This is a genomic window from Gammaproteobacteria bacterium, assembly GCA_016716465.1.
In the GTDB taxonomy this organism is placed as follows: Bacteria; Pseudomonadota; Gammaproteobacteria; order SZUA-140; family SZUA-140; genus JADJWH01.
In genome coordinates this window covers 340,058-801,430 of record JADJWH010000001.1, presented here as the reverse complement: position 1 = coordinate 801,430, position 461,373 = coordinate 340,058, and the positions used below count along the sequence as shown (strand labels likewise).

Sequence of the window (461,373 nt, the reverse complement as noted above, 5' to 3'; positions counted from 1 at the left end):
CACTTGGAGCGGATCCGACTGAAGCCGGACGACGGACTGGAGCTCCTTCAACATCTCCTGTCGCCGCGCCAGATGGCCCTGGGCGGCAAGATCGGCTGCGGCCAGCGGGGCACCCTGCGCCAGCGCCAGCAGGGTGGCGGCTTCACCCTGCCCTATCCCGGGTCTGCACGCCAGCCAGTCCAGTGCCGGTTCGGGATCCTCCAGGGCCAGGTTCAACCTCTGGCAACGGCTGCGCACGGTCGCCGGCAGGGCCGCGGGACGGCCGCTGACCAGGATCATATGTACGCCGGACGGCGGTTCCTCCAGCATCTTCAACAGGCCGTTCGCGGCGCTCAGGTTCATCTGCTCCGCCGGATGGATGATGACGACCTTGCGTCCGGCATAGTGCGCCTTGAGTTCCAGGAACTGGCCGATGGCCCGAATCTGGTCGATGTTGATGACGGACTTGTCTTCTTCCGGCTCGCATCGATGGAGGTCGGGGTGGGACCCGGCCTGCGTCAGCCGGCAGGAGCGGCATGCGCCGCAGGGCAGGGTCGAGGCCGCGGGCGATTCGCACAGCAGCGCATGCGCGAGCAGGCGCGCGAAATGGTGTTTGCCCATCCCGGGCAGGCCGCACAGCAGCAGCGCGTGCGGCAGGCGGTCGGCCTTACGCAGGGCGCGCACCCGTTCCCAGTGCGGCGCTTGCCAGGGCAGCGGCGCGTTCAGCGAATCCGGGTCGCCAGCCATTCCGTCATCACCTCTCGCAGCCTTGCCTGCACATGTTCGAGCGGCGCGTCCGCCGCGATGACTCGGTAACGCCGCGGCTCCTGCCGCGCGAGCCGCAGATAGGCATCGCGCACGCGCTCGAAGAAATCGAGTTTCTCCCTTTCGAAGCGGTCTGCGCTGTTGCGTCGGCCGGCGCGCCCGAGCCCGGTCTCCACCGGCAGGTCGAGCAACAGCGTGAGATCGGGCTGCAGGTCGCGATGGACCCAGTCGGCCAGCAGCGCCACCCGCTCAAAGCCGAGCCCGCGTCCGCCGCCCTGATAGGCGAAGGTGGCATCGGTGAAGCGGTCGCAGACCACCCAGCGGCCGGCGGCCAGGGCCGGCCGTATCACCCGCGCGATGTGCTCCGCCCGTGCCGCGAACATCAGGAGCAGCTCGGTATCGGCGGCCATGCCGTCATGGCGATGATCCAGCAGCAGAGCGCGGATCTCCTCCCCGAGCGGGGTTCCGCCCGGCTCCCGCGTCACGACCACCTCCACGCCCCGCGCCTCGAGCAGGGCGCGGACAAACTCGATATTGGTCGTTTTGCCAACGCCCTCGATGCCTTCGAGCGTGATGAAGCGTCCCGCTGTCGCCGTCATTTCCGGCCCCGTCCCCCGTTCAGTTGATAGTCCCTGACCGCGCCGGCGTGCTCGTCGAAGCTCGCCGAAAAATGGTGCGTGCCATCTCCGCGTGAAACGAAGTACAGCTCATTTCCCGGTGCGGGATGCAGCGCGGCGTGCAGGGCGTCTCCACCGGGCAGGGCGATCGGCGTCGGCGGCAGGCCCGCGCGCGTGTAGGTATTGTACGGGGTGTCCGCCTCCAAATCACGGCGCCGCAGATTGCCGTCGAATTTCGCGCCCAGACCGTAGATCACGGTCGGATCGGTCTGCAGCCGCATGTTCTTCTGCAGGCGCCGGATGAAAACGCCCGCGATCCGGGGACGTTCATCCGCGCTGCCGGTCTCCTTCTCGACGATCGAGGCGAGGATCAGGGCCTGATAGGGCGTCTCCAGCGGAAGGTCGGGTGCCCTGTCGCGCCATTCCTGTTCCAGGCGCCGTTCCATTGCCGCATAGGCGTATTGCAGCAGGGCCAGGTCGGTGGTGCCGGAGGGGAACAGATAGGTGTCCGGGAAGAAGCGGCCCTCGGGGTGTTCACCCGGATGGCCGAGCCGTTCCATGATGACAGCACCGTCCTCGGTATCCAGGGTGTGGCGGATCTTCTCGTGCGCGCGCACCGCCACCAGCATCTGGCGGAACGACCATCCTTCCGGAATGGTCAGCGAATAACGCATCACATCGCCCTGCTCCATCTTGTCGAGCAGCAGGGCGGGCGTCATCAGGCCCTCGATCAGGTATTCCCCTGCCTTGATGCGGTCGGCGCTGCCGCGCCAGCGCGCATACCACACCAGATAATAAGGATGCTCGACCAGCCCCAGCTTGCCGAGGTCACGCGCGACGCTGATCAGGCCGCTGCCGGGGCGGACTTCATAGACCACGGACTGCCCGTTCTGCACCAGCGGGCGGTTCAGGAAGGCCTGCAGGTCGATCAGGATCCAGCCCGCGGTGAAGCTCACGACGATGAGCGTGACACCAAGAATTTTTGAAAGCCAGGTGCGCATGCTCAGTTCATTCCACCCGCGTCGTGAGTGATATCGGGCCGCGGTATTTCCGGCATCAGGCTGAAGGCCCCGATCGCGGCCGTGACGCGCGCCGTGACCGGACCGGGAGTCCATGTGCGTCCGACAGCGCGGTGTACCGGCCAAACACCGATCAGGCTGTTACACAGAAATACTTCGTCGGCGCGCCGCAGGTCTTCTTCATCCAGATGGCATTCCGTCACGCGCAGGCCGACGGTCTGCGCCCACGCGATGATCGTGGCACGCATGGCGCCAGCCACGCCGCACTCATCGAGCCTGGGGGTCAGCAGCGCGCCGTCCCGCAGCAGGAAGAGATTGCTCATGGTCCCTTCGACGATATGGCCGTGTCCGTCCCGCATCCAGCCCTCGGCGATCCCGGCATCGTCCCATTCCGCGCGGGCGAGCACCTGTTCGAGTCGATTGAGATGCTTGACACCGGCCAGCGCCGGATTGGCGCCGAGCCGCGTTGTACACAGACGTACTGTGACCCCGTCACGATAATACTGCGCGGGATACTCCGGGGCCGGTGCCAGCGTCACGATTCGCGTCCCCGGCGCAGTGGCATCGAAGCGGTACCCGCGCGTGCCGGGCCCCCGTGTCAGCACGATCTTCAGAACCCCGCGCACCGTCCCCGCGCAGAGCACGGCAGACTCCGCGCGCAGCCGGGAGGCGTCGACCGGGGCAAACCGTAACCGGCGGCAGCCTTCCTGCAGTTGTTCGATGTGCCGTTCCCAGAGTTGTGGTTCACCTTTCTTTACCGCCAGCGTGGAAAACAGCCCGTCCCCATACAGGAGTCCGCGGTCGTGCAGGTCGATCGTGTGTCCGGGTTGTCCGTTGATCAGGCTCGATGACACGTCCTAATCCTCCGTGTTGAGAGCGCGCAGCAGGCCGCGGGCCTTGGCGCGGGTCTCGGCCAGCTCGCGTGCGGGATCGGAATCGGCGACGATGCCGGCGCCAGCGCGCAGGATCAGGCGACCGGCCTGGCGCTGAAGCGTGCGGATCAGGATATTGAAATCCATATTGCCGTTGCCGTCCAGGTAGCCGAGTGATCCGGTGTAGGCGCCGCGCGCGCGTTGCTCGAGCTCGCCGATGATCTCCATGCAGCGGATCTTCGGGCAGCCCGTGATGGTACCGCCGGGAAAGACGGCGCGGATGATCGCGCCGGGCGTCGTGCATTCGTCCAGGCGGCCGGCGACGTTCGAGACGATGTGATGCACATGCGCATAGGATTCCAGCGTCATCAGCTCGTTGACCTCTACGCTGCCCGGACGGCAGACACGACCCAGGTCGTTGCGCTCGAGGTCGATCAGCATGATGTGTTCCGCGCGCTCCTTGGGGTGTTGCAGCAGGCGGCGCGAAAGCTCGCCGTCGCTGTCAGGATCCGTTCCGCGCGGATGGGTGCCGGCGATCGGCCGTGTTTCAATACGGTCCCCGCGTACGCTGAACAGTCGCTCGGGAGACGAGCTGATGATCGTCGTGTTTCCGATTCGGGCGATGGCGGAGAACGGTGCGGGATTGCTGCGGCGCAGGCGGCGGTAGAGGTCCGCGTCGCTTAGCGCCGGGTCGATCGCGCCGATCCAGGCGCGGGACAGATTGACCTGGAACACGTCGCCCTCGACGATATAACGCTTGATTCGTTCGACACCGGAGAGAAAATGCTCGGGGTCATCCTCCCGCATTCTGGTCTCGACCAGCGGCCCCGGCACGTCCGTATCCTGGCCGGAGCAGGTCGCGAGATTCCGCAGGATACGGGCGGACAGCACGTCGTGCCCGGGCTCCTCCACCAGATAGATGCAGTCCGCGGTATGGTCGCGGATCAGCGCGGCCGGGCAGCGCACCGCCGCGGCAAGCGGTAGATCGTCCTCCGGCGGCGGGAGATCCGCCAGGCGCGGTTCGATGCGGGTCGCGAGCTCGTACGCCAGGAACACGAACCATCCGCCGGTAAACGGCAGTGCCGGGGACTCATCCGGCGGGCGGCGGTGCTGCTGCCACCAGCAGTCCAGCTGCGCAAGGAAGTCCGTGGCGGCGTCCCCGGCGACGGATCCGCGCAGGCCGTTCCGGTCCAGTATCAGCTGTTCATCCGTGGCCGCGAACAGGATGTCGTAGCGCGCCGAAGGTGTTCCGTGGCTGACGCTCTCCAGCAGGCAGGGATAACGCAGTGGATCGGCTTCATGCAAAGGAAGGAGGTCGCCTGCGTAATCAAGACGGCGCACCTTAGGCCGTGCGTCCGCCACGGCGTGCCGCGGCGGGTGCGGGTCCTGGCTTGTCTGGCTCACCATGAAATGGGCGGTGGACCGAGGGTGATGCGGCAACCGACGCGGCGATCTAGCCCGGCTTCCTGAAGACCAGGGTTCCGTTGGTGCCACCGAAACCGAAGGAGTTCGAGATCGCGACGTCGATCTTCATCGGGCGCGCCTGGTGCGGGACGTAGTCAAGGTCGCAGTCGGGATCCGGGTTGTCGAGATTGATGGTCGGCGGGGCCACCTGGTCGCGGATCGCGAGCACTGAAAAGATCGCCTCGATGCCGCCCGCGGCGCCGAGCAGGTGGCCGGTCATGGACTTGGTGGAACTCATCGCCACGCGTCGCGCGTGATCGCCGAAGGCCGCCTTCACCGCCAGCGTCTCGGCCTTGTCGCCCGCCGGCGTCGAGGTGCCGTGGGCATTGATGTAGTCGACGGCGTCCGGGTTGAGGCCCGCATTGCGCAGCGCGTTCTGCATGCAGCGCATCGCGCCCTCCCCATTCTCCGGTGGCGCCGTCATGTGATAGGCGTCACCGCTCATGCCGTAGCCGATCAGCTCGGCATAGATGCGCGCGCCGCGCGCCCTGGCATGTTCATATTCCTCCAGTACCACCACGCCGGCGCCATCGCTCAACACGAAGCCGTCGCGGTCGCGATCCCACGGACGGCTGGCCGCGGTCGGGGCGTCGTTGCGCGCGGACAGCGCGCGCGCGGCGCAGAATCCGCCCAGGCAGGTCGGCGAGGTGGCCATCTCCGCGCCGCCCGCCACCATCACGTCGGCGTCGCCGTATTCGATGATGCGGCCCGCTTCGCCGATGCTGTGCGTGCCGGTGGAACAGGCCGTGACAATGGCAAGGTTAGGCCCCTTCATGCCGTGCATGATGGACAGATTGCCGGAGATCATGTTGATGATGTTGCTCGGCACGAAGAACGGCGAGATCTTGCGCGGCCCGCCGTTGAGGTAGGCGTCATAACCCTTCTCGATGCCCGGCAGGCCGCCGATGCCCGAGCCGATCGCGACGCCGATGCGGGGAGCATTCTGTTCCGTCACTTCCAGGCCGGAGTCACGAATCGCCTGCACCCCGGCGGCGATGCCGTAATGGATGAAGGGATCCATTTTCTTGACGTCTTTCGCCGGAATGTAGTCCGCCGGATCGAAGCCCTTTACCGCCCCGCCGATGCGGGTCGGAAAGGCGGACACCTCAAAGCGTTCGATCGGTCCGATGCCGCTCCTGCCCGCGAGAATGTTCTCCCAGCATTCGGTCACTCCGAGCCCGACGGGCGCGACAATGCCGAGCCCGGTGATTACGACGCGTCGTTTGCTGTTCAAGGGTTCAGCTTCCTGTCAATTGATCAAGGATGTTCGCGGCGGCCATGGGCGGCCGCCGCGACCTCGGATGCCATGACCGGCGCGTCGGCGGGGCCGGCGGCCGGGTTTCAGGCATGAGTATCAGTGGTGAACGGCCCGGTGACAAGCCAGATGAACATGAATACGGGTTACAGATTACGGACGCGCTCTTGACGGCGCGCTCCGGTCCTGCGGCGGGCGGTCATCCCTTCTGATGGGTGGTGATGTAGTCGATGGCCTGCTGTACCGTGGTGATCTTCTCCGCCTCGTCGTCGGGGATCTCGCACTCGAATTCCTCTTCCAGCGCCATGACCAGCTCTACGGTATCCAGAGAATCCGCGCCCAGATCGTCGACGAAGGATGCCTCCCGGGTTACCTCTTCTTCCTTGACTCCCAGCTGTTCTATGACGATCTTCCTGACGCGCTCTTCGATGTTACTCATGGTGTTGATTTCCTCCCTACATACACAATATATGGTAGCCCGTAGCCGCGAGCGGGTATTTTATTGGAAAGATCCGAGATATGCCAGTGAAAAAACGTCTCTCCGGAGTCCTCCGACGGCGTCCTGATTCCCGCAAAAAAACCTTTTATGACATATACATGCCACCATTGATGTGAAGTGTCTCGCCGGTAATATACGACGCGGCCGGCGAGGCCAGAAACGCCACGGCGGCGCCGATATCCTCCGGCCTGCCGAGCCGGCCGAGCGGGATCTGGGCCAGCAATGTCTCGTGCTGGGCGGCCGACAGCGCCTGCGTCATATCGGTATCGATGAAACCGGGCGCGACCACATTGACCGTGATGCCGCGTGAGGCGACCTCGCGCGCGAGCGATTTGCTGAAGCCGATGATACCCGACTTGGAGGCGGCATAGTTGCTCTGACCCGGATTGCCGGTCAGGGCGACCACCGAGGAAATGTTAATGATGCGGCCCTTGCGGGCCTTCATCATCGTGCGCAGGCAGGCCTTGGACAAGCGGAACACCGAGCTCAGGTTGGTTTCCAGGATATCCGACCATTCCTCGTCCTTCATGCGCAACAGCAGATTGTCGCGAGTGATGCCGGCGTTGTTGACCAGGATACTGGGATCGCCATGGCGCTCGGCCGCGACCTTCAGGGCGGACTCGATCGAGTCCTGATCGCGGACATCCAGCACCAGGCCGGAACCCTTGATGGAGTTCGCACTGAAATGCGCGGTAATCTTTTCCGCGCCCTCGGCCGAGGTGGCCGTCCCGATCACGGTCGCGCCCAGGCGACCTAGTTCATCCGCGATGGCGCGTCCGATCCCGCGCGTCGCGCCGGTGACCAGCGCGATTTCGTTATCCAGCCTATGCAAGTCCGATCCTCCAGATAAAAAAGGCGTGATGGGTTAGGGATAAAGGGTGATGAGAACCCGCGGCGAGTTTCACCCGTCACCGATCACGCAGTTCCATCACACTACCGACAGCGCCTCTTCGAGCGAATCCGGATCGTACACGGAAAGTGTGACCAGTTCGCGTCCGATGCGTTTGTTGAGACCGGCGAGCACCTTGCCCGGCCCGCATTCGATGATGCTGTTCACGCCACGTGCCTCCATCGCGCGCACCGTTTCCACCCATCGCACAGGGCTGTATAACTGCCTGACCAGGGCATCACGGATACCGTCAGCATCGGCGTGGGGCGCGACATCGGCGTTGTGCAGCACCGGTATCACGGGTTTCCGCAACGCGGTTTTCGCAAGCACCGACTTCATGCTTTCCGCCGCCGGCTTCATCAGGGCGCAATGCGACGGCACGCTCACCGGCAGCGTGATGGCGCGCTTGGCGCCGGCTTCGCGAGCCAGCGCGACCGCGCGCTCCACCGCGGCGGCGGATCCGGCGATCACCACCTGTCCCGGCGCATTGAAATTCACGGCCGTCACCACATCACCCTGCTCGGCCTGTTTGCACACGGTGATGACCTGAGCATCCTCGAGGCCCAGGATGGCGGCCATGGCGCCCTGACCCTGCGGCACCGCTTCCTGCATGAAGCGGCCGCGATCGGCCACGAGCCGTATCGCATCGGTGAAATCCAGCGCCTCGGCGCACACCAGGGCAGTGTATTCACCGAGGCTGTGCCCCGCGAGAATTTCAGGGGCGACGCCGCCGTTACTGTTCCAGACGCGCCAGACCGCGACGCCCGCGGCCAACATCGCCGGCTGAGTGCGGTCGGTACGATTGAGTTCCGATTCCGGTCCCTGCTGCACCAGTTGCCACAGGTCGTAACCGAGCACATCGGACGCCTGCTGGAAGGTCTGCGTCACGCCCGGATAGGTCTGGGCCAACTCCGCCAGCATCCCGATCGATTGCGAGCCCTGGCCGGGGAAGACGAAGGCCAGGCGTTTGATTTCCGTTGTTTCTGTTTCGTTTTCCATGTTCATCGATATCTTGCCAAATCGGTACAGGTGAGGCGTGAGGGGTTAGGAGTCAGGCGTAAGATCAAAAACAAGCTGCTTGACAGGAAAAATGACTCGAGAAAACTCTTGACGCCTCACGCCTCACGCCTCACGCCTCACGCCTCACGCCTCACGCCTCACTAATATTTAACCAGCGCGGAGCCCCAGGTGAAGCCTCCGCCGACCGCTTCGAACAGCAGGATCTCGCCGCGCCTGATCCGGCCGTCGCGTACGGCCACGTCGAGCGCGAGCGGGATGGAGGCGGCCGAGGTGTTTCCATGACTGCCCACGGTCACGACGACGCGCTCCATCGAGAGCTTCAGTTTACGTGCCGTGGCGGTGATGATGCGGATGTTCGCCTGGTGCGGCACCAGCCAGTCGATGTCGCTCTTCTGCATGCGATTGGCCGCGAGTGTTTCGTCGACGATCTGTTCCAGGGAATTGACCGCGAACTTGAATACCTCTCCACCCTGCATCTTGATGTAGGCCTTGCCGTCCTGTACGCGTTCATAACCCTGCGAGATACCCTCGGGCACCATCAGCATCTCCTGATAGGCGCCGTCGGCATGCAAATGGGTCGACAGGATGCCGGGCTCCTCGCTGGCTTCCAGGACGACCGCACCGGCGCCGTCTCCGAACAGCACGCAGGTCGTGCGATCCTTCCAGTCAACGATGCGCGAGAGCGTATCCGCGCCGACGACCAGGGCGCGCCGCGCGGCGCCGGTGCGGATGAATTTGTCGGCCACGCTGATGGCGTAGACGAATCCGGTGCACACGGCCTGGATGTCGAAGGCCGCCGGCCCATGGATGCCGAGCCGCTGCTGAAGCAGACAGGCTGTGCTGGGAAACACCTTGTCCGGCGTGGTGGTCGCGATGATGATGAGGTCGATGTCCGCCGGCTCCAGGCCGGCCGCCGCGATCGCGCGCCGCGCCGCGGCCTCGGCCATGTCGCAGGTGGTCTCATCTTTGGCGGCGACGTGCCGCTGGTGGATTCCGGTGCGCTCGACGATCCACTCGTCGGAGGTTTCGACGATCTTTTCGAGATCGGCGTTGGTCAGCACCCTGGCAGGAAGATAGCCGCCGGTGCCGGCGATGCGCGCGTACATCAGCCCGCCTTCCTGTCCAGCAGAAGTGATTCGAGCTGGCTGCCGATGCGCTGCGGGATGTTCTTCCTGACTTCCAGCACCGCCTCCTTGATCGCATTCGCGAAGGCGATCTCGTCGGCGCCGCCGTGGCTTTTGACGACGATGCCCTGCAGGCCGATCAGGCTGGCGCCGTTGTAGCGGCGCGGGTCGATCCGGTCCCGGAAGCCGCGCAATGCGGGTTTCGCCGCCACGGCGATCAGTTTCGTCAGCGGAGAGCGGGTGAATTCCTCGCGCAGGAAATGCGTAATCATGCGGGCGACGCCCTCGCTGGTTTTCAAGGCCACGTTGCCGACAAAACCGTCGCATACGATCACGTCCACGGTGCCCTTGTAGATGTCGTCGCCCTCGACGAAGCCGGCGTAATTGATGATACCGCTTTCGGCGATCAAACGCGCGGCTTCCTTGACCCGTTCATTGCCCTTGATCTCTTCCTCGCCGATGTTGAGCAGGCCCACCGTGGGGCGCTCGACATTGTCGACGGCACTGGTCAGCACGGAGCCCATGACGGCGAACTGGAACAGATGTTCGGGGCTGGAGTCCACATTGGCCCCGAGGTCGAGCATGTGGGTATGGCCGCGCATCGTCGGCAACGCGCAGATGATCGCCGGACGTTCCACCCCGGGCAGGGTCTTCAGCACGTAACGCGCGGTGGCCATCAACGCGCCGGTATTGCCCGCGCTGACACAGGCGGCCGCGGCGCCCTCCTTGACGAGGTTGATCGCAACCCGCATGGAGGAGTCCTTTTTGGTGCGCAGCGCCTGCGACGGCAATTCCTCCATGCTCACCTGCTGCGAGGCGTGCCGGATTATCAGCCGTTCATTCGTGGCGGCGCCCCGCTGCTGCAGTTCACGCAGCAGCGTGTCCTGATCACCGACCAGAATCAGGCGCAGATCGGGGTTATCCTTGAGGGCGCAAAGCGACGCGGGGACGGTGACCGCCGGACCGCGGTCACCGCCCATCGCGTCCAGGGCTATGGTTAAATTCAAGCCTTAGACTTCCCCTTCCTTGGTGTCGATCACCTTGCGGCCGCGGTAATAGCCGTCCGGCGTCACATGATGACGCCGGTGCGTTTCACCCGAGGTGGGATCGATCGACAAGGTCGGTGCCGTGAGGCTGTCGTGGGACCGGCGCATGCCGCGCCGCGACGTGGATTTCTTCGATTTTTGTACTGCCATGTTCCTTGCTCCTGAAAGTTAAAACCATTCTTACGCCGGGTCGCGCGCGACGGCGCGCATGGCACATCAACCCGGTTTGCCCTTCATCAGGGCGTCCAGTCCCGCGAACGGCTGGCGCGTTCCGGAGTCCCGCGCGGTCGCCGGGGACTCCTCCACGCTGTATGCCGCGTCGATATGGCAACGGCCGGCATCGTGCATCGGAATGAGCGGCAAGGCCAGCATCATTTCGTCCTCCACGATGGTTCGCAATTCCGCCGCGCGACGGTCAAGGACGTAGGGGTCATAGACCTCCGGCAGTCCTTCCATCCCGTCTTCCGAAAGCAGCAAACCCAGGCAGATGTCGATGTCGAGGGGGTAAGACAGCGGTTCCAGACAGCGCTGACAGACCAGGGTCAGGGTCGTGCGCAGATTTCCGCGCAGGTATCTGACCTTCTGGCCGTCTATACCAGACTCCAGTTCGACGTCCACATCGCCTTGGTCGTCCAGCAGACAGCCCGCCAAGCGCGTCATCCCCCGCAACGGCATCGAGCCGCGCAGGGTTTCGCCGCCCTCGGTCAGACGGTCCCACTGAACAGTCTCCGGAAGTCGACCAGACATAGCGGCACATGATAGGCTTAGACGTCCTAACTGTCAAAATCTATTAATAAAATTCGGTCCGCTCCGCCAATGCCGGGATGCCCCAGACAAATTGGCGGAAGATCAAGGAATTCGGAAATTCACCATGACCCTGTCCCCGGAGGCGACGCCCAGGCGCCTGATTCTGGCCTCCAGTTCTCCCTTTCGCCAGGACCTGCTGCGGCGGCTGGGCGTGGAGTTCACGGCGTTATCGCCCGAGGTGGACGAGCGCGCCCGGGAGGGGGAAACGCCCGAAGACCTGGCGCGCCGCCTCGCCGAGGCCAAGGCCCGCCGGATCGCGCAGGACCATCCCGATGCCCTGATCATCGGCTCCGACCAGGTGGCCGTCCTGAACGGACGCATGGTAGGAAAGCCGGGTGGCCATGCGGCCGCGGTCGCCCAGCTGAGCGCCGCCTCGGGTCAGACCCTGCGGTTTTTCACCGCGCTCTGTCTGCTGAATACGGTCGAGAACCGGCTGCAGGTCGATGTCGTGACCTGCGATGTGACGTTCCGGCGGCTGACCGGCGCGGAGATCGAATCCTATCTGCAGCGCGAACAGCCGTACGGGTGCGCCGGGTCGTTCAAATCCGAAGCGCTCGGCATCGCGCTGATGGAACGCCTCGAAGGTCCCGACCCGACGGCCCTGATCGGGTTGCCGCTGATCCGGTTGACGCGGATGCTGGAGGCGGAGGGTATCAAGGTACTTTAAGGTACTTTAGTGAGGCGTGAGGTGTGAGGCGTTAGGTGTAAGATCAAAATAACAATAAGGTGCTTGACAGGAAAAATGATTCGAGCAAACTCTTGACGCCTCACGCCTCAAGCCTCACGCCTCACGCCTCACGCCTCACGCCTTACGCCTCACGCCTCACGCCTCACGCCTCACCTTACTTAAGTTCCACCTTGAATATTCCCTCCAGCCCTTCCGCCGCCGCGGCGCCGATGCGTTCGGCGAAGCGCTGGAAGTAGGGTGGCTGGTAGGTGTAGTCGACGATTTCCTCGGCGCCGATGACTTCGCGCGCGACATAACTGGTGCTGCCGAGGCCGTCGATCAGGCCGAGTTTCAGACTGTCCTCGCCGGTCCATACCAGACCGCTGAACAGGCTGGGATCGTCCTTCAGGCGGTTGCCGCGACCCTTTTTCACGGTATCGATGAACTGCTGGTGGATCTCTGCCAGCATCGCGCGTATATGCTGCTCGTCGTCGGGCTTCAAGGGCGAGAACGGATCCAGGAAACCTTTGTGGTCACCCGCGGTGATCAGGCGCCGTTCGACGCCCAGCTTGTCGAGCGTATTCACGAAGCCGAAGCCGTCCATGAGCACGCCGATGGAGCCGACGATGCTCGCCTTGTCGGCGTAGATCTCGTCCGCGCCCGCCGCGATGTAATAGCCGCCGGAGGCGCAGATGTCGGTAATGACGGCATAGACCTTCTTGTCGGGATGCTGCACGCGCAGGCGCGCGATCTCATCGTTGATGTAACCGGCCTGGACCGGGCTGCCGCCCGGGCTGTTGATGCGCAGCACGATGGCGGCGGCATTCTTGTTTTCGAAGGCCTCGCGCAGGCTGTCGATGATGTAATCCGCGCTGGCGTCGCGGTCATCGGCGATCACGCCATCAATGTCGATCAGGGCGGTATGCCGGCCCGCCAGATTCTCATCGACGAACTGTCCGGGCCAGTAGGTATACAGGATCAGCAGCAGATAACCCAGGAACGCCAGTTTGAAAAAGATGCCCCAGCGACGGGCACTGCGCTGCTCCTTGAGCGTCGACTGGACCAGTTTTTCCAGCACGCCACGCGCCCAGGTCTCATCACCCGCGCCCTTCCCTGCTCCGGCCCGCGGCGCTTGCGCCTCGCCCAGCCATGGGTCCTGCGGTTTGTTCTCATCAGACATTTTCTGTGGTCCTTCTGGTAACCGATCCTGATTGTAAAGGATGGACATGGTTTCTGTGTATTTCGGAAAGCGCGAGGCATGAGAGGTTAGGCGTCAGGAGTTAGAAATAAAAACGGAAGCGTCAGCCCAGAAAGCGCTTGACAGAATAAATGAGGCCGGCAAGCATTTTGCTCACGCCTCACGCCTCACGCCTCACGCCTCACGCCTCACGCCTCACCCTCACGCCTCACGCCTCACGCCTCACGCCTCACGCCTCACGCCTCACGCCTCACGCCTCACGCCTCACGCCTCACGCCTCACGCCTCACGCCTCACGCCTCACGCCTTCCAGCCATGGAAGAATATCCGTGATCGTCTCCAGGCACCCCAGCGGCGCGCAGGCCAGCAGGCGCTCGCGGGTATGCACCCCGTAACTCACCGCCAGCGCGTGCGCGCCGGCGTTGCGCGCCATCTGCAGATCGTATTCGGTATCGCCGATCATCAGCGTCTCCCGCGGCTCGACACCGAGGACATCCATGATCTCGAGCAGCATGCGGGGATGGGGCTTGGACGCGGTCTCATCCGCGCAGCGGGACTGCGCGAACAGCGTGCCGCAGCCGGTATCCTCCAGCGAACGATCCAGTCCCCGCCGACCCTTGCCGGTGGCGACCGCGAGCAGATACCCCTGTCGGTCCAGTTCGATGAGCACATCCTTCGCGCCGGGAAAGAGTACCGCCTGCGCGTGGTGATCGGACAGGAAGTGATAACGATAACGGTCGATGAAGCGGCGGATCAGGTCCGTATCCGCCTGCGGCAGCAGTGTCGCCACGGCCTCCGGCAGGCCAAGCCCGATGACGTTGAGCAGGGTATCGCGCGCGAGCGCGGGCAGCCCGAGATCGGACAGGGTCATCGAGAGACAACTGACGATGCGGGCCTCCGAATCCATCAGAGTCCCGTCCCAGTCGAAAACGAGGAGCTTGTAAGGCAGCGACATGGCAATAATCCAAAAGTCCTAAATGGGGACAGATTTATTTATCGAAAGGCGGGCGGATTAATACAAAATTATTTCGGGTACTTTTCCAGGCTGTTCTGGGATAAAGCTTTTTCAGAAAACTGATCTGTCTCTCAGAATATCCCGCCTCAAAAAATAAATCTGTCCCCAATTTCCGTATCTATCGTGGGAGGTGGTCCAGTACCTGGCTGAGGGTATCCGGCAGCGGCGTGGACAGGCTCATCAGGCGACCCGTGCGCGGGTGATAAAAACTCAGTGCCTGGGCGTGCAGAAACAGGCGTTTGAGGCCGAACTCCCGCATCCTGCGATTGAATTCGGGATCGCCGTATTTATCGTCGCCGGCCACGGGGTGCCCCACGCCGGCGGCGTGCACGCGGATCTGGTGCATGCGTCCCGTCTTCAGCACGACCTGCATCAGGCTGGCCTCCGCAAAGACGTCCACGGGCATGAAGCGGCTCTCGGCGTCCTTGCCCTCCTCCTCGTCGACCTGGACCATGCGTTCCCCGGACTGCAGGCGGCCCTTGTGCAGGGACAGATCCACTGTACGCGCCCCGCCCTGCCATCGGCCTCGTACCAGGGTCAGGTACTGCTTTTCCACGCGTTCCGTGCGGAATTGCTCCTGCAGCGCCGGTAACATGGCGCGGTTCTTCGCCACCAGCAGACAGCCTGAGGTGAACCGGTCGAGCCGGTGCACCAGGGAGATCTCCGGGCTGCCCGACCGCATTTCCTTCAGCGCCTCGATCAGGCCGAAACGCAGCCCGCTGCCGCCATGAACCGCCAGCCCCGCCGGCTTGTCCAGGACCATGATGTCCTCGTCCTCATGGATGATGGATCCCTCGATCAGTGCCCGCCGGCTGTCGTCGATCTTCACCGGCATCGATTCTGAGTAGCTGACCGGCGGGATCCTCACCTGATCCCCGACATTGAGCCGGTAGGTCGGCTTGATGCGCCCCTTGTTGACGCGCACCTGACCGGTGCGCAGCAAACGATAGATATGGCTGCGCGGCACCCCTTTGAACAGGGTCAGCAGGAAATTATCGATGCGCTGGCCCCCGCGGCTGTGCTCGATTTCCACCACGCGCGCGCCCGGACCCTCTCCCTTCCCGTCCTTCATCTCTCGCTTGAGTTTCTCCGGCCATATACGATAACTGTTTGAAGCGACTTTAAAACATTGATATATTAGCAAGGCGTTTATCACGGGTGGGAGAAATTGTATGCCCGATCGTCCCAGGACATCGGCGCAACATATTACCAGTCGCGGCAGACGTGCATTGGAAAGACTTCGTGACAGGAGTGGCCGGAACGGCCCGCTTGTCCGCGCTCACCTTCGCAAATATTAAGGAGGTAAGGCAGCACAGTCATCGGAAGCGTTGAACTCAACTTCAACTTTCCTAATCAATGTAATGATTATGCAGGGATTCACGGGCACGTCCCACTTGACGGTGCCGGGCATCCGCTGAGGTATTGAATACACAGCCGTTCGAAACCCAAAGGTTTGAACGGGAAAGTTAACACAACCATCCACGTCATCGCACGCGGGTGCGGCTGAATACGAACTGTGGACCGATATGAGACGATACGATGACCTTGCCCTTGGCACACAACCTGGCGCAAACGTAATGTCATAAGATCATTGCAAACAGTTACGATTCAGCAATTCCGCGCTGAGCAGCGTGCATGGTTACACTTAAGGATTGCTGAAACATGAAGAGAATGCTGATTAATGCGACTCAGCCGGAAGAGTTGCGGGTCGCACTGGTTGATGGGCAATATCTTTACGATCTCGATATAGAAACCCCGTCGCGGGAACAGAAAAAGTCGAATATCTACAAGGGCCGCATCACCCGCATCGAGCCCAGCCTGGAAGCGGCCTTCGTCGATTACGGCGCGGATCGCCACGGCTTTCTGCCCCTCAAGGAAGTCTCCCCCACCGTTTTCGATACCGCATCCGACGACAACCGGCGGGTGGAGATCCGTGATGCCCTGAAAGAGGGCCAGGAGATCGTCGTTCAGGTGGTCAAGGAGGAGCGCGGCAACAAGGGCGCCGCCCTGACCACCTTCATCAGCCTGGCGGGCCGTTATCTGGTTCTGATGCCCAACAATCCCCGCGCCGGCGGTATCTCGCGCCGGATCGAGGGCGATGACCGCAACGAGATGCGCGAGGCCATCAATGCCCTGCAGATCCCGGATGGCATGGGCATCATCGTGCGCACCGCCGGCATCGGGAAGAGCGCCGAAGAGATCCAGTGGGACCTCGACTACCTGGTGCGCGTGTGGGAGGCCATCGAGGCCGCCTCCAGCTCCGAGACCCGCGCCCCCTACCTGATCTACCAGGAAAGCGACATCATCATCCGCGCCATCCGCGACTATCTGCGGCCGAACATCGGCGAGATCCTGATCGACGACCCGGCGGTCTACCAGCGCGCGCGCGATTTCATGCAGCAGGTGATGCCGCAGAACCTCAACAAGCTCAAGCTTTATCAGGAAGAAATCCCCCTCTTCACCCGGTTTCAGATCGAAAGCCAGATCGAGGCGGCCCACCATCATGAGATCCGCCTGCCGTCGGGCGGCGCCGTCGTCATCGACCACGCCGAGGCGCTGGTCGCCATCGATATCAACTCTGCCCGCGCGACCAAGGGCGGCGACATCGAGGAAACCGCCCTGATGACCAATCTGGAGGCGGCGGACGAGATCGCCCGCCAGCTCCGGTTGCGCGACCTGGGCGGTCTGATCGTCATCGATTTCATCGACATGACCCCCGCGCGCAACCAGCGCGAGGTCGAAAACCGCCTCAAGGAGGCGCTGAAGAAGGACCGCGCCCGCGTCCAGATGGGGCGGATTTCGCGCTTCGGCCTGCTCGAGATGTCGCGCCAGCGCCTGCGGCCCTCGCTGGGCGAATCCGCCTACAGCATCTGCCCGCGCTGCAACGGCCTCGGCACGATCCGCAACGTCGAATCCCTGGCGCTGTCGATCCTGCGCGTGATCGAGGAAGAGGCCATGAAGGAGAACACCGGCCGCCTGATCATCCAGGTCCCGGTCAATGTCGCGACCTTCCTCCTCAATGAGAAGCGCGAGGCGATCTCGCGGGTCGAGAAGCGCCAGGGCATCAAGATCCTGTTGATCGCGAATTCCGCCCTGGAGACGCCAAAATTCGAGGTCAAGCGCCTCCGCAAGGAAGATCTGCCGGCGGAGACCGAGGAAAAGGCCAGCTACGAGCTCGCGAGCGAGATCGAGGCCAAGGCTGAAGTCGTTCCGCTGGCCCAGCCCAAGCCGATCCCCGAGGCGCCGCTCGTCAAAGGCATCAAGCCCCTGACCCCGGCGCCGGCCAGCCGGCCGGAGGATGCTCCGGAAGTCGAGGGAGAACCGCGCTCGCATGGTGAACCCGCCGCTCGCGGCGGGTTCATCAAGCAGCTCTGGTCCACACTCTTCGGCGGACAGAAGGAAGAGCCCCCCAAGGCCGCCGCCAGCCGCGCGCAACCCTCCGAACGCAAGGAGAGACGCCATGACGGTGCGGGTGACCGGCAGGGAGTCCGTGGCGGGCGCGGCGGCCCAAGAAACCAGCCGCAACAACGACGTGGCGGACAGGGTTCGACTGGCCGTCACGGCGGTGAGCCGCGCGTAAAGCCACCGGCCGAGCCGAGACAGGAGACGGCGGAGAATCCGCGCCCGACCGAATCTGCGGATCAGCCGCAACCGCAATCCGGCCAGCAGACCCGGCCTGCTCAGGGCGACCGCGGTGGTGAAGGGAGTCAGGGTGCGGGCAGTCGTTCGGGCCGGCAGCGTTCCCGCCGCGGCGGACGCCGCCGCTCTCAGAATCGCGACGCGGCCGGTGGCGACAGCGCGGGAAGATCCGGTGAAGGCGGCGGCAACCGCGGGTCGGGTCAGCCGCAGCGCCCTGAACCGGCGCATGCTGCCAATTCAGGCAGTGGCGATGCCGCTCCGGTGAGCAATGATACGGGACGCAGGGACAACATCCCGCCGACGCCCGTCGCTACGGCTGTCGCAAGTGCGCCACCTGCCCCAGCGATACCCCACAGCCCGGCGCCGGTCACGACCTTCGCGGCTCCGGTGAGTTCCATCGTGGAGCCTGCCAAGCCGGATTTCCGGCCCAGCTCGCTCCATTCGGCGATCACCTCGCAACGGGATCATGAGCGTCCCGCGGCCGCGTCGACGCCGGTCCCGCCAGCCGTATCCACGGAGTCCCGTGCCACGGCAGATGCCCCGCGGCGGGAACACGAATCGGACTAAACCAAGACAAAGGGGACGGATTTAAATCCGTCCCCTTACCTCTGACTTCAACCGGCCAGGCGGGCCAGCCTGAGCTTCCTGAGGAATTCGGCGAACAGTGCGGCGAACACGCCGAACATGATCCCGCAAATGGCGCCCAGGGCCAGAATCACGCTGGACGAAGTACCCGAGTTTCCGATTGAACGCACGGGCTCGGAGACGATGCGGGTATCGGTGAAGTTTTCCAGCCGGTTCTCCAGCTCCTTGACGGCGTATTCCTGCTCCTGCACGGAATACTCGTGCTCGGCGATGAGCAGGGCCATCTGGGCCTTCAGTTCGGGCAACCGGTTTTCCTCTTCCTGGATGGAAATCTCGTGTTCCCGTAGGAACTGCTCCAGTTGCGCTTCCGACTCAAGGATTTCGTCGCGCTGGAGGAGCTGCGCGCGCTTGTTTTCCTCGATCGCGTTATTGATCTCCAGCGCCTCGTTGGCGGCTCCGACCAGGAGTCGTTCCTGCAGCACGGCGAGCCGGTCGGAGCTCTCACGGATTTCGTTGTCGATCAGGAGCTGGGTCATGGCGCGGCTCTCGTCCGACACTTCGCTGACGGCACGGATCCGGGCCGCACCCGCGCTACGGAGTTGGCCGTCGAGCTGAGTGGCCTGCGCCTCGAGCAGGTGCTTCTGGGTATCCAGCTGGCCCAGCTGCATGCGCAGGAGCTGTTCCCGCCCCCTGAGTGAATCAGACTTGAGTTTTGCCGCCTGGACCTGGTTTTCCAGCGCCTTGCGCCGGGCCTCGAAGATGCCTGGATCGCTCACGCGCTGCATCTCCGCCTCCGCCTGACGATATTTGGTTTCGAGCGCGAGCCGCTTCACTTCCAGTGCCTTCTTGTCGCGCAGCGCATCCAGCGTCATTCGCGCCCGCGCCGTATCGATCTCCAAGCGGTGACGCTGTACCGCAAGCTTGCGCACGTGGTCATTGATGAGCTGACGGGAGATCTCGCGATGAAACTCGACATAGCGGCCGTCGAAGTCCTGTTCCGGCGCCCGGCTCTCGAGTACGACCAGGTTGCTGTCCTTGGGCAACATGACATTCACGAAGAGCAAGCTGTCCTTGCCATTGCCGTACTTTTCTTGAAACTGGCGCTGTGTCAGCGGGATGTAGGAATTTTCGAGTTTGACCTTGATCGAAGACGGCGATTCCAGCGGCGTGGCGATGCCGTTGGCCGGTAGGGCGCCGATCTCGATCGTGGTATTCAGCTGCGATTTGTCGGGGATCAACAGCGCCACGAGTGCTGCGCCGCCGATTCCAAGCACCAAGCCGCCGGCCAGCAACCATTTCCAGCGCATCAGGGTCAACCAGAGGTCGAGCAGGCTGATCTCGTCCCGGTCACCATGAAAATCGTCACGGGTCGGATGGAGGTGCACAGCCGGATGGTCTTTAACCTGTAACGGCTCCACCGCCGGAACCGGTTCCTCCGAGACATTGTGCAAGTTCCGCATTCGGCCCCCTCCAGTGCCTGCTGCGGATGTTATTTCAGATGATCACGACCCCCGGGGTCTCCTCACTCCAGCAGGCAGAACTTTTGCAGGTACTCACGGAAAGGCTGTTGCAGATCGGGGTGCTTGAGCGCGTATTCGACTGTGGCCTGCAGATAGCCGAGCTTGCTGCCGCAGTCATAGCGGATGCCATCGAACTCGTAGCCCAGCACTGTCTCGCTGCCCATCAACTGCGCGATAGCGTCGGTGAGCTGGATCTCGCCGCCGGCACCCTTGCCGAGGTTTTCCAGGTAATCGAAGATGCCGGGGGTCAGGATGTAGCGGCCGACCACCGCCAGCGCGGAAGGCGCCTCCTCCGGCCGTGGCTTTTCCACGATGGCTTCCGCCTGGTAGAGGCGGTCACCGATCCGCTTCGGGGTGATGATGCCGTATTTATCGGTCTCGGCGGGATCGACCTGCTCCACGCCGAGCAGGCTGCAGCCCCGCTCCCCGAACAGATCCACCATCTGTCTGAGGCAGCTGTGATCACCGTTGTCGATCAGGTCGTCGGCGAGGATCACCGCGAAGGGTTCGTTGCCGACCACCGACCGGGCGCACAACACGGCATGCCCGAGCCCCAGGGCCTCCGGCTGACGGATATAGGCGCACGATACGCCCTTCGGCAGGATGCCCTGCACCTTGCGCAGGAGGTCGCGCTTGTTGCGCGCGACCAGTTCGGATTCGAGTTCGTAGTTCTTATCGAAGTGATCTTCAATGGCGCGCTTGGCGCTGCTGGTGACGAAGATCAGTTCCTTGATACCGGCCGCGATCGCTTCTTCCGCGGCGTACTGGATCAGGGGTTTGTCGACGATGGGCAGCATTTCCTTCGGATTCGCCTTGGTGGCCGGAAGGAAACGGGTGCCCATTCCCGCGACCGGGAACACGGCTTTGGTAACCTTGTATGTCATACGCTCGCACGTTCGAAGGGGACGACATTGGAAAGCGATTGTTGAGCGGCGAGCTCAGGCACAATCCGTTTGAGCAGGCGGTGAACCTCCCCCTCATCGTATCTCTCCACCGCTTCCTCAATTGCGCGCACATCCGACGTCAGCATCGACCAGTCGACGACGACAGAATGCGCGAGGAGGATTTTATCATGCCCGGTGGATTTATACTCCTCCTGGTCGTAAAACAGCTCCTCGTAGAACTTCTCGCCTGGACGCAGGCCGGTATAGATAATTTCTATGTCCTCTCCAGGGGTCTTCCCGGACAGGCGGATCATCTGCTCGGCCAGATAACCGATGCGCACCGGCTCACCCATATCGAGCACGAAGATCTCCCCGCCCTCGCCCATCACCCCCGCCTGCATGATGAGCTGGGCCGCCTCGGGGATGGTCATGAAATAGCGCGTGATGTCCGGGTGAGTGACCGTCACCGGGCCGCCGGCCTTGATCTGCTTCTGAAAGATCGGAATGACACTCCCGGCTGATCCCAGCACATTGCCGAAACGCACCGTGATGAAACGCGTGCGCGAGCGCTTGGCGAAGGACTGGCAGTAGATTTCGGCCACCCGCTTGCTGGCGCCCATCACATTGGCCGGATTCACCGCCTTGTCGGTGGAGATCATGACGAAGGCCTCGCAGCCGAAGCGGTCGGCGGTCTGGGCCATCAGGCGGGTACCGAGCACGTTGTTGCGCACCGCCTCGCGGGCCTGGGATTCCAGCATGGGGACATGTTTGTAGGCGGCGGCATGGAACACCACCTGGGGCTTGAATCGCTCGAAGGCCCGGACCACCGAGGCGCGGTCGCGCACGTCGCCCAGATAGGCATGCAGGACCAGGTCGGGGTGCTTCCCGCGCAGTTCGCGCTCGATCTCGAACAGGTTGTACTCGTTGTTTTCGAACAGGACCAGGGCAGCGGGTCGCAGGCGCGCGATCTGGCGGCACAGCTCGGAGCCGATCGAGCCCCCGCCTCCGCTCACCAGGACCGTCTGTCCGGCAAGACCCTTGCTGATGCGGTTCCAGTCCAGCGTGATCGGGGTCCGCCCGAGCAGGTCCTCGATATTGACCTCGCGCAGTTCGGATACGGTGGGTTGCCCAGCCCCGAGATCCCGCAGGTTGGGCAGTGTGCGGAACTCGATTTCTGCCTGCTCGCAGATCTCCACGACCCGCCGCATCTGGGCGTTGGTCGCAGACGGGAGCGCGATGATCACCAGGTCCAACGCATGGTCCCGCGCGATCTCGGGCAGCCGGTCGATTGTGCCCAGCACCGGCAGATTATGGACCTTGAAGCCTTTCAGGGCCGGCTGATCATCGAGGAATCCCACCGGGATATAGCCGCCATCCCGTCGCATGTCGCGGGCCAGCATCTCCCCTGCCCGGCCGGCGCCCAGGATCAGTACCCGTTTTCGGTTGGCGCCGTTCAGCATTCCGAGCCGGTAATCCCTCCAGATGCGGTAGCCCAGGCGGGGCGTTCCCAGCAACAGCACCAGATAGATCGGGTACAGCAGGAAGATCGCGCGCGGAATGCCCGCCAGCCGATTGATCAGGAATTCGGCCAGGGCAATGATGAAAACACCGATAGCCGCGGCACGTATAATGTTCCAGAGGTCCGGGACGCTGGCAAAGCGCCAGACACCACGGTAGAGGCCGAAACGCCACAGGACCAGCCCCTGGACTGCTATCACCACTGGGAGGGTTTGCCACAGGACCGGCCAGACACCGGCGGACAGTTGGAAGTTATAGCGGGTCAGGTAAGCCAGGAACCAGGCGCCCGCGACCATGCAGAGGTCATGAGCAACGATCGCGATCCGGCGCTTTGAGGCCAAGGCCCACTCCTCTTGCCAAGTTACCCACCATATCAGTATTAATCGCTGATTTGGTAAGAATTTTTTGTTATTGAAGCAATGCGGCGTATTGTACTGCAATATCTATGCGATGTTAATGCGATTTTACCGCCCGAGGATAGCGGATATTCGGGTTAATACTATCGTATAAATACACGTTGAATCGTAGGGAAAGGTTGCTTCCAGGAATCAGGTTGCTACAAGGAGATTTTCGGCATCCGGCTGGCCAAGTGGCGTCGTTCGATATGACGCACTCCGACCACGCCAGCCAGGCATGTGCTGAGGATCATTCCGATGATCATCCACTGCCCCGCCGTCGAGGCACGAAAGGCGTAGAAGGCGCCCGCGCTGCACAGCAGCATCAACCCGTACTCCCACAGTACGGTACGTCGATGACTCCATCCCGCCTGAACCAGACGCTGGTAATAGTGACTGCGATGCGCTTCCCAGATGCGTTCTCCCTGAAGAGTACGACGCGCCAAGGTCAGTGTCGCATCAAAGACGAACGGAGCAAAGATCAGCATGGCGGTCCATAGCGGGAACAGTCCATCCCGATCCGCCCACAAAGACAGCGCCGCGGCCAGCAACCCGAGGACAGAGGAGCCGGTATCACCCATGAAGATGCGTGCCGGCGGGAAATTCCACACTAGGAATCCGGCAGAGGATGCCGCAATCATCCAGCACATTGCGGCGTAAAAGTCATCCCCTGCAAGGTGACCGAGCATACCCAGGGTGCCGAAGCCGAATACGGCCATACCACCGGCGAGGCCGTCCATACCGTCCATGAAATTGTAGAGGTTGGTCATCCAGATGATGAACAACACGCTTAATACATGCGTTATTCCAGGGGGAAGATTAATATGTAATCCGGGTAATTCAATGGATTGCCATTGTAATCCGCCAATCACGAGGGTTATTGCTGCCAACAGATGGATTGAAAGCCTGATCCTAACGGGTACATGTAAACGATCATCAATGAATGAGATGATAGCTATGATCAATGCACCAGTTGCTAACCAAATAACCTCCAGCACCTCTCCGAACAGCAGCGAGACAGCACCAAGTCCGGCGAGACTCCCGACCCAGATTCCCAGTCCGCCTGTGCGAGGCGTCGGTATCTGGTGAAGAGATCGCTCGTTGGGATGGTCAATAATCCGGAGCAGCGAACCGGTGCGGCTTAGCAGATATACCATGACACAGCTCAGAGCGAAAACCGGAACGAGCAGAGGAATGAGTACTGACATGGATCGGTTCTTTGGGTAGATTTAGCTAAACTGGGCTTGTCTGTTTCGACATGACATTCTCCCTGTACCACCGCCCCATTGCAATCAGACCGTCACGGGATGTTGTGGCGGGTGTCCAGTCGAGCAGGCGGCGCGCTCGCGTGATATCGATCTGTAGCGAACCGCACAGCTGCTGGTACAGGGCAGGCCGGCCAAGCAGGCGGGCGCCCGTCTTGAGCGCTATCGGGGAAATGGGCAGCTGCGTAATTCTCGTGCGCATGCCCTCTGCTACGCAGGCGATGATCTCTGGCGTAGAGACGTCCTCGGCGTCCCCTGCGAGGAATATCTTGCCCCCGGCGGCGGGATGCTGGATGCAACGGACGATCAGATCGACGATATTGTCGAGCGCAACCAGAGTTCGTTTGTTCCTTACGAGGCCGAATGGCAACGGCCAGCCACGGGAGACCAGCGCGAGCAGTCGTGCCAGATTGCCGGGCGGGTCGGGACCGTAGATTAGTGGCGGCCGAATGATGACGATCTCCATCCCGGTAACTTGCCCCAGCGCGCGCAGGCCGATCTCAGCCTCGTGTTTGGACAGCGCATAGGGGGAATGTGGCAGGATGGGCGAGTCCTCCGTAAGACGCTCGTCATGGGTCTCGGTACCATGTACCCCGATCGTGCTGATGAAGACCAGGCGCTTCACGCCAGCATCGGCGGCCTGCCTGGCGAGATTCAGCGTAGCCTCGGTATTAGCCCGGTGAAACTCGGCAACGGGATCCGCGACCCGGTCATTGATCCTGTGCGCGCGCGCTGCCGCATGGACGACCACCTCTGAACCAGCCAACGCCTCCTTATAGTTGTTAGTGGGCCCAATGTCATCAACATGCGTCACCTCTATATGACCGGGCAGGCCCGGGATCGGGCGCCGCGTTATCAGTTTCGGGTCATATATCGCGTCGCGACAGAGACGGTGTAGCAATGTCCTCCCCACGAATCCGGTAGCGCCAGTGAGCAACAGCCGCTTCATTGCTGTCGCCTGAGATACTGCATCAGCTTGAGCGGTATCTTCGCTATCAGCAGAACGATATTGGTATATAAACCATTCTCGCGGCAGGCGCGCACGATCTCGAAGTTCTGATGGATTCTCCCGAGCATTCCATTGTTGCTGATTCCACCGGAACGCATGGTGACAAGATCACGATCGACATATCCCAGCTTCGCCGAGGCTCTGATGATCGTGCGGATCATCATTTCTGAGTCGGCCGACACGCGATAATCCGTCTTGTACGGACCGACCTTCTCATAGAGGCTCCGCTTACAGTAGAAGGTCGGGTGGGCGGGGATAATGCCATAGCGGAGATGACCGGGCTTGAATCCGTTCAGCCGGTAATACCGTTGTACATGAGTCGTGTCCTTTCTGGAGACGATCTTGAGATCTCCGTGCACGGCATCAAAGCTGCCGGAACGTAGCGTGGATACGATTGCCGCGACGGATTCATTGGACGAAAAGTAGTCGTCGGAATTCAGCAGTCCGATGTATTCGCCACGAGCCGTCCGGATGCCTTTGTTGATGGCGTCGTATATACCGGTATCGGGTTCGCTCATCCAGTAATCTATGCTGTGATCATTGCTGCGTAGCAGCTCCAGCGTGTCGTCTGTCGAGCCACCATCGATCACGATATATTCGATGTTCGAATATGTCTGCGCAAGGACGCTGTGAATCGTATCCACCAGGGTGGCGGCGCGGTTATATGTCACAGTGATCACGGAAACGAGCGGCATGTCGGGACGCGTTTGCTTGAATCGTCCCACTGTCCGGAGACCGCCCTCTGCTTTCGTGGCTTTGCTGCTCATCGACCGATCATCCAGCACGAATCTCGTCATGTCCGCTGCCGGGACGCATGTCGGGCGATTCCCTCTTCATAGGCCGACAGGATCTGCTCGGAAATCGTATCCCAGCCATATCGTTGTTCCACCAACCTTCTCCCAAGCATTCCGTGTTGACGAAGGTGGTGGATGTCGGCCAGGCATGCGCGGAGTGCTTTCGCCATGGCTGGAACATCCGCATTGACCACCCATCCGGCGCCAGCAGCTTCGATCTCATCGAAGTGGCAGCCCGGCGATATCATCACCGGAATCGCGTAAGACAGTGCCTCGAGTATAGCCATGGAAAATCCTTCCGCATCGGAAGGAAGGCAAAACAGGTTCGCGCGCAGCAACAGTGCCCGCTTTAGGTCACCCTCTACCATCCCCGGAAAGGAGACGCGACTGGCGAGATCCAATTCGCGGGTTTTGTACAGAAAGTCCTGGTGTATTCCGAACTCGTCCGGACCCGCCATGATCAGATGGGCATCAGGAACTTCGGCTGCGATACGGGAGAATGCGTCCAGAAGGCGGTCGGCACCCTTGATAGGATGCAAGCGTCCCATGAACAGCACGACCTTGTGTGAGGGTTCGATTCCCACCGATCTCAGCAATTCCACCTGACTATCGGTCAGCACGGATAGTTCCGGCAGATCAATGCCGTTCGGGATGACTGCACACGGGGTTTCAACATCAAGCCGTCGATAGCTCTCGCGCTCCGCCTCCGTCAGCGCAATCAGTGTCGTGGCGCGCCTGAGTATCGGTCTTTCAACCAGGGAGATATAGGCATTCTTCTTCAGCGATCGAAACCTCAATCGAGCAGGATCGAATACGCCGCGCTGGTGATAGAAAAGCGGCTTGTCGAACTTGAAGGCGGCCCGTGCCGCCGCCATAGTGGGATAAACGAAGGGCAGATGCACATGGACGATATCTACCTTGGGCACGAATTCCCGTAGTGCTTGCCCCATAGTGGGTGAATACAGGGTCCCAATCGATTTCGACAGATAGCCGATCCTGGAAAAATACCGTTTCAGGTATTCCTCACAGGCGAAATAGTATACCTCCACGCCCTTGATGTTGATCGGAGTATTCAGCGGGACATCCAGTTCCTGGTCGAGGTTCATGTTCGTGGTACACACGATGACCTGATGGCCCTTGCTGACAAGCCGCTCGGCAAGGGCGGATACCGACAGGATGGGGCCGCCCACCCGCCAGGCCGGCTTGTAACCGTGCACCGAAAACAATATTTTCATCGGCCGCCGTCGTTGCTGCGCAGCCAGTCACAGGTCAGGGATACCGCCTCCGGCATGGTGTACGGGAGCGGACCACACACCGAGTGGACAGGCGCTGTGTCGTGAATCATTTCCGTCAGGAGATTATTCAGGCGAAAGCTTGACATTGGCACTGTATTCCAGCCAAGAGATTTGAAAAAATCGCCGATTTTGGCCGCAATCTGGAAGGCCCAGAGTGGCACTTCTCTGACGGGCTTCGCCCGCAGACAGCGCTGTACCTCATTTGCCCATGATTTGAGTTCGATCGGCTCGTAGTCAGCGATGTAAACAGCTTTACCGACCAGATCCCCGCCGCTTCTCTCGATCAGGCGGTCGATCTGGTGAACCGTGTTCAGGACAAAGCCGTAGGACCTTCTGATTCTCCTGCCGGCAGGATGAACATACCAGCCTCTCTGTACGGCAGTGAAGAAATCGCGATAAGGCGATGCAAACCACGGGCCCCAGATTGATGTCGGCCTGACGATGAGCCAGGGAAATGCGTCGCCCGCCTCCCTCCGTACCCGCCACTCGCCCTCGACCTTGCTCTCCCCGTAGGCCGTACTCGCGCAATAATCAAATTCATCAGTGGGCCGGTAGCCAATCCGGCACACCAGCATGGAGGAAGCGAAAATGGCCAGGCGGACGGAGCCTGACGATTTTACTGCGCTAATGATATTGGAGACGCCCGCGGTGTTTGCTTCATAGTCGTTGATGTCCTTTCCGAAAAGGTCGGTGCGCGCGGCCATGTGCAACAGGATATCCGGGCGGAACTTCTGAACCTGGCGGCTGATCGCTACAGCGTCCCGGATATCGGTCTTTATCCAGTAGTTTCCGTGCTCCGGATTCTTTGGCGCGGCAATATCGACATTGACTACAGCATGACCCCGATTCACGTAGTACTCGACAAGATTTGTACCGATGAACCCCGACCCGCCTGTGATTAAGACACGCACGATTACCTCTCTATGCCCTTGGTTCATGTCCTGTGCGCTGCATATCGCCATACCAGCACTGGAACATCAAGATCGTCCATAACTGTGACGTCCAGGCGCGTTTCCCTGTCAAGTGCTGCTCGAGCATGGCGCTCACGAGCGGCTGATTGATCAGCCCCTGACTGCGCAGGAGGCGTGGATCCAGGACATCACGCGCCCATTCCGACAGATTGCTTCTGAGCCAGGTTTCCAAGGGTATTTTAAACCCCTTCTTCGGGCGCTCGATCAGATCTCTCGGCAGGTATTTATCCAGTACCCGGCGCAGCAGCCATTTTCCCGTACCATCGCGCAGCTTCAGATCGGCCGGCATGCGCCAGGCGAACTCGACCACCCGGTGATCGAGTAAGGGTATCCGTCCTTCCAGGCTGACCGCCATGGAAGACCGGTCCATCTTGACCAGGATGTCGTCCGGCAGATAGGTCACAAGATCCCAGGCCATCATGCGTTCGAGCCATGGACGGACCCCTTCGATTACGGCGGGCGCTGCGAGCAATTCCAGCTTGTCGGCATGTCCTGGCATCAGTCGCCCGGTGGAACTCCATAATGAGTGCAGCCTGGAATACAGTCGATCAAAATCACGGGTGCCGAGGATCTCGGAGAACTTGTGGACGCGGTCGCCGAAGCGGCCGGCGGCCAGCGTATCCGGCATGAGGAAACCCAGCCGGTCCCACAGAGTGAACGGTATCCCGCGCAGGAGCGATCCCGCCAGGCTGCGCAGGTGGTATGGAAGCCTGTCGAGGTGCCGCCATAGCTTCAGCGCCAGCTGGTAGCGTTGATAGCCTGCAAACAGCTCGTCGCCGCCATCGCCGGACAGGGCCACGGTGACGTGCTCGCGTGCCATCCGGGAAACCAGATAGGTCGGGATCTGGGAGACGTCAGCGAACGGTTCATCGAAGATCGCGGGGAGCCTCGGGATGACATCGAGCGCGTCCTTGGGAGTAACGTACAGCTCAGTATGCTCGGTCCCCAGACGGTCGGCGATTGCCCTGGCATAGGGCGCCTCGTTAAAGCGGGCATCGTCGAAACCGATGGTGAACGTCCGCACACGCTCCCGGCTCTGATGCTGCATCAGGGCGGTGATCAGGGAGGAATCAATCCCACCGGAGAGAAACGCCCCCAGCGGGACATCGGCCTCCATCCGGATCCTGACGGCATCACTCAGGAGCCGATCGAGGTCGTTTGCGGCTTGCTCTGAGTCATGAACGGGGTCGGGAACTGCCGTTACCATATCCCCGACTGACCAATAGGCGGCATCACTGACGAGCCGGCACGACGTCCTGGTCACACGGAACGCCAGGACATGCCCAGGCTCGACCTTGGCAATGCCGGCGAAGACCGACCTCGGCGCGGGCACGTAACCGAACCGGAAATACAGATCCAGGGCGTCCCGATCAAGGCCAAGATTACGGGGAAAGGCTGCATGAATGGCACGCAACTCGGAAGCGAACACCAGCGTGGTGTTAATAAAGCCAAAATACAGGGGTTTTTCCCCGATGCGGTCACGTACCAGATATAGAATATTTTCGAGCTTGTCATAGACGGCGAAGGCAAACATGCCATTCAGGCGGGGCAAGGTTGACATGACGCCCCAGCAGTCGATGGCCTCCAGCAAGGCCTCAGTATCGGAGTGGCCGCGGAATATCACATCAGGCCGCTTTTTGACAAGCTCGTCCCGCAAGTCGTGATGATTGTAGATTTCGCCATTGAAGGCGATGACAAACCTTCCGGATGCCGACGCCATGGGCTGGTGACCGGCCGCGGACAGATCGAGAATGGAGAGGCGGCGGTGTCCCAGCCCGAGGCCGGTTTCCGGCTCGTACCAGATGCCACTGTCATCGGGACCGCGATGACGGATCGTATCGGTCATGACGCGAAGCCGGCGCTCGGCGTCTTCCGAAGAAATCCGCAGATCGACAAAGCCCACAAGGCCGCACATCAGCTGCAGGGCCTCATGCCGACGAGGTTGGCGGTCACGAGATAATTATTCACGTCAGATCGCCAATCGATCAGCCGGCTAACATGGCCTGGATCAGGGCGCCGGACACCCGTAGGTCCTGTTCAGTGATGTGCCGAAACCGTGGGGCCAGCTGGTCTCTTGTAAGTGCGCCGGAACTTTCCGCGATCTGCTCATTCTTGATGATGAAGCCGGCATCGCGCAGGCAGGCAAGATGTTCGGAGTAGACCCTGCGGTTCAACAGATAGGGCAGTCTGCCGCGCATGATCTTCCAGGCCAGATCCGAATAGCCGAGGTGACCATTCCAGGCCTCGGCCATGCCGTGGCACTTGAAATCGATCTGATGGGAGACGTAGCCGGTCGGCCTCAGCCATCTGGCCATCGCCCGATAGGCATTGGGCAGGTCGTCGACATGTTCCAGCACGGCTTGGGAAACGATGAGATCGATGCTTCCCGCCTCGATCAGCCTCTCGGAGTTCCACGGCGCGATGTAGCGGATGGCGCCGGTGCCGGCGACCAGGTCGGCACGGAGGTGTCCGATGCGGTCCTGCGCCAGTGCAGTGTCCAGCCTGGAAGACGGTAGCAACCAGTCGGGAAAGGAATAGTCGTTCAAGGTGGGTCGGACGCGGGGAAATTCCTCGGGACCGGGAATCGGCTCGCGTCTGCGGAAGAATTCGACGAGTTCGTCGAAAACGACGATATTGCGCGCCGAGACGGCGTGCGGGATCGCATCGAGGGCCGAATAGGTGTCAGCTCCCGTGATCAGCGCAGCGAGGCCGATGCCAATGGAATCACCGGGGCCAAGTTCGGCTACATGCATGGGTAATGAGGGCAATCCCGCCTTTGCGGCAGTGACCAGGTGCCGCAGCCAGACCGAGTAACAATAGCGGGAGGACGTCGTCCCGCCGGTTCCCCGCCGCAGCATATCGTGGGCCTTGGGTATGCAGGTGATGCATCCGAGGGCCATATATTTATATTTTTTTAGCATGCGTGTGTTAGTTAATCCAATGCCGGTGCGGGGTTATCTGCCGTCATCATAGCAGAGTCTATCTTAGCGCCCGCTCGTACAGCAGCTCATAATTTCGGGCAACGGTTTCCATATTCATCCGTGCAACGGATTGCCGCGCCAGTTCCGCGCGCCGGCACGCCTCGTCCCGATGTGCGATCAGCGAAATCATCGCGCCTGCCAAGGCAGCGGCATCGCCGACCGGCACCAGGACGGCGGTGGATTCGTCGAGGATCTCACGATGCATGGGGATATCGCTCACGATGATCGGACATCCGGCCGCCATGGCCTCGAGAACAACGTTGGGCTGCCCTTCATACTGACTCATGCTGATCAGGGCGGTCGCGGTTTTCAAGTAACCCCACCACTCCGTCTGATACGGCATCACCGAAACCGAATCGCCAAGACTTGATTCTCGTATCAAGTTGTCTAATTCATCACGTAGCGGACCATCGCCAATGATCAATGCGCGTGCCGGATAGGTATGACGGACGATGCGGAGCGCCCTGACCAGCGTTTGCGGAGACTTGTGTGGAAGCAATCTCCCGACCAACAGGAAGCTGCCGCCATCTGGATCAGCTCCAGGAATGCCAAGCGGTCGCGCCGTACGAATGCCCGCCAGGTCCAGACCGTTAGATATCGTCGCCAGGCGATCCGGTTTACCGATGTGTTCCAACCAGTAGTCGCAACCCGCCTGTGAATTGGCAACGATCAGAGAAGCAAGCCTGGCGACCTGGCGGCGCAGCCACCAGACCGACCTGGGAGGCCGCGTAAATGCCTTTTTTGAGTTTCGCTCACTCAGCACCCAAGGTTTCCCTGCCACCGTGGCGACGAGGCCGCCGACGATATCCATCTGAGGAAGCCACGTCTGGACAATATCCGGATTGATCGTCTTGATCAACGACCAGAGGCGTCTGAACAACAGCGGGTGGGCATACCGAAAATCTCCTAGAAGATGTATAACAACCCCATGGCTACGCATTAATCCTTCGTGGTGCCCACCCCTGCGGGTCGCCACATGGACATTCATACCATTTTTTGCCTGCTCCAATGCAAGCATAGCAAGTTGACGTTCAGCACCTCCCCCGCCTAGCGTTGGGGTGACATGAAGAATATTTCGATGTCGTCGCAATGGATTAATGCAGCTTTTACTGAATATTTGTATGGGATCAAGTTTTCAAATGACGGATCTTAGGATTACGTCGCTTTTATAGTTTTTGTTAGCATCTGTGGCAAATATTTCAGCGCTATGTAGATTGGAATAAATTCATATAGATACCATACCGTTGCATAGAATGTCGTCGCGCGAAAGGTGTAATAAATAGTAAGGCACAGCCATAAGTACAAAAGCACCGTCATAAAACTCTCTTGATTTTTGACGAAATATCGGTGCAATAAACCACAAACAGTACCTAGCAATATTCCTCTTACAAGAATTTCAATCCAATCAAGTCCAATGATAGATTGCGATACAACCCCCCACATTTTTCCTGAGATCCCGCTACGATCAGTTGCCTCCAAATACCATTGTGACGCAGATTGCTTATCAAATGGGAAAATCTGCTGTGGCGGAAACAAACTGATAAAGTCATATAGATGTACATACCATGGCGCAATCAATGTTCCGTTTTCAGTCCGCTTCCAGACGTCAAAAGCAGTGCCGAGTAGGGCTTGAAATTCGTTTGTGGCAGATAAAATACTAACTCCAGCCACATTTGAATCACTCAGGCTTAGCCCTCTGATATACCCAAATAATAGAAAGCATACAAGAAGAATGCAGGCAGCTATTGTTGCTGTTCGTAATTGAATTCGGCGAACCTGATAATCAAAGAGAAGCACTGCGGCAACCAATAACAATATAACTTGAGTTCTTGATCCCATCACATAAATCGCATAGCCAATTTCCACTATCATCCAGGTGTAAAATGTAGCGCGCCACATTGGCTTTCGATACCTGGCAAGAATTGCATACAATAGCGCCAGCTTCAGAATAAAAAACATGCCCCATAAATAATTCGATACTTGTCGCAGAATTAGTGGACCCGTCTCTGCCGCGCCACTTTTTCTTTGATCCATTAATTCTTCATATGATGGATTGAATGTGATTCCAAGTGCGTAATCTATAAAAATGAAGTACATAGACATTGCGAAAAGCATCGTAGTAATCACAATTAGTTGTGCATTGCTGACATAGCTGCGGTGCGGAGCTTGAGAGATAGATTGGCGACCTCGCATCAATGAGTACGTAATGACAAATGCCCATATATATAAAACATGCCTCCAGTGAAACATGCTTAGCTCGTAAGGGCTGGGTTGGTAGCTCTGAAGACGACTGTCACTTAATGCAGTAAATGCAAACTCACCCGCGATATAATTTAATAGTGGTACTGCTGTATATAACAATGTTGCAATCGCGCATAATAAGCCAACATCAAAAATTCGGATTCCTGCGTCTCTCGAATTTATAAATAACATGAGCCATACGAGAGCGAGGCTAGCGGCAGTCAATACATAATAGATCATGCGGTGCTCTGGAGAAGAAAGCATAATCATGCTGAGCCAGGCGGTCCCGAGACCAAATAACCAGGCCAAGTATTTCAAGGAAAATTTTCTTCCCAAAATATCCTGAAGCATTCCGTTCCGTTGCATCATTAGAGAAGCCTGATATGATTACTCAGAAATTATTGTCGAACTAAGAATCTAAAAATTATTAATACCTTTCGATATTAGCTTCCCAAGGTCTCTCATTCTTGTCTTTAGTCGATGATCTCTCATCACTCGCCTATAACTATTAATTGCAATGTTAAGACGCTCGTCTTCATGAGAGAGATAATAGCTAATCTTGTTAATTAATTCTCTTGAGCTATCATAAGAAACAATTTCACTTCCAACGTCATAAAAGCTTTGTAGATATTCACCACCATCAGAGATCTGCATTACCCCGTTAGCAGCAAGATCAAACAACCGATAATTACCTACTGTATATTTTCCTCGGTTATGAACATTGATTCCGATCTTTGTTCTTTGGTATAAGGATACGTATTTTGTAAATGGCACTGATCTAATCCAGCCTGGTAATCTAAATTTAATGTTGAAATAAATATTCCTTTTCAGAGTGGTGACGCCATATAGATAGAATCTTCTGCCAAATGCACGTTTAACATCCGCTAATAGCGGCATCTTGTTAAGATGCTGGGCGCCGATAAATATCAAATCGATATCCCTTTTCTGTGAGAAAAGAGAGGTTTCTGATCTGCCCTTGTCATATAAAGCGTCAAATACAGCGAGCGGCCAGAAGTCGACTCTACGAGCGCCGCAATACCGGAGCTTTTCCTCCATGCCCATGTCCGGGCTGTACGCGGGACTGTGATAAAGAACATGGTCATAAGCATGAAGGAAGGCAAGGTCGCGATCGTATGCAGCTACTGGCCCATCAGTAGTTCTGAGAACCTTGTATGCCTTTATTTTTCGCAGATAGTCTGGGTGATATGGAAATCTATTATCTACAACTACTGCATCAATCTTGTATTTGTTAAGAGCTGATTCAAATTCGTTATAGAGATGCATGAGTTGCTTATCTCTATTAAAATACAGATCATCGAGAATTTGGGCGCGCACATATAGCTTTGGGTCGAGAAGCTCTCCATGATTAAAAGGTATAAATTTGTACTCATGATCAGAGGCCAATGATATTTCGTGTGTCCAGTACTCTGCCTCACGACCTTTCTTGTTGAATGAATATAATATATTCATTTGAAGCTCTTCGATTTCAATACAAAGTTGTAACTAGGAGGCCAATCCTTGTTTCGATATTTATGAAGAATTTCGAAATGATTGCGAATCCTTTGTGTGATTTCTTTTTTTCTGAAACCCTTTACCCCAATCTCCCAGTAATGTTGGCCGCTGCAGTACTTAGCAGATTTTCCATCATGTCTTCTGAAATAGTTAAATAGATCGATTGTGAACGTTAGGTCGATATTTTTGAATCCTGCAATCCATCGAAATTGCATATGCCTCCCTGCAACTGGAAGATATATCAGTGCGCTTCGTCCAATTCTGGAAATCTCTGACAGAGACTGATCAAGATACGGCTCTGCAAGATGCTCCAGGACATGCGATGCGATCACTGAGTCAAACTGACTGTTACTGAACATCGTCATGTCATGAACGCTTCCTGTTATGTCTGGCCTAAAGGTATTATCAATGTCAAATGTTGTTACTGAAAATCCACGGCTACGCAATATACCAGCTTCGAGACCTTGTCCTGGCCCAATAAGAAGTACGGATTTAATTCCGCCAACTGATACAAGATCTCGGTAGTGATAATAGGCGTTAATAAAGTTGCAGAGAGAGAGCTTTTCCTTCCATTTCTCCCTATCTATCGGCATTACATGCGGCTCTGGGATCGTGCTATTCATGACTTTTCTACGCCATTTCACTTGCAATATCGAGCTATTAGATTAATAGATGTTGTCATTTCCGGATCATACTCAGGGAGAAGGCGTCGGATTGAATCGACATCTTTATACTCATTGATCATTTTAATTTCAGAAAACATGTATCCGTGATTTCTGAGTAGCAAAAATGGATTTTGATCATCACTTTCGAAATGTCGAGAGACAGCCTCCATTAGAAACACGGGTCGATAATTTGAAATTGTCGTTTCTCCGCCAGTCAATACTGAATATTCATTGCCATCAACGTCGATTTTTACAAGATCTACGCGCGAGATCTCCTGCTCTGATATCCAATTATCTAGACGTCTAAAGTCAGTCTTTGATGAAACATCGTTTCGCTTTCCATCAGTTCTCCAGCTTGATCGGAATGTAATTTCTTTAGAGAATTGATTGGTTGAGGCTAATGCAAGCTTGAATGCCGATATATTCATATTTGGATTCAGGTGTATATTCTTTATTAGTTTGTTGTACCCGAAATCAGTTGGCTCGAATGCGTACACGGCACCGCTGCGGCCAACCAGATCGCCAAATAGAATAGTATGCGCGCCAATATTAGCTCCAATATCTAGAACCGTCATGCCCGGCATCGTATATCTCTTGATGGCGGATACTACTTCCGGCTCAAATCGATCGAGATAGAGCGCAATATCTATTGTTTCGCCAAGGTCTAGCTCATATCGAAGATTATTGATAGATATTGTAGTTTTTCTTCCCCGCATCAGCGCGCAGAACATCCTGAAATAAGCGCGACGTAGCGCTCTTGATGGCGTATTAAGATAGATAAATCTTGCTGTATCAACTAATGCTGATCTAGTCCGCTTCAGGATCATTACTATCTCCAGTTGCTGTGGTTATATTCAGGCAATGTTTTGAAGGATCGTATCCTTGCAAGCATACGAGCCCGATCTGAAGCGCCAAACATTAGAAAGAAGCAAGAAGGTATCCCAAAGGTGACTGTAAGAAGGCATGCAGACAAAAATGAGATCCAGGTTGAGGCATCCATCTGATTTGATATGACGTATAACAAGATAATCCATATTAGAGCGCCAATAAATCTCCGGGCTACGTCATATATTGAATTATCGATTCTAAATCTCTTGTGAACAATCTTTGTAAATAGAAATGTCATTGGTAGGCGGCCAATAATCATGGCAATACATAAACCGACGAGACCATACTCAGGGACAAGAGCAAACGCCAAAGTGACAGATAAAACCGCTGATATTGCTCCTATAAAAACTTTTCTCTTAATATCCAAGGTTAGATCTATGATGAACGCATCGCTTCTTATCATCGCAATTTGGATTGAGAAAACTAGGATAAGCGCATCTACAAGTCTCCCTGCATATATCTCGTGGCCTACCCATAAAGTAATAAATGCATTGTTCCATGCGATGATAAGAGAGCCGCCAATTGCGCACGCAAACCATACATAATCCAGCAATTCACGGCGCGTCTCGATGACACGTCTATCATCACCATTGCTGACCATATTACCCATGCCGGGCACCGAAGCGCCGACGATGAGGGCGATAATGGTAACTAGTGTTTGAGCCGCAAAAGAGGTAATTGAATATTCAGTTACTGCGCTGAGTGTCAGAATCATACCCAAAATCACAATATCACTATTGAGAATCACCTTATTGATGAGCGTCCAGCATGCAAACCATATATTCAAGCGCAAAAATCTGGCAGCACCTCTAAATAATGGCACAATTCCCGGAAACCAGGCTACATTGATGCGTACGATCCACATAAACAATAGTGCACCAGCCAGGCTTCCAGCAGCATTTGCTGACGCTATACCAATTAGCCCATATTCATACCTCAAGCTTAAGGCCATGAGCAGACCGGTGAGGATAACCACCGTTAATGTCGCCCATACACGCTTGTAACCAAGATTGACTCCAACGAGTACCGAGATGGCAATAGAGCCTAGTCCAATACATAGAAACCCCATCACCAGAACAATGGTGGCAATCCTGATCTGCATGTAGTGATCTGATGTTGCATCAATCCATGCGGGCACAAACCAGGCTAGCATTCCGCCAAGAAATAGAACGATAGGAATAAATCCCATCCAGACTGCAATTGCATGCCTTACAGCAATCCTATTCTCATCTGAATGACCACTGCCTTGACGGCTGGCAATCATCCATTGAAGTCCCTGAGTTGGTCGGCCGTCCGCCACGTAAAGATAAGTGATCAGTCTCTCGAGGATTTTCCATATTCCATATACTGAGTTACCCAGGCCATGAACAAGAAACGGTGTCAATATAAGCAGCATGATGTTGCGAGAAATGAACTCAGCTATTGCTGCTAGGCTATTTAATATGGCCGTATTACCTAAGCGCATGGTCTATTGCCATCCCATTTATGGCTGTTTGGATTTCATATCAGCACGATAGCTGGACAGGAACGATGCAGCTGCGTCTGTAACATCATCAATATTCATCTGGGTGGTATCCAGGTCAAACACAGGGATCTGCTTCTGATGACGCAGTAAATTGATAATATGTTTGTACGCTATCACGTAATCCGCATGATGCAATGCGATGTTTCTATCTGTTATAAATACTTTCTGATATTTATTCCAGTCAGCTCTAGATTTTCGTCTAGGCATTAATTTTTCATCCGACCCATATAAATAGATCACTCCATCGATACGATTGCCTATCTTCTTGCACAGAAAGTTAGTTAAGTCCTTAAGCTCAGGGCGCGCCTCGCTTGTACGCATAACTTCAAGAAATGCCAGATTGTATATTGGTCCTTGATCAATCAATCTGGGGGAGCGTAGTCCTGATTTGATTTGACAATCTTCTGAGCTGAAAGCCAGTATGCGCGCCAGCGATCGCATCTCCTCAATTCGATATATGATCCGTTTCCTAAGCAAATAGCATTGTTCTGGAATATCAATCCAATTCGCTCTAGCGAAAAATAGTGATCTATAGTTCCATGCAGCCAGGGCGGCATATCGAAGTATGGCTGTGTTACTAGATAATAGATGTCTTAGCGATATCTTGATTGCAAGGTTATTTTTGCAAACCAGATTTCTGATAAGAGTAGTCTTGCCGACTCCTGACACTCCAGCTATTTCTATAACCGGGGATTCAATGCTGGAATTCATTTGATAGGCTTCTATACTTATAAATGCTGCCAGATAACTTGCTTTATCTGACGAATAACATCATGCGTTCCAAGATTCCCATCTATATAAATAGCCTGCTGTTTTAGCCAACTGCTCTCGGTTATCTCTTCGTTTCTGCGGCGTACATAATCGCTCAGCTCATCAACTTTCCTTGTCACCGCTGTCTCGATATTGACAGCTATGTGAATCATTAGGCCAGGCATCGCTATGCGATCGAGGTAGCCCCGCTCCCAGGCTGTCAGTAGCGTGGTTATTGAATTATTCCGGTGTTTCATAGCCATGTGACAGGTCGGACCATCCATGGTGGAGAATGTCGGAAAATAGTAGCGGTCAAAGATAACAATTCTGCCTTGGGAAGCCTTTTGTTGCGCATATTTGAAGCAGCGATAGCGGTCGCGGGCGTATAAGACGGAGCGCACCATCCAGAGGTAACCTGGAAAAGATTGTATGTCACTCAAAGCGGCGTATCTGCGTCTGATTCCGGTGAGCTTCAGAAACCCGTCCACAAGATAGCTGAAGAGTGCTCGCTCAGGCTTCCCCATGTGAAGCACAGCAATATCAAAATCTGGTTGGAGCCACTTCGTGATACCAGAGATCGCGGTCGATTTCCCCGCGCCGTCCCCACCGACAATGGCGATAGTCAAGCCTCCAGATACAAGCCTTCGTCCAGGTAGATATGCGGGTAAGTGACGTCCCAGCAATAGCTGTAGCCGCACTTTTTGGCGGCGGATGCTCTCACGTAACCAACCTGACCGCTGATAGCCGGATAGGGCATGTCGGATTTGTTTGTTGACTATGTGGCGCAGAAAGATGCCTGCTCCAGGCTGTAGACTTTTGATGCATCGTTGCATTAAGTCTTCTCTGAGTATGGGGAGATGCTGGGAAAGTACGCTGCCTGTAAGCGTACAGTTTGCCCGAGTCATGAGATCATTGAACTCCTCTAGTGCATTTCCTGTCAGTACGCCGCGACCTCGGATGATGCCTAGTAATGAGAATTTCAGTGCCATGCGTATACAAAAAATCGCCAATTCCATCTCTACGGATGGTGTCGGTAGACTAACGTTTTTTTGGCGAGTCGCCGTTGACAGATAGGCCGCCTCGACCGGAAGCCAGATATTTTTCGTAGTGTCATGTCCGAGCACCAGGAGATAATGCGCCTGAACGTGAAATATCCGGCCGCTCTCGGCATCGTATCCGAAATAATCCTCGAGACCTGGAATGTTCCGGAAGCCGGTTCCACGCGTCAGCTTGAGACCGCGAGAAAACGCGATGGCACGAAAGCTCCCAGCATCCCGGCGAGCGATCAGCAGATCGAGATCATTCTCGCCCGTCATGGATCTCTGCAGAGCATTGTTGCTTTTCCAGTGGCAGAAGCTGATGCCGCTAGTGAGCAGCGCGTTGCACAGCCGGACAATTTCAGTCAAAGGTTGTCTAGGAGTCATATGGTCTCTGGGATCTCGCGCGCCACCCACTCAGGTCGAGCCTGTGTCAAGCTAAGAACATATATAGTCATGTCTGCATGAAATTAAGATGGGCTGTCTTGCATGGCTTCACGTTTGAGCTCTTCGATGATTTTCCGTATAGCCTCATATTCATCCATTTTATGCTTTAGAAACCGCGCCGCGACTATCGCCTTGGCTTCCAGCCCCTTCGGGGTAAGTACGTACGAATATGCGCGCTTGTTATTGCTTTTTTGAAAATTCCTGGCTTTAACCCAGCCGCGAGTGATCAATGCATTAAGGCAATAATTAGCCTTTCCAAGGCTTATTCCCAACTGCCGAGCAAGGCCACGCTGAGTAAGATATGGGTTGGTATCTAGAGCTTTGAGGATACGATAGCGGACTTCATCGGTATTCGTCATATTCCCCACACCATAGCTATATGCTCAATAATATGTTCATTAATTGAACGCAGACTATAGTACTGACGTATTCTGGTCAAGGTTTTGCTGCGTAACAGAACCACTAATTTATCTTCGTGAGAGATAACTACGTGGGAAGTTAGTCGTAAATACTAGGTAAGATTGTTTCAGAAAGAACTTTCAGAGCTGAAAAGCTTATCAGGATTAACCATGCGCTTTCTCTTAATAGAAAGCTCAGAACGTCCATACCTTTGGAACGATAAGCATCACCAGGATCCCCACCATGATGGTCAATGGGATACCCAGCTTCATATAATCAGTGAAGCGATAGCCCCCCGGTCCCAGTACCATCAGGTTGGTCTGATAGCCGATCGGTGTGGCGAAGCTCATCGAGGCGGCGACAGTGATGGTTATCATGAAGGGCATGTAACTCACATCGAGCGATTTGCTCAAGGCCATGGCGATGGGAAACATCAGTGCCGCAGCGGTATTGTTGGTGACGATCTCAGTGAATACTACCGTCATGATATATACGATGAACAGCGCCATCAGCGGCCCTGCTCCGGTGGATGATAGAAAGGTATCCGCGATCGCCTGGGCGGCGCCCGTGGTTTCCAGTGCCTTGCCGATGCCGAGCGAGGCGGCGATGACGATCAGGATCTGCCAGTCTACCGCGGCGCGCGCGTTGCTGCCGCGCGTGCAGCGGGTGATCAGCATGGCGCCGGCGGCCAGCAATGCGGCCTGCAGCATGCTCAGCCAGCCGAGGGCGGCGGCGAGCACCATGCAGAGCATGATGACGAGGGCGATCGGTGCCTTGTCGTGACTAAGCGGATTGGAACCTTCCAGGCGGCTGACCAGGTAGAAATCGCGGGAATTGCGCTGTTGTTCGACGAAGGACGGATGCCCCTCCAGCAGCAGGGTGTCACCGGGGCGCAGCACGATGTCGCCGATCTTTCCCTTGAGCTGTTCACCGCTGCGCGACACGGCGATCACCGCCGCGTTATAGAGGGTGCGGAAGCGGCCCTCACGGATGCTTTTGCCGACCAGGGGGCAGCCACTGGAGATCACCGCCTCGATCAGGCAGCGTTCCGGGCGTGGCATGCCCAGCTTGAAGATCTGATTGGTGGCCGGGTTGAGACCCTTGATCTTCTGCAGATCGATGACCGATTCCACCGCCCCGGCGAAGATCAGGCGGTCGTCGGCCTGCAGGCGTTCGAGGCGTGAGACGGCGGGCAGCACCTGCTCGCCTCGGTCGATCTCGATCAGGTACAGTCCCGGCAGGTGGCGCAGGCCGGCCTGCTCGACCGTTTTGCCGACCAGGGGGCCAGCGGGATCGACCATCATCTCCACGGTGTAGCCGCGCGATTCCTCGAACTGGCTGATGGCCGGGCGCCGGTCGGGCAGCAGCCAGCGGCTCAGCAGGATGATGCCCAGAAATACCACAATGACCAGCGGGATGCCGACCCAGGCCAGCTCGAACATCTTCAGGCCCTGCCCGGTCTCCTTGATCAGCATGCCGTTGACCACCAGATTCGTGCTGGTGCCGATCAGCGTGCAGGTACCGCCGGCGATGGTGGCGTAGCTGAGCGGGATCATCAGCTTCGACACGGAGATTTGATGCCGTCGCGCCCAGTCCTGTACCGCCGGAATCATCATCGCCACTACCGGGGTATTGTTGAGAAACGCGCTCATGGCGGCGACCGGCGTCATCAGGCGGAGCTGGGCATGGAGCGTCGATCGCGGGATGCCGAGCAGGTGTTGCACGATCCAGGCGATCGCCCCGGTATCGCGCAGTCCGGTCACGATGACGAACATGATCCCGACTGTGACCATGCCCTCGTTGGACAGGCCAGAGAGGGCTTCGGCCGGGGTCAGGATCCCGGCTGCCAGCAACAGGGTGAGCCCCGCCATCATGACGATATCGGGGGCCGTGCGTCCGTGGATCAGCAGTCCCAGGCATAGACCGATGACGGCTATGGTGAACCAGGCTTCCAGAGTCATGGGCTTCGGGATATTGCTTAATTGGTGCTGCCTGATATGGGGACAGATTTGAAATCTGTCCCCACTGCCTAGTTTTTCAGGATGCCGCGCGCGCGCAGCAGGTCGAGGACCTGGTCGGCGCATTTTTCGAGCGGATCCTTGCCTGTTTCGACTATGATCTCGGGGTTTTCGGGCGCCTCGTAAGGTGAAGTGATGCCGGTGAAGGCCTTGATCTCGCCCGCACGCGCCTTTTTGTACAGACCCTTTACATCGCGTTGCTCGCATACCTCGAGGGAAGCTTTGCAGTAGATCTCGATGAAATCGCCATGCATGACCAGGCCACGAACGCGTTCGCGGTCGGCCCGGAACGGTGAGATGAAGGCGGTCATCGCGATGACGCCGGCCTCGACGAAGAGCTTCGACACCTCGCCGATGCGGCGGATGTTCTCCACGCGATCCTCGTCGGAGAATCCCAGGTCATTGCACAGGCCATGGCGGATGTTGTCGCCATCGAGCACGAAGGTGCGGCATTTCATCTTGTGGAGCTTGTCTTCCACGGCATGCGCCAGGGTCGATTTCCCGGAGCCGGACAACCCCGTGAACCACAGGATGACGCTCTTGTGCCCATTCATCGCCTCCCGCATCTGACGGTCGATGGTGGCCTGATGCCAGACGACGTTGGTGCTTTTCTTGTCACTCATGATAAATCTCCGGGTTTTCTGTTTATCAAGGTTATCTTCAAATTCTGGCTCTGCGACATGAATCAGAGGTAACGAGTGATGGGTAATGGGTGATTATGTACAGATACTTTCTATACTCATCACCCATTACCCATAACGCATATCCAATCTATTTCCCGCACCCCCGTTCGATCAGATCGCACAGTACATGTCCAATCAGCCCATGCATTTCCTGAATCCGCGCGGTGTTCTGTGCCGGTACAACAATCGACAGGCGGCACAGTTTCTTTAATTGGCCGCCGTCCCTGCCGAGCAGGCCGATGGTGGTGGCCCCCTGCCCGTTTGCCTGTTCGATGGCGCGCACTATATTCGGGCTGTTGCCCGAGGTAGAGAGTCCCACCAGCACATCTCCGGGGCGCAGCAGTGCCTCGACCTGGCGCTGAAAGATGCTGTCGAAGCCGTAATCGTTGCCCACGCTGGTCAGGATCGAGGTATCGGTGGTCAGCGCGATGGAGGCCATGGCCTTTCTGTCACGCTCGAAGCGGCCAACCAGTTCCGCGGCGATATGCTGGGCATCCGCGGCACTTCCCCCATTGCCGCACCAGAAGATCGTGCGACCGCCCTCGATGCATTCGACCAGGCATTGCGCGACCCGATGGATTTCCGGGACGAGCTGGTCCCGGACGGCGGCAAGCACCTTTTGGTGATCTTCGATCGCTTTCAGTATGGGGTCGGTCATGATCGGTGATGAGTGTGATCGGTTATGGGTAATGAAATTTATCCCAAGATCGAGCTCTGATCAAAGAATGGGTTGTCGTGGAAATAACAATGTGAGTGTTCACAGGATGACCCATTCAATGTTCCAGTCATCCATAACTCATAACCCATTATCGATAACACTCCTAGCGTTACTCCATCACCAGTTCGAGCACGGTGGTCAGGTCGCTGACGACATAATCCGCACGCGTCTGGACATCTGGGTCTTCATCCGGTCGATACAGGACCTTATGGCCTACCCCGGCGGTCTGGGCGGCCTTCATGTCGGACTCCCGATCCCCGACGAGTATACAGTTTGAGAGGTCCAGATCGTAGTCCTGTGCCGCCTTGAGGATCATACCGGGGTTGGGTTTGCGGTCATTGGAATCCTGTTTGTATTTCCCGATCCCGTGAACGGGATGGTAGGGGCAGAAATAGACCTGGGTGATGGTCACCCCCTCCTCCTGGAACCTGGCTTTCATCCAGCCAGTGAGGGCCTGGAAATCTGCCTCAGTGTAGTAGCCGCGCCCGATCCCGGACTGGTTGGTGATGACGAGGATCAGATAGCCTTGAGCGGCCGCGTCCCGACAGAGGTCGAATATTCCGTCGATGAACTCGAAATCCTCGATTCGGTAGACATAGTCCTTGTCCAGATTGACCACGCCATCACGGTCGAGGATCAGCGCTTTTCCTTTCCCTTTCATGGGACCATGCGGGTCATCGCGCCTGCGTGGCGGTTTGCTCGAGATACCAGCGGTAGACCTGGGCGATGCCATCGGCCAAACCGATGCGTGACGCCCAGCCCAGCGTGCTCAGCCGTGAAACATCCAGCAGCTTTCGTGGGGTGCCATCCGGCTTGCCAGAATCGAATACCAGAGTGCCTTCGAAGCCCACAACGCGCTGAACGGTTTCCGCCAGATCACGTATGGTTATGTCCTGGCCGCAACCGATGTTGATCAACGGTGGTGAGGCGTGAGGCATGAGGAGTGATGAGAAGTTCCCATCGTCAAGGCTCAACAGGAAGAGGCAGGCGTCGGCCATGTCATCGCTATGCAGGAACTCGCGGCGCGGGGCTCCGGTGCCCCATACCGTGACCGTGGAAGCTCCGGTGAGCTTGGCTTCGTGCACCTTGCGGATTAGCGCCGGGAGGACATGGGAGTTTTGCAGATCGAAATTGTCTCCCGGACCGTACAGGTTGGTCGGCATCACGGCAAGATAGCGGGTGCCGTATTGCTGGTTGTAGGCGCGGCACATCTCGACGCCGGCGATCTTGGCTAGGGCATAGGCGCGGTTGGTCTTTTCCAGCGGCCCGGTGAGAAGATACTCCTCCCTGATCGGCTGCGGGCAGTCGCGGGGATAGATGCAGGAGGATCCGAGAAACAGCAACCGCTTCACACCGGAACGCCAAGCCTCGTGAATGACGTGGGTCTGTATGGCCAGGTTCTCGTGGATGAACTCCGCCGGATAGGTGTCATTGGCAAGAATGCCACCGACCTTCGCCGCCGCAAGCAGTACATAATGCGGCTTGTGCTGCTGAAAAAAATTCCGAACCGCCTCCTGATCTGCCAGATCCAATTCCCGGTGCGTACGCAGGATCAGGTTCCTGTATCCGGCGGCCTGAAGCCGCCGCACTAACGCAGAGCCAACCAGGCCTCTATGTCCAGCGACATATATGGACGCAGTTTGTGGAACCGAATACTGCTGAGAAACAATTGGTGCGACCATGGGGCTAAGGACTAAGGACTAAGGACTAAGGACTTAGTAAAAGACTTGCGCTGATGTTGTACTGCTTTGCGCAAGCCAGAGATAATTCTCGAAACTTCCCGAGTTAACAAGATCATCTGCTCAAAATGCTTGGCTTTGATATAGCCTGCGTTTCAAGTTCAAAAGACAGCTGGGAGCGCAGTTCGGCGCAAGATGCCTTGGCTACCACCAGAAATTGGTGAAACTCAGCACGCCCACCCCTGTCAAAACCTTCGGCTATGTTCGACATGACCGACACGGATGCCCTTCTCATCTGATCTTTCAAACCAAAGTCTCTATTAAACTCTTTTGCAGTTGTCATTCATAAATACTCCTTTGGAAATTTCTGGCTTCCTGCCAGGCAATCAAATTTTGATGTCTTTCTTGCCAGCCATAAACGCCTCCTCCCCGCAGGATTATCAGCACTGTGTATTTGATCTTACTCAGTCCTTAGTCCTAAGTCCTTAGTCCTACGTTTCATTCGTGGTGATCAAATGTCCTGAATCCCTCGCGCCGGCAAAGCTCGTCGCGCTCGGAGGCCTTAAGATCCTCCCGCACCATTTCAGCGACGAGGTCCTTGAAACTGGTGCGAGGATTCCAGCCGAGTCGGGTCTTGGCCTTGGTGGGATCGCCCAGCAGGGTTTCCACTTCGGTCGGACGGAAGTAGCGTGGATCGACAGCGACGACGCAGCGGCCAGCCTCGTCATAGCCCTTCTCATCGATACCCGTCCCTTTCCAGATAATGCGCAGGCCGAGCTCAGCGGCGGCGGCGTCGACGAAATCGCGCACGCTGTACTGGATGCCGGTGGCGATGACGAAATCTTCCGCGGCTTTCTGCTGCAGCATCAGCCACTGTGCCTCGACGTAGTCACGCGCATGGCCCCAGTCGCGGCGGGCATCGAGATTGCCGAGGTACAGGCACTCGAGCAGTCCAAGCTTGATGCGGGCCATCGCGCGAGTGATCTTGCGGGTGACGAAGGTTTCGCCGCGGACGGGGCTTTCATGATTGAACAGGATGCCGTTGCAGGCGTAGATGCCGTAGGCTTCACGGTAATTGACTGTAATCCAGTAGGCGTAGAGCTTTGCCACTGCATAGGGCGAGCGCGGGTAGAACGGCGTCGTCTCCTTCTGGGGGACCTCCTGCACCAGGCCGTACAGTTCGGAGGTCGAGGCCTGATAGAACCGGGTCTTCTTTTCCAACCCGAGAATACGGATGGCCTCGAGCAAACGCAGCGCGCCCAGGGCGTCGGAGTCGGCGGTGTATTCCGGCTCCTCAAACGATACCGCGACATGGCTCTGCGCGGCGAGGTTGTAGATCTCGTCCGGCTGCACCTGCTGTACGATCCGAATCAGACTGCTCGAGTCCGTCATATCGCCGTAATGCAGGATGAAGCGGCGGTTGTCGACGTGCGGATCCTGATATAGATGATCGATGCGATCGGTGTTGAACAGCGAGGTGCGCCGCTTGATCCCGTGAACGGTATAACCCTTCTTCAGCAGAAACTCGGCCAGATAGGCCCCGTCCTGGCCGGTGATGCCGGTGATCAGTGCTGTTTTGGACATTGGTTATATCCTCGTTTTTTACGAGAGGTGATGGGTAATACGTGATGGGTGATGAAAACCAGAATATTTATTCACCCATTACCCATCGCCCATTACTTCCTCCCGTAATGATCCTCGAACCTGACGATATCGTCCTCCCCCAGATACGAGCCCGACTGGACTTCGATCAGTTCGAGCGGGAGCGTGCCGGGGTTCTCCAGACGATGGGTGACGCCGATAGGAATGTAGGTGGACTGGTTTTCACTGAGCAGGAATTCCTTGTCGCCGCAGACAACACGGGCGGTGCCGCTGACGACGACCCAGTGCTCGGCACGGTGGTGGTGCATCTGCAATGACAACGACGCGCCGGGCTTTACGGTGATGCGTTTGACCTGGAAGCGCTCTCCCTTGTCGATGCCCTCATAGCTGCCCCAGGGTCGGTGCACGCGGCGATGGATCTGGTGCTCGCTACGACCCTGCTTCTTCAGACGCCCGACGATCTCCTTGACGTCCTGGGCCCGGTCCCGATGAACGACCAGCACCGCGTCGGCCGTCTCGATCGCGATGATGTTCTCCAGACCGACGCCCGCGAGCAGCCGGTGTTCGGAATACAACATCGAATTGCGCGTGTCTTCCGCGAGGACATCGCCGCGCAGGATATTCCCATCCGCGTCCTGAGGGGATACTTCCCACAGGCTGGACCAGGCGCCGACATCCGACCAGCCGGCGTCGAGCGGGATTACCGCCGCTTTCGCTGGCGAGGCGTCAGGCATGACGGGTGAGACGGTGAGTTTTTCCATCACGGCGTAGTCGATGGAATCGCTTGGGCAGGAGGTAAACGAAGGCTTGTCCACCCGGTAGAAATCACCATCCTGTTTGCCGCCCCGATAGGACTGCTCTGCCGCCGCCCGAATGTCAGGGCGGAATCGCCCGATGGCCTCCAGCCACACGCCAGCGTGTACCATGAAGATCCCGCTGTTCCAGAGATAGTTTCCGGAATCGATGTAGGACTGTGCAGTAACGGCGTCGGGTTTCTCGACGAACTTGTCTATCTGGAAAGGACTGAGGACTGAGGACTGGGGACCGATAGAGGCGATCATGTCGCCCTTGCGGATGTAGCCGTAGCCCGTCTCGGCGCGCGTGGGCACGATACCGAACGTGACGACATAGCCTTGTGCGGCAAGTTGCGCGCCTTCGAGGGCGGCCTGACGGAAGCTTGCTTCATCCTGGATCAGATGGTCCGCCGGCATGATCAGCAGCACGACATCCTCGTCGCGCGCGCCGGCGTGCAGCGCCGCCAGCGTCGCCGCCGGCGCGGTGTTGCGCCCGACCGGCTCGAGCAGGATTTGCCCGGGTGGCTTGCCCAGTTGTCGCATCTGTTCCGCCACCAGGAACCGGTGTTCCTCGTTACAGATGACCAGTGGCGCAGCGATGCGTGGACCGGAACCACCGTCGAATCCGTCCAGGCGGCACACGGTGGATTGCAGTAGGGTCCGGTCGCTGACGGGAGCCAGCAGTTGCTTGGGATAATATTCCCGCGAGAGCGGCCACAGGCGCGTACCCGAGCCGCCCGAGAGGATAACCGGTTGTATCATCATGGCGTTATTCTACCAAAGGGGAAAATGTCAGAGATGAATATCCTGTGAACGCATTATCACTACCCAAGGCGGCTCTCGAGGCGTCGCGAACGGCTTATCGGTTACTGGGCCTGCTCGTCCAGCCTCTCCCTGATCCTGATTTGGAACTCGGCGATGAACGCTGAAAAAATGCCCAGCATCAGTCCAAGAATCCCGGACAGGATCACGATGACTTCTCTGCTGACACCCAGCGGATTCTGTGAGCGCAGGGAGGGCGTGATGGGTCGTGTGTAGCGGATATTCACGATCTTCGCCTCCGCCTCCCGCAGCCGTTCCTGCAGTTCCGCCTGACTGCGGAGATTATCGGCCAGGCCGTTTTTCAGCGTATCCCGCTCCTGCGGCAACCCGACCAGGAGACGTTCCTCGATCTCCGCTTCCCGATCCATGTACTTCCGGGTCTCGGTGTCGATCAGCATCAGGGTCATCGCCTTCGCCTCACCCTCAACTTCCCGCAGGGCCTTGTTCCGGTTCGATTCAGAACTATCGATCAATTTCTTGAGATCCTTGAGCTGATTCTTCAGCAGAACCTCCTGCTCGTTCAGGCGTTGGTCCTGGGACTGCAGGGATTCGGCCTGATCCTTGAGCTTGTCACGCTGATTGCGGAGCCGGTTGAGGTCATTCTCCATGCTGAGCTTGACGACGTCGATCGCCGGGTCCTGGTCCTGGGCCAGGCGGTCCAGGATCTGGCCATGCACCTTGAGGTGGAGGTCGGCGTCGGCTTCGGGGCCTTCGCTGCGGATCAGGATCAGGTTGCTGTTTTTCGGGATTTCGGCGCCGGCATGGATCGCCATGGCGCCCGGTTCCTGCTGGAGCCGCTGCTGCAGGACATATGGGATATAGCTTTCATTCAGTTTGGCGAGCAGTGTATCCGGTTGTTCCAGAAGCTGGTCCCCGACGCGCGCGATTTGAATGGTCGTCGTATAGGCGTAACGGTCGGTCTTGAGCGCGGCCGCGGCCAGGCCCAGCAGGAACGCAACCACCACGATCGCGGCGATCAGCCGCCTGTGCCGCAACAGGATCAACCACAGATCCACCAGGCTGATCTCGTCCTCGGGTGCAACATAGCGCAGAAGATCCGGGGGAGCGGTCGTCTTCAGAGGGTGCCTGGGTTCCATGTTCATCACGATCAGACCGGGAAAGAATAATTAGAATCAATCGGTTAATCCGATATCGCGAAGTATTGTATTGGACCGGTGCGGCAAACGCCACCCCTGGAGAAAAAAACGGCCCCCGTGACAGGGGGCCGTCAGAAAGCCGGGTTCGGTAGCGTTGTTCAGTCCGCGGAGGCCTCCCGGGAAGGCTTTGCCACATCCCCCACGGTCAGTTGATCCCGGTTCTTGTCGATGAAGGCCGGCCCGATGCCCTTGACCTTGGCGAGGTCATCGACGGTTCTGAAGGGACCATTCGCCTTGCGATAGGCGATGATGGCCTCCGCCCGGGCCGCGCCGATCCCGCTCAGTTCGGCCAGGGCGGCGGCATCGGCCTCGTTGATGTTGAGTTTTGCCGCGGCGGCCGTGAGGCTGGCGGCCGCGAGAACGATTCCCAGGAGAATGCTGTGCAAGGTTTTCATTGGTTAACTCCTTTTAACCTGATGGATGGACACGCGGCGTCCTGCCGCGTCGCTTTGGGAAAGCGCGATCCAGCCTAGCACAAACTTTCGCGGGGTCAATTACAGATTCCGGCGATCTCCGCCTGGATGGCGCGCAGCGCGGCGACCGGATCGACGGCGCCGGTGATCGGGCGGCCGATGACCAGATAATCGGAACCGTCGCGTATCGCCTCCGCCGGGGTCATGATGCGCCGCTGGTCGTCCTGTGCGCCGCCAGCCGGGCGGATACCCGGGGTAACCAGGGTGAAACCGGGGCCATGTCTCGTGCGCAGTGCCGCCGCCTCGCGTGCCGAACATACGACACCGTCGAGCCCGCTATCGGCGGCCAGCGCCGCCAGCCGTTCCACCAGCCGCTCCGCACTGTCCTGAAACCCGATCTCGCGCAATCCGGCGTCGTCCAGACTGGTCAGCACCGTTACCGCGATCAGGCGCGGACGGGACGGGAAGCGTTCCACGCTTTCCCGTGCCGCCTCCAGCATGCGCCGGCCGCCCTGGGCATGGACGTTCACCATCCACACGCCGAGATCGGCCGCGGCGGCACAGGCGGCCGCGACCGTATGGGGAATGTCATGAAACTTGAGATCCAGGAATACCTCAAAGCCGTGGCCGGTCAATTGCTCGACCAGGCCCGGCCCGGCGCGTGTAAACAGTTCCTTGCCGACCTTGACCCGGCAGAGGGTACTATCCAGCCGATCCACCATCGCAAGCGCCTGTTTCGGATCCGGGTAATCCAGCGCCACGATGATGCGTTTCTGATCCGTCGTCCGGCCGCTCATGCCGCTTGTCCCTGGTAGGGTTTGACGGTGTTCCACTGCCGGCATCCCGGGCATTGCCAGTGGAGAGTATTTCCTTTAAAACCACAGTTAGAACAATGATACATAGGTATATTTTCAAGCAATTTATTAATAACGCGCAGCCCAGTGCCGAGGTCATTCCCCCGCCTGGCATCCGCCCCCTGCCCCAGGGATTCTAGCAGATAGGCCAGGCCCGGCAGCGAAGGATGGGCATGGAGGTACGCCTCAAGGTAGAGTCGGGCCTCGCCTTCGTCGCGTTGCCGCCGCAGATACTCGACGAACAGCATCACCGGGTGAAAGGCGCCCTGCCGGCGCAGCGCCGGGGCAAGGAAATCGATCGCCTGTTCCGGTTTCCCGATCTGCTCATAACATTCCAGCAACGGCGCCACGACCTCCGACAGGTATTGAGGGTCCTGCCGGCTTACCCGTTGCAGGGATTTTATCGCCGCCTTGTAGCGACCTTCGGAACTCGCGAGACTGGCTGCCAGCAGGCTGGCGCGCACGCACTGGCGATCCTTGAAATAGGCGCGCCTCAGCATCTTCTTCGCGCGGACGTGGTCGCCGGCCGCAAGCGCCTGGGCGGCGAGCTCGCAGTAATAATTCGCAAGCACCGGTCGGTTGCCATCCAGCATGGAGGTAATGGCAATCGCCTTTTCCCATTCGTTTTCCTGCTCGTATATGGTTCCCAGCAGACGCAGCGCATGGGTGTTTTTCGAGTCGCGCTCGACGATCTCCCGGAACAGGTTCTCAGCCCGGTCCAGCAGCCCGGCCTGATAGTAGTCACGGCCGAGTTCGAACAGGGCGCGACTGGATTGCGCACGGGTCAACTGCGGACGCGCGACGAGGTTCTGGTGAATGCGGATTGCGCGATCGACCTCCCCCTGGCGGCGAAACAGGTTACCGAGGGCGAAATGCGGCTCGACCGTCTCGCTGTCGATCTCGACGAGTTGTACCAGCACCTCGATCGCCTTGTCCGGGCGCTCGTTGATGAGGTAATTGATGCCCTTGAAGTACTCGGGTTCGATGCGGATCCCCGGAGTGCGCCCCCGGGTCAGGTATCGATATGCGGCGAACCAGCCCGAGGCGGCGGCCACGGGCAACAGCAGCCACAACAGTTCCTGCGGCATCAGTGTTCGTCTTGATAGGGAAGCGCGCGGAGATTGCTCAGTTCTTTGCCGGCGATCCTGATCTCCTTGCGCAACCGCCCGATTTCGCGGTTCTTCCTGAAGATCACACCCAGCGCGGCCAGCACCCCGCACACGGCGCCCGCGAGCAGCGTGATGACCAGAACCAGTGCGAGAGGGAGTTCACGCGCGCCGAAATAATAGTCGATCCTGACTGGATCGGCGTTCAACAACCCGAAGAACAGGCCGCAGATCAGAACGACCAGGAAGAATACCAGACTGATAATGCGCTTCATCCGTCCTCAATGACGCAGGGTTGCGAGCGGCGCGCGGGCCGGCGGCGGACTAGGCCTTACTGCATCTCTCTCGACATCATCTGCGGATCGCCTGGTCTGGATTTCTCCTGCGCCGGTCCGCTGTTGACGCGTTCGCGCAGTTCCTTGCCGGGTTTGAAATGGGGCACGTGTTTGCCCTCCAGAGGAACGGCCTCACCGGTCTTGGGGTTGCGTCCCATCCTGGGGGGGCGGTAATGCAGGGAAAAGCTGCCGAAGCCGCGAATCTCGATGCGTTCGCCGCTGGCCAGCGACTGCGCCATCTGTTCGATCATTGTTTTTACCGCGAACTCGATGTCCTTATAGGAAAGATGCTTCTGTCGTTGCGCGATTATTTCTATTAGTTCCGATTTCGTCATTACAGTGGCCCCCAATACCGGAATTATCCCTAACTACCCGTTATCCAACGAAACCCGTTACATTCGCGTGCCGATGCCCACATCCCTGTGGGATCGTCGCACTGTTTTTTTATTTGTCGAGCTGTTCCTTGATCAGATCCCCCAGCGTCGCGCCGCCGGATTCGGATGCGGAACGGCTGTATTCCCTGACCGCTTCAGCTTCTTCATGCTCGTCCTTCGCCTTGATCGAGAGCATGATGGTGTGGTTCTTGCGGTTCACGCCGGTGAACTTCGCCTCCACCTCATGGCCGACGCTGACCACGGTATGGGGATCGTCGATACGCTCACGCGACAGGTCGGCCGAGCGGATGTAGCCCTCCACGCTGTCCGCCAGCTGCACGGTCACACCCTTGGCGTCGATCGTGGTGACCTTGCCGGTCACGATGCTGCCCTTGGGGTGTTCAGCGACATAGAGCTCGAAGGGGTCGCGCTCGAGCTGCTTGATGCCGAGCGAGATGCGTTCGCGCTCGGGATCGATCGCCAGAATCACGGTCTCGATCTCGTCGCCCTTCTTGTAATTGTGCACCGCCTCTTCGCCCGCGGCGTTCCAGGACAGGTCCGACAGATGCAGCAGGCCGTCGATACCGCCTTCCAGGCCGACAAAGATGCCGAAATCCGTGATCGACTTGATCACGCCCGAGATCTTGTCGCCCTTGTTGTGGCGGCTGGCAAAATCCTCCCACGGGTTCGACTGGCACTGCTTGATGCCGAGCGAAATGCGGCGGCGATCGACGTCGATGTCGAGCACCATGACTTCGATCTCGTCGCCCAGGTGAACAACCTTGGAGGGATGGATGTTCTTGTTGGTCCAGTCCATCTCGGAAACGTGCACCAGGCCTTCCACGCCCTCTTCGATCTCGACGAAGCAGCCGTAGTCGGCGATGTTGGTGACCTTGCCGAAGACCTTGGCGCCCACCGGGTAACGCCGGGTGAGATTCTCCCACGGATCCTCGCCCAGCTGCTTGAGGCCCAGCGAGACGCGGTTGCGCTCGCGGTCGAACTTGAGCACCTTGACATCGATCTCGTCGCCGATATTGACGATGTCGGACGGTTGCTTGATGCGCTTCCACGCCATATCGGTAATGTGCAGCAGGCCGTCGATGCCGCCGAGGTCGATGAACGCGCCGTAATCGGTGAGGTTCTTGACCACGCCCTTGACCACCTGGCCTTCCTCCAGGTTGGAGAGCAGGGCCTCGCGCTCGGCGCTGCCTTCGCTCTCGACCACGGCGCGGCGGGACACGACAACGTTGTTGCGCTTGCGGTCGATCTTGACGATCTTGAATTCGAGATCCTTGCCTTCCAGATGAGTGAGATCGCGCACCGGCCGAATGTCGACCAGCGAGCCGGGCAGGAACGCGCGGATGTCGCCGATGTCGACGGTGAAGCCGCCCTTGACCTTGCCGCTGATCCGTCCGACGACCTTGTCGCCCTTCTCCATGACCTGGTCGAGCAGGTCCCACTGCTTGATGCGGCGGGCCTTCTCGCGGGAGAGGCGGGTTTCCCCGGAGCCGTCCTCGACGGCATCGAGCGCGACTTCGATCACGTCACCGACGCGCACGTCAGCGACGCGGCCGTCGGTCATGAACTGCTCGATGGGGATGATGCCCTCGGACTTGAGGCCGGCGTTCACGACGACGACGTCGGAGCCGACCATGACGACGGTCCCGATGACGATGGAGCCGGGACGCATCTGCTTGTCTATCTGTGTCTGTTCAAAAAGTTCTGCGAAGCTTTCACTCATTGGGGTTACGTTTCCTTGCCGCGGCCTGCGCCGGGCAATTCCCTTGGTTGTGTCTGCGTGTGCAGACGATTTAATGTCAGCCGCGCCACGAGACCTGTGTCCCGACGGCGGGCACCTTTTACCTGACTGCCTTTACCACCTTAAACTGCGGGAACGGCTGAAGAATAGGCCGACGGTGAATCAATTCGGGCGCCCATTCCAGGCGCGCAGGATGTTTTCCACCACGCCCGCGATACCCATATGCGTGGTGTCGATAATCACCGCGCCTTCCGCCGGCCTCATCGGTGCGACCTGACGGGTGCTGTCCCGCGCGTCGCGTTCCTCAATCTCCCTCAGAAGGGCATCAAGACTAACACTGATTCCCTTGTCCTTCAACTGTTTATAACGCCTTGATGCCCGTTCTTCCCGACTGGCCTGCAGAAAGACCTTGAGTTGGGCGCCCGGAAACACCACCGTCCCCATGTCACGGCCATCGGCCACCAGGCCCGGCGGGCGGCAAAACCGACGCTGACGTTCCAGCAGGGCCTCGCGCACGGCGGGCAGAGCAGCTACCCGGGACGCTGCCGAACCGACGCTTTCCGTACGAATTTTGTCGCTCACGTCGACATTATCGAGTGTGATGACGGTATTATCGCCGCTGTTACCGGTGAATTGCGCGTCCAGGTGGGTGCTAAGCGCGGCCACGGCCGCCTCGTCATCCAGCGCGACGCCCCGTTTCAGGGCGCTCAGCCCGACCAGACGATACAGGGCCCCGCTGTCCAGCAGGTGCCAGCCCAGCCGCGCCGCAACGATGCGGCTGACCGTCCCCTTCCCCACTCCCCCGGGGCCGTCGACGGTGATGACTGGAACTGAATCAACCATAACTGCAAACAAGACGTTAGGGATTTGAGATAAGGATTAAGTTTATGAAGAACTCGCGATGGGAATCACGGCCTGAAGGTGACCCGCCTTTCTTCGATCCTTTGAATTTTTGTATTTTCACTCAGTCCCGAGTCCTAAGTCCTGTGTTTTGATTTTTAATCCGGATTTCCGCGCCAGTCCCACGAACCCCGGGAACGAGGTATCCACATTCTTGCAGTCGCGGATGCGAATCGGGCCTGCGGCACGAAAGCCGGCCACCGCGAAGGCCATCGCGATGCGGTGATCGCCGTGGCTCTCGACCTCACCACCGGAAAATACCGCCTGATGTTCGGGGACAGAAGTTGCGCCATTGGGGACAGATTTTAAATCTGTCCCCTTGGCACCGGCTACGCCCTTCCCTTCGATGACAATCCCGTCCGGCGTCGGCTCGGCCATGACGCCCAGCCGCCGCAGGCCGTCGGCCATGACCTGGATGCGGTCGCTTTCCTTGACGCGCAGTTCCTCCGCGCCGGTCAGCACCGTCCGGCCTTCGGCGCAGGCCGCGGCGATGAAGAGTGCGGGAAATTCATCGATCGCCAGCGGGACCTGCTCGATCGGGATGTCGATGCCCTTGAGCATGCCCGCGCGCACGCGCAGGTCGGCCACCGGTTCGCCGCCGAACATGCGCTTGTTGAGGATATCGATGCGCGCGCCCATCTGCTGCAGGATGTTGATCACGCCGATGCGCGTCGGATTGATGCCGACATCGGTCAGCGTCGCGTCGGACCCCGGCGCAATCGCGGCTCCGACCAGGAAGAACGCCGCCGAGGAAATATCCGCCGGGATCGCAATGCGGGTCGGATTGAGCCGCCCTCCGCCCTTCACGCAGACGGTGTTGTGGTGGCGCGTGACCAGATAACCGAAGGCGGTCAGCATGCGTTCGGTGTGATCGCGCGTGGGCGCGGGCTCGGTCACGCAGGTCTCGCCGTCGGCATAGAGCCCGGCCAGCAGCAGCGCGGATTTGACCTGGGCGCTTGCGACCGGCATGTCGTAGCGTATGCCGCGCAGCGGCGATCCGCCGCGAATGCGCAGCGGCGGCGTGCCCGCGGCCTCCGTCTCGATACGCGCGCCCATCGATGCCAGCGGTTGTGTCACCCGGCGCATCGGCCGGCGCGACAGCGAGGCGTCGCCGGTCAGTTCAGTATCGAAGGACTGCGCGGACAACAGCCCGGCCATCAGGCGCATCGAGGTCCCGGAATTGCCCAGATCGAGCGGGCCGTCGGGCGCACTCAGCCCGCGCATGCCTGCGCCGCGAATGGTGACCCGCCCCTGTGCCGGCCCGTCGATGGCGACACCCATGCGGCGGAACGCCGCCAGTGTCGCCAGGCTGTCCTCACCCTCCAGGAACCCCTCCACCTCGGTGACTCCCTCGGCCAGCGAGCCGAACATGATGGAGCGGTGCGAAATCGACTTGTCGCCGGGAACGCGGATTTCACCGCTCAGGCGGCCGCCGGGGGTGATGTCGAAGATATGTTCTTTAGTCGTCATTGCAACTTTGAAGATGGTTATGGGTGATGGGTGATGGGTCAATGAACTGGTTATGATCACCCATCACCCTTCACTCATCACCTAACGTTTCATTCCTCGCTCTTCACTTTGCCCTTTTCCGCGAACCGATCCCTCACCTCCTTCGCGCGCGCGAACACCTTCATCAGCGTATCGCCATCGTTGCGCTGCAGCGCCTCTGTGACGGCGGCAAGGTTATCCGTGAAGCGTTGGACCGTATCGAGCATCGCGTCGCGGTTGGCGATGCTGATATCGCGCCACAGGGCCGGATCGGAGGATGCGATGCGGGTGAAATCCCGGAAGCCACCCGCGGCGTAGTCGAAGATCTCCTCGCTGTCGTCCATGCGAGCCAGGGTGTCCACCAGTGTATAGGCGAGCAGGTGCGGCAGGTGACTGGTGGCGGCCAGGACTTCATCATGGTGCCGCACGTCCATGTCGCTTACGCGCGCGCCCGCGAGTGACCACAGCGCGCGCACGCGTTCGAGCGCCGTTCGGCGCGTCTCCGCAAGCGGTGTCAGGATTACCCGGCAGCCTTGAAACAGTTCCGCGAACGAGGCCTCGACGCCGCTGCGTTCCGTGCCCGCGATGGGGTGTCCAGGGACGAAATCCGCCAGCCGCACGCCCAGGCTGCGGCGCGCGGCATCCACGATGTTCCCCTTGGTGCTGCCGACGTCGGTGACGACGGCGCCGTCGGCGAGATGGCCGGCGATCGCCGCGAATATCGGTCCGATGGCGCCGACCGGCACGGCCACCACAACCAGGTCTGAACCTTCAACGGCGCGTCCCGGGTCGGTCTCGTAACGATCGATGACGCCCAGTTCCCGCGCGCGCTCCAGATTGGGCAAATGCCGGCCGCAACCGATGACCTCGATACCCGGATGCTCGCGTCGAAGCGCCCGCGCGAGGGAACCCCCGATGAGGCCGACGCCGATGATGGTCAGTCGTTGTGCGGGAGCGGCAAGGGACATGTCGGGGCGGCGCGGGTCGACGCGCTAGAGATCGCGCCCCAGCACCCGGGCGATGCCGCGCAGCTCGACCATCAAATCCGCCAACTCGCGCGGACTGAGGGCCTGGTCGGCGTCCGACCAGGCCGCCGGCGGGTTGGGATGCATCTCCACCAGGAGGCCGTCGGCGCCGGCGGCGATCGCCGCGCGCGACAACGCCGGCACCATCCAGGCCTTGCCGCCCGCATGGCTGGGGTCGATCAGTACCGGCAGATGGGTCTCGCGCTTGAGCACCGGCACCGCGGTGACGTCGAGCATGTTGCGGTAGGCATCCTCGAAAGACCGGACGCCGCGTTCACAGAAGATGATGTTATGGTTGCCGCCGGCGGCGATGTACTCCGCGGCCATCAGCCATTCCGATATCGTGGCGCACAGGCCGCGCTTGAGGATCACCGGCGTATGGGTGCTGCGCCCGACCTCCTTGAGCAGGTCGAAGTTCTGCATGTTGCGGGTGCCGATCTGGATGACATCGACCTTCTGCTCGAGAAAGGTATCCAGCATGCGCACGTCCATCAGCTCGGTGACGATGGGCAGCTGGTGACGGGCCGCGGCCGTGCGGAACATGGCCAGTCCGTCGACCCCCTTGCCCTGGAAGGAATACGGGCTGGTGCGCGGCTTGAATGCTCCGCCCCGCATCAGGCGGCAACCGGCGGCGGCGACTCCGGCGGCGGCGGCCTCCATCTGTTCCGGCGTCTCCACCGAGCAGGGCCCGCCGATGATCTGTATCGTCTTGCCGCCGATCGGGATCCCCTTGACGTCGATGACGGTGTCCTGTTCGTGCGATTCGCGCGACACGAACTTATAGGGCTTCATCACCCGCACGACGCGTTCCACCCCGTCCTGTACACCGATCCGGTCCAGGTCGATCTCACGTTCGTCGCCGATCGCACCGATGACGGTGCGCTGCATGCCGCGGGAAGTGTGTGGTTGCAGTCCAAGCGAACGCAGATGATTCTCCACCGCCTCGATCTGCGGCTCGGTCGAACTGGCTTTCATGATGATGATCATTTGTTGCGCCTGTTTCATTCAGGTGTAATTTAGGTGTCGGGGACGGATCTCAAATCCGTCCCCGACTCAGTTTATGAGCGTTCATGGGGACGGACTTCAGTCCGTCCCCTACAACACGGCGCAGGGGTACGAACCCAGCACCTTGAGCACAGCCGCCTCATTTTCCAGGATCCGGATGACCGCCGCCACCTTCTCGTCCTGGGCATGGCCCTCGATGTCGATGAAAAAGACATATTCCCACATCTCGCGCCGGGAAGGCCGCGATTCGATACGGCTCATGGAAATCCCGTGTTCAGCCAGGGGTTTCAGCAGGCGATAAAGCGCGCCGGGCTTGTTGGACGTGGAGACCAGCAGGGAAGTCTTGTCGCGTCCGCTCGGCGCGGGGATTTTGCGACCGATCACCAGGAAGCGGGTCGTGTTGTCCGGCTTGTCCTCGATATTGGACGAGAGAATCTCCAGGCCGTAGATGGCGGCCGCGTTGGTGCCGGCGATCGCGGCCGCGCCCGCTTCCTCCTGCGCCCGACGCGCGGCCTCGGCGTTGCTGCTGACCGGGATGCATTCGACGCCGGAGAGGTGCGCGTTGAGCCATTCGCGGCACTGCGCCAGGGCCATCTGGTGCGCATAGACACGATTGATCCCGCCCGTCGCGTCCGCCTTGCCCATCAGATTGTGATGAATACGCAACTCGATCTCGCTGCAGATCTTCAGCGGAGAACTCATGAACATGTCGAGCGTGTGATCGACCGCCCCCTCGGAGGAGTTTTCGATCGGAACCACACCGTAATCCACGGCGCCTGCTTCGACGTCGCGGAAGACCTCGTCGATGGCGGCCAGCGGGCGCGCGCTCACCGCCTGGCCAAAATGCTTGAATACCGCGGCCTCGGTGAAGGTGCCTTCCGGTCCGAGATAGGCCACGGCGATCGGGCGCTGCAGCGCCAGGCAGGCAGACATGATCTCGCGGAACAGGCGCACCACCACTTCGTCGTCGAGCGGCCCCTGGTTGCGACCGAGCACCGTCTGCAGCACCTGCGCCTCGCGCTCCGGCCGATAGTAATCCATATCGCCGGAGGCATGCTTGAGCCGCGCCACCTCGAGCGCGCATCGCGCCCGCTCGGTGATCAGCTCCTGCAGCTTCCCGTCGATCTGATCGATGCGGGCGCGGATGGTTTTCAGCAGGTCTTCGTCGGACATGATCAAAATACAGGACTAAGGACTCAGGACTAAGGACTGAGTGAAAACACGCAGGCTAAATTTAGCGCCTGAAACAAATCGCTCGGCTGCTTTGGATTTATTTTTTATTATTGGCATTTAACTTAGTCCTTAGTCCTGAGTCCTAAGTCCTGATTTTTTAATCAATGACCCGCACATTCAGCACCCCGTCGATCTTGCGGATGCCTTCGATGACTTCGATGGGGATCTTGCGGTCGACGTCGGCCAGGGTGTAGGCGATTTCGCCGCGTGATTTGTTGAGCAGGTCGATGATGTTCAGGCCCGCCTGCGCCATCACGGTCGAAATCTGGCCGACCATATTGGGTACATTGGCGTTGGCGATGCCGATCCGGTAACCCTCGGTGCGCGGCATCTGCACCTCCGGGAAATTGACCGCGTTGAAGATGTTGCCGTTCTCGAGGTAGTCGCGCACCTGATCCGCCACCATGACGGCGCAGTTCTCTTCCGCCTCATCGGTGGAGGCGCCAAGGTGCGGCAAGGCGATCACTCGCTTGTGGCCCTTCAGTTCATGGCTGGGGAAATCACACACATAGGAATAGATCTTGCCGGCGTCGATGGCCGCGCGTACCGCGGCGGTGTCGACGATGCCTTCGCGGGCAAAGTTCAGGATCACCGCGCCATTCTTCATGCGCTTGAGGCGGTCCGTATTGATCATGCCGCGGGTCTCGTCGTTCAGCGGCACGTGGAAGGTGACGAAATCGACCTTCGTGAGCATGTCGTCGAGGCTTGCGGCCTGCTGTACCTCGGAAGACAGCCGCCAGGCGCTCTGCACCGTGATCTTGGGGTCATAACCGATCACGCGCATGCCGAGATCGATGGCGACATTGGCGACCTTGATGCCGATCGCGCCGAGTCCGATCACCCCGAGGGTGCGGCCCGGCAACTCGAAACCGACGTAGTCCTTCTTGCCCGCCTCGGCCTGCTTTCCGATGGATTCATCGTCGCCTTCCAGGTTGCGGGCGAAATCCCAGGCCTGGCAGATGTTGCGGCAGGCGAGCAGCATGCCGGCGACGACCAGTTCCTTCACCGCATTGGCGTTCGCCCCCGGGGCGTTGAACACGGGTATGCCGCGCTTGCTCAGCTCAGGAACGGGAATATTGTTCACACCCGCTCCCGCCCGTCCGACCGCCTTCAGCGTTTCGGGAAGCGCCATGCCGTGCATCTTGAACGAACGCAGCAGGATCGCGTCCGGATGCTGGATCTCGGATGCGATCTCGTACGATTCGCGCGGAAACCGCTCGAGCCCGACGACGGATATGTTATTCAGGGTCAGAATCTTGTACATGACACCTCAGCAATCACAACAGGTGATGGGTGAATGGTGTTGCCTACTCAGTCCTAAGTCCTCGGTCCTGAGGTATTTACCCGTTCCGCTTGGCAAAACCCTTCATGAATTCCACCAGCGCGTCCACCCCGGCCTCGGGCACGGAGTTGTAGATGCTGGCGCGCATCCCGCCGACGGAGCGGTGGCCCTGCAGTGTGGTGAGCCCCTGCGCATCGGCCTCCTTCAGGAAGACCGCGTCGAGCGCCTCGTTCGGCAGCGTGAAGGGTACGTTCATCCACGAGCGGCTGGGTTTGTCGACCGGATTGCGATAAAAACCGGAGGCATCGATGTAGTCGTACAGCTTGGCCGCCTTGCGCTGGTTGATCTTCGCCATCGCGGCCAGGCCGCCGAGGCGCTTCAGCCAGTCGAACACCAGGCCGGCGATGTACCAGCTGTAGGTCGGCGGGGTGTTGTACATCGATTCGTTCTCGGCATGGGTCTTGTAGTCGAGCATGACCGGCATGCCGGGCAGCGCCGCGCCGATGAGGTCCTCACGCACGATGACGATGACCAGGCCGGCGGGGCCGATATTCTTCTGGGCGCCGGCATAGATCACGCCGAACCGGGTTACGTCGATCGGCCGCGACAGCAGCGTGGACGACATGTCGGCGACCAGCGGTACGGCGCCGGTGTCCGGGATGAACGGGAATTCCACGCCGCCGATCGTCTCGTTGGGCGTGTAATGCACATAGGCGGCGTCCGGATTCAGCTTCCACTCGGCGCGCGGCGGTACGGTGGTGAACTTGCTGGCGGACGAACTCGCCGCGACGTTCACCTCGCAGAAGCGCTGCGCCTCCTCGATCGCCTTCTTCGACCAGGCGCCGGTATTGATATAGTCCGCCGTGCGCTTGCCGCGCAGCAGGTTGATCGGCACCATGGAAAACTGCAGGCTGGCGCCGCCCTGCAGGAACAGGACCTTGTAATTGGACGGGATGGCCAGCAGCTCGCGCAGGTCGGCTTCGGCCTGTCGCGCGATCGACAGGTAGGCCTTGCCGCGATGGCTCATCTCCATCACCGACATGCCGCTGCCGTGCCAGTCGAGCATCTCCTCGCTGGCGCGCTTGAGCACTTCCTCCGGCAGCATGGCCGGGCCGGCGCTGAAATTGTAGACGCGTGTCATGTCTGTGCTTACTCCGACTCTTCTTCTTCCAGACTCTCGAACCGGTCGATGCCGACCAGACGTTCACCCTCATCGAGACGCATCAGGCGCACGCCCTGGGTATTGCGTCCCTGTACCGATATCTCGTCCACATGGGTCCGCACCAGCGTGCCGCCCGCCGTGATCAGCATGATCTCATCGCCATCGAACACCAGCTCCGCGCCCACCACCTGGCCATTGCGCTCGGAGGTCTGGATGGAAATGACGCCCTGCCCGCCACGCCCGTGCACCGGGTACTCACCGATGGAGGTGCGCTTGCCGTAACCGTGCTCGGTCGCGGTCAGCACATAGCCCTTGTCGTCCACGATCAGCAGCGAGATCACGCGCTGATCCTCCGCCAGCTTGATGCCGCGCACGCCGCGCGAGACCCGGCCCATCGGCCGCACGTCGCTCTCCGTGAAACGCGCCGCCTTGCCGCTGCTGGATACCAGCAGGATATCCTTGCTGCCGTCCGTGATGTCCACCCCGATGAGGTGATTTCCCTCCTCCAGCTCGATGGCGATGATGCCGTTCGAGCGGGGACGCGAAAAATCCGTCAGCGGCGTCTTCTTCACGGTCCCGTTGCTGGTGGCCATGAAGATGAACTTGTCATCCGCGTACTCGCGCACCGGAAGCACGGCGTTGATGCGTTCGTGCTCTTCCAGCGGCAGTATGTTCACGAACGGCTTGCCGCGGGCGTTCCGGCTCGCCTGCGGCAGTTCGTAGACCTTCAGCCAGTAGACCTTGCCATGGCTGGAAAAGCACAGGATGGCGTCGTGCGTGTTGGCCACGAAGAGTTTATCAATAAAGTCGGCTTCCTTCATCGAAGTGGCCGATTTGCCGCGACCGCCGCGCCGCTGAGCCTGGTACATCTCGACCGGCTGCGATTTGACGTAGCCGCCGTGGGAAATCGTGACGACGACGTCCTCCGGCGGGATCAGGTCTTCCATCGAGAGATCGGTCTGGTCGTGCTGTATCTCGGTCCGACGCGCGTCGCCGAACTGCTCACGCACCGCGAGGAGTTCGTCACGGATGACCTGCATCAGGCGTCCCGGATTCGACAGTATTTCAATTAGCTCTTTAATTGCCTCGATTATCTCTCTAAATTCTGAGCGGATTTTTTCTTGCTCCAGACCGGTCAGGCGGTGCAGGCGCAGATCCAGGATCGCCTGCGCCTGAACGTCCGACAGGCGGTATCCGTCCGCGAGCAGACCGAACTCCGACGCCAGTCCCTCGGGCCGCGCCAGGCCCGCATCGCCCTGGGCCAGCATCTCGGTCAGCACGCCGGGTGGCCAGCTCCGCGCCATCAATCCGGCCTTGGCCTCGGCCGGGCCGGGGGCCGCCTTGATCAGGGCGATGATCTCGTCGATGTTCGCCAGCGCGACGGTCAGTCCCTCCAATACATGGGCCCGTTCGCGCGCCTTGCGCAGGTCGAAGATGGTCCGCCGCGTGACGACTTCGCGCCGGTGCTGCAGGAAGGCTTCCAGCGACTGCTTGAGGTTGAGCAGGCGCGGCTGTCCTTCGGACAGCGCGACCATGTTGATACCGAACACGTTCTGCATCTGGGTGTGCAGATACAGATTGTTCAGCACCACCTCGCCCATCTCGCCGCGCTTCAGCTCGATGACCATGCGCATGCCGTCCTTGTCGGACTCATCACGCAGCTCGGAAATGCCCTCGAGCCGCTTCTCCCTCACCAGCTGCGCGATCTTCTCCAGCAGCAGCGCCTTGTTCACCTGGTACGGCAGTTCGGTGACGATGATGCGCTCGCGACCCGCCTCGTCGGTCTCGAAGTGGGCGCGCGCGCGCAGGTAGATGCGCCCGCGCCCGGTGCGGTAGGCCTCGTGGATGCCGCGGACGCCGTTGATAATCGCGCCGGTGGGGAAATCCGGGCCCGGAACATGTTCCATCAGGCCCTGGATGTCGATCGCCGGGTTGTCGATCAGCGCAATGCAGGCATTGACGATCTCGTTCAGATTGTGCGGCGGCACATTGGTGGCGAGACCCACCGCGATGCCCGCGGAACCGTTGATGAGCAGGTTCGGGATGCGCGCGGGCAGCACCGAAGGTTCCTGCTCGGATTCGTCGTAGTTGGGGACGAAATCGACGGTTTCCTTTTCCAGGTCGGCCAGCATCTCATGGGCGATGCGCGACATGCGCACCTCGGTGTAGCGCATCGCCGCCGGGGCGTCGCCGTCGACCGAGCCGAAGTTGCCCTGGCCGTCGACCAGCATGTAACGCAGGGAAAACGGCTGGGCCATGCGCACGATCGAATCGTACACCGCGGTGTCGCCGTGCGGATGGTATTTACCGATCACGTCACCGACCACGCGGGCGGATTTCTTGTAGGGCTTGTTCCAGTCGTTGTTGAGGCCGTGCATCGCGTACAGGACGCGGCGATGCACGGGTTTGAGGCCGTCGCGCACATCGGGCAGCGCGCGCCCGACGATCACGCTCATGGCGTAGTCCATATAGGACTGTTTCATCTCCTCTTCGATGTTGGTGAGGAGAATCTCTTTAGCGGAATCTGTCATGGAATGGTTCGAGGTGTCGGCTCGCCGCCTGGCGCGGCAACCGACTCATGTCTTCCTGATCCCTTGAATTTATTTTTCCCGTTTACGGGGGCGTTTTAAAAGGCGGATTCTAGCACAAGGCATACGGTCGCCGCACCTTCTCCTAACGGGTGAGGCGCCGCCCTGGGCCGGGCGGGCTCAGGGCTTCATCAGCGCGGCCATCTTGGCCGCGTCGGGCGCCAGCACCACGCCCTTTTCGGTGACGATTGCATCGACCAGTCCGGCCGGAGTCACGTCGAACACCGGGTTCCAGGCGCGCGCCCCGGCGGCAGCGATCCCCTGCCCGGCGAGCGCGAGCAGTTCCTCCTCGCGCCGCGTCTCGATCGGGATCGCCCCGCCGCCCGGCGTGTTCATGTCGATGGTCGAGGTCGGCGCGACCACCATGACCTTGACCCCATGATGGCGCGCGGCAATCGCCGCCCCATAGGTCCCGATCTTGTTCGCCACATCGCCATTGGCGGCGATGCGGTCCGAGCCCACGATCAGCCAGCCGACCTCGCCCTGCTTCATCAGGTGGGCGCCCGCGCCCTCCGCGATCAGGGTCACCGGGATGCGGTCCTCGAGCAGTTCCCAGGCCGTCAGCCGCGCGCCCTGGAGCCAGGGGCGGGTCTCGTCGGCATAGACGCGCCGGATACGGTCGGTGACGTAGCCGGCGCGAATCACGCCGAGCGCGGTACCGAATCCGCCGGTCGCCAGCGAACCCGCGTTGCAGTGGGTCAGCACCGCGCAGGGCGTCTCGATCAGCGCGGCGCCGATCTGACCCATCCTGCGGTTGTCGGCGATATCCGCCTCGTGGATCGCGCGCGCCTCTTCCAGCAGGCGCACGCCCGGGCCGCCGTCGCAGTCGGCGATCGCCGCGCGCATGCGGTCGATCGCCCAGAACAGGTTCACCGCGGTGGGCCGCGTGCCGGCGAGGAGCTGCAGGTCCTCTTCGATCGCCTCACGCCATGACCCGGGCGCGGTATCGAAGCGGTCGCGCGCCGCCAGCACCACGCCGTAGGCGGCCGTGATGCCGATCGCCGGCGCGCCGCGCACGGTCATGTTACGGATCGCTTCCGCTACCGCCGCAACATCCCGGCAGATGACCTGCTCCTTGCGCTGGGGCAGCAACCGCTGATCAATCAACCACAGGCTTCCGTCGCGCCAGAGTATGGGCCGAACACTGTCATGGGTATCGAGGTTCATCGCGGGTAATTCCGTGTCAGTTGGTCATGGATGCCGTCTGGAGGCGGCACCGCCGCCCGGGGGGCAGGCAGGGCCATATTCTACCACTCCGGACCCGTGCGGCGCAGTTAAGAGACGCTCGTCGCGGCCGATAATTCCCAGGATGAGATCCCGTTCGCATTCGCTTCCGTACGCCATGGCCGCCGCCCTGCTGGTCACAGGCGTCAGCTCCGCCGCCGACGAGGGCGCGACGCCGGTATTGGCAGCGGATACCACAGGATCCGCGACCGGTGTCGGCGTCCGGTTCGAATTCATTCCCCTGCGCCATGTCTTCTTTGCGCATGACCAGGACCTGCTGGACGAGCAGGCGCGCAACGTCCTGGACGACGCGGCGCTATATCTCCGGCACGCGACGGGCGTGGATCGCGTCATCATCCAGGGGCATGCCGACTATACCGCCGGTGAGAATTACAACGACCTCCTGTCCGACCGCCGTTCGAACGCCGTGCGCGATTATCTGCTCGGCCAGGGGATCGCAGCCGAGCTGGTCCGCCTCGGCGGACTGGGCGAGCATACCCCCATCGACGAGAACTGGACGCGCGAAGGACGCGCACGCAACCGCCGCGTCGAGATCTACATCGTCCGCCACACCGAGTAGGCCTGCTCCCGCGCGGGTGATTTCCGGCGCGGCTTCCCGCTATACTAGCGGGACCCCGATTCCGGCAGGCCTTTCCATGACGACGGTCGACACCCTCATTCACGCGCGCTGGATCATCCCGGTCGAGCCGGAAGGCGCGGTATACGAACACCACGCCCTCGCGATCCAGGGCGGGCGTATCACCGAGATCCTGCCTTCATCCGAGGCGGTGCGCCGCTACGGCGCCGCGCAGGAACTGCGCCTGGACGAACATGCGCTGATCCCTGGACTGGTCAACGCGCATACCCATGCCGCGATGTGCCTGTTCCGCGGTCTGTCCGATGATCTGCCGCTGATGCAATGGCTGCGCGATCACATCTGGCCCGCTGAGGCGGCCTGGGTCGGCCCCGAGTTCGTCTTCCAGGGCTCGCAGCACGCCATCGCGGAGATGCTGCGCGGCGGCACCACCTGTTTCAACGACATGTATTTCTTCCCGGACGAAACGGCGCGCGCGGCCAGCCATGCCGGCATACGCGCGGCGATCGGCCTGATCATGATCGACTTCCCCACCGCCTGGGCGGCGGACGCGGCGGAATATCTGTCCAAGGGTCTCGAACTGCACGACCGCTATCGCGGCGATCCCCTCATCCGCACCGTGTTCGCCCCCCACGCGCCGTACACCGTCTCGGACGAGCCGTTGCACAAGATCCGCACCCTGGCCGACGAGCTGGATATCCCCGTCCACATGCACGTGCACGAGACGGCGGATGAGATCAACGGCAGCCTCGAACACCACGGACAGCGGCCCATCGCGCGCCTGGAACAGCTCGGCCTGCTGTCCCCGCGCCTGCTTGCCGTACACATGACACAGCTCGACGACGCCGAGATCGCGCGTCTCGCGCACACCGGCGCGCAGGTGATCCACTGTCCCGAATCCAACCTCAAGCTCGCCAGCGGCTTCTGTCCGGTGCACAAGCTGCTGCGGGCCGGCGTCAACGTCGCGCTCGGCACCGACGGCGCCGCCAGCAACAACGATCTCGACATGTTCGGCGAGATGCGCACCGCCGCCCTGCTCGCCAAGGCCGTGGCCGGCGATGCCAGCGCGCTGCCCGCCGCTACGGCCCTGCGCATGGCCACGCTCAACGGCGCGCGCGCCCTCGGCCTCGATGATGAGATCGGTTCCCTGCGGCGCGGAAAATCCGCCGACGTCGTCGCGGTTCGCCTGGGTGACATCGAATCCCGTCCCGTCTATCACCCCATCTCGCAACTGGTCTACGCCTGCGGGCGCCAGCAGGTCAGCGACGTCTGGGTCGCCGGCCGCCATCTGCTCAGGATCGTCGCCTGACGACCCTGGACGAGGATGCCATCCTGGTGAATGCCGAGATGTGGCGGGAGAAGATCGGGAAGAGCGATGAGTTGAGACGTGAGGCATGACACATTGATCGATATGAGCGAAACCAGGACCAATGTCGACCCCGCCGAAGTCGCCAAGTTCGACGCCCTGGCGGCGCGCTGGTGGGATCCCCAGGGACAGTTCAAGACGCTGCACGACATCAATCCGTTGCGCCTGGGTTTCATCGACGCGCGCGCGCGGATCGCGGGGAAGGCGGTCATCGATGTCGGTTGTGGCGGCGGACTTCTCGCCGAAGGTATGGCCGGGCTCGGCGCCAGCGTCACCGGCATCGATCTGGCGGCGTCCGCGCTCTCGGTTGCGCGCCTGCACCTGCTCGAAACCGGGCGACAGGTCGACTATCGCTGCATCGGCGCCGAGGAACTGGCGGCGCAGTCGCCCGCCACGGCGGACGTCGTCACCTGCATGGAACTGCTCGAGCATGTGCCCGATCCGGCCGCACTGGTCCAGTCCTGCGCGGACCTTGCGCGTCCGGGCGCGCACCTGTTCTTCTCGACGTTGAACCGCACCCCCAAGGCCTATCTGCTCGCCATTGTCGGCGCGGAATACGTGCTGCGCATGCTGCCCCAGGGCACGCATGATTATGCCCGCTTCATCCGCCCCTCGGAACTCGGCCGCTGGCTGCGCGCCGCCGGACTTGAAGTGCGTGAACTTGCCGGCCTCAGCTACAATCCGCTCACGCGGCGCTACGCGCTGGGACATGACGTGGATGTGAATTATCTGGTGCATGCCGTCAAGACACGGGACTGAGGTCTCAGGACTAAGGGCCAAGTGAAAACATTTTTTTTCGTAGATGGTTATCCAGGCTCGATGCCAAAAACAGAACCGTATTGTTTTTCTCAGTCCCCGGTCCTGAGTCCTGAGTCCTGAGTCCTGAGTTCTTTATTCATGACCTCCAATACCAACCAGATTCCCCATTGCTTCCTGTTCGATCTTGACGGCACGCTGGTGGACACCGCGCCCGATCTCGCCGCGACACTGAATGTCCTGCGCGCGGAGCGGGGGCTGGAGCCGTTGCCGTTTGACGTCATCCGTCCGCATGTCTCGCACGGCGCCCGCGCCATGGTCCAGGTCGGATTCGGGATCGATGAGCAGGACGCGAGTTTCGCGGCCTTGCGCCAGCGTTTCCTGGACCTGTACCGCGAGCGGCTGATGCAGGATTCGCGTCTGTTCGACGGCATGGATGAGGTCCTCGCCACGCTGGAGAACCGCGGCGTGAAGTGGGGTGTCGTGACCAACAAGCCCGCCTGGCTGACGGAACCTCTGCTGAAGGACCTTGGCCTGGCGCCGCGCGCGGCCTGCGTCATCAGCGGCGACAGCACGCGCAACCGCAAGCCCCACCCCGAACCGCTGCTGCACGCCAGCGCACTGGTCGGCGTGGCGCCGGAACAATGTCTCTACATCGGTGACGCCCGGCGCGACATCGAGGCCGGACGCGCCGCCGGCATGAAGACCCTGGTGGCGCTGTTCGGGTACCTGGGACAGGATGACCGCCCGCATGAATGGGACGCGGACGGGATGATCGACACCCCGCTCGACATTCTCGACTGGCTGAACGCCCATGCCTGAGCGCGCGCGCGCATGACAGCGGAAGGACTGATCCTCGCGGGCGTCGCGGTCCTTGCCGCCTTCCTCGCCGGCTTCATCCTGGCGCGCCTGCACGCCCAGCGCCGCCAGCTCGCGCTCGAGCTGCGCCTCGCCGAGCTGAACACCACGCTCGAACTCGAACGCCGGTCGGCGCAGGAGAAGCTGCAGGCGCTGGAACAGGCGCGTTCACAACTCGGTGATACCTTCGCGGCGCTTTCGCTGGAAGCGCTGAAGAACAACAATGCCGAATTCCTGCGCCTGGCGCAGGAAAAGCTCAGGCAATTCCACATCCAGGCCGAGGGTGATCTGGCCAAGAAGGAACAGGCGATCGAGCACCTCGTGGCGCCGATCAAGGAACTGCTGGAAAAGACCCGCAGCCAGATCCGCGAGATCGAGCACGAGCGCAAGGAGGCCTACGGTTCGATCAGCAAGCACCTGGAGTCACTGGCCCAGACCCAGCAGCTGCTGCACGGCGAGACGCGCAATCTGGTGCAGGCCCTGCGCCGTCCCGAGGTGCGCGGACAGTGGGGCGAACTGACGCTGCGCCGGCTGGTCGAGCTTGCCGGCATGGTGCAGCATTGCGACTTCTACGAACAGGAGCACACCGGCACCACGGAGGGTGCGATCCGACCCGACATGATCGTGCGCATGCCGGGCGGGCGCGAGATCGTGGTTGACGTGAAGACACCGCTCGACGCCTACCTCAGCGCGGTCGAGGCGGCCGATGACGCGACGCGACGCCAGCACCTGGAACGCCACAGCCGCAAGGTGCGCGAGCGCGTGCAGGAACTGGCCGGCAAGGCCTACTGGAGCCAGTTCAAGCACAGCCCGGACTTCGTCGTGCTGTTCATCCCCGGCGAACACTTCCTGAGCGCCGCGCTCGATCACGATCCGGCCCTGCTCGAGGATGCGCTCGCCCGCAAGGTCATCCTCGCCACGCCGACCAGCCTGGTCGCCCTGCTGCGCGCGATCGCCTTCGGCTGGAACCAGGAGGCCATCACCGAAAACGCCGAACGCATACGCGATCTCGGCGAAGACCTCTACAAGCGCCTCGCCACCTTCGGCGAGCACCTCGACAAGATCGGGCGCCAGCTCAAGGGGAGTGTAGAGACCTACAACAAGGCTGTCGGCTCCTACGAGCGCCAGGTGATGAGCGGCGCGCGCAAGTTCACCGAGCTTGGCATCAGCGGCGCGAAGCCGCTCGACGCACCGGAACAGATCGAGCAGGATGTGCGGCGCATGACTGACGACACACCGGAGGGCTGATGTCCGCCCCGTCCGCCGCGCAGGTGCGCGACGCCTATCACTACTGCCTCGGCCTGGCACGCCGCCATTACGAAAATTTTCCGGTCGCTTCGCTCGCCGTCCCCGCGCGCCTGCGCGGCCCGGTCGCGGCCATCTATGCCTATGCCCGCACGGCGGACGATTTCGCCGACGAGGAGGCGCGCGCGCCCGAGACCCGGATCGCCCTGTTGCGCGACTTTGCGCGTCGCCTGGACGAAATGGCCGCGGGCGACCCGGGCAACGACCCGGTCTTCATCGCGCTGGACGACTGCCGGCGGCGCTTCCGGCTCCCGCTGCCGCTGTTTCACGACCTGCTCGACGCCTTCAGCCAGGACGTGACGCGGAAGCGCTATGAGGATTTCGCCGAGGTGCTGGATTACTGCCGCCGTTCGGCCAATCCCGTCGGCCGGCTGCTGCTGCACCTGTACGGCGAGGCCGAACCCGGCAAGCTCTCCCTCTCCGATGCGATCTGCAGCGCCCTGCAGTTGATCAATTTCCTGCAGGATATCCGTCAGGATTATCACGAACACGGCCGCATCTATCTTCCGCAACAGGATATGCGCGAATGCGGTGTCAGTGAGGATGCGATTGCCGCGGGCCGCACCGATCCCGCGATGCTCCGCCTGGTCGATCTTCAGCTCGACCGCATCCGCGCGCTCCTGGTCACCGGCGCCCCGCTCGGCTGGCAGTTGCGCGGCCGCCTCGGACTCGAACTGCGCATGATTCTGTTCGGTGCCCGCCGCGTGCTCGACCGCCTCGCAAAACAGCGGGAGGATGTCTTCCGCCGGCCGCGGCTGACGCGAATGGACCGGATGGGATTGCTGTGGATGTCCATTACAAAAACAGGACTATCGACTCAGGGCCAGGGACCAGGTCAATAAAAAAACATGTCGCAATCGTAGCCCGGATGCAGCGCAGCGAAATCCGGGATCAGGTCCACGGCCCCCGGATTCCGGCGCTCCGCGCCTGTATTCGGGCGGCATTTTGTTCATCCCTCGGTCCTGTGTTTTCAGCGGGTTTTCCTGTATCTTTTCCGGCATGACCCCGGATCAGTATTGTCAGCAGAAGGCCGCGCGCAGCGGCTCGAGTTTTTACTACGGCTTCCTGTTCCTGCCACCGGATCAGCGGCGCGCGATCATCGCCCTGTACGCCTTCTGCCGCGAGGTGGACGATGTGGTCGACGCGAACCTCGACCCGGCGGTGGCGCGCGCCAAGCTGGCCTGGTGGCGCGAGGAGATCGGGCGCCTGTTCGCGGGCTCGCCGCAACACCCGGTCACGCGCGCCCTCGCCATCCCGATCCAGCGCTTCAACCTGCCGGCCGAGCATTTCCTGGAGGTCATCGACGGCATGGAGATGGACCTCGACCACGATACCTACGAGAGCTTCAAGGATCTCTCGCTGTATTGCCACCGTGTCGCCAGCATGGTCGGCCTGATGTCGGCGGAGATCTTCGGTTATACCGACCGTGCGACCCTGAAATACGCCCACAATCTCGGCACCGCGTTTCAGCTCACCAACATCCTGCGCGATGTGCGCGAGGACAGCCTGCGCGGCCGGGTCTATATCCCGCTCGAGGAGCTGCGCCGCTTCGGGGTGGGTCTCAATGAAATCATGGGAAACCAGACCACCGATCGGATCCGCGCCCTGCTGCGCTTCCAGGCCGACCGCGCCCGCTCCTATTACCGCAAGGCCTTCGAGCTGCTCCCCGCCGCGGATCGCCATGCCCAGCGCGGCGGCCTGGCCATGGCCGCGATCTATCTCGAGACGCTGAAGGAGATCGCCGCCGACGATTACAAGGTCCTCGAGCACCGCATCAGCCTCACCCCCGTGCGCAAGCTGTGGCTGGCCTGGAAGACCGTGCAACAGGAAAAGCGGCAACAGAAAAAACGGTTGGCGGAAACCGCCGACTGACATGACCCGCGTGCTCATCGTCGGGGGCGGGTGGTCCGGCCTTGCCGCCGCCGTGGAACTGTGCCGGCACCAGACCGAGGTCACGCTGATCGAGGCCGCGGGACGCCTCGGCGGCCGCGCCGCCCGCATCCGGCACCGCGGACGCGAGTATGACAGCGGGCAGCACCTGGTGATCGGGGCCTATCACGGCATCCTCGGCCTGCTCGCCGCGATGGGCGTCCCGGAGGATGCCGTGTTCGATCGCCGCCCGTTCGAACTGCGCTCGCTGTCCACCTCGCCTTCCCGCTCATTGCGCCTCAGGCTCGCCGCCCTGCCGGCGCCATTCCATCTGCTCGGCGGGCTGTACGGCGCCGAGGGATTGAGCCGGGCGGACAAATGGGGCGCGCTGAGATTCTGTCTCGCCGCCGCGCGTTCGAGGGATCTGCGCGAAGACTATTCCGTGCAGGAACTGATGTACCGTCACGGACAGTCGCCGCAAGCGGTCGCGCGACTGTGGGAGCCGATCTGCCTCGCGGCGCTCAATACGCCGCTGCACGAGGCCTCGGCAGAAGTGTTCCTGCGTGTGTTGCGCGACGCCTTCGCCTATGACCGCCGCGACAGTGACCTGCTGCTGCCGCGCCGCGGCCTGGCCGACACCTTTCCGGAACCGGCGCGGAAATTCATCGCCGGGCGCGGCGGCCGCGTCCTGCTCAACCGTCGCGCCACCGGGCTCGAGGTCTCGCGCGGCAGGATCACCGGCGTCGTGCTGGCCGACGGCACGCGCCTGGAGGCCGATCACGTCATCCTGGCCCTGCCGCCGTCGGCCTGCCTGCACCTCATCAATGACTGCGCCCCCATGCAGGTGCTGGCGCGACGCCTCGCGGCATTCGAATATTCGCCGATCTGTACCGTGTACCTGCATTATCCCGCCGCGGTCCGGCTCGACTGTCCTATGGTCGGCCTGCACGGCATGCTTGCCCAATGGGCATTCGACCTGGGGGCGAGCGGGGAACCCGGACTGATCGCGGCGGTCATCAGCGGTCCGGGAGAACACATGGACCTGGAACGCGGCGTCCTGCAGCAGCGCGTCGCCGCCGAGTTCGCGGCCTGTTTCCCGCACTGGCCCGCACCGGATGAAATCTTCACCTTGTGCGAGAAACGCGCGACGTTCCTCAGCCGCCAGGGCATCAATGCCCTGCGCCCCGGGGTGGATACGCCGCTGGAAGCCTGCTGGCTGGCCGGCGATGCGGTCGCGACGGGTTATCCCTCGACGCTGGAGGGCGCGGTGCGCAGCGGGTTGGAATGCGCACGCCGGATCATGGCACAATCGGCGCAACCCGCGTAAGGAGCGCTCGCAGGAGCAGATCCATGCGAACAGCAATCATCAGACGATGAACCACAGGAGCCGGCCATGAAACGATCTACTCTATGCATCCTGCTGTCTGGCATCTTCGCCACCGCCGCCGCGGCGCAGCCTGCCGGGTCTTCAGAGATCGGCGCAGATATTTACAGCAAGGCCTGCAAGATGTGTCATGGTCCGGGAATGATGAACGCCCCCCGCCTTGGCGATCGGGACGCGTGGGCACCCCGCATCGCCAGGGGCAAGGACGCATTGCTGGATAGCACCCTGAGCGGTCTCAACCGTATGCCGGCGCGCGGCGGCTGCGCCGCTTGCAGCGACGACGAATTGCGTTCCGCGCTTGAGTACATGCTGGAGCACTCCGAGTAGACGATCCTAGTCTTAGACAAGGATTCTCCGCGGCGAAGCAGATGCGTTTTCCGCGATCAGCCTGCCCATGCGGGTCGCGGCGCTGCCGTCGGGATAGAACCTCGGGATCTCGCGAATCACCTGGTAACCGTAACGCAGGTAACGTTCGTACAGTTCCCGTTTCCCGCGGATCTCCAGAATCATGCAGGGACACTCGTTGGCGACCGCCAGCGCCTCGACGCCCTGAAACAGGCGCGTGCCGACCCCGAGGCCGCGGTATTCGCGCTCGACGGCGTGCGAATAGAACCATGTCAGGCGTTTTGCGCGCAGATAAAATACCGCGGCGTAGCCGATCACACGTCCGGCCGTTTCGGCCACGATCACCTGCGCGCGCGCGCGACCGATCATGTGGTGAAACTCGCTCTCACTGAGCAGGATGTGGCCGTAAATCGCCGGGTCGAAGCAACGTTGCTCGATCTGCGCGAGCGCCCGCGCATCCTGCCGCGTCGCCGACCTGATCCTGATGTCGGATTCTTGCGATGTGCCCATCATCAATCGTATCAATCGTCGCGTTCCGTGTTATGCGGGCTCCGGCCGCACCCCGAAAACCGGTATTAGGATCAAACCGGACGCAGGGGGGAGTCAAGGAGGCGGAAAAAATATTTTTCACACGGACGAATGCCCCTGAATCCAGCCGGAGTCGGTTACGGCAGAGCGCGGAGGTCATCCCCGTGCCGATGGGATTCAGTGATGCTGGACGGGCTTCGCTAGTTCAGGCGGCAGCCGCTGCCGGTGACGGTGTTTCCCAGGCTATCGCTGCCGTTCAGGGTGCCCGCGGTCAGGTCCACAGCGGCGTCAACCCTGACAAGCTGACCCGGGGTGACGGCAATGAGTGTCTGAAATTGACTGTCGTAGACCCCCGACAGGGTCGTCGACTCATCGGAATCGACGCCGTAGGCAACGCCGGTCACGCCGCTGGCCGCATCGATATCGAAGGTATACAGTCCGGCCAGGTCGTTAGTGCCGTTCTTGTAGGTGGCGGTGAAACGATAACGGGCATTGCCCTGGCCTCCGATTCGCTCGCCCTGGAAGGTCCCGTTGAGCGGCTGCGCGAGCGGAATCGTCCAGGAGCCGGTGGCGGTATCCGGATCAGTCAGCCGCCCCATGAAAGTCGTACCGGCGGGCGTGGCCGTGCTGATGAAAAAGGCCTGTTGATCCAGGCTGACGGCGGAACTTCCCTCCAGTTCGAGCATGGCCGGGCTGCCGTTACGGGCGACGAAACCGCGCAACTCGTTCGTTTGCGCGTCGACCATCAGCCCGAGATTGCCTGTATCGCCGCCCGCCAGCGTCCCGCGGAAGGCCCCCGACCGCAGGCATAACAGGGTATTTGTCAGATGATCCCGTGCATCGAGTGCCGTCGGCAGCGAGCGTGAAGAGCAGGTCCAGTTCCGATTGAAATCTTCGCTGACATTGAAAGCGATCGGCTTCCAGATCGACGGCGTGGCCTCCGCGTGCTCACGCAACGCCTGGCTGATCTCGATGCCATTCGAAGGAATCGCGTCCGTGTCCAGCCACAGCAGAAAGCGGACGATGTTCTGCACCGCGGTCGTATTGACTCCGCTGGCCGGAACGAAATCCAGCGGCGTGATCACGGGTTGCCCGGGGGCGGTGCCCACCACCAGATCGCCGATGGAAAACGTGACATCGTTTCCCACTTCGTAGGTGAAACTCCCGTCCGCGCCGGTCTCACCTTCCTCCTGTCCCGACCGATAGCTCAGGCCGGCGACATTGGCGTCCTTGAGGACACCGGTCGCCGTGGTCGCGCTGCCGCCTCCGCCGCTGCCGGTCCCGCAGCCGGCCAGGGTAAATCCGAAGACCAGCGGAACGATCCAGTTATGATGGGACAGGCGCGGCATGAAGAAACTCCTGGTCAAGGCACAGTCCGGGTGCAATGACCCCATTATAAGCGCTAAGGCCTCGTTCCTCCTCCATGCCTCAGGCGCCGGCGACCGCCAGCGCCTCTTCCAGCGAGGTCCTGCCCTCCCGGGCCAGCTGCAGCGCCTGGTCCAGCAGCGAGGTCATGCCCTGTTCCCGGGCAAGTTTGGCCAGCGCAGCGGCCGGAGCGCCGGCGCTGATCAGGGATGCGACCTCAGGCGTGACCGGCAGCACCTCGCAGATCAGCCCGCGGCCGCGGTAGCCGGTGAGATTGCAGCCGGCACAACCGGCGCCGCGGCGGAATCCGGTCCCTCCTTCTCCCGCGCCGGTCTTCGCATATCGCGTCGCGACACTGGCCGTATCCTGCCGGCTGCACTGCGGACAATTCAGGCGGATCAGCCGCTGGGACATCACCCCGAGCAGGATCGAGGCCAGGATGTACGGCTCGACGCCCATGTCGATCAGTCGCGCGACGGTATCGGGAGCACTGTTGGTGTGCAGCGTGCTCATGACCAGGTGGCCGGTGAGCGCGGCCTGGCAGGCGATGGCGGCGGTCTCGCCGTCGCGGATCTCCCCGACCATGATCACATCCGGATCGTGGCGCAGGAAACGGCGCAGCACCTGGGCGAATCCGAGGCCGATCTTTTCCGCGATCTGCACCTGCTCGACATCCTCCATGCCGTATTCCACCGGATCCTCCACGCTCAGGATATGGGCGCCGGTGGCGCGGATCTCGTTCAGCAGCGCGTAGAGCGTGGTCGATTTTCCCGAGCCGGTCGGTCCGGTGACCAGCAGGAGTCCGTGCGGACGCTGCAGGATGCGCAACATCTCACCCGCCTCGTGCTGTGGCAGGCCGAGTCCGGTGAACGGCTTGAGGCCGACCTCCTTGTCGAGGATGCGGATCACGACGCTCTCCCCGTTTACGGTCGGAATCACCGAGATGCGCAGATCGATATCGCGTCCGCCGCGCTGCAACCGGGTATTGCCCTCCTGCGGCAGGCGGCGTTCCGCGATATTCATGTGGCCGATGATCTTGAGCCGGCTCACCAGCGCGGGCAGCAGCGATTTGTGCAGCGAGCGGGAGAACTGCAGGGCGCCGTCGACCCGGTAATAGACACCGACGCGCTCGCGATCCGGCCGAATATTGATGTCGGAGGCGCGCCGCATAATGCCCTGCGCAAGAATTGCGTTCAGCAGACGGACGATGGGTTTGCGCGTCGCCTCGCGCGCGACCGGATCCTCGGGCGTCTCCGTGACCTCGCCGTTGCGCGGCGTTTCCGGGCGCACCACCTCCAGCGCCTCGTCTTCATCAGCCTGCGCATAGCAGCGATTGTGGGCGAGCGCGATATCCTGCGCCGAGGCCAGCACCGGGACCACGCTGGCGCCGGTGTTGAAGCGGATCAGCTCCAGTATGGCGGCGTCGAGCGGGTTCTCCAGCGCGACAATCAGCCGTTCACCGCACTCGGCGAGGGGCAGCACCGTGTGCTGGGCGGCGAATTCGGCCGGCAGTCGCGCCAGCACGGCGGCATCCAGTGGCAGGTGTTCCAGTGTGACGCAGGGGATGCCGAACTTGGCGGCGAGCGCTTCATGGATCTGTCCCGCGCTCAGCAGGCCGCTTTCGATCAGGATGCGCCCGAGGTGTTTGCTGCGCTCCCGGCGCTGCCGGGCCAGGGCCAGTTCCAATTGCGCCGGCTCGATCAGACGGGATTCGAGCAGGATGCGCCCGAGCGGCCGGTCGGGCGGCGGACTGCGCTCCTCCACCAGCCGCAACAATTCCTCCGTTGAATGAAGCAGAGTCTTTTCCATGCGCACCTTCCCTGGCGCCGATGGCGACGTTGACATTCCGTGGACCGTCCCATCATGCGCACGGATGCGTCTATCGGCAAGCCCGGCAAAGCCCGCCTCACGGTAGCGCTCATGCATACGGGAAAAACTCGATTTTCAAATCAACAAATTATTGGCATCTTTGTAGACGTCTGATGAGGAAGACCCGCGCCCGCGCGCCGTATTGTTGGCGGCCACTCACCGCGGGCCTATTTTCTTCGCCGGAAGAGTATGTTAAGAATGACAAAGCTCCTGCTCTAACATTTTAAAATTCAAGAAAGAATTCATCCGGGCTGCCTGTGGCACGGAAGTTGCTGTTTTCTGGGGCAGGATTCATGGCGGGCACTGGGGAAGCGCTCAAGCTATGCCGCAAACGAAAAAACAGAAAGGCAGCGAGCCGGCCTACGAGTTAGGCAACCTGGCCCTGATGTCCAGCGCCATCGAGACTGACACCGGCCTGCCCGAAGGAACCGCGAAGGCCCTGCAGATCGCCGGCATGCTGCAGACCACGCTCGAGTTCGACCAACTGATCCAAGTCTTTTCCCAGCAGATCCACGGCCTGGTCCCCCACGACAGCGTGAGCTATGAGTACCAGCCGCTGCAGATCGCGGTTGCGAACGGCAAACCGGAAAAGCACTCCTGCTCCTACCAGCTGGTGGTGGCGGCACAGACGCTCGGCCAGCTCGTCTTCACGCGCCGAAAGAAGTTCAGCGCCAACGAGACCCATCTGCTCGAACACCTGCTGTGCTGCCTGGTCTATCCGCTGCGCAACGCCATCATGTACCGGCACGCGCTGACCGCGGCGCTGACCGACCCGCTGACCGGTATCAACAACCGCAGCGCCATGAACAGCGCCCTGATCCGCGAAACGGAGCTTGCCCGGCGGCACGGCAATGCACTGTCGCTCATCGCGGCGGACCTCGATCACTTCAAGCAGATCAATGACAGCCACGGCCACCTCGCAGGAGATTACGTCCTCAAGGCCGTGGCGGAAATCTTCACCGATTGCACGCGTCGCACCGATATCCTGTTTCGCTGCGGCGGCGAGGAATTCCTGATTCTGCTCAGCAATACCAACAAGCAGGGCGCGATGCGCCTCGCCGAGCGCATCCGCACCGCGGTCGAAACCAATGAGCTCATCTATGGCGATCACAGGATTCCCGTCACGGTCAGCCTCGGCGTGTCCTGCTACAGCAAGGGCGACAACAGCGAGAGTCTGTTTGAGAAGGCCGACAGCGCGCTCTACGCCGCCAAGGCGGCTGGTCGCAACTGCGTCAAGCATTCAGATTCGCTTGAGTCCACGCGAAATCTGTGACGGGGTTCAGGTCCCCGTACCGAACCCTTAAAGACTTTTCTCCCGCCGCCGCTTCCCTGTGAGCCCGTTACACACTGGAAGCGACCAGCCATGAAACTTCCCGCCCGTCACATGTCCATCGCGCTCGCCACGGCATTGCTGCTGACGGCGACCGCGGCCCGGGCGGCGCCCGCCACGGATCCCGTCGCCGCGCCAGCGCCCGCCCGCGCCACCACCATGGGCACGGTCGAACAGGCCTTCGGCAAACCCGACAAGATCCTGCCCGCGGTCGGCAATCCCCCGATCACGCGCTGGATCTACCCGGACTTTACCGTGTATTTCGAACGTCAGTACGTCATCCACAGCGTCACCGGCGTGTCCAGCCCCGCAACCCCCTGAGCCGGCCCATACCACGGCCGGGAATTTGATGGCATCATATGCGGCTTCCTCCAATGCCGCAGATGAGGCCATACGATGTCCCCTTCGATTCCCGCATGCCCGCGCCGCCTGCCGGCAGAATGGGAGCCCCAGGATGCGGTCATGCTCACCTGGCCGCGCGCGGACAGCGACTGGCGGGACGAGCTGCCGGGCGTAGAACCGGTGTTCGCCGCCATCGCTTCCGCGATCAGTCGCCATCAGCAGCTCATCATCACCTGCCAGGACGAGGGGCACCGGGACCACATCGCCGGAATGCTCGAGCGCGCCCGCGCGCACATGGATGCCACGCAGTTCTTCACCGCCCCGTCGAACGATGTCTGGGTGCGCGACCACGGACCGATCACCCTCATCGAGGACGGCCGGCCGATACTGTGCGACTTCACCTTCAACGGCTGGGGCGGCAAGTTCGAGGCCGGCAACGACAACGAAATCACGCGCCGCCTGCACGCCCAGGGCGCCTTCGGCGACACGCCGCTGCGCCGTTCCGACTTCGTGCTGGAGGGCGGCAGCTTCGACTGCGACGGCCGGGGTACCTTGCTCACCACCACCCAGTGCCTGCTCGCGCCCACGCGCAATCCCGGGTGGTCACGCGCGCGAATCGAGGAATTTCTCCATGCCGAACTCGGCATCGCCCGCGTGCTGTGGCTGGAGCACGGCTGGCTGGCCGGCGACGACACCGACAGCCATGTCGATCAACTGGCGCGCTTCTGTGACGAGCGTACTATCGCCTATGCCTCCTGCGAGGATGCGGCTGACGAACATCATCCCGCGCTGCGGGCGATGGCGGCGGAACTTGCGGCCCTGCGTGATGCCGACGGCCGGCCCTACACACTGGTGCCGCTGCCGTTGCCGCAGCCCAAGCGGGATCGCGACGGGCGTCGCCTGGCGGCGAGCTACGCCAATTTCCTCGTCATCAACGGCGCGGTGCTGGTCCCGGTGTACAGCGATCCCGCCGACCGGATCGCCCTCGACCGCATCGCCGCCTGCTTTCCGGGCCGCGCCATCATCGATATCCCATGCCTGCCGCTGATCTCGCAGAACGGCAGCCTGCACTGTGCTACCATGCAGATTCCCGCCGGGGTGCTGCCAGGCATGCCGGCATCGATCCCGTAACGAACCCGGCCCAATGAGCACGACCGCGATCAAACTCGGACTGGTACAGCAGGCCTGCGGCGCCGACCGCGACGATAACCTCGCGCGCAGCGTGGCCGGCATCCGCGCGGCGGCGGCGCGCGGCGCCGGGCTGGTCCTGCTGCAGGAACTGCATGCCGGACCGTATTTCTGCCAGACCGAGGATCCCGCCGTCTTCGACCTGGCCGAGCCGATCCCGTCGGGTCCGACCTCCCGCGCGCTCGCCGCGCTCGCCGCCGAGCTGCGCATCGTGATCGTCGGCTCGGTGTTCGAGCGCCGCGCCAGCGGGCTCTACCACAACACCGCCGTCGTCTTCGAGCGCGACGGGTCGCTGGCCGGCACCTATCGCAAGATGCACATCCCGGACGATCCCGGCTATTACGAGAAATTCTACTTCACGCCGGGCGACCTCGGCTTCACGCCGATCGACACCTCAGCCGGACGCCTCGGCGTGCTGGTGTGCTGGGACCAGTGGTATCCCGAGGCCGCGCGCCTGATGGCGCTGGCCGGCGCCGAGATCCTGCTCTACCCCACCGCCATCGGCTGGGACCCGCGCGACGAGCAGCCCGAACGCGAACGCCAGCGCGATGCCTGGCGCACCATCCAGCGCGCCCATGCCATCGCCAACGGCATCCCGGTCGCCGCCTGCAACCGCGTCGGCCGCGAGCCCGACCCCTCCGGCCAGTCGAAGGGCATCGAATTCTGGGGCGACAGTTTCATCTGCGGACCGCAGGGCGAGATCCTCGCCGAAGCCGCGGCCGAACCCGAGGTGCTGGTCGTCGAGATCGACCGCGCGCACGGCGAGGCCGTGCGGCGGATGTGGCCCTATCTGCGCGATCGGCGCATCGATGCGTACGGAGATCTGACGCGGAGGTTCAGAGACTAGGCGTGAGGCGTGAGGCGTGAGGCGTGAGGCAACAAGAGCATGATCGCTGCATTTTTCCTGGCAAGTACTTTTTTAAATAGTTTTGTTGGCTTTTCCTCCTCACACCTAACACCTAACGCCTCACGCCTCACTGAACGCACAGTAAGCCTATACAGAAGAAACTACCCAATCATATAACAGGTAACCACCACCATGATCCTGATCCTCTCCCCCAACACCGACCGCAACGGCGCCGAATTCCGCCAGCTGATGACTCATCTGGAACATCTGCGGAACATTCAGGCGCGCATCCATCAGGAGGTCGGCACCAAGCAGACCCTGACCGAGATCTATCTGATCGGCGACACCCTCGCGCTCAACGAGGCGGAGATGGCGGAACTGCCCTGCGTGGAGCGCGTGGTGCGCGTGTCGGAGGAGTACCGCGTGCTCGGACGGCACAAGGGCGACAACCGTCCTACGTCCTTTGAATACAACGGACTGCGCTTCGGCCAGGATACCCTGCACGTGTTCGCCGGCCTGTGCGCCGTCGACAATCCCGAGCACGTCGAGCGCATGATGAAGGCGCTGCAGGAGAACGGCCAGGTGTGCACGCGCATGGGCGCCTACAAGCCGCGCACCAACCCGTATTCCTTCCAGGGCCACGGCAAGAACTGCCTGCCCTATGTGTTCGAGCTGGCGGGCAAGTACGGCATCAAGTGCATCGCCATGGAGGTGACGCACGAGGCGCACATCATGGAGATCAAGGCGGCATTGGAGCAGACCGGAAATCCGACCGGCATCCTGCTGCAGATCGGCACGCGCAACACGCAGAACTTCGAGCTGCTCAAGTTCACCGGGCGCCAGCACGAGTTCCCGGTGCTGCTCAAGCGCGGTTTCGGCATCACGCTGGAGGAATCGCTCAATGCGGCGGAATATCTCGCCAGCGAGGGCAATCGCAAGGTGATCTTCGGCCTGCGCGGCATGAAGACCAACATGGGCGACCCGCACCGCAACTTCGTCGACTTCGCCCACGTGCCGGTCATCAAGCGCCTGACGCGCATGCCGGTGTGCATCGACCCGTCGCACTCGGTCGGCTCGCGCGCCCGCTGCCCGGACGGCATCCTCGACATGCTGCATGTCACCGCCCAGGGCGTCATCGCCGGTGCCAACATGATCCTGGTCGACTTCCACCCCGAGCCGAGCAAGGCCCTGGTCGATGGCCCGCAGGCCCTGCTGTTGAAGGAACTGCCCTATTTCCTCGAAGACGTGCGCATCGCGCGGGAGGCGTACGAGAACCGGGTGAAGCTGGCGCAGACCAACGTTCGGCGCGGCCGGTGAAGCCCATGCCTTCGGTGGTGGTCGCCTTGACGTTGACGCCGTCGATGGGAATGCCGAGGTCGGCGGCGAGGATGGCGGTCATCGACTCGATGTAGGGCGCGAACTTGGGCTTCTGCGCGATCAGGGTGGCGTCGACGTTGACGATGCCGTAGCCGCGCTTGCGGATCTCTTCAAGCACGCGCCGCAGCAGGATCCGGCTGTCGATGCCGGCGTACTCGGCGGCGCTGTCCGGAAAGTGGCGGCCGATGTCGCCGAGCCCCGCGGCGCCGAGCAGGGCGTCGCACAGGGCGTGGATCAGCACGTCGCCATCGGAGTGCGCGAGCATGCCGAGGTCATACGGGATCTCGACCCCGCCGATGATCAGCGGACGGTCCGGCGCGAAACGGTGGGCGTCATAGCCGCAGCCGATACGGATCATTCGGTCTCCTCCCGTTGCCGGCGCAGGAACACCTCGGCCAGCGCGAGGTCCCCCGGCGCGGTGATCTTTATGTTGTCGGCATGACCTTCCACCATGCGCACGGCATGGCCGGCATGCTCCATCGCGCCTGCCTCGTCCGTCACCCGGCGTCCACCGACGACCGCCGCCTCGAGGGCGGTCCGCAACGCATCGAGGCGGAACATCTGCGGCGTCAGCGCGCGCCACACGCCGTCGCGCGTCAGCGTCTCGACCACGTTGCCCTTCGCGTCGACGCGCTTCAGGGTATCGGGGACCGGCACGCCGAGCAGCCCGCCGACCGGATGCTCCTGCAGCATGGCGATCAGGCGGTCAAGATCGGAGCGACGCAGGCAGGGCCGGGCGGCATCGTGCACCAGCACCCAGTCGTGCGGCCGTCCCAGCTCGCTGAGGCGGCGCAGGGCGTTCAATACGGAGTGGTGTCGGTCCGCCCCGCCCGTTACCGTGTGCAGCGGGCAGGTGGCGCTCGGCGCCAGGCGCGCCCAGGCGTCATCGCCGGGCGCCAGCGCCACGACGATGCCGGAAACCAGCGGATGAGTGGAAAACAGCGCCAGGGTATGTTCGATGACGGTGCGGCCGGCGATCTCGAGATATTGCTTGGGAGTGGCGGCGCCCATGCGGTTGCCGGCGCCCGCGGCGGGGATCACCACCCAGTAGGCCGGGCCCTGATCGGCGGCGGCGCCCGTCATGCCGCGCCCTCAGGGTTCCACGGTCTGGAAGAAGGTCTCGCCCTTGCGGATCATGCCGAGTTCGGCGCGCGCGCGCTCCTCCACGGCCGCCGCCCCCTGCTTGAGATCGGCGACCTCGGCCTCGAGGCCTTCGTTACGCTCGCGCAATCCTTCATTTTCCTGTTTCTGGTGCGCGATCTCATAATTGAGGCGCCAGATGTTGGCGATGCCGCCGTCGTGAGACCACAGGCGGATCTGCAGGGCGACCAGCAGGAACAGCAGTACCGCGAGGGTGGCGCGCGAAACCAGACGGCTGTGATTTCCCGCGAACAGGCGCAGATAGAATGGCGTACGCTGGCCCTTGCGCGCCGACCGCGGCGCCGCGCCGCCTCGTCTTCTGGTCAGGGCCCCGGTCGCCAAGTACGTTTCTCACCCCTTGCGGAAGGACCGCAGCGCGCCGCGGCCGGCGTATTTGCCATTGGCGGCCAGCGCCTCCTCGATGCGCACCAGGCGGTTATACTTGGCCACGCGGTCCGAGCGCGACAGCGATCCGGTCTTGATCTGGCCGGCGCTGGTCGCGACCGCCAGGTCGGCGATGAAGGTATCCTCGGTCTCGCCCGAACGGTGCGAGATCACCACGCTGTAGCCGGCGTCCTTGGCCATGCGGATGGCGGCCAGCGACTCGGTCAGGGTGCCGATCTGGTTGACCTTGATCAGGATCGAGTTCGCGATGCCGCGTTCGATGCCTTCCTTGAGGATGTTCGTGTTGGTGACGAAGAGATCGTCGCCGACCAGCTGGACACGGTCGCCAATCTTGCGCGTCAGCAGGTCCCAGCCGTCCCAGTCGTTCTCCGCCATGCCGTCCTCGATGGAGACGATCGGATAACGCGTGGCCCAGTCCTGCAGGTAGGCGGCGAACTCCGGCGAGCTCAGCCGGCGCTCTTCGGATTCGAGGTGGTAGGCGCCGTCCTTGTAGAATTCCGAGCTGGCCGGATCGAGCGCAATGAACACCTCCTCGCCCGCCTTGTAGCCAGCACGCCTGACGGCCTCGAGGATGACCTCGATCGCCTGCTCGTTGGAGGCCAGGCTGGGCGCGAAGCCGCCCTCGTCGCCCACCGCGGTATTGAGCCCGCGCTCGTGCAGCACCTTCTTCAGGGTATGGAACACCTCGGCGCCGATGCGCAACGCCTCGCGGAAATTCGGGGCGCCGACCGGCATGATCATGAATTCCTGCATGTCGAGGCTGTTGTCGGCATGCACGCCGCCGTTGACCACGTTCATCATCGGTACCGGGAGCGTGAAACCGCCCTCGCCTCCCAGGTAACGGTAGAGCGGCTTGCCCGCGGCCTCGGCCGCGGCGCGTGCGTTCGCGAGCGACACCGCGAGGATGGCGTTGGCGCCGAGGCGCGACTTGTTCGGGGTGCCATCGAGTCCGATCATGATGCGGTCGATCGCCGCCTGGTCCATCGCGTCCTTGCCGAGCAGTGCGCCGCGGATCTCCTGGCGGATGTTCTCGACCGCCCGGGTGACGCCCTTGCCGCCGTAGCGGCGCGCGTCGCCGTCGCGCAGTTCGATCGCCTCGCGCGAGCCGGTGGACGCGCCGGACGGGACCGCCGCCGTGCCGCGCGCCCCGGACTCCAGGATCACATCCGCTTCGACGGTGGGATTGCCGCGGGAATCCAGGATCTCGCGCCCGATCACATCAACTATCTTGGCCATCGTGTTCCTTGCTCAAAGCAGGTTGGGTAATAACAGTGGATAAAAATGGGGGCGGGTAAGAAAATGGGGACAGATTTTATCTTTGTGAGATGACCTCCGTTCAGTGAACAGTCTCCGGTCAAAAATTAAATCTGTCCCCATTTCCTGCCATTTTTTTGAGAGCATTCCGTTAAAAATAAATCTGTCCCCATTTTTTAATGGTGCCGGTTTCACGGCGCACAGTTTACGCTTTTCCGGGGGAATTTCAAAAATCGGCTTCGATGAAGCCGGCGCGTTTGACCACCGCGTCCAGGTCGCGCAGGGTGCGCAGGAGTTCCTCCATGCGGCCCAGCGGCCAGGCGTTGGGGCCGTCGCTCAGGGCGCGGTCGGGATCGGGATGGGTCTCCATGAACAGGCCGCTGACCCCCGCCGCCACCGCCGCCCGGGCCAGCACCGGCACGAACTCGCGCTGGCCGCCCGAGGAGGCGCCCCGCCCGCCCGGCTGCTGCACCGAATGGGTGGCGTCGAACACGACCGGGCAGCCGGTCTCGCGCATGACGGCCAGGCCGCGCATGTCGGAGATCAGGGTGTTGTAGCCGAAGGAGACGCCGCGTTCGCACACCAGGATCTGTTCATTGCCGGTCTCGCGCGCCTTCTCCACCACGTTCTTCATGTCCCAGGGGGCGAGGAACTGACCCTTCTTGATGTTGACCGGCTTGCCCTGGCGGGCGACGTTCCGGATGAAGGTGGTCTGGCGGCACAGGAAGGCCGGGGTCTGCAGCACGTCGACCACGGCGGCGACCTCGTCCAGCGGCGTGTCCTCGTGCACGTCGGTCAGCACGGGCACCCCGATGCGGCTCTTCACCTCTTCCAGGATGCGCAGCCCCTCCTCCAGGCCGGGACCGCGGTAGCTCTTGCTGGAGGTGCGGTTGGCCTTGTCGAAAGAGGATTTGTAGATGAACGGGATGCCGACGCGCTGGGTCAGCTCCTTCAGCGCCTGGGCGGTCTCGAGCGCCAGCGCCCGGCTCTCGATCACGCACGGGCCGGCGATGAGAAAGATCGGCCGGTCGATCCCGGCCTCGAAACCGCACAGCTTCATGGCGGTCAGGCCTCCGCCAGCGCGCGCTTCGCGCCCTGCTCGGACAGGACGCGCGCCTGGCGCACGAATCCGCTGAACAGGGGGTGCCCGTCACGCGGGTTGGAGGTGAACTCGGGATGGAACTGGCTGGCCACGAACCAGGGGTGGTCGCGCAGCTCGATCATCTCCACCAGCTGGCCGTCGAGCGAGCGGCCGGCAATGACCAGGCCGGACTGCTGCAAAGCATCGAGGAAGCCGTTGTTGACCTCGTAGCGGTGGCGGTGGCGTTCCGAGATTACGTCCTTGCCGTACAGTTCGCGCGCCCGGGTGCCCGGCACCAGGCGGCACTGCTGGGCGCCGAGGCGCATCGTGCCGCCGAGATCGGAATCCTGCGTGCGGCGCTCGACCTGTCCCTCCGCCGTCGTCCATTCCGTCACCAGGGCGATGACCGGGTACGGCGTGGTGGGATTGAACTCGGTGCTGTGCGCCCCCGCCAGCCCGGCCTTGCTGCGCGCGAATTCGATGACGGCGACCTGCATGCCGAGGCAGATGCCCAGGTACGGGATCTTCTGTTCGCGGGCATAGCCGGCGGCGCGGATCTTGCCCTCGATGCCGCGCTCGCCGAAGCCGCCGGCGACCAGGATCGCGTCCATACCGCGCAGGACGCCGGTTCCGCTGCGCTCGATCTCCTCGGCATCGATGTAGCGTATGCGCACGCGCGTGCGGGTATGGATGCCGGCGTGGATCAGCGCCTCGGACAGCGACTTGTAGGCGTCGGTCAGGTCGGTGTACTTGCCGACCAGCGCGATGGTCACCTCGCCGGTCGGATGTTCCAGCGCCTCGACGATGCGTTCCCAGGAGGACAGATCGGCCTTCGGCACCTCGAGGCGGAACTTCTCCGCTACCAGGTCGTCCAGGCCCTGCTCGTGCAACAGCAGCGGGATCTTGTAGATGCAGTCGACGTCGATCGCGGAGATGACGGCGCGCTCCTGAACGTTGGTGAACAGCGCGATCTTGCGCCGCTCGTCGCGCGGCAGCGGCCGGTCGGCGCGGCACATCAGGATATCGGGCTGGATGCCGATCGACAGCAGTTCCTTCACCGAGTGCTGGGTCGGCTTGGTCTTGATCTCCCCGGCCGCCGGGATGTAGGGCACCAGCGTCAGGTGCATGTACAGGGCGTTCTCGTGGCCGAGCTCGACACCGAGCTGTCGGATCGCCTCCAGGAACGGCAGCGACTCGATGTCGCCGACCGTGCCGCCGATCTCGACCAGGGCGATGTCGGCGTCGCCGGCGCCGGCGCGGATGCAGCGCTTGATCTCATCGGTGATGTGCGGGATCACCTGCACCGTGGCGCCCAGATAATCGCCGCGGCGTTCCTTGGCGATCACGCTGGCGTAGATGCGCCCGGTGGTGTAGTTGTTGCTCTTCGACATGCGCGCATGGACGAAGCGCTCATAGTGGCCGAGATCGAGGTCGGTCTCGGCGCCATCGTCGGTGACGAATACCTCGCCGTGCTGAAACGGGCTCATGGTGCCCGGATCGACGTTGATGTAGGGGTCGAGCTTGATCAGGGTGACCTTCAGACCGCGCGCTTCGAGGATGGTGCCGAGGGAGGCCGACGCGATTCCCTTGCCCAGGGATGACACCACGCCGCCGGTAACAAAGATGAATTTGGTCATGCAGGCCTGTTCGATCGCGCTCCGTTCAAGAATGCTGACACGTTACCAGAATGCCCCTGATACCTCAATCAATCTAAGGCCGGGGACAGATTTCAAATCTGTCCCCGCTCAAGGCCACGGGTCAGGCGGGAAATCCCCGCTCAAGACCGCGGGATGGGCTGGGCAGTCGGTGAAACAACGCGCAGTCCGACCGCCGCAGATCCCCCGCGGCGCGGCAATTCAGGGGCTTTCTCGATTCCTCCCGCACCCCCATGTCTCCACTGGGATAATTAATGAGAACTTCGCATCTGGGCGCGCGCGGCGAACCAGCCGGCGAGCAGGATCAGGGCGCCGCCCGCCCACTCCTGGGGCTTGACGATCTCATCCGTCAGCCATTGCGCCGAGGCCGCGCCGACCACCAGTTCGAACAGCAGCACCACCGCCGCGCGATGCGCCGGCATATGCGTCATGCCGTACACCACGGCGAGTGTCATGGCCGCCATGCCGAAGGCGCCGAGCGCGATCGCGCCGCCGATGATCCCGCTACTCACCGGGGGGAACGCAACGCCGTCCAGAGCGATCCAGCCGGCCGCGAGCAGGACCACCCCCGCCCAGGCAATCGTGGTCTTGCTCCATAGCGGGACATCCTGCAGCCGGCGCACGACCACGTTGTTGAGCGCGAAGGCCATGCCGGAGGTGATGGCCAGCCAGTCGGCGCCGCTGCGCGGCCAGGGCGCCCCGGTCGATGCGTCCCACAGCATCACCACGGCGCCGATCATCGCCACCGCCAGGGTCAGCCGCGCCGCCGGCGACGGCGTCTCCTTCAGTATCAGCCACCCCAGCAGCACGGTCCACAGCGGTGACAGGTAGAACAACAGCAACACGCGCACCACGTTGCCCTCGAGCACGGCGAGGATGAAGGCCACGTTGCACCATCCGCTGGAGAGCAGCAGCCACAGTATCCACAGGCTCCACCGCGGCCGCTCACGCCGCAGCGCCAGAACGACCAGCCCGATGGCGAGCGCCGTGCCGTAGATGATCAGGGTGGACCACAGCCCGACCAGGCCGCGCGCCTCGAGTTCCCGCAGCGGAAACCACGACACCCCCCAGAAGGCGGCGCCGAACAACAGGGCGGCAAGCGGCAGCATGGCGGCCACGACGGGTTTGGATGGCATGGATGCTTGTCTTATACTGTGCGACTTCGATTCAGCCAGGCCCTTCCGGGCCGAAAGGCCGCCATCTTACCGCAACGGGCAGGCTCGTGCTTTGAGTGTCCAGTGCTCGGCCTATTAATATGACGGGATGCAAAGAAGGCGGCCAAAAAATGGGGACAGATTTTATTTTTGAAGATGTGCCCCGTGTAAAATGCGGAATCCCGAGCAAAAATTAAATCTGTCCCCATTTTTAACTCGGCCATAATAAATCGACTGAATTTTAATTTCTTTATATGGTTACAGCTATAACTTCATAAATTAAATTACATGAATCCTGATCTCGCCCGATTGCAACCCTACCCGTTCGAGCGGCTGGCTCGCCTCAAGCATGGGGTACAGCCGGCAGCGGATAAATCCGTGCTCAGCCTGGCCATGGGCGAACCCAAACACCCGCCGCCCGGCTTCATCGCCGAGGAACTCATTACCCACCTGCACGGCCTCGAACAGTATCCGCTGACGCGCGGGACGGCGGAGCTGCGCGCGGCGATCGCGCGCTGGCTGCAGCGGCGCTACGGCCTGCCCGCCGCGAGCCTCGACCCGGAGCGCCATATCCTGCCGGTGAACGGCACGCGCGAGGCGTTGTTCGCCATCGCGCAGACGGTGGTCGATCGCGCGCGCTCGCCGCGGGTCATGATGCCCAATCCGTTCTATCAGATCTACGAGGGCGCCGCCCTGCTCGCCGGCGCGGAGCCCTGGTATATCAACACCACTGCCGAAACGCACTGGCTGCCCGATTTCGCCTCGGTCCCGGCCGAGGCCTGGCAACGCTGCCAGTTGCTCTATCTCTGTTCGCCCGGCAATCCCTCCGGCGCGGTGATCGGCCTGAACGGGATGCGCGCGGTGCTGGAGCTCGCGGAGCGCTTCGATTTCATCATCGCCGCTGACGAATGCTACTCGGAGCTGTACGACGATGAACTCGATCCGCCGCCCGGCCTGCTCGCGGCCGCCGCCGCGCTGGGCAACACCGAATACAAGCGCTGCATCATCTTCCAGAGCCTGTCGAAGCGTTCGAACGTGCCGGGCCTGCGCTCGGGCTTCGTCGCCGGCGACGCCGCGATCATCGAGGCCTTCCATCGTTACCGCACCTACCACGGCAGCGCGATGCCGCCGCACACGCAGGCCGCGAGTCTGAAGGCCTGGGGCGACGAGGAACACGTGATCCGGAACCGCGCGCTGTACCGCGCGAAATTCGACGCCGTGCTGGAGATCCTCACGCCGGTGCTCGAGGTTCAGCGCCCGCCCGCCAGCTTCTATCTGTGGCCGCAGACACCGGGTGATGACGCGGAATTTGCGCGTGGCCTGTTCGCGGCGGAAAATGTCACCGTGCTGCCGGGCAGCTACCTGTCGCGCCCCGCCCATGGCATCGACCCGGGCCGCGGCCGCGTGCGCATGGCCCTGGTGCCGCCGCTGGAGGACTGCATGGAGGCGGCATGGCGGATCCGAAACTACATTGAACGAACGTAACCCCCGGGTAACCCCCGGGGACAGATTTTGAAATCTGTCCCCTTCAGCAGATACGGAGAATGCACCATGAACGACCTGCAACGCATCATCGATGAAGCCTTCGAGCGCCGCGCCGACATCACCCCGCGCAGCGTGGAGACCCACGTCAAGGAGGCGGTCAACACGGTGATCGACCTGCTCGACCAGGGCAAGCTGCGCGTCGCCGAGAAGCAGGGCGGCGAATGGGTCGTCAACCAGTGGCTGAAGAAGGCCGTGCTGCTGTCGTTCCGCATCGAGGACAACAGCTTCATGAAGGGCGGCTTCACCAACTACTACGACAAGGTGCAGCCCAAGTATGCCGCCTACAACCCGCGCGAATTCCGTGACGCCGGCGTGCGCGTGGTGCCGCCGGCGAGCGCGCGCAAGGGCGCCTACATCGCCTCCGGCGTCGTGCTGATGCCCTCTTACGTCAACATCGGCGCCTACGTCGACAGCGGCACCATGGTCGACACCTGGGCCACCGTCGGCTCCTGCGCCCAGATCGGCAAGAACGTGCACCTGTCCGGCGGCGTCGGCATCGGCGGCGTGCTGGAACCGGTGCAGGCCAGCCCGACCATCATCGAGGACAACTGCTTCATCGGCGCGCGCTCCGAAGTCGTCGAGGGCGTCATCGTCGGCGAGGGCGCGGTGATCTCGATGGGCGTCTACATCGGCCAGAGCACCAAGATCTACAACCGCCTGACCGGCGAGGTCGTCTACGGCAAGGTGCCGCCCGGCGCCGTCGTCGTCCCCGGCAGCCTGCCCGCCAAGGACGGCAGCCACAGCCTGTACTGCGCCGTTATCATCAAGCAGGTGGACGAGAAGACGCGGTCTAAGGTGGGGATCAACGAACTGTTGCGAGATAAATAGCTGGTTCGATGTTTGTTGTGTTAGCGGATTTCGCCGATGCGCTTCTCACAGTCGCTACCATGCCACACAACGAATTATTGATGGAGCTGCGATACTATACGTCGTGTAGCCCGGTTTATATATCATTTTTGATCATGAATTCTTGTTATGCCCAGTGTCACAAAAGATGACTGAGGCCCAAACACTTTTCTCTGTGTTTTACGCAGTTTTGTATGGTGCGTTGCTATCGGGCATGAGTTCATTTCGAGCATTTCCATGGGGCCTGTGGCAAGAACCTGAGCGAAAAGAACAGCAGCGTCTATTAGCACGTTTGTTTATCTCGATCATTGTAATAAATATTATTCCTTTCATACTATTTGCAATTGGGTACCAGATCTTCTCGGCCATCGATGGAGCGTTGGGTTTTGGTCTAGCGCTATTAGTGGCAATGTCTGCGTTGTCAGTATATTCTGCGTACCGAATTTACCACTTAATATTGACCGTGTTTCACGAGTCTCTCTACTCCGAAGAGGAATGGAAAGAGATAATAACCACGCGTAGATTTAGGGGTTCCGTATCAGGTTATTTCATCGCATCGGTACTGTATGGTTTACCTTTACTTATCGCATGGCTGGTAGTGCGTGGCTAGTATCCATAGGTTGGATTGAATGGAATGAAACCCAACATGACTAGGATTGAAAATTGTTGGGCTTCGCGTTGCTCTGCCCAACCTACGGACTATACCTTCAAATACTGATCGATCAATCCCTCACTGAGCTGCCCAATATCCCCTGTCGCCACCACCCTCCCCCGATCCATCAGGCAGAACTCCTTCGCCACGCGGCGCGCGAACGGGAGTTTCTGTTCGACCAGCAGGATGCTGAGGTTCTGTTCCTCGTTCAGGCGGCGGATGATGTCGCCGATCTCCTGCACGATATTGGGCTGGATACCTTCCGTGGGTTCGTCCAGGATCAGCAGCGTGGGTTCCAGGACGAGCGCGCGGCCGATCGCAAGCTGTTGCTGCTGGCCGCCGGAGAGATCACCGCCCCGCCGCCTCAGCATCTGCTTCAGCACCGGGAACAGGTCGAAGATGCGCTCCGGGATATCGCGCCGGTTGCCGTCGCGCCGCGCCGGCAGGCCGATGCGCAGGTTCTCCTCCACTGTCAGCAGCGGGAAGATCTCGCGTCCCTGCGGGACGTAGCCGATGCCGAGCGGCGCGCGCCCCTCGGCGGCGCGTGCATGCAGGTCCTGGCCGTCGAAACGGAGGGTCCCGGAGGCGATGGCCTGCAGGCCCATGATGGAGCGCAGCAGGGTCGTCTTGCCGACGCCGTTGCGCCCCATCAGGCACAGGCAGCCGCCTTGCGGCAGGCTGAGATCGACGTCCCACAGGGTATGGCTCTCACCGTAGAACTGGTTGAGCGCGCGTATCTCCAGCATGTCAGGCCCCCAGATAGACTTCGATGACGCGGGGATCGTTCTGCACCTGGTCCATGCCGCCCTCGGCGAGCACGCGGCCTTCGTGCAGCACGGTGACCTTGCGCGCGATGGAGCGCACGAAGTCCATGTCGTGCTCGACCACGACCACCGAGTGGCGCCCGGCCAGTCCGGTCAGCAGTTCAGCGGTGCGGTCCATCTCCTGGTGCGTCATGCCCGCCACCGGCTCGTCCACCAGCAGCAGGCGCGGGTTCTGCATCAGCAGCATGCCGATCTCCAGCCACTGCTTCTGGCCGTGCGACAGCGACTGGGCGCGCAGGCCGCGCTGGTCCTTGAGCCCGATCAGCGCCAGCACCTCCTCGATGCGGTCACGCTGCTCGGCGGAGAGGCGCGCCCACAGCGAGGCCCAGACGCGCTTGTCGGCCTGCATGGCGAGTTCCAGGTTCTCGAACACGGTATGGGCGGGGAAGATGGTCGGCTTCTGGAACTTGCGCCCGATGCCGGCGCTCGCGATATCAGGCTCTGACATCCGGGTCAGATCGAGCGTCTGGCCAAAGAACACCGTACCCGAATCCGGCCGCGTCTTGCCGGTGATGACGTCCATCATCGTCGTCTTGCCGGCGCCGTTGGGGCCGATGATACAGCGCAGCTCGCCGTCGTCGACGTACAGCGTCAGCTCGTTCAGCGCCTTGAACCCGTCGAAGCTGACGGAGACGTTCTCCAGGTACAGAATCGGGCCGTGGCTGGTATCCACCGCATCCTCGGGGGTGGCGTGCGCCATGCCATCGCCGTCCATCGCGTCGGGTCCGACGCTCATGTCGCCTCCTTCGCCTTGCGCACCGCGCCTTTTCCGCCGCGCAGCTTCGCGAACAGGCCGACGATCCCGCGCGGCATCAGGATGGTCACCAACACGAACAGGCCGCCGAGCGCGAACAGCCACACCTCCGGGAACTCGGTGGTGAACCAGGTCTTAGCGTAATTCACCAGCACGGCGCCGAGCACCGCCCCATAGAGCGTGCCGCGCCCGCCAACGGCGACCCACACCACCAGTTCGATCGAGTTCAGCGGCGAGAATTCGCTCGGGTTGATGATGCCGACCTGCGGCACGTAGAGCGCGCCCGCGATGCCCGCCAGTATCGCCGAGAACACGAATACCCACAGCTTGTAGTGCTCGACCCGGTAACCGATGAAGCGCGCGCGGCTTTCGGCGTCGCGCACCGCCACCACCACGCGCCCAAGCTTGGAGTTCACGATATAGCGGCAGGCCAGATAACCGGCCGCGAGCGCCAGCGCCGAGGCCAGGAACAGGACCACGCGGGTCGCGTCCGACTGGAGATTGAAGCCGAGGATGTCCTTGAAGTCGGTCAGGCCGTTGTTGCCGCCGAAGCCCATGTCGTTGCGGAAGAAGGCGAGCATCAGCGCGAAGGTCAGCGCCTGGGTGATGATCGACAGATAGACGCCGGTGACCCGCGACCGGAAGGCGAACCAGCCGAACACGAAGGCCAGCAGGCCCGGCACCAGCACGATCATGGCCAGCGCGAACCAGAACTGGTCGAAGCCGAACCAGTACCACGGCAGTTCCTGCCAGTTGAGGAACACCATGAAATCCGGCAGCACCGGATCGCCGTACACGCCGCGGTCGCCGATCTGGCGCATCAGGTACATGCCCATGGCGTAGCCGCCCAGGGCGAAGAAGGCGCCGTGCCCCAGGCTCAGGATGCCGCAATAGCCCCAGATCAGGTCGAGCGCCAGCGCCAGCAGCGCATAGCACAGGTATTTCCCGAACAGCGTGACCGTGTAGGCGGAGAGATGCAGCGGCGAGCCCTCCGGGATCAGCAGGTTGGCCACCGGGATCGCCACCGCGACGGCGGCCAGGATGAGCAGGAATATCTGTCCGCCGCGATCGCTTTCGAGCAGGCTGCGTACGAGTCCGCGTGACAGCATGGCTCAGTCCTCCGCCGCCCGGCCCTTCTGCGGGAAGAGTCCGCGCGGGCGCTTCTGGATGAACAGGATGATCGCCACCAGCACGAAGATCTTGGCCAGCACCGCGCCCGACCAGGGCTCGAGGAACTTGTTCACGACGCCGAGCGAGAGCGCGCCGACCAGGGTTCCCCACAGATTGCCCACCCCGCCGAACACCACCACCATGAAGGAGTCGATGATGTACGCCTGGCCGAGATTGGGACCGACATTGGTGAGCTGGCTGAGCGCGACCCCGGCGACGCCGGCGATGCCGGAGCCCAGCCCGAAGGTGAGCGCATCGACCCAGTCCGAGCGCACGCCCATCGCGCGCGCCATGGCGCGGTTCTGGGCCACCGCGCGCACCTGCAGGCCAAGCCGGCTCTTCTTCAGGATCAACAGCAATGCGGCGAACACCAGCAGGCTGAACAGGACGATGTACAGCCGGTTGTAGGTCAGCGAGAGCACGCTGTTGATCTCCAGCGACCCGCTCATCCAGGATGGCGTGGCGACCGAGCGGTTGAGCGGCGAGAAGATCGAACGCACCAGTTGCTGCAATACCAGGCTGATACCGAAGGTGGCGAGCAGGGTCTCCAGCGGACGCCCGTAGAGAAAGCGGATCACCCCGCGTTCGATCAGGATCCCGAACAGGCCTGCCACGATGAAGGCCAGCGGCACGGCGACGAACAGCGACAGGTCGATGTGTTGCGGCATCAGCAGCTGAACGACATAGGTCGTGTAGGCGCCGATCATCATCAATTCGCCATGCGCCATGTTGATCACGCCCATGACGCCGAAGGTGATGGCCAGCCCGATCGCCGCCAGCAGCAGCACCGAGCCCAGGCTGATGCCGAAGAATACCGTCTCCAGCAGGTGATAGAACTGCACGCGGCTGTCGATGCGCGCGAGCGCGGCTCGCGCGGCCTGGCGCAACTCGGCGTCGGCCCCGGCGATATTGCCGCCGGCGTCCGGTTCGGCCAGCACCGCCAGGCGATTGCGTACCTCAGGCTCCAGGCTGGCGCCCAGGCGCTCGATGGCGGCCAGACGCAGCGCCCTATCCTGGCCCTGCAGATCGGCGAGTGCGAGCGCGTCACGGATCTGCTCCAGTACGCGGGAATCCTGTTCACGACTCTCCGCCGCGCGCAGCTGATCGATCGCGTCGGGTGACAGATCCTTCATGATCTCGCGCACCGCGGCCAGGCGGTCGACCGGCTCAGGGCTCGAGAGGCTCAACTGCCCGATGACGTTGCGCAGCAGGCCGCGCAGCGGATTGTTGACCGTGACCTTCTTGAGGTCGGATTTGGCGGCGGCACCCAGCGCCTCTCCGGTGACGGGATCGAACAACGCGAGTTCCCCATCGCCGGTCTGCGCGATAACCACACGCTCATCGTCCTTGCGATAATACAGATCGCCATTCAGCATCGCCGTCAGAATGACGACCGTACGGCGGTGCGGCATCTGCGCCAGCCGTTCCACGACGGACTGTTTGGCGGCGAAATCGGTGGCCGTGAAACCGGCGACCGCTTCGCTCAGGGCCTCGTCACTCGCCGGGGCCTGCGCCAGCGCCGGAGGCGGCGTCAGCGTGGCCAGCAACAACAGCACGCCCAGGCACAATACACGCGGATCGACGGAGAATCGCTTCATGCCGTGCCCCTAATTCGATAATTTGCGGTGAGAAACCGCCCCGTCCGCTGCGTCATCCCCGTCTGAGGGGGTGTGCGCCCGGCCAGGGCCGCCCGGTGTCCGCCCCCCGTCTACGCGGGGATGGCCCATGCAACCGATCTGGAAAACTGTTCGAAAATCGAGGCGCCGGCACCGGTATTCCCGGTGCCGGCGTCCCCACCGGTCAGTAATTCTGTCCGGAGCACTTCTTGGTCTTGGTGTTGTAGTTACCGCACTTCAGCGTCACCCAGTCGGCCTCGATATCCTTGCTGCCGGGCAGGAAGTCGGACCAGGCGTCTCCAGGCACCAGGCCGTCGGTCTTCCAGACCACCTCGAACTGGCCGTCATCCTGGATCTCACCGATGAAGACCGGCTTGGTGATGTGGTGATTGGGCAGCATCTTCGCCATGCCTCCGGTCATGTTCGGCGTCTCGATACCGATGATCGCCTTCTCAACCGCGTCGGTATCCGTCGTGCCGGCCTTCTCGACCGCCTTCACCCACATGTTGAAACCGATCACGTGCGCCTCCATCGGGTCGTTGGTGACGCGCTTCGGGTTCTTGATGAAGTCATGCCATTTCTTGATGAAGGCCGCGTTTTCCGGCGTATCGATGCTCATGAAGTAGTTCCAGGCGGCCAGGTGCCCGACCAGCGGGGCGGTATCCAGACCGGACAGCTCTTCCTCGCCGACCGAGAATGCCACGACCGGGATGTCCTCGGCCGAGATACCCTGGTTGCCGAGTTCCTTGTAGAACGGCACGTTGGCGTCGCCGTTGATGGTCGAGACCACCGCCGTCTTCTTGCCCTCGGACCCGAACTTCTTGATGTCGGACACGATGCTCTGCCAGTCCGAATGGCCGAACGGCGTGTAGTTGATCATGATGTCCTCGGACTTGACGCCCTTCGCCTTCAGATAGGCCTCGAGGATCTTGTTGGTGGTGCGCGGGTACACATAGTCGGTGCCGGCCAGCACCCAGCGTTTCACGCCGATGTCCTTCATCAGGTAGTCCACCGCCGGGATCGCCTGCTGGTTGGGCGCCGCGCCGGTGTAGAACACGTTCTTGGAGGACTCCTCGCCTTCATACTGCACCGGATAGAACAGCAGTCCGTTCAGTTCCTCGAATACCGGCAGCACGGACTTGCGCGACACCGAGGTCCAGCAGCCGAACACCACCGCGACCTTGTCCTTCTGGATCAGCTCGCGCGCCTTCTCGGCGAACAGCGGCCAGTTCGACGCCGGGTCGACCACCACCGCCTCGAGCTTCTTGCCGAGCAGGCCGCCCTTCTTGTTCTGCTCATCGACCAGCATCAGGACCGTGTCCTTCAGCGTCGTCTCGCTGATCGCCATGGTGCCGGACAGCGAATGCAGTACACCGACCTTGATCGTGTCGGCGGCCTGCGCGGTCAGGGTCCCCGCGGTCAGGGCAACGGCAGCCAGCGAGCCAAACAGATTCCTCCAACTCAGCAATTTGTGATTTTTCATGATCCCCTTCCTCTTCTTTTGTATATGGCGGGTGAATGACGAAATGAATCGGGGGACGGCGCCCGCGGGCCCCGCCCCCCGAAGTCTAGACAGCGTGGATCGACATCATGACTTACAGATCAAAACCCCAGGTATAGGAAACCTGGACCAGGGGATCCTCTTCCACTTCCGTATCGCCCGAGGAAGCCATGCTCAGCTTGAAGGTGAGCGACTCGATCGGGTTGTAGCTCAGCGTGATATGGCTGTAGTCCAGGGCATCATCATCGCCGGTCCAGAAACCGAACGTACCGCCGAATTTGCCCGAGGAAACACCAAGGGTGTAATAGACCGCATCGGGAAGATCACTGTCCGTGTTGACGTAGGCGGCGGCCGAGAACATGTCGTAGGCGACGCTCAGCACCAAGTCGGAGGCATCCGTGTCGCCGAGACCGACATCGTCACCCGGTACAAAGCCGGCCTCTGGATACAGGTACTCCCAAAACGAGATGTCGTACTTGAAATCGCCCGCGCTGCCGCCATAACCACCATACAGGTCGAGCTCATATCCTGCGCCGGCCCAGGTGCTGGAGGCCCAGCCGCCGACGTAGAAACCGCTGTCGGCGTTGTACTGCAGGGTGCCGCTCACCTGTGCATCGGAGGCACTCACATCCATGCCGCGCCACAGATACATATTGGCAACGCCGATATTGGCGGTCGCGCCGGCCTGCGCGCTCATCGGCATGAACACCATGGCGGGGGCCGCCAGGCTGGCCGCGAGCATCAAACGACTGATTTTTTTCGTATGCATTTCCTATGTCTCCCTCTACCTATTTCACGTTGATAAAACTGCCTTGATCCAACCCTGTGCTTTGTTCGAACAAAGTACGAACTGGGAATAGCATCCTTTGTGCCACAAAAATATTTTCTTTATTGATTAGCGAGATAGAATTTTTCCGTGTTTTTATGCAACGCCTGAGTGAAGAAAATCGCACCATCACGCATCACGTTCGCGCGCAAATGCCATCGAATGGCGCAGTTTTTTAACGTGGAGATGTTTGCGGCCTGTAAAAAAATCACTTCCCATTCGGCTATGTCTGCTCATTTCATAATCCAGGGGCGGGTTAAATAAGATCACTCTGCGCGCTATCCATGTAGCCCGGATGAAGGCGCAACGCGCCGGAATCCGGGGAACAATCAATTGATCCCCGGATTCCGCTGCGCTCCATCTGCGCATGAACGGGGACAGATTTGATTAAATCTGTCCCCGAAGCACGCCCACGGCGCGGCTGATCAAGTTTCAATGCCATGCCTCCGCTCACCTGCCACGAATGATGTGCCGGTGCGCGCCCATCTTGCCGTGGGCGACCAGGGTGCCGAGCACGTCGACGATGCCCCGCATCGCCATCAGCGAGGTGATGTCAGAGACGTCGTAGGGTGGCGAGACCTCCACGACCTCCATGCCGCAGATGCCCTCGCGCGCGACCATGCCCAATAGATAGAGGATCTCGCGCGGCAGGAAACCGCCCGGCTCCGGCCAGCCGGTGCCCGGCACGAAGCCGGCGTCCACGCTGTCGATGTCGAAGCTCAGATAGACCGCGTCCGCATCGTGCCAGGCGGTTTCCAGCGCGATCTCCGCCACCTTGTCGAGGCCGAGCTTCTCCACGTCGTTCATCGTGATGATCGTGGTGTCGCGCTTGCGCGCCTCCTTCACCGCCTGGCGTGGCACCTGCCAGCCGCCGATGCCGATCTGCACCAGATTGGACGCCGGCACGTTGGGCAGATTGGTGGCATGGAACCACGGCGTCGTGTGCATGCGCTCGTCGAGATCCTTTTCCTGGATGTCGGCGTGGCGGTCGAAGTGGATGATGCCGATCTTTTTGTCGGTCTGCTGCGCGATGCCGCGTACCGTGGCGAATCCGATCGAGTGGTCGCCGCCCAGGATGATCGGCAGCGCCCCGCTCGCGAACACGTAACCGACCGCGCGACTGATCTGGTCGAAGGTCTTCTCGATATTGGCCGGGATCGTGAACACGTCCCCGGTATCGCACAGGGTCATCTGCTCGCGCAGGTCGACGCCGAGTTCGTAGTTATAGGGCGTATACAGCGCCGAGATGCGCCGGATGCCCTGTGGCCCGAAGCGCGTGCCGGGCCGGTAGGTGGTGCCGCCATCGAACGGCACGCCGATGATCGCCGCATCGTACTTGCCGACATCCTTGATGTCCTCGCAGTACGGGGCCTTCATGAAGGTGTTGATGCCCGCATAGTGCGGCAGCTCGCCGCGGGCGAAGGTGGGGATCGATTTGTCCTGGATGCTGTCCGCACCCGGCAGTCCGAGCTCCAGACAGCGCCTTTCCTCCGCGTCCCAGCCGCTATGTGACAGTTCGGCCTCTTTGTGCGCGGCCTTCCAGCCATGCAGCTGGGTCTTGTCGAACGAGGGGTGGTGCCGGTGCGCCGGATTGCGCAGCGAAGGTTTCAGCGTACGGGAACGGTATCGGGAAAAATCGGCCATGTGTCCTCCTGGTCTGAACGGTTACCGTTGAACAAAAGTCGAGAGAGGCCTGCTCTCCCGGGCTTTTATCCCGCCGTGTAACCTCCGCGCCGGAGGCCGATGACTCTCGGACCAGTCGCCCCGCATCGCCATCGGGGACGGATTTACATCTGTCCCCGCGTACCACGCGGAACCGGAACCCTAGTCATCCTGATAGGCTGATTATCGCGGCCATGGCCGCTTGCCCTGTGAGATTGCAAGCGGCGTACCATCCTGCACCAGGCATGAACCGGGACAATGCGTGCCATCGGCTAAGTGATGGAATAGCCAACAGTTCGATGATGGAATGCCGGCACGGATTCCCGCGGAACACGCGCCGTGCGCCCGGCCCTGACTCGCTTATCAGGCACCATTTCCGCGCATTTCGAAGTGTCGCCTCACCATGATGGGGCAATTATTCGCGACGGACTGTCGCGCGGGCTCAGTCATGCGCGAGCCACGGTGAAGATCGCACAGGCGAATGCAAGAACAGTCAATCTGTTAGCTCGCGCCACAGGCCTTGCCCATGGGCGCGGCATGCTAATTGCTAAACCCTGTTCAGAGCATCTAGGGTTCCGGTCTCTTGTACCGGGGACAGATTTTAAATCTGTCCCCGTTCCCAGGGATGGCTGGTCCAAGGGATGCAGTCCGGGCGGCACGACACGCGGACAGATCGGATAAATAAATCTGTCCCCGGTTCGGAGAGCTCGGATACACGGCGGGATAAAAGCCCGGGAGGCACAGGCCGCGGATGTGTGATGTCCTGACGGTGCCTGCCGGCTTCTCCGGTCCGTCTCGGCGCATACCTCCCCGGCACTCGGTCTGACGCAACAGAACTGACAGCTCAAGGGGAAAATATGAAAACGTCCAGAGTTTCCGCCGTATCCGCATTGCTGCTCGCCTTCGCCCTCCTGATGTTCGGCGCCGCCCCCGGCGCGCTCGCCGCCGAGAAGACCAAGTTCCGCGTCGCATGGAGCATCTACGTCGGGTGGATGCCGTGGGAATACGCCGCCAGCCAGGGCATCGTGAAGAAATGGGCCGACAAGTACGGCATCGATATCGAGGTGGTGCAGATCAACGACTACATTGAATCCATCAATCAGTACACCGCCGGCGCCTTCGACGGCTGCGTGATGACCAACATGGACGCCCTGACCATCCCGGCCGCCGGCGGCGTCGATTCCACCGCCCTGATCGTCGGCGACTTCTCCAACGGCAACGACGGCATCATCCTGAAGAACGCCGCCGCACTGAAGGACATCAAGGGCAGGAAGGTCAATCTGGTCGAGCTCTCGGTCTCGCATTATCTGCTCGCGCGCGCGCTCGATACGGTCAGTCTGAAGGAGAAGGACATCACCGTAGTCAATACCTCCGACGCCGATATCGTTGCCGCCTTTTCCTCGCCGGATGTCACCGCCCTGGTCACCTGGAACCCGCAGCTGAGCGAAGTCACGGCCATGCCGGGCGCCAAACCCGTCTTCGATTCCAGCCAGATCCCCGGCGAGATCATCGATATGATGGTGGTGAACAGCGCGACGCTCAGCGCCAATCCGGCCCTCGGCAAGGCGCTCACCGGCGCCTGGTACGAGACGATGGCGTTGATGTCCGCCAAGGATGCGGCGGGCGCCGCGGCGCGGACCCACATGGGCCAGGCCTCCGGCACCGATCTCGCCGGCTATGACAGCCAGCTCAAGACCACCAAGATGTTCTATGCCGCCGCCGACGCGGTGAAGTTCACCGACAGTGCGGATCTGATCCAGACCATGGACCATGTGCGCACATTTTCCTTCGACCACGGGATCCTCGGCGAGGGTGCGCGCAGCGTCGATGCGGTCGGGATCAGCTTCCCCGGTGACAAGTTGCTCGGCGACAAGGGCAACGTCAAGCTGCGCTTCACCTCGGCCTACATGAAGATGGCGGCGGACGGCAATCTCTAGTCCATGCCCCGCCTGCTCAATCAGCATCCCGGAAGGTCCGGCGCGCTCGCCCTGGGCGCGCTGCCCTTCCTGCTGATCGTGGCGGCCTACATCGTCGGCTCGGACCTGCGTCTCGCGTCGAATCCGAATGACAAGCTGCTGCCCTCCTTCGCCGCCTTCGGCGCGGCCATCCAGCAGGTCGCCTTCGAGCCGGACGCGCGCAGCGGCGATATCCTGCTGTGGAAGGACACCGCGAGCAGTCTGCTGCGTCTGGGCTCGGGCATCCTGATCAGCGCCCTGCTGGGGCTGGCGGCGGGCGTGCTGATCGGCGTCATCCCGCGCCTGCGCGCGGCCTTCGCTCCGCTGGTGGCGGTGCTCTCGCTGATTCCGCCGCTCGCGATCCTGCCCATCCTGTTCATCGTGTTCGGGCTGGGCGAGGTTTCGAAGATCGTGCTGATCGTCATCGGCATCACGCCCTTCCTGATCCGTGACCTCGCGCTGCGCACGGGTGAGATCCCGCCGGAACAGCTGATCAAGGCCCAGACCCTGGGCGCCTCGACCTGGCTGGTCATCCTGCGCGTGGTGCTGCCGCAGATCCTGCCGCGCCTGCTCGACGCGGTCCGGCTCTCGCTGGGCGCGGCGTGGCTGTTCCTGATCGCGGCCGAGGCGATCGCGGCGACCGACGGACTCGGCTATCGCATCTTTCTGGTGCGGCGCTATCTGGCCATGGACCTCATCCTGCCCTACGTCGCCTGGATCACCCTGCTGGCCTATGCCTTCGACCTGCTCCTGCGCCGGCTGTCGCGGCGACTGTTCCCCTGGTATCACGCGGAGATGCCGCGCGCATGAGCCGGCTCGTCATCCGCAATGTCTGGAAGCAGTACGAGGCGCAGGTCGTCCTCGAGCGCATCAATCTGACCGTGCAGGAACACGAATTCTGCACCATCGTCGGCGCCTCGGGGTGCGGCAAGACCACCTTCCTGCGCATGCTGCTCGGCCAGGAATCCCCGAGCCGCGGCGCAATCGAGCTCGACGGCGCGCCGCTGCGCGCCGAGCCGGGACCGGAACGCGGCATCGTGTTCCAGCGCTATTCGGTCTTTCCGCACCTGACGGTGCGCGACAACGTCCTGCTCGGCCTCGAGCTCGGCGCCTCTCCCCTGAGCGGCCGGCTGTTCGGCGCGGCGCGGCGCGAGGCGCTCACCCGTGTCGACGAGACCCTGCAGTCGGTGGGGCTGGAGGGGGCGGCCGCCAAGTATCCAAGCGCGCTGTCCGGAGGCATGCAGCAACGTCTCGCCATCGCGCAGGCCCTGATCAAGCGTCCGAAGATCCTGCTGCTGGACGAACCGTTCGGCGCCCTCGACCCGGGGATCCGGGCCGATATGCACCGCCTGCTGCTCGGCCTGTGGCGCGCGACCGACATGACGGTATTCATGATCACCCATGACCTGAAGGAAGCCTTCGCCCTCGGCACGCGCCTGCTGGTATTCGACAAGGTACGGCGCGATGCGCAGGCGCCGGAACGCTTCGGCGCCACGATCACCTTTGATATCCCGCTCACGCGCCGCGACGTCGAGAGGGACGACGCGCTGCGCCTGCTGCGGGCGCGGGAGGATTATTACACCGGCGTCTCTCCGAAGCCCACGGCGGAACCGGCATGACGGCCTGTACCACACTCGCGAATGGTGTCCGCGTCCTGAGCCGCCCGCTGCCCGGCCGGCGCAGCGCGTCACTCGGGCTCTGGTTGCGCAACGGTTCACGCCACGAAACCCCCGGCCAGGATGGCTACGCGCACCTGCTCGAGCATCTGCTGTTCCACGGCGGCGGTCGTTACACCGACCAATTCGCGGTGCTGGGCGGTCATGTCAATGCCCGCACCATGCGTGAACTTACCGCCTTTCACGGCCTGGTGACCGGTGATCGCGTGGGCGCGCTGGCAGGCCTGTTCGCCGCCCTGCTGCTCGAACCGCGCCTCGGGGCGAAGGAACTTGCCGCCGAACTGCCCGCGGTATGGCATGAGCGCCGGATGGCCTCGCAGTCCCTGTGGGACGAGCAGGAGGCCTTCGCGCTCCGGCGCGTCTGGGATGGACACCCGCTCGCCCGGCCGATCCTGGGGAGCGGGAACAGACCCCGGGCCAATGCCGCGGCAGTGCAGGAATATTGCGCGTCCCGTCTGCGCGGTCCCGCGATCTGGGTCGTGGCGGCGGGCGATGTCCGTCATGACGAACTGGTGGAGGCCTGTCGTGCGCTGGAGCAACTGCCCGCCGGGGATCAGCGCGATGCGCCGCCAGCGGAATTCACGCCCTGCTCCCTGCACGGACCCGCGGGCGGCGACGGTTCCGACCTGCTCTGGCTGATGCCGGTACCGACCTTGGGCGAACCGGCCTATCCGGCATTGCTGCTCGCGGAACAGATCGCCGCCGGGGCGCCGCTCTCCGCACGTCTGCAATACGAGTTGCGCGAACGGCTCGGGCTCGCATATGCAGTCGAGTCCCGTCTGGAGCTCTATAGCGATTGCGGTCTCTGGTGGATCCGCGTGCGCTGCGAACCCGGCATGGAAGGACGCTGCGCCACGGCGGTCGAATCCGTCATGGAAGCGCTGATCCAGCATGGACCGGGGCGCGAGGAGCTGGTTCGCCATCTCGCTCAACTGCAGGCGCGCTGGACGCTGGAGGAAGACGACCCCGAGTGCGTAATGGAACGCATCGCGCACGAGATCGCCTACCTGGACCGTGTCACAGCCCTCAACGAACGCCTGGCCCGGCTCGCCGCCCTGGGACCGGACGATATCCGCCACGCGCTCGCCGATGCGTGGCGGCGGCACGCGTCTTTCATCTGGGGCTCGCAAGCCGCGCGGCGCGCGGTGTAGGGAGATGTAGTGTACGGGGACAGATTTCAAATCTGTCCCCCAATGGTCATGCGCCTAGCGCGCATCGAGGATCAGTTTCGCCCTCGTGCCCTCGCCGTCGCGGGCAATCTCGCCCCGGCGCACGAAGACGCGCTCCGCCTCCACGCCGCCGTCCTGTACGAGCAGGCCCATCACCTGTTCGCCGCGGGCATAGGCGAGCGCCGCCAGTTCCTCGTCGGTCACCGGCTGGGCGGCGAGCAGACGATTGCTCAACTCGGCCCGGAACGCTGCCTCGGGATCGGCGGGCATCTCTCCGGCAGGCTCCGCCGCCGGATCGGACCGGGCTCCGGCCGCAAGTTCGGTGCGCAACGCGGCCACGGCGCCGGCGCCGAAAAAACCGTCGTACGCGGTGACCAGCGCGGCGTCCGTGGGCGGGCCTGCGGCGGCCAGCAAGGCATCGAACTTGCCCTGCCGCAGGGCGACGGCATCGGCGCCGGGATCCGCCCAGCCCTGGACCTCGACCACGAGGCGCGGCCGTTCGGCAAGCGCGCGCGACAGGGGCAGGATCTTTTCGCGCTCCGCGCCGGGCAGCGCGCCGTCGCCCGGCGCGAATACGGCGTATTCCATCTCCGGCCCGCCAACGAACATGCCGGCGATGAAATCGAAAGGCGCGGTGACGATACGCGTGACCAGATTGACCAGCGCCTTGACGACCAGCGGACCCAGCCTGAAACCGGGCGCGTCGACATCGCCTTCCACCGGCAGATCGATGTCGATGCGGCCTTCGCGGTCGCGCAGCAGCGACAGCGCGAACTTGATGGGCAGCTTGAGGGCATCCGCGCTGTCGACCCTGTCGCCGAGTTCGAACTGATCGAACACGGCGTGATTCTCGCCCCGGATGCGGCTGCCGGCCAGGGTGTAGTCCAGATCGAGGAACAGCTTGCCCTTGTCGATGGTGTAACCGGCGAACTTGCCCGCGTAGGGCGAGAACGAGGTCAGCTCGACGTTATCAAACGTGACCCTGGCCTTCAGGTCCTGCCTGGGCGCCGCGAGTCGCGCCGCGCCGTCGATCTTCGCCTTCCCATATTCGCCGACGCGGCCGGTGAGCGCGATGGTCGTTTGCGCTTCGGGAGCGGAGGCGATGCCGCGTATCTCGCCGGCAAGATCCTCGATGCGTATCCGCACGTTCGGCTGGATCTGTGTGTCGCTGAACATCAGGTGCGAACCGGCGACGACGACGCGGTCGATTGCGTATGGAAAGCCGGACGTCGTCGAATCCGTACCCGCCGCTGCCGGTTCCTCCGGCGCCATCGCCGCGGATTCCGGCGACTCCCCGCGCGCCTGGCGCGCCATCTCGCTGACGTTCGTGCGGCCGTCGGCGTAGATCTTGAACGAGGTATCGAGCCCGCGGATGGCGATCTCGCCGATGGCGAGACGATCGGGGCTCAGATCCAGCGTCATGCCGTTCGCCGCCACCTCTTCCCAGGCCAGCGCCACATCGTCGCGCTCCTTGAGCTTGACCGCGAGCCCGCGAATGGCGGCCTTGCCGCTCAGCTTCAGTCGCGAGGTCTGTCCCGGCTCCCCCTGCGCGAGCGAGAGATCGAAGTCGAGCGACCCGTCACTGATACGTGCCGGCAGGCGATCCTCAAGATAGGGCTGGAAGATGGCCAGCGGGATGCCGCGTGCAGCGAGTTGAATATCGAAACGGGTCGGGATGGCCGACAGATCGCCCGAGACCGTTAGCCGCCCGCTCTCACCGATACTGATGTTCAGGCCGACGAGATCGGAGCGATCCTCCGGCCGCGTCGAGAAGCGCTGTACGTGCAGGTCGAGCGGCGTGAAGTGCTGATCGAAATCACGGCCCTGAGAATTGTCCGTGAAGTGCAGGTCTCCACCGTTCAGCGCGATGTCCCCGATGATCAGTGCCGGGGGCGCCGAAGCGGGTCCGTCATCGGCAGTCTCGCCCGGCGGTGACGCGAAGGCCCGCGCCAGGTTCACCGTCCCGTCCTCACGCAGATGAATGTGCACATAGGGCCGGCTCAAGGTGACCGACTTGAAGACCAGGGCCCGATCGATCAGCGAGCGCAGCTCGAAATCCGCGCCAAAGGCCGCGAACGCCAGCAGCCGCTCGCCGCCCGGATCGCTCAGGCTCACGCCTTCGAGACGCGCGGAAAAGGTGAACGGGTTGAAGCGAAGCTTGCCGATCTCCAGATCGAGACGGTAACGCTCCTTGAGGATATCCACGGCCTGCGAGCGCGCGATTGCGGGCAGGAGGATAAATCCCGCGAGCGCATATATGATCAGCAACCCCGCCAGGATCAGCGCGGGGCGTTTGAGTTGGCGGAGGACGGGATATTGCGTCGGTACGGGTGCCGCGGGCATCCGCATAGATTACACCGCCGGGCGTGGACGCGGAAAGCGGATAGACAGGACCCGGACTAATTAAAATATTAAACTGTAGCCCGGATGGAGCGCAGCGGAATCCGGGGACTTAACACTCTCTATCTCCACGCAGTATCTAGGCCAACCCTCCCTCCGTAATCAGCGGGATCTACTGTTGCTTAGTCCCTGGTCCTGGCATTCACGCGACATCCAGCAGCCCCGCCTCGCGGATGAAGTTCTCGACAATATCGAGGCCGTGCCCCGTCTTCATGTTGGTGAAGACGAACGGCCGGGCGCCGCGCATCTTGCGCGCGTCGCGCTCCATCACCTCGAGCGAGGCGCCGACGTACGGGGCGAGATCGATCTTGTTGATCACCAGCAGGTCGGATTTCATGATGCCGGGTCCGCCCTTGCGCGGGATCTTGTCGCCGGCGGCGACATCGATCACGTAAATGGTCAGATCGGACAGCTCGGGGCTGAAGGTCGCGCTCAGATTGTCGCCGCCGCTCTCGACCAGCACCAGGTCGAGATCCGGAAAACGCTGGCACAGCTTGTCCACCGCCACCAGATTGATGGAGGCGTCCTCGCGGATCGCCGTATGGGGACAGCCGCCGGTCTCCACGCCGATGATGCGCTCCGGCGCCAGCGCCGCGCTGCGCACGAGGAATTGCGCATCCTCCTGGGTGTAGATGTCGTTGGTCACCACGGCGATGTTGTAGCGCTCCCGCATGCGTTTGCACAGGGCGTCCACCAGGGCGGTCTTGCCCGAACCGACCGGACCGCCGACGCCGACACGTAGGGTTTGTTTGGACATAATTACCTCGTTAAAGAGAGGACTAAGGACTCAGTAAATGGGGACAGATTTATAAATCTGTCCCCGCATCCGGTTCTAAGACAGAAACAGCCGTGTGTACTGCCCCTCGTGCCGGGCGCTTGCGAGCGCCAGACCGGGGGCGGTGAAACCGATATCCTCGTCTTCCAGCGCGAAGGCCTGATCGGCCACGGCCGGGATCGACTCGATCAGGGTCTGCAGGATGCGCTGACCCGCGGTCTGGCCCAGCGGCACCAGCTTGATCGCGGCGGTAACCTGGTTCTGGCACCAGGACCACAGGTATCCGCAGACCGCATCCCGCGGCGGAATTTTCCATTCGACACAGGCCAGGGCGAACATCGCGAGATATCCCAAGGGCGGCATCCCGTCTGTCGTCTTCGGGACTTGTTCCGACGGCGTCATGCCCGCCCTGGCCACGCCGAGATCGGCGAGCAGGCGCGCCAGGGCCGTGCCGACATTGAGTTCCTCGGCGCGAAGTTCGCGCGATTCGCGCGCGGCCAGCAGGCGCGCATTCCACCTCTGTACCTCTGCGGCATCATCCGACTCCCAGGCCCGGCACAGGCGCAGCAACAGCGGCATGTCCTGGAGGGCCTGGCTGTGCCGCAACAGGCCCGCGATCCAGGCGCGCGCACTCGCCTCGTCGCTGATCCAGCCGTGTTCCACGGCGTATTCCATGCCCTGTGAATAGGCAAAGGAACCCACCGGCAGGGACGAACTCGTCAGGCGCAGCAGCGCCAGCAACGCCGGACCGAATGCGTGGGCGGATTCGTGCAGCGCCGCGTGTTCCTCCGGTCTGACGCGCCCTTCGGGGGCAAGCGAGGGTTCCGTGCCGCCACCCGTCTCAGGGGCATGATGGCCATAGGCCCCGGCCTCCGGCTCGAAGGGCGCGGACTCCGCCACCGGCCGCAGGCCGAGGCCGTGCACAAGGTCGTCCAGCACGTGGTCCTGCTGATACCGCACCCAGCCGGTACCGATCTGCAGCGGGATGTGGCGGTTGCCGAGGTGGTAGCAGGCACGCGCCAGCAGGTACGGGTCCGGACACGGGACCGTGGACACGGGCTCCGGTGCGGCAATGACCCGGACGATGACCCCGTCGTCCGAACGCAGACAGCACCCCCCGCGCAGTACGGCGCCGCGCTCGAGCAGCAACGCGGCCTCGCGCCCGTCGTCCAGCGTCACGCGCAGACGGCTGCGCTGGCGCTGGTCGAAGCTCAGCGTCAGCATGGCGGCAGGGGCCTCAGTGGATTGAACGATTGCGGTCAGTTTCAACATCGTTCGGCGAGATGTGCGGAGTGAGGAGCAAAGGAAACATACGTCCTAATAATCGGCGAGACCCATTGACGGATTCGAAAGGCAAGCGTTTATTCTTGAACACCTCACTCCTCACATCTTCAAAACAGAAAATACCGCTGCGCCAGTGGCAGCACGCTCATCGGATCGCATACCAGCAACTCACCGTCGGCACGCACCTGGTAGGTCTGCGCATCGACTTCCATCCGCGGCCGGTAATCGTTGTGGATCATATCGGCCTTGCCGATATTGCGGGTCCCGGACACCGGCACCGTGCGCTTCCTGAGGCCCAGGCGACTGCCGACCGCCGACTGCTGCGCGGCCTGCGACACGAAAGTCACGCTGGTCGCGGCGCAGGCCCCGCCGAGGGCGGCGAACATGGGTCGATAGTGCACCGGTTGCGGCGTCGGGATTGAGGCATTGGGGTCGCCCATAGGCGCGGCGGCGATCAGGCCGCCCTTGAGGATCAGCGACGGTTTGGCGCCGAAGAAGGCCGGGCGCCACAGCACGATGTCGGCGAGCTTTCCGGTCTCGATCGAGCCGACATCGGCGGCGACGCCGTGGGCGATCGCCGGATTGATGGTGTATTTGGCGACGTAGCGTTTGATGCGTCCATTATCGTGGCGCGCGGGATCGCCCGCGAGCGCGCCGCGCTGGACCTTCATCTTGTGCGCCGTCTGCCAGGTGCGCGTGATCACCTCGCCGACGCGGCCCATGGCCTGCGAATCCGAACTGATCATCGAGAAGGCGCCGAGGTCGTGCAGGATGTCTTCCGCGGCGATGGTCTCGCGCCGGATGCGCGACTCGGCGAAGGCGACATCCTCCGGAATGCCCGGATCGAGGTGATGGCATACCATCAGCATGTCGAGGTGCTCGTCGACCGTGTTCACCGTATAGGGGCGCGTCGGATTGGTGGACGACGGCAGCACATTGGCCTCACCGCAGGCCTTGATGATGTCCGGCGCGTGGCCACCGCCGGCGCCTTCGGTGTGATAGGTATGAATGGTGCGCCCCTTGAAGGCGGCGAGCGTATCCTCGACGAAACCCGACTCGTTCAAAGTATCGGTGTGGATGGCGACCTGCACGTCGTACTTTTCCGCCACCTCCAGGCAGTTGTCGATCGCGGCGGGCGTCGTGCCCCAGTCCTCATGCAGTTTCAGACCCATCGCCCCGGCGGCGACCTGCTCTTCCAGGGCTTGCGGCAGGCTTGCGTTGCCCTTGCCGAGAAAACCGAGGTTCATCGGCAGCACATCCGCGGCCTGCAGCATCCGGGCGATATTCCACGGCCCCGGCGTGCAGGTGGTGGCGTTGGTGCCGGCCGCCGGTCCGGTGCCGCCACCGATCATGGTGGTGACGCCGGACATCAGCGCGTCCTCCACCTGTTGCGGGCAGATGAAGTGGATGTGGGCATCGATGCCGCCGGCGGTCGCGATCAGGCCCTCGCCGGCGATGACCTCGGTGCCGGGACCGATGACGATATCGATCCCGGGCTGGACATCGGGGTTGCCCGCCTTGCCAATGCCCGCGATGCGCCCGTCCTTGAGGCCGATATCCGCCTTGACGATGCCCCAGTGGTCCACGATCAGCGCGTTGGTGATGACGCAATCGACCACCTGTTTCGCGCTGGCCTGGCTCTGGCCCATGCCGTCGCGAATGACCTTGCCGCCGCCGAACTTGACCTCCTCGCCGTAGACCGTGCGGTCCTGCTCGACCTCGAGCCAGAGCTCGGTATCCCCCAGCCGGACACGGTCGCCGACCGTGGGCCCGTACATCTCCGCGTACGCGCGCCGCAGTATCGTAGTCACGTCAGAGCTTCCCCATGATCTTTGCGTTGAATCCGTAGACGCGCCCGGCGCCCGCGTAGCGCACCAGTTCGACCGTGCGCGACTGGCCCGGCTCGAAGCGCACCGCGGTGCCGGCCGGGATATTGAGGCGGAAGCCGCGCGCCTGCTCGCGGTCGAAGGCCAGCGCCGCGTTGGTCTCGTAGAAATGGTAATGCGAGCCGACCTGGATCGGCCGGTCACCGGAGTTCGCGATGCTGAGTGTCACGGTATCGCGCCCGGCGTTGAGTTCGATTTCGCCGTCCGCGGTGCTGATTTCGCCGGGAATCATTCTGGTCTCCTCGTTAGCCGGTATGACAAGGGGTGATAGGGAATGAGTGATGGGTGATGGAAATCCCGGAACCTTGCCTCACATCACCATCCTCGGGTTCTTCAGACGATCGGGTTATGCACGGTGACGAGCTTCGTGCCATCGGGGAAGGTCGCCTCGACCTGAACCTCCGGGATCATCTCGGCGATCCCGTCCATCACATCCGCGCGCGTCAGCAGCGTGGCGCCGTAGCTCATCAGTTCCGCCACACTGCAACCATCACGCGCGCCCTCGAGGATAGCCGCCGAGATATAGGCGATCGCCTCGGGATAGTTCAGCTTGAGGCCGCGGGCCTTGCGCCGCTCGGCCAGCAGCCCGGCGGTGAAGATCAGCAGCTTGTCTTTCTCGCGTGGGGTCAGCTCCACTTCGCATTCTCCTGGCTGTTTGACGAACGTCTGGCGATGGGTGATGGAGACTTTCCACTCCAGACACCCTGCCCTGTTACCGTTTACCCATTACCCTTCGCGAAACCTCATGTATTCCAGATCCTCGGACGCAATGCCGGCCTGCCGAATGTCCTGGGCCGCAACGCCTCCCATACCCGCAGGAAACGCTCGCGCGCACGTTCGGCCTGCGTACCGAGAAAACGCACCAGCAGCACATCCTCCAGCAGCGTGGCCCCGGTCATCTCGTCGCATCCGTCCTCGCCCAAGGACTCGCGCACCACGGCAAGATCGGCCTCGTCTCTCCCAGTGCAGACCAGCGTGCCGCTGACCGGGCAACCGTTCAATCCCCACGGCGCATCGAGGATGGCGCCGCCACCGTCGAAGCGGCTGCACTCATGCAATAAGGGCCGTCCCTGGCGATACACCTCCATGCCCTGTATGAACACTCCATTCGTGAACCGCTCGCCTCCCGCCGGCCGCCCGAGACAGACGATCTCCCAGCCGAGGAAGCTCGCCCCGTGAGCGAGTTCAACCCGTGTCGTGCCGCGTGCGCGCGCGCCATCGAACACGATGGTCTCCTGCGGCAGCCACTCGAGCGCGGCGCCTTCCGCAACCGTGAAGTGCTGAAGCTGCGCCGCCATGCGTCCTCCGCTGCGGTAGAACTTGCCTGCGGCCGGCGTGGTCAGCAGCACCTGCGCTCCGTTGTCGAGTTCAGCGCGGATCTCCAGCCGGTCGCCGCCGACCACGCCTCCCGGCGGGTGCAGCAGATAGACGTGGCAGACGCCATCCCCGGGATAGAACGGACGCTGAACCTGCAGCGGCCCGCAGGAAGACCGGCGCGCGAGCACCGTGCGCGCGCCATCGCGTCGGAAGACCAACCTCAGGGCCGCGTCCCAGCCATCAGCGGCCACATCCAGCGCCACGCTGTTTACCGCGCCGCCTTCCGGGCGCAGAACATCTTCCCCATCCACGATTTCGCCATGCTTGCACGTCATTGCAGGTTTATTGCCAACTCTTCCCCGGCAGAATTTCCACCGCCACACACTACATCCCCGAACCAGAAAAAAATTATCAAATAAAAATTAAAATAATGACTTAATTGATAAACATGAGATATAACAGGAGATATTATCCCGATTGTGATGCCCGCATGCGACGAATAGAACCGAGAGACGAACCCGAAGAAGCGCACCAGCAGACGACATTACCATCCCGCGGCGCTTTAAAATAGTGCGGCCCATCGGGTTGTCCTCCCGGGGAACTTCGAGCGACCATGGCGAAACCATATTCATCGCATGATTCATCCGAGCGGCACTGGACTCGCCGCATAACATCAGGACAGCCGCCCCACAGGGTGTCCGGGGTGCACGGGCATGACCTATAATAGCCGCGGCAGGCGTATGTGCGCCGCGTGACCTACCGCTGAAATCGAGTCATAACCCAAGCAGAAGCCCAGCCCCATGTCCGAGACCCTAGAACTGGCCAAGCGCCTGATTGCCTGTCCTTCCGTCACCCCGCAGGATGCGGGCTGCCAGGAAATCATGATCGAGCGCCTCGAGGCCCTGGACTTCCACGTCGAGCGACTGCCCTTCGGCGATGTGGAGAATTTCTGGGCCCGCCACGGCGAGGCGGCACCGCTGTTCGTCTTCGCGGGCCATACCGACGTCGTGCCGACCGGGCCGCTCGATCAGTGGCATTCGGACCCGTTCGTCCCCACGGTACGTGACGGCCGCCTCTACGGGCGTGGCGCGGCCGACATGAAGGGCAGCCTGGCCGCCATGATCACCGCCTGCGAGCGCTTCATCGACGCCCATCCCGTCCATCGGGGTTCGATTGGCTTTCTGATCACGAGCGACGAGGAAGGCCCGTCAATCGACGGTACGCGCAAGGTGATGGAGTATCTTACCCAGCACGGAACCCAGATCGACTGCTGCCTGGTGGGAGAACCGACCTGCGAAAAGCGGCTCGGCGACGTGATCAAGAATGGACGTCGCGGCTCACTCGGAGGGAAGCTCATCGTCCGGGGCGTACAGGGCCATATCGCCTACCCCCACCTGGCCGACAACCCGATCCACCGCCTGGCACCGGCGCTCGCCGAGCTGTGCGCGCTGCAATGGGACCAGGGCAATGAGTTCTTTCCGCCCACGACCTTTCAATTCTCGAATCTCAACGCCGGCACCGGGGCCGACAATGTCATCCCGGGACGCATCGAGGCGCTGTTCAATTTCCGTTACTCCACCGAGAGCGCGGCGGAAGATCTGAAGGCCAGGGTCGAGTCCGTACTGAAGAGGCACCCGCTCGATTACACGCTGGAATGGCGCCTGTCGGGCGAACCGTTTCTGACACGGCCCGGGGAACTCGTGGACGCCATGCGCGCCGCGGTGCGCGCGGTCACCGGACACGACACGAGCCTGTCCACCTCCGGTGGGACATCCGACGGGCGTTTCATCGCGCCCACCGGGGCTCAGGTGGTGGAACTCGGCCCGCTCAATGCGAGCATCCACAAGATCGACGAGCATGTGAGCGTCGACGACCTTGAAGCCCTGTCGCGGATCTATGAACGGGTGCTGGATGGATTGCTGAGCTGAGCGGACGTGCAACGGCACTTCCTGTGCCTGTCCGCATGGGGCAATATCGGGATAATACCCGGAATGCGCGCGAACGCCGCGGGAGCCTAGGGACTGGCTTCGAGATCGGGCGGCGAGACCAGCGTGGCCCACTCGACAATGTCGCTGGTAACGGCCGCGCCGTCGTTCACCGTCAGGGCGACGCCGTCACTCTGGACGGTGGCGAGTATGCTGCCGCAGTTCGTGCAATTGGTCTCGCTGAACCGGACCGCACCTGAAGTCGGAGTGTCGGACAAATCGTCCGGTCGCCCGCTATCCCATAGCACCGGCGAGGTGGTCACGACACGAAGCGGGATTTCGCTGCTGGGATTCGAGACGTATCGGTTCAGGATGCTGGCGCCGTCCGTGGGGTGCGACTGCACGGATACGGTGTAATCCCCGCTGTTTCCGTTCTGGCTGACGACGAGATAAAACGGTCGCAGCTGATAGTTGATCGCCCGCACGCCCGAAATGAAGGGATGGGACAACAATTGTGCGTTGAGCCCACCGGTCTGGCCGCTGCCGACATCCGCACCGACCGCGAGCGTTATGCTCAGGACACCATTGCTGCGGGTCGCCGTCATTGTCATGCTGTCGGTGATCGAGGTCAGCGTTGCGTTGTCATTGATGAACTGCATGGGGCCGAGTGACAGCAGCGCCTCGATGCTCCAGTTGCCGGAAGCGGCCGAAGGGTCTCCGCTGATCTCGAGTCCGGCGATATCCAGGAAAGAATTGTCGACCAGATTCCCCTCGACTGTGCACTGCGAGAATGGAACGTGCAGCGAGTCGCCGGCCGGCAGGCGAAAACCCTCGCCGTATACCATGTAGGTGATGCGGTTGGTTTCCGGTCCGTACCCCGCCGGACTCGATGCACATTCCGGGATATTGACCAGATCGCCCTGGGCCCGGTCGGGATCGTTCAACACGACCATGCCATCCTTGACCATCGCGATCGCGATATGCCCGATCACGACCAGGCGGGTAACCAGATCCAGCGAGGATCGCGACAGCGCGAGCGCATTCTCCGAGGTGATCTCATCGACCGCGAGCGGATCGGTCGGCGTGGAGGAACCGCCGCCCGGCATCCCGGTTTCCGAGCTGCTGCACCCCCCCGCCAGCAGAGAAATGCACATCAGGACAAGGGCTTGATATCTGGCGCGGGTTTTCATGCCGCCGCTCGGTCTTGGCAGGGAATGTGACAAGAAATATACGCCTATTATGTTTAATAATCAATATGATAAAAAGATTTATAAAGATGATTTCTAGGTTTACTCCATATATATGTCATGTGTTCACACACGAATTTCAATCGGGCTGATGCTGGAATCGGCACAATGGCGCCGAAACGTTAGCCTCGTGGCCAGGGTCAGCGGGGGATGCAGTACTGGAAAAGCGCCCGATCACGCCCCGGGATCGCGGGCGCCGGAATATGGGACGTCGGGGTGGATCGGCGACGGCGGGTGTCGGCCGGAGACGGGAGGATTATTTCCTGAAGTACCGCAGGCGGGTGCCGTGCTGAAGTGAAAGCAGTATCTCTTCCGCGCTGAGTTCCTTCGGAAAGTAGGTGCCCGAGATCTTGGCGGCATGGATGCTGGCGCCCTCCAGGATCGTATTGGTGAAGTCGATGCCGCGCAGGTCTCCCTGGCGAAAATAGCAGCCGCTCAGGTCGATGCCGTCAGCGTCGATGCCGCGCAGGTCGATGCCGCGAAAATCACTGGACGTCAGGTCGCCGCGTTCGCCACGCGCCCTGCTCTCATTGAATTCCTTGATGTGGCCTTCGCGCAACAGCCGATACTGAAGATTGTCGTTCTTTATCTCGGGTTTACGGGCCATGCTCGCCCACCTCTCCTGGTTGACGCGGAAAGCCGCCCGCCGCTCGAGCATCCGCCGGGGCAGGCAACGTAATGAATTTCCCTCAATCTCAACAGAAAAGCAAGCGGCATCGGCTACGATGCGCCCTTGGAATAGTATCCCGCCGGTCTATGCTGAAGATGGCACAGACCGGCGGATGATCCTTTCTTGGAAATGCGTCGGCTCAGCGCTGAAGCACTAGCACCGCGTCAGACCAGCCCCCGGGTTTTGCGAAGGCATGATTTCCCGTGTTCATCACCTGGGTTGGATCGACTAGCGATACATTTGTAATTGGATTGAACCAGCGAACACTCATGGGACCACTGAAATCTGACATATCCAATATGATGCCATCGTTATCCGGAAGATACGCCACGCCCAAACCACCATCCCGGGTTCTGGCCACCACCATTCTGGCGAGCCAGTCAGATGATTGATTCTGAATCAGACCGTGGGCAGGTTCCAGATCCCACCAATTCAGCCCGGAAAACAGCTCGTACATATATTGCATCTGTGTCGCGCTGGGTCTTGCCAGGGATTCCGCCAGTGACCAACCGGCGGTGGCATTCCCCACATTCTGGCCCCAGTTCCATACACCGCCGGCGCCATAGGTTATGCCCGCAGAACCCGAAAGCATGGCGAGATATGCCGTACTTCTGGGCAACCTGGCGGGATAGGGCTGCAGGTAATTCACAGTATCACTGGCCTGAAGATTCCGGCTGTCGTACACCACTTCCTGATTTATGACGGGTTTTATCGGCACCTGGTTATACAAGGTCTGGGTCCACTCGATCGCGGCCTGACTCGCCAGTGTGGCATCGAAGGGCCGACGCGGCTCGGGGATATATGGATCGTACGTCCAGCCATTTCCCGATTGCAAACCGGCGAAGTCGATGTACGCGCGATCGTGGAATGTCTGCGCTGGTGTCAGGAAAAAGCGCGGATGCGCCGTAATCAGATGCATCGACGAGCTCGAAGCAAGCGCATTACCAGATACGTCGGCCATGCTTGTCCATACATCATCGGCAATGGGAGAATAGACGACGAAATTTCCCATCATGCGTGCAGCCAGATTCTGCGCAAATCGCGCCACCTCAACTGAATCGGTCTCCGGAAAATCCAGCGCAGGCTGGCGTACAGCAGTGAAATATACAATCAGACCCTGCTCGTTGGCATACTGAACTTTCCGTTCCACCCCGCGCCAATAGTCGGGATTCCAGGCCAATGTTGCCCCGGATCCCGTGAAGGGTGGATTGCCATCAGTGTCCGTGGTCAGCTTTACCCATCCGTCCCGGCTGTGCACCTGGATGACATTGAATTTCTGCGCCTTGCGCAGTTGTACATAGGCTTCCCACTCAGCCTGTGTCGCCGCGATTGGAGCTGACCAGGCGGTATCTCCAAGCCACAGGAATGGAGTGCCATCGTTGTAGGTCAGATAACGATCAGTTGCACCTACCTTTATGTAACCCCGCTCATACAGGATGTTTGATCCGGTATAGGGCGCAACGGTCACCGTTCCTGAACGATTATGTAACCCAGTATTCCCGGTATCTGAACAAGATGTAGTCCAGACCCAGGTACCAGGCGTTGGGAACATGAAACGCAGACGGAATATGTTTCCACCATCCCAGTAGGCATTCCCGGTAAATACTTCACCGTTAGGGCCTGTATAGGCCACGGAGACTGTGACATCCGAATACGGGTTGCGATATGAAACACTGCTTGCCAGTGCAGTTTCCCAGCGGGCCCATGCCTGCCATGAGACAGTTTGATAAAGCTCCACAACCTCCTGCTCGTTCAGCGCACGGTTGTAGATCCGGACATCATCTAGCAGGCTGCGGAGAAAATTACTGGCTCCGGTCTTCTTTGAACCCAAACGCAGGAAACCATCGGCCGGCTCTACGAGGACGTCGCCGTTTATCGTCTTCAACGAACCGTCGACATAGATCCTGAGCGTCATCCCGGCCTTGGTCAGTACTGCATGATGCCATTGACCGGAAACTGGCGGAATTAGCGAACTTGTAATCTTGTTGCCGAGATTGCTATAGAGTCCAAGCCGGGCATCCTTCGCGAGCCATACCCTCCCCGTCCCCGTGCCGTCAGTTTGCGAGATAAAGTGCTCATCATCCAGATCCTCGATCTGGAACCACAATGCTACGGAAAAATCCGTGGCACTGGGATCGAACGGCGCTCTCGCCGTATCGACGCGGTCGTCGATACCGTCCAGCGATAAGGCCCCGCCCAGCTGGCCCGCCACCCGGATCGGGTCGCCCACCAGCGTCCCGGTGTTGCCATGCCCAGAACGTCCTCCGCCTCCGTCCCCGATGGCTCGTCGAAGGTCAGTGGGCAATCAGCGAGGTGGATGCTCCGCTATCGTAGAGTGCGCGTATCGTCGCGGCATCCAGAACCTCGTCATGGACGCGGACATCATCCAACGCACCGTTGAAATGCCCCAGCGTCGCGGTCTTGTTCGATCCCAGAAACAACGTGCCGTCGGCCGGTTCCACTTTTACATCGGGATTGGTCGCCTTAAGTTGACCATCCACGTAAATCTGGACTGTTGTCCCCGATTTCGTCAGAGCGGCATGATGCCATTGACCCAACTCAGGGATGAACTGCGTATCTGTCCTGACCCGACCCAGGAAACTGTATATGCCGCGACTGACGTCGTTGCCCAGCCATGCCCGGCCGATTCCCGAACCGTCACCCTGGGAAATCAGGTGCTCGTCGCTGCCTTGGGCGTCGACTCGAAACCACATCGAGAGGGAAAAATCCGTGGCACTGGGATCGAACGGTGCTCTCACCGTATCGACGCGGTCGTCGATACCGTCCAGCGATAAGGCCCCGCCCAGCTGGCCCGCCACCCGGATCGGGTCGCCCACCAGCGTCCCGGTGTTGCCATTGCCCGAAACGTCCTCCGCCTCCGTCCCCGATGGCTCGTCGAAGGTCCAGTGGGCAATCAGCGAGGTGGATGCTCCGCTATCGTAGAGTGCGCGTATCGTCGCGGCATCCAGAACCTCGTCATAGACGCGGACATCATCCAACGCACCGTTGAAATGCCCCAGCGTCGCGGTCTTGTTCGATCCCAGAAACAACGTGCCGTCGGCCGGTTCCACTTTTACATCGGGATTGGTCGCCTTAAGTTGACCATCCACGTAAATCTGGACTGTTGTCCCCGATTTCGTCAGAGCGGCATGATGCCATTGACCCAACTCAGGGATGAACTGCGTATCTGTCCTGACCCGACCCAGGAAACTGTATATGCCGCGACTCACGTCGTTGCCCAGCCATCCTCGGCCGGTGCCCGAGCCGTCACCCTGGGAAATCAGGTGCTCGTCGCTGCCACGTGCGTCGACGCGAAACCACAGCGCCACCGTGAAGTCTCTAATACTCGGATCGAAGGGAATCAGCGTCGTCGCGACATAGTCGTCGACGCCATCGAACGAGAGGGCGCCGCCCAGCCGGCCCGCCTCCCGCGCCGGATCGCCGATCAGAGTGCCAGTATTGCCGTTGCCGGAAGTGTCCTCCGCTACCACACCTGACTGTTCGTCAAAGGTCCAGTGGGCGATAGGATCAAACTGGGCCCTAGCCGTAGGCGAAAGAACAACAAGAAGAAGAACAAGACATGAAATCAGAAACGCCGAGGTCTGTCGCAAGAACATTATATACAGTCTCCATTGCCAGCCCTCCCCCTCTCAAGAATCTGATTTTATAAGTATATAGGTGGAATGCAAATACAAAACCCGGAATCTAACCGTGAATCGATGAATACCCAGGATCAAAATTGCCAAAAACTGAGCCCGACAAAAAATTGACGGGAAAATCTCCTGCAAGCCTGTGGGTGTTCATAACTGCGCAACCGCTTCATCCAGCCGTTGCACAGCGATGACCTCGATGTTGGACACCGAGCCTCTGGCGGGCTTATTCGCCTTCGGGACGATGGCGCGCCGGAAGCCATGCTGGGCGGCCTCCTTAAGGCGCTCCTGGCCGTTCGGTACCGGGCGGATCTCGCCGGCGAGGCCGATCTCGCCGAAGACGACCGTATCGCTCGGCACCGGCCGATTGCGCAGACTGGACAGCGCGGCGAGCACGACGGCGAGATCGATCGCCGTCTCCGTGATACGGACCCCGCCCACCACGTTGACGAATACATCCTGGTCGTACATCGCCACACCGCTGTGGCGCTGCAGCACGGCGAGCAGCATGGCGAGGCGGTTGGGATCGAGTCCCACGGCGAGGCGGCGCGGGTTCGGCGCGTGGCTTTCGGCGACCAGGACCTGCACCTCGACCAGCAGGGGTCGACTGCCCTCGCGCGTCACCATCACCACGCTGCCGGAGACCGGGGCCTCATGGCGCGAGACGAAAATCGCGGAGGGATTGCTCACGCCGCGCAGGCCTTGTTCGGTCATGGCGAACACGCCGACTTCGTTCACTGCGCCGAAACGGTTCTTCACCGCGCGGATCACGCGGTAACGGCTGCCGGAGTCGCCCTCGAAATAGAGCACGGTATCCACCATGTGTTCGAGCACGCGCGGCCCGGCGAGCACGCCCTCCTTGGTGACATGGCCAACGAGAAACAGCGCGCTACCGGTCTGTTTGGCGTACTGCACAAGCTGCGCGGCGCATTCACGCACCTGACTCACCGCGCCGGGCGCGGCCTGAAGCTCGCCCGTATGCATGGTCTGGATGGAATCGATGACCATGACGGCGGGCTTGTCCTTCGCCGCCTGGGCCAGCACCTGCTCCACACCGGTCTCGGCCTGAACCCGCAGCCTGCTTGCATCGAGCCCCAGACGCTGGGCGCGCAGGCTGACCTGGTGCAGGGATTCCTCGCCGGTAACATACAGGGTGGAATGGGATTGCGACAATGCGGCCAGCGTCTGCAGCAACAGGGTCGACTTGCCGATGCCGGGATCGCCGCCGATCAGCACCACCGAGCCGCGCACCAGGCCGCCGCCGAGCACGCGATCGAGTTCATCCAGTCCGGTCGCGACACGCATCTCGTGCGCCGGTTCGATCTCGGCCAGCAGCCGGCTCCCGGTCTCGGCCGGCGCGCCGGCGAAACCGCCGCGTCGACGCGGGGCAACCGGTCTCTGCACCTCTTCCACCAGACTGTTCCAGGCCCCGCACTCGCCGCATTGCCCCGCCCATTTGGGGGCCTGGGCGCCGCACTGGGTACAGGTATAGATCGTCCGTACGCCGCCGCGTGTCTTGACCGTACTCATCGCGCGAGGTTCCTCATGCTGCCACCAGAGGGGACCGATTCAAAATCTATCCCCAGTATATTCCGCGTGGGCGCGAACCCTGTGCCCGCCTGCCGTAGCCAGAGGGGACAGATTTCACAATCTGTCCCCGTGTTCCTGCGTGGGCACTAATCACGTGCCCACCCTAACGCTGCCGGAGGGGACAGATATTAAAATCTGTTCCCGGGTTTCACGGCCACGGTCTACTTCACCCCTGCTCGATGATCGGCACGCGCTGGGTGATGCCGCACAGCAGTTCATAGGGAATGGTCCCGGCGAGACGGGCGACCTCCTCGATCGGAAGATTCCGTCCCCAGAGCTCCACCTCGTCGCCGATCTGAGCTTGCGGAAGATCGCGCAGGTCGATGCACAGCATATCCATGGAGACGCGCCCGACCACCGCCGCGCGCTGTCCACGCACCAGCACCGGGGCGCCCGCCGGCATACTGCGCGGATAACCGTCGCCGTAGCCGATCGCGACGACGCCGATGGGCATGTCCTCGGGACAGATCCAGCTCCCGCCATAACCGATGGCGTCGCCGCGCCTGAACCGGTTGATCGCGATCAGACGCGAGCTCAGCGTCATCACCGGGCTGAGCCCCTCCTGCTGCGCGACGCCGTCCAGAAAGGGAGAAACTCCGAACAGCATGATACCTGGGCGCACCCATTCCATATGCGTCTGCGGCCAGGCCAGCACCCCGGCCGAATTGGCGACGCTGCGCTCGCCGTCGAGGCCGTCGATCGCACCCAGGAATTCGGTGAGCTGCCGTGCGGTATATTCATCATTGCGGTCGTCCGCATTGGCCAGATGCGTCATCAGGCGGATGCGCGCCGCGATCTTGTTGCTGTCGCGCAGGCGCTGGTAGATCGCGGCGGCCTGCCCGGGCGGAAATCCGATGCGGTGCATACCGGTATCGATCTTGATCCAGACCGAGATCGGCCGCGCGATCTCGGTCTTCTCGAGAATCTGCAGCTGTTGCTCATGGTGGATCACGACGGAGAGCCTGTGGCGGGAGATCTCGGCGAGTTCCCCCGCCTCGAAGAAGCCTTCCAGCATGACGATTGGATGCGCGATGCCGGCCTCGCGCAGCACCAGCGCCTCCTCCACGCTGGCAACGCCGAAGGCATCGGCGTCATGCAGTGCCTCTGCCACGCGCGCCAGCCCGTGACCGTAGCCATTGGCCTTGATGACCGCCAGCACGCGCGCGAGCGGCGCGGCGGCACGCACGCGCTGCAGATTCGCGCGCAGGGACTTGAGGTCGATCGCCGCCCGCACCGGACGGGTCATGCATAGGCCTCGCTGTAGGAATCCTGGATATAGTTCTCGAACCGCGTGTACGGCCCGAGAAAGGTCAGGCGCACGGTGCCGATGGGACCATTGCGCTGCTTGCCGATGATGATCTCGGCGATGCCCTTGTCCGGGCTGTCTTCGTGGTAGACCTCGTCGCGGTAGATGAAGGTGATGAGATCGGCATCCTGCTCAATGGCGCCGGATTCGCGCAGGTCGGACATGACCGGGCGCTTGTTGGGGCGCTGCTCAAGACCACGGTTGAGCTGGGAGAGCGCGACCACCGGCACCTGCAGCTCCTTCGCCAGGGCCTTAAGCGAGCGCGAGATCTCCGAGATCTCATTGGTGCGGTTCTCCTTGGTGCCGGGTACCTGCATCAGTTGCAGGTAATCGATGACGATCAGGCCGAGACCGTGATCGCGCTTGATGCGGCGCGCGCGCGCGCGCAGCTCGGTCGGGTTGAGCGCCGGGGTATCGTCGATGAACAGCGGCGCCTCGCTCAGGATACTCATCGCCGAGGTCAGGCGCGGCCAATCCTCGTCATTCAGGCGCCCGGTGCGCACCCGGTGCTGGTCGATACGTCCGAGCGAGGAAAGCATGCGCATGACGAGCTGCTCACCGGGCATTTCCATGGAAAATACCGCTACCGGCACCCGACTCTTGATGGCGGCATGCTCGGCGATGTTCATCGCGAAACTGGTCTTGCCCATGGAAGGACGGCCGGCGATGATGACGAGGTCCGAGGACTGCAAGCCCGAGGTGCGCTCGTCGAAATCGGTGAAACCGGTCGGCACGCCGGTATACGGGGTGTCCTGGTGGTACAGCTTGTCGATACGATCGGTGACGTCGACGAGCAGATCACGGATCGAGCGGAAGTTATTCTGATTGGGCCGGCCCTGTTCCGCGATGCGGAAGACCATCTGTTCGGCATGGTCGAGCAGCTGGGCGCAGTCGCGGCCTTCCGTGTTGAAGGCCGCGTTGCCGATCTCGGTGCCGACATGGATCAGCTGGCGCAGCACGGAGCGCTCGCGCACGATGGTGGCGTAGGCCTTGATGTTGGCCGCGCTCGGGGTGCTGTTGGCGATCTCCGCGAGATAGGCGAGCCCGCCCGCCTTGTCCAGTTCCTTGTGCTGCTCCAGCCACTCGGAGACCGTCACCACGTCAACCGGCTCGCTGCGCGCGCAGAGGGTACTCACGGCACGGAAGATGAGCCGGTGGTCGTGGCGATAGAAGTCGCCTTCCGTGACCAGATCCGCGACCGTATCCCAGGCCGAATTGTCCAGCATGAGGCCGCCGAGCACGGACTGCTCCGCCTCGAGCGAGTGCGGAGGGACCCGCAGCGAATCCGTCATGCGCGTCGCGCCGGCCGGGTTGCTTGCGAGTTCCTGCATAACCTGCACCTCTGTTTACGCTCCCATGGCCGTTGACGGCAGGGGGATTATTCTTCGCCCGCCACCTCGACCTTGACGTCGACGTTGACCTCGGGGTGAAGATGCAAACTGAGCTCGTAGGTGCCGGTCTGCCGGATCGCGCCGTTCGACAGGCGCACCTCGGACTTCTTGACCAGGATATCGAGCGCGGTGAAGGCATCGGCAATATCGCTGGTTCCGACCGAGCCGAACAGCTTGCCTTCGTCGCCGACCTTGCGCGTCACGACCACGGTCATGCCGGCCAGCCGGTCACGGCGCGCCTGGGCTTCAGCCAGCGCATCCGCCGCCGCGCGCTCGTATTCGGCGCGTCTGGCCTCGAAGGCCTTGCGGTTATCCTCCGTCGCCGGCGCGGCCTTGCCGGTCGGAATGAGAAAATTGCGTCCATACCCGGGTTTGACGTTGACCACGTCGCCCAGATTGCCCAGGTTTTCCACCTTGTTCAGCAGAATCACTTGCATTGTCGTCTACCTCGTTGCTCGCTTAACTATAATCCGACTTGAACGGTAATGCGCAATGGGTAATGAGTCACGTGAGATTACAACCAGTTAGCTCATCACCGCCGCTTGTCATCACCCTCTACCCGAATACCCATCTCCTACCAGTATCAATTACGTCGTACTGTCCGGCCCGGGCGGCGGTGGCTCGTCCCGATTCGCCGCCGGCGCGTGCTTCCTGCTCAGGCGAGCACGAAAATCCGTCAGGCTGTCCGCGAAACCGGCCGCGGAAAGTACCAGCACCACCTGCGGCAGTGCGAATAACATCAGCAGATACAAGCCCACCAGCCATGCGACGTGGGCCTGGGTCACGGCCACCACGCCGTGCACCAGCGACAACCCCTGCAGGGAGTAGACCGCGCCGACCAGAAACAACAGGTCGAGCGACACGTCGGCCAGTCCGCCGCCGGCGAAATTGCCCAGCACCAGCAGCACGATCGCCACTCCGGCCATCCAGCGTCCGAGGTGAATGGCATGGAATTCGGAGCGAAATCCGCCCGGGTTGTACACGAGGGCCTGGAGCCAGCGTCCGATGAACAGATTCGTCATCGCGGTATAGAACACCGTCGCTCCCAGAATCCCGGTCATCACCTTGGCCAGCGTATCGACCAGCTTGTCCAGATCCGTCGCCGGCAGTCCGGTATGCGCTTGCTGCAGCATCGGCACGAGCATCTCCTGCATCACGCCACGCCACCAGGTCTGCGTTTCGCCCACCACCATATGGAACCCGATCACAACCAGCGCGGACACCGCCGCCGCCGCCGCGAGCGCGGCCCCCATGGAACGGCTGTTGCGCAAGACCTGCGCGACCACCAGCAGCGGCAGCCAGACCAGCAGCGCAAGAATGAACAGGAAGGTCTCGATCCGGGCGGCCTCGAATGAGGCCACGAGCGCTACCACGGCGACGACCAGCGCCGCCGCCAGCGCCAGCACAAGGCCTTCGCGCGGGCCGTTGCGCAGGGCCGTCAACGCCAGCGCCCCGCCGCTCACATGGTTGAAGATCGGCAACAGCGCGGTAAGCATGGCGCCGGCGACGATCACCAGCAACGCCGGAGCACGCCCGCGCAAGATGAATTCCGCGATTGCTCGCATGTGGCCGCCCTGCTTCTCCCTTTCCTGTGGTCGCCGCACGCCGTTGCATACGGCGGCGTCGAGCGTCGCTTACGCGTGCGAGTCGCTGTATGGCAGCAGGGCCAGATAGCGTGCGCGCTTGATCGCGGTGGACAGCTGACGCTGATACTTGGCGCTGGTGCCGGTGATGCGGCTGGGAACAATCTTCCCGGTATCCAGCACATAATTCTTCAGCAGCTGCACATCCTTGTAATCGATCTCTTTAATGCCTTCCGCGGTGAAACGGCAGTACTTCTTGCGGCGAAACTGACCGCCACCACGGCCGCCACGGCCGCCCTCGCCACGCTCGCCACGATCACGTTCTCTCGGATTCGAATCGCTCATGTTCCTTCCTCTGTCAAAAGTCAAAAATAGGTATATCTGAAAAGACCGCCGGACTGCTACAGACGCCTGATCTCATCGGCCTGCAGGGCGAGGTCCCGTTCCTCCGCCTGGTAACTGCCGCGGGTCAGGAAGCCCTCGACCCGCACGCGATCCCCCGGCTGCAACACCGCGGCATCGCGGCTCACCGCGGCGCCCGCAGCCACAACGACCAGCCGCAACCGCGCCTCACGTTCGATGCCCGCAGCAGCCTGCCGCGACCGGTGTTCAAGGGTAAAACGGGTAAGCGGAATCCGGGCCGGACTCAGGCGCGTCTGCGGCGCCCGGCACACCTCGCCCTCCAGTACCACCCGGTTCACCGCCTGCGCGGCGGGCGCGTAACCCTCAGGCAGCCGGTCGGGCACTGCGCGCGTGGGACTCCGAGCCCTCTTCCCTGCCGGCAACCTTGGCCAGAGGTGACGGTTCGGTAGCCGCCTCGTCACGCTGGATCACCAGATTGCGGATGACGGCGTCGTTGAAACGGAACGCGCTGGTCAGTTCATCCAGTGTCGGCTTGCCGACCTCGACGTTCATCAGCACGTAGTGCGCCTTGTGGACCTTGTTGATCGGGTAGGCGAGCTGGCGTCGGCCCCAGTCTTCCAGGCGGTGAATCTTGCCACCGCCGGATTCGATGGTCGAGCGGTAGCGCTCGATCATGGCAGGGACCTGTTCGCTCTGGTCAGGGTGGACCAGAAACACGATTTCGTAGTGTCTCATAGCGCTCCTTACGGATTGGCAGCCTTCCGCCCGCGGCGGTAAGGCAAGGAGTTGATCGAATTGTCATGTAACCGGGATTACATGGGCGGCTATTCTAGTGGAATCCAGCACCGGATGCAATTACCTGTAAATCATTTACTTACTTCGGCAAGGAGGCGCTGGCGGCGGGCCTCGAACAGGCAGATTCCCGCCGCCACCGAGACGTTGAGGCTCTCGACCGCGCCCGCCATGGGGATGGAAACCAGCCAGTCGCAGGCCTCGCGCGTCAGCCGGCGCAGGCCCTTCTCTTCGGCACCCAGGATCAGGGCCAGCGGGCGATCGAAATCGGCCCGGTGCACGGGGGTATCCCCCTCCATGTCCGTGCCCGCCAGCCAAACTCCCGCCTCGCGCAGGCGCCGCAGGGTGCGCGCGAGATTGGTGACCTGCACGAAGGGGACATGTCCGACCGCACCGCTCGCGACCTTGCATACCACCGGCGTAATCCCGACCGCGCGGTCGCGCGGGACGATGACCGCATCCGCCCCCGCCGCGTCGGCGGTGCGCAGACAGGCCCCTAGGTTGTGCGGATCCTGCACGCCATCGAGCACCAGCAACAGGGGTTTGGGTCCCGCCTGTTCGAGTAGGGTATCCAGCTCATGCTCGGAATAGGCAATGCCGGCAGGGTCGAACAGGGCGAGGACATCCTGATGACGTTCTCCTCCGGCGCGTCGGTCGAGCTCATCGGAGTTGACGCTCTTGAGCGGGATGCGATGTCTCTGGGCGAGTGTGCGGATCTCGTCCAGGCGCGGATTGCGCGCCTCCTGCGCCAGCCACAGGCTCCGGATTACCTCCGGGCGACGCCTCAACACGCCCAGCACGGCGTGTATGCCATACAGCGCGCCTTCCACTCCCTTGCCGCTCACAGCGTCGCTCAGCGTGTCCGGCCGCGACTCTTCTTGGCGCCGCGGGCGCTCGCCCCGCCGCCCGTGCGCGCACGGCCCTTGCCGCCGGAACGCGCCGCGCCCTTCCGCGCCGAATCCGGCTCGGCCAGCACGAAATCGATGGACCGCTCGTCGAGATCGACGCGGACCACCTTGACGCGGATCTTGTCGGCCAGACGGAAGGTCACCCCGCTGCGCTCACCATAAAGCATGTGCTTGACCGGGTCGAACTGATAATAATCGTCGCCGAGGGTGGTGACATGCACCAGCCCCTGCACGTAGATGTCGTCCAGTTCGACGAACAGGCCGAAACTGGTCACCCCGGTGATGATGCCGTCGAACTCCTTGCCGATTTCGCTCATGACGAACTCGCACTTGAGCCAGTCCACGGCATCGCGCGTCGCCTCGTCGGCACGCCGTTCGGTCATCGAACAGTGATCGCCCAGCGTCTGCATGTCCGAAGCGCTGTAGCTGAAATCCTCCGCCGGCTGTCCGCTCAGGCCGTGGCGGATCGCCCGGTGTACCAGCAGGTCCGGATAGCGGCGGATCGGCGAAGTGAAGTGGGTATAGGCCTCGAGCGCAAGCCCGAAGTGCCCGATGTTCTCCGCGGTATACATCGCCTGCGGCAGACTGCGCAGCAGCACGGTTTCGATCAGGCGACGGTCGGGGCGTTCCGCCACTTCGGTCATCAGGCGCGCGTAATCGCGCGCGCGGGGCTGCTCTCCGCCCGCGAGCCTCAGGCCGAGGCCGCCGAGGAATCCACGCACATCCTCGAGTTTCTGCTGATCCGGCTGGGGATGCGTGCGGTATACGATCGAAATCCCCTGTTCGAGGAGATACGCCGCCGCCGCCACGTTCGCCGCGATCATGCACTCCTCGATTAACCGGTGTGCGTCGTTGCGAACCAAGGGAACGATCTTGCTGATCTTGCGCCGGTCCCCGAAGATGATGCGCGTCTCCTTGCTGTCGAAATCGATCGCCCCACGCTTCTCACGCTCCTTCAGCAGGGCCTTGTAGACCTGATGGAGATCCTCCAGATGAGGCAGCAAATCCCGGTGCGTTTCGACGAGTTGCGGATTGCCTTCCACCAGCATGGCCGCCACCTCGTTATAGGTCAGGCGGGCATGCGAACACATCACCGCATCGAAGAAGCGGTAACCGACAATCTTCCCGGCGCGGCTCACGGTGAGCTCGCAGGCCAGACACAAGCGGTCGACCCTGGGACGCAGGGAACAGAGGTTGTTCGACAGCGCCTCCGGCAGCATCGGCAATACACGCTGCGGAAAGTACACTGAATTGCCGCGGTTGAGCGCTTCCTTGTCGAGCGCGGAGCCGGGCTGCACATAGTGCGCGACGTCGGCGATCGCGACGATCAGGCGCCAGCCGCGCCCGCTGCGCTCGCAATAGACGGCGTCGTCGAAATCGCGCGAGTCCTCCCCGTCGATGGTGACCAGGGGATACAGACGCAGGTCCTCGCGCCCGTATACGGCGCTCGCCGGCACCGACTCGGGAAAGACCGCCGCCTCACGTTCCACCGCCTCCGGCCATCGGTCAGGCAATTCGTGGGTGCGGATGGCAACCTCGATCTCCATGCCGGGCGCCATGCGATCTCCCAGCACCTCGACCACACGCCCCACCGGCTGGGAATGCTGGCTCGGCTGTTCGGTGATGGCCGCCACCACGATCTGGCTGTCATTCGCGCCACCGCGCTGGTCAGGCGGGATGACGATGTCCTGACTGATGCGCTTGTTGCTGGCGACCACGAAGCCGAGTCCACCCTCGCTGAAATAGCGACCGACCACCTGATGGGTATTACGCTCGAGAACCTCGACCAGGGCGCCCTCGCGTCGGCCGCGGCGGTCGACGCCGATCACCTTGGCGATCACCCGGTCACCGTGCATGACCGAGCGCAACTGTTTGGCTGACAGGAACAGATCCTCGCTGCCGTCATCAGGCACCAGGAAACCGTAGCCGTCCGGATGACCGATGACGCGCCCGCGCACCACGTTCATCTTGCTGGCCACGCCGTAGCGGCCGCGCCGGTTGCGCACCAGCTGGCCATCGCGCTCCATGGCATTCAGACGCTTGCGCAGCGCCTCGATGCCCGTCTCGTCGTTGATGTCGAGTTCGCGCGCGATCTGCTCCAGGCTGAGGAGAGTCTCGCGCGCCTGCAGGTGCTCCAGGATGAACTCCCGGCTCTTGATCGGGAGTTCATACTTGCGTGCCTCACGGGCGGCGTGGGGGTCGATTTTGGGCTGTTTTGTCATGGCTGTGCTTATTATAATGCGGACTTATATCGCTGGCTGCGCCTCGCGGTTTGACATTATGACACTGTCTGGGTAAAGTTGCGCAGTTTCGCGGTCGCCGCGTGAAGTTTCGCGGCGGCGGGAATAGGCCGAGGTGGCGAAATTGGTAGACGCACTAGCTTCAGGTGCTAGCGGGGGCAACCCCGTGGAGGTTCAAGTCCTCTCCTCGGCACCAATTTGATATAAATCACCACCACCAAGAGATACGTCTCAACTGTTACTCGCAGCAAAGCCGGTCACTGTTGTTGCAAACCGGCTGCCGTCATTACCTTCCAAACTTCTCCGCCGCCCTTGCTGCAACGCCTGGCTGGATGGCGTCTTCGCCCGGATTCAATTCCCGAACCCTCCAAGCATGACCATGGCGTTCATTTCAGTCGATTGGAAACCGTCCAGCACTTCGATGATCCTCGATAGCCTGAAGTGCGGTCCCGCCTAATGCCTTGATCTGCCCCCTGTCCGAGATGCTGTAAAGCCTTGCTCCCTGATTCTGATGCCGGGAAACACCATGGTGAGCTTTCACCATGCAACTCAATAAAAAGGGCCCGAAAATCGGGCCCCAAAACGAAGTCACATTTAGAAGGATTGTAGGACCTGATTACGAAAAGATCTTGCTAAATGCGTCGCGAAAGGCCTGGAAAAAATTCATGTGTTTATTGCGCTTGTTGCGGCGGCTTACATGATGATTTGTACCGCCATCTTTATCGTCACGCGGCTTCTTTGGGGAACCCGTGCTGGCGAGGGTTGGAGCTGCTTTCAATGTCAGGACTACAGGCACGACATACGCGGACTTTTTGAGAAAGTCGCGTCTTGATTCATTTACATTGTTACCCACAAATTTCCCACCTCCGTTCTCCACCACAGCGTGATAAAGAACAGTTGTTACTGACCCAACGAAACAATGTAGTGAGACTAAATAATATCTATATCTCAAGCTTGTTGCGTTGACCCGTGTTTGATGATCAGGTGAAAACGACCACCCAAATCAAACGTTGCAATAATACCGTGCTTTTTGTACCACACATGGCAACCACACATGAGACATATTTAACTATATGAAATTATTAATATAATATATTTTATTGGTGTCTATCATTTGAGACGGCATGCCCGGGCGGGACATCTTTCTTCCTGCATCCGCACAAAGCCCTCCAGAAAAATTCGATGCATGAATATTCCCCGATATCGCGGCAACTGATCCTTCAGAGGAAACAGCAGGAGATGGGTGGCGTTACTGCCCGTCCCGGACTCATTGCCATGACATGACGATGCGCGGCCTGCCGCCGACCCAACTCCGCATGGATCATGAACACCAGGGCATCACGCGATATCCTGCACTGGGCGAGAGAAACAGTGCTTCCAAAGTTGCCCAATGAGATTCACGCAGCCAAGTTAATTCCCGGCTGGTTCCGTCACGAAGCCCAGCTTTTGGATTCCGGCGCGCTGGGCCGTGGCCATCACCCGGATGACATGCTCATACTCGGTCTTGCGATCACCCCGGATGGCGATCTCCGGCTGTGGCTGCTGTGCGGCGGCCGTGTTCAGCAGCGGCTCGAGTTCGCCCTCGACCAGCAGCGTATCGTTCCAGTGCACCCTCCCCTCAGCCGTGACCGACAGCGTCACGCGCTCGGGCTTCACATCGTCCGGACTCGCCGCCGCGCGGGGCAGATCCAGCTTGATGGCGTTCGTCAATACCGGTATGGCGATGATGAAGATGATCAACAGCACCAGCATGACGTCCACCAGCGGCGTCATGTTGATCTCGCTCATCACCTCGTCGCCGTTATCGAAATCGCTGCCGAAGGCCATGTCAGCGCGCCCCTGCAACCGCACTTACCGCCGTCTTCGCCGCACTACTCGCCGCCCCATTGCGGGAGATCGGCGTACCGGTGATGAAATAGGCGTGCAGTTGGTGGGCGAAGCTGTTCAGCCGGCTCAGCGTTCCCTTGTTGCCGCGCACCAGCGCGTTATAGGCCAGCACCGCGGGGATCGCCACCGCGAGCCCGAGCGCGGTCATGATCAGTGCCTCCCCGACCGGTCCGGCCACCTTTTCGATCCCGACCTGACCCGAGTTACCGATGCTGATCAGCGCATGATAGATCCCCCAGACGGTGCCGAACAGGCCCACGAAGGGAGCAGTAGAACCCACCGAGGCGAGGATAGACAGGCCATGTTGCAGGCGGTCGACGGACTCGTCGATGCTCCCGCGCAGGCTGGAAGTCAGCCATTCCGCCAGACTCATCTGTCCATGCAGATCCGAACGGTTCATGGCGTGATGATCCACCGCGGCCTTGCCCTCGTGGGCCAGGCGGTAAAAGGGATTTTCCTTGCTGTGGGCATCCAGGATGTGGAGACCCTCCCCGAAGCTCTGCGCGTGCCAGAAATCCGCGGCGGCGCGCGCGGCCCGGCGCAGCCTCATCAGTCGCCAGGTACGCGTCACGATGACATACCAGCTCGCCACGGACATCAGCAACAGCAGGAGCATGATGCCCTTGATGACGAAATCACCCTGCATCCACAGGGCGGCCATATCGTAGGAGTTACTCGTCATGAATCGCCTTCCTCGCTAACATTTGCATTGATCGTAATTCGCTGCCCATCCCGCGTGCCCGGCTGTTCAACGCAGCGTAAAGTTGACGGGTTGTACATACCAGTAGGGGATCGCCACCCCGCCGCGCATGGCCGGGACATAGCGCCAGCCCTTCACCGCTTCCAGCGCGGAACGGTCCAGGCGCGGGAAATCCACTCGATTCCCGCAACCGGATCTCGCCGACACTGCCGTCCGGCAGAATATAGACATCCAGCAGGACCCTTCCCTGTTCCCGCATCTGCCGCGAACGCGTCGGATACACGGGCGCCGGATTGTCGAGCTGGCTGGCGTCGATGCGCGGCGGGATCACCAGCGGCCGCTCGGGCTCGGGCTCACCCTCCTCGGCCGGTGCCGGCGGGGCCGGCGTGGGGATCTCCTGCGTGATGGCGCTGTCGCTCATCTCCACTTCAGGCGGACTGAGCGGCATCTCGGGCAACGGTTCCGGCAACGGCACAGGTTCAGGCGTCGGGTCGGGTGGCTTGGGGCGCTGGACCGGCAAGGGTTTGGGTGGCTCGATCATCGGCTCCGGCGCGGGCGGCGCCAGCAGGACGCCCGTCACCGTGGGTGCCGAGGACGTCTGCAGGATTGTCTCATGCAGCAGCACCCGGTTGACCCAGAACAACAGGACAAAATGGACGGTGATAACGGCGAACAGCGACAGCAGGCTGTCCCGCGAGAACAGGTCCTGGCCGTCCCTTCGCGTCTGCGCGTCAACAGGATCCACGGATAGCAGGGCAGTAATGCTGGCCTCAGGATTTCTCATGGTCGTCATTCCGGGAATGCGGGAGACGCCCGCCCCCGATTGGCAGGAACGTCGAAGAGCGACTGGCGCCCGATCTCATCCAGGGTCGCGCAACCGCTCAAGGCCATGGCGGCCTCCAGTTCATCGCGCAGGATGCGGATGACGTGTGCAACCCCGAGCGGTCCGGCCGCCGCCAGGGCATACAGATAGGGCCGCCCGATCAATACCGCCCGCGCGCCCAGGGCCAGGGCCTTGAACACATCGGTACCGCGCCGGATTCCTCCATCCAGCAGCAAGGTCAACCGCCCCGCTGCCGCCTCGGCAATCGCGGGCAAGGCGTCGATGGTGGCGGGCAGGGTATCCAGTGTGCGGCCGCCGTGATTGGACACGATCACGCCGTCCGCGCCGATCTCCGCCGCCTTTACGGCGTCTTCCGGCGCCAGAATCCCCTTGATGAGGATAGGCAGCGCGGTAACGCCACGCAGCCATTCGAGATCCGCCCAGGTGGGTGCGACTGCCATCATCCGGTCGAAGACCTGACTTTGCCCTGGCTCCAGTCTTTGCGCCGGCGATAACGGCATTCCCTGCAGGTTCACCGGCGCCACATCCGGCGGGAGGCGGAAACCCGCCCGCTGCTCGCGATTACGGATACCGTTCAGAGGCGCATCCACGGTCACCACCAGTGTCCGGCAACCGCAGGCCTCAGCGCGCTCCACCAGCGCACGGGTAAACCCGCGATCGGCCTGCATGTACAACTGGTACCACAGTGAGGCGGGCGTGGTGGCGGCGATCTGTTCCAGCCGGATGCTGGACAGCGTGCTGACCACCATTGCGGTGTCGGTCGCTGCCGCCGCCTGGGCGGCCGCCAGCTCGCCCTCGGGATGAGCCAGGCGCTGATAGGCCACCGGCGCCAGCAGGATGGGATGGGCGTACTCAGCACCGAACAGCCTGGTGCGCGTGTGTCCGCCCGCCACCAGCGCAAGCACCCGCGGTTTAAGGCGCAGGCGGTCGAAGGACTCGCGATTCCAGCGCAGCGTCAGCTCATCCGCCGCCCCGCCGTCGATATACGCCCAGGCGTTGTCATCCAGGCGCGCGCGCGCGCGCGGGACATAATCGGCGACGGCGGCGATCTCGCGCGGGATGCGTTCCGGCGGAGTTCGACGCCCGCCCGTTTCGACAGGGCAAATCTCCACGGCGGACGCGCCGTCGGGCACCAGTTCCGACTCCCGCGGGTCACGTGTCATATCAGCTCTCGGCCCAATGTCTGAGCAGATTATGGTAGACACCGGTCAGGCGTATCACCGGCCCGGCCTCACCCTGCGACTGACGCAGTTGCAACAGGGCCATATCCATGTCGAACAATATGCGGCGCCGCCCCGCGTCGCGCACCATGCTCTGGATGAACATGAAGCAGGCGAGCCGCCGGCCGCGCGTAACCGGCGTGACCTGATGTACCGAACTGGAGGGATAGATCACCATGCTGCCCGCGCGAAGCTTGATCTCGCGGTTGCCGAATGTATCCTCGATCGACAGCAACCCGCCCTCATATTCCTCGGGCTCCGACAAGAACAGAGTGGCGGATACGTCGGCGCGCAGGTAACCACCCTCCGGCAGAGACCGCATGGCGCCATCGACGTGATTGCCATAATAGTTCTGATCGCCCTCGTAGCGGTTGAAAAACGGCGGTAGTATCCGGGCCGGCAGAGCCGCGGTGAAAAACAGGGGATTGCGCTGCAAAGCTCCCAGCACGACGCGGCGCAGCACCGGGAGATGTTCGGCATCCTCCGCCAGCTGCCGGTTGTGTTTGGACAGTGCCGCCTGGGGACCGGCGGTGAGCTCACCGCCGGTCCAGACGGACCGTTCCAGCCTGCTTCTCAGGTCGTTCAATTCCGCCGGGCTCAGCACATCATCGATGGTGATCAGCATCGACGCCTTCCCCCGCAGTGATCGCCCTGTACTCCATCCATGATCAGAACTTGTATTGCCCGGTCAGGATGAATCTGCGTCCGGTCCCCGGGATTGTGAACGCGCCATTGTCGTAGAGCGCGTCGTACCAGACATCGTCGAGCAGGTTCTGTATGTTCAGCGTCACGTCCCACGTCGGCTGCTCATAGGACACCAGGGCATCCCAACGCACATAGGATGGCGCGGTATTGGGATGGAACTCCGTGTCACCCGGCAGAGTCGGTATTGCACCCGCACCACTCGGGTTATAACCGTAACGTTCACCCTTCGCCTCGGCGCCACCGCCGACTTTCCATTGGTCCGAAAGCTTGTACGTGGTCCACACGTTCGCCGTATAGGGAGGTGTATTCCGCGCGCGCTTGCCCTGGTACTCGGGGTTGGCGCTGGTGACCACGCCGGTATTGGCGTTGACGTTCTCGGCCACCTCGAGGATTTTCGCGTTCATCAGGGCCAGACCGGCAAAAACCTGCCACTTGTCGGTAATGCGGCCGGCCGCCTCGAGTTCCAGGCCATCGGTGCGACGCTTCTTGGTCAGGACAGCCGCCGTGGTCTCAAGGTCGTTATTGCGCTCCCATTCCTTCTCGGCACGATAGATCGCGGCGCGCAGCGCCAGATCGCCGCCCTGCAGCAGCCATTTCCCGCCCAGCTCCAGCACTTCGCTGCGTTCGGGCGGCAGGGGCGTTACCGTGAGCTGGTAGAGATCCGCCGTCGGGCTGAAGGAATCGCTGCGACTCAGATAGTAGTGCGTTTCATCCGTCGGGTGGAACGAAAGCGCCGCGCGCGTGCTCCATTCGCCGTACTTGAGCTGCGGCGAGGTATCGCTGGAATAGTCCGCATCCATGTAGTCGCGGCGCGCCCCCAGGGTGGCCTTCCAGCGCGGGATGAACTCGACGGTGTCCTGCCCGAAGATGGCGTACGAATCGGCATCGAACTCGACCGGGTTGCCCGTCGTAGTCCCGACATAGGGCTCGAACAGCGGCGGGTCAACAGGGGTGGTTCCACCGAGATTCTCCAGCGCGGAGCGGAAACTGTCCTCATTGAGGTATTCCACACCGACCACATACTGGTGGCGCATCCCCCAGGCCTCGAAGGCGCTGTTCAGGTCCGACTGAAAGGCCAGGGTCTCGTAATCCATCATGCGCGTCGGTCCGGCGTTCACACCGTCACCCCCGCCGGTCACGATACCCTCCGCATTCGGTGCCTGCGTCGCGCTGGGCGTTCTTGCCCAATAGGACCGCTCGTAATCACCCTTGCGCAACTGCGTTCGCAAGGTGGTTTCGGAGGAAAACCGATAGGTGTGTGTTGCGGTGGTGATATCCGTCTTGCTCTCATCGAAGTTGAGATCCGTGCCCCAGTACGTGTCGGGGTCGAAGGCATCCGTCGGTTCGCGCGTGTTGGCATCGAACGGAAAACCGTAGTCCGGGATGTCATCGGTCTTCGTGCGCACATGACTGAGAATGAACTCACTGTCGGTGCCGAGACCGTAACCGAAACTGCCGGCGACACCGTCGCGGTGGATCTCCGGCTCGTCCCCGTTGGCCGGATTGGAGCGCCAGCTGCCCTCATCACGTTTCATCAGATTAACCCGCAGAGCGGTGGTTTCGCCGAGCTGTTTGTTGAAATCTCCGGTCAACTGCCGGTAGTCGTCACTGCCCACGCTGGCACCGACCTTGCTGCGGTCCACCAGATACGGCGTCTTGCTCACCTGGTTGATCACGCCGCCAGCCTGACCGCGTCCGAACAGCATGGCGCCGGCGCCGCGCAGGACGTCGATCTGCTCGAGATTGAAGATCTCGCGGTTGTATTGGGCGGTATCGCGCATGCCATCAAGATAAATATCGCCATAGGTATAAAATCCGCGCAGCATCATATTGTCGCCCGCGCGACCGCCCTCCGCCGCATTGAAGGTGAGACCGGAGACGTTACGCAGCGCCTCGCGCAGGGAACCCGCCTTTTGTTCGTCCATCAGTGTGCGCGTTACCGTGGTCACGGCCTGGGGGACTTCATGCGGGTTTTGCGGTGTCCTGCCGACACGCGTCGTCGTCGCCTGGTATCCCTCCTGAGGGACCAGCTCGTCGGCGCTGACATTGATCTCGGGCAGCTGCACGCCACTCTCCAGGGCATCAGTGGCATCCTCTGCCACCGCATTCAATGAAAGTCCGGCCATCATCATCGCCGCCAGCGGAAGCAGGCGCGCGGGCGAGGCTTTCTGATCAGCATCCGGTTTTGTCTGTGCATTTGCCGGCAGCAAGGAAGCCCGGATGGCCCGCACCAGCGGTCGCAGCGAATTTCGGGAATGACGTAAGGCGTACATCGATACAGTCTCCTGATGTTTATGTAGATGAATCTCATCATGGCTGACTGCCTTGGTCGCATACCCTAGGTGGCTGGCTGGTGATGAATGGTTTGAATACCTTGTAATGAACTCGCGGTTATTTGGTCAGGATCAGTTTGTTCTCCCGGGTTCGGCGCAGGGTGTATATCTGCCCACCATGCCGGATAAATACCTGATTCGCTCCACCCAGCAACTCGCCGCTTTCGATCGACCGCGGAGGGGAAGATTTCGAATCCTTCTCATCCGAGCGTGACGGGTGACCTTTGGACTCTCCCACTGGCCTACCTCTCAACCGGCGCGTACATGGCGCCGGCGCCTGACTGCTTGCGCGGTCGACGCATTCTGAAGGCCTGCATTGGAAATCCCCCCCCCCGCAAATTGTGATTATAAATGAGAAGGATTCGCATTATGAACAAAAAGCGGGACGAATGCAATCCTCACCGATGGATGTCGGTGCACGCTATCCGGGATGAACAGGTGCTGACGGGGGATGCCCGCGGGACGCAGGCCGGTTCCCGGCTTCACTCCGGGAGAACCCGGAGCGATTCAGGCAAACGGGTGCTTGAGGACTATGGTCTCGTTGCGATCAGGACCGGTGGAAATGATATCGACGGGCGTCTCGAGCAGGTCCTCGATACGCCGGAGATAATCGCGCGCCTCCGCGGGGAGGTCGGCATGGCTACGCACACCGGTGGTGGATTTTTTCCAGCCCGGCATGTCGATATAGACCGGTTCGCACTCGTCCAGAGTGGATGCGCTGCCGGGGGACATCATGGCGGCCTTGCGCTTCTCCGCGCCGGCGCCCTTGTAACGGTATTCATTGCAGATCCGGATGGTGTCCAGTCCATCGAGCACATCGAGTTTGGTGATGCACAGACTGCTTATGCTGTTGAGCTGCACGGCGCGGCGCAGCGCGACGGCGTCGAACCAGCCGCAACGGCGTGGACGTCCCGTGGTGGAACCGAATTCATGCCCCCGGCTTGCGAGATGCATGCCGACGGAATCGGAAAGTTCGGTCGGGAACGGACCCGAGCCGACCCGGGTGGTATAGGATTTGGTGATCCCGAGGACGCTGTCGAAGGCGAGCGGCCCCATGCCGCTACCCGTGGAGGCGCCTCCCGCCACGGTATTGGAGGACGTAACGTAGGGGTAGGTGCCGTGGTCGATATCCAGCATGGTCCCCTGCGCGCCTTCGAACAGAACACTCGCATCGCGCCGCTGGTACTGGTACATCAATTCCGTCACGTCGGCGACCAGCGGTTCCAGGCGCTCCTGCAGGGCCAGGGTCTGGTCGAGCACCCGTTGGAAATCGATCGGCTCGGCCTTGTAATAGTTCTGCAAGGTAAAGTTGTGGTAGTCGAGCATCTCGCCGAGTTTGGCGGCGAACAATTCACGATGAAACAGGTCGCTCAGGCGCAGGCTGCGCCGCGCGACCTTGTCTTCGTAGGCGGGCCCGATTCCGCGGCCGGTGGTGCCGATGGCCTTGGTACCGCGCGCGGCCTCGCGCGCGCGGTCAAGCGCGATATGGCACGGCAGTATGAGCGGACAGGCGCCGCTGATCTTCAGACGTCCGGCGTACTGCACGCCCTGCTGCTCGAGCATGTCGAGCTCCTCGATCAGCGCCTCCGGCGAAAGCACCACTCCATTGCCGATGATGCATTGGACGTTGTCGTGGAGGATTCCGGAGGGGATCAGGTGCAGCACGGTCTTCCTGCCGTTGATCACCAGGGTATGGCCGGCGTTGTGTCCGCCCTGGAAACGAACGACCGCATCGACCTGTTCGGTAAGCAGGTCGACGATCTTTCCCTTACCCTCGTCGCCCCACTGACTGCCTATGATGACAACCTTTTTCCCCATCTGCCCCGCCTGTATGCGTAGAATATACCCCTGTCGCCGGTGCGTACCTTATACCGCCGGCGCGCCGGCCGCAACCACCGTCCAGCGACCGTCGCGGCGCTCGATGACGCGGTCGCACCCCATTTCAACCAGGTCCACGGCCTGCCCCGGCAGGGTGTAAATAACCCGTTCGCCCTCGGCGCGGAGCCTGCGTATCAGCTTGTGCAGTTCGTCATCATCACTCCAGGGCGGCGACAGAATACCCTTCTTCGGTTCCGCCGTGGCAGGGGCAAGCGCGAGCAGGGTCTTGAGGTCGGTGCTGAAACCCGTAGCGGGACGCGTGCGACCGAACAGCCGGCCGATCTCATCGTAGCGGCCGCCGCGCGCGATCTCCTGGCCGAAGCCGGGCGCAAAGGCGGCGAACACCACCCCGGACTGGTAACGGTAGCCGCGCAGCTCAGCGAGGTCATAGTGGAGATTGATGCTCGCGAACTGGCATTGTGCCGCAGAGGCCATCTGCTGCAGGCTGTCGAGCGCCTCATGCACCTCCCTGCCCGCGGACTTGAATATCCTGCGCGCCTCGTCGAGGACATCGCCGTGGCCGTTCAGATCGACGAGCGCGGTCAGCATGCGGCGGTGGCGGTCAGTGATGGTCCCGTCGGCCAAAAAGGCCTCGATCTCAGGCTTGGCCTTGCGCTGCAAAGCATCGAACAGAGCGGCCTCGCGCCCCTCCACCAGTCCGGCCTCGCGGGCCAGCGCGCGGAAGATGCCGACATGGCCGATATCGACATGGAATGACTGCAATCCGGCGACGCGCAGACAACGCACCATCAGGCGCAGCATCTCGTTGTCGCTTTCGATGCCGGCATGCCCGTATAACTCAGCACCGAGCTGAAGCGGATTGCGCGAACTGGCGAATCCGTTGCGGCGGGTGTGCAGCACCGAATCCAGATAGCAGAGACGGACAGGGGTCGAGCGCATCAGCTGATGGGCGTCGATGCGGGCGGCCTGGGGCGTCATATCCGCCCGCACGCCCAGCAATCTCCCCGTGGCCTGATCGATGAGCTTGAAGGTCTCGATCTCGAGGTCGTGGCCCGCCCCGACGAGCAGAGACTCCAGATACTCGATCAGCGGCGGGATGACGAGTTCATAACCCCAACTGCGGAACATATCGAGCAATTCGCGCCGCAGCCGCTCAAGCGCTTCGGCCTCGGGCGGCAGATATTCGTCCACGCCGTCGGGGAGAACCCAACGATTGACGGCGGTTTCCGGGCTGGATTTTTTCATGCGCGATATGTATGAACGAGTCAGTCAGCGATGGGGGTGATATGAAAGCATCCCTGGCCCGGCTCAGCGGAGGACATAGAGGATCACCACGCCCGCCAGCATGCTGGTCAAACCCGCGAATCGCAACGCATGGTCATCCATCCTGGCCAGGGTCAGCAGGGCCCGTCGCATCGCTGTCGGATTGATAAAAGGCAGCATGCCCTCTATCACCAGAATCAGGGCAACCGCGCCGAGCAAATCCTGCCACATCGATCCCGCCGTTTCCCGTCGCTCGGAAGCCTTTCGACCAGCCCGGGCTCCTGTCAGGCACCGCCGTTACTTTCCCTTGGCATCCTTGAAATATTTAAAGAAATCGCTGTCCGGCGAGATCAGCAGCACGTCACCCTTGTCCTTGAACGAATCACGGTAGGCGTTGATGCTGCGATAGAAGGCGAAAAATTCCGGGTCACGCTTGAACGCGGCGGCGTAGAGGTCCGCAGCCTTGGCATCCCCCTCGCCCCGGAGCTGCTCTGCCTCGCGATAGGCCTCGGCCACGATCACGGTGCGCTGCCGGTCGGCATCCGCGCGGATACGCTCGGCCGCTTCGGCACCGCGTGACCTCAGATCCTTCGCCACCCGCGCGCGCTCCGCCTCCATCCGGCGATACACCGAGGTACTGATGTCCTCGGGCAGATCGATGCGCTTGATACGGACATCGATGACGCGGATGCCGAAGTTCCGGGCCTGCGTTTCGGTGTTCAAGGCCAGCACCTCCATCACTTCCTTGCGCTCGCCGGAGACGACTTCCTGAATGGTGCGCTTGCCGAACTCCGCGCGCAGGCCATCCTTGATGATCTGCGAAAGACGCAGGTTGGCGCGATCGGCATCACCGCCCATGGCGGTGTAATACTGCTTGATATCGTCGATGCGCCACTTGACGAAGGCATCGACGATGAGGTTTTTCTTTTCAGCAGTGAGGTAGCGTTCGGGCTCGGCGTCCAGCGTCATGATGCGGCCGTCGAACTTCCGCACGTTGTTGATGACCGGGATCTTGAAATGCAGCCCCGGCTGGTAATCCGTCCGCACGACTTCGCCGAACTGGAACAGGATCGCCCGTTCCCATTCCTTGACGGTAAATACGGAAGAAAGCACGCCGAGCACGGCGAGGACCAGAACGATCAGTATGGCCATCTTGTTCCGTGCCATCAGCGCACCTCCCTGCTGCGCAAGTTGGCGCGCGACCGGTCGACCGAGGAATCATCGCTCGTCATCCCGGCACTGCCCCGCGCCGCATCAGCGGGAACCGAGGAGGTATCCCGCTTGCCATCCGCGGAAATCAGGCGGTCCAGGGGGAGGTACAGCAGGTTATTGCCCCCTTTGACATCGACCATCACCTTGCTGGTATTGCTCAGAATGGATCTCACCGCATCGAGATAAATGCGCTCCCGGGTCACCTCGGGGGCCTGCTTGTACTCGCTGAGGATCTGCGTGAAGCGGCTCGCCTCACCTTCCGCTTCCGCGATCACCTGAGCCTTGTAGGCATTGGCCTCCTCCAGCATGCGCGCCGCCTCACCGCGCGCCTTGGGAATCACGTCATTCGAATATGCCTCGGCCTCGTTTCGCAGGCGATCCTCGTCTTCGCGCGCCTTGACGGCGTCGTTGAAGGCGTCCTGCACTTCTTCGGGCGGCTGCGCGTCCTGCATGTTGACGCTGGTGACCAGCAGTCCCGCCTGATAACGATCGAGAATTTCCTGGGTAACCGTCGCGGTGCGCGCAACGATTTCGCTGCGCCCCTCGGTCAGCACAAAGTCCATCTTGCTCTTGCCGATGGTCTCGCGCAGCGCGCTCTCGGCCGATTGATGCAGCGTCAAGTCCGGATTGGAGACGTTGAACAGATAGTCCTTCGCGTCCTTGACCTTGTACTGGACCGCGAGTTTGATGTCGATGATGTTCTCGTCCTGGGTCAGCATCAGCGCCTCACGCGCCATCGTGCGCGAACCCTGGCCCCCAAGGCCCGAACGGTAGCCGATCTCGGCGGTACGGATCTCCTCGACGTTCACCACCTCGATGGCCTCGATCGGGTATGGCAGGTGCCAGTGCAGGCCGGCCTCGGTGGTTTCGTGGTAATGCCCGAAACGCAATACCACACCACGGCTGCCTTCGTGAATTGTATAGACGCCGGACAGTCCCCACAGAATCAGCGCGATGAGCAGTATGGTGCCGATCCCGAACGAGGACATACGGCCCGGACCCGAACCGCCGCCCTTGCCGGTGCGCTTGCCGCCGAACAAGGCGCCGAATTTCTCCTGCAACTTGCGGACGAGTTCATCGAGATCGGGCGGTCCCTGCTTGTCTCCCTGGGTGCCCCACGGGTCTTTGCCCCGGGATCCTCCCGGCTCGTTCCACGCCATCGGTAACTTCATAGCTCCGTTCACGATTCGTCCGTTTGTGTTGTTTTTTACACGGTGGCTGATTGTATGGTGCCGCCAGATTCCCCGCAAGTTCCCTGGCGTCCGCAGGCCTCGCCGTCGATAACGACGTGGCAACCGGCCTGCTGCTGCAGGTATCCTAACATATCTGGCCTCAAGATCGCCTCGATGATGCATTCACCGCCGTCGGCGACACGCTCTTCGCGGACCACATGCCATTCATGCAGCCGGGCGCGAATGCGGCCTGCGGCCGCGGGGTCAAGGCGAACCTGCGCGCGGAGCGATCTCGTCCGCATCGCGTGCCCCTCATCCTGCGCGGCCGTGTGGCCGACAGGAGATAGCAGCCGTTCCTGGATCGCCTGTTGCAGCAGATCAATACCCATGCCGTCCCGCGCCGACAGCCAGACCCGCGTCGGCCTTCCCTCCGCGTCACGATCGATCCGCGCCGCGGCATCCGCGCCAAGATCGATCTTGTTGTAGACCTCGATCTGCGGGATATCGCCCGCACCGATGTCACGCAGCACCTGGTTGACCTCGGCGATCTGCGCGGCATGCTCTTCATCGCGGGAATCGATGACATGCAGCAGCAGATCCGCCTCCTGGGTCTCCTCCAGCGTGGCGCGGAAGGCCGCGATGAGATCCGGCGGCAGATCGTTGATGAAACCGACGGTGTCGGCGAGCACCACGTGCCCGAATCCGGCGAGATCGAGCCGGCGCAGCGTCGGATCGAGGGTAGCGAAGAGCTGATCCGCCGCATAGACCTCAGATCCGGTAAGGCGGTTGAACAGGGTGGATTTTCCGGTGTTGGTATAGCCGACCAGGGACACCGCGGGTACGGTTGCCTTGCGGCGCGCGCTACGACTGAGCTGGCGGTGTCTGCGGACCTTTTCCAGGCGCTTGTGCAGCTGCTTGATGCGCCGACCGATCAGACGGCGATCGAGCTCGAGCTGGGTCTCACCCGGACCGCGCAGCCCGATACCGCCTTTCTGGCGCTCGAGATGCGACCAGCCGCGCACCAGTCGGGTCGCGAGATGCTGAAGCTGGGCCAGCTCGACTTGCAGCTTGCCTTCAAAAGTGCGGGCGCGCTGCGCGAAGATATCGAGGATCAAACCGGTGCGGTCCACGACGCGACAGCTCAGGTGCCGCTCGAGGTTGCGCTCCTGCACCGGGGTGAGTTCATGGTTGAACAGAACAAGCTCGGCCTGACGGCCCTTGATGGTGGCGAGTATCTCGTCAGCCTTACCGGTCCCAACGAACAGCTTCGGGTCCGGCCGGTCGCGAACGCCGCGTATCTCGCCGACCGGGGTGACGCCGGCGGAAGTGGCCAGTTGTTCGAAGGCTTCGGCGTTCTCCCACGTGATACGGGAACGCAAATCCAGAGTTACGAGTACTGCCCGCGTTCCGCTTTGAGGTCTGTCAAACAAGCGCGCAGGCACCCCTGCCGCGGCAATCAGTCATCGCCACCGCCGTTTTGGGAGTCGTCCGCATAAGGCGTCTTGATGTTGCGCGAAGGCACGATGGTCGAAATCGCGTGCTTGTATACCATCTGGCTCACGGAGTTCTTCAGCAGCACCACGAACTGATCGAACGACTCCACCTGTCCCTGCAATTTGATGCCATTCACCAGATAGATGGAGACCGGAACATGTTCTTTGCGCAATGCATTCAGGAAAGGGTCTTGCAGACTCTGTCCTTTCGCCATTTTACTTCTCCTTATTGTTTGTATTCTTTTCAGCACCTGCTTTTCCAAATAAAGACAGGACGCTACAAGTGATGTCCCTATCGTGGTATCCCCCGCGGGCCATTGTATCACCTGATCCGTGATTTTTAATATGCGGCCGCCCCAATGTAATTCAATACCTTTTCCCGAATTTTCGGATCAGAACTGTCAAAACCGGCATCGGAATTCTCCGATCTCAGCCAGGTCATTTGGCGTTTGGCCAGCTGGCGCGTCGCTGTAATCGCCTGATCGATGGAGGTTTCCCGGTCTTGCTCCCCCGCCAGGTATCGCCACAACTGACGATAGCCCACCGCCCGGATGGCGGGCAGCCCGGGATGCAGGTCCCCGCGCCGATAGAGGATTTCAACCTCGCCCTCCAGACCTCTTGCCAGCATGTCGTGGAACCTGTGCCGGATCCGTTCGTGCAACTGCGCGCGATCGCTGACCTCAACATGCAATTTGACCGCGCGATAGACAAACGGTTCGGCATCGCGTTCGGCCATCAGTTCGCTCATCGACCGACCGGTCAAGGCATGCACCTCGAGTGCGCGCTGTATCCGCTGGGGATCATTGGGATGAATGCGCCGGGCCGCCGCCGGATCCAGCCTGGACAGGCGTGCATGCAGGGTTTCCCAGCCCAACTCCAGGGCTTCCTGTTCCAGCCGTCTGCGCGTTGCGGCATCCGCGCCGGGTAATCTGGAGAGCCCGCGTTCCAGCGCCTCGAAGTACAGCATGGTACCGCCAACCAACAGGGGAATCCGGCCGCGGCCATGGATCTCGCGAATCTCCCTCAAGGCGTCGACGCGAAACCGGGCGGCGGAATAACTCTCGAGCGGATCGCAGATATCGATCAAACGGTGCGGGACGCTGCGCAATAGCGCCTGGTCGGGTTTCGCCGTCCCGATGTCCATGCCACGAAAGACCATGGCCGAGTCGACGCTGACGATGTCGCAGGGAAAACGGCGCGCGATCTCGACGGCGAGATCGGTCTTGCCGGTGGTGGTGGGACCGGCCAGAAAGAACACCAGGGGCCTGTCTTCGTGCGGCATCAGATCATTACGCGAGCTGACTGGTATGGTGCAGGAAAATTAAGTTGCGCATCCCGCGAAGCGTTGATGGAATCCGGGGGTTCGAATCCACCCGAATTTACCCTCTCCAAAGAAGCCGAAACCGACCGGCCCCTTTGGAGGGAGTTGGCGGAGAGGGAGGGATTCGAACCCCCGGAAGGTCGCCCTTCAACGGTTTTCAAGTCCGGGAAAACCAATAGTGGTCAACAATCAACAGCAATAATAACAGCTACTTACAACCACCACAACACACCCCAAAAGGGGCCATTTTTGACGTGAGTGTCCCAAATTTGTCCCATGGACAGGAAAAACCGTAGAATCCAGAGCAACGGTTTTTCGGACCGATGACCCACCAGGGCACAACAGGGAGGGAAATTGCATGGCCACCAAAAAGCCTGCCCATCACCGCGACCCGTGGACCGACTCACAGGAAGCACAGCTGAAGCAGCTCGCACGCGGGAATACACCCACACGCGTTATGGGTATAAAGCTCCAGCGAACCGAGGACGCCATCCGTAGCAAGGCCCATGACCTGGGAGTTTCACTAAAACCGACGAACCAGCGCCCATACAATCGTCGCACGAATAAATGACCTCATCCTCCGGTGAAGAAGGACAGACTGTCGATCTGAAGGAATATCGACAGTGGCTGGTTGCCGCAGAGCAGAAGTCACAAGAGGATTTCGATAAAACTGTTCTCTCGCTTTCAGGTGGTGCCCTTGGGATCTCGTTTGTCTTCCTAAAAGACATTGTAGGCCCTGACTCGATCGTATATCCCTGGTATTTGCTAGTCGCTTGGCTTTCCTGGGGCTTAAGCACTTTTGCTGTACTTGCGTCCTATTACTTAAGCCACCAGGCATTACGTCATGCCATCTCTCAAGTCGATGGAAAAACCATTTACGACCAACCTGCCGGAGGCAGATATTCGAAATGGACAGCCTTCCTTAACGCGGCTGGCGCAACGTTATTCCTGATCGGAGTCATCTGTATAACGGTTTTTGCTGGTGCAAACATATCGTTGTAACTAACAGGAGGAAATAATCATGGCAACAAAGCCGCCGACTCAACCACCTGCGCCAACACCGAGACCACCGACGCCACCAAGAGAACCGGGTGAAAGTGGCTATATTCCGCCGCCGCCACCACCTCGCCCGCGCCCACCAGAACAGAAATAATTAGGAGCGCGTGATTCAAGGCAGTGATTTCGGGCTATCGCTAGAAGAATCAGCACGGCGAAAGTCGCAACATACTCTTTGGCATCAGAATACACATATTAAATTTATTAAGTGCGTGACGCATCAGAACCAGTGGTCGGTGCGGTTCACAGTTCCCTTAAGAGAGATGGAAACTATAATATGCCCTACACCGTCGAGGCATCGTTCAGCGAATTCTTCGATAATATCAATCTCAGTGGCGACCACAGAGAGATTGCCAACAGACGTCGCGATGACATCGTCAACACACTAGAAAAAAATTTTAAGATACTGGAAGCGTTCAGCACTGGCTCGATCCCGAAGTTCACAGCCCTAAAGAACCATGCTGACCTAGACGTAATTGTCGTTCTACATTATGGCCAGCACATAAAGGGCAAGACCCCTACGCAAGTACTAAACGACGTGCGTACAGCATTAGCTGGGTGGCGCACCGGCGCTCGAAAGAACGGGCAAGCAGTAACCTTACACTATCAGACGTGGCCAAATGTCGATATCGTACCTACCAGTCGAGTCGCAGATGACCAGGGCAATATTATCCACTACGAAGTACCCGACTCGAACACTGACAAGTGGATTTCTTCTAAACCAAAAGTTCACGCGAGCGACATTGAAGCAAAGTCATCTAGTTGTGGAGCTAACTTCAGAAGAATCATAAAAATGATTAAGCACTGGAACCGTATACATAGTGATTATCTCCAGAGCTACCACATCGAAGTATTGGCACTCAATGTTTTCAATTACAATCTCGATGACACCCCATGGGGTGTATTTCAATTCTTCGATAGTGCCAAACCACTACTAACGAATAATCTTTGGCACGGCCTCGGCTGGGCTGATGAATACCTGACCGCTAAGGACCGGCAAGAGGTACTAAAACGCTTCGACACCGCGATTGAACTGAGCCGTTTTGCTTGGCATAAGACCTATGGCGAAAATCAAGACCACAAAGGTGCAATTGAACTCTGGAAACAGATTTTTGGCGATAAGTTTCCTGCCTACGGGTGATCGAATGTCTCGTAGCGACCCCATCCGCACAAATTATTACACAGCCGTTCAGACTTTCGAGGTCATGTCTGACGTGAGTTTTTATTTGGGCGCATTGTTATCATATTTGGTTCTTGTAATTAATAGAGGTACGCATCCAGATGCATATAGCCTAATATTGCTGCTCTTCGGCATTACAGTCATTGCGCTGTTCTCTTTTGGAATAATGCTGAGACTGTATTTGGTTCCTCGAGCCGAAGATAATCGTCGATTAGATTTTTTTAGTAGCGCTTGCAATGTCAGCCTAATTCACCAACAAACTGAAGGATACTACAACAACAATTTTACGGATCCGATAAAGAGGATGGCTGCGCAAACATTCGAAAATAGCCTATTCAGCAAGGAAATTGTTCTACGGATGGTGCGTCGAGAAAGATACAAAATAGCCCTATATGCTTTAATTTGGGTAGTCCTCCTGTTTAATCGTCGTACAGAACTTGGCTGGATAGTGGCAGTAACCCAAACCATCTTTAGTGAGCAAATTTTTTCAAAATGGCTTCGCCTTGAATGGCTAAGAACTCGGCATGAGAAAACATTTACCGATTTCTACAAGTTATTTCAGACTCGTCCGCCTGTTACAACATTCAATGCCCTAGCGTTGGAAGGTATTACCTTTTACGAAACTTCTAAGGCAAATGCCGCTATAATCCTATCGTCGAAAATATTTGATGAATTGAACGAACGCCTATCGGCTGAATGGAATTCGATTCAGACTAAGCTAAATATGTAGCTGATGATATTGGTATCAAGAAGATCGATTTAAAAATCTAACTGCGGTACCTGGCTCACGTTAGTCAGAGATATTTGCTATTAATCAATCAAGTGGTTCAGCCCTAGCTCATTTTCGAAGGGATAGTTATTACTAATTAATGACAACCTGAATTGACAACCCAAACTTTCCGCCAGACACTAACGAAGCCTTGCGCTGCTCCGCCACCCCTTCACCTACCCCTACCAGGAAGGACCCACAGCCCCCTCGCGACCACCCGCGAGAGAGCCGGGCTCCTGCCGGGATTCGCCACGCGGGACGTGAGGGAAACCGCGCCGCACCCTCCCGGCCGGGGCTTTACTCAGTCGATTCGTCGCCCGGGTTCCTTACCGCACCGCGGTGCCCGACGATGCCGGCGCCGAAGTCCAGCCGCACCTTGCTCTTGAGCCCATCCGTGTCGAAGTCCCGCTCGGTCTCCAGGAACGGCCCGACGAAGCCCTCCAGGTAGGCGTACTCGATCACCGGCTCGAGCGCCGGATCGGCGAACAGATACCAGGCGATCGGGGAATCGCCATCAAGGCGCGGATCCGCGACCACCTCGAGGCGCGAACTGAACGGATTGGCATCCTCGGCACGGGTTGCCTGGATCTGCGTTACCAGCTTCTCCCCATCGGTCTCGAGCGCGGCCGGGACCACCAGGTAACGCGGGGGCAACCCCATCGGCTCCTCGCTCCCCAGGTCCTGCTGCAGCCGCAGGAGCGTGCGCCCGGCCCCGATAGCATCGACCGACAGCGCCGCGGCCACGGCCAGGTTGTGGTGGTTTGCGTCGTCGAACAGGTTGTGGCCATCATCGAGGGCCGGGTTCGAGGTCAGCAAATCGACCAGAGTCCGGTTCTCGAACTGCACCGCGGCCAGCGCCATGCGCTGCAGCACCGTGGAGAAGGCGTCGAGGTCATCATTGACGATCGCCTGACGGGTGAAAATGACCAGCCGGCCGAAGGTCTCGACCCGATAGGCCTCCTTGGACTCCGCCATCGGCCCGGCCGTGTACTCCGCTCCCGGCAGGACCTTACGCAATTCCGGCGCGGTGGAGAGCCGGACGTTCGTGCGGGGCCGGAAGTCGCGGTTCTCGACCCGCCGCGCGACCAGGCGCAGGCCTGGCGGGATGGCGCCGTAAAAGGCCGCCAGCGAGCGGTTGCCGGCGTCGAGCAACAAGGTCGGGAAGTCCGAGCTCGACATCGCACGCTCGATCAGCCGCGGCCCGCCGTCGAAGGTTGTCCGGATCCCGCGCGCCTCGAGACAATCGCGCGCCAGGTCCGTCAGGCGGCGCGAGTAGAAGGGGCGCGCCTCCTCGCTCGGTGCCTGGTGCAGGATCCGGGCAGAGACCGCCGCCGACATCGCCCGCAGCGACCAGTTCGGGCTGGTGTAGTCCTCCCCTGCCTCGATGTGCCCGTTGATACTCGACGGGCCAGCCGCCACCCAGGCCTCGACGATCCGGCTGCGCGCGGCCTCGAGCGTGAGGTCCGAGCCGATCAGAGTCTCGGCGAAGGCGTCGTCGAGCTTGGCCGTACGGCACGACAGGCGGATCTCGGTGGCGCGCTGCTCGCGCGAAGCATTGTCGGAGGCCTGGGTTGGGCTTGGTTGGTGGTGCGGCATGGTGACGTCTCCTTGGGCTCGGGTGACCGCGCCGGCGTCGGCGGCGATCGGGGTGATTGAGATCTCGGCCGGCTCCCACAGCGTCACCCGGTAGACTGGGACGCCGTCGACCACCTCCTCGACCTTCTCCATCTTCAAGCGCTGGTAGCCGGCGCGGACCTTCTGCCAGACTTTTTCGCTTTCCTCGTCCTCGGCAAACCGGAGCAGCGCCCGGGCCTCATTGCCGGCAATCCAGGCCCGCTCGACCACGCCGATCACGGCATCGAGGTCGAACTGGTTATGGATGGCCAAGACCGGCGCGCCGGCGTTGAGGCGATCGAGGTTGAGCGCGCGGGCGCTGACCTCGAGTTCCTCCCAGTAGCGGCCCAGGTCCCAGGCATCGCGCAGCACGCGCGCGCCGGTGGAAAACACGACCTCGATCGTGCGTGCGGACTCGTTGATCGAGGTCGGGGAAACGGCGGCGCGAACGGTGAGCGGGAGCAGCTGGTCAGTGCGTGGAGCGGGTGCGGCGTTTCTTGGCTGAGGCATGGCGGCCCTCCGTGGATTTCCGGGGGAGCTTACCGCCGGCGGCGAAGTGTCCGACATAATCCGGATTTGACCGGACACCAGCCGCCACCTCTTGCAACCGGGAGGGCGACGTCGGGAGAACCGGGTGGTGCTGCACCAGGTCGAGCAGGATCCGCACCTCCTCCCGCGCCAGGCCCTCGGTCCAGTCCTCGGTACCGTCCCGCAGGCCTGCGGCCGCGGCGGCGATCTTGCGGGCTTTGGCGCGCCAGCCGCCCGAGAGCTGGCGGAGTGCCACGACCAGCTGCAGGTTGCGCTCGGCCAACCGTAGCGCCGCGGCCGGGCGCAAGTGAGCGCCACCCGGTGGCACGTCGAGCCCCAGCGCGCGATCGAAGGGCACCCCCTCATCGGCGTAAGCCTGGACGGCAAGGCGCAGCCAAGCGCGTACCCCGCCCGGGCACAGCGCGCTATCGTCGGGCTGCTCGAGCCAGGTACGCAGCGCGCGCAGCAGCAGGCCGGTGCCGACGGGATCTCGCATCTCAGTTTGCTGGCGGTGGCCCGCCGGGAAAGAAGCGGTCATATTCCGCGGCCTTCTGCAGCAGGGTGGTGGCCAGCGCCCGGGCGCCCGCCGGCGTCATGGTGACCTCGGTTGCCTGTCCTGCGATCCGGATCTGCAACACGAGATCGCCGCCATGGCTCGGGAGGCCAACCAGGATTTGGACGTCCTCGCTGTATGGGGTTTCAGTAGTCATGGGCCCTCTTTGTCGGGAATATGATCGAGCAGGAAATCTCCCGCGCGCTGTATGATACGCGCGATGACCTGGCGCTGGAGTCGGGTCAATCGGAACTTCATGGCGATGGCTGCAGCCGCCCGGGCGTCGGCGGCAAAAGCGATGGCGATCTCTTCCATTGCGAGAACAGCATGAGGGCGCTGGTTGGGGCTCCGCACCATCAACATCCCTCCCTGGTTTGCACGCGCCTACAAATTCGCCCACCAGCCGCACCTTCGATGAGCAGCATCGCCGTGCGCTGATCCAGCCCCATGCCCTCAAGCGCGGCACGCCAGGCCTGCTCATCGGTGAGCTGATCTCGCAAGCTGGCCAGGTGCCTGCCGGCCGTGCGCCTCGAGTCCCGGGCAATTTCATCCGCCTCGGCGCCGAGCTCGAGGGACATGCGGATGCGCGCATGGTCAACATCAGCGATAGTCCGGATATTTCGCTCGACGATCGCCTGCATCTTCAACCGCGCAGTCACGCGGGCATGGTCCGGAATAGGCAACTACTTGATGACGCTTTCACGGAGCTCGAGCATGGTCCACAACCCATGCGAGAATGCCTGGTGATGATGCCGCAATGCATCACGCGCAAGCGGCTCGGACAGATACCATCCATCCATCGCGCCGGTGTTCAGCTCGACAATAAGCCAGCCTTGAGTTCGGTTCATGATTATTTTTCTCCCCGTTTTAGTGGGCGTAAGAGTGGCGTGCACATAGCGCCGGGTAAAGCCATCGTTAGCGAGCCAGCGGCGTGGGCATGTGTTGATTCTGACTCCTCGCGGAAGCGACGCATGTTCTCCTCGTGGCGGTGCCTGACCTCCAGAGGGAAGCTCTCCGGGCAATCGAGGGGCGCCCATGCCACGGCATAGGTTGCTTTCTCCTCGCCGGGCTGACCCCGCGTACAGGTCAACAACCCGCGCTCACACAGATCCACGGCTGCTGCTCGTAGTTCCTCGGGTGACAGGTCTGCCAGAACGATATTTGGCGGGGTCATGGCACACCCACTGGCGACGCGCCAAATCGCAGAGCTGGTTGGTAGATATCTAGAAGGGGATCAAAATTTGAGCCCATGGAATGGGCAAAAAGTGCTCCATGGTCCCAAAAATTGCGCCCATGGAACGGATGAGCGCTCCATAAGCGCAATATTTGACAGCCTTGGGCGCAAAATTTGAGCATCAGAAAAAATCGCGCAATGAGGATCAGGCAGGTGGCAACCATGAGCGATACGCATGGCTCGGCACGGGCGATGCGCGAGAATATGGGGTGTCGTCGACGGCAAGCCAGGTGATCGCCCACATCGTGGGCCGCGCGGGCACGCGGGACGCAGGGTGCGTCATGATAATGAGCTGGCGATTGCCCAGTTCGGCCAGCGCGCGGTACAGCGTATTCCGTGACCCGATGCCAGCCTTCGCTGCCTGCTCGGGGGTGATGCCCAGAGCACCATTGTTGCGACCCCGATACATGGCCGCGAGCAAGACCAATACTCGAAAGCCCGCATGGCTGAGTGTCGTGACCGCCTGGTGCTCGAGCACCCCAACTGGGATCCGCGCGAACCATGCGCCCCCATGGCGTCGATTGGATTTCCTGCTCAAGCTCGCATTTCCGAGATTTCGATGCGCTCGAACTCCCCAGCGACCATATCGCGCACGGGCCGATCAATTTCATCGACCATCGGTCAAACTGCGAGTTGTTTTTGCTGTTCATCGATCCAGCGGAGAAATAGCTCCTCGTCGATGAGCACGCGCCGCCCGATACGGACGATGGCGCCCGAGCGTGCCAGACCATTCCGCTCGGCATTGTGGATAGCCCATCTCAATGAGCCCTCCGAGAACGCGTCCGGATATCGCTTCGCCAAAACGCGGACGGTTCGTAGGGGCCGTGCCTGCCCCTCAGTATCCGTGGTTCGGCGCGCCCCTGGGATCTGCTCGCCGATCCGGTGCTCGAACCGATGTTGATTGGTGGACATAGAACCCCCATGGATGATTTAAGCAACACAGGGCAACAGTGCCATGCGTGGCCGCGGGAGTAACGCCGGTTTTCCGGGCAAAAAACCGGCGCTGAGGGGGGGATTACCTGGGGGGAGTCTTGCGGGCCGCTGCGATCTCGTCACGCTGTGCGGCGTAGAGTTCCTTCACTTTCGTGCTCTTGAATTGATCAGGTGCCCAGACAGTGAACTCAGCAGCGACCGTCGCGAAAAGGTCATCATCGATTTTTTTACCTTGTCGATGAAGCTCCTGGACGCGCAGATAGATCATCCCCGCGTACTGCTCCTTCCGCACCACTTTGAGGTGCGGGCGTTTGATGCCCAAGGCTGTATCGAGCGTTTCAGCTTCACCGCAACTCCATGCGTTATAGGCCTTCGCAAACCCTTTTTTCACCCAGTCAGGTACTGGATGGTCGAGTGCAAGGCAGGCATTCAGCGCGGGATAGAGCGCCTCACTATGGCCGGCGTCAAAAGCCTCCTCAAGGCGCGCCAAGTAGGACTCCATGTCCACCGCATGCGCCGGCGCGCCCAGAGATCCCTGGGCCGCCGGTACCGGCTGGGTTTTGTCATTACCGGAAGACTTCGGCATTCAGGCGCTCCAGCACCGCGCGGCGATGCTGATCGGACATGTGCGAATACCGCGCCGTCATCTGGACATTCGAATGCCCCAGGATTCCGGCGACCTCGAGCGGGCTTGCACCGGTCATCATCAAGTAGGACGCTGCGCTATGGCGGTTATCGTGGAACCGATAATCCTCGATGCCGGCGGCCTGCAGGGCCTTCTCCCACGGAACACGAATGTCGAGTGGCTGGGAACCGCGGCTCGATGGGAACACCAGGTCGGTATCGATGCGAGGAACCTTCTCGGCCTCCTCGATCCAGAGCTTGAGCGCATCGAGAGCCGCGCCGACCAAGGGTATCGACCGGCCCTTCGAGGTTTTCGTGCGCTCCGGCGGCAGCATGATGACGGCGCGATCGAGATCGACCTCGGAGCGCCGCAGCCCCATGATCTCGTTTTTACGCATACCCGTGGACAGCGCCAGGATCACCACCGGGTAGAGAGCCGGGTTCGCGCTCGCCTTGGCAGCCTTGAGCAGGGCCACGATCTCCTCCGGTGACAGGAAGCGGATTCGGCCGCCGGGCTCCGGGAGCTTCGAGACGTTACGGACCGGGTTCTGCGTGATCCATTCCAGCACCCGGACGCCAACGCTGAAGCAGTGAGAGAGGGAAACCACATAGCGGTTAGCCGTGGCCGAGCCACGCGCCCGCGGCGCCTTGCCGCGGCCCTGGGTGGATTTCTCGCCGGCGACAACCTGGACCTCGGCCTTGGCCCGCTTCGCCTCATCAAGCGTCTGCAGAAGCGCCTTGCGATGCCTGAGCACGAGCTCGCCCGTGACATCGATGAGCGGCACCCGACCAATGCGGGACTTCCACCAGGCCAGATGGCGTCGGTAATTCGCCGCATCGCGGTTACGCGTTTTAGTGGGGAGGTAGTCGTCGAGGTAGTAATCGACCAGGTCGCCGACCGTGCGTCGCTGCGCCTGCGTGGAAAACCGCTTGCCGGCCCGCAGGCCGGCCTCGGTATCTGCGGCCCAGGCCTTCGCCTCGACGAGCTTTGGGAAAGTGTTGGTCACGTGCTGCCCGCGGATCCGGATACGGACGCGGTAACCGACTGAGCCGTCTTTACCGATGCGTTTCTCTATGGTCGCCATGGAAAGTGTCCCAAAAGTGTCCCATGAGCCTGAAAACTCCCTCGGCGCCTGACTGCTGACCTCCTTGTAACTGTTTGTTTTATTTGGCGGAGAGGGAGGGATTCGAACCCCCGGAAGGTCGCCCTTCAACGGTTTTCAAGACCGCCGCTTTCGACCGCTCAGCCACCTCTCCGGATTCGGCTGGATTGAGCCAAGGCTTTGATGCGAGCGGCTATTCTACAGCAAATCGTCATGGATGCCAGTTCGAGCGCAAGGTGATTGTTTCCAGAGAGGCCGACGGCGGAACCGCGGCGGGAGAAAACGGATCCTCGCTTGAATCGACCGGCGCGAGCCACTATATTGGAACAGGTCATGGATACAGGAGGTTCTGAAAGCGTATGAATCCTTTGCAAAATACAGTACTGCACACCCGGACGACCGCGCTGGGCACGAACAAACTCATTCGCAATACCTATCTGCTGCTGTCGATGACGCTGCTGTTCAGCGCCGCCACGGCCGGCGTTTCGATGGCGCTCAATCTGCCGCACCCCGGGCTGATCCTGACGCTGGTGGGGTATTTTGGCCTGCTGTTTCTGACCCACAAGCTGCGCAACAGCGTCTGGGGGCTGGCTGCGGTCTTCGCGCTGACCGGTTTCATGGGCCTGACCCTGGGACCGGTCGTTCAGGCGTATCTCGGCCTGCCCAACGGCGGCGAGACCGTCATGACGGCCCTCGGCGGCACGGGCGCGATCTTCCTGGGTCTGTCGGCCTACGCCCTGACGACTCGCAAGGACTTCAGTTTCCTCGGCGGCTTCCTGATGGTCGGGATACTGGTGGCCTTCCTGGGCTCGCTCGCTGCCGCGCTGTTCTCGCTACCCATGGTTGGCCTCGCCATGTCGGCGATGTTCATCCTGCTGATGTCCGGGTTCATCCTCTACCAGACCAGTCAGCTGGTTCACGGTGGCGAAGACAATTACATCCTCGCGACCGTCAGCCTGTATGTGAGCATCTATAACCTCTTCCTCAGCCTGTTGCAGATACTCGGTGTGTTCAACAACAGTGACTGATCCCGGACCACTGTTCCCCGAGGGTCCACTCCCAAAAGCCCCGCTCATGCGGGGCTTTGTATTTATTCCCCAGTATTTTGTTTTTTAATGAAATCTACATCTGCACTACAAGCGTCATTTCTTCGTTTCCAGATACTTGGCTCACCTTCATAAAAATATTTGTCTTTTGCCTATCGATGCACTACTATTCCTACCTAATATTTATTTTTATTACTTCTGTCCATTCTGCAATCAGGGCGAGGTTGCCGTAATGAAACGATTCCTCAAACGATTTTTCCGGATCAAAGACGCCCCGGGTCCAAACAACACGGATCACTGCCGATTGAAAACGGACGACTCCCAGTTACATGAAGGTTTCAAGACCAAACCCGGACAGGGACCGTTTCTGAGTTCCTTCGACGGCAGGGTGATACCCCTGCGCAAGGCCCGCTTCCTGCGAAAGGACTGAATCGCCCAGACAGCGATACATGGATACAAATCAGACTTGGATGGTACGAGCAACACTCAACTAAGGAGAAACGCGATGAAAGGTGACCACAAGCACAGCCACGAACATGATCATACCCACAAGCACGAGCACGAACATGATCATACCCACAAGGACGGCACCAAGCATGCCCACAAGCATGGACACGAACATGCCCACGGCCATGAGCACGAGCACACCCATTCCCATGACCATGGCGCCGACAGCAGTCATGGCCACAAGCACGGCGAGAAGGAACTCGGAGGCCACGAGCACAAACACCCGGGGCACGAGAAGGAACCGCACGACCACTCGCACTGAGCGGCGAACGCGACCGCTCACAGTTGTGATCTGAAGCAAGTCTCCCTGGTACAAGGACGTGCCTTACAGATGTCAACCACAACTCCAGGACGGAAATCTAGCGCCCCTTGGTTACAAGGGGCGTTTTTTTCGGCGCATCGCCGGTCACCAAGCGGGGAGGAAAGTGGATCAGGAAACGACGCCGTGCCGGGCCCCGCGGCGGCGGGACAGAGCCAGCAGGGACATTACCAGTATGAGCATGAAAGCCTGTACGCCCAGACTTTCCCAGTTGGCGTAGACCCCGATGGCGTTCCACTCGGGGAGGGGTGCACGGTCCACCGGCACATAACCGGCTTCCTGCAGCGCGGCGATCCCCTTCCCGGCAATGACGAAGGACAGCAGCATCAGGATCAGCGCATTGACGCCAAAGAACAGCTTCAAGGGCAAGCGCACGCTGAAATGAAGGATCAGCAGTGCGACCATGACCAAGATGGCCAACCCGACCGCACCTCCCGCAATGAGATAGATTCCGGCACCCGGTCCCGCCTCCAGGGCCAGGGCCTGATAGAAAAGCACCGTTTCAAAGACCTCGCGATACGCGGCGGTGAAGGAGATCAGGGCAAGCAGCCAGACTTGACCGGTACTGAGTGCGCCCCCGACTTTGTCGTGCAGGAATCCTTTCCAGCGCTTCGCATGCATATTGTCGTGCAGCCAGTAGCCGACATAGATCAGCATGGCCGCGGCCAGCAAGGCCACCACACCCTCCGTCGCCTCGCGACCCGCGCCGCTGATCTCGATGACCGTGGATGCCAGCCACCACGTCGCCAGCCCCAGCAGCAAGGCCCCGATCCAGCCCATGTGCACATAGGCGATGTTCTGCTCGCGGCCGGTCTTGCGCAGGAAGGCGATCAATGCGGCGATGACCAGCACCGCCTCGACACCTTCGCGCAGCAGAATGGCGCCGGAACTCACGGCCGCGAGACCAGGGTCGATGCCCGCCTGCTGGCCCAGCTTCCCGCGCGCCTGGCCGAGCAATGCCCGCGTCGCGGCGTACTGCATATCCACCGTTTCAGCTTCAGCCCCGTTGCGAATGTCCTGCCTCAGGACGGCCATCGCCGATTCGATCGACTTCATCAGCGCGTGATCCACCAGGTCGAGCCGCGTTTCCACCAGTTCGAAGCCATCGAGATACGCGCTCACCGCGAACGAATACGCCTCCGCAGACCGGCCGGCATGATAGGCGTCGATCGCCTGGGCGAGCCGATCATCAATCAGCGTCCACGCCTGCCCCTCGTCAACCGCCGCGGGCGCGATCGACTCCGCATGACCGACGGCCGAGAAGGCAAGGCTGCAAGCCAGGGCCAGCATGAGGCGCCTGATTGTTCGTGTCAGACTCGTCATGGCCGGATCACAATGCCGTATGGAAACGGAATCATCGGCCCTTCCCGCCTTCCGCGTCCAGGGCGCCCCGCGCCTGGGCAAGCAGGTTCTGGACAAACCCGTTCTGGTTCTCGACCACGCCCAGCGGCGCGCCCTGTCGCATCAAATCGCGCAACTGCTCCATGCCCTGCTCGATCGTCTTCATGAGATCGTAGTCCACCTCCTTGAGGCGGTCTTCGAGCAGTTCGAAACCGTCGAGGTAGGCGGTCGCGGAGAGCAGATAGGCCTGCTCCTGATTCCCCGTCCGGTATGCATCCAGGCTCTTCTTCATGTTGACCTCGATGACCTCCCAGGGTGTACCCGGCTCCGCGGATATGGCGACTACCGGCGGCATCGAGCCAAACACCAGCGCCCCGGCGAATATGCCCGCCAGAAACAGTTTGCGATGAAACATCATCCGGATCTCCTCTGCGCCCTCGACCGCGGCCTGCACGAGGACCGGAGCCGTCGAATTAAGAATAATTATCGTTAATAATAGTGATCGGGCGCAAAAAATCAACTGTCGCCACTGCGATCAGGGGCGCCCTGTTCGGAGGGAGGCGGGGGAAGAATGGCGTGCGGCGAGGAACCGCGGGACCGGGTAATCCCGGCTGGGAAGCTCGATCGGATCCGGTTACGGGGTCATGAGCATGCGGCCGCAGTCACACCCGCAGAGTTTCTCTCGCGCCATGGTGATATAACACCCGCTTCAGCCCGGGCACGATCTGGCCGCGCCCGTGGAGATACATCAGCGGAAGTTCCTCACTGGAGACATTAAGTACCTGCCCCGTCGCAACCGCCTTTGACATATTCGGGTCTGGGAACCATCATCGCGTGGCCAGCCAGTAATTGATCAGGTGCTGACAGAACAGCAGGCAACTCGGATCCACCTTTACGTCGATGATCAGCCGCCGACCGTTGTCATCCTTCAATACGACTCCGGCGCTGCCGGCGGTTTCCCCGGTAAACTTCCAGCCATCGAGATTCGTACTGGTGGTGAAATAACGGCGAATCTCCTCGGGCTCTGAATGGCTACCGAAGGAAAGGTAACGCGCCTCCCCTTGTTCGGGCAGCTTCGACAACAATGAAGAATCCGGGAAAACCGGAATTGTCAGGGCCGGCGCGATGCCACGGCTGCTGGCATCGATATGCGGGCCATGGCGGCTCGCCAGCGCGGCGAGACAGGCCATCGCGACCAGGCCGATCAGGACCATCCCTGCTTTGCGTCCGTTTATCATGCGGGTTTGAACGGGTCCTGAGGCGTGCGAGACAACTATCAGTCGGTGGCGTGAAACCGGGTGGATATCGGGTCCGTATTATGCCTGCAGTGATGAGCGTCGGGGAGGTAACAAAAACCGAATCAGTCTAACCACTAAGTATTAAGCCTCTGTCAGCCGGGTGAAAACCACGCCAGGGTCTGATGCAAACGCACGACCTCCCCGACGATGAGCAGCGTGGGGGCGTGCACATCGTTCTTCGCCACGAGCTGCGGCAGGCTCTCCAGCGTCGCCGCGATTACACGCTGATTGCGCGTCGTCCCCTGCTCGATCAGCGCGGCGGGCATGGCGGGACTCATGCCATGAGCCACCAGCTCGCGGCAAATGTCATCGAGCCTTGCCAGGCCCATGTAGATCGCCAGTGTCTGCTGCGGCAGGACCAGGCCGCTCCAATCGAGAACGACGCCATCATCGCGCGAATGGCCGGTGACGAAGACCACCGACTGGGCGTAATCACGATGGGTCAGCGGGATGCCGGCATAGGCGGCGCAACCGTTGGCGGCGGTGATCCCGGGCACGACCTGAAAGGGAATCCCCTCCCCGGCAAGACTTGCGATCTCCTCACCGCCGCGCCCGAAGATGAAGGGATCTCCGCCCTTGAGACGGACCACCTTCCTTCCCTGCCGCGCGTGTTCGACCAGGATGCGGTTGATTTCCTCCTGTCTGAGCGCATGGTAATCACGCCGCTTCCCAACGTACACACGCTCGGCCTCACGTCGCACCAGATCCAGAATCTCCGGGCTGACCAGGCGGTCATACAGCACTACGTCCGCCTGTTGCATGAGACGCAGCGCCCTGAAGGTCAGCAGGTCGGGATCACCGGGTCCCGCCCCGATCAGATAGACCTCGCCGCGGGTCAGGCCGGCATCCGTACCTGCGGCGAGTTCCCGCTCGATCAGTTCTTCCGCCTCGCGCTCACGCCCGGAGAGCACCAGCTCGCTTGCCGGGCCGTGCAGAATGCGCTCCCAGAAGCGCCGGCGCTCCATCGAGCTGCCGAGGCTGCGGCCGACGCGCACGCGGAACCGTCCCAGCAGCTCGGCGAGCCGCCCGTACCCGGCGGGGATCATCGTCTCCAGTCTGGCCCGCAGCTGGCGCGCCAGCACCGGCGAGGTCCCGCCGCTTGAGACCGCGACCAGCACCGGTGACCGATCCACGATCGACGGAAAGATGAAACTGCAGAGCCCCGGCGCATCGACCACGTTGACGGGAATATTGCGTGCGTGCGCGGCAGCGGATACTGCCGTGTTCACGGCGGTGTCGCCGGTCGCGGCCACGACGATGGCGAACGCATCGACGTCCGCAGGCCGGAATTCGCCCGCCCGGTGCACGATCTCGCCACGTGACATCAGTTCAGCCAGTTCGGTACAGAGCTCGGGAGCGATTACGGTGACGCGGCCGCCGGCGCGTCGAATCAGGCCGATCTTTCGCGCCGCAACCTCGCCACCGCCGACCACCAGGCAATCGCGGTCACGGAGCTGAAGAAAGATCGGGAGGAAGTCCACAAGACTCGCTTCAGCCGATCACGCTGATACCGCCCATGTAGGGATGAAGCACCGTCGGAACCTGGATCCTGCCCTCGCGATCCTGGCAGTTCTCCATGATCGCGACCAGGGTGCGGCCCACGGCAAGACCGGAACCGTTGAGGGTGTGGACCAGCTCCGGTTTCTTGCCTTGGGGACGGCGCCAGCGTGCCTGCAGTCGACGCGCCTGGAAGTCTTCGAAGTTGCTGCAAGAGGAAATCTCGCGAAAGCGCTGCTGGCCGGGCAGCCAAACCTCGATGTCGTAGGTCTTGGCCGCGGAGAAACCCATGTCTCCGGCGCACAGGGCGACGGTACGGAATGGCAGCCCGAGACGTTTGAGCACGGTCTCGGCATGCGAGGTCAATTGCTCCAGCGCATCGTAGGAATCCTCCGGGCGCACCACCTGCACCAGCTCGACCTTCTCGAACTGATGCTGGCGAATCATGCCGCGCGTATCCTTGCCGTAGGAGCCCGCCTCGCTGCGGAAGCACGGCGTGTGACAGACGTATTTGCGCGGTAGCTGATCGGCATCGAGGATCTCGCCGCGAACCAGGTTGGTAACCGGCACCTCGGCGGTGGGGATCAGATACAGGCTGCGCTCGACCGTCCCGCCCGACTCCGGACGCTGAATCTTGAACAGGTCCTGTTCAAACTTGGGCAGTTGGCCGGTGCCGGTCAGGCTGTCCGCATTGACGAGATACGGGACGTAGACCTCGCGATACCCGTGTTCTGCGGTATGAAGGTCGAGCATGAACTGGATCAGGGCCCGGTGCAGCCTGGCGAGCGGTCCGGCCAGCGTCGCGAAACGGGCCGCCGAGATCCTGGCCGCGGACTCGAAGTCGAGCAGGCCGAGCTGCGCGCCGAGGTCGACATGATCGCGCGGCGTAAAATCAAAGGTGGCGGGTTCGCCCCAGCGCCGCACCTCGAGATTCTCCGTCTCGTCCCGCCCGTCCGGCACGCTGTCATGCGGAAGATTCGGAATCCCGAGCATGACGTCGTTGAGTTCGGCCTGGATCTCGTCCAGGCGGCGTTCCGCCACCTGCACCTGCTCGCCCAGTTCACCCACTTCCGCCATGAGCAACGCAGTATCCTCGCCCTTTGCCTTGGCCTGACCGATGGCCTTGGAGCGGCTGTTGCGCGACTGCTGTAACTCCTGGGCCAGCACCTGCGCCGCCTTGCGGGATGCTTCGAGTTCGCTCAGTCTCGCGGTCGGCAATTCGACGCCGCGACGGGCGAGCTTGCGTGCGACCGCATCGATGTCGGTGCGTATAGAATGGGGATCGAGCATAGTCCGTGAGTTCCGCGCTGTTTCTGACTGTCGGGATCGAGGTTCCGGATCGGGCGGGATTCACGCAGAATTCCGGTGCCCCACACCCCGGGGAAAAGCCTGCAAAACAATACAAGAACTCGTCCCGGAAGTCACGCCGCACGCGGCGCCCTTCATCCTGCATCGCAGCGGATGCCGGTGCCGCCGAGCCCGCAGTATCCGCCGGGATTCTTGGCCAGATACTGCTGATGATAATCTTCCGCGTAATAAAACTCCGGCGCGGCGAGGATCTCGGTCGTCACTGTCCCGAAACCCGCCGACTGCAGCGCCTCGCGATAGCGTACGCAGGACGCCTCCGCGGCCTGTCGCTGCGCATCGTCATGGAGGTAGATACCGGAGCGGTACTGGGTGCCGACATCGTTCCCCTGACGCATGCCCTGGGTCGGGTCGTGACTCTCCCAGAATATCCGCAGCAGATCGGGATACGTAACGATCTGCGGGTCATACATCAGAAAGACGACCTCGTTATGACCGGTCTGACCGGAACACACCTCACGATAGGTCGGGTTTGGCGTATAGCCACCGGCATAACCAACCGCGGTGGTAAACACCCCGGCGCGATCCCAGAAGCGTTTTTCTGCGCCCCAGAAACAGCCCATGCCGAACATCGCCGGCAGCAGGCCCGGGGGAAACGGAGGCTTGAGCGGCCGACCATGGACGAAGTGGGCATTCTCCACCGGCATCGGCTCGGCGCGACCGGGCAATGCCTGCTCGGGTCGCGGCAGTTTCAGTTTGCTCGCACCAAGGCCTGTCATCATGGTCACCTCCCAAGCTCAGCCCAGATCAAGCGTCAGGGTCATCTGGCGATTATAAATCACGGCGTCACCGACCCTAAGCGCGCGCGGATGCAAGCGGTGTTCCCGCATCTCACCATCGTCGATCAGATGCACGATCCGGCAGTCATGCGCGAACAGATAATCCGCCACCAGAGTGCGATGACAATGTTCGGGCAGTCGTTCGGAACACATCAGCGCAACCCGCTCCGTCGCAGCCATCCGGACAAGCTCCCCGGCAAGACGGCTGAAACCCGGACTTTCCATGTGGTCGGCAAAGCCGCGCAGATCCTCCGCCAGCGCACTGTGGGGAGAATCCGGTCTGGCCATCCGCCTTCCGCCCAGCATCTCTCCCTCCCACTGGTAGCGGATTCCCGCGACCTCGAGCCAGGGCTGGAAGATTTCGCGGGTAAAGCCGGGGTGGCGGCGTGAAACCGGATAGCGGCGTATATCGATCAGCCGGCTGATGCCCTGCCAGCGCAGCATTTCCAGGAGCCGCGCCGGCTCTCTGTTGCTGTGTCCGCAGGTATAAAGCGTTGGCACTGATATCACCCAGACTTACCCCGGTCCATCAACGATACCGAAGTATGCAGGCAGCATTGAGGCGCCGGGAAACTAGCATGAAGACATTTACGAGATAACTGAAATGTATTAAAATGCCGTCTATCATATCAATCAGTTATATAACTGGGATTCTACCGGGCATAATCAAGCATTATATAAGTCACGAGGAGCCGAGATGAGCCTGAATCCAGCAGTATCCAAGACCCGCGCCGACGTCGCTATCGCCCCATCAGACTCTCCCGGCCGCCAGCATACGGAACGTCAATTCGATCCGGAACTTATCAAGGCTCTCAACGAAAAATACCGCCCCCTAGGCATCGAGGAGCGCATCGGCCAGCTCTACCACGATTTCGATGCCGGCAAGGTCATGCTGACCTCATCCTTCGCGGCCACGTCTGCCTTCCTGCTGCACCTGTTCTCCCGCTTCGCCCCGGAGCAACCGGTCTTTTTCATCGACACCGGTTATCACTTCCCGCAGACCCTGGAGTACAAACGTAAGCTGACCGAGTTGTACAAGCTCAGGGTCGTGGACGTCCGCGCCGAGGACTGGAAACACGATTTCACCGTCCAGGACGAGACATGGAGAAAAGATCCCGACTTTTGCTGCTCGATCAATAAGGTCGAGCCCTGTATGCGATCAAGGGGAACTACGACGTCTGGGCCTCGGGCCTGATGGGATGGCAGACCAACCACCGTTCGACACTCGATGTATTCGAGGTTCGCGGCGGTATCATCAAATTCTACCCCCTGATCGACGTCACGCGGGAACAGCGCGACGCCTATATCAAGGCGCACCAGCTGCCGTTCCATCCCCTCGTCGCCGAAGGCTTTTCCTCTATCGGTTGCACGCACTGCACGGTGGCGGGCATAGACCGCAGCGGTCGCTGGAATAACAGCCCGAAGACGGAATGCGGGCTGCATCTCTAACCCGCTTGCGCGCGTTCGGCGGAACGCGCGCTTTGCTGTCTATCCTCTGGACCTGAATCTGATCTTCGCCCGCAGCGGAAAATCCACCACGCCGCGCGCGCGACGCAGCTCACGCGCATAGCACTTGCCCGCGCGAAATCCCTCGCGGAATGACAGCCTCAGATGTTCGACCGCGGCAATCTGTCCGCCCTCTAGGGCATGCCGGAAGCCGTGCCGGTAACGCGCCTCGATGAAACGTCTGGGTATTCTGATCCCGATATCCTCGGGCGTCGGATAACCGTAGGCCATGAGCCACCTCCTTGCACGAGACGTTCTCCTGTCTATATTCGGCCTGGATCGGCAAAATCCAAGCACGGCGGTTCATGGGCGCGCAGGGAGGAAACACCGGCTGGCCCCGGGCGGATGACCGCCTTAGAATAAAAAGCCCACGAAATCAGCTCTTATCGATCCGACATGGATGCAGACAACGTCACCGCCCCGCTCGCCTTTGTTGCCGGGATGCTCTCGTTCCTGTCTCCGTGCGTGCTGCCGCTGGTGCCGGTCTACATAAGCTATCTGTCCGGCAATGCCGCGGGCGAGACCGTCCTGAATCGCAGCCATGTCTTCATGCACGCCGTCTGTTTCGTGGCAGGCTTCACGGCGATTTTCATGCTGCTGTTCGGTCTGCCGGCGACCTATCTGGGCGAAGCGCTCAATCAGTACAGCGATACCATCGCCCGGATCGGCGGCCTCCTGGTGATCGTGTTCGGTCTGCATACCATTGGACTGATCACCATCCCCGCGTTGAACATGACCAAGCGGCTGGAGCTCGCGCATGGCGCCAGTCCGGGCTATGTTCGCTCCGCCCTGATCGGAATCGCCTTCGCCGCCGGATGGACGCCCTGCATCGGCCCGCTGCTGGGAGCGGTGATCAGCATGACGTTCACCCAGCCCGCTGCCGGCGTGTTTTTCACCTTCGTCTATGCCATGGGGCTGGCGCTGCCATTTCTGCTGACCGCCCTGCTCATCACGCACGCCACCGGTCTCATCCGGCGGCTGAACAGGCATGCGCGCATCGTGCAACGCGTGAGCGGGATCTTCCTCGTGGTGGTCGGACTCCTGCTCGCCACCGGACAGTTCACCACGATGAATTCAGTCTTCATCCGGCTGACGCCGGAATGGCTGACGGAGCGGCTGTAAGCGATCGCACACGGTGTCCATATCAGAGCCGGGACTGGTCCGCCGACCCGATCAGATTGCGTGGACTGCCGGAGAGACAGGCGTGAATATTCCGACCGACCTCATCCAGCATGCGCTGCCTGGCCTCACGACTGGCCCAGGCGATATGGGGCGTCACGAGCAGCCGCGGGATGGGGCGCGCGAGCAGCGGGTTCTCTGCCACCGGCGGCTCGACACCGAGTACGTCGATACCGGCGCCGGCGATAATCCCGCGCGACAAGGCATCGGCGAGCGCGCCCTCGTCCACGATACCGCCACGCGCCGTATTGATCAGGATCGCGCCGGCCTTCATCAGGCCCAGCTCGCGCGCGCCGATCAGATTGCGGGTCTGCGGCGTCAGCGGGCAATGCAGACTGACGACATCGGCGCTGCGCAGGAGGTCATCCAGCGGCATGCGCCCCGCCGCCACCGGCGTCCCCGGCCGCGCTGCGATCATGACCGTCATGCCGAAGGCCTCCGCCAGGCGCGCGACCGAGCGTCCCAGCTCACCATAACCGACAATTCCCATGACCTTTCCGTCCAGCTCCGCGATGGGATAGTCGAGCAGACAGAACTGCGCGCTCTTCTGCCAGCGCCCGGCCCTGACGGCGTCATGGTATTCGGGGAGGCGCGTAACCAGCGCGAGCAACAGCGCAAACACATGCTGCGATACGGACGCGGTGGCATAACCGCGTACATTGCACACCGGGATCCCCAGTTGCGCGGCAGCTTTCAGATCGACGTTGTTCGTCCCCGTCGCGGCCACGCAGATGAGCCGAAGCCTGCGTGCCTGCGTCATTGCGCCGCTGTCCAGCACCACCTTGTTGGTGACGACGACGTCCGCGTCGCGGATCCTGTCCGCGACCTGCGCCGCCGGCGTAGTGTCGTAGAAATTCCATTCGGGCAGCGCGTCCGTCAGAGGTGACAGATCGACATCGTCGCCGCCGATCGAACCACGATCGAGAAACACACCCATGACGCAGCCATGACTCATACCCATTGCCCCCTGCGTGATCCGGCACTCGCCGCCGCGGCGGCGGGCTCAATATTCCCGGCTGAAAGTCAGCGCGAACCCGTCACCACCGCTGCCGCGATAGACCGCCAGGTCGATGAACCCCCCGGGGTCGACCTCCAGGGCCACGCCAGCGAAGGCCTGCGCCCGGCCTTGTTCCTCGAAGGATGCCGTCGAATCGACGGTGCCGCTCATCCGTTGATCCAGATCGAGGGCCCTCAGGCGCGACCCGGCAAAAATCGATGCCCTGCCCGCGGCGCGCCACCTGAGACTCACCGCGACTTCCGATTCCAGCCAGTCCTGCTCCACCTTCTGCCCCGCGGTTCCATCCTCTGCACTCTGATAGCTCAGACCCAGCCAATAGTTGATCCCGATCCGCGTGCCCGCGAATGCGGTCCCGCCCGGACTGACGCCCAGGAAGTTACCCGACAGCTGTATCCCGTCCGTAACCGCCTGCCCGGTGACGTCTACCGCGACGATGCCACCCTCAAGGCCCAGCTTCAGATACGGGTTTACTCGCTCGGAAAGTCGGATTCCGATGCGATCCACCTGCATATCGAGATCGCTGTCAGCGTTCGTGATGCCCATATCGTCGCGGCTGACATACAGGCCGGCGCCGTAACCGCGGAGGTCCATTTCCGCTGCCGCGGGGACCGCGGCGACACCCAGACAGCCACCCAGGATCAACACAGGCGGTCGCGCTCGCAACAGATTTCTCCTGATCATCGCCCTGGCGACCATTAAGCATGACCTCGCACCGGGTCAGTCGCGCACATCTCAAACCTTTCGCACCGAATGCCTACATCATAGCCTGAACGAGTCGGCACCATACCCGTTTCACACACTTATAGCATTGATTTACCGGATCTAAACCCGGATTCAGGCCCGCGCGAATTCCTCAAGTATTAAGGCCCAGAAAACGATAACTACTGCACCGGGGCAGGGTTTCGGGGGGAATCGCCTTTCCGGGTGACGCAGGGAGGATAAGTGACTGTAAGATTTGGGTTATTTCTTGTGATGCTGCTGGCCGTGCCCGCTCATGCCGATACCGTGGTCTCGGCGTCTCCCCCGGTCTATGTGGGATACGAGGGGTGCGCCATGTGTCATCGCGACCAATACGCGGACTGGCAGAAGAGCAAACATGCCAAGGCCTTCGAACTGCTGAAACCCGGGCAGCGCGTCGCCGCCAAGAAAAAGGCGGAACTCGATCCGGACAAGGACTACACGACGTCGATCAAATGCCTGAAGTGCCACACCACCGGCTACCGGGAAACGGGGGGATACGTCAACCTTGATGAAACCCCCACCCGCGCCGGCATCGGTTGCGAGATGTGCCACGGGCCGGGGAGCGAATACCGCAAGATTCACAAACAAAAGCACACGGGCTTTACCCATGAGGAGGTAGGCGCCGCCGGCCAACTGTACGGCTCGCTGGACGCCAAGGTATGCGGCCGCTGCCATGAACACGAGGACACGCCGATGCAGCCGTCCGTGGACGAGAAATACAAATTCGATCGGGATGAACGCCTGAAGATCACGCGTGCCTTCCACAAACACTACAAGTAAGGCGCGCCGACCTAACCTCAGGGCAACCCGCGCCGCGTTGCCGGACAGCGAAGACCGCAAGGAAAAACGCATCAAATGCCCACAGCACGATGATCAAAACAAATAAAATCAGCACGAAGATCATCCTCGCGATCAGCGTGATCTGGCTGCCTTTCGTCATTGTCGGCGTCTGGTATGACATGGAGCAGGCGAAGAAGCTCGCCTTGAACGAGGTGCTGCGCTGGGGGACCTCGTCCGGCGAAACCGTCCGCATCGCCCTGAATACGCTCATGCGCGAAGGGAAGATGGACGCCCGCTTCAATCTCTTCAACGATCTGTCCAACGAGATCTCCGAGCTCGATTCGATCCGGGTCATCCGCAGCCCCAGGGTCAATGAGATATTCCGACGCGTGCGGCAGGAAAACGACATCCCGCGTGAACGGGAGAATCTCCGGGTTTACCGCGAGCAGATCACGGAGCTTCTGGATCGGCTCGACAGTGCCAGCGATCCCGATGAGCGGGAAGACATCATCAATGACATCACCGATATCAGCTACGAGATCAATCACTCGGAAGAGCAGATCCTGAAGTTCGACAAGGTAATCCCGATCGACCCGCGCGAGGCCGCCCAGGATGAGATCGACCACCAGGTGCTGCAAACCGGCAAGACGGCATACGTGGTCGAAAATGACCGCATGCGCATCGTCGCCCCGTACAAGGTCAGAAAGAACGGTTGTTCAGAGGCCTCCGGGTGTCACTTCTACGCCAAGGAGGGCGACGTGCTCGGCGCCGTGAACATGGTGTTCTCTATCGAACGCATCAATCAGGAGGTGCTGCGCAACACAATAGCCTCGATACTCCTCAAGGTTCTCGCGAGCGTGGTGATATTCGGCCTGGTCTATGCGGCCATCAACCTGATCGTCATCAGGAACCTCGACAGGCTGACCCAGGTCATGCGCAAAATCACCTCGGGCGACCTCAGCGCGCACATGACGCTGAAACGCAGAAAATCCGATCACGGCCAGAACGGTGAATCCGCCGCCACGGCCCCGGACGAGCTGGATTACCTGATCGACGGTTTCACCACCATGGCGGAGAAGCTCAAGAACGACCAGGATGAACTGGAAAAACTCGCCGCCTATGACAGCCTGACCGGGCTGTTCAACCGCAGGAAGTTCACCTCATCGCTGCAGGAGGAGATCGCGCGCTACCGCCACGAGACGCATGCGCTGTCCCTCCTTATCATTGACCTGGACCACTTCAAGAACATCAATGATACCTACGGCCATCAGGTTGGAGACGAGGCCCTGCGTTCGATCAGCCGGGTGGTCAACTCGCACATCAGACGCGGCGACATCTCGGCCCGATACGGCGGCGAGGAAATCGCGGTCATCCTGCCGCGCACCAGCAGGGAGGAAGCTATGGCCATGGCAGAACGGATCCGCAGGGCCATCGAGGAACACGGTATCGAGTACGAATCCGGGAAGACCCTCTACATCACGGCGAGCATCGGGCTCGCCACGCTCGATTCGCAAACCGCCACGGACAACGAACTGATCTGGGCCGCGGATGCCGCGCTCTACGCCGCCAAGCGGGACGGGAGAAACCGTGTTTGCGGATCAGACATCGATGGCGGATATCCGAACGGGAGGCTTGCCGGTCACCAGCTATAAATCATGCTCGCCCTGAGCAGATACGCCCGATAGTCCTCCTGTGGCCCGCTCAAGAGCAGGACATCGTTCAGGGCACTGCCCCCGGCCTCCACATTGTCGAGCGCCCAGTCCAGCGAACGGTACCATTCGTACATCACTCCGGCCCCGAGCGCGACCGAATCACTGAGCCTGTAGACGGCGCTGACATCAACGGTATGACGCTCGCTCCCGTCCGACGGCATGTCTTCGTAGACCAAGGCGCTCCCGGCCGTGAAACGGATGCGGCTCTCGCTCTTGCTGTAGGCATAGCCAAGTGTGATATCCAGCGTCTCATACAAGAGTGTGAATCCGCCCCGAATCCCCAGAGTGGTTATCGTATCGTCGAAGTCCGCGATCCAGTTCAGGGAAGAATCAATCGCGCTGGATATCGTTGCATTGAATTCACGCCCGGTCTGGGAAGAACTGATCAACTCCCTGGTCAAATACGTCGAGAGAGACCATCCCTCTTCTGATGAGTAGCCGGCATCGAGCGTCATCGCAAGGCTGTCATCCTCCGTGATGCCAAGGTAGGTGTCGTCAAAAAGTACGTTGTCACGATATCTTTCCCGACTGTCGACCACATCCAGCCCGAGATCGAAATTCTCGAATGGGTTGTAGGAAATAGATGCGAACGCGCGGTTTCTTTCACGGCTTGCGATATCGAACTGGCGAATATCCGGGTGATTGTCAAAGCAGGTATCCACCGCAGTGCTTCCGCCCGTATCGGGATCCGGATCCACCAATACGACGGAGGGACAACCGGACACATCATCGAGCCGGGTACTATACGAGAGAAAGGCATCGTAATTCTCGGCATCCTTCTGTGAATGCAGGTAGCCGACCCGGCCGGATAACGCATCTCCCAGGCCCTTGCTGAGATTGACCTTCAGCGTATCCTCCTTCGTGTCATGAACGGCTCGATATCCGTCATAATCGACTGCCTCATTGCGGTAATCAGTCTTCAGATTGACCCCCGAGACGAAGCGGTAACTGGCCCCCAGTTCCAGCGAGGAGCGCGAGAAATCGTACGGTCGGCTGTATATATCCTCGGTCGACGACTGCGCCACGGTGTCGTTCATCACCCGGTCGAACAGGGTATATGGCGTCTTGTTATCGGTCTCGTACAGGCGATAGCGGGCATTGACACCCAAGCTGGTGACTGGCCTCCAGGCCATATCGAGAACGAGATGCACTATGTCTATTCGCGCTTCGGCGCTGGAACGCGGCAGGCTTTCGCCGTCCTCAAGGAGAGAAGCAGTTCCATTGATATCATCTGTCGAATAGGGCAGCAGCGTCTCGTCCTGTCTCATTTGCCCTATTTCTGCCGTCACCGACAGCCTGGCTCCCCCGGGGAGATCCATCCCGCCGCTGAGATTCACTCGCTGGTAGGTATTGTCGGGCGGGAGACCCATGCGCGCCACGGATGGATAGTCCAGCGCGGCCGGCGCCGACTTCAGGAACGGAACATCCCAGGTCAGGGAGGAATTTTCATTGTGGAATATCGATAGAAAATATCCCAATTCGATCTGCTTGCCGTCATGGGCATATTCCAGGCCTGCCGAAAACTCATCGGTACGGTAATCAACCGGCTGCGGCAGGATGGACGCATCGACCTGGCCCGGATTCTGGGCCGTGATCCCCGCCAGGGACTGGACCCCGTTCTTGTCTTCCCGCTTGACTGACAGCTTCGCGCGCCAGCCGCCGCTGAAATCCCGACTCGCCCGGAACAGATTCAGCGTTCGATCCGTTCGCAGGTCGAGAGTTTTCAGGCTCTCTTCGAGCCCCCCCATGGCGGCGGTCGTCGCGGCGGGAACAAATGCGTCGGGCAACGTGAGCCGCGCACTACCCGCGCCATCAAAGGGCGTACGGTCATCGCGCGATATCAGATGCGGGATCTCGTCATGGCGATACTGCAGGGAGTAGACTCCATACTGCCCCGCCGACAGATCCAGCCGCCTGGAATCGAGGCCGAGATCAATTGCATGGAAACGGAAATATTCGCTACCACGCTCGACGCTGCCTTCCGCATTCGCGACCGGATATGCATCGTCATCTTCCAGGCCGGTATATTCACCGAATCTGCTGTTGGCATGATCGACATTGACAGTCGCCGCGCCGAATTCGGCATTGCCATGGATATCGACCGGATCGTCCGCCGTGGCGCCCGGGGCATACAGCATTGAGGGACCGCAGCAACACAGAACCAAAACGGGAGCCGTGTCCCGGAAATGCCGCGCACGTGCGCGCGTACACCAGGGCTGAACGGGCGTGCTCAACGCTGGAACCTCGCCCCGGCCGGGTGATTTGAACCGTGAATCCTGGAATGGCAATTGGTGCAGGCCTTGCCACGTAACTGACGCACATTGGGATTATCGAGATCCTCACCGTTATACAAGGTGCCCACATGCTGCCGCACTGAATGGCATTCCTGACACAGATAGGGTAGCCGCTTTTTCAGCAGACGCGGGTTGTTGGAACCGTGCGGATCATGGCAATTGGCGCAATTCTCCCGCACGGGCGGATGCTCGAAAATATTCGGGCCGCGTTTTTCAGCATGACACTGATAGCAGGTTTCATTGACCGAACCCGTCCTGAGCAGCGCAGGCCCGGGACCGCCGTGGGGGTTGTGGCAATTCATGCAGGTGACCTTGCCCTCGCGTAGCGGCATATGCGCCGTGCGCTGCAGTTTCGCGCGTTGTGATTTATGACAGTCGAGACAGATCTCCATCGTAGGCACCGGCGACTCACCGTGGATTTTGTGGCAGGAGGTGCAGGTCACCCCCGACATCTCATGCGTACTTCCCCTCCAGTGCAGGCGCTCGGCTTGCTCGTGACAACCGAGACAGGCCTGGCTTGATTCAATCGCGACGGCGGAATCCTTGAACGAGCGGATATGGAGCGGCCCCTGGGAATCGAGTTCTCCGACCACCTGGATGTGCCTGGAACCCGGGCCATGACAGGCCTCGCAGCCGTGGGACTCGCGCGCATCCCGGGGATTGAGGGTGAAGATCTTGCCGTGCCGCCCCGCAAGATAGCTGCGTTCCTGACCCTTGTGGCAGGCCCGACATTCATCCCCGCCGATAAAGATCGCATCCCCCGCCACCTCGGCGTGGGCCCAGCCGCAGACAAAGGTGGCCAATAGCAGCAACCAAGGGCTGACCCGGCTGCGGCGCCGGAATCGCCATACGCCCCGGAAAGTCCCAGTCCGACCCGGCGGACACCTGTTTGCTCGATCCATGGCCCCTGGAGTTGCGGTAAAAGTCCCGGCCTTTTACAGCAAAAAACCGGCCAAAACACACGACGCTTTCGGCACGGACACTTATGTCGGGGAAAATCTGAAATAAATGTCTATATGAAACAATTAGCTATGAAATCATTCCGAGCATTCAGAACACTCAGGCACAGGAGAGACGGGAGCGGGAATATTGCCGGGCAGAAAGCGTGGCCGCGCCGCCATACCGGCACAGCGGATGATCAGGCGGGTTCCTGCGGGAAAAAGACCACCTGGTTGCGACCACGGCGCTTGGCGGCATAGAGGGCATGATCGGCGGCCTTGAGCACCTCCTCCACACTGGAGAACTGCTGTTCCTCGCCATGTGTCGCGGCGCCGATCGACGCCGTCACCGAAATATCCCGCCCGTCGATCAGATGATGTTTTTCGCGGAAGGCCGCCAGCAGACGCTCGGAGGTCATCTCGGCTCCCTCTCGTCCCGTGCCCGGGAGGATGACGACGAATTCCTCGCCACCGTAGCGCGCAATGATATCGCTGCCCCGGGTGTTATCGGCGAGTATCCTGGCGGTGCTTTTCAGGATCTCGTCGCCGACGAGATGACCGTAGTTATCGTTGACCTGCTTGAAATCGTCGAGATCGATGAACATCACGGTGAACGGCCAGTCATGCTGGCCGGCCATGCCGATCTCCTCGTGGAGGGCATGGTTCAGATAGGCCCGGTTGTAAAGACCGGTCAGCACGTCGCGCCGGTTCTCCTCCTCCAGTTTCCGGGTACGATCCTCGAGGAGTTCCGCGGTCCTGGCCAGGGTCGTCGAACGTTGCATCACGTTGATATGACGCAACAGAATCAGTTCGCGCGCCTCGTTGAGCAAGGACTCCAGACAGGCCTGGTCATCGATCCTGATGTCGAACAGGTGTGCGATGTCCTTCATCACCTCGGCGGAGGCCGCCAGGGCATCGACGAACACCTCCTGCGCCATCCCCAGCCCTTCCTCTGCGCGTCGAATCACCGCGCTGATCGCCTCCTTGCCACCGTTTCCGCATAACAGATCGGCCATGTCGCTGGCGAGCGCCGCCACGTCAATCTGCTGCCTGAGCGGCGCATACCGCACGTATGCCGCCTCCGGTTCATGGCTGGACGCGACGATGATCTGAAGCCTTTCCGGAAAATTCCAGCGCTTCAACAACCAGGCGCCGACCTCGGCATGATCCATGCCCAGGGCCGAATGTTCATGCCCGATCACGCCGGCGTGTACGGAACGTATGTCGCACTGCTGATACAACTCCGGCATCGATTTGTCGAGCGCGAGCATTCCGATGTCCTGCAGCAACCCGCACAGGAACAGGTCTTCCTTGTTCCGCACCTCGATGCGCTCACCGAGCACCTGGGCGCAGGTGGCCGCCGCGAGGGAACGGCGCCAGAAATGGTCGTAATCGAAACGGTGGCCGACTTTCCCCTTCAAGCCGTTCACCACCGAGAAACTGAGCGCGAGGGTGATGGTCCCTTCCACGCCGAACAGGGTGATGGCCTGGCGGAGGTTTTCCGTCTTGCGATGGCGGGCGTAGAGCGGTGAGTTCGCCATCCGGAGCAGCTTTGCCGTCAGCGCCGGATCGAGGCTGATCACCTTGGCGACGTCGCCGAGCGTCACGTCCGGGTCCTGACCCAGTTCCAGGATACGCACCGCGATGCCAACCGGACTGGGCAGATCGGTGCATCGCCCCAGTCGCGTCAGCAGGACCTCCCGGCTTGCGGGGAGGTGCGCGTTGCTTGATGAAATCGGCACTTTCGTTCCCTACACTGAATCGTGCTCACCACGCCGGAAATGCCACAGGATACGATTCGCCCGGCACAAAGCTACTGTATCGGCGCCGCATAACAACATAATAAATATATGAAATATATAACTATTCAAAAGCGGACGGGGTCACAAACCCCACCCCGTAATGATTTGCCCGCAGGTCACCGAGCCCTCTCCAGACAGTGATGGCACCCATAATGATCGGTCAGCGGCGGGAAACCCTGAGCACGCAGCACTACCGAAAACCCCGCCAGTATCCCGAAACTGACCACCACGGAACCCTCTTCGGAGCATGCCAAACCTGTCGGAAGAACGCCTTTCTGTATCGATTTTTCCGCTCACATGGTTTAAATTCAGTCTAAACCGATTGCGACACCCGGAGTTCGTGCGAAAACTGCCTCCTATCCGACATCCTCACTGATCAGGACCCGTCACCCGGCGATGACCATGCAAGGCGCCCAAGCTCTACACCCGGAAGATTCCGCCTTCAGGATGTTTCTCGAGCGCCACCCCTCATACCGGGGCACCTGCGCGCTGGACGAACTCAGGGCGCGCGACTTCAACCGGTTCGACGCCCAGGCCCAGACGTACCTCGATTACACCGGCGCCTGCCCCTATCCCGCCAGTCTTATCGATCAGCATCGGGAAATACTGCTGCGCGGTACCTTCGGCAACCCTCATTCGGCGCATGCCGCCGCAAGCGCGTCAACCATAATGCACCAACGTGCGCGCGACGACGTGCTGCGGTTTTTCAATGCCGACCCGGACGAGTACCGGGTCATCTTCACCGCGAACGCAAGCGGCGCCCTGAGACTGATCGGTGAGGGCTATCCGTTCGACGAGGATGCGGAATTCCTCCTCACCGCGGACAATCACAATTCCGTGAACGGGATCCGCGAACACGCCATACGTCGCGGCGCGACGGTAAGGTATATCCCCAGCGCGCCCGGCAGCCTGCGAGTGGAGGACATCTCCGCCCATCTCGCCGCTTCCGGCGCAAGCGGAAACAGGTTGCTGGCCTATCCGGCGCAATCGAACTTCTCGGGCGCGCAGCACCCCCTGGAATGGATTGCCATCGCGCAGGATGCCGGATACGAGGTACTGCTGGATGCCGCCGCCTTCGTACCGACCAACCGGCTGGATCTGACACGTGTCCGGCCCGATTTCGTCGTCTTGTCTTTCTACAAGATGTTTGGCTACCCCACCGGCATCGGAGCGCTGATCGCGCGCGGCGCCGCGCTGCGCAGGCTCATGCGTCCATGCTTCAGCGGAGGCACGGTAAAAATCGTGTCGACGCTGCTCCAGTCCCACGCACTGCGTGACGACGAGGCCGCCTTCGAGGACGGCACGGTGAACTACCTGGGCTTCCCCGCCGTCAGCGCCGGGCTCGATTTCCTCTCCACGCTCGGGATCGAAACCATACACCGCCGGGTCGCCATCCTGACCAGCCACCTGCTGGAACAGCTGCGGGGCCTGCGTCATTCCTCCGGCCGAGCGGCAATCGAACTCTACGGCGACCCGGATACCGCGTCGCGGGGCGGCATCGTCGCGTTCAATGTGCGCGATCCGGAAGGCGTTTACCTCGATTACGAAGCGGTAGAGAACCTCGCCGCCGGCGTCGGCATCGCACTCCGTTCCGGCTGCTTCTGTAATCCCGGCGCCGGAGAGGCCGCGCTGTCACACTCCCCGACCCTCATCGCGGAATGCCTGCGGCTGTCCGGGCAGACACTGGATCTTGCCCGTTACCGCACCTGCGTGAGCAGCTCGGGAAAATCGATGGGAGCGGTGCGCGCCTCCCTGGGGATGGCGAGCAACTTCTCCGATGTCCACCGCCTCCTCGAATTTCTCGATACCCTGCTCGACCGCTCGGCCGCGGAACTCGACGCGAAGTCCGCATAAAATTCATTCAGGGAAATACCCGCTACATCCCGGACTGCTGTACCAGGCCCGGTTGATGTTATATATTAGCGCGGTAGTCAGGAATTATCGGAGAGGGAGCCCGTCGCTTCCGGGAACGGTACTACCGGATTACATGAAATAAATTAGATTTGAGTTTTAACTAATTGTTTATTATTAAAACATCTAGGGGAGTATCATGAACGCACCGTTCTTAATGTTCGCCGCGACCGGAGGCATCCTGATTCTGTCTTTCATCATCACCGGCGCCCTGTAAGGAATCCCGCCCGTAATCAATCAACGGTCCCGTCACGCACGGCGGGCCACGCAGGATCCGAGACTCTCGGATCCTGATCAGTACTGCAGTCTCCAGCCACGGGCGGCCATTGGCCGCCCGTCTTCAATCCTTTTCCGTTCCAGCCACCCGCAAAGCCTGAAAACCCGGGTGCCCCGCGCTCCCGGGTGCGAGAGATGCCGGTGAATCGGTCTGGGCGAGAGGGTGAACCGTGACCGTTCGCCCTCGCGGGCGAACGCAGCGCGGTGAACGCCCGCAGGGCCGGGAATCCGAACGCCCCGCTCGCGGCCGTTGCTGATGAACTGCGTGAATTGGTCGGGGCGAGAGGATTTGAACCTCCGACCACTACCACCCCAAGGTAGTGCGCTACCAGGCTGCGCTACGCCCCGAATGAAAAATGATTTGCTCTGAAATTTACAGGTGACTGCAGGGCCCGCGCGACGGACTCAGGTCTTCATCACCTTCAGGAGGTCCTCGAGTTCCTGTCGTATCTGACGGACTACCTGCCGGCTCCGACTGGTGTCCGTCCGGGTCTCCTTGCCGGACAACTGCTGCCGCGCACCGCCGATCGTGAAGCCCTGCTGATACAGCAGCTCGCGTATCTGGCGCACGATCATTACATCCTGGCGCTGGTAATAACGGCGGTTACCCGCGCGCTTGACCGGCGCCAGCTGGGGAAACTCCTGCTCCCAGTACCGCAACACGTGCGGCTTCACGCCGCACAGGTCGCTGACCTCTCCGATGGTGAAATACCGCTTGCCGGGAATCGGCGGGAGTTCGTTATTGCCGCTGGGTTCCAGCATGGGCTTCGACTCTTGCTTTTAATTTTTGCCCGGGATGAAACGACACGACGCGGCGCGCGGTAATCGGTATCTCTTCCCCGGTCTTTGGGTTGCGCCCCGGGCGCTGGTTCTTTTTTCTCAGATTGAAATTGCCAAACCCGGAGAGCTTGACCTGTTGCCCCGCTTCGAGCGCCGCACGCACTTCCTCGAAGAACATCTCCACCAGGTCCTTGGCTTCCCGCTTGTTGAGTCCGAATTCCTCGAACAGCCGCTCCGCCATATCAGCCTTTGTCAGCGCCATAATTATTCTCTCAATGTTGCCTGAAGTTTGATATGCAGTTGCTTGAGCACGCCTTCAATCAAGGCGTCGACTTCGACATCGGTAAGAGTGCGCGAAAAATCCTGCAAGGTCAAGCCCAGCGCAATACTTTTCTTCCCTGAATCAACACCTTTGCCGCGATAGATATCAAACAGGTGCAAAGCCTGCAACAGGCCGCCCGCCGCATCGCGTACACACGCCTCGACTTCGGCCGCGGTGACACCCTCCGCGACGATGATGGCGAGATCACGCCGCACCGAGGGGAATCTCGAAAGCTCGATGAAGGCCGGAAGCTTCGGTGGTTCGATGGCCTCCAGATTCAACTCAAAAACCAACACCGCCTGGCCGAAACCCAGGGTGTCCGCCGTCTGCGGGTGCAGGGCGCCCACCCAGCCGATTTCCCGGGAACCGCCATCGACAATTCGTGCCGACTGCCCAGGATGCAGCGCCGGGTGTGTCGCCACCTCGAAAACAAAGCCATGCCCTCTGCCAAGGTCTCCGAGCATCGCCTCCACATCCGCCTTGACGTCGTAAAAATCCACCCCGCGTCCCGGCAGGCCCCACTGCTCGGGATCGGCGGGGCCGATGGCGATTCCCGCGAAGATGCCCTCTTCCCTGATACCTTCGAGAGACGTCCCCGTCCCGCCGTCGCGGCGCAGGGCACCGGTGTATCTGCGGCCATACTCGAACAGCCGGACCCGTGTCTGCTGGCGCTTCAGATTGTGGAGCGCGGCCTGGATCAGGCCGGGCCACAGGCTGGTGCGCATGACGGCAATATCGGCGGCCAGCGGGTTAGCCAGCGCGAGGGCCTCATGCGCGGGATCGAGCAGGCGCTGGACACCGGCATCGACGAAGCTGTAGGTAATGACCTCCTGGTAACCGCGGTCGGCGAGCAGGTGACGCCCGCGCCGCACGCGTTCCAGGTGCACATCGTGCGGGCGGATCTCCAGGCGAGAGTTGGGGCGATGCGAAGGCAGACGTTCATAGCCGTGAACGCGCGCGAGTTCTTCGATGAGATCGGCCTCGATCGCAATATCGAAGCGGAACGACGGCGGTGTCACCCGCCAGGTGTCCTCGCTGTCGGCCTCCACCTGCATGCCGAGCCGGGTCAGGATTTCCTCCACGCCTGCGGCGGGGATCCGGTAACCCAGCAGGCGCTCCAGCCGCGCGGCGCGCAGCGTGATCGGCAACCTGCGCGGGAGGAAGGATGCCTCCGCCGCCTCCACCACCGGCCCCGCTTCGCCGCCGGCGATGTCAAGGATCATGCGCGTGGCGCGCTCCATCGCTCCCGCCTGCAGTTCGGGGTCGACGCCGCGCTCGAAGCGATGCGAGGACTCGGTATGCAGGCCAAGGCGACGCGCCCGGCCGGTGATCGCCGCCGGGGCGAAGAAGGCGCACTCCAGCAGGATCGAGGCCGTCTCCGCCCCGACGGCGCTCTGCTCACCGCCGATGATCCCCGCCAGCGCGAGCACCTGCCGCTGGTCCGCGATCACCAGCATGTCGTCTTCCAGGGTCAGGGTCTGGCCATCGAGCGCAGTGAAGGATTCGCCGTGCTCCGCCTGGCGCACCCGCAGGCCGCCCTCGATGCGCGCGAGGTCGAAGGCGTGCATCGGCTGTCCCAGTTCGAGCAGCAGGTAATTCGTGACGTCCACCACCGGCCCCAGGCTGCGCAACCCGCTGCGACGCAATCTTTCGCGCAACCAGAGCGGCGTTTCGGCCGCGGGATCGATGCCGCGGATTATCCGCCCCAGATAACGCGGGCAGGCCTCCGGCGCGGCAAGTTCGATCTCCGGTGCAGCGTCGATCGCGGCCGGGACCGCCACGGGGCCTGTCGCCGTCATGTCGATGCGGTTCAGGGCCGCGATCTCGCGCGCGACTCCGGCCACGCCGAGACAGTCGCTGCGATTGGGCGTCAGCGATAGCTCAATCGACACATCGTCCAGCGCGAGCAACGCACGCACGTCCATCCCCGGTGTCGCATCGTCGGGCAGCGGCAACAACCCTTCCGAGGTCTCCGCCAGGCCAAGTTCCCTGGCCGAACACAACATGCCGGAGGACTCGACCCCGCGCAGCTTGGCGCGCGAGATCGCGAGCCCTCCCGGCAGTTGCGCGCCGACCAGTGCCGCCGGCACGCACATACCCGGCGCGACATTGGCCGCGCCGCACACGATGGTCAGCGGCGCATCGGCGCCGACATCGACGCGGCAGACGCGCAGGCGGTCGGCCTGCGGATGCGGTTCCACGCTCTCGACCCGCCCCACCACCACGCCGGTGAATTCGGCCGCCACGGCCTCGACGGCCTCGACTTCGAGTCCGGCCATGGTCAGTTGCGCCACCAGCGCCGCGGTATCAAGCGGCGGATCGACCCATTCGCGCAGCCAATGTTCGCTGAATTTCATGGTCAGTTGAACTGCTTCAAAAATCTCAGATCGTTCTCGAAAAACAGACGCAGGTCGTTCACACCGTACCTCAACATGGCCATGCGCTCGACGCCCAGGCCGAAGGCAAAACCGGTGTAGCGCTCGCTGTCGACGCCGACATTGGCAAACACGCGGGGATGGATCATGCCGCATCCCATGATCTCGATCCAGCCGGTCTGCTTGCAGACGCGGCAACCGCCACCGCCGCAGATCACGCAGGCGATGTCGACCTCCGCAGACGGCTCGGTGAACGGGAAATAGGACGGCCGGAAGCGCACCGCCACATCGCGCTCGAAGAACGCGCGCAGGAAATCGGTCAGCGTTCCCCTGAGATCCGCGAAACTGATGTTCTCGTCGACCAGGAAACCTTCCACCTGGTGGAACATCGGCGTGTGCGTCACGTCGGAATCGCAGCGATAGACGCGCCCCGGCGCGATGACGCGCAGGGGCGGCGTACGCTCCTGCATCACGCGCACCTGGACCGGCGAGGTATGCGTCCTGAGCAGGGTGCGCGCGTCGAAATAGAAGGTATCGTGCATCGCCCGCGCGGGGTGATTCGCGGGGATGTTGAGCGCCTCGAAATTATGGAAATCGTCCTCGATCTCGGGACCGCGCGCGACCTCGTAACCGGCCTGGGCAAACAGCGCCTCGATGCGATCCAGCGTCAGCGCCACCGGGTGCAGGCCGCCGCCCGCCCGCCCGCGCCCCGGCAGCGTGACATCGATGGCCTCGCGCGCGAGCCGAGCGTTCAGTACCGCGCTTTCAAGGGCGCGCATTCGCGCCTCGATCACCTGTTGCAGGACCTGCTTCGCCTGGTTGACGGCCTGGCCCGCGCGCGGACGCTCCTCGTCGGACAGCGACTTCAGGCCCTTGAGAAACTCCGTGATGCGGCCGCTCTTGCCGAGATACTGCACGCGCACCTGATCCAGCGCCTTCAGATCGGCCGCCTCCGCGATCTGGCCCTGCGCCTGCGCGACTATGCCTTCCAGCTCGTGCACCCTGTCCTGCCCCTGCCGAATGTATCGTTGACCCGTCCCGGGCCCGGGAGACCGGGGCCAACCCCGGCGGCTCGCCGCCCCACTGTACCCAATCCCTCCAAAACAAAAAAGGAAAGGCGCTACCTTTCCTTTTCTGCGTACCGGAAGGACGGAGCGCCCTTGCCCGGCCCTGGGTGATTGCGTCAGGCGGAAAGACCCGCCTTGGCCTTCTCCGCCAGCGCGCCGAAGGCGGCCTTGTCGGACACCGCCAGATCGGCCAGCACCTTGCGGTCGATCATGACGGCCGCCTTTTTCAGGCCGTCGATCATGCGGCTGTACGACAGCCCGAATTCGCGTGCGGCCGCATTGATGCGGATGATCCACAGTCCGCGAAATTCACGCTTGCGCACGCGGCGGTCGCGATAGGCGTACTGTCCGGCCTTGACCACGGCCTGGTTGGCGGCACGGAAGACGTTCTTGCGGCGCCCGCGGAACCCCTTGGCCTTCGCCAGCACCTTCTTGTGATTGGCGCGGGCGGTGACTCCTCGTTTTACTCTTGGCATGACGTGTCCCTTTTTCTCAACTGTATGGGAGCATGCGCTTCAGCTCGGGCGTATCGGACATGGTGACCAGGGCGGGCGCGCGCAAATGACGTTTGCGCTGGCTGCTCTTCTTGGTCAGGATATGCCGGCGATGGCTCTGCTTGTGCTTGAAGCGTCCGGAAGCGGTGCGCGCGAATCGTTTGGCGGCGCCGCTGTGTGTCTTTAGCTTTGGCATGTTCGATCCTTAAATTGTCTACCCATCAAACCAGGCCGGATCTGCGACTCAACCGACCTGCTGTTTCTTCTTGTTGCTGCTTCCCGGCGCCAGCACCATGATCATCTGCCGCCCTTCCAGCTTGGGAAACTGCTCCACCGTCGCATAGTCCTCCAGGTCCTTCTTGATGCGATCGAGCAGCTTCATGCCCAGACTCTGGTGCATCATCTCGCGTCCGCGGAACCGGAGCGTCACCTTTGCCTTGTCACCGCTTTCAAGGAAGCGCATCAGGTTACGCAGCTTCACCTGATAATCGCCTTCTTCCGTACCCGGCCGGAACTTGACTTCCTTGACCTGAATCTGTTTCTGCTTCTTCCTGGCCGCGTGGCGCTTCTTGCTTTCCTCGAAGAGGTACTTGCCGTAATCCATCACCCGGCACACGGGGGGATCCGCGTTCGGCGATACCTCCACCAGATCAAGATCGGCCTCTTCCGCCTGCCGGTTCGCGTCCGCCAGGGACACCACGCCTACCTGCTCGCCATCAGCACCGATCAGGCGCACCTTCGGCGCGGTGATCGCATCATTCAGGCGTAATTCTTTATCAGCGGCTATAACCCATTCCTCCGCGCTAATCCTGTAAAACAACACGGCCGCGGCGGGCGCTCTCGGAGGTCAAGCGATCCGCGCAGGCCTGCAACGACAGACTGCCCAGATCCTTGCCGTCCCGCGCACGCACGGCCACGGTCTCTTCACTCATCTCGCGGTCGCCCACGACCAGCAGATAAGGTACGCGTTGTAGCGTATGCTCGCGGATTTTAAAGCCTATTTTCTCATTTCTCAAGTCCGTCACGACCCGGAGACCGGCTTTTCGCAGAAAGTCCGCCGCCCGGACCGCATATTCCCCCTGCCGGTCGGTGATATTCAGGACCGCCGCCTGCACCGGGGCCAGCCACAGGGGCAGGGAACCCGCGTGCTCCTCGATCAGGATGGCGATGAAACGCTCCAGCGACCCCAGAATGGCCCGATGCAGCATGACCGGGACCTGTTTGCTGCCGTCCTCGGCGATATAGCTGGCCCCCAGGCGCCCCGGCATGGAGAAATCGACCTGGATCGTGCCGCACTGCCAGACCCGGCCGATGCAGTCCTTCAGCGAAAACTCGATCTTGGGCCCGTAAAAGGCCCCCTCGCCGGGCTGCAGATCCCATTCCAGGCCACGGTGATTCAGCGCCTGCTCCAGGGCATGCTCCGCCTTGTCCCAGACGGCGTCGTCACCGACCCGGTTCGCCGGCCGCGTCGAGAGTTTGACAATCACGTGCTCGAACCCGAAATCGGCATAGGCGCCGAACAGCATATCCATGAAGGCCGAGACCTCGACCTGGATCTGATCCTCGGTGCAGAAAATATGGGCGTCGTCCTGGACGAAATTGCGCACCCGCATCAGGCCGTGCAGGGTCCCCGAGGGCTCGTTGCGATGGCAGGAGCCGAACTCCGCCAGCCGCAGCGGAAGGTCGCGGTAGCTCTTGAGTCCCTGGTTGAAGATCTGCACGTGGCAGGGACAGTTCATCGGCTTGATGGCGTAATCGCGGTTCTCCACATGGGTGGTGAACATGCCGCTGCCGAACTTGTCCCAGTGCCCGGACTTTTCCCACAGGGAACGGTCAACCACCTGCGGCGTGCGCACTTCCTGATAGCCGTGCTCGCGCAGCAGGCCGCGAATGTATTCCTCGACCGTGCGATAGATGGTCCAGCCGCGGTCATGCCAGAACACCATGCCCGGGGCCTCTTCCTGTTGATGGAACAGCCCGAGCTGCTTGCCGATGCGGCGATGATCGCGCTTCTCGGCCTCTTCCAGCCGGTGGAGATAATCCGTCAGATCCTTCTTGCTCGCCCAGGCGGTGCCGTAGATGCGCTGCAGCATCTCGTTGCGGGAATCGCCGCGCCAGTAGGCGCCCGCCACCTTGGTCAGCTTGAAGGCCTTGATGCGGCCGGTGCTGGGCACGTGGGGGCCGCGGCACAGGTCGATGAACTCGGCCTGCCGGTACAGCGAGATCTCCTCGCCGGCCGGGATGTCCTCGATGATGCGGGCCTTGTATTCCTCGCCCATGTCGCGGAAGAAACCGATCGCCTGCTCGCGCTTCATCACCGACCGGGCCACCGGGACATCCTGTGCGGTGATCTCCGCCATCTTCTGTTCGATCGCCGCCAGATCCTCCGGCGTGAAGCTGCGATCGAAGGCGAAATCGTAGTAGAAACCGTCTTCGATGACCGGACCGATGGTCACCTGCGCCTGCGGAAACAGCGCCTTCACGGCCTGCGCCAGCAGATGGGCGCAGGAATGCCGGATGATATCGAGTCCCTCGGCATCGCGCTCCGTCACGATGGCGAGATCGACGTCGCCCTCGATCAGGTGGGAGGTATCGACCAGGTGCCCGTCGACGCGGCCGGCGAGCGCCGCCTTGGCCAGGCCCGGACCAATGGACGCGGCCACCTCGGCCACGCTGACCGGGCGGTCGTAGCTGCGCTGGCTCTTGTCTGGAAGAGTGACTGTCGGCATCGCACTGAAGGAACGACCCCGCCGGACACTGCCGGCGGGGAATAAAAAAAGCACTGTAGTCACAGTGCTTGCAACCGTCTGGTAGGCGCGATTGGATTTGAACCAACGACCCCCACCATGTCAAGGTGGTGCTCTAACCAACTGAGCTACGCGCCTAAAGCGCCTAAGATACTCGATCGCCCCGGCGGCCGCAACAGAAACCGTAGGCGGCGCGGCCCCGTCCGCTCAGTCGGCCCGCTCACTCAACCAGGCCCAGATTCGCCGCCTGGATGCTGCGGATCTGGTCCCGGATCCTGGCCGCGGCCTCGAACTCCAGGTCGCGCGCGTGGCGGTGCATCTCCTTTTCGAGCTGCGCGATCTTCTTGCGCAGCTGTTCCGGCGGCATATGGCCGTACTCGACCACCGACTCGGCAACCCGGGCGTAGTCGCGCGGGCTCAGCGCCACTTCGGGCGCCTCCCCCTCGATGATATTCACCACCGCCTTGCGAATGCCCTGCGGGGTGATACCGTGGGCGGCGTTGTACTCGACCTGCTTCTGGCGCCGGCGCTCCGTCTCGTCGAGGGCGCGCCGCATCGAGCCGGTCACCGTGTCGGCGTACATGATCACCCGACCATTGATGTTGCGCGCGGCGCGGCCGATGGTCTGGATCAGCGAACGGTCGGAACGCAGGAAACCCTCCTTGTCGGCATCGAGTATCGCCACCAGCGAGACTTCCGGGAGGTCGAGCCCCTCGCGCAACAGGTTGATCCCGACCAGAACATCGAAGGCGCCGAGCCGGAGATCGCGGATGATCTCCACGCGCTCCACGGTGTCGACATCGGAATGCAGGTAGCGCACCTTCACCTCGTGCTCCGCCAGATATTCGGTCAGGTTCTCCGCCATACGCTTGGTCAGCGTCGTCACCAGCACGCGTTCACTGCGTTCGACACGCAGCCGGATCTCGGACAACAGATCGTCGACCTGGGTCAGCACCGGCCGTACCTCGACCTGCGGGTCGACCAGTCCGGTCGGACGAATGACCTGTTCGATCACCGCGTCGGCGTGACTGTTCTCATAGGGACCCGGGGTCGCCGAGACGAAGATCGTCTGCGGCGCCAGCCCCTCGAATTCTTCGAAACTCAGCGGCCGGTTGTCGAGCGCCGAGGGCAGCCGGAAGCCATATTCCACCAGGTTCAGCTTGCGCGCGCGGTCGCCGCGATACATGCCGCCGAGCTGGGGAACCGTGACATGGCTCTCGTCGATGACCAGCAGGGCCTCCGGCGGCAGATAGTCGAACAGCGTCGGCGGCGGTTCCCCCGCCGCGCGGCCGGACAGGTAGCGCGAGTAGTTCTCGATGCCGGAGCAATAGCCGAGCTCCTGCATCATTTCGATGTCGAAGCGCGTGCGCTGCTCCAGTCGCTGCGCCTCGACCAGCTTGTTGGCCGCGTACAGCTCCTCCAGGCGCGTGCGCAGATCCTCCCGGATCTGATCGATCGCCTGCATCAGGATCTCGTGCGGCGTCACGTAATGCGTCTTGGGATACACGGTCAGGCGCGGGGCGCGGCGCAGGATCTCGCCGGTGAGCGGATCGAAATAGCTGAGCGACTCGATCTCGTCGTCGAACAGCTCCACCCGCACCGCCTCACGTTCCGATTCGGCCGGGAAGATATCGATCACGTCGCCGCGCACGCGGTAGGTGCCGCGCTGCAGCTCGACGTCATTGCGGGTGTACTGCATGTTCGCGAGATGACGCAGGATACGGCGCTGGTCGGTCGGTTCGCCGCGCACCAGGTGCAGCACCATCTTCAGGTAGGACTGCGGATCGCCCAGACCGTAGATGCAGGACACCGAGGCGACGATGATCGTATCGCGGCGCTCGAACAGGGCCTTGGTCGCGGACAGCCGCATCTGCTCGATCTGTTCATTGATCGAGGAGTCCTTTTCAATGTAGGTGTCCGTGGTGGGGACGTAGGCCTCGGGCTGGTAGTAGTCGTAATACGAGACGAAATATTCGACGGCGTTGCCGGGAAAGAATTCGCGCATCTCGCTGTAGAGCTGCGCGGCGAGCGTCTTGTTCGGCGCCAGCACCAGGGTCGGGCGCTGCACCCGATCAATCACGTTGGCGATGGTGTAGGTCTTGCCCGATCCGGTCACCCCCAGCAGGGTCTGCCGCGCCAGTCCGTCGACCAGCCCCCGTACCAGTTCCTCGATGGCGCGCGGCTGGTCTCCGGCCGGGGGAAAATCTGCCTGCAATTGGAATTTTCTGTCCATCATGGCGCTTTGCGGGAATCTCGCCAAGTATATTACACTTAGCACCTCGAATTATTCCGGGGATTCAGACACACGTGGAACTTTCGCAGCGGGTACAGCGCATCAAGCCATCACCGACCCTGGCGGTCACCGCGCGCGCGGCACAGCTGCGCGCGGAAGGCAAGGACATCATCGGTTTCGGCGCCGGCGAGCCGGACTTCGACACTCCCGAACACATCAAGCAGGCCGGAATCGAGGCGATTCGCGCGGGCTTCACCCGTTACACCCCCGTGGCGGGCATTCCCAAGCTGCGCCAGGCGGTGGCGGACAAATTTCTGCGCGACAACGGCCTCAAATACAAACCGGGCCAGGTGCTGGTCTCGGTCGGCGGCAAACAGAGCTTCTACAATCTGGTTCAGGCCCTCCTCAATCCGGGCGACGAAGTCATCATCCCCGCGCCCTACTGGGTCTCCTATCCGGACATGGTGCTGCTCGCGGACGGCGTCCCCGTCTTCATCGAGAGCGGCATCGACCAGGGATTCAAGATCACGCCCGCGCAGCTCGAACAGGCCATCACCCGACGCACGCGTCTGGTGGTCATCAACAGCCCCTCGAATCCGACCGGCGCGACCTACTCGCGCGCGGAACTCGTCGCGCTGGGCGCGGTGCTGCGGCGCCATCCTCACGTGATCGTGGCGAGCGACGACATCTACGAACATATCCGTCTGGACGACGGCGAACCCTTCTGCAACATCCTGATGGCCTGCCCCGAGTTGCACGAGCGCGGCATCGTGCTGAACGGCGTCTCCAAGAGCTATTCGATGACCGGCTGGCGCATCGGCTACGCGGCGGGACCGCTCGACCTGATCCAGGCCATGGAGAACATCCAGTCCCAGAGCACCTCCAACCCCACCTCGATCTCGCAGGTGGCCGCGGAGGCCGCGCTGAATGGCGATCAATCCTTCATCGAGGACATGAACCGCGCCTTTCGCGCGCGCCATGACTATGTGGTGAACGCGCTGAACGCGATACGCGGCGTGCGCTGCCTGCCGTCGCGCGGGGCCTTCTACGCCTTTCCGCTGATGCAGGAAGTGATCGAACGGATGAATCTGAAAGACGATCTGGAGCTGGGGGAATTTCTCATCAATGAGGCGGGGGTGGCGCTGGTGCCCGGCTCGGCGTTCGGCGCCCCGGGATACATGCGGCTGTCCTTCGCTACCGGGATGGACAATCTCAAAAAAGGCCTGCAGCGCATCAGCTCGGCGCTGGACGCCTGAGGATCCTCGCGCTCAGCGCCGCCAGGCCGCGGTCAGTTTCTGGCAGTCCGCGCGCCACTCGCAATCGCACTTGCGGCACAGGAAGCGGTCTTCGCTCAGAAAGCAGCTCTTGCGACCCTCGGCCTTCTGAATCGCCTGGATCAGAATCCGCTTCGAGCCCTGCAGGACCATTTCGTTCAAACCGAGGTCTCGACCCCGGGTCTTGATCTGTTCCAGTTCCATTGTTACCCCCATTGAGGTGCTCCATCCCTTGATGCGATAACGAAGTCGCCGCCACCTTAGACACAGTTCATGTCACAGGCGTGACAGATCCACTCATTATTCGACTCCGGGCACCACAACTTTAGAAACTTTCGCTATCCAGGCCGGCCGAATCCGCAGTATGTGTAAGGACTTGGCGGTGTATAACGGCGTCACTATCCCGCGCCGATGATTCGATGCGATAAGAAGGCAAATATCGTGCCTCAGTAGGACCGGCCATACGGCCGGCAGGCGTCTAGGCTGTCGAGGTCTTGGGGTAATAGTAGTCGAAGCAGACCCGGCACAATCCGTGGCTGGTCTTCGCTGGCTGCCGCTCCACCCACGCCGGGATCCAGTCCCAGTGTTCGGGCGCTCCGTTGCGGCGGAACCGGCGACAATGGCTGCACTGGCAGAACAATCCGCTGTCGTCCCGATACCCCTCTTCTTGCGGCGCCTGCACCGCGATACCGGCTTCATGCGGGCGCTCGACCAGCAGGGAATTGATGACCAGATATCCCTTGAAGCCGTCCAGCGTGTAGATATGCATCGCGAATCGGCGGTAGAGTTCCGGACTGGAGCAATCGTACTCGTGGCACAGCGGCGCGGAGACCCGCGGATCCCGGACATTGGCCAGGGCATACAGATAGCGGTAATACGGCTGCAATTCCCCCGGTACCGCATCCATGATGATGCGGCCGAGCGACGATCCGGCGGCGTCGGCCAGTGCCTCCCCGCCGTTCTCGGCGGCGAAGCGGAACCATTCCGCGTTCGCATAGGCAAGGCTGAAATCCGCCCACACGCCGTACACCGTGCCCGGATTGTCGTCCAGCGCCTGGCGATCGAAGCGCTCCAGCAACGGAGCGAAGGCGGACGCGCACTGCGCCTTGTACGTGGCGGGCGCCGCCGCCCCCGGTCCCCTGGTCATCATGCCTTGGCTCCATCGACAGCGGGTGAACTGCGTGATATCCCGCCCATTTAACCATACTCTTTATATGGAGAAAATCCCTGCCCGGGCCCGGCCGGCTAGATTGCACCGCGGGCATCACGATTGGGTGTAGATCCGGCCTGCGCCGGGGTCGGGGGGATCGAAACTCATCTCCAGCCGCTGAAAACTTTCGAACAGCGCCGGGTCCGCGGGCAGCGGCAACGGCGAGGCGTCGCGCACCGCCGCCGTCATTGAGGCATCGAACTCCGGATCTCCGCTGCCCCTGAGCACGTCCACCTGCAACACCTCGCCGGTGGACATCAGGGTGATCTGCAGGGTGCACTTCAGCCCGGACCAGTGCGTCGGCCGCATCCAGAGGTCCAGCACACGCGTCTGTATCATCGCCCTGTGGCGCTCGATCAGGCGCTGGCGCGCGTGTTCCACCTCCGGGTCGAGCGGCTTGCGCGGGATCGCCCGGCGCTCCGCCTCGAGGCGCGCGCGCTCGCCGCGCAAGCGGGCGTGGCGCGCATGATCGATCGGCAATGCGATCCCGATCACATCGGCTGCCAGCCGTCCGGGGTCGGCCAACGCAAACCGCACCGTCTCCCGCCCCAGCGCCCCGGCCGGATAGGAAAAACTGACGCGCGTCCCTTCGAGGATCTCGATCATCGCTTCGCTGAGCCCGGCATCCGCCGGATCGCTGAGCCGGAACGTCAGTTTCCGGTAGGGTGCATCCGCCGCCCACGCGCCGGAATCGATCAAATGCGGCGCATGGTCATCGATGCTGAACAACACCGGCGTCGCGGTGCCGGGCTGTTCCGGTTCCGGGAGATAGGCATTGAGATACAGGGCGGCCTCGAACGCGCCGTTCGCGTCGCGATAAATCATCAGGCTGTTGCCACGCACATCCTGTGTCCGGACCCCGTCGGCGCCGCCGTCCACGTCGGACGCGGACTCCCATGACGCCGCCGCGGGCCCGCAACAGCACAGCAGCAGAAATCCGGTCAGGAAACTTCGGGTCATGGATGATACCTCCGGGACACACGCACACAATCGATGCCTTCACCTTTGAGACGCCGCCGCGGACCTTCGGGTTCCTGTGCATCATCTCCCTTAAGCGGGCCTTCAGGATTGCGCCGATGCCGGACGGGGAACGTTCGCCGCCGCCATGCATACCCCGGGTCATTCTGATAATCTTTGCCGGGATGAGCACCGCGGCATGAATACATGGCGAAGTTGACTGTCGATCAGGCGCTTCTGCGCGCAAAGTCGCTTGAGCGAAAGGGCGAGAACGAGGAAGCGCGCGCGCTGTATCAGTCCGTGCTGCAAAACTTCCCGGGCAACCCGACGGCGCGAGAGGCCCTCGCCCGGCTCGGTCAGGCCGCCGCGTCCGGCCCGTCTCCACCCCAGGAATCACTCGATCACCTGCTGGCCCTCTATCACCAGGGTCAGCTCGACGTCGTCGCCGCACAGGCGGAGCGGCTCGCACGGGAATTCCCCGCGTCATTCCTGCTGTGGAATATCCTGGGGGCGTCATGCGCCCAGATCGGAAAAGCCGCCATCGCCGAGCAGGCGTTCCGCCGGGCCACCGAACTCAAACCCGATTTTCCCGATGCCTTCAGCAATCTCGGTAATATCCTGAAGGATCAGGGTCGGCTTGAGGAGGCCGTCGCGAGCTTTACCCGCGCCATCGAACTGAATCCCGGTTTCGCAGAGGCGCACGGAAATCTCGGCAACGCGCTCAGGAATCTGGACAGACTCGACGAGGCCTCCGCCAGCTTCGCGCGGGCGATCGCGCTGAAACCCGACCACCTCGAAGCGCACTGCAACCTGTTCGAGCTTTTTGAGAAATCCAACTGCCTCGATTCCGCGCGAGAAGTCCTGGAGAACGCCCGCAAGGTGTTCCCGGTGTTTCCCCCGGAGCTGAGGCTGCGCAGCGCCGCCTATCACTTCCGGCTGAAGGAATTCGACGCCGTGATCGCCGAGCTGCAAGGAATCGGCGGGCAGGACCTGAGGCTCACATCGGAAATCAAGCGCCAGGAACTGCTGGCCAAATCACTCGAAAAGACCCGCCGCTACGCGGACGCCTTCCTGCACATGCGCAGGATGAACGAGCTTATCCACTCGGCCTATCCGGCCTTCGGGAAACCGGCGGCGGACTATCTTGAAAACATCGAAAGGCGAAAGCGGCAACTGCAGTCCGCGCAAAAGGAAAGGCCGTCCGCACGACCCGCTCCCGCCGGGCTCCAGCCGGTGTTTCTGGTCGGATTTCCACGCTCCGGCACCACTCTGCTCGATGCCTTTCTCCGCGGCCATCCGCGCATCGAGGTCGTGGAGGAAAAACCGATGCTGGTGCGGGCGTTCGCCTCCATCGACGAATTCAGCTCGCCGGTCGCGATCGAGTCTCTGGACGCGGAAACGCTGGACCGGATGCGCGGGCGGTACTTCGACGAACTGGGCCGGCATCTCAGGCACGAAGACGGAAAGACCGTCGTCGACAAGCTGCCCCTGAACCTGACCCTGGCGCCGGAGATGCACGCCCTGTTTCCGGATGCGCGCTATATCCTGGCGCTGCGACACCCGCTCGATTGCCTGCTGAGCAACTACAAGCAGAATTTCAAACCCAACGTCCCGATGTACCTGATGTCGGACCTGGCGAAGGCCTCGGCCTTGTACGACGCGGCGATGTCGGTCTTTCATCTCAGCCAGGAGCGCTACGGCCTGGCCGTCCACCGCGTGCGTTATGAAGACCTGACGCAGGATACCGAGGCCGCGCTGAAATCACTTGTCGCGTTCCTCGGCCTGGAATGGGACGCCGACCTGCTGGATCACCGGCGCACCGCCGCGCAAAGACAGATGATCAACACTCCCAGCTACAGCCAGGTCGTCGAGGGCGTCTACCGGGATTCGAACGACCTGTGGCGAAACTATGAAGCGGAACTGCGCGCCTTCACGCCCGGACTGCGGCGCTGGATGGAGGAATTCGGCTATCGGTAAGTTAGGGTCAACGCGCAAAAAACGCGGACAGCGCACGAGCGGAGGGTTTAACCCGGCATCTTGAATGGCTCCCCGGGGCGGACTCGAACCACCGACCAAGTGATTAACAGTCACCTGCTCTACCGACTGAGCTACCGGGGAATGGATACCAGGAGGTTACAGCGCGACAATGGTACTGAATCGCCGCTCCCCGGGTCAATAGAGAATTGCCAAAATCAGGCCGCCCCGGCTAGGATCGACGCAAGGTTACAGGGAGGCTCGCGGCCGCGGTGAGCAAGGACCAGGACAAGGAAGATCAGGCGCTGTTCCGGGCCAGCGTCAAGGGCGTCAAGCGCCTGCAGCAGCGCACACCGCCGCCCCGGAAAGCGCGCATCCCGCCGACGCCGCGCAAGCGCCCGCACAACGAGACCCGCGCGCCCGCCGATGACTACGTCCCGGAATCCGCCGTCGGCATGGAAGTCGACGGGGAACTGGACTATACCCGCCCGGGACTGCAGCACGGTGTCATGCGCAAGCTCCGCCGCGGTCAGTTCCCCGTCGACGCCGAGCTCGACCTGCACGGCATGACGGCCACCATCGCGCGGCGCGAGCTGTATGCCTTCCTCGAACGATGCCGGACAGCCGCGGCGCGCTGCGTCCTGATCATCCACGGCAAGGGGCTCAGCACGCCGGACCGGCGGCCGGTGCTGAAGTCCGGCGTCAACGCCTGGCTGCGCCAGCGCGACGATGTCCTCGCCTTCTGTTCCGCGCGTCCACGCGACGGCGGCACCGGCGCCCTGTACGTATTGTTGAGAAAGCAGTCCTGAAGGATCCCGCACGCGGCCTCCGGACGGGGCAGGCGCGGGCAAAGTTTGCTAGACTTGCGCACTCGCGCAACCGCCGCCCGACAGCCGTATCCACCATGACCGATTTCATTCCGGACGCAGACACCGCCGACTCGCGCGTCTCCCCGTTCCATCCGCCGCTGCCGCGCCCGGACGGTCGCGTCTTCGAATGGGGCCGCCTGTATGGCAGCGGGGCCGGCTTGGCCATCGCCGGCGCCGCCCGCGACCACGACGGTCCGGTGATCGTGCTCACCTCCGGCATGCCCGCCACCGAGCGGCTGGAACATGAACTGCGGTTCTACCTGGCGGAGTCCGATCCGCCCGTACTGATCCTGCCCGACCGGGAAACGCTGCCTTACGATGCGTTCTCGCCGCACCAGGACATCGTGTCGGAGCGACTCGACACGCTGCAGCGCCTCCCCGGCCTGCGCAAAGGCATCCTGCTCGCGCCGGTCGCGACGGCGATGGTGCGGCTCGCGCCGCGCGCCTATCTCGACGCCTTCAGCCTGCGGCTCGACGTCGGCGAGCGTATCGACACCGAACACATGCGCGCACGCCTCGCCCGCAGCGGGTACCGTCTCGCGGCGCAGGTCATGGAACACGGCGAGTTCTGCATCCGCGGCAATCTGATCGATCTCTATCCGATGGGCAGCGCACTCCCCTTCCGCCTCGAACTGCTCGACGACGAGATCGAGAGCATGCGCACCTTCGACCCCGAAACCCAGCGCTCGGTCGAGCGCGTGGAACGGATCCGGCTGCTGCCGGCGGGGGAATTCCCCCTGCACGAGGAAGCGATCGAGCAATTCCGCCGCGAGTTCCGCCGCCGTTTCGCCGGCGACCCGCAGCGCAGCCCGATCTACCGCGACGTCAGCCAGGGGCTCGCGCCCGCCGGCATCGAATACTATCTCCCGCTGTTCTTCGACCATACCGAGACCCTGTTCGATTACCTCCCCGCCAACAGCCTGGTCCTGCTCTCCGCCGATACCGGACCGGCGATCGAACAGCACTGGGCCGAGATCGGCGAACGCTACGAACAACTGCGTCATGACGCGGAACGCCCGCTGGTCCCGCCGGAAGCGCTGTTCCTGACCGAAGACGACATCACCGCGGCGCTTGCCGGTGTCGCGCGCTGCCAGCTGCAGACGGTCGAACTGGAGACGACGGCTGCGAGCCGGAATCTTGCGCTCGATGCACCCCCCGGCCTCAGTCAGCCGGCGCGCGCGCGCCACCCGCTCGAATCGCTGCTCCGGTTTCTTGATGTGTACGCCGGGCGAGTCCTGCTGATCGTGGAGACACCGGGGCGCCGCGAGAGCCTGCTCGCGATGCTGCACGACGCGGAACGTTTCCCGCGCACCTATCAGGACTGGCGCGGCTTCCTCGACGACGACGCCCCGCTCGGCATCGCCGTCGCGGGACTCGAACGCGGACTGGTCATCGAGGAACCTGCCATCGCGGTCATCACCGAGGCGCAGATCTTCGGCGAGTACGTCATGCAGCGCCGCCGCCGGAACAAGCGCGGCCGCGACGCCGAGGCGGTCATCCGCAACCTGACCGAACTCGCCATCGGCTCGCCGGTGGTGCACGAGGAACACGGCGTCGGCCGCTATCTCGGCCTGCAGATGCTGACCGCCGGCGGCGTGCAGAACGAATTCCTCAAGCTGGAATACGCCGGCGGCGACAAGCTCTATGTCCCGGTCAGCTCGCTGCAGCTGATCAGCCGCTACACCGGCGCCGCCCCCGAACAGGCGCCGCTGCACAGGCTCGGCAGCGGCCAGTGGCAGCGCGCGCGCCGCCGCGCCGCCGAGCGCGCCCGCGACGTCGCCGCGGAACTGCTCGACATCTACGCCCGCCGCGAGGCGCGCCCGGGCCGGGTCTTCGCCCTGCCCGACGACCAGTACGCCGCCTTCGCCGCCGGCTTCCCGTTCGAGGAGACGCCCGACCAGCTGGACGCCATCAACGATGTGATCGCCGACATGACCGCCGGCAAGACGATGGACCGCCTGGTCTGCGGCGATGTCGGTTTCGGCAAGACCGAGGTGGCGATGCGCGCGGCCTTCGTCGCCGTGCAGGGCGGCGCCCAGGTCGCCGTACTGGTACCCACCACGCTGCTGGCCCAGCAGCATTACCACAACTTCAGGGACCGCTTCGCCGACCTGCCCGTACGTATCGAGGTGCTGTCACGTTTCCGCTCCGGCAAGGAACAGGACACGGTGCTGGCGGCGCTGGCGGAGGGCAAGGTCGATATCATCATCGGCACGCACAAGCTGCTGCAGCCCGCCGTCCGCTTCAAGGACCTCGGCCTCGTCATCCTCGACGAGGAGCACCGCTTCGGCGTGCGCCAGAAGGAACGCCTGAAGGCGCTGCGCGCCGAGGTGGACATCCTCACGCTGACCGCGACGCCGATCCCGCGCACGCTGAACATGGCGCTGTCGAACCTGCGCGACCTGTCGATCATCGCCACGCCGCCGCAGCGCCGCCTCGCGGTCAAGAGCTTCGTGCGCGAATGGAGCCGGCCGCTGCTGCGCGAGGCCTGCCTGCGCGAGATCCACCGCGGCGGCCAGGTCTACTTCCTGCACAACGAGGTGCGCACCATCGACAGGATCGCCGCCGAGCTGCGCGAGATCGTGCCGGAAGCGAGCCTGCGCGTGGCCCATGGCCAAATGGCGGAGCGCGAACTCGAGCAGATCATGCAGGACTTCTACCACCAGCGCTTCAACCTGCTGGTGTGCACCACCATCATCGAGAGCGGGATCGACATCCCCAACGCCAACACCATCATCCTGAACCGCGCCGACCATCTCGGCCTGGCGCAGCTCTATCAGCTGCGCGGCCGCGTCGGGCGCTCGCACCACCAGGCCTATGCCTATCTGATCGTGCCGCCGCGCGGCGCGATGACCGCCGACGCCGTGAAGCGCCTGGAGGCGATCGAGTCGATCGAGGCCCTGGGGGCGGGCTTCACCCTGGCGACCCACGACCTCGAGATCCGCGGCGCCGGCGAACTGCTCGGCGAGGAACAGAGCGGCCAGATCCAGGAAGTGGGTTTCTCCATGTACATGGAGCTGCTCGAACGCGCGGTCGACGACCTCAAGTCCGGCCGCACGCCGCGCCTGGACGACCCGATCGCGCTGGACGCCGAGATCGAACTGGGCGAACCGGCGCTGATCCCGGAGGACTACCTGCCGGACGTCCACGGACGGCTGGTCATGTACAAGCGCATCGCCAGCGCCGCCGATCCCGACGAGCTGCGCGAGCTCCAGGTCGAGATGATCGACCGCTTCGGCCTGCTGCCGGATCCGGTCAAGCACCTGTTCGAGGTCGCGCGGCTCAAGCTCACCGCGGTCCCGCTCGGCGTGCGCAAGATCGAGCTGACGGCCGAGGCCGGCCGCATCGTCTTCGGGCCCGAACCGAAGATCGACAGCGCCCGCCTCATCGGCCTGATCCAGAAACAGCCGGATCGTTACCGCCTGCACGGGGCGGATCGCCTGCAGTTCAAGTATCCGGCGGCCGATCTCGGCGGACGCCTGCAGGCGACCTACGACCTGCTCGCGCGGATCACGGGCGACAAGACCACCGCACCCGCCGGCTGACCGCGCGCCCGCACATGCCGGATGGCGGGAGGACAAGCCGTCGGCGCATCCGGCGGGGCCGGATTTTCCATAGAATCAGTGTAATTCCTATTTCCTCAGCCTCCCTTTTCGGTAATCCTATTAACCAGTTACGGTGGCCTCGGCTGCGAAGTCAACAACAAAAAGAATAGCGTTTGTACTGGATAACCGGTCGACCGGAAGTCGGCGCTGCAGGAGAGCAACGTGCATTGCGGAACGGATAACCACACCTTCCAGATTCTAGCGGACAATATCGACGAGGCATTTTGGCTGACCGGCGCGGATGGCAAAGAGATCTTCCATGTCAGCTCCGTGTATCAACGCCTCTGGCAACAAACCGGTGACACCCTGATCGCGCAGCCGCGCGCCTGGTGCGCGGCCATCCATCCCGAAGACCGCCCGCGGATCGAACGCGCCTTCGAGGCCTATCTCGCCGCGCCCGACGAGAGCGGCTTCCAGACCCGCTTCCGTCTGCGCCGCCCCGACGGCAGCGTCCGCTGCGTAGAGATGCGCATACTTCCGGTCCCCGACGAAAACCCGCGCCATCTGTTCCTCGCCCGCGACATCACCGAGCTGAGGCAGACCCATGCCGCCCTGCAGGAATCCAACGACAAGCTGGTCAGGCTGACCCGCCATCAGGAAACCGTCCACGAGGCCCACCGTACCGGCATTGCGCGCGAGATCCACGATGAACTGGGACAGGCGCTCACCGTGATGAACCTGGATCTGTACTGGCTGCGCAGGCATTGCCCGCCCGACGAACCCATACACGCCAAGCTGGACGAAATGCGCGACCTCATCGAGCGCACGGCCAGCGCGGTGCAGGACATCGCCACGCGCCTGCGCCCCGCCAATCTGGGCGCCTTCGGACTGGAGGGCGCGCTCGACTGGTTCATCAGCCGGTTCCGGCAGCAGAACGACGGCCTGGACTGCAAAGCCTCCATCAAGCTGGACGGGAATCAGATCGACCATGACTGTTCCATCGCGCTGTACCGCATCCTGCAGGAGGCGCTTACCAACATATCGCGTCATGCGCGCGCCCGGTCGGTCACGATCGACGTCTTCCATGACCACGACGCCGTCCTCCTCACCGTGGAGGACGACGGTGTCGGTATCGGGGAGCAGGATCTGCAGCGCGGCGACGCCTGGGGACTGATCGGGATGCGGGAGCGCGCCGCCGCCCTGCGCGGTAAAATCGACATTCGCCGTCAGGCCGCGGGCGGCACCCGGCTTGCGGTCTGCCTGCCGCTGTCACGCGCGGAGACGCCCCGCGGAAAGCGGCAATGCGAACCCAACGAACCCTGCTGCCCGGACTTCCCGGAAGTGGGTGGATGAGATATGTCGATGGAGGCGGTGCTGGAGATCGTTACCCGGATAGCCTGACGGAACAGCACTGACCCGCTTCCACGCCCCGAATCCATGGCGCGATACCGAACAACTGACATAAAACCAATATCAGGGAGTCTATGATACGAGTACTCATCGCAGATGATCACCCCGTGATCCGGCAGGGCCTGCGCCAGATACTGTCCGAGCAGGCGGAGGCGTTCAGCGTCGGAGAAGCGGAATGCTGCCTGGATGTGGTGCGCCAGGTGCGCAACGGGGAATGGGACGTGGTCCTGCTCGACATCAGCATGCCGGGCAAGAGCGGCCTGGACGCGCTGAAGCAGATCCGGAACGAAAAACCCCAGACCCAGGTTCTTATCTTCACCGTGCACCCGGAGGACCACTATGGGCTGCGCGCGCTCAAGGCGGGCGCAGCGGGCTATGTGACCAAGCAGAGCGATCCGGACATGCTCGTCTCGGCCATCGTCCGCGTGGCCCAGGGCGGGAAGTTCATCACCCAGTCCCTCGCCGAGAAACTGGCCAGCACCCTGGACGCGGACTTCGAACGCCCGCCGCACGAGGTGCTGACCGATCGCGAGTTCCAGATCTTCAACCTGCTCGCCACCGGCAAGACCGTTTCCGAGATCGCCTCCGCCCTGGCGCTGAGCGTGAAGACGATCAGCACGCATCGCACCAAGATCCTCACCAAGATGCACCTGCGCAACAACGCCGAGCTGATGCACTATTCCATGCGTCACGGGCTCGAACTGAGCCAGGCCATCGACTCGCAGACCTGAAGGTCGCCCCGCCGCTTTCCGGGAGGCTATTCTTCAGTCGCCGCGGGGGCCTCCGGGCGCGGTCAGCTCCTGCTCGAAGCCGAACAGGCGCAGATCCCGGATGCGGCGCGGATAGAGAATGCCGTCCAAGTGGTCGCATTCGTGCTGCACGACGCGGGCATGGAAGCCGCTGACCTCGCGCTCGATGCGTTCGCCGCGCGGGTCGTGGCCTGTATAGCGCACGCGGGCGTAACGCGGCACACGCCCGCGCAGGCCGGGCACGCTGAGACATCCTTCCCAGCCCTCCTCCGTCTCGGATCCGATCGGGGTGATGACCGGATTGATCAGCACCGTGGTCGGGACCTCCTCGACGTCGGGATACCGCGGATTCTTCTCCACACCGAAGATGACGACGCGTCGGGACACGCCGATCTGCGGCGCCGCCAGCCCCGCCCCGGCCTCCGCCGCCATGGTGTCGAACATATCCTCGATCAACTGATCGAGCTCCGCCGTGTTGAACTCGGTCACGGGCTCGGCCACCTGCAACAGCAGGGGATTCCCCATCCTCAATACACTGCGCACCGCCATCGTTTTGACCTCACACCTCACCAAACCCGCCCATTGGGGACAGATATCTGTAAAAACGGGGACAGATTTATTTTATTTACCCCCAAATGGGGACAGATTTATTTTTGTGGGAAAGATTCGACTCATGTCCCACGAAAATAAATCTGTCCCCATTTATGCGGTACGATCCGTTTGTAGTACCCTAGAGCGCTTGAACCCTTCGATCCGGAAGCAAAAATTCCAGCATCCATGATCCGCGCCGCATCGCTCATCGCCCTGTCACTGTTCGTCGGCACCGCCCTGGGCGCTGCCGACGCCGATGCTCCACCCTGGTATGATGTGGAGGTCATCGTTTTCAAAAACAATACGCCTCCGGCCGCCGACGGGGAAATGTGGCCGATCGATCCCGGGATGCCGGCGCTGGAACAGGCCACCGAACTGGTCCCGGTGCCGCAGTCCAGCCCGCTGCCGGGCAGTCCTCAGCCTTTTCAACAGCTCGGCGACGCGAACCAGACCCTCGCGTCCGCGCTGACCCGGCTGTATGCCTCCCGTGACTACCACCCGCTGCTGCACCTCGCCTGGCGCCAGCCGGTGACCGCGCAGGCGGACGCGCCCGCGGTTCACATCTATAGCGGGGAGGATTCCGACGGCACAGAGGGGTCCGCACCGACGGAGGCGCCGGCCCGGGAACTCGATGGCACGGTGCGCGTCAGCCGCAACCGCTTCCTGCACATCGACTTGGATCTGCTGTTCCAGGAATCCGGTGCGGCGGGACCGGATGCGAGCGGGAGGACCTTTCGCCTGCGCCAGAGCCGGCGCGTCAACAGCGGCGAGGTGCACTACTTCGACCATCCCGCCTTCGGGGCGCTGATCAAGCTGACCCCCTACGAAGCACCCGGACAGAAGAAGACCGGCACGGCGCCCTGAGGCGCGGCTGCGCCGGATATCTTAATTCACAGCAGGGGGACGAGCCGGACCAGCATCGAGCGCACCCGCGCCATGCCGGTAGCGAGATTGCGTTCGATCTCTTCCATGGAGATGATCTCGCCCTCATCGCCGCGACCCGCGGCCCAGTTGGCGATGACGGCGCACACCGCGTATTCCAGGTCGAGCTCGCGCGCCAGCGCCGCCTCCGGCATGCCCGTCATGCCGACGATGGTGCAGCCGTCGCGCTCCAGGCGATCGATCTCGGCGGCGGTCTCCAGTCGCGGTCCCTGGGTGATCCCGTAGACACCGTCCTCGCAGGCATCCAGCCCCACCTCGCGGCAGCTGCGGATCACCAGTGCGCGCAACTCCTCGCTGTAGGGATAGGTGAAGTCGATGTGCGTGACATGGGTCAGCCCGTCCTCGTAGAAGGTCGAGGCGCGCGCCCAGGTGTAATCGATGATCTGGTCCGGCACCACCAGCCGGCCCGGGGGCAGATCGGCGTGAATGCCGCCCACCGCCGCCACCGCAATGACGCGCCGGACGCCGATCTCCTTCAGCGCCCAGACGTTCGCGCGGTAATTGATCCGGTGCGGCGGGATGGTGTGGCCGTAGCCGTGGCGGGCGAGGAAGATCACTTCCTTGCCGTTCAGCACCCCGTGCGTGAGCGGACCGGAAGGCTCGCCGTAGGGCGTGTGCATGACCTCCTTGCGGGTGATCTGCAAGCCCTCCAGCGCCGTCAGCCCGGTGCCGCCGATGATCGCCAGCTCAGGCATGATCGTCCCTCACGGCGTAGATGCCAGGCGCGTTGCGCAGGTATTCCTTGTAGTCCATGCCACAGCCGAACACGTAGCGGTCCTCCACCTCCAGCCCGACGAAGTCGGCGCGATAGGCCGCCTTGCGATCGTGCCGCTTGTTGACCAACACCGCGCTGTAGACCCGGCGCGCGCCGGCGGCCTTGCAGGCCTCGACGATCGCCTCCAGCGTATGGCCCTCGTCGTGGATGTCATCGACCAGCAGCACGATCCGATCGGTCAGCGCCTGCGTCGGACGCACGATCCAGTGCAGCTCCGCCCCGCTGGTCTTGCCGCGATAGCGCGTGGCGTGCAGGTAATCGACCTGCAGCGGGAAGGCTAGCCGCGGCAGCAGCATGCCGGCGGTGATCAGGCCGCCCTGCATGACCGTGATTACGAGCGGGTTGGCCTCGGCCAGGACATAGGAGATGTCGAGCGCGAGCCGGTTCAGCGCCGCCTCGACCTCGGTGCGGTCGTACAGGCACTCGGCGGCGCCGTAGACCGCCATGGCTTGCTGGGGCGTGATGGACATCGGGAAGTGTGGGGCCGCGTCGCGTTTTATTATGGGATCACAATGCCCGGATTATAGCCGCCGGCCGGCGGCCATGTCACCCGCCCTGCGCGCGCAACAGTTCGATAAACTGCGCCTCGTCGAGGACCGGCACGCCGAGTTCCTGCGCCTTCACCAGTTTGGAGCCGGCCTCGGCGCCGGCGACCACGCAATGGGTCCGGGCCGAGACGCTGCCCGCGACCTTGGCGCCCAGTCGCTGCAGGCGCTCCTTCGCCTCGTCGCGCGTCATCGACGCCAGCGTCCCGGTCAGCACGAAGGTCTGCCCGACCAGCGGACGCGCCACCGGGGCGCGCTCCGGCGCGGGCCAGCGGACGCCGGACGCGCGCAGGCGCTCGATCACTTCGAGATTGTGCGGCTCGCGGAAGAACCCGGCGATGTGGCCGGCGACGATCGGTCCGACGTCCGGCACCTGCTGCAGGCGCTCCTCGTTCGCCGCCATCACCGCGTTGAGATCGCCGAACTCGTCCGCCAGCTGCTGCGCCGTCGCCTCACCGACCTCCGGGATGCCGAGCGCGTACAGGAAGCGCGCCAGCGTCGTCTGCTTGCTGTGTTCGATCGCCGCGTGCAGGTTCGCCGCCGACTTCTCCGCCATGCGGTCCAGGGCGGCGAGCTGTTCCTGCGTCAGGCCGTACAGGTCGGCCGGGCTCTCGACCAGGCCGCGCTCCACCAGCTGGTCGATCAGCTTCTCGCCCAACCCGTCGATGTCCATCGCGCGGCGCGCGGCGAAGTGGTGGATGGCCTGCTTGCGCTGCGCCGGGCAGTACAGCCCGCCGCTGCAGTGCGCAACGACCTCGCCCTCCGGGCGCACCACGGCCGAGCCGCACACCGGGCAGTGCTCCGGCACCCGGAACGGTTCCGGCAGCGGATCGGGGCGGCGCGACTCCACCATGCCCATCACCTGCGGGATCACGTCGCCCGCGCGCCGCACGATCACCGTGTCGCCCGGACGCAGGTCCATGCGCTCGACCATCGCCACGTTGTGCAGCGTCGCGTTGGTCACCGTCACGCCGCCGACCCGCACCGGCTCCAGCCGCGCGACCGGCGTCAGCGCGCCGGTGCGCCCGACCTGGAACTCGATCGCCTTCAGCAATGTCGTCTCTTCCTTGGGCGGGAACTTGCAGGCCACCGCCCAGCGTGGCGCGCGCGCCACGAAGCCGAGGCGTTCCTGTTCCGGCACGGCGTTGACCTTGAACACCACGCCGTCGATCTCGTAGGGAAGCCCGTCGCGGCGCGCCTGCATACCGCGGTAATAGGCCGCGCAACCCTCCGCGCCCTGCACCACCGTCTGCTCCGGACACACCGGGAAACCCCACGACTGCAGCCGCTCCAGCACCTGATGCTGCCGGTCCGGCAATGTCCCGCCGGTGACCGTGCCGACGCCGTAGCAGAAGATGTCGAGCCGGCGCGCGGCGGTCATCTTCGGGTCGAGCTGGCGCAGGCTGCCAGCGGCGGCGTTGCGCGGATTGGCGAACAGCTTCTCGCCGCGCCGGATCGCCTCCGCGTTCAGGGCCTCGAAACTTTCCTTGGGCAGGTAGACCTCGCCGCGCACCTCGAGCCCGGACGGCCAGCCATCGCCGAACAGTCGCAGCGGGAGCGCGCGGATCGTGCGCAGGTTGGCGGTGATGTCCTCGCCGGTGGTGCCGTCGCCGCGCGTCGCGCCCTGCGTGAACACGCCGTCACGGTAGACCAGGCTGACCGCGACGCCGTCCATCTTGGGCTCCGCGTTGTATTCCACGGACTCCGCCTCCAGCCCCTCGCGCACGCGGCGGTCGAAGTCGGCCAACTCCTCCTCGTCGTAGGCGTTGGCGAGCGAGAGCATCGGAAGCTCGCGCCGCACCTTGCCGAACTCCGCCAGCGGCTCCGCGCCCACGCGCTGCGTCGGCGAGTCCGCCGTCACCAGCCCGGGATGCTTCTCCTCCAGCCCCTGCAGCTCGCGCAGCAGGCGGTCGTACTCGGCGTCCGGGATCTCCGGATCGTCGAGCACGTAATAACGGTAATTATGGTAGTTGAGCTGCTCGCGCAGCGCGGCGGCGCGGGCGGCAGCCTGTTTCGGGGTCGTCATGGGGCACTAGAGTAATGAGGAACGCGCGCGGAGGAAAGCCATGCAGGGTGGGCACGGTGTGTGTACCCACGCGGACATGGAGGATGCGAAGCAGTGGGCATGGAAAACGCGCTGCACCCGGCGGGGCGTATAAATTCGTCATTCCCGCGCGAAGGCGGGGGCGGGAATCCAGACACCAGCAAGAACCTGGATGCCCGCCTGCGCGGGCATGACGTTCAAAGGCACGGATGACGCCCGGGCCTAGGCCGTCGCCATCGCGACCGCCTGGTCGACGTCCACCGCCACCAGGCGCGAGACGCCCGGCTCGTGCATGGTGACGCCGACCAGCTGGTTGGCCAGCTCCATCGTGATCTTGTTGTGCGTGATGAAGATGAACTGCACGCGGTCCGACATCTCGCGCACCAGCTGGCACAGCCGGCCGGCGTTGACGTCGTCGAGCGGCGCGTCCACCTCATCGAGGATGCAGAACGGGGCCGGATTCAGCTCGAACATCGCGAACACCAGCGCCGCCGCCGTCAGCGCCTTCTCGCCGCCGGAGAGCTGGTGGATGTTGGCGTTGCGCTTGCCGGGCGGGCGCGCCATCACGGCCACGCCGGCCTCCAGCAGGTCGTCCCCGGTCATCTCGAGCTGCGCCGTGCCACCACCGAACAGCTTCGGGTACAGGCGGCCGAGCTGCTCGTTGACCTGGTCGAAGGTCTCCTTGAAGCGGGTGCGGGTCTCGTTGTCGATCTTGCGGATGGCGGTCTCCAGCGTGGACAGCGCCTCGTTGAGATCGGCGAGCTGGGCGTCCAGATAGGCCTTGCGCTCGGACTGCTCGGCGAACTCGTCGATCGCCGCGAGATTGATCGGCCCGATGCGCTCGATCTTCTGCGCCAGCCCTTCGAGGCGCTCGTGCCACACGTTCTCGACCGCCTCCGCCGGCATCTCGGCCAGCAGGGTCGCGAGTTCGTGGCCAGCCTCGGCGAGCTGTTCCAGCAGAGTCTGGTGGCGCACCACGAGCTCCTGGCGGTGCATGCGCAGGCGCTCCAGCGCGTCACGCTGGTCGCGTACCCGCTGTTCGGAGGCGTTGCGGGCATCGTCCAACTCGCGCAGGGCGAAGTCGCAGGCCTCGACCGCCTTGCGCGCCTCGGCGAGCCGCGTCTCCACTGCCAGCCGCTGCTCCAGCAAGCGATCCAGTTCGGTCTTCATCGTCTCGATCGGTTCGACGCTGGCGGACAGCGCGGCCTCCAATTCAGCGCGTTGGGCGTCGAGCTGGGCCAGCTGCTTCTCCACCCGGGCGAGTCCCGCGTCGAGCGTATTCAGCCGCGAGCGCGCGGATTCGATGCGCACGGCCAGCTCGCGCGCCGCCTCGCGGTCGCGCACGGCCTGCGTGCGGCAGTCCTCCAGCCGCGCGCGCAGTTCGTCGCGCCGCTGCTGCAGCCGTGCATGCTCCTCTTCCTGGCCCTGCGCCTCCGCGGCCACGGCCTCGAGACGCGCGCGCGCCTCGGCCAGTTCGTTGGTGTCGCGCCCGGACTGGTTGCGCGCCTCGTCGAGTTCCACCGCCAGGCGCTCGCGCCGGCGGCGGATCTGCTCCAGGCTGGCGTCGCGGCGGCTGATCTGGGCGCGCAGCTCCGCCTGCTGCTGCGTCGCGCCGTCGATGCGGCGGCGCAGCTCATCGCGCGCCTGGTCGAAACCGGCGATGCGCGCGTTGCCGTCGTGCAGGCGCTGTTCGAGCGCGCCGACGCGCGCCGTCACGGTGCCGAGCGACTGCGCGATCTCGCGCAGCTCCTGTTCGCGCGACAGCACGCCGGTCTTCTCATCCTGCGCGTTCACCACGCGCAGCCAGTCGCGGCCGACCCAGACGCCGTCGCGGGTGATCAGCGATTCGTGCGCGGCGAGACGCGCGCGCAGCGACATCGCCTGCGCCACGCCGTCGACCGCGTAGACACCGCCGAGGACCGAATCCAGCGGCCACGGCGCGCGCACCTTGTCGAGCAGCGCCGGCGCCAGTCCGCCCGGCCGCTGCGACGCGGCGGCGCCGTCGAAGACCGTCAGGCTCCCCTGCTCCAGGCCGCCCAGGCGTTCGGCGATAGCGTCCAGCGACGGCACGCGCACGGCCTCGAGATTGAGCCCGAGTACGGTTTCCACCGCGCGCTCCCAGCCCTTGTCGACCTGGATGTCTTCCGCCAGCCGGCGCACGTCACCCAGGCCCTGTTCCTCCAGCCAGCGCGCGACGTTCGTCTCCTGCTTGCCGAGCGCGACCTTCTGCAGCGCCTCCAGCGAGGCATGTTCGCGCTGCAACTCCTGCAGTCGCGCGCGCTCCTGTCCGAGTTCGGAGGAGGTGGCGGCGTTCGTCTGGCGCTGTTCGTCCAGTTGCGCGCCGAGCGCCTGCAGCTCCTGCCGCATGCCCTCGATCGTCGCGCTGACCTCGCCGAGCTGGTCATTCAGCGCGGCGGCCTCGGCCTCGACGGACTCGGTCCCCAGCCCCTGCTCCTCGCCCTGCAGGCGCAGCAGGCGCTCGTGCAGGCCGCGCAGGCGCTCCTCCAGGTTCTGGATGCGCGTGCGCTCGACCTCGGTCTTGCGACGCTGTTCGGCGACGCGGGAATTGTAGGTGTCCCAGTCGCCCTGCCATTCGTTCATCGCCTGCTCGGCGGCGGACAGCGCGGCCGCCGACGTGCGTTCGGCCTCTTCCTTCGCGGCGCGCTCGGGCTCGCTGGCCTCGAGCACCCGGCGCAGCTCGGCGATCTGGGCGCCGTCCTGCTCGCGATGCAACAGTGATTCCGCGCGCGAACGCTCCACCGCGGCGAGGTCGTCCCGGTTCTGCTGCTGTTTCTCGCGCGCGTGCTGGATCGACTGCTCGACGCGGGAGATGTCGGAACCCAGGCTGTAGAACTCGCCCTGGATGCGGTTGAATTCCTCGTTCGCCTCGACCTGTCCCTCGCGCTGCTTCTCGATGCCGGCCTCGATCGAACGCAGCCCGGCGATCTCCTTCTCGACCGCGTTCTCCTGGGCGGCGATAGCGCGCTGCTTCTCCTCCATCTCGGCGTCCAGGTTGCGGCAGCGCAGCGCCAGCAACTGGCCCTTCACCGTGCGTTCCTCGGCCTTCAGCTCGCGATAGCGTTCCGCGGTCTTGGCCTGGCGCTGCAGCGTCGCCAGGCGCCGCTCCAGCTCGCCGATCAGGTCACCGATGCGGTTGAGGTTCTCGCGCGTGTCGCGGATGCGGTTCTCGGTCTCGCGGCGGCGCTCCTTGTACTTGGAGATGCCGGCCGCCTCCTCGAGGAAGTTGCGCAGCTCTTCCGGCTTCGCCTCGATGATGCGGGAGATGGTGCCCTGCTCGATGATCGCGTAGCTGCGCGCCCCGAGGCCGGTGCCGAGGAACACGTCGGTGATGTCGCGGCGGCGGCAGCGCGTGCCGTTGAGGAAATAGACCGACTGCCCCTCGCGCGTCAGCTCGCGCTTGACGGAGATCTCGTTGTAGTTGGCATACTGGCCGCCGAGACGGCCGGTGCTGTTGTCGAACACCAGTTCGATGGTCGCCTGTCCGACCGGCTTGCGCGTCGCGGAACCGTTGAAGATGACGTCCGCGAGGGAGTCGCCGCGCAGGTGCTTGGCCGAACTCTCGCCCATGACCCAGCGCACGGCATCGATGACATTCGACTTGCCGCAGCCGTTCGGGCCGACGATGCCGACGAGCTGGCTGGGCAGTGCAAGGCTGGTGGGGTCGACGAAGGATTTGAAACCGGCGAGCTTGATCTTCTTGAGTTGCATGGGCCGCCACGATACAGGAAAAACGCCGCCTGAGACAAGATTAAAATCACCCGATTTGCTATCCTGTCAGCCGCCCGTGGACGGACCGCCGCAAGGCCCGCGCCCGGAACTGGAGACGCGGATGAATTGTCTCACCTAACTGACCGCCGGCCGGAGAATTCCTCCCGCCCCGACCAACGACCGGACACCCCTATGCCGAGCAGACCGAGCAAAGAACTGGAGACCTTCGACAACCCGCAGCCGGGGCGCGATTACACCATCCGCATCGAGATGCCGGAGTTCACCTGCCTGTGCCCGAAGACCGGCCAGCCGGACTTCGCCACCCTGAACCTCGAATACGTGCCGGCGGCCCGCTGCATCGAGCTCAAGTCGCTCAAACTGTATATATGGTCCTTCCGCGACGAAGGGGCCTTCCACGAGGCGGTGACCAACGCCATTCTCGACGACCTGGTGCGCGCCTGCGAACCCCACTACATGCGCCTGACCGCCGAGTTCAACGTGCGTGGTGGCATATACACCACCGTCGTGGCCGAACACCGCAGCGACGCCTGGACCCCGCCGGAGCCGGTGACGCTGCCGTAGGGAGATCCCCGGATTCCGCTCCGCTCCATCCGGGCTACGATTCCTGGCCTCGATATCCTGTAGCCCGGATAAAGGCGCGCAGCGCCGGCATCCGGGAACAGCGGGGGCCGCTGATTCCCCGGATTCCGCTGCGCTCCATCCGGGCTACACAGATCTATGAGATATCCGGGGACAGACTTAAGTCTGTCCCCATTTGTTGTTGTCCCCCGTGCCCGGGAAATGGACGGATTCGGAATCGTCCCCGATCCGGCGCCCGGTCCGGCGTTGATCCCCGGATTCCGCTCCGCTCCATCCGGGCTACGATTTCAGGCAACCGCTTGGGGGATTATTCCTTTGCCATCGCGCCTTTGCCCTTGTATCTTGTCCTGACACATGAATCCCGACCTGTTCCTCGGTATCGATTTCGGCACTGGCGGCTGCCGGGCGGCGGCCCTCGACGCCGGGGGAGAACTTCGGGTTGAGGCGGCCGTGGACCTGCCGCCGCCGCGGCGCGGCGACGGCACCAGCGAACAGGATCCCGCCCTGTGGTGGACCGCGCTGACCGAGGTCCTGCGCCGGATCGCCGGCCGGATCGAACCCGGGGACGTACGGGCGATCGCCGTGGACGGCACCTCCGCCACCCTGCTGCTGACCGATGCGACGGGGCGCCCGCTCGGACCGGCGCTGATGTACGACGATGCCCGCGGCCGCGCAGAAGCGGCGCGCATCGCCGCAATCGCGCCGGCCGGCTGCGCTGCGCACGGACCCACCTCCGCCCTCGCCAAACTGCTGCATCTGCAGGATCAACCCGCGGCACGCCATGCGCTGCACCAGGCCGACTGGATCGCCGGTCGCCTGTGCGACAGCTACGGAATCAGCGACGAGAACAACAGCCTGAAGCTCGGCTATGACGCCGTCGCACGCCGCTGGCCCGACTGGTTCGATCGCCTCGGCGTCCGGCGCGAGCTGCTGCCGCGCATCGTGCCGCCCGGCGCCCCGCTCGGCACGCTCTGCGCCCCGGAGATCCTGGCGCTCGGCTATCGCGCGGACATGCGTGTCGTCGCCGGCACCACCGACAGCGTCGCCGCCTTTCTCGCCACCGGCGCGCACGACCTCGGCACGGCGGTGACCTCGCTCGGCTCCACGCTGGTCTTGAAGGTGCTGGCCGAGCGGCCGGTGTTCGCGCCGGAGTTCGGCGTCTACAGCCACCGTCTCGGCGACCGCTGGCTGGCGGGCGGCGCGTCCAACAGTGGCGGCAATGTGCTGCTGCAGCACTTCAGCCGCGCCGAACTCGATGCGATGACGCCGAAACTGGATCCCCGTCATCCCACCGGACTCGACTACTACCCGCTCACCGCGCCCGGCGAACGCTTCCCGCACAACGATCCGGCCTGGCCGCCACGCCTGACGCCGCGACCGGCAGATGATGTTCAGTTCTTCCAGGGCCTGCTGGAAGGCATCGCGCGCATCGAGGCGCGGGGGTATCGGCTGCTGGCCGAACTCGGCGCCCCGTATCCGACGCAGGTGCTGACGGTCGGCGGCGGCGCGCGCAACGCGGCCTGGACCAGAATGCGGCAGGCACTGCTCGGCGTGCCGCTGCGCGCCGCGCGCAGCGAACAGGCCTGCCACGGCGCGGCGCGGCTGGCGCGGGAAGGGTTCCTCGCAAGCAGGCAGCGGAATATCCGATGATCGCATTCCTGCGCGGCGTGTCCTGCGTGTTTCGCGGCATCCCGCTGCTGCGTCGTCCCGGCGTGCGTCGCTACGTGATCGCCCCGCTGCTGATCAACCTGCTGGTGTTCGTCGCGCTGGTCGGGTACGGCATCGACCGCTTCGCCGAGCTGATCGCCTGGATCGAGACCCTGTTGCCGGCGTGGGTGTCGTGGCTGGACTGGCTGCTGTGGCCCGTGTTCGTCGTGATCGTGCTGCTGGCCGGGTTCATCGTCTGCCTGCTGCTCGCGACGCTGGTCGCCGCGCCCTTCACCGGCCCGCTCGCGGCCGCCATCGAGACGCAGCTGCGCGGGCGCGCCCCGACATCCGAACGCGGGTTCATCGCGGAGGGCGCCGCCGCGCTCGCCGGCGAGGTGCGTAAATTCGGCTATTTCGCCGTGCGCGCGGCGCCGCTCGGCCTGCTGGCGCTGATCCCCGGCGTCAACCTGATCGCCGCGCCGCTGTGGCTGCTGTTCAGCGCCTGGATGCTCGCGCTCGAATACGTCGAGGTCCCGCTCGGCAACCACGGCCACACCTTCCCCGCCGTGCGCGCGCGCCTCCTGCAACAGCCCGTGCCGGCGCTCGGCTTCGGCGCGACGATCCTGCTGCTGACGATGATCCCGTTCATTAACCTGCTGGTGATTCCGGTCGCCGTCGCCGGTGCGACGGTGCTGGCATGCGAAGAGCCTGAGACGTAGCCCGAATTAGGACGCAGGGGACGACAACAAATGGGGACAGACTTAAATCTGTCCCCAAATTTCTGTGTAGCCCGGATAAAGCGAAGCGGCATCCGGGGTGGTGGTGGGGAATTCCCGGATGCCGGCGCTACGCGCCTCTATCCGGGCTACGAAGCTGCATTGAGACTGGGGACGGATTTCAAATCCGTCCCCTCCCTGAATGTAGGGGACAGACTTAAGTCTGTCCCCATTTATCTCATACACGCCTCATCCCAAATACTTCTCAAGCCGCTCGACGCCCTCCCGCAATTGCTCGATCGCGGTGGTATACGCGAACCGCACGTGCCGTTCCGGGCGGTGATGGCCGAAGTCGCGGCCCGGCGTGATGGCGACGCCGGCGCGTTCGAGCAGGTCGAGGCAGAAGGCCTGGCTGTCGGTCGCATGGCGGGAACAGTCGGCGTAGAGGTAGAACGCGCCCTGTGGCGCGAGCGGGATGTCGAAACCGAGGTCGCGCAGGGCCGGCAGCAGGAAATCGCGCCGCGCGCGGAACTCCTCGCGACGCTGCTCCAGGATCGCCAGGGTCACGGGCTCGAAACAGGCCAGCGCCGCGTGCTGCGCCGGGGTGGGCGCGGCGAGAAAGATGTTCTGCGCCAGGCGGTCGATGGCCGGGATGAAGCGCTCGGGCGCGACCAGCCAGCCGAGACGCCAACCGGTCATGCAGAAATACTTCGAGAAGCTGTTCAGCACGAATACCGTGCCGGGCTGACTCAATGCGGTCCCGCCACGACCCTCGTAGACCAGGCCCTGATAGATCTCGTCGACGATCAGCGCCGCGCCGCGCGCTTCGACCAGCGCCGCGATGCGCTCCAGTTCCTCCGGCGCGATCACCGTGCCGGTCGGATTCGACGGCGTGGCGAGCATCACGGCGCGGGTGCGCGGCGTCCAGCGTGCCGCGATCAGTTCCGCGCTCAGCTGATAGCCGGTGCCGGCGTCCACCGGCACACCCACCGCCACGCCCTCGAACATGCGCACGAAGTGGCGGTTGCACGGATAGCCGGGATCGGCCATCAGCACCTCGTCGCCCGGATCGAGCAGCGTTCCGAGGATCAGTTGCAGCGCGCCGGAGGCGCCCGGCGTGATGACGATGCGCGCGGGATCCACCGCGAGGGCCTCGCGCGACCGGTAAAACGCGGCGATCGCCGCGCGCAGCTCGGGCAGTCCGGTTGCGGGCGTGTAGTGCGTGTGGCCCGCGCGTAGCGCGCGCATCCCGGCCTCGATCACCGGCGCGGGGCTGGTGAAATCGGGCTCGCCGATCTCCATGTGCACGATGGAACGGCCCGCGCGTTCCAGCGCGCGGGCGCGCGCAAGCACATCCATCACGTAAAACGGCGCGATGTCGTCCATGCGCCGCGCGACCGCCGGGACCGGCGCGTCGTCAGCCATAGGCGAGCAGGCGGCCCAGCACGGCGACGTTCACGCACCAGAACGGGCGCGGCAGGCGCTCCGCCGCGCGTCCGCCCAGCACCTTGCACGGCGCATTCGGCTCGCCGAGGTTATCGAGCACCAGTGCGGCGTCCTGATAGTCGCCGCCGCGGGTGTAGTCGTTGACGGTGATGACGGTCGGGATGCCGGCGCGGGTCGCCGCGACGATCCCGTTCTCCGAATCCTCGAACGCGATGCACTCCCGCGCGTCGAGGCCGAGCTTTTCGAGCGTGTAGGTATACACCGCCGGTGACGGCTTCTTGTCCGGCACCTCGTCCGCGCTCGCGATCACCTCGAACCAGCTCATCGCCTCCGGGCCGAGCGTGCTGTCGAGCAGCGCCTTGATATTATCGCCGGTCGTCGTGGTCGCGATGGCGAGTCGGATGCCGGCGGCGCGCGCCTCGCGCAGCAGGCGCTCCACGCCGGGACGCAGCGCGACCGCGCCCTCCTGCATCAGCTCGGCGTAGTAGCGGTTTTTCGCCGCGTGCAGCGCCGGGACGCCCGCGGCCACATCGGCGGGCACCGCGCCCCCGCGATAGACGTAGTCGTGGAGATAGTGATGCATGCGCTCCTTGCCGCCGGTCACGCTGAGCAGGCGTCCGTACAGCGCCACATCCCAGTCCCAGTCGTGGCCGGCCGCGGCAAAGGCGCGATTGAAGGCGATGCGGTGGCCATCACGCTCGGTGTCCGCCAGCGTGCCGTCCACGTCGAAGATCAATGCTTTCGGTAATGTCATAAAAATTTAATCAATAACAATTGGTTAGAATGGTAGCCTCGTATCTTACACCATAAGGCCGCGACTGGGGAGACCGCAGGACCCTCCCGCCGCCCCCGCCGGGCGCGCGGGTGGCCCCGTCCCCGGGAATTGTTTGAGCTACCTGGTCGATTCTGGTATAAATACGCGTTTATTTTTTTCAGGAGAGCATCTGGATGGCGGTCGCAAAGAGCAAACCGGCAGCAGGCAAGGCGAAACCCAAGGCGAAGAAGGCAGCCCCCGCGGCCGCCCCGGCGAAGAAGAAACCCGCCGCGAAAGCCCCGGTGAAGGCCGCCGCCAAGACGCCGGCAAAGAAATCCGCTGCCGCCGCCCCTGCCCCGGCGAAGAAAAAGGCGCCGGCCGCCCCGCGCAAGGCTTCCGCGCAAGGCGCCACCCAGCTTCCGTACCTCGGCGTCGAGCCCTATCAGGAAAAGAAGGGCGAGGCGTACATGAACCCGAACCAGGTCGTCCATTTCCGCAAGATCCTCAACACGTGGAAATCGATGCTGATCGAGGAGATGGAGCGCACCGTCGTGCACATGCGCGACGAGGCCGCCAACTTCCCCGACCCGAACGACCGCGCCAGCCAGGAATCGGACTTCGCGCTCGAGCTGCGCACGCGCGACCGCGAGCGCAAGCTGATCAAGAAGATCGACGAGTCGCTGCGCGCGCTCGAGAACAACGAATACGGCTACTGCGAGGTCTGCGGCGTCGAGATCGGCATCCGCCGCCTCGAGGCGCGCCCCACCGCCAACCTGTGCATCGACTGCAAGACGCTGGACGAAATCCGCGAGCGCCAGATCAAGGGTTAGTAGATAGGTACGGCCGAGCAGCCCCGGTAGCGGGGACGGACTTAAGTCTGTCCCCTGTCCCCCCCCCCCCCCCCCCCCCCCCCCCCCCCCCCCCCCCCCCCCCCCCCCCCCCCCCCCCCCCCTTCCCTTTATCCGCCTGAGGGGGGACAGACTTAAGTCTGTCCCCCTTTTTGGGACGATTCAAATCCGTCCCCAACAACTCCCCGGGCGCCCCCTTTCTCGGTTCAGGCTTGTCTGCCCTGCCCCCGGTCGCTATCCTGTCCCAAGGGTCGCCCGGAGCGCACCGTTCCGGCGCATGGCCCGTCCTCCATCACCTTATCAGAAGGCAGGCCATGTCCAGCTCCGATATCGATTCCATCCTGATCGAAAACCGTCAGTTCGAGCCCCCGGCTGCCTTCGCCGCCGCCGCGCGCATCGACGCCAAGGCACTCGCCGCGATGCATCGCGCGGCCGAGAAGGACCACGCCGGTTTCTGGGCCGCGCTGGCGCAGACCGAACTCGACTGGCACACACCGTTCACGAAGACGCTGGACGAAAGCCGCGCGCCGCACTACCGCTGGTTCCACGACGGCACGCTGAATGTCTCGCACAACTGCCTCGACCGCCACCTCGCGATGGACGGCGACAAGACCGCCATCGTCTTCGAGGGCGAGAAAGGCGACACCCGAAAACTCACCTACGCCGAACTGCACCGCGAGACCTGCCGCGCCGCCAACGTGCTGAAGCAGCTCGGCGTCATCAAGGGCGACCGCGTCATCATCTACATGCCGATGGTGCCCGAGGCCGTCATCGCGATGCAGGCCTGCGCGCGCATCGGCGCGATCCACTCGGTCGTGTTCGGCGGCTTCTCCGCCAACGCGCTGAAGGACCGCATCGAGGACGCCGGCGCGAAGCTGGTCATCACCGCCGACGGCGGCCACCGCGCCGGCAAGATCATCGCGCTGAAGGCCGCCGCCGACGCGGCGATCGAACACTCGGCGGTGAAACCGGAACACGTGCTGGTGCTGAGGCGCACCGGCGAGGCCATCCCGATGAAGCCCGGGCGCGATATCTGGTGGCACGAGGCCGTCGCCGCCGACACCTGCGAACCGGCCTGGGTCGAGGCCGAACACCCGCTGTACATCCTCTACACCTCCGGCTCCACCGGCAAACCCAAGGGCATCCAGCATTCCAGCGCCGGTTACCTGCTCGGCGCCATCACCACGATGAAGTGGGTGTTCGACCACCGTGCCGACGACATCTTCTGGTGCACCGCCGATGTCGGCTGGGTCACCGGCCACACCTACGTCGCCTACGGCCCGCTCGCCGTCGGCGGCACCATCATGATGTACGAGGGCGCGCCCACCGTGCCCGATGCCGGCCGCTTCTGGGCCGTGTGCCAGCGCCACGGCGTCACCGTGTTCTACACCGCGCCGACGGCGATCCGCGCGCTGATGAAATTCGGCGAGGAGATCCCGGCGCGCTACGACCTGTCCCGCCTGCGCCTGCTCGGCACCGTCGGCGAGCCGATCAACCCCGAGGCCTGGATGTGGTACCACAAGGTCATCGGCAAGGAGCGCTGCCCGATCGTCGATACCTGGTGGCAGACCGAGACCGGCGCCAACATGATCGCGCCGATCCCCGGCGCGACCGCCACCAAGCCCGGCTCCTGTACCCAGCCCCTGCCCGGCATCGTGGCCGACATCGTCGACGATCACGGCGATCCGGTCACGCAGCCCGACAAGGGCGGCTACCTCGTCATCAAAAAGCCGTGGCCGTCGATGCTGCGCACGATCTGGGGCGACGACCAGCGCTACATCGACACCTACTGGGCCAAGTTCGACAACCGCTATTACGTCGCCGGCGACAGCGCGCGCCGCGACAAGGACGGCTGCTTCTGGATCATGGGCCGCATCGACGACGTGCTGAACGTCTCCGGCCACCGCCTCGGCACGATGGAAGTCGAGTCCGCGCTGGTCGCGCACCCGAAGGTCGCCGAGGCCGCCGTCGTCGGCCGCCCCGACCCGATCAAGGGCGAAGGCATCTTCGCCTATGTGGTGCTGAAGGGCGACCGCCCCGCCCTCGGCAGCGACAAGCCCCTGCAGGACGAACTGCGCGCCTGGGTCGCCGAACAGATCGGCCCGATCGCCCGACCCGACGAGATCCGCTTCTCCGACAACCTGCCGAAGACGCGCTCAGGCAAGATCATGCGCCGCCTGCTGCGCAACATCGCGCGCGGCGAAGAGATCACCCAGGATACGTCGACGCTGGAGAATGAGGGAATATTGCAGCAGTTGAGGGGGAAGGAGTAAGGGATAGGATGGGAGCCATTTATCCTGGAGGGAGACCGTGAACAAAAAAATTATCTCGATAACACTATTAGCTTTGGCACTGATGTCGGTAAATGTTAGTTATGGATTAGATGATTTAGTTGGTAGTTCATTTACATGTGAAAATACAACCTATACTTTTTTCCCAGATAATAAATTTACGCTTGTATTTGCGCTAAGTAATTTAAGATCAGAAGTGGAAACGATTTCATATGCATATGATGGAAAAATACTTGAGCTGAATTATTACGCGAAAGGAACAAAAAATCCCATTCAGCTGAAATATGATGCACTTTATCTTCCAAATAAGAAAAAATTGATTTTAGATGATGGAAGTAAACAAGTGATTTGTATTGAGAAGTAATATTGATAAAGAGCCTACTTTAGGCTTAGCTCATTATACTCATCATGGTTTCTGGCCGGTTTTTAGTAAACCATATTGAGGGCATCTTGTATGAGCCTAAGTCACCCCTCAAAAAAGTTGTGGCGTATATACCGGGCGAGATAAAGAAAAAACATTTGGCACTGCCACGCGAAGTCTAGGAATAACAGAAGATAGACCTCGTTTTCAGTGCTTTCCAGGAAAAAGGGGTCAAAGCCATTTTCTAAACTGCTCGTTCTTACTGGCAATACTATCTGGCAATAAAGAATAGGGCTTTGACCCTTTCTGGTTACTTAATCAGGGCTTCCCTAAAATTAATTATCGTAAAGGCAAATATGAACAAATATAAACTACTTACTCTCGTTATTTATGTAATGACAATATCAGGGTGTGCGGCAACGCTCTACGATGAGCCGACTCAATATGATCCAAAAAAAGTTGAAGAGTATATTAGTTCTATGGATCGGAGATTCGGCACTCTTGGATTCTACGGTCTACACCTTGGCATGACGTACGATGATGTTAACGCAGTCATAGCCAACACACCGTGGTTCTATCTTTCAGCAAGTGTATATACTAAAGATGATCCGCAATTTAAGGAATTTAATGTCCTTTATGGAGCAGGTAATATTGGCTGCGAAGGATCTGATGGACGAGGTGATTGCTACAAAGTTCAATCAGCATCGATAAGATTTTTCGATGGAAAGCTTGTAATGATTGCTATAAACAGCCCGCCCTATACAGCAGATTATATTGATCTTAAGGTGAAGGAATGGGGCGCATTCGCCTTGAAGGGCTTAGTAAATAAATATGGTAACCCTTCAAATACATACCTAACCATCAATGACGTAAACATACTTTCATTTAGAAGTGGATACTTTACCAGCTTATACGAGTGGAACTTTGATCAAGAAGCTATACAGTTAGGTATCGAAGAATCTGAATCAAAATTCTCAAGTGTAGTCCAATTTTCTAATTTAGAGGGTTTGGCAAAAATTAGCGAAGAAAAGTCCAAAGGAGTAACAAATTTTTAAAGCAAGAAAGGGCTCAAAGCCTGAGGTTTCCCCACATCATGTCGTAGCTCAAGTGATTTCTGCAAGTTGCTCGCACAGCCAAGAGCGGGATTGCGCGAGAGGTACGGAGAGTCGCATAAAAGGGGACAGACTACGTTTTTCTTCTCCCAGAAAAATAAAGAAAAGGGGTCAAAGCCCTTTACCGAACAGAGCAACCCGACGGGTAAGGCTATCCCACCACATCAAGCTTTTTTGGCCGCCCGCGTACCGACTGGCCCACGGCCCTACCCAGGGCGGCTTCGATCTTCTCACGGAATCGATCATTTCCAAGCGGCGTACCCGTATGGGTCGCTGCGCGTATTTCGTCATTAAGCGCGGGATCATCCCGCCCTTTGAACAACCCCCGATACGCCCGTTGCCGCGCCTCAGCGTCATCCCCCAGTGCCGTGTAGACCGGATGCGGCTGGGTAAGCCTGTCCACCGTTCCAAGGGCATTGCAATGATAGCTCGACCAGCGATAATCCGCCGGCGATTCCACCATGCCGGCGCGCAGCGGATTCAGTTCGATGTAACACATGCAGATCATTAGATAGCGATCCGAGTCCACCAGACAGCCTTTGTACCGCCCCTCCCACAAACTGCCCGTCCGGCGGTAGCTGTGGTTGATGTATCGCACATACCTCGCCCCAAGCCACTGCATCATCAGGGCCAAGCTGTTCTGGCAAGCCGGCGTCGCCAGCAGGTGCACATGGTTGGTCATCAGAACCCACGCGTGCACTGCCACGCGATAGCGTCGACTGGCCTCGCCCAGGTCGCTCAGGTAAGCCTGATAATCGGCACTGTCAAAGAAGGCGGGTTCGCGGTTATTGCCACGCTGAATAAGGTGCACGGGCACGCCCGGCAGATGGAAACGAGGCTTTCTCGGCATATCGGCATCCTTGCCAGATGATGTCGGATAGAGTGTGCCACAACGCCCGCGATTGTGTTAGGGGTTGAAGAAAAGGGCTTTGACCCCTTTCCTAGTAGTGAGTGAGTAGTGTAAGTAGAGTGGGTCAGACGGCAGGACTCAGTCGCCGTCTTCATTCTCCATCGCCAGTTGCGACTTGAGCTTATAGGCATCGATGTCGAAGTCGGTGCTGTCCGAGACCGCGGCCAGTACTCGGGGCGTGACGCGCTCCCGCTCCTCCTCGGTCTCGAACGTTGAAAAGTTGGCCGCGGCCGCTTCGGCGAACAGCTGCTCCGTCAACCGTGCTGCCCGCGCCTCATGGCTCTCGAGGTCATGATTGGCGCCGGGAGGGATGTTTTCCTCGATCCAGTTCTGGGCCCACCTCAGGAAGCGATTGCTCATGACTACCACCCCTCTCCTGCGTTGTATTCAGGGCCAGTGCTCGGCCCGCTGTTTGATGTGAGTATACGCCGGGAGTTTTTGTGGCGCATCCGTTGGGTTTGGCCTGCTTGGCATGGCGGTTTAATGGAGGGGACAGATTGGAAATCTGTCACCTCTTGCTGTCTGCCCAGGCATGGGGACAGATTTGAAATCTGTCCCCATCTATTTCGGGGAGGGGACGGACTTAAGTCCGTCCCCGGATGGCGCGAACACGGGGACGGATTGTGAAATCCGTCCCCTACCCTTGGTGGCTTAATCCAGCGTCCGCTTGTAGAACCGCAGGCCCAGTCCCAGCACCGCCCCCATGAACGCGAGGATCGGCCACAGTTGTGGCCACAGGGCGGTCAGGGTGTCGCCCTTCAGCAGGATGCCGCGCACGAGCTGCAGGAAGTGGGTCAGCGGCAGAACGTTGCCGATGACCTGGGCCCACTCGGGCATGCCGCGGAACGGGAACATGAAGCCGGACAGCAGGATTGAGGGCAGGAAGAAGAAGAACGTCATCTGCATGGCCTGGAGCTGGTTGCGGGCGATGGAGCTGAAGGTGATGCCGAGCGTCAGGTTGGCGGCGATGAACACCAGCACCACGCCGTACAACAGCAGCAGGCTGCCCTGCATCGGGACCGCGAAGATGAAGCGCGCCGCGAGCAGGATCAGCGACACCTGGATCAGGCCGATCAGGATGTAGGGCACGATCTTGCCGGTCATGACCTCGATCGGCAGCGCCGGCGTCGCGAGCAGGTTCTCGAAGGTGCCGCGCTCGCGCTCGCGCGTCATCGCCAGGCCCGTCATCAGGATCATCGTCATGGTCAGGATCACGCCGAGCAGGCCGGGCACGATGTTGTAGGCGGTGATGCCCTCGGGGTTGTAGCGGCGCTGTACGCGCAGGTCGACCGGAAGGTTCTTCGGCGCGATATCCGCGAGGACGCCCTTGAGGTCGTGCGCCAGCGCGGTCGCGGCGATACCGTTCAGCGCGCCGAGTGCGTTGGCGGTCGCCGAGGGGTCGGTCGCGTCCGCCTCCAGCAGCAGCGCCGGGCGCTCGCCGCGCATCAGGCCGCGCTCGAAGCCGGGCGGGATGGTCAGCGCGAACTGGATCTCCCCCGCCGCGAACAGGGCGTCGATCTCCGCCTCGCTCTCCGCCTGGCGCACGACCCGGAAGTACTCGCTCACCTGCAGCGCCCCGACCAGCGTGCGCGCGATCTGGCTGTTGTCCTGCGACAGCACCGCGGTCGGCAGCGATTTGGGATCGGAGTTGATGGCGAAGCCGAACAGCAGCAGTTGCAGCACCGGGATGCCGACGATCATGCCGAAGGTCAGGCGGTCGCGCCGGAGCTGGATGAATTCCTTCACCATGATGCCGGTCCAGCGGCGCAATGAAAAGCCGTCGAGCCTCATCGGCCGTCCTGACTGTCCATCAGGTGGATGAAGACGTCTTCCAGCGTCGGCTGGCTGCGCTCCCAGTGCCAACGCGGATCGGCGCGGAAGCGCTCGGTGGCGGACTCCAGCGCGGCGGTCTCCACACCCGCCACGTGCAGCGTGGTGCCGAAGGGCGTGACCTGGGCGATACCGGGCAGGCCGCGCAACTGCCGCTCCAGCTCCGCGAGTCCGCGCCCGGACACGGTCCAGGTCTCCAGCGGCGAGCCCGCGATCACCTCGTCCAGGGTGCCGGCGGACAGCAGCGTGCCGTAGGAGATGTAGGCGAGCCGATGGCAACGCTCGGCCTCGTCCATGTAATGGGTCGAGACCAGCACCGAGATGCCGCGGGCGGCGAGCGCGTGGATCTCCTCCCAGAAGTCGCGCCGCGCCTTGGGATCGACGCCCGCGGTCGGTTCGTCGAGCAGCAGCAGCTTCGGGTCGTGCATCATGCAGGCCGCCAGCGCGAGGCGCTGCTTCCAGCCGCCCGACAGCGTGCCCGCGATCTGGTCCTGGCGCGACGCGAGCCCGAGGTGCTCCAGCGTGCGCTGTACCGCCGCGCGGCGGCCGGACATGCCGTACATGCGCGCGATGAAGTCGAGGTTCTCGCGGATCGTCAGGTCCTCCCACAGCGAGAAGCGCTGCGTCATGTAGCCGACCTCGCGCTTGATGGCGCGGGTCTGGCGCACGACGTCGTACCCGAGGCAGGTGCCGCTGCCGCTGTCGGGGGTGAGCAGGCCGCACAGCATGCGGATCGAGGTGGTCTTGCCGCTGCCGTTCGGGCCGAGGAAGCCGAAGATCTCGCCGGGCCTCACCTGCAGCGAGAAGTCTTTCACCACATGCTTGTCGCCGAAGTGCTTGTTGAGCCCGCGCACGTCGATGGCGAGCGTCTCGCTCACAGGCGGACGTCCACCGGTTGCCCCGGCTTCAGGCGCGCGGCGTCGGCGGCGGCCGGCCGCGCCTCGATCATGAACACCAGCTTGGCGCGCGACTCGCGGCTGTAGATCACCGGCGGCGTGAATTCGGCGGCGGGCGAGACGTAGCTGACGGCGGCATCGAGCACGGCGCCGCAGCCGTCGCAACTGACCTTGACGCCCTGGCCGACGCGCAGGCCGCCGACCACCGTCTCCGGGACATAGAAACGCAGCTTGATGTTGGCGGGTGGCAGCAGGCTGACCACCGGCTTGCCGGCCGGCACCCACTCGCCGGCGACGAAGAAGGTGTCATGGACCAGCCCGGCCTCCGGGGCCTTGCGCGACTTCTGCGCCAGCCGCCACTCGGCCTGCTCGAGCGCGGCCTGCGCGGCATCGACCTCGGCGCGCGCCGCCTCGATCTCGCCCGCGCGCCCCAGGCTTTCGGTGGCCAGCTTCAGGCGCGCCTTCGCCTCGTCGACCTGCGCCTGCGCGCTCGCCAGCGCGGTCTCGTCCGCGTCGACGCGATCCGGTGCGATGTATTTCTTCGCCAGCAGCTCGCGGTCGCGCTTCAACTGGATCTCGGCCAGCTTGCGCGCGGCCTCGGCCTGCTCCGCCGCCGCGCGCAGCGCGTCGATCTCGGGCGAGCGCAGCCCCTTGTCGAGATTGCCGAGCCGGGCCTGCGCGAGCCGCAGCTGCGCCTCGGCCTGCTGGCGCCCCGCCGCCTCGTTGCGCCGCTCGAGCGCGAACAGCGGCATGCCCGTCTCCACCGCCTCGCCGCGCTGCACCGCCAGTTCCTCCAGCACGCCCGCCTCGGGCGAGGCCACCAACACGTAATCGCCCTCGGCGTAGCCCTGATAGACATCGACAGGTTCGCCGTCGCAGGCGGACAGGGTGAATAGCGCGGCGAGAATGATGAAGGTACGTTTCATGGCGACATCAACCGGTGGTTATGGGGACGGATTTCAAATCCGTCCCCTGAATGGCCAGGATTATCCTCTCACACAAATCCTCTCTGGGGACGGACTTAAGTCCGTCCCCATACAGTACCGTAAATCCATCCCCTGAATCGCCAGGCCCGGGGACCAGGTTTGGGGACAGATTTGAAATCTGTCCCCATCTATCTCGTTAAGTCCGTTCCCATACAGTGCCCCCCTGACTGACTGGGCCAGTCTCTCATAAGGGGACGGACTTAAGTCCGTCCCCATACTGAGGCCTAGGGACAGATTTGAAATCTGTCCCCATCCGCTTTACTCAGCAGCAGCGGCGCATGCCGCTCCATTTCTCGTCCTGCCAGCGGCGGAAGAATTCGGCGCGCGTGAGCAGCGGCGCTTCGGGATGATGGGTCGCGTGATGGGCGAGATAGCGTTCGTAGGCGTCGTCGCCGGAGAGCTGTCGTATCGCGCGCCAGAAAGTGCGCGCCCGCGATCGAACCACATCGGTAACGCGCCGCAGATAATGTAGCCCGGATAGAGGCGCGGAGCGCCGGAATCCGGGGGAGGTGTCCCGCTTTCCCGGATTCCGCTTCGCTCCATCCGGGCTACATTGCGATTGGCAGGCGCGATGCTCTGCGTTCGACATGATTCAATCCCTCACGAAGTCCTCGGCCAGGCGGCTCGGGATATGGGGCGATTCGGAGAGCGGCGGGCACGGCTTGCCGGCGAGGTGGCGGTAGCACACCTTCAGCATATCGAGCACGATCACCCATAGCAGGATGGCGAAGAACAGCGCGATCCAGGCGTCGAGCTTCAGGTTGAAGATCAGTTGCGGCGCGACCGCGGCCCGCTCCGGCGACAGCAGGCCGGCGGCGAGCTTGTCGGACAGGTCGCCGGCCGCGGCGAAGAAGCCGATGCGCACATCCGGGCTGGTGACTTTGATCCAGACCGCCGAGGTGGTGATCGTGACCAGCCAGGCGAGCGGCAGCGCGGTGATCCAGGCGTATTTGAAGCGTCCCGACTTGACCAGGATGCCGGTCGCCACGCACAGCGCGATCGCCGCCAGGATCTGGTTGGAGATGCCGAACAGCGGCCACAGGATGTTGACCCCGCCGTTGGGGTCGATCACGCCGATGTAGAGGAAATAGCCCCAGGCGGCGACGATCGCCCCGCTGGTCAGGATCACCGAGGGATACCACGAGGTCTGCCCGAGGCGCGGCGACAGGTTGCCGAGCAGGTCCTGCAGCATGAAGCGGCCGACGCGGGTGCCGGCGTCCAGCGTGGTCAGGATGAACACCGCCTCGAACATGATGGCGAAGTGGTACCACATGGCGAGCAGGCCCTGGCCGAAGACGCTGGCGAAGATGCTCGCCATGCCGACCGCCAGCGAGGGCGCGCCGCCGGTGCGCGCGAACAGCGTCGCCTCGCCCATCTCGCGCGCCAGTTCCTCCATCTGCTCCACCGTCACCGGGAAGCCCCACGAGGAGATCTTCGCCACCGCGTCGGCCGCCGACGCGCCAACCACGCCGGCCGGGCTGTTGATGGCGAAGAACACGCCCGGGTCGAGCACCGTGGCGGCGATCAGCGCCATGATCGCGACGAAGGATTCCAGCACCATGCCGCCGTAGCCGATCATGCGGATATCGCGCTCGTTGGCGAGCAGCTTGGGCGTGGTGCCGGAGGCGATCAGCGAATGGAAGCCCGAGATCGCGCCGCAGGCGATGGTGATGAAGACGAAGGGGAACAGCGTGCCGCCGAAGATCGGACCGGTGCCGTCGACGAAGCGGGTCAGCGCCGGCATCCGGATCTCGGGGTTCAGGATCACGATGGCGAACGCGAGCAGCAGCACCGTGCCGAGCTTCATGAAGGTGGACAGGTAATCGCGCGGCGTCAGCAGCATCCACACCGGCAGCACGGCGGCGGCGAAGCCGTAGAGGATCACGGCCCAGGCGAGCGGCAGCCCCTCGTGGTCGAACAGCCCGCGCAGCGCCGGGCTGTGGTCGACCCAGCCGCCGGCCACGACGGCGAGCAGCAGCAGCGCGAGACCGATCACCGAGGCCTCCAGCACGCGGCCGGGCCGCAGGCTGCGCATGTAGAAGCCGATGACCAGCGCGATCGGGATGGTCGCGGCGACGGTCGAGGTCGCCCACGGACTGTGCTTCATCGCGTTCACAACCACCAGCCCCAGCACCGCGATCAGGATGATCATGATCATCATGGTCGCGATCAGCGCCGCCGCGCCGCCGATCACGCCCAGTTCGTCGCGCGCCATCTGGCCCAGGCTGCGCCCGTTGCGGCGCGTCGAGAAGAACAGGATCATCATGTCCTGCACGCAGCCGCCCAGCACCGCGCCGACCAGGATCCACAGCGTGCCCGGCAGGTAGCCGAACTGCGCGGCCAGCGTCGGGCCGACCAGCGGCCCGGGTCCGGCGATGGCGGCGAAGTGGTGGCCGAACACGATCCAGCGCGAGGTGGGCACGAAGTCGCGGCCGTTGTTGAAGCGTTCCGCCGGCGTGGCGCGCGTCTCGTCGAAGGCGAGCACCTTGGCCGCGATCCAGGCCGCGTAGAAACGATAGGCCAGCGCGTAGACGCACACCGCCGCGACGATCAGCCACAAGGCGTTGACCGTCTCGCCGCGATTGAGGGCAATGCCCCCCACCGCCGCCGCGCCGGCCACGGCGACCAGCAGCCAGAGAATGTGCTTAACCCATGGATTCATCAGGAAAGACCCGGAATTTTTTGGGCTCCAGTATACCGGGGACCCATGCCCGAGTCGAAACCGCGATCTCGACAGGAATGGGGGCGGACTTAAGTCCGTCTCCTTTCTGTACCGACACGTCCCGACGGGGACAGATTTCAAATCTGTCCCCTTTCTGGATTCTCGACGGGACAGAGTTATCAATCTGTCCCCATTAAATCGTCCCAATTAAATCGCGACAGGTGGGAATCCGGGGAAGGCGCCTCCCGGATTCCGCTGCGCTCCATCCGGGCTACATTCCCTGTACGGGGACGGACTTAAGTCCGTCCCCCGTTGCTGCACCGCTCCCTCCCGACGGGGACAGATTTCAAATCTGTCCCCGTTACCACGGAGTACTACGCATCCCGTTGCCGCTGCTCAGCCCTTGGCCCTTGACCGCCGGTGCCGCAGGTACTCGATGACGCCGGGCAGGATGGACACGAAGATGATGCCGAAGATGAAGAAGGTCAGGTTCTGTTTGACCACCGGCAGGTCGCCGAACAGGTAGCCGGCGCCGGCGAACAGCACGACCCAGAGCACCGCGCCGACGACGTTATAGGCAAGGAAGCGCCCATAGGACATGCTCCCGACTCCCGCCACGAACGGGGCGAAGGTGCGGACGATGGGGATGAAGCGGGCCAGGATGATGGTCTTGCCGCCGTGGCGCTCGTAGAACTGGTGGGTCCGTTCCAGGTGGCGGCGCTTGAACAGCAGCGAGTCGTCGCGCCGGAACACGGCGGGGCCGACGCGGCTACCGATCCAGTAGTTCACGCTGTCGCCCAGGATCGCCGCGACGATCAGGCCCGGGATGACCCAGCCGATCTCCAGCAACCCGGCGCCGGCCAGCGTGCCAACGACGAACAGCAGGGAATCGCCGGGCAGGAACGGCGTCACGACCAGCCCGGTCTCGCAGAACACGATCAGAAACAGGATGCCGTAGACCCAGGCGCCGTAGTTGGCGATCAGGGTCTCGAGGTGGCGGTCAAGGTGCAGCAGGATGTCTGCGAAGGCGGTGATCCATTCCATGACGACAGCGGGTTCCCCTCTACGACTTCACCTGCCACTTCTGCGGAATCGGGGACGGATTTCAAATCCGTCCCCTTTACAACTGTTACCGGGGACAGATTGAAATCTGTCCCCTCGGGTAATCCGGGGACGGACTTAAGTCCGTCCCCGTGCCCTACGTCCCCTTGCTCGAAAGCCGAATTTAAATCCGTCTCCTGACCCGTTGGCCGTGGATCATAACCGAGTTACCGGTTAAAATCCCGGACTTTTACGCGGCCTCGCCGCGCGGACGATTATCGGATGCGAGCATTCAGACCCATGAGCAGACACGCGGCGGCGGGACCGGGCCATGATCGTTGACGGACTGCTGCTGATCAAGGCGATCCTGCTCGGCATCATCGAGGGCATGACCGAGTTCCTGCCGGTCTCCTCCACCGGGCACCTCATCATCTTCGGCGACCTGCTCGGCTTCACCGGCGACAGCGCGAAGACCTTCGAGATCTTCATCCAGCTCGGCTCGATCCTCGGCGTGCTGTGGCTGTACCGCCACAAGGTGATCGGCGTCGCGCGCACGCTCGACCAGCCGGCCTCGCAGCGTTTCGTGCTCAACCTGTTCATCGCCTTCATGCCCGCCGCGGTCGTCGGCCTGCTGTTCCACGGCGCGATCAAGGAATATCTTTTCAATCCGACCAGCGTGGCCGGCGCGCTCGTCGTCGGCGGCATCCTGATCCTGGTCATCGAGCGCCGCCGCACGCCGCCGCGCATCCACACCGCGGACGACCTCCGCCCGCTCGACGCCTTCAAGGTCGGGCTCGCGCAGTGCTGCGCCCTCTATCCCGGCGTGTCACGCTCCGGCGCCACCATCATGGGCGGCCTGCTCGCCGGGCTCTCGCGCACGGCGGCGACCGAGTTCTCGTTCTTCCTCGCCATCCCGACCATGTTCGCGGCCACGCTGTACGAACTGTACAAGAGCCGCGACCTGCTCCACGCGAGCGACGTACCGGTCTTCGCCGCCGGTTTCATCGCCGCCTTCCTGACCGCGATGGCGGTGGTGAAGCTCTTCCTCGCCTACGTCGCCAGGCACGACTTCACCGCCTTCGCATACTACCGCATCGGCTTCGGCATCCTGGTGCTGGCGTATTTCTGGTGACGATGGCAGCAGCTGTCCACGACACCCGGGGACGGACTTGGGTGGATAACTCGGGGACAGATTTGTAAAGTGGTTACTTGGGGACGGACTTAAGTCCGTCCCCCTCCTAATTACCCCGGATTCCGGCGCTTCGCGCCTCCATCCAGGCTACGAGTCAACTGCAGCCCGGATGAAGCGTAGCGGAATCCGGGGAACGTGACACGGGGACAGATTGGAAAATCTGTCCCCTGCCGCAGCGGTCGCTCGTATAACCCGGGGACAGATTTGTAAAGTGGTTACTTGGGGACGGACTTCAGTCCGTCCCCCTTCCAATGACCCCCGATTTCGCCCCATCAGGCAGACCAAAGGCCCGGATGAGCGCGCGAATCCGGGGTGCACGGGGACAGATTTGTAAATCTGTCCCCTACTACATTTGATGTCCGTCCCCTTCCTAAGAGCGCGAGCGCAGCAGGCGGAGGAACCTCCAGCCGGCGAGGAGGCGGCCTGACCAGAGCAGCCGCTTGTGATGCGGCGCGCGCAACAGCACCAGCGCGGCGGCCGCAACGAAGGCGGGCACCAGCGGCGCCGAGCGCACCAGCGTGACCGCGCGATCCACCCAGCGCAGGCTCCGCTGCAGACGCTCGCCATGAAAGGCCATCTCGCTGCGCTGCGCGGCGGACAGCACCACCAGGGTCTCCCGCCGCAGGCGCAGATATTCCTTGCGGGCATTCATCCTTCGGACGTCAACTGCTTGCGGTCCCTGCCGAGTTCACCGAGCGTAGCGGCGAACAGGCGCGACCGCGTGGCCAGAATACGGCGCACGCGCATGGCGGCGCCGATGCCGAGGACCAGATACAGGGCCGTGATGCCGGTCAGCACCGGCAACCGATAGGTATCCCAGAACAGGACCACCACCAGCAGCGTCAGCAGCAGCACGCCGACCCCGAGGAAAAACAGACCGACCAGCGCGTACAACAGGAGCTCGCGCAGCCGGACGCCCTCCTCCTCCAGTTCGACGGAGAGCAGTTCCAGCCGCGTCTGCAGGATCTCGATTCCGGTCGCCACCAGCCGGCGCAGCGAAACCAGCAGCCCGCTGCCACGACCGGACGCCGTCGCGCCCGCGTCTTCCTCCATGGACTCAGCGCCTGCCGGCGAGCAGTCCGAGCAGGAAGGCCACGCCGCCGACGACCGCGATGGACTGCCAGGGCCGCTCATGCACCAGGTCGTCGGTCGCCTTCGCCGCCGTCCTGGCGCGCTCCACTAGATCGTCCTCCATCTCGCTCAGCTTGCGCCGCACCTCGCGCAGGTTATCCTCCGCCCGGGCGCGCACCGCGCTGATCTTCTCGCCGGTCTGACCCGCGGTGGCCTTGAGCAGCTCTTCCGCATCGTGGACTACAGCCTTGAGGTCATCCATCAGACGTTCTTTCGCTGTCCTGGTGTCGCTGGCCATGATTCGCTCCTTTTTCTTGAGGTGGTACGTCCAAAAATTGTAAGGCTTTTCGTGTCATCAATGCCACCCCGATTCGGGCGGATCGCATTCGCGATATGCCGGGGTCTTGAAAAATCCCGATCAGCCACGATATCTCTGTCAGCATTGTCGCCCTGCGAACCCGGGGGCCCGATGCGCGTCGCGCTGAGAGAACAAATCGCCCAGCGCGGCGTCCAAGCCATGACGGTGACCGACCTGTGGCGGATGCGGTCTCCGTAACGCGCCAGGCTCGCGTCTTAATCAGATCATCCGATACACGCACAACCCAGGAGGTCATCATGTCCCTGCATATAGGCGATACGGCACCCGATTTCAGCGCGCAAACCACCGAGGGTACGATCCATTTCCACCAATGGATCGGCGACGGCTGGGCCATACTGTTCTCGCATCCCAAGGATTTCACGCCGGTGTGCACCACCGAGCTCGGCTACATGGCCGGGCTCAAGAAAGAATTCGACAAGCGCAATTGCAAGATCGTCGGGCTGAGCATCGACCCGGTAGCCAACCACGCGGACTGGGCGAAGGACATCGAGGAAACCCAGGGGCACAAGGTGAACTATCCGATGATCGGCGATACCGACCTGAAGGTGGCGAAGCTCTACGACATGATCCACCCGAACGCCAGCGGCACCGCGAAGGACCGCAGCGCTGTCGACAACGCCACCGTGCGCACCGTGTTCCTGATCGGCCCGGACAAGCTGATCAAGGCGATGTTCACCTATCCGATGAGCACGGGCCGCAACTTCGACGAGGTCCTGCGCGTGCTCGACTCGGTGCAGCTCACGGCGAAGCACAAGGTCGCGACCCCGGTGAACTGGCGGCCCGGCAACGACGTCATCATCCCGCCCTCCGTCTCGGACGCGGAGGCCAAGGAGAAATTCCCCGGCGGCTGGAAGGCGCTGAAGCCCTATCTGCGCATCGTCCCGCAGCCGAAGTAGGCGACGCACACCGCATCACATCCCCACTCAGGCGCCGCAAGGCGCCTTTTTTTAACTCCCGCCACCCGCAGAAATACTCTCAGATATGCGATATATCAAACTGTTTTCATGGAAATTCCAACGACAACTCCGCCCAGACAATAATCACGTGTCGACGGCGCACGCGCCCGACAGCCAAGAACTGTGTCGGCCACCCTATTTCCCTTCAGTTCGCAAGGCGTATACTGGGTCTACAACAAACATAACCCGATGAGGTGTCGACACACAGGAGATTTCGCCATGCCCATTGCCCGCTCCCTCGAGCACTATATGACACGGGAGGGCTTGCACTTTGACGTTGTCGTCCACCCGCATACGAAGACCAGCATGGAGACCGCGCAAGCGGCTCACGTCCCCGGCGATGCGATCGCCAAGGCCGTGATCCTCGAAGACGAGGACGGCTATCTGATGGCCGTCATACCCGCCACCCATCACATCGAACTGGGCATCCTGCGCAAGGAACTGGGACGCCCGCTGCGCCTGGCCGCGGAAGAGGACCTGGCCCATCTCTTCGACGACTGCGCCATCGGCGCGATCCCGCCGATCGGCAAGATCTATGGACTGCCGACTGTCGTGGACGAGGTGCTGTCCGGACGCCCGAACCTCTATCTCGAAGCGGGCGATCACGAAGAACTGATCCGCCTGGACGGCGGTGAATTCGACTTCCTGTTCTCAGGCGCCCGGCGCGGATGCTTCAGCCGCCATGTCTGAGCCCTGTCAGAAAATCTGCGTAGATAAACAAGGAGAACCGCCATGAGCAAGGAAAAAAAAGGCTCGACCATCGACCCGGGGCAGTATGACGAGGCCCGGGGCCACCTGAAGGAGGCCTTCGAACACATGCTCGCCGCCGGGCGCAGCGTGCGCGAATTCAGCGAATTCACGCTGGAAAAATTCGGCGACGCCTACCTTCCCCATCTGCGCCGCTTTCTGACCGAGGTGGGCCAGGGGCGCATCAAGATCGAGCGCGCCGGGGAATCGGCGAGGACCGCCCTGTTCGGGACCCGGGTAACCCTGGAACAACGCCTGGAGATGATCCGTCTCGCCGCCTATGTGCGGGCCGAGCGACGCGGCTTCGTCGGGGGCTCGCCCGAGGAGGACTGGCTCGAGGCCGAGCGCGAGATCGACGCGCAACTGGCGCGGGAAGCGGGTCTGGTCACCCGGGGCCAGAAGGCATTCGCCTCCGCCCTGTCCACCCTGGAAAAGGAATTCGGCAACCTGAAGACCACGATCGCGGACTGGGTCGAAAAGACCGCTGTTCCCGCCGTGAAGGCGCGCAAGCGAGAGGCGCCGGAAACGTCCGCGGCCCGGGCCAAGGCGCCCGCCCCCGCCACCCGCCGGCGCGGCCACAAGACGCCCGCGCGCGACACGGCACCGACAATCTGATATAACTTGAGCGCGAACGCCGCTGCCCGTGCAGCGGTGCTTCGTTTCTTTCCGAGCAGTCGAGCAGTACAGCAGTCCAGTTGCAGTAGTTGCACCGAAATCAGTTCGATGTCCACGAGGCGGATCACCGCCTCATGATCAATTGAAATGATAGGAGGGTAACAACATGCATCCCGCGTTTTTCATGGTACTCGGCACCGGCGGCGTCCTGATCCTGGCCTTCGTGGTAGCGGCATTCTCCACGGCCTGAGCCGCATCGCAAGACCCGAAACGCTCGAAAAAATCACCCATCAGAACGGTTAACCTTCGACCCCGCCTACCGGCGGGGTCTCTTTACCCCCGCGCAGCCATCCCTGCAGGACGGGCCACATCCGTGCAGCCCTCCCCCTCCTCCCCCCCCGGGGACCGTGGTTGTCGCGTCCCCCGGCCTCCCCCCGGAAGGGGGGCCGGGTTTGGCTGGCGGCCCACGGGGGCGGCCCCCCGGGGGAGGTGGTGAGGAGGGTGGTGTGGTCTGATACCCTTCCTCCCGCCCCCCGCGCCCCGGCCCCCCCCCCCCCCCGCGCCCCCCCGCAGCGCGGCCCGGGAGGGGGCCCCGTGGCGGCCGTCGCCTCCTGTTCGACTCCGTCTGACACGGTAAAACGAATTGCTCATTGAATCAGATCGCCGATTCCGATTCAATCGCGGGCGAATACCTGATGGCGGCGCTCGGAATTCGGTGCAATATTTCGTGCAGCAATCTTTCAGTAATCTCTCGGGGACAGATTTATAAATCTGTCCCCATCCCCCCGGTGAAAATCTGCCCCCGCACCCCGACCCCAAATGCCGCCGCGGTGATGCGCGGGAAGGCGTGGCGCGGAACCCAGGATGAGGCCGAAAGCGGCCATTTACTGTTTCGCCACGCCGCCTTCCCAGGCCAGGATCGCGCGCTTGCGCTCCACGCCCCAGCGATAGCCGCCCATCGCGCCCGTCTCACGGATCACGCGGTGACACGGGATCAGATACGCGATGGAGTTTCCGCCCACCGCGGCCCCCACGGCGCGCGCCGCCCCGGGTGCGCCGATCGCCGCGGCCAGCCGCCCGTAGCTGACCAGCGCGCCCGGCGGTATCCGCAACAGGGCGCGCCACACCCGCACCTGAAAGGCCGTGCCGCGTACCAGCGCGCGCAGGGCCGGAGGCCCGGCGGTATCTCCATTGCGGGCGAAGACGCGCGCGGCAAGGGCGCCCGCGGCATCGTCGTCACGCCGCAGGCGAGCCCCGGGCCAGTCCGCGCGCAGGCTGTCCCATGCCTGCCCCTCTTCTCCGGCGCCGACGAAGGACAGATGACAGAGTCCGCGCGGACTCTCGCCGATCAGCGCCTTGCCAAAGGGGGTTTCGGCAAAACCGCCCGTGAGGGTCCAGCCCGCACCGCCGGACTTGATCTCGCCCGGCGAGGCGGCCTCGAGCGAGACGCACAGATCGTGCAGACGCCCGGGACCGGACAGTCCCGCCGCGATGGCGGTCTCCAGCACGCCTTCACCCGCACGCAGGGTCGCACGGGCACGTTCCAGCGTGAGGCATTGGAGAAAATCCTTCGGGGTAACCGCCGCCCAGCGCGTGAACAGGCGGTGAAAATGGAACGGACTCAGTCCCGCGCGCCCCGCCAATGCCGCGAGGTCGGGCTGCTCGGCCTGGTGCGTGTCGAGATAGCGGATGATCCGGGCAATGCGTTCGTAATCATGCATGGGCGCATTCTGCCACGACGGCGCGTCCGCCCCCACCCGATTCTTGCGGCGCGGCGCGCCCGGCCGCCTAGTCGAGCGGGATGCGGTCCTTGTTCCGCGCCAGCCATTGCGCGAAGGTCTGCAGTTCGGGATTCAGCGCGCGCGAGGCGGCGAGGCCGCGGGCGCCGCAGAATTCCGTCTCGAAATCGTGCTTGAACTGGAACATATTGCCGAGGTCGTCCGCACCGGGGAAACCGAGCGCGCGATACTGTTCGGGCGTGATGGCGACGTACTGCACTTCCCGTCCCAACGCCTCGCCCAGCGCCGCGGCCATCTGTCCGCCCGTGAGATGCTCGCCCGCGATACCGACGGTCCGGCCGATCTGGTCACGCCCGCGCCTGAAGATGCCGTAGGCGCATTTGCCGATATCCGCCGCCGCGATGCCGGGCAGCTTTTTGTCCCCCATCGGCAGCGTGAAGACGAGCCGGCCGTCCGGCCCCGGCTTCGGCCCCATGCCGAAGTGGATCAGATTGTCCCAGTAGAACGAGGTGAGCAGATAGGTCGTCGGCACGCCCGCGGCGGCGAACCACTGGTTCGCCTCGCCCTTGGCGTCGAAATGCGGGACCTTGTACTTATCCATCAGGGTCGGCATGCGCTCGTCACCGAGCGGCACCCAGTTGCGCGTGTCCTCCAGCGTCGACCAGACGACGTGGGCGACGCCGGCGCGCCGCGCCGCGTTGGCCATGGCCTGCGCCTCGGCCAGTTCCTTCGCGGGCGAGTAATGATCCCAGAAGAAGGTGACGCAGTAGGCGCCGTGCGCACCCTGGAACGCGCGTTCCAGACTCTCCCGGTCATCCACGTCCGCGGCCACGACCTCGGCGCCCAGGGCCTGCAGCGCCTTCGCCTTGTCCGAACCGGTGTCGCGCGTCAGCGCGCGCACGGCGAACCCGCCGCCGGGATCCGCCAGGATGGCGCGCACCAACCCGCCGCCCTGCGCACCGGTGGCGCCGACCACCGCGATGATCTTCCTGTCCGCCATAAGGGCCCCCTTCGCATGCCAATGGGGACAGTATACTTAAAAACCCGCCGCCACGAATTCCCGTGCCCCAAAGCCATTGAAATGCTGCAATGACTGCGCGGCAGTCATATTCCTATGCCGACCATGCCTTCGAGGGCCAGTTTATCGCCAATGCAATTCATGCTAGTTTCGCCGGATCGTCCCAGCCCGGCCGGAGCCTGCATGAACCGCGACAACGATGCCCTGAGCGATCATCGGATCGATTACTATGCCGGCATCGCGCTGCTGGTCGTGCTGGTCCTGGGGTGTTACTTCGTATTGCGCCCGTTCCTGTCGGCGGTGCTGCTGGCCGCGATACTGTCTTCTTCGACCTGGCCGGTATACTGCCGCATCGAACGCGCCGTGGGAGGCCACTCCGGATTGGCCAGTGCAATCATGGTGGCGATCGTGACCGGCGTCCTGATCGTGCCGCTGGTCGTGGTCGGCATCAGCCTGACGGACGATATCCGGTCGGTGATCGAGATGGCCCGGCACCTGCTGACCGAAGGCCCGCCCAGCCCGCCGGACTGGGTGCTCAAGATCCCCATGGTGGGCTCGACGCTCCACGAGCGCTGGCAGGAAATGGCCGGCAGCGGCACGCGCCTGACCGAGGAGCTGATCAGGTACCTCGCGCCGCTGCGCGAATGGGGACTGAGCGTCGCCGCCGCGCTCGGCGAGGGCATCCTGTATCTCTCACTCAGCGTCTTCATCTCGTTCTTCATCTACCGCGACAGCAGCACATTGCCCATCCGCGTGCAGGGGGTGCTCGCCCGCGTCGGCGGCAAGCGCGGCGCGGCCATGCTCCGCATCGCCGACAGCACCATCAAGAGCGTGATCTACGGAATCATCGGCACCGCGATTGCCCAGGGATTCCTCGCCGGCGTCGGCATGTTCATCGCGGGCGTGCCCAGCGCGCTGCTGCTGGGCGCCCTGACATGCGTCCTCGCGCTTGCGCCATTCGGCTCCTCCGTCGCCTGGGCCGTGGCCGCCGTCTGGCTGTTCCAGCAGAACGAAGTCGGCTCGGCCATCTTCCTCGTCGTCTGGGGACTGCTCGTGGTCAGCACGATCGATAACTTTCTCAAGCCCTACTTCATCAGCAAGGGCAGCAAACTGCCCTTCATCCTGGTGTTTCTCGGCGGCCTGGGCGGCGTGCTCGCCTTCGGTTTTCTCGGCATCTTCATCGGCCCGACCCTGCTCGCGATCGCCTACACGATATTCCAGGATATCGAACGCTCGCAGATCGATGCGGGAAACACCTCCGCGCCCTGATTCGGGGTTTCATTCCCGCGATACGGGAAAGGCTAGCGCTTCGTGCCGTTGCCGAACAGCATCTCCAGACCGAGGACGAGCTGCAGGTCGGGGTGGTAGTCGGTTTCGACCGGGTAGTGCACCTGTGGGCTGATCTCGCCGAACAGCCAGTCGTGATGCAAGCGGTGACGGTAGCGCACCAGGACGACATACTCCTCCATTTGCGTCACCGGCTGGGTGGTGCCGAGACCGCTGATCGTGTAAAGCAGCGCGCGGCGGGTGTCCAGTGTCTGGTAGAGGGACAGGTCCTGGCGCACGGTGAAACTCCTGTCGTCGTTCAGCCAGGTTGCGTTCGTGCTGGAGCGGAACAGCAGTTCCGGGGCGTAGGCGCGCTCGATATCCAGCCGCGTGGTCTCGCCCGGGCCGATGGTGCGGAACCAGAACAGCGTTTCCGTCAGCTTGAAGCGCCACAGCCCGTACATCAGGTCGCCGCTGCCGCGCAGGCGGGTGTAGGGATCCAGGCCGGAGCGCAGCCGGACGCCGATGTCGGTGCTGAAATCCCAGCGGTCATCCCGCTCCTTCTGGTAGCGCAGCGCGGCGGCATAACTGTCGGGCGAGGTGATCTGCCCGGTCGGCACCGGGCCCTCCGGATCGATCGCGCCGGTGGCAACCTCCTCGGGATCGGTCTCCACCAGCAGGTGCAGGCGCTTCTCGGTCTGCGGCAGCGCCAGCTTCGCCCGGCCGGAAAAGGACGTGCGATGGTCGCCGCCCTCGTCGATCAGCTGGGTGAAGTCCAGTTGCACGATGCTCTTGTTCGTCTCCTGAAAACTGCGGTCGTCGCCGAAAAAGCGGTCCAGACTCCCGGCATAGTCCGCCACCTTGTCCGACCAGTATTCGTGGGCCGGATTCAGGATATCGAAGATGCTCTGCCCTTCGCCGACTTCGATCGGCGGCTCCTCGGCCGGGGCGAGGGCCGGCGTCAGCGCGAGCATGGCGACCAGCAGCGGGAGACCGCCGCAGCGTCGTGCTACGGGATGGGAATCGATGATCGGTGAACCTGGCGGAATCAGGGCGTGCTTACAGCGGGAATGGTCGGGGTGACGTGCATGGCGCATAATCTTAGCACGCGCCGCGCGAATCGTAAGCACGCCCGCGCCGGGACGGCATCGGGTACAGCGGCGCACTCAGGATTTCAGGTAATCCCGCAGCGCCCGCGCGTTGTTGTGCTCGTCGTCCTTCGCCGCATACAGCAGCGTTGCGCGGCGCCGCCCGATCGCCTTGCGCAGCATGGCCACCTGTTCCGGATTGCGGTCGAGCTCCGCGAAATAGCGGTGGCGGAACTCCACCCAGCGTTCCGGTTCGTGACCGAACCAGCGCCGCAGCTCCGCCGAGGGGGCGATCTCCTTGAACCAGTGGTCGACAGCGGCCTTGTCCCGGCTTAGCCCGCGCGGCCACAGGCGGTCCACCAGGATACGCACGCCGTCGCCCGCGTCCGGCGCATCATAGACACGCTTGATGTTCAATGCCACGCACACCCCCGCGCCGAATATTTGGGGTCAGAGTAAAAACATCAAGGCGGGCGGACGACGATTCATGGAACCGGCAAGATGTTTTTACTCTGACCCCAACTATTGTGAATATCAGGCAGGTTTTCCCGGGCGACTTGCAGTACGGAGATGGTCAAGGCTCCATTCGCCGCCACCCGCGCAGGCGAGATAGAGGAACGTGAAACACCACGTCACGGCCAGCTCGCCACCGTTCAGCAGCGGCCAGAAGGCCTGCGGCGCATGGGCGATGAAATAGGCGAAGGCCATCTCGCCCGAGAGCAGGAATGCGACCGGACGGGTGAACAGGCCCAGCAGAATCAGCAGGCCGCCGAACACCTCCAGCACGCCGGCAAGACCCATCATCGAATAGAGCTCGAACGGCTGATGCTGCGGCGCGGGAAAGCCGAACATCTTCGTGGTGCCGTGCTGAATGAACAGAAACGCGGTCACGATGCGCAGGACGCTCAGTACGCGAGGTTTCCAGCTGTCCAGAAAAGTGTCCATCTCGAGGCTCCTTCTCACGCGCGGTGAGGCAGAAAGTGAGGCGGCATGGCGTCATCCTTCACAGGCGGACGGGTCATGCGCAGGTCCGGCGGGCAATCGGACGGCACTTGATCGTTCGTATCTTCCGACCCGCCGCGTCCGCATCAAATGATACGCCCTTCCCGGGGGAACGAAAGTTTTTCGCCGGTTGCCTTGCGTAATATCCCTGAAAATTGAGAAGGAATGCCGGTCCTGATGCAAAACAGGGCAAAGATGAACAGGAAAACTGCCATCCCCGCGCAGGCGGGGATCCCCTCGTTGCACGGCTGATACAACGCGGCCCCGGAACTGCCTCCTGCGCACCACCCTATTCCGGGATTTCGGCCTCGACCAGCTTGCCGAGCAGGATGAGCGACTCCTGCCAGCCCAGATAACAGGCCTCGGGCGGGATGACGGCAGGAATGCCCTCCTGCACGATGTTCATCTCCGTGCCGACGGTAACCGGTTTCAGGCTCACCGTCGTCTGCATCTCGCCAGGCAGGTTGGGATCGTCGAAGCGGTCCGTGTAGCGGATGCGGGTATGGGGCGCCAGTTCGAGGTACGTCCCGCCGAAGGAGTGGCTGTTGCCGGTGGTGAAGTTCGTGAACGACATCCTGAAACTTCCGCCCACCTTCACGTCCATGTGATGGACCCGGCAGGTGAAGCCGTTCGGCGGCAGCCATTTCGCCATCGCATCGGCATCGAGAAACGCCCGGTAGATCCGTTCCGGGGTTGCGCGCAGGACGCGGTGAAGGTGGACGCTGCTAGTGCCGGCGGTGCTCGTCGTCATGAGGATGCCCTCCCGGGTTGATCCGAACCCGTCCCGCCCGGATGGACATCGCCCGCGCGGAACACCTGGCCTTCAACGCCGCCGATCAAGCATCGACCGCGACGAAGTCATAGTGACCGTTCTGAACCAGCAGGTAAACCGATTTCCCGCTGCCGGGATTGGCCAGACGATGCCTCACGCCCGGCGCCACCTCATGCCGTTGTCCCGGACGCAAGGTGATGGCGCTGGCGTCTACGCCGACCTCCAGCCGCACCTCGCCCCTCAGACCGAAAACGGTCTCCATGGCCCGGGAATGATAATGCCACGGCGACACCTCGCCGGCCTCCAGCTCGATGGAGGCCACGCGCGCATCGTCGGTTCGTATCAGCTCTTCGCGCTTCATGGGGACAGTATACTCAATCAGGCTCCACCCGATCCCGATGGGGAGTTAAGCGTACTTTCCCCGCATCATACGATCGGCAGATAGACATCCGTGATCGCCTCGCTGTCCCGGACATTCGGCCCGACGTTGACGTAGTGGAAGATCGGCGGATGACCGGAGGGCAGCTCTCCACTCGCGGGAAGCCATTCCTCATACAGATAGAGCGCCGCCTGGTTGTTCCGGCGCGAACCGATATCACGCGCCAGCGCGCAGCGCAGGGCCGGAATGACCCGCTGGATGATGCCGTGGGCGTTTTCCCCGACGTCCTCTTCGATGGAAAGACAGAAATCCACGCGATACCGCTCCGGCGGTGTGGACCGGGGATCCGAATAGTGCACGCCGTAGCTCCGGTATCTCGCCTGGTCGAGAAATCCCCGCTCCAGCCGCCACGCAATCAATCGTGACAGGGTGTGATATTCGTCCGCAGGCGCGCCCAGATGCGTGATAGAGGCCACCCTGGTCTCGGGAAAGGTCACGATACTCACTTCCATAAACGCATCCCTCACTAATGCCGGGACAGCATACTTAATTCCATGTTCATGACGTCCTGATGCGGAATCAAGTGAACTGTCCCCGAAATCGGTCGACGATCGAGCGATCCTGTTCGAGGATCCGGTAGGCGAAGAGCTTGACCCGGTCGTTGACGAGCCACCAGGCGGCCGCATAGACCCACACCGCCGCCGCCCAGCCCCAGCCGATGGGCGGCATGAACCAGCCGTAGACGGCGATCAGGGTCGCCACGAGCTGCGTCCCGCCCACCGCGAGCAGCAGGATGCCGGCCGGGCGCGATAACCAGAACGGGCCGCGCGTGCGGGTCAGGAAGACCGTCAGATGGCCCGCCACCGACAGCTTCAGGTAGATCAGCGTCTGGATCATGCCATGGTCGAGATGGTAGACCCGGTCGCCGAGGTAGAACAGGCCGAACGAGGCCAGCACGCCGGAAACCCCCAGCGCGGTCGCGATGCCGAGCACTTCGCGCATGTTCCATACCTCGGGCTTGTCCGAGTATTCCACCCGGTCGTAGGCGATGGAGAGGATCGCGCCGTCGTTGAGCAGGGCGAGCAGCACGATCATCACCGCCGTCACCGGGTAAAAATCGAAGATCAGGATGCACAGCGTCATGAACAGCAGCACGCGGATCGTCTCCGCGACGCGGTAGATCGTGTAGTTCGTCATCCTCCGGAAGATCTTCCGGCTCTCCTTCAGCGCGTCGATGATCACCGACAACCCCGGCGTCAGCAGCACCATCGCCGCCGCCGCCCGCGCGGCGTCGGTCGCGCCCGATACGGCGATGCCGCAATCGGCCTTCTTCAGCGCCGGCGCGTCGTTCACGCCGTCGCCGGTCATACCGACGATGTGGTGGTGACGCTGGAGCACCTCGACGATATGAAACTTGTGCTCGGGGTATGCCTGCGCGAATCCGTCCGCCTGCTCGATGGCGTCCGCCAGCGCCGCGCCCTCATGGTGCCGCGTTTCGTTGAACACGCCGGCATCGACCAGGTTCGTGCCGAGCCCCAGGCGGCCGGCGATCTCCCTGCCGATGGCGAGCTGGTCGCCGGTGACCATCTTCACCTGCACGCCCATCTGCTGGGCGATCGCCACGGTCTCCTTCGAATCCTCGCGCGGCGGGTCGAACAGGGACAGCAGGCCGAGGAACCGCCAGCGGCCCTGCCCGTCCGTGCGCGCCACGCCGAGCGCGCGATATCCGCGCCGGGCGAATTCCTCGATGGCGCCTTCAGCGGCGGCATCGGCGGCGAGCGCGAGTATCACCTGCGGCGCGCCCTTGCTCACCCTGAACGTCGCGCCATCGGCGCCGGTCACCGTGGCCTCGGTGCGCTTGTGGACGGGATCGAACGGCAGGTAATGCGTGACCCGGTACGCCTCGAGGCGCCGCCTGTCGCCCACACCGGCGATCACGGCATGATCGATCGCGTCATCGTTCCCCGCGCGCGACGCCAGCGCGCCGTAGAGAATGAGCTGCTCCGCGCTGATTCCCGCGACGCAGAACGGCTCGCCGAGCGTGAGCCTGTTCTGCGTCAGCGTCCCGGTCTTGTCCGAGCACAGCACGTCCATGCCGGCGAGTTCCTCGATGGACGCCAGCCGGCTGACGATGGCCTGCTTCGCCGCCAGCAGGCGCGCGCCGACCGCCATCGTGACCGACAGCACGGTCGGCATGGCGACCGGGATCGCGGCGATCGTCAGCACCAGCGCGAACTGCAGCGTGGTCATCATGTCGTCGCCGCGAAACAGCGCGACCGCCATGATCAGCACCACCAGCGTGATCGCCAGCGCAATCAGGTAATCGCCGATCTTGAGCACGGCCTGCTGAAAGTGGCTGACCGTGCCCGCCTCGGTGACCAACTGCGCCGTCTTGCCGAAGTAGGTGTTCCGCCCGGTGGCCGTCACCTCGGCGTCGATCTCCCCCAGTTTCATGACGGCGCCGGAGTACACCGTTTCCCCCGTCTTGCGCGTCACCGGCAGTGATTCACCCGTCAGCGCGGACTGGTCGATCTCCACCGGGTCTCCCTCAAGCAGCCTGGCGTCCGCCGGCACGATATCGCCCAGCCGCACCCGGATCAGATCGCCCGGCACCAGCTCGCGCGCCGGCACCTCGGTCCACTCGCCGTCGCGCCTGACGCGCGCCCGCAACGCCAGCCTGGCGTTGAGCGCCGCGATCGCATTACCGGCCTGGTATTCCTCCCAGAAGCCCACGACCGCGTTGGCGATCAGCAGCGTGAGGATTACGAAGAAGTCCGGCCAGTGTCCCACCAGCGCCGACAGCACCGCCGCCGCCTCGATCATCCAGGGGATCGGACCGTTGAAATACGTCAGCAGCTTCAGCAGCGGGTTGACGCGCGTTTCCGGCAGTTCGTTGTAGCCGGACTGCTGCAGCCGCAGTGCGGCTTCCGCCCGACTCAAACCCCCCGTTGTCTCGTCCATCGCAACCCTCCTCCCCGCGGGACAAAAGGTGGTGGCCAGCCTGGCCGTGCCGAATTACCCCGACTGGCAAGAAAACCGTGCGTGCCTGCGCCGGCCTCGCGACGTCACCGCGGGGAAACGACTCGGGAATCTCCTGTCCACCACTCTCTATCTGGCACGGGTGTCCGCGGGCGCGCCCGCATCGCACTTTCTGCACTCCAGCCGCCGTCCGAGCGCGCTCGCGCGGCCATCCTCGGTCATCACCCACGGCCGCAGGGTCCAGGGCGGATTGTGGCGCACGTGCTGGAAATGACCGCAGGCCAGCTCCGCGACCCAGTCGTCATGCGCGTCGAGGTGGAAGCCGGTGATGGGCTGCTGCACGTCTCTTCCGATTTCGCGGCGACGGACACGATGCCGTCTCAAGGCATCCTACCCCGAAACAGCGCGGCAGTCACAAGAGGGCCACCCGCCGCCGGAGCCTGGCCGCCAGCCAGGGCGAGAAGACCGTGGCCGCGAGCACCACGGGCCAGAGATTGCCGCCGCGAAATGTGTACGCATCGAGCAGGTCGACCGGAGATTTGCCTTGCACGAACAGGCCGAAACCGAACTCGAAGGCCAGCGTCAGCGCGAGCCAGAACAGGCCGACCCGCAACCATCGGAGCGCAGTCAGCTGGCCATACCAGGGCGCGGCGGCAAACGCCACCACGAAGATGCACAGCGACAGGATGACGCCGCTGGCCACCAGACCCGGGACACCACCCATGACGGGCATGAGCACCTTTTCCCTCAGCGTGCCGTTCAGGATGGCTAAGATCAGGATGACCAGCCAGAGTGCAGCGGCCTTTGGCCAGATGGACATTTTCATTCGCACCTTAACGGTTGAATTCACCGGCCTGCGCGGCATTTTGCGCAGGCCCGGTGGAATGATTGGTTGGGCCCAGGGCGAATCCACGGCACTGCAACACTACCCTTTGACCTTCTTTATCATGTGACCGATGACATGGCTGTGCTCGTGCTGAGGGCTGAACATAATAATTTCCGCGTCGGCGTCGACCTTTACGTTGTGCCCAGGTGGCCAGTAGAAGAGATCATTCGCTTTGACTGTCTCTTGTGCGCCGTCCGCGTCGGTTGTGGTAAGTTGGCCGCGCAGGACGAAGCCCCAGTGAGGGCACTGGCATAAATTGCCTTCCAGCCCCTGGAACAACGGAGTCGTGTCAACACCCGCCGAGAGAGTGAAATATTCGCCGCTGATTTTTCCGAATCCAGTTGCATCGCCGAAATCCGTTCGCTGACGAATCACTGCGCCCGGGATTTCCATCTTGACTTCGACATCGTCCTTTTTAATCCGCATGATCGATTCTCCTTTGGCTGAATGGATGTCTTTCAGCAAGTGTTCTGTCAATCACCGCATCCGTTTAAATGATTGACGCCCAACGTGGAGGTAACCGGCCTTGCGCGGCTTTTCGCACGAGGTCCGTGTTGACCGCAGGGTTAGGTGTAGTTTTTACTGGCCTTTGGCGAACCCAACTTGTCGTTGAACCGAGGTAACCGACCAAATTTCCGTGCATAAGCCGCAAAGCAAAGATACTCGAACCTTGCCACCTCCCCCATGGTGCATAGGTCTCGTGGTTTATTCGACATAACATCGCAAGGGAATGGCGCTACGGCAACATAGAGCTTAGGCACAAGCCGTGAATAGCTCGGATAGGCGTGAAGGACGCGATCAGCGCCACCATGCTCAAGATGGCCTGAGATGGTGCGATCAAACTGCTTGAGCCGATACTTCAACCCACCCTTTGAGTTTGTCATACCGAAGTAGATCAAGTCGTCGCACAGCGAGAACCGGCCAGTCGGGGAGCTATCAAAGCGCGCGACGGCATAGACACCCGGGCAAGCAATCTGTGGATGATCGTTCCTTTCGCGCCAAGGCATCCATACGGAAAAGTAGGAGGCAAGGGGCTTCGGCATATGGCACCTAACGTTCGCCATAACCGGCGTGCAAAAGCAAAGCATAGCGGCGCTTTTGTGCGTCCGAGTTCATGACCTTGTTAGCGTCGCTGTTCATCTACATACTTTTTTACGGCATCCGGATTCTGTTTAGTAAAAGTCCACCCCTTCAGATACTCAACGAGCGCGTCAGTAGCCGCTAAGAAGCCATGCGCCAGCTCAATCCACAGCTCAATGGGGATGTCATCATCCTTGGCGCCAACCGTGAGACCCACATTCCTTTCGCCTTCCTTCGCTTGGAACGCCGTAAATATGTGCCTTTCGGAAAGATGAATGAACCCAGAAGTTGCATCATAAACTCTCGGCATCCATTCATATTTCTTTCCAAGTGAATCGACTAGATATCGATCAGTCATCAGATGGCCGTTACGATCTTTCATTTTCCTAATAGGCGTACCTTTAAAGACCGCGTAGGCGAAATCATGTGGGTTTTCGACTATAAATGCCGCAAAAAATCGCAAACAACTATCTAGTTGCAAACGCAGAAGCGAAGCAGCGCATGTATAGTTTTTATCTCTCATCAATGACGCAAAGCCTGAACAAAGCGACATCGACCGTTTGACCGCAGCAGACGCCAGCATATCGAGCGGGAACATCTTGCCACCGTCGGCCTTGAGCATTTCCATCAGCAGTGAAAGATGAAGATCAGTGAGACCTTCTATGTGGGAAATACTGCGTTCGAGTTCTTCGTTCATCTGTTGCGCTAACGCCCAAGATCAGGGGCGGCCCCGCGAAGCGGGGATGTCCCCTGGATCTTGATGTTAGAGCGTGCCGTCATAACAGCCCGACTCGCAGGACCGTTACATTTGCCTCCTTCGCTGCGAGTCTCAGTTGCTCGTCGTACGATGGTGTAAGCACAATGCCGCGTACGGCTTTTCCCGCCGGTGCCGCCATGTTCTCCCTAATGTAGCCCATGTACCGGAGGATCTGCCCTACGACGGCATCTGACGTGTACGTTGCCTTGAGTTCGAGCACGACGTAGTTGTCCTCCTTGTCGAGGCAAATCAGATCTGTTCTTCCGATGCCGAGGCCAAGATTACATTGCTGCTGAATCGACTCGTCGGCGAGACGAAGTCCGAGTTGACCAAGGTTCTGTTTGACCGCTTCTTCAAGGCCGGCTTCAAGCACGAAGAACGTGCCATCGTGGGACCCGTAGCCCAAGCGTTCATAGAATCGTTTCGCAAGCCGGATGACCTCAAAGTCGGTGTCTGTGGCTCGTGCAATCCGGAGGCGGTGGTTCTGATTGGAAAGCTCTTCCTTTACCAACGCATAAGGGAGCGTGACCGCCCAGCGATCTACGTCGGAGATAGGAAACCAGCCCGCCTCCTTTTCGTGCTTCGCAAGAGACTCGCTATCGGGTTGCCACTGACCTGCGATGACGCAGGTTCCCCATAGACCGGTACCGTACTCGCGAAGGACGATCCTATCTCCCGGCGTCACGTTACCCCTATTGGGCTCATTGACTTTCAGGTAGTACTGCAGCCGAGAGAGGATGGTTGACGTATCCCAGTCGTCAGTACCGTAGTAGCCCGCTGCGTTGTTGGAGAAGACCCAAGTCGCCATTACGAACTCCCTTGCCTGCGCACTCTAACAGTGAGTAGATATAAAAGTTATACGTTATAACGTAGCAGTTTTATACCTATCACTCACCGCGTTCCCCGAATCTTTCTGATTCTCCAGAAGAATCCGTTTTCTCATCCGCGCAAACGGATAATTTAACGGATACCGCCTGACTCCCTACTCACCCATTCAGGCTAACTCCTTCGGGAGCCAGCGCCTGGAAGGTCCATTCGATCTCGATGCCCGCCTCGCCCGCCCCGGCCTGGAAGCCCTCGCAGAGGAACAGGTCGCCGACGGCGGCGAGCTCGTCGCCGAGGTACAGCAGCGGTACGCGTTCGCGCAGCCAGGGCGGGACGGCGGATTCCTGCAGCAGTTTGCGCAGTTCGTGGGTGTGGCCGCGGCCGGCGGGGCGGCAGTGTTCACCGCCGCGGCGGAAGCGCACGGTGACGGGGCGGTCCTTGAGCAGCACGCGGCGGATGCCGCTGCCGGCGCTGTGGCGGGCGACCAGGCGGCCGCCACAGGTGGGGAGTTCGAGCGGCGCGGCGAGGTCCCAGGGCACGATCTGCTCCGCGTCGTGCGGCGGCAGCGGCCACATGGCGTAGAGCAGGCGGCGGTAGCGCCGCACCTCGGCCCCGGGCCAGGCGAGCAGCGGCGCGCTGTCCTGCGCCGCCTTCAGGATGTCCTCGTGCAGGCGCTCGAGGTGCGCGGTGCTTGGCAGGGGCAGTTCGAGCGTGCGCAGCCAGTAGCGCACGACGTTGTTCAGGCGCTCGGGGCTCAGCTGCATCAGGGCGTCGATGGACAGCGTGGCGGTCCTGGGGCCCGCGACCATGGCGAGATCCTCGGCACCGATCTCGTCGAGCAGGCGCGTGGTCTCGGCGCTGTGGGCGGCGCTGCGCGACAATGTGCGCGCGAAGGCGGGCCATTGCCCGCGCAGGCGCGGCATGATCTCATGGCGCACGAAGTTACGGCGCAGGCCGGTGTCGAAGTTGCTCGGGTCCTCGATCCAGCGCAGGCCCTGCGCCTCGGCGTAGGCCTTCAGCTCGGCGCGCGTCAGTCCGAGCAGCGGGCGCGCGTGCCAGCCGGCGGCAAACGGCGCGCACGGCGGCATCGCGGCCAGGCCCGCGACGCCGCTGCCGCGCAGCAGCTGCAGCAACACGGTCTCGGCCTGGTCGTCCTGGTGATGGGCGGTGAGCAGGCAGTCGCCCTCCTCCATCACGGCACGGATGCCGTCGTAGCGCGCGCGGCGCGCGGCCGCCTCAGGGCTCTCACCCGGTCCCGGCCGCGCCGCCACGGCGAGGTCGAACAACGGGATCCCGAGGTCGTCACAGATGGCGCGGCACTGGCGCGCCCAGTCCGCGGCGGCGGGCTGCAGGCCGTGATTGACATGCACGGCGCACAGCCCGGCCGCGTAGCGCGGACGCAGCGCGGCCATCAGGTGCAGCAGGACGCTGGAATCGAGGCCGCCGCTGAAGGCGACGAGATAACGGCGGATGCCGGGCAGACGCTCCAGCGCCGGGAAGACCCGATCGGGGACCGCGACGCCGGCGCCTTCAGCCCTTGAAGACACCGTAACTCATGATGCGCTGGTAGCGCGTCTTGAGCAGGTCGTCGATGCGCTTGCTGTCGAGCCGCGCGAGCGATTCGACCAGGGCCAGCCGGACATTGGCGATGGTGGTATCGACATCGCGATGCGCGCCGCCGAGCGGCTCCGGGATCACCTGGTCGATCAGGTTGAGCAGCTTGAGGCGCTTGGAGGTGATGCCCATCGCATCGGCGGCCTCGGAGGCGCGGCTGGCGCTCTTCCACAGGATGGAGGCGCAGCCCTCGGGCGAGATCACCGAGTAGGTGCTGTATTCGAGCATCATGACATGGTCGCCGACGCCGATGGCGAGCGCGCCGCCGGACCCGCCTTCCCCGATCACGGTGCAGATGACCGGCGTGCGCAGGGTGGACAGCACGAGCAGGTTGCGCGCGATGGCCTCGCTCTGGCCGCGTTCCTCGGCGCCGACGCCGGGATAGGCGCCGGGCGTGTCGATGAAGGTCAGGATCGGCAGCTTGAAGCGCTCGGCCAGTTCCATCAGGCGCTGCGCCTTGCGGTAGCCTTCCGGGCGCGGCATGCCGAAGTTGCGGCGCACCTTCTCAGCGGTGTCGCGCCCCTTCTGGTGGCCGATGATCATGACCGGGCGTTCGTCGAGGCGGGCGATGCCGCCGACGATGGCGGGATCGTCCGCATAGCGGCGGTCGCCGTGCAGTTCCTCGAATTCGGTGAAGATGCGCTCGATGTAGTCCAGCGTGTACGGCCGCTGCGGATGGCGCGCGAGCTGCGCGATCTGCCAGGCGGTGAGCTGGGCGAAGATCGTCTCGGTCAGCGAGCGGGCCTTCTCCTCGAGCCGGCCGATCTCCTCGCTGATGTTGACCGCCTTGTCGGTGCCGACGTAGCGGAGTTCCTCGATCTTCGCCTCGAGCTCGGCGATGGGTTGTTCGAAATCCAGAAAGCTGAGTTTCATGCAGGATCGGCGCTATCGGTTAGGCTGAGGGAATCCGCTGCAAAACGTCTCCGGCACCGACGACACTCCGGCATGCCGGATATTTCCGGCCCGGATTCCCGTTTTCGCGGGTATGACGTATCCAGAAGTTCCTCCCGGTTTCAAATGCCGCGCTTTCGGCAACGGGTTGCACGCCATTGTGTCATAAAGATTTTCCCGCGCAAGTGGGGCCGAGGGAATTCCATCCTGCCGGGCCCGACCCACTTGACAGGGCGGTATACTCCGGAGGCTTCAATAAATCACCCTCACCCCGTCCGGGCCGGCCACCTCGCTCAGGCGGTGCAGCAGTTCGTCGGTGGGGTTGACGCTCCACTCGCGGCCCAGGGCCATGCGCGCCCGCGCGCCGTCGCCCTCGAAGTTGATCCACACCGGGCAGCGGCCCTCGCGGAACGGCTCGAGGATGCGCGCCAGCATCGTGCTGAAGCCGTTGGCGGCGGCGCGCTTCGACTGCACGTCGATCTCCACGCCCTTGGCATACACGCCGCGCGCGCGGTCGATATCATAAATTTTTTCCGCGCTCATGCGGTAACCGCCCGAATACTCGTCCACGCTGACGCTGCCCTCCACCACCAGCAGGCGATCCTTGGACAGCAGGTCGCGGTATTTCTGGTAGGCCTCCGAGAACACCGCGATCTCGATGCGCCCGCTGCGATCGTCCAGCGTCATGAAGGCGATGCGTTCGCCGCGCCGGCTGTTCATGGTGCGGATGGCGACGACCAGCCCGGCCACCACCACGGTCTGATCCGCCGTCGGTTTGAGCTGCGCGATCGCGGCCGAGACGAAGCGCGCGAGCTCGCCGCGGTAACGCTCGATCGGATGGCCGGTGAGGTAGAGCCCGAGGGTCTCCTTCTCGCCCAGCAGGCGCTGTTCCTCGTCCCACTCCGGCACCGCGCGCGCCAGCGCGCGCGCGACGTCGTCGGCCGGACCGGCGGCGGCCGCGCCTCCGCCGCCGAACAGGTCGTTCTGGCCCAGTTCGCTGTCGCGCGACTGGCGCTCCGCCATCTGCAGCGCCTCGGTCAGCAGCGTCATCGAACGCGCGCGATTGGCGTCGAGCACGTCGAGCGCGCCGGAGCGGATCAGCGCCTCCAGCACGCGCCGGTTGGCCTTGCGCAGGTCGATGCGCCGGCACAGGTCGAACAGGTCGCGGAACGGACCGTTGTCCGCGCGCTCGGCGGTGACGCCGCTGAGCGCCGCCTCGCCCACACCCTTGATGGCGCCGAGGCCGTAGAGGATGGTGGCGTCGTCCTGCACCGTGAACGAGAAGTCGCAGCGGTTGACGTCCGGCGGCTGCACCTGCAGGCCCATCGAGCGGCATTCGTCGATCAGCATCACCACCTTGTCGGTATTGTCCATGTCCGCCGACAGCACGGCGGCCATGAAGTCGGCCGGGTAATGCGCCTTCAGCCAGGCGGTCTGATACGCGATCAGCGCGTAGGCGGCCGAGTGCGACTTGTTGAAGCCGTAGCCGGCGAACTTCTCCATCAGGTCGAAGATGTAGGCGGCGGTCTTCTCGTCGACGCCGCGCTGGACGGCGCCGGCGACGAAGCCCGCGCGCTGCTTCGCCATCTCCTCCGGCTTTTTCTTGCCCATCGCGCGCCGCAGCAGGTCGGCCTGTCCGAGCGTGTAGCCGGCCAGCACCTGCGCGATCTGCATCACCTGCTCCTGGTACAGGATGACGCCGTAGGTGGACTTCAGGATCGGCTCCAGGTCCGGATGCGGATAGTTCGCGCGCTGGCGCTTGTGCTTGACGTTGATGAAGTCGTCCACCATGCCGGACTGCAGCGGGCCGGGGCGGAACAGCGCGACCAGCGCGATGACGTCGTCGAAGCAGTCGGGCTGCAGGCGCTTGATCAGGTCCTTCATGCCGCGCGACTCGAGCTGGAACACGGCGGTGGTGGCGCAGCGCTTCAGCAGCTCGTAGGTCGGCGCGTCGTCCATCGGCAGGTTGGTGACGTCGATGGCGGTGCCGGTGCGCCCGAGCACGCCTTTCACCGCGCGGTCGATGATGGTCAGTGTGCGCAGGCCGAGGAAGTCGAACTTGACCAGGCCGACCGCCTCCACGTCGTCCTTGTCGAACTGCGTCACCGTGGCGACCGAACCCTGTTCGCAGTAGAGCGGCGTGAAGTCGGTCAGCGCGGACGGCGCGATGACCACGCCGCCGGCGTGCTTGCCGGCGTTGCGCACCAGGCCCTCCAGCGCGCGCGCGAGGTCGATCAGCGTGCGCACCTCCTCCTCGTCCTCGTAGCGCTGGCGCAACTGTTCCTCGTCCTCCAGCGCCTTGTCCAGCGTCATGCCGAGCTCGAACGGGATCAGCTTGGCGATCTTGTCGACGAAGCCGTAGGGATGGCCGAGCACGCGCCCGACGTCGCGCACCACGGCCTTCGCCGCCATGGTGCCGTAGGTGATGATCTGCGACACCTTCTCGCGGCCGTAGCGCTGCGCCACGTAGTCGATCACGCGGTCGCGTCCGTCCATGCAGAAGTCGATGTCGAAGTCCGGCAGCGAGACGCGCTCTGGATTCAGGAATCGCTCAAAGAGTAGCTCGTATCTTATTGGATCCAGATCAGTAATATCCAGAGAATAGGCGACCAGCGAGCCCGCGCCCGAACCGCGCCCCGGTCCCACCGGGATGTCGTTCGCCTTGGCCCAGCGGATGAAGTCGGCGACGATCAGGAAATAGCCCGGAAAGCCCATCTTGATGATGACGCCGAGTTCCAGCTCCAGCCGCGCCTCGTAGAGCGCGCGCCGCTCGGCCTCCGCATCCGCCGTGGCGCAGGCGGGCAGGCCCTGCATGCGGCGCATCAGGCCGGCGCGCGCCTCAACGGCGAAGAATTCGTCGGCGTTCATGCCCGCCGGTGTCGGGAAATCCGGCAGCACGTTCTTGCCGAGCGTGAGCTCGAGGTTGCAGCGGCGGGCGATCTCGACCGTGTTCGCGAGCGCCTCCGGGATGTCGGCGAACAGCTCCGCCATCTCCTCCGGCGTGCGCAAATACTGCTGCGCGCTGTGCTGGCGCGGGCGGCGCGGATCCTCCAGCGTGCGCCCGCTGTGGATGCACACGCGCGCCTCGTGCGCCTCGAAGTCCTGCGGCGTCAGGAAACGCACGTCGTTGGTGGCGACCACCGGGATCGCGTGCTCGAGCGCCAGCTCGACCGCGGCCTGGATGTACTGCTCTTCGCGGGCACGGCCGGTGCGCTGCAGTTCGAGGTAGAAGCGCTGCGGAAACAGTCCGGACCAGAACCGCAGCCGACTGGCGGCGAGCGCGCGGTTGCCGGCGAGCAGGGCCTGCCCGATGTCGCCCTCGCCCGCGCCGGACAGCGCGATGAGACCCTCGGCGGCGTCACCCAGCCATTCGCGCCGTACCGTCGGCACGCCATGGTGCTGGCCCTCGATGTAGGCGCGCGACAGCAGGCGGGTCAGGCGCAGGTAGCCGGCGTGGTCCTGGCACAGCAGGAGCAGCCGCGCAGGCGCGTCCCGGGCGTCGTCCTGCACCCACAGGTCGACGCCCGCAATCGGCTTGACGCCGGCGGCGACCGCGGCGCGGTAGAACTTCACCAGCGCGAACATATTGCACTGGTCGGTCAGCGCCACCGCCGGCATGCCCGCGCCGGCCGTCGCCTGCACCAGCGGCTTGACGCGCACGATGCCGTCGATCAGGGAGTAATCGCTGTGGACGTGGAGATGGACGAAGCTGGCCGGCATGGCCGGTATTTTAACCAAGCATTCCGGCCCCGGCGAGGGCGGTTTCAGTTCGCTTCCGCCGCCTCGCGCACCGGACGGAAACTGAGCCGGTGGACGGGGCTCGCGCCCAGCCGGCGCAGCGCCTCGACGTGGTCGCGCGTGGGATAACCCTTGTGGCGGGCCAGGCCGTAGCCCGGATAGAGCGCGTCCAGGGCCTCCATCTCGCGGTCGCGCGCGACCTTGGCCAGGATGGACGCCGCCGCGATGGCGCCTACCTTCTGGTCTCCCTTGACGATGGCCTGCGCCGGGCACCCCAGGCGCGGGCAGCGGTCGCCGTCGATCAGGGCGCGGCGCGGGGCGGGGTCGAGCGCCGCCACGGCGCGCTGCATCGCGAGCAGGGTCGCCTGGAGGATGTTGATGCTGTCGATCTCCTCGACCTCCGCCCGTCCCAGCGCCCAGGCCAGGGCGCCGGCCTGGATCTCCCTCTCCAGGCGCTCGCGCTGGCGCGCGCTCAGCAGCTTGGAGTCGTTCAGACCGGCGAGCGGGCGGGCCGGGTCGAGGATCACCGCGGCCGCGATCACCGGTCCGGCGAGCGGGCCGCGCCCGGCCTCGTCGACACCGGCGACCAGGATGTCCGCCTCCCCCTCCAGGATCAATGCGAGTGCCGGCGGCTCCATCACCCCCCCCGTCCCGTCCGGCGGGCGGCAACCAGCTCCAGCACCGCCTCGGCGGCGCGCTCGTTCGCGTCGCGGCGCAGCTGGCGGTGCAGCGCCGTGAAGCGTTCCTGCAACTGGCGGACGCGGGCGGGCGCGGCGAGCAGATCGAGCAGCGCCGCGCCCAGCGCGGGCGGCGTGGCGGCGTCCTGCACGAACTCGGGCACCAGCCGCTCGCCGGCGAGCAGATTGGGCAGGGAATAACGATCGATGTACATCATGCGCCGGATCAGCCAGTAGCTGAGCGGCGCCAGGCGGTAGGCCACGACCATCGGGCGCTTGAGCAGCATGGCCTCCAGGCTGGCGGTGCCGCTGGCGAGCAGCACGGCATCGGCGGCCGCCATCACCTCGCGCGAGCGGCCGTCATACAGGCGGCAGTCCAGGCCCGGGTGGCGCGCGAGCGCCGCCTCGAAGCGCGCGCGCGTCGCGGCGCTGGCGAACGGCGCGGCGAAGCGCAGCCCGGGCCGGTGCGCGACGCACCAGTGCGCGGCCTGCACGAACAGCTCGGCGAGCCGGCTCACCTCCGAGTCGCGGCTGCCCGGCAGCAGCGCGACCAGTTCGCCCTCCTCCGGCAGTCCGAGGGCGGCGCGGGCCGCGCGCGGGTCGGACTGCTCCGGGATCGCATCGGCGAGATGATGGCCGACGTAGCGCACGGCGACGTCGTGCTCGCGGTAGAACGCTTCCTCGAACGGAAACAGCGTCAGCATCAAATCGACGGCGCGCGCGATGGTGCGCAAACGTCCGCGCCGCCAGGCCCAGACGGTCGGGCTGACGTAGTGCACGGTAGGGATCCCCGCCGCGCGCAGCCGTGTCTCCAGGCCGAGATTGAAATCGGGGGCGTCGATGCCGACGAAGACGTCCGGGGGATCGGCGCGGAAATGAGCGGCGATGCGGGCGCGGGCCGTGCGCAGCTCGCGATAGCGGCCGAGCACCTCGACCAGGCCCATCACGGAGAGCCGCTCCATCGGATAGAGCACCTTGCAGCCCCGCTCCGCCATGCGCGGCCCGGCGATGCCCTCGAACTCGGCCGCGGGAACGCGCCTCCGGATGGCGTCGATCAGGCCCGCGCCGATCAGGTCACCCGACACCTCGCCGGCCACGAGGCCGATGCGCAGCTTCGCGTTCATGAGCGTCTGATGTCGGGCTTCATTTCATCCTGCCCGACCCGCATCGATGTAGCCGGGATGGAGGCGCAACGCGCCGGGAATCCCGGGAACAGGCGGCATGTCGTTCCCGGATTCCGCTGCGCTTCATCCGGGCTACATGGGTAAGCGATGCGCGGCGTGATTGGGACCGGCTTCTGAATTTGTGGTGATGTCCCTGACTCGTAGCCCGGATGGAGGCGCACAGCGCCGGAATCCGGGGAATCCGCGGCTACCGGATTCCGCTGCGCCACCTCCGGACCACGGGCGGGCATCCCGACGGTATCTCCGCTCAGCGGATCACGCCGCGCGTCGAGGCCTCGATGAAGGCGACCAGCGCGCCGGCCTCCGGAGTGGTCCGGGCCAGCGCGCGGATCTCGCCGACCGCCTGCTCGAGCGTGAGCTTGGACTTGTACAGCAGCTTGTAGGCGCGCCGCAGCTCGGCGATGGTCTCGGCGCTGAAACCGCGGCGTTTGAGGCCTTCCACGTTGAGGCCGTACGGCTTGGCCATGTGACCGGACACCAGCACATAGGGCGGCACGTCCTTGGAGATGACGCTGCCCATGGCGGTGAAGCAATGCGCGCCGATGGCGCAGAACTGGTGCACCAGCGTATAGCCGCCGAGGATCGCGTGGTCCTCCACCGTGACGTGGCCGGCGAGCGCGGCATTGTTGGAGAAGATGGTATCGCTGCCGACGACGCAGTCGTGGGCGATGTGGCAGCCGATCATGATCCAGTTGCGGTCGCCGATGCGGGTGACGCCGCCGCCCTGTACCGTGCCGCGGTGCACGGTGACGTACTCACGGAACAGGTTGCCGTCGCCGATCTCGAGCCGGGTGGGTTCGCCGGCGTATTTCTTGTCCTGCGGATCCTCGCCGATGGAGGCGAACGGGTAGATGCGGTTGTCGCGGCCGATGCGCGTCGGCCCCTTCACCACGGCGTGCGGGCCGATGGTCGTGCCGGCGCCGATCTCGACGCCGGGTCCGATGATGGAAAACGGACCGACACTGACATCGTCCGCGAGCCGCGCGGCGGGATCGACGATGGCGCGCGGATCGATCAAGCGGTGACTTCCTTGGAGGCGCACATGATGTCGGCGCTGGCGGCCAGCTCGCCGTCCACGCGCGCCTCGGCGCTGAAGAACCAGATGTTGCGCATGTTGCGCACGTACTTCACCTCGATCCTGACCTGGTCGCCCGGCTCGACCGGCCGCTTGAAGCGCGCCTTGTCGATGCCAACCAGCAGGTAGAGCGAACCGTCCTCCGGCTGCGAATTGGTGGTGCGGAAGGCCAGCACGCCGGTCGCCTGCGCCATCGCCTCCAGCAGCAGCACGCCGGGCATGACCGGTTGCACCGGGAAATGTCCGGTGAAGAACGGCTCGTTGAAGGTCACGTTCTTGATCGCGATCAGGTAGTCGCCGACCGCGTAATCGATGACGCGGTCGATCAGCAGGAACGGGTAGCGGTGGGGCAGGTGCTTCAGTATGCCGTGGATATCCATGCCCGCGGCCTCGTTCCCGGTGTTGTCTTTATTGTTCATCTGGTGCCCGCTGTTGTTCGTCTTCGTCCGTCTTGGCCATGACGAGCCGTTCCAGCTCGCCCAGGCGTTTCGCCATCTCGTCCAGTTGCTTCATGCGCACGTGGTTCTTGCGCCAGGCCGCGGTCGTCTCCAGCGGCGCACCGGAGGAGTAACTCCCGCTCGCGCTGATCGAGTGGGTCACCAGAGAACACGCGGTGATCTGCACGTCGTCGGCGATGTCGAGATGGCCCAGGATCCCCACCCCGCCGCCGATGGCGCAGCGCCGGCCGATACGCGCGCTGCCGGCGATGCCGGTGCAGCCGGCAATGGCGGTATGGGCGCCGATGTGCACATTGTGGGCGACCTGGATCTGATTATCCAGCTTCACGCCGTCCTCGATCACCGTGTCCCCCAGCGCCCCGCGGTCGATGGTCGTATTGGCGCCGATCTCGACATCGTCGCCGATGACCACACAGCCGAGCTGGGGGATCTTGATCCAGCCCTCGCGGTCGCGCGCGAAGCCGAAGCCGTCCGCGCCGATCACCACTCCGGGATGAAGCAGCGCCCGCTCGCCGATGCGGCTGCCCTGGCACACCGTGACGTTGGCGACCAGGGTGCTGCCGGCGCCGATTTCGACCCCGTCCTCCACCACGCAGCCCGGCCCGATGCGCACGTCGCGCCCCAGGCGCACCTGCGCGCCGATCACCGCGTTGGCGCCGATGCTGACGCCGTCCTTGAGTACGCTGGAGGCCTCGACGCTGGCGCTGCGGTGCACCCCCGGCACCGGCCGCCGGGGCGGATAGAGCAGCTGCGCCACCCGGGCATAGACCGCATAGGGATTGTCCGTGACCAAGGCGTTGACGCGGCAATCGCCGGCGTACCGGGGCGCCAGGATCACGGCCGAGGCGCGGGTGCCGGCCAGCAGCCCGCGATAATGCGGATTCGCCAGGAACGTGATCTCGCCGGGACCGGCCTGCTCGAGCGTGGCGACCGCGTGGATCATGCAGCCGCCGTCCCCATATACCTCGCCGCCGAATCGCTCCGCCAGATCTCCCAGGCTGAATTCCACCCGCGGCCTGCCCGTTGCGTTCCGGCTACTTGCCCTTGGATCCCGTCGCGGCGCCCTGGTAGCGCTTCTTCAGGCCGTCCAGCACCTGATCGGTGATGTCCAGCGCGGAATTGGCGTAGGCGATGCCGTCGAAGAAGATCAGGTCGAATTTCTGCGCGCTGCCGATCTCCTCGATGGTCTGCTTGATGAGTCCCTGCAGACTGCCGATGGCGTCGTTGCGGCGGATGTTGACGTCCTCGCGGAACTCATCCTGCATGCGGCGCAACTCACGCTTGCGCGACAGGATGTCGAGTGTCTGCTTCTTGCGCTCCTCCTCACTCATCACCGCGCCATCGCGCTGCAGCCCCTCTTCCAGGCGCTTGATCTTGTCCTGGGCGACGGCGATCTCTTCCTCGCGGGAGGCGAATTCATCCTTCAGGCGGTTGGTGGCGTCCTTGGCCTGCGGCGCCTCGTCAAGCAGGCGCGCGGCGTCCACATAGCCCAGCCTCATCTCGGCCGCGGCGGGCAGCACGCCGACTGTCAGCGTGAAAACCAGGGTGACCACAATCGATGCAATGTTCTTCAATGCGCTGCTCCAAATTATCAGATGTCAGAAGAAAAACGATCCGAGCGTGAACTGGAATCTTTCCGTATCGTCCTCCGGCTGGTCGTTCAGGGGCCAGGCCAGACTGAATGTCATCGGTGCGATCGGGGTGAACCAGAGTACGGACACTCCCACCGACTGACGCAGTTCGTCGGCGTTGAAATCGTTCACCTCCGCAAAGACATTACCAATATCAAAGAATGTGCTTATACGCAACGATTTGTTGTCCGCGGCGAACGGGACCGGGAAGATGAATTCCAGGTTGCCCACGGTCTTGAAGGCGCCGCCGCGGGCATCGCCGTCCTCCTGCGGTCCGAGCGAATTGGAGGCGTAACCGCGCACGGATTCGGGACCGCCGGCATAGAAGTTTTCGAAGAACGGCAGACCGGTGGTGTCCGCGTAGCCGTCGCCGTAGCCGACGTCGCCCTTCAGCAACAGGGTGTAATCCCCGTACAGCGGCAGGTACTGGAGTCCGCGGTAACGCAGCTTGTAGTACTCCAGGCCGCTGCCCGGCACGGCGATCTCGGTGCTGATGCTGTGCAGCCTGCCGCGGCTGGCCAGGATGGCGCGGTTGCGGGTGTCATGGGTAAAGCCGCCGGTCAGCTTGTAGATGTCAAACTGGTCGGAATTCTCGCTGATGAAATCCAGGATCGACTGCGGCGTGTTGTCGGTGGTGTCGAGTGTGGTGTTTTCGTAGCCGAGCGACAGGTTGGCGGTATTGAATTCGCTCAGCGGGAAGCCGTAGTCGACGCTGACGCCGCGGACGTCCGACGTGTAATCCACCACGACCGAGGTCTGGCCGGCGTCGGTCTGCCGGCTGAACACGCTGAAACCGCGGCTGATGCCGTCCAGCGTGTAATAGGGATTGGTATAGGAAAAGCTGTAGGTGCGATTGATGGAACTGTTGTTCACCGTGGCGCTGACGCGCTTGCCGCTGCCCAGTACGTTGTTCTGGCTGATGCTCGCGTTGACCAGGAATCCCTGCGACCCCGAGTAACCGATGCCCGCGGTCAGCGAACCCGAGGGCCGTTCCTTGACCGCGAAGTTGACGTCGACCTGGTCGGCGACGCCGGGCACGGCCGGTGTTTCCACCGTGGCTTCCTCGAAGTATCCGAGCCGGTCCAGGCGCGTGCGCGACAGGTTCACCTTGTCGGTGGAGATCCAGCCGCCCTCCATCTGGCGTACCTCGCGCCGGATGACGTCGTCCTGGGTCTTGAGGTTGCCGGCGACGTTAACCCGGCGCACATAGATGCGCCGGCCGGGATCGACGAAGAACACCAGCTCGACCTCGCGCTTGTCCTTGTCCACCTTCGGCGACGGATTGACGTTGGAGAACGCATAGCCTTCCTTGCCCAGCCGCTCGCTGATGGCGGCGGCGCTCTGGGTGGCCGCCTTGCGCGAGAACACGTCCCCCGCGCCGATGACGATGAGCTTGCGCAGTTCCTCCTCGGGGACGATCAGCTCGCCCGCGAGCGAGACACCGGAGACGGTGTACTTGTCGCCCTCGGTGACGTTGATCGTGATGTAGACGTCGCTCTTGTCCGGGCTGACGGAGACCTCGGTGGAGTCGATGGAGAAATTGATGTAGCCGTTGTCCAGGTAATGCGAACGCAGTGATTCCAGGTCGCCGGACAGCTTGCGGCTGGAATACTGGTCACTGTCGGAAAAGAACGAGAACATCGTTTGCGGGCTGAGCTCGAAGGAAGCCAGCAGCTCCGCGTCGCTGAACGCATGATTGCCGACGATGTTGATACGGCGCAGGCGCGCCACGCCGCCTTCGTCGATGTTGATGACGATATCGACCCGGTTGTCGGTGAGTTCGGTGACGGTGCTCTGCACCTTGACGCTGTACTTGCCCTGGCTGAAGTACTGCCGCTCGAGCTCGAGCTTCATCTTCTCCAGCGAGGAACGGTCGAAGATGCTGCCGTCGGACAGCCCGATCGATTTCAGCGCGTCCTTGAGCTGGTCGGTGGTGATGTCCTTGTTGCCCTCGATCTTCACCGTGCCGATGGCCGGCCGCTCCTCCACCCGCACGACCAGCACATCGCCGTCCCTTTCGAGACGGATATCGCTGAAGAACCCGGTCTTGAACAGGGCGCGGATGGTGCCGGCGGTACGCGACTCGTCGAAGGTCTCGCCCACGTTCACCGGCAGGTAATTCAGCACGGTACCGAGCGAGATGCGCTGCAAACCCTCCACCCGGATGTCCTTGACGACGAAGGCGTCGAACGCCCACGCGCTCCACGACGCCAGCAGGACGAACAGCAGGACGAACAGTCTGTAATGCACGCGGGAAATCATCCGATGATTGCGGGAAGGTCGCCTTAACCGAAGAGCTGAACGATATCGTTGTAGAACGCCAGGATCATGACACCGATCAGCAGCGCGATGCCGACGCGCTGGCCGAAGGCCTGGACCTGCTCCGACAGGGGGCTGCCTTTCACCAGCTCGACGAGATAGTACAGGAGATGGCCGCCGTCCAGCACCGGGATGGGCAGGAGATTGAGCAACCCGAGACTGATGCTGATGAGGGCCAGGAAACCGATGAACTGGACCACGCCGGCATCGGCGGAGGCGCCGGCGTACTGGGCGATGCGGATCGGCCCGCCGAGATTGGAGGCGGATACCTCTCCGCCCACCATGCTGACCAGCATCTTCGCCGTCAGCCAGGTCATGTCCCAGGTGCGCTGGGCCGCGACCAGCAACGCGGTCGGCGCGGCGTAGCGTTCCTTGGCGCGCAGCTCGTCGGCCTGGCCGGGCGCGATCTTCACCGCGGCGCCGATGCGCCCGATGTCGCCCTGCTCCGTCGTCACGCGCTGCGGGCGCAGGCCGATGTCGATCATTTCACCGTCGCGCTCGACCCTGGCCTGGAGCTCCTGTTCCGGGTGCGCACGCACGTATTCGACCCACTCCTCCCACTGCGCGATGGGCCGGCCGTCCACCGCGACGATGCGGTCGCCGACACGCATCCCGGCCTGTTCCGCCGCACCGCCCGGTTCCAGCGTGCCGATCACCGCTTCCAGGCTGGGCCGGTACATCCCGAGCCCGATCACCTGCAGCAGATTGGAGCGGTCGACGCCGGCGGGCAGGCGGTCGAAATCCAGCTCGCGCCGGCGTTCCACCTGATCGGCGTCCACCACCGTCACGGCGATGTGGCTGCCGTCCAGGCTGCGGTTGAGCATCTCGAGGAATACCATGTTCCAGGTCGCGGTGTCGCGCCCGTCGACGCGGGTGATCAGGTCGCCCGGCTGGAAACCCGCCTCCGCCGCCAGTGAATCCTTGTTCACCTCGCCGACCAGAGGCTTGATCCCGTCGACGCCGAGCACGAAGATCACCCAGTAGGCCAGGATGGCGAACAGGAAGTTGAAGATCGGACCGGCCGCGACGATGGCGAAGCGGCTGCCCAGCGGCTTGCGGTTGAAGGCGCGCGGCAGCTCCGCTTCCGGCACCGGGGCCTCGCGCTCGTCGAGCATCTGCACGTAACCGCCCAGCGGCAGCGCCGCGATGACGTACTCGGTCTCGTCGTTGCGACGGCGCCAGCTCCACAGCGGCATGCCGAAGCCGACCGAGAAACGCAGCACCTTGACGCCGAGCCGGCGCGCGACGATGAAATGTCCGAACTCGTGCACGGTCACCAGCACGCCGATGGCGATGATGAAGAAGAAGACGGAAGACAGCACGCCGTTCACGGCATCACCTCCAGGGCGGAATCCTGTATCCATTCCTCGGCGCAGCCACGCGCCTCGCGGTCGGCCTCGAGGACCGTATCCAGCGTCGCCGCCTCCCGCAGCGGCACGGCGGCCAGCGCGGCCTCGACCACGGCCGGAATCCCGGTGAAGCGCAGCCGGCGCTCCAGGAAGGCGCGGACCGCGACCTCGTTGGCGGCGTTCATCACGGCGGGCGCGGTGCCGCCCGCGCGCGCCGCCTCGAAGGCGATGCGCAGGCAGGGGAAGCGCTCCAGGTCGGGCGCCTCGAAATCGAGCCGGGCCACCTCGAACAGGTTGAGGCGCTCGGCGCCGGATTCCATGCGTTCCGGCCAGGCGAGCGCGTGCGCGATCGGGATGCGCATGTCGGGGCTCGCGAGTTGGGCCAGCATGGAGCCGTCGAGGTATTCGACCAGCGAATGGATCACGCTCTGCGGGTGCACCACGACCTCGATCATGGCGGGGTCCGCGTCGAACAGCCACTTCGCTTCAATGACTTCCAGCCCCTTGTTCATCATGGTCGCGGAATCGACCGAAATCTTGCGCCCCATCACCCAGTTCGGATGCGCGCAGGCCTGTTCCGGCTTCACGTCGTGCAGCAGGCGCGGCTGCTGGCGGAACGGACCGCCCGAGGAGGTCAGCAGGATGCGCCGCACGCCCACCCGGGACAGGCCGCGGGCGTAATCCCCCGGCATGCACTGGAATACTGCGTTGTGCTCGCTGTCGATCGGGAGCAGCACGGCGCCGTGCGCGCGCACCTCTTCCATGAACAGCGCGCCCGCCATGACCAGGGCCTCCTTGTTCGCCAGCAGCACGCGCTTGCCGGCGCGCACGGCGGTGAGCGTGGGCAGGAGGCCGGCCGCGCCGACGATCGCCGCCATCACGCAATCCGCCGCGGGCAGGCCGGCGGCGAGGCAGAGGCCCTCGGTGCCCGAGGCCACCCGCGTGGCGCATGCTGCTTCGACCAGTTTGCGCTCCAGACGTTCCGCCGCGCCGGGATCCGCCATCACGGCGAGATCGGGACGGTGGCGCAGGCATTGCTCGAACAGGCGCTCGACATCGGTGCTGGCGGTCAACGCGACCACCCGGTAACGGTCCGGCCGGCGCGCCAGTACGTCGAGGGTGTTGACCCCGATGGAGCCCGTGGCGCCGAGGATGGTCACGCCGATCACGCCACCACCCCCTGCCAGATCAGCCCCAGCGCAAACACCGGCGCGGCCGCGGTGACGCTGTCGATGCGGTCAAGCATGCCGCCGTGGCCCGGCAACAGGCGTCCGCTGTCCTTCACCCCCGCCAGCCGTTTGATCATGCTCTCGAACAGATCACCGATGATGGAAAACAATACCGTGACGAATCCCAGCAACGTGAGCGTCACCAGGGTGCGCCAGTCGAGGCCGAACCACAGACCGCTGCCGAGCGCCACGAGCGTCGCCACGGCGAGCCCGCCGTATACCCCTTCCCAGCTCTTGCCCGGGCTGACCTCCGGTGCCAGCTTGGTGCGCCCCCACAGGCGCCCCGCGACGTAGGCGCCGCTGTCCGCCCCCCACACCAGGAGCATCAGCAGCAGCACAAGCTGCCCGCCCGCGAAGGCATTCCCGTGGAGGACGATCAGGCCGAGCCAGGCCGGGACCAGTACGACGACACCGAGCATACCGAAAAGCCAGCGGGGAGGAAAACCTCGCGTCGGATCCTTATGGAGGGAACGCGAAAAACCGTGAGGATCATGGTTATAGCGCCGGATCCACATCATGGCGACGCACCACCACACCAGGGCGCCCGCCAGCACGAACTGGCGCAGCACGGGAACCGCGACGAGCCAGGCCGCGCCGCCAAGGGCGGCGCCCACGAGGGCGACATACGCGATGCGTTCGCCGCGCGCACCCAGTCCGATCAGGCCCGCCCATTCCCAGGCCCCGATCAGCACCATCAGCGCGATACACAGGGCGAAGTACTGTGTCGGCAGCGCCAGCACGCACCAGACGAAGAGAGGGAGCAGTACCGCGATTGTAAGCAGGCGCTGCTTAAGCACCCTTGGCCTGCTCTACCTGGTCACCGGTGCGCCCGAAGCGGCGCTGGCGCGCGGCGAACGATGCCAGCGCGTCATCGAAGGCCCGCGCGTCGAAGTCGGGCCACAGGATCGCGGTGAAATACAGTTCCGTGTAGGCGAGATGCCACAGCAGGAAATTGCTGATGCGCTGCTCGCCTCCGGTGCGGATGAAAAGGTCCGGCTCGGGCAGCCCGCGCAGGCACAGGTGCGCCTCGATCGTGTCGGCGTCGATGTCCTCGACCCGGAGTTCACCCGCCGCGACCCGCCGCGCCAGCTGCTGCGCGGCCTGGGTGACGTCCCAGCGGCCGCCGTAGTTGAGCGCGATGACCAGCGTGAGACCCGGGTTGCCGGCGGTCAGGCGCTCGGACGACTCCATCATTTCGATGAGCTTGGAATTGAATGCGGCACGTTCGCCGACGAACAGCAGCCGAATGCCGTTCCGGTGCAGCTTTTCCACCTCGCGCTGCAGCGATGTCAGCAGCAGGTCCATCAGCAGGGTGACTTCGGTCTCGGGCCGGCGCCAGTTCTCGCTGCTGAAGGCGAACAGCGTCAGTACCTTGACTCCCCTGGCGGCGCAGGCCTCGACGATGGTGCGCACCGCCTCCACCCCGGCGCGATGGCCGGCGATACGCGGCAGGTGGCGCTGCCTGGCCCAGCGGCCGTTGCCGTCCATGATGATGGCGACGTGCGCGGGTAATGCGCCGGAATCATCCGTCGCCCGGGGCGGAAGGGAATTCGTGCTCTTGGAAAAAAACGCCATGGAGATGCAAACCGGGCTGTTGATCGGGTTTCCCGTAGCTTTCAGCGGCGGGCGTGGGGGCGCTAAACCTCCATCAGCTCGGCTTCCTTTTCCTGCAGCAGCTTCTCCACCTCGCCGACGTACTTGTCGGTCAAGGCCTGGATCTCCTCCTGTCCGCGACGCTCCTCGTCTTCGGTGATTTCCTTCTCCTTGAGCAGATCCTTGAGGTCGTTGTTCGCGTCGCGGCGCACGTTGCGGATGGCCACCCGCGCGCCTTCCGCCTCGCCCTTCACGACCTTGACGAAATCGCGGCGCCGTTCCTCGGTCAGCGGTGGCAGGACCACGCGGATCACACTGCCTGCGGTGGACGGATTGAGTCCCAGGTTGGAAGCCGTGATCGCCTTCTCCACCACCGGCACCATGGCCTTCTCCCACGGCGTGATGGTGAGCATGCGCGCGTCGGCGGCGGCGACCGTGGCCACCTGGTTCAGCGGCATCTCGTTGCCGTAATACGACACCCGGATGTGGTCCAGGAGACTGGTATGCGCGCGTCCGGTGCGAACCTTGGAAAATTCCTGCTTGAGCGATTCGATGGACTTGCGCATGCGGGATTCCGCGTCTTTCCTGATATCGGTGATCATCCTTCGCTCCTTATTCGACGACCGTTCCTTCGTTCCCTTCCATGACCACGCGACGCAGCGCGCCGGGCTTGTTGATGTTGAAGACGCGCAGCGGCATGCGGTTGTCGCGGCACAGCACGATGGCGGTCGCGTCCATCACGTCCAGCTTGCGGTGCAGCACGTCGTCGTAGGTCAGGCGGGGGTAGAACTCGGCGTTGGCATGCTTGTGGGGATCGGCCGAGTAGACGCCGTCGACCTTGGTCGCCTTGAGCACCGCGTTGGCGCCGATCTCGATGCCGCGCAGGCTGGCGGCGGAATCGGTGGTGAAGAACGGATTACCGGTACCGGCGGCGAACACCACCACGCGCCCCTTCTCCAGGTGGCGAATGGCGCGGCGGCGGATGTAGTCCTCGCAGATCTGGTGGATCTGGATCGCCGACATCACGCGGGCGAACATGCCGTGCTTTTCCAGCGCGTCCTGGATCGCCAGCGCGTTGATGACGGTCGCCAGCATGCCCATGTGATCGCCGGTGACGCGATCCAGCCCGCCCTGGGCAAGCTGGATGCCGCGAAAGATGTTGCCGCCGCCGATCACCAGGGCGACCTGGATGCCGTGATCGATCAGATCCTTCACCTCCACGGCGATGCGGTTGATCACGGCGGTGTTGATGCCGTAGTCATCCTCGCCCATCAGGGCCTCGCCGCTCAGCTTGAGCAGGATGCGGCCGTAGAGAGGTTGCCCGGAATCCGGTCGCGAGGGCATCCGTCAGCCCCCGCGAACCTGCGCCATCACTTCAGCGGCGAAATCGGTCGTGGCCTTCTCGATGCCCTCGCCGACCTCGAAGCGCTGGAAGCGCACCACGCGCGCCTTCGCCTTCTCAAGCAGCTTGCCGACCGTGGTCTCGGGATCCTTCACGAACGGCTGTCCGACCAGGGTCACCTCGGCGAGGAACTTCTTGATGCGGCCCTGCACCATCTTCTCGATGATCTCCGCCGGTTTGCCGCTCTCGGCCGCCTGCGCGCTGAAGATTTCCTTTTCCTTCGCGATCACGTCCGCCGAAACCTCCTGCTCGGACACGGCGACCGGACGGCTGGCGGCGATGTGCATGGCGATGTCCTTGGCCAGCGCAGCGTCACCGCCCTCCAGCTCGACCAGTACGCCGATGCGGATGCCGTGCATATAACCGCCGACGATGCCGCCCTTCGCCTGGTACTGCACCAGACGGCGCAGGTTGATGTTCTCGCCGATCTTGGCGATCAGTTCCTTGCGCGCGGTGTCGACCGTGGCCTCGCCGCCCGCCGCATACGGCAGGGCGAGCAGCTGATCGACGTCCTGCGCCCGGGCGGCCACGGCGCGCTGCAGCGACTGTTCCGCGAAGGCGTTGAAATCATCGCCCTTGGCCACGAAATCCGTTTCGCTGTTGATCTCGAGCATCGCGCCCAGCTTGCCGTCCGCGGCGACGTGCATGACGATGCGGCCATCGGCAGCGATGCGGCCGGACTTCTTGCCGGCCTTGACCAGACCCTGCTTGCGCATCAGGTCGATGGCGGCTTCCACGTCGCCCCGGGTTTCGACCAGGGCCTTCTTGCATTCCATCAGTCCGGAGCCGGTGCGCTCGCGCAACTCCTTGACCTGTGCTGCTGTGATTTCCATCTTGCAACCTCGTATGTCTGTTGATCGTGCGGCGAACCGCTCACGCTCAGGCGATCGACTGTTCCTCGCCCTCGACGGCGTCGGTCTTCTTCTTGCGCGCACGGGACTTGGGAGCCGTCACGGACTCTTCCCCGCCCTCACCGTCCCCATCGCGGGCCGCGCCCTTGCGCTTGACCGCGACCTTCTTGGCGGCCTTCTTGGCGGGAGCCTTGGTCTGGGACGGCGCGCCGCTCTCATCCACCTCGACGAATTCATCGGACTCACCCTGCGTATGCAGGGCGGCGGCACGACCTTCCATGATCGCGGCGGATGCCGAACCGAGGTACAGCTTGATGGCGCGAATGGCGTCATCGTTGCCGGGGATCGGATAATCGACACCGATCGGATTGCCGTTGGTATCGACCACCGCCACCACCGGGATGCCGAGCTTCGCGGCCTCGCTGACGGCGATCTTCTCGTGTCCGACATCGATCACGAACAGCGCGTCGGGAAGACCGGCCATATCCTTGATGCCGCCCAGGTTGCGCTCGAGCTTCTCCAGTTCGCGCCGGCGCGTGAGGCCTTCCTTCTTGCTGATGCGCTCATGCCCGCCGCCTTCCTCGAACAGCGCCTCGAGATCCTTCAGGCGCTTGATCGACTGCTTGACCGTCTTGAAGTTGGTGAGCATGCCGCCCATCCAGCGCTGGTTGACGAACGGCATGCCGCAGCGCGCGGCCTCTTCCTGAATCACGTCGCGCGCGGCGCGCTTGGTGCCGACGAACAGGATCTTGCCGCGGTTGGACGCCAGGCGGCCGAGGAAATTCATCGCGTCGTTGAACAGCGGGAGCGTGTGCTCCAGGTTGATGATGTGGATCTTGCTGCGTTCCCCGTAGATGTACGGGGCCATCTTGGGATTCCAGTAACGACTCTGATGTCCGAAATGCACGCCAGCTTCCAGCATCTGGCGCATGGTGACGTTTGCCATGTAACTACACTCCTATTAATGGGTTGATCCTCCACATACCCCACATATCCACCCGCTGTGCGGGCACCCAGATACATGTACGCGGCATGTGTGTGAATTTCAGCCTGACAATCTGAGTCCTTCATCCCCGCTCGGGCGGGGCTGAAAGCCACGTATTATACGTACTGAAATGTACTTTATATAGAGTATGTTGCGCGCGCTTTATACCACATCCGGGAGAACAGCACAAATCCGGCGTGCGGGCCGGCCCACGGCATGAACGGGCGCTGTATATTTGTCGCGATCCACGGTACCATCCCCAGCTATGAAAGAATCTTCAGGTATAACAGTCATGTATCACGGAATCCCCGGCGGGCGTCCGCGCAATCCCCACTCCGACGGTCAGGCATACCCCGCCCGGAGCGTCCGGCCGGCGGGGACGCGGCCATGAGTGTGCACATCAAGACCGGGGAAGAGATCGAGAAGATGCGCACCGCCGGCCGTCTCGCGGCCGAGGTGCTGCGCATGATCCGCCCCCATGTCGTGCCCGGCGTCACCACGGGCAGGCTCGACGAGATCTGCCACGACTACATCACGCAGGCGCAGGACGCCATCCCGGCGCCGCTGAACTACCACGGCTTCCCCAGGTCAATCTGCACCTCGGTCAATCACCAGGTCTGCCACGGCATCCCCGGCGACAAGGTGCTCAAGAACGGCGACATCGTCAACCTCGACATTACCGTGCTGAAGGACGGCTATCACGGCGACACCAGCAAGATGTTCTTCGTCGGCGAGCCGTCGATCATCGCGCGCCGCGTCACCCAGATCAGCTACGAATGCCTCTGCATCGGCATCGAGATGGTCCGACCGGGCGTGCGGCTGGGCGACATCGGTTTCGCGATCCAGCATCACGCCGAGTCGAACAACATGTCGGTGGTGCGCGAATACTGCGGCCACGGCATCGGGCGCAACTTCCACGAGGAGCCCCAGGTGCTGCACTACGGCACGCCCGGCACCGGACTCGAGATCGAACCCGGCATGATCTTCACCATCGAGCCGATGGTGAACGCCGGCAAGCGCCATGTGAAGCTGATGCCCGACCAGTGGACGGTGATCACCAAGGACCGCAGCCTGTCGGCCCAGTGGGAACACACCATCCTGGTCACCGCCGACGGCCATGAAGTGCTGACCCGCCTGCCGGACGATCCGCTTTGAGGCGCCGCCGTCGCGTCCTTCTCCCCGCCTGATCCCGTATTGCCACCATGACCCTTACCGATATGCAGCTGTTCTTCACCGGGTCCTTCGACCGCGCGCTGTCGAGCACCTCGACGCCGGTGCAGTTGTTCCGGCATACCTTGCAGTCGGTCGACGAGGCACTGGCGGAACGCTTCGCGAAGGGGGTCGCGGTCACGGAGCTGGTGCGCCAGCGGGTCTGGTTCGTGGACGAACTGCTGGTGCGGGCCTGGCATCGCTTCATTCCGCCGCGGGAGGGCGGCATCGCCCTGGTGGCGGTCGGCGGCTATGGTCGCCACGAGCTGCACCCCAGTTCCGACATCGACCTGCTCATGCTGCTGGAGCCGGAATCGCAGGCCGCGCGCCAGGAAAGCCTGGAAAAATTCCTCGCCTTCCTGTGGGACATCGGCCTCGAGGTCGGCCACAGCGTGCGTACCGTGGCGCAATGCGTCGAGGAAGCGGGGCAGGACATCAGCGTCGCCACCAACCTGATGGAGGCGCGCCTGCTCGCCGGCGACGACGGGCTGTTCCGGAACATGTGCCGGCTGACCGGGCCGGAGCATATGTGGCCGGCGCGCGCCTTCTTCGAGGCCAAATGGCATGAGCAGCTGGCGCGCCACCGCAAGTACCACGGCACCGCCTACAACCTCGAACCCAATGTGAAGGAGGGCCCGGGCGGGCTGCGCGACATCCAGACCATCGCCTGGGTGGCGAAGCGGCACTTCAAGACCGACACGCTGGAAGGGCTGATCGCCCGTGACTTCCTCACCCGCCGCGAATACGACGAGCTCATCCGGGGCCAGGAATTCCTCTGGAAGGTGCGCTACGCCCTGCACCTGCTCACCGGACGCAACGAGAATCGCCTGCTGTTCGACTACCAGCGCACTCTGGCCGCGCAGTTCGGCTACCAGGACGACCACCGCCTCGCGGTCGAGAACTTCATGAAGGACTACTACCGCACCATCACCGGGCTGAGCCGGCTCAACGAGATGCTGCTGCAGTTGTTCCAGGAAGTCATCCTGCACGCCGGCGCGCCGATGGAGATCGTCGGCATCAACAAGCGATTCCAGTCCTGCAACGGTTTCATCGAGGTCAGCGATGCCGGCGTGTTCAAGCGCTATCCCTTCGCGCTGCTGGAGATCTTCCTGCTGCTGGAACAGAATCGTGAACTCAAGGGCGTGCGTGCGGCGACCATCCGCCTGCTGCGCGATCACCGGTACCTGATCGACGACCGCTTCCGCAACGATCTGCGTTGCCGCAGCCTGTTCATGGAGATCCTGCGCCAGCCGAGTGGCGTCACCCACGAACTGCGCCGGATGAACCGATACGGCATCCTGGCGGCCTATTTTCCGGCGTTCGGCGCGATCGTCGGCCAGATGCAGTATGACCTGTTCCACGTCTACACAGTGGATGATCACACCCTGCACGTGCTGCGCAACCTGCGCCGCTTCACGGTGGCGGCCTACGAGCAGGAGTTCCCGCTCTGCAGCCGTATCATGAAGCGCATCCCGAAGCCGGAACTGCTCTACCTAGGCGCGCTGTTCCACGACATCGCCAAGGGACGCGGCGGCGACCACTCCGAGCTGGGCGCCAGCGATGCCTTCGGCTTCTGCCGCCACCACGGCCTCAGCGATTACGACGCCCACCTCGTTGCGTGGCTGGTGCGCAACCACCTGATCATGTCGAGCACGGCCCAGCACAAGGACATCAGCGACCCGGACGTGCTGGCCGAGTTCGCGCGCAAGGTGGGCGACACGACCCACCTCGAATATCTCTATCTGCTCACGGTGGCGGATATCCGCGGCACGAATCCCACGCTGTGGAACGGCTGGAAGGATGCGCTGCTGATCGACCTGTACAGTTCGACCCGGGACATCCTGGAGCGCGGACCGAACTCCCCGGTGAACAAGGATGAACTGATCGCGGAGACCCGTACCGCCGCCCTCGCACTGCTCGGGGACGCCGACACGGAACGCGTCAAGACCGTGTGGAGCGAGATCGGCGAGGAATATTTCCTGCGCCATTCACCCGACGAGATCGCGTGGCAGATGCGTCTGATCCTGGGCAGCCGGCCGGAGGATCTGCCGCTGATCCGCGTCCGCGAGGAAACCGGCCGCGGCGGCACCGAGATCTTCCTCTATGCCCGCGACCAGAACCACCTGTTCGCCATGACCACCAGCGCGCTCGACCAGCTCGGGCTCAATATCCTCAATGCCCGCATCATCACCACGAGCAACGGCTTCACGCTCGATACCTACATCGTGCTCGACGAGAACGGCAACACGATCCGCGACCCGCACGGCCTCCACGAAATCGCCGATGCGATCCGCGGCCGCATCGCGCGCGGGGACATCCGCGCGGCACGCACCTCGCGCCGCGCCGCGCGCCAGTTGCGCCACTTTTCCATACCCACGCAGGTGACGTTCAGCGCCGACCCACATCACCGCTACACGATCGCGGAGCTCACCACCGTCGACCGGCCCGGCCTGCTCGCGCGCGTGGGGCAGGCCTTCGTGGAATGCGGGGTCCGCTTGTTGAATGCGAAGATCGCAACCTTCGGCGAACGCGTCGAGGACGTGTTCTTCATCACCGGCAGGGACAACGGTCCGCTCGACGACGCGGCGCAGCTCGACGCCCTGCGCGCCTCCCTCGTCCGCCATCTCGATGAACACTGAGTCCGGCGCGTCCGGTTTGTCCGCGTTCGTCGTTCGCCACGCGGTGCCGCTCTCGCTGGCGCTGCTGGCGATCGCCGTGGCGGTCGGCGGCACGGAGCTGCGCGCGTGGCTGCGTTACGACCGGACGGCGATACTCGCCGGCCAGGTCTGGCGGTTGTTGTCCGCGCACATCGCGCACCTGGGATGGGGACACCTGGCCATGAACCTGGCCGGTCTGGCCCTCATCTGGATGCTGTTCGGACGGTTCTACACCACGCGGCAGTGGTGCGCCGTCACGGTGTTCTGCATGCTCGGGATCAGTCTCGGCCTGCTGGCCTTGCAGCCCGGCGTGCACTGGTATGTCGGCCTGTCCGGGGTGCTGCACGGCCTGTTCGTGGCCGGCGCCGTGGCAAGCCTCGCGGCGGGATATCGGGCGGAGCTGGCCCTGCTCGGGTTGCTCATCGCCAAACTGACGTGGGAACAACTGCACGGCGCGCTGCCCGGCTCCGCAAACCTCGCCGGCGGCAGCGTGCTGGTGGATTCACATCTCTACGGGGCGATCACCGGCCTCGTCGCGGCCGGGCTGCTCCTGCTCCGCGCCCGACGCCAACAAAGACCGGCATCCTGACCCTCCCGCCACCCTTCGATCCGGGCGGCGGGGACAAGCCGACAGACGCTTACTGGCCTTCGGCCGGCGCGGATCCCTCGGGCGCCGCATCCTGACTCATCATGTCGTCGGAATCGCCCGCGTGTCCGGTGTCGTCCGCGCGGTTCATCATGGCATCGGAACTGTTCTCCATGCTGTCCCCGGATTCATCGTCCATATCGTGGTCGCTGCCGCAACCCGCCAATCCGAGCCCCAGGGCCAACAGTATCGCCGATACACCCGCCGTGATTTTCATGTCTGTCTCCTTGTCATGGACATATTTACAGGCCGCACTCATCGCCGCGTCGCGGAACGTTTCCGCTCACCGACCGGCGTGATTGTAGGAATCCCGCCCCTCGATGTCCATCCGGGCTCAGGCCACCCTCAGGAAATTAATATTAATTATTTAATTTTCAAATAGTTATATTATATCCATCTCCCATCGATCTGCACGATACCCGGACCCCGTACTCCCGGCCCGGCACACACGGCCCGTAACAATGCGAACTGATTCAACAATATCGGAGCAACGCCGATAGCCTGTACCGAGGGGAGAAGACCGAACGATTATTCCTATGGCGGCAGCAGGCACACATCAGGTTTCACGCGCGGACGACGGCGCCGAGAAGCGTCATTTTCAGCGTCATCGGACGCAGATCGACGCCGTCTGCGCGACGCTGCGCGGCGCGCCGCAGCACCACTGCGTGATCCGCGACCTTTGCCCGGGCGGCATGCTGCTCCAGTACCGGCAGGATACCTCCAGACATCTCCTGCCCCAGGTCGGCGAACAGGTGGATATCCGCTGCGCCGTACCCGGTGACGCACACCAGAATATCCTGCGCTTCCGCGCCCGCGTCGTCCGCACCGATGGTGAAAGCGCCGGCGTCATGCTGATCAATCCGGACCTCAACACCCTGCAGCTGCTGATCGATTTCGCCATCAGCCGACAGCAGGCGCGGGAACCGACGGGGAATTCCACCGATACGACGACAGCCGGCGCGCCGGATGCCGCCACCCGCCGCCAACTGCTGGATGGCTGCCGCGCGATGGCGCGCGAGATCATTCATCCGCTGATGGAGAGCTTCATCTCACAGGCCGGCGGCCAGCTGTTCGATTCCGCGGACCATGCGCGGAACGGCATCGAACAGAACTCGTATTTCGATGCGCTCGGAATCCTGAACGCGTCCCACGACATCCTGCAGGAAAGTTTCGGCACCGCCTGCCTGGAACGGTTCGACGGCATTCCCGGAGCCGCGGCCGCGAACCCCGACGCCGACAAGACGCAAACCAAGCTCTCCCTGGTCGAGGAAGATGTGCTCGACGACTGGCTCGCGGTCTCGGACATCGCCAATTTCGTCGAATCGCGCCAACAGAGTGAGATCGGTGCGCTCGAACAGCGTCTGAGCCTCCTGTATGGCGTCGTCATCGAGCGGGAAAACAATCCGTTCGGCCCCTATGCCTTCGCACTGGCGTTCCAGCGCGCCCTCAAGACGCTGGAACTTAACCGCTTCGCCAGCCAGACCTGCTATGGCTCGTTCAAGGGTCCTCTGCTCGAACAGTTGGGCGATCTGCTCGCGCGGATGAATGCCTTCCTCGTCGAGAACGGTGTGCTGCCTGAGATCAGGATCGGGGTCGGAATCGCCAGGAAGCGCGTGGAACCTGCCGCCGGACGTCGGGGCCGCGCCGACAAGCCGGCGGCGCCCGCGCAGGAATCACCGCGCATGAAGGGACCGCGCGGTGAAGCCGGACGCGCGAATGAGGACGACCGGGACCTGTACGGCATCGTGCGCGACATATTCTCACTGCGCCGCCAGTACGGTCACCACGACGGCGTAATGGACAGCTTCGACCTGGAAATGAACAGTGTCGCCAACGATACGGCGCCGACCGCCGCCGCTTCGGGCAACAAGGTCTATTCCGCCGAGGAGGTCCTCTCCGCCCTCTCGCAGCTGCAGGCGCGGCGCGGTGAAACGCCGGCGGCGGGCGCGCCCGTCCCGGCGTACCACTCGAAAATCCTTTCGCTGATCAATGAACGCGGCGCCTTCGGCGACGGCGACAAGCGCATCGGCGGCCGTGAAAGTGGAATCATGTACGTGGCGGGGAATGTCTTCGAATCGATGTTCAAGGACATGCTGCTGGAGAATGGCGTGCGCGCCTGGTTACAGCGACTCGAGATCCCGCTGCTGAAACAGGCAATCCACGACGATTCCATATTCGTGGACAAATCCCACGTCGCACGCCAGGTGGTGAACAAGATCTCCCAGCTCGAACTCTATGGAGACGGACAGACCGGCGGCAACGCCATCCAGAATCAGGTGAACGGGCTTCTGAACCGGATCGCCGAGGAGATCGACGTCGACCCCGACGTCTTTTCCAAGGTGCTCAAGAAACTCAACATGCTGGTGCAGATCCAGGATTCGGCCTATTCGGACAACGTAAACGACGTGATCCGGGCCTGCGAAAACGAGCAGATCCGGCCTGATTCGCAAGAAACGGAGACCCGGGACGAGCCCACCGGCCCGGAGGACGGGAAGCTTCTGGAGTGGCGCAAGCGTGTGCTCCGGCTGAAGGTCGGCAGTTGGGTCCTGTTCGCCGCGGAAGGATCCGACCCGCAGCGCCTCCGCCTCGCCTGGGTATCGCGAAATCGCGACCGCTACGTGTTCGTCAATCTGCGCGGACTGCTGGAGAAGACCCTGGAGGTCGGCCAGTTGGCGCGCCAGCTCCATGAAGGCGCTGCAGTCATACTCGACAGCGCCGACGAGCCGGCGATGGACCGGGCCCAGTACTCCATGCTGCAGAACCTGCACCACCAGTTGCTGTTCGAGACCACCCACGATCAGCTGACCGGGCTGTACAACCGGCGTGAGTTCGAGCGACTGCTGCAGGAACAGATCGAGAATGCCCGGCTGGGCACCGCGGTGCACGCCCTGCTCTACATCGACATCGACCAGTTCAGCGTGATCAACACGACCTGCGGCTACGACGCGGGCGACAAGCTCCTGCTCGAGATCGGCGAACTGCTGAAAGGCGGAATGACGGGCGTGGAAGCGACCGCCGGCCGCATCGGCGCCGATGAATTCTGCCTCCTGCTCGAGAACTGTTCCACCTCGGAGGCGAGCCGCATCGCCGAGGAACAGATCGATCGCATCCGGAACTACCGCTTCCAGTGGTCGGACAAGAAATTCTCGATCTCATTCGGCATCGGGCTTGCCCAGATCGACGGCACCTGCTCGAGCGCGACACAGATACTCCAGGCGACGGAGTCCTCCTGCCGCGCCGCGAAACAGCAGGGGGTGAACCGGATCCAGATCCACCGACCCGACGACACCCTGCTGCACAACGAGCAGCGTTCGATGAAATGGGTGGCGCGCATCGACAAGGCGCTGGAAGAAGACGACCTGGACCTGCGTTTTCAGAGCATCGTCCCGATCTCGGAAGATGGTGACCAGCCGCCGCATCATGTCGAGGTCCTGCTCGGCGTCACCGATGAGGATGGCAATCCCATCTCCCCGCAGGAACTCATCCTGGCGGCGGAGCATTACCATCGCATGCCCGCGATCGATCGCTGGGTCATCCGTACCGCATTCGACTGGATGGCGCAGAACCGGGACAAGCTCGACGCGCTGGGCGGGCTCGCCATCAATCTGTCGGGACGCTCGCTCAGTGACGAGTCCTTCAAGGATTTCATCCTGACCGAAATGCAGCGCAGCGGCGCGCCGATGGATCGGGTCTGCTTCGAGGTCACTGAAACGGCCGGGATCGACAACCTGAGCGACGCGGCGGAATTCATCCTGGAGATGAAGAAGAGCGGCTGCACATTCGCGCTCGACGATTTCGGCAGCGGACTCTCCTCTTACTCTTACCTGAAACGCCTCCCGGTCGATTTCCTGAAGATCGACGGCGCCTTCGTCAAGGAGATGGACCGCAATCCGAGCGATTACGCCGTCGTGAAATCGATCAGCGAAATCGGCCACTTCATGGGCAAAAAGATCATCGCCGAATACGTCGAGAACGAGACCATCCTGAACCTGCTGCGCGAGATCGGCGTGGATTACGCGCAGGGCTATGTCATCGACAAACCGCGCCGCCTGCTGGATTTCACCGGCCAGACGGGCGCCCCCTAATGGGCGTGGCCGTGGGCCAGTTCCTCTTCCGTGGCTGAACGCACTTCCTCAACCGTGACGCTGAAAAACAGGGTCTGACCGGCAAGCGGGTGATTGGCGTCGATCAGCACGTCCTGGTCGTTGCTCTCCTTGACCGTCACGCGCATGACCTGCCCGGTCGGACTCTGGGTCTGAAACTGCATGCCGGGCTCCACCCGCTCTACCCCGGCGAAGGCCTCACGCGGCACCTTGCGGATCAGATCCGGATCGACTGCGCCGTAGCCGTGCTCGGGCGCCACCGTGACCTCGAGCTTGTCGCCCACGCTGCCGCCGGTCAGGGCGCTTTCCAGACCCGGGATGATATTGCCGGCTCCGTGGAGGTATACCAGGGGATCCTGACCCGCCGAGGAATCCAGTTCCTCACCCTCCTCGTTGGTCAGTGTGTAATGGATGGACACTACGCAATTATCTTGTATCTGCATCGATCTCTCCAGGAATCGTAGTAAAACAGGCCTCCCGCGGACGGATCCGGGACGCCTACCGCGTATAGCGTGGGTACAACCTTCGCATGATCCGCCGGGAACTGCAACCGCGGACGGCGCAACCGGCCGCGAGCGCGGCCTCAGGCCCCGAACATCCGGGCGCGGAACAGGAAAAACACCGCTCCCAGCAGGCAAAGCCCGGCCCACAGATAATCGAGCGTCAGCTTTTCCTTCATATAGAACAGGGCGAATGGCACGAACACCGTCAACGTAATGATCTCCTGCAGGATCTTCAACTGCCCGACCGACATCACCTGATGGCCGATCCGATTGGCCGGCACCTGCAGCAGATACTCGAACAGGGCGATGCCCCAACTGACCAGCGCGGCGACCAGCCAGGGCTGATGCGGCAGGTTCTTCAGGTGCCCGTACCAGGCAAAGGTCATGAACACATTGCTGCAGCACAGCAACAGGGTCGCCATCCAGAACGCATTCATCGTATCATCTGCCTGTCGGAGTGGTGATCGGATTGGTGGTACGGGGCCAGGATCGCGTCACCAAGATACCTCAACGCATCGTCCCGGGATACAGATTCAGGGCTGCGTTGCCCCGCGCGGCACCAGCTTGATCTCGAACAGCCGCGGCCAGCGCTTCCCGGTCACGAACAGGCGATCGTTCGCCGCGTCATAGGCAATCCCGTTCAGCACGCTGCCGGGGGCGACCTTGTCCACCGGCGCGAGCAGGCCGGACAGGTCGACCCAGCCGGTCACCGCGCCAGTCGCGGCCGCGATGCGCACGATCCTGTCGGTCGGCCAGACATTGGCGAAGATCTCCCCATTCACGAATTCCAGTTCGTTCAGCCCGGCGACCTCCCGGCCGCCGTCGCGCACCGGGAGCACCCCCTGCTCCTGGAAGGTCCAGGGGTTGAGAAAACGCAGGACGGAGGATCCGTCACTCATGATCAGGCGGACGCCGTCGTGCGTCAGTCCCCAGCCCTCACCGGCGTAGGTAAAGGTCTGGCGCTGACGCAGGCTGGCGCGGTCATAGACGAAACCGATGTTCGACCGCAGCGTAAGCAGGATCAGGTTTGGACCCCAGGCCGCCAGTCCCTCACCGAAGTACTTCCCGTCCAGTTCCAGGCGCTGCAGGATGCGGCCGGTCCGGAGATCGACCCGGAGGACCGAAGAGGCGCCGTTGAGCCCGGTACTCTCGTACAGCTCCCCGTTCAGGTACACCAGGCCTTGCGTGAACGCATCCCGGTCATGCGGGTAGACGCGCACGATGCGGTAGTCGTACTGGGGCGCGGGGCCCGCCCCGGCGGAGGCGTTCGCCCGTTCGCCGCCGTTCATGCCGGCAAACAGGATGACGCACAGCGCAAGTGTCAGCGTCATGGCACGGCGCGACGTCGGGCGGCGCCACACCGGCGTCCGCGGGATCATCGAATGAAACCGCCCGCGCGGTTGATCCTGTTCGAATGCATCGATCCCCCTCTCCCCACTTTCCAGGACTCCACCCGAAAGTATTATGGTGGATCTGGACCGATGGGGCTATGTTAGGCGTCAGGAGGGGTACTGCCAGGGACGGCCACTCTCGAGGTGTCCCGCCCGGTCGTATTTCCCCACTGCTCTTCCGCATCCACGCCCCACGCAGATGAGCTGGCTTCCCTCACACCGCGTCAATTCCGCGCCGATAGCTGCGCCCTATCATGTGCTTAGAATAAATCGACTTCAATCATTTCTGAGAATGATTATTATCTATCTCATGAACCAATGCGTGGAGCGAACCATGACCAAGACATTCACATTCGCCGTCCTGCATTTCTCGATCGCCTTCACGGTGGCGTATGTCCTGACCGGCGACATCGTGATCGGGGGGGCCGTGGCGCTGGTCGAGCCGGCGGTGAACACGGTGGGATTTTACTTCCATGAACGCATCTGGCGCAGGATAGAGACGCGGCGGACGCGCCGCCCGCTGGACCAGGTGCTGTGCTGACTCAAACATGACGCGGCGGCGCCAACCCGATCGCCGCCGCGTCGCTGCGGAAAATGGCGTCAGCGATTCTTCCCGCCGCCCGAACCCATGCCGCCTGAACCCATGCCATCGGGATGCATGCCCGGGCCCATACCGTGCCCCGCACCGGACCCGTCCCAGTCTCTCGGCTCGTCCGGCAGGGAGACGCCACGCTCCTTCGCACGCGATTTCATTTGTTCGTGATGCTCCGCGCGGATGCGGTCGCGCTCTTCCGCCGTCGTGGCGGCGCGCAGCCGTTCGCGGTACTCGTCACGTTCCGCGGGAGTCATCAGCTGGCTGCCGTAGATGCGTTCCTGATCCATGTCCCGGTTTTCCATCCGGTCCCTGTCCTGCGCGCGATCCTGATCCTCGGCAAGGATCGGCGCGGCCACGCACAGCAGGGCCGCGGATAAAGCGGATACCCGCAATACTCTGGTTATCATACGTCCCTCCTTTGATTTTCAGATTAGCAAGTACTGATCCACCGCCTCGTGCCCGGGTCAGGACGGTTCAACGAGTACCCGACCCGGCGAGACTCCCCGGCCAGAATAGGCCGACGCGCTTAAAATACGCTTATGCCCGCGGATCATCACCCCTGCTCGCCGGACAGTTCGTACATGCGGTAGTGACCGCCGCCGTCGCGACCGAGCGCGTCGGCGAGATACGGCAGCGCCCTCTCCATCTCGCCGGCCAGCGTCCAAGGCGGGTTGATCACGATCATGCCGCTCGCGGTCATGCCCCGCGCCCGGGCATCGGGTTCGACGCCAAGCTCGAACAGGCGGATACGCGGGATCCCGCTTTGTCCGAGTGCCTGCTCCAGGGCATCGATCCTGCGCCGTTCGATCACCGGGTACCAGAGGGCGAAGACGCCGGTCTCGAACCGGCGGCAGGCGCCCGCCAGGGTCTCGACCGCCTGGCGATAATCCGTCTTGATCTCGTAGGACGGATCGATCAGGACCAGTCCGCGCCGCTCGTGTGGAGGCATGAGGGCGATACATTCGTGGAAGCCGTCGCCACGCACCACCTTGATCCTCCGGTCCTGGCGGGAGAAGGATTTCAGCCGTTCCAGCTCAGCCGGATGCAGTTCACACAATACGAGCCGGTCACCGGCGCGCAACCGGCGGCGCGCGAAATACGGTGACCCCGGGTAGGCCTGCAGCCGGTCGGTGACATTGAACTGCCGCACCGCGGCGAGATATTCCGCGATCTCGGGGGGCAGATCGTTGCGTTCCCAGAGCCGGCCGATACCGCCCTCGAACTCCGCGTTCTTGCGGGCGTATTCTCCGGTCAGGGAATAGCCGCCGGCGCCGGCGTGCGTGTCCAGGCACAGGAACGGCTTGTCCTTCTTCGCCAGATGGACGAGGATCCGGTCCAGGACCAGATGCTTCAGCACGTCGGCGAAGTTTCCTGCGTGAAAGGCATGGCGATAGCTCAGCATGACGGCGCATGATAGCAGGAAGGCGGCGCGCCCCACCAACCGCCCTGCGACAAAATGCCGCAGTCCGGGCGGCGCGCGGGGCGCTGTGCTATAGTCAGCCCGCCTGACCACGATACGCGCCCGCCATGCACGCGTCCCTGCCCGCATTTTCCGCCTCCTCCACGCGTCTGAACCTGCAACGCCTGGTATTGCTGCGCGCCGTTCTCAACGCAGGGGAACTCGCCGCGCTGATCGTCGCCACGATGGTGCTGGCCATCGGCCTCCCGGTGCCCGCCATGAGCGCCGTCGTGCTGGCGCACGTACTGCTCAATCTGTACACGGCATGGCGCCTGCGTCGCCCGTCGCCGGTGCGCGAACGCGAGCTGTACGTCCAGCTGGTTATGGACATCGCCGCCTTCGGCGTCCTGCTCTACCTCAGCGGCGGCGCCACCAATCCGTTTTCGTTCCTGTTGCTGATCCCGCTCACCGTGTCGGCGGCAGCGCTCCCGCAACGCTACAGCTACGCCGCCGCCACGCTCGTGATCGGCGTCTACAGCCTGCTGATGCTGTTCTACCGCCCCTTGCCGCAACCCAGCGCACACGGATTCCACATGCATGTCGTCGGCATGTGGCTGGGATTCGTCCTGAGCGCGCTGCTGATCGCCTATTTCGTGACCCGGATGGGAATCGCCCTGCGTGAACACCAGCAGCGGCTCGCGCACGCGCGCGAACAGGCGCTGCGCGACGAACGCCTGCTGGCGCTGGGCACACTGGCGGCGGGTGCCGCCCATGAACTGGGAACGCCCCTCGCCACCATGGCGGTGGTGACCGATGAGATGGCGCGGGACTGCGCGGACGATGCCCGCCTGGGCCGGCGACTGGCCATCGTGCGCGGCCAGATCGACCGCTGCAAGCAGGTCTTGTCGAGCCTGACCGAACAGGCCGGAGAGGCGCGCGCGGAATCCGGCCGCCGGCAGCAGTTGCGCGCATGCCTCGACACCTTGATCGGGGAATGGCGGCAACGCCGCCCGGAAGTCCAGTGCGCCATCGACTGGGAAAACGGCTCGGCGGCGGGTCCGTGGGTCGTCATGGACCGGACGCTGGGCCAGGCCCTGCACAATCTCCTCGACAACGCCGCCGACGCCTCACCCGCCGCGGTCGAGCTGGTGGCGGGCTGGGACGAGAAGACGCTGCGGATCAAGGTCTGCGATCGCGGCCCCGGCTTCCGCCCCGAGGATCTCGCGCGCGCCGGCCAGGCCTTCTTCACCACCAAGGATCGCGGTCAGGGACTCGGCCTGTACCTGGCGCTCGCGACGGTCAAGCGCTACGGCGGCAGCCTGGATCTGCACAACCGCGGCAGCGGCGGCGCCTGCGTGCACCTGAGCCTCCCGCTCGATCGCATCCGGGTGGATTCGCATGAATGACGCCGCGGTCCCGCGCCTGCTGCTGGTCGACGACGACGAGATCTTCTGCGAGGTCCTCGCCGAAGCCCTGGCGCGTCACGGTTATCGCGTCGACGTCAGCCACGATGCGGAAAGCGCGCTCGTCCTGGCCCGGGACAATCCGCCCGACCATGCGCTGATCGACCTGCGCATGCCCGGCCCCTCCGGTCTGACGCTGATCCGGAGCCTGACCATCCTCAACCCCGCCATCCGCATCGTGATACTGACCGGATACGCCAGCATCGCGACCGCCGTCGAGGCGATCAAGCTGGGCGCCGTCCACTACCTCACCAAACCCGCCGGGGTGGAAGACATCCTCGCCGCACTGCGCGAGAACACGGGTGATGCCCCCAGTGGCGCAGCCCCGGTGATGGCACAGCGGCCTTCGCCCGAACGCCTGGAATGGGAATACCTGCAGCAGGTCCTGCAGGAACATGGCGGCAACATCTCCGCCACCGCGCGCAGCCTGGGCATGCACCGTCGCACGCTGCAGCGCAAGCTCAATAAACACCCGGTGAGGAAATAACCCGCCCGTTCCGGGGGTGGCGCGGGAATGCGGCCCGGCGCGGCCGCGCCGGGCCTGACGAGCCCCCGCCTATTGCAGGACCGGTCGCGCGAACACCGGCTGCAGCGGCCGGTTGGTGGGATGGTGCATGACGTGCGAGAACTGCTCGATCTGATCGGCCGACGCCGTCATCGCTGCTTTCATCACCAGCCAGCGCACGCCCTCGGAGCATGGCGGCGTGGTCAGCGAGCCATTGAAGCGATAGTAATCACGCTGCGCCGGCAACAGGCCTTCCGCCGACACGTTCACGCCCAGCGCCGACTTGTCGCCGGCCTTCTCCGGCATGACCTTCCAGGCCTGGCCGATCACCTCGTTGGCCGCGCCCGGCTCGAACATCACCGCCACCACCGCCAGATTGCCGTCCTTGTCGGCGTGCACCAGATGCCCTTCGAGGGCATAGGACTTGCCCTGGATATGGTTTTCGCTCGGGGCGTGGAAGTGGAACTGCTTGAGCAGGAACTGCTGCCCGTCCACGGTAATGCTGCTGCCGGCCCCGAAATTGACCTGGATCGTATGCCCGTTGTTGATCACCTCGTCACCGGCGGCCTGATAATCGAATGTGATGGCCGGCAGGTCGGCCTCGATCATTCCGTCGAGATCGATCGGCGTCTGGTTTTTTCCGGAACCGCACAGGCTGAATTCCGGCTTCAATCCCCCCCACTCCTCCGGCCCACCATGGCCGGAGTAACTCCAATGCGCCTTGTCATCGGCCCAGGCCGCACCGACGACAAACAGGATTCCGGAAACAATCGCTACGCGCTTCATCAACACCCTCCATTTTTTTAATTATGGAAAAAGTGTGATCCTAGCAGGTCGCCTGCAATGAAGAAACCGGCGCGACGGAGCCGGAAAATCCTTACCGTCCCGCTCAGGAAACCCACGATACGCGGGGTAACCGGATACGCCTCAGAGGAATCGCGTGACGATCCTGACGAGCCACGGCAGTACGAGCGAACTCCCCAACGCCGTCAGCGCCATCGCCAGACCGGAGAAGGCGCCCATCTCGCCGCTGATCTGAAAGGCGCGCGCGGTACCGATGCCGTGCGAGGTCGTACCCATGGCAACACCGCGGATCCCGTCGTCGCGGATGCGCAGCAGGTCGAACACCTTGCCGCCCAGCACCGCGCCGAGGATGCCCGTCATCACCACGAGCACCGCGGTCAGCGAGGGCAAGCCCCCGATCCGTTCCGAGATCCCCATCGCGACCGGCGCGGTCACCGACTTCGGCGCGAGCGACAATGCGGTGACCGGCGTCGCGCCGAGCAGGCGCGCGATCACCGCGGCGCTGAGGGCGGCGGAACAGACGCCGGCGAGCACCGCCACGCAGACCGGCAGCCACAGCGTACGCAATCTGGGCAACTGACGGTAGAGCGGTACGGCCAGCGCCACCGTCGCGGGTCCGAGCAGGAAGTGGACGAACTGGGCGCCCGCGAAATAACTGCTGTAGGGCAACCCGGTGGCGAGCAGGAAAATGATTAGCAGGCTCACCGCGACCGCCACCGGATTGAGCAGGGGATTCGAACCGGCGCGCTGATACAGGTGCCACGCGGCGAGATAGGCCACCAGGGTCACGGTCAGTCCCAGCAGCGGCGAGGCCGCCAGATAGACCCAGATATCGGAGAGGTCGGAGCGCATCACGGTGTCCCTCCGCGCACGGACTTGCGCATCATCAGGCGCATGACCAGCGCCGTCACCGCCAGTGTGATCAGCGTACTGAGCACAAGCGCCACGCCGATCGACATCCATTCCGCGCCGATGCGCCGGAAGTGCACCAGGACACCCACGCCCGCCGGCACGAACAACAGCGACAGGTGCCCGAGCAGCGCGCCCGCGGTCCCCTCCAGAGGCGCCGGCGCGCCGCCCCGGATCATCAGGGTCAGAAACAGCAGGGCCATGCCGATCACCGGCCCCGGGATCGGGAGTTTCAGCACCAGCGCGATCGCCTCGCCGATCAATTGATAGAGCACCAGAATCGTGATACCGGTCAGGAAATCCATCGTGTCACCCTCGCACCCATGATCCCGCGTCCCAGCGCGGACACCCGATATTATGCCGCCCGGCCGTGCGGGGACGGACCGCGACCGGACAGGCTGAAATGCCGGTAGAATCCCCGCTTCGTCAACTCCGATGCCAGAAAATACGCCAGAGAAATGACCAGCACGGCCGTGAGCACCCCGGCGGGAAGCGGCTTGAGCCCGAACAGCGCCCCGGGGGGAATATAGGGCAGGATCAGGGTCAGCGCGGCGACCGGCAGCGTGCTCCATACCAGCAAGCGACCCGGACGGCTGCGATGGAGCGGCCTGTAGGTGCGGATCACGAATACGATGAACAGTTCGGTGACCAGCGACTCGACAAACCACCCGGTCCGGAACAGTTCCGGCTGATCGCCGACCAGCAGCCACAGCACTCCGAAGGTCAGCAGATCGAACGCCGTGCTGATCAGTCCGAACGTGATCATGAAATTGCGCAACAGCCCCAGATCCCACCGATGAGGCGTGCGCTTCCATCCCCGATCCACGTTGTCGCTGGCGATGCCGACGGCGGGGATGTCAGACAGAAAATTGTTGAGCAGCACCTGCGTTGCGAGCAGCGGAAGGAACGGCAGGAAAAACGAGGCGGCAGCCATGCTGATCATATTACCGAAGTTGGCGCTGGTGGTGATGAACACGTATTTAATCGTATTGGCGAAGGTCCGGCGTCCCTCCTCGACGCCGCGCCGCACCACGTCGAGATCATGTTCGAGCAAGACGAAGTCGGCGGCCTCCTTGGCAACGTCAGTCGCTCCGTCGACAGAGATGCCCACGTCGGCAGCGTGCAGCGCCGGGGCATCGTTGATACCGTCGCCAAGATAGCCGACCACGCGGCCAGACTTCTGCAAGGCCCGGATCAGTTTCTCCTTCTGGTTCGGATCGACCTCGGCGAAGACCGCCACCTGCCGGACCAGGTGCCACAGGGCCTCATCCTTCATCATCGTCAACTCGCCGCCCGTGACGATTCGGGGCGATTCAAGTCCCACCGATTCCGCGACGTGCCGCGCGATGAATCCGTTGTCGCCGGTAATCAATTTGATTTCCACGCCCAGATGGCGCAATCCCTCCAGCGTCCGGCGTACGCCGTCCTTCGGCGGATCGAAAAACAGCAGATAGCCCTCGAATGTCATTTCCCTCTCGTCCTCGCGACGGTAGGCTGTTCGCGCCGGGAGGGTGCGCGAGGCCAAGCCGAGCACGCGATAGCCCTGGGAGCTCCAATCTTCGAAGCGCTGGCGTATCAGTACCCGCAGGGTATCGTCCAACGGCTCGGCACGGCCGTTGCGGCGCACCCGGCCGGACACCTCCAGCACGTTGTCGAGGGCGCCCTTGGTGATCATGAGCGGCCCGGCCCGGTCTCCGTCACCGATTACGATGCTCAGGCGCTTGCGCACGAAATCATATGGAATCTCATCCAGTTTTCTCACTCCGTCAGTGCGCAGGCTGGCGGCGCACCCTTCCCTCACGACAGCTTCATCGAGGGGATTCACAAGGCCGGTCTGCTGGCTGGAGTTGAGATACGCGAGCCGCAGTATGGCATCATCAGCTCGACCATCGACATCCTCGACCCGATGCAGGCGCACCACCCCTTCGGTCAGCGTTCCGGTCTTGTCGGTACAAAGGACATCCATGCTGCCGAGGTTCTCGATTGCGTTGGGGCGCTTTACGATTACGCCCTGCCGCGCCATTGCCTGGGCGCCACGCGCCAGCGTTATGGCCAGAATCGCCGGTAAAAGTTCGGGCGACAACCCGACCGCGAGCGCAATCGCAAACAGCAGGGTGTCGATTGTCGGCCGCTGCAACAGTATGTTGGCGGCCAGAACCCCCAGCACGACGAAGATCATGATATGCAGGAGAAGTCCGCCGAATCGGCGCAGACCACGCTCGAACGCGGTCTCCGGCGGCGGTGCCAGCAAGGCGCCGCCGATACGGCCGAATAGGGTCTCCCTGCCGGTGGCGATGATGAGCGCCGTCGCCGTGCCACTGCGCACCGATGTGCCCTTGAACACACAATTCCCGCGCGCGGCTGGCTCCGCTTCCACGGGCGCGGTTCCCGGCTGCTTCTCCACCGGGAATGTCTCGCCGGTCAGCAGAGATTGGCTGAGAAAGAAATCTTTCGCCGCGAGCAGGACTCCGTCCGCCGGCACGAGGCATCCGGCCGACAATACGACAACGTCGCCGGGTACGATCTCGACGCTGGCGACAGACCGTTCCGCACCGTCACGCAACACCGTTGCAGCCAGGGTGACGCGACTCCGCAACCGATCAACAGCGTTTGAGGCGCGATGCTCCTGCAGTGTACTCAACACCGCGCTGATCAAGACGATGCCGAGCACAACCATGGCATCGACCCATTCGTGCACCACGACGGACACCAGCGCCGCGAAGATCAGGATGAGCAGCAAGGGACTGCGGAAACGATCGAGCAACAGGCGGCCAAGGCCGTCGCGCCGGCGCTCGACCAGTTCGTTCGGTCCACATTGCTCCAGGCGCATACGCGCCTCCGCGGAACCGAGGCCACCGGGACCGCTGCGCAGCTCACGCATCAGATCCGCGACCGGCCGGCTCCAGTACGCCTGCGGCGCGGACTGTGGATTCAGCGTGACGATTTATCCACCCTCTTTACGATCTGCCGGCGCAGATATGCCGCCCAGACCACCATGCCGACCGCGGCGATGCCGGCCGCTATGAGCAATTCGTAGCGCTTCAACTCGCCCAGCACCATTTCCATCGAATGTCCGACCAGGTAGCCGAGCGCGCCGAGGGCCGCGGCCCACAGCGCCGCCCCGAGGGCGTTCATCACGAGAAACCGCAACGGGGCCACCCGGCTGGCGCCGATGATCAGGGGAGTGATGGTGCGGAAGCCGTAGACAAAACGGAATCCGAGTATGACCCAGGTCTGGTGCCGGTGCAGCAGCTCGAATACGCGGCGTGATTTCGCACGCCAGGCCGGTCGACGCTCGATGAATTCCGCGCCGCGAAAACGCCCCAGGTAAAAAAACAGCTGGTCACCGCAGAAGGTACCCAGAAAGGCGGCGAGCCAGACCCCGGTCAGATCCAGATAGCCGCGATGGGCAAGGAACCCGGCCAGCAGCAGCACCGTCTCCCCTTCGAGAAATGTACCGATGAAAACGGCGAGGTAGCCGTAATGCTGGATGATGCCTTCGAGCGCGGCCGGGATCATCGGGTCAGGCGCTTCAGCGGGTTCGGTGACGGCGGCGGGCATCGCCGCCAGGTATCTCGTTCATTGACGATCCGTCTCGCGCTTCCGTCGCCACAGGCGCGCGATCTCGTCCTCGCCCAGGGGCCGGTCATGTTTCACGCTCAGGCTCGCGGACCATTCCCGCGCAAAATCCTTCTGCAGGTAGAGGTTGATGGCGAGCACGACCAGCATGGCGATGAAGGCGCCGGTGCTCGCCAGCAGCATGTCCTTGTGCGCATCCCACACATCGCCCTGGGTCCCCAGGTAGGCCATGCCGAGTTCCCCGCCGAACAGCTCCGCCGCGCCCCACTCGACCAGCTCATAGATCATCGAGGTCGACATCGCGAAATCGAGCGGCAGGAAATAGCTCCAGAAACCGCCGGCGCCCGCCACCCGGAAGTATACCTCGCGAATCGGATAGAACAGCAGAAGCCCATAAAGGAAATGCACGATGCGATCGAAGTTGTTGCGCTCCCAGCCGACCAGGTCGTTGAATCCGGCGCCAGTGAGCGCGCGGAACCAGGCGTCGTAGGGCACCTCGGCATACGTGTAGTGCGCGCCGATCTCATGAATGAACAGGAAAATGAAAATCAGGACGTAGGACACCCGCGACAGCGGCAGACGCCGCACCGTCAGCCAGAGCAGGCCGATGAAGACGAGTGGCAGGACGTTCTCCAGCAGCCAGTCGCCGCGATAGTTGGGGTCGATCGCAAGCAGCAGCCACTCGAGCGCGAACAGCAGGGTCAACACCCGCAGTGCGCGGCGATGGGGAGCAGCCCACGCCGACGTCATCACGACAACCGTGACAGCACCACGGAAACCATCATCGCGATCACCACGCCGACCACCGGGGCCGCGGCGATCATGAGCCCCGGTAGCGGCGCCACCGCGCCCTCGGCGCCGGTGCGGCCGGGAAGCGCCATGAAGACCAGTGTCGGGAACGGAAACAGGATGGCCGAACCGATCACCGCGAGCCAGGCCTTCGGCACCGACCAGCCGAGGTCGAAGCAGCGGCGCAGCGTAAGCGGGATCAACCACAGCATCAGGGTCAGCATCAGCACAAGGTGTCCCCAGAAGCTGGTCTCGTGCATCGAACCCCGTGTTTGCCCGTTCAGCGCGATCAGGGCGAGAGTCAGCAGCGCGGCGAGCCCGAACAGTATGGCGGCGACGAAACGCCCGCGATCCAGGGCGCCAGTGAGACTGAACAAGGGACGACGTGCGGACATGGTGATGATCAGTGTCAGTCAGTTCGATGCAGGATCATAGCGCGGCGCCCCGCGCCGGGCAACGCGATCCGGACCCCACCTCAGGCGTAGGGCTCGAACTGCGCGAGTCGTTCCGGTTCGCCGCGCGCGGCCTCGACCCACTCGACCATGGCCGGCAGCGCGAGCAGCGTCGTGGCATAGGCGGCGCAGACCGGATCGAGTTTCACGTCGTAGGTCTGGAAGCGCAGCGCGACCGGCGCGTACATCGCGTCGGCGATGGAGAAGTCGCCGAACAGCATGGGGCCGTCCTCGTCGTAGTCGGTGCGGCAGCGCCGCCACAGGGCGAAGATGCGTTCGATGTCCTTCCCCGTCTCGGGATTGAGGCCGCGGCCGGGGAAATAGCCACGGCAGTTCATCGGCATGTGCTGGCGCAGGGCGCGAAACCCGGCGTGCATCTCGGCCGCCGCCGAGCGCGCCACCGCCCGCGCGGTCTGGTCCGCCGGCCACAGCGCCCTGTCGGGGTACAGCTCATGCACGTACTCGCAGATGGCGAGCGAATCCCACACCGTAACCTGTCCGTGCCGCAGCACCGGCAACAGCCCGGAGGGTGACAGCGCCGAGATCTGCTCGCGCGTGTCCTCGCTGTAGAGCGGGATTCGCACCTCCTCGAACGGGATGCCGGCCTGGCGCAGCAACAGCCACGGTCGCAGGGACCATGAGGAGTAGTTCTTGTTGCCGATGATCAGGGTCAGTGCCGCCATGATGCGCACACTCGGATCCGGTCCGCGGACCGGGGAAAACTGACATCATGGCGGACCGCAGCGGGGCACCTGTCCGTCCGCTCCCGCGCCCCTCACCACACGTGCAGGGACGAAGACCGTTCCCGCGCTTCAGGACGCGGTTGCAATCCCCTGTTCGAGCGGCAGCTCGGCGGCCCGCCAGCCGCAGATGCCGCTGGACAGCACACAGACGTTGACGTAACCCATCTGCTTGGCGCGGCGCGCGGCATACGGGCTGGCGCCGGACCACGGCCCCGAACAATAGAACACGACGCAGGAATTCTTGTCTTCCGGGAGATGACGTTCCGGATATTCGGCCGGGTCGATGTTGACGGCGCCGGGGACGTGGCCGTTGAGCCAGCTCCCGGGCGAAGTCGCGTCGAACACGGATACGGCGCCGCACTGGATTTTCTGGTGCAGGCGCCAGGGCGATATCGTTGCGACACCCATCATTCGTGCAAACATGTTGGTACCCTCCCCCCAGGTCGATGCCAAACGATGTTGCGATCCGATGCAACGGGTAACGAAGATGCGAGACCTACGAGGTCTATGCTACCCCGTCCGGACCAGTGTTGCCAACCGGAGACAGCGATTCCCGCCCGCGCGGCGGGACCGAGGTGTGTACTGATTGTTCTGAAAGGTATTTTTCGCGACCCCACGCGGCCCTCGTATGGGCCACGGGCTAGAAGCCCAGCTCCTTTTCGAGATCGTCCTGCTCTTTCTTGAACTGCTCCTGGCGCTGGGTCTCCTTCTTCTGGTTCGCCTGCGCCGTCTGTTTCTCCAGCGCCGCCGCCTTGGCGTCAGCCCCGGCGAGACGATAGAAGTTCGCGGCCGTGGTCGTTTCACCGGTCTTCACGTAACCGTCGCCCAAGCGCATCGCCTTGTCCCTGACCTGCTGCATCTTCTGCGGTTTGTCCGCAATGTCGTAATAGCGGATCGCATTTTCCAGCATGCCGAGTCCGTCTTTCGCGATCAGCGTGTCGCCGCGCTTCTCGGCGCGCTCCGCCTTCCGCTTCCGCTGGTCGTCGCCGAGATAGCGCAGCCAGTCGCCCGCCCGGTCCAGCTCATCGAACGACACCGCGCGGGCGGCGAAGGCACGCTCCTCCTCGGCCAGCTGCTTGTCCGCGTTCCGTGCCGCCATCGCGCGCAGCTCCTTCAGGGTGGGCTCGGCCTCGCGGCGCTTGAAGTAGTCGTAGGCATTGCCGAATACGCTGACATCCTCGGGCCTCGACTTCACATGCAGCAGCTTTACCCGGTCCGCCTCGGCCGTCAGGCCGCCGCGCACATACCAGTCGAAGGCGGCAGCAAACTGCCCCTTCTTCTCTTCCTGGCCGCCCAGCGTCCTGCCGACGCGCTGCCTGAGCGCATCGACGCGCCTCTGATCGGCGCACATGGTGTCGACCGCCGTCGCCATGTTGTAGGCCTCGCGCAGCTTGCCGGCCTGCTCCAGCGCCTCCGCCCTGTTCAGCTGCGCCACGGCTTGCGCCTCGTCCTCGGTGGCGCAACCATCCGCCCGCACCGTCGGGATCGCGGCTGCGAGACTCGCGGCGCACGCCAGCAACGCCAGCGCCTTCATACCTGCCCTCATGGATCGCCCCCTCATTTCACCATATCGATGATGTTCTTCAGGCCGAAGCCGCGCTTCTCCTTCTTATCCGCCGGGGCCTGCTGTTCCTCCGCACCGGCAGACCCGGACTCATCGCCCGCCGGCTCCTCCCCGCCGCCGCCCATCAGCATGTTCATCATGCTCATCTTCTCGTATCCCGCGGGGATCTCGAACAGCGCCGCATCCTGGCTGCCGACGTTGATGTTCTTCAGTTCCTTCTTGATGCGCGCCTTGCTGCCCTTGTCGATCGCGATCACGTCCATCTTCACCACGATGCCTTCATTGCTCGTCCACCAGAAGCCGCCCATCTTGTCGCCTTTCCTGCCGGTCATGACGATCTTGCTCTTGGTCGTCATGACCCCGTTGACTTCTTCCGGGCCGACCGTCGTCTGCTCGACCTCGTAGCCCGACAGGTCGCCCTGGCCGGCACCGGCGTCGCCCAGCTTGATCTCCATGTACATGCGCTGTTCCGGCATCAGCGTCCACATCACCTTCTTGTCGGGACGCGTGATCATGATCTGGCGCATGCCCTCAATCAGCATCTCGCGCCGCTCCTTGCCACCGGAGTAATACGCCGGACCTTCGACCGACATCTCCGCCGTTTCCATGATCTCATCGGCGGAGTAATCCACCGGTGCCGGCTGCACTGCCAGCGCCGCTCCCGCCAGCCCCCAGGCCACCAGCGCCAGCCAAGCTCTGTTACGCATAAAAGGTCCCCCCTGTGTTGATTTGCATCATGCGCATGGACGCACCGCTCCGCCGTCAGGACATGCCGGCATCATGGTACCGGTGCCTGCTCCGTCGCCGTCCCCTCATCCTGCGCCTCTTCGCGCTCCCGCCGGTACTGCTCGTAGCCGACGTGGTCAACCTCATCGAGGCAGGGCTGCACCTCGCCGTGCGGCAGCCTGTAACATTCCTGGCGACGCGTATCCTGCAGCCCTTGATACCAGGCCTTGTAGGTGCAACCTGCGCACATGAGGGGAAGGAGAACCGCCAAGGCCCCGATGTATCTCACCGTCGTCAGTCTCCCTTGCCTGTGACCGCGCTCACTGGCCGCATGATAGCGCAAGTCTCCGGGGTCCGACATCGCGCCCGCTGCCGGCCTACCCGTGCCCCGGTTCCAGCTCGATAAGCTGCGGCGTGACCCGGTCCCCGTCGACGATCAGGCGGCCGACCGCGATCGGGAGCGTAAAACGGCGCGGCCCGGCGCTGCCCGGATTCACGTACAGAACACCGCCCGCCTCGCGCCAGTCCGGCCGGTGCGAATGCCCGGACACGACCACCCGGAAGCCGGCCGCCGCCGGATCCCGATCGATCCCGGCGAGCGAGTGCAGGACGTACAGCAGGCAATCGCCGACCGCCAGCACCCCGGTCTCGGCCAGGTCGGCCGCCCAGGGTTCGCGGTCATTATTGCCGCGGATCGCGGTGACCGGCGCGAGCGCGGCCAGCGCAGGCAGGATATCGGGCGAACCGATATCGCCCGCGTGCACGATGTAATCGCTGCCGCGCAGGGCCGCGACCGCTTCGGGCCGCAGCAGTCCGTGCGTATCGGAGATCAGACCCACCGTGTAGCTTCGTTTCGCTGCCATTCTCTTCCCCATTCGCGCGAAAATACCGCGGCGATACTCTGTAGCCCGGATACAGGCGCGCAGCGCCGGCATCCGGGGAGACACTCCGCTTTCCCACGGATTCCGCTGTGCTGCATCCGGGCTATCAACCTGTCAGCGATCGCGCCGCCAACCATGCCTGGGCCCCGCGTCCGGCGGCATACCCGCTGGCGAAGCAGGCGGTGAGCAGGTAACCGCCCGTCGGCGCCTCCCAGTCGAGCATCTCGCCGGCGCAGAACACACCGGGCAGTTCCCGGATCATCAGGTGCGCGTCCAGCGCCTCGAAAGCGACGCCGCCGGCCGTGCTGATCGCCTCGGCCAGCGGTCGCGCGGCCGCGAGCCGCAGCGGTACCGACTTGATCGCCGCCGCCAACCGTTCGGGCACCGCGAAATCCTGCGCCGGGACACACTCGCGCAACACCCCCGCCTTCACGCCTTCGATCCCCAGCGCGCGACGCAGGTGATTCGCCATCGATTTCGCGCCGCGCGGCCGTTCGAGCGCCTCAAGCACCCGTGACGGCTCACGGTCGGGGACCAGATCAAGGTGAATCAACGCGGCGCCGTCCGCCGCGATGGCATCGCGTAGCGACGCGGACAGCGTGTAGATCATTCCGCCCTCCACGCCGCCGGCGGTGATGATGAACTCGCCCCGACCCCGCTGCGTGACACCCGCCGCGTCGGTGAACGCCAGGCCGACCGATTTGAGCGGCTGGCCGGCGAAACGCGTTCTGAAGTGGTCGCTCCAGCCGACATCGAAGCCGCAGTTCGCCGGCCTGAGCGGTGCAACCGCGACGCCGCGGGCCTGCAGCAGTTTCACCCAGGCCGCGTCGGATCCGAGCTGCGGCCAGCTCGCGCCGCCCAGCGCGAGTACCACGGCATCGGCCTTGAGCCGATGCATGCCGCGCGACGTGTCGAACACCAGCGCGCCGTCCTCGTCCCAGCCGCGCCAGCGATGGCGGACGTGGATGCGCGTCCCGGCCCCGCGCAGACGGTGCAGCCAGGCGCGCAGCAGCGGCGCCGCCTTCATCCGGGCCGGAAAGACGCGGCCGGACGAACCGACGAAGGTCTCGATACCGAGCCCATGCGCCCAGGCGCGCAAGGCCTCCGGTCCGAAGGCGGCCAGCAGCGGTTCGATCCGCGCGCGCCGCGCGCCGTAACGTCCGAGGAACGTCCCCCGTTCCTCGGCATGGGTCAGGTTCAACCCGCCCTTGCCGGCGAGCAGGAACTTCCGTCCCACCGAGGGCATGGCGTCGAACAGTTCGACGCGCACGCCGCCCGCGCCCAGGACCTCCGCCGCCATCAGCCCGGCGGGTCCGCCACCGATCACCGCGACCGGGGCTGGGGAAGATACGGATACGGCAGGCATGGGTTCGCTCACGGGGGACACTGATGGCGCAGACTACCATATCCCGCGCAGCACGCGCTCGGGACCGGTGATGCAGCGGATCCGCAGGGCGGCGATTGCGCTTTTTCGCGCGGGCACGTATTAATGGACGGCATGATGAATTCGACGCCACAGAAAAACACGGCGCTCACCATCCTCGGCGCGGGCTACGTCGGCCAGGCCCTGCTGCGGCGCTTTCCCGCCGCGGCCGCGACACGCCGTCAGGCGATGCCGCCGGCCCTGGCATTTGATCTGCGTGATCCCGTCAGCTGGAACAACCCGCCACTCGCGAACCGCATGGTGGTGTGGACCTTCCCGGCCGAGCCGCCCGCCCTCGTGCAGGCCTTCTCCGCCGCGCGGCTGCAGGATGCCGCCGGCCTCATCGTGCTCGGCAGCACCTCGGCCTATCGGGTGCCCGATGCCGCGGACTCACCGCCTGTGAGCGTGACCGAAGCGTCGCCGCTGGACCTGAATCAGCCGCGCGTGCAGGGCGAGGAATGGCTGCGCGAACGCGGCGCCACGGTGCTGCGGCTGGCCGGCATCTTCGGGCCCGGGCGCGACCCCGTCGGCTGGCTGCGGAAGGGTCTCATCAAGGATGGCGCGAAGCTGGTCAACCTGATCCACGTCGACGACATCGTCGCGGTGATCGCCGAACTGCTGGCGCACCCGCGACCCGGCGAACGCATCAATGTCGCCGACGGTCAACCCGTGTCCTGGCGCGAACTGGCGGCGCGCTTCCGGCACGACGGTCGAATCCCTCCCGATTTCACGCTGCCGGAAAGCCGCCCGGGCGAGTACGGAAAACGCGTCGATACCGGGCGGTTGTGCCGCATACTACCCAGTCATCGCTTCCTGCACCCGTAGGGAACCGCGCAACTTCCAGGGTTTTCTCCGAAGTTTCCCCTTCACGGCGGCTTCCGATACAATCAGACCGTGAACGCAATGAACTCACTCAATCTTTTGATCATCACCCTGTCGCCGACACGCGGAACATCCTCCGTGCCGGCGCGACACCTGGCACGCGCCTAGTCCCCACACCGCCGCTTACGCGCAATGCGCCTCGGCAGCGACCGTGGCGCGGAGAGATCTTTTCACCCTTATTCACGAGGACGCATTCATGGAAAATCGGCCCCCCATCATCGTATCCAGCCTGGACCTGCAACGCCTGGAGCGTCTGCTCGACTGCGAATCCTGCAGTCACCCCGCGGGCAGCGCGGCCCTGCAGGGCGAACTCGACCGGGCGAGCATCGTCGATCCCGTGGAGATCCCGCCTGAGGTCGTCACGATGAATACGGTCGTTCGCTTCCGCGACGAGACCTCCCGCCTGGACCATGAACTCACGCTGGTCTACCCGCGGGGCGCCAACGGTCCCGGCACGGTGTCCGTGCTGGCCCCGGTCGGCAGCGCCTTGCTCGGGCTCTCGGTCGGCCAGGCGATCACCTGGCGCATCCCTGGCGGCCGCGAGACCCGGCTGCGCGTACTGGAGATCGTGCGACAGCCGGAGGCCATGGGCGAATATCACCGGTGAGAAATGTCGGGAGGAAACGGGGACACCCAGTTTCCTCCCGGGCCCTCAGGGCGCCTCGACGATCAGGTGGGTCAGCCGCCGGACCGCCGGCAGCACCACCAGCACGGTTGGAAAGGCGATCATCCACGACCAGCCCCATGCCCCCAGCCAGGTGTGCAGCAACCCATGGGTCATACCCATGCCGTGCAGGGTGCTGACGAAGGAGACGATGCCGCTCATGAAGATGGACAGCAGCAACGGCATGACGATACCGGCGTAACGCGCCGGGATACGTCTGCGGCGAACCGGCGCCGGGGTATCGGGGCGGGCATTCATGCGACACTGCCGGAAGCGGGCCGGTCGCTGAACGCATGACGGTTCTTACCCTGTTTTTTGGCCACATACAGGGCGCGATCCGAGTTGTCGATCAACTCCGCCGCGTCCATCCCGTTCTGTGGATACAGCGCGATCCCGATGCTGATCGCCGGGGCATACGACTCGCCCTCGAATTCGATCGGCTGGCGGACCGCCTGAAGCAGCCGTTCCACGACCCGCACGATCAGTTCATGCGAAGTGATCTCCACCGACAGGGCCAGAAACTCGTCCCCGCCCAGTCGCGCCAGGGTATCGGATTCGCGCACCGCCGATCGCAGCCGAGCGGCGATCTCGACCAGTACCCGATCGCCCTCGACATGACCGTAGGTATCGTTGATACGCTTGAAGTCGTCCAGATCGATGCTGAGGATCGCGACAGCCTCATTCTTGCGCCTGGCGACCGCGATCGCGTGGTCGATCCGGTCCATCAGCAGCGCGCGATTGGGCAGACCGGTCAGAAAGTCGTGCGTGGCGAGCCGTTCCGCCTTTGCCTTCGCGGCGCGCAATTCCCGTTCCAGCACCTTGAGCGGCGTCACATCCGCGACATGCACAATGATACCGCGCACCGAATCGCCGGCGAGGTCCGGGGTATACGTGGCGATGCTGCTCCGCACGGCGCCGCCCGGCGTCGGGATGTCCCGCTCGAACACCTGCACCTCGCCCCGGTAGGCAGCCCGTATATACGGCAGGTTCATTTCGTACAATGGACCGAGCAGTTGCTGCAGGCGGCTGCCGATCAGTTCGTCGCGCGTCTTGCCGAACCATTCATGGTAGGCGCCGTTCACGAATACGCACTCTTCATTCTCATCCCAGTACGCCACCATCGCCGGGATATTGTCCACCACGTGGAGGGCATGCCGTTTCATCTCATCATCTGAGATTCGCCGATCAGTCGTATCGCTACGCATGTCTCATTTCTCTATCGATCTGGATTCGTTGGTTTCTCGCCGCTGCCGGAAGAAATCCGTCAACAGGCGCCCGCACTCCCCGGCCAGCAGGCCGCCCTCGACCTCGACCACATGGTTGACCCTGCCCGAGGCAAAGACATCGAACACGCTGCCGGCCGCGCCGGTCTTGGGATCGCTCGCGCCGAACACCAACCGTTTGACCCGCGCATGGACGATCGCGCCCGCGCACATCACGCAGGGTTCCAGCGTCACGTACAGCGTGGTATCGACCAAGCGGTAGTTGCCCAGCGCCGCCGCGCCGGCGCGCAGCGCGCCGATCTCCGCGTGCGCGGTGGGATCATGTCCGGAGATCGGATGGTTCCAGCCCTCGCCGATGATCGCGCCGCCCTTCACCAGCACCGCCCCGACCGGCACCTCACCCGCCGCCCGCGCCCGCCGGGCAAGAACCAGGGCATGACGCATCCAGTCTTCATCCGTGCACGGGGTGGCGCGGGGGTCAGGAGAGTCGGTCATGAGGCTCCTCGTGCACGTCTCCCCGGCTCCGCCCTTGCGCAGGACGCTACGGCATGACTGATCGTACTGGCGGTCATTGGTCGAACACTCATTTATAAAACACTATGGATGGCTTCGACAATACCAATCCACGCCCCGGTCCCGGACGAATACAATAATCGGGACACCCCGATCCCGCCTGGGCCATGCACCGACATCAGCTCTTGACATTGCTCCGCGACTACCGTACCCGCTTCATGGACGAGGCGGCGATGGTCGCCAGGACCCGCCTGTTCGTACTGGCGCACGAGCATTGCTTCGACCGCGGTCTGCGCCACGGCCACGTCTCCGGCTCCGCCTGGGTGGTCAATCCCGCCCGCAGCCATGTCTTCCTGCTCCATCACCGCAAGGTCAAGCTGTGGCTGCAGCCGGGCGGTCACGCCGACAACAATCACGACATCATAGACGTGGCCCTGAACGAAACGGCCGAGGAATCGGGCGCGGATCGGGCGGCGGTCCGTCTGCTCAGCGGGGAGATCTTCGACCTCGATGTCCACCTCGTGCACGAGACGGCGAATGAACCCCGTCATTGGCATTATGACATCCGTTTCCTGGTCGAACTGGACGATCGGCTGTACCTGCCCGGAAACGACGAATCGCATGCGGTGGCATGGGTGCCGCTGCACCAGGTCACCTGGCTGAACAATATGCGCTCGATGTATCGGATGGTGCAGAAGACGCGGGTCTGGCAGCGGGCGCCGCGCAGCCTGGCCTGAGCGAATTTCGCTTCGTCCAGGCAAACCGGCCGGGACCCGGCTCAATCCATGCTAGGTCGAGGGCGTCGTCGTCACGCCGGAAAGGCTGTTGAGGGCATGGATCGCCGCGTGCGCCGCCTCGTCGATATCCGCTTCCTTGCCCGCCAGCGTCAGGCGCCCGAAGGCGCCCACCGCCTTGACGTCGACCAGGGTGATCCTGGCGGCCTTTTCCGCCTCGTTCGCGGCATAGACCACATAGCCCGCTGGCTCGGTCTCGAGGATGAACATGCTCTGTCCGGGCAGGATCATCGAGCCGCGCCGATCCTGACGGTTGATCACGACGGCGTGATCGGGCGTGATGGCGCGGATGACCTCGGCCCAGGCGATGCGGCATTTCTGCCGCGCATCCTCGCTGGTCCGCAGCCGACTCAGCGCGCTGTGACCCGCCTCCAGCACATCGCTCTGGCTGCGGTGATGGATCAGCATGGCGCCGAAGGCGCGCTCCACCACCTGCTGCACCAGACGAACCTGAGCGGACTTGAGCGCGACGTCGGTCAGCCGATGGATCGCCATGCCGGGCGACACTTCGAGCCACAGACAGGCGTCGCCCGGTATGGGCAGAAAGCCCTGGGAAACAGTGCCGAGATATTCGGCAAGCTGCGGCTGCAGGGAATCGATGAAGACGTAGGTACGCAGCTGGATCATGAACGCACCCCGCCTTCAGCAGGCCGGGGGCCGAGCCGAGCCCGCGTACGGGACACGCGGTCCACCGATCGCCGCTTCCACTGGCAGGCCACCGTGCAACACAGGCACATGGTCAGCGCTTCGATTTGCGGGGTTTTTTCCAGAGCGGGGCTTCCGGATAGCTGAACCCCGCCTGCTGCAACAGATCATGCATGAAGCTGGCGACTTTCGGCCCCTTGGCCAGCGCAAACTCCAGAAACGCCTTCGCCACCACCGACAACTCCTTGTTGCGCGGATGGACGAGGTACCACTGGCGCTGGATCGGAAAGCCCTTCACGTCGAGCAGCGCCACCGGCCCCTTCACGCCTTCCAACGTCAACACGTGCAGCGATTGTATTGCCAGCCCGAGCCCGCCCACGACCGCGTGCTTGATCGCCTCGTTGCTGCCGAGCTCGAGCCGCACCTTCGGCTGCAGACCGTGCGACTCGAAATACTTGACGATGGTTTCACGGGTGCCCGAACCGGGTTCGCGCAGGATGAACGGCTCCTCGGCGATCCGCTCGAAGGGGATGTTTTTCTGGCTCACCAGGGGATGATTGCGTGATGCCATCACCACGAGCGGATTCGGCGCGAACGGATAGCTCAGGAGGTCCATCTCGCCCGGCGGCGGTTCACCGAGCACATAGAGGTCGTCCTCGTGGGTCAGGATACGCTCGAGTATGCGCTCGCGATTGGAGACCTTGAGGCTGATATCGACTCCCGGATACTCATTGCAAAATTCGCCCAGCATCTCGGGTGCGAAGTATTTGGCGGTGGTGATGACCCCGAGCCGGACCTTGCCGGCGCGCAAGCCCTTGAGGTCGGCGAACTTGGTCTCGATATTGCCCAGGGCGAAGAATATGGTGCGGCAGGCCTGGTAGAGTTCCTGTCCCGCCTCGGTGGCGCGCGTGTGGCGGCCGATCGGCTCGAGCAGCGTGAGACCGACGGAATCGGTGAGCTTCTTCATCTGCAGGCTCACGGTCGGCTGCGTGAGAAAGAGTTCCTCCGCCGCCTTGGTGAAACTGCCGAGACGGACAATGGCCTCGAACACCTGGAGCTGGCGCAAGGTCGCGTGACGAATCAGAAATTCCGATGTACTGGAGTGGCCGCCGGCCGGCTCCTCTCTACCCGTACCTTTCAGTGTCTTCACGGCGATCCTTGTGCTGGGTGCCTTAATAACCGCCAAATTGTCAAAAACCGCCTATATAAAAGGAATCTCCCGGCGCGGCTGGCGTCAGTCCGGCCAGCGTAATCCGCCCAACTGGTAGCTGTCTTCGCCTGTACGGGAGATATCCGGACGGGATATTTCACGGATTCCTTGTCCGCGCTGCACGACTTGTCCAGGGCCGGCGCCGGCGCCCTTGCTCCTGCGCATCCCCTCGACAAGCGGGTTCTTCGGCTTGTTGTCGTTCGCGCTAGCGTCCTTCTCTGTCATGGCTCAACACCTCCGTAATCACGGCCTCGATTTCCTCAACCGCGGGGGTTCCGCGGCTACCGATCGCATACACGGTGGTACCCGTGAGCGCGGCGTTCCTGAACGCCGCCCTGCGGCGCACCGTCGTCCTGAGGGAAGGCAGCCCCAGTTCCTCCAGGGCTTCCTTGACGTCCTTCCAGAGACGCGTATTGGGTTCCACCTGATTCAGCACCACCCAGGCCGAAAGTCGCGGATTGGCCCGTTTGGCAAGAGACACCCATTCTACTACATTCGCACCCGACCACAGGTCCAGGGGGGACGGCTGCATCGGTATCAGCAACAGGTCCGCCTGGCGCAGGACTTCCTGTGTCTGGGGAGCCGCGAACGAAGGCGGACAATCGACCAGCACATAGCGGTACCCATGCCCCGCCCCGGCAATGACTTCAGCCGTCCCGCCATCCGCGGCCGCGACGTCGAAGCCGAGCACACCCTCCTCCGCTACCAGACTCCACTGCCCCGACGACTGCTGCGGGTCCGCGTCGACGACCACCGTGCTGTCCCGGCGCGACAGGCCGGCCGCGAGATTCATGGTGAGGGTGGTCTTTCCGACCCCGCCCTTACTGCTCGCCAGCGCGATGACGGTCATGGCCTGGACGATCAGGCCGCTTCTGCCGTAAATCCATCGAGAGCCTGGGCGTACTTTGCCGCCTCACCCGCCTCATCGAGATAAAGTGTCATGTTCACGTAGGTGCGCCCGAAGCCCATGTCCGGATAGACCTCGGTCGATTCGGACAGGGCCGCGGCCTGATCCAGGAATGCGCGCGTCTCTTCATAATCGGAGAACTCAAAGCGACGCTCAAGCCGCTCCGGAGAGGATTTCCTTTTCCAGTGCTGATGCAGTGTCGTGCTCATGTCGAACTCCAACCGGTTGATGATTCGTACCAAGCCTGCAGTTCCCGGGCATGCTCCTGCTCCTCTTCGAGGAGTTTCTGGAAGAAGCCGGCGTTATCGTGATCACCGCCACGCAGACAGCTGACCGTCGCATCGCTGTACAGCGACACAATGTCCTGCTCCAGACGAACATTATGTGCTATCAACTCACTCAGGCTTGCGCCCACCTTCACCGCCCGCAGCTGAGAGGCCCCCGGCACGACACCCAGCCTCTGCATATGCTGGATGATGCGCTCCGCATGTTTCGTTTCGCCCACGGCCTCCTCGCGCCAATGGCGGCCTTCGTCGTTCAGATTCCAGGCCTCGCACAACGCGGCGTGCGTCATGTACTGCTGCACCGCGCTGAGTTCGAAGCTCAAAGCCCTCCCGAGAAAGCCGGCCGCCCTGACATGAGCCTGATGCCTCGCCGTGATCACCACGCGCCTCCCATCGTCACCTGTCGCGGATCAATCAGCTCCGTTCCGGGCGGCTGCCCTCGATGGCGCCTGGACCGCGATCCAGGATCGGCTCCACCTCGCGGTGGGGACGTGCGATGATGTGCGCGGCCACCAGGCCGTCACCCACGCGCTCGCAGGCATCGGCGCCGGCGCGGACCGCGGCGTTGACCGCACCGGTCTCACCGCGCACGAGCACCGTGACATAGCCGCCACCGACGTACTCACGACCGATCAACCGCACTTCGGCGGCCTTGGTCATAGCGTCCGCCGCTTCGATGGCAGGCACCAGGCCGCGTGTTTCGATCATTCCCAATGCAATGCCGTAGCTTTCAGATGCCATACTCTGTTTCTCCTGTGTCAATAAGTTTGCCGCTGACTATTCCGACTTCAGCCGCTTGGTGTTGCTCCCCGTCGGCAGGACCGGTTCCACCTCACGGTGGGGACGCGCGATGATGTGCGCGGCCACCAGACCGTCACCCACACGCTCGCAGGCGTCGGCGCCGGCGCGGACCGCGGCGTTGACCGCACCGGTCTCACCGCGCACCAGAACCGTCACGTAGCCGCCGCCGACGAATTCCCGCCCGATCAGCCTCACTTCGGCCGCCTTGGTCATGGCGTCCGCCGCCTCGATCGCCGGAACCAGGCCGCGCGTCTCGATCATCCCCAGTGCAATGCCGTAATACTCTTCAGCCATGTCGCTTCTCCTATGGTTATGCCAAATTAAAATACGCTCGTCAGATTGCTGCCGCCTTGATCGAGACCTCGCCGCTCGCGGAGGACTGTCCCTCCGTTTCCCAGTGATCGATGATTCCGCCGATGGTCAGGTCGGTCAGGATGCCGAAATCGCCTGCCGCATAACGCGCCGCCGACCCGCTGACCACGAAGACCCAGTTGCCGTCGCGCGCACCGACCGGATCCACGGCGACCGAATAGCCGCCCAGCGCGTCTCGCAGCACGCGCAGCGAGGTCTTCGCCAGGCCGGGAATGCGGCTGGTACAGACCAGCGGGCGGACGACCTGCAGGATGTCCATCTCAGCCTCCCCCGCTCACGCCGTCGTTCCAGTAGTCGATGATCCCGACGATCGTGAGATCGCTCGGATATTCCTTGCTTCCGGCGGCTTCGCGCGCCGCGGAGCTGCCGACGCAGATCACCCAGTCGCCGGGCACGCAGCCCACCGAGTCCACCGCGACCTGCTGCACCTTGCCGTCACTCACCACCAGCAGATGCTTGTGTTCCAGGCCGGGAATCCGGTTGGTCGACACCAGTGGTTTCTCAACCTTGCAGATCTTCATGGCTAATGCACCTCCGTCGATCCGCCCGACAGCGTCGATTTCACGATTTCGACGCCACCGTCACGCTGGTTGTCGCGTACCACCATCAGCACATGGAGCTTCCCTTCCGCCACCAGGTCCGCGTAGCGGAACTGCAGGGCATTGCCCACCCGCAGGCAGCGCTCCACGGCGCGATCACGGGCGCCGGGGACGGAACCGGCGTAATCGAATCGCACCACCACCGGAACGGGCAGGCCGCGCGCGATGTTGAGGCCGGTGAATATCCTGATGCCGACATCGAGATCATCCGCGCCTTCCTCGACGGTCTTCAGGTAGGCGAAATAGGTCAGGTTGCGCAACTGCAATTCATCGAAGCCCGCGCCGGTGCCGATGAAGCGTTCCTCGTGGCCCACGTCGGCATAAGCGCCGTCGTGGTAGCGACGCACATAATCGATCTGCGAAATGTTGTTCTCGATCAGCCGCGCCATCAGTCGCAGCATGCCCGGAGCGGGTTCCGGAAGTCCGTGGTCCGCGCAGGCGCCCCTGAGTTTCGCCAGGATGCCGCGCCGGGCCCCGTCCGCGCCGCTCGCGCGGGTCTCCTCGTAGAGCGCGGTCACATCGACAAAGCGCCCCAGCGCCATGGCGCCGTTTCCGTCCGGCACATGGACCCGGATGGCGTCGGTATCGGTGTCGATACCGATCAGCAGCAGGTCGATCGAGGCGCCGCAGCAGAAGCTGGTCTCGATGGCCGTCTTGAACTCGATCAGACGGGCGAGTCCCGCGTCCGCCGCGCGCGCGTCGTCGCTGCCGTGAGCCGCACAGCCCTGGTGCGGATCGCTGCTGCAGTAGTGGTACATCACGACCTTGAGATAGCGTGTGCCGGCATCGGACGTGTTCGGCTCACCCTGGCGGTAGCGGCTGTGTTCCACCTCGATCCACTTTTCCAGACTGTCTTCGACGTCGAACATCGCCCCGGCGTGCGCCCGTCGGCGCACGATCGCTTCGGGCAGACGCAGCACATAGCGCACCGCGTGGGCCAGCCGCCCGTCGGCGCAGGGCGTGAAGTCGAGATAATGGTAACCGCAGGACTGCAGGAAGGCGGCGAATTCCCGCGCGTCGCTGCCGAATCCCGCCGACTGGCGGTAATAGCGCTCCACCCATGCGCGATAGGTCTCGAACACGCACCAGGCGTACAGGGCGCGCATGTCCAGCGGATCGACCCAGGCCCGCGCCAGCACATCGGCCGGGAGTTCGTAGCCGAGCGCCTCCCTGCAACGGGCCTGCGCCTTCTGTTCGAAGTCTGCCTCGTGCTGCATGGCGGCGACGGTCCGCAGCAGGGCCTCGATGCCGTCGAAGGCGCCCTTGACGCCTTCCTCGTAGCGCGCGAGCGTCGCATTGTCCTGTTCACGGGTCAGCGGATGCGCGCCGGCGACCGCACCGTACGCGGGTGCGGTGACGGCAGTACGCGGCCCGTTGTTCGGGCTCATCCCCGTCCAACATGTCGACCGATTTGATCTGCGCTTCGCGTACATCGCCTTCCTGACTCGCTATCGTTGCTCAGCCACGGGCGCCGCCGGAGACCGTGATCAGCGCGCCCTTGTCGGTGTTTCCACTGCTGCCGGTCACGCGGCTCGGCACCGCCTCCACCGGCTTTTTTTCCTCCACCGGACGGCGCATCATCGCCATCATCCCGCTGTTCGCGCCGCGTCGGGTCGGATTGCGCTGCATGGCGGAACGGCCTTCGGTGCCGGTCACGCGCTCGTTGCGACCCCAGTCGTCGCCGGTGATCCGCAGGCCGGTATCCATGCCCTCGCCGGTGATGTTGGACCGTGGCACCTCCGGTGCCGGCTGCGGTGCGGCCGGGGCCGCGCCCTCTCCGCCGCCAAAGCGGAATTCCTCGGTGCCGGTGATCTTGCCCGCGCCCATGCCGAACGGCCCGGTGATGTGGCCCTGCTCGTAGCGCGTGCCGGTGACACCGGAAAGCCGCTGTGCGCGCTGCGCCTCCCGCGCCGGGGTGCTGACGCTGAAGGTCCCCTGCCAGGGCGTGCCGCCGAGCGACTGCGGGAAGTCGGGATTACCCGGCACCGCGCCGAGTCCGCCGCAGCTCTGGCCGTACTGATCCTGCCCCACGTAGGGTGTACCGGTGATGGGTTCGCAGGCGCCGCGACGGTCGCCGGTCATCTTGCCGCCGATGCCCGGCTGGAGACCCGTCAGCGCCATGCCGGGTGTCGCGCGTCCGACACGTCCACGCGACCGGGCGGTCCGTCCGTCCTCGGGGCTGCAGTATTCCTGATAGGTTTCGACACCGGCATAAGGCGTCCCGGTGACCGCCTTGCAGGTGCCGGGTTCATCGCCGGTCACGCGTGCCGCGCGTCCGGTCTGGGTCCCGGTGACGAGCTTGCCCCTGAGGGTCTGCGACAGACCGGTCCTGGCCGCCTCGGCACGCGGCGTTTCACGACAGAAAGCTTCGTACTGCTCGCCGCCGACGTATTCGTTACCCGTGATCTGGCGGCAGGTGCTCGGTTCGTCGCCCGTCACCCGCCCACTGCGGCCGACCATCGTGCCGGTCACCTGGCCACCGCGCAGCGTCGAGCTCAGGCCGACCTTCTTGAAAATGGAGCCCGCGGCACCGGAAGAACGCGCCGCCGTGACATAGGGTGTGCCGGTGGTCTCGCGCTCGGCGCCCGCCTCGGTGCCGGTAACCCGCGAGGGCCGGTCGACGTTGCTGCCGCTGACGGTGCGGCCGCCGCCGGTCCGCGTCACGCTGATCTTCGCCGGCACCGCCGCCGGCGCATCGCCGCAAAAATCACTGACCTGTCCCGCGGGAAGGTATTCGTTTCCCGTCACCCGTTTGCAATTGCCGGCTTCGTTACCGGTGACCTTGTTGCTGCGCCCGACTTCGGTACCGGTCACGCTGCGTCCGGCGGCGGTCTTCGTTGTCGACACCTTGCCCGGCCCCGGCATCATGTCGCTCTGGCAGAACTCGCGAAAGATGTCGGCGCCCAGATACTCGGTGCCGGTGATCTCCCGGCAGGTGCTCGGCTCGTCGCCGGTCACCCGCCGGCTGCGCCCGACCTGTGTGCCGGTCACCGCCTGGCCCTTCGCGGTTTCGCTGCTGCCCACTTTCCACGGGGCATCCTGGGCGCCGCCCGCCGCCGGCCGCTGCCGGCCGCTGGGGGCCGAATTCTTCTGGCCGCGGCCGCCGCTGCGGCTGCGTTCGCTGCGCAGTTCTTTGGCGAGTTCGCGCCCGTTCAACTCGGGATTGAGATGACGGGCCCGTTCGGCCGGCGAGCGTACCCGCTCCGTCTGGACAAGCGCCGTGCGGCCCTTTTCGGTCAGCATCCGGCGGCGCGCCTTGGAAAGCTGGCGCCCTTCCGGCTGGCCGATGTTGCGGCGGGTCGCCGCAGCCTTGACCTTCACCGCGGGCCGCGCGACGATACTCGACGCTGCTCCGTTGCCGCCTGATGTCATCCCCGCTTCAATCGCCTTTTCCTCTTCGCGACATCCGCAGCCGCAGTCCTTGTCCGACGTGCGCACGGCGACGGCATCCGCGCGGGTACGCCCGGAGGCCGCGCTCGCGGCAATCCCGCGCTTCCCTTGCGACGTCATCGCCCGTCGGCGTTCCACCGACGCCGCGCGTCCGGTCGAGGACGCGCCGGAGGCCGCTGACCGCTGGCCCTGCAGCGGCGCCGTCGCCGCGGCATTCTGCCCCGGTTCGGCGGCGATGTTGCTCGCTGCCTCCCGTCCGCCGGCCGGTCGTGCCGGCGCGCCGGCACGACCCTTCTGGGTCTGGGCGCGACGACGTTCCAGGGCCTGACGCCTGCCCTCAGACATGTTTGCGGTCAACGCTTGTGCCATGGAAAAGCTCTCTCTCGGTTAAGGGTTCCGATTCACGCCCTGCCGTCAGCCGCGCGCGCGGTATACCACGAAGGCGCCGCCCTGGGACTGGGTGTAATTGTCGTAGCCGACCAGTCGCACGTGATGATCGGGATAGGCGCGATGGCAGGCCTCCAGCTCCGCCACCACGGCGCCCAGATCGGTCTCGCCGAAGAAGGGCAGCTTCCACATCTGCCAGTAGTGGTTGGTCGACTTCGAGGGATGCTCGTGCTCGACCGACGGGGACCAGCCGTTGGCGATGAGGTAACCGATCTGGTCGTAGATCTCGTCCTGGGACATGGGCGGAAGGAAGGAGAAGGTCTCCATCGTATCCTTGGTACGGTAGTCGCTGAGTGCCTGATTGTTGATTGCCATGATGTCCTCGCGTAGTGAGTTTGGGATGCCGGTGCAAACTGCCGTTTAGGCCACGTCCAGCTTGTCCACCGTCTCGAATTCGAACTTGATTTCCTTCCAGGTCTCGAGCGCGATGGCCAACTCGGGGCTCGACTTGGCGGCCTCGGTGAGGATCGCGTTCGACTCCTTCTCGAGTGCACGACCCTGGTTACGCGCCTTCACGCAGGCCTCGAGCGCGACGCGGTTGGCCGCCGCACCCGCGGCGTTGCCCCACGGATGGCCCAGGGTGCCGCCGCCGAACTGAAGCACCGAGTCGTCGCCGAAGATCGTGACCAGCGCCGGCATGTGCCAGACGTGGATACCGCCCGAGGCCACGGCGAAGACGCCGGGCATCGAACCCCAGTCCTGATCGAAGAAGATGCCGCGAGCGCGGTCTTCCGGGATGAAGGATTCGCGCAGCAGGTCGACGAAGCCGAGCGTCGCACCGCGATCGCCTTCGAGCTTGCCGACGACGGTACCGGTATGGATATGGTCACCGCCCGACAGGCGCAGACACTTGGACAACACGCGGAAATGGATGCCGTGCTTGGGATGGCGGTCGATCACCGCGTGCATGGCGCGGTGGATGTGCAACAGCATGCCGTTCTTGCGGCACCACTTGGCGAGACCGGTGTTGGCGGTGAAGCCGGCGGTCAGGAAGTCGTGCATGATGATCGGCATGCCGAGCTCCTTGGCGAACTGGGCGCGCTCGTACATCGCCTCGGGATCCGGCGCGGTGACGTTCAGGTAGTGGCCCTTGCGCTCGCCGGTCTCCTGTTGCGCCTTGTAGATCGCCTCGGCGACGAATTCGAAGCGGTTCTGCCAGCGCATGAAGGGCTGCGAGTTGATGTTCTCGTCGTCCTTGGTGAAGTCCAGACCGCCACGCAGACATTCGTAGACGGCGCGGCCGTAGTTCTTGGCCGACAGGCCGAGCTTCGGCTTGATGGTGCAGCCCAGCAGCGGACGGCCGTACTTGTTCATCTTGTCGCGCTCGACCTGGATGCCGTTGGGCGGGCCGAGACAGGTCTTGACGTAGGCGATGGGGAAACGGATGTCTTCCAGGCGCAGGTGCTTGAGCGCCTTGAAACCGAACACGTTGCCGACCAGCGAGGTCAGCACGTTGACGACAGAGCCTTCCTCGAAGAGGTCGATCGGGTAGGCGACAAAGGCGTAGAAGGACTCGGCATCGCCCGGCACCGGCTCGATGCGGTAGGCGCGGCCCTTGTAGTAGTCGAGATCGGTCAACAGGTCTGTCCACACCGTGGTCCAGGTTCCGGTGGACGATTCGGCGGCCACGGCGGCGGCAACCTCCTCGCGCGGCACACCCGGCTGCGGGGTGACCTTGAAACAGGCCAGCAGATCGGTGTCCAGGGGAACGTAGTCAGGGGTCCAGTATGTCTCTCGGTATTCTTTCACCCCGGCTGAGTATTGCTTTTGGCTCATGTGCTTGCTCCTCTCTTGATTTCGCGATTCCTAGTGGTGGCCAGTTCAGAAGATTGTCGTACGTAAACCTGTCTTTGCTTTGTTGTGGCGCAGTCATCCTGCGCTGGATTCACCGACGACGCGTGAATACCTATGCTGGTTCAGAAAATGCCACGGCGTTGCCATTAACGCCAATTGATACTTTAAATTTCTCGCATTGCATTTTGTAAATACCCATCCATCCGTGCCGCGTCATGAAACATCCCTCTCCCTCAGGGCGGTCACCGTACAGGGTGTCCGATACAGCACTCAGTCGAAAAACGACACATGCCCGCCATGCTCCGCCGAACGCCGCGAAAACATGGGCGCCGTCGCGCCCGCGGCGCGGAGGTTTCCGCGCCCGGCCATCGCAGCTGGCGAACTGACGGGTTCCGGCGCATTGTCCGCGACGCAAGCCAGCACATCCGCGGCACGCCCGCTCCCTCCGGCGCGACGCAGGCGCTCGACGATCTCCCCCACCAGCGCAGTGAAAGCCTCTTCCATGGCCGTGCGATAGTGATCACCGGCCTTCTGGGCCGCGCGCCGATAGGCCTTGGCGATGAACACGCCGAGGAGATTGTCGAAATTGACCTTGGTGACTCCGAGACCTGGCAGCGAGCGGAACGTCGCGTTCGGCCAGGGCAGATCGCCGTCCACGACCAGGGAATAGCGGTGGAGTGCCTGCAGATTCTGGAGCTGCTTGCGCAGGGCCGCCGGGCGCAGACCGGACTCGCTCGGGTCCTCGACGACGAGACCGAGCCGGCATCCGGCATGCGTGGACCCGGACAGCTCCGATGCGGCGGCCGGCGAGGCGAACCACATCTCACGATCCCGGGCTTCCGTTTCAGGCAGGGTGTTTGCGTCGGCTGCAACGGCGTACGGGGAGTCGCTCGCCATGGAAGATGATAGGCTGGCCGCGGCGCTGTCCGTCCGTGAATTGATCAGATCGGTTACCTGCGAGCTGGACACGATCTCCACGGCAATCGGAACGGAGGACGAGGATGCGAGCGACTCCGCGATTGCCAGCGTGATTTCATGCCGCAGAAAGACCGGGCTTCGCTCGTCCACGGCGATGATCGCGGGGGCGCGCGCTGTTTCCGCGGCATTGACCACCGACTGCGCCTCCTCGGCCCCGTGTACCTTGAAGGACGCCACCAGATAACCATGCTGGGAAGCGTGTCTTACCAGGTCCCGCACTCTCATCAGCGGCATACACCCTCCACACGCGCCACAAGGGGCTTATCGAACACGATGGAGGGATGATGCGGAAACTCGGGTAAAAGGTGAAATTGGAAATACCGATACCATGTATTAACATTGATCAATGAAAAAACCCGCTCACATACGCCCGATTACTGGTAACGTAGGCGTTCTGTGTGACAGTGTGCCGGCGCCGCACGGGCGCCGGCCATCAATGGGTGGTCCGGGTCTTGGCAATCGTCAGCTTCACTAATCTGGTCCGGCATGCGGCGCTGCACCACTATGCGCTCAGCATCGTATCGATCGACTCCTCGCCCAGGCTCGACGCGGCGCTCGCCGCCGCCATCGCCCAGCGCGCGCCGCTGGTCCTCGCGCCCGTCCCCGCATCGGACACACCCGGTATGACCAGGGCGCTGTTCGCCGCGTGCGAGGCGGCCGGGGCCCAGGCGGGAATTCCGGTAGCCCTGATGGGCCTGGATGCCTCCGCCAAGGCAGACCTCGTCAGCGCGATCAATTCCGGCTGCAGCGCCGTCTCCGTCACACCGTCGACCGTGGTTTTTCCGCATGTGGTCGCCGAGGTCAAGTCGCTGACCGAGATTGCCCAACCGTGCGGCGTGGCCATCGGCGCGATGCTGCCGGATCATGCCGAGGGCGATGGCGCACAGGACAACCGTCCCGCGGTCGCGGAATGTATCGCGCTGGCCGAGCGGGCCTCCCTCGACTTTCTGGGCGTGGACATCGGCGGCACGGATTCCGCCAGCAAACGGCGCGCGAAGCTGGACTACACACGGTTGCGCCGCATCCACGAGGGCGCGCCCGTCCCGCTGTTGACCCGCATTTCCGGCGAGGTCCTGCCCGACCAGGTACACCGGCTGATCGAGTCGGGACTGACCCTGGTACACCACGTCGATGCGGAAATCCCGGCCGATGCCTTCAAGCTCTGGGGCAGCGCGGGTCGCGCGGCGGAGGTGCTGGCGCAATGCCCGCCGCTGCAGCCGGTGGTTCATGTGGTCGAGTTCAACGTCCCCGCCGGCGCGCTCCCGGAGCTGGCGGGCATTCTTCAGGAGGGACGCCAGCGCCTGGCCATGATCCCCGGCGTTCGGGCGGTGGCGACCGGAGAGGCGATCGCCGACGCGGCGCGCTATCGCCATTGCTGGATCGTCACCTTCGCCAACGAGAATATCGTCGACTACTACCGCCACCACCCTCTCCACGTGGATTTCGCCAACGGTCTGTTCCGCCCCATTGCGGAGGACCGCCTGACCATCGATTTCCGCCTCACCGGCGCATGACACGACGACATTGAAGAAGAGGAGCCAGCGAATGCAGCCACTGGTCGGTATCATCATGGGGTCGCGCAGCGACTGGGAAACGATGCAGCACGCCGCGGCAGTGCTGGATACGCTTGGTGTCGCCCACGAGGTGGAGGTCGTCTCCGCCCATCGCACCCCCGACAAATTGTTCAGCTATGCCGGGTCCGCGCTGGAACGCGGGCTGGAAGTGATCATCGCGGGCGCCGGCGGCGCCGCGCACCTGCCCGGCATGGTGGCGGCCAAGACCGCGCTGCCGGTGCTGGGCGTCCCGGTACAGAGCAAGGCGCTCAGCGGCATGGACTCGCTGCTGTCGATCGTGCAGATGCCGGCGGGGATTCCGGTCGGGACCCTCGCGATCGGCATCGCCGGCGCCACCAACGCCGGCCTCCTTGCGGCCAGCATCGTCAGCAACAAGCATCCGGCCGTGCGGACGGCGCTAGAGGCCTTTCGCCGCGCGCAGACCGAAACGGTGCTGAACAATCCGGACCCGCGGATCGGGCCGTAATGAAGGTCGGTATCCTGGGAGCCGGCCAGCTCGGGCGCATGCTGGCCCTGGCGGGCATTCCGATGGGGCTCGAATTCGTCTTCCTCGATCCCGCGGCGCGTCCCTGCGCCGCCGTGCTGGGGGAACATCTGCGCGCGGATTACGACGACGCGCTTGCGATCGAACGCCTTGCGCAGGCGGCGGACGTCGTCACGACGGAATTCGAGAATGTGGCCGCCGGGTCCATGCGTCTGGCGGCGCGCCATGCGCCGGTGTTTCCCGCCGCGGAGATCCTCGCCACGACGCAGGACCGCCTGCTGGAGAAGGATTTTTTTCAGCGCCTCGGCATTCCCACCGCGGCCTATGCCGCGATCGATTCGCGCGACCACCTGGAGGCTTTTGCCGCCATCGGCCCCTGCATCGTCAAGACCCGCCGCCTGGGCTACGATGGCAAGGGCCAATACCGAATATCCGGTCACGCCGACATCGACGCGGCATGGAAGCGACTCGGCTCGGTTCCGCTGATCGCGGAAGCGTGGCTGAAATTCGAACGCGAGATCTCCATCATCGGCGTGCGCGGCCGCGACGACGGCTTTGCCTGCTATCCGGTCGCGGAAAACGAACATCGCGACGGCGTGCTCACGCTCTCACATTGCCGCTCCGGAGATCCGATCCAGCCGCTGGCCGAGGATCACGCGCGACGCATCATGACCGAACTCGATTACGTCGGCGTCATGGCGATCGAGTTCTTCCAGCGCGGAGATGCCCTCCTCGCCAATGAAATGGCGCCGCGAGTTCACAACACCGGGCACTGGACGATCGAAGGCGCGATCACCAGCCAGTTCGAAAATCACCTGCGCGCCATACTGGGATTGCCACTCGGAAGTACCGCGGCCCGCGGTCATTGCGCCATGGTGAACTGCCTGGGGAGCGTCCCGGACCGCGCCGCGGTGCTGGGCATCCCGGGCGCCCATCTGCATGACTACGGCAAGCCGCCGGTGCCGGGCCGCAAGGTCGGCCATATCACGGTCACCGGCGCAAGCGAGGACGACGTCGCGGCAGCACTGCGCCGGCTCGGCGATCTGACATAAGCACGCGCCCGGCCGGAACGAATCGATGACGGGGCAGCCCGTACCCTCAGCCCCCGAATTTCACCAGACGCGTCACCTGGATGTCGGAAATGAACACCACTCCGGAGTGTTCGTTGTAGAAGGGCGCCAGCCCCTCAAGGATCGGTTTCACCAGTTGCTCCGGCACGGCGGCGATGATCATGATCAGCACGTCATCCTCGTTGAACATCAGGTGTCCTTCATGAAACCCGTGACGACCTTTGCCGGAGAGATTGTTGATAATGGTGTAACCCTTGACGCCCGCGCGATCGAGTATGTCGGTCACGAAGGCCTGATGCTCGCCGTCCAGGATGATCTCCAGCTTCTTGAGCGGACTGAAATTGAGGTTCTTCATACGTGGTCGTGCTCCTCCAGACATGCCGTTTCAGTCGTATCGATGAGGGAACGACGGCGCCAGTCCCCCTCCTCATAAACAAACACCGCGGCCGCCTCCGGGTCGAACACCATCATCCGGATCCAGCCGTTGCGTACCAGGTTCCGTACCGGGGCGACCGCCTCGATCGCGGCGCGGGCGTGCTCGAACGGGGCTTCCAGCACCGTGATCAGCCGAATCGGCTGATGGTAGGGCAAGCCGTTTTCCAGCACGGTCTGCGCGGGCAGCCCCGTGCGCAGGTCACTGAGGTTTCCCGTCATGACGCCGAAGCGGCCGGCCACGTTGTGATAGACCTTGCTGCCGCTGCCGAAGCGTTCGTTATCGACCGTGGAGAAGTAGTGTTCGAGATTGATCCACTGCGCGACGACCAGCGGCCCGGACAGGATGGTCTCCAGCAAGCGCCGCCGTTCATCGACACGATAATCGTACGAATGGAGAAACGCGCGGCCGTCGAGCGCCATGTCCCGGGTCAGGTCGCGCCGGCCGATGATGAAATAGGCATTGCCGGACAGGCCCCACTCCGGGCGCACCTGCGACCAGTCCGCGGCATTGCGTTGCGCCGCCCGGTACGCGGCGGCGGGATTGGCCACCCGGTCACCCTCGATCGCCAGCCCCGGCATGCGCTCCTGCGCGCACCGGCGCGCCGCCGCCGCCAGACCGCGGCGCAACCGGTCCAGGTACACCAGATGCGAGGACGGCAGCAGATCCAGATCGAACAGCGTCACTTCATCCGAGGTGGTGTTATGCAGTGCCGGCACGAACCAGACATCCGGCGCGACGTCGATGCCCAGCTCGCCGAGCCGCTGGCGCACCTCCGGCTTGTTCGCCATCTGCGCCAGCACCCGCGCGCTGACCAAACCGTGATTGCCGCCGCAGGCGCCGCAGTCCAGCGCCGATTCGTAGGGGTTGTTCTCCGAGCGGCTGCCATGGCCGACCAGCAGCACGAAACGCGAGAAACCTTCGGTCAGGCCGATCGCGCGCAAGGCCTGGGCAACCAGGTGCACCTGCTCGTCGAGCGCGAATCCGATGCGACCGAGTCGCTCCATCTGCAGGTCGGCGAACGAGGGATTGATGCGGTAGGGTCCGCGCAGGAGCTCGAGAAAGGCGCGCGCCCGCGCCTCGTCGCCGCCCAGCGCGTCGAGGAGCTTCGGGAAGGCTTCATCGTGGTCCAGCGCCACCTCGCGCAGCTCACGCACCAGCTCGTCGGTAATGCGCTCGGGCCGCAGATCGAGCTCCCGCTCGATCGCCTTCACGATCACGGCGCGCTGCACGGCGCGCACGATCGAGTCCGCCTGCTCGCGGGTGAGCTTGTCCAGCAACAGCCGGGTGATCGGCTTGCGCGCCTGGATGCGGCGGCGCCAGCGATTGTAGCTCGCCGGAGCGACCGTCTTGCCCACCATGTCGAAGCCGAACAACAGACCGATCGCCTCCACCGTGACGAAGGGCGTCAGCACCGATTCCTTCAGATCGTGGATGGCCTTTTCCAGGAAGGTGACCGCCGCCTCGTCCTGGCGACCGCCCGGCGTCATCTCCAGCACCAGGTTCTTCGGCATCAACAGCACCGGGCACAGATGGGTCTCGCTCCCCTTCCCCAGTTCCATCAGGCTCACCGGCACACCAAAGAAACCCGCGATACCGAAGGTCTGATAATCACCGACACCTTCCAGGTGGCGCCGCAGGCGTTCCGAGCGGGTATCGATACAGAACAGTGCCTGGGCAAAGGGACGCTTGGGCCGCGGCAACGGCGAGTGCAGGTGCGCCCCATCCAGGAACTGCTCGATGGACCGCGCCTCGGCAGCCCTCAACCACATCGCGCCCTCACGCTGCTCGAATTCCCGCAACAGTTCGAGCAGGGCTGCGAGATCGTTCCCGGACAGCCGCGCGATGGCATCGGCCTGGCCGGATTTCTCACCGAGTTTCCGCAAACGCTGCGCCTGTTCCCCGGCCTCGCGGGCGCGCTTCTCCCGCGCATATTCGGAAAAGACCTTCGACAGCACCCGTCCGGAGCCGCGCGACAAGGCGGCTTCGACCTTGTGCGCCAGGGCGGGCAGCACGCCGCCGCCATGAAACTCACGACGCAGGTAGGTCTCCTCGAGGCGACCCTGAATGGCCTCCTCGATCGCCGCGGTGCTGCAGGCGATGCGATGCTCGCCCCGCTCGCGCAGCAGCGCGAGTCCCAGCGTCAGGCGTACGGCCAGATAGTCGACCAGGTCGGCGGGATAACGCTGGGCCCAGTGGTAGCGCTTGGTATTGGAGCGCCAGCGGATGAAACCGGTCCAGCCGTGCAGGCGGGCGAGTTCGCGGGTGAAGTAGCCGATCCAGCGGTCCTGGGGAATCCCCAGCGCCTCCATCACATAGGCGATGACGCCTTCAGGGCTTTCGTCGGCGCCCAGTATCTGGCGGATGTGGAGACCGCGCAGAAAGAGGCGGACATTGTGCTGCGCCACCTCGCGCCAGGCGGCGAAGAAACCGCGCTCACGTTGCGGCATCGCCCATGCGGACTGGCCTTCGTCGAAGAAGTCGAGGCAACTCTTGATCACCAGCTCATCGAGCGTGGCGCCGATCTCCGTCCCGTACAGGGAGTCGACGGCCTCATAGACCGGGCGATCGCCGAGCAGATCCGCGGTCAGCCGCGCCGCGATCGCTTCGCGGGCGAAATCCTCCGTCCGCTCAAGCGGCCGGTCATTGAGCACCGTCGCCACGTCATGGACGCCGGCGAAGGTCGCGGGCAGAAAGACCGGCGCGCTGATCTCCGTCAGGAGCGTCGTCAGCAATCCCCGCAGGTCCAGCCCCGGCACCGGCTCGCGGGCAGCGACGAAGGCGGCCACCTCGGCGGTCAGCGCGCGCCGGTCCATCCTGTCCTGTGACAGATAGCGCTGGTACAAATGCCGTGGCAGATAGGCCCGTCCGTGAAAGAGCCTCTGCCCCGAGTCGACCGCCCGGTAAAACGGGTGATGCTCCAGGCCGTGCAAGGGATTGTGATGAATGAATGAACGCATGGGCCAGAAGAACGGTATCGGTTCCCCCGCCACGTAGATCATGGCGCGAATGCCGAGCTTTTTTCCCAGCGGCGGGCTCATCGCACACCCTCCATCCACCCCAGCCCCGCCACGACGAGGACGATCAGCACCAGGGCATACATCCAGGTCACGCCGAGACTCAGATCACGCACCTCGCCTTCCCGTCCCGGACCGACGATCACCCCCTGCAGCAGGCGTGCTCCGGCCCAGCTCCAGATCAACCAGCTTCCGACGACGCCCGCGGCGACCGCGGGCGTCGTCGGCACGGACATCACGATCGTCGAGAGCATGGTGAAGAATGCGGGAAAGACCGGTGTCGCGATCACCGCCAGCACCACGATCACCAGCACGCCGGACAGGCGCGGAACCACCTGGGCCAGTCCGCCATGAACCCCGGCGTAGGCCGCACCGAAGCGGCGCTCCAGGGCGGCGGTCAACCACGCCAGCAGCACGAGCGGCACGCTGAAGCCCAGGGCGTAGAGCTGCAGGGCCGGCGTCGCCGCGCCGTGGCTGGCGGGGATCCACAACAACGCCCAGCTCGAGGTGGCGAGAAAGCTGGTCCACATCCCCAGTTCGCGCAGGACCAGCGCGCGGAAGCCGTACAGGATCGAGGTCGCCAGCGCGAGCAATGCGATCCATGGCGGTATCGGTGTCGCCAGGGACGCCAGCGCGGCCACGCCGATCTGCGGCCAGGCGAGCAGGATCACGGTCCGCAACATCGAGTGGCGAATGACCCTGAACAGCGCGTTGAACACGACGCTGAAGGGAAACAGCGGGAGGAAGCACGCCGCGAGCAGGAGGGTCATCGTGGCGCTCATGTCACACCCACCTCAACCAGACGTTGATCCTGGACGCCACATCGAGCAGCGTGCGCGTGACCCAGCTGTAGACGTCCGCAAGATAGAACTCGCGCGACACGAGCGCATAAAAGCTCATCCAGAGAGGCCCCGGCCTGTCGTTCGTCTTCCGGCGGGTACGCTCCGAGTAATACGTAAGCAGCCATCCGAGCACGACCACGACGGTCACCAGCGCCAGCAACAGGTCGAACCACAGCACGTCGACGGCGGCGGCATCATAGATCCGCTCGCGGAACGCGTGATCGGGATACAGGAACAGGTCGAAGGCATGACTGATGACGGCATAGCCCAGGACCACGATCGCGAACGAGGACACGATCAGCGTGAACAGTCGCGCCATGTTCTCGGTACGCATCCGGTAGGTCGCGAAGATCAGCTGGGCGCCGGTCATCCAGCCGAAAAACAGCAGGACAATGGCGCCCTGCTTCTGGAAGAAGTCATCGGCAACGATCCAGTGCGCGGCCGACAGGACCACGACCGGCACCGCCAGCGTGATGGCCGCCATCAGCAGCCAGGGCTGGCGCCGGCGCGCCGGCTGCCGCTCCACCATGAAGGTGTAGAGGGGATCCTTCGGCACGCCGTCGTCCTTGCGCGCCTCGCCGATCACGCCGCCGGCCCCCAGAAACAGCGTGCCCTTGAACATGCCATGGGCGATCAAATGGTAGATCGCCAGCGAAAACGCGCCGACGCCGCACTCCATCACCATGAACCCCATCTGGCCCATCGTGGAATAACCCAGCGACTTCTTGATGTCATTCTGGGTCAGCATCAGGACCGAGCCGATGACCGCCGTGATCAGGCCGACGATGAAAATCCCGTGCAGCACATCCCCCGTGTGGACGAAGATGGGGGAAAACCGGTTGATGAGGAAGCCGCCGGCGTTGACGATACCCGCATGCATCAGCGCCGATACCGGTGTCGGCCCGGCCATGGTGTAGGGCAGCCAGGTGTGCAGCAGGAACTGCGCCGAGCGCGCGAAGGCGGCCAGCGCCAGCAGCGTACCGACCGCATGCGCCACCGGCACGCCGAGGAAGTCGCGGGCAAACGGGTCAGACGCTATCTGATCGAATATGGCGGGCAGGGACCAGGTCCCGTAGGCCCAATAGAGCAGCGCCGCGGCGAGGACCAGCGCCATGTCGCCGACCCGGTAGGTGAAGAAGGTCCAGAAGGCGTAGCGATACGCGGATGGGCTGCGGGTGTCCTGCCCCAGCAGGAAGTACAGCAACACCCCGATCAGATGCCAGGCCACCAGCAGGGTGACCAGGTCGCCCGCCGCGACCATGATCAGCAGCGCCGCCGTCATCAGTCCGAGCAGCATGAAAAACCTCGCATACCCGGCCTCTTCCGCCATGTACCGCACGGAATAGAGGTGGACGATGAAGCTGATCCCGGCGATCAGCACACTCATTACCGCGCTGAGTGGGTCGTTCAGCAGAATGCCGAGCTGTTCGCCGGCCGAGATCTGCCCGGCGGCGCGTCCGGTCGCGGTCAGGTACAACACGATGACCGTGAGGGCGAAGGTGATCCCGGTCATGCCGACGCTCAGCCTGGCCACCCGCCGGCCAAGCGTCGGCGCCAGCAGATGGATCAACACGGCGGAGATGACCGGCAAGGCCGGCACCAATGCGATGAGTTGCTTCATGGATCCCATCACCTCGCACCAGGAAACGTCCGCGACGCTGCTGCGTCCATCACAGCGTCCTCCCGTCGGGCTCCGCGATACAACCGCCGCGCGCATGGCGCAGGAATCGTTGAGCTATAGAGTTATTGGGAGTCTACAGGAAGGTCAGTGGGGAAAAGATTGATATTCCAAATGGCGTCTATTGCATTTTAGCTATGCCAATCCGGAACGGTTCCGCGGGATGACGGGGACTGCACGGTCCGTCGCCGCGTCAGCGACGGGTACGGAAGCGCGGGGATGCGCGTCCGCGCACCGGGGCGTGCCAAAGGAGGATTCGGCGGCGGGTGACTTCACTACCCCACTTGCCGCCCGGGCAAAGTGCGCCGGAGTTCAGCGCTGGTCCGGCGGCAACGCCATCTTTCCCCTGGCGGCCAGGGCCGCCCGCCGCTCGCGGGCAACGCGCCGCACGGCGCCGACGGACGATTTCAGCTCGGCGGCCGCGCCGATCGCGTCTTCGACCGTTGCGGCCTTGCGCGCCTGTCCGGGGGCGGAGGCAAACTGGGGTTTATGGGCCTCGGTAATTTCGTCGTTCATCCTGCCATCCTCATGGTCAAACGAGGCCTCTATTATATAAACTAAATACATTTTTAATAAACCGTCCGCGTCGACCCGTCGTGGCACACACGTGTGCGTTGGTCACGGGACAGAATGCACTGCCGGTCCGCCGGCAAACCGTCGGCAGACCGGTCCCGCGGCGGCGGCTTACACCTCCTCCCGGAAAACCACCGCCGTGATGGCGTCCAGCCCCACACCGAACCGCTGTTTGGCGATCGCCACCGCCAGCAGCAGGACCTGCTTCTCGTCGTAGATCCGCCGGATCGCGGCCGGCACGCTCACGACCAGGACGCCATCGGGTGTGACGCTCACTTTCAGGTGGCCGACGGATCCGTCTGGAAGATCGACCGGCGCCGTCACGGTACGCAGATCGGCCTCGCCGGCGACATCCGGCACACTCAGCGGGCTCATGCCGGTCGGCGCCGCAGTCCCGTGACCACCCTGCTGGGTCACCACGAACTGTTCGACAGGGATCATCGTCTCGCCTTCCTGGCGGAACAGGGGGATTGTTGACTCGACACTCCCATCGCTCGCACCGCCAGCACCGAAGACCAGTATGGCCATGTCGCCATTGGTGTCGAACATAAACCGGGGCGTCTGCGCGGAGCCATCGGCATCCGCGCCGAGATCGAACAGGGCCGGCGGATTGAAGGGATCGTTACCGCCGCCCTGAACGCCGGCGGCGCCACCGTTTACGGCATCTCCGCCCTCCATGGCATCCATGCCCGCGCCGGGCTCCGCCGGCGGAATGACGGGCGGATTTTCAGTGCTGTTGATGTCCGCCGTGGTGGTCATCTCCGTGGCGATGAAGTAATTGTCGTCGTCGACCCCGGCCAGTTGCAGGCCCGCCACCGTCACCGTCTTGCCGATGCCGGGATTCGGGTCGGCGAAGCTGGCGCCGGCGTTGTCCTCGTCCAGCGATACGTTGTCACCGGCGATTACGCCATTCAGCGCGCCATAGCTGTCGATCGTGGCGGTGGTATTGCCGTCGTAGTTCTTGTCCAGCGCCGTCAGTCCGGCCAGGGTAAGCTCCTTCGGCGTGATCGTGCCGTTGGTATTGTCCTGGTAGCTGAGGTCGTAATTGTTGCCGCCGTTACCGTCGTTCACGCTTACGCCGGAGACCGTCACGGTCTTGCCGGTTCCCGCGTTGCGATCATCGAAGGCGAAGGTGCCGCCGCTCAGCGTATCCGACCCGAACAGTTGCGTGCCGCCGGTGAGGATTACCGTGCCCGACGCAGTGGTCGTGCGGTCATAGACCTTGCTGACGTCTGTCGTGGTGATGACCAGCGCGGCCGGTGAGATATCGGCCGTGGTCGCGCCGGTGGTCGAGGCCAGCACGTAGTTGCCGGCGTCGGTCCCGGAAAGATTCGCACCCGTCACGCTGACTGCCTTGGCGGTGCCGACATTCCGATCGGCGAAGGTGGCGGTCCGGCCGATCGTCAGCACGTCGCCCGACACGCGATCGTCGTTCGTCGTCACCGTGGCCGCCGTCGTACCGTCGTATACCCGATCCACGCCGGTATAGCCGACGTTCAGGGTCCGTGCGGTGATGTCCGCCGTTGTGGCGCCGGTGGTCGAGGCCAGAATATAGTTGCCCGCATCGGCGCCGCTCAGGCTGACGCCGCTGACGTTCACTGTCTTGCCTGCGGCGACGTTCTTGTCGGTGAAGGCGGCGGTGCGATCGATGGAGAGGACATCGCCCGACACACGGTCGTCGCCGGTCGTCACCGTCGCATCGGTCGTGCCATCGTATACCCGATCCACGCCGGTATAGCCGACATTCAGGGTCCGGGCGGTGATGTCCGCCGTCGTGGCGCCGGTGGTTGAAGCCAGAATGTAGTTGCCCGCATCGGTGCCGCTCAGGCTGACGCCGCTCACGTTCACTGTCTTGCCGGCGCCGACGCTCTTGTCGATAAACGCGGCGGTGCGATCGATGGTGAGCGCATCGCCAGACACGCGGTCGTCGCCGGTCGTCACCGTCGCGTCGGTCGTCCCGTCGTATACCCGATCCACGCCGGTGTAGCCGACGTTCAGGGTCCGGGCGGTGATGTCCGCCGTCGTGCTGGCCTGGTCGGTGATGGTGTAGTTGCCTGCATCATCGCCGTCGTAGGTGCTGGACAGCGTCACCGTCTTGCCGGTGGCGACGTTCTTGTCGGCGAAGGCCCCTGTCGCGTCGACGGTGAGGTCGTCGCCCAACACCAGATTCGCGAAGATGGCGCCGCTGGCGTCGACCGTCGCATCCGCATTGCCGTCGTAGATCTTGTCGTCGGCGGTGATACCCGAGACCGTCACGGCCCTGGGCGTGATGTCGGCGCTGGAGCCCGCGCTGCCGGAAACCAGACTGTAGTTCCCCGCGTCGGCTCCCAGCAGATCGAATCCGGTGAAGGTGATCGCCTTGCCGGTGCCCACGTTCTTATCCGTGAAGCCGGTTACGCTGCCGGTGTCCAGACTGACCGTGTCGCTTCCCACGACGCCGGTCAGCGTGGGAGTGACGCCCGAGAGATCGATGACAGTGGTGCCGTCGTACTCCCTGCTGCCCTGCCCTTGCAGATCGAGGCCCAGGGATTTCGGTGTAATGTCCGCCGTGGTATCGGCCTGGTCAGTGAAGACATAGTTGCCGGCATCCGCGCCGCCGTAGCTGCTCGCCAGGGTGACGGTCTTATCCGTGCCGACATTCTTGTCGTCGAAGATGCCCGTGGCGCTGACGCTGAGATCATCGCCCAGCACCATGCCGGTGAAAACGGCGGTGTCGGTGTCGACCGTCGCATCCGTGTTGCCGTCGTAGTCCTTGTCGGCGGCCGTGATGCCGCTCACGGCGACCGCTACCGGCGTGATGTCGGCGCTGGCGCTGCCGGTGGTGCCGGCGAGCACGTAGTTACCGGCGTCGGTGCCAGACAGGCTGGCGCCGGTAACATCGATCGTCTTGCCGGTGCCGACGTTCTTGTCGTTGAATGCTGCGCTCTGACTGACGGTGAACACGTCGCCCAGCACGCGGTCATCGGTCGTCAGCACGGTCGCCGTGGTGTCGCCGTCATACACCTTGTCCTGGCCGATGTAATTGACGCCCAGGGTCCGCGCGGTGATATCGGCGGTCGCGCTGCCGGTGGTGCCGGCGAGTACGTAGTTGCCGGCGTCGGCGCCGCCCAGGCTGGCGCCGGTAACGTCGATGGCCTTGTCCGTGCCGACGTTCCTGTCGTCGAAAGCGGCCGTCTCGCTGATGCTCAGGTTGTCGCCCGCAACGCGGTCGTCGCTCGTCGTCACCGTGGCGTCCGTCGTACCGTCATACACCCGGTCCACACCCGTGTAGCCCACGGTCAGTGTGCGAACGGTGACTTCGCCCACGTCGCCCGTGGCAGTGGTGCTGGCCATTTCATAGCCATAAACCGTGACTGCGCCATTGCTCGCGCCGGCGATGCTTACGCCCGTCGCGGTGACCGTCTTGTCAGTGGCGACGTTCTTGTCGTCGTAGCTCGCCGCGGGGGGCGCGGCGAAGGTAACGCTGTCGCCGTCGACCTCGCCGCTGGCGGTGAGATCGCCCGCCAGTACCGTGGCATCGGTCGTGCCGTCATAGACCCTGGTGACGGCGCCGGTGATGCTGGCGGAAATCGTTGGCGCCAGCGTATAGAGGAAGCCATCGCCGCTGCCCAGCACCGTGCTGCTGCCGTAATTCGCATTGTACTGCTTGAAATCGTGGTTCAGACCGCCGCGATCGTCATCCGCGGGATCGCCCGACCAGACCAGCCAGCGGCCATTGACGGCCGTAAGAGCCGAGCCGCCGGCGTTGTTGGTGAAGGTGTCGCCGGCGATGACCAGCGCATCGCCCGCCCCGCCGGCATCGAGTGCGGCATTGTTGCCCAGCACCACGCCGGAACCGGCGCTTGGCCCCTGATTGACGAGGCTGATCTGACCGGCGGTGATCGTACCGTCCACGGTGATGTCGCCGCTGTCCGAGTGGGTCTTGCCGGCGCCATCCAGGACCTCGATCGTAACCGTGCCGGTACCGGCGTCGATATCGACGCCGTCGGCGATGGCCACCACCGCCGCCCCCGCGTCGCGATCGGCATCGACCACGCCGTCGCTCAGCGGTGTGTTGGCGGACAGATTGACGTCGCCGTTGTCCGTGGAGATGTCCGCATTGACCAGGATGGACCGGCCCGCCATCAGGCTCAGGCTGCCGCCGTTCCCGGACGGATTATCGGCCGCGATGGCGTTGTCGACCGTGATGTCGTTGGAGGCCTGCAGGGTGACGTTGGTCCCGGCGGAAATCTGGTCGGCCACGTCGCCGGCCACCACGGTCACCGTCTGACCGATCAGGGCGCCGTAGCTCGAGCCATCGCCCAGCGTCGGATTCGACGTGCTGAGGAAGAGATACACCGCGCCGCTGCCGCCCGCCGCGTTGCCGCTGCCGTCGTCCAGCAACGCACCCGCCGCCAGCCGGAAGCCGTCGGCGTCTAAGGATACCGACTGGCCGAAGCGGTCATTCGCCTCCAGCGCCGAGACGTCCACGTTGCTGCCGCCGCTGTAACCCTTGCCCAGGGTCGCGATCCGCTCGCCGTTGGCGAATTCCGTATCCGTGAAACTGAACAGGTAGACCGCGCCGCTGTTGGCCACGGCATTTCCGCTGCCATCGTCCAGCGGCGCCCCCACCGCCAGCCGGTCGCCGGCCGCATTGAGCGAGACCGCACCGCCGAAGCTGTCGCTGCCATCCAGCGTCGCGACGTCCACGTTGTTGCCGCCGCTGTAGCCCCAGCCCACGATCGCCTGCTGCGCACCGCCGGAGAAGCCGGTGTCGGTGAAGCTGAACAGGTAGACCGCGCCGCGGTTGGCCACCGCCTCGTTGCTGCCATCGTCGCCGACGGCGCCCACCGCCAGGTGGTCACCCGCCGCGTTGATCGAGACCGCGGATCCGAACTGATCGGTCGTCTCCAGCGCCGACACATCCAGATTGTCGCCGCCGCTGTAACCCTTGCCCAGGGTCGCTTCCAGCGCGCCACCGGTAAAGCCGGAATCGGTGAAGCTAAACAGGTAGACCGCGCCGCTGCCGCTCGCCGCATTGCCGCTGCCATCGTCGCCGATCGCGCCCACTGCCAGCCGGTCGCCCGCCGCGTTGAGCGAGACCGCACCACCGAAGCCGTCACTGCCTTCCAGCGCCGACACATCTACGTTCTTGCCGCCGGTGTAACCCTTGCCCACGACCGCCTGTTGCGCACCGCCGGTAAAACTGGCGTCGCTGAAGCTGAACAGGTACACCGCGCCGGCGCCGTTCGTCGTGTTGCCGCTGCCATCATCCTGATGCGCGCCCACGGCGAGCCGGTCGCCCGCCGCGTTGAGCGAGACCGCCGAACCGAATTGATCGGTCGCCTCCAGCGCGGATACGTTCACGTTCTTGCCGCCGCTGTAGCCCTTGCCGACGATCGCCTCCAGCGCGCCGCCGGTGAAGCCGGAATCGGTGAAGCTGAACAGATAAACCGCGCCGGGGGAGTCCGTCGCATTATTGCTGCCATCGTCGCCGATCGCGCCTACCGCCAGCCGGTCGCCGTCCGCGTTGAGCGAAACCGACTGGCCGAAGTTGTCATTCGCCACCAGCGCCGCCACGTTCACGTCGTCGTCACCGCTGCCATACGCCAGTCCCATGATGGCGGCATAGGCCCAGACCTCGGCGTTGCCGATGACGATGTCCTTGGGATCCAGCAGCAGATGACCGTCGCCTACCTTCACGCCGGAGAGCGCGGCCTGGCGCAGTTCGCCCGCGGAGGAAATCTCCACCGAACCGCCGGTGGCGCCGGTGGCGTCGATGCCACCGAGGAAGGTGGTCTGCGTGTCGGACCACACCACGGCAGTGCCGCCCTTACCCGCGCCGCCGCTCACGTCGATGACGCTGCCATCGTTGATAAAGGTCTTCCCGGCATTCTCGATCGGCGCGTTGTCGTCCCAGCGCGCGACGAAGCTGTCGAAATAGTTCTGCGTGGCATCAAGCGTCTTGCCGCCCTGGAAGGCGCCGCCGATGCGCACCCGGCCGCCGTTGCTGCCGCCCGCGGCGCTGACCCGTGCCGAGAACAGGCGTACGTCATCGGCGCTGAGGTCGATGCGCCCGCCATCGCCCTGTGCGCCGTCGGCCGAATATCGGCCGGAACTGGCCAACCGGGCGCCGCCGTCCACGCGGATCCGGCCGCCGTCGACCTGGCCGTCGGCGCTGGTATCGCCGGTAGTGCTTTCGAGAATGTGACCGGCGCGGTAATCGATCGCGCCACCGTCGCCGCTGAGTCCCGTGGCATGCACACGTCCGGCCAGGGACAACAGGCCCTCGCTGTGGATACCGATCGTGCCGCCATTAGCGCCGTCGGCGCCGACGTCACCGCCCATCATGACCGTGTGGCCGTCGATATCGATCGCACCGCCATCGTGCGCGGCGCTGCCTGCATCGAGGGTACCGGTGTTGCTCACGGCGCCGCCATCCAGAATGATGCGTCCGCCCTGTTCCGTCAGCCCCCTGGCTTCGACGATGCCGCTGTTGTTGACCACGCCGCTGAGCAGGTCACGCGCACTGCCGGCGCTGAGGATCACCAGTCCGTGGTCGGCACGGATGGCGCCGCGATTTTCGATCAGTCTGTCCAGCGTGCCCTGCGTGACGGTGACGCTGACCAGGCCGTCGCCGCTGAAGTCCAGCGTGACGTCATTGCCGGCAGCCAGCGCGGCGCCACCGTTGGGGGTTTCGATGGCGCCGTCGTTGGTGACGACCGGCGCCACCAGCGCGACCACGCCGCCGTCCGCCAGGATATGGCCGAGGTTCCGTACAGCGGCGGCATTGTCACCGTCGCTGAAGTGATGATTGCCGGCGAGAAAGTCGGCGTCCGTGATGTTCAGCGTGGTGGCGGTGATGCCGCCGACGTTGACCTGGCTGCCCTGCCCGAACACGATGCCGGCCGGATTGACCAGCATGACCTGGCCGTTGGCGTTCAGATGACCCAGAATCTGACTCGGATCCTGACCGAGTACGCGATTGAGCGCGACGCTGGAGGCGCCGGGCTGCTGGAAGGTGACGCTGGCCTGGCTGCCGATGTCGAAGCTCTGCCAATTGGCGATCAGTTTGTCGGAGTCCTGCCGCACCGTCATGGCGGCGCCGGCGGTGCTGATGGTGCCGGCGCCGGCGATGATCCGGCCGCCGGTGGGCAAGGCGTTGACCGCGGGCTCGGCGAAGGAAGGCGCCGCAAGCGCGAACAGGATCGCGGCCAGCAAGGGTCGCGTCCTCCACGAGCGCGGAGGCGAACCGTGTCCGGCGGCGATCTCGCTCAGGGAAAGCGGACCACGCCGGTCGTCGCGACGGGTGGAGGACTTGTCCGCGCCGCGCGCGATCTCGCCGACGACCACGAAGGCATTCTTGGCATGGCTCCAGATGACACGATGAATCCTGTTCATTGTTTTATTCCTCTCCGAAAGTCAGAACCAGACGACGCCTTGCAGCCAGAAGCGGCTGTCGTCGCTGTCGCCGTCGACGTTATCGCCATTGGGCGCGCGTCCATCGTTGTCACCGAGCGTGTGCGCCCAGGCGATGCGCAGGCTGTGGCTGCCGGCCTCGCCGACATTGAGGCCGAAGCCGGCGCCGCTGAGCGCGTAGGCGTTTTTCCCGGTGGCGGTGGCAATCGCCACGCTGCCGGGATCGTCGTGCAGGCGGATATGGCCGGTATCGACGAAGGCGCTCAGTTGCATGATTCCAAGCGCAGTCTCCTCCGGCCAGTCGTAGCGCAGATCCACGCTGGCGATCCAGCCCGCGTCGCCCTGCGCCTCGCCCACGGGATAGGCCCGCACGCCGGTGGGTCCGCCGAGGATGAACTGCTCCGAGGAATCGAGGTTGTCGCCAGCCCACTGGGCGGAGAACCGTCCGAACAGCGTGAAGCGGCCCGGCAGTCGCTGCAAGCGCGTGGCATCGAGATTGAGTCGGGTGTAACCGCCCTGGGTGTCGAGTGTCGCGGCATCGGCCGCTTCGTCGGCCGGTACCTTGGAGAGATCGAGGTCGCCCGTGGTCAGGCCGGCATGGAATTTGTTGAGTCCGCCGCCCTGCCAGCGGTCGAGGCTCTCACCGGACAGGCCCAGCGTGACGACGTCGACGCGCTTGTCGCGCAGCGTGCCGGCATCGCTGTCGTCCGTGAGCGCCTTGCGCCCATACTCCACTTCACCGTGCAGGCTGAGCGCGCGGGTGCGGATGAACGGATAGCCGAGACCGGCGTGAAGGATGCTGGAATCGCCTTCCAGACCGGCGGCGACGCCGCTGCCGTTCTTCACTTCGTAGTTCATCGTGGTGTAGCCGGCGCTGGCGCGCAGGCCGTTCGGAGCGAGCGGGAGGTCATATCCCAACTGGCCGACGCGGACACCCTCCGAGGCGGTGACCGTCAGACTGGCGTGGTCGCCGCGGCGGCTCGGGTCGTTCAGATGGAGCGCACCGCTGAGCTGGGTCTCGCCGGTGCTGGCATTGCCGTAGTTGTCGGCCCAGACGATGCCGGTGAACAACGGACCTTCCGTGGCATTCACGGTGATGCGGGTAGTGCCGGTTTCGGCGCCGGGCGCGAGTCGCGAGCGCACGCCGATGCCGGGCAGATCGTCCATCAGCAGCAGTGCGCGCTCCAGTTCCTCCTGGCGCGGCGCGCTGCCGGACGGCGCGGCCGTCTCGGCGATGGCGAGGAGGATGCCGGCATCGATACGGGCACCCTCATTCAGCGCGATCTCCCAGCCACCGCCATCGGCGGCGTTGCCGTCGAGCCGCCCCTTCAGGATCGCGATCTCGATGATCCCATCGGTGACATCCTGCCGCGGCAGGTAGGCGCGGGCGAGCAGCCAGCCGGTCTCGCGCAGGTGCGCGGTCACCCGGTCGGCCAGCGCCTGCAGACCGGCGAAATCCAGTTCCTGCCCTTGCACCCCGGCGATCACCGCCTGCAGTTCGGGCTCCGACGCCAGGTCGAGGTCACCGCTGAACCGGGCCCCCTGGACGACGACCCTGAGCGTGGACGCCTGCATTTCGGGCGCGATGCCCTCCTCCACCGGGGCTTCCGGCTCGGGCATTGGCGGCGACACCTGCTGTTCTAGCTGCTCCTGCTGGCGCAGCAGCGAACCGGCATCCGGCGCCGCCTGCGCAAACACCGACGGCGAGGCCGGCGACAACGCGGCGGCCAAGGCAAGGGAGAGGAGATTTCTGCTGAGGGCGGGCCTTCCTTGTGCAAATCGGCGAGAAGCAACCGTCATATTCATGCCGTTCCATCCTTGTTTGGGATTGTGGACTGGACAAAAGGCAAGGATCGCGCCAACTCGCGCTATGTGATTATTTATTCAATACTTAATTCTCCCGGAACCTGATCGGTTCAGGCATCGGCCAGAGGGAAACGTCAGAAACCCGAGCCTGGGGTCGCGACAGGTGACGATCGTCACCAGAAGGGTCGAAGGTGCGCCGATGGGGAACGGGAGACAGTCCGTCTTTAATAGATGGGCGATCTGCGGTGATCGCCGAAACCCATCCCGCATCGGACACAGTATCCGTCCCTCCGAATGTTTCGGAAGCACGGAACACGATATTCACCCGTCGAAGGTGTGCACCAGACCACTGGGGACAACCCGTCCGCATGGCCATGCCCAATCATCAGGCGCACGGAGGTCGGCATTTGCCGAGTAATTCACTCGGTTATTGCAGAAATTTTTTCCTCGCATACCGATTGCCGGATATGTTCCTTACGGGAATTTCCCATAGAATACCCGTGCAATATTTCGGTTTATTCAGGAGAGGTTTTGCATGTCGTACGATCAAACAGATACTGCCTTACTCGCGTCTTCCACGATCGCGGAGGAGCTCACCGCCGAGGAATGCAGGGCGCTCGCCGCCATCATGGGTGTGCGGCGCCTGCGGGATGGCGAACTGCTGGTGTCGGAAGGCCAGAAGGAAAACACCCTCTTCGTCCTGATGGATGGCAAGCTTGCGGTGATCGGGTCCGTGCTCGGACAGGAGATGGTGGTCTACACCATGAACAAGGGCGAGTGCGCCGGCACGCGCGCCTTCGTCGATCGCACGCCGCGCAAGGCCACCCTGCGCGCGGTCGGCGATGCCACGGTGTACACCATGACGCCAGCCGCGTTCGAGTCGCTGCTCGATACCCACCCGCATATCGTCTACAAGGTCATGCGCGCGCTGTTCCGGATCACGCACTCGAATCTGTTGCGCATGCGCGACGAGAGCCAGGAGCTGGTCAACTACGTCTCCAAGATCCACGGGCGGTATTGATCCCGCACTTCCACAGATTTGGAGACAGGGCGAGTTGTCAGACATAGCCCGCCCTGTCTTCCACTAGCCGGAATTCACCCGCTTCATGAAGCGCCCGATATCCGCGATAAAACGGGCATGCGTGCCGTCGCCGATCAATTGTCTGGCATCCCACGCCTGGACCGAGAAGGTCACCTGATTGCCCCCAACCCGGGTGACCTCGGCGCGCGGGCGCGGAACGTTTGCCCGAATGCGGTGGCGGCCAGGTGCTTGACGGAGATAGCGCTACCGACCGAAGACTGATCAGCGGGAATCGGCTGGCTAAGCGTATCCTGACTATGGTCTTGACTGAAGACGCGGATTCTCTCCGGGCGTGGTCCCCGACTTGGTGAGTTCGAACAGCATGGCGTGAGTCCCATTCGATACGATGATGAGCAAAGTGTCGTCATCCGGAATCAGTGATGCGTAACCGGTATAACCGACGCCCGCGAATGGAGAACATGCATTCTTCTTCTGATCTACCAAAGCCAGCGTCGCGCCATAGATGTTGTAGCGCTCATCCAGAATATCCAGGTTCCCGCTATAGAGACAGCCACTGCTGTCAGATGCCCCAGTGAGAGTGCCGTTGTCATCGATAGGGAACGCCAGGGTGTACCGCGGACGGTCGACGGTGTGCTCCCACAGGTATGCGGTCGATGCCAACGCCGAATTGCGCTCGTAAGCGACATCTAATGTAAAACTGACTGTTTTGACCTGAATGCCCGCGCGTATATTCAGAACCAGTCTCGTCTCGTCGAGGCGGGCGCCGTCGATCGCGACCTGCGCCAGCGGTGTCAGTTTCTCTCCAGACAGGGTATACACATCGACGCTTCCCGTGACGGCGCCCTGGCCATCGATGTCATAGGAACCGTCATAGATCAATTCGCCCTCGCTCATCATGATGCGGTTTGCGCGCAGGATCGCGATAATATCGGTACTCGTCTTGTCCTGCGTTTCGCCGCGCCATAATCCATCCGGGAGAATGCCCGCAGGCACATCGGGAAAATCGCCCGGAGCCCCGGGATCAGTGCGGGCGGTCAACTCCTCGGCATTGCTGAATCCGTCCGCATCAGAATCGGCATAGCTGTACTCATCCACGTTCAACGCCAGGCTGCCGCCGGCGCTCACCATCACCGGCGCGCTGACCCAGCGTGCCAGTTCCCAGGGCTCCGCATCCTCCCGGACGAACTCGGCATCAAAGTACACGAACATCACGGTAAACGTATGCTCACCTTCGGGAGCAACAAACTCCAGATCCACGGCAGAAACATCCATGTCAATGTCATCGCTAAACCAGGGGATTACCCCATCGTCCATATATACGTTTACCTCCAATACACCCCCGGCAGGCAGATTCATTAGTCCTACCGGCAACGGGACGCCGGGAGAGCGCGCTTGCGAGCCTCCGTTCGTCTCGAGACAGCCTGTCACGGCGCAGACAATCAGCAGCAAGAACAAACACGTCTTCCAAAGGCCGTCCCGCATTGTTTCGCTCTTTCAGAAATAAAACCGCTAAGGAACAGGGGCTGAGATAGTAACCGTGCCCGTGCCGCCGCTTCCAACGACACCGCCATTGCTGCCGTTGCCGCCATCGTCCGACCCGGCGCTGGCCAGAGCCGCCACTGCCACCATTCCCAACCCGATCCACACCCACTTGTTGACTCCACCTTTCTCCGGCGATGCCTCATCCTGTCGCGCCATGTCAGCCGGCGCCCCAGAATCATTGCCAGAGTCACCAGATGTCGCCGCCATCATCGCCGGCACTGTAATCACATAGGGATCCTGCAATTCATCAGGCAAAACGGCGTTGCCGGCCTCATCGATGGCCTGGATGTAATATTCGATGCGCGGTCCCAGGGTATCGGGCAGGTCGGCTGAATAAATGTCGCTACCCATCGTCTCCAGCATTTCCACGCGCCGGTATTCGCTGTCACCCTCTACGCGGTAGATCAAGGTGACTTCGCTTACCCCCACATTGTCCGTCACGGTTGCCTGGATCCTGAGAGGCATACCCGTCGGCAACTCCGTCAGTGGGGTATGCCTGATCTCGGGGGGTAGCACATCACTGTCGGGCAAACCAATGGCCCTGCCGCTGGAAATACCAGGGAAAAGGAGGGAAAAACTGAGGTACACCGCCACCACAGGTCGGATTGACCGCATCAGTGACATGGCTCACTCCTACTTATTTCATGAGCCATGGTACCCTTTAGCTAATATTTGATCAATTGGTTACAAATAGTACCTCATGTTATTTCTAATAATAAGGGTATAAGGGGGAAACCCGCTTGCCCTGAATGCCATTATGCGAACCCGCCCTTCGCGAAACTGCCCGACCGGGTTAGAGAGATCCCGCGCCGGGACAGAGCGGGTCTATATAAAAAGTGGCAATGGCATGCATGCCTAGAAGCGGATCATTGGCATCCCCACACCGTGGCGCCGGGGCTCGGCAGGGAGAACTCGCCGGCGCATTTCTGAAATCCGAAGCGCCGGGGAATCTGCACTCCACGCAGACCGCCAAGCTGTTCCGTTATCCCCGCCTGAACCTGCGCACTGGGGTGCCGATCTCGTCGATGCATCGCGCATTACCGCAGAATGGCACGCCCATTACGGTGTGGTGACATCACCCCGTCAGGGCAGCCAGCGTTTGCCGTTACCACACACTCGACTGCGCTGCCGGACGGCACACTGCAGTAACACCCGGCAGTCTGGCGACAGGAAGGATTCGCGGTTTCATCTTTGTTTTCAGGTGGGAGGAGCCTCTCGATCTCCTGTGGATCCTCGGTGTAGGCGGTGATACCGGCCTAGTCGTCGCATTCCCGCCTGCCACCACTCTGCGCCCTATCTGCGCGCCTTTACTCCCACTCGACTATATATAAGCCATTTTTGTCTTCTATATTCAATGTCTTATTTTACTTCTAATTGGTAATACCATAAAAAATACCCCGCTCAAAAAACCTTACATTATGTTCGGTAATAATTGCCGATTGAACACTGACTCTCAGCAGATTAGGCAACCTTCCGAGCTTTGACTTCCAGGCCTATCCCCTCCTGCTCCTGCAGGCAATGGAAAACACGAAAATATTGCTCGCCCGCGTATCCCCTTTTGTCCCAAACACACGCATGAGACTCTTGCTCGACTTGTCGAAGACACGGGCGAGAGAGTTCTCGAACCCGATGGCCCCATCGATATGGTCACGCAGCACTGCATTGCCTATATCGACATCACCAGCGATAGGTAAAAGGAAAAGTGGTCAACCACACCAGCATCAAGACGAAAAATACTTATGTCCCCTTTTTCCGTCCCCTTTATTGCACAAGGTTCTCTTCCCGCCACACCTTGGGTACTGTGCCGGTCCAGCGTTTGAATGCGCGATAGAACGTCGAAACTTCGGAATAGCCCAGCAGGAACGAGATTTCCGCGATGGGTATGTTTCCTTTCGATAACAGGGATTTCGCCTTCTTCACCAGCACTTCGTCACGAAGCTTGCGGAAAGTCGTATCCTGGTTTCGCAATTTCCTGTGCAAGGTGCGCGTCGTCATGGCAAGCCTGTCCGCGACATCGGCTTCCTGGCCATGTCCGGTAGCGAGACCTTCTTCTATCGCAATGCATACCCGTGGCAGAAATTCATCCTCCGAGGTGATCTGCCTGATCAAGGCGGCCGCATAATTTTCGAAGTCCTCAGACAAGTGCCGGCTTGAATCTGGCAACCGCGTTTGCAGGGTTTCCTTATCGAACAGCAATGCATCTTCATCAGCCCCAAAACAAACCGGGCAATGATAAAAATCCTGGAATGGCTGGGTATTCCTGGGACCCTGCCAGGTGAAATACGCCCTCAGAGGTGCCAGATTTTTACCGGTCAGCATGCGGCCCCATGCCAGCCAATGCGAGAGAAATGTTTGTACGACCTGTTCCCTCGGCCCGAACGGCGAAGGCGACGGATGGGTACAGATCTGGGCGACCAGCCCATCCCGTGATTCAAGAAAGAATTCAGAATACTTGTTAACGATACGAATATAGCGCTCAGCCCGGTAGAGCATATCCTCGAATGTCGGACTCGAGCGCAGCAAAAATCCCCAGAACCCGAGGCCTTCGAAAGGCAGATTGGTACCCAGTTCAAGACCGATGGTCTCACGTGAAGTTGCCAGTATGCGTTGCACCAGCCGAACCTGTTGACTCAAAGGTACCAGGCCGTCGGGATCGTCGGGGTCAAGATCGGGAAAATAGTCCTCGAAACGCAATTCGATACCGATGGTACTGGCCGCGGTATGCAGCGCCAACACCGACCTGGCAGACACTTTCTCTTCACCGGCTCCTTTCATCGCACGTCCAAATTGTCAGAAAATGCCAAGACTTTGTCTTCTTCTGTGAAATACCGGCCAGTCTTCATAGCTTACGCTGAGCCCGTACAAATATAGGAGAAGACCATATGAAGAAGCAATTACCCAGTACCCTGGTCGTCGGCGCCGGACCGGTTGGCATGGCCGGTGCGCTGGAACTGGACCGGCAGGGTATTCGCGTCAGGATCATCGATAAAAACGAGCAGCGAAGCACGCTGAGCAAGGCCGTGGGTATCAACGCCAGGACCCTGGAGCTGCTGCAACCCAGCGGTGTTTCCCAGGCGTTGATCGCCCGAGGTCTGCGGATATACCGCGTTAACATGCGATATGGCGACAGGATACTGACCACGGTGGACTTCTCGAAAATGAACCACCCGTTCAACTTTATGCTGTCGCTGCCACAGGATGAAACCGAGGCGATTCTCGAAGAAGCCCTGCAGGCTCGCGGCATCTCGGTGGAAAAAGGCGTTGAATTCGCCGGCTACGATACGGATGGAGACAGTGTATCGGCGCGTATTCGCCGCAAGGATATCGCATCGACATTTGATGTCGACTACATCCTGGGCGCGGACGGCGCACACTCCTCGGTCAGGAAGAGCATAGGTCTGGATTTTCCCGGCAGGCCTTACGAGGACACCTGGAGCCTGGCCGATGTGCGCATGGCATGGCCGTTTGGGCATGGCGAGGCGCACCTGATCATGCGCGACGACGGCAAGGTGCTGTTCGTCATGTCCATGCCTGGTAACCGCTACCGGCTGATATCCAACCAGGGCAGCGTGTTCGACCTGCTGCCCGGGCGCTCGCAAATTCATGACGTGATCTGGAATACCGAGTTCAAGGTCAGCCTGCGGCAGGTCGAGGCATATTGCAAAGGATCGGTGTACCTGGCCGGCGATGCAGCACATATCCATTCTCCGGCCGGCGGCCGGGGCATGAACCTTGGCATCGAAGACGCCGTCGTATTCGCCCGGCGCCTGGCTGCCGGCGAACTGGAAGGTTACTCCGATCACCGCCATGCGGTCGGACAGCAGGTCGTGCGCGAAAGCGACAAGCAGTTCCGCATGGCGTCAGTCAGAAATCCGCTGGGCAAGCTGTTTCGGAACTTCATGGTGAGCAACGTCCTGGGTTCCGAACGGGTACAACGCAAGTTCAGGCGGCGCATGGCCGGTATCGACCATGTTCCAGCCTGAAAGTTATTGCGTTGATCAGTGATGCGAGATTCAGCGTCTGCACCAAAAGCGGAGCACGACAACATGGGATACACAAGCAGTGAACGCGACCACCAGAGGATACTTACACTGGCTCTACTGCTCGGAACATTCTGCATGCAGGCTGCCGAGGCCGCAGACGAGCAGGTGGTTGATACCTGGCAGTTTGGTACCGAACTGGATGTTCTGCCATTCCTGCTCGACGGCTACTACCTGTCGGCGACGGCCGGCCGCGATCACTGGCGCATCCGCTACGTGCGCACGAATGTCACGGCACCCGAGTTCGCCACGGCATCCGGGTTCGATAATAACAGGCTCGAAATCAATGCCGTCATCCTCGACTATTTTTTTGATGCAGGGAAGAGCGGCTGGTGGGTCGGACCCGGTATCGAGCGCTGGCAGGGTAAGGTTACTGAGGAATCCAGCGGTCTGCGCCAGTCGTACCGTACCGACATGCTCACGCTCGGCGGTGGCTACGTGTACTATGTCAGCGAGAGGGTTTTTCTCAATCCCTGGGTGGCGATTCACATTCCGGTCAGCGGTGATCGCGACGTGATGTTCGTCGACGACAATTATGAACTTCGAATCCTGCCGGAAGCATCGGTGAAGCTCGGAATTCGTTTCTAGGCAGCAACAGGACAGAAGCAGGTATTCATCGTGAGACACTCATCACCGAAAGAAGTTGCAGCGCAGTGGGTAGCGGCATACAACCGTCACGATGTCGAAGCAGCCATTGCGCTATATGATGAGCAGGCGATCAATATCCAGCAGCCGTGGCGCAAATCCGTCAGTGGCCGCGATACGATGCGCGCGATCTATATCCACGTATTCCAGGCTTTCCCTGATATCGTCGTCGATGCCGAACACGTCACAGCCGATGGCAACCGCGTCGCGATCGAATGGTGTTTCCGCGGCACGATGCGCGGCGAGTTCGCTGGCCACGCACCGACCAACCGTGCCTTCACGCTACATGGTTGTGAAATCTTCGAGCTAAGCGATGGCAGGATCAGCATTCAACGCGGCTACTGGGACAAGGCGACGATGCTCGAACAGCTTGGCATCAACACAAAGCGTCAATCCGGATAGAGGTGACGAGCGAAGAAAGGGGACGTAACAATTTTCTTCCCTCCGACGCCAACCAGTGCCAGATCTGGCCTACTCCCACTCTATTGTAAATGAGCCTTTTTTATCCTTTATATTCAATGGCTTATTATCCTGCTAATTGTTGATACCATAAAAAATACCATGCTCAGAAAATCCTTCAAAATACTCGAAATGTGCCGATTGAACGCTTCCACACAGCACCCCTTAGGCCACCCTCTATCACCGGGGCAAGACAAGCCGTGGTCGGATAGCCGAGAGATTGTGAAAGCGCATGGTCGGCAATCGCTCCGCTAAGCGAGACCTGACCCTCAGCGCTCTGCCACGCCTGAAAAAGTCGGAAGATTCCACTGCTTTTCGACAGACTCCGGGGATCATGACCGGAATGAGCGGTCACGATCAATCGAAACAGAGAGAAATATCGGCAATGGTGAGGATCTCGGTGACTGAACGCAGCAAAGCATGAAAACCATAATTTCAAGCCCAGGGAATTTTTTTACTCTTGACGGACAGCTTTTTAACGGGTGCCCCTATCTGACTCTTTTCCGGGGCGGACATTCCACCCACTGGATTGCGCGACCTTGCCCAACACATACTTGGTTCGACCACTCTTGTACTCCTAGTTGATTTTCTCCCTCCCATCCACATAGGTCGCCTTTACCGGAAGCTGCAACGGCTGGAAGATGTCGTGGAACTTGGGTAGATCGAGACGCTGCGGATGCCTCAGGAAACCTAGGTAAGCATCGGGGAATCGGTTCGCCAGGTGTCGATCTAGCAGGTCTATGGCCTCAGCATTGTCTGTCCACATGGCTGCGACATAACCATGGAGGTGGTCGATTGATGCCAGGAAGATCAAAGGGCTGTCCGCTCGTGAAGTACCGATCACCCACCCGTTATCCCGAATTCCCATAAGGAGGCCTGGCACACCCGACACCCCTCCGGCGGCGATTTCCAGATCGCCATCGAGAAATGCACAGACACCGCGTGAGCCGTGCAATCCCTCCGCGATCGCCCCGAATGCGGCAATGCCATAGGCGTCCGACATACGTTCGTAATCGAACACGAACATCGATGCCTGTCCTTCTTCATTTACAGATTCGGGTTGCTTTGAGTCTACACTGTCATCTTTCTTGAGCCTTGACCGCTTGCTGCTGATTGTTACCTGGCCATCGATCAGCCGGGCTTCGCCGACAGGCAGTTGATCACTTCCAAGCGTGCCGAGGTAACTCAGTCCATCCACTCGCACAAGGCCCACTGTGGCCCGTGTCAGTAACTCGACCAACTCTGTGTGATTTGCGTGCATGGCGATTACTATGGCGCGCGGTACGAACTGTGAATCCAGGTCGACCGTGGCGCCGTACTCCAGCAGGATCTCGGCGATCTCACGGTGTCCCTGCTGCGCCGCCACTTGGAGTGATGTGGCACCCCAGTTCGTCTGCATGTCGACGTTTGCGCCCTTCTTGAGCAGTTCGCGCACAATCCCTGTATGACCATTCTGCGCGGCTAGGTATAGCGCAAAATGACCTAACTCCGCCTGTGCATTCACATCGGTGTCGTGTGCAAGCAGCAGGTCGACGACTGCGCCATGACCGCCGGCGGCCGCACCCATCAGGGCCGTTACACCGCCACTCGTTTTGACGTTCGTTTTTGTGCCCTTTTCGATCAGAGCTCTGACCGCGCCGGCGTCTCCTGCGGCGGCGGCCAGATAGAGTAGCGAAACAGGCATATCGTCCGACTGTTTTTCACCCTCAACTTGTAACGTCGCCAGCTCTGGTGTGGCTATCTCGACCTGCTCATCAAACTCAACAGCAGAACTGACTTCGCTTTCTGGAGCTTCCGCGATCGCAATGGTCGCCGAAGCAGTTGTTCCTGGATAAACGTAACTCATAAAGTGCTGGACATAATGATCTTCGGGAAGCGATCCTATCCCGGGAAGTGTCCGTTTTTCTCCGCTGGCCATAGTGAGCTCGAGCGTCAGTTTTAAGATCCCCTTGGTCTGGAATTTCTGGACGTCCCGCAAGAGGATGACCTGTTCTTCAGGTTTAAACAAATAAAGGGCTTTTGACGTGAGCACAAAATCTTCTTCGTTGAGACCAACAAGAAATTCGTCCTCATCAAATGCCCGCAACCGATGTGCTCGGAGGATGTCCTCTTCGTATTGACGATGTCCATCGATAAATGCGCGTAGGGAATTGGTACGCGCCTCCTGAGCACAGACCTTATTTAAGGGATCGAGTTCGCCCGCCTTCCAAGCAGTATGTGTTTGGACCATCAATGATTCCAATACACTGTTTCCGGGTTGATAATCCGCATCCTCAACGTCCGGATCAGTGTGAACGGCTACTGGTGGCTGTTTCCCTTGCTGTGTGAGTGCAGCGATGGACATTAAGCGTGCTGGCAGTTTTTCATTTCCATCGATGAAGCAGGCGGGGAAGGACATGGCAATGGATTTCCCGTTTTGAAATCCCCTGACGACAAGCCTACCTTCATGATCTACTGAAACATTGGCGCGGGTGAGCACCATTTTCAGGACGGTGGCCTTGTTAAAAGCAGCCGAATTTATCCGCTCTGGGGAAATGCCGACTGTTCCCCCAAGATGCGCAATATAGAGATCGTGCTTTTCTGTAACCGCCACCAGACTCATAAGCATCGTCTCGCTATGCAACATATCCCCGAGAATTCCGCCGAAAAAGCGGCCGGCCCAGAGATTGACAGTCTGGGACGCCTGATGACCTAATGACGTCCATAGGCCCACGCCGTAATGTTTCCATTCTTCGCCACTGGCAATTGCATCAAGCCATGCACGTATTTTCTCATTTGTATTCCTGATTTTCAGGCGCTCTGCTTGCTCCTCGTCGCGCTTCATCTCCTCATCGGCTCTATCTCCGCAGACCGAACACAATCCATCGCCCCGAGCGCTCAAAAAGCTGTACTGTGCACTGCATTCCTTGCACTTTGCCAGACTTTGTCTCCGCTTCCGTGTCACTGAACGGAGGCCCGAGAACGCAAGGCCTACACCCGTAAGGAATAGAAGTCCGAGAAATAACCCTCCCAGGATCATTAACTCAGAGTCCGCCGTGCGGTACCCGTACCAGGCCAAGACAACAGCACCTACTACGATCATCAAGCCTAAGACGATGTCGAATGTGATGGGGTCGAATGTAATGTCGCCCGAAGCCTGATGTGACTGCATGTTTCGATCGGGGGCATCCGGTGTTTCGCCTGACGCCTTCGTTGCCACCGAAAACTCTCGAACCTCGGCGGCACAGGACGGACATAAACCCCAATCAGTCTCATTCACCGAGACGGTCATCTTCCACAGGGCCTCTAAGGACGTGTCTGCCGAAACCATGTCCTGTATGACCCGAGGCAGGTGTTTTGGCACAAAGGCTTGCTTGGACAGGGTTGACATCAGCGAGGATGGAAATCGCTGCATAGCTTCGGCCGGGAGGTCGTTACCACAGATATCACAGGTACTCATGGCGGTTCTCTTCTGAGATCAAGATGCAAAATCACTTGAAACATATGACTTCTTGCCGCACGGGGTCTCAGCTGTAGTTCGACGAGTTGCCAAATTGGCTCGCCCGCGCCGTAGCGTGGGGATGCTGGCCAGAACCTGACACAACAAGGACTCAAGCCGGCCAGGTCGCTTCGGGAAAATCGCGATAGAGCTGCGTTGCTGCGGTGCGAAAGTCGCGGTGATGCGACGCAATGCTCTCCAGCATGGCTGCCGACTGGTCGAAGCCCAGAACGTATGTGGCAATGGTAGTCGCGAGCAGTTCACGTTCGCCGATCGCCAATTTGTTGCCGTCCTCGTCGAACACCTGGAGTTGGGTGTGCTTCGTCTTCTTGATCGCGATCAGCCAGTCCTGAAAGTCGGCGTTCGTGAAGTCGCCGGCACTTTCGAGCACCAGCCCGTGGAGTTGCATTTTGATTTCGCCATCGCTGTTCCGGTCAAGCCCGGTCACAGTCGGCAGCAGCAGCCGCGAATACATGACGGGAAACGTATCATAAGCTTGGACCTGCGTTCTAAGCTCAAAGAACCCGGCCTCGATATTCGAGGGCATGTTGTTCAGGCCATCGATGCCGTCTGGAACGACGGCGGCCACAACAGCCATCCCGTTGATCGACCAGAACACGAAACTCCCGGGCGACGGCAGCGCATCGGCCGGATCGAAAACATTCACGCGTCGATGGATGCGCATGCTCCCCTCGCCCAGGCTCGCAGCGAGCTGTTCGGTTGCTTTTTCGTCGATGGACGCGCCAGAGCGCGGCCATGTCGTTCGATCGATCACGCGGCGCTCGATGTCGGACATCTGGAACCCGACGGTTCCGCTCTTCGACGTCGGATCCGCTTCGATGGGATCGATCGCGGGTTCTCGTAGCGCCTGCTCGGGGGGACTGTCGCAAGACGTGCCTGTCGTACCCGGGGCGAGCTTTCTTGTCCCGGCCACCGCAGGCTTACCCGGTTCTAACAACCTACCAAGATGGCTGCGCGGTGCCTCGATGGCCTGAAACAGGATGACTTGACCCGACGTCGGTCGCCTCAGGTTCTCGAAATCACCCTGGATATACTTCTTGACCACCTCATCAGCCACGCCCAGTTCATCGAGGGCGATCGCCATGGAGCCGACAATATCCGCCAGACTCTTTTGGTCGTAAATCTCGTCAGCCGACCGAATCTGCGGCATCCGCCACTGGTCTTCAGTGAACAGCCGGACTTCGACGCCTTTGAGACCTAGCTCATCGAGTAACTTTTGTTTCCACTGACCCTCACCGGACAGATCGCCGATAAACTCTGCCTGGCCGCCCGGTGTCTCTTGCGGCTGCAGAAAGAAGGCGATGATGACCGTGATGTTGCCAGGAATCAGAAAATCGCCGGCTATAGGGGTGTTGGAAGTGCTGAGGCTGTCGGAAGACTTGACAAAGAACGAGCTGACGTTTGCAGCAGGTGAAGTAACCGGGGTAGCAGCGGTTGTGAGTTCCTGCTTATCGCTTGTGTCTGCAAACGCGAGAACGATACCAATAACAAATCCGGCACCGAGGCCACCAAGCGCGATCCACCGCATCCCCGACCAGGAGTAGATATCACTCAGATCAAGCTCATCGGTGAAGGGCGCGGCGAGCGTTCCGAATACGTAAACCAGCAGAATGATGACAATCGACCCTAGCAATATACCACCGAAGAAAGCTGCAATGCGCTCGCTCGCGGCTTGACTAGGCTGGTTGTTTCGAGTGGGCGTAACCAGAGTTCTGTTTGACTCCTTCGTTGCTGCAGAAAATTCTCGAACCTCGGCGGCACAGGACGGACATAAACCCCAATCAGTCTCATTCACCGAGACGGTCATCTTCCACAGGGCCTCTAAGGACGTGTCTGCCGAAACCATGTCCTGCATGACCCGAGGCAGGTGTTTTGGCACAAAGGCTTGCTTGGACAGGGTTGACATCAGCGAGGATGGAAATCGCTGCATAGCTTCGGCCGGGAGGTCGTTACCACAGATATCACAGGTACTCATGGTGGCTCTCCACTGATGGTGTTAATCGGAGAGAGTATAAAACGGATCGCGGACGTCGAAGAAATCTAGAAATGATTCCGACGGATCAGGCATCGCGATTCTCAAGACGGGCTTGCATAGCGGGCTCGTCCGGCGCGCCTCCGAGACCACTGGCAATGATCCGTTCACCACTCTTCAAATCTACTATGACTCTGAAAGTCAGTATCGGCCAGGCAAATAGTCGACGTTTTCTAGAATATCCACCAATATCGTCCAGGAGAATTGACATTGCATTTGGAGTAAACAAATAAAGGCATCTAGAGGTTAAGACATACGATTGTTTTTCCCAAGCGACGAGGACCTCATCATCGTCAAACGGCCGAGCTCTAAACGCGCTTTCGATTACCTCGAAATTTTGAATAACAGAACTTCTAATCAGCTCGAAAAACGGTCCTCGGCCCACACCCTTACTTGTTCTGTAGATTAGTCGATCGAAAGTCAATCCCAAGCCGCTACATTTGGCCGGTGGTGCCAAATTAGAGAAACCCAATCCTGCTCTAACGGGCCCAGACACGAACATAGTGTCGACAGTATTCAGGAAGGTCTCATTAATCTCCGTTACGTTTCCCGTCTCAATGGCCAGCTTCTCCATGGCCGGATATATTCGTTCCAAAAGCAGGTTTAGCTCCATCTCAGCGACCAACTTCGCGTGCTCGCCAATTGCGAATAGGTTTTTTCCGACGTTTCCACTTGCAAGAATTCGATCTTTCAAGTAGCACGCAGCCGTTTCTACGACTGACTCAGCAGACAAGTCCATTGCGATTGATGAGAGTTTTCTGTCGAGGCGCGATAGCTGCAAAGCCGCCTTCGCCGAATCATTCTCTGGGGGATCTTGCAATGCGCAGCCATAAAGTAGGAAAGCGACGCTAGTCCGTCGTGTCCATCCCTCTGGTAACCGCGGATATTGCCTAAACCCCTCATACTGATCGGTTGAAACTTTAGCGTCGAATGATATGTATCCCACAATCCGTCTCCTTTCGCGGCCGAAAATAGTGCCCCCTTATTACGAAACTGCTTGGTGTAATGTTAGCGCAAGACGAACACGCGCGCAGTTCGGCCATCTGCTTTGGGGGTCAGTGGCTCATCAATGGCAATGAACTCGTAGTATTGGGATTCACTCATCGCGATTCACTTTTCTGCGAAGCGAAGTCGCTCCATAAGCCCTGCCAATGAAATGACTCTTATATCACTACCCACAGGAAACTCATCCTCGCCACCATAAAGGATGTACTTATGCATTGCGCCAACATCATCACAAGTCTGGCTATAATGCTTACCAATTTTGGGGGCAACCCCATACTTAATCTCGACGGCCCAAATTTCAGACGAAGGCATCTTGATCACCAGATCGATCTCCGCACCAGCAGCTGTCCGGTAAAAGTAGGTTTCTGTAGGGCTGGGCAGGATAGAATGAATGTTCTCGATGACAAATCCTTCCCAGCTTTTTCCCAACACTGGATTAGACAGCAGCTTATTTTCGTGGTAATCGGCAATACCATGAAAAATGCCATGCTCAGAAATTGCTGCTAATACTCACCAGAAATGTCGAGATGCCACCCCCCATGCTGTGCTGCAGGCTTCGCTACATCATGATTCCAGTCGCGCCCAAAAACTTTTCTTTCGCCCATGCGCCGAGTGCAATTGCTGCACGAAGGCGTGATGTCTTGGCAGTGGTTTGAATTCCTTGATCCGCTTCGCCAGCGCTTCCAGCTTTTTGTAATACCGTGCACCATGGCCGTACGCCTTGCTGCGCCCATGTGCCAGGATATTCAGCAACAGGGCGCGGTAGCACGCTGTGGCCGCCATACTGCAATCCGTTTTTTCAAACGCCTTGGCCAGCCTCAACAGACTGTCATAAAAACACCCCGTCAATTCCTGGTTCCGGCCTAAAACCAAAGTCTGGACTCGCTCCGTTTGACCCAGGTTCAATAACAGATCCGCGCTCGATAGAATATTGCCTCCCTGTTCGGCTTGTTTGATTGCTGAACTACACGCTTTCTCTTTCTCATCGTCGTCCGAGGCCTCCAGATATCGCGTGAAACTGGCGTAGCTCTGCTCGCTTTGAAACAGCCAGGAACGAATCACTTTAAGCTGTTTCCGGTCGCCCGTTTCAACACAGACATTGTCCAGTTTATCGCTCAGCTGCGAGATCTTGAAATCTCAGCTGTGATGCCAGCCAGTGCCAGACATTGCCTGTGAGTACCAGTCACTCCCACTCTATTATAAATAAGCCTTTTTTATCTTTTATTTTCAATAACTTATTTTCCTTAAAATCGGCAATACCACGAAAAATACCATGCTCAGAAAATCCTTCAAAATGCTCGAAAAAGATGCAGATTTAGCGCTAGCAAACAGCCGACCCCTCTACCTAAGCGGCAAGAAAGCCCTATAGAGTTTTACATTCACCGAAATGCTGACCCAAGTCGTTAGTATGGGCAACACAGCTTCACTCGAACCGGTAAACAATTTGCGAATAAACATAGATAGTATCACCGGTATCCGGGGCATTGGGGGCATCCTTAAGAAACTCACCTTTCATCAAATAGGCCCCGCCCAGTTCCACTTGCCATTGTGCGGCAACATTTAATTGCCAGCGTGCCTCCAGTTGTTGGCCAACAAAGCGACCACTGTTTCCACTAATATCTCGCAAGCCAGCTGCCGTTAGACCGTCCCGTTTTTCCGCAAGCCAGAAAGCGCGATATCCGACAAACGCCCGAACTATGTCGGTTGGTGCGAATTCCCACTGCAGTCCGGGTGTAATAATATTGCCGCGAATAATTGGCCCATAGATTCCCGTTGGTCCGAAGTCAAATCGTCGCGCACCAAACAAGGTCACGAAGCGATTGCTTTCATTGTCGGTGGGATTTTTGTCACCGCTGGCGTAATCAAATTCCACTGTGAGTCTGGATTGCCAGGTATCATCGAATTGATAGCCGAGGTGGCTGTGTAGGAAACTGGCACGGTGATCGAGATTGTTGGTATCCGTTGGCGCCGCGCTATTGCGAGACTCGCCAAACTGATAAGCAGCCTCCACTTCGTAATCCCAGTGTCGAGCTGAGGGTGCTCGCCACCAGCGCGCCCCAAGCGTATAAAAGTCTTGATTATCTGTGGCGAGACCGCCCCCATCGCGTTCCTGCAAGGCAAACCAAAATAATTCCAGATTCGCTACCCCAACTTTACCCGCACCGTCCAGCCCCCAGAATCGCACATTGCGAAATTCCTCATCAAATTCTATCTCGTTCGCGTCCAACTCATTTCGGGCATTGGGTTGTCGCTGTACCGGCAAGGTGTAGTAGGCCTGCCAATGCCAACTGGTCTTCCAGTCCACATGTACGCCAGTAAAGGCATTGATCGTATTGCGAAAACGATTGCGCGCCACAAATCGACGGCTGCCAATATCCATGGTAAAGCGCCCCGCTTTTACGGCAAATGCATCGCCGCTATTCGTAGTCCCCTGCCAACCAAGATAGGCCTGTAAGGGCTCGAAGGCGTTAACATCATCAGTACCCAAAGGTGTGTCACTGTCGTCCAACCAAGCACGAGAATCCTGAAGTTCCAGCTCGCTAAACCCGTGCTCTCCGCGCCCCTTTAGACTTAGCAGCAAACGCGAGACCAGTATCTGATCGCTGCCGCTGGCGTTTGCACGAAAGGGTTGGTCAAGAGACTCATAGCGCAAGCGGTAGGTACCATCGAGACTCCATACAGGGCTTTCTTCAGCCATGCTCCTGGGTGGGGCACCTGACAGTAGCAACAGGGTAAGAACTAGCAATCGGTGGGCTTTGGCGGGCAATCTACAGGTCTCCCTTTTTGTGACGGCAGGTGTACGCCAAGCTCGCGTGGTTGGGTCGCTCGGATTTGTTGTGATACGTTATATACTGTCTTATATAACGTATCGAGGCAACACTTGCCCCGGCTATGACCAACCCTGTTGCAATGAAATGACCTGTTGCACCGGAATAAGGAGAAACTCCATGCGTCGATTTAACCGTTTGATTTCCATCTCGTTAGGCTATCTGCTGCTATTAAGCACCGCCCAGGCCGAAGAGATTCATGCCGCTGTTGCCGCGAATTTCACGGCTGCCATGAACGATATCGTGGCACAGTTTAAAAAAAGCTCGGGGCATAAAGTGACCTTGTCTTTTGGTTCATCAGGCAAAATCTTTGCGCAAATTCAATACGGTGCACCATTCCAAGTATTTTTATCGGCTGATCAAGCGAAGCCAGAGGCATTGGAAAATGCGGGGTTAAGTGTGCCTGGCAGTCGCTTTACCTACGCGGTGGGTGCACTGGCACTCTGGTCTACCAGGCCCGGCTTTACGAATGATGATGCTCGCTTAAAAAATGGTGACTTTAACAAGTTGGCCTTGGCCAACCCAAAACTTGCGCCCTACGGTGCTGCTGCAGTGGAAGTATTGGAATCACTCAAGCTTAAACAAGCCACGGAGCCCAAATGGGTGATGGGAGAAAACATTGCGCAAACCTATCAATTTGTTGGTTCGGGGAATGCCGATCTGGGGTTTGTGGCGTTGTCGCAAATTATGGACAAGGGCGAGATAAAAGAAGGGTCTAGCTGGATCATACCCACCGAACTTTACAGCCCGATCCGTCAAGATGCCGTGCTGTTAAACCGCGCGAAAGACAGCGCTGGCGCTAAAGCCCTGCTGGCGTATCTACGCAGCGAGGAAGCTCATGCCATCATTCGCACCTACGGTTACACCACAGAATAGGCCCGCATCGTGTTTTCTGAAGCGGACCTCACGGCAATCTGGCTAACACTTAAACTGGCCACCACGGTGACAATCTTGCTGTTGTTCATCGGTACGCCTATCGCTTGGTGGTTGGCGCGCACTCGCTCCTGGTTAAAAGGGCCGGTGGGCGCTGTGGTGGCACTGCCACTGGTATTGCCACCCACCGCGCTGGGTTTTTACCTGCTGGTGGCCATGGGACCGCACGGATTTATCGGTCAACTGACACAGCAATTCGGTATGGGAACCTTGGCCTTTACATTCTGGGGGTTGGTGTTGGCCTCGGTATTCTATTCGCTGCCGTTTGTGGTGCAGCCGATACAAAATGCCATGCAAGCACTGGGTGACCGACCGCTAGAAGTGGCTGCGACACTTCGAGCGGGCCCTTGGGATCGGTTTTTTACGGTGGTGGTGCCTATGGCCAAACCCGGTTTCATCACTGCCACTATTCTCGGCTTTGCGCATACCGTGGGTGAGTTCGGAGTGGTCTTGATGATCGGTGGCAATATCCCTGGGCAAACCCGCGTTGTATCGGTTCAAATCTACGACCACGCGGAGGCGCTGGAGTATGCCCAGGCCCATGTATTGGCGGGCAGTATGGTGGTCTTCTCGTTTCTGGTGTTATTGGGGCTGTATGGATTTCAACAGAAAAACCCTTTTACGGGGTTTAAATAAATGGCTGAAGACGATCCTGCGGTGGGCACGATACGAATAAACCCTGAGCCTAGGCTGCACGCGCAATTTCGTATGTATTACAGCGGTTCCGATCCGTCGGCCTTAGCACTGGATATCGATTTGACGCTGCCGGGCGATGGAATCACCGCCATCTTTGGTCAGTCAGGTTCGGGGAAAACGACCTTGCTGCGGTGCGTGGCCGGGCTGGAGCGCGCCCAATCAGGGCGCTTAACCGTCAATGGCGAAGACTGGCAAAGCGATACCCTGTTTCTGCCTACCCATCAGCGCTCTTTGGGTTATGTCTTTCAGGAATCCAGTCTGTTTCCCCATCTCACTGCGCAAGGCAATTTGAATTACGCCATGAAGCGATCCGGCATTCCGAGCGCAAATGTTTTATTCGATCAAGTGATCGCACTCATGGGGATCGAACAGGTGCTGGCTCGCTGTCCACATCAGTTATCCGGTGGCGAGCGGCAACGGGTGGCCATTGCCAGGGCACTCCTCATTCAACCTCGATTACTGCTGATGGATGAGCCTCTGGCTTCCCTGGATACCGCCAGAAAGCAAGAAATATTGCCCTATCTGGAAAGGCTCAGATCAACCTTTGATATGCCGATACTGTATGTCAGTCACTCCCTTGATGAAGTGACGCGCCTGGCAGACCATGTGGTGGTACTTGGACAGGGTCGCGCTGTCGCCCAAGGTCGTGTTAATGAGGTTTTTTCCCGTATCGATGTGCCTCTGCCAGTGGGCAGTGATGCCGGTGTTGTCTGGCAAGGACAGGTAAGAGAGCGCAACGAGCAATGGCACCTGGTACGGATTAGCTGTGCAGGCGGTGACCTTTGGGTGCAGGATATGGGAGATGTCATAGGCCAGAGTATTCGGGTGCGGATATTGGCCAGGGATGTCAGTCTGACCCTGAGTTGCCATGAGGACTCCAGCATTTTGAATCGGCTCCCGGTGAACGTCCAGGAGATAGCCACTGACAGCGACACTGCTTTGGCGTTGGTACGATTACAAGCCGATGACGACTTTGTAACCGCACAATTGACCTCTCGATCCGTTGATTACCTGAAGTTGGTGCCTGGGCAACGGCTATGGGCACAAATTAAATCCGTTGCCATCTTGCGCTAAACACGTTTGCGATTAATCGTCTTTTAGCAATATCACGCTGGGTGCCTTAAACAAGGCGCAGGCCTTTTCACCTTCTTTCAATCCCAGATCAGTCGCGCTGATATTGGTGATAATGGCGCAAACTGATTTACCGCCGCCGACATCAAGAGTGACATCGGTATTTACAGCCCCGGCTACTAAACGGGAAACCTTGCCAATGAATTTGTTGCGCGCACTGGTGACAATAGTGGTGTCCACGCTCACGATGACTGACGAGGCTTTGATCAAGGCAATCACGTCACCATTTTCCTCGAGTCCAAGTCGCTCAACACTGTCTTGCGTAATAATGGCGATGATCGGTTGAGCAGTGCCGATATCGATTTCAATTTCCGCATTCACTGCACCAGGCGTGATCCGACTAATGGTGCCACGGAATTGGTTTCTGGCACTGGTTTTCATGCTTTCGCTCCTGATGAAACTAGCGATATCGTTCAACGAGTGGAGTTTACTGCCGAGACGCTCAATGTATTTTTGATGCTCATCCTGCAGAGACTGAAACCCTTCGAGAATCCTTTGCCCCAACGCCGTCACTACGGTGCCCCCTCCGTGTGCGCCACCAGCTGATCGCGTTACTAACGGCTGACTGGACATATTATTCATCGCATCAATCCGATCCCACGCCGTTTTGTAACTGATACCGATAGCTTTTGCGGCTTTAGAAATTGAGCCGCAATCGTGGATCGCTTTCAGCAGCTCAATCTGCGTTGAAGCAAAGGATTGTTTATTGCCAGTGAGCAGAAAAACATCGCCCTTAAGTTGGCCTTTCACAGATTTCTTGCTTGCCACAACTTTTCTCCAACGGCCAAACGCCAAATGCCTGTCAGTGCCAGACGTTGCCTGCCAGTACCAGTCACTCCCACTCGATTATCAATAAGCCATTTTTATCTTTTATTTTCAATGGCTTATTTTCCTGATAATCGGCAATACCATGAACAATACCATGCTCAGAAATTACGAAGGATCAGCCTAAATAAATTCTTTCCATAAGCCCTGGCAGAGAAATAATTTTCACATCATTACCCACAGGAAACTCATCCTCACCACCGTAAAGGATGAATTTGTGTGTTGCACCAACATCATCACAGGTCTGGTTGTAGTGCTTGCCGATTTTTGGGGCAACCCCATGCTTGATCTCTATGGCCCAGATTTCAGATGACGGCATCTTGATAACCAGGTCAACCTCTGCGCCGGCGGCTGTACGGTAAAAATAAATTTCTGTGCGACTCGGTAATATCGACAGAATATTTTCAACGGCAAAGCCTTCCCAACTCTTGCCCAAAACCGGATTAGACAGTAACGCATCGTAGCTGTCGATACCTAGCAAGCGGTGCAGAATACCGCTGTCGCGAACATAATAGCGGGGTGATTTTACTAATCGCTTTTTGACGTTGGCATGCCAGGGCTCAAGACGTCTGACCAACAAAAGATCCGCCAGAATATCAATGTAATGACTTACCGTCTTGGCATCGACTTCCAGGTTTGAAGCCAGTTTGGAATAGTTTATGGTTTCACCTTGCAAATGCGCCAACATCGTCCACAGTCGGCGCAACCTTGCTGCGGGGACACGGAAGCCCATTTGCGGTATGTCGCGCTCAAGATAAGTACGAATCAGGTTTTCAAGCCAGTCCATGGCCACGTCATCACCTGTGGCCAGATAGCTGTCGGGAAAGCCTCCCCGCAGCCAAAGGGTCTGCCGATCCGCTTGCTTACCATCAATTTCAGCAACGTTAAGCCCCCCCATCTCGAGATAACTAATCCGACCTGCCAGGCTTTCCGAAGACTGACGCATCAAATCCATGGATGCCGATCCAAGCAGCAAAAACTGACCTGCTCTACGTCCCTGCTCCCGGTTTTTATCGATCAGACCTCTTAGCACGGGGAACAATTGTGGGCTTCGCTGTATTTCATCGAGGATAACCAGCTTATCGGCATGGGCGCTTAAAAAACTGCTGGGGTCGCTGAGCTTAAGCAAATCCTCGGGGGCTTCCAAATCGAGGTAAATTGAGTTGATGTCTTTAGCAATGGTTTTTGCAAGTGTCGTTTTGCCTACCTGACGCGCACCAAGCAATGCGACCGCAGGCACTTGTGCGATCATTGTCTGAAGTCTTTCTGTAATTCGCCGCCTTAACATACCACGCATTTTGGGAGTCTTACTCCTTATTTGCAAGGTATATAAGTGATCAACCGGGCTTCAGTGTCCTACCAATGCCTGTTACTGCCAGACATTGCCAACCAGTGCCGGTCACTCCCACTCGATTATCAATAAGCCTTTTTTATTTTTTTTATTTTCAATGGCTTATGTGCCTGTATATCGGTAATACCATGAAAAATACCATACTCAGAAAATCCTTCAACTCACTCGAAAATAATGCAGATTGAGGACCGCCACTTTATGCAAACTGGAAAAGACCCGCATTCAGCAATACAAATTGCGATGTTTTCAAAGATACCGGTAGCGATGGGGCTCAGTGTACTGCAATTCACGAGGCATCAGTGACCAAATGCAGAGACATAAATGACCGGCCGCGGCAGCGGATTCTGGTCCGTAAAGCGGCGACTGGCTCGCGTATCTCACACATCTCTAAGCAACCGACCGCTGAGATGGACCGCCCTCGCCGGCCATCATTGTCCGGTGGAAACTGTTACCGGCAACCGGATCATTGGCGCAAGCCTCCGCTACCAGCGCCATCAGCCGGAGAACACGCCGCTCTACCCCATCGTCGAACAGCATCTTCCGGCCCTGCGGGATGAATTGCAGCGGCAAGAGGTGCCACTACCTCGATTCGTGCTGACCGAATTCCAGGACTACCTGCGCTGCGGACGACTTGAATACGGGTTCATGCGGCACGTCCGTGTGCCGCACCCTGCGGGCAACCTTCGGTCGTGCAAATCGGCAATCCTGCCGATTAGTCATCGCCCGCCTTGCTGCGCTCATACCGCGCCCACGTGTCAACCTCACCCGCTACCACGGCGTCTTCGCCCCAAGCTCACCGATCCGGACCTCATCCGCAAGATCCTCGACCACGTGCAAAAGCGTGCACCACCAACACTACCGCCACGACGCGCACCTTCCGATACAACCTATCCCGATCTGTTTGCCAAACGCCAATAAATCCGAGGCGACTGTCACAGCTGGGCGTACCATTTCTAGGCTTCCCGGTTCACCCCTACACCCGTACGACAACCGCTAATAACGCCGTGCGATCTCCGACCCATCCCGATAGATGAGGATCAACTGGCCCAGCGATGCCCGCTACGCCAAATCCTCCCATACGACTAGCAACACGGGAAAAGACACGTTATTTTCCCTATTCGCTTTGAAAATGACGGGTGAGAGAAAAGGCACCAGGTACTGGCTCAACCTTTAAGATTCGATTGGAGGACCATTTCTTCAGTCCTGAACCCCGAAAATTTGGTCGGGACGATATGATTTAAACCATTATTAGGCGTCTTTTGATTTCCGGGGGTATTACAATCCAAAGAACACTATAGTTTCATTTGCGAATCACTTCTCTGCTTGACGAGCACTACGTGCTAAAGTGCTCGATTCCTCGCCGACTTAATATCTTCTCGTGTGAGAGGCACCGGCCAGCATCAAAATATCGACGATTTCCGAGTGTTCTCTGTCATAGGCAATCTTCATAGGACCTGACGAATCGTTTGGATTTTCGTAATCAACATCCGCGCCATATTCGATCAGTAGCATAACGACTTCAGCATGACCCTCTGCAACCGCATCCATCATTGGAATGTATCGGATGTAGTTACCTTTGTTCGCGTCGGCGCCATTTTCCAACAGCACTCTAGCGGCCCGAACATGGCCATTTTGAGCCGCGTACTTTAGTGCTGTGTCGCCATAGTGATTGCTGACATTCACATCCGCGCCTTTCTGAATAAGTAAGGCGACAACGTCTGCATGACCTTTTTCTGCAGCCACGATGATGGGCCAATGACGCTCATAATCTTCTCCTATTTGAGCGTTGCCCTCGACTGTCACACCATCCAGATTGGCGTCGTTCAAAATCAAATACTCGGCGATGTGTGGGCAATCGTTCCTAATCGCATTCAAGAGTAGCGCCCCGTCATGCATGTCAAACTCCGGTTTGTCAGCACCGTTTGCAACCAATAAATCCGAAATTTCCAAGCTATGGCTTTTCATCGTTTCGCTTAGAAAGCCTGACGCGGGAATTGGGTTCGCACCGTTATCCAACAGGAACTTAACGCAGTCCACATGGTCATTATGCACGGCCAGGGTCAGGGCTGTTTGATCACCTCGGGTACTTACGTCAACAGCAACGCCTTTTCGAAGCAAGGATTCGAGAGCTTCCAGATCGCCCTCTTTAGCCGCAAGCAAGAAGAACAACTCATCTTCGGATTCACAAATGTCGTTATGCGCATGATTATCGAGCAGATACTTAACCATCTCCTTATCGCCTTCCCCAAACGCAACCACAAGTGCCGTCTCGCCATAGGGAGTTTTGTAGTCAACATTGGCACCGGCTTGAAGCAGAATTTCAGCCATTGCCTTATTGCCACGGGCGACCGCCTCAATCAATGTCGAAGCCTTATTAAATTCACCTACCGCATGTATATCTGATCCTAGATCGATGAGGAGTTTTACGGTCTCTTCATGACCACTTGTTATTGCAGCAAAGAAGGCTTTGGCGTCGGCTCGTATGTCCATACCGGCCTCGACAAGCACCCTTATTGCGCCATCAAACCCTCGGGCTGCAGCTCTGTACAACATTCTGTCACACGAGTGATTGTCTCGATCAAAGATCACGCCCTTCGAGAGAACAAGATCAATCAGTTCTTTATCATGCTCCGTTACAGCAATGGTAAAAGGCGTTCGATCGGTCGCACCAAATTCGGAAATTGGGGGCACCATAAAATTGATATCAGTGACTTGGTCCATCAAGAGTTTAGCCAGCCCTAAATTTTCACAACGAAACGCATCCGATATCAACTCCGGATTCGCAAGATCCAGGGTCTCGCCGTAACGCAACAGGCATTGAATCACTTCAGGGTGTCCGGCACTTATGGCGAGGGCAATTGGTTTTCTGCCGTATTTATCTTCAATGGTGAAATCTGCGCCTCCTTTAAGTAGGTGTTCCGCAACCTCAAAGGCATTGTTTTCCGCGGCAAAATGTAATGCCGTATGTTCAGGTACTAAGTTGTAAGTATTTTCGGGAATACTCTTTTCATTTAGCGCCACGTTATTGTCGATCAGTGATTGTGCGATTTCGGGTTGGTTGTTTTTGGCGGCAATCATAAGCGCCGTTAATCCGGCGCTACTTTTGACATCCAATTTCGCACCGTGCGCGACCAGCGTTTGCGCGATTTCAACGTGTCCGCCTTCCGTTGCGACCATCAATGCCGAGTAGTTTCTAAATTCCGTGTCATCTAGCCTCGCGCCGTTCTCGATCAACAGCGCCACCAATTCAGCATAACCTTTCTGCGCAGCGAAAATTAAAGGCGTCCGTTTCGATTCGTGAAATGTGTCTTGCACGTTTACTTCGGCCCCTTGCTCAAGCAGCGTACGGGCGATATCCAGATTCCCGTAGTATGAAGCGTAAACAATGGGCGATATCTCGTGGCAGATGCTGCCGTTGATATCAATATGGTTTGTGCTCAACTCAGCGATAATCTGGTTAAACCACTCGGTTTTATTGTAAAAACACGCGCTACACAGTGTACTTATATCGTCAACTTTGGCGGGCTCGCTGTCGATTTCATCTTCGATGTATTCAGCCTCCGCTGTAGTCACTGTTACAACGTCGTCAGCTTTTTTAAAGAAACGGCGTACAAAAGTTTTGAACCCCACCGCAAATCCCCCAGTCGTGTAGATTGATCACTCTTCAAATAATGCGCCCAACACAGAAATTGGTATACGCGTTTCTTATTGCCGACATCACCGACCCGGCTATCATCGATAAGATCCTCTCCCACGTCCACCAGTTCGCCCCACCGGCGAGTGTGGTGACGAGCGCTATGCCTGGCTCAATCCGAGGGGTTTACGCCTGTACGGCCACAGCAAATCAGCCGGCAACCGGGCCGGCCGCTCCCACAGATTCACACAGCGACTGCAACAACCCGCCCACCGCGCCGCTGACCTGGGCGCAGCGATTGAAGCGCGTCTTCGACATAGACATCACCCTCTGCCCGCTCTGCGGCGGACAGCTGCGGGTCATAACGCATATCACCGATCCGGACCTGATCCGCAAGATCCTCGACCACGTGCAAAAGCGTGCACCACCAACACTACCGCCACGACGCGCACCTTCCGATACAACCTATCCCGATCTGTTTGCCAAACGCCAGTAAATCCGAGGCGACCGTCACAGCTGGGCGTACCATTTCTAGGCTTGCCGGTTCACCCCTACACCCGTACGTCAACCGCTAATAACGCCGTGCGATCTCCGAACCATCCCGATAGATGAGGATCAACTGGCCCAGCGATGCCCGCTACGCCAAATCCTCCAATACGACTGGCAACACGGGAAAAGACACGTTATTTTCCCTATTCGCCGACATACTCGTCGTGGAGATTGGATTACCCGATTTGCGCCCACCTTGGGGTGATGATGAAGATTCCAAAGCTTTGATTCTGGTAAAGAATATCCTCATGGAAATACTGTGGGATGTTGTTGAAAACACACCCGAAGAAGCTGCGGCAACAATAGGCTTTACGAACGATTGCTTCAACGAGCTAACACCGCTTGAGCTACCGGATTTGATTGACCCGGATAGCTACTTCATGCCTGAAGTAAGTCATTCTCCAACGCAGAATTTTGCTATAACGAGCTACCAAAATTCCCAAGCAAGCGGATCTTCAGATGTCAATAGGCGGAACTTCTGGAATAGTCGCTGGATGACATCGAAGGATCCCCTTGGACCGCTGGATATCGATGTCGTTTTCGACAAGTTTTTGTTGGGATGTCTTGCGAACAAGAGATACCTTGACTACGCCCAAAGGTTTGGTGCGACAGAGTCGCTCACACAAATAGGTGTGCAGATAATGCAAGCACACCGTACTTTCACTAACACAGATTTTTCCAGTGGGCCATCAGTGCCAGGGAAACTCGGGCCGCGACAAATTGCTGACTACCATCATCAGGAGTTTAGTTCCATAGGTTTGCCTAACAGAACATTTGGTGGCACTCCAATCAGCGGTCATCGAGATGAGGCGTTGCTTTTCACGGAATTGTTCTGCCCTAGCTGTGACGAAGATAATTAGCCGCTCCTTAGTATCGGCGTTGCTAATCTGTGTAACGCTTTTTTGCTTTGCAGACCATGAGGACCGTGATGATAGAAAATCGGATAGAGCGACGTACCTGATTCCTTCAGAATTCGACCCCGAACCCGGTCCTTGGTTGAAAGCGGAGGATGGAAAAAAGTACCGAAAGGTAACGGCGACTGAGTTCTCGATTATGCTTCGCGAAACATTGTTGGCAGAAGCAATACCCGAGTTCAAAGTTCAATTGCATGGTGTGGTGCAAGATACTATGAGTATCATCACAGTTTATGATCCCTCTCAACATGACCTTTGGATTACTCCCTCCCAGGTACGGGCTGATTTCGACGACTTATGGCACTTTCGCGGTCGCCATAAATTTGCCTGCGTTGGCGAAGAGCTTGATGAATATACCGGCTACTATCGTTACCACTATTATTGTGATCCACAACCGAGCATGAACTCGGATTTTGCGCTCCTATCCGTCGCTCCAGACGGCACTAAATCTAGACCAAGTCGTGAGAAGTTGTACATGGGTGGTTGTGCTTTTAAGAAGAACTATTTGCGTCCAGAAGATGGATCTCATCACCAGTGGTGCAGGTTTTCGCGGAAGACACCTTGGGGCGATCATTTCACGTATAACTTGAGGAGCGAAAATATCCGACTTCACGAAGAAGTCGAAGCGTACATTCAATCTTTGCTTTCCGACTGGAGGGTAAAACCTACCGAGTAGAGTTTTTTGTTTCCAAGCGCAATTCTCGGAAATACCAGAAGCTGGGCCTGGTGTTTCCGCGGTACTGACAAATTATCTTCTGGAAACCAGAGGAATCTGGGTTCATCAGATCAAGCTACCACCCTGCTCCACTCATTGAACGCACTTATCCTAAGATCCCGGTAATGCTGAGCTCTGATTAGGTGTCTGCCCAAGTTGAAGAGATTTGAAACAGCAGCATGAGCAGTCACAAATCTCTGTGCCTGCCTAACTGATTTGAATTTCCGCATATCCCGTTCCCTCACCCTGGTCGACTCATGGGATTGTTCAGCACGATTATTCTCGTACTGATCGTTACTGTGAATCGTATTGGGCATCACTTCCCGGTGGGCCACAGGATAGCGAAGTAGCTTATCCGTCACGATCTTCCTCGGCTCACTGCCATGAGACCTCAATAACCGTTTGAAAAAGCGCTTTGCAGCAGCTCCATCTCGTCGAGCCTGCAGGAAAACATCAACCACTTCACCATCCTGGTCAACTGCTCGCCAAAGGTAATGCTGCTCGCCGTTGATTTTGACGAATACTTCGTCGATGTAGAAGGTATCGCCATATCCACGGTGCTTGCGCTTCAACCTTCGCGTGTAGATGGCTCCGAATTTGATGCACCAGAGGCGAATCGCTTCCCGAGTAACGATGATCCCGCGTTCAGCCAGGAGATCTTCGATATCCCGGTGGCTCAGGTTGAAGCGATAGTAGAGCCAGACGGCATAGGAAATGATATCCGGCGGGAATCGGTGGCGTTTATACGTGTTCATGGGCCGATTCTAGCAATCTGGTGCGGTTAATTTGGCAGTACCCCTGCCGGAAAAGCTCGCTGTTATAACTGGTTTCTCGACTACTCCAGGGCACTCGCAGTTCACCTTTCCTGATACCATGCCGGTATCGATTTTCCTATCATGGTATCGATGTTTTCTGCGTTGCTGGACGCAATAAATACCATGAAAAATACCATTGATGATGCAGATTAAGTTATCAATTGGAATTATTTTCTTTATTTATTTCAATGGTTTATAAATTTCTGTCACTCCCACTCGATTATCAATAAGCCATTTTTATCTTTTATTTTCAATGACTTATTTTCCTGATAAATGGCGATACCATGAAAAATACCATGCTCAGAAAATCCTTCAAAATACTCGGAAAATTTGCAGATTGAGCACCGCCACAACGCACCCTAGGCCACCTTCCGGGCTTTGACTTCCAGGTGTATCCCCTCCTGCTCCTGCAGGTAATGGATGACCGCGAACAGGTTGCTCGCCTGGGGATTCCCTTTCGGCCCGAACATGCGCATGAGACTCTTGCTCGATTTGCCAAAGACCCTGGACAGCTCCTCAAACCCGATGGTCGCGTTGATGTAGTCGCGCAGCACCGCCTTGCCGGTATCGACATCATCGACCAGTAGGTGTTCGACCCCTTCCTGCAGCAGAGCCTTGCGAAACGCGGGGTCCCGTTGGGCGCGTGCCTGTATGCTGTCCTTAAAATCTTTCGTCAAAGCCATCAGGTTTCTCACTGTCGAGGTATTCTCTAACCTCAATCATGTGACGCCGATGGTAGCATATATGTTACCGAGTTAGTGCCCCAACAACGTTCCGTTACTGTGACCGGGTTATGTCACTGGGCCATCGTCGTCACCACCGACGCGCATTCTTCCCTGCAACGCTTGGCGCACAAACTGTCTCGCCCCATTGCCGGTCGCCTCAACGAGTTGCCGGATCTGCCCGGTGACGTCGTCAGCCCTATTCAACCTGGTGGCTGCGCTCATTGCCCGGTCATAGGCCTCTATCACATCGACGCTGGTCACCTCGTAACCCCACCCCTCACTCAGCCAGCGTAATGCGGCCAGCGCTGAACCCAGAGCAAATTCTGGTGCCGGATCGAGGTTATCCCTAGCCGCCCTGGCCAGTGTTTTTGGATCACAGGGGCTGCGGTTCGCGAGGTCCAATGCGAGATCGTACAGCTCGAGTTCCTTTGCGGTCGCAAACCATTTTCCTTCATCTCCAGGGGTCGTGGCGATGAGGTCAGCCAGAATCGCTGACGCATCCTTCATAGGGTAGCGCTTTGCCACAGCACGAAACCGCGAGAGATACGAATTGCCCTGGGCTGCCCTCAGCCCATAGCGACGATAAGCCTCATCATGGAGACCCGAGGAAATCAGGATCTCTTCGCAGGCCTGATCAATCGCCGAATCCGGTTGGTTCAAGCCTCTGGATGCCTCGGCGTATTGCAGCGAGTCCGACTTCTTGCCCATCGCCAATAACGCCTCGACGCCGTAGCGACGGTAATGCCAGAAGGGTTTACGATCCAGCGCCAGCAGGTCGAGCAGATCCTGATAGCGTTCGGCCACGAGCAGACAGGACAGGCAGGCCGTTGCGCCATGAAAATAGTTGCCCGGATTGGGATCGGTCCAACACGACCGAAGTGTCGGCATCAATTCTTCGGCCCACTGACTGGCGGTTTCCACCGAACCGCATACCTCTCCCCAGCGATCGCCCACCGGCCCCAGATAATCGACGCCGTCATCCTCCATGGCCTGCCATAAGCGTTCGAGCCATTTCTGGCGTGTCTTGGCATCCGCCGGCGCGTCGATGATGACGGGAAGCATTTGGTCGAGTGTTTTATTCACCGCAGAACCCAGGGCGCCACTGGAGCTATCCACATGTTCCAGCGCGGGCCAGAGCTTTTCGATCAGGCGAACGGCACCTTCTGCAGCCAGATCAGGTTCTTTCTTCGCCACCTTCTTGATTTCGGAAACGGCCTCGAGAAGTCGCTGGCACGCTAATTTGGAGGATTTCCAACCATAGGCTCCTGCACGAAAACGTGCAGGGAAGATCCATTTGTGAGTGGCCGTCTTCGTCATGCCATCACCTGGCTCATCAAACAGCGCTCCTCTCGCTTGGCGAAACGAGCATCCAAGCCTTATTGCGTCTGAACACTGGTCAGGCGACTCTTCACTAGATCTAACTTCGCCTTGTGGGCAAGTGGTCGTTGGTACGCTCTGTTCTGAATAGGCTCCATAACCTTGCTGATGGCGATATACGCCATACTCAATCCAGATTCGCTCTCTGACTGCTTCATCTCCACGAAGTCATACGGGAAGTCAGCGCAAAATTTGTGGAAACCTGAAAACTGACCCACCTCTTCCGTAAATCTGAAACCGTCAGGCGTTAGCCGTGAACGTCGAGGGTGATATAGGTCCACAAATAAAATGAACCACTCACTCCCAGAGAAGGTAACGGCTTCAAAAACGTCAATAGTGTCCACCGCACCAATCCTATGAAATAAAATTCTCTCTCCCCTTTCCGTTTCGAGTTTAGATAAATAGGCAAGTTGGCCAATTGAACCATTTACGGGGATTGGGTTGGTCTCGGAAAACCCAAAGGGTCCGGTGCCATTAGGATCCTGATCATAGGCGGGCCGAGACTCGATCATCGCCTTCATCGCAGGATGAATCATATCGAGTTGGAATTGTTCATCTTCAATAATGCGTCGAATCTGCTCAAACGCTTCGCGAAGTGCTTTGTCCTCTTTGTTGCCACCAAATAATTTGGATATGAACCCCATAGTCGATCCTCAATATGCCGCCATACAAGAATTCACCGAAGCATGTCGCTTAACCGACGCATTCCCGGCTTTTTAAAAGCCATTCTGATCGCCTGTTCCAGGACGTGCGTGTTGGCAGCATGGATGTAAGACAAGCCGACGTAGGTCTTTTTGTCGTCCTTGGAACCGATATAAAAAGAGCCGTCAGCACTCCACACATGCACCTGCCCCCACGAGCAGCGAACTTTTTCATTTGCCCCAAGAAACTTGTGTTTAACCAGCGTAACTCCATCATCGCTGAGCGTTGCTTCACCGAAACGGACCTCGTTTCCGCTTTGCAATGTCTCAAATAATTCTGTCAGCAATCGAATAACGACAGCCTTCCAAAGCTTCTCTAGAAAAGTGGAGTATGTTGATTCCTTCTTTAGCTCGACAACCGCCTCTGAACGATTGTCGCCAAACGCGAGCGTATAAGTTGTGCCGGTAGGTATGCCGTTAACAGAGTGACGCACAGCTCCCCATCGCACGCGGGTAACGGCATCTAACGGAAACCGTTGGTTTTTCCAACTGAGTCCATCAGGCGAGATACTTAATACATCTTTGAACATCACCCCGACTTCAGCTCGATAGGTGATATCGCGGGCCCATTCATCTTTCTGCGCCTCATTCATTTTTCGGTTCTGAAAAATATCGGCAAGCGCTTCTGAATCCTGCTCAACCCTCTCTACAACTTCGGGTAACTCTGCAAAAAGCTCTTGAATCAGCCCAGTTAGTCTCTGCGATTGATCAAGCATGTCATGCTCGTTAAAGAGATCAATCGCGAGGCTTCGTATTGAATAGGCAATTTCATGACTCGGGTCGTGATCGATTCCTCTTGCCTTTGCGCTCAGCTGAATTGGTTGTGCAACCTTGTCCCAATTCCTGGCGACTACCACCAGTTTGTCTACAATCGGCTTTACTACCTTTTCACCTGACGTAGCTGAGTCCCTGGCTGCATTGATCAGCTTCTCTACACTCTCCGCTTCTTTCTGCAAGAATCCTTGTGTCTCAACGGCATAGCTATCCACCAGGTCGTCGATGAGTTCGGGTGCGTGATCTTCTCCGCCAGCGGTAATTTGGTCGACGGCGGCAGTCATGGCATCGACAAGAGAAGCAGGCGGAAGCCTGTTTAAAGCGTCTTTGATTGCGTTACGGTAATAGCGCTTTCGCTCGGACAGCTCAGCCTCCACCTGTTCGATACCCTTGACTTCGGGAAAACCAGATACCGAACGGTCTTCGTTAATATCGCGTAGCACCTGTTCCGCGGAGAGATCGTCCACCAGATACGCCATCTCCTGGATAAATTCAGCGACATCATCTGCTGAATCACTGCCGTCTACAGCCTCAAATGCCGACGCCAATAGATTCAAGTGAGCAAGGGTCGGCAGGCCCGACTCCTCACGAAGCGACATCGGGTCAGAATGCAACGCGGAGACAAACTGTGCGGCCTTCCCTGGCGAGACGCCGGGCAGCCAGGACATTTCTGCACTCAACCTCATCCTCGGGCTGGTAAGATCAGAGCGAGCTTTTTGGCATGCGTCATGATCCAGCTCCAGAGACTTTTCCTCTGCCAGCTCAACGATCCGGCGCCGATCATCTCTGGTGGTAACACCTAGAAACGCAAAAGGATTTTTCTGAAGCTGCGACTGGCGCAAACTACGTTTACGTCGAGGAGATCCTGAGCTAGACGTTGATCGCGGTTCCGGCCGACCTGCTCTCGTTCCGGCTTGACCTTTTGATCCGCTGGCTTCCACATGAAGACCGACTCCCAACATAGCAAGTAGCTGAGGATCTTTAAGCGCTTCTTTGGCCTCATCGAGAAGAGCCTGCGAAACAGAAAGCTTCAGGTGATTTTCGATTTCATATGAAAAAACTTCAAGCTTTGCCTCAGAACAGAGATGCCTCGAGAGAACTAGTGACAAAACCAAATCATCACTTGATTTAGGCACAGAATTGCATGATCCACATTCAGTGAAAACTTCTGCTTTTTTGGCTCCACATGCAATACAGATGGCTGCTGTCATTCACTAAACCTCAACTTCTTTGTTCTCAATCAACTAAGGAAGCTCTGAACAATTGATGTTATTTCGTTCCACTGTTCATCCTCGATCAAATGGCGATAAAAAGGCGTGCATTTACACCCGAATAAACCATGTTTCTGGTTAATTCAGGGTTTTCAGGCGCAACTGTCCTGTCAAATGGTCAATAATTTCTTCTTGGCCAGTACCAGGTTCACCAGGGCACACTTGGTAAATACGCACTGTGCATTTTTATCCAGACCGCGGTACCGGACTTTGGTAAAACCGAACTGGCGCTTCATCACACCAAACACATGTTCAACCCGTGAACGGGTCTTTGACTTGTAGCGATTTGCCGATTGTTCGGCCTCGGTCAGCTTGCGGTTACGCCTGCCTTTCTTTTGTGTGAAGTCTTTCGCGTTCGGAGCCTTCTCGTACAGCAGCTTCTTCTGCCCGGCATACGCTGAATCGCCCCAAACGTGTGTCTCATCACCATGCAATAAGTCGCCGAGTAGCTGGGAGTCATGCACATTCGCTGCCGTGACGGCAACCGAATGAATCAGCTTCGTCTGGTTGTCCACACCAATATGCGTCTTCATCCCGAAGTACCATTGATTCCCTTTGCGTGTCTGGCGCATATCAGGATCCCGGGCTTTATCTTTGTTCTTCGTCGATGAAGGTGCATCGATGATTGTTGCGTCCACAATCGTGCCACGATTTACCTTTAATCCGTTCTCAGCCAGATACACGTTGACCAGCCGGAACATTTCGTCGCCCAGGTTGTGGCGCTCCATCAAGTGCCTGAAATTGAGTATCGTGGTCTCGTCCGGCACCGGCTCCTTGCCCAAGTCTATCCTGACAAACTGGCGCATGGCCCGTGAATCATAGAGCGCTTCTTCAGCGCCCGGATCGGACAGCTCAAACCAATGCTGGAGAAAATGGATGCGCAGCATCCGTTCTATCCCAATCGGTCTTCTGCCGGCACCTTTCGGCCTGGGATAATACGGCTTGATGACCTTGCTCAGAGCTTTCCAGGGAATAATCCGGTCCATCTCTTCCAAAAAGACTTCCTTGCGGGTCTTTTTGCGGTATTTCTCGAAATCATCGGTGGCAAAACTCTGTTGGCGCATCGTTCGCTTCCCAATTAAATGACCTTCTGTATTATCTCCGATTCGGGGAATTAATCAGAGCTTCCCTAAGCAACTCTAATAACTCCGGCCTGCTCGTCTTTCAGCATCTCTAACTAGAGATGCCTCTTGTGAGGATAATCGACTGTGGTCACATAAAGCCGGGTATCGCCCATCTATACACTTATCAAAATTTGCTTTCCGCTCGGCCGCGTCAACCCTGACCGCCTCCGATTGGGTTAGCAACGAATGGTTGCAAAGCGCTGGATACCGACCATCTATACATTTTTCGAAATTCGCTCTCCGTTCTGCCGCATCGACCCTAGCAGCCTCCGAAGGGGTAAGTAATGTATGGTCGCACAACGCTGGATAGCGGCCGTCTATACACTTGTTGTAATTTCGTTGATCACGTGTTGGCTCTGACTGACTATTAGCTCTTGGCGGCGCTACATTCCCGCCTAAAGCCGCATTCTGCTTCGGAGCAGAATTATTAGAGGACCCGGAAACCGCTTGGGCTAGCTCGAGCAGAGCAAGTAGTTTGCTACTAGCAACACCGTCAACGGTAATTCCATTATCTCCCTGAAATGCCTGGATGGCCGCCCGCGTTTTGTTCCCAAATAGCCCATCAGGTGTCCCCGCGTTATACCCGAGCTCATTCAAGCGACGCTGAATAGCCAGCACCGTTGCGTCTGGCGTAGGGCGAGACGGCTTAGATGCTGGTGTAGACTCTTGAGTTCTCGCTGTTGTAGCAGGGCTACGAACAAATCTGTTCCGCCCTTCGGCCTGTAATTGACTACGGTATGGATCGACATCTCTTCGAGCGCTCTCCAGGGCGCCCTGGCGGTACCGGAACTCACCACAACGGCTGTTATAGTCGTTGACATACCCATTGAAGCGATCCACGTCCGAATCGCTGTAATTATTGATAACCGCCTCTGCTGCATCCAGCCGGATTTTCTCGGCCAAACAGTAGCGGATCTGCGCAGTTGAAAGGACATTGTTTCGACCAACGGAAGGCTTGCTTTCAGATGGACGACTCGGCGCCTGGGGCTGCGCGATTACTGGTTGGCTGGCCGGCGCTGTGGAAGTTGAAGAAGATCCTGGGGAATAACCCGACTTCGATGGCCTGCTGTTGTCTGATTGGTTAGCAAGCCAGATGAGGCCAATAACCACAGCAATTCCCACAAACCACTTGCCCGCTGATGAGCCGCCCGATGGTTGTGCAGGTGCCTGATATGTCTGCGAGGTAGGTTTGGTTGACGTTTGTTTCGGCTGCTGACTACCGCCGGCAGTCTGTTTTGGATGCGGTTCAGAGTGGGGCTTCTGGGGCTGTTTCGGTTTACTGCTTACGACGTCATCAACATCTGACACCATTGATGACAGACCCGCAAAACCTTTGCCCTCGCCCTGTTTTTTTTCTTCTTCATCGTTCACGTTAGCTTTACCGGATGAAGCCAATCGGGTGCCTCTTAGCGCCTTCGCGCTCTCTGGCTGGTGCCGCATGCATTGCTGTGAGCAGGCTGTCCTGATCCAATCTGTCCTTGCCAGCCCGTGCCGCAAGCCTAGCTCCCTCGCGGACAACAAAAGCCACATCTGATAACGGTCGCCCAGCGAGCTCCTGGGCAAATGGCGTCGGGTCAACGTCATCCTCTTTGGGTAAGGTTGACAGCAACTTCTCCAGCAATGAGAGCACTTCTACTTCGCTGGCAAAGTCAACATTGACCACATGATCAAAGCGGCCCCGCCTCAAGATGGCCGGATCAATCATATCGACACGGTTTGTCATCGCGACAATAAGCACGTCGTTCTTTGCAGCTTCTGGAATCCGGCGCAGGAATTCAGCAACTTCCTCGACACGATGATGGCCGGAACCGGTCTCCCGATCCGCCAGAAATGCCTCCATCTCGTCGATAACCAACACAGACGGTGCATTCTCCATCGCCTTATCAAAAACCTCGGCTACCTTCTTGCTGGTTTCATGAATGTAGGGGCTAGCAACGCTGGAAGCGTCAATCTGAAAGCTTGGCCACCCGAGGAAGTCGATCAGTCGCTCTACCGCAAACGTCTTTCCACATCCGGGAGGTCCGTGCAAAACTATGGCCGACGGGAACTCAATACCAAGAGCCTTATAACGATCACGGTTTTGGATGATGTCAACGATATGCTCATTGAAGAAGGCGGCGAGGTCAGGTCGCCCAGCCAATTCAAAGGCTGTCGACGCGTGTTGCTGATCACGCGGCTCTTCTTTTCGATCCGTACGCTCTGCTTGCTTGTTATCTGGCCGCGAAGGCGAGCTTCGAGACCGGTCAGCCGGTATAACTTCAGCAACTTCGAACCCAGCAGCTTGAACAACCTCCTGTAGGTGACTTGCACTTAGCCAACTCATGGTCTGACGAAGTCGACGAAACGATTTCGCAGACACAGTCGCTCCACCTGTGAGCCAGTAACCAAGTACTACATCATCGTCGGTTCTTGCTGTAATGCTGTAAGTAGGTAAGAGACGGCTGAACTTTTCGACGTAGAGAGCGTCCTGCAACGGTGAGTCTGAATCTATGTCGCGGGTCGCCTTCAGCGCCAACGCGAACGACAAAGCCTCGGCCTTCGTGTCAGGCGAGTTTCCATCTACAACCGGGCACAGCACCTGTTCTGCGCCGCAAGCAATAGCCCCGTATCGCTGGGTGCCGAAATCAAAGAACCTAATAGGCCCTTCCGTGATTAGCCCTGCATATATCCATCGGCTGGCAAGTTCGTCCTGAACTACGAGCGCTCGCCCGCCGCCCTGGTTTTCGTAAATTTGCCAATTCACCCCCTCAGAGACAGCAACGCGGACCTTAACGCCATCCGGCAATTTGTACCCAACAGGGAGCCACGCATCGAGGGGCATATTAGTTAACTCCGAACTATATTTGCGCCAGCCATCATTTCATCCTCGCCCGCTGAGCCAATGCGTACCGAGTCAAGATGTGCGACTACCAAACGCAGTTTATCGATATCGTTCGCCTTGAGCGCCTCGGCGCCAGTTGCGACTAACTCCGCATGCTCTCTTGCATCAGGGAACAGGTAAGTGTCCTGTGCAAGCCATTTAAAGCGATCGATTACGAACCAGTCCTGACGCCACAGGATCATAAAGTTCTTTCCACGCAGCTCGTCCAGATGCGATTCGAAGTCGCGATTGTTGTTGTCAATCGAACGCTGGGCAGTTTTGGCGAGATTGTCGAAAGCATTGGACTCGGTAGGGCGAGCATACTCTCGAACCGCCTTATCGAAAAACTCAACTGCTTTATCCAGCTCTAGCTGGCGGATGTCCGGTAAGTGCTCCTGGCGCGCAAGAGCCAATAGCCGCTTGGCTTCCTGAACATTGTCCATCGCCTGCTTTGCCGTTTCGGGATCAGACTCACCACTGCCAATCGACTCCGCTTGCTCAAGCTTTTCTCGCGCCTGATCCAGTCGCGGGTCGTCGATCTTTGAGGCCATTTCCTCTAGACGTTGAAGTACAAGGCCACCCTGCTCTTCGACTTGCTGAGACGCCTGCGTATAGTCGATCCCGCCTTCCTGACGGGAATAGAAGTTTCGCCCGCTATGGAACGATCCTCCTATCGAAGGCACAGAAACCTCCATTATAATGTTGCCTGAATCCAGCACCTCATACTCGCAAATCAATTCCGCTCCGGCAGCGATTACTCCATCGTCAAAGTCTTTTCCGGTTATCTTAAAGAGCCCGATGAATCGGTTGTCACTGATAGGTTCAATTATGTCTCCTTCCCAAAGTTGAAAGTTGAGGGAACCAGATGAACCTGCACGCAACGATTCTTCTGCTTTGAAGGTGGCCTTTCCCCTTTTTGGCAACTGTTCTCCCTCCTTGACGAGGTAAGCGAGAATTACGGGGCCACCTATCTTGTCCTTTGCCGCCACGGAAATGGAATGGGACGCTGGAATCGCATCAATACTGGCTGCCGTTCTAGAAATAACGATTTTGTCCTCGCCCAAGGCGACGGGCCCACCCTTAGGGTCAAACACCCAAACCTTAAAAGTGTTTTCCCCGGGTTTCGCAAGCGTCACCTCGACTGCAGCTCCATCCTTTAGAGCCATTCGCCCGGAATCCCATCCTGTATCCAGACTATTGATCTGAAACTCAACTCCAGCCGCAGCATTCCCGCCAAGCTTCGCTACAATTTTCGCCTTCGAGTCTGGCGTTCGTGCGATGTAGTTGAAAGAGAGGTCCAACGAGCCTCCCGTGCTGAGTGCGCCTCTAGCACTTTTCCGACCGCGGCTTTGTGAACTCCAGTCGATCGATTCTGCAAAAACGGCTGCACCCTCTGCGACAGCCGTCATAGGGTTCATGTCGGTGGATGGTGCGATACCAAGCTCGAACGCGACCCGATCTCGCAGTGGTTTGTATTGTGTCGGTCCGCCGATAAACACGACGCGCTCAACATCATGAGGGCTCAACCCGGCCTTCTCGAGGGTCTCTCGGGCCGATTGGATAGATTCATCGATCTTGCCAGCGATTAAGTTATCGAGAAGCTCTCTGGTAAAAGGGATGTCGACATAGATTTCAGAACCAGACTCATCATTAATGCCGAGATCAGATTCTGTGAGGCTGATGACAGCGTCCTCTTTTGCAGACAGCTCGATCTTTGCCTTTTCTGAGGCCCAAAGACACATCCTCAGAAGAGACTTGTACTTCGGGTTAGCACTGAAATCTTCGGGAAGATCAAAGTTCGAAACAATCCATGGCTTGACAACGTTATCAAGTATGGCGCGATCGAAGTCGGTGCCACCGCACATCGCGACACCACCATGAGCCAGCAGGCTTACCCGGCCGCTAATACTTTCGGCAATCGCAATATCCAGTGTCCCACCACCCAGATCGAACACCAGAAAAACGCCGTCACCTTTGCGCTGCTTCATAACACACATGACAGCCGCAACCGGCTCTTGCATCAACGCGACGCTGCCAAGGCCAGCCATTTCGGCTGCAGCCAATGTGGCGTCCTTTTGCATCTGATTAAAAGCGGCAGGAACGGTGATTACGGTTCCGGTTTCTCCGCCGTTTCTGATTTCCTCCGGTAAATACCCAAAGCAGAGCTTGAGAATCTCGGATGAACACTCCTCCGGAGTCATGACAATATCTACCGCAGCAAGCTTTACGGGCGTGCTCGTCCCCATCATTCGCTTGAATTTTGTAGCAGCGTTATCAGGGTTTTTGGCGGCATTATCATAGGCCCGCTTGCCCAAGTATTTGTTGCCTCGCCTATCAATAAAAATAGCCGATGGCGTGACGTCATTTTGATCGGGACTTTTGTAAAGGCGCACCGACTCTCCGTCATAGGAGCAAATTGCACTGTTTGTTGTTCCGAGATCGATTCCGACGTATTTCATGCATGCACCTTCCTAAGCATTACCGTGCCCTGCTTCCGCAAGCCCTCTGGTCCCATGATGATAGGCTCCACCATTTGATCAACCAGCAACTCATCATCAGGACCGAAATCGCCGATGTTGAGTGCGGATGCAGCTATTCCCGGGTCGAATGGATGGCCTTCCACATTCACAATTTTCAGGCCACTGGCCTCAAGGCTCTCTTCGACCTTTTTCTGGAAGTAGCGAAGCTGGTTAACATAACGAGTGGCTTCACCAGCATCCAATTTGTTGACAAGACGGGAGAACAGTCGGGCAAATCTCCAGCTCTCGACTGCAACATCGATCAGGGATCGTTCCAGCTGGTCGTTCGTATCGTCCTGTTCACTTGTCATCGTGCTCACCCGCGTCCCGATGCTGGTCTTCAGACTGACGCCGAATCCACTGATCGATTTCCTTCCTGGAAAATCGCCAAGCCCCACCCACCTTGAAGCCGGGGATTTTTTTGTCCGCTGCCAAGCGATAGATAGTCCGCTCGGTGACCTTCAGATAGAGGGCAACCTCCTTGATCGTAAGAATCTCTGCGTCCACTGACTCGTCAGGCATGGCGAAGGAAAATCCGTCAATTTTGGTCAGAATAGTGTAAACGCTTCATACCTACAACAGTGAGATGGCGGATATTGACTTTAATGCCACTCCATCACTCCGACTAAAGTTACCTACCAATTGACAAGAGAATATTCAGATTTTCACTCAGCAACTGCTCCGTAGACCCCGGATCGGAGTCCCAGAGGTCCGCTAACTTTGCTTCCGCAAGATTTACCTCCCAGGGGAAAATCGATCTTTCTTTTATTTGTGCAAAGGGTCCGTCTGACTCTGTAAGTACACGCTCTCGAGGCATGCGCATCACTAAGTCCTTTCCAAGTTTGCTCCTGAGCATCGCAGGCCCAACACTAAACCAACATCCCAGAGAAATAGCCCGATCCAGCTCACGCGCTGTCCCGGTGAACCAATGAAGAATCGGTGTGCCCGACTCCGGATACAGCTCTAACAGGTCAAGTACCGGCGTACTTGCACGCCGACTGTGAATTGACATAACCCTTCCACCGGCTTCGGTGCACGCGCCAAGTATGTGTCGAAAGACATCGATTTGGTCTTGCCAATGTGTCTTGAACTCAGGCGCGCCATCCAATCCGACCTCGCCTACATAAGCGCTGCCAGGCAGTATGCGATCGAACAACGGCAACTCACCCTTTCTCTCATGTGCGAGTTGAGGGTGCAGACCAAGCGCCGTTATGATAGCGCCTCCGCCTAGAGCCGAGGTACCTGCCCACGCGCTAGGTGTCGTGGTCACAGACAACACGTTTAGCTTTCGCTCACGACATTTCCGGGCAATCGCATGCGGGTCAGGGTATAGATCGACGTGACAGTGAAAGTCGATCATCGAACACCTGCTGCTGCCAGAAACTGACCAACTTCCCTGATTCCACGAGTAAGTATGGCCTTATAAGGGGTAAGATCGCCCATAGCTAAGGCATTGAGATTGTTAGTCGCAAGCGCGTCTAGTCCATATGCATCGACAAGCGCCGCTGCCATCGCTGCGCATCGTACGTCATCATATCGGGCGTGCTGCGAATCATTCTTCGACAGATCGGCATAGACATATTTTGTCCTATCGTCTTTTCCCCAAGCATGGAATGCAGCGCGTCTGATCAGACACGGAAAGCACCTCCCGCAGTGTTGCCAGCCATTGCGCGCATAGCGTCCACAACTAGTTGTCTCTGCAGCGTGCTTCCTAAGAAATGCCTGGTCCTTACATTCAAGGAGCATTTCGCCTTTCGTCCTAAATTGATATGGATTGCGAACTGCAATCCGCAGTTCAGCAACATCGAGCAGCCTCTGAAATAATCCCAGAAAAACCGGGTGGGTCGTCCTCGTGCTAAGACTACCGAGCCGGGCCGGCGTGAGAGGCGGATTGATCGATATCAACCCGTTTTCGCAAATATAAAGGTCAACGCGCTCACCATCGTGGTAGTGCTTCTGCGCACTAGCAGCCAGAACGCCATAGGCAAGGAAGATGAATGATCGGGCGCGTTGTGAACGTTCATTCTCGCACGGACATTTGACGTTGTGATTCAGTTGCAGATGATTAAGTCCGCCACCGATCTTCGCAGCAAAGTCCGCTTGCGATTGCTTATCACCTGCCGCAACCTGACTGACAGCAAATGGGGCCTTACCGTCAGCGACGAGGTCGATAGTACCGACAAAGCTGTCAAGGCCGCCCGAGAGCAAGGTAACGCAATCGCCATCCGGAAGCTTGGGAACTTTGCTTGGTTTAGGGTAAAGGCCATAACCCACGAATTGCAGAGCCCATAAATCGGTTGTAAGGAACTTAAGCTGATCTTCGATAAGCGAGCGCTGAGTTGTCCAGAAATCTGGATCACTCACCGCGACGGTAAGAGAAATCTGGCGGGTCCAACCATCCGGGCTCTCGCCGCGCTGGACAGCTGTATCCGCACAGATGACCGAGAGAGCGAGCGACAGCAGATCCCACGCGCGAGGCGATGGGGATAGCTTAAGACTCTGAACGTGTTTGAGAAGTGTCCCGCCAGCCGAACCGTGATAGGAATTCTCCGCAGAACCATACAGAATGCACCGCAAGTCGTCTTTGCGCAGGCGCCCGAACTTTGAGTTGGAGGGACCACAGATAATTCTCATTTACAGATACCCCTCGAATACACCAATTGCCAGCCCTAGTGCATCTCGGACAATTGCGGCAACCTTGTTGCTGCCAAGAGCGGTTGCGTCGGTCGACAGCTTTCTGAAACTCGCTGCGACCGTTTGCGTAATGAAGTCCCTCACTTCTTTAAGGCGGGAAAGAGCGCTCGCAACACTTGGTGCTTTTTCCTGAATCGTCTTGCCAAGATCAAGCTCAAATCGGTTGAACACGTCCCATGCAATAAAGCGCTCAACTGCAAGCACCCGTTGCGTCTCTGACAGGTTGAGCAGGTCGGCGTCCGGAAACTGTGTAAGCAGCTCGGAAAGTGCTTTGCCGATAGCGGCGCGACTGGCCTCACCGTCTTGCGTGCCGTCTACGGGACGCACAGCCTCAACGACGGCGCTCATTATTTCGTCAGCACTGCGACCAGCGAGAACAGTCGGGTTCAGCTCATTTCCCGGGCCTGATGCCTGGCCTGCGGCTGCCGCTGATAACGCACCAAACAGCGTGCCGGCAGTGCGGGCGGTACCACCAAGGCGGCGCACTGCCGTGCCACTACCACCCAGCCCTTTGTGGACGTAGTGCCCTACGCCTTTTCGCATATCGTCGGCTAAGCCTGTGCGAGCAAAGCGGCCGAGCCTAGTGCGCGCACCGCCAAAACGTGCAGGAGGGGCTATGGGTACAGGCTGGGCTGGCTGCTGCACTGCCTCATCTGGCGCGTCGCTTTCCGGCGGCGCACTCTCGTCATCACCGGGGCCATCGACAGGTGGCACCGGGTCTGGCACCCAAGGCGGCACCATAGGCGTGCCAGAAGGAGAGCCGGAGCTCGACGACGAAGTGCCCATCAGCTCTTCTCCACAGCTTCAATTGCCTTTTTAACGGGAGCGCTCACGTCAGCGTCCTTCCATCGCGCAAACACTTCAGCAACCCACTGCTGGTCGCTGATTTTGGGTACGATACCTGGCTTAATTTGGCCAAGAGGTCGCTCGCTCAAGAAGCCTGCGACGCGCGTCCCAAGTGACGGATCGGCCTTGGCAACGGCGATACACGCATCCAGGATCGCCGGCGTACCCCATTCCTGCTCGCGCCGCGCCTGTTCGAGTATGCGGTCCATAATTACGGTGGTCTCTGGACGTGCCAGCACCGCAAGACGATCATGCAGACTCGCCGCCATATCAGGACTTGTGAGGATAGCCGTTAGTAGTTCTGCTCCTTCTGATGACAACCGGTCTTCCGGTGTAATCAGTGGTGCATGCTCTCTGCTGACATAAAGCACTCCTCGCAGATCTGTGTCAGCGAGCGGTGGTGTGATCGTGAGCCATTCTCGAATAAAGCGATCGTTCCAAAGCGGCTCCAGCTCAACCTCTGCGCCAGAAGTAGCTTTCTGCTCCCATTCAGCCAGGAAGACCGGCTTGCCTTCGGGATCATTGTTCACAGCTGCGATCAAAGCATCGTAAGCCTTGGGATTACCGCAGCGCTCGAACAGCAACATCTTCGCCAATACCGCTTCATCAACGCCTACGTCATGAGCACGCGAGATTGCCATTCTGATTGAGAGCGCGTTTAGAAAACGCTTGACCAATCGTGGGTTTCCAGAGATTTGACTGGCGCTAACCATGATGGGAGCGAGGCGATCGGCAGTGTCAAAACGCGCCACCAGCTCCGGCGGCGCTTCTTTATAAACTGACTGAATGAATGCCCGGTCTACACGCTCGCCACGCCAACTTTTGGCAAGTTGGGAACAAACCGCCTCACGGATTCCTTCCTTGAGGGTATCGTCTATATCGGTAGTCTCGATAAACAGAAGCATCATATAGGCTCGAACTTCCTGCGTACCAAGAGGAGGAACACGGATGGGGATCTGGATAAGCTTGTCGAAATAGTTAATAACCAAGTCGTCATCAACTTCCCCAAAATGCTGTCGGACCGCATGTTTAATCATTGCATCGTCGGCTGCGATTACAAATGCCGTGTTGTCCAGGAAGAGAAACAGCCGAATAGCTTCGAGCGTGGAGATCGTGGTAGGTGGAAGACAGCGATCCAGGTCGTCGATGAGCACAACGAGCGTTACCCCCATCTCGGCTAACGTCTGCTCAAAGCATTCACGAATAGCATGGATCTCGCGCGGCGGAGACAGTTCTGGCTTCGCCTTGATTAGGCCTTCTGTAGTCGTAATTACTTCTGATACTGCGTCGGCCGCTTCCTGTGCTTCTTCTGCACCGGCCCCTTCTCCAATCACCTTCCGGCCAACTCTAACTACGTCACCGATCAAGCCTGTTGGTGGGAGCCCCAGCGCGAGTGCGAGCGCTGAACCAGCGCCCAGTTTGGCTGCGCGCAGCCAGTTGACGCGATGCAAAAGCTCTTTCGCCTTGTCGACACCGCTTTTTCGCTTTTCAGCTTCTTCATTTAATTTAGTTGCAATAACTTCAAGTAGCGCTGCTCGGGCATCGTCGTAGCCTTGATAAAGCCACGCATTGAACTCCACATAGATAAATCGGGCTGGCTCACTTTTGTCCTTTTCGGTAAGGGCAGTGCGAATCAGCTTTATCATTGATGATTTGCCAACGCCCCAAGCGCCAGATACTCCAATAGAAATCGGCCTGCCTTGGGCCTGCACGGTGATTTCAGCAACCGTCTCGGCCACCCCACCGAAATTCAGGTAATCACGTTCTGTTTCGTTATCTGGCCACATCCATGCAATTCCTATTGATTAATCAGGTTCGTATGAACTACCGACGATCACGCCAACGATGCTATACACAACAGCAGTTGCTAGTCACAATGGAGCGGGGACAAGTAGAACGTGAGCGCACCCACTGCGCTGCCCGCCAACCTTTTCTTGCCCCTCCGCTCGCCTCTCGAAAACTCATAACTCGCCCCAGGAAAAATCAGTCGGGTGACCTTTAGCGCCCGGCTAAACGCAACAGATAATCCCGCGTATTTGATCATAATCATATTGATGATGTCAACAAATCATATTGACATGCTTCTAATATCTTTAATATCATAGGCGCAAGACTGAATCCGAATCGAGCCACACCGGAAGCAAGCATGCCCAAGGCCATCCCATTGGATATCAACCAAACGCAAAAAGAGCGGCTATCGCACATCGATTTCAAGGCGCATTTCTTGGGGACTATTGGCCGAAACGACCTCGTGAGCCGCTTCGGCATCAAGGAGGCTGCGGCAACCAGAGACATCACTTTGTACAAGGATCTCGCCCCGGAAAATCTGGAATATGACACCAAGGCCAAGGTCTACATACGGGGCACATCCTTTGAGCCGTTGTTCGATTATTCGCCCAGCCAGGCCATGGCAGCGCTCGCATATGGGTTCGGCGACGACTTCGTGGGGAAGCACAAGGCGCTGGTGGCTTGTGAAGCCCCGGCGCAGCTCAATCACCCTGACCTGAATACCTTGTCAGCACTGACCCGCGCCATTCATCAGCACAAGCCGAGCAAAATCGTGTATCGCTCTCTGAGCAGCGGCCGAACTACGCGCGAGATCGTACCCTTCGTATTGGTTGACAATGGTTTGCGCTGGCATGTCCGTGGCTATGACCGGAAGCAGTCAAGATTCGCGGATTTTGTTGTCACCCGCATCTCAGATCCGGAAATTCTGGACGGGCCGGTAAAAGAGCACGAAGGTCGGGAATCCGACATCCAATGGAATCGCGTGGTCGAGCTGGAAATCGTCCCCCATCCCAGCCTGAAACACCCGAAGACCATCGAAACAGATTACGCCATGGAAAACGGCGTACTGAAGGTCAATGTTCGGGCTGCCGTTGCCGGTTACGTCCTCCGGCGCTGGAATGTCGATTGCTCAGCAGAGCATAGCCTGGAAGGCCCGGAGTACCACCTCTGGCTCAAGAACAGACAAGCGCTGTACGGCGTGGAAAATCTGATCATCGCTCCCGGCTACAACCAGAACAACCGCGTCGCCACGGAGGGCTCATGATCAAACTCGAAGACATCAAAAAGGACGCACAGGTTTTAGGCATACAGGGCAATGAAATTGTCCGCATCGTCCAGGTCGAGCCGGTCGGCGATAGTGCAATCACTGTCTACTACAAAGACAACCAAGGCCGTCTGGGTGAGCAAATGCTCTTCCGCTCCGACGAAGCACGGCTTGAGCTGGCGCAGGCTGGTCGACCATGGGCCTTCGATGCGCCAGGTGAAGATTTCAAACTCGGGCTTGAGGCATACCGTATCTCACAGGCCGCCCTGTTTGACCCTATGATGGCAGTACACACCTCTAACGTCGAGCCGCTGCCCCACCAAATCTCTGCGGTCTACGAAGCCATGCTACCCCGGCAGCCACTGCGGTTTGTGCTGGCTGATGACCCCGGCGCCGGCAAGACCATTATGGCTGGCTTACTGATCCGCGAACTGTTGATGCGGGCCGATGCCAAACGCATTCTGATCGTCTCTCCCGGCGGTCTCACCGAGCAGTGGCAGGACGAATTGTTGGAGAAATTCGGCGTCCAGTTCGAAATCTTCAGCCGTGAGAAGCAGGAACAGTGTGCATCCGGTAACTACTTCGACGAACAGAATCAACTCCTCTGCCGCCTAGACCAGCTATCGCGTAATGAGGAGTACCAGGAAAAGCTGAAGAACACTGAGTGGGATCTCATCATCGTTGACGAGGCCCACAAACTCTCGGCCAATTACTTCGGCAACAAGGTCAACAAGACCAAGCGCTTTTTACTGGGTGAGTTGCTCGGCTCTATCACCCGTCACTTTTTGTTAATGACAGCCACGCCGCACAATGGCAAGGAAGAAGACTTTCAGATCTGGCTTTCGCTGCTGGATGGCGATCGCTTCTACGGCAAGTTTCGCGAAGGCGCGCACAAGGTAGATGTCTCAGACATGATGCGTCGCATGGTGAAAGAGGAACTACTCAAGTTTGATGGCACGCCACTCTTCCCCGAGCGCCGCGCATACAGCGCGAACTATGACCTCTCCGATGCAGAAGCAGCGCTTTACGCGCAAGTGACCGACTACGTCCGCAATGAGATGAACCGCGCCGACAATCTGGATGGTAAACGCCGGGGCACAGTTGGCTTTGCACTCACACAACTGCAGCGTCGCCTCGCCTCAAGTCCAGAAGCGATCTACCAATCGCTGAAGCGCCGGCGCAAACGTCTTGAATCTCGCTTGGATGAGATGAAGCTGGTCGCTCGTGGCCACAGCGTTCAGAAAGGTGTCGCAGAAACCCTTGGTGAATACACAGTAAAAAGGCAGATCGACCTGCCGGATAATTTCGATGAGTTAGACGAAGAGCTGAGCGCAGAAGAATATGAGCTCTATGCTGACCAGGTCGTCGACCAAGCCACCGCAGCCGAAACCATCCCTGAGTTAGAAGCGGAAATTCTGATTCTGAAGGATCTGGAACACCAGGCGTTGGGAGTCGTGCAGTCGGGCAATGACAAAAAATGGGAAGAGCTTTCTCATCTGCTGCAGGACCGGCCTGAGATGTATACAGAGTCCGGCAGCCGCCGCAAGCTGATCATCTTCACCGAGCACAAAGATACCCTCAATTATCTGGTAGGCCGTATCCGCGGCATGCTGGGCAGGCCCGAGGCGGTTATCACCATTCACGGTGGCGTCAATCGTGATGATCGACGTAAGGCTCAGGAAGAATTCCGCAACAATCGTGACGTACAGGTTCTGGTGGCCACCGATGCCGCTGGTGAAGGTGTGAACCTGCAAAACGCTAACCTGATGGTCAATTACGATCTGCCCTGGAACCCCAACCGCCTGGAACAGCGCTTTGGCCGTATCCATCGCATTGGTCAAACAGAGGTGTGCCACCTATGGAATCTGATCGCCAGTGAAACGAGAGAAGGTGAAGTCTTTCAACGACTATTCGACAAAATTGAGATCGAAAAAAAGGCTCTCGGCGGTAAGGTCTTTGACATTCTGGGCGAAGTATTTGAGGGCAAATCATTAAAAGATTTGCTGGTAGAGGCAATCAGGTCTAGCGAATCAGATGAGGCACGTCACGCCTATCAGGAAAGTTTTTTTGGCAAGGCTTTAGATACTGATCACCTGAAAGAAATCCTCCGGCGCAATGCTCTGGTTGAACAGCATATGAGCCTGGAAGATCTTTATGCTGTCAAAGAGGAGATGGAAAAAGCCGAGGCTCGCAAGTTGCAGCCCTACTTTATCCGTGCCTTTTTCACCGAGGCATTTCAGAACCTCACCGGCGAAATGCGACCCCGCGAGGCCGGTCGATACGAGGTGCGGCATGTGCCAGCCTCCATTCGCGAGCGTGACCGGATCATTGGTGAAAGCCGCACGCCAGTATTAAAGAAGTACGAGCGGATCTGTTTCGAGAAAGACCTGGTTCGCGCCCACGGCAAGCCAATGGCTGACTTGATCCACCCCGGCCATCCGCTGATGCATGCCACCACCGACCTGATCCTCTCAGCACACCGCAGCAAGCTCAAGCAAGGTGCGATACTGGTGGATCCCAACGATGACGGTGTAGAACCACGCATACTGTTTATGGTGGATCACAGCGTTCGTGAAGCGCCAGCGAATGATCAGCACGACAAGCCCAGGGTCGCTTCCCGGCGCTTGCAGTTCGTGGAGATCGACCAGCATGGCAAGGCTTTTCACGCCGGCTGGGCACCGCACCTCGACCTGCAGCCCATTGATGCCTGCTTGTCAGAAGGAGGAAAGAGTGACCTGAAACTGGTGCAGGACATTCTCAATGCCCCGTGGATTAGTGCAGACCTTGAAGGCCTGGCACTCAACCATGCATCCCAACACCTCGTTCCGGAACACTACCAGGAGGTGAAAGCCCGCCGTGAACATCAGGCCGACAAGGTGCTGGCAGCGGTCAATGAACGACTGGTCAAGGAGATCAATTACTGGTCCGACCGTTACATCAAACTCAGTGACGATGTCGCCGCCGGTAAACAACCGCGCATGCAGCCTGAGATGGCGCGCCGCCGGGTAGATGAACTCACTGAACGCCTGAACCAGCGCAAGCGGGAACTGGAGGCCATGAAGGCCGTAGTCTCAAGTACGCCCGTGGTCATTGGTGGCGCGTTGGTCATTCCGCAAGGTCTATTGGCGCAACGCAAAGGCGAGACCACCTTCTGCGCCGACGCCGAGGCCCGCGCACGCGTAGAGATGGTGGCGATGAGTGCCGTCATAGCTGTGGAACAGGGCTTTGGTCACGAAGTGAAAGATATGTCTGCTGAAAAATGCGGCTGGGACGTCACCGCCCGCCCACCCGCCAACCCTGATGGCTCGATTAAGCCGGATCGACATATTGAAGTGAAAGGCCGCGCAAAAGGGCAAAGCACCATTACGGTCAGCCGCAATGAAATCATCTATGCGCTTAACCAGACGGATAAATTCCTGCTGGCCGTTGTGATCGTCGATGGCGACAGCCACGAAGGCCCACACTACATCCGCAACCCTTTCAGTACTGAGCCCGACTTTGGCGTGGCCAGTATCAACTATGACTTGAGTGATCTGCTTTCCAAGGCAGTGTCACCGGAACTGACCATCTAAGGTTTATCAATGGCCGAAATAAAAACACCAAAAAAACTGATTGAGGTCGCACTTCCGCTGGATGACATCAATGCAGCGGCCGCGCGAGAAAAGTCAATTCGGCACGGTCATCCATCAACCTTACATCTGTGGTGGGCGCGCCGACCTTTGGCAGCAGCAAGGGCTGTGTTGTTTGCGCAAATGGTCAATGATCCCGGATACCAGCAGGGAGAAGGCTTCAAGTATGGGGTTAACAAGAAAGAGGCCGAGATCAAACGCGAGAAGCTCTTTCAGATAATCCGTGACCTGGTGAAGTGGGAAAACATCAATAATCAGGAAGTACTGAGTCGGGCTCGTGACGCGATATGGGAAAGCTGGCGTGAAACGTGTTATCTAAACCGCAATCACCCCCAAGCAGCAGAACTGTTCAACCCGGACAAACTCCCGGCCTTTCATGATCCATTTGCCGGCGGAGGGGCGATCCCACTGGAGGCGCAGCGACTGGGATTAGAAAGCTATGCCAGTGACTTAAATCCAGTGGCCGTGATGATCAACAAAGCCATGATTGAGATCCCACCGAAGTTTGCCGGGCAAGGACCAGTAGGTCCTCCGCCCAAAGGCGAGAAGCAAGACAACCTGATGGATGACTGGTCAGGCGCCAGAGGAATGGCCGAGGATGTGCGTCGTTACGGCCACTGGATGCGGGAGGAAGCGTTCAGGCGTATCGGTAATCTCTACCCCACGATCAAGATCACGCCAGAGATGGTCGCTGAACGACCCGACCTGAAACCTTATCAGGGACAGGTACTGACTGTTATCGCCTGGCTCTGGGCCAGAACCGTAAAAAGCCCTAACCCGGCTTTCAGCCACGTGGATGTGCCTCTGGCCTCCAGTTTCGTTCTATCGAGCAAAAAAGGTAACGAAGCCTATGTGGTGCCTGTAGTTGAGAGTGACAGCTATGTTTTTAAGGTACGGGCAGGAAAGCCGCCAGCGGAGGCCAAAGATGGTACAAAAATTGGGCGTGGCGGCAACTTCAAATGTCTTGTCTCAGAAACACCCATCCCCGTAACCGAGATCAGAAGACAGGGGCAGGCAGGCACATTTAAACAACGATTGATGGCGATCGTCGTGGAAGGAAAATCTGGTCGGGTCTATCTATCTCCAACAGATGAGATAGAAGCAGTTGCTAATTCTGCAATGCCAAGCTGGCGACCGGAAACTGAGATTAACCACAATCCACGAGATATCAGAACTCAACTGTATGGTTTGAGTAAATACGGCGACCTCTTCACACCCCGCCAACTGGTGGCCTTGACTACCTTCTCCGACCTGGTGCAGGAAGCCCGCGATAAAGCCATCGCTGATGCCAAAGCAACCGGCATGACAGACGATGGAATAGGTATTAATGCTGGAGGCAAAGGTGCGACCGCTTACGGAGATGCTTTGGCTGTTTATTTGGGCTTTGTATCAGACAAAGTTTCAGATTATTGGTCATCAATTTGTAGCTGGCACTCGAGCAAAGAACTTATTCGAAATACTTTCGGCAGGCAGGCTATTCCCATGACTTGGGATTACGTTGAAGCTAACCCCTTTTGCAACTCCTCAGGAAATTGGATTGCAATGACGGATTGGACATCTAAGGCATTAGCGAACACTCCAGCCAATAGTCTTGGTTTCGCTCATCAGCAAGACGCCGCCACACAGAACACTAGCATTAATAAAATCATCTCAACCGACCCACCCTACTATGACAATATTGGTTATGCAGATTTGTCCGACTTTTTCTATGTATGGATGCGCCGGTCGTTAAGGGCCATTTATCCTGACTTGTTTTTAACTATGGCCGTGCCAAAAGCTGAAGAATTAGTAGCCACGCCATATCGGCACGGAAGCAAAGAAAAGGCTGAAACCTTCTTTTTAGATGGTATGACTCTGGCAATACACAATTTGGCGGAGAAAGGTCATCCGGCCTTTCCCGTCACTATTTATTACGCTTTTAAGCAGGCGGAAACCAAAGAAGGCAGCACTGCAAGTACAGGTTGGGAAACCTTTTTGGAAGCGGTTATTCGCGCAGGCTTCTCCATTGATGGTACTTGGCCCATGCGCACTGAAATGGCAAATCGAATGGTCGGATCGGGCGCCAATGCTCTCGCTTCATCTGTTGTTTTGGTATGTAAAAAACGTGAAATCGAAGCCGACTCTGCTTCACGCCGCGACTTCCAACGTGAACTGCGTGAACAGATGCCCGACGCATTAGAAGCCATGATTGGCGGAGAAACAGGTACCACACCCATCGCTCCCGTGGATTTAGCCCAGGCCGCGATTGGACCAGGTATGGCCATCTACTCTAAATACGAAGCCGTACTGAACCAGGATGGCTCACGGATGAGCGTACATGATGCACTCATCCTGATAAATCGCGCCATCACGGAATATCTCAGCCCGGATTCCGGCAGCTTCGATGCCGACACACAATTCTGCTCCAGCTGGTTCGATCAGTACGGCTGGAGTATTGGCCCCTTTGGTGAAGCGAACGTGCTGGCGCAAGCAAAGGGCACAACGGTAGATGGCGTAGATACAGCCGGGGTCGTCGATTCCGGTGGCGGCAAGGTTCGCCTGTTGAAATGGGCGGAGTACGAAGCCGACTGGGACCCCATTACAGACAACCGCACCCCTGTCTGGGAAGCCTGCCACCAGATGATTCGCAGTCTTAATAACCAAGGTGAATCCGCCGCTGGCGAACTACTGGCCAAGATGCCAGAGAAAGGCGAACCCATTCGACAGCTCGCCTATCACCTGTACACCCTGTGCGAACGCAAAAAGTGGGCCGAAGATGCCCGCGCCTACAACGAATTGATCGGTTCCTGGCACGCCATTGTCACCGCCTCCCACGAGGTTGGCCACAGCGGCTCGCAAGCCGAGCTCGGACTGGATTTTTGAGGACTAAAGCATGAGTTTGAAACCCTGGCGAGAAATTGCCACACCGCACAAGGATGTTCTGGAAGGCACCTTCAAGCAGTCCGAGTTTGCGGCTGACATCACTCAGGTAGCCAATGGCACAGCCACTGCAGAGTATCAGGATGCGGAGATGTTTTTTTCACGCACCTATATCACTGAAGGCATGCGCCTGTTGCTCATCTCCGTAGCGCAGCGGTTGGCCGGGCTTGGTGGCGACCCGGTCATTCAATTGCAAACAGCCTTCGGTGGCGGCAAGACCCATACCTTGTTGGCCGTGTTTCACCTGGCCTCGCGCAAGGTGGGCACCGACAAACTCACGGGCATTCCTCCGGTATTGGACGAAGCAGGTATTCAGAGTCTTCCCTCGGCCAGAGTGGCGGTAATCGACGGCATAAAACTGTCGCCCAGCCAGCCCAGGAAGTACGGGAGCGTAACGGCCAACACACTGTGGGGCGAGCTGGCCTGGCAACTGCTGGGGGATGAGGGTTATCAGATGGTCGCCGACAGCGACGCTGACGGCACCTCTCCCGGAAAAGAGGTTCTCACCGAGTTGATCAGCAAGGCAGCCCCATGCGTGATTCTGGTGGATGAGCTGGTGGCGTTTATTCGCCAACTGGAGCTTGGCAAGCAATATAAGGCTGGCACATTCGATAGCAACGTCAGTTTTATCCAGGCGCTCACCGAAGCCCTGAAGGCTGTGCCCAACGCCATTCTATTAGCCTCACTGCCTGAATCGGAGGTGGAAGCCGGAGGCACCATGGGCCAGCGCGCCCTTAACTCGCTGGAGAAGTACTTCGCACGAGTTGAGTCCGTCTGGAAGCCGGTAGGCACCGAGGAAGCGTTCGAGATTGTGCGTCGCAGATTGTTTGAGAACCCGGGTGAACGCGCAGAGGTGGAGGGTATCAGCCGTCAGTTCTCTGACTTTTATCGTCAGAACGCCGAAAAGTTTCCAGTCGAAACACAATCCAACGAGTACTTTGAGCGCCTTTGCCGGTCTTACCCGATCCACCCGGAGATTTTCGATCGCTTGTACGAGGACTGGTCCACACTTGAAAAATTCCAGCGCACCCGTGGCGTACTTCAATATATGGCCATTGTTATCCACCGCCTATGGAATTCAGATAACAAAGACGCGCTGATCATGCCTGGCTCATTACCACTGGAAGATGGCAACGTGCGCAACAAGAGCATTCACTACCTTCCTCAAGGGTGGGAGCCCGTGATTGAACGGGAAGTGGATGGCACCCGCTCGGCGCCCTATGACATCGATGGCCACCACACCCTGTTCGGCAGCGTGCAAGCCGCACGCCGCACTGCCCGGACCATTTTTCTCGGCAGCGCACCATCAACCACTGAGCAAATGATTCGCGGCGTTCAGGTCGAACGCATCCTGCTGGGCGCGGCACAACCCGGTCAAACGCTCGGTGTATTTGAAGACGTGCTCAAGCGCTTACGTGATCGACTGCATTATCTTTATTCCGACAAAGACCGATTCTGGCTGGATACCAAACCCAACCTGCGCCGGGAAATGGAGAGCCGCAAGCAGAACATCAACGAACGTGATGAACTTTTGCCATTGTTAAAAACACGAGTCACCCAGGTTTTCGGGCGCAATCATCAGTTCGGTGGCGTGCATGTCTTTACACCGTCCGTCGATGTCCCAGATGACTATGGCACGGGCCCGCGACTGGTCGTGTTGCCGACAAACACGGCCTACAGTCGCAGTGAGACCAACCAGGCATTTTCTGCCGCAGAAGAGATTTTGCGCAACCGCGGCGATCAACCACGGCAGAAACAAAATCGCCTGATTTTCCTCGCTCCCGACTACGATGTGGTTGGCCGGCTCAAGGAGCAGGCCCGCATTTTCCTGGCGTGGCAGTCCATTGCCACAGATATCGAAAATGGCCACTTGAATCAGGATTTGTCTCATTTGAATCAGGCCAAGCGTAACCGCGATGGTGCAGATCAGTCGCTTGCCCAACTGGTGCGTGAAACTTACAAATGGTTAATCGCCCCCGTAGAAGAGTTCATAAAGGGCAAGCCGACTCTCAATTGGGAAGTCGTTTCCGTCTCCCCCGCAGCGCCCAACTTGATTCAGGCGATCGAGGAGAAATTGCGGGAAGAGGAGTGGATGATCTACGAGTGGTCTCCTATTCACCTTCGCAATGTACTTAAGCAATGGTACCTGAAAGAAGGCATAAACGACGTCAGTGCGTTGAAGGTCTGGCAGGACTGTTGTCACTACCTGTACCTGCCACGGCTTGTTAACGATAGCGTTTTCCGTAATGCCATCACCCAGGGCGTGGAAAGCGAAGACTACTTTGCCTTCGCCTCCGCCAAGGAAGGCGACCGTTACCTCGGGTTCACGTTCGGACGTAGTTCTATAGCCACAGTGGATGAATCTTCTCTCTTGATAGATCGCGAGACAGCCGTCGCTTACCGCGAGCGTACGCAACAAGCACCTCAGCCTAGCCCTGAGCCCGGTGGTGTGGGCGGTGAATCCGGAAGCACAACAACACCAGCTGGTGGAACGGGCGGCACGGGAACACCAACCCCATCGCCCGGTGGGTCAGGAGGTGCGGGCACAACTACACCACCAGCAACCAAGAAGCAGTTCTACGGCACTATTTCGCTCGACCCGGTCAAAGCCAAAATGGACTTTGCCACCATCATGGATGAAGTCGTACAGCAGTTCACTGCCAAGCTCGGCGTGAATGTCAGGATATCCGTGGAGATTGAGGCCAATAGCCAGGACGGATTCAATGAATCAATGCAGCGAACTGTCAAAGAGAATTGTAATGTGTTGAAATTTAGCTCTGCGGAATTTGAGGAAGAGTCGTGACAACAGTAAAAGAAAGGCCTCGTTTGCAAAAGATATTGCTAGCCGTCTTCGCTATTTTTGCAGCGGTCGGCCAGTTACTGCGCAGTATGCTTGGTATGCTGGCTGAAAGCGCTGACACCACGTCTGATGATGCAGTCTCCAGTGCTGTTCGAGGCGGAGCCCTGAATTACAGAACAGGGAAACTCGATGACGGCACCGATGCTACCGGCTGGTACGAAAACGACTAACGTTTCTTACCTTTGGTCAGCACCATCTTGCCGATACTTCCTCCCTGATTGCCAGCATCCTGCGCTGGCGCCTTGATCGGGTTCGCTGCCGACTCAATCGACCTACCGACTTTCACCCCCGCCCACGCCATCATCCCACTCCACAACAGCGGCAGTCCCAGATAGAGGCTGGTGGTAATCATATTCAGCAGCATGCGCTTGGCATCGTGTTCGCCAGGGTTGGCGAAGATCTGCAGGAAAACGTTAACGTCGGGATACATGGACAGAATCAGGTTTTGATCCACCCACATTGCCAGGTACCAAAGTACCGTCCAAAACTTGATGGTGAAGATGGCCATGCCGCCCACCACCATCATGGCAATGGAGTAGCGGGACAAAACCACCACCAATGGCAGCAGTGCATAGATACCCAACAGCATAATGGCCTGCACCATGGGCAGTGATTGTAAGACGGCCGTCATGGTTACGGAAAACAGGGCTGATGCGGTGATCACACCACCGGTGGCGAGACCACCTTTGATGATAGATCCGGCGGTGTTGACCAACCCTGCTCCGGATGCGTTGTTGGCGATTAACTCATTGTTCGACCAGGAGGGCGGCGCGTTGGTCAGTACGGTTTTGGCGACGGCGTCGTTTTGCTGTTCGCTGGCCAGAGCGGGCGCGATGGCGACTACCAGTCCGGAGAAGCCGGCCGAGGTGGCATCTGCCTCAGTAACCAGCTTTCCCCGCAATCCAATGGCCGCGTCTTCCCACCACTGTTTGCAGTGGGGTTTGCCCCAGGCCGGTGGGGAGGTGGCGTCATACTCCGTATCTCTGGCCGCGATGTATGCCCATCCAGTGATTGGGCTGGCTGGGCGCAGGGTGTCGTAATAGCCCGAGGTGTCCCGATAGACGTGGGAGCCCATCCAATCCGGGTCATCGACCCCGTACGTGGTGAGAATGCCATTGATGGCCGCTGTGTTTGGTCGTTCAGCCTGGTATTTGGAACGCGCCGGAATGTAGCACTGGCTGAAGAACTCGCTCACTTCCTGCCTGAGGCGTGGATCAGCAATGGTGGCCAAATGCGCCTGCTGCTCGAACGTCCGCATATCCGCCACGGTCGGCAGGCCTTCGACAATGGCGTGATTTAAGCCCGAGCTGAGTGCAATCACCCCGTACCACCAGACGGGAACATTAACGGTTGCGGCGGTACCGGTGAAGCCCGTTGTGCCGTAGGTGCTCTGCGGAACAGCCACCGTCGCTGCAGCCGGCGTTGGATCCAATAGCGTTGGTGGTGGGGAATAGGACAAGGTGCCGGCATTGAGTGGCGTGAGGGCAGCGGGTTGCCCGGCCAGCACCACCACCAGTAACGCGATAAACAGCTCGATCTCCATGCGCCGCAGCGAGAGACCGCTGGCATGACCGACCTCACCGCCCTGCGCTGGTTCGCGCCAGTTGTCGATCAGAATCCCCAGGAACGGCAAATAGACGATGCCGGTACCGACCAACACATCCCAGAGAATGCCGTAGAAGGTCCAACCGAAAAGGGAAGTAAAGAGTTCCAGATAGCTGTCGACGCTCATGGCACTGCTCCAAGTGCCAGGCTCACTGCCTTAACCAGCACCCCCTGCCCTAACACCAGTTCCAATAACACCAGCCAGGTGACGGCGCGCCAGCGCATCTCTGTTAGTGAAGCAACTTTCTCGCGGTTGATCGTGCCTACACTCGCCAACCAACCAATAAGATGATTCCAACTGAGTGCAACAAGGGTGATCAATGTCCAGCGAATAAGCATCAAAGCCATCCGCCAGACATCGAGACTGTGCTGGACGGATTGCACGGATTCAGTCTGCAGCCGGTGCATGAGTAGAAAACCGACCAGCCCTGTCAACAGGGCGGCCAAGCTAGTCAATAGCAGAAAGCCTTTTCGCTTAGCCCGGAGGTTATTGAACACGCCCACCTCGCAAAGGGTTGGGATCGAGGGTCGGCACTTCCGGCACGGTAAGGGAACTCTGTCGTCTGGCAGCTGCCCGTTCGAGTAATGTGGTAACCGTGTCAGAAACCACCTCCTTGCGCACACGCGTTTCAAACAGCAGGTTTTCGATTTCTTTGTCGAGCTCGGCTATGGAGGTGTCGGCGTGCTCGCGAGCGACTTCGGTGGCATATACCTCGGGTACTTGTCGTCCTGAAAGTAGTAGTCTTCGGGCAAATAGCGCCTTCTCTACCGTGCGCGCGGTACTGATTTCAGACACCAGGCGGCCCATGATCAGGCTCTGTTCCGAGCCCGGCATCTCGCGGATCGCTTCGATCACTTGTCGGGTGATGGCCACGCCGGGCGCGGTGATCTGGTCGAGGTTAGTCAGGGTAAGTGGTGTCGCACCGCTAACCAGATTCTGGATGTCGGTGGTGACGGTAGCGGACTCCTGGTAGAGCTTGGGTAACAGCCCGGTACCGGGAATGCTGTCCTTACGGCAGGTATCGCAGGTGGTGACGATGTTCTCGCCCACCACATCCACCGTCCAGTCACGCGCATCGGCCGGGGATGGCCAGATCTCGGATAAACGTGTCGACGACGCTGCCGGTACCGGGCTTGCATCAGTGACGGCACGATTCATATTGATGTTGTAACCGGCTTCGACGATATCGCCAGTGAACTCCAGCACCGGCTGCCCGCTGCCACCGGCCTGCCCGCCGATCCAGGGCACACCGTTATCGCCATTGGACGACTCCACGGTGGTTTTAGCGGTGACGGCATCGTTGCCACCGACACCCATCTGCACCTTCCAGTCATTGCCCTTGGACAAGGTAATCAAATCCGCGTACGGGTTCTTGCCCTGGGCGATTTCCGTCTCCATCTGTTCGCAGGATTTGGTGGCCAGTTGCATGGTTTCTTCAGCTTTGATCAGGGCATTTTGAAAGAGGTCGTACAGGCCGGGATTGGCCCGTTGCAGTATCAGAGCCGGCAAGGCTGCTATGGCGCTGGTGGCGGCTGCCGTCATCGCGTTCATCATGTTGTCGACACCGGCACCGATGTCGTTCAAGGTATTGGTAACCGCCGCCACCGGATCGAACTTGCCGCAACTGTATCCAAGCCCCAATTGGGCGGATCCACCCAGGGTGACGGAGACTACCGACGGATTGGCGGGCACAGAGACGGGTTCCGCTCCACCGATTTCGTAGTACCACAAGCCATCTTCGGTGGGTCCTTGAGCAGCGTTTCCACTGTGAATGACGAATAAGACCGATGACAGCATCAGCACATGAAATACGTATCGTTTGATCATGGTGGGTAATTGATCCAGTCAACGTTGAACAGAAAGATGCCGCGATCCTGACAGCAGCTGTAGGGGCGCCACAGGTTCCAGGCGTAATCGCCTTGGGCGTCGACACGACCACCACCCCAGCCACTGAGACTGGCCAGATCGTTGGTACCGAACACCTTGCAGGTCGCTTCCGACTTGGGAAGCAGCATCTGCCACTCACCCGTAGCGGGATCGTCTTCGACCAGAGGGCCTGGCGGCCAGACTCTTTGGCCGGAACTGGAGCCACCGGTTATCGCCACGTAGATATGGGGTTGGCCGGTGCGGGTCGCGATGTCACCCGCCCGTTGCGCATTGATGGCCGCCGCCTTCGGCTCTTCGGACTGGGTGGTCCAGCCGGTGCGGGGATAGACGCCGCCCCAGGTCTGCAGTGGCCAGGTGCCGATCTCACGCAAACCGGGTATCAGGCTCGCGGGATAGAACATCTCCGGGATTTCCATCCGCCAGGAGAGCGCATCAAGGCCAGAGAGAAAATACGGGAAGAATGACGTGGTTTGTGAATTGCAAAGATAACCCGTACTGGCAACGATGCTCGACAGGGAGCTGACCGGGTGGCCGATCACATCCGTTTCCCGGAAAACCAGATTGCGGTGATCCTTGTTGCCCTGCCCGCCTTCCGTTCTGTTGCCGGCACTGTCAATGGGTACGGGTAACAAGCTTCCCAACAGCCCGTTAGCCGCTGATTGTTGCGCTACACCCAGAGTACTGCGAATCTCGACCCAGGGATTACCACCGAGTTCGTTATAGCTGCTTACCACAGCGTCCGGCTGGTAGTGGCCGACTTTGAGAGAGGTTTCGACACTGCAACCGGACAAAGAACAACGCAGCCAGAAGCAGATACCCACCGGCATCCAGCGCATACAGCTCAGTGCCGCGCTCGTAGTTTGCGCGATGATTTGCGGCGTGGTGATTGTGCCCGTGTTGCCAATCAGCGGCATCCACAGCAGCAGGATCAATGCACCGTAACGCAAACATTTTTTCACTGCCGCGCTCCCCTTGTCTGCCATCGCTGATAGATCTGGGTTGCGGCTGTGACATCGGTCACGCCGTAAACCACCGCGTCACCATCGAAGACGATGGCCGGGTATCGATTGATGCCGTACTGCATCGCCTGCGCCAGTCCCTTGGCAGCGTTCTCGAGTTCACTACTGAGCTGGGCATCCATTCGTTGAAATCTCGCCAGGACCAACTGTTTGGCATTTTCCGGGTCACTCGGCAAGTCCTCGGAGAGTGCTTGCTGCAGCTGGTTAATGCGGTCCATAACATAGACGGTTGTATTGTCGGAAACACTGACAACCTGAAACGTCGAATCGGTAAATACCTCAATCGCAGGTGCTGCCTCGCCGGCTATGGCCGGCGCACTTAGCGTGCCCGTTAGAACCATCGAGATAATGAAATAGACCTTTGCGGCATTCACTGACGACCATCCAGAACCAAATAATGTTGATGAGATAATGATCCTGCTCGATTCTGGATTCTGGCAAAACGGTTTATTCAGACAGGGTTGGTCGATGTTTCTGGTCGAGCGATGCGGAGATTTCTATAATGGGGCAAATTGACTACGTCGAATGCATCCGCAAATGGACTTCAGCCCCATCATCCAACAAGTCTTTAACGCGCTGTGGTACCTCATACCACTGGCGATACTTGCTGGTATTTTCAAATCGCCCTGGTTCAAAGGAATTGCTGGTGAGTTTCTGGTGAATACGGCCGCACGGCTGTTTCTTCCGAAGGACGAATACCACCTGATCAGGAATGTGACATTACCAACCGACGATGGCACCACACAGATCGACCACATCATTGTGTCGCGCTATGGCGTGTTCGTGATTGAAACCAAAAACATGAAAGGCTGGATCTTTGGCTCAGCCAACCAGAGAACCTGGACCCAGAAAATCTACAAGCACACCAACAAGTTTCAGAACCCACTGCACCAGAACTACAAGCACGTCAAAACCGTTGAAGCCCTGCTGGATATTCCGGCTTCAGCAATTCACTCGCTGGTGGTGTTTGTCGGAGATTCCACGTTCAAGACCGACATGCCCGACAACGTGACCTATGCCGGGGGTTACATTCGTCATATCAAGTCCAGGCGTGAAGTGGTGCTCAGCCAGGCCGATGTGGAGGCCGTGACTGCACAAATCGAGCAACTGAGATTGCAGCGAGGGCTGACTACCAACCGGCAACACGTTCGCCATCTGCGCCAGAAGAATACCCCTTCACCACCAACTGCACCGCCAACGACACCGCCGTGCCCGAAGTGCGGCGGCACTATGGTGCTAAGAACTGCCAGAAAGGGCAAAAGCGCCGGAAGTGCGTTTTGGGGATGCGCAACCTTTCCGGCCTGTCGCGGGGTCGTGAAGCAACCCTGAGCAGGCAGCAGGCGCGCTACGCACGAGCCTGTTCGATGCGCCGGGCGATTTCGTAAACGGCCTCCAGCTCCGAGCAGTTTTTCTCTCGCATAATGGCAGCGCGCTCTGCTTTCTCGTGCTTTTCGGTCATCGCCAGCGCGAGTGACAAAGCTGGTGGTACATTGCGAAACAGGGCTTCGACTTTGTCGGCCAGCACAACACCCTCAACGTATTTACCGGGCTCTTTGCGGGCGGACAGCAGCAAGTTGCGTTGCTCATCATTGAGGTCCTTAAAGCGGGCAATCTGCTCCACTTCCTCTTTCGGCATTACCAGGCACAGCCACCACTCCATCATGTTGAGCATCTTGCGGCTGGCATCGGGAAAGTCCTCCAGATTCTGGGTGGCAATCCAGAACCAGGCGCCGAGCTTGCGCCACATTTTGGTAATCTTGACCACGTAACGGGCCAGCAAGGGATTGGTGGTAATGATATGCCCTTCGTCAGTGACCACCAGTGTGGGCCGATCGTCGTGTTGGTGACGTTCCACCAGGTCGTTGATGTGACTCATCATCGACAGGTAGGCGACGGTGAGCTGATCCTCGTAGCCCTCTCTGGCCAGCATGCCCATTTCGAGGATAGTGACATCGGCCTCCGGCCAGGACTGTCCCGGTCGGTTGAAGAAGTGGCCCGCCAGGCCCGAGCAGAACAGCGCCATACCATCGCCCATTTCCAGCGCACGATTACGCCGGTGTCCGGGCAATTCCCTGTTGGTGGCGATGGTCTGAAAGGCGTTGACCACATCCTGGGTAATTACCTGGGTTCGGCTGGTCTCTTTCACGGTTTTTGCGGCAAGGAATATGGCATTGCGGATCAGCAGTCGATCGGCCCGGGTCAATCGCGCGTCTTCGCGTTCATCGCCACCGGTAATCATGATACGTGCAGCAATCTCCATCTCACCGAGAATATCGCGACCGACCCCTTCCTCCTCGATCTCATCATCTTCGTCTAACGTCTCCTCCATTGTGGATTCATCGACACTAAGCGGATTAAACGCATGGCGCCGATCTAGCAGTCGAAGCGCATCGGCAAAGGGCGGCAGACTGACATCGACATTGGGGTTCAGGGTTATCTGGTTTACTGAAAGACCGTGGTGCGCAAAATGCTGTCCCAACAGCGAAAACGAAGCACCGGCCTCGATGATAAAAATACGTGGCCGGTGCCGTGCCATCATCTGCTGCAGCAGATACACCAGTAGCGCCGACTTCCCCGCACCCGTCGGCCCCAGGATCAGCATGTGGGCATTTTTCTTACGGTCATCCCGATGCAGCGGGTCGAAGACCAAAGGTTCGGCACCTCGGTTGTAGAACACCAGGCCCGGATGACCGGTCCCACGGGAACGACCGTAGAACGGCAGTAAATTGGCAATGTGGCGAGAGAAGATCAGCCGCGAGCGACGACGGGATTTGTCCAGGTCTGCGTCATAGGCCATGGGCAAGTTGCGGATATAGCTGTCGAGCGACAGCAAGTCCGCTTCCTGGGCAATGGGCTGCAGGCCATTGGGTAAGAGCAGCGCATGGAGTCGATTCAAATTGTTACGCAGCGCCTTTTGATTATCGCCCCGCACATAGAAGGCCATGCTCACGGGATACAGCTTGTTGCCCTGGGCCATCTCCCGCTCCACCTGTTCCGCATCTTCCCGGGTAATCGACGCTTCAGCGGAATCACCCACCGATGCGCGTTTGATCTGGGCGATGTGATTGCGGGTGGTGTCCTGCGGCTTGAGAGTGAGTGTGATCGCCATGATAGTGTGCTCGGGCAGACGATCAAATAGCGAAAACACCTGATCCCCGGCCTGGCGCTCCGCCGTGAAGTGCCCAATGTCCGGTGCCCGCCGTAAGCTTTGGATGGTCACTACAGTGTGCGGCATATTATCGAAAACCCAACTCGCTGTTGCCTCGTCGGAGCGTGGCATCGAGAGGGTCAGTTGTTCAGCAAAGTCATGGCCGAACGGTAAGTTTTCATCGCCCGGGTATGGCGCCAACTGCAGAAGTGCTTCCGGATTACCGTCTGCTAACGGTGGATTGGGATTGAACCAGCTCAGCAACCACTGATAAAACGCCTGACCATTGGCACGCTGGACCTTTATCCCGGCAGAGGCCAATGAGGCGATCCATTTGGTCGCCACATCGTTGATCGCCTCCTCCACCTCTATAGCGGCTGGGGATTTGCCATTACTTATCAGACGACGGTAGAGCACTACACGGATCCGACGTTGCTGCCCCTGCCAACGCGAACCGGTGACGGTGGTATCGTCAAACAACCCACCCGGTCGAGAAATCGCCTGCAAGTGCTTCGACATCACCGACTGGTAATGCTGGGAATAATCCGATGCACGAACCGTCGGCGACGGATAACTGGCCAGCAACGCATTCAATTGGGTTAGCTTGGGCTCATCTTGCACATAGATCTGTAACACCCAGGGCGCATCATCGCGCTCGGGAATGGCCTCGTTGATAGCGATTTGAATAGCATCGCGCAACTGTGTCATAAACGCCGGCGTGCGCGCTTCGCAACCGACCGGCAGTACCTCGAACAAGGCTCCCAGACTGACGCCGTCCTCCAACAGAAAGGTTTTGCTCTCGGGGAGGTATTCCATCCAGGGCAACAGGTCGGTAAACGACGGCGGGCGCTGATAGTGCTGTTTTACCGAATCGGACGTTAAGGGCGAAGCGTCCGAATTATCCGGGAATTTTGAATTCGTCATGAGTGTCCTACTGCTCGTCGGGCGAAGGTACGACCGCGGCCGGCACCTCACCGGACACTTCCCCCGGCACTTCCCCAGGTAAGGCGTACTCCACCTTCTCGTAAAAGGGAAAGGTGGTGACATAGCCCGGTACCGGAGTGCGCTCACTGCCTGACAGGTGAGGAAAGATGTACATCACCAGGGTGGGATTCGGCAGGCGAGGAAATATCGTGTCGATCTCATTGGCGGCTTCTCGCACGAAACCCCGATAATGATCGATGCCTGTTTGAGGTAACGGCTGACCACCCATGGCCCGTCGATAGTCAGGTTTCTGAACATCAACCATGTGCTGATCGTAGATGGACTTCATGGTGGGACCGTCCTGTGGTAACACCGACTCCTTGGTGCTGGCGCAGCCGACCATCAACACACTAATCGAGACCAGAGCCAGTGGTAATCGTCGCTTGTTCGAAAAGATTCGTTTCATGATGGAGTTTCCTGCCATTGGAATGGAAATCGATGGGAAGTTCATGGTCGACATGGATCGCCAGCTCGACACCGGCGGGCACAAATACCGCATCAAAGCTTTGTGCCTGACGCTCGCGCAGCCATTGGGCAACCTCGTCACTGCCGCCGCTGATGGTTTTGCCTAATACGTATTTGCCCGTTTCACCGGAGACCACGCTTGTGGCCGAGCCAGAGTCATTGATCAGCGTTGTGGTTTCGGCCTGGGCCGCTGCCTCGCCGGCAGCTTCAAGCGCCATCACGCCAATACGCTGTGTCAGGAATGCGGGTGCGTTGGTCTTGCGTTCACCCGTGATACAGGGGATACCCCGCGCGTCGGAAATCCAGCCCAGTGGTCTATCACTGTTTCCACTGGAACCACCCAACTGGTTATCGTCACTGGATAGAGTCTGGATGGTGCCGTCTTCAAAGACAAAGGTCACCGATTCCAATTTCCCGGTCACACAGGAAAGCGTCCAGTCACCGATGGCCGTGCCACTCCAGATCATGCCTTCGATGCCTGGAATGCGCAGTCCATTGGCGGCCAGGTTTTCCTTGCCGGTAATCACCTTGAACGGCATGGGGTCGCGGACCTGCCCCTGGATAGGCACCCTGCCCACCAATGCGGTCATGCCAGTGGATCCAATCAGCGTGGCATTGCGCGGCACGGTGTAGACCGGCAGTGCGGTATTGAGGGCATCGGATCCTTTCGCCACAAGCGATTGCACTTCCGGACGAGTGCCATCTAACGCATTGCGGCCGGTGCGACTGAAGCGGTTGAGCAACGTCTCCTTATCACCGTCAGGCGATGGCGTGAACTCCAGGGGATTGACCCACACCAGCGATTCCGATTCCGCGGCCGATGTTCCAATGCCATCCAGACCGAGTCCGATCGGAATATCGGAGCCCGTAGACGACGGCCGCGTAGATGAAGTCCCAAACCGATTAGTCAGCGAATCCACCCTCGCCGTCAGCGCAGCGATGGCTGACGTGGTTTCGGTGGGGGCTGCATCCATGCGCTTTGTCTCCAATGCTGTCTGCACTCTCGACAGCACGTTGTTTTCGATCTGCTTTCTGTCTTTGATTAGATCGCGATTCTCCTGTTTGAGCGCGGTGTTATCCCGACGCAGGGCATTGAGTTCCGAGGTCATGGCGCTGACATTCGCCGTCAGTGTCTTGATGGTGTCTGCGGGTGTATCGGCATCCGGTTTCGGCGCTTGTGGCACGGCTTCCAAAAGCTGAGGTTGCTCCTCATTCGGGGAGCAGGACTTCACCGCAACTAGCACTGCCATCAGCACAACAGAGCCGGCAAGAATAGGTAACAAACGATTACTGGTGACCATCGACATGGTTGATTCTTATCCTCTCTCAAAGCGCCACATCGAAGGGCCGATCTGATACCAGATAGACGGCCGTGGTATCGGCCGCATTGCCGGCGGGTAACAGGCGATTGTGCTGAAACGTCGCAGCCAGCCATGACCCGCGCAGTTCGCGCGGATCCAGCACAAGCGGTCTTTGAGTAAGATTGGTGAGTTTTACGGCAGTAACGTACTTCAGCCCCACCTTCCACGCGGCGACCGGCACGGCTTCAACCTTTGCGCCATGCAACAGATCGACCGGTTCGGCATTTACCGGCATGGCAACCACACCCGACTGATGCGGGATCAGTCGCGTTGGCGCGTAGAGTTGTTGAGCGGCATAACGGGTTAACGAGGCATAACCCAAAGACCGTGATCGATTGTCAGACGTCGACTCAGCGGCACCGGCCTCTTGCTGTGACTCCAGCAGTATCTGCACATCAGGCAATGAGCGACTGTCTGATCCGCCTGGTGACGCTGAAATATCGAGGACGTAGATCGGGCCATCGGTTTCCGAGCGCACCATGACACGGGTGGTCTCAAAGGGTTGTCTGGCCAACAGGTATAAGGTGCCATTGATGCTTTGGCTGCGAAGAAACGGTGTCAGTGACTGCGGCAAACCGATGCTCACCGAATCCGGAAAATGCACAAGGCGCTCTTCACTGACGACCAGCGGGATAGCAATAGGCGCTTTGTTCCAGACAATTCGTTCAGGACGGTTCGATGTTGCGTCATCGACTTGCGCAAAGGAGACCAAGGGAAAACATAACCCGAGAAAACATGACCAGAGCAGGGCAATCCATTTCGCTGGAACGTAGTAATCAGTGACATTCATTTGGAGGGCTCCTTACCGGTGTTGCTGCCGGTTGCACTGGGTTCGGACAGTTCGGCATCGGTTAATCGACGCGGGCCGTCACTTGCGTACCCATCAAGCGCCAGACCCCAGGGATTGGTTTCTGGATCGATAGCTTGGCGCACTACGCGAACCGGGTATCGAATGGTCGTCTGCTTAACAGTCATGCCTTTCACGGACTCCAGCAAATCCAGATCTAGCCACACGATCCAGGCGTCGGAGGACAAGACATCAACGCGGCGTTCTTCGTAGCCATGCCCCGGGACTTCATGAACACCGCGTACCCGATAAGCCAGCTCACCGCGTCTGGCCTTCAACTCCATATCCTCAATCAGATCATTGCGGTAGCGAGGCGTCAGATAAGGTGAGATCCGAAAAATCGCATTGCCGTAATCTGTAGCACCGTTCTCGGGCCAGCGATTGAGCTGCTGAAAAATGTAGAACGCGAAGGCATAGACGTTCGCTGGAGGCACTTCCTCTGCGGCCAACACAGCGCCCGAGCGCAAATCAGGTGGTACATAAACTCGCAGCTGCTTGGGTGCCTGGCTCCAGCCGATCCAGAGGGCGAGAATGATCAGTCCTTGCAAGCCGATCACGACCCACAGGGAGCGCAAATGTGACCGCACATTATCGATTTCGAGTCGGTAGCGGCGCATAGTGCGTTCTCCCAATGTCCCAGGACCCGCTACGTAAAACCCAGGGCGTGCGATACAGCCCTATCGTTTGCAGACGAATACGTAGCCATTGTTGGTAATAGCCTTCAGGCCGCCCACGTTTGATACGCTGAAACAACGTCGCCATAACCACGACTGTGGCCACCACACCGACACCGGCGATACCAAAGCCCATAGTGATTGCGCCCAGCAACCAGGCCAGCAAGAGACTGAGGGGCAGCCATACCACGATGGCCAACCCCACAATCATGCCGAGCTCAGAGGATGAGCAGCCTTTAAAGATGGCGGGCTCGGCATTGAGCCGATCCGCCAGTGTTTCATGGTCGTTGGACATTCGCGTCTCCTACTGCAAGCTGCTGTTGACGCCGGAAGTTAAATAACGCCAGCCGCTTCTGTGAGCAGATAGCTGGCGAAGATCAGCACAATCGCGCCGACGATCCCCAGGACACCGACTTCAGCCCACTCCGCCTTGCCTTGGCGAGCTTCATTGAATTTCGCGAAGCCCAGGTACGCGATCCAGAGAAATCCCAGAACCGCAATGGCCAGTCCGAGTACCAAACCGCCATCTTTGATATAGCCCTGAATCAGGCCTATCCAGTCACCGGCCGGCGGAGCGGTGCTCGGCGCGACCGGCGTCGGCAACGCCGCCCAGAGCGGCAGTGGGAAAAGCACCGCGGCCGCCGCCAATAGCGATTTGCGATTGGCAGCCGATTTTTTGTTGGTGCCGTTTTTTGTATTTGATGTACCCATAACAAATGTCCTCTTCTGTAACGCTGATAAAAAGGGGGCCTATCCCCGCATCCCACTGCGATGCATCGCCGTTTGCCCTTACCGGACTTTCTCGATTGACTCACCGCAAATAGAAACCCAAAACCATCAAAACAATGCTTGCTCGCAGAGTGCTCCAGGTCAGATCGAAGACCGTGGCCTGCCCTTCCTGCCAGGCCCGAAAAACTCCTAACGCCACCCAGATAACCCAGACAAACGCCAACACCAGAATCATCGACGCGATAGCCGTCAGCATGGTGGCTGGCGTAATACCGGAACCGGCCTGGAATGCAGTTTGTTGCGCGGCGGTCACGCTCCAGACCTATCGACGGTAATCGCCGCGCAACGGCGGAAATGAGCGAGGCTGCGCGCGGGGAGAATCGATGTGTGACTGGATGCCGTCCTTGATCTGCTTCAGATCCTGACGCAGCCAGTCATAACGAAATCGGATACGGGAATCCCGATCAGCATTGACCTCAGCGCGATTGATTAGCGTCTCGAGGGCATTGAGCTCATGGATGATTTTCGCCAGCGCCTCACGCTCGGCGTCTGCATCAGCGAACGCCGCCGGCGCGACGCACAAGCCTAGAATCAGAAAGGTAGATGGCCAGAATTGGCGTTTCATGGCACTGCTGCTCCCGTAAGTTGTTACGGGGCATAGTGCGAGAATTAGTGGCGGTGGACGATGGAAAATCTATTCGGTGGGTGGGGTGGTTTTCTAGTCGTCACACAAAGTCTGTCACACGTTCAAAAGTGGACATTCGATATTCACATACGAAAAGGCGGGATTAGAAACCGACGAACGTTATTCCGAACGCTATCAACATCGTCGATCCGTTACAGTTTGCCGCTCAACATACTGATCACTCTCACAGCCACGTTTGTCAGAACCAGGTCCAATCAGACAAAGCCAACTAAGCATGCTCATCGCGCTAAGCGGGCACACGAATCTCACGGAACGCCTCGCCAAGCTGAAGCGCCGCACTCCGCCGATCTCCCATGTCGACTAGCATGTCGAGGATTCGCAGGAACTTCTGTGCCACCGTCAGCGTCATCGGCGCGTCGCGATGAGCAAAGTGTTGCACCAGCTCTGCAATACGTGCTGGGATGAATGTTCCATGCCAGCCTTTAAGGCTGTCGGGACCGTCGCCGATAATTGCGAGCACTTGTTCTGCGAAAGCTTCGGCCGGGTAGCTGGCTCTAGCTCGTTCACATAGCGTCAAGAACGGGTCCACCACTGAAGCAGCCCATCCGCCAGCGCGAATGAAACGATCAATCAAGGGCAGTATGCGGTTGATTTCGGACCAGTCGCCATTCACGTAGCGAGCGGCCAAATCCGCGCGTTCGACTGAGACGAACATCAACGTGCGAATAAGCTCGGGTTGATCGAAGCCTGAAAATTCTCCGCTCCGGTAGGTGTCGCGCTTGAAGGTAGGGTCCTGGAGGAGCCGTCCGAGACAGAGATCGAGTATCGCAACTGTGTCGACTGGAACGACCGGAGCATCGTACACGTAAGCGCAGACATAGGTGCTCGTGAATGGCGAGAGGAGAGCCCAGCAATTGTCGCCTTCGAGGTCTAAAATCGGGTCAAGGAAGCGGGACTGAAAGTCGGCAAGCGGGATAAGGCCAGCCACGTGCCCCAGCCTTGATCCGAGCGTATGCGTCCACTCAAAGATTTGTGTCGCTGACCGATCACGGCGTCCGGGCTTTACCCACGGTGGCGCATTCTTCTGATTGGTCCAGTCGAGAACACTGGCAAGGAAGTCGAGAAGCACGCTCTTTGCGCTGCTGTTAAGAACCTCGTCGAAAGGGATGCGCTGAAGGACTTCTGCAGCCTGCTTTGAGTGCCAGAAGATATCCGGTTCACCCCATACCTCAGCAGCGTCGGTTGCATCATCCACGTCGTAGTCTTCGTATCTTTGATGCCCACGCCGGCCCTTCCCGGGTTCGACCTTCATCCAGGCTGGAGGCGGTAACGGGAGAGGCGCCCATTCGCTTCCATGTTCATAGAACGCAAGCGCCGCGTTGACAGCGGCTTGTGCTTCAGTTGATGTATGGAGTGCTTCACTGTGCTGACGGGGCTGATCACGCGGCCGCGAGGGAACGCGGCAGAGTGAAAACGCCAAGATCAGCGCGGCCCAAGTCAACTTGGAGTCCTTAGGCCAGAGCTTGCAGGCCTCTTCGAAAGCGGTCAACGCAACAATTTCAAGTGGATGCGCGATCAGCGTGAGGAGGTCATTAGCCGTACTGCGAGCCGCTGTATCTTCCCGGAGATCCGCTGCGAGGCCTCGGGCCGCATAGATTCCCTGGTGCCACGGGACGACAGATCCGGGGGACCACATCAGATCGAACTTTTCTGGCAGACGGATCGCGCGTTCTAGGACATCACGAGCCCACTCAAGGTCTTCGTGTATACACCCTTCTCGGAAGTTAAGCGCTATGGCCGCTGTGGCGGCGACTGCACCCCGCCGCATTCCGATCTGTTCCTCTTCATACTCGCTGTTCGGGTTTTCGAATAAGTCGCTAGTGTCCGCTTCCTTGGACAATACGATGGCATCCTCGATCGTATAGGTGTCGTTCAGTGTCTTCTCGTCGAATGATTTGGATGCCCACGTCCAAAGGCCGGTAAGCCCCAGGTACTTAGTAGCCTCTTCGGCCCTGGCGATATTTTCAGGCTGAGCGGCAGATGGGCTGACGTGGACAATCGCTACTTGGTCCGAACCCTCTTCGGTGCGGTAGGCCTGATAGTTTTTCGGCTCTGCCAACTCGGCATATTCGAGTGCCTGCTTTGTGAGGTGTTCCCGCGCCTCCAGAATGTCGCGGTGTTCTTCGTACTGGAAGGGGAGATCGTTCTTGAAATTGAGGATCGCTTCGCGTGCTCGATCGCGGAGGGGCTCCGTCGCAAAGACAAACCTGGGTACCATCCAACTAAGCTGTGTCTTACGGGCAGTCCTAGCATTTGCCGTCTGGATTGCTTCAATGTGGGGTTTGTCAGCACTACTCGTGAAACCGATCAGGTTCGACGCTGACGAAAGGTCTTGCACCATTCGATTATGGTCCGCGGCCAACAGGCGCTGCGAGGTGAACAGAGGCAATGTTGTTTCAGACACCCGCTCGGTGTGCAGCGCGAGCATTGATGCCATGCCTAGGATGGCGATGCACTCGTTCCCCTCTACGATTTGCTTGATCAGCTCGTCAACAGTCCGGCTGTGCTCAAGCTGGGTGAGGCACCACTCCTCGAGCGCCATGAATGCGCTGCCGATAGATTTAGGTGCCCACGTCGACCGAAACCAAAGATACTCTCGATCGGTACCCCAGAAAATTTGGGTACCCCAGGGAAAGGTGAGTTCGAGCGGTATAGGGGTACCTCCACGGTCGCGCGAGTGATGATGCAGCTGTCGCCATGCGGTCATCGAATGATTGCAGAGTTCTCGAAGGAGCCGCAGTGCATGGTCGGGAGATGATTGGAAAAGCGAATGAAATGGCTCTCGAAGTGGCGAAGGGGGCCAGAAGCTTCGGTGGTCGTCGTGGATCGAAAGCCTTTCCCAGTCGTGGTAGCTGAAATCGCCGACGGTTCGCAGATATAGTCCGCCCGAAAGCGCCATTTTTTCTTTACGCGTCCGTTCGGCTTCCGGCTTTGCTAAAACTGCTTTGCGCCACTCAGACGTGTCATGAAGTTCCTGTTTTTCTCGGGCAACTTGCTCATCCGGAAGCTCCCCTAGCAGGAACGCTAGTGAAAGCTCGACCACTGACTGGGGCAGCGATGGGGCAAGGATGGGTGAGTAGGCGATGATGTCATGGAATGCATCGTCTCGGATGCGCTCCGAGCTGGTGACCCGTCGCAAATAGTCGGCTGCAAGAGACGGCTCGGCTCTCGATGATCTTAAGAGGAGCTGGCCCAACGATTTTCTGAGAGCACCCAATTCGGGAACCTCCGCCCAATAAGCAGAGTTCTCATCAGGTCTATCGGCGGCACTGATCGCGTCTATGGCGGCGAGCCAGACAGCGCATTGTTGCAGAAGTGCATGAGACGTCGGATTGCGAAGGTCGGCCAAGGCATTCTGCCAGACCTCGAAAATGGAGACGATCTCTGGATAAAGCCGCTGCGGAATGTCTGCAATGCGCCGCAGTATAAAATTGATGAGGCGACGCCACGCGGAGAAGTCGGACGGCCATCCGAGAAGATCAGCGAACCGTTGGCGTTGTTCCCGTGGGAGACCGCCGGTAAGGATATTCTCATTCGGGGTGGTCTTCTCAGCCTGAAACCAGACAAGCGTCTTCCTGAAAAGTCTGAAGTCGTTGGCAAAGACAGCCGTCGCGAATTGGTCTTCATCAACTTCGAATCTCGCAGTTCCGAGGGGACCAACCAGCCACGCTCGCAGCCATTGCGATCTAAGTTCCGAATTCTCCGTTTGGGCAAGGTACGCCGGCCAGTTTGTTCCCTGCGTATACTCCCATTGAGAGGTGAGTTCGACGACGCGCGCGACTGCCGGTGGCTCGCCGCAGGCCTTGATAATCTCCATCCAGTGTAGTCCGCGATCGGCTAGGACATGAAAGAAGGCCCATTCGAAAAAGATATCGTGGGCGAAGCTGACGGAAACCCCTTCACGGGCATTTTGGAGTATGCCGTCTGATCTTAGGTCATCGATGTGTGCGACTGAAGTTAACTGGCCAAGGGCAATCGGTTGGCTAAGCTGGCGGGCACGAACACTTGCCAAGTCGAGTAGTCCGCGCTGGCGTTCAAGTGCGTTTTGACCCGTTTCATTGTAGCCGCCCCGCCGCCACCAATTCTCAATCAAATCGACTTCAGATTGGGGGACGAATGTCGAAGCGCTGGGGTCGGCCATGTAGCTCTGGTTCAGCACTTTCGCGAAAAAAGGCCGTCGGACTATTTCTTGCACTTGAGCGGATCCGAACAGAAGCGATCTCAGGTGTGGCTTGGCTTTTACAAGCGACTCGGCCTCATCGTCACTCAACTGACCAACGCTTAGCGTTTCTACCTTCAGGGCATCGAGGAATTCGCCCAACCAATTGCGAAGCATCTCAATGCCGGTATCGCGAAGGGAAACGACGACGCGCCAGTTATCAAGTAGTGGTGATTCCAAAATGGCATGGATCACATCGACGATAATGGGCTGGTGTTCTTTGTCGATGCGGTCGATCGCATCGATAAAGAGTACGGGAGTACCGGCAGCCCCGATCTCTACGAGAAGTTGCTCTAGGTGAGCACCCGATAAACCCTGCGAGGTCGCATAGCTGATCCAGCTGGTCCCTTCGAGCTGTTCGGCTTTGAGGAAGAGAATCGGCCCGTGTTCTAGCGCACGCTGCACCGCTCGCCTCACCAGGACCGATTTGCCACTTCCCGGAAGTCCGCGGACCTGGACGGCACGGGCGGTGGTGAGTTTTGCGTCCATGCTCTCAAGGAGCGAGATACGGTCGAGTCTTGTTCCCCCAATATCGTCCGGAATGAGGTTCGCGTAGCTATTCGCTAGCTCCGTTAACTTATCGAGGTCGTAGCGTAGTGAGGTCGCGCCGCGGAGTCGTGCGACAGGTGAGATCAAGCGAACAAGACGTATGCGATCAAACCGACCTGATTTGCCAGCTGATGAACGGGCCAGCTGAACTGTTCTAGACCAGACAAGCGGCGCCTTGGCTGCGTCTTCGGGCGCGAGGCAACCCTGAATACGATTAATGGCATCAGAGGGATCAGTGGCGCCTTCGCGGAGGAAGTCGAATTGTATGAGCACGAGGTGAGCAAGGAACTGATACTCTTCTTCACTCGTGCATGGTGCCCCCTTCGATGCTTCCAGTAGAGTAACGACGTCGTCCTTAACCATTGTGATGTCAGCGCTGGCGCAGCCGCCCGTCGCAAAGCGAGCGTGGAAATGGCCAGCCGTCAGGCTTTCGCGGGCCCAATCGCAAACGGTCTTTAATGCTCGTTCTTTGGCAGGGGTGACCGTACCAACTGCGGCCCCGTAGCGGTCGACGTTTAAGCGGAAGTCTGACTTGTTGAGAGTTGCCCAACTGTCGCGGATGATTTCGCGAAAGTCTTTGTTCGTTTTTGCACTGCTGATCGTGAGCGAGCGCTTTACCTGGAGGCTAAGTCGGGCGGGGTTCTTTGAGGAATCTTCAAAATCGACGATCACATCATCCAGTGGTTCACCGAAATCGCGTTGCTGGACCGAAACTCGAACAACGGTTCGATCATCGATGCCGGGTGCATAAGCCTCGGTTAGCAGCGCGGTGAGATAGAATGCAGCCGCATCGCCCTCAAAGGTGAAACCTTCGCCGCCGGCGAGTTCAGGTGATTGTGGCATCTTTATCTTGAAACCTTCGCTAGTTGTCCGCTTCCGCTGCTTACCATGATTGGGTTGATTCCTGTGTTCTCTTCATCGTGGTCATCCTAAGTTGGAAAATCGAGAGACCGCATTTCTAGCCGGACCTACATGCACATTTCTAACCCCTGTGATTCACGGCTAAGACCTATTCCATATTTTCAATTTGACTCATCACCTCTACAATCTGAGCCAACTGCCGGCTATCAATCTTCGCCCCATGTAACCCATCTTCTTTGACCCTGAGATCTTCGACTCCAAGTGCTTTTGTTAATGTGTCTAACGATGGACCTCTGTAACTGCACGGCAAATCGGTCGCCTGTGCCCAAGGAATAGCTGCTTTCTGGCTGCAAAATACACCTTGTAATGGTGGCATTGTTAAACCATACCTGGCCACGTGATCCAACAGGATCGGCCAGTCAAAACTGGCATTGTGAATGACTATGAGCTGATCCTTCAGGTATTCAGCAATCTGCTGCCACTGTGAATCGAAGGATTCAAATCCGGCAGCCTGTTTGTTGGTAATGCCGTGTATCGACTGCGCTTCTTCTGAAATGCGTTTTTGTGGTCTTGTCTTGAACTCGACGGATTCCGCAATCTCTCGATTGCTCACCACGGTGATGCCAAGAGTCACGATGTCCGGCAGTCCGTTTTCGTCAGGTAGGCCGGTGGTTTCGGTATCTAGGACGATGTAATCGTCCGGTAGTTGGGTGAAGATCCACAGCAGCTCTTTATACATTGCCATCACCTCCTGCCACTGCCGTCTAGGGATTCAACATTCACAACTGACCCCTGTTCATAGTGGTAACGCAGATAGCGCCAGTGGATGGCATCGGTGAGCGCCTTGGGCCGCATCACCCCGTAGCACTCCCCTTTCGCTCTCACGCTTTGGTAGTGAATGCCGAAGCTATTGGCAGCCCGAAGCGTATAGCCAAGTGTCTGTGCTTCGCCGTAATCGTCGGGATCGTAGATAGCGTTTCCGACCAGGTGCCGTACATCGTGAAGGGTTGTCGGCCCCAGCTGCGCGCGGATAACGCGCATCTCCTGGGTGGTCTTGTCGATTCTTGATTCACGTAAGAATCGTGCCCGATGGAAGGATGATTCGGCGATGGCGACCGTCTCATCCGCGGCGCAATAATAGATACCGAAATCCCGATTGAAGCGGCCACCTCGTCCATCCACCGGCGGGTGAGTGAAGGCAGCCATTATCCAGGACGCGCCATCGCCATACACCCGATCTTCCGGTGGCACCAGACGAATATCACCCACCTCATCACGTAACCTGGGGTTGGTCAGAGACTCCACGGCATAGAGCACGTCCCAATCCTGTGGATTGGAGACCCGCTCGAACAGGTGGATCTGCGGATAGCGTGACAGAATGACCCGATAAACCGGTTCATTTGTCTCGCTACCCGGTAGCGTATCGATATCGATCACCAGCCACCCCGCTCCGCATCAAGGAAATTCCTGACCACGGCCAGATCGACCACCTGTCCGGCCAGCAACCGGTCCAGCGGGGCCGTGCCGTTGAACAACGGGTTGTCGTTGGGGGTAGCCAGCCACTGATCGGCAAGCGCCTGATCGGGCAACAGGATTTGCAGGGATTTGTAGATCCCCAGGATATAGCTGGCCCGTTCCAGCAGGTCCCTGGTTAACTTGGCCTTTTCCGGCTGGCTCTTCCAGTTATAGAGCGTCTTCTCGTTGCTGAGCCCCAACAGGGTCATCTGCTGGGCGCCGGTCAGGCGCCACTGGCTGAAAATAGCGAAAATCGCCGGCAGCAGTGAACTGGTGACACTGGAACCACGTTGCAGCAGTTGTTCGGCTTGAGCGATCATGTTTACCTCCTTAACAGCACTTAAACTGTATTTTTACAGTGCCTAAATACAGCCTAGCAAACTGTAATGATACAGTCAACTGTATCAGAGATACTTTTTGAAGGTACTGGCCGTGATGGTCACAGCAAAGGCAAAGGCCAGAGCGAACGGCAAGATGATCCAGGACGGGTGCAAACTGAACGGTAGCGCCAGGTACAGCACCCAGGCCATGATGATCAGCGGTATGGCGGCTTTCTTGGCGTAGTGATAGACGAAAGAGCTTTCCCTGCCGCCGCCCCAACGCCGCAGGTCCCGCCGCACCAGACCATCAACCAGTGCCACCAGGGTGAACAGTCCAAATACCGGCGTCGCCAGCGTCAGGATGGCGAGACGTACCGCAAAAACCTGCGTGATTTGCATACCGGCCAGGACATAGTCAGCAACCGGCCGGTAAAACCGGTGCAGCACCGGGCGCACGCCGGACTCTTCAAGGCCCGGGGCCGGCGTAATCCACTGGATAAGATCGACAATACCGGTCCACTCAAAGGCGATATGGTAAAACCGGTCCGACAAATCACTGGCGAATTGCATGGGATGAGCCGTTAACCAGCTGCGGTGAAAGTCTGCGCCGAGGAACTGCAACTCGTTCACCAGCATCTGTCGGCTGTGATCCAGCCCCTGCTCCTCCCACCAGAACACCATACCGATCAATTCAATCAGAACGGAAAATATCAGGGAGAGAAACAGCCATTTAAGGCACTGGGCTAGCCCTGTCAAAAAGCGGGAGAATGTGCCGGGGCGTGTGACGGGCCGGCGGGGATCAGTCGGTTCCGCCATGCTTAGGTTTGCACATCGGGATCTACAGATTCGACCGTCGCCTCGGAGACGGCGTGCCACCAGTGGTCAGTGACTCGATACCAGTGATCGTTGGTGATGTAGCTGCGACGCATGGCATCGGCCATCTCCTCAAAATCGCCTGGCATGGCCGTATCCTCACGGTTATCCGGCAACGGGATACGGATTTTCCAGAGCTGGCCACCTTCCAACAGCGCGAAGGCCTGCCCTTTGGGCAGCGTGACCATATCGGCAGCGGTCAGCATCGGCACTTCCGAAACACTGATCCGGTCTTCGTTGCGGGATTTGAAGTCGACCCCGGAACCGGGATCCGATGAATCATCGACGCCGGAGACACTCATCAGGGTGAAGACTTCAACCCGCGGCAACTGCTCGGTCAGCATCGCAGCGGTATCCAGCTCCTTTACTCGTAGCATCAGCATTGTGTTGAAGTTGCCGGCCACCTGACCCGCTTTGGCCCGACTGCCGATACGCGCTTCCACGTCCGACCAGGTCTGGGTGTAGGCCGTGACCTGAAAGCCTGCCCCTCCCGCCTTGTTCAACAGCGGCACGAACTCATCACCGATCAACTCGTTGAACTCATCCGCATGCAGGGAGATTGTGGGGATGGAATGCCGCTGGCGTTCTGATTCTGACGCATCAGCGCCATTAGTCGCGACGCCGTGCTTGTAGATATGCCCCGCCACAGACACCAAATCTGCAAACATGGAATTCCCGACCGCGCTGGCCACCGTCGTATCGGTGAGAGCATCCAGTCCCACATAAACGATGCCCTTGCGGCGCACCACATCCATCCATTCAAAGATCGGCCTGGCATCGTGTTCATCCTGGTAATCAGGCGATATCAGAGCGGCGATGGTGCCGGTGGTCAGTTTTTCCATCAGTGGGCCAACGGAACTCACAATCTTGTCGAAATAGGTTTTGTCGTATTTGAATGCGGAAATAAGTCCATCCAGGACGGGGTCATAAATGGCTCTCTCCTGCAGCAACCGCATACACGCTATGGCTTCCATCGACCGGCCACGCAGTGCATTGGACAGGTTGCGCTCTTTGATATCCGCTGCGCGTTCTTCAACCAGGGACGCCCAGGCATCGATGCCAGCAATGTCGGCACAATGGCCGGCATATTCCACAAACAAGGGTTCAATGTCGTTGATGTAACGGCGGATCTGTTGGTAGTCCGGTCGGCGCTTCAGGGCCACCAGCGATCGCGCAATGATGTTGACGAAACGCCAGGCGAACTCTTTGAAGGCAGCGGAGTTGCCCTCATTGGGCAACTGATTGGCGATACGGGTCGCAACCTCGGTGATGCGGGAGAAATTACCGATGGCGTTGTAGCGTGCCGACAATTCGGGGAAACCGAGATGAAACAGATAAAAATCGTCCAGACGACCGGCCCGCTTTGCCTCGGCGTAGATGCGACGCAACAGATCGGCATCCCCTTTCGGATCGAAGACAATGACGACATCACCCCGACGGATGTCCTGGGTAATCAGCAGTTCCGCCAGGCGTGTCTTACCGACGCGCGTGGTACCCAACACCAGCGTGTGTCCAACCCGTTCGCCCAGATCCATCCACACGGGCTGTTCATGAGGATCAACCGCGTGCAGTGCGGGCTTGCCGCCGACGGCAGGTAATGGTGCCAGCGGGTTCCAACGGGATCGACTGCGCAGGGCTTTGGCCAGTAAAGACAGGATTGGAATCGATTCCCAGGCTACCTCCTTTTGCCGTGCCCACTGGTAGTACGTGCCTGGCTGAACGTAACGTTGAACCTCGGGCTTCAGGGTATCGCGAAGACGTTGGGTGTGTTGCTGGGTCCAGCGAAAGCCTTTGCCCAAAAACAGCTTATGATGACTGACGGGGATCTGGTTGGCCCGCACTTGATATTTCGGCAGTCGCTTCATGTTGTGCTGGTAACGCAGCACACGCCATGCCTGGCGCCCACGCCACATGCCAAAACCGAAAAAGGTCAGGCTTGTAGCAGTTGCAATACCCGATGGCATCATCAAGGCCCAAGGGGCGAGCCAGGCCATCGTGCCAGCCGCTAACGCCGTACAGGTGGACCACAATTCCACGGGAGGCCGCAGCAGCGCTTCCATTGGATGCGTGCTCATTGTCGGATGCCATCACGGCTAATCAATACCGGGTAATGATGAATAGCCAGCGCCGCGGCCAGATCACTCCCTGAACCCAGGGTGATGGATAAGCCCTGCGCCACCTCGGCAACCCGTCTAACGTCGGCCTCGGTATCGGCCTGCACCAACATGCCCGCCGCACCCAGGCGCCGGAGTGTGTCCCGGTGATAGGCCAGCCACTGCAATGACACCGCGTCCGATCCGATTAAAAAAAACGGGCGCGGATTACCCTGCGCGAGCCGCGTCAGCACCTCGGGATTCAGTGGAGTGTCACCACTATCGCCGACCTCCAATCCGGGTGAGTGCAACGGCAACAAGTTACTCAATACTGCTGGGCCGAGCATAGATTTGGACGATGGATTCGGTTCGCTTGCTTTGGCAGGATCGGTCGACGGCGTTTCATCCGCCTGGAACGGACCAAGTAACGGCGACAAAGGTTGGGTTTGGCCGCTGTCATAAATCACTGTCAGATCCGCCAATGCGGAAGAACCCCCGCCTATCGCGAGTAACAATGCGGGCACGAGGACAGACAACATTCGTTGTTTACGGATACTCAAGGTGCACCTCCGTTGGTGTATCGGTCAACCGCATCCAGTGCGCCTTGACCCGCTGACCATAGCGGTCAGCTCGGGCAGGATCATTCGGTGCGTGATAGCAGCCGGCGCTTTGAATCCAGTTGGTGTGTTCGACAAAGCAGTCGCGCAGGATCGCGGCGGCCACTCGCAAGTTGTGGTAGGGATCCAGCGCCTGCCAGGATGAGCCCAGGTCTGCCCGATGGTAGCGCCAACTGATTTGCATCAGACCGACATCCACCGACGAGGCTTCCGTTTCCGTTAACGCCGCCTGCAGGGCATGCCATGCCAGCTGACGTGACGAAAAATAGTGCCCTTCGCCGTCGATATTGAGTGCCCACGGCCAGGGTCGAAGCTGTCCTTCGCTAAGCGAGCTTTGCCCACTTTCGGTCAGGGCGACCGAATAGAGCAAGGCCGGAGGAAGGCCGTATTCGCTCGCGACTTTCTTATATCCCACTGGCACGGATTGTGACTGCGCGGGCGTCGACCACCACAGAACGCCGACAAAGCAGACCGTGATTAACCGGCGTGCCATGATCGCTACTCCTTAAAATCGTGATGCCGGCAAGGGATCCAATCGCCCTTCCCGGCGTAGTATCAGTATCGGTAAATCCTGTCCCTGTTGCCCCGTGTGGCCGGCAACCTGGTTGAGCGCACCCGCATCAATGTTCAGGGTAATCTTGTGCTCGCTGACCCATTGAGGATCGATCTGTTTCGAGGCCGCCCAGTCGCGTATACGGAATTCGTCACCGGCGGACACATCGATCAGGTACAGATCGATGCCTGCGAAGTGTTTGATCTGGCTCACCAATCGCTCCAGCACCGCATCGCAGGTCGGGCATTGGGTATCGGTAAAGAACAACACCCGGTCAGACGACTGCCACGCGAAGTTTCCAGCCAGACCTTGATCCGGCTTAGTGGAAGCTACAACACCGGGGTCGATCAACAAGCCGTTGGGAAACAAGCGCCGCTGGGCGTCGTCGTAGGCCCGCTGAAACGCCAGAATGCGCTCAGCATCGTCTCGCATCATAACCGCCCATCGCTCTGCGTAGCGCCGACGTTCATCAGCACTACGCGCGTGAATGCCCAGCACTTCGAGGGGTGACAAGGTCGCAGGACTCACGCTGCCCCGGACACCTTGCATCAGGGATTGGTAACGCTGCCATTCCGATTCATCTAGCCCCCACTGGTTAGCACGAAACGCCAGCGAGTCAATACGTTCTGTCACGGATTGCTCAATCGCCGGTGTGTTCGAAGATTGCGATTCCGCTGTCTGAAGGCTATCAGCGTAAACAGGCAACGCGAGGCAAAGGCAGAACCCGATAAACCCGACGCCAGGTTTTCTCACGCGACAATCAATAGTCATCTTCATTGACCTTTTGATCGACACGCACGGTCAGATCGCGCTGAATAATCAGGTGATAATCCGGGTCACAAATGGGCACGGCGGGTTCTCGAACATCTACCTTCCCGCTCGTCGAAACAACCTCACTTTCAACACGCGGTTCCGGATCAACTTGCCTCGACTCAGCACCCATAACCCATGCGGTGACAAAAACAATCGCAATGACAAAGGCTTCCATTACTGCACACCTCCCGTCGCATTGGGGTCTGGAATATCCGCGCAACGCTCGAATGCAATGAGGCGGTGAACGGGATCCTGGATAAGGTGAAAAGCAGGACCACTCAAGAGTCCCATCACGGTTTCGAGCGGCATGGGCTCAAAGCGGCGATGCACGGCCGGCAGCGGCAGCTCCAGCATGGCTCTCGCCTCCTCCGATAGCACGCCATCGGCCGCCAGGCGATAGCCAGAATCTCGCAACATCCAGTGGAAGGCCTCCCCCACACTTTCAATGTCGCTTGGAATGGTGATCGCTCTTGTCACGGACAACAGATCGCGCTGCCCGGCGGTCGGCCGAACGGCTATCACTGAATAGCGATTAATTTGAGTCAGTGTGCTGATTGCTGTGACGGGACGCTCCTCCGCCACTGCTGAATGGCTCACGACGGCTGCCGCAGAACAACACATCAGCATCCTCAAGAGGTGTGACATTGGGTGATGTTTGGACGAAGACATGTTTTGGCCTTGATCGTGATGAATGGCGTCATGATCGCCAAGTGATCTTCTGGCGTGAATGGTTAATCCACTCGATCAATGTCGAGCTTTTCTGTGACACGTCCACCTGCCAAAACTTATCGCCCTAAGTAAACGGCGCTGATCTGTTCGCGAACATGGCCTAATTCGCGACTGATGGTGAGTCGTGCCTGATGGTCCTGCTGTCGTTGCTCAGCACTCAAACTTTTTGCGGTCGGACCACCCGCCGCAGGACAGGCCCAACCCGTCAACGCCTGATAGCGTGACTGAGCATACGCATGGCGCAGGCCATGCAGTTTCGACAAACCTGCCTGAGTGGTATGACGCTCGTAGGTACGCAACTGCTGAATGTAATTTTTCTGCGGGGGAATCAGGGAACCGGATCCCACCAGTCGGTGGGCTCGATCCAAGACATCACGCTGTTCCTTGTGGTGCACCGGCACAACGCGCGCCTTGCCGCCTTTCGTCCAGGAGGCCTTCAGGCGAACATGATCGCCCTGATCAGCGTAACCTGGCATGAATTTGATTGCCTCCTCTCTGCGCAGGCCAAAGGCGCGCTGAAGTTCCAGGCTCATGCGTACATGGTCGTCTTTGACGTTAGACAGTGCATTGTCGTCAACAGCAACCGCCTTGGAATCGTTACTGACGAATTGTCGATCGGGGATGCCGTAGAAGTCATTTGATCGTGCGATAACGTTACGCCGATCCACTTTGGCGGCCCACCACCGCAGACAATTCATGCGGTTCTTTATGGTACCGGCCGCCATACCGTCACTGAGCCAGCGCTGGACAAGCGCGTCCACATGCTTCGGCTTGAGAGATCGCGTGGTCATGCGCCGGTACCCCATCTCCTGCAACTGATTGGCGATCTGGTTAAGCATACGCGCCCGGTTGGCCTGGGTACTGTAGCTGCCATCCCGGTTGCGCTGACACATTTGCTTCAATTGGTAGTTCAGGTCTCGCATCGTGTACTTTCCAACTCTGGTAAGTGTTTATGACCAACCGCAGGCACGTAGCCTGACAGGGTCCGCCGAGGCGGAAGGGTCAAGGGACACTACTCCCCGTTTGACCTGATAAGCCTGGTCGCAGGCAACCTGACTGCTCTTCTGCTGAAGATGGCGCCAGGTAAACCAATGGGCTCTAAGAGCCCGTCTTTAATGGTGGGTACTTCACCTCCTTTTAGGTAAGCGGAACCATTAGTCCGCAGATTGAAAGAAACCGTCGAGTGAACGGCACATTGAAAGTCGGCTGCTTGCGAGCCGGGTTTGAAATGGCGATTGCCAGTTTGAAGAGAGGACAAAAGTCCCGATGACGAAAAAGCATTGAAGATGAGCTGCAGCCGAGACTGTGCGCCTTTCAAGCTCTGGTGGCGCTACTGCTGTTTTTGCCATTTTCGATGGCGAGGGCAACTTCCCCCATCCACGTTACCGCCGTGGCCGCGTTTTGTTCTGCAATTGATCAATGGCCATCAGTATAGCCAGATCGAATTCGCCGGGAACGCAACAATCCATGCGCAAACCGTTGTCGTTCGAGGCTGCGCCGCCCTCGTCACTACCCCGCTTCGCTTGCCAGTGACGAGGGCTTCGTTCGAATCAACTCCCACGCCAGGTCTTCGACCTGTCATGGCAGTCGAATAAGCAGGTCCATTCGCGCCGTGGTTACAGTGGAACCACCGGCAAGAAATATCAGCTGGATGTGGTGTTGGCACTTCACGGGGGCAGGTTGCGTCGGAAGCAAAGCGGGGGAGGACCGAAGAAGTGCCACTTTATCCCAAGTGGCCAGGGCAAGGAGCCGATTCGATCGGCGTCATTAATCTTCGTTGGGCAACATGATCGCAATAACGGGCTCTCCGACATCGCCGGGACCCACCATCAATTTCAAAGTCACCTCCTCCGCTTCCACGGAATGCCCGTCTTTGGGCACCCGATGTAGCGAGAACCGCAGTCGATCGCCGGAGTCAGTGGTCGTTCGAATCGCATAGAACGCCATAAACAACACGTCCCACAAACGACCAGTCTCATCCTGGTGTACCTGACACCGGCTATCTCGTTCAGTCCAGGCGACACAATCACACCATGCCGCATGCGTTAGAGCCGCCGGCCACTTGAAACCGGCTTCACGCGCCATACTCGTGACGTCGATCAATACACCGTCTTCAATCGCCTGTGCTCGGCTGTAAGATGAGATGATCGGACCGAAGATATCTTCCAACGATGCTTTCTCTGAGTTTTTCATAAGGTTTCTCCCTGAGGATATGAGTAAAATATTCGGGGAGTCCCTCCTTCCCATTGGGAAGCAGTGACTCCCCAATGGGTTGAGTAAATTGTCTTTTAGAGCAGTCCGCGTTCGGCAAACGAAATTGACTCGCCAGCAGTGACCACAAAATGGTCCAACACACGAATGTCGATGAGTGCCAGCGCCTCTTTCAGCCGCCGCGTAATCGCCTGGTCCGCATTACTGGGCTCGGCGACTCCACTCGGGTGATTATGAAAAAACATCACCGCTGCAGCGTTGACGGTAAGTGCCTGCTGCACCACCACACGGGGATACACCGAGGCACCATCAATGGTTCCCTGAAACAACTCGACCGTTTCGATCACTCGATGTCGGTTATCCAGATACAAACAACCAAAGACCTCCGCTTTGCGCTCCGCCAACAACATCCGTAAAAAGTCACGGGTATGGTTGGGGCTCGGCAGCTCGACGCCCGGCTGGTGCAGATCGTGTAATACCGCAAAGGCCAGCTCCAGCAGGGATTGCTTTTCAGGATCGTTTAGCGACGCCATGCGAACACGTGCAAAACGGTTTTTAGGAATCACCTGGGTAGGTGAAGATTTGGAAGCCATAAGCGCTCTCCTTGAAAGATGCGAGGAGACCGCCCTGCAAGGGAGTGTCTCCCTCGCGTTGGGTTAAAGATTGACCGCATCGTTGGATGCGGTCAGATGTGGTCGTCAGGCTACGGCGTTATGGGCCTCAGATGTCGGCGCCGGAAACGGCTGGCCTTCAACTTTGATCCATTGGAACCGCAGTAACCGGGACTTCAGACTGATGCCCGTCGTACCGGCTCGATTACCGTTTTTGAAGATGAAGGTTTCGGCTTGCAGATCACTGAGGTGAAAACCCACCAGAACTTTCAGGTCAGCTTCCACCGCCGGCGTCAGCTGACGGACCAAATCCTTCGCTTCTTCACCCACCACCACACATTCGAAATGCGTGTGCTGGACGTTTTCGGCAGGCCCTCGTAGCGCCGCAATAGTGACACTGAGAAATGGGAATCCATTCTCTGGCGTCACTTCACGCACACGATTGAGATAACCGATGCCGTGAATATCAAGATCGAAATACTTCGGCTTTTCAGCGGTAGTTTGTCTACTGGTCATAACATATTCTCCTTGAACACAATGAAATGCCGGAGAACACGTTTCCCTGACGGGAAGGCGTTTCCCGGCAGGGTGAGTAAAATCAGGGAAAGCCCTGACACTGGATTGACGGCAGAGCCGCGGTATCGATTGCACAATCCGACGATACCTTTCTTGTCACTGAGACCGCAGTGACCACGTATAAATTCGCTATCGCTCCTTCGAAGAATCGTCACAGACAAACTGTAGGTACTTGAGCATGCCCCGCGCATTGGCGAATGCTGCATGATCAGCGATGGTTTGATTGGGGAACCAGTCGGCGATGTCTGATGACAGGGCCGCACTGCCGCCACCAACAAAAAGGACGCGATCAAGCTCCACACCCAGCCCGAGTTTGCGGCGGGTTTCTGCGTAAAGTCGCTCTACCAGCTCGCGCTTGGCGTTCATCACCATGTCGGATACATCGTGATCTTTGCCGTGCAACCGCAAACGGTTAGTGTCAACGGCCCGGCTGATGATTTGCTCACCGAGCTCGTGGAGATCGAACCGTTCCTGGATCAGGTTGGCGACGCGAAGCTTCACATCGAGCATCCCCCTGTTCAGGGAACCTGAGGAACCGTGGACAACACCCTGGTTCTGCACGACAACGTAATCTGTGGTTCGACCGCCGATATCAACGATAGCAACCGGCGCATTGAGTCGGTCAGCATCCAGCGTTACGCCATCATCCAAGGTCACAATGACGTAGTCGTACCAAGCCGCCAGCGCCTCTGGAATAACCTCGTGAAAAGCAATGCTGGCTTTGAGCGCTGGCCTTGTCGATGACTTCTTGGCCACGACAGGCTCGACCGTTAACTTGAGACCGTCTCGCTTGGTTTGAATCGCCTGTCGCCGTTGCTGACCATCGCCACGATAAAATGCTGCGACTGGCAATCCTGTCACCATATGGAGAGAGCGGCCCGATAAGCCCGCCTCTTGTAACGCGTGCTGGACAATGACACGGTTGAGTGCGGAGCCTGGGTATTCATCAAATTGCGTCGGTTCACCATCGACCGCGCCGACGGAATACACTGTCCCCGCGGTTTCGTACTCGAAAATCCGTTGCTCCACATCCCGAATCCAGGTCACACCTGCCGCTCCTATGCGCGCCCGCGACGGCACGGATACGAGGCGGCCATCCGGCAGTGCCACCTTGGTATAGGCGTAGCCGTCATCCAGCCCCACCTGGACTACCTGCATCGGATTGCCAGCAATGGCGGCTTGTCTCTGCTGGGCAGCTTTTTCGTCGGTCAATTCTGTCATGATGAATGTCCTGATAGCGGTTTCTCGTCATTACTCACCGATCACTTGCCTGAGGTGGGTAAAAGGTTTGTGTGATTTGTTGACCGGGAAAGGGCTGGGCATTTCGGTCCTATCTCGACAAGTTGCAGAAACCGAAACAGCCTCGGTCCGTTGCTGTTTGGCGATAGGATTGCTGTGACCGCTATACATGTAGCTCGTCGTATTCGGCTTGCGCACGGAGTTCGAAAAACCCGGCTGGCGTTGCTCAGACTTGATCACATGGCACTCGCTTTGAAATGCCGTCAACACCAGTTGCCGTAACCAATCGTTTCGCCTGTCCTTCGGTAGTCGGTGCAGACGCTGTAACACCATCGCCTCGAGCGGAATCCGCGTGTCCAGTGAAACGCTTATCTGCTGTCGCGTGGTGCTGGCCATCCCAGTTACGCCTCACCTGGCACTACAGGCTCGCTACTAACAATCTTTTGGAATGTCACTGGGCGCAGGGATGGCAGCCTGGCACCACATAGGATGTCTTCTGGAATTTCGCCCATCCGCTCTCGCGCCTTGACGACCATCGGCGTGCCTTGCCGAATATCAGCACGGCGAATCTCCAGGCAGTGGTACCCCTGAGGCAAGGCAAATACACGGCGCACCCAGCGACCGCAGCCGGCCACCTGGTCGACAAGATCGCCGGGTATGTCGATGCCCAAGTGACGCAACGTCATGTCTGTGCACATCAGCTGGTCGTACTGACCCAGCAATTGCGCAGCCCGAAAGGCATAGGGATTGGCAAACTGCAAGGACACACGCTGTGGTCGGCTCGATTGCGCAATGGCGAACTCCAGCGCACCGTTTGACGCGACAAGACCCTCCATCCGTTGCTGTAATGTGCGCAGCTGTGCTCGGGTATCGGCAATGCCCTCTTCCACTTTGAGCAACCACCAGTCTGCATAGGGGTCGTCAAACCGGATTGCCTGCCATAAGGACTTCAATCGATCTGCAAACCCAATAAGTCCGATGATCGCCGGCTTGCCATCGACGGCTCGCCGGCCATGAATAAGGCTTTGAGCCTGGTAAGTCTGAATCGTCAACCAGACTTCACCCTGCAATGCCCCGGGTGTGGACTCTTGCTGCTGGGTATCTGTGGTTTCGGAAGACTGCTTTGCATCTGAAGTCATGGACATCACTCCGCTGAAACGTCATTTCTAACGTGCTATGAATCCACGATTCGGAAACTGAGACCACGGAATATCTATCCGGGCGGTGCGGTGTTTTCCTGCTGTGATGGTCGGATGGTTCCAGTGGAACCCAAGGAGGCTTTTTCTAATGCTTTGACTTGGTGGTGGCGGTGTTAGTCAATTCCGTTTCACTTTTTGTCCATGTTCAACGATGCGCGCAACTTGGCCAGCTGTTCGCGCGCATAGGCCCGGGAACGTTCGCGTTCCTCCTCGGTTTTGGCCTTCTGCGCGTCATCTTCCGGCGGTGTAACAGAAATCCTCCGCTCCTTTCGAGCCTCCGCCACCTTGATGCCCAGGTTAGGCACAAATTCATCTTTTTGCGCAGCCTTGCACAGTGAATGCAGAAACCTCAGCTCGTCGTAGACAGGCTTCATACCCTTTTGCTCAGAGGACAACCGCCCTTGCAGTTCATCCAGCACCAACTGCCGGTCTTCAGGTGCAATCATCGCAAGATACCTATCCGCCAGGAGCTTCTGGTTCTCCGACAAACGTGGTGGATAAATCAGCGTTTGCTCCGTTGGCAACGGTATTGTTTGGCTGGATTCGGGAAATGCGTTCTCTTCTATGTCGGTATTTTGTGTAGTGGTTGTTGTAGTTGTTTTTTTATAATCACTACTACAACCACTACTGTAGTGTGTCTTCGGCTCCACCTTTGAATTTTGGTGCTGGTCTAATGGCTCTGCAATTCCAGCGTCTGACGGATTTTTCAGCTGGCTTAGTGCCGCTGCGTTGAAGGTAAAATAGCGACCGCTGTTGTCGTGATTTCTGCTGGTATCTGCCAGCATCTTCACTGCCTGCAATCGGCGTTCGATGGCTGATTCCTGCGCCCCCAAATGTTCGCCACGACGAATATCCATATCGAGACTTGCTGACACAGCCTGCGCCACTCGGCAGACACGTGCGTGATGGTGCTCCTGGGATTGGGTGACGAACGCCATGTAGGCATCATCCAGATAGATGGCATCGACCAGTGGCAGTGGCTCATCGTGGAGTATGTAGACGTTACCCGTGAATCGACCGCTCGTTTGCCGGATCCGGGCGCACAGGGTCAGCCAGCGCGTCAAACGCAGGATCGCAATAGCGCGTGAGACCGTGGAGGTTGAGGAAACATTGGTTTTACTGGCGATCGTATCGTAGTCGGGAAAGGCCGTTCGACCGCCAGTCTCTCTGGCATGCAGCATGATGACCATCCACACCAGCTTATCAACGGGTTCCAGCACCGGATCCTGAATGACCATAGCTGGAACGGCCTGGTGCCAATTACCCATAAACAACATGGCATCCGGGAGCGAGGGATCAGTCTGTGCCCGAATCTTGGCAACGGTTGCCTTGATTAACGCATCCAGGGCAACGGTCTCCGGCCGCAGTGCTTCGTCTTCATCGGCCATGCTCGGCAACCCGCGTTATGGGAGCGGTGCTACTTCCTTCGCCATAGGCTTCCCACCGCTGCACCAACACCCAGATCGCGCGCAGCCCAATGTGTGTTTGCTGTTGAAGTTCGAGATAATCCGCTGCGGACAGCGTGCTGCGCTCTTGCTTTTCTTGCAGCTCCTGCCAGGCATACCAGAGCGCGTGAGTATCAGGTTCGTTCAGCTCCGCCGGTCTTCCCACCGAGGGCGCCAACGTCAGCAACCGACGCCAGCGGGTGTATTCGCGTGAGCTCAAACCGAACAGTTGCTGCATCATTTCCAAGGGCGCATCGGAGGCCAGCAGTTTTCGCTGCAAGTCTTCCGATTCCCGCTGGTGGCGCAGGTGTTCCAGCATCGGCCAGAAGACATCGCGATTCAGACCAATCTGCAGACAGTGCACCCGCAACGCGTCAGCTCGATAGATATCTGCCAGATTCATTTCCTTTAAGGCGTCCAGTTCCTTCGGACCAAAATTCATGGCCCGCAACGCCTGTTGGTCCCCTTCCGCCAGACAGCGCATGGCATACAGCAGGACGGCAGTCGTAAGATCAGCCTCTTTATTGGACGACATTGCCACCACCCGCGCCTGGTACCCACAATTCGATACCTGTGTCGTACGCCAGCTGTTTTATGGCTCGGTACGTTTCCATCATCCGGAGTAAAACCTGCCAATCCGGTGGGTTGAGCTGTTGCCAGAGCAAGCTGCTCATATGACCTGGGTCCGGTGTCCAAACACTGCTGAAAAGCAAACCTGCATCATGCGATGCCAGCGCCTCATACAGCGCTGAAGATTCGTTCAGGTAATGGAGCACAATATCAATCGGCGCCACGGTTAATTCTGCGCTAGCAGCCAGTTGCCACCACAGCGCGGAGACCAAACCCAGCATATCCGGGTCAAGCGTATCGACCAGCTCCTGCGGAGGAACCTCGACCAACAGCAGTCCGAGTCCTTGATCCTGCAGTTGAATGACGGCTTCACCCAAACCATGGTGTTCCGCCAGGGCGGCAGCGCACTCCCACAACTGAGCGCGCAATGAACGTAGATCCCTGCTCTCAACACTCGTTTTTCTATTCTGGGTGATCTCAGGCACCGGTGTTTTAGTTCTGGATTTCCCATTGGGCGTATTGTTATCAACGGGCTGGGTAGACTTCGGCTCGCAGCCGGGCGATGAACCATTGACCGGGTCTATGTCAGCAGACTGACTGTTGTCCTGCCGGCAGACCTTGTCCGATGACCCGTCTTGCTCTTCTTCCACACCTTCTTCAGTCTGGCTCGCAAAATCGAAAGGTCGGCCAGATAGCTGCGCCTCCATCTCCAGATAAACCACCTGACGATTCTGTTCTGACTCGGCGGCAATTTCGTTTTCTATTGCATCGCGCAACGGCTGGATATCCCAGTCGGAACAGTCATGTCGTCGACACAGCTCAAGAAACACGGCGTTGAAGTCCATGTCTTCACCCAGTTGCCGGCGATCCCAGATCGCGTGAGCTGCCCGCTCAAGGGCACGGATTTTTTCCACTTGAGGCCGCCCTAACCCGGCTGCCAACGCTTTCGGCATTACGGGCCACAATGTGTCAACGGCATATCCCATTTTGGAAATCATGCTGTGGCTCAGGCCGAATCCCCGCTCTTTGAACAGCTCTTCCAATTGACGCTGGGACAAGGCCTCGACAGACAGCTCTTTTTCCAGAAGGGCTTTTGCGTCAAAAACAGCCAAGGCTTTATCTATAAATGGCAATCCACCGCGCAGCTCGTTTTCACGCAGGTGGGCAAAAAGCAGACTGGATTCCTGGGACCATGGCTTGATGACACAGTCGACCCAGCGGAAACGATCGTCTCCAGTCTCTTCAAATAAGTCTTTAAGGATCTTCAGCCGCGTATTGCCGCCACTGTGGAGGACGTAGTCCGAAGCCCCGGGCTCCTGCGAAATCACCAGTGGTTGATCCAAGCCTTCAGCTCGAATCGATGCCTTGATGCGGTCGTATTCTGGATTCTGCTGTCGCCGGGGATTACGGGAATAGCGGTGGATATGGGTGACGTCAACACGGGATATTCCGTGGACCTGTGCCGATTCATCGGGTGCCGTCATCGTTTCCACCCGTTTCTTGAGTATTTTCTCGCAGACCGACGTCGTAGAAGATTTCAGGGTGACGGACCATGCTTGCCCGGGGCACTGGCTCTAATCGGCCATCGGAAAGGTCGGCCACAGCACGCGTCTGCCGCTCGATCTGCGTCGCCATCCAGGGGCTCGCATAGCGGTGTTCTCCGGCAATCTGATACAAGTAGGACACTGAATCACTGCATGCCACAGCGACATCAGCGCGTTCCCGCTTGGTTGCCATCTTGAGAAATTCCTTTAGCTCCATGCTTAGAAACATTAGCACCGAGCGAATCATTGAACAACGACGCGGTTCCGGTTTTTGCTTAGCATTCTGCTAAACATTCTGCTAAATTGTTTCGCATGACGCTAAAACACAATCAGATTCGGCTCCACAACCTCGAAGCTCTGATTACCGAAGCAGGGTCGGCCGCCAAGCTGGCACGCATGGCTGGGACAAATAGCTCCTATCTCAGCCAGGTTCGCAATCAGCTTCCCACCAAGAAAGGCACCCCACGTTCTATCGGAGACGAACTGGCGGGAAAACTGGAAAAGGCAATGAAAAAGCCCCAAGGATGGATGGATACCCCGCCTGCAAAGGGGACCACGCCACACGAAGAAAATAACGCCCACGACGGTCCCGATTTGCGCAGTCTCCACCCGCTTATCTCTTGGGTTCAGGCCGGGAATTGGTACGAAGTTTCTGAGAGCTTTGTTCCGGCGTACGGGGCCGAGCTTTTACCCTGCCCGGTGCGTTGCAGCCCGGAATCCTTCGTCCTCAGGGTTCGAGGAAGCAGCATGGAGCCAAAATTTCATGAGGGTGACTTGATCTTCGTTGATCCCAATGTCTCAGCGGATCACGGCAAGTATGTGGTTGTTCGACTCGATGAATCTAATGAAGCAACGTTCAAACAACTGATTATCGAAGACGGAAAGCAGTACCTGAAAGCGCTCAATCCTGACTGGCCAAATCGCATCATTGAAGTTGATGAAGAAGCCACAATCTGCGGCGTTATCGTCTTTAAGGGGGAAGTGGTCTGAACTATCCTCGTCTGCTCAGAACGTGAGCAAGAAGAATCCCAACCAGGGGCTAAATCTCAGGTGATTGTCGCGGGTGACATGCTGTCACGACCGGTCACCCTACTCCGATCCACCCTTACCACCGAATGATCCGGCAAGGTGTTTATCACTTTGCTAAACATTCTCTTTTGCCAAGATGATTTGCACGGTGCTAATGTTCAGATATCACAAACCCACGATTCTGAGAGGCACCGCCAGGGGCAACAGAGATAGCCAATGGACGCTGGAAACCAAAACCGCCCGAGCAAGGCATTAATAAACCGGAAAACACTGCTGGCGATGATTCCGCTTTCAGACCGCGCCATTTTCAACATGGAAAAACGCGGCGATTTTCCGCGCCGAATCGTACTGACAAGCCGCAATGTCGCGTGGGACCTAGCCGAGGTCGAAGATTGGATTGAGTCGCGCAAAGAGTCTGAGGATCGAGCACACTGCCCTGGATTTACTTGTAACAGATTTACTTGTAGAAGTTCAGACCCGATCTGACAGACAGTGGCCGATAGGATCGAAACTGACACCCTCAACTGGCGGAACGCGGACATTGCCTCTAAGTCGCCTTTGTGCCCAAAGGCGACTCTCAGGCCTAGTGCTTGGAACGTCCGCTTTTGCGCCCAGCAATAACTCAACTCGAACGCGATAGATGCAAATCAGGCCCCCGGTACAGTCTGATCCGACACTCGTTCCGACCGTATTCTTCAAGAGGGCAGCGGGATGGGCGTCGAATTCGGTCCAACGGCTCCCGTCCTACCCAGCCCGATTTTTAAATCGGCCCAAGCAGATCATGTAGGACTACTCGAGCCTTCCTGGCTTCCCTCGGATTTGCTCCGGCAAATTTTGGCCGTGGTCTTCGTCAGAGTTGGCGGGCGAGTATACATCCGTCCCACAGTAAGCTTTCGCTTCGCGTATCGGCGCCATCGCTACAAATATAGCCTGACGAAGTATGACAAAAGAACTGGGCCGTCGGGCAGAACAAGTGATTTGCCTAGGCCCAGTTTCGATGGATGACAAGCGAAGTCGAGCACCGATACATTTTGCGGCAATGAAATATCAAGTCGTGAGGCCACAAGAATATATTGATGTAACATGTATTTTGTTAATGAGGAGGGAATGCGAGTGAAACAGCTGTTTCTTACATGCGTGTGGTTCGTCATATTGGCAGGGGTGTCGTCCGCCGAGGAAAGCTTCACACCTGGCACCTTAGAAAAGGTTTACAAGGCCTGGAGTAATTGCGGGATATTGACTGGTGTTTCATTCGACGTTTTCTCGAGCGGACAGAAAACATCGCTAAGCCCGAATCAGTCGCGCGATATCGATGGATACATCGAAAGAGCAAAGTGGCAGCTAGAGGGGGTAGCTGGTCAACTCTCAGCGCTCAGGCAACGAAGAAATGACGTGTCGGTCGGTAATGGGCTAAACAAAGAACAAGAGATTATAAACCTGAATCAGGCGATAGAACGCATTGAGGAAGATCGTCAGAAAGTGGAGTGTGCATTGCGAGAACTCACTGAATAGCCTCTTCAGCAACAGCGTCAGGCGGGGTATCGTCGCGGAATACCTGAAGATACTCGTCGAAAACCGCGTCTGGATCAGCGCCATGTTTCGAAACCCAAGCGTGATGAACTGATGCATACTGGGCGAGACGGTCTGCCCCTCCAAGTCCTACGGCGCAAGAATATTTAATGTCCGCTAGCTCAGGCAGAGCGCCTTCCTGTGAAAGATCAATGGCAGCGGCATAATGCATTGACGATTCCATCATTCGAATAGGCTCAGCTAGATCTTTAAGTAGACCTTTATCTTCACCCTTTGGCGTTAATGATGGAGAGGACAAGAATCGATTAGTCGCCAGTAGTTGGCCTTGGGCGAGCAGGGTCTTATGCGCCCGTGGGGAATAGATGCATTCCTCACCGTACGCGACTTCAAGGGCGAGTATGTATGCAAGACGTGCAGCTTCTAGTTTCTTGCGCCCGCCATATAGCGCGGTTGCTAATTCGGATAGCCTATTTGAGTTGACTGGCGCAGGTAGGGCGTCGTAGTTAGAGATTCCGTTCAGGAGGGTGCTGTTCCATTGGGCCATGAGGACGCCGAGAACGTCTTGGGACGCTAGTTGAATAGCGCGAAAACGAACGGCGTTTATGGTGTCGACCTCCTTGCGAATAACTTTCTTGATATAATCTGGGTCGTCGGATTGGCTGGATTTGAAACACCAGTACTGATGGTCGACGCCGCAAGGACGGACCACCTCCCATCTCTCCTGGTTCATTGGTACCTCAACAGGGTGATCTGTAATCCACCGCTCAGCCGCCTTGACCACGCACATGCTGCTCGGAATACCCAATGTTTGATATGACCGGCAATAGGGATTGTTAGCAGGCGCCGCTCCACCATCGTAGATTTCGAACATATTTGACGCGTATGCGCTACCGCCGAGGACATTGGTAATCCACCCTTTGGTAATCGCCGCATCGTAGATCGCCTTATCTCCTGTTTCACGGGACATAAGGGACTCTAGGCGGCCACGTACGGCGTCATCTTCAACCATCAGCGGATCTGCCATCAAAAATAGATGAAGGAAGTGTCGGCGATCATGGTTATTTTGAAGATTAGAAGTCTGGTCGTAACGAGGCCATGGGTCTTTTCTGAAAATGCCGAGGCCGAGATTCGCAGCGACCCGAGAGGACAAATAGAGTGAACGGTACTCCTTCATCATCGAATGATTGGCCAATTGTTCCTCGGTCATCTGTTCAAGGGCCTCGGGAGCAAGTCGAAGAACATTCTCCTGCATTAGTTGAATCAAGACTTCATCCAGGTGACCTTGGGAAAGGTCAAACGTGACTTGACGAGGCGCGGTACCATCGGGTAACGATTGGAAGTTTCTCCAGGGATATCGGAGTAGAGGAGAGGCGCCGAATTGAGTGCCGCCTACCGATGCCAAGGCTGCCGTACCGTATTGGTGGGTGAGACTCCTCAGCTCTTCAATCGATGACGCGTAGTTCTCGTATATCTGAGGCAAATGGCGACGCGCCACTTGCGTGATAGCGTTGAGTTGTTCAATGGCATTGGATAGTTCAGCGAACGTACCGGTAATGTCTTGTTGCAGAAAATCGCGCCCTTCTGGTGTCATAGAGAGTAGGTCGGCCGCAGTCGCGTAGGTGTTTGCTAGGGATTGAAGGCCCTCCACATCGGGAGCTCCTTTATAGACGGAACAGGTTAGCTCGTCTTTGCAAAACGGGCTAAGTAAAGCCCAGTAATGCAACCTGGCATCGTTAGAGGAAATCGCACGACGTTTTTCAGTCCAATTTGAGTTGTACTCGTCCTTGAGTTGTTGAATGGTCAGCTGCGGGGGATTCAGAGGCAAGCGACGAATAGGTATGTTCAGTCTTGCAACGGCTTGGCTCAAATCCTGAGACTCCTGCGTCAACTCATGGTTGTCATCGGCATTGAGGTTTAAAGCGGCTTGAAGGTTATCTATAGCGATATAGAGAGGGGCAAGCGCCACATCTTCTCGTAGCGCTTCGATTCTTGATTGGAGATCGACATAAGATGCCGTAACCAACGAATTCGTGTTTGCGAATTGTTGCAAGATAAGTGCGCGCTGTTCGAGCTCCTGCTCTTGCAGATTTTGAAGAGCAGATCGAATCGTTTCGATGGAATAAAGGATGGAGGCTTGTGAGGCGATCATGTCCTGTTGGTTCTCTAGTATTTGCTGTTGTTGCTGGAGAAGGACATCGAGAATTGCGAAAAGCTGTTCGAACACTTCTTGCATAGGATCTTCTTCACCCGACGAGAAGACACTAATTAGCAGGTTCGCCGAAAAAGCCACCGAGTTCATCGCTGTAAGGACGTCCGTGGGGTCTCCACCGAAGCCGTTCTTACTTAGATAACTGAGTCCGTCCGCTCCGTAGATGATTCCTTTCGAAAAGCCGTCAAATTTCGCAGCCACGTCGGCGTCACCGCCAAATAGAATGATAGTATTACCCATAAGTTCGCCTGTTAGGCCGAAAACGGTAAGCTCATAATGGTGATCTGAACAAAGAGGGGCTCCGCCATAAGAATGCTTGCCGCATTTCGGAGTTACCTCTTTTGGTGGTTGTGCTGCAACCGTTTCGTCAGCTGCTGGAGGGGCCTCCTGTTCTTGATTGACTGGCTCTTCGTCAGAGGATGCTTCAGATAGTAACTGCTCACCGCTCTCAGCATGTTCGGTTCTAAGTTTTTCTTCTAGAGCACTGGCTTTTTGAGCTATCTCTTTCTCTAATTGTTGGATCTGCAGTTGATTGGCATCGTCTTGGCGGCGCAACTGCTCGAGTCCCGCCATCTTGTTCTCTATTTCTATTATCTCGTCTTCATGGTTCTCGCGAAGTCTTCGAAACGCCTCTTCCTCTTGCCCGATAAGGGGTGAATTCGAGTCTTTGGCAATATAGTCACGAGCCACTAGGACACCCTGTTCAATCGTCTCGGGTGTGTGTCCATACTTTTGATTCATGTAGGAGACGTAATTCTGGCGCTTGTCGGCCTCTTCGGCAGGTATGCTGGAAAGAATTAGTATGTCTTGTTCATATCCAGACACGTCGTCTCTTTGAATTACACCGTCATCAGTCGCGAAAAACCTTAGGAACTGTTTGTCGGTTCGACCCGTATCTGGATCGTCTTGGATCTCCCTCTTTCGACGCAAATACTCAATTCGATCGGACGTTAAAGGGCGACCTTCCATCGCGGGATTGGTGAATTGATCTGGGTTAACAAACTTCGGTTTTCTTTGTCCCTCTGGAAAGACATCGTCTGTGGTTAGCCATCTGAGAGCCTTTGGGGCGCCGGACTTGATAGGATTTTTTGAGAAAATAGTTCGCCCTACACTATAAAAATCCCAGATCGACGGTTCGAAATGAAATGGGCTGTAGTACTCCTGATATCCAATCATTACTTCGCGAGCGCGTGAGGGGTTGCCACGATACAGTTCGCGCATCACATTGAATCGCGCAGGATCTCTTGAATAGCGGGACTGGATAAGAAGTCGGTGAGAACCGCATACAACGCCTGACGAGCAGGAGGATTCGGGTGCAGGAAAATCAACTTGAATAAGATCGTCGGCAAGAACCGATGAAGAAACCAAAAAGGTCGTAGCCAAAAGGGCCTTATGGTAGATTCCGAAATTCACGTTGTATTTCTCCTTAATTCATGATCAGGCTTCGCCCGCACTTCTCATCGAGTTCCGCAGAACCACCGTGTAGCGCGTCGATCACTTTTGCATATTGAGCCAACATTGCATTGGTTTTCCAGCCGTCTCCTGCTGCATAGCGAGAATACTTAGGCCTTTGGCGAGTATCTCCTACGCTGCGCCTGCGCGCGTAAATTGAGAAGAATACGCAGAGTTATCAAACATCGCGAACGCTCAGCCTTTGGTCAAGTTGTACAATCCTTGATGGCGTAAATACTATCTGGAGTGCACTGTCTTGTATGATAAAAAATCCGTACCGGTGCGCTTGCGTCTATTGACAGAGTGAGGTTACTTTAGATGAATTCGCATAGGAACTGTCGGAACAGAGCATATCCTGCCCCCGCTACCATCCTGCATCGAGTCGAGCAGCTAAGCCTCTTGGAATCGTGCAGTTGTCACGTAGGGTGGAGGGTTACCGCATCGACGGAAAGCGGACGTTCGGATTTCCCGGCCGAGTGGTCGCTTTTTGGCCGGCAGCCGCCCAAAGCCGACGATCGCCTACGTCCGCTTTGGAATCAGGCATTGTGTGTCTGATCGGGCCTCAGTTACTAAAATTTACTGCCGCTTCACGTTAGTCCACTCGTTAATCATATCCGCCCAATCTTGTAACATTGCAGCTCGTTGCTCCCGGTATTCGGCTTTGTTATAGATTGCCCGCACGCCTTTCTGCTCGTGGGCAAGACACTTTTCAATCCAATCAGTGTTATAGCCGGCTTCATGCAATAGGGTGCTGGCTGTACGACGCAGATCGTGCGGGCCAAATTTGCTGAGCTGTTCGCCGTCTTTCTGGGCCGCCTGATACGTCAATGCCAGAACGCGGTTCAAGGTAGCGGCGCTCATCGGGATGTCTGAGTCATAGCGCGAGGGGAGCACAAATACGGATCCACCTGCAAAGGTCTTTAAAGCGATAAAGATGTCCAGAGCCTGACGTGACAGATACACCAGGTGCGGGTTTCTGCGCTTCATTCGCTCTTTCGGAATAGTCCAAAGAGCCTCGCTGAAATTGATCTCAGCCCAGGTGGCATTGGACAGCTCGGATTTTCTCACCATGGTCAGCAACAGCAGTTTTATCGCGGCTCTATATTGCGGCGACGTTCCGACTCGATCCATATACCGATACATCAGACCAATTTCAGCAGGACTCAATGCCCGATCGCGCGGCTCGAATCTGGCGATACTGGTAGGGCGAACCAGTTCCGCCGGGTTCTCTACTTTCTGCCCGCGCTCAATTGCCCAACGAAAAACCTGCAACACTACTTCACGAGCATGAACTGCTGTTGCCGGAGCCCCTCTTTCGACGATGGAATCAGTCACTGCCCGGAGATCCTCATGGGTAATCTCGGACAATTTCTGATTGCCAAACCGCTTCTTCAACTCACGGTTGTAGACTGACTTGCGCATGTCGCGTGTCGACTCAGCCATCTGATAGCCGCGCAGCCATTTTTCGGCCCATGCACCGAACGTCTCGGCATTCTTCACGCGCTTCTTGTCACGCGCCTTTTCCCTGGCCGGTGACTTCCCTGCCGCAATCATCTTCTTTGCTTCGCTGACGCGTTCTCGCGCTTCTGAAAGCGTGACGCCACGCTTGCCATACCGGCCTATCGTCAGCGTCTCCTGTCGACCGCTAATCGAATAGTTGTATCTGAAGGAGATACCTCCCGCTGGTGTCACCGCCACATAGAGCCCATCGCGGTCGTTCACCTTGTAGAGCTTGTCCTGGGGCTTCAAATTTCGGAGCTTGGTATCCGTCAGCATCACAAGTCCTCCCCTGAGGGAAAAAATACCATGCTATTTCATGGTACATTTTTCTGGTGTTTTTTCTTTATTTTCAGGTACTTAATGATTTTTAATACCATGAATACACTGAATAACATGGCATGGTATTTTGTCGCAGCCCTGATCCTGTGGGCGACGATACCATGATTTATACCATTAAAAAACTTTGCTTGGCGGTGCCTGCCAGTGCCAGCAGGTGCCAGATATAAATAGGATTATTCTATTAAATACAATGTGTTATGTTCTGTTTGGTGCCTGCTGGTGCCAGCCAGTGCCAGACGTGGAATCATTCCCACTCAATCGTCGCCGGCGGCTTACTGGAAATATCGTAAGTCACCCGCGATATCCCGCGCACTTCGTTGATGATCCGGTTGGAAACATGTTCGAGGAGTTCGTACGGCAGATGCGCCCAGCGGGCGGTCATGAAGTCTATGGTCTCGACGGCGCGCAGCGCGACGACGTAGTCGTAGCGGCGTTCGTCGCCCATGACACCGACGGATTTGACGGGGAGGAAGACGGCGAAGGCCTGGCTCACCTTGTCGTACCAGCCGCTGTTGCGCAGCTCGTCGATGAAGATGGCGTCGGCCTGGCGGAGGATGTCGGCGTATTCCTTGTGCACTTCGCCGAGGATGCGCACGCCGAGGCCGGGGCCGGGGAAGGGATGGCGATAGACCATGTCGGACGGCAGGCCGAGTTCGACGCCGATGCGGCGCACCTCGTCCTTGAACAGTTCGCGCAGCGGCTCGACCAGGCCGAGCTTCATGTCCTCGGGCAGGCCGCCGACGTTGTGGTGCGACTTGATCACGGCCGCCTTGCCGGTCTTGGCCCCGGCGGATTCGATCACGTCGGGGTAGATGGTGCCCTGGGCGAGCCACCTGGCGTTCTTCAGCTTGCCGGCCTCGTCCTCGAACACCTCGATGAAGGTCTTGCCGATGGCCTTGCGCTTGTGTTCGGGGTCGCTGAGTCCCTTCAGCGCGCCGAGGAAGCGTGCCTCGGCGTCGACGCGGATCACCTTCACGCCCATGTGCTGGGCGAACACGGCCATGACCTGGTCGCCCTCGTTCAGGCGCAGCAGGCCGTTGTCGACGAAGATGCAGGTGAGCTGGTCGCCGATGGCGCGGTGCAGCAGCGCGGCGACCACGGAGGAATCGACACCGCCGGACAGGCCGAGGATGACGTGGTCCTCGCCCACCTGCCGGCGCATCTGCGCAATCAGGTCGTCGATGATATTGCCGGAGGTCCACAGCGCGGCGCAGCCGCAAACCTCGTGCATGAAGCGCTCGAGGATGCGCTGGCCCTGGCGCGTGTGCGTGACCTCGGGATGGAACTGCACGCCGTAGAAGCGCCGCGCCTCGTCCGCCATGCCGGCGATGGGCGCATTATCGGTGCTCGCCATCAGCTTGAAGCCGGGCGGCAGGTCGATCACATGGTCGCCATGGCTCATCCACACGTCGAGCATGCCATAGCCCTCGGGCGTGGCATGGTCCTCGATGTCGCGCAGCAGTTGCGTATGGCCGCGCGCGCGCACCTGGGCAAAACCGTATTCGCGATGCTTCGCGCTCTCCACCCTGCCGCCGAGCTGCGCGGCCATGGTCTGCATGCCGTAGCAGATGCCGAGCACCGGCACGCCGAGCTCGAACACCACCGGCGGCGCGCGCCCGGTGTCCGCCGCGGTGACGCTGTCCGGCCCGCCCGACAGGATGATGCCCTTCGGCCGGAACGCGCGGATCGCCTCCGGATCCATGTCCCAGGGGTGTAGCTCACAGTAGACCTTGCCCTCGCGCACGCGGCGCGCGATGAGCTGGGTGTACTGCGAGCCGAAGTCGAGGATCAGGATGCGGTCGGCGTGGATGTTCGGATGAGATGCGGTGGCCAAGGCGGTCGATTCTTTTGGTTGCGGTGGTGATTCCGTGGGCAAGGCACGGGGCGCCCTGCCCACCCTACGGTTCTCTGCCTTTTTCTGTCATCCCCGCGAAAGCGGGGATCCAGGGTTCAGTCTGCTCGGCCGGACTGGATTCCCGCCTCCGCGGGAATGACGAACGAAATTCAGCTCGTCCCGCCCTTAATCGATCCGGTAATTCGGCGCCTCTTTCGTGATGCTGACGTCGTGGACATGGCTCTCGCGTATGCCGGCGGTGGTGATGCGGACGAAGCGCGGCTTGGTGCGCATCTCGTCGATGTTGTGGCAACCGGTGTAGCCCATGCTGGCGCGCAGGCCGCCGATCAGCTGGTGCAGGATCGCGATCACCGAGCCCTTGTACGGCACGCGGCCCTCGATGCCCTCCGGCACCAGCTTCTCCACCGCCGATTCGGCATCCTGGAAGTAGCGGTCGGAGGAACCGTAGGCCTCGGCCATCGCACCGAGCGAGCCCATGCCGCGATAGGACTTGTAGGAGCGGCCCTGGTACAGCTCGACCTCGCCCGGCGATTCCTCGGTGCCGGCGAACATGCTGCCGATCATCACGCAGTGCGCGCCGGCGGCGATGGCCTTGGCGAGGTCGCCCGAGAAGCGGATGCCGCCGTCGCCGATCAGCGGGACGTCGGTGCCGCGCAGGGCGTTGGCGACGTTGGCGATCGCGCTGACCTGTGGCACACCGACGCCTGTCACGATGCGCGTGGTGCAGATCGAGCCGGGGCCGATGCCGACCTTGACCGCGTCCGCGCCCGCCTCGTACAGCGCGCGCGCCGCCTCGGCGGTGCCGATGTTGCCGCCGATCACCTGCAGGTCGGGGTAGCGCTTCTTGATCGAGCGCACCGTGTCGAGCACCTTTTGCGAATGGCCGTGGGCGGTATCGACCACGATCACGTCCACCCCGGCGGCGACCAGCGCCTCGGCGCGCTCGTCATTGGCGGTGCCGACGGCGGCGCCCACGCGCAGGCGGCCGTAGTCGTCCTTGCACGCGTTGGGGAAGTCCTTCGCCTTCTGGATGTCCTTCACGGTGATCATGCCGCGCAGGTGGAACCTGTCGTTCACCACCAGCACCTTCTCGATGCGGTGCTTGTGCAGCAGCCGGATGATCTCGTCGCGCTCGGCGCCCTCCTTCACCGTCACCAGGCGCTCCTTCGGCGTCATGATGGCGGAGACCGGCTGGTCGCGATTGGTCTCGAAGCGCAGGTCGCGCCGCGTGACGATGCCGACGAGGTCCTCGCCGCGCACCACCGGCACGCCGGAGATCTGGTTCTCTCGCGTGAGGTTCAGCACGTCGCGCACGCTGGTGTCGGGGCCGACCGTGATGGGATCCTTGATGACCCCGCTCTCGAACTTCTTCACCATGCGCACCTGCTGGGCCTGCTGGTCGGCCGGCATGTTCTTGTGCACGATGCCGATGCCGCCCTCCTGCGCCAGCGCGATGGCCAGCCGCGCCTCGGTGACCGTGTCCATGGCGGAGGAGATCAGCGGGATGTTGAGGGTGATCGTCCGCGTCAGGCGCGTGCGCAGGTTGACCTCTTTCGGCAGCACCGTCGAGTGGTCGGGGAGGAGCAGGACATCGTCAAAAGTGAGTGCGTCTTCCAGGATTTTCATAACGTTCCGCCTGCCGGAGAAAAATTCTGACTATTATAAGGATCCGGAGGGGCCGGGTAAACTGCGGCAAATCCTTAGCCCGAAAGCGTTTTTTGGCCGTCGCCTGGGGTATCATGGCGCCTTATGGATGAAGAACTCGGTTTGCCGGGGGACGCGACGCCCGGACGCGACGTCTATTCGGTCTCGCGCCTGAACCGCGAGGCGCGCGAGCTGCTCGAGTCCGGCCTGCCCCTGTTGTGGGTGGAGGGCGAGCTGTCGAACCTCGCCCGCCCCTCCTCCGGCCACCTCTATTTCTCGCTCAAGGACGCGGCGGCGCAGGTGCGCTGCGCGATGTTTCGTAACCGCAACCAGCTGATCCGCTTCCGCCCCGCCGACGGCATGCAGGTGCTGGCGCGGGCGCGCGTCAGCCTGTACGAGGCGCGCGGCGACTACCAGCTCATCGTCGAATCCCTGGAGGAAGCCGGCGACGGCGCCCTGCGCCGCGCCTTCGAGCAGCTCAAGCAGCGCCTGCTCGCCGAGGGTCTGTTCGAGGCCGAGCGCAAGCAGCCCATTCCGGCGCTGCCGCGCCGCATTGGCGTGATCACCTCACCGACGGGCGCGGCGATCCACGACGTGCTCACCGTGCTGCGGCGGCGTTTCCCGGCCATCCCGGTAGTGGTGTACCCGGTGCCGGTGCAGGGCAAAACGGCGGCGCCCGAGATCGCGCGCATGATCCGGCTGGCCTCGGCGCGCGCCGAGTGCGACGTGCTGATCCTGTGCCGCGGCGGCGGTTCGCTGGAGGACCTGTGGGCCTTCAACGAGGAGATCGTCGCGCGCGCCATCGCCGACTGCGACATCCCGCTCGTCACCGGCATCGGGCACGAGGTCGACGTCACCATCGCGGATTTCGCCGCCGACCTGCGCGCGCCGACGCCTTCCGGTGCGGCGGAAAGCGTCAGCCCCGACGGCGCCGACTGGCTGCGCCGGCTGGATCGCCTGGACGAACGCCTGGGCGATGTGACGCGCGCGGGTCTCGCGCGCCGCGCCGAGCGGCTGCAGTGGCTTGTCCGCCGCCTGCAGCAACAGCACCCGGGCCAGCGTCTGCGCCAGCAGGCCCAGCGCCTTGATGAACTGGAACAACGGCTGCTGCGCGGCATGCGGTCCGGGATCCGGCGCAGATTTCTGTTGCTGGATCACGGACTCGCGCGGCTGCTGCGCCATACGCCGCTGCACCGGGTCGAGCGCGCGCACGAGCACTGTGAACACCTCGCCCAGCGCCTGCGCGAGCATTTGCGGCGCCGCCTCGAACGCCATCGCGACCGCATCACCGGCCTCGGCCGCGCGCTCGACGCCGTGAGCCCGCTGGCGACGCTCGGCCGCGGCTACGCCATCGTGCGCCGCCCCGACGGCAGCATCGTGCGCGACGCGCGCACGCTCGGCGTCGGCGACAGCGTCGAGGCGCGCCTCGCCCGCGGCCGGCTGCTGTGCGACGTGAAGGAGACGCGGGATGAGTAGGCGTGAAGAAGGGGACAGATTTGAAATCTGTCCCCGGCGGGCTGCTTCGAAGTGGACGGGGACGGATTTGAAATCCGTCCCCATCTCGCTGCTAATGCTGCTGCTCTCCCTGCTCATCGCCGTCACCGCGCATGCCCGCGAACTCCCCGCCACTGCGCCGGTGCCCGGCGGCATCGCGTTCATTCCCTTGCCGGCGAAAACGGCGGAACCGCCGCACGCGTTTTACGCCGGCCGGCGCGTGCTGGTGGCGCGTGACGGCGAGGACTGGGTCGCCGTGGTCGGGCTCCCGCTCGAGACCAAGGTAGGCAAACACTGGCTGTACCTCGGCCGTCCGGACGACAAGGCGAACACCCTCGCCTTCACCGTGCAGGGCAAGCAATACGCCGCCCAGCATCTGACCATCACCGACCAGCGCAAGGTCGAGCCGCTGGCGGAGGATCTGAAGCGCATCGAGGGCGAGACGCGTCATATGACGGCGATCTACGACCGCTGGGAGGAGCGCCCGCTCGGGTTGCCGGCCTTCGACCTGCCGGTGCCGGGCGTGCAGAGCAGTCCCTTCGGACTACAAAGGTTTTTCAATGGCTTGCCGCGCAAACCTCACAGCGGGCTTGATCTCGCGGCCCCGACCGGCACCCTGGTCCACGCCCCCGCCGACGGCGTCGTGGCCGACACCGGAGAGTACTTCTTCAACGGCAACAGCGTCTTCCTCGATCACGGCCAGGGCCTCATCACGCTCTACTGCCACCTGAGCGAGATCGATGTGAAGGCGGGCCAGACGGTGAAGCGCGGCGACCCGATCGGCAAGGTCGGCAAGACCGGCCGCGCCACCGGCCCGCACCTGCACTGGGGGGTGAGCCTGAACGGCGTCCGCGTGGACCCGGCGCTGCTGCTGAACGTGCCGGTGCCGCTGGAAAACTAAACAAGGGGACAGATTTAAATCTGTCCCCATCCGCCCCGAAAAACAAAAGGGGACGGACCTTCCCGTCCGTCCCCTCTCGTTTTGTCGATCGCTCCCTTCCTATCATGCCAGGCTCAGGGGCAAGGCCTGAACCCGGCGTGCCCGGTTCGTTTAACGCGAACTGATCCCGCCAGGGATCAGTCCGCGCTCCTGCAAGGCGCCGAGGATGACCTTCGTATAGCCGGGGATCTCTTTCGAGAGTGTGGCGGGATCCGTCGTGGCGGTTGTCGCCGACCAGACCAGCTTCGCATCACTGGTGCGCCACAGGCTGGTTTCGACCTGGACGACTTCATAAGTATAGACGGTGGGAGGCGTGACGATCGTCGCGCCACCATAGTATTGATAGACTCCGTACGGATATCCGGCGACCGGGACCACCGTGGCATAGCCCGGCGAGAATTCCGACTTGTGCTTGATGTCGACCACCCGCGCGATGATCACGCCGTCGGCTCCCACCTGTTTGACCGCCTCCTCCAGGTCGCTCTTGCCGGGTTTTGCCGTCTCCGGCAGCAGGGTGTAACTCTGCACCGCCTCCAGCCCCTTGGCGCGCAGCGCGGTGGAAAACTCGTCCTCGAAGATGCGGCGGTTACCTTCAACCTCCGAAATGCCCACCACGATCAGCTTCTGAAACGGCGCGCCCTGAAAGTCCGGATCCACCCAGGCGTTCGTCAACCGGGTCGAGGTGGCGCATCCGGCGGCAAGCACGGCAAGCAGCAACAAAGACACGTTACGGAGTATGACGTTCATGATTTCCTCGACTGGTATGGGTGGCACGATCAAACGGCATATTAGCGATTATTGGCCGCCGGAGATACCGTGCCCGCGGCTGTCGACGGACTATTTGCAGTTGCCGCTGCAGCGTACCACGACTTCGCCGCAGGTAACGGCCTCGAAGTTTCCACTCAGCGGCATATCGACTTCGGTGCCGCTGTGCCGCAGGATCGCCTCGTTGCATTGCGACTTCGAGGTCACGTAGCGCACCTGGGACACCCAGTTGACATCGGTGCAGTCCGGCGTCCCGACGCCGAAACGCATGCCGACCTCGTACGTCCCGCACATCAGACCGCGGTGCTGGACCTCGCCTTCGACGTGCCAGGTGCCGTCGCGCTTCAGCCAGGCGGTGAAGCGGTTGAACCGGAAATCCTTGCGCTGGAGGGTGAATCCGCCCAGGTCGCCCTTGGGAAACTGCGCGCCGGCCTGCTCCCGGCGCTCGGCCGCGGTAACCTGCGAGACCGGCGCCGCGCATGCGAGCAGGGTCAACAGCACGAGCGTGCCGCGCAGACACATCGCCCAGTGACCGGTCGGGTCGAACGGCGCCGCGGTGCGGAATTTCATCATCGATCTCCTCGGTAACCGCGCGGTCGCATCCATCGGAAGATCCGGGGGTAGCCGTTGCCACGTCGCCGCGCCACGCGAATTGTACGGTGGGCCGGGGACGCAATCAAACCGGTCCCCGGTCGTCCGCGCACTTCTCAGAACCCGGCACGCAATCCGGGTATAATAGCGCCCGTCATTACGGGCACTGAGAGATTCGGATTGATGAACATTGTCACCAGAGGGATCGCGATCGCATCGCTGTCGACCGTGGTCGCCATGGGCTGGGCCCAGGATAAGCTGGAACCGGTATTGAAGGATCGCGGGCGGCATTTTCAGACCGAGGGCGAGGTCATCCCGGTCGAGAAGGATGGCATCCATGACCCGGACAATCCGTCCGTGGCGGTCCTGCAGCCGCCGGCCGAGGCGATGACCGGCTTCCCGCGCGACAACGCCGGCATCGTCGACTGGGTGCAGGCGATCAAGCAGGGCTACATCGAACCGCGCGCGGACCTCGAGGGCGTGACGACGAAGCAGACGCTGGATCTCGACATCATCTTCACGAACACCGGCACGATGCCGAACGTCCGCTTCCCGCACCTGTCGCATACGCTGTGGCTGGACTGTTCCAACTGCCACCCGGCCATCTTCGTGCAGCAGAAGGGCGCCAACAAGATCGCCATGAACGACATCTTCCAGGGCAAGTTCTGCGGCGTCTGTCACGGCAAGGTCGCCTTCCCGCCGACACTGAACTGCGCGCGCTGCCACTCGGTGCCGAAGGAGAGCGCCAAGTAACCGTACCGGCTGCGGGGACAGAGATAACTTCGGGGACAGATACCGGCGCAGGGGACAGATTTATGAATCTGTCCCCGATGAAGATCCTGGAATTTTTACTCTGACCCCAAATTCCCGAATTCCCGCCTTGCGGTCCTCGTGCTCGAGGATGGAGGGACAAAACCGCGGGACGCTAGTGACCCGGCTTGCGGAACCTGAAGATCATCTTGTCGGTCTTGCCGCGCACGGCCCCATCGAAGACCTTGAGGGTGTGGTCGTCGGACGGATTCCGCAGGGCGTCCGATTCGGCCTCCAGCACGAAACCCGCTTTCAGCACCTCCTGCTTGACCACCTCGGGATCGATCCGGTGCAGCGTCCCGGCATCACGCAGCCCGGAACCGGCCGCGGCGACATGGTCCAGCACGAGGTAGACGCCGCCCGGCTTGAGGGCGGCGAAGATGGAGTTGTTCACCGCCGCGAGATCGGCCGGACCGAAGAAATCCAGATGCAGGTCGTGGTAGTTCATCGACGTCCAGACCAGGTCGAGCGGCTCCGGCGCGGGGAATCGATTGACCGGCGCGCGCACCACGGTGACGTTGGGGAACGCGGGATCGGCGGCGATGGCCTTGACCGCCTGATCCGCCTTCCACTCCTCGAGATTCTCCTCCGGCACCACCGCATAGACGTGACCGGACGGGCCGACGATCTTCGAGAACAGCCGTGTCGCATAGCCGCCGCCCGGGATGAAATCCGCCACCTTGTCGCCCGGTTTGATGCCGGCGAAGGACAGGACTGCGAGCGGCTTGCGGTTGGCGTCCTGGGCGCGGTCGGATGCCGGCCGGGCCGGATCCGCGATGGCGGCGGCGATGGCGGCATCGGGATCGCCCGCGAGGACGAGTCCGGAATGACCGGCCAGCGCCAGCGATAACACGGAAACGAGGACGGCGAATTGGCGGGACATACGCGACTCCCTGTCAGGAAAAGTTCAGTCTATGTCAGACCCTGTTCAGCGTAAAGACTGCGGCATCCCGCGGGTGCGCTCCGCGGTAATCACGCCCCCTCGAAGAAATCCACCTCCCCCGTCTCAAGGGAATACTCCGCACCGACGATCAGCAGGCCCTCGCGCGCGACGAGGTCCTCGATGATGTCGGAGCCGTGCCGCAGATGATCCACCGAGGCACGCACGTTGGCGCGCACCGCCTGGGCGACCAGGGCATCGTGATCGTGCTTCAGCTCCGTCGCGAACAATGTCTCCACGGAGGGGCGCACGCGATCGACGATGGAGCGCAGGTTCTTCGACTGGTAGGACGCGGGCCGGCTCAGCTCATCGAGCGTGGCGAGGATGGCGCCGCACTGGGTGTGCCCGAGCACGACGACCAGCCGGGTCTGGTATTTCGTGGCGGCGAACTCGACGCTGCCGATCTGCGAGGGCGCGACGATGTTGCCGGCGACGCGGATCACGAACAGGTCGCCCAGCCCCTGGTCGAACACCAGTTCGGCCGGGACGCGCGAGTCGGAACAGCCGAGGATGATCGCGAACGGCCACTGGCCGGCCAGCAGATCGACGCGGCGCAGGTGGTGCTGCGAGGCGTCCGGATTGCGGACGTTGGCGACGAAGCGCCGGTTGCCGTCGCGCAGGCGCTGCAGGGCTTCATGGGCGGGGATCACGGTGGCGGCCTCCGGGAAATCGTGAACGGATCAGGTACACAGGCGGACAGGTTACCGGGCGGCGGCGGCCATGTCGATCAGTCCGCCTCCCGCTCCAGGTCGCAACAGTGCGATCCCTTCTCGAAGCCCTCGCCCTCCGCGCTCAGGATCTCCCCGGTGACCGGGTTGGGACGGAAGGTGGTGCAGCCCTTGAGTCCCTTGTCGTAGGCATATTGATAGACCTCGCGGAAGGCGGCGAAGTCGTAGTCGCGCGGGATGTTCACCGTCTTCGAGATCGCGTTGTCGACATAGGGCTGCACCGCGGCCTGCATGTCGACGTGCACGCGCGGCGGCAGGCGGCGCGCGTCGACGAAAACCTCCGCCGGCATGACCGCGCCGGGCTTCAGCTCCGCCCACAGCGCGCGGGCGTAATCCCGCAGGCCGTATTCGGTGTAGCTGCCGTCGAGCTCGAGCACGCGCCGGCGGTAGTCGAAATCGAACACCGGCTCGATGCCGCTGGAGACGTTGTTGGCGAGCAGGCTGATGGTACCGGTGGGCGCAATCGCGGTGAGGTGGCTGTTGCGGATGCCGTGCGCGCGGATGCCGTCGCGGATGTCCTCCGGCAGCGCGGCGACGAACGGCGCGGCGAGAAAGGCGTCGCGCTCGAAGAACGGAAAGGCGCCCTTCTCGCGCGCCAGGTCGATCGAGGCGCGGTAGGCGGCGTGGCAGATCGTGCGCATCACGCGCGCGGCGAAATCCAGCGCCGAGGCGCTGTCGTAGGCAATGCCGAGCAGGATCAGCGTATCGGCGAGCCCGGTGACGCCGAGGCCGACGCGGCGCGAGCCGCGCGCCTGCGCCTCCTGCGACGCGAGCGGGAAGCGCGAGGCGTCGATGACATTGTCGAGCAGCCGTGTCCCGACGCGGGCCACCCGCTCGACGGCGTCGAAATCGAATTCGGCGTCGGGCTCGAACGGCCGCTTCACGAAGCGCGTCAGGTTGATCGAACCGAGGTCGCAGGCGCCGTAGGGCGGCAACGGGATTTCCCCGCAGGGATTGGTCGCGCTGATGTGCTCACGGTAACGGAGGTTATTGAACTCGTTGATGCGGTCGATGAACAGCACGCCGGGCTCGGCGTAGTCGTAGGTGGCGCGCATGATGCGGTCCCACAGTTCGCGCGCGCGCACGCGGCGGATGACGCGGCAAGGCACCGCCTGCGTCTCGCCCGACCACACGCGCATGACCGTCTCGCCGGCCGCATCGCCGAAATCGCGATCGGGAAACACCAGCGGCCAGTCGGCATCGGCGCGCAGGGCCTCCATGAAGGCGTCGCTGACCAGCACCGAGAGGTTGAAATGGCGCAGCGCGCGGGTGTCGCGCTTGGCGTCGATGAAGGCCTCGATGTCGGGATGGTCGCAGCGCAGCGTCGCCATCATCGCGCCGCGCCGCGCGCCGGTGGACAGCAGCGTGGCGCACATGGTGTCCCAGATGCGCATGAAGGACACCGGGCCAGAGGCGACGCTGCCGACGCTGCGCGCCGGCGTCCCCGCGGGGCGTAGGGTGGAGAAGTCGTAGCCGACGCCGCCGCCCTGCTGCAGCGTGATGGCGCCTTCCTTGAGGCCGTCGAAGATGCCGTCCATCGAATCCGCGACCGTGCCCATCACGAAGCAGTTGAACAGCGTCACGCGGTGGCCGGTGCCGGCGCCGGCCTGGATGCGCCCGCCGGGGAGGAAACGGAAGTCCCGCAGGATCTCGAGGAAGCGCGCCTCCCAGCCGGCGCGGTCGACGGTCTCGACCGCCGCCAGGGCGCGCGCGACGCGGCGCCAGGTGGCCTCGATGTCGGCATCGCGGACGCCGTCGGCCTCGCGATGGCGGTACTTGCTGTTCCAGATGTGACGCGAGATGGCGGCGGTGAAATACGCGTTGTTCGTTCCGGCCTCGGCCATCGCTGCGTCCTCAGTGGCGTGCGCGTTTCCCCGCCTGACGGGTCCTCGCCCGGCCGCGGCGCCGCTGCCGCGCGGTCGGCGGCGACGGCCGGTTCTGGTAGGGATTGGCGCCGGTGCGGAATTCGATGCGCACCGGCGTCCCCTCGAGTTCGAGCGCCTCCCGGTATACGCCTTCCAGGTAGCGCCGGTAACTGTCGGGCACGGCCTGGGTCTGCGTGCCGTGGATCACGATCAGCGGCGGGTTGTTCCCGCCCTGATGGGCATAGCGCAGCTTGATGCGCCGGCCGCGCACCAGCGGCGGCGCGTGACGCTCGATCGCCCGCTCCAGGATGCGGGTCAGCATCGGCGTCGACAGCTTACTGTTACTGGCATGATACGCCGCGATGATCGTCTCGAACAGGTTACCGACCCCGCTCCCGTGCAGGGCGGAGATGAAATGCACGCTGGCGTAGTTGATGAAATCGAGCTTGCGTTCGAGCGCCGACTTCACGGCGAGCCGGTCCTCGGGACTCATGCCGTCCCATTTGTTGACGGCGATCAGCAGCGCCTTGCCGCTCTCGATGATATGGCCGAGCAGCTTGACGTCCTGCTCCGCCACGCCCTGCTGCGCGTCGAGCACCAGCAGCACGACGTGGGCCTCGGCGATCGCCTGCAGCGTCTTGATGACGCTGAACTTCTCGATGACCTCGTGGACGCGGCCGCGGCGTCTGACGCCGGCGGTATCGATCAGGGTGTAGCGCTGGCCGTCGCGTTCGAAGGGGACGTAGATGCTGTCGCGCGTGGTGCCGGGCTGGTCGAAGGCGAGCACGCGCTCCTCGCCGAGCATGCGGTTGAGCAGGGTGGACTTGCCGACGTTCGGGCGGCCGACGATCGCGATCTGGATGCCGCGCTCCTCCTCGGATCCGGCCTCCCCGTCCGGCCCGGGGCCGAACTGCTCGAGCACTTCCTCGATCATGTCCTCGACGCCGTCGCCGTGCGCCGAGGAGACGCAATGCACCGCCTGCAGGCCGAGGGACGCGAATTCCGCCGTGATCAGCGCCGGCGTGAGGCCTTCGGCCTTGTTGACCACCAGCACCAGCGGCTTGCCGGAGACGCGCAGACGGGCGGCGATCTTCTCGTCCACCGCCGTCAGCCCTTCGCGCGCGTCGACCAGGAACAGCACGGCGTCCGCCTCCTCGACCGCCTTGTGCGCCTGCGCGGCCATGAGGCGGTCGACGGCATCCGCCGCCTCGCTGAGGCCGCCGGTGTCGACGACGATGTACGGGCGCTCGCCGACGCGTCCGGTGCCGTAGTTACGGTCGCGCGTCAGCCCCGGATAGTCCGAGACCAGCGCGGCGCGGCTGCGTGTGAGCCGGTTGAAGAGGGTCGATTTACCGACGTTGGGACGTCCGACCAGGGCAATGACGGGTTTCATGGGACCCTGGACGATCTTGGGGACAGATATATAAGCGAATTGGGGACAGATTTATAAATCTGTCCCCGGGCCGTGATGATCAGGGACAGATTTACACATCGGTCCCTGATCTTCCTTTTATCCGTCCTCATGATTTCGGATCGATCCGGAGGGCGTGCAGCGCGCCGCCGACGGTCTGGATATACATGGCGTCGTCGGATACCACGGGCGCGAGCGTAATCGCATCCTCATTGATGCGAAAACGCGCGACGAAATGGCCGTCCCCGGCGGAGAGTCCGTGCAGGTAGCCCTGCTGGTCGGCGACGTAGAGCGTGCCGCGATACATGACCGGCGCGGTGATCACGCGGCCGGCGAGCTTGTCCTGCTGCCACAGCACGGCGCCGCTGCGGCGGCTGATCGCGAACACCTTTCCGTCGTCCTGGGCGAGATACAGCGCGTCGGAATCCTGCGCCATGTCCTGGGCGGTGGAAAGCTCGCGCGACCACAGCACGCTGCCCGCCACCGACGTCAGCGCCGCCAGCCGCGCCTGATAGGCGGCGGCATAGATCACGCCGTCGACCAGCACCGGACTGGAATCGATGTCGACCATGCGCTCCAGTTCCGAACGTCCTTCGGGGACGCCGACCGTGACCTCCCACAGCACCTCGCCGCTCTCGAGCGAGAGCGCCGCCAGCTTGCCGTTGGCGAAACCGGCGAACACGCGTCCCTGGTCGATCAGCGGCCGGCTCGCGCCGCGCAGGCTCAGCGGCGGGACCGTGCTCGCGTAGGACCAGAGCGAATTTCCGCTGGCGGGATCGATCGCGGTGAGATGGCCGTCGTTGGTGCGCACCACCAGCGCGCCCTCGCGCGCCACCGGGATGGCCAGCACCTCGCCGCTGAGCTGGGTCCGCCAGCGCACCGCGCCGGTGTCGGGGTCGAGCGCGATGATCTCGCCCTCGTCGGTGCCGACGTAGAGCAGACCCTCGCCCGCGCCGATGCCGCCCGACAACCGGATGGAAGCTTCGTCCGCGCCGGCGGGCGACGGCACCACGACGCTCCACAGCCGCCTGCCATTGCGCGCGTCGAGCGCGACCACGCGGTCGGGGCGATCGGAATAAAACAGGCGCCTGCCCTCCACGTACGGGGTCAGGGCCGTCACCTCGGGTTCGTGACGGACCTGCGGCTGGCGGTACCACAGGCCATGCAGGACCATTTCCCCCGCGACCGGCGCCAGATCGGGCGGTTCGACGCGCGGCTTGGCCCCGCTGCACGCGGCCAGCAGCGCGACGAGGAAGACGCCACACAGCGCCGCGGCGAGACGGCGGTACGAGGTCCGCGTATGATTCGGCATGGCCGCGATCACGACGTCAACCGGCGTCGAGGTTGTCGAGCTTGATCTTGAGCATGCGGGTATCAGCACCGGCGCCGAGCTTGTCCAGCGCGAGTTGGTAGGCCTGGCGCGCCTTGGCGGGCTGCCCGGTCTCGGCGTAGATGTCGCCCTTCAGCTCCGCGTATTCGGCGGCATACTCCTCCCCGTCCACCGGCTCGATCAGGGCCAGCGCCTGGGCGCCTTCACCCATCGCAAGCATCAGCTTGCCGAGGCGCAGACGGGCGATATGCACGAATTCCGGCAGTTTCGCGTGCTCGACCACCCACTCGAGTCGTGTACGCGCCGCGGGCAGGTCGCCCTTGTCGACATATTCCCGCGCCAGGATCAGGGCGGAAAGCGCCGCATAGGGGGTATGCGGATAGGTATCGATGATGTAGCCGCCGCGCTTTAGCGCCGCCTCGACGTTGCCGGCCCGCGATTCCACCTGCAACTGTTCGTATTCATTGGAGGCGGAAACCGCGAGGTTCCCCTGATGGACCATCCAGGCGCGCACGCCGAAGATGGTGACGATGCCGGCGATCAGGCCGTAGATCAGCGGATTGCGATAGCGCGCCCACCACTTCTTCAGGTCTTCGAGTTGCTCTTCTTCTTCACGACTGTACGCAGCCACGGATCTCTCTCCCGGTTCTTGTTCCGATATTCAGTGGGTCCTACAGCACCGCCGCCTGCAGGCGGCGGGCGAGTTCGCCGCGCGGCACCACTTCCTGCGGACGTTCGTCGCGCAGGTACTTCACGCCGACGACGCCGTTCACGAGTTCATCCTCGCCGAGGATCAGCGCGGCCAGCGCCCCGCTCTTGTCCGCGCGGCGGAACTGGTTCTTGAAATTGCCGCCGCCACAGTTCACGCACAGGCGCAGGGCGGGCAGCTCGTCGCGCAGGCCTTCCGCGAAGCCCGGCGCGGCGCGCTCGGCCGCCGCGCCGACCGCGATCAGATAGACGTGTGGCGCCGCAGCCGCGACCGGCGCCGCGCCGTCTTCCAGCAGGGCGAGCAGGCGCTCGATGCCGAGCGCGAAGCCGGCCGCCGGCGTCGCGCGACCGCCGAGCTGCTCGATCAGGCGGTCATAGCGCCCGCCGGCGCACACCGTGCCTTGGGCGCCGAGGCGGTCGGTAACCCATTCGAACACGGTCTTCTCGTAGTAGTCGAGCCCGCGCACCAGGCGCGGATTGACCTCGCAGGCGAGTCCCGCCGCGGCCAGCAGCTCGCGCAGGCCGGCGAAATGCTCCTTCGATTCATCATCCAGGTAGTCGCCGAGGGCGGGCGCCGCGGCCAGCAGGTCACGCAGCTCCGGATTCTTGCTGTCGAGGATGCGCAGCGGATTGGTATGCAGCCGGCGGCGGCTGTCCTCGTCGAGGCGCTCGTGATGGGCGGACAGGTACTCGACCAGCGCCGCCCGGTAACGCGCGCGCGACTCCGTCGTGCCGAGCGAATTGATCTGCAGCCGCACGATGCCGTCGATGCCGAGCAGGCGCCACAGGCGCGCGCTCAGCAGGATCAGCTCGGCGTCGATGTCCGGCCCGGTGAAGCCGTAGGCCTCGACACCCCACTGGTGAAACTGGCGGTAACGGCCCTTCTGCGGCCGCTCGTGGCGGAACATCGGGCCGAGATACCACAGCCGGCGCGTCTGGTTGTGCAGCAGTCCATTCTCGATGCAGGCGCGCACGCAGCCGGCCGTGCCCTCGGGGCGCAGGCTGAGACTGTCGCCGCTCAGGTCCACGAAGGTGTACATCTCCTTTTCGACGATGTCGGTCACTTCGCCGATGGTGCGCACGAACAGCTCGGTCTTCTCCAGCAGCGGGACGCGGATCTCCTCGTAGCCGTAGCCCTGCGCCAGCGTGCGCAGCGTCTGCTCGAGCGCCTGCCACGCCGGGGCGGCCTCCGGCAGGATGTCGTGCATGCCGCGGATTGCCTGGATGCCTTTGCTCAAGTGAATACCCGATCTGGTCTGTGTCCGCGCGGAAACCGGCGGCGCGGGTTCAGTCGTGAGTCGTCCCGGCGGGGATCGTCACCGTCCCCGCCTGTCCGCCGTCCCCCTCGGCACGCCGCCGCGCGAGACGCTCGCGGATGGTGCGCTCGAGATCGTCGAGCAATTGCTCGTCCGCGACCTTGTGGTCCGGCTCGCCGTCGACGTAGACGAGATTCGGCGAACCGCCGGTCAGACCGATGTGGGCCTCGCGCGCCTCGCCGGGGCCGTTCACCACGCAGCCGATCACCGCGACGTCGAGCGGCTCGGTGATGTCCTCCAGGCGCGCCTCCAGCGCGTTGACCGTGGCGATCACATCGAAGCGCTGGCGCGAGCACGAGGGGCAGGCGACCAGATTGATGCCGCGGCTGCGCAGGTGCAGGCTCTTCAGGATGTCGAAGCCGACCTTCACCTCCTCCACCGGGTCGGCCGCGAGCGAGATGCGTATGGTGTCGCCGATACCGTCCGCGAGCAGCATGCCGAGGCCGATCGCCGACTTCACCGTGCCGGAGCGCAGCCCGCCCGCCTCGGTGATACCGAGATGCAGCGGCTGGTCGATCTGGCTCGCGATCAGGCGATAGGCCTCGATCGTCAGGAACACCTCCGAGGCCTTCAGGCTGACCTTGAAGTCGTGGAAATCCAGTTTGTCGAGGATGTCGATGTGACGCATGGCCGACTCGACGAGCGCCTCGGCGGTGGGTTCGCCGTACTTGCTCTGCAGTTCCTTTTCGAGCGAGCCAGCGTTGACGCCGATGCGGATCGGGATGCCGCGCTCGCGCGCCTTTTCCACCACCGCCCGCACGCGATCCTCGCGGCCGATGTTGCCGGGATTGATGCGCAGGCAGTCGGCGCCGAGGTCCGCCACCCGCAGGGCGATGCGATAGTCGAAATGAATGTCCGAGACCAGCGGCACGTTGACCCGGGAACGGATCACGCCGAAGGCCTCCGCGGCCTCCATGGTCGGCACCGAGACGCGCACGATGTCGGCGCCGGCCTTCTCCAGCGCCTGGATCTGGGCCACGGTCGCCTCGACGTCGCAGGTCTCCGTGTTGGTCATGCTCTGCACCGCGATCGGGGCGTCGCCCCCGACCGGCACCTTGCCGACCATGATCTGGCGCGACTGACGTCGCTTAATCTGATTGCTGGCTTTCATTACGCTTCACGCCTTCGTCGCTGGGACCGCCCAGCCGGAAACTGGCGACGTTGGACCGGCTGATCGGGACATTCTCGTACGGTTCGCCATTGTATTCTATTGTGACGTTGCGGGCATTGCCGAGCAGGATATCAAACGGCGCCAGGCCGCGCAGATGCAGCACATCCGGGAAGTTGCCCATCCGGTAGGCCATGCGCCGCCCGGTCACGTCCGCCACCTCCACCCAGGATTCTCCGTTGAAGCGCAGCACCAACTCGTCCATGGGTTCGTTGGTTGCCGGCGGCGGATCCTCGCCCGGTGCCTCACCCGGCGCATCCGGCGCGACATCCTGCGGCGCGGTCTCGGCCGACGCCGGCTCCTGTGCCGGCACGGACTCGGCCGGCATGGACTCCACCGGAGGGGAAACCGCCGCGGGCGCGGACACGCGTCCTTCCACCGGTGCCGGCTCCGGCTTCCCGCCGCCGACCTCCGCCGGTTTGAGCAGCAGCCACAGCACGGCCAGGAACAGCACCGTACCGGCCGCGACCACGGCGGCGCGGAGGCGCGGCGAGATCCCGCGCCGCCGCGCCGCCGGCATGGCGGCCGTCAGTTCGGACAGGATCGGCGGCTGCTCCAGCCCCTGGGACTCCAGGGCGGCGGTCACCGAATCCGGATCGATGCCGAGCAGGCGCGCGTAATTATGCAGATGGCCCCGGATGAAAATGGGGGCGGGGAAATGCGCGTAGTCGTCGTGTTCCAGCGCCTCCACCTGCGCCACCTGCAGATGCAGGCGTTCGGCGACCTCCTCCCGACTCAGGTCCTGCCGCTCACGCGCCTCGCGCAGGCGTGGCCCCGGACCCGATGCCGACGCTGCCTCGGACTGCGGCGGTTCCGGTTGCGGGATCGCCTTGTCGCTCATGTCGGTCACTTCGCCAGGCGCAGCTCGGCCGCCTCCTGCGATTGCGGGAATTTCGTGCGCAGCTCGGCCGCGTACTGATCCGCCAGCGTCGTGTTATCGAGCGCACGCTCGACCCGGACGGCCAGCCACAGTGTCTGCGGAGTGGGCGGGGCGAAGGCGGCATAGCGCTGCAGGAACGCGCGCGCCGGCAGGTATTGCGCGGCAGTGAAATTCAGCAGCGCCATCTGGTAGAGCGAATTCGGCAGCAGCGGATTGATCTCCAGCGCCTGGCGGAAATGCTTCTCGGCGCGCGCCGCGTCGGGGATGCGCAGGGAGCACAGGCCGGCATTCTCATAGGCCTCGTCGGGGCGCCGGTACGAGGAGATCTTCGCCGCCAGCATGAAATGCTTCTCCGCCTCGTCATAGCGCTTGCGGTCGCACAGGAACACGCCGAAGTTGTTCTGGATGGCCGGATCGTCCGGCGCCAGTTTGAGCGCCTTCTTGTAATGCTGCTCGGCGAGCTCGTGGTTGTTGAGCTGTTTGTACAGTTCGGCGATGTAGTGCTGCGCGGCGACCGAATCCGGGTCCTGCTCGAGGGCCTTCTTCAGCTTCTCCAGGGCGACGTCGTAGTCCCCCTGCTGCATGTAGCTCAGGCCCAGCTTGGCGTTGATGTCGGCGGGAGTGTCGCGATGCGACTCGTACTTTTTGGGACTGGAGGAACACCCGGCCGCAAGCAGCAGCACGAGCAGCACGATCCATCCCTGGACGATCCGGCTCACTGGGTCCTCTCCTCCACGCGTATCTGGAAGCGCTGGCTGCGCCGGGTGCGGTCGAAGACGCTGCCGGCCAGCTGGCCGCAGGCGGCATCGATATCGTCGCCGCGGGTCTTGCGCGTCACCGTCATGATATCCGCCGCCATCGCGATGTCGCGGAAGCGGTCGATGGCGTCCGCCGCCGAGGTGTCGTAGCCGGAGTCCGGGAACGGATTGAACGGGATCAGGTTCAGCTTGGAGGGCACGCCCCTCAGCAGGCGCACCAGTTCGCGCGCGTGTTCGACGCTGTCGTTCACCCCGGCCAGCATGACGTATTCGAAGGTGATACGGCGACGCGGCTGGCGATCGACGTAGCGCTTGCAGGCGGCGATCAGCTCCCGCAGCGGGTATTTCCGGTTGATCGGCACCAGCCGGTCGCGCAGCGCGTCGTTGGGCGCGTGCAGCGATACCGCCAGGCTGACGTCGCACACCTCCCGCAGATGGTCGATCTCGGGCACCACGCCGGCGGTGCTCAGGGTGACGCGCCGCTTGGACAGGCCAAAGGCGAAGTCGTCGAGCATCAGGCCGATGGCGCCGACCACGTTGTCGAAATTGAGCAGCGGTTCACCCATGCCCATCAGCACGATATTGGTGATCGGACGCTCGCCATACCCGTAGGCGCGCAACGCGCGCTGCGCGATCCAGAGCTGGCTGATGATCTCGCCGGTGGACAGATTGCGGTTATAGCCCTGACGGGCGGTGGAACAGAAGCTGCAATTGAGCGAACACCCGACCTGGGACGAGATGCACAGGGTGCCGCGGTCCTCCTCGGGGATGAACACGGTCTCGATGCCGTTGCCGTCGTCGAGCCGCAGCAGCCATTTGACCGTGCCGTCGCGCGAGCGCTGCTCGCGCTCGATCGCGGGCAGCCGGATCTCCCCCCGCTCGCCCAGCCAGCCGCGCAGCGACTTGGCCAGGTTGCTCATCTGCGCAAAGTCGTCGCAGCCGCGCTGGTAGATCCACTGCAAGACCTGAGAAGCACGAAAGGCCTTCTCGCCGTGCGCGACGAAGAAGGCCTCCAGTGCGTGCCTGTCGAAATTGAGCAGGTTGATCTTGCCGGTGCGCGCGAGGTCTTCAGCGGGTGCGGGGGCAGAGTTCATTGGGCTCAAAGAAAAACGCTATCTCGGTCCTGGCGGTATCCACCGCATCGGAACCGTGCACCGCGTTCTCCTCCACGCTGGAGGCGAAATCGGCGCGAATGGTGCCGGGGGCGGCGTCCTTGGGATTGGTGGCGCCCATGATGGCGCGGTGCCGGGCAACTGCGTCCTCACCTTCCAGCACCTGCACGATGACCGGCCCCGAGGTCATGAAGGCGACCAGGTCGTTATAGAAGGGCCGGCTCTTGTGCACGGCGTAGAACGCGCCCGCCCGCTCCTTGCTGAGGTGGACCATCCTAGCCGCCACGATGCGCAGGCCGCCTTCTTCGAAACGGGTGTAGATCTTTCCGATCAGGTTCTTCGCCACTGCATCGGGTTTGATGATGGATAGGGTGCGTTCGATCGCCATTACTCGACTCCGGATTGCCTGCTGACGGACATGTGAATAGAAATGAGCCCGCATCGGCGGGCTCGCAGTTCAAAAGCGTGTGTATTCTAACCTCTTGATTGATCGGAGGCAATTACCCGTGGCGGCGGTCGCGTCGGGCGCTCGTTCAGACGGTGAAGCTCTCGCCGCAGCCGCAGGTGGCCTTCTCGTTGGGGTTCCTGAAGCGGAATCCCTCGCTGAGGCCTTCCTTGTAGTAATCGATCTCGGTGCCGTCGAGAAACACCAGATTCTTGCGCTCGATCGCCACCTTCACGTCGTGGTTTTCGAACACCAGATCGTCGGGCCCGGTCTCGTCGAAGATCTCGACCACGTAGGACAGCCCGGAGCAACCCGTGGTCTTGACCCCGAGCCGCAGGCCGGCGCCCGTGCCGCGCTTGGCGAAAAAGCCCTTCAGATGATCGGCCGCCGCCTTGGTCAGGCTGATGCTCATGTGCAAACTCCTTCAGATTTCCCGGTTTCGTTTCTGATTCGACTGCAAAATCCCGGCCAGGGTTCCCGCCGGATTCAGGCCGTCTCGCGCAGCGCCATGCGCCGCAGGGCCGCGATCTCCCGCTCCAGGGCCGCCGCGAACTGGTCGACCTGATCCGCCGTGTTACCGGCCCCGAAACTGACCCGGAGCGCGCCGTAGGCGCGTTCGCGGTCGATGCCCATCGCCAGCAGCACATGGCTGGGATCCGGCCGTTCGCTGGCGCAGGCCGAACCGCTACCCACGGCGAAGCCGGACGCATCCAGCTTGAGCAGCAGCGTGCCGCCATCGATGCCCCGGACCGCGAAGAATACGGTATTGCCCAGCCGCGCGGCCCCCGCCCCGAAGATCTCGACGCCGGCGAGGCCGCGCAGGCGACCCTCCAGCCGCGCCTGCAGCGCCGCCGCGTGGGTGGCGCGTGCCTGCAAAGTCCGCCGCGCCAGTTCCGCAGCCGCGCCGAAACCGACGATGCCGGCCACGTTTTCCGTCCCCGCGCGCAGTCCGCCCTCCTGTCCGCCGCCGCGCAGCAGCGGTTCCAGATCCACGCGCTTGTGGACCACCAGCGCGCCCACGCCTTTGGGGCCGTTGATCTTGTGCGCGGACAGGCTCATCAGGTGAACGCCGCTGGCGGTGAAATCGAGTTCGATCTTGCCCGCGGCCTGGACCGCGTCGGTGTGCAGCAGGGCGCCGTGCGCGCGCGCACGGGCCGCCAGCGTCGCGATGTCCTGGATCACGCCGGTCTCGTTGTTGGCCGTCATGATCGATACCAGTTGCGTCTCCGGCGCCAGCGCGCCGTCCAGGGCTTCCGGAGTGATCCGGCCCTGGGCATCGGGGGAAAGGAAATCGACCCGCCGACCGCGGGCCGCCAGCGCCCGGGCGGGCTCCAGTACCGAGGAATGCTCGATCGCGCTCACCGCGACGGCGCCGCGCGGATCCGGCACCGCGCCGAGCAGGGCGAGGTTGTTGGCCTCGGTCCCGCCGCTGGTGAACACCACGCGCGCGCCGTTGGCGTTGACCAGCGCGCCAAGCTGTTCGCGCGCCGTCTCCAGCGCGGCACGGGCCTGGCGTCCGGGGGCATGCCGGCTCGAGGGGTTACCGAAGGCCGCGCGCAGATAGGGCTGCATCGCCTCCCACACCGCGGGATCCATCGGGGTGGTGGCGTTGTGGTCCAGGTAAACGCTCATCTGCGGAGGCGCGGGCAGGACGCCCGCGGCGCCTGTTACTGATTGAGGCTTTCGGCCGCGATCACCGGGATGAACGGCTTGCCTTTCTGAAGGTTGTCCTGGCGCAAACTGACTTCCTGCACGCCGCGGCGCTCGACCAGTTCACCGAGGCTGATCCTGCTCAGGAATTCGAAGATCTGGTTGCTGAGATCGGTCCACAGTTCATGGGTCAGGCAGGTCTCGTCGTTCTGGCAGTTCGCCATCCCGCCGCAACGGCGCACATCGACGTTCTCGTTGATCGCGGTAATGACCTCGGCGACGGCAATATTCCCCGCCGGCCGGCTCAGTCGGTAGCCGCCGCCGGGACCGCGGGCACTGTCGACCAGGCCTTTCTTGCGCAACTTCGAGAAGAGTTGTTCCAGATATGAGAGGGAAATTCCCTGACGTTGCGAGATGTCCGCCAGCGGCACCGGGCTCTCCTGCGCGTGCAACGCGAGATCCAGCATCGCGGTGACGGCATAGCGGCCCTTGGTCGTGAGTTTCATAACACTGCCCCTATGATTCGGATGGGTATCTCATTGTACATAGTTGACTGTTTTAATCAACTTTCACTTCCGCTTGCGCCTCCCCGGCGCGCAGAGCCATCCGGAGCCAAGACCGGCTCATTGTCCCCTTTATTTGTGGTGCTTTCAACCGCGTCGATCCCGTAGACCTCCAGATCCCCGAGGGGCGCGGCGTCGATATGCGCGCCCGACCGGTTCAGTTCCCGGGTCACCGCCTCCATCGTGGCGTCCAGCTTATGTACATGATCCAGCAGTGAATTGACTGCGTTTGCGATCGGATCGGGCATGTCCTGGGTGGTGCCGTAGGCGTCAAAGCCGATCTTTTTCGCAAAGGCCCGCCGCTGCTTGTCCACCGCGTCGTGGGAACGGCTTGCGATATGGGCGGGCACCCCCACCGCGGTCGCGCCGGCCGGCACGTCCTTCATGACGACCGCATTGGAACCGATGCGGCCGCCGTCGCCGACATGGATGGGACCCAGCACCTTCGCGCCGGCGCCGATGATGACATTATTGCCCAGCGTGGGGTGCCGCTTGCCCTTCTCCCACGAGGTTCCGCCGAGCGTGACGCCATGATAGAGCGTGCAGTCGTCGCCGATCTCCGCCGTCTCGCCCACCACCACGCCCATCCCGTGGTCGATGAAAAAACGCCGGCCGATGCGGGCCGCCGGATGGATCTCGATACCCGTGAGCCAGCGCGACAGCGAGGACAGCATGCGCGCCAGCCATTTCAGCCCGCCGGACCACAGGGCATGGCTCAGGCGATGCATCAGCACGGCGTGCACCCCCGGATAGGTGGTCAGCACCTCGAAGGTGTTGCGCGCCGCGGGGTCGCGTTCGAATACGCAGCGGATGTCTTCCCGGATTCTGTCAAACATAGATGCTCACGAGTCTGCTCTCTGCATTGGGCCCGGCGCCGCGGGCGCTGTTCCGCTCTGTAGTGTAACGCGTCGCCGCGGGCGCGGGCATCCGTCCCGCATCATTCCTCGTCCGCCTCCGGCTGCCGCGGGGCGGCGCCCGCACCGCCGGTGCGCGTCCGGACGGCGGTCAGAATGCCGCGCAGGATATTCATCTCGTTCTGATCGGGCCGGGCGCGATTGTAGAGGCGACGCAGCCGGCGCATCAGGTGACGCGGCCGCGCCGGATCGAGAAAGCCGATCTCGATCATGACCTGCTCCAGATGCTGGTAGAAGCGTTCCATCTCCGCCGCCGGCACCGCCGCGCTGGCCTCGGCCGCCGGCCCCTCCCCCGCGCCGGCGCGCGCCAGGAAGTGCTCATAGACGAAGATCTGGACCGCCGCGGCGAGATTCAGCGATGGAAAGCCGGGATCCACCGGGATGGTGAGCTGAAAATGGCAGCGATCCAGTTCGGCGTTGCTGAGGCCCGAATGCTCCCGTCCGAACACCACCGCCGCCGGGCCGGCCTCGGCGCGCTCCGCGATCATGGCGACACATTCGCGTGGGCTCAGGCGCGGGCATTCGATCGCGCGCTGGCGCGCGCTGGCGCCGATCACCAGCGGACAGTCCTCGAGCGCCTGATCCAGATCCGCGCACACGACGGCCTCCGCGAGCAGGTCGTCCGCGCCGGAGGCGCGCGCGGTCGCCTCGGCGCTGGGATAGATCCTGGGATCGACCAGATACAACTCGCGCAGGCCCATGTTCTTCATCGCCCGCGCCACCGCGCCGATGTTGCCGGGGTGCGTGGTGTTCACCAGGACGATGCGTACCTTGGAAGAGGGAGAGGCGGACATGCGTGACAACGTTACAGCCTCACGCGCGGGACAGGCAAGTAGTCACAACCGGCGCCACAGATCTGGTATGCTGTGCGCCTCACAGATCCCGACCCGAACCCGTATGAATCCGGCACTCAATATCGCGATCATGGCGGCCCGCAAGGCGGGCGGCGTCATACTGCGTCACCTCGACCGCCTCGGCACCCTCACCGTGGCGAACAAGAGCCGCAACGATTACGTCTCCGAGGTCGACCGCCTGGCCGAGGAAGAGATCATCCGGGTCATCCACAAGGCCTATCCGGAACACGGCATCCTGGCCGAGGAAAGCGGCCAGCGCAACGGCAACGACTACCAGTGGATCATCGATCCGCTCGACGGCACCACCAACTATCTGCACGGCTTCCCCCAGTTCGCCGTCTCGATCGCGCTCAGCAACCGCGGCAAGATCGAACAGGGCTGCGTCTACGACCCGCTGCGGGAGGAACTGTTCACCGCCTCGCGCGGCAGCGGCGCCTTCCTCAACGACCGCCGCATCCGCGTGAGCAGCGCGAAGACGCTGGAAGGCACCCTGCTCGGGACCGGGTTTCCGTTCAAGCAGCAACAGCACCTCAATGCGTACCTCGAGATGTTCAAGGTGCTGCACCGCGAGAGCGCGGGGATACGCCGCGCCGGATCGGCCGCGCTCGACCTCGCCTACGTCGCCGCCGCGCGGCTGGACGGCTTCTGGGAGATCGGCCTCAACCCCTGGGACATGGCGGCGGGGACACTGCTGATCCAGGAGGCCGGCGGCATGGTGAGCGACTTCCGCGGCGGCGACAAATATCACGAAAGCGGCAACCTCGTCGGTGGAAACCCCAAGGTGTTCCAGGCCATGCTGCAGGCGATCGGCCCCTGTCTGACACCGGAGCTGTAACTCCTCCCCTTTCCGCTCCGGATTCAAGAAGTCCCGCGCCGATCCCGACACAGTGTCCGGGCATACGGCATGACGGACACCATGGACAACGCGGACGATCCCGCGCAGACATCCCCCGCGAGCTGCACCGAGGGCGGGATGCGCGATACCCTCAACAACCTCGAGGTATTCTCCCTCATGATGAGCCGGCGCTCGTCGATCCGCGCGCTGGAGATCCTCGAGGTCGCGCCGCCCGGACGGGAGCGGCCTCCGGCCGAGCCGGCGCGGCCCGCCGTGATCGTCGTCCACCCCGCCACGCGCAAGAAAGACCCGTAGCGTGCCGAGCCGCGCAGGCCGGCTTGCAATCTCGATGCATTCAGGTAATGTCTTGACGATCCCGCCGGGATCCCATCCATACCTGCCTGCACGCCGGAGACACCATGACCGCCATCCCGCTGATCCTGCAACCCGCCGAGCTGGCGCAGCACCTCGGCGCCGACAAGCTCGTCGTCGTCGATCTTTCCGGCGCCGCCGCCTTCACCGGCCAGCACATCCCCGGCGCGGTCAACGTGGATTTCGCCCGCGTCACGGCCAGCCGTCCGCCGGTGATGGGCCTGCTGCCCGCCGCGGAGGATTTCGGGCGCCTGCTTGCCGGCTCCGGCATCACGCCCGACACCCACGTGGTCGCCTATGATGGCGAAAACGGCCTCAAGGCCAGCCGGTTCCTGTGGACGCTGGACGTGGCCGGTCACACACACTTCTCGCTGCTCGACGGCGGCCTGCAGGCCTGGCTCAACGCGAAGCTGCCGCTGGAAACCGGCGTCGGGCCGACGCCGAAGCCGGGCGCGTACGCCCTCAGTTTCCATCCGGAGCATCAGGCGGACAGAGCCTTTATACAGGCGCGCCTCGGCGCCCCCTCCGTCGCCGTCCTCGATGTGCGCACCCCGGCTGAATACAGCGGGGCCGACAAGCGCGCCCAGCGCGGCGGCCACATCCCCGGCGCGATCAACGTGGACTGGTCGCGCGCGCTCGTCGGCGGCGGCGACACGCGCCTGCGTCCGGCCGCTGAACTGCGCGCCCTCTATGCCGGCGCCGGCATTACGCCCGACAAGGAGGTCGTCGTGCATTGCCAGACCCACCAGCGCTCGGCGCACAGCTACATCGTATTGAAGTCGCTGGGCTACACCCGCCTGCGCGGCTACCCCGGCTCGTGGTCCGACTGGGGCAATGCGCCCGACACACCCATAGAATAACGAGACTGGCGCCGCGCGGTGTCATGCCGCCTGTACGCGCACGACCGGACCGGCCGTGTTTTCTTGTATCATGCGGGTTTCCGATCCTCGTCCCGGACCACCGTCCCCATGGCCGAAACGACCGACAGCCCGAGCCTCGACCGTCCCGCGGACGCTGCGTCCGCGGCGCCGGTGAAATCCGGTCACACCCCGATGATGCAGCAGTACCTGCGCATCAAGGCGCAGCATCCCGACATGCTGCTGCTGTACCGCATGGGGGATTTCTACGAGCTGTTCTACGACGACGCCCGCCGCGCCGCCGCCCTGCTCGACATCACGCTCACCGCGCGCGGCCAGTCCGACGGCGCGCCGATCCCGATGGCGGGCGTGCCGTACCACTCGGTCGACGGCTATCTCGCGCGCCTGGTCGAACTGGGCGAATCGGCCGCGATCTGCGAGCAGATCGGCGACCCGGCGCTGAGCAAGGGGCCGGTCGAGCGCAAGGTGGTGCGCATCCTGACCCCCGGCACCGTCACCGACGAGGCGCTGCTCGACGAACGCCGCGACAACCTTCTCGCCGCCGTGCACACGGACGGCGGCAGCCATGGCCTCGCCGTGCTCGACCTCACCAGCGGACGCCTGACGATCCAGCAACTGGACGGCGCGCGGGCGGTCACCGATGAACTCGAACGCCTGCGACCGGCGGAGCTGCTCGTCAGCGAGGACCAGCGCGCGGCGGAGATCTGCAAGGGACGCCGCGGCGTGCGTCCGCGCCCGCCGTGGCACTTCGAATACGAGCATGCCGTGCGCCTGCTCACGGCCCAGTTCGGCACCCGCGACCTGCGCGGATTCGGCGCGGACGACGTGCCGGCCGCCGTCACCGCCGCGGGCTGTCTGCTCGAATACGCGCGCGAAACCCAGCGCACCGCCCTGCCCCATATCCATTCCCTGCAGGTCGAGCGCCGCGACGACGCCATCCTGATCGACGCCAACAGCCGGCGCAACCTCGAGCTCGAGACCAACATCGCCGGCGGCGGCGAGCATACCCTGGCGTGGATCATGGACCGCACCGTCAACCCGATGGGCGGCCGCTTGTTGCGGCGCTGGATCAACCGGCCGTTGCGCGACCGCAAAACCCTGCGCCTGCGTCACCACGCCGTCGGCGCCCTGTTCGAACAGCAGGGCTTCCGGGCCGTGCGCGAACGGCTGCGCGGCATCGGCGACGTCGAACGTACGCTGGCGCGCATCGCGCTGCGCACCGCGCGTCCGCGCGACCTCGCCCTGTTGCGCAATGCCCTGTGCGACCTGCCCGCGCTGCGCGCCGCCGTGCAGGGCTTCGACTCGCCGCGTCTGCGCCAGCTCGACGACGATCTCGGCGACTACCCCGAGTTGCGCGACCTGCTGTGCCGCGCGCTGGTGGAAACACCGCCCGGCCTGATCCGCGACGGCGGCGTCATCGCCCCGGGCTACGACACCGAACTGGACGAGCTGCGCCTGTTGAGCGAGAACGCCGGCCAGTACCTCGTCGATCTGGAGACGCGCGAACGCGCGCGCAGCGGTATCCCGAACCTCAAGGTCAGCTACAACCGCGTGCACGGCTATTACATCGAGATCAGTCGCGCGCGCGCCGAGGCGGTCCCCGCCGATTACATCCGGCGCCAAACCCTGAAAGGCGCCGAGCGCTATATCACGCCGGAGCTCAAGCAGTTCGAGGACAAGGTGCTGTCGGCGCGCGAGCGCGCGCTGGCGCGGGAGCGCCACCTGTACGACGAGCTGTTCGACCAGCTGGCGCCGCATCTGAGAACACGCTGCAGACCAGCGCCGAGGCGATCGCCGAACTCGATGTGCTCGCCAATCTCGCCGAGCGCGCCGAGGACCTGAACCTGAATCCGCCCGAGCTGGTCGAGCAGCCCGGCGTGCTGATCGAGGGCGGCCGCCACCCGGTGGTGGAGGCCGTGCTGGAACAGCCCTTCGTGGCCAATGACACGCACCTCGCCGACGACCGCCGCATGCTCATCATCACCGGGCCGAATATGGGCGGCAAATCCACCTACATGCGCCAGACCGCGCTCATCGTCATCCTCGCCGCCATCGGCAGCTTCGTCCCGGCGGCGCGCGCGGTGATCGGCCCGGTGGATCGCGTCTTCACCCGCATCGGCGCGGCGGACGAGCTTGCGAGCGGCCGCTCGACCTTCATGGTGGAGATGACCGAGACGGCGAACATCCTGCACAACGCCACCGCCGACAGCCTGGTGCTGATGGACGAGATCGGCCGCGGCACCAGCACCTTCGACGGACTCTCGCTGGCCTGGGCCTGCGCCGAGCATCTCGCACGCGAGGTGCGCGCCTACACCCTGTTCGCGACCCATTACTTCGAACTCACCACGCTGCCCGAGACCGTCCCCGGGGTGGAGAACGTGCATCTGGATGCCGCCGAGCACGGCGATACGATCGTCTTCCTGCATGCGGTGAAGGACGGCCCCGCCAACCAGAGTTACGGCCTGCAGGTGGCCGCGCTGGCCGGCATCCCGCGCCGGGTCATCGAAGAGGCGCGGCGCCGCTGCGCCTGCTCGAGGACGGCGCGAGCGCGCGCGAACGGCAGGCGGACCCGCGTCCGCAACTGACCCTGTTCCCCGCCCCCGAGCATCCAGTCCTCGTCGCCCTGCGCGGCAGCGAGCCGGACGAGTTGAGCCCGCGCCAGGCGCTCGAGCTGATCTATCGCCTGAGGCGTCTGGCGGAGCAGGAATAACCCCGCGCAATACCGATACATTCGCGCGGATTCGACGCCCTCCGCGCCGGCCCCGGCCACTGGCGCGGCACCGGTATTGCGATTACCATAAGCGGATAATCAAAACGACGGCGACACCGCACGGAATACGAGGAGAATGACGCATGACTTTTGTGGTAACCGAGGAATGTATCAAGTGCAAGTACACCGACTGCGTCGAGGTCTGCCCGGTGGACTGTTTTCACGAGGGCCCCAACTTCCTGGTGATCGACCCGGATGAATGCATCGACTGCACCCTGTGCGAGCCGGAGTGCCCGATCGAGGCCATTCACTCCGACGACGACGTGCCCGACCACCAGCAGCATTTCATCCAGCTCAACGCCGAGCTCGCCAAGCTATGGCCGGTGATCAGCGAGAAGAAGGACGCGCTGCCCGACGCCGACGAATGGGCGAAGGTCACCGACAAGACCCAGTACCTGGAACGCTGATCGCGGACACGCCGCACGTCCCGATGCCTTGAACGCTGCCCCGCCCGCGCCGCCCGACCCGTCACTTTCTTCGATCATCGTGGTCCCCTACCCGGGGGACCCGCTCGCCGAACTCGCGGCACGCCTGATCGCGCGCCACGAGACCGCCCTTCCCGACCTCGCCGATGCGGTCGTACTGTTGCCTGACGCGCACGCCGCCGCCCGGCTGCGCCGCCTGCTGCTCGCACGCGCGCGGCGGCCGGCGCTGCTCGGCCCGCACATCGCCACGCTGCCGCAGTGGATCGATCGCGCCGTGGCGGACCGCGGGCCCGTACTGCGCAGTGAACTCCGCCGCGAGCTGATCCTCGTCGACGTGCTGCGGCAGCACCGGCGCCTGCTCGGGGCGGGCAGCGCATGGGCCATGGCGGAGAGCCTGCTCGTCCTGTTCGATGAATTGACGCGCCGCCAGGTCCGCCTGCCCGAGGGCGCGGAACTCGAGGCCGCGCTGCGGCGCGGCTATGGTGTGGACGCCGGACAGGGCATCACCGCACTGTCGCGCGAGGCCACGCTTATCGACACGCTGTGGCGCGCCTGGCATGTCCAGCACGCCGCGGAAGGCCGCGCGGACCCGCACGCCGCCTACCTCGACAAGCTGGCGCGCCACGAGGCGCCGCCCGGGCTGCAGTTCTATCTCGCCGGATTCACCGAATTCATCCCGGCCGAACGCGCCTGGCTGCAAGCGCTGCTCGCGCGCGGCCAGGCGACCCTGTTCGCGCGCGGCGATGCCGCGGTGCGAGCCGACGCCGACGACTACCATCCCGACGCGATCACGCGTGAGGTACTCGCCGGGCTCGGGCCGGCGCCGCCCCGGTCGGCGGCCGCGCCGCCGGACTTCATCGACGCCGCGTTCGCGCCGCTGCCGGCGGCCGGACAGCTCGCGGAGCGCGCCGCGGATTTCCGCCGCGCGCACCCGGACAGCCCGGCCCGCGACCGCTTTCATCTGTTCACGGCCGACAACGCCGAGGACGAGGCGCGCGCGATCGACATCCAGATCCGGCGCTGGCTGCTCGACGGGCGCGGCGAGATCGGCGTCGTCATCGAGGACCGCCGCCTCGCGCGCCGCGTGCGCGCCCTGCTCGAACGCGCCGGGGTCGGACTGAGCGACCGCGTCGGCTGGGCGCTCTCCACCACCAGCGCCGCCGCTGCACTGGAGCGCCTGCTGGAAACGGTGGAAGAGGAATTTCATTACCAGCCCCTGCTGGACCTGCTCAAATCACCGTTCCTGTTTCCGCCGGGCGAGCGCGAGACCCGGCTCAGGGCCGTCTATCACCTCGAGCAGGACATCGTGCTGCACGAAAGCGTCACGCGCGGGCTGGGCCGCTATCGCGATCACATCGACTACCGCTACGCGCGCCTGCGCGATGAGCTCGGCTGGTCCGACGAGGAGCGCCGCGCCCTGCACGCCCTGCTCGATCTGCTCGAGGAGGCAACCCGGCCACTGAGCGCCCTGACACGCGGCCGCCAGCCCGCGGACCGGCTGCTCGACGCCCTCGAGCATGCCTTGCGACAGCTCGGCCTGCACGACAACCTCGCGAACGACGCCGCGGGCGAGGCCGTGCTGGACAAGCTGCGCGAGATGCGCGCCGCGCTGCACGCGCCGGTGCCGGCGCTCGACTGGCTCGAATTCCGCACCTGGCTCGGACGCGCGCTCGAGCGCGCCAATTTCCTCCCGCCACGCGTCGACGGACCGGTGCACCTGTTGACGCTGGCGCAGATCGGACTGATGCGCTTCGACGCCCTCATCATCGCGAATGCGGACGCGCGCCACCTGCCGGGCGGCGACAACCCGAGCCCCTATTTCAACGCCGGCGTCCGGCGCGAACTCGGCATCCCCACGGCGCAGGCGCGGCTCAACCAGCGCTTTCATCACTTCCGCTGCGCGCTGGAATGCGCGCCTGCGC

The 461,373-nt window shown here is 61.4% G+C and carries 416 protein-coding genes, 5 tRNA genes and 6 pseudogenes (2 of these 427 only partly in view); 94 read left to right on the top strand and 333 right to left on the bottom strand.

Annotated elements, in window-relative coordinates:
• The 13 genes from IPM20_03755 to IPM20_03695 all read right to left on the bottom strand — a co-directional run.
• Window positions 1-726, bottom strand: partial view of a DNA polymerase III subunit delta' gene (locus tag IPM20_03755; protein ID MBK9130746.1) — the 5' portion only. 294 nt of this gene lie to the left of the window's left edge; 726 of the gene's 1,020 nt are visible here — the first part of the coding sequence; the start codon lies at window positions 724-726; its stop codon lies off the left edge, out of view.
• Window positions 702-1,343, bottom strand: a complete 642-nt coding sequence (locus IPM20_03750) for a dTMP kinase (GenBank protein MBK9130745.1) — start codon at window positions 1,341-1,343, stop codon at window positions 702-704. Before IPM20_03750 ends, IPM20_03755 begins: the two co-directional genes overlap by 25 nt.
• Entirely contained in the window at window positions 1,340-2,362 is a 1,023-nt protein-coding gene (gene mltG, locus IPM20_03745; protein MBK9130744.1) for an endolytic transglycosylase MltG, read from the bottom strand. The genes IPM20_03750 and mltG overlap by 4 nt, the downstream gene beginning before the upstream one ends.
• Window positions 2,363-2,364: 2 nt before the next feature.
• Window positions 2,365-3,234 carry an aminodeoxychorismate lyase gene (pabC, locus tag IPM20_03740; GenBank protein MBK9130743.1) on the bottom strand — a complete coding sequence of 290 codons (870 nt, stop codon included), beginning with the start codon at window positions 3,232-3,234 and terminating at the stop codon, window positions 2,365-2,367.
• Between the two features lie 3 nt (window positions 3,235-3,237).
• On the bottom strand, window positions 3,238-4,659 hold the full coding sequence (locus tag IPM20_03735; GenBank protein MBK9130742.1) for an aminodeoxychorismate synthase component I: 1,422 nt from the start codon (window positions 4,657-4,659) through the stop codon (window positions 3,238-3,240).
• A 46-nt stretch (window positions 4,660-4,705) separates the two neighbouring features.
• Window positions 4,706-5,950: a beta-ketoacyl-ACP synthase II gene (gene fabF / locus IPM20_03730; GenBank protein ID MBK9130741.1), complete on the bottom strand. Its 1,245-nt coding sequence runs from the start codon at window positions 5,948-5,950 to the stop codon at window positions 4,706-4,708.
• A 220-nt stretch (window positions 5,951-6,170) separates the two neighbouring features.
• On the bottom strand, window positions 6,171-6,410 hold the full coding sequence (acpP, locus tag IPM20_03725; GenBank protein MBK9130740.1) for an acyl carrier protein: 240 nt from the start codon (window positions 6,408-6,410) through the stop codon (window positions 6,171-6,173).
• Between the two features lie 145 nt (window positions 6,411-6,555).
• A complete protein-coding gene (gene fabG / locus IPM20_03720; GenBank protein ID MBK9130739.1) occupies window positions 6,556-7,302 on the bottom strand; it encodes a 3-oxoacyl-ACP reductase FabG in 747 nt (248 codons plus the stop codon).
• 96 nt (window positions 7,303-7,398) lie between these two features.
• Window positions 7,399-8,331: an ACP S-malonyltransferase gene (gene fabD, locus IPM20_03715; protein MBK9130738.1), complete on the bottom strand. Its 933-nt coding sequence runs from the start codon at window positions 8,329-8,331 to the stop codon at window positions 7,399-7,401.
• A 188-nt stretch (window positions 8,332-8,519) separates the two neighbouring features.
• Window positions 8,520-9,488, bottom strand: a complete 969-nt coding sequence (locus IPM20_03710; GenBank protein ID MBK9130737.1) for a ketoacyl-ACP synthase III — start codon at window positions 9,486-9,488, stop codon at window positions 8,520-8,522.
• Entirely contained in the window at window positions 9,485-10,510 is a 1,026-nt protein-coding gene (plsX, locus tag IPM20_03705; GenBank protein MBK9130736.1) for a phosphate acyltransferase PlsX, read from the bottom strand. Before plsX ends, IPM20_03710 begins: the two co-directional genes overlap by 4 nt.
• A 3-nt stretch (window positions 10,511-10,513) precedes the next feature.
• The gene (gene rpmF / locus IPM20_03700; GenBank protein MBK9130735.1) at window positions 10,514-10,699 is read right to left on the bottom strand and encodes a 50S ribosomal protein L32; all 186 of its coding nucleotides are present in this window, start codon (window positions 10,697-10,699) and stop codon (window positions 10,514-10,516) included.
• 66 nt (window positions 10,700-10,765) lie between these two features.
• On the bottom strand, window positions 10,766-11,296 hold the full coding sequence (locus IPM20_03695) for a DUF177 domain-containing protein (protein MBK9130734.1): 531 nt from the start codon (window positions 11,294-11,296) through the stop codon (window positions 10,766-10,768).
• Window positions 11,297-11,420: 124 nt separating this feature from the next.
• On the opposite strand from IPM20_03695, the gene maf reads away from it, so the two are divergent.
• The gene (gene maf / locus IPM20_03690; protein MBK9130733.1) at window positions 11,421-12,023 is read left to right on the top strand and encodes a septum formation inhibitor Maf; all 603 of its coding nucleotides are present in this window, start codon (window positions 11,421-11,423) and stop codon (window positions 12,021-12,023) included.
• A 175-nt stretch (window positions 12,024-12,198) separates the two neighbouring features.
• Here the strand turns inward: maf and sppA are convergent, their stop codons facing one another.
• From sppA to IPM20_03675, 3 genes are all read right to left on the bottom strand, one after another.
• Complete coding sequence (gene sppA, locus IPM20_03685) at window positions 12,199-13,203, bottom strand: signal peptide peptidase SppA (protein ID MBK9130732.1); 1,005 nt, start codon at window positions 13,201-13,203, stop codon at window positions 12,199-12,201.
• Between the two features lie 303 nt (window positions 13,204-13,506).
• On the bottom strand, window positions 13,507-14,175 hold the full coding sequence (locus IPM20_03680) for an HAD-IIIA family hydrolase (protein ID MBK9130731.1): 669 nt from the start codon (window positions 14,173-14,175) through the stop codon (window positions 13,507-13,509).
• Window positions 14,176-14,353: 178 nt separating this feature from the next.
• Window positions 14,354-15,307 carry an RluA family pseudouridine synthase gene (locus IPM20_03675; GenBank protein ID MBK9130730.1) on the bottom strand — a complete coding sequence of 318 codons (954 nt, stop codon included), beginning with the start codon at window positions 15,305-15,307 and terminating at the stop codon, window positions 14,354-14,356.
• Between the two features lie 599 nt (window positions 15,308-15,906).
• Between IPM20_03675 and IPM20_03670 the strand changes: the two genes are divergently transcribed.
• Complete coding sequence (locus tag IPM20_03670) at window positions 15,907-18,441, top strand: Rne/Rng family ribonuclease (GenBank protein ID MBK9130729.1); 2,535 nt, start codon at window positions 15,907-15,909, stop codon at window positions 18,439-18,441.
• Between the two features lie 47 nt (window positions 18,442-18,488).
• Here IPM20_03670 and IPM20_03665 read toward each other — a convergent pair whose 3' ends face one another.
• The 43 genes and pseudogenes from IPM20_03665 to mtnA all read right to left on the bottom strand — a co-directional run bounded on the left by IPM20_03665 (window position 18,489) and on the right by mtnA (window position 66,719).
• Window positions 18,489-19,919, bottom strand: coding sequence for a hypothetical protein (locus IPM20_03665; protein ID MBK9130728.1), 1,431 nt, complete (start codon window positions 19,917-19,919; stop codon window positions 18,489-18,491).
• Window positions 19,920-19,981: 62 nt separating this feature from the next.
• The gene (gene galU, locus IPM20_03660) at window positions 19,982-20,863 is read right to left on the bottom strand and encodes a UTP--glucose-1-phosphate uridylyltransferase GalU (protein ID MBK9130727.1); all 882 of its coding nucleotides are present in this window, start codon (window positions 20,861-20,863) and stop codon (window positions 19,982-19,984) included.
• Window positions 20,860-22,677: a polysaccharide biosynthesis protein gene (locus tag IPM20_03655; protein MBK9130726.1), complete on the bottom strand. Its 1,818-nt coding sequence runs from the start codon at window positions 22,675-22,677 to the stop codon at window positions 20,860-20,862. The genes galU and IPM20_03655 overlap by 4 nt, the downstream gene beginning before the upstream one ends.
• A gap of 260 nt (window positions 22,678-22,937) precedes the next feature.
• Window positions 22,938-23,933, bottom strand: a complete 996-nt coding sequence (locus IPM20_03650) for a glycosyltransferase family 4 protein (protein MBK9130725.1) — start codon at window positions 23,931-23,933, stop codon at window positions 22,938-22,940.
• Between the two features lie 76 nt (window positions 23,934-24,009).
• Window positions 24,010-24,990 carry an NAD-dependent epimerase/dehydratase family protein gene (locus tag IPM20_03645; GenBank protein MBK9130724.1) on the bottom strand — a complete coding sequence of 327 codons (981 nt, stop codon included), beginning with the start codon at window positions 24,988-24,990 and terminating at the stop codon, window positions 24,010-24,012.
• A complete protein-coding gene (locus tag IPM20_03640) occupies window positions 24,987-25,745 on the bottom strand; it encodes a glycosyltransferase (protein ID MBK9130723.1) in 759 nt (252 codons plus the stop codon). Before IPM20_03640 ends, IPM20_03645 begins: the two co-directional genes overlap by 4 nt.
• A gap of 98 nt (window positions 25,746-25,843) precedes the next feature.
• Window positions 25,844-27,079 carry a glycosyltransferase gene (locus IPM20_03635; GenBank protein ID MBK9130722.1) on the bottom strand — a complete coding sequence of 412 codons (1,236 nt, stop codon included), beginning with the start codon at window positions 27,077-27,079 and terminating at the stop codon, window positions 25,844-25,846.
• A complete protein-coding gene (locus IPM20_03630; GenBank protein ID MBK9130721.1) occupies window positions 27,076-28,077 on the bottom strand; it encodes an NAD(P)-dependent oxidoreductase in 1,002 nt (333 codons plus the stop codon). The genes IPM20_03635 and IPM20_03630 overlap by 4 nt, the downstream gene beginning before the upstream one ends.
• A complete protein-coding gene (asnB, locus tag IPM20_03625) occupies window positions 28,061-30,025 on the bottom strand; it encodes an asparagine synthase (glutamine-hydrolyzing) (protein MBK9130720.1) in 1,965 nt (654 codons plus the stop codon). The genes IPM20_03630 and asnB overlap by 17 nt, the downstream gene beginning before the upstream one ends.
• A 70-nt stretch (window positions 30,026-30,095) precedes the next feature.
• Window positions 30,096-30,863, bottom strand: coding sequence for a methyltransferase domain-containing protein (locus IPM20_03620; protein MBK9130719.1), 768 nt, complete (start codon window positions 30,861-30,863; stop codon window positions 30,096-30,098).
• 226 nt (window positions 30,864-31,089) lie between these two features.
• Window positions 31,090-32,109 carry a glycosyltransferase gene (locus IPM20_03615; GenBank protein ID MBK9130718.1) on the bottom strand — a complete coding sequence of 340 codons (1,020 nt, stop codon included), beginning with the start codon at window positions 32,107-32,109 and terminating at the stop codon, window positions 31,090-31,092.
• Between the two features lie 137 nt (window positions 32,110-32,246).
• Complete coding sequence (locus IPM20_03610) at window positions 32,247-33,683, bottom strand: hypothetical protein (protein ID MBK9130717.1); 1,437 nt, start codon at window positions 33,681-33,683, stop codon at window positions 32,247-32,249.
• A gap of 66 nt (window positions 33,684-33,749) precedes the next feature.
• Window positions 33,750-34,802: a glycosyltransferase gene (locus tag IPM20_03605; protein ID MBK9130716.1), complete on the bottom strand. Its 1,053-nt coding sequence runs from the start codon at window positions 34,800-34,802 to the stop codon at window positions 33,750-33,752.
• On the bottom strand, window positions 34,799-35,467 hold the full coding sequence (locus tag IPM20_03600; GenBank protein MBK9130715.1) for a methyltransferase domain-containing protein: 669 nt from the start codon (window positions 35,465-35,467) through the stop codon (window positions 34,799-34,801). Before IPM20_03600 ends, IPM20_03605 begins: the two co-directional genes overlap by 4 nt.
• 17 nt (window positions 35,468-35,484) lie before the next feature.
• The gene (locus IPM20_03595) at window positions 35,485-36,336 is read right to left on the bottom strand and encodes an FkbM family methyltransferase (GenBank protein ID MBK9130714.1); all 852 of its coding nucleotides are present in this window, start codon (window positions 36,334-36,336) and stop codon (window positions 35,485-35,487) included.
• A 2-nt stretch (window positions 36,337-36,338) separates the two neighbouring features.
• Window positions 36,339-37,862, bottom strand: coding sequence for a polysaccharide biosynthesis C-terminal domain-containing protein (locus IPM20_03590; protein ID MBK9130713.1), 1,524 nt, complete (start codon window positions 37,860-37,862; stop codon window positions 36,339-36,341).
• An 18-nt stretch (window positions 37,863-37,880) separates the two neighbouring features.
• The gene (locus IPM20_03585) at window positions 37,881-38,633 is read right to left on the bottom strand and encodes a hypothetical protein (GenBank protein MBK9130712.1); all 753 of its coding nucleotides are present in this window, start codon (window positions 38,631-38,633) and stop codon (window positions 37,881-37,883) included.
• Window positions 38,634-38,650: 17 nt separating this feature from the next.
• A complete protein-coding gene (locus tag IPM20_03580) occupies window positions 38,651-39,988 on the bottom strand; it encodes a hypothetical protein (protein ID MBK9130711.1) in 1,338 nt (445 codons plus the stop codon).
• A 191-nt stretch (window positions 39,989-40,179) separates the two neighbouring features.
• The gene (locus IPM20_03575) at window positions 40,180-40,515 is read right to left on the bottom strand and encodes a MarR family EPS-associated transcriptional regulator (GenBank protein MBK9130710.1); all 336 of its coding nucleotides are present in this window, start codon (window positions 40,513-40,515) and stop codon (window positions 40,180-40,182) included.
• A 234-nt stretch (window positions 40,516-40,749) separates the two neighbouring features.
• Window positions 40,750-42,516 (bottom strand): SLC13 family permease, encoded by a 1,767-nt coding sequence (locus tag IPM20_03570; protein MBK9130709.1) that lies wholly within the window; start codon window positions 42,514-42,516, stop codon window positions 40,750-40,752.
• A gap of 68 nt (window positions 42,517-42,584) precedes the next feature.
• Window positions 42,585-43,196, bottom strand: coding sequence for an adenylyl-sulfate kinase (cysC, locus tag IPM20_03565; GenBank protein ID MBK9130708.1), 612 nt, complete (start codon window positions 43,194-43,196; stop codon window positions 42,585-42,587).
• Between the two features lie 148 nt (window positions 43,197-43,344).
• Complete coding sequence (locus tag IPM20_03560; protein ID MBK9130707.1) at window positions 43,345-43,914, bottom strand: D-sedoheptulose 7-phosphate isomerase; 570 nt, start codon at window positions 43,912-43,914, stop codon at window positions 43,345-43,347.
• Window positions 43,915-44,083: 169 nt separating this feature from the next.
• Complete coding sequence (locus IPM20_03555) at window positions 44,084-44,635, bottom strand: HAD family hydrolase (GenBank protein MBK9130706.1); 552 nt, start codon at window positions 44,633-44,635, stop codon at window positions 44,084-44,086.
• A 13-nt stretch (window positions 44,636-44,648) separates the two neighbouring features.
• Window positions 44,649-45,656 (bottom strand): GDP-L-fucose synthase, encoded by a 1,008-nt coding sequence (locus tag IPM20_03550; GenBank protein MBK9130705.1) that lies wholly within the window; start codon window positions 45,654-45,656, stop codon window positions 44,649-44,651.
• Window positions 45,657-45,667: 11 nt separating this feature from the next.
• A pseudogene (locus tag IPM20_03545) lies at window positions 45,668-46,043 on the bottom strand (four helix bundle protein).
• A gap of 108 nt (window positions 46,044-46,151) precedes the next feature.
• Complete coding sequence (gene gmd / locus IPM20_03540) at window positions 46,152-47,237, bottom strand: GDP-mannose 4,6-dehydratase (protein MBK9130704.1); 1,086 nt, start codon at window positions 47,235-47,237, stop codon at window positions 46,152-46,154.
• A gap of 92 nt (window positions 47,238-47,329) precedes the next feature.
• Window positions 47,330-48,814: a mannose-1-phosphate guanylyltransferase/mannose-6-phosphate isomerase gene (locus IPM20_03535; protein ID MBK9130703.1), complete on the bottom strand. Its 1,485-nt coding sequence runs from the start codon at window positions 48,812-48,814 to the stop codon at window positions 47,330-47,332.
• Between the two features lie 101 nt (window positions 48,815-48,915).
• The gene (locus IPM20_03530; protein MBK9130702.1) at window positions 48,916-49,974 is read right to left on the bottom strand and encodes a hypothetical protein; all 1,059 of its coding nucleotides are present in this window, start codon (window positions 49,972-49,974) and stop codon (window positions 48,916-48,918) included.
• A 152-nt stretch (window positions 49,975-50,126) separates the two neighbouring features.
• Window positions 50,127-50,423, bottom strand: coding sequence for a helix-hairpin-helix domain-containing protein (locus tag IPM20_03525; protein MBK9130701.1), 297 nt, complete (start codon window positions 50,421-50,423; stop codon window positions 50,127-50,129).
• 95 nt (window positions 50,424-50,518) lie between these two features.
• Window positions 50,519-51,238 (bottom strand): orotidine-5'-phosphate decarboxylase, encoded by a 720-nt coding sequence (pyrF, locus tag IPM20_03520; GenBank protein MBK9130700.1) that lies wholly within the window; start codon window positions 51,236-51,238, stop codon window positions 50,519-50,521.
• Window positions 51,235-52,383 (bottom strand): lipopolysaccharide assembly protein LapB, encoded by a 1,149-nt coding sequence (gene lapB, locus IPM20_03515; protein MBK9130699.1) that lies wholly within the window; start codon window positions 52,381-52,383, stop codon window positions 51,235-51,237. Before lapB ends, pyrF begins: the two co-directional genes overlap by 4 nt.
• Window positions 52,383-52,676: a LapA family protein gene (locus IPM20_03510; protein ID MBK9130698.1), complete on the bottom strand. Its 294-nt coding sequence runs from the start codon at window positions 52,674-52,676 to the stop codon at window positions 52,383-52,385. Before IPM20_03510 ends, lapB begins: the two co-directional genes overlap by 1 nt.
• Before the next feature lie 56 nt (window positions 52,677-52,732).
• A complete protein-coding gene (locus IPM20_03505; GenBank protein MBK9130697.1) occupies window positions 52,733-53,071 on the bottom strand; it encodes an integration host factor subunit beta in 339 nt (112 codons plus the stop codon).
• A 109-nt stretch (window positions 53,072-53,180) separates the two neighbouring features.
• The gene (rpsA, locus tag IPM20_03500; GenBank protein ID MBK9130696.1) at window positions 53,181-54,851 is read right to left on the bottom strand and encodes a 30S ribosomal protein S1; all 1,671 of its coding nucleotides are present in this window, start codon (window positions 54,849-54,851) and stop codon (window positions 53,181-53,183) included.
• A gap of 180 nt (window positions 54,852-55,031) precedes the next feature.
• Window positions 55,032-55,712, bottom strand: coding sequence for a (d)CMP kinase (gene cmk, locus IPM20_03495; GenBank protein ID MBK9130695.1), 681 nt, complete (start codon window positions 55,710-55,712; stop codon window positions 55,032-55,034).
• A 117-nt stretch (window positions 55,713-55,829) separates the two neighbouring features.
• Window positions 55,830-57,239 carry a 3-phosphoshikimate 1-carboxyvinyltransferase gene (aroA, locus tag IPM20_03490; protein ID MBK9130694.1) on the bottom strand — a complete coding sequence of 470 codons (1,410 nt, stop codon included), beginning with the start codon at window positions 57,237-57,239 and terminating at the stop codon, window positions 55,830-55,832.
• Between the two features lie 89 nt (window positions 57,240-57,328).
• The gene (locus tag IPM20_03485; GenBank protein ID MBK9130693.1) at window positions 57,329-58,225 is read right to left on the bottom strand and encodes a prephenate dehydrogenase/arogenate dehydrogenase family protein; all 897 of its coding nucleotides are present in this window, start codon (window positions 58,223-58,225) and stop codon (window positions 57,329-57,331) included.
• Between the two features lie 24 nt (window positions 58,226-58,249).
• Window positions 58,250-59,269 (bottom strand): 3-deoxy-7-phosphoheptulonate synthase, encoded by a 1,020-nt coding sequence (gene aroF / locus IPM20_03480; GenBank protein MBK9130692.1) that lies wholly within the window; start codon window positions 59,267-59,269, stop codon window positions 58,250-58,252.
• A 108-nt stretch (window positions 59,270-59,377) separates the two neighbouring features.
• A complete protein-coding gene (gene pheA / locus IPM20_03475; GenBank protein MBK9130691.1) occupies window positions 59,378-60,460 on the bottom strand; it encodes a prephenate dehydratase in 1,083 nt (360 codons plus the stop codon).
• A gap of 157 nt (window positions 60,461-60,617) precedes the next feature.
• Window positions 60,618-61,784 (bottom strand): phosphoglycerate dehydrogenase, encoded by a 1,167-nt coding sequence (locus IPM20_03470; protein ID MBK9130690.1) that lies wholly within the window; start codon window positions 61,782-61,784, stop codon window positions 60,618-60,620.
• A 76-nt stretch (window positions 61,785-61,860) separates the two neighbouring features.
• Window positions 61,861-62,943, bottom strand: coding sequence for a 3-phosphoserine/phosphohydroxythreonine transaminase (gene serC, locus IPM20_03465; protein MBK9130689.1), 1,083 nt, complete (start codon window positions 62,941-62,943; stop codon window positions 61,861-61,863).
• A gap of 8 nt (window positions 62,944-62,951) precedes the next feature.
• Entirely contained in the window at window positions 62,952-65,495 is a 2,544-nt protein-coding gene (gyrA, locus tag IPM20_03460; protein MBK9130688.1) for a DNA gyrase subunit A, read from the bottom strand.
• Between the two features lie 177 nt (window positions 65,496-65,672).
• On the bottom strand, window positions 65,673-66,719 hold the full coding sequence (gene mtnA / locus IPM20_03455) for an S-methyl-5-thioribose-1-phosphate isomerase (protein ID MBK9130687.1): 1,047 nt from the start codon (window positions 66,717-66,719) through the stop codon (window positions 65,673-65,675).
• Window positions 66,720-66,861: 142 nt separating this feature from the next.
• On the opposite strand from mtnA, the gene IPM20_03450 reads away from it, so the two are divergent.
• The 9 genes and pseudogenes from IPM20_03450 to IPM20_03410 all read left to right on the top strand — a co-directional run bounded on the left by IPM20_03450 (window position 66,862) and on the right by IPM20_03410 (window position 75,236).
• Complete coding sequence (locus tag IPM20_03450; GenBank protein ID MBK9130686.1) at window positions 66,862-67,356, top strand: OmpA family protein; 495 nt, start codon at window positions 66,862-66,864, stop codon at window positions 67,354-67,356.
• Window positions 67,357-67,432: 76 nt separating this feature from the next.
• Window positions 67,433-68,769, top strand: a pseudogene (locus IPM20_03445) (TRZ/ATZ family hydrolase).
• Between the two features lie 13 nt (window positions 68,770-68,782).
• Entirely contained in the window at window positions 68,783-69,496 is a 714-nt protein-coding gene (gene ubiG, locus IPM20_03440; GenBank protein ID MBK9130685.1) for a bifunctional 2-polyprenyl-6-hydroxyphenol methylase/3-demethylubiquinol 3-O-methyltransferase UbiG, read from the top strand.
• 138 nt (window positions 69,497-69,634) lie between these two features.
• Window positions 69,635-70,315: a phosphoglycolate phosphatase gene (gph, locus tag IPM20_03435; GenBank protein MBK9130684.1), complete on the top strand. Its 681-nt coding sequence runs from the start codon at window positions 69,635-69,637 to the stop codon at window positions 70,313-70,315.
• Window positions 70,316-70,327: 12 nt separating this feature from the next.
• Complete coding sequence (rmuC, locus tag IPM20_03430; GenBank protein ID MBK9130683.1) at window positions 70,328-71,599, top strand: DNA recombination protein RmuC; 1,272 nt, start codon at window positions 70,328-70,330, stop codon at window positions 71,597-71,599.
• Window positions 71,599-72,498, top strand: a complete 900-nt coding sequence (hpnC, locus tag IPM20_03425; GenBank protein ID MBK9130682.1) for a squalene synthase HpnC — start codon at window positions 71,599-71,601, stop codon at window positions 72,496-72,498. Before rmuC ends, hpnC begins: the two co-directional genes overlap by 1 nt.
• Before the next feature lie 157 nt (window positions 72,499-72,655).
• A complete protein-coding gene (gene hpnD, locus IPM20_03420; protein MBK9130681.1) occupies window positions 72,656-73,528 on the top strand; it encodes a presqualene diphosphate synthase HpnD in 873 nt (290 codons plus the stop codon).
• A gap of 1 nt (window position 73,529) precedes the next feature.
• Window positions 73,530-74,852 carry an FAD-dependent oxidoreductase gene (locus tag IPM20_03415; GenBank protein MBK9130680.1) on the top strand — a complete coding sequence of 441 codons (1,323 nt, stop codon included), beginning with the start codon at window positions 73,530-73,532 and terminating at the stop codon, window positions 74,850-74,852.
• A 66-nt stretch (window positions 74,853-74,918) separates the two neighbouring features.
• Window positions 74,919-75,236 (top strand): cytochrome c5 family protein, encoded by a 318-nt coding sequence (locus IPM20_03410; protein ID MBK9130679.1) that lies wholly within the window; start codon window positions 74,919-74,921, stop codon window positions 75,234-75,236.
• A 12-nt stretch (window positions 75,237-75,248) separates the two neighbouring features.
• Here IPM20_03410 and IPM20_03405 read toward each other — a convergent pair whose 3' ends face one another.
• From IPM20_03405 to IPM20_03395, 3 genes are all read right to left on the bottom strand, one after another.
• Complete coding sequence (locus IPM20_03405) at window positions 75,249-75,764, bottom strand: GNAT family N-acetyltransferase (protein ID MBK9130678.1); 516 nt, start codon at window positions 75,762-75,764, stop codon at window positions 75,249-75,251.
• Between the two features lie 218 nt (window positions 75,765-75,982).
• Entirely contained in the window at window positions 75,983-77,131 is a 1,149-nt protein-coding gene (locus IPM20_03400) for a hypothetical protein (GenBank protein ID MBK9130677.1), read from the bottom strand.
• A 79-nt stretch (window positions 77,132-77,210) separates the two neighbouring features.
• Window positions 77,211-78,956, bottom strand: a complete 1,746-nt coding sequence (locus IPM20_03395; protein MBK9130676.1) for a type II/IV secretion system protein — start codon at window positions 78,954-78,956, stop codon at window positions 77,211-77,213.
• A 382-nt stretch (window positions 78,957-79,338) separates the two neighbouring features.
• On the opposite strand from IPM20_03395, the gene IPM20_03390 reads away from it, so the two are divergent.
• The 4 genes from IPM20_03390 to IPM20_03375 all read left to right on the top strand — a co-directional run bounded on the left by IPM20_03390 (window position 79,339) and on the right by IPM20_03375 (window position 82,723).
• Window positions 79,339-80,289: a GGDEF domain-containing protein gene (locus tag IPM20_03390; GenBank protein ID MBK9130675.1), complete on the top strand. Its 951-nt coding sequence runs from the start codon at window positions 79,339-79,341 to the stop codon at window positions 80,287-80,289.
• 90 nt (window positions 80,290-80,379) lie between these two features.
• On the top strand, window positions 80,380-80,667 hold the full coding sequence (locus tag IPM20_03385) for a hypothetical protein (protein ID MBK9130674.1): 288 nt from the start codon (window positions 80,380-80,382) through the stop codon (window positions 80,665-80,667).
• 75 nt (window positions 80,668-80,742) lie between these two features.
• Window positions 80,743-81,819, top strand: a complete 1,077-nt coding sequence (locus IPM20_03380; protein MBK9130673.1) for an agmatine deiminase family protein — start codon at window positions 80,743-80,745, stop codon at window positions 81,817-81,819.
• Between the two features lie 28 nt (window positions 81,820-81,847).
• Window positions 81,848-82,723, top strand: coding sequence for a carbon-nitrogen hydrolase (locus IPM20_03375; protein MBK9130672.1), 876 nt, complete (start codon window positions 81,848-81,850; stop codon window positions 82,721-82,723).
• Window positions 82,724-83,855: 1,132 nt separating this feature from the next.
• Here IPM20_03375 and ispF read toward each other — a convergent pair.
• From ispF to IPM20_03340, 7 genes are all read right to left on the bottom strand, one after another.
• Window positions 83,856-84,458, bottom strand: a complete 603-nt coding sequence (gene ispF, locus IPM20_03370; protein ID MBK9130671.1) for a 2-C-methyl-D-erythritol 2,4-cyclodiphosphate synthase — start codon at window positions 84,456-84,458, stop codon at window positions 83,856-83,858.
• A complete protein-coding gene (gene ispD / locus IPM20_03365; protein ID MBK9130670.1) occupies window positions 84,455-85,183 on the bottom strand; it encodes a 2-C-methyl-D-erythritol 4-phosphate cytidylyltransferase in 729 nt (242 codons plus the stop codon). The genes ispF and ispD overlap by 4 nt, the downstream gene beginning before the upstream one ends.
• Before the next feature lie 9 nt (window positions 85,184-85,192).
• Entirely contained in the window at window positions 85,193-85,471 is a 279-nt protein-coding gene (ftsB, locus tag IPM20_03360; GenBank protein MBK9130669.1) for a cell division protein FtsB, read from the bottom strand.
• 120 nt (window positions 85,472-85,591) lie between these two features.
• On the bottom strand, window positions 85,592-86,881 hold the full coding sequence (eno, locus tag IPM20_03355) for a phosphopyruvate hydratase (GenBank protein MBK9130668.1): 1,290 nt from the start codon (window positions 86,879-86,881) through the stop codon (window positions 85,592-85,594).
• 244 nt (window positions 86,882-87,125) lie between these two features.
• Window positions 87,126-87,959, bottom strand: a complete 834-nt coding sequence (kdsA, locus tag IPM20_03350; GenBank protein ID MBK9130667.1) for a 3-deoxy-8-phosphooctulonate synthase — start codon at window positions 87,957-87,959, stop codon at window positions 87,126-87,128.
• Window positions 87,960-87,964: 5 nt separating this feature from the next.
• Complete coding sequence (locus IPM20_03345) at window positions 87,965-89,617, bottom strand: CTP synthase (GenBank protein MBK9130666.1); 1,653 nt, start codon at window positions 89,615-89,617, stop codon at window positions 87,965-87,967.
• Window positions 89,618-89,886: 269 nt separating this feature from the next.
• Window positions 89,887-90,771 carry a DMT family transporter gene (locus IPM20_03340; protein ID MBK9130665.1) on the bottom strand — a complete coding sequence of 295 codons (885 nt, stop codon included), beginning with the start codon at window positions 90,769-90,771 and terminating at the stop codon, window positions 89,887-89,889.
• 306 nt (window positions 90,772-91,077) lie between these two features.
• On the opposite strand from IPM20_03340, the gene dapC reads away from it, so the two are divergent.
• Window positions 91,078-92,274, top strand: coding sequence for a succinyldiaminopimelate transaminase (dapC, locus tag IPM20_03335; GenBank protein ID MBK9130664.1), 1,197 nt, complete (start codon window positions 91,078-91,080; stop codon window positions 92,272-92,274).
• Between the two features lie 66 nt (window positions 92,275-92,340).
• On the top strand, window positions 92,341-93,162 hold the full coding sequence (dapD, locus tag IPM20_03330) for a 2,3,4,5-tetrahydropyridine-2,6-dicarboxylate N-succinyltransferase (protein MBK9130663.1): 822 nt from the start codon (window positions 92,341-92,343) through the stop codon (window positions 93,160-93,162).
• A gap of 717 nt (window positions 93,163-93,879) precedes the next feature.
• Here dapD and urtE read toward each other — a convergent pair.
• The 7 genes from urtE to IPM20_03295 all read right to left on the bottom strand — a co-directional run bounded on the left by urtE (window position 93,880) and on the right by IPM20_03295 (window position 102,167).
• Window positions 93,880-94,578 carry an urea ABC transporter ATP-binding subunit UrtE gene (urtE, locus tag IPM20_03325; GenBank protein MBK9130662.1) on the bottom strand — a complete coding sequence of 233 codons (699 nt, stop codon included), beginning with the start codon at window positions 94,576-94,578 and terminating at the stop codon, window positions 93,880-93,882.
• 1 nt (window position 94,579) lies between these two features.
• Window positions 94,580-95,392, bottom strand: coding sequence for an urea ABC transporter ATP-binding protein UrtD (gene urtD, locus IPM20_03320; protein MBK9130661.1), 813 nt, complete (start codon window positions 95,390-95,392; stop codon window positions 94,580-94,582).
• The gene (gene urtC, locus IPM20_03315; protein MBK9130660.1) at window positions 95,389-96,519 is read right to left on the bottom strand and encodes an urea ABC transporter permease subunit UrtC; all 1,131 of its coding nucleotides are present in this window, start codon (window positions 96,517-96,519) and stop codon (window positions 95,389-95,391) included. Before urtC ends, urtD begins: the two co-directional genes overlap by 4 nt.
• Window positions 96,520-96,522: 3 nt before the next feature.
• Window positions 96,523-98,178, bottom strand: coding sequence for an urea ABC transporter permease subunit UrtB (gene urtB, locus IPM20_03310; protein MBK9130659.1), 1,656 nt, complete (start codon window positions 98,176-98,178; stop codon window positions 96,523-96,525).
• A gap of 202 nt (window positions 98,179-98,380) precedes the next feature.
• A complete protein-coding gene (gene urtA, locus IPM20_03305; protein MBK9130658.1) occupies window positions 98,381-99,679 on the bottom strand; it encodes an urea ABC transporter substrate-binding protein in 1,299 nt (432 codons plus the stop codon).
• Window positions 99,680-99,791: 112 nt separating this feature from the next.
• The gene (locus IPM20_03300) at window positions 99,792-100,466 is read right to left on the bottom strand and encodes a histidine kinase (GenBank protein MBK9130657.1); all 675 of its coding nucleotides are present in this window, start codon (window positions 100,464-100,466) and stop codon (window positions 99,792-99,794) included.
• 507 nt (window positions 100,467-100,973) lie between these two features.
• Window positions 100,974-102,167, bottom strand: coding sequence for an agmatinase family protein (locus tag IPM20_03295; protein ID MBK9130656.1), 1,194 nt, complete (start codon window positions 102,165-102,167; stop codon window positions 100,974-100,976).
• An 875-nt stretch (window positions 102,168-103,042) separates the two neighbouring features.
• On the opposite strand from IPM20_03295, the gene IPM20_03290 reads away from it, so the two are divergent.
• The 4 genes from IPM20_03290 to IPM20_03275 are packed head-to-tail and all read left to right on the top strand — an operon-like array spanning window position 103,043 to window position 106,967.
• Window positions 103,043-104,122 carry an ABC transporter substrate-binding protein gene (locus tag IPM20_03290; protein MBK9130655.1) on the top strand — a complete coding sequence of 360 codons (1,080 nt, stop codon included), beginning with the start codon at window positions 103,043-103,045 and terminating at the stop codon, window positions 104,120-104,122.
• A 3-nt stretch (window positions 104,123-104,125) separates the two neighbouring features.
• On the top strand, window positions 104,126-104,950 hold the full coding sequence (locus IPM20_03285) for an ABC transporter permease subunit (protein ID MBK9130654.1): 825 nt from the start codon (window positions 104,126-104,128) through the stop codon (window positions 104,948-104,950).
• A complete protein-coding gene (locus IPM20_03280) occupies window positions 104,947-105,759 on the top strand; it encodes an ABC transporter ATP-binding protein (protein MBK9130653.1) in 813 nt (270 codons plus the stop codon). Before IPM20_03285 ends, IPM20_03280 begins: the two co-directional genes overlap by 4 nt.
• Complete coding sequence (locus IPM20_03275; protein ID MBK9130652.1) at window positions 105,756-106,967, top strand: insulinase family protein; 1,212 nt, start codon at window positions 105,756-105,758, stop codon at window positions 106,965-106,967. Before IPM20_03280 ends, IPM20_03275 begins: the two co-directional genes overlap by 4 nt.
• A gap of 54 nt (window positions 106,968-107,021) precedes the next feature.
• Here IPM20_03275 and IPM20_03270 read toward each other — a convergent pair whose 3' ends face one another.
• From IPM20_03270 to IPM20_03240, 7 genes are all read right to left on the bottom strand, one after another.
• Window positions 107,022-109,328 (bottom strand): DUF748 domain-containing protein, encoded by a 2,307-nt coding sequence (locus tag IPM20_03270; protein MBK9130651.1) that lies wholly within the window; start codon window positions 109,326-109,328, stop codon window positions 107,022-107,024.
• Window positions 109,329-109,527: 199 nt separating this feature from the next.
• On the bottom strand, window positions 109,528-110,142 hold the full coding sequence (ureG, locus tag IPM20_03265) for an urease accessory protein UreG (GenBank protein ID MBK9130650.1): 615 nt from the start codon (window positions 110,140-110,142) through the stop codon (window positions 109,528-109,530).
• A gap of 75 nt (window positions 110,143-110,217) precedes the next feature.
• The gene (gene ureE, locus IPM20_03260) at window positions 110,218-111,429 is read right to left on the bottom strand and encodes an urease accessory protein UreE (GenBank protein MBK9130649.1); all 1,212 of its coding nucleotides are present in this window, start codon (window positions 111,427-111,429) and stop codon (window positions 110,218-110,220) included.
• Window positions 111,430-111,551: 122 nt separating this feature from the next.
• A complete protein-coding gene (gene ureC, locus IPM20_03255) occupies window positions 111,552-113,255 on the bottom strand; it encodes an urease subunit alpha (GenBank protein MBK9130648.1) in 1,704 nt (567 codons plus the stop codon).
• Between the two features lies 1 nt (window position 113,256).
• Complete coding sequence (locus IPM20_03250; protein MBK9130647.1) at window positions 113,257-113,562, bottom strand: urease subunit beta; 306 nt, start codon at window positions 113,560-113,562, stop codon at window positions 113,257-113,259.
• A gap of 101 nt (window positions 113,563-113,663) precedes the next feature.
• Window positions 113,664-113,966 carry an urease subunit gamma gene (ureA, locus tag IPM20_03245; GenBank protein ID MBK9130646.1) on the bottom strand — a complete coding sequence of 101 codons (303 nt, stop codon included), beginning with the start codon at window positions 113,964-113,966 and terminating at the stop codon, window positions 113,664-113,666.
• A gap of 107 nt (window positions 113,967-114,073) precedes the next feature.
• Window positions 114,074-114,982, bottom strand: a complete 909-nt coding sequence (locus IPM20_03240) for an urease accessory protein UreD (GenBank protein MBK9130645.1) — start codon at window positions 114,980-114,982, stop codon at window positions 114,074-114,076.
• 465 nt (window positions 114,983-115,447) lie between these two features.
• Between IPM20_03240 and dapE the strand changes: the two genes are divergently transcribed.
• Entirely contained in the window at window positions 115,448-116,575 is a 1,128-nt protein-coding gene (gene dapE / locus IPM20_03235) for a succinyl-diaminopimelate desuccinylase (protein ID MBK9130644.1), read from the top strand.
• A gap of 86 nt (window positions 116,576-116,661) precedes the next feature.
• On the opposite strand, the gene IPM20_03230 is transcribed toward dapE, so the two are convergent.
• From IPM20_03230 to rnr, 14 genes are all read right to left on the bottom strand, one after another.
• On the bottom strand, window positions 116,662-117,678 hold the full coding sequence (locus IPM20_03230) for a hypothetical protein (protein MBK9130643.1): 1,017 nt from the start codon (window positions 117,676-117,678) through the stop codon (window positions 116,662-116,664).
• 397 nt (window positions 117,679-118,075) lie between these two features.
• Entirely contained in the window at window positions 118,076-118,426 is a 351-nt protein-coding gene (locus IPM20_03225; GenBank protein MBK9130642.1) for a pentapeptide repeat-containing protein, read from the bottom strand.
• Window positions 118,427-118,628: 202 nt separating this feature from the next.
• Complete coding sequence (locus IPM20_03220) at window positions 118,629-120,719, bottom strand: DUF4038 domain-containing protein (protein MBK9130641.1); 2,091 nt, start codon at window positions 120,717-120,719, stop codon at window positions 118,629-118,631.
• 64 nt (window positions 120,720-120,783) lie between these two features.
• On the bottom strand, window positions 120,784-122,106 hold the full coding sequence (locus IPM20_03215) for a LamG domain-containing protein (GenBank protein ID MBK9130640.1): 1,323 nt from the start codon (window positions 122,104-122,106) through the stop codon (window positions 120,784-120,786).
• 183 nt (window positions 122,107-122,289) lie between these two features.
• Window positions 122,290-123,669 carry a DNA repair protein RadA gene (gene radA, locus IPM20_03210; protein MBK9130639.1) on the bottom strand — a complete coding sequence of 460 codons (1,380 nt, stop codon included), beginning with the start codon at window positions 123,667-123,669 and terminating at the stop codon, window positions 122,290-122,292.
• Window positions 123,670-123,895: 226 nt separating this feature from the next.
• The gene (gene alr, locus IPM20_03205) at window positions 123,896-124,975 is read right to left on the bottom strand and encodes an alanine racemase (GenBank protein MBK9130638.1); all 1,080 of its coding nucleotides are present in this window, start codon (window positions 124,973-124,975) and stop codon (window positions 123,896-123,898) included.
• Entirely contained in the window at window positions 124,972-126,366 is a 1,395-nt protein-coding gene (gene dnaB, locus IPM20_03200; GenBank protein ID MBK9130637.1) for a replicative DNA helicase, read from the bottom strand. Before dnaB ends, alr begins: the two co-directional genes overlap by 4 nt.
• Window positions 126,367-126,413: 47 nt before the next feature.
• On the bottom strand, window positions 126,414-126,863 hold the full coding sequence (gene rplI / locus IPM20_03195; GenBank protein MBK9130636.1) for a 50S ribosomal protein L9: 450 nt from the start codon (window positions 126,861-126,863) through the stop codon (window positions 126,414-126,416).
• A gap of 150 nt (window positions 126,864-127,013) precedes the next feature.
• On the bottom strand, window positions 127,014-127,991 hold the full coding sequence (locus IPM20_03190) for a hypothetical protein (protein MBK9130635.1): 978 nt from the start codon (window positions 127,989-127,991) through the stop codon (window positions 127,014-127,016).
• Window positions 127,992-128,060: 69 nt separating this feature from the next.
• Window positions 128,061-128,354, bottom strand: a complete 294-nt coding sequence (gene rpsR / locus IPM20_03185; GenBank protein ID MBK9130634.1) for a 30S ribosomal protein S18 — start codon at window positions 128,352-128,354, stop codon at window positions 128,061-128,063.
• 56 nt (window positions 128,355-128,410) lie between these two features.
• Window positions 128,411-128,710 (bottom strand): primosomal replication protein N, encoded by a 300-nt coding sequence (gene priB, locus IPM20_03180; GenBank protein ID MBK9130633.1) that lies wholly within the window; start codon window positions 128,708-128,710, stop codon window positions 128,411-128,413.
• 25 nt (window positions 128,711-128,735) lie between these two features.
• The gene (gene rpsF, locus IPM20_03175) at window positions 128,736-129,107 is read right to left on the bottom strand and encodes a 30S ribosomal protein S6 (GenBank protein MBK9130632.1); all 372 of its coding nucleotides are present in this window, start codon (window positions 129,105-129,107) and stop codon (window positions 128,736-128,738) included.
• A 131-nt stretch (window positions 129,108-129,238) separates the two neighbouring features.
• Window positions 129,239-129,994, bottom strand: coding sequence for a 23S rRNA (guanosine(2251)-2'-O)-methyltransferase RlmB (rlmB, locus tag IPM20_03170; GenBank protein MBK9130631.1), 756 nt, complete (start codon window positions 129,992-129,994; stop codon window positions 129,239-129,241).
• A 23-nt stretch (window positions 129,995-130,017) separates the two neighbouring features.
• On the bottom strand, window positions 130,018-132,294 hold the full coding sequence (gene rnr, locus IPM20_03165; protein MBK9130630.1) for a ribonuclease R: 2,277 nt from the start codon (window positions 132,292-132,294) through the stop codon (window positions 130,018-130,020).
• 127 nt (window positions 132,295-132,421) lie between these two features.
• Between rnr and IPM20_03160 the strand changes: the two genes are divergently transcribed.
• Window positions 132,422-132,508: transfer RNA gene (locus tag IPM20_03160), tRNA-Leu, on the top strand.
• A 1,214-nt stretch (window positions 132,509-133,722) separates the two neighbouring features.
• Here IPM20_03160 and IPM20_03155 read toward each other — a convergent pair.
• From IPM20_03155 to miaA, 15 genes are all read right to left on the bottom strand, one after another.
• On the bottom strand, window positions 133,723-134,139 hold the full coding sequence (locus tag IPM20_03155) for a biopolymer transporter ExbD (protein ID MBK9130629.1): 417 nt from the start codon (window positions 134,137-134,139) through the stop codon (window positions 133,723-133,725).
• A 1-nt stretch (window position 134,140) separates the two neighbouring features.
• On the bottom strand, window positions 134,141-134,881 hold the full coding sequence (locus IPM20_03150; GenBank protein ID MBK9130628.1) for a MotA/TolQ/ExbB proton channel family protein: 741 nt from the start codon (window positions 134,879-134,881) through the stop codon (window positions 134,141-134,143).
• Window positions 134,871-135,683 (bottom strand): TonB family protein, encoded by an 813-nt coding sequence (locus tag IPM20_03145; protein ID MBK9130627.1) that lies wholly within the window; start codon window positions 135,681-135,683, stop codon window positions 134,871-134,873. The genes IPM20_03150 and IPM20_03145 overlap by 11 nt, the downstream gene beginning before the upstream one ends.
• A gap of 5 nt (window positions 135,684-135,688) precedes the next feature.
• Complete coding sequence (locus IPM20_03140; GenBank protein MBK9130626.1) at window positions 135,689-136,906, bottom strand: alpha-hydroxy-acid oxidizing protein; 1,218 nt, start codon at window positions 136,904-136,906, stop codon at window positions 135,689-135,691.
• A gap of 1 nt (window position 136,907) precedes the next feature.
• On the bottom strand, window positions 136,908-137,588 hold the full coding sequence (locus IPM20_03135) for a Fe2+-dependent dioxygenase (GenBank protein MBK9130625.1): 681 nt from the start codon (window positions 137,586-137,588) through the stop codon (window positions 136,908-136,910).
• Between the two features lie 43 nt (window positions 137,589-137,631).
• Window positions 137,632-139,797 (bottom strand): TonB-dependent receptor, encoded by a 2,166-nt coding sequence (locus IPM20_03130; protein ID MBK9130624.1) that lies wholly within the window; start codon window positions 139,795-139,797, stop codon window positions 137,632-137,634.
• Between the two features lie 262 nt (window positions 139,798-140,059).
• Window positions 140,060-140,239: a hemin uptake protein HemP gene (locus IPM20_03125; GenBank protein ID MBK9130623.1), complete on the bottom strand. Its 180-nt coding sequence runs from the start codon at window positions 140,237-140,239 to the stop codon at window positions 140,060-140,062.
• Between the two features lie 269 nt (window positions 140,240-140,508).
• The gene (locus IPM20_03120) at window positions 140,509-141,819 is read right to left on the bottom strand and encodes an adenylosuccinate synthase (GenBank protein MBK9130622.1); all 1,311 of its coding nucleotides are present in this window, start codon (window positions 141,817-141,819) and stop codon (window positions 140,509-140,511) included.
• A gap of 48 nt (window positions 141,820-141,867) precedes the next feature.
• Window positions 141,868-143,085 (bottom strand): ATP phosphoribosyltransferase regulatory subunit, encoded by a 1,218-nt coding sequence (locus IPM20_03115; GenBank protein MBK9130621.1) that lies wholly within the window; start codon window positions 143,083-143,085, stop codon window positions 141,868-141,870.
• A 63-nt stretch (window positions 143,086-143,148) separates the two neighbouring features.
• Window positions 143,149-143,334: a DUF2065 domain-containing protein gene (locus IPM20_03110; GenBank protein MBK9130620.1), complete on the bottom strand. Its 186-nt coding sequence runs from the start codon at window positions 143,332-143,334 to the stop codon at window positions 143,149-143,151.
• Window positions 143,335-143,400: 66 nt separating this feature from the next.
• Complete coding sequence (gene hflC / locus IPM20_03105) at window positions 143,401-144,270, bottom strand: protease modulator HflC (protein MBK9130619.1); 870 nt, start codon at window positions 144,268-144,270, stop codon at window positions 143,401-143,403.
• Window positions 144,270-145,475, bottom strand: a complete 1,206-nt coding sequence (gene hflK, locus IPM20_03100) for an FtsH protease activity modulator HflK (protein MBK9130618.1) — start codon at window positions 145,473-145,475, stop codon at window positions 144,270-144,272. The genes hflC and hflK overlap by 1 nt, the downstream gene beginning before the upstream one ends.
• 47 nt (window positions 145,476-145,522) lie before the next feature.
• Entirely contained in the window at window positions 145,523-146,917 is a 1,395-nt protein-coding gene (hflX, locus tag IPM20_03095; protein ID MBK9130617.1) for a GTPase HflX, read from the bottom strand.
• Window positions 146,918-146,943: 26 nt separating this feature from the next.
• Complete coding sequence (gene hfq / locus IPM20_03090) at window positions 146,944-147,195, bottom strand: RNA chaperone Hfq (GenBank protein MBK9130616.1); 252 nt, start codon at window positions 147,193-147,195, stop codon at window positions 146,944-146,946.
• A 125-nt stretch (window positions 147,196-147,320) separates the two neighbouring features.
• Window positions 147,321-148,262 (bottom strand): tRNA (adenosine(37)-N6)-dimethylallyltransferase MiaA, encoded by a 942-nt coding sequence (gene miaA, locus IPM20_03085; protein MBK9130615.1) that lies wholly within the window; start codon window positions 148,260-148,262, stop codon window positions 147,321-147,323.
• A 606-nt stretch (window positions 148,263-148,868) separates the two neighbouring features.
• On the opposite strand from miaA, the gene IPM20_03080 reads away from it, so the two are divergent.
• On the top strand, window positions 148,869-149,303 hold the full coding sequence (locus IPM20_03080) for a hypothetical protein (GenBank protein ID MBK9130614.1): 435 nt from the start codon (window positions 148,869-148,871) through the stop codon (window positions 149,301-149,303).
• A gap of 17 nt (window positions 149,304-149,320) precedes the next feature.
• Here the strand turns inward: IPM20_03080 and IPM20_03075 are convergent, their stop codons facing one another.
• Window positions 149,321-149,473, bottom strand: a complete 153-nt coding sequence (locus IPM20_03075) for a hypothetical protein (GenBank protein MBK9130613.1) — start codon at window positions 149,471-149,473, stop codon at window positions 149,321-149,323.
• Window positions 149,474-149,634: 161 nt separating this feature from the next.
• Between IPM20_03075 and IPM20_03070 the strand changes: the two genes are divergently transcribed.
• A complete protein-coding gene (locus IPM20_03070; protein MBK9130612.1) occupies window positions 149,635-150,498 on the top strand; it encodes a nucleotidyltransferase in 864 nt (287 codons plus the stop codon).
• 4 nt (window positions 150,499-150,502) lie between these two features.
• Window positions 150,503-151,267 carry a hypothetical protein gene (locus IPM20_03065; protein ID MBK9130611.1) on the top strand — a complete coding sequence of 255 codons (765 nt, stop codon included), beginning with the start codon at window positions 150,503-150,505 and terminating at the stop codon, window positions 151,265-151,267.
• Between the two features lie 336 nt (window positions 151,268-151,603).
• On the opposite strand, the gene IPM20_03060 is transcribed toward IPM20_03065, so the two are convergent.
• From IPM20_03060 to IPM20_03010, 11 genes are all read right to left on the bottom strand, one after another.
• Entirely contained in the window at window positions 151,604-153,430 is a 1,827-nt protein-coding gene (locus IPM20_03060) for a hypothetical protein (GenBank protein MBK9130610.1), read from the bottom strand.
• Window positions 153,390-153,944, bottom strand: coding sequence for a hypothetical protein (locus tag IPM20_03055; GenBank protein MBK9130609.1), 555 nt, complete (start codon window positions 153,942-153,944; stop codon window positions 153,390-153,392). The genes IPM20_03060 and IPM20_03055 overlap by 41 nt, the downstream gene beginning before the upstream one ends.
• Before the next feature lies 1 nt (window position 153,945).
• Window positions 153,946-154,158, bottom strand: a complete 213-nt coding sequence (locus tag IPM20_03050) for a hypothetical protein (protein MBK9130608.1) — start codon at window positions 154,156-154,158, stop codon at window positions 153,946-153,948.
• A complete protein-coding gene (locus tag IPM20_03045; protein MBK9130607.1) occupies window positions 154,155-154,316 on the bottom strand; it encodes a hypothetical protein in 162 nt (53 codons plus the stop codon). The genes IPM20_03050 and IPM20_03045 overlap by 4 nt, the downstream gene beginning before the upstream one ends.
• Window positions 154,317-154,357: 41 nt before the next feature.
• Window positions 154,358-154,642: a hypothetical protein gene (locus tag IPM20_03040; protein MBK9130606.1), complete on the bottom strand. Its 285-nt coding sequence runs from the start codon at window positions 154,640-154,642 to the stop codon at window positions 154,358-154,360.
• A 42-nt stretch (window positions 154,643-154,684) separates the two neighbouring features.
• On the bottom strand, window positions 154,685-154,849 hold the full coding sequence (locus IPM20_03035) for a hypothetical protein (protein MBK9130605.1): 165 nt from the start codon (window positions 154,847-154,849) through the stop codon (window positions 154,685-154,687).
• 531 nt (window positions 154,850-155,380) lie between these two features.
• Window positions 155,381-155,773, bottom strand: a complete 393-nt coding sequence (locus IPM20_03030) for a hypothetical protein (GenBank protein ID MBK9130604.1) — start codon at window positions 155,771-155,773, stop codon at window positions 155,381-155,383.
• A gap of 83 nt (window positions 155,774-155,856) precedes the next feature.
• Window positions 155,857-156,036: a hypothetical protein gene (locus tag IPM20_03025; protein ID MBK9130603.1), complete on the bottom strand. Its 180-nt coding sequence runs from the start codon at window positions 156,034-156,036 to the stop codon at window positions 155,857-155,859.
• Between the two features lie 214 nt (window positions 156,037-156,250).
• The gene (locus IPM20_03020) at window positions 156,251-156,754 is read right to left on the bottom strand and encodes a hypothetical protein (protein ID MBK9130602.1); all 504 of its coding nucleotides are present in this window, start codon (window positions 156,752-156,754) and stop codon (window positions 156,251-156,253) included.
• Entirely contained in the window at window positions 156,735-157,877 is a 1,143-nt protein-coding gene (locus IPM20_03015) for a site-specific integrase (GenBank protein MBK9130601.1), read from the bottom strand. The genes IPM20_03020 and IPM20_03015 overlap by 20 nt, the downstream gene beginning before the upstream one ends.
• 84 nt (window positions 157,878-157,961) lie before the next feature.
• Window positions 157,962-158,049, bottom strand: a tRNA-Ser gene (locus tag IPM20_03010).
• A 205-nt stretch (window positions 158,050-158,254) separates the two neighbouring features.
• On the opposite strand from IPM20_03010, the gene IPM20_03005 reads away from it, so the two are divergent.
• Window positions 158,255-158,923, top strand: coding sequence for a Bax inhibitor-1/YccA family protein (locus tag IPM20_03005; GenBank protein ID MBK9130600.1), 669 nt, complete (start codon window positions 158,255-158,257; stop codon window positions 158,921-158,923).
• A gap of 523 nt (window positions 158,924-159,446) precedes the next feature.
• Entirely contained in the window at window positions 159,447-159,710 is a 264-nt protein-coding gene (locus IPM20_03000; GenBank protein MBK9130599.1) for a hypothetical protein, read from the top strand.
• A gap of 168 nt (window positions 159,711-159,878) precedes the next feature.
• Here the strand turns inward: IPM20_03000 and IPM20_02995 are convergent, their stop codons facing one another.
• The 7 genes from IPM20_02995 to IPM20_02965 form a co-directional block, all read right to left on the bottom strand.
• Window positions 159,879-161,090 carry an FTR1 family iron permease gene (locus IPM20_02995; protein MBK9130598.1) on the bottom strand — a complete coding sequence of 404 codons (1,212 nt, stop codon included), beginning with the start codon at window positions 161,088-161,090 and terminating at the stop codon, window positions 159,879-159,881.
• A 31-nt stretch (window positions 161,091-161,121) separates the two neighbouring features.
• Entirely contained in the window at window positions 161,122-161,523 is a 402-nt protein-coding gene (locus tag IPM20_02990) for a hypothetical protein (protein ID MBK9130597.1), read from the bottom strand.
• Window positions 161,524-161,935: 412 nt separating this feature from the next.
• Window positions 161,936-162,322, bottom strand: coding sequence for a hypothetical protein (locus IPM20_02985; protein MBK9130596.1), 387 nt, complete (start codon window positions 162,320-162,322; stop codon window positions 161,936-161,938).
• Window positions 162,323-162,498: 176 nt separating this feature from the next.
• Window positions 162,499-163,887 carry a uroporphyrinogen-III C-methyltransferase gene (cobA, locus tag IPM20_02980; GenBank protein MBK9130595.1) on the bottom strand — a complete coding sequence of 463 codons (1,389 nt, stop codon included), beginning with the start codon at window positions 163,885-163,887 and terminating at the stop codon, window positions 162,499-162,501.
• A 10-nt stretch (window positions 163,888-163,897) separates the two neighbouring features.
• Window positions 163,898-165,193 (bottom strand): serine--tRNA ligase, encoded by a 1,296-nt coding sequence (serS, locus tag IPM20_02975; protein ID MBK9130594.1) that lies wholly within the window; start codon window positions 165,191-165,193, stop codon window positions 163,898-163,900.
• A 152-nt stretch (window positions 165,194-165,345) separates the two neighbouring features.
• Entirely contained in the window at window positions 165,346-165,990 is a 645-nt protein-coding gene (gene msrA, locus IPM20_02970; GenBank protein ID MBK9130593.1) for a peptide-methionine (S)-S-oxide reductase MsrA, read from the bottom strand.
• Between the two features lie 15 nt (window positions 165,991-166,005).
• Entirely contained in the window at window positions 166,006-166,548 is a 543-nt protein-coding gene (locus tag IPM20_02965) for a DUF488 domain-containing protein (protein MBK9130592.1), read from the bottom strand.
• 196 nt (window positions 166,549-166,744) lie between these two features.
• Between IPM20_02965 and IPM20_02960 the strand changes: the two are divergent.
• A pseudogene (locus IPM20_02960) lies at window positions 166,745-167,496 on the top strand (phosphoadenylyl-sulfate reductase).
• A gap of 39 nt (window positions 167,497-167,535) precedes the next feature.
• Here IPM20_02960 and IPM20_02955 read toward each other — a convergent pair.
• On the bottom strand, window positions 167,536-167,784 hold the full coding sequence (locus IPM20_02955; GenBank protein ID MBK9130591.1) for a hypothetical protein: 249 nt from the start codon (window positions 167,782-167,784) through the stop codon (window positions 167,536-167,538).
• Window positions 167,785-167,949: 165 nt separating this feature from the next.
• Between IPM20_02955 and IPM20_02950 the strand changes: the two genes are divergently transcribed.
• Window positions 167,950-168,675 (top strand): cytochrome c biogenesis protein CcdA, encoded by a 726-nt coding sequence (locus IPM20_02950; protein MBK9130590.1) that lies wholly within the window; start codon window positions 167,950-167,952, stop codon window positions 168,673-168,675.
• 22 nt (window positions 168,676-168,697) lie between these two features.
• On the opposite strand, the gene IPM20_02945 is transcribed toward IPM20_02950, so the two are convergent.
• Both IPM20_02945 and IPM20_02940 read right to left on the bottom strand, forming a co-directional pair.
• On the bottom strand, window positions 168,698-169,687 hold the full coding sequence (locus IPM20_02945; GenBank protein ID MBK9130589.1) for a 2-hydroxyacid dehydrogenase: 990 nt from the start codon (window positions 169,685-169,687) through the stop codon (window positions 168,698-168,700).
• Window positions 169,688-169,735: 48 nt separating this feature from the next.
• The gene (locus IPM20_02940; GenBank protein MBK9130588.1) at window positions 169,736-170,413 is read right to left on the bottom strand and encodes a hypothetical protein; all 678 of its coding nucleotides are present in this window, start codon (window positions 170,411-170,413) and stop codon (window positions 169,736-169,738) included.
• 279 nt (window positions 170,414-170,692) lie between these two features.
• Here IPM20_02940 and IPM20_02935 point away from each other — a divergent pair, with 279 nt between their 5' ends.
• Both IPM20_02935 and IPM20_02930 read left to right on the top strand, forming a co-directional pair.
• Window positions 170,693-171,271: a cytochrome c family protein gene (locus tag IPM20_02935; GenBank protein MBK9130587.1), complete on the top strand. Its 579-nt coding sequence runs from the start codon at window positions 170,693-170,695 to the stop codon at window positions 171,269-171,271.
• 89 nt (window positions 171,272-171,360) lie between these two features.
• On the top strand, window positions 171,361-172,923 hold the full coding sequence (locus IPM20_02930) for a GGDEF domain-containing protein (GenBank protein ID MBK9130586.1): 1,563 nt from the start codon (window positions 171,361-171,363) through the stop codon (window positions 172,921-172,923).
• Here the strand turns inward: IPM20_02930 and IPM20_02925 are convergent.
• From IPM20_02925 to IPM20_02915, 3 genes are all read right to left on the bottom strand, one after another.
• Window positions 172,911-175,121: an MtrB/PioB family decaheme-associated outer membrane protein gene (locus IPM20_02925; protein ID MBK9130585.1), complete on the bottom strand. Its 2,211-nt coding sequence runs from the start codon at window positions 175,119-175,121 to the stop codon at window positions 172,911-172,913. The two genes, IPM20_02930 and IPM20_02925, sit on opposite strands and share 13 nt — an antisense overlap.
• A 92-nt stretch (window positions 175,122-175,213) precedes the next feature.
• Window positions 175,214-176,179 (bottom strand): DmsE family decaheme c-type cytochrome, encoded by a 966-nt coding sequence (locus IPM20_02920; GenBank protein MBK9130584.1) that lies wholly within the window; start codon window positions 176,177-176,179, stop codon window positions 175,214-175,216.
• 236 nt (window positions 176,180-176,415) lie between these two features.
• On the bottom strand, window positions 176,416-177,957 hold the full coding sequence (locus IPM20_02915; protein MBK9130583.1) for a GGDEF domain-containing protein: 1,542 nt from the start codon (window positions 177,955-177,957) through the stop codon (window positions 176,416-176,418).
• Between the two features lie 507 nt (window positions 177,958-178,464).
• Here IPM20_02915 and IPM20_02910 point away from each other — a divergent pair.
• A complete protein-coding gene (locus IPM20_02910) occupies window positions 178,465-179,871 on the top strand; it encodes an aminotransferase class V-fold PLP-dependent enzyme (GenBank protein ID MBK9130582.1) in 1,407 nt (468 codons plus the stop codon).
• Window positions 179,872-180,475: 604 nt separating this feature from the next.
• On the opposite strand, the gene IPM20_02905 is transcribed toward IPM20_02910, so the two are convergent.
• From IPM20_02905 to uvrB, 11 genes are all read right to left on the bottom strand, one after another.
• Window positions 180,476-180,552 (bottom strand) — tRNA-Pro (locus IPM20_02905).
• A 57-nt stretch (window positions 180,553-180,609) separates the two neighbouring features.
• Window positions 180,610-180,966 (bottom strand): MerR family transcriptional regulator, encoded by a 357-nt coding sequence (locus IPM20_02900; GenBank protein MBK9130581.1) that lies wholly within the window; start codon window positions 180,964-180,966, stop codon window positions 180,610-180,612.
• Window positions 180,944-181,246, bottom strand: coding sequence for an integration host factor subunit alpha (locus IPM20_02895; GenBank protein MBK9130580.1), 303 nt, complete (start codon window positions 181,244-181,246; stop codon window positions 180,944-180,946). The genes IPM20_02900 and IPM20_02895 overlap by 23 nt, the downstream gene beginning before the upstream one ends.
• A gap of 2 nt (window positions 181,247-181,248) precedes the next feature.
• Window positions 181,249-183,663, bottom strand: a complete 2,415-nt coding sequence (gene pheT, locus IPM20_02890) for a phenylalanine--tRNA ligase subunit beta (protein MBK9130579.1) — start codon at window positions 183,661-183,663, stop codon at window positions 181,249-181,251.
• Between the two features lie 2 nt (window positions 183,664-183,665).
• Window positions 183,666-184,682 carry a phenylalanine--tRNA ligase subunit alpha gene (gene pheS / locus IPM20_02885; protein ID MBK9130578.1) on the bottom strand — a complete coding sequence of 339 codons (1,017 nt, stop codon included), beginning with the start codon at window positions 184,680-184,682 and terminating at the stop codon, window positions 183,666-183,668.
• Window positions 184,683-184,864: 182 nt separating this feature from the next.
• Window positions 184,865-185,224 (bottom strand): 50S ribosomal protein L20, encoded by a 360-nt coding sequence (gene rplT / locus IPM20_02880; protein MBK9130577.1) that lies wholly within the window; start codon window positions 185,222-185,224, stop codon window positions 184,865-184,867.
• 16 nt (window positions 185,225-185,240) lie between these two features.
• Entirely contained in the window at window positions 185,241-185,438 is a 198-nt protein-coding gene (rpmI, locus tag IPM20_02875; GenBank protein MBK9130576.1) for a 50S ribosomal protein L35, read from the bottom strand.
• 48 nt (window positions 185,439-185,486) lie between these two features.
• Window positions 185,487-186,029 (bottom strand): translation initiation factor IF-3, encoded by a 543-nt coding sequence (gene infC, locus IPM20_02870; protein MBK9130575.1) that lies wholly within the window; start codon window positions 186,027-186,029, stop codon window positions 185,487-185,489.
• Window positions 186,030-186,045: 16 nt separating this feature from the next.
• The gene (thrS, locus tag IPM20_02865) at window positions 186,046-187,971 is read right to left on the bottom strand and encodes a threonine--tRNA ligase (GenBank protein MBK9130574.1); all 1,926 of its coding nucleotides are present in this window, start codon (window positions 187,969-187,971) and stop codon (window positions 186,046-186,048) included.
• A gap of 79 nt (window positions 187,972-188,050) precedes the next feature.
• Window positions 188,051-188,127: transfer RNA gene (locus IPM20_02860), tRNA-Val, on the bottom strand.
• Between the two features lie 82 nt (window positions 188,128-188,209).
• Window positions 188,210-190,222, bottom strand: a complete 2,013-nt coding sequence (gene uvrB, locus IPM20_02855) for an excinuclease ABC subunit UvrB (protein MBK9130573.1) — start codon at window positions 190,220-190,222, stop codon at window positions 188,210-188,212.
• A 74-nt stretch (window positions 190,223-190,296) separates the two neighbouring features.
• Here uvrB and IPM20_02850 point away from each other — a divergent pair, with 74 nt between their 5' ends.
• A complete protein-coding gene (locus IPM20_02850) occupies window positions 190,297-191,478 on the top strand; it encodes a pyridoxal phosphate-dependent aminotransferase (GenBank protein MBK9130572.1) in 1,182 nt (393 codons plus the stop codon).
• A gap of 12 nt (window positions 191,479-191,490) precedes the next feature.
• Here IPM20_02850 and IPM20_02845 read toward each other — a convergent pair whose 3' ends face one another.
• The 3 genes from IPM20_02845 to IPM20_02835 all read right to left on the bottom strand — a co-directional run bounded on the left by IPM20_02845 (window position 191,491) and on the right by IPM20_02835 (window position 193,666).
• Complete coding sequence (locus tag IPM20_02845; GenBank protein ID MBK9130571.1) at window positions 191,491-191,700, bottom strand: hypothetical protein; 210 nt, start codon at window positions 191,698-191,700, stop codon at window positions 191,491-191,493.
• A 274-nt stretch (window positions 191,701-191,974) separates the two neighbouring features.
• Window positions 191,975-192,646 (bottom strand): hypothetical protein, encoded by a 672-nt coding sequence (locus IPM20_02840; protein ID MBK9130570.1) that lies wholly within the window; start codon window positions 192,644-192,646, stop codon window positions 191,975-191,977.
• Window positions 192,647-192,760: 114 nt separating this feature from the next.
• The gene (locus IPM20_02835) at window positions 192,761-193,666 is read right to left on the bottom strand and encodes a cell envelope integrity protein TolA (protein ID MBK9130569.1); all 906 of its coding nucleotides are present in this window, start codon (window positions 193,664-193,666) and stop codon (window positions 192,761-192,763) included.
• Window positions 193,667-193,870: 204 nt separating this feature from the next.
• Here IPM20_02835 and IPM20_02830 point away from each other — a divergent pair, with 204 nt between their 5' ends.
• Entirely contained in the window at window positions 193,871-195,640 is a 1,770-nt protein-coding gene (locus IPM20_02830; GenBank protein ID MBK9130568.1) for a sulfotransferase, read from the top strand.
• 65 nt (window positions 195,641-195,705) lie between these two features.
• Here the strand turns inward: IPM20_02830 and IPM20_02825 are convergent.
• Window positions 195,706-195,781, bottom strand: a tRNA-Asn gene (locus IPM20_02825).
• Between the two features lie 311 nt (window positions 195,782-196,092).
• Here IPM20_02825 and IPM20_02820 point away from each other — a divergent pair.
• The 4 genes from IPM20_02820 to IPM20_02805 all read left to right on the top strand — a co-directional run bounded on the left by IPM20_02820 (window position 196,093) and on the right by IPM20_02805 (window position 202,192).
• Entirely contained in the window at window positions 196,093-196,446 is a 354-nt protein-coding gene (locus tag IPM20_02820; protein ID MBK9130567.1) for a Smr/MutS family protein, read from the top strand.
• Window positions 196,447-196,541: 95 nt separating this feature from the next.
• Window positions 196,542-200,051 (top strand): transcription-repair coupling factor, encoded by a 3,510-nt coding sequence (gene mfd / locus IPM20_02815; GenBank protein ID MBK9130566.1) that lies wholly within the window; start codon window positions 196,542-196,544, stop codon window positions 200,049-200,051.
• 222 nt (window positions 200,052-200,273) lie between these two features.
• On the top strand, window positions 200,274-201,404 hold the full coding sequence (locus IPM20_02810; GenBank protein ID MBK9130565.1) for a PAS domain-containing protein: 1,131 nt from the start codon (window positions 200,274-200,276) through the stop codon (window positions 201,402-201,404).
• 131 nt (window positions 201,405-201,535) lie between these two features.
• A complete protein-coding gene (locus tag IPM20_02805; GenBank protein ID MBK9130564.1) occupies window positions 201,536-202,192 on the top strand; it encodes a response regulator transcription factor in 657 nt (218 codons plus the stop codon).
• Window positions 202,193-202,225: 33 nt separating this feature from the next.
• Here the strand turns inward: IPM20_02805 and IPM20_02800 are convergent, their stop codons facing one another.
• Window positions 202,226-202,759: a peptide deformylase gene (locus IPM20_02800; protein MBK9130563.1), complete on the bottom strand. Its 534-nt coding sequence runs from the start codon at window positions 202,757-202,759 to the stop codon at window positions 202,226-202,228.
• A 228-nt stretch (window positions 202,760-202,987) separates the two neighbouring features.
• On the opposite strand from IPM20_02800, the gene IPM20_02795 reads away from it, so the two are divergent.
• Complete coding sequence (locus IPM20_02795; GenBank protein ID MBK9130562.1) at window positions 202,988-203,665, top strand: peptidoglycan binding protein CsiV; 678 nt, start codon at window positions 202,988-202,990, stop codon at window positions 203,663-203,665.
• A 26-nt stretch (window positions 203,666-203,691) separates the two neighbouring features.
• Here IPM20_02795 and IPM20_02790 read toward each other — a convergent pair whose 3' ends face one another.
• The 4 genes from IPM20_02790 to smc all read right to left on the bottom strand — a co-directional run bounded on the left by IPM20_02790 (window position 203,692) and on the right by smc (window position 210,836).
• Window positions 203,692-204,438, bottom strand: a complete 747-nt coding sequence (locus IPM20_02790) for an S-methyl-5'-thioinosine phosphorylase (GenBank protein ID MBK9130561.1) — start codon at window positions 204,436-204,438, stop codon at window positions 203,692-203,694.
• A complete protein-coding gene (locus IPM20_02785) occupies window positions 204,431-204,988 on the bottom strand; it encodes a hypoxanthine-guanine phosphoribosyltransferase (protein ID MBK9130560.1) in 558 nt (185 codons plus the stop codon). Before IPM20_02785 ends, IPM20_02790 begins: the two co-directional genes overlap by 8 nt.
• Window positions 204,989-205,064: 76 nt before the next feature.
• On the bottom strand, window positions 205,065-207,089 hold the full coding sequence (ligA, locus tag IPM20_02780) for an NAD-dependent DNA ligase LigA (GenBank protein ID MBK9130559.1): 2,025 nt from the start codon (window positions 207,087-207,089) through the stop codon (window positions 205,065-205,067).
• 240 nt (window positions 207,090-207,329) lie between these two features.
• Entirely contained in the window at window positions 207,330-210,836 is a 3,507-nt protein-coding gene (gene smc / locus IPM20_02775; GenBank protein MBK9130558.1) for a chromosome segregation protein SMC, read from the bottom strand.
• A gap of 192 nt (window positions 210,837-211,028) precedes the next feature.
• Between smc and queF the strand changes: the two genes are divergently transcribed.
• The 3 genes from queF (at window position 211,029) to cysZ (ending at window position 213,802) form a co-directional block, all read left to right on the top strand.
• Entirely contained in the window at window positions 211,029-211,418 is a 390-nt protein-coding gene (gene queF / locus IPM20_02770) for an NADPH-dependent 7-cyano-7-deazaguanine reductase QueF (protein ID MBK9130557.1), read from the top strand.
• Window positions 211,419-211,790: 372 nt separating this feature from the next.
• The gene (locus IPM20_02765) at window positions 211,791-213,086 is read left to right on the top strand and encodes an FGGY-family carbohydrate kinase (protein MBK9130556.1); all 1,296 of its coding nucleotides are present in this window, start codon (window positions 211,791-211,793) and stop codon (window positions 213,084-213,086) included.
• Complete coding sequence (gene cysZ / locus IPM20_02760; GenBank protein ID MBK9130555.1) at window positions 213,083-213,802, top strand: sulfate transporter CysZ; 720 nt, start codon at window positions 213,083-213,085, stop codon at window positions 213,800-213,802. Before IPM20_02765 ends, cysZ begins: the two co-directional genes overlap by 4 nt.
• 246 nt (window positions 213,803-214,048) lie before the next feature.
• Here the strand turns inward: cysZ and IPM20_02755 are convergent, their stop codons facing one another.
• Both IPM20_02755 and IPM20_02750 read right to left on the bottom strand, forming a co-directional pair.
• A complete protein-coding gene (locus IPM20_02755; GenBank protein ID MBK9130554.1) occupies window positions 214,049-215,224 on the bottom strand; it encodes a pyridoxal phosphate-dependent aminotransferase in 1,176 nt (391 codons plus the stop codon).
• On the bottom strand, window positions 215,217-215,999 hold the full coding sequence (locus IPM20_02750) for an HAD family hydrolase (protein ID MBK9130553.1): 783 nt from the start codon (window positions 215,997-215,999) through the stop codon (window positions 215,217-215,219). Before IPM20_02750 ends, IPM20_02755 begins: the two co-directional genes overlap by 8 nt.
• 194 nt (window positions 216,000-216,193) lie before the next feature.
• On the opposite strand from IPM20_02750, the gene dksA reads away from it, so the two are divergent.
• The 4 genes from dksA to IPM20_02730 all read left to right on the top strand — a co-directional run bounded on the left by dksA (window position 216,194) and on the right by IPM20_02730 (window position 220,554).
• Window positions 216,194-216,829, top strand: coding sequence for an RNA polymerase-binding protein DksA (gene dksA, locus IPM20_02745; GenBank protein ID MBK9130552.1), 636 nt, complete (start codon window positions 216,194-216,196; stop codon window positions 216,827-216,829).
• Window positions 216,830-217,161: 332 nt separating this feature from the next.
• On the top strand, window positions 217,162-219,120 hold the full coding sequence (acs, locus tag IPM20_02740) for an acetate--CoA ligase (protein MBK9130551.1): 1,959 nt from the start codon (window positions 217,162-217,164) through the stop codon (window positions 219,118-219,120).
• A gap of 37 nt (window positions 219,121-219,157) precedes the next feature.
• Window positions 219,158-219,502 carry a hypothetical protein gene (locus tag IPM20_02735; GenBank protein ID MBK9130550.1) on the top strand — a complete coding sequence of 115 codons (345 nt, stop codon included), beginning with the start codon at window positions 219,158-219,160 and terminating at the stop codon, window positions 219,500-219,502.
• A gap of 353 nt (window positions 219,503-219,855) precedes the next feature.
• The gene (locus tag IPM20_02730) at window positions 219,856-220,554 is read left to right on the top strand and encodes a hypothetical protein (protein MBK9130549.1); all 699 of its coding nucleotides are present in this window, start codon (window positions 219,856-219,858) and stop codon (window positions 220,552-220,554) included.
• Between the two features lie 208 nt (window positions 220,555-220,762).
• On the opposite strand, the gene IPM20_02725 is transcribed toward IPM20_02730, so the two are convergent.
• The 8 genes from IPM20_02725 to IPM20_02690 form a co-directional block, all read right to left on the bottom strand.
• Window positions 220,763-221,461, bottom strand: coding sequence for a transposase (locus IPM20_02725; GenBank protein MBK9130548.1), 699 nt, complete (start codon window positions 221,459-221,461; stop codon window positions 220,763-220,765).
• Between the two features lie 138 nt (window positions 221,462-221,599).
• Window positions 221,600-221,881, bottom strand: a complete 282-nt coding sequence (locus IPM20_02720; protein ID MBK9130547.1) for a DUF768 domain-containing protein — start codon at window positions 221,879-221,881, stop codon at window positions 221,600-221,602.
• A 291-nt stretch (window positions 221,882-222,172) separates the two neighbouring features.
• Complete coding sequence (locus tag IPM20_02715; GenBank protein MBK9130546.1) at window positions 222,173-223,312, bottom strand: ABC transporter permease; 1,140 nt, start codon at window positions 223,310-223,312, stop codon at window positions 222,173-222,175.
• On the bottom strand, window positions 223,309-224,229 hold the full coding sequence (locus tag IPM20_02710; protein MBK9130545.1) for an ABC transporter ATP-binding protein: 921 nt from the start codon (window positions 224,227-224,229) through the stop codon (window positions 223,309-223,311). The genes IPM20_02715 and IPM20_02710 overlap by 4 nt, the downstream gene beginning before the upstream one ends.
• The gene (locus IPM20_02705) at window positions 224,226-225,173 is read right to left on the bottom strand and encodes an HlyD family efflux transporter periplasmic adaptor subunit (protein MBK9130544.1); all 948 of its coding nucleotides are present in this window, start codon (window positions 225,171-225,173) and stop codon (window positions 224,226-224,228) included. The genes IPM20_02710 and IPM20_02705 overlap by 4 nt, the downstream gene beginning before the upstream one ends.
• A gap of 322 nt (window positions 225,174-225,495) precedes the next feature.
• Window positions 225,496-225,822, bottom strand: coding sequence for a YbdD/YjiX family protein (locus tag IPM20_02700; GenBank protein MBK9130543.1), 327 nt, complete (start codon window positions 225,820-225,822; stop codon window positions 225,496-225,498).
• Between the two features lie 3 nt (window positions 225,823-225,825).
• Window positions 225,826-227,895, bottom strand: a complete 2,070-nt coding sequence (locus tag IPM20_02695) for a carbon starvation protein A (GenBank protein MBK9130542.1) — start codon at window positions 227,893-227,895, stop codon at window positions 225,826-225,828.
• A gap of 396 nt (window positions 227,896-228,291) precedes the next feature.
• Window positions 228,292-228,939: a DedA family protein gene (locus IPM20_02690; protein MBK9130541.1), complete on the bottom strand. Its 648-nt coding sequence runs from the start codon at window positions 228,937-228,939 to the stop codon at window positions 228,292-228,294.
• A gap of 328 nt (window positions 228,940-229,267) precedes the next feature.
• Between IPM20_02690 and IPM20_02685 the strand changes: the two genes are divergently transcribed.
• Window positions 229,268-230,068: an undecaprenyl-diphosphate phosphatase gene (locus IPM20_02685; protein ID MBK9130540.1), complete on the top strand. Its 801-nt coding sequence runs from the start codon at window positions 229,268-229,270 to the stop codon at window positions 230,066-230,068.
• Window positions 230,069-230,498: 430 nt separating this feature from the next.
• On the opposite strand, the gene IPM20_02680 is transcribed toward IPM20_02685, so the two are convergent.
• From IPM20_02680 to IPM20_02670, 3 genes are read right to left on the bottom strand one after another with little or no spacing between them, the layout of a single operon-like run.
• Window positions 230,499-230,780: a hypothetical protein gene (locus tag IPM20_02680; GenBank protein MBK9130539.1), complete on the bottom strand. Its 282-nt coding sequence runs from the start codon at window positions 230,778-230,780 to the stop codon at window positions 230,499-230,501.
• Window positions 230,777-231,181, bottom strand: a complete 405-nt coding sequence (locus IPM20_02675) for a phage holin family protein (GenBank protein ID MBK9130538.1) — start codon at window positions 231,179-231,181, stop codon at window positions 230,777-230,779. Before IPM20_02675 ends, IPM20_02680 begins: the two co-directional genes overlap by 4 nt.
• A 4-nt stretch (window positions 231,182-231,185) precedes the next feature.
• Window positions 231,186-231,497: a DUF883 domain-containing protein gene (locus IPM20_02670; protein MBK9130537.1), complete on the bottom strand. Its 312-nt coding sequence runs from the start codon at window positions 231,495-231,497 to the stop codon at window positions 231,186-231,188.
• 317 nt (window positions 231,498-231,814) lie between these two features.
• On the opposite strand from IPM20_02670, the gene IPM20_02665 reads away from it, so the two are divergent.
• The 3 genes from IPM20_02665 to IPM20_02655 all read left to right on the top strand — a co-directional run bounded on the left by IPM20_02665 (window position 231,815) and on the right by IPM20_02655 (window position 233,896).
• Window positions 231,815-232,474: a peroxiredoxin gene (locus tag IPM20_02665; protein MBK9130536.1), complete on the top strand. Its 660-nt coding sequence runs from the start codon at window positions 231,815-231,817 to the stop codon at window positions 232,472-232,474.
• Window positions 232,475-232,753: 279 nt separating this feature from the next.
• Window positions 232,754-233,224 (top strand): YbaK/EbsC family protein, encoded by a 471-nt coding sequence (locus tag IPM20_02660; protein ID MBK9130535.1) that lies wholly within the window; start codon window positions 232,754-232,756, stop codon window positions 233,222-233,224.
• 318 nt (window positions 233,225-233,542) lie between these two features.
• A complete protein-coding gene (locus IPM20_02655; GenBank protein ID MBK9130534.1) occupies window positions 233,543-233,896 on the top strand; it encodes a DUF2934 domain-containing protein in 354 nt (117 codons plus the stop codon).
• Window positions 233,897-234,780: 884 nt separating this feature from the next.
• Here the strand turns inward: IPM20_02655 and IPM20_02650 are convergent.
• On the bottom strand, window positions 234,781-235,617 hold the full coding sequence (locus IPM20_02650; GenBank protein ID MBK9130533.1) for a methylated-DNA--[protein]-cysteine S-methyltransferase: 837 nt from the start codon (window positions 235,615-235,617) through the stop codon (window positions 234,781-234,783).
• 67 nt (window positions 235,618-235,684) lie between these two features.
• A complete protein-coding gene (locus IPM20_02645) occupies window positions 235,685-236,635 on the bottom strand; it encodes an NmrA/HSCARG family protein (GenBank protein MBK9130532.1) in 951 nt (316 codons plus the stop codon).
• Window positions 236,636-236,836: 201 nt separating this feature from the next.
• Between IPM20_02645 and IPM20_02640 the strand changes: the two genes are divergently transcribed.
• The gene (locus IPM20_02640; GenBank protein MBK9130531.1) at window positions 236,837-237,922 is read left to right on the top strand and encodes an AI-2E family transporter; all 1,086 of its coding nucleotides are present in this window, start codon (window positions 236,837-236,839) and stop codon (window positions 237,920-237,922) included.
• Window positions 237,923-237,954: 32 nt separating this feature from the next.
• On the opposite strand, the gene IPM20_02635 is transcribed toward IPM20_02640, so the two are convergent.
• The 30 genes from IPM20_02635 to rpsB form a co-directional block, all read right to left on the bottom strand.
• Complete coding sequence (locus tag IPM20_02635; GenBank protein MBK9130530.1) at window positions 237,955-239,016, bottom strand: hypothetical protein; 1,062 nt, start codon at window positions 239,014-239,016, stop codon at window positions 237,955-237,957.
• A gap of 69 nt (window positions 239,017-239,085) precedes the next feature.
• Window positions 239,086-239,430, bottom strand: a complete 345-nt coding sequence (locus tag IPM20_02630; GenBank protein ID MBK9130529.1) for a DUF488 family protein — start codon at window positions 239,428-239,430, stop codon at window positions 239,086-239,088.
• Window positions 239,431-239,541: 111 nt separating this feature from the next.
• Complete coding sequence (locus IPM20_02625; protein ID MBK9130528.1) at window positions 239,542-239,952, bottom strand: DoxX family protein; 411 nt, start codon at window positions 239,950-239,952, stop codon at window positions 239,542-239,544.
• A gap of 346 nt (window positions 239,953-240,298) precedes the next feature.
• On the bottom strand, window positions 240,299-240,760 hold the full coding sequence (locus IPM20_02620; GenBank protein MBK9130527.1) for an SRPBCC family protein: 462 nt from the start codon (window positions 240,758-240,760) through the stop codon (window positions 240,299-240,301).
• An 85-nt stretch (window positions 240,761-240,845) separates the two neighbouring features.
• Window positions 240,846-241,142 carry a cupin domain-containing protein gene (locus IPM20_02615; protein MBK9130526.1) on the bottom strand — a complete coding sequence of 99 codons (297 nt, stop codon included), beginning with the start codon at window positions 241,140-241,142 and terminating at the stop codon, window positions 240,846-240,848.
• Window positions 241,143-241,207: 65 nt separating this feature from the next.
• Window positions 241,208-241,672, bottom strand: coding sequence for a GyrI-like domain-containing protein (locus IPM20_02610; protein ID MBK9130525.1), 465 nt, complete (start codon window positions 241,670-241,672; stop codon window positions 241,208-241,210).
• 67 nt (window positions 241,673-241,739) lie between these two features.
• Entirely contained in the window at window positions 241,740-244,121 is a 2,382-nt protein-coding gene (locus IPM20_02605; GenBank protein ID MBK9130524.1) for a plasma-membrane proton-efflux P-type ATPase, read from the bottom strand.
• A 147-nt stretch (window positions 244,122-244,268) separates the two neighbouring features.
• Complete coding sequence (locus IPM20_02600) at window positions 244,269-244,481, bottom strand: DUF3565 domain-containing protein (protein ID MBK9130523.1); 213 nt, start codon at window positions 244,479-244,481, stop codon at window positions 244,269-244,271.
• Window positions 244,482-244,551: 70 nt separating this feature from the next.
• Window positions 244,552-244,965, bottom strand: coding sequence for a hypothetical protein (locus IPM20_02595; GenBank protein ID MBK9130522.1), 414 nt, complete (start codon window positions 244,963-244,965; stop codon window positions 244,552-244,554).
• A 99-nt stretch (window positions 244,966-245,064) separates the two neighbouring features.
• Complete coding sequence (locus tag IPM20_02590; protein MBK9130521.1) at window positions 245,065-245,451, bottom strand: cupin domain-containing protein; 387 nt, start codon at window positions 245,449-245,451, stop codon at window positions 245,065-245,067.
• Between the two features lie 697 nt (window positions 245,452-246,148).
• Window positions 246,149-246,802: a hypothetical protein gene (locus tag IPM20_02585; protein MBK9130520.1), complete on the bottom strand. Its 654-nt coding sequence runs from the start codon at window positions 246,800-246,802 to the stop codon at window positions 246,149-246,151.
• Between the two features lie 79 nt (window positions 246,803-246,881).
• Window positions 246,882-247,670, bottom strand: a complete 789-nt coding sequence (locus IPM20_02580; protein ID MBK9130519.1) for a DUF91 domain-containing protein — start codon at window positions 247,668-247,670, stop codon at window positions 246,882-246,884.
• A gap of 178 nt (window positions 247,671-247,848) precedes the next feature.
• Window positions 247,849-249,234: a tRNA lysidine(34) synthetase TilS gene (gene tilS / locus IPM20_02575; protein ID MBK9130518.1), complete on the bottom strand. Its 1,386-nt coding sequence runs from the start codon at window positions 249,232-249,234 to the stop codon at window positions 247,849-247,851.
• A complete protein-coding gene (locus IPM20_02570; GenBank protein ID MBK9130517.1) occupies window positions 249,218-250,174 on the bottom strand; it encodes an acetyl-CoA carboxylase carboxyltransferase subunit alpha in 957 nt (318 codons plus the stop codon). Before IPM20_02570 ends, tilS begins: the two co-directional genes overlap by 17 nt.
• Window positions 250,175-250,444: 270 nt before the next feature.
• Window positions 250,445-253,912, bottom strand: a complete 3,468-nt coding sequence (gene dnaE, locus IPM20_02565; GenBank protein MBK9130516.1) for a DNA polymerase III subunit alpha — start codon at window positions 253,910-253,912, stop codon at window positions 250,445-250,447.
• Between the two features lie 44 nt (window positions 253,913-253,956).
• Complete coding sequence (gene rnhB / locus IPM20_02560) at window positions 253,957-254,568, bottom strand: ribonuclease HII (GenBank protein ID MBK9130515.1); 612 nt, start codon at window positions 254,566-254,568, stop codon at window positions 253,957-253,959.
• Entirely contained in the window at window positions 254,568-255,731 is a 1,164-nt protein-coding gene (gene lpxB, locus IPM20_02555; GenBank protein ID MBK9130514.1) for a lipid-A-disaccharide synthase, read from the bottom strand. The genes rnhB and lpxB overlap by 1 nt, the downstream gene beginning before the upstream one ends.
• Window positions 255,732-256,038: 307 nt before the next feature.
• A complete protein-coding gene (lpxA, locus tag IPM20_02550; protein MBK9130513.1) occupies window positions 256,039-256,809 on the bottom strand; it encodes an acyl-ACP--UDP-N-acetylglucosamine O-acyltransferase in 771 nt (256 codons plus the stop codon).
• Window positions 256,806-257,285, bottom strand: coding sequence for a 3-hydroxyacyl-ACP dehydratase FabZ (fabZ, locus tag IPM20_02545; protein MBK9130512.1), 480 nt, complete (start codon window positions 257,283-257,285; stop codon window positions 256,806-256,808). The genes lpxA and fabZ overlap by 4 nt, the downstream gene beginning before the upstream one ends.
• A complete protein-coding gene (gene lpxD, locus IPM20_02540) occupies window positions 257,275-258,333 on the bottom strand; it encodes a UDP-3-O-(3-hydroxymyristoyl)glucosamine N-acyltransferase (protein MBK9130511.1) in 1,059 nt (352 codons plus the stop codon). Before lpxD ends, fabZ begins: the two co-directional genes overlap by 11 nt.
• Before the next feature lie 25 nt (window positions 258,334-258,358).
• Window positions 258,359-258,898: an OmpH family outer membrane protein gene (locus IPM20_02535; protein ID MBK9130510.1), complete on the bottom strand. Its 540-nt coding sequence runs from the start codon at window positions 258,896-258,898 to the stop codon at window positions 258,359-258,361.
• A gap of 24 nt (window positions 258,899-258,922) precedes the next feature.
• Window positions 258,923-261,217, bottom strand: coding sequence for an outer membrane protein assembly factor BamA (gene bamA / locus IPM20_02530; protein MBK9130509.1), 2,295 nt, complete (start codon window positions 261,215-261,217; stop codon window positions 258,923-258,925).
• A gap of 23 nt (window positions 261,218-261,240) precedes the next feature.
• A complete protein-coding gene (gene rseP, locus IPM20_02525) occupies window positions 261,241-262,638 on the bottom strand; it encodes an RIP metalloprotease RseP (GenBank protein ID MBK9130508.1) in 1,398 nt (465 codons plus the stop codon).
• Window positions 262,602-263,792 (bottom strand): 1-deoxy-D-xylulose-5-phosphate reductoisomerase, encoded by a 1,191-nt coding sequence (locus IPM20_02520; protein MBK9130507.1) that lies wholly within the window; start codon window positions 263,790-263,792, stop codon window positions 262,602-262,604. Before IPM20_02520 ends, rseP begins: the two co-directional genes overlap by 37 nt.
• The gene (locus IPM20_02515) at window positions 263,789-264,649 is read right to left on the bottom strand and encodes a phosphatidate cytidylyltransferase (protein MBK9130506.1); all 861 of its coding nucleotides are present in this window, start codon (window positions 264,647-264,649) and stop codon (window positions 263,789-263,791) included. The genes IPM20_02520 and IPM20_02515 overlap by 4 nt, the downstream gene beginning before the upstream one ends.
• A complete protein-coding gene (locus IPM20_02510; protein MBK9130505.1) occupies window positions 264,642-265,427 on the bottom strand; it encodes an isoprenyl transferase in 786 nt (261 codons plus the stop codon). Before IPM20_02510 ends, IPM20_02515 begins: the two co-directional genes overlap by 8 nt.
• 62 nt (window positions 265,428-265,489) lie before the next feature.
• A complete protein-coding gene (gene frr, locus IPM20_02505; protein MBK9130504.1) occupies window positions 265,490-266,047 on the bottom strand; it encodes a ribosome recycling factor in 558 nt (185 codons plus the stop codon).
• A gap of 10 nt (window positions 266,048-266,057) precedes the next feature.
• A complete protein-coding gene (gene pyrH / locus IPM20_02500; GenBank protein ID MBK9130503.1) occupies window positions 266,058-266,789 on the bottom strand; it encodes a UMP kinase in 732 nt (243 codons plus the stop codon).
• Window positions 266,790-266,792: 3 nt separating this feature from the next.
• The gene (locus IPM20_02495) at window positions 266,793-267,680 is read right to left on the bottom strand and encodes an elongation factor Ts (protein ID MBK9130502.1); all 888 of its coding nucleotides are present in this window, start codon (window positions 267,678-267,680) and stop codon (window positions 266,793-266,795) included.
• Window positions 267,681-267,726: 46 nt separating this feature from the next.
• The gene (gene rpsB, locus IPM20_02490; protein ID MBK9130501.1) at window positions 267,727-268,644 is read right to left on the bottom strand and encodes a 30S ribosomal protein S2; all 918 of its coding nucleotides are present in this window, start codon (window positions 268,642-268,644) and stop codon (window positions 267,727-267,729) included.
• A gap of 426 nt (window positions 268,645-269,070) precedes the next feature.
• Between rpsB and map the strand changes: the two genes are divergently transcribed.
• The 3 genes from map (at window position 269,071) to rrtA (ending at window position 273,138) form a co-directional block, all read left to right on the top strand.
• On the top strand, window positions 269,071-269,838 hold the full coding sequence (gene map, locus IPM20_02485) for a type I methionyl aminopeptidase (GenBank protein MBK9130500.1): 768 nt from the start codon (window positions 269,071-269,073) through the stop codon (window positions 269,836-269,838).
• A 62-nt stretch (window positions 269,839-269,900) separates the two neighbouring features.
• A complete protein-coding gene (gene glnD / locus IPM20_02480; GenBank protein MBK9130499.1) occupies window positions 269,901-272,531 on the top strand; it encodes a [protein-PII] uridylyltransferase in 2,631 nt (876 codons plus the stop codon).
• Complete coding sequence (gene rrtA / locus IPM20_02475; protein ID MBK9130498.1) at window positions 272,521-273,138, top strand: rhombosortase; 618 nt, start codon at window positions 272,521-272,523, stop codon at window positions 273,136-273,138. Before glnD ends, rrtA begins: the two co-directional genes overlap by 11 nt.
• Before the next feature lie 49 nt (window positions 273,139-273,187).
• Here rrtA and IPM20_02470 read toward each other — a convergent pair whose 3' ends face one another.
• Window positions 273,188-273,412, bottom strand: coding sequence for a hypothetical protein (locus IPM20_02470; protein ID MBK9130497.1), 225 nt, complete (start codon window positions 273,410-273,412; stop codon window positions 273,188-273,190).
• 319 nt (window positions 273,413-273,731) lie between these two features.
• On the opposite strand from IPM20_02470, the gene IPM20_02465 reads away from it, so the two are divergent.
• Entirely contained in the window at window positions 273,732-277,280 is a 3,549-nt protein-coding gene (locus IPM20_02465) for a DUF1631 family protein (GenBank protein ID MBK9130496.1), read from the top strand.
• Here IPM20_02465 and IPM20_02460 read toward each other — a convergent pair.
• From IPM20_02460 to IPM20_02450, 3 genes are all read right to left on the bottom strand, one after another.
• Window positions 277,277-277,741 (bottom strand): peptidylprolyl isomerase, encoded by a 465-nt coding sequence (locus IPM20_02460; protein MBK9130495.1) that lies wholly within the window; start codon window positions 277,739-277,741, stop codon window positions 277,277-277,279. The genes IPM20_02465 and IPM20_02460 overlap by 4 nt on opposite strands.
• Before the next feature lie 140 nt (window positions 277,742-277,881).
• On the bottom strand, window positions 277,882-278,238 hold the full coding sequence (locus tag IPM20_02455) for a DMT family protein (GenBank protein ID MBK9130494.1): 357 nt from the start codon (window positions 278,236-278,238) through the stop codon (window positions 277,882-277,884).
• 96 nt (window positions 278,239-278,334) lie between these two features.
• A complete protein-coding gene (locus IPM20_02450; GenBank protein ID MBK9130493.1) occupies window positions 278,335-279,090 on the bottom strand; it encodes a glutaminyl-peptide cyclotransferase in 756 nt (251 codons plus the stop codon).
• 436 nt (window positions 279,091-279,526) lie between these two features.
• Between IPM20_02450 and IPM20_02445 the strand changes: the two genes are divergently transcribed.
• Complete coding sequence (locus IPM20_02445; protein MBK9130492.1) at window positions 279,527-279,733, top strand: DUF2061 domain-containing protein; 207 nt, start codon at window positions 279,527-279,529, stop codon at window positions 279,731-279,733.
• A gap of 59 nt (window positions 279,734-279,792) precedes the next feature.
• Here the strand turns inward: IPM20_02445 and IPM20_02440 are convergent, their stop codons facing one another.
• Window positions 279,793-280,194 (bottom strand): hypothetical protein, encoded by a 402-nt coding sequence (locus IPM20_02440; protein ID MBK9130491.1) that lies wholly within the window; start codon window positions 280,192-280,194, stop codon window positions 279,793-279,795.
• A 146-nt stretch (window positions 280,195-280,340) separates the two neighbouring features.
• Window positions 280,341-281,189 carry a 23S rRNA (adenine(2030)-N(6))-methyltransferase RlmJ gene (locus tag IPM20_02435; protein ID MBK9130490.1) on the bottom strand — a complete coding sequence of 283 codons (849 nt, stop codon included), beginning with the start codon at window positions 281,187-281,189 and terminating at the stop codon, window positions 280,341-280,343.
• A gap of 125 nt (window positions 281,190-281,314) precedes the next feature.
• Here IPM20_02435 and IPM20_02430 point away from each other — a divergent pair, with 125 nt between their 5' ends.
• Window positions 281,315-282,592, top strand: a complete 1,278-nt coding sequence (locus IPM20_02430; GenBank protein MBK9130489.1) for a HAMP domain-containing histidine kinase — start codon at window positions 281,315-281,317, stop codon at window positions 282,590-282,592.
• Window positions 282,585-283,136, top strand: coding sequence for a response regulator (locus tag IPM20_02425; protein ID MBK9130488.1), 552 nt, complete (start codon window positions 282,585-282,587; stop codon window positions 283,134-283,136). The genes IPM20_02430 and IPM20_02425 overlap by 8 nt, the downstream gene beginning before the upstream one ends.
• 69 nt (window positions 283,137-283,205) lie before the next feature.
• On the opposite strand, the gene IPM20_02420 is transcribed toward IPM20_02425, so the two are convergent.
• The 14 genes from IPM20_02420 to IPM20_02355 all read right to left on the bottom strand — a co-directional run bounded on the left by IPM20_02420 (window position 283,206) and on the right by IPM20_02355 (window position 294,967).
• The gene (locus IPM20_02420) at window positions 283,206-283,940 is read right to left on the bottom strand and encodes a carbonic anhydrase family protein (GenBank protein MBK9130487.1); all 735 of its coding nucleotides are present in this window, start codon (window positions 283,938-283,940) and stop codon (window positions 283,206-283,208) included.
• 141 nt (window positions 283,941-284,081) lie between these two features.
• On the bottom strand, window positions 284,082-284,813 hold the full coding sequence (locus IPM20_02415; GenBank protein ID MBK9130486.1) for an LrgB family protein: 732 nt from the start codon (window positions 284,811-284,813) through the stop codon (window positions 284,082-284,084).
• Window positions 284,810-285,172: a CidA/LrgA family protein gene (locus tag IPM20_02410; GenBank protein ID MBK9130485.1), complete on the bottom strand. Its 363-nt coding sequence runs from the start codon at window positions 285,170-285,172 to the stop codon at window positions 284,810-284,812. The genes IPM20_02415 and IPM20_02410 overlap by 4 nt, the downstream gene beginning before the upstream one ends.
• A gap of 50 nt (window positions 285,173-285,222) precedes the next feature.
• Window positions 285,223-287,748 carry a magnesium-translocating P-type ATPase gene (gene mgtA, locus IPM20_02405; protein MBK9130484.1) on the bottom strand — a complete coding sequence of 842 codons (2,526 nt, stop codon included), beginning with the start codon at window positions 287,746-287,748 and terminating at the stop codon, window positions 285,223-285,225.
• A gap of 50 nt (window positions 287,749-287,798) precedes the next feature.
• Window positions 287,799-288,386 (bottom strand): DedA family protein, encoded by a 588-nt coding sequence (locus tag IPM20_02400; protein MBK9130483.1) that lies wholly within the window; start codon window positions 288,384-288,386, stop codon window positions 287,799-287,801.
• Between the two features lie 60 nt (window positions 288,387-288,446).
• Window positions 288,447-289,196 carry a DUF2238 domain-containing protein gene (locus IPM20_02395; GenBank protein MBK9130482.1) on the bottom strand — a complete coding sequence of 250 codons (750 nt, stop codon included), beginning with the start codon at window positions 289,194-289,196 and terminating at the stop codon, window positions 288,447-288,449.
• Complete coding sequence (locus tag IPM20_02390; GenBank protein MBK9130481.1) at window positions 289,196-289,630, bottom strand: hypothetical protein; 435 nt, start codon at window positions 289,628-289,630, stop codon at window positions 289,196-289,198. The genes IPM20_02395 and IPM20_02390 overlap by 1 nt, the downstream gene beginning before the upstream one ends.
• A gap of 80 nt (window positions 289,631-289,710) precedes the next feature.
• Window positions 289,711-290,370 (bottom strand): glutathione S-transferase family protein, encoded by a 660-nt coding sequence (locus IPM20_02385; GenBank protein MBK9130480.1) that lies wholly within the window; start codon window positions 290,368-290,370, stop codon window positions 289,711-289,713.
• Window positions 290,371-290,499: 129 nt separating this feature from the next.
• On the bottom strand, window positions 290,500-290,853 hold the full coding sequence (locus IPM20_02380; protein ID MBK9130479.1) for a rhodanese-like domain-containing protein: 354 nt from the start codon (window positions 290,851-290,853) through the stop codon (window positions 290,500-290,502).
• Between the two features lie 217 nt (window positions 290,854-291,070).
• Window positions 291,071-291,976 carry a hypothetical protein gene (locus tag IPM20_02375; protein ID MBK9130478.1) on the bottom strand — a complete coding sequence of 302 codons (906 nt, stop codon included), beginning with the start codon at window positions 291,974-291,976 and terminating at the stop codon, window positions 291,071-291,073.
• An 11-nt stretch (window positions 291,977-291,987) separates the two neighbouring features.
• On the bottom strand, window positions 291,988-292,701 hold the full coding sequence (locus IPM20_02370; GenBank protein MBK9130477.1) for a DUF4412 domain-containing protein: 714 nt from the start codon (window positions 292,699-292,701) through the stop codon (window positions 291,988-291,990).
• Window positions 292,702-292,772: 71 nt separating this feature from the next.
• Window positions 292,773-292,970 (bottom strand): hypothetical protein, encoded by a 198-nt coding sequence (locus tag IPM20_02365; GenBank protein MBK9130476.1) that lies wholly within the window; start codon window positions 292,968-292,970, stop codon window positions 292,773-292,775.
• A gap of 127 nt (window positions 292,971-293,097) precedes the next feature.
• On the bottom strand, window positions 293,098-293,583 hold the full coding sequence (locus IPM20_02360; protein MBK9130475.1) for a metallophosphoesterase family protein: 486 nt from the start codon (window positions 293,581-293,583) through the stop codon (window positions 293,098-293,100).
• A 124-nt stretch (window positions 293,584-293,707) separates the two neighbouring features.
• Window positions 293,708-294,967, bottom strand: a complete 1,260-nt coding sequence (locus IPM20_02355; protein MBK9130474.1) for a TIGR03862 family flavoprotein — start codon at window positions 294,965-294,967, stop codon at window positions 293,708-293,710.
• A gap of 135 nt (window positions 294,968-295,102) precedes the next feature.
• Between IPM20_02355 and IPM20_02350 the strand changes: the two genes are divergently transcribed.
• Together IPM20_02350 and rnk are read left to right on the top strand one after the other, a co-directional pair.
• Entirely contained in the window at window positions 295,103-295,849 is a 747-nt protein-coding gene (locus IPM20_02350; GenBank protein ID MBK9130473.1) for a hypothetical protein, read from the top strand.
• Window positions 295,850-296,102: 253 nt separating this feature from the next.
• Window positions 296,103-296,513 carry a nucleoside diphosphate kinase regulator gene (gene rnk / locus IPM20_02345; GenBank protein ID MBK9130472.1) on the top strand — a complete coding sequence of 137 codons (411 nt, stop codon included), beginning with the start codon at window positions 296,103-296,105 and terminating at the stop codon, window positions 296,511-296,513.
• A 45-nt stretch (window positions 296,514-296,558) separates the two neighbouring features.
• On the opposite strand, the gene IPM20_02340 is transcribed toward rnk, so the two are convergent.
• Genes IPM20_02340 through tadA form a run of 3 tightly spaced genes read right to left on the bottom strand, consistent with a single transcriptional unit; the run spans window position 296,559 to window position 298,288 of the window.
• Complete coding sequence (locus IPM20_02340) at window positions 296,559-296,828, bottom strand: DUF2798 domain-containing protein (protein ID MBK9130471.1); 270 nt, start codon at window positions 296,826-296,828, stop codon at window positions 296,559-296,561.
• The gene (locus IPM20_02335) at window positions 296,825-297,733 is read right to left on the bottom strand and encodes a GGDEF domain-containing protein (GenBank protein ID MBK9130470.1); all 909 of its coding nucleotides are present in this window, start codon (window positions 297,731-297,733) and stop codon (window positions 296,825-296,827) included. The genes IPM20_02340 and IPM20_02335 overlap by 4 nt, the downstream gene beginning before the upstream one ends.
• A 45-nt stretch (window positions 297,734-297,778) precedes the next feature.
• Window positions 297,779-298,288 carry a tRNA adenosine(34) deaminase TadA gene (gene tadA / locus IPM20_02330; protein ID MBK9130469.1) on the bottom strand — a complete coding sequence of 170 codons (510 nt, stop codon included), beginning with the start codon at window positions 298,286-298,288 and terminating at the stop codon, window positions 297,779-297,781.
• Between the two features lie 185 nt (window positions 298,289-298,473).
• On the opposite strand from tadA, the gene IPM20_02325 reads away from it, so the two are divergent.
• Window positions 298,474-299,043 (top strand): NUDIX hydrolase, encoded by a 570-nt coding sequence (locus IPM20_02325; GenBank protein MBK9130468.1) that lies wholly within the window; start codon window positions 298,474-298,476, stop codon window positions 299,041-299,043.
• A 51-nt stretch (window positions 299,044-299,094) separates the two neighbouring features.
• Here IPM20_02325 and IPM20_02320 read toward each other — a convergent pair whose 3' ends face one another.
• The 15 genes from IPM20_02320 to IPM20_02250 form a co-directional block, all read right to left on the bottom strand.
• On the bottom strand, window positions 299,095-299,727 hold the full coding sequence (locus IPM20_02320) for a hypothetical protein (GenBank protein ID MBK9130467.1): 633 nt from the start codon (window positions 299,725-299,727) through the stop codon (window positions 299,095-299,097).
• A 112-nt stretch (window positions 299,728-299,839) separates the two neighbouring features.
• Window positions 299,840-300,826, bottom strand: a complete 987-nt coding sequence (locus IPM20_02315; GenBank protein MBK9130466.1) for a LysR family transcriptional regulator — start codon at window positions 300,824-300,826, stop codon at window positions 299,840-299,842.
• Window positions 300,827-300,979: 153 nt separating this feature from the next.
• Window positions 300,980-301,180, bottom strand: coding sequence for a hypothetical protein (locus IPM20_02310; protein ID MBK9130465.1), 201 nt, complete (start codon window positions 301,178-301,180; stop codon window positions 300,980-300,982).
• Window positions 301,161-301,805: a ParA family protein gene (locus IPM20_02305; GenBank protein MBK9130464.1), complete on the bottom strand. Its 645-nt coding sequence runs from the start codon at window positions 301,803-301,805 to the stop codon at window positions 301,161-301,163. The genes IPM20_02310 and IPM20_02305 overlap by 20 nt, the downstream gene beginning before the upstream one ends.
• An 11-nt stretch (window positions 301,806-301,816) precedes the next feature.
• Entirely contained in the window at window positions 301,817-302,071 is a 255-nt protein-coding gene (locus IPM20_02300) for a 4a-hydroxytetrahydrobiopterin dehydratase (GenBank protein MBK9130463.1), read from the bottom strand.
• On the bottom strand, window positions 302,068-302,436 hold the full coding sequence (locus tag IPM20_02295; protein MBK9130462.1) for a bacterioferritin: 369 nt from the start codon (window positions 302,434-302,436) through the stop codon (window positions 302,068-302,070). The genes IPM20_02300 and IPM20_02295 overlap by 4 nt, the downstream gene beginning before the upstream one ends.
• Before the next feature lie 124 nt (window positions 302,437-302,560).
• Window positions 302,561-302,887, bottom strand: a complete 327-nt coding sequence (locus tag IPM20_02290) for a BMC domain-containing protein (GenBank protein MBK9130461.1) — start codon at window positions 302,885-302,887, stop codon at window positions 302,561-302,563.
• 36 nt (window positions 302,888-302,923) lie between these two features.
• Entirely contained in the window at window positions 302,924-303,241 is a 318-nt protein-coding gene (locus IPM20_02285; protein ID MBK9130460.1) for a BMC domain-containing protein, read from the bottom strand.
• A 40-nt stretch (window positions 303,242-303,281) separates the two neighbouring features.
• Window positions 303,282-303,578 carry a carboxysome peptide B gene (locus IPM20_02280; protein ID MBK9130459.1) on the bottom strand — a complete coding sequence of 99 codons (297 nt, stop codon included), beginning with the start codon at window positions 303,576-303,578 and terminating at the stop codon, window positions 303,282-303,284.
• Between the two features lies 1 nt (window position 303,579).
• Window positions 303,580-303,840, bottom strand: a complete 261-nt coding sequence (locus IPM20_02275) for a carboxysome peptide A (GenBank protein MBK9130458.1) — start codon at window positions 303,838-303,840, stop codon at window positions 303,580-303,582.
• Window positions 303,841-303,842: 2 nt separating this feature from the next.
• A complete protein-coding gene (locus IPM20_02270; protein ID MBK9130457.1) occupies window positions 303,843-305,306 on the bottom strand; it encodes a carboxysome shell carbonic anhydrase in 1,464 nt (487 codons plus the stop codon).
• A 70-nt stretch (window positions 305,307-305,376) separates the two neighbouring features.
• Window positions 305,377-307,428 (bottom strand): carboxysome shell protein, encoded by a 2,052-nt coding sequence (locus IPM20_02265; GenBank protein MBK9130456.1) that lies wholly within the window; start codon window positions 307,426-307,428, stop codon window positions 305,377-305,379.
• A gap of 294 nt (window positions 307,429-307,722) precedes the next feature.
• Window positions 307,723-308,070, bottom strand: a complete 348-nt coding sequence (locus tag IPM20_02260) for a ribulose bisphosphate carboxylase small subunit (GenBank protein MBK9130455.1) — start codon at window positions 308,068-308,070, stop codon at window positions 307,723-307,725.
• 45 nt (window positions 308,071-308,115) lie between these two features.
• Window positions 308,116-309,531, bottom strand: a complete 1,416-nt coding sequence (locus tag IPM20_02255) for a form I ribulose bisphosphate carboxylase large subunit (GenBank protein ID MBK9130454.1) — start codon at window positions 309,529-309,531, stop codon at window positions 308,116-308,118.
• A 288-nt stretch (window positions 309,532-309,819) separates the two neighbouring features.
• Window positions 309,820-310,761, bottom strand: a complete 942-nt coding sequence (locus IPM20_02250; protein MBK9130453.1) for a class II fructose-bisphosphate aldolase — start codon at window positions 310,759-310,761, stop codon at window positions 309,820-309,822.
• Window positions 310,762-310,979: 218 nt separating this feature from the next.
• Between IPM20_02250 and IPM20_02245 the strand changes: the two genes are divergently transcribed.
• Genes IPM20_02245 through IPM20_02235 form a run of 3 tightly spaced genes read left to right on the top strand, consistent with a single transcriptional unit; the run spans window position 310,980 to window position 313,637 of the window.
• Complete coding sequence (locus tag IPM20_02245; protein ID MBK9130452.1) at window positions 310,980-312,041, top strand: class II fructose-bisphosphate aldolase; 1,062 nt, start codon at window positions 310,980-310,982, stop codon at window positions 312,039-312,041.
• A 31-nt stretch (window positions 312,042-312,072) separates the two neighbouring features.
• Window positions 312,073-312,567, top strand: coding sequence for a 5-(carboxyamino)imidazole ribonucleotide mutase (gene purE / locus IPM20_02240; protein ID MBK9130451.1), 495 nt, complete (start codon window positions 312,073-312,075; stop codon window positions 312,565-312,567).
• Window positions 312,567-313,637, top strand: a complete 1,071-nt coding sequence (locus IPM20_02235) for a 5-(carboxyamino)imidazole ribonucleotide synthase (GenBank protein MBK9130450.1) — start codon at window positions 312,567-312,569, stop codon at window positions 313,635-313,637. The genes purE and IPM20_02235 overlap by 1 nt, the downstream gene beginning before the upstream one ends.
• Window positions 313,638-313,683: 46 nt before the next feature.
• Here the strand turns inward: IPM20_02235 and IPM20_02230 are convergent, their stop codons facing one another.
• The 7 genes from IPM20_02230 to IPM20_02200 form a co-directional block, all read right to left on the bottom strand.
• The gene (locus tag IPM20_02230) at window positions 313,684-314,010 is read right to left on the bottom strand and encodes a P-II family nitrogen regulator (protein ID MBK9130449.1); all 327 of its coding nucleotides are present in this window, start codon (window positions 314,008-314,010) and stop codon (window positions 313,684-313,686) included.
• Window positions 314,007-317,129, bottom strand: coding sequence for a DUF2309 domain-containing protein (locus IPM20_02225; protein MBK9130448.1), 3,123 nt, complete (start codon window positions 317,127-317,129; stop codon window positions 314,007-314,009). The genes IPM20_02230 and IPM20_02225 overlap by 4 nt, the downstream gene beginning before the upstream one ends.
• Window positions 317,126-317,887 carry a hypothetical protein gene (locus IPM20_02220; protein MBK9130447.1) on the bottom strand — a complete coding sequence of 254 codons (762 nt, stop codon included), beginning with the start codon at window positions 317,885-317,887 and terminating at the stop codon, window positions 317,126-317,128. The genes IPM20_02225 and IPM20_02220 overlap by 4 nt, the downstream gene beginning before the upstream one ends.
• 1 nt (window position 317,888) lies before the next feature.
• Window positions 317,889-319,568, bottom strand: coding sequence for an NADH-quinone oxidoreductase subunit L (locus tag IPM20_02215; GenBank protein ID MBK9130446.1), 1,680 nt, complete (start codon window positions 319,566-319,568; stop codon window positions 317,889-317,891).
• Window positions 319,569-319,937: 369 nt separating this feature from the next.
• Complete coding sequence (locus tag IPM20_02210) at window positions 319,938-320,141, bottom strand: hypothetical protein (GenBank protein MBK9130445.1); 204 nt, start codon at window positions 320,139-320,141, stop codon at window positions 319,938-319,940.
• A 168-nt stretch (window positions 320,142-320,309) separates the two neighbouring features.
• The gene (locus IPM20_02205) at window positions 320,310-327,578 is read right to left on the bottom strand and encodes a filamentous hemagglutinin N-terminal domain-containing protein (GenBank protein ID MBK9130444.1); all 7,269 of its coding nucleotides are present in this window, start codon (window positions 327,576-327,578) and stop codon (window positions 320,310-320,312) included.
• 21 nt (window positions 327,579-327,599) lie between these two features.
• Complete coding sequence (locus tag IPM20_02200; protein ID MBK9130443.1) at window positions 327,600-329,402, bottom strand: ShlB/FhaC/HecB family hemolysin secretion/activation protein; 1,803 nt, start codon at window positions 329,400-329,402, stop codon at window positions 327,600-327,602.
• A gap of 535 nt (window positions 329,403-329,937) precedes the next feature.
• Here IPM20_02200 and IPM20_02195 point away from each other — a divergent pair.
• Complete coding sequence (locus IPM20_02195; protein ID MBK9130442.1) at window positions 329,938-330,423, top strand: cyclic nucleotide-binding domain-containing protein; 486 nt, start codon at window positions 329,938-329,940, stop codon at window positions 330,421-330,423.
• A 315-nt stretch (window positions 330,424-330,738) separates the two neighbouring features.
• On the opposite strand, the gene IPM20_02190 is transcribed toward IPM20_02195, so the two are convergent.
• The 3 genes from IPM20_02190 to IPM20_02180 form a co-directional block, all read right to left on the bottom strand.
• Window positions 330,739-331,716 (bottom strand): hypothetical protein, encoded by a 978-nt coding sequence (locus IPM20_02190; protein ID MBK9130441.1) that lies wholly within the window; start codon window positions 331,714-331,716, stop codon window positions 330,739-330,741.
• 237 nt (window positions 331,717-331,953) lie between these two features.
• Entirely contained in the window at window positions 331,954-332,610 is a 657-nt protein-coding gene (locus IPM20_02185) for a hypothetical protein (protein MBK9130440.1), read from the bottom strand.
• Window positions 332,611-333,747: 1,137 nt separating this feature from the next.
• Complete coding sequence (locus IPM20_02180; protein MBK9130439.1) at window positions 333,748-334,761, bottom strand: AraC family transcriptional regulator; 1,014 nt, start codon at window positions 334,759-334,761, stop codon at window positions 333,748-333,750.
• Window positions 334,762-334,868: 107 nt separating this feature from the next.
• On the opposite strand from IPM20_02180, the gene IPM20_02175 reads away from it, so the two are divergent.
• The 3 genes from IPM20_02175 (at window position 334,869) to IPM20_02165 (ending at window position 337,073) form a co-directional block, all read left to right on the top strand.
• Window positions 334,869-335,969, top strand: a complete 1,101-nt coding sequence (locus IPM20_02175; protein ID MBK9130438.1) for an FAD-dependent monooxygenase — start codon at window positions 334,869-334,871, stop codon at window positions 335,967-335,969.
• Between the two features lie 135 nt (window positions 335,970-336,104).
• Window positions 336,105-336,614 carry a hypothetical protein gene (locus IPM20_02170; GenBank protein MBK9130437.1) on the top strand — a complete coding sequence of 170 codons (510 nt, stop codon included), beginning with the start codon at window positions 336,105-336,107 and terminating at the stop codon, window positions 336,612-336,614.
• Between the two features lie 30 nt (window positions 336,615-336,644).
• The gene (locus tag IPM20_02165; GenBank protein ID MBK9130436.1) at window positions 336,645-337,073 is read left to right on the top strand and encodes an ester cyclase; all 429 of its coding nucleotides are present in this window, start codon (window positions 336,645-336,647) and stop codon (window positions 337,071-337,073) included.
• 634 nt (window positions 337,074-337,707) lie between these two features.
• Here the strand turns inward: IPM20_02165 and IPM20_02160 are convergent.
• The 6 genes and pseudogenes from IPM20_02160 to IPM20_02135 form a co-directional block, all read right to left on the bottom strand.
• A complete protein-coding gene (locus tag IPM20_02160; GenBank protein ID MBK9130435.1) occupies window positions 337,708-340,569 on the bottom strand; it encodes an ankyrin repeat domain-containing protein in 2,862 nt (953 codons plus the stop codon).
• Between the two features lie 151 nt (window positions 340,570-340,720).
• Entirely contained in the window at window positions 340,721-342,604 is a 1,884-nt protein-coding gene (locus IPM20_02155) for a hypothetical protein (GenBank protein ID MBK9130434.1), read from the bottom strand.
• Between the two features lie 85 nt (window positions 342,605-342,689).
• Window positions 342,690-343,607, bottom strand: coding sequence for a hypothetical protein (locus IPM20_02150; GenBank protein ID MBK9130433.1), 918 nt, complete (start codon window positions 343,605-343,607; stop codon window positions 342,690-342,692).
• 164 nt (window positions 343,608-343,771) lie between these two features.
• Window positions 343,772-344,113: pseudogene (locus tag IPM20_02145) on the bottom strand (DUF4143 domain-containing protein).
• A gap of 117 nt (window positions 344,114-344,230) precedes the next feature.
• Entirely contained in the window at window positions 344,231-344,728 is a 498-nt protein-coding gene (locus IPM20_02140; GenBank protein ID MBK9130432.1) for a hypothetical protein, read from the bottom strand.
• A gap of 361 nt (window positions 344,729-345,089) precedes the next feature.
• Window positions 345,090-346,364, bottom strand: a complete 1,275-nt coding sequence (locus IPM20_02135; GenBank protein MBK9130431.1) for an alginate export family protein — start codon at window positions 346,362-346,364, stop codon at window positions 345,090-345,092.
• Window positions 346,365-346,614: 250 nt separating this feature from the next.
• Here IPM20_02135 and modA point away from each other — a divergent pair, with 250 nt between their 5' ends.
• The 3 genes from modA to modC all read left to right on the top strand — a co-directional run bounded on the left by modA (window position 346,615) and on the right by modC (window position 349,197).
• Window positions 346,615-347,370, top strand: a complete 756-nt coding sequence (modA, locus tag IPM20_02130) for a molybdate ABC transporter substrate-binding protein (protein ID MBK9130430.1) — start codon at window positions 346,615-346,617, stop codon at window positions 347,368-347,370.
• A 6-nt stretch (window positions 347,371-347,376) separates the two neighbouring features.
• Complete coding sequence (gene modB, locus IPM20_02125; GenBank protein ID MBK9130429.1) at window positions 347,377-348,063, top strand: molybdate ABC transporter permease subunit; 687 nt, start codon at window positions 347,377-347,379, stop codon at window positions 348,061-348,063.
• A 72-nt stretch (window positions 348,064-348,135) separates the two neighbouring features.
• Entirely contained in the window at window positions 348,136-349,197 is a 1,062-nt protein-coding gene (gene modC / locus IPM20_02120; GenBank protein ID MBK9130428.1) for a molybdenum ABC transporter ATP-binding protein, read from the top strand.
• A gap of 12 nt (window positions 349,198-349,209) precedes the next feature.
• Here modC and IPM20_02115 read toward each other — a convergent pair whose 3' ends face one another.
• On the bottom strand, window positions 349,210-350,022 hold the full coding sequence (locus IPM20_02115) for a TOBE domain-containing protein (protein MBK9130427.1): 813 nt from the start codon (window positions 350,020-350,022) through the stop codon (window positions 349,210-349,212).
• A gap of 175 nt (window positions 350,023-350,197) precedes the next feature.
• Window positions 350,198-351,367 carry an ATP-binding protein gene (locus tag IPM20_02110; protein ID MBK9130426.1) on the bottom strand — a complete coding sequence of 390 codons (1,170 nt, stop codon included), beginning with the start codon at window positions 351,365-351,367 and terminating at the stop codon, window positions 350,198-350,200.
• A gap of 781 nt (window positions 351,368-352,148) precedes the next feature.
• Here IPM20_02110 and IPM20_02105 point away from each other — a divergent pair.
• Window positions 352,149-352,226: pseudogene (locus IPM20_02105) on the top strand (transposase).
• A gap of 569 nt (window positions 352,227-352,795) precedes the next feature.
• On the opposite strand, the gene IPM20_02100 reads toward IPM20_02105, so the two are convergent.
• Entirely contained in the window at window positions 352,796-355,060 is a 2,265-nt protein-coding gene (locus IPM20_02100; GenBank protein ID MBK9130425.1) for an ankyrin repeat domain-containing protein, read from the bottom strand.
• A 23-nt stretch (window positions 355,061-355,083) separates the two neighbouring features.
• Between IPM20_02100 and IPM20_02095 the strand changes: the two genes are divergently transcribed.
• The 3 genes from IPM20_02095 to IPM20_02085 all read left to right on the top strand — a co-directional run bounded on the left by IPM20_02095 (window position 355,084) and on the right by IPM20_02085 (window position 357,203).
• A complete protein-coding gene (locus IPM20_02095) occupies window positions 355,084-355,560 on the top strand; it encodes a hypothetical protein (protein ID MBK9130424.1) in 477 nt (158 codons plus the stop codon).
• Between the two features lie 112 nt (window positions 355,561-355,672).
• The gene (locus tag IPM20_02090) at window positions 355,673-356,473 is read left to right on the top strand and encodes a hypothetical protein (protein MBK9130423.1); all 801 of its coding nucleotides are present in this window, start codon (window positions 355,673-355,675) and stop codon (window positions 356,471-356,473) included.
• Window positions 356,457-357,203 (top strand): hypothetical protein, encoded by a 747-nt coding sequence (locus IPM20_02085; GenBank protein MBK9130422.1) that lies wholly within the window; start codon window positions 356,457-356,459, stop codon window positions 357,201-357,203. Before IPM20_02090 ends, IPM20_02085 begins: the two co-directional genes overlap by 17 nt.
• Window positions 357,204-357,313: 110 nt before the next feature.
• On the opposite strand, the gene IPM20_02080 is transcribed toward IPM20_02085, so the two are convergent.
• The 15 genes from IPM20_02080 to IPM20_02010 form a co-directional block, all read right to left on the bottom strand.
• Window positions 357,314-357,997, bottom strand: a complete 684-nt coding sequence (locus tag IPM20_02080; protein MBK9130421.1) for an IS6 family transposase — start codon at window positions 357,995-357,997, stop codon at window positions 357,314-357,316.
• Window positions 357,998-358,416: 419 nt separating this feature from the next.
• On the bottom strand, window positions 358,417-358,740 hold the full coding sequence (locus IPM20_02075) for a transcriptional regulator (GenBank protein MBK9130420.1): 324 nt from the start codon (window positions 358,738-358,740) through the stop codon (window positions 358,417-358,419).
• A 108-nt stretch (window positions 358,741-358,848) separates the two neighbouring features.
• Entirely contained in the window at window positions 358,849-360,099 is a 1,251-nt protein-coding gene (locus tag IPM20_02070) for a hypothetical protein (protein ID MBK9130419.1), read from the bottom strand.
• Window positions 360,100-360,158: 59 nt separating this feature from the next.
• Window positions 360,159-360,803: a hypothetical protein gene (locus tag IPM20_02065; protein ID MBK9130418.1), complete on the bottom strand. Its 645-nt coding sequence runs from the start codon at window positions 360,801-360,803 to the stop codon at window positions 360,159-360,161.
• Window positions 360,804-360,835: 32 nt separating this feature from the next.
• A complete protein-coding gene (locus tag IPM20_02060; GenBank protein ID MBK9130417.1) occupies window positions 360,836-362,845 on the bottom strand; it encodes a hypothetical protein in 2,010 nt (669 codons plus the stop codon).
• A 170-nt stretch (window positions 362,846-363,015) separates the two neighbouring features.
• A complete protein-coding gene (locus tag IPM20_02055) occupies window positions 363,016-363,969 on the bottom strand; it encodes an IS5 family transposase (GenBank protein MBK9130416.1) in 954 nt (317 codons plus the stop codon).
• Window positions 363,970-364,044: 75 nt separating this feature from the next.
• A complete protein-coding gene (locus tag IPM20_02050) occupies window positions 364,045-365,469 on the bottom strand; it encodes a peptidoglycan-binding protein (GenBank protein ID MBK9130415.1) in 1,425 nt (474 codons plus the stop codon).
• Window positions 365,408-366,850 carry an ATP-binding protein gene (locus IPM20_02045; protein ID MBK9130414.1) on the bottom strand — a complete coding sequence of 481 codons (1,443 nt, stop codon included), beginning with the start codon at window positions 366,848-366,850 and terminating at the stop codon, window positions 365,408-365,410. Before IPM20_02045 ends, IPM20_02050 begins: the two co-directional genes overlap by 62 nt.
• A gap of 5 nt (window positions 366,851-366,855) precedes the next feature.
• Complete coding sequence (locus tag IPM20_02040) at window positions 366,856-369,348, bottom strand: Hsp70 family protein (protein MBK9130413.1); 2,493 nt, start codon at window positions 369,346-369,348, stop codon at window positions 366,856-366,858.
• Entirely contained in the window at window positions 369,345-369,719 is a 375-nt protein-coding gene (locus tag IPM20_02035; GenBank protein ID MBK9130412.1) for a hypothetical protein, read from the bottom strand. The genes IPM20_02040 and IPM20_02035 overlap by 4 nt, the downstream gene beginning before the upstream one ends.
• Window positions 369,709-369,930: a helix-turn-helix domain-containing protein gene (locus tag IPM20_02030; protein ID MBK9130411.1), complete on the bottom strand. Its 222-nt coding sequence runs from the start codon at window positions 369,928-369,930 to the stop codon at window positions 369,709-369,711. Before IPM20_02030 ends, IPM20_02035 begins: the two co-directional genes overlap by 11 nt.
• Window positions 369,931-370,039: 109 nt before the next feature.
• Window positions 370,040-370,768 carry a TatD family hydrolase gene (locus tag IPM20_02025; protein ID MBK9130410.1) on the bottom strand — a complete coding sequence of 243 codons (729 nt, stop codon included), beginning with the start codon at window positions 370,766-370,768 and terminating at the stop codon, window positions 370,040-370,042.
• Entirely contained in the window at window positions 370,765-372,042 is a 1,278-nt protein-coding gene (locus tag IPM20_02020) for a 7-cyano-7-deazaguanine synthase (protein ID MBK9130409.1), read from the bottom strand. The genes IPM20_02025 and IPM20_02020 overlap by 4 nt, the downstream gene beginning before the upstream one ends.
• Window positions 372,043-372,888: a hypothetical protein gene (locus IPM20_02015; protein ID MBK9130408.1), complete on the bottom strand. Its 846-nt coding sequence runs from the start codon at window positions 372,886-372,888 to the stop codon at window positions 372,043-372,045.
• Entirely contained in the window at window positions 372,888-374,735 is a 1,848-nt protein-coding gene (locus tag IPM20_02010; GenBank protein MBK9130407.1) for an ATPase, read from the bottom strand. The genes IPM20_02015 and IPM20_02010 overlap by 1 nt, the downstream gene beginning before the upstream one ends.
• Window positions 374,736-375,094: 359 nt before the next feature.
• Between IPM20_02010 and IPM20_02005 the strand changes: the two genes are divergently transcribed.
• Genes IPM20_02005 through IPM20_01985 form a run of 5 tightly spaced genes read left to right on the top strand, consistent with a single transcriptional unit; the run spans window position 375,095 to window position 385,578 of the window.
• A complete protein-coding gene (locus IPM20_02005; GenBank protein ID MBK9130406.1) occupies window positions 375,095-376,000 on the top strand; it encodes a WYL domain-containing protein in 906 nt (301 codons plus the stop codon).
• Entirely contained in the window at window positions 375,997-379,572 is a 3,576-nt protein-coding gene (locus IPM20_02000) for a DUF3883 domain-containing protein (GenBank protein MBK9130405.1), read from the top strand. The genes IPM20_02005 and IPM20_02000 overlap by 4 nt, the downstream gene beginning before the upstream one ends.
• 9 nt (window positions 379,573-379,581) lie before the next feature.
• The gene (locus IPM20_01995; GenBank protein MBK9130404.1) at window positions 379,582-382,491 is read left to right on the top strand and encodes a DUF1156 domain-containing protein; all 2,910 of its coding nucleotides are present in this window, start codon (window positions 379,582-379,584) and stop codon (window positions 382,489-382,491) included.
• 10 nt (window positions 382,492-382,501) lie between these two features.
• The gene (locus IPM20_01990; protein ID MBK9130403.1) at window positions 382,502-385,351 is read left to right on the top strand and encodes an ATP-binding protein; all 2,850 of its coding nucleotides are present in this window, start codon (window positions 382,502-382,504) and stop codon (window positions 385,349-385,351) included.
• Window positions 385,348-385,578: a hypothetical protein gene (locus tag IPM20_01985; protein MBK9130402.1), complete on the top strand. Its 231-nt coding sequence runs from the start codon at window positions 385,348-385,350 to the stop codon at window positions 385,576-385,578. The genes IPM20_01990 and IPM20_01985 overlap by 4 nt, the downstream gene beginning before the upstream one ends.
• Here the strand turns inward: IPM20_01985 and IPM20_01980 are convergent.
• The 5 genes from IPM20_01980 to IPM20_01960 are packed head-to-tail and all read right to left on the bottom strand — an operon-like array spanning window position 385,575 to window position 390,261.
• Window positions 385,575-387,140, bottom strand: coding sequence for a conjugal transfer protein TraG N-terminal domain-containing protein (locus IPM20_01980; protein MBK9130401.1), 1,566 nt, complete (start codon window positions 387,138-387,140; stop codon window positions 385,575-385,577). The genes IPM20_01985 and IPM20_01980 overlap by 4 nt on opposite strands.
• Window positions 387,137-387,460 carry a hypothetical protein gene (locus IPM20_01975; GenBank protein ID MBK9130400.1) on the bottom strand — a complete coding sequence of 108 codons (324 nt, stop codon included), beginning with the start codon at window positions 387,458-387,460 and terminating at the stop codon, window positions 387,137-387,139. Before IPM20_01975 ends, IPM20_01980 begins: the two co-directional genes overlap by 4 nt.
• Before the next feature lie 40 nt (window positions 387,461-387,500).
• Entirely contained in the window at window positions 387,501-388,841 is a 1,341-nt protein-coding gene (locus IPM20_01970; GenBank protein MBK9130399.1) for an integrating conjugative element protein, read from the bottom strand.
• Complete coding sequence (locus tag IPM20_01965; protein ID MBK9130398.1) at window positions 388,838-389,884, bottom strand: TIGR03756 family integrating conjugative element protein; 1,047 nt, start codon at window positions 389,882-389,884, stop codon at window positions 388,838-388,840. The genes IPM20_01970 and IPM20_01965 overlap by 4 nt, the downstream gene beginning before the upstream one ends.
• Window positions 389,857-390,261 (bottom strand): TIGR03757 family integrating conjugative element protein, encoded by a 405-nt coding sequence (locus IPM20_01960; GenBank protein ID MBK9130397.1) that lies wholly within the window; start codon window positions 390,259-390,261, stop codon window positions 389,857-389,859. The genes IPM20_01965 and IPM20_01960 overlap by 28 nt, the downstream gene beginning before the upstream one ends.
• Before the next feature lie 196 nt (window positions 390,262-390,457).
• Between IPM20_01960 and IPM20_01955 the strand changes: the two genes are divergently transcribed.
• A complete protein-coding gene (locus tag IPM20_01955) occupies window positions 390,458-391,249 on the top strand; it encodes an NERD domain-containing protein (GenBank protein MBK9130396.1) in 792 nt (263 codons plus the stop codon).
• Window positions 391,250-391,265: 16 nt separating this feature from the next.
• Here the strand turns inward: IPM20_01955 and IPM20_01950 are convergent, their stop codons facing one another.
• The 31 genes from IPM20_01950 to IPM20_01800 form a co-directional block, all read right to left on the bottom strand.
• A complete protein-coding gene (locus IPM20_01950) occupies window positions 391,266-393,992 on the bottom strand; it encodes a conjugative transfer ATPase (protein ID MBK9130395.1) in 2,727 nt (908 codons plus the stop codon).
• 7 nt (window positions 393,993-393,999) lie between these two features.
• Window positions 394,000-394,458, bottom strand: a complete 459-nt coding sequence (locus tag IPM20_01945) for a TIGR03751 family conjugal transfer lipoprotein (protein MBK9130394.1) — start codon at window positions 394,456-394,458, stop codon at window positions 394,000-394,002.
• On the bottom strand, window positions 394,403-395,824 hold the full coding sequence (locus IPM20_01940; protein ID MBK9130393.1) for a TIGR03752 family integrating conjugative element protein: 1,422 nt from the start codon (window positions 395,822-395,824) through the stop codon (window positions 394,403-394,405). Before IPM20_01940 ends, IPM20_01945 begins: the two co-directional genes overlap by 56 nt.
• A 19-nt stretch (window positions 395,825-395,843) precedes the next feature.
• A complete protein-coding gene (locus IPM20_01935; protein ID MBK9130392.1) occupies window positions 395,844-396,668 on the bottom strand; it encodes a TIGR03749 family integrating conjugative element protein in 825 nt (274 codons plus the stop codon).
• Window positions 396,665-397,342: a TIGR03746 family integrating conjugative element protein gene (locus tag IPM20_01930; protein ID MBK9130391.1), complete on the bottom strand. Its 678-nt coding sequence runs from the start codon at window positions 397,340-397,342 to the stop codon at window positions 396,665-396,667. The genes IPM20_01935 and IPM20_01930 overlap by 4 nt, the downstream gene beginning before the upstream one ends.
• Complete coding sequence (locus IPM20_01925) at window positions 397,314-397,694, bottom strand: TIGR03750 family conjugal transfer protein (protein ID MBK9130390.1); 381 nt, start codon at window positions 397,692-397,694, stop codon at window positions 397,314-397,316. The genes IPM20_01930 and IPM20_01925 overlap by 29 nt, the downstream gene beginning before the upstream one ends.
• Window positions 397,695-397,732: 38 nt before the next feature.
• Complete coding sequence (locus IPM20_01920) at window positions 397,733-398,110, bottom strand: TIGR03745 family integrating conjugative element membrane protein (GenBank protein MBK9130389.1); 378 nt, start codon at window positions 398,108-398,110, stop codon at window positions 397,733-397,735.
• Between the two features lie 100 nt (window positions 398,111-398,210).
• Entirely contained in the window at window positions 398,211-398,441 is a 231-nt protein-coding gene (locus tag IPM20_01915; GenBank protein MBK9130388.1) for a TIGR03758 family integrating conjugative element protein, read from the bottom strand.
• A 9-nt stretch (window positions 398,442-398,450) separates the two neighbouring features.
• Window positions 398,451-398,753, bottom strand: coding sequence for an RAQPRD family integrative conjugative element protein (locus tag IPM20_01910; GenBank protein ID MBK9130387.1), 303 nt, complete (start codon window positions 398,751-398,753; stop codon window positions 398,451-398,453).
• A gap of 307 nt (window positions 398,754-399,060) precedes the next feature.
• Entirely contained in the window at window positions 399,061-404,445 is a 5,385-nt protein-coding gene (locus IPM20_01905) for an ATP-binding protein (GenBank protein MBK9130386.1), read from the bottom strand.
• Between the two features lie 166 nt (window positions 404,446-404,611).
• Window positions 404,612-405,202: a 3'-5' exonuclease gene (locus IPM20_01900; GenBank protein ID MBK9130385.1), complete on the bottom strand. Its 591-nt coding sequence runs from the start codon at window positions 405,200-405,202 to the stop codon at window positions 404,612-404,614.
• Window positions 405,203-405,207: 5 nt separating this feature from the next.
• Window positions 405,208-405,900, bottom strand: coding sequence for an RES family NAD+ phosphorylase (locus tag IPM20_01895; protein MBK9130384.1), 693 nt, complete (start codon window positions 405,898-405,900; stop codon window positions 405,208-405,210).
• Complete coding sequence (locus IPM20_01890) at window positions 405,897-406,298, bottom strand: DUF2384 domain-containing protein (protein MBK9130383.1); 402 nt, start codon at window positions 406,296-406,298, stop codon at window positions 405,897-405,899. The genes IPM20_01895 and IPM20_01890 overlap by 4 nt, the downstream gene beginning before the upstream one ends.
• An 84-nt stretch (window positions 406,299-406,382) precedes the next feature.
• Window positions 406,383-407,114, bottom strand: coding sequence for a TIGR03747 family integrating conjugative element membrane protein (locus IPM20_01885; GenBank protein MBK9130382.1), 732 nt, complete (start codon window positions 407,112-407,114; stop codon window positions 406,383-406,385).
• A gap of 2 nt (window positions 407,115-407,116) precedes the next feature.
• Entirely contained in the window at window positions 407,117-409,246 is a 2,130-nt protein-coding gene (gene traD / locus IPM20_01880) for a type IV conjugative transfer system coupling protein TraD (GenBank protein MBK9130381.1), read from the bottom strand.
• Window positions 409,243-409,803 (bottom strand): integrating conjugative element protein, encoded by a 561-nt coding sequence (locus IPM20_01875; protein MBK9130380.1) that lies wholly within the window; start codon window positions 409,801-409,803, stop codon window positions 409,243-409,245. The genes traD and IPM20_01875 overlap by 4 nt, the downstream gene beginning before the upstream one ends.
• Before the next feature lie 7 nt (window positions 409,804-409,810).
• Complete coding sequence (locus IPM20_01870) at window positions 409,811-410,374, bottom strand: lytic transglycosylase domain-containing protein (protein MBK9130379.1); 564 nt, start codon at window positions 410,372-410,374, stop codon at window positions 409,811-409,813.
• 12 nt (window positions 410,375-410,386) lie between these two features.
• A complete protein-coding gene (locus IPM20_01865) occupies window positions 410,387-411,205 on the bottom strand; it encodes a TIGR03759 family integrating conjugative element protein (protein ID MBK9130378.1) in 819 nt (272 codons plus the stop codon).
• Window positions 411,195-411,422 carry a hypothetical protein gene (locus IPM20_01860; GenBank protein MBK9130377.1) on the bottom strand — a complete coding sequence of 76 codons (228 nt, stop codon included), beginning with the start codon at window positions 411,420-411,422 and terminating at the stop codon, window positions 411,195-411,197. Before IPM20_01860 ends, IPM20_01865 begins: the two co-directional genes overlap by 11 nt.
• Window positions 411,422-411,829 carry a PilL N-terminal domain-containing protein gene (locus IPM20_01855; GenBank protein MBK9130376.1) on the bottom strand — a complete coding sequence of 136 codons (408 nt, stop codon included), beginning with the start codon at window positions 411,827-411,829 and terminating at the stop codon, window positions 411,422-411,424. The genes IPM20_01860 and IPM20_01855 overlap by 1 nt, the downstream gene beginning before the upstream one ends.
• Window positions 411,830-412,032: 203 nt before the next feature.
• Window positions 412,033-412,899 (bottom strand): integrase domain-containing protein, encoded by an 867-nt coding sequence (locus IPM20_01850; GenBank protein ID MBK9130375.1) that lies wholly within the window; start codon window positions 412,897-412,899, stop codon window positions 412,033-412,035.
• 844 nt (window positions 412,900-413,743) lie between these two features.
• Complete coding sequence (locus IPM20_01845; GenBank protein MBK9130374.1) at window positions 413,744-414,169, bottom strand: hypothetical protein; 426 nt, start codon at window positions 414,167-414,169, stop codon at window positions 413,744-413,746.
• Between the two features lie 95 nt (window positions 414,170-414,264).
• Window positions 414,265-414,780, bottom strand: coding sequence for a DNA repair protein RadC (gene radC / locus IPM20_01840; protein MBK9130373.1), 516 nt, complete (start codon window positions 414,778-414,780; stop codon window positions 414,265-414,267).
• A gap of 105 nt (window positions 414,781-414,885) precedes the next feature.
• The gene (locus tag IPM20_01835) at window positions 414,886-415,314 is read right to left on the bottom strand and encodes a DUF3577 domain-containing protein (GenBank protein MBK9130372.1); all 429 of its coding nucleotides are present in this window, start codon (window positions 415,312-415,314) and stop codon (window positions 414,886-414,888) included.
• A gap of 189 nt (window positions 415,315-415,503) precedes the next feature.
• The gene (locus IPM20_01830) at window positions 415,504-416,595 is read right to left on the bottom strand and encodes a ParM/StbA family protein (GenBank protein ID MBK9130371.1); all 1,092 of its coding nucleotides are present in this window, start codon (window positions 416,593-416,595) and stop codon (window positions 415,504-415,506) included.
• Between the two features lie 30 nt (window positions 416,596-416,625).
• Window positions 416,626-417,009, bottom strand: a complete 384-nt coding sequence (locus tag IPM20_01825; protein ID MBK9130370.1) for a hypothetical protein — start codon at window positions 417,007-417,009, stop codon at window positions 416,626-416,628.
• A 5-nt stretch (window positions 417,010-417,014) separates the two neighbouring features.
• On the bottom strand, window positions 417,015-417,758 hold the full coding sequence (locus IPM20_01820; protein MBK9130369.1) for a TIGR03761 family integrating conjugative element protein: 744 nt from the start codon (window positions 417,756-417,758) through the stop codon (window positions 417,015-417,017).
• Window positions 417,759-417,940: 182 nt separating this feature from the next.
• The gene (locus IPM20_01815) at window positions 417,941-419,200 is read right to left on the bottom strand and encodes a helix-turn-helix domain-containing protein (GenBank protein ID MBK9130368.1); all 1,260 of its coding nucleotides are present in this window, start codon (window positions 419,198-419,200) and stop codon (window positions 417,941-417,943) included.
• Window positions 419,190-419,792 (bottom strand): DUF2857 domain-containing protein, encoded by a 603-nt coding sequence (locus IPM20_01810; GenBank protein MBK9130367.1) that lies wholly within the window; start codon window positions 419,790-419,792, stop codon window positions 419,190-419,192. The genes IPM20_01815 and IPM20_01810 overlap by 11 nt, the downstream gene beginning before the upstream one ends.
• Window positions 419,779-421,311 carry a ParB N-terminal domain-containing protein gene (locus IPM20_01805; protein MBK9130366.1) on the bottom strand — a complete coding sequence of 511 codons (1,533 nt, stop codon included), beginning with the start codon at window positions 421,309-421,311 and terminating at the stop codon, window positions 419,779-419,781. Before IPM20_01805 ends, IPM20_01810 begins: the two co-directional genes overlap by 14 nt.
• The gene (locus IPM20_01800; protein MBK9130365.1) at window positions 421,295-421,600 is read right to left on the bottom strand and encodes a hypothetical protein; all 306 of its coding nucleotides are present in this window, start codon (window positions 421,598-421,600) and stop codon (window positions 421,295-421,297) included. The genes IPM20_01805 and IPM20_01800 overlap by 17 nt, the downstream gene beginning before the upstream one ends.
• Window positions 421,601-421,683: 83 nt before the next feature.
• On the opposite strand from IPM20_01800, the gene IPM20_01795 reads away from it, so the two are divergent.
• The 3 genes from IPM20_01795 (at window position 421,684) to IPM20_01785 (ending at window position 423,912) form a co-directional block, all read left to right on the top strand.
• Window positions 421,684-422,361, top strand: a complete 678-nt coding sequence (locus IPM20_01795; protein MBK9130364.1) for a LexA family transcriptional regulator — start codon at window positions 421,684-421,686, stop codon at window positions 422,359-422,361.
• A gap of 255 nt (window positions 422,362-422,616) precedes the next feature.
• Window positions 422,617-422,886, top strand: a complete 270-nt coding sequence (locus tag IPM20_01790; GenBank protein ID MBK9130363.1) for an AlpA family phage regulatory protein — start codon at window positions 422,617-422,619, stop codon at window positions 422,884-422,886.
• A 627-nt stretch (window positions 422,887-423,513) separates the two neighbouring features.
• Window positions 423,514-423,912 (top strand): hypothetical protein, encoded by a 399-nt coding sequence (locus IPM20_01785; protein MBK9130362.1) that lies wholly within the window; start codon window positions 423,514-423,516, stop codon window positions 423,910-423,912.
• Here the strand turns inward: IPM20_01785 and IPM20_01780 are convergent.
• The 4 genes from IPM20_01780 to guaB form a co-directional block, all read right to left on the bottom strand.
• Window positions 423,902-427,552 carry a hypothetical protein gene (locus IPM20_01780; GenBank protein ID MBK9130361.1) on the bottom strand — a complete coding sequence of 1,217 codons (3,651 nt, stop codon included), beginning with the start codon at window positions 427,550-427,552 and terminating at the stop codon, window positions 423,902-423,904. The two genes, IPM20_01785 and IPM20_01780, sit on opposite strands and share 11 nt — an antisense overlap.
• A 615-nt stretch (window positions 427,553-428,167) precedes the next feature.
• Window positions 428,168-429,367: a tyrosine-type recombinase/integrase gene (locus IPM20_01775; GenBank protein MBK9130360.1), complete on the bottom strand. Its 1,200-nt coding sequence runs from the start codon at window positions 429,365-429,367 to the stop codon at window positions 428,168-428,170.
• Between the two features lie 307 nt (window positions 429,368-429,674).
• Entirely contained in the window at window positions 429,675-431,264 is a 1,590-nt protein-coding gene (gene guaA, locus IPM20_01770; protein ID MBK9130359.1) for a glutamine-hydrolyzing GMP synthase, read from the bottom strand.
• A gap of 186 nt (window positions 431,265-431,450) precedes the next feature.
• On the bottom strand, window positions 431,451-432,911 hold the full coding sequence (gene guaB / locus IPM20_01765) for an IMP dehydrogenase (GenBank protein MBK9130358.1): 1,461 nt from the start codon (window positions 432,909-432,911) through the stop codon (window positions 431,451-431,453).
• Window positions 432,912-433,034: 123 nt separating this feature from the next.
• On the opposite strand from guaB, the gene IPM20_01760 reads away from it, so the two are divergent.
• Window positions 433,035-434,405 (top strand): exodeoxyribonuclease VII large subunit, encoded by a 1,371-nt coding sequence (locus IPM20_01760; protein ID MBK9130357.1) that lies wholly within the window; start codon window positions 433,035-433,037, stop codon window positions 434,403-434,405.
• Between the two features lie 94 nt (window positions 434,406-434,499).
• Entirely contained in the window at window positions 434,500-435,324 is an 825-nt protein-coding gene (locus IPM20_01755; GenBank protein ID MBK9130356.1) for a peptidoglycan DD-metalloendopeptidase family protein, read from the top strand.
• Window positions 435,325-435,474: 150 nt separating this feature from the next.
• On the opposite strand, the gene IPM20_01750 is transcribed toward IPM20_01755, so the two are convergent.
• A complete protein-coding gene (locus IPM20_01750) occupies window positions 435,475-436,110 on the bottom strand; it encodes a hypothetical protein (GenBank protein ID MBK9130355.1) in 636 nt (211 codons plus the stop codon).
• 90 nt (window positions 436,111-436,200) lie between these two features.
• Window positions 436,201-436,698: a hypothetical protein gene (locus IPM20_01745; protein MBK9130354.1), complete on the bottom strand. Its 498-nt coding sequence runs from the start codon at window positions 436,696-436,698 to the stop codon at window positions 436,201-436,203.
• 204 nt (window positions 436,699-436,902) lie between these two features.
• On the opposite strand from IPM20_01745, the gene IPM20_01740 reads away from it, so the two are divergent.
• Window positions 436,903-437,472, top strand: a complete 570-nt coding sequence (locus tag IPM20_01740) for a hypothetical protein (protein ID MBK9130353.1) — start codon at window positions 436,903-436,905, stop codon at window positions 437,470-437,472.
• Between the two features lie 172 nt (window positions 437,473-437,644).
• On the opposite strand, the gene IPM20_01735 is transcribed toward IPM20_01740, so the two are convergent.
• From IPM20_01735 to IPM20_01655, 17 genes are all read right to left on the bottom strand, one after another.
• Window positions 437,645-438,412, bottom strand: a complete 768-nt coding sequence (locus IPM20_01735; protein MBK9130352.1) for a class I SAM-dependent methyltransferase — start codon at window positions 438,410-438,412, stop codon at window positions 437,645-437,647.
• Window positions 438,413-438,501: 89 nt separating this feature from the next.
• Window positions 438,502-439,119 (bottom strand): carbonic anhydrase, encoded by a 618-nt coding sequence (locus tag IPM20_01730; GenBank protein MBK9130351.1) that lies wholly within the window; start codon window positions 439,117-439,119, stop codon window positions 438,502-438,504.
• Window positions 439,120-439,196: 77 nt separating this feature from the next.
• Entirely contained in the window at window positions 439,197-441,041 is a 1,845-nt protein-coding gene (locus IPM20_01725; GenBank protein MBK9130350.1) for an adenosylcobalamin-dependent ribonucleoside-diphosphate reductase, read from the bottom strand.
• Window positions 441,042-441,051: 10 nt separating this feature from the next.
• Window positions 441,052-442,455: a ribosome biogenesis GTPase Der gene (der, locus tag IPM20_01720; protein ID MBK9130349.1), complete on the bottom strand. Its 1,404-nt coding sequence runs from the start codon at window positions 442,453-442,455 to the stop codon at window positions 441,052-441,054.
• 127 nt (window positions 442,456-442,582) lie between these two features.
• A complete protein-coding gene (gene bamB / locus IPM20_01715; GenBank protein ID MBK9130348.1) occupies window positions 442,583-443,785 on the bottom strand; it encodes an outer membrane protein assembly factor BamB in 1,203 nt (400 codons plus the stop codon).
• A 16-nt stretch (window positions 443,786-443,801) separates the two neighbouring features.
• The gene (locus IPM20_01710) at window positions 443,802-444,434 is read right to left on the bottom strand and encodes a tetratricopeptide repeat protein (protein ID MBK9130347.1); all 633 of its coding nucleotides are present in this window, start codon (window positions 444,432-444,434) and stop codon (window positions 443,802-443,804) included.
• 40 nt (window positions 444,435-444,474) lie between these two features.
• Window positions 444,475-445,749, bottom strand: coding sequence for a histidine--tRNA ligase (gene hisS / locus IPM20_01705; GenBank protein MBK9130346.1), 1,275 nt, complete (start codon window positions 445,747-445,749; stop codon window positions 444,475-444,477).
• A 49-nt stretch (window positions 445,750-445,798) separates the two neighbouring features.
• The gene (gene ispG / locus IPM20_01700) at window positions 445,799-446,938 is read right to left on the bottom strand and encodes a flavodoxin-dependent (E)-4-hydroxy-3-methylbut-2-enyl-diphosphate synthase (protein MBK9130345.1); all 1,140 of its coding nucleotides are present in this window, start codon (window positions 446,936-446,938) and stop codon (window positions 445,799-445,801) included.
• On the bottom strand, window positions 446,916-447,836 hold the full coding sequence (locus IPM20_01695; GenBank protein MBK9130344.1) for a helix-turn-helix domain-containing protein: 921 nt from the start codon (window positions 447,834-447,836) through the stop codon (window positions 446,916-446,918). Before IPM20_01695 ends, ispG begins: the two co-directional genes overlap by 23 nt.
• Before the next feature lie 5 nt (window positions 447,837-447,841).
• Window positions 447,842-448,594, bottom strand: coding sequence for a type IV pilus biogenesis/stability protein PilW (gene pilW, locus IPM20_01690; protein MBK9130343.1), 753 nt, complete (start codon window positions 448,592-448,594; stop codon window positions 447,842-447,844).
• Window positions 448,591-449,727 carry a 23S rRNA (adenine(2503)-C(2))-methyltransferase RlmN gene (rlmN, locus tag IPM20_01685; GenBank protein ID MBK9130342.1) on the bottom strand — a complete coding sequence of 379 codons (1,137 nt, stop codon included), beginning with the start codon at window positions 449,725-449,727 and terminating at the stop codon, window positions 448,591-448,593. The genes pilW and rlmN overlap by 4 nt, the downstream gene beginning before the upstream one ends.
• Window positions 449,702-450,133, bottom strand: coding sequence for a nucleoside-diphosphate kinase (gene ndk, locus IPM20_01680; protein MBK9130341.1), 432 nt, complete (start codon window positions 450,131-450,133; stop codon window positions 449,702-449,704). The genes rlmN and ndk overlap by 26 nt, the downstream gene beginning before the upstream one ends.
• 145 nt (window positions 450,134-450,278) lie before the next feature.
• Entirely contained in the window at window positions 450,279-450,602 is a 324-nt protein-coding gene (iscA, locus tag IPM20_01675) for an iron-sulfur cluster assembly protein IscA (protein ID MBK9130340.1), read from the bottom strand.
• A gap of 74 nt (window positions 450,603-450,676) precedes the next feature.
• Window positions 450,677-451,822, bottom strand: a complete 1,146-nt coding sequence (locus IPM20_01670; GenBank protein MBK9130339.1) for a cysteine desulfurase — start codon at window positions 451,820-451,822, stop codon at window positions 450,677-450,679.
• Window positions 451,823-451,857: 35 nt separating this feature from the next.
• On the bottom strand, window positions 451,858-452,346 hold the full coding sequence (gene iscR, locus IPM20_01665) for a Fe-S cluster assembly transcriptional regulator IscR (GenBank protein MBK9130338.1): 489 nt from the start codon (window positions 452,344-452,346) through the stop codon (window positions 451,858-451,860).
• A 56-nt stretch (window positions 452,347-452,402) separates the two neighbouring features.
• Window positions 452,403-453,239, bottom strand: a complete 837-nt coding sequence (cysE, locus tag IPM20_01660; protein ID MBK9130337.1) for a serine O-acetyltransferase — start codon at window positions 453,237-453,239, stop codon at window positions 452,403-452,405.
• 101 nt (window positions 453,240-453,340) lie between these two features.
• Window positions 453,341-454,111, bottom strand: a complete 771-nt coding sequence (locus IPM20_01655) for an RNA methyltransferase (GenBank protein MBK9130336.1) — start codon at window positions 454,109-454,111, stop codon at window positions 453,341-453,343.
• 103 nt (window positions 454,112-454,214) lie between these two features.
• Here IPM20_01655 and IPM20_01650 point away from each other — a divergent pair, with 103 nt between their 5' ends.
• The 6 genes and pseudogenes from IPM20_01650 to IPM20_01625 all read left to right on the top strand — a co-directional run.
• Entirely contained in the window at window positions 454,215-455,006 is a 792-nt protein-coding gene (locus IPM20_01650; protein MBK9130335.1) for an inositol monophosphatase, read from the top strand.
• Between the two features lie 69 nt (window positions 455,007-455,075).
• Window positions 455,076-455,321, top strand: a complete 246-nt coding sequence (locus IPM20_01645; GenBank protein MBK9130334.1) for a hypothetical protein — start codon at window positions 455,076-455,078, stop codon at window positions 455,319-455,321.
• Window positions 455,322-455,425: 104 nt separating this feature from the next.
• Window positions 455,426-456,238: a sulfurtransferase gene (locus IPM20_01640; protein MBK9130333.1), complete on the top strand. Its 813-nt coding sequence runs from the start codon at window positions 455,426-455,428 to the stop codon at window positions 456,236-456,238.
• 192 nt (window positions 456,239-456,430) lie between these two features.
• Window positions 456,431-458,966 (top strand): annotated as a pseudogene (gene mutS / locus IPM20_01635) (DNA mismatch repair protein MutS).
• A 143-nt stretch (window positions 458,967-459,109) separates the two neighbouring features.
• Complete coding sequence (locus tag IPM20_01630; protein ID MBK9130332.1) at window positions 459,110-459,433, top strand: ferredoxin family protein; 324 nt, start codon at window positions 459,110-459,112, stop codon at window positions 459,431-459,433.
• A gap of 28 nt (window positions 459,434-459,461) precedes the next feature.
• Window positions 459,462-461,373, top strand: the 5' portion of a protein-coding gene (locus tag IPM20_01625) for a PD-(D/E)XK nuclease family protein (GenBank protein ID MBK9130331.1). The gene runs 1,052 nt beyond the window's last position; 1,912 of the gene's 2,964 nt are visible here — the first part of the coding sequence; its start codon is at window positions 459,462-459,464; its stop codon lies off the right edge, out of view.

Excerpts from the sequence above, each read along its gene's own strand:
- IPM20_01995 (MBK9130404.1), top strand. The coding sequence starts at position 379,582 with ATGGCCGAAATAAAAACACCAAAAAAACTGATTGAGGTCGCACTTCCG.
- IPM20_03395 (MBK9130676.1), bottom strand. The coding sequence starts at position 78,956 with ATGGAAAAGACTCTGCTTCATTCAACGGAGGAATTGTTGCGGCTGGTG.
- IPM20_02435 (MBK9130490.1), bottom strand. The coding sequence starts at position 281,189 with ATGCTGAGCTATCGCCATGCCTTTCACGCAGGAAACTTCGCCGACGTG.
- modA (MBK9130430.1), top strand. The coding sequence starts at position 346,615 with ATGCGTCGATTTAACCGTTTGATTTCCATCTCGTTAGGCTATCTGCTG.
- IPM20_02070 (MBK9130419.1), bottom strand. The coding sequence starts at position 360,099 with ATGACGAAGACGGCCACTCACAAATGGATCTTCCCTGCACGTTTTCGT.
- IPM20_03655 (MBK9130726.1), bottom strand. The coding sequence starts at position 22,677 with ATGGTCGCGGGCGCCTGGTTCCTGGCTTACCTGACCCGCTATAACTTC.
- IPM20_02015 (MBK9130408.1), bottom strand. The coding sequence starts at position 372,888 with ATGGGCACTTCGTCGTCGAGCTCCGGCTCTCCTTCTGGCACGCCTATG.
- IPM20_02230 (MBK9130449.1), bottom strand. The coding sequence starts at position 314,010 with ATGAAGAACCTCAATTTCAGTCCGCTCAAGAAGCTGGAGATCATCCTG.
- IPM20_02425 (MBK9130488.1), top strand. The coding sequence starts at position 282,585 with ATGAATGACGCCGCGGTCCCGCGCCTGCTGCTGGTCGACGACGACGAG.
- ndk (MBK9130341.1), bottom strand. The coding sequence starts at position 450,133 with ATGGCGATCGAACGCACCCTATCCATCATCAAACCCGATGCAGTGGCG.
- IPM20_02375 (MBK9130478.1), bottom strand. The coding sequence starts at position 291,976 with ATGAGGGCAGGTATGAAGGCGCTGGCGTTGCTGGCGTGCGCCGCGAGT.
- IPM20_02075 (MBK9130420.1), bottom strand. The coding sequence starts at position 358,740 with ATGGCTTTGACGAAAGATTTTAAGGACAGCATACAGGCACGCGCCCAA.
- serS (MBK9130594.1), bottom strand. The coding sequence starts at position 165,193 with ATGCTCGATCCCCATTCTATACGCACCGACATCGATGCGGTCGCACGC.
- galU (MBK9130727.1), bottom strand. The coding sequence starts at position 20,863 with ATGACATACAAGGTTACCAAAGCCGTGTTCCCGGTCGCGGGAATGGGC.
- IPM20_03385 (MBK9130674.1), top strand. The coding sequence starts at position 80,380 with ATGAAACTTCCCGCCCGTCACATGTCCATCGCGCTCGCCACGGCATTG.
- IPM20_03080 (MBK9130614.1), top strand. The coding sequence starts at position 148,869 with ATGACCTCATCCTCCGGTGAAGAAGGACAGACTGTCGATCTGAAGGAA.
- IPM20_02730 (MBK9130549.1), top strand. The coding sequence starts at position 219,856 with ATGAACAAATATAAACTACTTACTCTCGTTATTTATGTAATGACAATA.
- IPM20_03750 (MBK9130745.1), bottom strand. The coding sequence starts at position 1,343 with ATGACGGCGACAGCGGGACGCTTCATCACGCTCGAAGGCATCGAGGGC.
- IPM20_02340 (MBK9130471.1), bottom strand. The coding sequence starts at position 296,828 with ATGAATGCCCGCCCCGATACCCCGGCGCCGGTTCGCCGCAGACGTATC.
- IPM20_01810 (MBK9130367.1), bottom strand. The coding sequence starts at position 419,792 with ATGTCGTCCAATAAAGAGGCTGATCTTACGACTGCCGTCCTGCTGTAT.
- IPM20_02160 (MBK9130435.1), bottom strand. The coding sequence starts at position 340,569 with ATGAGTACCTGTGATATCTGTGGTAACGACCTCCCGGCCGAAGCTATG.
- mtnA (MBK9130687.1), bottom strand. The coding sequence starts at position 66,719 with ATGAACCTCGATACCCATGACAGTGTTCGGCCCATACTCTGGCGCGAC.
- rpmF (MBK9130735.1), bottom strand. The coding sequence starts at position 10,699 with ATGGCAGTACAAAAATCGAAGAAATCCACGTCGCGGCGCGGCATGCGC.
- IPM20_03525 (MBK9130701.1), bottom strand. The coding sequence starts at position 50,423 with ATGAAAACCTTGCACAGCATTCTCCTGGGAATCGTTCTCGCGGCCGCC.
- rnhB (MBK9130515.1), bottom strand. The coding sequence starts at position 254,568 with ATGGAGCCGCCGGCACTCGCATTGATCCTGGAGGGGGAGGCGGACATC.
- IPM20_03505 (MBK9130697.1), bottom strand. The coding sequence starts at position 53,071 with ATGACGAAATCGGAACTAATAGAAATAATCGCGCAACGACAGAAGCAT.
- IPM20_03615 (MBK9130718.1), bottom strand. The coding sequence starts at position 32,109 with ATGCTTGCATTGGAGCAGGCAAAAAATGGTATGAATGTCCATGTGGCG.
- IPM20_01655 (MBK9130336.1), bottom strand. The coding sequence starts at position 454,111 with ATGTCCGCCTCTCCCTCTTCCAAGGTACGCATCGTCCTGGTGAACACC.
- IPM20_01795 (MBK9130364.1), top strand. The coding sequence starts at position 421,684 with ATGACGCTAAAACACAATCAGATTCGGCTCCACAACCTCGAAGCTCTG.
- IPM20_02445 (MBK9130492.1), top strand. The coding sequence starts at position 279,527 with ATGACCAAGACATTCACATTCGCCGTCCTGCATTTCTCGATCGCCTTC.
- hflC (MBK9130619.1), bottom strand. The coding sequence starts at position 144,270 with ATGGCACGGAACAAGATGGCCATACTGATCGTTCTGGTCCTCGCCGTG.
- IPM20_03630 (MBK9130721.1), bottom strand. The coding sequence starts at position 28,077 with ATGAACCAAGGGCATAGAGAGGTAATCGTGCGTGTCTTAATCACAGGC.
- IPM20_02155 (MBK9130434.1), bottom strand. The coding sequence starts at position 342,604 with ATGAGTACCTGTGATATCTGTGGTAACGACCTCCCGGCCGAAGCTATG.
- urtD (MBK9130661.1), bottom strand. The coding sequence starts at position 95,392 with ATGAGCGTCGGACCCGACGCGATGGACGGCGATGGCATGGCGCACGCC.
- IPM20_01695 (MBK9130344.1), bottom strand. The coding sequence starts at position 447,836 with ATGAGCGACAAGGCGATCCCGCAACCGGAACCGCCGCAGTCCGAGGCA.
- IPM20_02605 (MBK9130524.1), bottom strand. The coding sequence starts at position 244,121 with ATGGACGAGACAACGGGGGGTTTGAGTCGGGCGGAAGCCGCACTGCGG.
- alr (MBK9130638.1), bottom strand. The coding sequence starts at position 124,975 with ATGACCCGTCCGGTGCGGGCGGCGATCGACCTCAAGTCCCTGCGCGCG.
- IPM20_03000 (MBK9130599.1), top strand. The coding sequence starts at position 159,447 with ATGAAAGGTGACCACAAGCACAGCCACGAACATGATCATACCCACAAG.
- gyrA (MBK9130688.1), bottom strand. The coding sequence starts at position 65,495 with ATGACAGATTCCGCTAAAGAGATTCTCCTCACCAACATCGAAGAGGAG.
- IPM20_01920 (MBK9130389.1), bottom strand. The coding sequence starts at position 398,110 with ATGGGTACATCAAATACAAAAAACGGCACCAACAAAAAATCGGCTGCC.
- IPM20_02920 (MBK9130584.1), bottom strand. The coding sequence starts at position 176,179 with ATGGATCGAGCAAACAGGTGTCCGCCGGGTCGGACTGGGACTTTCCGG.
- IPM20_01735 (MBK9130352.1), bottom strand. The coding sequence starts at position 438,412 with ATGTCCCGCCAATTCGCCGTCCTCGTTTCCGTGTTATCGCTGGCGCTG.
- IPM20_01945 (MBK9130394.1), bottom strand. The coding sequence starts at position 394,458 with ATGAAACGAATCTTTTCGAACAAGCGACGATTACCACTGGCTCTGGTC.
- ureG (MBK9130650.1), bottom strand. The coding sequence starts at position 110,142 with ATGTCCAAACAAACCCTACGTGTCGGCGTCGGCGGTCCGGTCGGTTCG.
- IPM20_02895 (MBK9130580.1), bottom strand. The coding sequence starts at position 181,246 with ATGGCGCTGACAAAGGCTGATATGGCGGAGCGGCTGTTCGAGGAATTC.
- IPM20_02170 (MBK9130437.1), top strand. The coding sequence starts at position 336,105 with ATGCAGGCTGCCGAGGCCGCAGACGAGCAGGTGGTTGATACCTGGCAG.
- IPM20_03620 (MBK9130719.1), bottom strand. The coding sequence starts at position 30,863 with ATGCATGTAGCCGAACTTGGCCCCGGTGATTCCATTGGCATCGGCCTC.
- IPM20_02370 (MBK9130477.1), bottom strand. The coding sequence starts at position 292,701 with ATGCGTAACAGAGCTTGGCTGGCGCTGGTGGCCTGGGGGCTGGCGGGA.
- cysZ (MBK9130555.1), top strand. The coding sequence starts at position 213,083 with ATGATCGCATTCCTGCGCGGCGTGTCCTGCGTGTTTCGCGGCATCCCG.
- IPM20_02430 (MBK9130489.1), top strand. The coding sequence starts at position 281,315 with ATGCACGCGTCCCTGCCCGCATTTTCCGCCTCCTCCACGCGTCTGAAC.
- IPM20_02000 (MBK9130405.1), top strand. The coding sequence starts at position 375,997 with ATGATCAAACTCGAAGACATCAAAAAGGACGCACAGGTTTTAGGCATA.
- IPM20_03380 (MBK9130673.1), top strand. The coding sequence starts at position 80,743 with ATGTCCCCTTCGATTCCCGCATGCCCGCGCCGCCTGCCGGCAGAATGG.
- smc (MBK9130558.1), bottom strand. The coding sequence starts at position 210,836 with ATGCAACTCAAGAAGATCAAGCTCGCCGGTTTCAAATCCTTCGTCGAC.
- bamB (MBK9130348.1), bottom strand. The coding sequence starts at position 443,785 with ATGCCGAATCATACGCGGACCTCGTACCGCCGTCTCGCCGCGGCGCTG.
- IPM20_02925 (MBK9130585.1), bottom strand. The coding sequence starts at position 175,121 with ATGCTGTATGCCCCGGGCGCCACGGCGGACGATCCGGTCGATATCCAT.
- der (MBK9130349.1), bottom strand. The coding sequence starts at position 442,455 with ATGAAACCCGTCATTGCCCTGGTCGGACGTCCCAACGTCGGTAAATCG.
- IPM20_03120 (MBK9130622.1), bottom strand. The coding sequence starts at position 141,819 with ATGGGGAAAAAGGTTGTCATCATAGGCAGTCAGTGGGGCGACGAGGGT.
- IPM20_03600 (MBK9130715.1), bottom strand. The coding sequence starts at position 35,467 with ATGAATAGCACGATCCCAGAGCCGCATGTAATGCCGATAGATAGGGAG.
- IPM20_03650 (MBK9130725.1), bottom strand. The coding sequence starts at position 23,933 with ATGGTATATCTGCTAAGCCGCACCGGTTCGCTGCTCCGGATTATTGAC.
- asnB (MBK9130720.1), bottom strand. The coding sequence starts at position 30,025 with ATGTGCGGCCTTGTGGGCTTTGTCGATCTGCGGATTTCTTCGGAAGAC.
- IPM20_03635 (MBK9130722.1), bottom strand. The coding sequence starts at position 27,079 with ATGAAAATATTGTTTTCGGTGCACGGTTACAAGCCGGCCTGGCGGGTG.
- IPM20_03470 (MBK9130690.1), bottom strand. The coding sequence starts at position 61,784 with ATGTACAAGATTCTGACCCTGAATAACATATCCGTCGTCGGGCTCGAG.
- IPM20_02795 (MBK9130562.1), top strand. The coding sequence starts at position 202,988 with ATGATCCGCGCCGCATCGCTCATCGCCCTGTCACTGTTCGTCGGCACC.
- msrA (MBK9130593.1), bottom strand. The coding sequence starts at position 165,990 with ATGATGACAGGCCTTGGTGCGAGCAAACTGAAACTGCCGCGACCCGAG.
- IPM20_02800 (MBK9130563.1), bottom strand. The coding sequence starts at position 202,759 with ATGGCGGTGCGCAGTGTATTGAGGATGGGGAATCCCCTGCTGTTGCAG.
- urtB (MBK9130659.1), bottom strand. The coding sequence starts at position 98,178 with ATGAAGCGATTCTCCGTCGATCCGCGTGTATTGTGCCTGGGCGTGCTG.
- rrtA (MBK9130498.1), top strand. The coding sequence starts at position 272,521 with ATGAACACTGAGTCCGGCGCGTCCGGTTTGTCCGCGTTCGTCGTTCGC.
- IPM20_03340 (MBK9130665.1), bottom strand. The coding sequence starts at position 90,771 with ATGCCATCCAAACCCGTCGTGGCCGCCATGCTGCCGCTTGCCGCCCTG.
- IPM20_03405 (MBK9130678.1), bottom strand. The coding sequence starts at position 75,764 with ATGGGCACATCGCAAGAATCCGACATCAGGATCAGGTCGGCGACGCGG.
- map (MBK9130500.1), top strand. The coding sequence starts at position 269,071 with ATGAGTGTGCACATCAAGACCGGGGAAGAGATCGAGAAGATGCGCACC.
- IPM20_02135 (MBK9130431.1), bottom strand. The coding sequence starts at position 346,364 with ATGGCTGAAGAAAGCCCTGTATGGAGTCTCGATGGTACCTACCGCTTG.
- IPM20_02840 (MBK9130570.1), bottom strand. The coding sequence starts at position 192,646 with ATGATGACCAGGGGACCGGGGGCGGCGGCGCCCGCCACGTACAAGGCG.
- IPM20_02675 (MBK9130538.1), bottom strand. The coding sequence starts at position 231,181 with ATGGAGGAAGACGCGGGCGCGACGGCGTCCGGTCGTGGCAGCGGGCTG.
- IPM20_02820 (MBK9130567.1), top strand. The coding sequence starts at position 196,093 with ATGGAAGTCGACGGGGAACTGGACTATACCCGCCCGGGACTGCAGCAC.
- IPM20_02450 (MBK9130493.1), bottom strand. The coding sequence starts at position 279,090 with ATGAACGGCGGCGAACGGGCGAACGCCTCCGCCGGGGCGGGCCCCGCG.
- IPM20_02350 (MBK9130473.1), top strand. The coding sequence starts at position 295,103 with ATGAATTCGACGCCACAGAAAAACACGGCGCTCACCATCCTCGGCGCG.
- acpP (MBK9130740.1), bottom strand. The coding sequence starts at position 6,410 with ATGAGTAACATCGAAGAGCGCGTCAGGAAGATCGTCATAGAACAGCTG.
- IPM20_02910 (MBK9130582.1), top strand. The coding sequence starts at position 178,465 with ATGTTTCTCGAGCGCCACCCCTCATACCGGGGCACCTGCGCGCTGGAC.
- IPM20_02065 (MBK9130418.1), bottom strand. The coding sequence starts at position 360,803 with ATGGGGTTCATATCCAAATTATTTGGTGGCAACAAAGAGGACAAAGCA.
- IPM20_02175 (MBK9130438.1), top strand. The coding sequence starts at position 334,869 with ATGAAGAAGCAATTACCCAGTACCCTGGTCGTCGGCGCCGGACCGGTT.
- gmd (MBK9130704.1), bottom strand. The coding sequence starts at position 47,237 with ATGTCCAAAACAGCACTGATCACCGGCATCACCGGCCAGGACGGGGCC.
- IPM20_03275 (MBK9130652.1), top strand. The coding sequence starts at position 105,756 with ATGACGGCCTGTACCACACTCGCGAATGGTGTCCGCGTCCTGAGCCGC.
- IPM20_01835 (MBK9130372.1), bottom strand. The coding sequence starts at position 415,314 with ATGACCAGTAGACAAACTACCGCTGAAAAGCCGAAGTATTTCGATCTT.
- IPM20_01820 (MBK9130369.1), bottom strand. The coding sequence starts at position 417,758 with ATGTCCATGACTTCAGATGCAAAGCAGTCTTCCGAAACCACAGATACC.
- rpmI (MBK9130576.1), bottom strand. The coding sequence starts at position 185,438 with ATGCCAAAGCTAAAGACACACAGCGGCGCCGCCAAACGATTCGCGCGC.
- IPM20_03070 (MBK9130612.1), top strand. The coding sequence starts at position 149,635 with ATGCCCTACACCGTCGAGGCATCGTTCAGCGAATTCTTCGATAATATC.
- queF (MBK9130557.1), top strand. The coding sequence starts at position 211,029 with ATGCCGAGCAGACCGAGCAAAGAACTGGAGACCTTCGACAACCCGCAG.
- IPM20_02715 (MBK9130546.1), bottom strand. The coding sequence starts at position 223,312 with ATGAGGCTCGACGGCTTTTCATTGCGCCGCTGGACCGGCATCATGGTG.
- ispD (MBK9130670.1), bottom strand. The coding sequence starts at position 85,183 with ATGACGGGCGCCGCCGCCGATCAGGGCCCGGCCTACTGGGTGGTGATC.
- IPM20_02680 (MBK9130539.1), bottom strand. The coding sequence starts at position 230,780 with ATGAATGCCCGCAAGGAATATCTGCGCCTGCGGCGGGAGACCCTGGTG.
- IPM20_03215 (MBK9130640.1), bottom strand. The coding sequence starts at position 122,106 with ATGTTCTTGCGACAGACCTCGGCGTTTCTGATTTCATGTCTTGTTCTT.
- IPM20_02270 (MBK9130457.1), bottom strand. The coding sequence starts at position 305,306 with ATGAGCCCGAACAACGGGCCGCGTACTGCCGTCACCGCACCCGCGTAC.
- miaA (MBK9130615.1), bottom strand. The coding sequence starts at position 148,262 with ATGCCGCACGAAGACAGGCCCCTGGTGTTCTTTCTGGCCGGTCCCACC.
- IPM20_01960 (MBK9130397.1), bottom strand. The coding sequence starts at position 390,261 with ATGGTTCTAACGGGCACGCTAAGTGCGCCGGCCATAGCCGGCGAGGCA.
- IPM20_03045 (MBK9130607.1), bottom strand. The coding sequence starts at position 154,316 with ATGGAAGAGATCGCCATCGCTTTTGCCGCCGACGCCCGGGCGGCTGCA.
- IPM20_02090 (MBK9130423.1), top strand. The coding sequence starts at position 355,673 with ATGAGGATCAACTGGCCCAGCGATGCCCGCTACGCCAAATCCTCCAAT.
- IPM20_02695 (MBK9130542.1), bottom strand. The coding sequence starts at position 227,895 with ATGAATCCATGGGTTAAGCACATTCTCTGGCTGCTGGTCGCCGTGGCC.
- IPM20_03055 (MBK9130609.1), bottom strand. The coding sequence starts at position 153,944 with ATGCGAGATCCCGTCGGCACCGGCCTGCTGCTGCGCGCGCTGCGTACC.
- IPM20_02250 (MBK9130453.1), bottom strand. The coding sequence starts at position 310,761 with ATGCCGCTGATGAGAGTGCGGGACCTGGTAAGACACGCTTCCCAGCAT.
- IPM20_03400 (MBK9130677.1), bottom strand. The coding sequence starts at position 77,131 with ATGCCGCGCCTGTCCCATCATAACTGGATCGTTCCGCTGGTCTTCGGA.
- dksA (MBK9130552.1), top strand. The coding sequence starts at position 216,194 with ATGGCGGTCGCAAAGAGCAAACCGGCAGCAGGCAAGGCGAAACCCAAG.
- IPM20_01800 (MBK9130365.1), bottom strand. The coding sequence starts at position 421,600 with ATGTTTCTAAGCATGGAGCTAAAGGAATTTCTCAAGATGGCAACCAAG.
- IPM20_03110 (MBK9130620.1), bottom strand. The coding sequence starts at position 143,334 with ATGTGGCAGGATTTGCTCGGCGCGGTTGCCCTGATTCTGGTGATAGAG.
- IPM20_01850 (MBK9130375.1), bottom strand. The coding sequence starts at position 412,899 with ATGCGAGACCTGAACTACCAATTGAAGCAAATGTGTCAGCGCAACCGG.
- IPM20_03345 (MBK9130666.1), bottom strand. The coding sequence starts at position 89,617 with ATGACCAAATTCATCTTTGTTACCGGCGGCGTGGTGTCATCCCTGGGC.
- IPM20_03190 (MBK9130635.1), bottom strand. The coding sequence starts at position 127,991 with ATGCGAGCAATCGCGGAATTCATCTTGCGCGGGCGTGCTCCGGCGTTG.
- IPM20_03050 (MBK9130608.1), bottom strand. The coding sequence starts at position 154,158 with ATGACTACTGAAACCCCATACAGCGAGGACGTCCAAATCCTGGTTGGC.
- IPM20_03550 (MBK9130705.1), bottom strand. The coding sequence starts at position 45,656 with ATGGTCGCACCAATTGTTTCTCAGCAGTATTCGGTTCCACAAACTGCG.
- IPM20_03295 (MBK9130656.1), bottom strand. The coding sequence starts at position 102,167 with ATGGCCGATTTTTCCCGATACCGTTCCCGTACGCTGAAACCTTCGCTG.
- IPM20_02945 (MBK9130589.1), bottom strand. The coding sequence starts at position 169,687 with ATGAGTCATGGCTGCGTCATGGGTGTGTTTCTCGATCGTGGTTCGATC.
- rpsR (MBK9130634.1), bottom strand. The coding sequence starts at position 128,354 with ATGAGCGATTCGAATCCGAGAGAACGTGATCGTGGCGAGCGTGGCGAG.
- IPM20_03040 (MBK9130606.1), bottom strand. The coding sequence starts at position 154,642 with ATGCAGGCGATCGTCGAGCGAAATATCCGGACTATCGCTGATGTTGAC.
- IPM20_01830 (MBK9130371.1), bottom strand. The coding sequence starts at position 416,595 with ATGACAGAATTGACCGACGAAAAAGCTGCCCAGCAGAGACAAGCCGCC.
- IPM20_02180 (MBK9130439.1), bottom strand. The coding sequence starts at position 334,761 with ATGAAAGGAGCCGGTGAAGAGAAAGTGTCTGCCAGGTCGGTGTTGGCG.
- IPM20_02360 (MBK9130475.1), bottom strand. The coding sequence starts at position 293,583 with ATGGCAGCGAAACGAAGCTACACGGTGGGTCTGATCTCCGATACGCAC.
- IPM20_02725 (MBK9130548.1), bottom strand. The coding sequence starts at position 221,461 with ATGCCGAGAAAGCCTCGTTTCCATCTGCCGGGCGTGCCCGTGCACCTT.
- ubiG (MBK9130685.1), top strand. The coding sequence starts at position 68,783 with ATGAGCGAAACCAGGACCAATGTCGACCCCGCCGAAGTCGCCAAGTTC.
- IPM20_03115 (MBK9130621.1), bottom strand. The coding sequence starts at position 143,085 with ATGAAAAAATCCAGCCCGGAAACCGCCGTCAATCGTTGGGTTCTCCCC.
- IPM20_03640 (MBK9130723.1), bottom strand. The coding sequence starts at position 25,745 with ATGCCGCTCGTTTCCGTGATCACTGTGACATATAACCGCGCCGCCACC.
- IPM20_01760 (MBK9130357.1), top strand. The coding sequence starts at position 433,035 with ATGGATGAAGAACTCGGTTTGCCGGGGGACGCGACGCCCGGACGCGAC.
- IPM20_01755 (MBK9130356.1), top strand. The coding sequence starts at position 434,500 with ATGCTGCTGCTCTCCCTGCTCATCGCCGTCACCGCGCATGCCCGCGAA.
- hpnD (MBK9130681.1), top strand. The coding sequence starts at position 72,656 with ATGACCCCGGATCAGTATTGTCAGCAGAAGGCCGCGCGCAGCGGCTCG.
- IPM20_03150 (MBK9130628.1), bottom strand. The coding sequence starts at position 134,881 with ATGACGAGTAACTCCTACGATATGGCCGCCCTGTGGATGCAGGGTGAT.
- IPM20_02645 (MBK9130532.1), bottom strand. The coding sequence starts at position 236,635 with ATGGCGGACAGGAAGATCATCGCGGTGGTCGGCGCCACCGGTGCGCAG.
- IPM20_01650 (MBK9130335.1), top strand. The coding sequence starts at position 454,215 with ATGAATCCGGCACTCAATATCGCGATCATGGCGGCCCGCAAGGCGGGC.
- IPM20_01935 (MBK9130392.1), bottom strand. The coding sequence starts at position 396,668 with ATGAATGTCACTGATTACTACGTTCCAGCGAAATGGATTGCCCTGCTC.
- IPM20_02195 (MBK9130442.1), top strand. The coding sequence starts at position 329,938 with ATGTCGTACGATCAAACAGATACTGCCTTACTCGCGTCTTCCACGATC.
- IPM20_02765 (MBK9130556.1), top strand. The coding sequence starts at position 211,791 with ATGAATCCCGACCTGTTCCTCGGTATCGATTTCGGCACTGGCGGCTGC.
- IPM20_02235 (MBK9130450.1), top strand. The coding sequence starts at position 312,567 with ATGAAGGTCGGTATCCTGGGAGCCGGCCAGCTCGGGCGCATGCTGGCC.
- IPM20_01750 (MBK9130355.1), bottom strand. The coding sequence starts at position 436,110 with ATGAACGTCATACTCCGTAACGTGTCTTTGTTGCTGCTTGCCGTGCTT.
- ispF (MBK9130671.1), bottom strand. The coding sequence starts at position 84,458 with ATGATCCGTATCGGCTGCGGCTATGACGCCCACCGTTTCGCGCCGGAC.
- rseP (MBK9130508.1), bottom strand. The coding sequence starts at position 262,638 with ATGGATACAGGATTCCGCCCTGGAGGTGATGCCGTGAACGGCGTGCTG.
- IPM20_02655 (MBK9130534.1), top strand. The coding sequence starts at position 233,543 with ATGATCCGTCTCGCCGCCTATGTGCGGGCCGAGCGACGCGGCTTCGTC.
- IPM20_02580 (MBK9130519.1), bottom strand. The coding sequence starts at position 247,670 with ATGGCGACTTGGGTCTTCTCCAACAACGCAGCGGGCTACTACGGTACT.
- sppA (MBK9130732.1), bottom strand. The coding sequence starts at position 13,203 with ATGTCTGATGAGAACAAACCGCAGGACCCATGGCTGGGCGAGGCGCAA.
- pheT (MBK9130579.1), bottom strand. The coding sequence starts at position 183,663 with ATGAAATTCAGCGAACATTGGCTGCGCGAATGGGTCGATCCGCCGCTT.
- IPM20_03485 (MBK9130693.1), bottom strand. The coding sequence starts at position 58,225 with ATGTCCCTTGCCGCTCCCGCACAACGACTGACCATCATCGGCGTCGGC.
- IPM20_03590 (MBK9130713.1), bottom strand. The coding sequence starts at position 37,862 with ATGCGCTTAGGTAATACGGCCATATTAAATAGCCTAGCAGCAATAGCT.
- IPM20_01725 (MBK9130350.1), bottom strand. The coding sequence starts at position 441,041 with ATGGCCGAGGCCGGAACGAACAACGCGTATTTCACCGCCGCCATCTCG.
- IPM20_03065 (MBK9130611.1), top strand. The coding sequence starts at position 150,503 with ATGTCTCGTAGCGACCCCATCCGCACAAATTATTACACAGCCGTTCAG.
- IPM20_03020 (MBK9130602.1), bottom strand. The coding sequence starts at position 156,754 with ATGCCGAAGTCTTCCGGTAATGACAAAACCCAGCCGGTACCGGCGGCC.
- IPM20_03680 (MBK9130731.1), bottom strand. The coding sequence starts at position 14,175 with ATGTCGCTGCCTTACAAGCTCCTCGTTTTCGACTGGGACGGGACTCTG.
- purE (MBK9130451.1), top strand. The coding sequence starts at position 312,073 with ATGCAGCCACTGGTCGGTATCATCATGGGGTCGCGCAGCGACTGGGAA.
- IPM20_02275 (MBK9130458.1), bottom strand. The coding sequence starts at position 303,840 with ATGAAGATCTGCAAGGTTGAGAAACCACTGGTGTCGACCAACCGGATT.
- iscA (MBK9130340.1), bottom strand. The coding sequence starts at position 450,602 with ATGAGCATCAGCCTGACCAAGGCGGCGGCCGATCATCTGAAGGGCTTT.
- IPM20_03575 (MBK9130710.1), bottom strand. The coding sequence starts at position 40,515 with ATGACGAATACCGATGAAGTCCGCTATCGTATCCTCAAAGCTCTAGAT.
- IPM20_02390 (MBK9130481.1), bottom strand. The coding sequence starts at position 289,630 with ATGTCCGCACGTCGTCCCTTGTTCAGTCTCACTGGCGCCCTGGATCGC.
- hflK (MBK9130618.1), bottom strand. The coding sequence starts at position 145,475 with ATGGCGTGGAACGAGCCGGGAGGATCCCGGGGCAAAGACCCGTGGGGC.
- IPM20_02110 (MBK9130426.1), bottom strand. The coding sequence starts at position 351,367 with ATGTTAAGGCGGCGAATTACAGAAAGACTTCAGACAATGATCGCACAA.
- IPM20_02755 (MBK9130554.1), bottom strand. The coding sequence starts at position 215,224 with ATGGCTGACGACGCGCCGGTCCCGGCGGTCGCGCGGCGCATGGACGAC.
- aroF (MBK9130692.1), bottom strand. The coding sequence starts at position 59,269 with ATGATCATCATCATGAAAGCCAGTTCGACCGAGCCGCAGATCGAGGCG.
- IPM20_01870 (MBK9130379.1), bottom strand. The coding sequence starts at position 410,374 with ATGGCACGCCGGTTAATCACGGTCTGCTTTGTCGGCGTTCTGTGGTGG.
- IPM20_02265 (MBK9130456.1), bottom strand. The coding sequence starts at position 307,428 with ATGACGTCGCAAGGGAAGCGCGGGATTGCCGCGAGCGCGGCCTCCGGG.
- IPM20_01940 (MBK9130393.1), bottom strand. The coding sequence starts at position 395,824 with ATGTCGATGGTCACCAGTAATCGTTTGTTACCTATTCTTGCCGGCTCT.
- IPM20_03240 (MBK9130645.1), bottom strand. The coding sequence starts at position 114,982 with ATGACGTGCAAGCATGGCGAAATCGTGGATGGGGAAGATGTTCTGCGC.
- IPM20_02335 (MBK9130470.1), bottom strand. The coding sequence starts at position 297,733 with ATGAAACGGCATGCCCTCCACGTGGTGGACAATATCCCGGCGATGGTG.
- pyrH (MBK9130503.1), bottom strand. The coding sequence starts at position 266,789 with ATGCCCTCGCGACCGGATTCCGGGCAACCTCTCTACGGCCGCATCCTG.
- IPM20_01970 (MBK9130399.1), bottom strand. The coding sequence starts at position 388,841 with ATGATCAAACGATACGTATTTCATGTGCTGATGCTGTCATCGGTCTTA.
- IPM20_02310 (MBK9130465.1), bottom strand. The coding sequence starts at position 301,180 with ATGACAGAGAAGGACGCTAGCGCGAACGACAACAAGCCGAAGAACCCG.
- IPM20_03135 (MBK9130625.1), bottom strand. The coding sequence starts at position 137,588 with ATGCTGATCACCATCGATGATGTGCTGAGCCCGGCGGAATTGAACGAC.
- guaB (MBK9130358.1), bottom strand. The coding sequence starts at position 432,911 with ATGAAAATCCTGGAAGACGCACTCACTTTTGACGATGTCCTGCTCCTC.
- pyrF (MBK9130700.1), bottom strand. The coding sequence starts at position 51,238 with ATGAGCGGCCGGACGACGGATCAGAAACGCATCATCGTGGCGCTGGAT.
- IPM20_03605 (MBK9130716.1), bottom strand. The coding sequence starts at position 34,802 with ATGAATATATTATATTCATTCAACAAGAAAGGTCGTGAGGCAGAGTAC.
- dnaE (MBK9130516.1), bottom strand. The coding sequence starts at position 253,912 with ATGCCGGCCAGCTTCGTCCATCTCCACGTCCACAGCGATTACTCCCTG.
- ispG (MBK9130345.1), bottom strand. The coding sequence starts at position 446,938 with ATGAAAGCCAGCAATCAGATTAAGCGACGTCAGTCGCGCCAGATCATG.
- frr (MBK9130504.1), bottom strand. The coding sequence starts at position 266,047 with ATGATCACCGATATCAGGAAAGACGCGGAATCCCGCATGCGCAAGTCC.
- hpnC (MBK9130682.1), top strand. The coding sequence starts at position 71,599 with ATGTCCGCCCCGTCCGCCGCGCAGGTGCGCGACGCCTATCACTACTGC.
- IPM20_02220 (MBK9130447.1), bottom strand. The coding sequence starts at position 317,887 with ATGAGCGCCACGATGACCCTCCTGCTCGCGGCGTGCTTCCTCCCGCTG.
- IPM20_02495 (MBK9130502.1), bottom strand. The coding sequence starts at position 267,680 with ATGGAAATCACAGCAGCACAGGTCAAGGAGTTGCGCGAGCGCACCGGC.
- rplT (MBK9130577.1), bottom strand. The coding sequence starts at position 185,224 with ATGCCAAGAGTAAAACGAGGAGTCACCGCCCGCGCCAATCACAAGAAG.
- IPM20_02210 (MBK9130445.1), bottom strand. The coding sequence starts at position 320,141 with ATGAACGACGAAATTACCGAGGCCCATAAACCCCAGTTTGCCTCCGCC.
- rnk (MBK9130472.1), top strand. The coding sequence starts at position 296,103 with ATGGAAAATCGGCCCCCCATCATCGTATCCAGCCTGGACCTGCAACGC.
- IPM20_03390 (MBK9130675.1), top strand. The coding sequence starts at position 79,339 with ATGCCGCAAACGAAAAAACAGAAAGGCAGCGAGCCGGCCTACGAGTTA.
- IPM20_02585 (MBK9130520.1), bottom strand. The coding sequence starts at position 246,802 with ATGAACGAAGAACTCGAACGCAGTATTTCCCACATAGAAGGTCTCACT.
- IPM20_01640 (MBK9130333.1), top strand. The coding sequence starts at position 455,426 with ATGACCGCCATCCCGCTGATCCTGCAACCCGCCGAGCTGGCGCAGCAC.
- IPM20_01740 (MBK9130353.1), top strand. The coding sequence starts at position 436,903 with ATGAACATTGTCACCAGAGGGATCGCGATCGCATCGCTGTCGACCGTG.
- IPM20_01790 (MBK9130363.1), top strand. The coding sequence starts at position 422,617 with ATGGACGCTGGAAACCAAAACCGCCCGAGCAAGGCATTAATAAACCGG.
- IPM20_02660 (MBK9130535.1), top strand. The coding sequence starts at position 232,754 with ATGCCCATTGCCCGCTCCCTCGAGCACTATATGACACGGGAGGGCTTG.
- IPM20_02190 (MBK9130441.1), bottom strand. The coding sequence starts at position 331,716 with ATGGATGTTTCTGCCGTGGATCTGGAGTTTGTTGCTCCCGAAGGTGAG.
- IPM20_02900 (MBK9130581.1), bottom strand. The coding sequence starts at position 180,966 with ATGCTGGAACCCAGCGGCAATAACGAACTCCCGCCGATTCCCGGCAAG.
- IPM20_02395 (MBK9130482.1), bottom strand. The coding sequence starts at position 289,196 with ATGACGTCGGCGTGGGCTGCTCCCCATCGCCGCGCACTGCGGGTGTTG.
- aroA (MBK9130694.1), bottom strand. The coding sequence starts at position 57,239 with ATGACGACTAAAGAACATATCTTCGACATCACCCCCGGCGGCCGCCTG.
- lpxB (MBK9130514.1), bottom strand. The coding sequence starts at position 255,731 with ATGAACGCGAAGCTGCGCATCGGCCTCGTGGCCGGCGAGGTGTCGGGT.
- IPM20_01950 (MBK9130395.1), bottom strand. The coding sequence starts at position 393,992 with ATGACGAATTCAAAATTCCCGGATAATTCGGACGCTTCGCCCTTAACG.
- IPM20_02955 (MBK9130591.1), bottom strand. The coding sequence starts at position 167,784 with ATGGCCTACGGTTATCCGACGCCCGAGGATATCGGGATCAGAATACCC.
- IPM20_03560 (MBK9130707.1), bottom strand. The coding sequence starts at position 43,914 with ATGACCGACCCCATACTGAAAGCGATCGAAGATCACCAAAAGGTGCTT.
- bamA (MBK9130509.1), bottom strand. The coding sequence starts at position 261,217 with ATGATTTCCCGCGTGCATTACAGACTGTTCGTCCTGCTGTTCGTCCTG.
- IPM20_02030 (MBK9130411.1), bottom strand. The coding sequence starts at position 369,930 with ATGCCTGACGAGTCAGTGGACGCAGAGATTCTTACGATCAAGGAGGTT.
- IPM20_02590 (MBK9130521.1), bottom strand. The coding sequence starts at position 245,451 with ATGCGGATTAAAAAGGACGATGTCGAAGTCAAGATGGAAATCCCGGGC.
- IPM20_03035 (MBK9130605.1), bottom strand. The coding sequence starts at position 154,849 with ATGAACCGAACTCAAGGCTGGCTTATTGTCGAGCTGAACACCGGCGCG.
- IPM20_02410 (MBK9130485.1), bottom strand. The coding sequence starts at position 285,172 with ATGGATTTCCTGACCGGTATCACGATTCTGGTGCTCTATCAATTGATC.
- IPM20_02290 (MBK9130461.1), bottom strand. The coding sequence starts at position 302,887 with ATGGCATCTGAAAGCTACGGCATTGCATTGGGAATGATCGAAACACGC.
- IPM20_01805 (MBK9130366.1), bottom strand. The coding sequence starts at position 421,311 with ATGACGGCACCCGATGAATCGGCACAGGTCCACGGAATATCCCGTGTT.
- IPM20_03595 (MBK9130714.1), bottom strand. The coding sequence starts at position 36,336 with ATGATCCTGAAGCGGACTAGATCAGCATTAGTTGATACAGCAAGATTT.
- IPM20_03535 (MBK9130703.1), bottom strand. The coding sequence starts at position 48,814 with ATGATGATACAACCGGTTATCCTCTCGGGCGGCTCGGGTACGCGCCTG.
- IPM20_02010 (MBK9130407.1), bottom strand. The coding sequence starts at position 374,735 with ATGTGGCCAGATAACGAAACAGAACGTGATTACCTGAATTTCGGTGGG.
- IPM20_02570 (MBK9130517.1), bottom strand. The coding sequence starts at position 250,174 with ATGAAACTCAGCTTTCTGGATTTCGAACAACCCATCGCCGAGCTCGAG.
- IPM20_02295 (MBK9130462.1), bottom strand. The coding sequence starts at position 302,436 with ATGACGCACGCCGCGTTGTGCGAGGCCTGGAATCTGAACGACGAAGGC.
- traD (MBK9130381.1), bottom strand. The coding sequence starts at position 409,246 with ATGAGCACGCATCCAATGGAAGCGCTGCTGCGGCCTCCCGTGGAATTG.
- dapE (MBK9130644.1), top strand. The coding sequence starts at position 115,448 with ATGTCCGAGACCCTAGAACTGGCCAAGCGCCTGATTGCCTGTCCTTCC.
- radC (MBK9130373.1), bottom strand. The coding sequence starts at position 414,780 with ATGGCTTCCAAATCTTCACCTACCCAGGTGATTCCTAAAAACCGTTTT.
- IPM20_02830 (MBK9130568.1), top strand. The coding sequence starts at position 193,871 with ATGGCGAAGTTGACTGTCGATCAGGCGCTTCTGCGCGCAAAGTCGCTT.
- IPM20_01900 (MBK9130385.1), bottom strand. The coding sequence starts at position 405,202 with ATGTATAAAGAGCTGCTGTGGATCTTCACCCAACTACCGGACGATTAC.
- IPM20_02635 (MBK9130530.1), bottom strand. The coding sequence starts at position 239,016 with ATGCGCCATGCACGTCACCCCGACCATTCCCGCTGTAAGCACGCCCTG.
- IPM20_03005 (MBK9130600.1), top strand. The coding sequence starts at position 158,255 with ATGAATCCTTTGCAAAATACAGTACTGCACACCCGGACGACCGCGCTG.
- IPM20_02595 (MBK9130522.1), bottom strand. The coding sequence starts at position 244,965 with ATGAAAATGTCCATCTGGCCAAAGGCCGCTGCACTCTGGCTGGTCATC.
- IPM20_02385 (MBK9130480.1), bottom strand. The coding sequence starts at position 290,370 with ATGGCGGCACTGACCCTGATCATCGGCAACAAGAACTACTCCTCATGG.
- IPM20_01965 (MBK9130398.1), bottom strand. The coding sequence starts at position 389,884 with ATGGCAGACAAGGGGAGCGCGGCAGTGAAAAAATGTTTGCGTTACGGT.
- rlmN (MBK9130342.1), bottom strand. The coding sequence starts at position 449,727 with ATGAACTCTGCCCCCGCACCCGCTGAAGACCTCGCGCGCACCGGCAAG.
- IPM20_01865 (MBK9130378.1), bottom strand. The coding sequence starts at position 411,205 with ATGACTATTGATTGTCGCGTGAGAAAACCTGGCGTCGGGTTTATCGGG.
- IPM20_02625 (MBK9130528.1), bottom strand. The coding sequence starts at position 239,952 with ATGGACACTTTTCTGGACAGCTGGAAACCTCGCGTACTGAGCGTCCTG.
- IPM20_01745 (MBK9130354.1), bottom strand. The coding sequence starts at position 436,698 with ATGAAATTCCGCACCGCGGCGCCGTTCGACCCGACCGGTCACTGGGCG.
- IPM20_03145 (MBK9130627.1), bottom strand. The coding sequence starts at position 135,683 with ATGAGAAATCCTGAGGCCAGCATTACTGCCCTGCTATCCGTGGATCCT.
- IPM20_02950 (MBK9130590.1), top strand. The coding sequence starts at position 167,950 with ATGGATGCAGACAACGTCACCGCCCCGCTCGCCTTTGTTGCCGGGATG.
- rmuC (MBK9130683.1), top strand. The coding sequence starts at position 70,328 with ATGACAGCGGAAGGACTGATCCTCGCGGGCGTCGCGGTCCTTGCCGCC.
- IPM20_03130 (MBK9130624.1), bottom strand. The coding sequence starts at position 139,797 with ATGATGGCCGGACTTTCATTGAATGCGGTGGCAGAGGATGCCACTGAT.
- glnD (MBK9130499.1), top strand. The coding sequence starts at position 269,901 with ATGCAGCTGTTCTTCACCGGGTCCTTCGACCGCGCGCTGTCGAGCACC.
- IPM20_02835 (MBK9130569.1), bottom strand. The coding sequence starts at position 193,666 with ATGACCCGAAGTTTCCTGACCGGATTTCTGCTGCTGTGCTGTTGCGGG.
- IPM20_01930 (MBK9130391.1), bottom strand. The coding sequence starts at position 397,342 with ATGCGCCGCTACCGACTCGAAATCGATAATGTGCGGTCACATTTGCGC.
- fabZ (MBK9130512.1), bottom strand. The coding sequence starts at position 257,285 with ATGAACAATAAAGACAACACCGGGAACGAGGCCGCGGGCATGGATATC.
- iscR (MBK9130338.1), bottom strand. The coding sequence starts at position 452,346 with ATGAAACTCACGACCAAGGGCCGCTATGCCGTCACCGCGATGCTGGAT.
- maf (MBK9130733.1), top strand. The coding sequence starts at position 11,421 with ATGACCCTGTCCCCGGAGGCGACGCCCAGGCGCCTGATTCTGGCCTCC.
- thrS (MBK9130574.1), bottom strand. The coding sequence starts at position 187,971 with ATGCCGACAGTCACTCTTCCAGACAAGAGCCAGCGCAGCTACGACCGC.
- IPM20_02510 (MBK9130505.1), bottom strand. The coding sequence starts at position 265,427 with ATGGCGTTTTTTTCCAAGAGCACGAATTCCCTTCCGCCCCGGGCGACG.
- rpsF (MBK9130632.1), bottom strand. The coding sequence starts at position 129,107 with ATGAGACACTACGAAATCGTGTTTCTGGTCCACCCTGACCAGAGCGAA.
- IPM20_03530 (MBK9130702.1), bottom strand. The coding sequence starts at position 49,974 with ATGAACATGGAACCCAGGCACCCTCTGAAGACGACCGCTCCCCCGGAT.
- cysE (MBK9130337.1), bottom strand. The coding sequence starts at position 453,239 with ATGTTTGACAGAATCCGGGAAGACATCCGCTGCGTATTCGAACGCGAC.
- IPM20_02055 (MBK9130416.1), bottom strand. The coding sequence starts at position 363,969 with ATGCGCCAACAGAGTTTTGCCACCGATGATTTCGAGAAATACCGCAAA.
- IPM20_03230 (MBK9130643.1), bottom strand. The coding sequence starts at position 117,678 with ATGCCGGGCGGCGGTTCCTCCACGCCGACCGATCCGCTCGCGGTCGAT.
- IPM20_02985 (MBK9130596.1), bottom strand. The coding sequence starts at position 162,322 with ATGGTCCTGATCGGCCTGGTCGCGATGGCCTGTCTCGCCGCGCTGGCG.
- rplI (MBK9130636.1), bottom strand. The coding sequence starts at position 126,863 with ATGCAAGTGATTCTGCTGAACAAGGTGGAAAACCTGGGCAATCTGGGC.
- IPM20_02650 (MBK9130533.1), bottom strand. The coding sequence starts at position 235,617 with ATGCATGATTACGAACGCATTGCCCGGATCATCCGCTATCTCGACACG.
- IPM20_02045 (MBK9130414.1), bottom strand. The coding sequence starts at position 366,850 with ATGCCCCTCGATGCGTGGCTCCCTGTTGGGTACAAATTGCCGGATGGC.
- IPM20_03695 (MBK9130734.1), bottom strand. The coding sequence starts at position 11,296 with ATGTCTGGTCGACTTCCGGAGACTGTTCAGTGGGACCGTCTGACCGAG.
- IPM20_02465 (MBK9130496.1), top strand. The coding sequence starts at position 273,732 with ATGGCGGCAGCAGGCACACATCAGGTTTCACGCGCGGACGACGGCGCC.
- dapD (MBK9130663.1), top strand. The coding sequence starts at position 92,341 with ATGAACGACCTGCAACGCATCATCGATGAAGCCTTCGAGCGCCGCGCC.
- lapB (MBK9130699.1), bottom strand. The coding sequence starts at position 52,383 with ATGCCGCAGGAACTGTTGTGGCTGCTGTTGCCCGTGGCCGCCGCCTCG.
- IPM20_03290 (MBK9130655.1), top strand. The coding sequence starts at position 103,043 with ATGAAAACGTCCAGAGTTTCCGCCGTATCCGCATTGCTGCTCGCCTTC.
- urtC (MBK9130660.1), bottom strand. The coding sequence starts at position 96,519 with ATGCTGTCACGCGGACTCGTACGCAGCCTGCTCGAAAGCGATCGCGGC.
- IPM20_02685 (MBK9130540.1), top strand. The coding sequence starts at position 229,268 with ATGATCGTTGACGGACTGCTGCTGATCAAGGCGATCCTGCTCGGCATC.
- IPM20_02845 (MBK9130571.1), bottom strand. The coding sequence starts at position 191,700 with ATGGAACTGGAACAGATCAAGACCCGGGGTCGAGACCTCGGTTTGAAC.
- IPM20_02640 (MBK9130531.1), top strand. The coding sequence starts at position 236,837 with ATGAACCGCGACAACGATGCCCTGAGCGATCATCGGATCGATTACTAT.
- IPM20_02305 (MBK9130464.1), bottom strand. The coding sequence starts at position 301,805 with ATGACCGTCATCGCGCTGGCGAGCAGTAAGGGCGGGGTCGGAAAGACC.
- IPM20_01815 (MBK9130368.1), bottom strand. The coding sequence starts at position 419,200 with ATGGCCGATGAAGACGAAGCACTGCGGCCGGAGACCGTTGCCCTGGAT.
- IPM20_02185 (MBK9130440.1), bottom strand. The coding sequence starts at position 332,610 with ATGTCACTGATGCGGTCAATCCGACCTGTGGTGGCGGTGTACCTCAGT.
- IPM20_02300 (MBK9130463.1), bottom strand. The coding sequence starts at position 302,071 with ATGAGCACGACACTGCATCAGCACTGGAAAAGGAAATCCTCTCCGGAG.
- IPM20_02750 (MBK9130553.1), bottom strand. The coding sequence starts at position 215,999 with ATGACATTACCGAAAGCATTGATCTTCGACGTGGACGGCACGCTGGCG.
- IPM20_03580 (MBK9130711.1), bottom strand. The coding sequence starts at position 39,988 with ATGACGGGCGAGAATGATCTCGATCTGCTGATCGCTCGCCGGGATGCT.
- IPM20_01925 (MBK9130390.1), bottom strand. The coding sequence starts at position 397,694 with ATGTCCAACGACCATGAAACACTGGCGGATCGGCTCAATGCCGAGCCC.
- IPM20_02690 (MBK9130541.1), bottom strand. The coding sequence starts at position 228,939 with ATGGAATGGATCACCGCCTTCGCAGACATCCTGCTGCACCTTGACCGC.
- serC (MBK9130689.1), bottom strand. The coding sequence starts at position 62,943 with ATGACACGCGTCTACAATTTCAGCGCCGGCCCGGCCATGCTGCCGGAG.
- acs (MBK9130551.1), top strand. The coding sequence starts at position 217,162 with ATGTCCAGCTCCGATATCGATTCCATCCTGATCGAAAACCGTCAGTTC.
- IPM20_03285 (MBK9130654.1), top strand. The coding sequence starts at position 104,126 with ATGCCCCGCCTGCTCAATCAGCATCCCGGAAGGTCCGGCGCGCTCGCC.
- mltG (MBK9130744.1), bottom strand. The coding sequence starts at position 2,362 with ATGCGCACCTGGCTTTCAAAAATTCTTGGTGTCACGCTCATCGTCGTG.
- dnaB (MBK9130637.1), bottom strand. The coding sequence starts at position 126,366 with ATGCAGGAACTCGCAAGCAACCCGGCCGGCGCGACGCGCATGACGGAT.
- IPM20_03140 (MBK9130626.1), bottom strand. The coding sequence starts at position 136,906 with ATGACACGTGACCCGCGGGAGTCGGAACTGGTGCCCGACGGCGCGTCC.
- IPM20_02785 (MBK9130560.1), bottom strand. The coding sequence starts at position 204,988 with ATGTCCATCACGCCCCAGCAAGCCATGGCGGTCTACGGCGCCGCCGAG.
- IPM20_02610 (MBK9130525.1), bottom strand. The coding sequence starts at position 241,672 with ATGGAAGTGAGTATCGTGACCTTTCCCGAGACCAGGGTGGCCTCTATC.
- IPM20_03510 (MBK9130698.1), bottom strand. The coding sequence starts at position 52,676 with ATGAAGCGCATTATCAGTCTGGTATTCTTCCTGGTCGTTCTGATCTGC.
- urtE (MBK9130662.1), bottom strand. The coding sequence starts at position 94,578 with ATGCTGGAGATACGCGCGCTCAACCAGTTCTACGGTGAGAGCCATACC.
- gph (MBK9130684.1), top strand. The coding sequence starts at position 69,635 with ATGACCTCCAATACCAACCAGATTCCCCATTGCTTCCTGTTCGATCTT.
- IPM20_02005 (MBK9130406.1), top strand. The coding sequence starts at position 375,095 with ATGCCCAAGGCCATCCCATTGGATATCAACCAAACGCAAAAAGAGCGG.
- IPM20_01630 (MBK9130332.1), top strand. The coding sequence starts at position 459,110 with ATGACTTTTGTGGTAACCGAGGAATGTATCAAGTGCAAGTACACCGAC.
- pheA (MBK9130691.1), bottom strand. The coding sequence starts at position 60,460 with ATGTCCGACGAAGACCTGCTGAAAACCATCCGCGCCCGCATCGATCAG.
- IPM20_02020 (MBK9130409.1), bottom strand. The coding sequence starts at position 372,042 with ATGAGAATTATCTGTGGTCCCTCCAACTCAAAGTTCGGGCGCCTGCGC.
- IPM20_03415 (MBK9130680.1), top strand. The coding sequence starts at position 73,530 with ATGACCCGCGTGCTCATCGTCGGGGGCGGGTGGTCCGGCCTTGCCGCC.
- IPM20_02380 (MBK9130479.1), bottom strand. The coding sequence starts at position 290,853 with ATGTTTGCACGAATGATGGGTGTCGCAACGATATCGCCCTGGCGCCTG.
- IPM20_02260 (MBK9130455.1), bottom strand. The coding sequence starts at position 308,070 with ATGGCAATCAACAATCAGGCACTCAGCGACTACCGTACCAAGGATACG.
- cmk (MBK9130695.1), bottom strand. The coding sequence starts at position 55,712 with ATGGTTGATTCAGTTCCAGTCATCACCGTCGACGGCCCCGGGGGAGTG.
- mgtA (MBK9130484.1), bottom strand. The coding sequence starts at position 287,748 with ATGCGTGAGCTGCGCAGCGGTCCCGGTGGCCTCGGTTCCGCGGAGGCG.
- IPM20_03675 (MBK9130730.1), bottom strand. The coding sequence starts at position 15,307 with ATGAAGGACGGGAAGGGAGAGGGTCCGGGCGCGCGCGTGGTGGAAATC.
- IPM20_01910 (MBK9130387.1), bottom strand. The coding sequence starts at position 398,753 with ATGAAACGCCAATTCTGGCCATCTACCTTTCTGATTCTAGGCTTGTGC.
- IPM20_02990 (MBK9130597.1), bottom strand. The coding sequence starts at position 161,523 with ATGTTTCATCGCAAACTGTTTCTGGCGGGCATATTCGCCGGGGCGCTG.
- IPM20_02665 (MBK9130536.1), top strand. The coding sequence starts at position 231,815 with ATGTCCCTGCATATAGGCGATACGGCACCCGATTTCAGCGCGCAAACC.
- rpsA (MBK9130696.1), bottom strand. The coding sequence starts at position 54,851 with ATGAGTGAAAGCTTCGCAGAACTTTTTGAACAGACACAGATAGACAAG.
- kdsA (MBK9130667.1), bottom strand. The coding sequence starts at position 87,959 with ATGAAGCTGTGCGGTTTCGAGGCCGGGATCGACCGGCCGATCTTTCTC.
- IPM20_02440 (MBK9130491.1), bottom strand. The coding sequence starts at position 280,194 with ATGATAACCAGAGTATTGCGGGTATCCGCTTTATCCGCGGCCCTGCTG.
- IPM20_01980 (MBK9130401.1), bottom strand. The coding sequence starts at position 387,140 with ATGAGCGTCGACAGCTATCTGGAACTCTTTACTTCCCTTTTCGGTTGG.
- rpsB (MBK9130501.1), bottom strand. The coding sequence starts at position 268,644 with ATGGCAAACGTCACCATGCGCCAGATGCTGGAAGCTGGCGTGCATTTC.
- IPM20_02200 (MBK9130443.1), bottom strand. The coding sequence starts at position 329,402 with ATGAATATGACGGTTGCTTCTCGCCGATTTGCACAAGGAAGGCCCGCC.
- IPM20_02460 (MBK9130495.1), bottom strand. The coding sequence starts at position 277,741 with ATGCAGATACAAGATAATTGCGTAGTGTCCATCCATTACACACTGACC.
- IPM20_03450 (MBK9130686.1), top strand. The coding sequence starts at position 66,862 with ATGAGATCCCGTTCGCATTCGCTTCCGTACGCCATGGCCGCCGCCCTG.
- IPM20_03060 (MBK9130610.1), bottom strand. The coding sequence starts at position 153,430 with ATGCCTCAGCCAAGAAACGCCGCACCCGCTCCACGCACTGACCAGCTG.
- IPM20_01825 (MBK9130370.1), bottom strand. The coding sequence starts at position 417,009 with ATGGCCAGCACCACGCGACAGCAGATAAGCGTTTCACTGGACACGCGG.
- IPM20_02700 (MBK9130543.1), bottom strand. The coding sequence starts at position 225,822 with ATGTCGAACGCAGAGCATCGCGCCTGCCAATCGCAATGTAGCCCGGAT.
- IPM20_03300 (MBK9130657.1), bottom strand. The coding sequence starts at position 100,466 with ATGCATACGAAAAAAATCAGTCGTTTGATGCTCGCGGCCAGCCTGGCG.
- IPM20_03610 (MBK9130717.1), bottom strand. The coding sequence starts at position 33,683 with ATGCTTCAGGATATTTTGGGAAGAAAATTTTCCTTGAAATACTTGGCC.
- modC (MBK9130428.1), top strand. The coding sequence starts at position 348,136 with ATGTATTACAGCGGTTCCGATCCGTCGGCCTTAGCACTGGATATCGAT.
- IPM20_01860 (MBK9130377.1), bottom strand. The coding sequence starts at position 411,422 with ATGGAAGCCTTTGTCATTGCGATTGTTTTTGTCACCGCATGGGTTATG.
- IPM20_02790 (MBK9130561.1), bottom strand. The coding sequence starts at position 204,438 with ATGCCTGAGCTGGCGATCATCGGCGGCACCGGGCTGACGGCGCTGGAG.
- IPM20_02805 (MBK9130564.1), top strand. The coding sequence starts at position 201,536 with ATGATACGAGTACTCATCGCAGATGATCACCCCGTGATCCGGCAGGGC.
- IPM20_02080 (MBK9130421.1), bottom strand. The coding sequence starts at position 357,997 with ATGAACACGTATAAACGCCACCGATTCCCGCCGGATATCATTTCCTAT.
- cysC (MBK9130708.1), bottom strand. The coding sequence starts at position 43,196 with ATGAGTGACAAGAAAAGCACCAACGTCGTCTGGCATCAGGCCACCATC.
- IPM20_01990 (MBK9130403.1), top strand. The coding sequence starts at position 382,502 with ATGAGTTTGAAACCCTGGCGAGAAATTGCCACACCGCACAAGGATGTT.
- IPM20_03410 (MBK9130679.1), top strand. The coding sequence starts at position 74,919 with ATGAAACGATCTACTCTATGCATCCTGCTGTCTGGCATCTTCGCCACC.
- rnr (MBK9130630.1), bottom strand. The coding sequence starts at position 132,294 with ATGACAAAACAGCCCAAAATCGACCCCCACGCCGCCCGTGAGGCACGC.
- IPM20_02320 (MBK9130467.1), bottom strand. The coding sequence starts at position 299,727 with ATGATCCAGCTGCGTACCTACGTCTTCATCGATTCCCTGCAGCCGCAG.
- IPM20_01955 (MBK9130396.1), top strand. The coding sequence starts at position 390,458 with ATGGACTTCAGCCCCATCATCCAACAAGTCTTTAACGCGCTGTGGTAC.
- IPM20_02470 (MBK9130497.1), bottom strand. The coding sequence starts at position 273,412 with ATGAAAATCACGGCGGGTGTATCGGCGATACTGTTGGCCCTGGGGCTC.
- IPM20_02930 (MBK9130586.1), top strand. The coding sequence starts at position 171,361 with ATGATCAAAACAAATAAAATCAGCACGAAGATCATCCTCGCGATCAGC.
- mfd (MBK9130566.1), top strand. The coding sequence starts at position 196,542 with ATGACCGATTTCATTCCGGACGCAGACACCGCCGACTCGCGCGTCTCC.
- IPM20_02040 (MBK9130413.1), bottom strand. The coding sequence starts at position 369,348 with ATGAAATACGTCGGAATCGATCTCGGAACAACAAACAGTGCAATTTGC.
- IPM20_02720 (MBK9130547.1), bottom strand. The coding sequence starts at position 221,881 with ATGAGCAATCGCTTCCTGAGGTGGGCCCAGAACTGGATCGAGGAAAAC.
- dapC (MBK9130664.1), top strand. The coding sequence starts at position 91,078 with ATGAATCCTGATCTCGCCCGATTGCAACCCTACCCGTTCGAGCGGCTG.
- IPM20_03270 (MBK9130651.1), bottom strand. The coding sequence starts at position 109,328 with ATGCCCGCGGCACCCGTACCGACGCAATATCCCGTCCTCCGCCAACTC.
- IPM20_03670 (MBK9130729.1), top strand. The coding sequence starts at position 15,907 with ATGCTGATTAATGCGACTCAGCCGGAAGAGTTGCGGGTCGCACTGGTT.
- tadA (MBK9130469.1), bottom strand. The coding sequence starts at position 298,288 with ATGACCGACTCTCCTGACCCCCGCGCCACCCCGTGCACGGATGAAGAC.
- IPM20_01885 (MBK9130382.1), bottom strand. The coding sequence starts at position 407,114 with ATGGCGGAACCGACTGATCCCCGCCGGCCCGTCACACGCCCCGGCACA.
- IPM20_02400 (MBK9130483.1), bottom strand. The coding sequence starts at position 288,386 with ATGATCCCGGCCGCGCTCGAAGGCATCATCCAGCATTACGGCTACCTC.
- IPM20_01845 (MBK9130374.1), bottom strand. The coding sequence starts at position 414,169 with ATGAAAAACTCAGAGAAAGCATCGTTGGAAGATATCTTCGGTCCGATC.
- ligA (MBK9130559.1), bottom strand. The coding sequence starts at position 207,089 with ATGACGACCCCGAAACAGGCTGCCGCCCGCGCCGCCGCGCTGCGCGAG.
- eno (MBK9130668.1), bottom strand. The coding sequence starts at position 86,881 with ATGGCCAAGATAGTTGATGTGATCGGGCGCGAGATCCTGGATTCCCGC.
- IPM20_02355 (MBK9130474.1), bottom strand. The coding sequence starts at position 294,967 with ATGCCTGCCGTATCCGTATCTTCCCCAGCCCCGGTCGCGGTGATCGGT.
- IPM20_02420 (MBK9130487.1), bottom strand. The coding sequence starts at position 283,940 with ATGAAGCGCGTAGCGATTGTTTCCGGAATCCTGTTTGTCGTCGGTGCG.
- IPM20_01645 (MBK9130334.1), top strand. The coding sequence starts at position 455,076 with ATGACGGACACCATGGACAACGCGGACGATCCCGCGCAGACATCCCCC.
- IPM20_03665 (MBK9130728.1), bottom strand. The coding sequence starts at position 19,919 with ATGCGGAACTTGCACAATGTCTCGGAGGAACCGGTTCCGGCGGTGGAG.
- IPM20_02365 (MBK9130476.1), bottom strand. The coding sequence starts at position 292,970 with ATGTGCGCAGGTTGCACCTACAAGGCCTGGTATCAAGGGCTGCAGGAT.
- IPM20_03585 (MBK9130712.1), bottom strand. The coding sequence starts at position 38,633 with ATGAATTCCAGCATTGAATCCCCGGTTATAGAAATAGCTGGAGTGTCA.
- IPM20_03555 (MBK9130706.1), bottom strand. The coding sequence starts at position 44,635 with ATGAAAGGGAAAGGAAAAGCGCTGATCCTCGACCGTGATGGCGTGGTC.
- IPM20_02225 (MBK9130448.1), bottom strand. The coding sequence starts at position 317,129 with ATGAGCCCGCCGCTGGGAAAAAAGCTCGGCATTCGCGCCATGATCTAC.
- IPM20_02325 (MBK9130468.1), top strand. The coding sequence starts at position 298,474 with ATGCACCGACATCAGCTCTTGACATTGCTCCGCGACTACCGTACCCGC.
- IPM20_02280 (MBK9130459.1), bottom strand. The coding sequence starts at position 303,578 with ATGGACATCCTGCAGGTCGTCCGCCCGCTGGTCTGTACCAGCCGCATT.
- IPM20_03570 (MBK9130709.1), bottom strand. The coding sequence starts at position 42,516 with ATGACTCTGGAAGCCTGGTTCACCATAGCCGTCATCGGTCTATGCCTG.
- IPM20_02205 (MBK9130444.1), bottom strand. The coding sequence starts at position 327,578 with ATGAACAGGATTCATCGTGTCATCTGGAGCCATGCCAAGAATGCCTTC.
- IPM20_01670 (MBK9130339.1), bottom strand. The coding sequence starts at position 451,822 with ATGAGCGTTTACCTGGACCACAACGCCACCACCCCGATGGATCCCGCG.
- IPM20_01905 (MBK9130386.1), bottom strand. The coding sequence starts at position 404,445 with ATGCCACAATCACCTGAACTCGCCGGCGGCGAAGGTTTCACCTTTGAG.
- IPM20_02255 (MBK9130454.1), bottom strand. The coding sequence starts at position 309,531 with ATGAGCCAAAAGCAATACTCAGCCGGGGTGAAAGAATACCGAGAGACA.
- IPM20_01775 (MBK9130360.1), bottom strand. The coding sequence starts at position 429,367 with ATGCTGACGGATACCAAGCTCCGAAATTTGAAGCCCCAGGACAAGCTC.
- IPM20_03280 (MBK9130653.1), top strand. The coding sequence starts at position 104,947 with ATGAGCCGGCTCGTCATCCGCAATGTCTGGAAGCAGTACGAGGCGCAG.
- IPM20_02035 (MBK9130412.1), bottom strand. The coding sequence starts at position 369,719 with ATGACAAGTGAACAGGACGATACGAACGACCAGCTGGAACGATCCCTG.
- IPM20_03250 (MBK9130647.1), bottom strand. The coding sequence starts at position 113,562 with ATGATTCCCGGCGAAATCAGCACCGCGGACGGCGAAATCGAACTCAAC.
- IPM20_02455 (MBK9130494.1), bottom strand. The coding sequence starts at position 278,238 with ATGAATGCGTTCTGGATGGCGACCCTGTTGCTGTGCTGCAGCAATGTG.
- IPM20_02705 (MBK9130544.1), bottom strand. The coding sequence starts at position 225,173 with ATGAAACGTACCTTCATCATTCTCGCCGCGCTATTCACCCTGTCCGCC.
- IPM20_02620 (MBK9130527.1), bottom strand. The coding sequence starts at position 240,760 with ATGACGACGAGCACCGCCGGCACTAGCAGCGTCCACCTTCACCGCGTC.
- IPM20_01875 (MBK9130380.1), bottom strand. The coding sequence starts at position 409,803 with ATGTTGTCTGTCCTCGTGCCCGCATTGTTACTCGCGATAGGCGGGGGT.
- radA (MBK9130639.1), bottom strand. The coding sequence starts at position 123,669 with ATGAGTACGGTCAAGACACGCGGCGGCGTACGGACGATCTATACCTGT.
- IPM20_02615 (MBK9130526.1), bottom strand. The coding sequence starts at position 241,142 with ATGAAGCGCGAAGAGCTGATACGAACCGACGATGCGCGCGTGGCCTCC.
- IPM20_02670 (MBK9130537.1), bottom strand. The coding sequence starts at position 231,497 with ATGGCCAGCGACACCAGGACAGCGAAAGAACGTCTGATGGATGACCTC.
- IPM20_01890 (MBK9130383.1), bottom strand. The coding sequence starts at position 406,298 with ATGATCGCTCAAGCCGAACAACTGCTGCAACGTGGTTCCAGTGTCACC.
- IPM20_02995 (MBK9130598.1), bottom strand. The coding sequence starts at position 161,090 with ATGACGAGTCTGACACGAACAATCAGGCGCCTCATGCTGGCCCTGGCT.
- hfq (MBK9130616.1), bottom strand. The coding sequence starts at position 147,195 with ATGGCGAAAGGACAGAGTCTGCAAGACCCTTTCCTGAATGCATTGCGC.
- IPM20_02060 (MBK9130417.1), bottom strand. The coding sequence starts at position 362,845 with ATGACAGCAGCCATCTGTATTGCATGTGGAGCCAAAAAAGCAGAAGTT.
- IPM20_02025 (MBK9130410.1), bottom strand. The coding sequence starts at position 370,768 with ATGATCGACTTTCACTGTCACGTCGATCTATACCCTGACCCGCATGCG.
- IPM20_03645 (MBK9130724.1), bottom strand. The coding sequence starts at position 24,990 with ATGAAGCGGCTGTTGCTCACTGGCGCTACCGGATTCGTGGGGAGGACA.
- IPM20_02215 (MBK9130446.1), bottom strand. The coding sequence starts at position 319,568 with ATGAAGCAACTCATCGCATTGGTGCCGGCCTTGCCGGTCATCTCCGCC.
- IPM20_03735 (MBK9130742.1), bottom strand. The coding sequence starts at position 4,659 with ATGGTGAGCCAGACAAGCCAGGACCCGCACCCGCCGCGGCACGCCGTG.
- IPM20_03155 (MBK9130629.1), bottom strand. The coding sequence starts at position 134,139 with ATGGCCTTCGGCAGCGATTTCGATAACGGCGACGAGGTGATGAGCGAG.
- IPM20_02050 (MBK9130415.1), bottom strand. The coding sequence starts at position 365,469 with ATGCGGCACCAGCCAGAGAGCGCGAAGGCGCTAAGAGGCACCCGATTG.
- IPM20_03015 (MBK9130601.1), bottom strand. The coding sequence starts at position 157,877 with ATGGCGACCATAGAGAAACGCATCGGTAAAGACGGCTCAGTCGGTTAC.
- IPM20_03225 (MBK9130642.1), bottom strand. The coding sequence starts at position 118,426 with ATGGCCCGTAAACCCGAGATAAAGAACGACAATCTTCAGTATCGGCTG.
- uvrB (MBK9130573.1), bottom strand. The coding sequence starts at position 190,222 with ATGGACAGAAAATTCCAATTGCAGGCAGATTTTCCCCCGGCCGGAGAC.
- urtA (MBK9130658.1), bottom strand. The coding sequence starts at position 99,679 with ATGAAAAATCACAAATTGCTGAGTTGGAGGAATCTGTTTGGCTCGCTG.
- IPM20_02285 (MBK9130460.1), bottom strand. The coding sequence starts at position 303,241 with ATGGCTGAAGAGTATTACGGCATTGCACTGGGGATGATCGAGACGCGC.